466 protein-coding genes, 20 tRNA genes, 2 rRNA genes, 1 other RNA gene, 4 pseudogenes and 2 riboswitches (1 of these 495 cut by a window edge) are annotated in these 458056 nt (G+C 54.3%); of the genes and pseudogenes, 76 read left to right on the plus strand and 417 right to left on the minus strand.

Features of this window, described 5'->3' with window-relative positions; genetic code table 11:
• The 8 genes and pseudogenes from DPEP_RS00005 to DPEP_RS00040 form a co-directional block, all read right to left on the minus strand.
• A pseudogene (locus tag DPEP_RS00005) lies at positions 1–327 on the minus strand (hypothetical protein); the annotation flags it as partial.
• 12 nt (positions 328–339) lie between these two features.
• Positions 340–1398: a hypothetical protein gene (locus DPEP_RS00010; protein WP_241760445.1), complete on the minus strand. Its 1059-nt coding sequence runs from the start codon at positions 1396–1398 to the stop codon at positions 340–342.
• Positions 1368–1700, minus strand: a complete 333-nt coding sequence (locus tag DPEP_RS00015; protein ID WP_005658456.1) for a hypothetical protein — start codon at positions 1698–1700, stop codon at positions 1368–1370. Before DPEP_RS00015 ends, DPEP_RS00010 begins: the two co-directional genes overlap by 31 nt.
• Positions 1700–4189: a hypothetical protein gene (locus DPEP_RS00020; protein WP_005658458.1), complete on the minus strand. Its 2490-nt coding sequence runs from the start codon at positions 4187–4189 to the stop codon at positions 1700–1702. Before DPEP_RS00020 ends, DPEP_RS00015 begins: the two co-directional genes overlap by 1 nt.
• The gene (locus DPEP_RS00025) at positions 4186–6645 is read right to left on the minus strand and encodes a hypothetical protein (RefSeq protein ID WP_005658459.1); all 2460 of its coding nucleotides are present in this window, start codon (positions 6643–6645) and stop codon (positions 4186–4188) included. Before DPEP_RS00025 ends, DPEP_RS00020 begins: the two co-directional genes overlap by 4 nt.
• Positions 6645–7421, minus strand: coding sequence for a hypothetical protein (locus DPEP_RS00030; protein ID WP_005658460.1), 777 nt, complete (start codon positions 7419–7421; stop codon positions 6645–6647). The genes DPEP_RS00025 and DPEP_RS00030 overlap by 1 nt, the downstream gene beginning before the upstream one ends.
• Positions 7422–7424: 3 nt before the next feature.
• A complete protein-coding gene (locus DPEP_RS00035) occupies positions 7425–7787 on the minus strand; it encodes a hypothetical protein (protein WP_005658461.1) in 363 nt (120 codons plus the stop codon).
• Between the two features lie 13 nt (positions 7788–7800).
• A complete protein-coding gene (locus DPEP_RS00040) occupies positions 7801–10428 on the minus strand; it encodes a phage tail tape measure protein (RefSeq protein WP_005658462.1) in 2628 nt (875 codons plus the stop codon).
• A 109-nt stretch (positions 10429–10537) separates the two neighbouring features.
• On the opposite strand from DPEP_RS00040, the gene DPEP_RS00045 reads away from it, so the two are divergent.
• Positions 10538–10912 (plus strand): type II toxin-antitoxin system RelE/ParE family toxin, encoded by a 375-nt coding sequence (locus DPEP_RS00045; protein ID WP_040382249.1) that lies wholly within the window; start codon positions 10538–10540, stop codon positions 10910–10912.
• Between the two features lie 89 nt (positions 10913–11001).
• Positions 11002–11211: a helix-turn-helix domain-containing protein gene (locus DPEP_RS00050; protein ID WP_241760483.1), complete on the plus strand. Its 210-nt coding sequence runs from the start codon at positions 11002–11004 to the stop codon at positions 11209–11211.
• 68 nt (positions 11212–11279) lie between these two features.
• Here the strand turns inward: DPEP_RS00050 and DPEP_RS00055 are convergent, their stop codons facing one another.
• The 3 genes from DPEP_RS00055 to DPEP_RS00065 form a co-directional block, all read right to left on the minus strand.
• Positions 11280–12230 (minus strand): BRO-N domain-containing protein, encoded by a 951-nt coding sequence (locus DPEP_RS00055; RefSeq protein WP_241760446.1) that lies wholly within the window; start codon positions 12228–12230, stop codon positions 11280–11282.
• Positions 12231–12543: 313 nt separating this feature from the next.
• Positions 12544–12732: a hypothetical protein gene (locus DPEP_RS00060; RefSeq protein WP_005658471.1), complete on the minus strand. Its 189-nt coding sequence runs from the start codon at positions 12730–12732 to the stop codon at positions 12544–12546.
• Between the two features lie 67 nt (positions 12733–12799).
• Positions 12800–13786, minus strand: a complete 987-nt coding sequence (locus tag DPEP_RS00065) for a DUF2971 domain-containing protein (RefSeq protein ID WP_198003003.1) — start codon at positions 13784–13786, stop codon at positions 12800–12802.
• A gap of 103 nt (positions 13787–13889) precedes the next feature.
• Here DPEP_RS00065 and DPEP_RS00075 point away from each other — a divergent pair.
• Positions 13890–15439, plus strand: a pseudogene (locus DPEP_RS00075) (IS3 family transposase).
• Positions 15440–15708: 269 nt separating this feature from the next.
• Here the strand turns inward: DPEP_RS00075 and DPEP_RS00080 are convergent.
• The 15 genes from DPEP_RS00080 to DPEP_RS00145 form a co-directional block, all read right to left on the minus strand.
• Positions 15709–16239, minus strand: coding sequence for a hypothetical protein (locus tag DPEP_RS00080; protein ID WP_241760447.1), 531 nt, complete (start codon positions 16237–16239; stop codon positions 15709–15711).
• Positions 16240–16265: 26 nt separating this feature from the next.
• On the minus strand, positions 16266–17036 hold the full coding sequence (locus tag DPEP_RS00085; RefSeq protein WP_005658488.1) for a hypothetical protein: 771 nt from the start codon (positions 17034–17036) through the stop codon (positions 16266–16268).
• Between the two features lie 16 nt (positions 17037–17052).
• Positions 17053–17490, minus strand: coding sequence for a hypothetical protein (locus DPEP_RS00090; protein WP_241760448.1), 438 nt, complete (start codon positions 17488–17490; stop codon positions 17053–17055).
• Between the two features lie 4 nt (positions 17491–17494).
• Positions 17495–18133 carry a hypothetical protein gene (locus tag DPEP_RS12495; protein ID WP_005658493.1) on the minus strand — a complete coding sequence of 213 codons (639 nt, stop codon included), beginning with the start codon at positions 18131–18133 and terminating at the stop codon, positions 17495–17497.
• A 15-nt stretch (positions 18134–18148) separates the two neighbouring features.
• Positions 18149–18466: a head-tail joining protein gene (locus DPEP_RS00100; RefSeq protein WP_005658495.1), complete on the minus strand. Its 318-nt coding sequence runs from the start codon at positions 18464–18466 to the stop codon at positions 18149–18151.
• On the minus strand, positions 18466–18789 hold the full coding sequence (locus tag DPEP_RS00105) for a DUF2190 family protein (RefSeq protein ID WP_005658497.1): 324 nt from the start codon (positions 18787–18789) through the stop codon (positions 18466–18468). The genes DPEP_RS00100 and DPEP_RS00105 overlap by 1 nt, the downstream gene beginning before the upstream one ends.
• Positions 18790–18822: 33 nt before the next feature.
• On the minus strand, positions 18823–20841 hold the full coding sequence (locus DPEP_RS00110; RefSeq protein WP_005658498.1) for a prohead protease/major capsid protein fusion protein: 2019 nt from the start codon (positions 20839–20841) through the stop codon (positions 18823–18825).
• A 4-nt stretch (positions 20842–20845) separates the two neighbouring features.
• On the minus strand, positions 20846–22396 hold the full coding sequence (locus DPEP_RS00115; RefSeq protein ID WP_005658500.1) for a phage portal protein: 1551 nt from the start codon (positions 22394–22396) through the stop codon (positions 20846–20848).
• Positions 22380–22571 carry a hypothetical protein gene (locus DPEP_RS00120; RefSeq protein ID WP_005658502.1) on the minus strand — a complete coding sequence of 64 codons (192 nt, stop codon included), beginning with the start codon at positions 22569–22571 and terminating at the stop codon, positions 22380–22382. Before DPEP_RS00120 ends, DPEP_RS00115 begins: the two co-directional genes overlap by 17 nt.
• Positions 22572–22575: 4 nt before the next feature.
• Positions 22576–24456 (minus strand): terminase gpA endonuclease subunit, encoded by a 1881-nt coding sequence (locus tag DPEP_RS00125; RefSeq protein ID WP_005658504.1) that lies wholly within the window; start codon positions 24454–24456, stop codon positions 22576–22578.
• Positions 24453–24983, minus strand: a complete 531-nt coding sequence (locus tag DPEP_RS00130; RefSeq protein WP_005658506.1) for a hypothetical protein — start codon at positions 24981–24983, stop codon at positions 24453–24455. Before DPEP_RS00130 ends, DPEP_RS00125 begins: the two co-directional genes overlap by 4 nt.
• A gap of 573 nt (positions 24984–25556) precedes the next feature.
• Entirely contained in the window at positions 25557–26219 is a 663-nt protein-coding gene (locus DPEP_RS00135) for a tyrosine-type recombinase/integrase (RefSeq protein WP_241760449.1), read from the minus strand.
• A gap of 13 nt (positions 26220–26232) precedes the next feature.
• A complete protein-coding gene (locus DPEP_RS00140; RefSeq protein ID WP_005658509.1) occupies positions 26233–26433 on the minus strand; it encodes a hypothetical protein in 201 nt (66 codons plus the stop codon).
• An 81-nt stretch (positions 26434–26514) separates the two neighbouring features.
• Positions 26515–26871, minus strand: coding sequence for a DUF2335 domain-containing protein (locus DPEP_RS12940; protein ID WP_083797466.1), 357 nt, complete (start codon positions 26869–26871; stop codon positions 26515–26517).
• Between the two features lie 132 nt (positions 26872–27003).
• Positions 27004–27204, minus strand: a complete 201-nt coding sequence (locus DPEP_RS00145; protein WP_005658510.1) for a hypothetical protein — start codon at positions 27202–27204, stop codon at positions 27004–27006.
• 177 nt (positions 27205–27381) lie between these two features.
• Here DPEP_RS00145 and DPEP_RS00150 point away from each other — a divergent pair, with 177 nt between their 5' ends.
• Both DPEP_RS00150 and DPEP_RS13345 read left to right on the plus strand, forming a co-directional pair.
• Positions 27382–27663, plus strand: a complete 282-nt coding sequence (locus tag DPEP_RS00150; RefSeq protein ID WP_005658511.1) for an addiction module antidote protein — start codon at positions 27382–27384, stop codon at positions 27661–27663.
• A 473-nt stretch (positions 27664–28136) separates the two neighbouring features.
• Positions 28137–28547 carry a hypothetical protein gene (locus tag DPEP_RS13345; RefSeq protein ID WP_040382255.1) on the plus strand — a complete coding sequence of 137 codons (411 nt, stop codon included), beginning with the start codon at positions 28137–28139 and terminating at the stop codon, positions 28545–28547.
• A gap of 151 nt (positions 28548–28698) precedes the next feature.
• On the opposite strand, the gene DPEP_RS12500 is transcribed toward DPEP_RS13345, so the two are convergent.
• The 12 genes from DPEP_RS12500 to DPEP_RS12505 all read right to left on the minus strand — a co-directional run bounded on the left by DPEP_RS12500 (position 28699) and on the right by DPEP_RS12505 (position 32693).
• Positions 28699–29184 carry a hypothetical protein gene (locus DPEP_RS12500; RefSeq protein ID WP_005658513.1) on the minus strand — a complete coding sequence of 162 codons (486 nt, stop codon included), beginning with the start codon at positions 29182–29184 and terminating at the stop codon, positions 28699–28701.
• Between the two features lie 18 nt (positions 29185–29202).
• Entirely contained in the window at positions 29203–29352 is a 150-nt protein-coding gene (locus DPEP_RS13150) for a hypothetical protein (RefSeq protein ID WP_005658514.1), read from the minus strand.
• 20 nt (positions 29353–29372) lie between these two features.
• Entirely contained in the window at positions 29373–29510 is a 138-nt protein-coding gene (locus tag DPEP_RS13155; RefSeq protein WP_005658515.1) for a hypothetical protein, read from the minus strand.
• Positions 29510–29701 carry a Lar family restriction alleviation protein gene (locus DPEP_RS13690; RefSeq protein WP_005658516.1) on the minus strand — a complete coding sequence of 64 codons (192 nt, stop codon included), beginning with the start codon at positions 29699–29701 and terminating at the stop codon, positions 29510–29512. The genes DPEP_RS13155 and DPEP_RS13690 overlap by 1 nt, the downstream gene beginning before the upstream one ends.
• A gap of 23 nt (positions 29702–29724) precedes the next feature.
• Positions 29725–30159 carry a hypothetical protein gene (locus DPEP_RS00175; protein WP_005658518.1) on the minus strand — a complete coding sequence of 145 codons (435 nt, stop codon included), beginning with the start codon at positions 30157–30159 and terminating at the stop codon, positions 29725–29727.
• A complete protein-coding gene (locus DPEP_RS00180; RefSeq protein WP_005658520.1) occupies positions 30156–31022 on the minus strand; it encodes a helix-turn-helix domain-containing protein in 867 nt (288 codons plus the stop codon). The genes DPEP_RS00175 and DPEP_RS00180 overlap by 4 nt, the downstream gene beginning before the upstream one ends.
• A gap of 4 nt (positions 31023–31026) precedes the next feature.
• A complete protein-coding gene (locus DPEP_RS00185) occupies positions 31027–31317 on the minus strand; it encodes a hypothetical protein (RefSeq protein ID WP_005658521.1) in 291 nt (96 codons plus the stop codon).
• 89 nt (positions 31318–31406) lie between these two features.
• The gene (locus DPEP_RS00190) at positions 31407–31625 is read right to left on the minus strand and encodes a hypothetical protein (RefSeq protein WP_005658523.1); all 219 of its coding nucleotides are present in this window, start codon (positions 31623–31625) and stop codon (positions 31407–31409) included.
• Positions 31625–31849, minus strand: coding sequence for a hypothetical protein (locus tag DPEP_RS00195; protein ID WP_005658524.1), 225 nt, complete (start codon positions 31847–31849; stop codon positions 31625–31627). The genes DPEP_RS00190 and DPEP_RS00195 overlap by 1 nt, the downstream gene beginning before the upstream one ends.
• A 2-nt stretch (positions 31850–31851) precedes the next feature.
• A complete protein-coding gene (locus DPEP_RS00200; protein WP_198003004.1) occupies positions 31852–32034 on the minus strand; it encodes a hypothetical protein in 183 nt (60 codons plus the stop codon).
• 9 nt (positions 32035–32043) lie between these two features.
• On the minus strand, positions 32044–32367 hold the full coding sequence (locus DPEP_RS00205; protein WP_040382258.1) for a hypothetical protein: 324 nt from the start codon (positions 32365–32367) through the stop codon (positions 32044–32046).
• A gap of 17 nt (positions 32368–32384) precedes the next feature.
• On the minus strand, positions 32385–32693 hold the full coding sequence (locus DPEP_RS12505; RefSeq protein ID WP_005658528.1) for a helix-turn-helix transcriptional regulator: 309 nt from the start codon (positions 32691–32693) through the stop codon (positions 32385–32387).
• A gap of 89 nt (positions 32694–32782) precedes the next feature.
• Here DPEP_RS12505 and DPEP_RS00215 point away from each other — a divergent pair, with 89 nt between their 5' ends.
• Positions 32783–33121 carry a hypothetical protein gene (locus DPEP_RS00215; RefSeq protein ID WP_005658529.1) on the plus strand — a complete coding sequence of 113 codons (339 nt, stop codon included), beginning with the start codon at positions 32783–32785 and terminating at the stop codon, positions 33119–33121.
• A gap of 5 nt (positions 33122–33126) precedes the next feature.
• Complete coding sequence (locus tag DPEP_RS00220; RefSeq protein WP_005658531.1) at positions 33127–33321, plus strand: hypothetical protein; 195 nt, start codon at positions 33127–33129, stop codon at positions 33319–33321.
• A gap of 194 nt (positions 33322–33515) precedes the next feature.
• Here DPEP_RS00220 and DPEP_RS00225 read toward each other — a convergent pair whose 3' ends face one another.
• The 4 genes from DPEP_RS00225 to DPEP_RS13695 all read right to left on the minus strand — a co-directional run bounded on the left by DPEP_RS00225 (position 33516) and on the right by DPEP_RS13695 (position 35056).
• Positions 33516–33773, minus strand: coding sequence for a hypothetical protein (locus DPEP_RS00225; protein WP_005658533.1), 258 nt, complete (start codon positions 33771–33773; stop codon positions 33516–33518).
• Positions 33770–33910 carry a hypothetical protein gene (locus DPEP_RS13350; protein WP_005658535.1) on the minus strand — a complete coding sequence of 47 codons (141 nt, stop codon included), beginning with the start codon at positions 33908–33910 and terminating at the stop codon, positions 33770–33772. Before DPEP_RS13350 ends, DPEP_RS00225 begins: the two co-directional genes overlap by 4 nt.
• Before the next feature lie 136 nt (positions 33911–34046).
• The gene (locus DPEP_RS00230) at positions 34047–34811 is read right to left on the minus strand and encodes a phage antirepressor KilAC domain-containing protein (RefSeq protein ID WP_005658536.1); all 765 of its coding nucleotides are present in this window, start codon (positions 34809–34811) and stop codon (positions 34047–34049) included.
• Positions 34808–35056, minus strand: coding sequence for a helix-turn-helix domain-containing protein (locus tag DPEP_RS13695; protein ID WP_040382260.1), 249 nt, complete (start codon positions 35054–35056; stop codon positions 34808–34810). The genes DPEP_RS00230 and DPEP_RS13695 overlap by 4 nt, the downstream gene beginning before the upstream one ends.
• Positions 35057–35161: 105 nt before the next feature.
• On the opposite strand from DPEP_RS13695, the gene DPEP_RS12510 reads away from it, so the two are divergent.
• A complete protein-coding gene (locus DPEP_RS12510) occupies positions 35162–35608 on the plus strand; it encodes a helix-turn-helix domain-containing protein (protein ID WP_005658538.1) in 447 nt (148 codons plus the stop codon).
• 26 nt (positions 35609–35634) lie between these two features.
• On the opposite strand, the gene DPEP_RS13495 is transcribed toward DPEP_RS12510, so the two are convergent.
• Together DPEP_RS13495 and DPEP_RS13670 are read right to left on the minus strand one after the other, a co-directional pair.
• On the minus strand, positions 35635–35937 hold the full coding sequence (locus DPEP_RS13495) for a hypothetical protein (protein WP_241760519.1): 303 nt from the start codon (positions 35935–35937) through the stop codon (positions 35635–35637).
• 30 nt (positions 35938–35967) lie between these two features.
• Positions 35968–36282: pseudogene (locus DPEP_RS13670) on the minus strand (helix-turn-helix transcriptional regulator); the annotation flags it as partial.
• Here DPEP_RS13670 and DPEP_RS12515 point away from each other — a divergent pair.
• The 3 genes from DPEP_RS12515 (at position 36281) to DPEP_RS00260 (ending at position 39550) form a co-directional block, all read left to right on the plus strand.
• Complete coding sequence (locus DPEP_RS12515) at positions 36281–36916, plus strand: helix-turn-helix domain-containing protein (RefSeq protein WP_005658540.1); 636 nt, start codon at positions 36281–36283, stop codon at positions 36914–36916. The pseudogene DPEP_RS13670 and the gene DPEP_RS12515 overlap by 2 nt on opposite strands.
• A 293-nt stretch (positions 36917–37209) precedes the next feature.
• Complete coding sequence (locus tag DPEP_RS12520) at positions 37210–37680, plus strand: ImmA/IrrE family metallo-endopeptidase (RefSeq protein WP_005658541.1); 471 nt, start codon at positions 37210–37212, stop codon at positions 37678–37680.
• Positions 37681–37744: 64 nt separating this feature from the next.
• Positions 37745–39550 carry a DUF6932 family protein gene (locus DPEP_RS00260; RefSeq protein WP_005658542.1) on the plus strand — a complete coding sequence of 602 codons (1806 nt, stop codon included), beginning with the start codon at positions 37745–37747 and terminating at the stop codon, positions 39548–39550.
• Positions 39551–39586: 36 nt separating this feature from the next.
• On the opposite strand, the gene DPEP_RS00265 is transcribed toward DPEP_RS00260, so the two are convergent.
• The 5 genes from DPEP_RS00265 to DPEP_RS00280 all read right to left on the minus strand — a co-directional run bounded on the left by DPEP_RS00265 (position 39587) and on the right by DPEP_RS00280 (position 42481).
• Positions 39587–40723 carry a tyrosine-type recombinase/integrase gene (locus DPEP_RS00265; RefSeq protein WP_005658543.1) on the minus strand — a complete coding sequence of 379 codons (1137 nt, stop codon included), beginning with the start codon at positions 40721–40723 and terminating at the stop codon, positions 39587–39589.
• Between the two features lie 164 nt (positions 40724–40887).
• Positions 40888–41204: a transfer-messenger RNA gene (ssrA, locus tag DPEP_RS12945) on the minus strand.
• Positions 41205–41207: 3 nt separating this feature from the next.
• Positions 41208–41723: an SsrA-binding protein SmpB gene (gene smpB, locus DPEP_RS00270; protein WP_198003005.1), complete on the minus strand. Its 516-nt coding sequence runs from the start codon at positions 41721–41723 to the stop codon at positions 41208–41210.
• A 58-nt stretch (positions 41724–41781) separates the two neighbouring features.
• Positions 41782–41859: transfer RNA gene (locus tag DPEP_RS00275), tRNA-Pro, on the minus strand.
• Between the two features lie 40 nt (positions 41860–41899).
• Positions 41900–42481, minus strand: coding sequence for a hypothetical protein (locus DPEP_RS00280; protein ID WP_005658546.1), 582 nt, complete (start codon positions 42479–42481; stop codon positions 41900–41902).
• Between the two features lie 121 nt (positions 42482–42602).
• Here DPEP_RS00280 and DPEP_RS00285 point away from each other — a divergent pair, with 121 nt between their 5' ends.
• The 3 genes from DPEP_RS00285 to DPEP_RS00295 are packed head-to-tail and all read left to right on the plus strand — an operon-like array spanning position 42603 to position 45229.
• On the plus strand, positions 42603–43154 hold the full coding sequence (locus DPEP_RS00285) for an isochorismatase family protein (RefSeq protein WP_005658547.1): 552 nt from the start codon (positions 42603–42605) through the stop codon (positions 43152–43154).
• Positions 43155–43976: an MBL fold metallo-hydrolase gene (locus DPEP_RS00290; RefSeq protein WP_005658549.1), complete on the plus strand. Its 822-nt coding sequence runs from the start codon at positions 43155–43157 to the stop codon at positions 43974–43976. It abuts the gene before it with no gap.
• A gap of 5 nt (positions 43977–43981) precedes the next feature.
• Positions 43982–45229 (plus strand): NAD(P)-dependent malic enzyme, encoded by a 1248-nt coding sequence (locus DPEP_RS00295; RefSeq protein WP_005658551.1) that lies wholly within the window; start codon positions 43982–43984, stop codon positions 45227–45229.
• Positions 45230–45288: 59 nt separating this feature from the next.
• Here the strand turns inward: DPEP_RS00295 and DPEP_RS00300 are convergent, their stop codons facing one another.
• Genes DPEP_RS00300 through DPEP_RS00310 form a run of 3 tightly spaced genes read right to left on the minus strand, consistent with a single transcriptional unit; the run spans position 45289 to position 47522 of the window.
• On the minus strand, positions 45289–45885 hold the full coding sequence (locus tag DPEP_RS00300; protein ID WP_005658553.1) for a methyltransferase family protein: 597 nt from the start codon (positions 45883–45885) through the stop codon (positions 45289–45291).
• Positions 45848–46933, minus strand: coding sequence for a lysylphosphatidylglycerol synthase transmembrane domain-containing protein (locus DPEP_RS00305; RefSeq protein ID WP_241760450.1), 1086 nt, complete (start codon positions 46931–46933; stop codon positions 45848–45850). The genes DPEP_RS00300 and DPEP_RS00305 overlap by 38 nt, the downstream gene beginning before the upstream one ends.
• Positions 46926–47522 carry a hypothetical protein gene (locus DPEP_RS00310; protein ID WP_005658557.1) on the minus strand — a complete coding sequence of 199 codons (597 nt, stop codon included), beginning with the start codon at positions 47520–47522 and terminating at the stop codon, positions 46926–46928. The genes DPEP_RS00305 and DPEP_RS00310 overlap by 8 nt, the downstream gene beginning before the upstream one ends.
• Before the next feature lie 150 nt (positions 47523–47672).
• Here DPEP_RS00310 and fliD point away from each other — a divergent pair, with 150 nt between their 5' ends.
• Complete coding sequence (fliD, locus tag DPEP_RS12525; RefSeq protein ID WP_005658560.1) at positions 47673–49595, plus strand: flagellar filament capping protein FliD; 1923 nt, start codon at positions 47673–47675, stop codon at positions 49593–49595.
• Positions 49596–49649: 54 nt separating this feature from the next.
• On the opposite strand, the gene DPEP_RS00320 is transcribed toward fliD, so the two are convergent.
• Positions 49650–50303 carry a response regulator gene (locus DPEP_RS00320; protein WP_005658564.1) on the minus strand — a complete coding sequence of 218 codons (654 nt, stop codon included), beginning with the start codon at positions 50301–50303 and terminating at the stop codon, positions 49650–49652.
• A gap of 116 nt (positions 50304–50419) precedes the next feature.
• On the opposite strand from DPEP_RS00320, the gene DPEP_RS00325 reads away from it, so the two are divergent.
• Positions 50420–51154, plus strand: a complete 735-nt coding sequence (locus DPEP_RS00325; RefSeq protein WP_005658566.1) for a tRNA 2-thiocytidine(32) synthetase TtcA — start codon at positions 50420–50422, stop codon at positions 51152–51154.
• On the opposite strand, the gene DPEP_RS00330 is transcribed toward DPEP_RS00325, so the two are convergent.
• Complete coding sequence (locus tag DPEP_RS00330; RefSeq protein ID WP_005658572.1) at positions 51151–52491, minus strand: glucose-6-phosphate isomerase; 1341 nt, start codon at positions 52489–52491, stop codon at positions 51151–51153. The genes DPEP_RS00325 and DPEP_RS00330 overlap by 4 nt on opposite strands.
• Before the next feature lie 360 nt (positions 52492–52851).
• Between DPEP_RS00330 and nuoE the strand changes: the two genes are divergently transcribed.
• The 4 genes from nuoE to DPEP_RS00350 all read left to right on the plus strand — a co-directional run bounded on the left by nuoE (position 52852) and on the right by DPEP_RS00350 (position 59688).
• Positions 52852–53343: an NADH-quinone oxidoreductase subunit NuoE gene (gene nuoE, locus DPEP_RS00335; protein ID WP_005658575.1), complete on the plus strand. Its 492-nt coding sequence runs from the start codon at positions 52852–52854 to the stop codon at positions 53341–53343.
• A 12-nt stretch (positions 53344–53355) separates the two neighbouring features.
• The gene (locus DPEP_RS00340; protein ID WP_005658578.1) at positions 53356–55125 is read left to right on the plus strand and encodes an NADH-ubiquinone oxidoreductase-F iron-sulfur binding region domain-containing protein; all 1770 of its coding nucleotides are present in this window, start codon (positions 53356–53358) and stop codon (positions 55123–55125) included.
• A gap of 13 nt (positions 55126–55138) precedes the next feature.
• Positions 55139–58366 (plus strand): FAD-dependent oxidoreductase, encoded by a 3228-nt coding sequence (locus tag DPEP_RS00345; protein WP_005658580.1) that lies wholly within the window; start codon positions 55139–55141, stop codon positions 58364–58366.
• Positions 58367–58446: 80 nt separating this feature from the next.
• On the plus strand, positions 58447–59688 hold the full coding sequence (locus tag DPEP_RS00350) for a glycerate kinase type-2 family protein (RefSeq protein WP_005658582.1): 1242 nt from the start codon (positions 58447–58449) through the stop codon (positions 59686–59688).
• 44 nt (positions 59689–59732) lie between these two features.
• On the opposite strand, the gene fusA is transcribed toward DPEP_RS00350, so the two are convergent.
• The 21 genes from fusA to DPEP_RS00455 form a co-directional block, all read right to left on the minus strand.
• A complete protein-coding gene (fusA, locus tag DPEP_RS00355) occupies positions 59733–61811 on the minus strand; it encodes an elongation factor G (RefSeq protein ID WP_005658584.1) in 2079 nt (692 codons plus the stop codon).
• Between the two features lie 163 nt (positions 61812–61974).
• On the minus strand, positions 61975–63444 hold the full coding sequence (gene gatB / locus DPEP_RS00360) for an Asp-tRNA(Asn)/Glu-tRNA(Gln) amidotransferase subunit GatB (RefSeq protein ID WP_005658587.1): 1470 nt from the start codon (positions 63442–63444) through the stop codon (positions 61975–61977).
• Positions 63444–64916 carry an Asp-tRNA(Asn)/Glu-tRNA(Gln) amidotransferase subunit GatA gene (gene gatA, locus DPEP_RS00365; protein ID WP_005658588.1) on the minus strand — a complete coding sequence of 491 codons (1473 nt, stop codon included), beginning with the start codon at positions 64914–64916 and terminating at the stop codon, positions 63444–63446. The genes gatB and gatA overlap by 1 nt, the downstream gene beginning before the upstream one ends.
• A complete protein-coding gene (gatC, locus tag DPEP_RS00370) occupies positions 64916–65209 on the minus strand; it encodes an Asp-tRNA(Asn)/Glu-tRNA(Gln) amidotransferase subunit GatC (RefSeq protein WP_005658589.1) in 294 nt (97 codons plus the stop codon). The genes gatA and gatC overlap by 1 nt, the downstream gene beginning before the upstream one ends.
• 3 nt (positions 65210–65212) lie before the next feature.
• Positions 65213–67237: an NAD-dependent DNA ligase LigA gene (gene ligA / locus DPEP_RS00375; RefSeq protein WP_005658590.1), complete on the minus strand. Its 2025-nt coding sequence runs from the start codon at positions 67235–67237 to the stop codon at positions 65213–65215.
• A gap of 7 nt (positions 67238–67244) precedes the next feature.
• Positions 67245–68756: a lysine--tRNA ligase gene (lysS, locus tag DPEP_RS00380; protein WP_005658591.1), complete on the minus strand. Its 1512-nt coding sequence runs from the start codon at positions 68754–68756 to the stop codon at positions 67245–67247.
• Positions 68749–69786 carry a tRNA dihydrouridine synthase gene (locus tag DPEP_RS00385; protein ID WP_005658592.1) on the minus strand — a complete coding sequence of 346 codons (1038 nt, stop codon included), beginning with the start codon at positions 69784–69786 and terminating at the stop codon, positions 68749–68751. The genes lysS and DPEP_RS00385 overlap by 8 nt, the downstream gene beginning before the upstream one ends.
• Positions 69770–70531, minus strand: a complete 762-nt coding sequence (locus DPEP_RS00390; RefSeq protein ID WP_005658594.1) for a type III pantothenate kinase — start codon at positions 70529–70531, stop codon at positions 69770–69772. The genes DPEP_RS00385 and DPEP_RS00390 overlap by 17 nt, the downstream gene beginning before the upstream one ends.
• A 16-nt stretch (positions 70532–70547) precedes the next feature.
• Complete coding sequence (locus tag DPEP_RS12530) at positions 70548–71960, minus strand: ComEC/Rec2 family competence protein (protein WP_005658595.1); 1413 nt, start codon at positions 71958–71960, stop codon at positions 70548–70550.
• On the minus strand, positions 71961–72650 hold the full coding sequence (locus DPEP_RS13505; RefSeq protein ID WP_005658596.1) for a ComEA family DNA-binding protein: 690 nt from the start codon (positions 72648–72650) through the stop codon (positions 71961–71963). It lies immediately after the preceding gene.
• Positions 72651–72668: 18 nt separating this feature from the next.
• On the minus strand, positions 72669–73997 hold the full coding sequence (miaB, locus tag DPEP_RS00405) for a tRNA (N6-isopentenyl adenosine(37)-C2)-methylthiotransferase MiaB (protein ID WP_005658598.1): 1329 nt from the start codon (positions 73995–73997) through the stop codon (positions 72669–72671).
• Positions 73998–74136: 139 nt separating this feature from the next.
• The gene (locus tag DPEP_RS00410) at positions 74137–74898 is read right to left on the minus strand and encodes a transporter substrate-binding domain-containing protein (protein ID WP_005658600.1); all 762 of its coding nucleotides are present in this window, start codon (positions 74896–74898) and stop codon (positions 74137–74139) included.
• A gap of 190 nt (positions 74899–75088) precedes the next feature.
• Positions 75089–75247 (minus strand): rubredoxin, encoded by a 159-nt coding sequence (rd, locus tag DPEP_RS00415; RefSeq protein ID WP_005658603.1) that lies wholly within the window; start codon positions 75245–75247, stop codon positions 75089–75091.
• A gap of 87 nt (positions 75248–75334) precedes the next feature.
• Positions 75335–76450, minus strand: a complete 1116-nt coding sequence (locus DPEP_RS00420; RefSeq protein WP_005658604.1) for a M24 family metallopeptidase — start codon at positions 76448–76450, stop codon at positions 75335–75337.
• Positions 76451–77443, minus strand: a complete 993-nt coding sequence (locus DPEP_RS00425) for an AIR synthase related protein (protein WP_005658605.1) — start codon at positions 77441–77443, stop codon at positions 76451–76453.
• Entirely contained in the window at positions 77436–77996 is a 561-nt protein-coding gene (locus DPEP_RS00430) for an epoxyqueuosine reductase QueH (protein ID WP_005658607.1), read from the minus strand. Before DPEP_RS00430 ends, DPEP_RS00425 begins: the two co-directional genes overlap by 8 nt.
• Entirely contained in the window at positions 77983–78789 is an 807-nt protein-coding gene (locus DPEP_RS00435; RefSeq protein ID WP_005658609.1) for a tRNA (adenine-N1)-methyltransferase, read from the minus strand. The genes DPEP_RS00430 and DPEP_RS00435 overlap by 14 nt, the downstream gene beginning before the upstream one ends.
• A gap of 1 nt (position 78790) precedes the next feature.
• The gene (locus tag DPEP_RS00440; RefSeq protein WP_005658611.1) at positions 78791–80698 is read right to left on the minus strand and encodes a transketolase; all 1908 of its coding nucleotides are present in this window, start codon (positions 80696–80698) and stop codon (positions 78791–78793) included.
• Between the two features lie 29 nt (positions 80699–80727).
• The gene (locus tag DPEP_RS00445) at positions 80728–81138 is read right to left on the minus strand and encodes a translation initiation factor (RefSeq protein WP_005658613.1); all 411 of its coding nucleotides are present in this window, start codon (positions 81136–81138) and stop codon (positions 80728–80730) included.
• On the minus strand, positions 81138–81329 hold the full coding sequence (locus DPEP_RS00450) for a hypothetical protein (RefSeq protein WP_005658615.1): 192 nt from the start codon (positions 81327–81329) through the stop codon (positions 81138–81140). The genes DPEP_RS00445 and DPEP_RS00450 overlap by 1 nt, the downstream gene beginning before the upstream one ends.
• An 18-nt stretch (positions 81330–81347) precedes the next feature.
• Positions 81348–81641, minus strand: a complete 294-nt coding sequence (locus DPEP_RS00455; protein WP_338033377.1) for a putative Se/S carrier protein — start codon at positions 81639–81641, stop codon at positions 81348–81350.
• 149 nt (positions 81642–81790) lie between these two features.
• On the opposite strand from DPEP_RS00455, the gene yedE reads away from it, so the two are divergent.
• Positions 81791–82882, plus strand: a complete 1092-nt coding sequence (gene yedE, locus DPEP_RS00460) for a YedE family putative selenium transporter (protein ID WP_005658619.1) — start codon at positions 81791–81793, stop codon at positions 82880–82882.
• Positions 82883–82894: 12 nt separating this feature from the next.
• On the plus strand, positions 82895–83116 hold the full coding sequence (locus tag DPEP_RS00465; protein WP_005658621.1) for a sulfurtransferase TusA family protein: 222 nt from the start codon (positions 82895–82897) through the stop codon (positions 83114–83116).
• Positions 83117–83175: 59 nt separating this feature from the next.
• Here the strand turns inward: DPEP_RS00465 and thrC are convergent, their stop codons facing one another.
• The gene (thrC, locus tag DPEP_RS00470) at positions 83176–84372 is read right to left on the minus strand and encodes a threonine synthase (RefSeq protein ID WP_005658623.1); all 1197 of its coding nucleotides are present in this window, start codon (positions 84370–84372) and stop codon (positions 83176–83178) included.
• Positions 84373–84475: 103 nt separating this feature from the next.
• Between thrC and DPEP_RS00475 the strand changes: the two genes are divergently transcribed.
• From DPEP_RS00475 to DPEP_RS00540, 13 genes are all read left to right on the plus strand, one after another.
• Positions 84476–85579 carry a sensor histidine kinase gene (locus DPEP_RS00475; RefSeq protein ID WP_005658625.1) on the plus strand — a complete coding sequence of 368 codons (1104 nt, stop codon included), beginning with the start codon at positions 84476–84478 and terminating at the stop codon, positions 85577–85579.
• Positions 85557–86204 carry a response regulator gene (locus tag DPEP_RS00480; protein WP_005658627.1) on the plus strand — a complete coding sequence of 216 codons (648 nt, stop codon included), beginning with the start codon at positions 85557–85559 and terminating at the stop codon, positions 86202–86204. The genes DPEP_RS00475 and DPEP_RS00480 overlap by 23 nt, the downstream gene beginning before the upstream one ends.
• A 252-nt stretch (positions 86205–86456) precedes the next feature.
• The gene (locus DPEP_RS00485) at positions 86457–87770 is read left to right on the plus strand and encodes a glycine/sarcosine/betaine reductase component B subunit (RefSeq protein ID WP_005658628.1); all 1314 of its coding nucleotides are present in this window, start codon (positions 86457–86459) and stop codon (positions 87768–87770) included.
• An 18-nt stretch (positions 87771–87788) separates the two neighbouring features.
• The gene (locus tag DPEP_RS00490; protein ID WP_476696061.1) at positions 87789–89099 is read left to right on the plus strand and encodes a glycine/betaine/sarcosine/D-proline family reductase selenoprotein B; all 1311 of its coding nucleotides are present in this window, start codon (positions 87789–87791) and stop codon (positions 89097–89099) included.
• A gap of 103 nt (positions 89100–89202) precedes the next feature.
• Positions 89203–90708, plus strand: a complete 1506-nt coding sequence (locus DPEP_RS00500; RefSeq protein ID WP_005658634.1) for a BCCT family transporter — start codon at positions 89203–89205, stop codon at positions 90706–90708.
• Between the two features lie 145 nt (positions 90709–90853).
• Positions 90854–91174 carry a rhodanese-like domain-containing protein gene (locus DPEP_RS00505; RefSeq protein ID WP_005658637.1) on the plus strand — a complete coding sequence of 107 codons (321 nt, stop codon included), beginning with the start codon at positions 90854–90856 and terminating at the stop codon, positions 91172–91174.
• A gap of 166 nt (positions 91175–91340) precedes the next feature.
• Positions 91341–92876 carry a glycine/sarcosine/betaine reductase complex component C subunit beta gene (gene grdC / locus DPEP_RS00510; RefSeq protein ID WP_005658639.1) on the plus strand — a complete coding sequence of 512 codons (1536 nt, stop codon included), beginning with the start codon at positions 91341–91343 and terminating at the stop codon, positions 92874–92876.
• Positions 92877–92895: 19 nt separating this feature from the next.
• Entirely contained in the window at positions 92896–94044 is a 1149-nt protein-coding gene (gene grdD, locus DPEP_RS00515; RefSeq protein WP_005658641.1) for a glycine/sarcosine/betaine reductase complex component C subunit alpha, read from the plus strand.
• Positions 94045–94154: 110 nt separating this feature from the next.
• The gene (locus DPEP_RS00520; protein ID WP_005658643.1) at positions 94155–95378 is read left to right on the plus strand and encodes a M20 metallopeptidase family protein; all 1224 of its coding nucleotides are present in this window, start codon (positions 94155–94157) and stop codon (positions 95376–95378) included.
• Positions 95375–96655 carry an amidohydrolase gene (locus DPEP_RS00525; protein ID WP_005658645.1) on the plus strand — a complete coding sequence of 427 codons (1281 nt, stop codon included), beginning with the start codon at positions 95375–95377 and terminating at the stop codon, positions 96653–96655. The genes DPEP_RS00520 and DPEP_RS00525 overlap by 4 nt, the downstream gene beginning before the upstream one ends.
• Positions 96656–96863: 208 nt before the next feature.
• On the plus strand, positions 96864–97661 hold the full coding sequence (locus DPEP_RS00530; RefSeq protein ID WP_005658647.1) for a DUF4198 domain-containing protein: 798 nt from the start codon (positions 96864–96866) through the stop codon (positions 97659–97661).
• A 49-nt stretch (positions 97662–97710) separates the two neighbouring features.
• Positions 97711–97786: transfer RNA gene (locus DPEP_RS00535), tRNA-Glu, on the plus strand.
• A 154-nt stretch (positions 97787–97940) separates the two neighbouring features.
• Complete coding sequence (locus tag DPEP_RS00540) at positions 97941–98903, plus strand: P1 family peptidase (RefSeq protein ID WP_005658649.1); 963 nt, start codon at positions 97941–97943, stop codon at positions 98901–98903.
• 49 nt (positions 98904–98952) lie between these two features.
• Here DPEP_RS00540 and DPEP_RS12950 read toward each other — a convergent pair whose 3' ends face one another.
• From DPEP_RS12950 to DPEP_RS00620, 15 genes and pseudogenes are all read right to left on the minus strand, one after another.
• Positions 98953–99126, minus strand: coding sequence for a putative motility protein (locus tag DPEP_RS12950; RefSeq protein WP_005658650.1), 174 nt, complete (start codon positions 99124–99126; stop codon positions 98953–98955).
• Between the two features lie 84 nt (positions 99127–99210).
• On the minus strand, positions 99211–100572 hold the full coding sequence (locus DPEP_RS00545; RefSeq protein WP_005658652.1) for a dihydrolipoyl dehydrogenase family protein: 1362 nt from the start codon (positions 100570–100572) through the stop codon (positions 99211–99213).
• Positions 100573–100582: 10 nt separating this feature from the next.
• Positions 100583–102052 carry an aminomethyl-transferring glycine dehydrogenase subunit GcvPB gene (gene gcvPB, locus DPEP_RS00550; RefSeq protein ID WP_005658656.1) on the minus strand — a complete coding sequence of 490 codons (1470 nt, stop codon included), beginning with the start codon at positions 102050–102052 and terminating at the stop codon, positions 100583–100585.
• Positions 102053–102056: 4 nt separating this feature from the next.
• Positions 102057–103394, minus strand: coding sequence for an aminomethyl-transferring glycine dehydrogenase subunit GcvPA (gene gcvPA / locus DPEP_RS00555; protein ID WP_005658659.1), 1338 nt, complete (start codon positions 103392–103394; stop codon positions 102057–102059).
• Positions 103395–103413: 19 nt separating this feature from the next.
• Complete coding sequence (gene gcvH / locus DPEP_RS00560; RefSeq protein ID WP_005658661.1) at positions 103414–103800, minus strand: glycine cleavage system protein GcvH; 387 nt, start codon at positions 103798–103800, stop codon at positions 103414–103416.
• Between the two features lie 14 nt (positions 103801–103814).
• Positions 103815–104909, minus strand: coding sequence for a glycine cleavage system aminomethyltransferase GcvT (gcvT, locus tag DPEP_RS00565; RefSeq protein WP_005658663.1), 1095 nt, complete (start codon positions 104907–104909; stop codon positions 103815–103817).
• 296 nt (positions 104910–105205) lie between these two features.
• Positions 105206–105296: riboswitch (glycine riboswitch) on the minus strand.
• Between the two features lie 128 nt (positions 105297–105424).
• A complete protein-coding gene (locus DPEP_RS00570) occupies positions 105425–106783 on the minus strand; it encodes an alanine/glycine:cation symporter family protein (protein WP_005658665.1) in 1359 nt (452 codons plus the stop codon).
• A gap of 475 nt (positions 106784–107258) precedes the next feature.
• Positions 107259–108575: a glycine reductase complex selenoprotein B gene (grdB, locus tag DPEP_RS00580; protein WP_083797469.1), complete on the minus strand. Its 1317-nt coding sequence runs from the start codon at positions 108573–108575 to the stop codon at positions 107259–107261.
• A 24-nt stretch (positions 108576–108599) separates the two neighbouring features.
• Positions 108600–109076, minus strand: coding sequence for a glycine/sarcosine/betaine reductase complex selenoprotein A (gene grdA / locus DPEP_RS00585; RefSeq protein WP_083797470.1), 477 nt, complete (start codon positions 109074–109076; stop codon positions 108600–108602).
• A gap of 75 nt (positions 109077–109151) precedes the next feature.
• Positions 109152–110438, minus strand: a complete 1287-nt coding sequence (locus DPEP_RS00595) for a glycine/sarcosine/betaine reductase component B subunit (protein ID WP_005658675.1) — start codon at positions 110436–110438, stop codon at positions 109152–109154.
• Positions 110439–110812: 374 nt separating this feature from the next.
• A complete protein-coding gene (locus DPEP_RS00600; RefSeq protein WP_040382729.1) occupies positions 110813–111208 on the minus strand; it encodes a GrdX family protein in 396 nt (131 codons plus the stop codon).
• Between the two features lie 79 nt (positions 111209–111287).
• Positions 111288–111401, minus strand: a riboswitch (glycine riboswitch).
• 157 nt (positions 111402–111558) lie between these two features.
• A complete protein-coding gene (locus DPEP_RS00605; RefSeq protein ID WP_005658679.1) occupies positions 111559–111876 on the minus strand; it encodes a thioredoxin family protein in 318 nt (105 codons plus the stop codon).
• Positions 111877–112032: 156 nt separating this feature from the next.
• The gene (locus DPEP_RS00610; protein WP_198003006.1) at positions 112033–112710 is read right to left on the minus strand and encodes a sodium-dependent transporter; all 678 of its coding nucleotides are present in this window, start codon (positions 112708–112710) and stop codon (positions 112033–112035) included.
• Between the two features lie 173 nt (positions 112711–112883).
• Positions 112884–113930: an IS5 family transposase gene (locus DPEP_RS00615; RefSeq protein ID WP_005658687.1), complete on the minus strand. Its 1047-nt coding sequence runs from the start codon at positions 113928–113930 to the stop codon at positions 112884–112886.
• Between the two features lie 109 nt (positions 113931–114039).
• Positions 114040–114678 (minus strand): annotated as a pseudogene (locus DPEP_RS00620) (sodium-dependent transporter); the annotation flags it as partial.
• A 302-nt stretch (positions 114679–114980) separates the two neighbouring features.
• Between DPEP_RS00620 and DPEP_RS00625 the strand changes: the two are divergent.
• The 3 genes from DPEP_RS00625 to hypE are packed head-to-tail and all read left to right on the plus strand — an operon-like array spanning position 114981 to position 117272.
• Positions 114981–115226: a HypC/HybG/HupF family hydrogenase formation chaperone gene (locus tag DPEP_RS00625; RefSeq protein ID WP_005658689.1), complete on the plus strand. Its 246-nt coding sequence runs from the start codon at positions 114981–114983 to the stop codon at positions 115224–115226.
• A complete protein-coding gene (gene hypD / locus DPEP_RS00630; RefSeq protein WP_005658690.1) occupies positions 115213–116298 on the plus strand; it encodes a hydrogenase formation protein HypD in 1086 nt (361 codons plus the stop codon). The genes DPEP_RS00625 and hypD overlap by 14 nt, the downstream gene beginning before the upstream one ends.
• A complete protein-coding gene (hypE, locus tag DPEP_RS00635) occupies positions 116286–117272 on the plus strand; it encodes a hydrogenase expression/formation protein HypE (protein ID WP_005658692.1) in 987 nt (328 codons plus the stop codon). Before hypD ends, hypE begins: the two co-directional genes overlap by 13 nt.
• 83 nt (positions 117273–117355) lie before the next feature.
• Here the strand turns inward: hypE and DPEP_RS00640 are convergent, their stop codons facing one another.
• A complete protein-coding gene (locus DPEP_RS00640) occupies positions 117356–118141 on the minus strand; it encodes a TIGR00282 family metallophosphoesterase (protein ID WP_005658693.1) in 786 nt (261 codons plus the stop codon).
• The gene (gene rny, locus DPEP_RS00645) at positions 118142–119680 is read right to left on the minus strand and encodes a ribonuclease Y (protein WP_050771275.1); all 1539 of its coding nucleotides are present in this window, start codon (positions 119678–119680) and stop codon (positions 118142–118144) included. It abuts the gene before it with no gap.
• Positions 119681–120238: 558 nt separating this feature from the next.
• On the opposite strand from rny, the gene DPEP_RS00650 reads away from it, so the two are divergent.
• Positions 120239–122323 (plus strand): methyl-accepting chemotaxis protein, encoded by a 2085-nt coding sequence (locus tag DPEP_RS00650; RefSeq protein ID WP_005658696.1) that lies wholly within the window; start codon positions 120239–120241, stop codon positions 122321–122323.
• An 81-nt stretch (positions 122324–122404) separates the two neighbouring features.
• Here the strand turns inward: DPEP_RS00650 and DPEP_RS00655 are convergent, their stop codons facing one another.
• The 5 genes from DPEP_RS00655 to DPEP_RS00675 form a co-directional block, all read right to left on the minus strand.
• Positions 122405–122827 (minus strand): RrF2 family transcriptional regulator, encoded by a 423-nt coding sequence (locus DPEP_RS00655; protein WP_005658698.1) that lies wholly within the window; start codon positions 122825–122827, stop codon positions 122405–122407.
• A gap of 74 nt (positions 122828–122901) precedes the next feature.
• Positions 122902–124563 (minus strand): dihydroxy-acid dehydratase, encoded by a 1662-nt coding sequence (gene ilvD, locus DPEP_RS00660; RefSeq protein WP_005658699.1) that lies wholly within the window; start codon positions 124561–124563, stop codon positions 122902–122904.
• Positions 124564–124581: 18 nt separating this feature from the next.
• Positions 124582–125859, minus strand: a complete 1278-nt coding sequence (locus DPEP_RS00665; RefSeq protein WP_005658700.1) for a TRAP transporter large permease — start codon at positions 125857–125859, stop codon at positions 124582–124584.
• Positions 125859–126332, minus strand: a complete 474-nt coding sequence (locus DPEP_RS00670) for a TRAP transporter small permease (protein ID WP_005658701.1) — start codon at positions 126330–126332, stop codon at positions 125859–125861. Before DPEP_RS00670 ends, DPEP_RS00665 begins: the two co-directional genes overlap by 1 nt.
• 5 nt (positions 126333–126337) lie before the next feature.
• Positions 126338–127309: a TRAP transporter substrate-binding protein gene (locus tag DPEP_RS00675; RefSeq protein ID WP_005658703.1), complete on the minus strand. Its 972-nt coding sequence runs from the start codon at positions 127307–127309 to the stop codon at positions 126338–126340.
• A gap of 120 nt (positions 127310–127429) precedes the next feature.
• On the opposite strand from DPEP_RS00675, the gene DPEP_RS00680 reads away from it, so the two are divergent.
• Positions 127430–128122: a FadR/GntR family transcriptional regulator gene (locus DPEP_RS00680; RefSeq protein WP_005658705.1), complete on the plus strand. Its 693-nt coding sequence runs from the start codon at positions 127430–127432 to the stop codon at positions 128120–128122.
• Here the strand turns inward: DPEP_RS00680 and DPEP_RS00685 are convergent.
• The 6 genes from DPEP_RS00685 to DPEP_RS00710 are packed head-to-tail and all read right to left on the minus strand — an operon-like array spanning position 128119 to position 133172.
• Positions 128119–128556 (minus strand): regulatory protein RecX, encoded by a 438-nt coding sequence (locus DPEP_RS00685; RefSeq protein WP_005658706.1) that lies wholly within the window; start codon positions 128554–128556, stop codon positions 128119–128121. The two genes, DPEP_RS00680 and DPEP_RS00685, sit on opposite strands and share 4 nt — an antisense overlap.
• 16 nt (positions 128557–128572) lie before the next feature.
• Positions 128573–130636, minus strand: coding sequence for an ATP-dependent DNA helicase RecG (recG, locus tag DPEP_RS00690; RefSeq protein ID WP_005658708.1), 2064 nt, complete (start codon positions 130634–130636; stop codon positions 128573–128575).
• A complete protein-coding gene (locus DPEP_RS00695; protein ID WP_005658709.1) occupies positions 130633–131106 on the minus strand; it encodes a DivIVA domain-containing protein in 474 nt (157 codons plus the stop codon). Before DPEP_RS00695 ends, recG begins: the two co-directional genes overlap by 4 nt.
• Positions 131099–131536, minus strand: a complete 438-nt coding sequence (locus DPEP_RS00700) for a cell division protein SepF (RefSeq protein WP_005658711.1) — start codon at positions 131534–131536, stop codon at positions 131099–131101. The genes DPEP_RS00695 and DPEP_RS00700 overlap by 8 nt, the downstream gene beginning before the upstream one ends.
• 5 nt (positions 131537–131541) lie before the next feature.
• Positions 131542–132258 (minus strand): YggS family pyridoxal phosphate-dependent enzyme, encoded by a 717-nt coding sequence (locus DPEP_RS00705; RefSeq protein ID WP_005658712.1) that lies wholly within the window; start codon positions 132256–132258, stop codon positions 131542–131544.
• The gene (locus tag DPEP_RS00710) at positions 132252–133172 is read right to left on the minus strand and encodes an efflux RND transporter periplasmic adaptor subunit (RefSeq protein WP_005658713.1); all 921 of its coding nucleotides are present in this window, start codon (positions 133170–133172) and stop codon (positions 132252–132254) included. Before DPEP_RS00710 ends, DPEP_RS00705 begins: the two co-directional genes overlap by 7 nt.
• A 289-nt stretch (positions 133173–133461) precedes the next feature.
• Here DPEP_RS00710 and DPEP_RS00715 point away from each other — a divergent pair, with 289 nt between their 5' ends.
• Entirely contained in the window at positions 133462–135579 is a 2118-nt protein-coding gene (locus DPEP_RS00715; protein ID WP_005658715.1) for a glutamine synthetase III family protein, read from the plus strand.
• Between the two features lie 58 nt (positions 135580–135637).
• Here the strand turns inward: DPEP_RS00715 and DPEP_RS00720 are convergent, their stop codons facing one another.
• The 43 genes from DPEP_RS00720 to hrcA all read right to left on the minus strand — a co-directional run bounded on the left by DPEP_RS00720 (position 135638) and on the right by hrcA (position 179061).
• Entirely contained in the window at positions 135638–136279 is a 642-nt protein-coding gene (locus DPEP_RS00720) for a response regulator (RefSeq protein ID WP_241760484.1), read from the minus strand.
• Positions 136280–136303: 24 nt separating this feature from the next.
• On the minus strand, positions 136304–139021 hold the full coding sequence (locus tag DPEP_RS00725; RefSeq protein ID WP_005658719.1) for a sensor histidine kinase: 2718 nt from the start codon (positions 139019–139021) through the stop codon (positions 136304–136306).
• Complete coding sequence (locus DPEP_RS00730; RefSeq protein ID WP_005658722.1) at positions 139018–139419, minus strand: prepilin-type N-terminal cleavage/methylation domain-containing protein; 402 nt, start codon at positions 139417–139419, stop codon at positions 139018–139020. Before DPEP_RS00730 ends, DPEP_RS00725 begins: the two co-directional genes overlap by 4 nt.
• A 4-nt stretch (positions 139420–139423) precedes the next feature.
• Entirely contained in the window at positions 139424–139843 is a 420-nt protein-coding gene (gene gspG, locus DPEP_RS00735) for a type II secretion system major pseudopilin GspG (RefSeq protein WP_005658724.1), read from the minus strand.
• Between the two features lie 25 nt (positions 139844–139868).
• Positions 139869–141020, minus strand: a complete 1152-nt coding sequence (locus DPEP_RS00740) for a type II secretion system F family protein (RefSeq protein ID WP_005658726.1) — start codon at positions 141018–141020, stop codon at positions 139869–139871.
• A 1-nt stretch (position 141021) separates the two neighbouring features.
• Positions 141022–142524, minus strand: coding sequence for a GspE/PulE family protein (locus DPEP_RS00745; RefSeq protein ID WP_005658727.1), 1503 nt, complete (start codon positions 142522–142524; stop codon positions 141022–141024).
• Entirely contained in the window at positions 142521–144500 is a 1980-nt protein-coding gene (gene gspD, locus DPEP_RS00750) for a type II secretion system secretin GspD (RefSeq protein WP_005658729.1), read from the minus strand. Before gspD ends, DPEP_RS00745 begins: the two co-directional genes overlap by 4 nt.
• Before the next feature lie 13 nt (positions 144501–144513).
• A complete protein-coding gene (locus DPEP_RS00755) occupies positions 144514–144849 on the minus strand; it encodes a prepilin-type N-terminal cleavage/methylation domain-containing protein (RefSeq protein WP_040382269.1) in 336 nt (111 codons plus the stop codon).
• Positions 144836–145780 carry a type II secretion system protein GspC gene (gspC, locus tag DPEP_RS00760; RefSeq protein WP_005658734.1) on the minus strand — a complete coding sequence of 315 codons (945 nt, stop codon included), beginning with the start codon at positions 145778–145780 and terminating at the stop codon, positions 144836–144838. The genes DPEP_RS00755 and gspC overlap by 14 nt, the downstream gene beginning before the upstream one ends.
• A gap of 1 nt (position 145781) precedes the next feature.
• Complete coding sequence (gene gspN, locus DPEP_RS00765; RefSeq protein WP_005658735.1) at positions 145782–146384, minus strand: type II secretion system protein GspN; 603 nt, start codon at positions 146382–146384, stop codon at positions 145782–145784.
• A complete protein-coding gene (gspM, locus tag DPEP_RS00770; protein WP_005658737.1) occupies positions 146381–146860 on the minus strand; it encodes a type II secretion system protein GspM in 480 nt (159 codons plus the stop codon). The genes gspN and gspM overlap by 4 nt, the downstream gene beginning before the upstream one ends.
• On the minus strand, positions 146857–148020 hold the full coding sequence (gene gspL / locus DPEP_RS00775; RefSeq protein ID WP_005658738.1) for a type II secretion system protein GspL: 1164 nt from the start codon (positions 148018–148020) through the stop codon (positions 146857–146859). The genes gspM and gspL overlap by 4 nt, the downstream gene beginning before the upstream one ends.
• Positions 148020–148946, minus strand: coding sequence for a type II secretion system minor pseudopilin (locus tag DPEP_RS00780; RefSeq protein ID WP_005658740.1), 927 nt, complete (start codon positions 148944–148946; stop codon positions 148020–148022). The genes gspL and DPEP_RS00780 overlap by 1 nt, the downstream gene beginning before the upstream one ends.
• A complete protein-coding gene (locus DPEP_RS00785; RefSeq protein ID WP_005658742.1) occupies positions 148915–149520 on the minus strand; it encodes a type IV pilin protein in 606 nt (201 codons plus the stop codon). The genes DPEP_RS00780 and DPEP_RS00785 overlap by 32 nt, the downstream gene beginning before the upstream one ends.
• A 1-nt stretch (position 149521) precedes the next feature.
• Positions 149522–151279, minus strand: coding sequence for an O-antigen ligase family protein (locus DPEP_RS00790; RefSeq protein ID WP_005658743.1), 1758 nt, complete (start codon positions 151277–151279; stop codon positions 149522–149524).
• Complete coding sequence (locus DPEP_RS00795) at positions 151276–152220, minus strand: ParB/RepB/Spo0J family partition protein (protein ID WP_005658744.1); 945 nt, start codon at positions 152218–152220, stop codon at positions 151276–151278. The genes DPEP_RS00790 and DPEP_RS00795 overlap by 4 nt, the downstream gene beginning before the upstream one ends.
• Positions 152221–152232: 12 nt before the next feature.
• Positions 152233–153588: a replicative DNA helicase gene (gene dnaB / locus DPEP_RS00800; RefSeq protein WP_005658745.1), complete on the minus strand. Its 1356-nt coding sequence runs from the start codon at positions 153586–153588 to the stop codon at positions 152233–152235.
• Positions 153589–153592: 4 nt separating this feature from the next.
• Positions 153593–154039: a 50S ribosomal protein L9 gene (rplI, locus tag DPEP_RS00805; RefSeq protein WP_005658746.1), complete on the minus strand. Its 447-nt coding sequence runs from the start codon at positions 154037–154039 to the stop codon at positions 153593–153595.
• A 6-nt stretch (positions 154040–154045) separates the two neighbouring features.
• Positions 154046–154987, minus strand: a complete 942-nt coding sequence (locus DPEP_RS00810; protein WP_005658748.1) for a YybS family protein — start codon at positions 154985–154987, stop codon at positions 154046–154048.
• Positions 154988–155122: 135 nt separating this feature from the next.
• Positions 155123–155362 carry a 30S ribosomal protein S18 gene (rpsR, locus tag DPEP_RS00815; RefSeq protein WP_005658751.1) on the minus strand — a complete coding sequence of 80 codons (240 nt, stop codon included), beginning with the start codon at positions 155360–155362 and terminating at the stop codon, positions 155123–155125.
• Between the two features lie 21 nt (positions 155363–155383).
• A complete protein-coding gene (locus tag DPEP_RS00820) occupies positions 155384–155893 on the minus strand; it encodes a single-stranded DNA-binding protein (protein WP_005658753.1) in 510 nt (169 codons plus the stop codon).
• Between the two features lie 18 nt (positions 155894–155911).
• Entirely contained in the window at positions 155912–156196 is a 285-nt protein-coding gene (rpsF, locus tag DPEP_RS00825) for a 30S ribosomal protein S6 (RefSeq protein ID WP_005658755.1), read from the minus strand.
• A 70-nt stretch (positions 156197–156266) separates the two neighbouring features.
• Positions 156267–156572, minus strand: coding sequence for a hypothetical protein (locus tag DPEP_RS00830; protein WP_005658758.1), 306 nt, complete (start codon positions 156570–156572; stop codon positions 156267–156269).
• A 6-nt stretch (positions 156573–156578) separates the two neighbouring features.
• Positions 156579–158255 (minus strand): arginine--tRNA ligase, encoded by a 1677-nt coding sequence (argS, locus tag DPEP_RS00835; protein ID WP_005658760.1) that lies wholly within the window; start codon positions 158253–158255, stop codon positions 156579–156581.
• Between the two features lie 41 nt (positions 158256–158296).
• Positions 158297–160087, minus strand: coding sequence for a hypothetical protein (locus DPEP_RS00840; RefSeq protein ID WP_005658762.1), 1791 nt, complete (start codon positions 160085–160087; stop codon positions 158297–158299).
• Positions 160088–160112: 25 nt separating this feature from the next.
• Positions 160113–162869, minus strand: a complete 2757-nt coding sequence (secA, locus tag DPEP_RS00845) for a preprotein translocase subunit SecA (RefSeq protein WP_005658764.1) — start codon at positions 162867–162869, stop codon at positions 160113–160115.
• A 24-nt stretch (positions 162870–162893) separates the two neighbouring features.
• Complete coding sequence (pgsA, locus tag DPEP_RS00850; RefSeq protein WP_005658766.1) at positions 162894–163466, minus strand: CDP-diacylglycerol--glycerol-3-phosphate 3-phosphatidyltransferase; 573 nt, start codon at positions 163464–163466, stop codon at positions 162894–162896.
• A gap of 169 nt (positions 163467–163635) precedes the next feature.
• Positions 163636–164349 carry an ABC transporter ATP-binding protein gene (locus tag DPEP_RS00855; RefSeq protein WP_005658768.1) on the minus strand — a complete coding sequence of 238 codons (714 nt, stop codon included), beginning with the start codon at positions 164347–164349 and terminating at the stop codon, positions 163636–163638.
• Complete coding sequence (locus DPEP_RS00860) at positions 164342–165130, minus strand: ABC transporter ATP-binding protein (RefSeq protein ID WP_005658770.1); 789 nt, start codon at positions 165128–165130, stop codon at positions 164342–164344. The genes DPEP_RS00855 and DPEP_RS00860 overlap by 8 nt, the downstream gene beginning before the upstream one ends.
• On the minus strand, positions 165123–166175 hold the full coding sequence (locus tag DPEP_RS00865) for a branched-chain amino acid ABC transporter permease (protein ID WP_005658771.1): 1053 nt from the start codon (positions 166173–166175) through the stop codon (positions 165123–165125). Before DPEP_RS00865 ends, DPEP_RS00860 begins: the two co-directional genes overlap by 8 nt.
• Positions 166172–167065 carry a branched-chain amino acid ABC transporter permease gene (locus DPEP_RS00870; RefSeq protein ID WP_005658774.1) on the minus strand — a complete coding sequence of 298 codons (894 nt, stop codon included), beginning with the start codon at positions 167063–167065 and terminating at the stop codon, positions 166172–166174. Before DPEP_RS00870 ends, DPEP_RS00865 begins: the two co-directional genes overlap by 4 nt.
• Before the next feature lie 64 nt (positions 167066–167129).
• Positions 167130–168272: an ABC transporter substrate-binding protein gene (locus DPEP_RS00875; protein WP_005658776.1), complete on the minus strand. Its 1143-nt coding sequence runs from the start codon at positions 168270–168272 to the stop codon at positions 167130–167132.
• Positions 168273–168399: 127 nt separating this feature from the next.
• A complete protein-coding gene (nrdR, locus tag DPEP_RS00880; RefSeq protein WP_005658778.1) occupies positions 168400–168867 on the minus strand; it encodes a transcriptional regulator NrdR in 468 nt (155 codons plus the stop codon).
• 56 nt (positions 168868–168923) lie between these two features.
• Positions 168924–169103 (minus strand): 30S ribosomal protein S21, encoded by a 180-nt coding sequence (gene rpsU, locus DPEP_RS00885; protein ID WP_005658780.1) that lies wholly within the window; start codon positions 169101–169103, stop codon positions 168924–168926.
• 31 nt (positions 169104–169134) lie between these two features.
• Positions 169135–169443 carry an HIT domain-containing protein gene (locus DPEP_RS00890; RefSeq protein ID WP_241760451.1) on the minus strand — a complete coding sequence of 103 codons (309 nt, stop codon included), beginning with the start codon at positions 169441–169443 and terminating at the stop codon, positions 169135–169137.
• Positions 169444–169544: 101 nt separating this feature from the next.
• Entirely contained in the window at positions 169545–170570 is a 1026-nt protein-coding gene (locus tag DPEP_RS12535; protein ID WP_005658782.1) for a J domain-containing protein, read from the minus strand.
• Positions 170567–172138 (minus strand): Hsp70 family protein, encoded by a 1572-nt coding sequence (locus DPEP_RS00900; protein WP_005658785.1) that lies wholly within the window; start codon positions 172136–172138, stop codon positions 170567–170569. Before DPEP_RS00900 ends, DPEP_RS12535 begins: the two co-directional genes overlap by 4 nt.
• The gene (gene mtaB, locus DPEP_RS00905; RefSeq protein WP_005658787.1) at positions 172135–173433 is read right to left on the minus strand and encodes a tRNA (N(6)-L-threonylcarbamoyladenosine(37)-C(2))-methylthiotransferase MtaB; all 1299 of its coding nucleotides are present in this window, start codon (positions 173431–173433) and stop codon (positions 172135–172137) included. The genes DPEP_RS00900 and mtaB overlap by 4 nt, the downstream gene beginning before the upstream one ends.
• Complete coding sequence (locus tag DPEP_RS00910; protein WP_005658789.1) at positions 173430–174296, minus strand: 50S ribosomal protein L11 methyltransferase; 867 nt, start codon at positions 174294–174296, stop codon at positions 173430–173432. Before DPEP_RS00910 ends, mtaB begins: the two co-directional genes overlap by 4 nt.
• Before the next feature lie 136 nt (positions 174297–174432).
• Positions 174433–175566, minus strand: coding sequence for a molecular chaperone DnaJ (gene dnaJ, locus DPEP_RS00915; RefSeq protein WP_005658791.1), 1134 nt, complete (start codon positions 175564–175566; stop codon positions 174433–174435).
• Between the two features lie 19 nt (positions 175567–175585).
• Positions 175586–177403: a molecular chaperone DnaK gene (gene dnaK / locus DPEP_RS00920; RefSeq protein WP_005658794.1), complete on the minus strand. Its 1818-nt coding sequence runs from the start codon at positions 177401–177403 to the stop codon at positions 175586–175588.
• 51 nt (positions 177404–177454) lie between these two features.
• Entirely contained in the window at positions 177455–178018 is a 564-nt protein-coding gene (locus DPEP_RS00925) for a nucleotide exchange factor GrpE (RefSeq protein WP_005658797.1), read from the minus strand.
• A gap of 5 nt (positions 178019–178023) precedes the next feature.
• A complete protein-coding gene (hrcA, locus tag DPEP_RS00930) occupies positions 178024–179061 on the minus strand; it encodes a heat-inducible transcriptional repressor HrcA (RefSeq protein WP_005658799.1) in 1038 nt (345 codons plus the stop codon).
• A 180-nt stretch (positions 179062–179241) separates the two neighbouring features.
• On the opposite strand from hrcA, the gene DPEP_RS00935 reads away from it, so the two are divergent.
• Positions 179242–179880 (plus strand): histidine phosphatase family protein, encoded by a 639-nt coding sequence (locus tag DPEP_RS00935; protein ID WP_005658801.1) that lies wholly within the window; start codon positions 179242–179244, stop codon positions 179878–179880.
• Between the two features lies 1 nt (position 179881).
• Complete coding sequence (locus DPEP_RS00940) at positions 179882–181489, plus strand: cation:proton antiporter (protein WP_005658802.1); 1608 nt, start codon at positions 179882–179884, stop codon at positions 181487–181489.
• A 46-nt stretch (positions 181490–181535) separates the two neighbouring features.
• On the opposite strand, the gene DPEP_RS00945 is transcribed toward DPEP_RS00940, so the two are convergent.
• On the minus strand, positions 181536–182210 hold the full coding sequence (locus DPEP_RS00945; RefSeq protein ID WP_005658804.1) for a GntR family transcriptional regulator: 675 nt from the start codon (positions 182208–182210) through the stop codon (positions 181536–181538).
• 288 nt (positions 182211–182498) lie between these two features.
• Here DPEP_RS00945 and DPEP_RS00950 point away from each other — a divergent pair, with 288 nt between their 5' ends.
• The 4 genes from DPEP_RS00950 to DPEP_RS00965 are packed head-to-tail and all read left to right on the plus strand — an operon-like array spanning position 182499 to position 186302.
• Positions 182499–183893, plus strand: a complete 1395-nt coding sequence (locus DPEP_RS00950) for a sodium:solute symporter family protein (protein WP_005658806.1) — start codon at positions 182499–182501, stop codon at positions 183891–183893.
• Between the two features lie 15 nt (positions 183894–183908).
• Positions 183909–184157: a hypothetical protein gene (locus tag DPEP_RS00955; RefSeq protein ID WP_005658808.1), complete on the plus strand. Its 249-nt coding sequence runs from the start codon at positions 183909–183911 to the stop codon at positions 184155–184157.
• A gap of 2 nt (positions 184158–184159) precedes the next feature.
• Entirely contained in the window at positions 184160–184711 is a 552-nt protein-coding gene (locus DPEP_RS00960) for a hypothetical protein (protein WP_005658810.1), read from the plus strand.
• A 22-nt stretch (positions 184712–184733) separates the two neighbouring features.
• The gene (locus tag DPEP_RS00965; RefSeq protein ID WP_005658811.1) at positions 184734–186302 is read left to right on the plus strand and encodes an HAL/PAL/TAL family ammonia-lyase; all 1569 of its coding nucleotides are present in this window, start codon (positions 184734–184736) and stop codon (positions 186300–186302) included.
• Positions 186303–186415: 113 nt separating this feature from the next.
• Here the strand turns inward: DPEP_RS00965 and DPEP_RS00970 are convergent, their stop codons facing one another.
• Together DPEP_RS00970 and DPEP_RS00975 are read right to left on the minus strand one after the other, a co-directional pair.
• On the minus strand, positions 186416–188044 hold the full coding sequence (locus DPEP_RS00970; RefSeq protein WP_005658812.1) for a carbon starvation CstA family protein: 1629 nt from the start codon (positions 188042–188044) through the stop codon (positions 186416–186418).
• Positions 188045–188090: 46 nt separating this feature from the next.
• Positions 188091–188588 carry a hypothetical protein gene (locus DPEP_RS00975; RefSeq protein ID WP_206740452.1) on the minus strand — a complete coding sequence of 166 codons (498 nt, stop codon included), beginning with the start codon at positions 188586–188588 and terminating at the stop codon, positions 188091–188093.
• A 199-nt stretch (positions 188589–188787) separates the two neighbouring features.
• Between DPEP_RS00975 and DPEP_RS00980 the strand changes: the two genes are divergently transcribed.
• Positions 188788–188862: transfer RNA gene (locus DPEP_RS00980), tRNA-Val, on the plus strand.
• A 237-nt stretch (positions 188863–189099) separates the two neighbouring features.
• On the opposite strand, the gene DPEP_RS13700 is transcribed toward DPEP_RS00980, so the two are convergent.
• From DPEP_RS13700 to DPEP_RS01050, 15 genes are all read right to left on the minus strand, one after another.
• Entirely contained in the window at positions 189100–189375 is a 276-nt protein-coding gene (locus DPEP_RS13700) for a GNAT family N-acetyltransferase (RefSeq protein ID WP_198003007.1), read from the minus strand.
• 52 nt (positions 189376–189427) lie between these two features.
• Entirely contained in the window at positions 189428–195259 is a 5832-nt protein-coding gene (locus DPEP_RS00985) for a flagellin N-terminal helical domain-containing protein (RefSeq protein ID WP_005658815.1), read from the minus strand.
• Between the two features lie 517 nt (positions 195260–195776).
• Positions 195777–196232 (minus strand): GNAT family N-acetyltransferase, encoded by a 456-nt coding sequence (locus tag DPEP_RS12540; RefSeq protein WP_005658817.1) that lies wholly within the window; start codon positions 196230–196232, stop codon positions 195777–195779.
• A gap of 68 nt (positions 196233–196300) precedes the next feature.
• Positions 196301–197587 carry an adenylosuccinate synthase gene (locus DPEP_RS00995; protein WP_005658819.1) on the minus strand — a complete coding sequence of 429 codons (1287 nt, stop codon included), beginning with the start codon at positions 197585–197587 and terminating at the stop codon, positions 196301–196303.
• Between the two features lie 118 nt (positions 197588–197705).
• A complete protein-coding gene (locus tag DPEP_RS01000) occupies positions 197706–198926 on the minus strand; it encodes a S41 family peptidase (RefSeq protein WP_005658821.1) in 1221 nt (406 codons plus the stop codon).
• Positions 198927–198946: 20 nt separating this feature from the next.
• Entirely contained in the window at positions 198947–200137 is a 1191-nt protein-coding gene (locus DPEP_RS01005) for a murein hydrolase activator EnvC family protein (RefSeq protein WP_005658823.1), read from the minus strand.
• A gap of 14 nt (positions 200138–200151) precedes the next feature.
• Positions 200152–201036, minus strand: coding sequence for a cell division protein FtsX (locus DPEP_RS01010; protein WP_005658826.1), 885 nt, complete (start codon positions 201034–201036; stop codon positions 200152–200154).
• The gene (locus tag DPEP_RS01015; protein WP_005658828.1) at positions 201023–201718 is read right to left on the minus strand and encodes a cell division ATP-binding protein FtsE; all 696 of its coding nucleotides are present in this window, start codon (positions 201716–201718) and stop codon (positions 201023–201025) included. The genes DPEP_RS01010 and DPEP_RS01015 overlap by 14 nt, the downstream gene beginning before the upstream one ends.
• 1 nt (position 201719) lies before the next feature.
• A complete protein-coding gene (locus tag DPEP_RS01020) occupies positions 201720–202679 on the minus strand; it encodes a transketolase family protein (protein ID WP_206740453.1) in 960 nt (319 codons plus the stop codon).
• Positions 202651–203475: a transketolase gene (locus tag DPEP_RS01025; protein WP_005658831.1), complete on the minus strand. Its 825-nt coding sequence runs from the start codon at positions 203473–203475 to the stop codon at positions 202651–202653. The genes DPEP_RS01020 and DPEP_RS01025 overlap by 29 nt, the downstream gene beginning before the upstream one ends.
• The gene (locus DPEP_RS01030; protein ID WP_005658832.1) at positions 203472–204464 is read right to left on the minus strand and encodes a polysaccharide pyruvyl transferase family protein; all 993 of its coding nucleotides are present in this window, start codon (positions 204462–204464) and stop codon (positions 203472–203474) included. The genes DPEP_RS01025 and DPEP_RS01030 overlap by 4 nt, the downstream gene beginning before the upstream one ends.
• Positions 204461–206374: a DUF5693 family protein gene (locus DPEP_RS01035; protein ID WP_005658833.1), complete on the minus strand. Its 1914-nt coding sequence runs from the start codon at positions 206372–206374 to the stop codon at positions 204461–204463. Before DPEP_RS01035 ends, DPEP_RS01030 begins: the two co-directional genes overlap by 4 nt.
• A complete protein-coding gene (locus tag DPEP_RS01040; protein WP_005658834.1) occupies positions 206374–206961 on the minus strand; it encodes a Maf family protein in 588 nt (195 codons plus the stop codon). Before DPEP_RS01040 ends, DPEP_RS01035 begins: the two co-directional genes overlap by 1 nt.
• Before the next feature lie 4 nt (positions 206962–206965).
• On the minus strand, positions 206966–207745 hold the full coding sequence (locus tag DPEP_RS01045; protein ID WP_005658835.1) for an undecaprenyl-diphosphate phosphatase: 780 nt from the start codon (positions 207743–207745) through the stop codon (positions 206966–206968).
• Positions 207742–209547 (minus strand): ribonuclease J, encoded by a 1806-nt coding sequence (locus tag DPEP_RS01050; RefSeq protein WP_005658836.1) that lies wholly within the window; start codon positions 209545–209547, stop codon positions 207742–207744. Before DPEP_RS01050 ends, DPEP_RS01045 begins: the two co-directional genes overlap by 4 nt.
• A gap of 169 nt (positions 209548–209716) precedes the next feature.
• Between DPEP_RS01050 and greA the strand changes: the two genes are divergently transcribed.
• Positions 209717–210211: a transcription elongation factor GreA gene (gene greA / locus DPEP_RS01055; RefSeq protein WP_005658837.1), complete on the plus strand. Its 495-nt coding sequence runs from the start codon at positions 209717–209719 to the stop codon at positions 210209–210211.
• A 61-nt stretch (positions 210212–210272) separates the two neighbouring features.
• Here the strand turns inward: greA and DPEP_RS01060 are convergent, their stop codons facing one another.
• The 9 genes from DPEP_RS01060 to DPEP_RS12545 all read right to left on the minus strand — a co-directional run bounded on the left by DPEP_RS01060 (position 210273) and on the right by DPEP_RS12545 (position 220245).
• Entirely contained in the window at positions 210273–211982 is a 1710-nt protein-coding gene (locus DPEP_RS01060) for an LPS-assembly protein LptD (protein ID WP_005658838.1), read from the minus strand.
• Positions 211952–212506 carry a hypothetical protein gene (locus tag DPEP_RS01065; RefSeq protein ID WP_005658839.1) on the minus strand — a complete coding sequence of 185 codons (555 nt, stop codon included), beginning with the start codon at positions 212504–212506 and terminating at the stop codon, positions 211952–211954. Before DPEP_RS01065 ends, DPEP_RS01060 begins: the two co-directional genes overlap by 31 nt.
• Entirely contained in the window at positions 212496–213656 is a 1161-nt protein-coding gene (locus DPEP_RS01070) for a hypothetical protein (protein WP_005658840.1), read from the minus strand. The genes DPEP_RS01065 and DPEP_RS01070 overlap by 11 nt, the downstream gene beginning before the upstream one ends.
• A gap of 18 nt (positions 213657–213674) precedes the next feature.
• Positions 213675–214130, minus strand: coding sequence for a hypothetical protein (locus tag DPEP_RS01075; RefSeq protein WP_005658841.1), 456 nt, complete (start codon positions 214128–214130; stop codon positions 213675–213677).
• The gene (locus DPEP_RS01080; RefSeq protein WP_005658842.1) at positions 214127–215137 is read right to left on the minus strand and encodes a hypothetical protein; all 1011 of its coding nucleotides are present in this window, start codon (positions 215135–215137) and stop codon (positions 214127–214129) included. Before DPEP_RS01080 ends, DPEP_RS01075 begins: the two co-directional genes overlap by 4 nt.
• 24 nt (positions 215138–215161) lie before the next feature.
• Entirely contained in the window at positions 215162–216763 is a 1602-nt protein-coding gene (locus DPEP_RS01085) for a CTP synthase (protein ID WP_005658843.1), read from the minus strand.
• A gap of 97 nt (positions 216764–216860) precedes the next feature.
• A complete protein-coding gene (locus DPEP_RS01090; RefSeq protein ID WP_005658844.1) occupies positions 216861–218327 on the minus strand; it encodes a LysM peptidoglycan-binding domain-containing M23 family metallopeptidase in 1467 nt (488 codons plus the stop codon).
• 93 nt (positions 218328–218420) lie between these two features.
• A complete protein-coding gene (rho, locus tag DPEP_RS01095; RefSeq protein WP_005658845.1) occupies positions 218421–219809 on the minus strand; it encodes a transcription termination factor Rho in 1389 nt (462 codons plus the stop codon).
• Positions 219784–220245, minus strand: a complete 462-nt coding sequence (locus DPEP_RS12545; protein ID WP_050771278.1) for a hypothetical protein — start codon at positions 220243–220245, stop codon at positions 219784–219786. Before DPEP_RS12545 ends, rho begins: the two co-directional genes overlap by 26 nt.
• Positions 220246–220433: 188 nt before the next feature.
• Between DPEP_RS12545 and DPEP_RS01105 the strand changes: the two genes are divergently transcribed.
• On the plus strand, positions 220434–220925 hold the full coding sequence (locus DPEP_RS01105; protein ID WP_005658847.1) for an ECF transporter S component: 492 nt from the start codon (positions 220434–220436) through the stop codon (positions 220923–220925).
• Here the strand turns inward: DPEP_RS01105 and DPEP_RS01110 are convergent.
• The 4 genes from DPEP_RS01110 to DPEP_RS01125 form a co-directional block, all read right to left on the minus strand.
• Positions 220901–221755: a glutamate cyclase domain-containing protein gene (locus DPEP_RS01110; protein ID WP_005658848.1), complete on the minus strand. Its 855-nt coding sequence runs from the start codon at positions 221753–221755 to the stop codon at positions 220901–220903. The genes DPEP_RS01105 and DPEP_RS01110 overlap by 25 nt on opposite strands.
• The gene (gene pfkA / locus DPEP_RS01115) at positions 221752–222711 is read right to left on the minus strand and encodes a 6-phosphofructokinase (RefSeq protein WP_005658849.1); all 960 of its coding nucleotides are present in this window, start codon (positions 222709–222711) and stop codon (positions 221752–221754) included. The genes DPEP_RS01110 and pfkA overlap by 4 nt, the downstream gene beginning before the upstream one ends.
• Before the next feature lie 114 nt (positions 222712–222825).
• The gene (locus DPEP_RS01120; protein ID WP_005658850.1) at positions 222826–223587 is read right to left on the minus strand and encodes a hypothetical protein; all 762 of its coding nucleotides are present in this window, start codon (positions 223585–223587) and stop codon (positions 222826–222828) included.
• A gap of 104 nt (positions 223588–223691) precedes the next feature.
• Positions 223692–225197: an S-layer homology domain-containing protein gene (locus DPEP_RS01125; RefSeq protein ID WP_005658852.1), complete on the minus strand. Its 1506-nt coding sequence runs from the start codon at positions 225195–225197 to the stop codon at positions 223692–223694.
• A gap of 374 nt (positions 225198–225571) precedes the next feature.
• Between DPEP_RS01125 and DPEP_RS01130 the strand changes: the two genes are divergently transcribed.
• Positions 225572–226672 carry a glycosyltransferase gene (locus DPEP_RS01130; RefSeq protein WP_005658854.1) on the plus strand — a complete coding sequence of 367 codons (1101 nt, stop codon included), beginning with the start codon at positions 225572–225574 and terminating at the stop codon, positions 226670–226672.
• A 39-nt stretch (positions 226673–226711) separates the two neighbouring features.
• Here DPEP_RS01130 and DPEP_RS01135 read toward each other — a convergent pair whose 3' ends face one another.
• The 90 genes from DPEP_RS01135 to ppsA all read right to left on the minus strand — a co-directional run bounded on the left by DPEP_RS01135 (position 226712) and on the right by ppsA (position 313832).
• The gene (locus tag DPEP_RS01135; protein WP_241760453.1) at positions 226712–228094 is read right to left on the minus strand and encodes a UDP-glucose dehydrogenase family protein; all 1383 of its coding nucleotides are present in this window, start codon (positions 228092–228094) and stop codon (positions 226712–226714) included.
• On the minus strand, positions 228048–228881 hold the full coding sequence (locus tag DPEP_RS01140; RefSeq protein WP_241760454.1) for a glycosyltransferase family 2 protein: 834 nt from the start codon (positions 228879–228881) through the stop codon (positions 228048–228050). Before DPEP_RS01140 ends, DPEP_RS01135 begins: the two co-directional genes overlap by 47 nt.
• Positions 228882–228922: 41 nt before the next feature.
• A complete protein-coding gene (locus DPEP_RS01145) occupies positions 228923–229858 on the minus strand; it encodes a GDP-mannose 4,6-dehydratase (RefSeq protein WP_005658859.1) in 936 nt (311 codons plus the stop codon).
• A 49-nt stretch (positions 229859–229907) separates the two neighbouring features.
• Positions 229908–230849, minus strand: a complete 942-nt coding sequence (locus tag DPEP_RS01150) for a glycosyltransferase family 2 protein (protein ID WP_005658862.1) — start codon at positions 230847–230849, stop codon at positions 229908–229910.
• Between the two features lie 5 nt (positions 230850–230854).
• Complete coding sequence (locus tag DPEP_RS01155) at positions 230855–231772, minus strand: alpha-1,2-fucosyltransferase (RefSeq protein ID WP_040382280.1); 918 nt, start codon at positions 231770–231772, stop codon at positions 230855–230857.
• A complete protein-coding gene (locus DPEP_RS01160) occupies positions 231753–232799 on the minus strand; it encodes a glycosyltransferase family 10 domain-containing protein (RefSeq protein ID WP_005658866.1) in 1047 nt (348 codons plus the stop codon). Before DPEP_RS01160 ends, DPEP_RS01155 begins: the two co-directional genes overlap by 20 nt.
• Positions 232796–234187 carry a mannose-1-phosphate guanylyltransferase/mannose-6-phosphate isomerase gene (locus DPEP_RS01165; protein WP_005658867.1) on the minus strand — a complete coding sequence of 464 codons (1392 nt, stop codon included), beginning with the start codon at positions 234185–234187 and terminating at the stop codon, positions 232796–232798. The genes DPEP_RS01160 and DPEP_RS01165 overlap by 4 nt, the downstream gene beginning before the upstream one ends.
• Positions 234184–235368, minus strand: a complete 1185-nt coding sequence (locus DPEP_RS01170; protein WP_005658869.1) for a DegT/DnrJ/EryC1/StrS family aminotransferase — start codon at positions 235366–235368, stop codon at positions 234184–234186. The genes DPEP_RS01165 and DPEP_RS01170 overlap by 4 nt, the downstream gene beginning before the upstream one ends.
• Positions 235361–236320, minus strand: coding sequence for a GDP-L-fucose synthase family protein (locus DPEP_RS01175; protein ID WP_040382282.1), 960 nt, complete (start codon positions 236318–236320; stop codon positions 235361–235363). The genes DPEP_RS01170 and DPEP_RS01175 overlap by 8 nt, the downstream gene beginning before the upstream one ends.
• Positions 236317–236823, minus strand: coding sequence for a hypothetical protein (locus tag DPEP_RS01180; protein WP_198003009.1), 507 nt, complete (start codon positions 236821–236823; stop codon positions 236317–236319). The genes DPEP_RS01175 and DPEP_RS01180 overlap by 4 nt, the downstream gene beginning before the upstream one ends.
• A 14-nt stretch (positions 236824–236837) precedes the next feature.
• Positions 236838–237884: an AAA family ATPase gene (locus DPEP_RS01185; RefSeq protein ID WP_005658876.1), complete on the minus strand. Its 1047-nt coding sequence runs from the start codon at positions 237882–237884 to the stop codon at positions 236838–236840.
• Between the two features lie 22 nt (positions 237885–237906).
• Positions 237907–239001 (minus strand): GDP-mannose 4,6-dehydratase, encoded by a 1095-nt coding sequence (gmd, locus tag DPEP_RS01190; RefSeq protein ID WP_005658878.1) that lies wholly within the window; start codon positions 238999–239001, stop codon positions 237907–237909.
• Positions 238998–240023, minus strand: a complete 1026-nt coding sequence (locus tag DPEP_RS01195; RefSeq protein ID WP_005658879.1) for a glycosyltransferase family 4 protein — start codon at positions 240021–240023, stop codon at positions 238998–239000. Before DPEP_RS01195 ends, gmd begins: the two co-directional genes overlap by 4 nt.
• On the minus strand, positions 240020–241189 hold the full coding sequence (locus DPEP_RS01200; RefSeq protein WP_005658881.1) for a mitochondrial fission ELM1 family protein: 1170 nt from the start codon (positions 241187–241189) through the stop codon (positions 240020–240022). Before DPEP_RS01200 ends, DPEP_RS01195 begins: the two co-directional genes overlap by 4 nt.
• On the minus strand, positions 241179–242399 hold the full coding sequence (larC, locus tag DPEP_RS01205) for a nickel pincer cofactor biosynthesis protein LarC (RefSeq protein ID WP_005658883.1): 1221 nt from the start codon (positions 242397–242399) through the stop codon (positions 241179–241181). Before larC ends, DPEP_RS01200 begins: the two co-directional genes overlap by 11 nt.
• A complete protein-coding gene (gene kdsB, locus DPEP_RS01210; RefSeq protein WP_005658885.1) occupies positions 242396–243124 on the minus strand; it encodes a 3-deoxy-manno-octulosonate cytidylyltransferase in 729 nt (242 codons plus the stop codon). The genes larC and kdsB overlap by 4 nt, the downstream gene beginning before the upstream one ends.
• A 1-nt stretch (position 243125) precedes the next feature.
• Positions 243126–244340 (minus strand): hypothetical protein, encoded by a 1215-nt coding sequence (locus DPEP_RS01215; RefSeq protein ID WP_005658886.1) that lies wholly within the window; start codon positions 244338–244340, stop codon positions 243126–243128.
• Between the two features lie 28 nt (positions 244341–244368).
• A complete protein-coding gene (locus DPEP_RS01220; RefSeq protein ID WP_005658888.1) occupies positions 244369–245631 on the minus strand; it encodes a 3-deoxy-D-manno-octulosonic acid transferase in 1263 nt (420 codons plus the stop codon).
• Between the two features lies 1 nt (position 245632).
• Positions 245633–246640: a KpsF/GutQ family sugar-phosphate isomerase gene (locus DPEP_RS01225; protein WP_005658890.1), complete on the minus strand. Its 1008-nt coding sequence runs from the start codon at positions 246638–246640 to the stop codon at positions 245633–245635.
• On the minus strand, positions 246637–247497 hold the full coding sequence (kdsA, locus tag DPEP_RS01230) for a 3-deoxy-8-phosphooctulonate synthase (protein ID WP_005658892.1): 861 nt from the start codon (positions 247495–247497) through the stop codon (positions 246637–246639). The genes DPEP_RS01225 and kdsA overlap by 4 nt, the downstream gene beginning before the upstream one ends.
• Entirely contained in the window at positions 247466–249745 is a 2280-nt protein-coding gene (gene lpxK, locus DPEP_RS01235) for a tetraacyldisaccharide 4'-kinase (protein WP_005658894.1), read from the minus strand. The genes kdsA and lpxK overlap by 32 nt, the downstream gene beginning before the upstream one ends.
• Positions 249745–251487 (minus strand): ABC transporter ATP-binding protein, encoded by a 1743-nt coding sequence (locus DPEP_RS01240; protein WP_005658897.1) that lies wholly within the window; start codon positions 251485–251487, stop codon positions 249745–249747. The genes lpxK and DPEP_RS01240 overlap by 1 nt, the downstream gene beginning before the upstream one ends.
• A gap of 5 nt (positions 251488–251492) precedes the next feature.
• Positions 251493–252512 carry a glycosyltransferase family protein gene (locus tag DPEP_RS01245; protein WP_198003010.1) on the minus strand — a complete coding sequence of 340 codons (1020 nt, stop codon included), beginning with the start codon at positions 252510–252512 and terminating at the stop codon, positions 251493–251495.
• Between the two features lie 74 nt (positions 252513–252586).
• Complete coding sequence (locus tag DPEP_RS01250) at positions 252587–253675, minus strand: lipid-A-disaccharide synthase (RefSeq protein ID WP_005658900.1); 1089 nt, start codon at positions 253673–253675, stop codon at positions 252587–252589.
• Positions 253660–254487: an LpxI family protein gene (locus DPEP_RS01255; RefSeq protein WP_005658902.1), complete on the minus strand. Its 828-nt coding sequence runs from the start codon at positions 254485–254487 to the stop codon at positions 253660–253662. Before DPEP_RS01255 ends, DPEP_RS01250 begins: the two co-directional genes overlap by 16 nt.
• Complete coding sequence (gene lptG / locus DPEP_RS01260; RefSeq protein ID WP_005658904.1) at positions 254484–255581, minus strand: LPS export ABC transporter permease LptG; 1098 nt, start codon at positions 255579–255581, stop codon at positions 254484–254486. Before lptG ends, DPEP_RS01255 begins: the two co-directional genes overlap by 4 nt.
• Positions 255578–256051 (minus strand): KdsC family phosphatase, encoded by a 474-nt coding sequence (locus DPEP_RS01265; RefSeq protein ID WP_005658906.1) that lies wholly within the window; start codon positions 256049–256051, stop codon positions 255578–255580. The genes lptG and DPEP_RS01265 overlap by 4 nt, the downstream gene beginning before the upstream one ends.
• Entirely contained in the window at positions 256048–256836 is a 789-nt protein-coding gene (gene lpxA, locus DPEP_RS01270) for an acyl-ACP--UDP-N-acetylglucosamine O-acyltransferase (protein ID WP_005658908.1), read from the minus strand. Before lpxA ends, DPEP_RS01265 begins: the two co-directional genes overlap by 4 nt.
• 7 nt (positions 256837–256843) lie before the next feature.
• Positions 256844–257275 carry a 3-hydroxyacyl-ACP dehydratase FabZ gene (fabZ, locus tag DPEP_RS01275; RefSeq protein ID WP_005658910.1) on the minus strand — a complete coding sequence of 144 codons (432 nt, stop codon included), beginning with the start codon at positions 257273–257275 and terminating at the stop codon, positions 256844–256846.
• 5 nt (positions 257276–257280) lie between these two features.
• Positions 257281–258114, minus strand: a complete 834-nt coding sequence (gene lpxC, locus DPEP_RS01280; protein ID WP_005658912.1) for a UDP-3-O-acyl-N-acetylglucosamine deacetylase — start codon at positions 258112–258114, stop codon at positions 257281–257283.
• Position 258115: 1 nt separating this feature from the next.
• Positions 258116–259132, minus strand: a complete 1017-nt coding sequence (lpxD, locus tag DPEP_RS01285) for a UDP-3-O-(3-hydroxymyristoyl)glucosamine N-acyltransferase (protein WP_005658914.1) — start codon at positions 259130–259132, stop codon at positions 258116–258118.
• Between the two features lie 29 nt (positions 259133–259161).
• The gene (locus tag DPEP_RS01290) at positions 259162–260391 is read right to left on the minus strand and encodes a hypothetical protein (RefSeq protein ID WP_040382285.1); all 1230 of its coding nucleotides are present in this window, start codon (positions 260389–260391) and stop codon (positions 259162–259164) included.
• 31 nt (positions 260392–260422) lie between these two features.
• Positions 260423–262135: a BamA/OMP85 family outer membrane protein gene (locus DPEP_RS01295; RefSeq protein ID WP_241760455.1), complete on the minus strand. Its 1713-nt coding sequence runs from the start codon at positions 262133–262135 to the stop codon at positions 260423–260425.
• Between the two features lie 53 nt (positions 262136–262188).
• On the minus strand, positions 262189–262776 hold the full coding sequence (locus tag DPEP_RS01300; protein ID WP_005658919.1) for a hypothetical protein: 588 nt from the start codon (positions 262774–262776) through the stop codon (positions 262189–262191).
• Between the two features lie 52 nt (positions 262777–262828).
• Positions 262829–263398: a sigma-70 family RNA polymerase sigma factor gene (locus DPEP_RS01305; protein WP_005658920.1), complete on the minus strand. Its 570-nt coding sequence runs from the start codon at positions 263396–263398 to the stop codon at positions 262829–262831.
• A gap of 68 nt (positions 263399–263466) precedes the next feature.
• Positions 263467–264114 (minus strand): histidine phosphatase family protein, encoded by a 648-nt coding sequence (locus DPEP_RS12955; protein WP_198003011.1) that lies wholly within the window; start codon positions 264112–264114, stop codon positions 263467–263469.
• Positions 264115–264179: 65 nt separating this feature from the next.
• A tRNA-Thr gene (locus DPEP_RS01315) sits at positions 264180–264255 on the minus strand.
• 7 nt (positions 264256–264262) lie between these two features.
• A tRNA-Glu gene (locus DPEP_RS01320) sits at positions 264263–264338 on the minus strand.
• 3 nt (positions 264339–264341) lie between these two features.
• Positions 264342–264417 (minus strand) — tRNA-Lys (locus DPEP_RS01325).
• A 50-nt stretch (positions 264418–264467) separates the two neighbouring features.
• Complete coding sequence (locus DPEP_RS01330) at positions 264468–265037, minus strand: DUF501 domain-containing protein (RefSeq protein ID WP_005658924.1); 570 nt, start codon at positions 265035–265037, stop codon at positions 264468–264470.
• A gap of 5 nt (positions 265038–265042) precedes the next feature.
• Positions 265043–265525, minus strand: a complete 483-nt coding sequence (locus DPEP_RS01335) for a S1 RNA-binding domain-containing protein (protein WP_005658926.1) — start codon at positions 265523–265525, stop codon at positions 265043–265045.
• A gap of 56 nt (positions 265526–265581) precedes the next feature.
• Entirely contained in the window at positions 265582–266154 is a 573-nt protein-coding gene (locus DPEP_RS01340; RefSeq protein ID WP_005658928.1) for a hypothetical protein, read from the minus strand.
• Positions 266155–266159: 5 nt separating this feature from the next.
• Complete coding sequence (locus DPEP_RS01345) at positions 266160–266690, minus strand: hypothetical protein (protein ID WP_005658931.1); 531 nt, start codon at positions 266688–266690, stop codon at positions 266160–266162.
• Positions 266683–266982, minus strand: coding sequence for a hypothetical protein (locus DPEP_RS01350; protein ID WP_005658934.1), 300 nt, complete (start codon positions 266980–266982; stop codon positions 266683–266685). Before DPEP_RS01350 ends, DPEP_RS01345 begins: the two co-directional genes overlap by 8 nt.
• A 27-nt stretch (positions 266983–267009) precedes the next feature.
• A complete protein-coding gene (locus tag DPEP_RS01355) occupies positions 267010–268590 on the minus strand; it encodes a DUF342 domain-containing protein (protein WP_005658935.1) in 1581 nt (526 codons plus the stop codon).
• Positions 268591–268628: 38 nt separating this feature from the next.
• Positions 268629–269375: a sigma-70 family RNA polymerase sigma factor gene (locus DPEP_RS01360; RefSeq protein WP_005658936.1), complete on the minus strand. Its 747-nt coding sequence runs from the start codon at positions 269373–269375 to the stop codon at positions 268629–268631.
• Between the two features lie 54 nt (positions 269376–269429).
• Positions 269430–269918 carry a chemotaxis protein CheD gene (locus tag DPEP_RS01365; RefSeq protein ID WP_005658937.1) on the minus strand — a complete coding sequence of 163 codons (489 nt, stop codon included), beginning with the start codon at positions 269916–269918 and terminating at the stop codon, positions 269430–269432.
• A complete protein-coding gene (locus DPEP_RS01370) occupies positions 269918–270544 on the minus strand; it encodes a chemotaxis protein CheC (protein WP_005658938.1) in 627 nt (208 codons plus the stop codon). The genes DPEP_RS01365 and DPEP_RS01370 overlap by 1 nt, the downstream gene beginning before the upstream one ends.
• A 15-nt stretch (positions 270545–270559) precedes the next feature.
• Positions 270560–272572, minus strand: coding sequence for a chemotaxis protein CheA (locus tag DPEP_RS01375; protein WP_005658939.1), 2013 nt, complete (start codon positions 272570–272572; stop codon positions 270560–270562).
• A gap of 15 nt (positions 272573–272587) precedes the next feature.
• The gene (locus DPEP_RS01380; RefSeq protein ID WP_005658940.1) at positions 272588–273664 is read right to left on the minus strand and encodes a protein-glutamate methylesterase/protein-glutamine glutaminase; all 1077 of its coding nucleotides are present in this window, start codon (positions 273662–273664) and stop codon (positions 272588–272590) included.
• Between the two features lie 18 nt (positions 273665–273682).
• Positions 273683–274360: a flagellar brake protein gene (locus tag DPEP_RS01385; RefSeq protein ID WP_005658942.1), complete on the minus strand. Its 678-nt coding sequence runs from the start codon at positions 274358–274360 to the stop codon at positions 273683–273685.
• A 10-nt stretch (positions 274361–274370) separates the two neighbouring features.
• Complete coding sequence (locus tag DPEP_RS01390) at positions 274371–275300, minus strand: MinD/ParA family protein (protein ID WP_005658944.1); 930 nt, start codon at positions 275298–275300, stop codon at positions 274371–274373.
• A complete protein-coding gene (gene flhF, locus DPEP_RS01395; RefSeq protein ID WP_005658946.1) occupies positions 275293–276636 on the minus strand; it encodes a flagellar biosynthesis GTPase FlhF in 1344 nt (447 codons plus the stop codon). Before flhF ends, DPEP_RS01390 begins: the two co-directional genes overlap by 8 nt.
• A 3-nt stretch (positions 276637–276639) precedes the next feature.
• Positions 276640–278748 (minus strand): flagellar biosynthesis protein FlhA, encoded by a 2109-nt coding sequence (gene flhA, locus DPEP_RS01400; protein WP_005658948.1) that lies wholly within the window; start codon positions 278746–278748, stop codon positions 276640–276642.
• 84 nt (positions 278749–278832) lie between these two features.
• Entirely contained in the window at positions 278833–279927 is a 1095-nt protein-coding gene (gene flhB / locus DPEP_RS01405) for a flagellar biosynthesis protein FlhB (protein WP_005658951.1), read from the minus strand.
• Positions 279918–280658: a flagellar biosynthetic protein FliR gene (locus tag DPEP_RS01410; protein WP_198003012.1), complete on the minus strand. Its 741-nt coding sequence runs from the start codon at positions 280656–280658 to the stop codon at positions 279918–279920. Before DPEP_RS01410 ends, flhB begins: the two co-directional genes overlap by 10 nt.
• Positions 280659–280696: 38 nt before the next feature.
• Positions 280697–280966, minus strand: a complete 270-nt coding sequence (locus DPEP_RS01415; RefSeq protein WP_005658954.1) for a flagellar biosynthetic protein FliQ — start codon at positions 280964–280966, stop codon at positions 280697–280699.
• A 22-nt stretch (positions 280967–280988) separates the two neighbouring features.
• Positions 280989–281759 (minus strand): flagellar type III secretion system pore protein FliP, encoded by a 771-nt coding sequence (gene fliP / locus DPEP_RS01420; RefSeq protein ID WP_005658956.1) that lies wholly within the window; start codon positions 281757–281759, stop codon positions 280989–280991.
• Positions 281725–281922 carry a flagellar biosynthetic protein FliO gene (locus tag DPEP_RS13355; protein ID WP_198003013.1) on the minus strand — a complete coding sequence of 66 codons (198 nt, stop codon included), beginning with the start codon at positions 281920–281922 and terminating at the stop codon, positions 281725–281727. The genes fliP and DPEP_RS13355 overlap by 35 nt, the downstream gene beginning before the upstream one ends.
• Before the next feature lie 193 nt (positions 281923–282115).
• Entirely contained in the window at positions 282116–282475 is a 360-nt protein-coding gene (locus DPEP_RS01430) for a response regulator (RefSeq protein ID WP_005658957.1), read from the minus strand.
• 38 nt (positions 282476–282513) lie between these two features.
• Positions 282514–283668 carry a flagellar motor switch protein FliN gene (gene fliN / locus DPEP_RS01435; RefSeq protein WP_005658958.1) on the minus strand — a complete coding sequence of 385 codons (1155 nt, stop codon included), beginning with the start codon at positions 283666–283668 and terminating at the stop codon, positions 282514–282516.
• Positions 283669–283670: 2 nt separating this feature from the next.
• Entirely contained in the window at positions 283671–284675 is a 1005-nt protein-coding gene (fliM, locus tag DPEP_RS01440; RefSeq protein WP_005658959.1) for a flagellar motor switch protein FliM, read from the minus strand.
• 37 nt (positions 284676–284712) lie between these two features.
• A complete protein-coding gene (locus tag DPEP_RS01445; RefSeq protein ID WP_005658960.1) occupies positions 284713–285168 on the minus strand; it encodes a flagellar basal body-associated FliL family protein in 456 nt (151 codons plus the stop codon).
• Between the two features lie 23 nt (positions 285169–285191).
• Positions 285192–285914, minus strand: coding sequence for an OmpA/MotB family protein (locus DPEP_RS01450; RefSeq protein ID WP_005658961.1), 723 nt, complete (start codon positions 285912–285914; stop codon positions 285192–285194).
• Between the two features lie 3 nt (positions 285915–285917).
• A complete protein-coding gene (locus tag DPEP_RS01455) occupies positions 285918–286712 on the minus strand; it encodes a motility protein A (protein WP_005658962.1) in 795 nt (264 codons plus the stop codon).
• 62 nt (positions 286713–286774) lie between these two features.
• Complete coding sequence (locus tag DPEP_RS01460; RefSeq protein WP_005658963.1) at positions 286775–286972, minus strand: flagellar FlbD family protein; 198 nt, start codon at positions 286970–286972, stop codon at positions 286775–286777.
• A gap of 37 nt (positions 286973–287009) precedes the next feature.
• Positions 287010–289637, minus strand: coding sequence for a flagellar hook-basal body complex protein (locus DPEP_RS12550; RefSeq protein ID WP_005658965.1), 2628 nt, complete (start codon positions 289635–289637; stop codon positions 287010–287012).
• Between the two features lie 118 nt (positions 289638–289755).
• Positions 289756–290208 carry a flagellar hook capping FlgD N-terminal domain-containing protein gene (locus tag DPEP_RS01475; RefSeq protein ID WP_005658967.1) on the minus strand — a complete coding sequence of 151 codons (453 nt, stop codon included), beginning with the start codon at positions 290206–290208 and terminating at the stop codon, positions 289756–289758.
• Positions 290209–290236: 28 nt separating this feature from the next.
• Positions 290237–292666 (minus strand): flagellar hook-length control protein FliK, encoded by a 2430-nt coding sequence (locus tag DPEP_RS01480; protein WP_198003014.1) that lies wholly within the window; start codon positions 292664–292666, stop codon positions 290237–290239.
• Entirely contained in the window at positions 292667–293338 is a 672-nt protein-coding gene (locus tag DPEP_RS01485; protein WP_005658972.1) for a MotE family protein, read from the minus strand.
• Positions 293339–293350: 12 nt separating this feature from the next.
• Positions 293351–293962 carry a lytic transglycosylase domain-containing protein gene (locus tag DPEP_RS01490; protein WP_005658974.1) on the minus strand — a complete coding sequence of 204 codons (612 nt, stop codon included), beginning with the start codon at positions 293960–293962 and terminating at the stop codon, positions 293351–293353.
• 21 nt (positions 293963–293983) lie between these two features.
• Positions 293984–294433, minus strand: coding sequence for a flagellar export protein FliJ (locus DPEP_RS01495; protein ID WP_005658976.1), 450 nt, complete (start codon positions 294431–294433; stop codon positions 293984–293986).
• On the minus strand, positions 294430–295776 hold the full coding sequence (fliI, locus tag DPEP_RS01500; protein ID WP_005658978.1) for a flagellar protein export ATPase FliI: 1347 nt from the start codon (positions 295774–295776) through the stop codon (positions 294430–294432). The genes DPEP_RS01495 and fliI overlap by 4 nt, the downstream gene beginning before the upstream one ends.
• Positions 295760–296623 carry a FliH/SctL family protein gene (locus tag DPEP_RS01505; protein WP_005658979.1) on the minus strand — a complete coding sequence of 288 codons (864 nt, stop codon included), beginning with the start codon at positions 296621–296623 and terminating at the stop codon, positions 295760–295762. Before DPEP_RS01505 ends, fliI begins: the two co-directional genes overlap by 17 nt.
• Complete coding sequence (gene fliG, locus DPEP_RS01510; RefSeq protein WP_040382292.1) at positions 296616–297635, minus strand: flagellar motor switch protein FliG; 1020 nt, start codon at positions 297633–297635, stop codon at positions 296616–296618. Before fliG ends, DPEP_RS01505 begins: the two co-directional genes overlap by 8 nt.
• 22 nt (positions 297636–297657) lie before the next feature.
• Positions 297658–299229 carry a flagellar basal-body MS-ring/collar protein FliF gene (gene fliF / locus DPEP_RS01515; protein ID WP_040382294.1) on the minus strand — a complete coding sequence of 524 codons (1572 nt, stop codon included), beginning with the start codon at positions 299227–299229 and terminating at the stop codon, positions 297658–297660.
• A 9-nt stretch (positions 299230–299238) separates the two neighbouring features.
• Positions 299239–299544 (minus strand): flagellar hook-basal body complex protein FliE, encoded by a 306-nt coding sequence (fliE, locus tag DPEP_RS01520; protein WP_005658986.1) that lies wholly within the window; start codon positions 299542–299544, stop codon positions 299239–299241.
• Between the two features lie 173 nt (positions 299545–299717).
• Positions 299718–300023, minus strand: coding sequence for a hypothetical protein (locus DPEP_RS01525; RefSeq protein ID WP_005658988.1), 306 nt, complete (start codon positions 300021–300023; stop codon positions 299718–299720).
• 113 nt (positions 300024–300136) lie between these two features.
• The gene (gene htpG / locus DPEP_RS01530) at positions 300137–302011 is read right to left on the minus strand and encodes a molecular chaperone HtpG (protein WP_005658990.1); all 1875 of its coding nucleotides are present in this window, start codon (positions 302009–302011) and stop codon (positions 300137–300139) included.
• 32 nt (positions 302012–302043) lie between these two features.
• Positions 302044–302679 carry a transglycosylase SLT domain-containing protein gene (locus DPEP_RS01535; RefSeq protein ID WP_005658991.1) on the minus strand — a complete coding sequence of 212 codons (636 nt, stop codon included), beginning with the start codon at positions 302677–302679 and terminating at the stop codon, positions 302044–302046.
• 116 nt (positions 302680–302795) lie between these two features.
• Positions 302796–303218, minus strand: a complete 423-nt coding sequence (gene flgC / locus DPEP_RS01540; protein ID WP_005658992.1) for a flagellar basal body rod protein FlgC — start codon at positions 303216–303218, stop codon at positions 302796–302798.
• Positions 303219–303228: 10 nt separating this feature from the next.
• Complete coding sequence (gene flgB, locus DPEP_RS01545; RefSeq protein ID WP_005658993.1) at positions 303229–303624, minus strand: flagellar basal body rod protein FlgB; 396 nt, start codon at positions 303622–303624, stop codon at positions 303229–303231.
• Between the two features lie 19 nt (positions 303625–303643).
• A complete protein-coding gene (codY, locus tag DPEP_RS01550) occupies positions 303644–304465 on the minus strand; it encodes a GTP-sensing pleiotropic transcriptional regulator CodY (protein ID WP_005658994.1) in 822 nt (273 codons plus the stop codon).
• A 60-nt stretch (positions 304466–304525) separates the two neighbouring features.
• On the minus strand, positions 304526–305950 hold the full coding sequence (gene hslU / locus DPEP_RS01555) for an ATP-dependent protease ATPase subunit HslU (protein WP_005658995.1): 1425 nt from the start codon (positions 305948–305950) through the stop codon (positions 304526–304528).
• Complete coding sequence (hslV, locus tag DPEP_RS13165) at positions 305950–306477, minus strand: ATP-dependent protease subunit HslV (protein ID WP_005658996.1); 528 nt, start codon at positions 306475–306477, stop codon at positions 305950–305952. The genes hslU and hslV overlap by 1 nt, the downstream gene beginning before the upstream one ends.
• Positions 306478–307365: a tyrosine recombinase XerC gene (locus tag DPEP_RS13170; protein WP_040382296.1), complete on the minus strand. Its 888-nt coding sequence runs from the start codon at positions 307363–307365 to the stop codon at positions 306478–306480. It lies immediately after the preceding gene.
• Positions 307366–307547: 182 nt separating this feature from the next.
• Positions 307548–308891, minus strand: a complete 1344-nt coding sequence (trmFO, locus tag DPEP_RS01570) for a methylenetetrahydrofolate--tRNA-(uracil(54)-C(5))-methyltransferase (FADH(2)-oxidizing) TrmFO (RefSeq protein ID WP_005658999.1) — start codon at positions 308889–308891, stop codon at positions 307548–307550.
• Positions 308888–311017 (minus strand): type I DNA topoisomerase, encoded by a 2130-nt coding sequence (topA, locus tag DPEP_RS01575; RefSeq protein WP_005659000.1) that lies wholly within the window; start codon positions 311015–311017, stop codon positions 308888–308890. The genes trmFO and topA overlap by 4 nt, the downstream gene beginning before the upstream one ends.
• Positions 311018–311032: 15 nt before the next feature.
• Complete coding sequence (locus DPEP_RS01580) at positions 311033–311299, minus strand: hypothetical protein (RefSeq protein ID WP_156775049.1); 267 nt, start codon at positions 311297–311299, stop codon at positions 311033–311035.
• Positions 311300–311447: 148 nt separating this feature from the next.
• Entirely contained in the window at positions 311448–313832 is a 2385-nt protein-coding gene (gene ppsA, locus DPEP_RS01585) for a phosphoenolpyruvate synthase (protein ID WP_005659002.1), read from the minus strand.
• A 200-nt stretch (positions 313833–314032) separates the two neighbouring features.
• Between ppsA and DPEP_RS01590 the strand changes: the two genes are divergently transcribed.
• The gene (locus DPEP_RS01590; RefSeq protein WP_005659004.1) at positions 314033–315163 is read left to right on the plus strand and encodes a PucR family transcriptional regulator; all 1131 of its coding nucleotides are present in this window, start codon (positions 314033–314035) and stop codon (positions 315161–315163) included.
• Between the two features lie 5 nt (positions 315164–315168).
• Here DPEP_RS01590 and DPEP_RS01595 read toward each other — a convergent pair whose 3' ends face one another.
• The 14 genes from DPEP_RS01595 to DPEP_RS01660 all read right to left on the minus strand — a co-directional run bounded on the left by DPEP_RS01595 (position 315169) and on the right by DPEP_RS01660 (position 326075).
• Positions 315169–316017, minus strand: coding sequence for a pyruvate, water dikinase regulatory protein (locus DPEP_RS01595; protein WP_005659007.1), 849 nt, complete (start codon positions 316015–316017; stop codon positions 315169–315171).
• On the minus strand, positions 316014–317090 hold the full coding sequence (gene dprA / locus DPEP_RS01600) for a DNA-processing protein DprA (RefSeq protein ID WP_005659009.1): 1077 nt from the start codon (positions 317088–317090) through the stop codon (positions 316014–316016). The genes DPEP_RS01595 and dprA overlap by 4 nt, the downstream gene beginning before the upstream one ends.
• Positions 317087–318586, minus strand: a complete 1500-nt coding sequence (locus DPEP_RS01605) for a YifB family Mg chelatase-like AAA ATPase (protein WP_005659011.1) — start codon at positions 318584–318586, stop codon at positions 317087–317089. The genes dprA and DPEP_RS01605 overlap by 4 nt, the downstream gene beginning before the upstream one ends.
• A complete protein-coding gene (locus DPEP_RS01610; protein WP_005659012.1) occupies positions 318583–318954 on the minus strand; it encodes a YraN family protein in 372 nt (123 codons plus the stop codon). The genes DPEP_RS01605 and DPEP_RS01610 overlap by 4 nt, the downstream gene beginning before the upstream one ends.
• 2 nt (positions 318955–318956) lie before the next feature.
• Complete coding sequence (locus DPEP_RS01615) at positions 318957–319232, minus strand: EscU/YscU/HrcU family type III secretion system export apparatus switch protein (RefSeq protein WP_005659013.1); 276 nt, start codon at positions 319230–319232, stop codon at positions 318957–318959.
• The gene (locus DPEP_RS01620) at positions 319229–320269 is read right to left on the minus strand and encodes a flagellar hook-length control protein FliK (RefSeq protein WP_005659014.1); all 1041 of its coding nucleotides are present in this window, start codon (positions 320267–320269) and stop codon (positions 319229–319231) included. The genes DPEP_RS01615 and DPEP_RS01620 overlap by 4 nt, the downstream gene beginning before the upstream one ends.
• Entirely contained in the window at positions 320266–320850 is a 585-nt protein-coding gene (locus DPEP_RS01625) for a ribonuclease HII (RefSeq protein ID WP_005659015.1), read from the minus strand. The genes DPEP_RS01620 and DPEP_RS01625 overlap by 4 nt, the downstream gene beginning before the upstream one ends.
• Complete coding sequence (locus tag DPEP_RS01630; RefSeq protein WP_005659016.1) at positions 320847–321671, minus strand: YlqF/YawG family GTPase; 825 nt, start codon at positions 321669–321671, stop codon at positions 320847–320849. The genes DPEP_RS01625 and DPEP_RS01630 overlap by 4 nt, the downstream gene beginning before the upstream one ends.
• Positions 321671–322183, minus strand: a complete 513-nt coding sequence (lepB, locus tag DPEP_RS01635) for a signal peptidase I (protein WP_005659017.1) — start codon at positions 322181–322183, stop codon at positions 321671–321673. The genes DPEP_RS01630 and lepB overlap by 1 nt, the downstream gene beginning before the upstream one ends.
• Positions 322184–322226: 43 nt before the next feature.
• Entirely contained in the window at positions 322227–322748 is a 522-nt protein-coding gene (locus DPEP_RS01640; protein WP_005659018.1) for a prepilin-type N-terminal cleavage/methylation domain-containing protein, read from the minus strand.
• Entirely contained in the window at positions 322732–323286 is a 555-nt protein-coding gene (locus tag DPEP_RS01645; protein WP_005659019.1) for a 2-oxoacid:acceptor oxidoreductase family protein, read from the minus strand. Before DPEP_RS01645 ends, DPEP_RS01640 begins: the two co-directional genes overlap by 17 nt.
• A 2-nt stretch (positions 323287–323288) precedes the next feature.
• Entirely contained in the window at positions 323289–325142 is a 1854-nt protein-coding gene (gene iorA / locus DPEP_RS01650; protein WP_005659020.1) for an indolepyruvate ferredoxin oxidoreductase subunit alpha, read from the minus strand.
• A 21-nt stretch (positions 325143–325163) separates the two neighbouring features.
• Positions 325164–325574, minus strand: coding sequence for an acyl-CoA thioesterase (locus DPEP_RS01655; protein ID WP_005659021.1), 411 nt, complete (start codon positions 325572–325574; stop codon positions 325164–325166).
• Between the two features lie 69 nt (positions 325575–325643).
• Entirely contained in the window at positions 325644–326075 is a 432-nt protein-coding gene (locus DPEP_RS01660; protein WP_005659022.1) for a CoA-binding protein, read from the minus strand.
• 111 nt (positions 326076–326186) lie between these two features.
• On the opposite strand from DPEP_RS01660, the gene DPEP_RS01665 reads away from it, so the two are divergent.
• A tRNA-Ser gene (locus tag DPEP_RS01665) sits at positions 326187–326274 on the plus strand.
• A gap of 168 nt (positions 326275–326442) precedes the next feature.
• Entirely contained in the window at positions 326443–327582 is a 1140-nt protein-coding gene (locus DPEP_RS01670) for a tyrosine-type recombinase/integrase (protein ID WP_005659023.1), read from the plus strand.
• Positions 327583–327676: 94 nt separating this feature from the next.
• Here DPEP_RS01670 and DPEP_RS01675 read toward each other — a convergent pair whose 3' ends face one another.
• The 29 genes from DPEP_RS01675 to DPEP_RS01810 form a co-directional block, all read right to left on the minus strand.
• The gene (locus tag DPEP_RS01675; protein WP_005659024.1) at positions 327677–327991 is read right to left on the minus strand and encodes a phage holin family protein; all 315 of its coding nucleotides are present in this window, start codon (positions 327989–327991) and stop codon (positions 327677–327679) included.
• 13 nt (positions 327992–328004) lie between these two features.
• Positions 328005–328607, minus strand: coding sequence for a glycoside hydrolase family 108 protein (locus tag DPEP_RS12555; RefSeq protein ID WP_005659025.1), 603 nt, complete (start codon positions 328605–328607; stop codon positions 328005–328007).
• Positions 328604–329056: a hypothetical protein gene (locus DPEP_RS01685; RefSeq protein WP_005659027.1), complete on the minus strand. Its 453-nt coding sequence runs from the start codon at positions 329054–329056 to the stop codon at positions 328604–328606. The genes DPEP_RS12555 and DPEP_RS01685 overlap by 4 nt, the downstream gene beginning before the upstream one ends.
• Before the next feature lie 73 nt (positions 329057–329129).
• Positions 329130–329315: a hypothetical protein gene (locus tag DPEP_RS01690; protein ID WP_005659029.1), complete on the minus strand. Its 186-nt coding sequence runs from the start codon at positions 329313–329315 to the stop codon at positions 329130–329132.
• Positions 329315–329644, minus strand: coding sequence for a hypothetical protein (locus tag DPEP_RS01695; protein ID WP_156775051.1), 330 nt, complete (start codon positions 329642–329644; stop codon positions 329315–329317). The genes DPEP_RS01690 and DPEP_RS01695 overlap by 1 nt, the downstream gene beginning before the upstream one ends.
• Before the next feature lie 82 nt (positions 329645–329726).
• Complete coding sequence (locus DPEP_RS01700; RefSeq protein ID WP_005659031.1) at positions 329727–330998, minus strand: hypothetical protein; 1272 nt, start codon at positions 330996–330998, stop codon at positions 329727–329729.
• A gap of 12 nt (positions 330999–331010) precedes the next feature.
• Positions 331011–332069 (minus strand): hypothetical protein, encoded by a 1059-nt coding sequence (locus tag DPEP_RS01705; RefSeq protein WP_241760445.1) that lies wholly within the window; start codon positions 332067–332069, stop codon positions 331011–331013.
• Positions 332039–334858 carry a hypothetical protein gene (locus DPEP_RS01710; protein WP_005659032.1) on the minus strand — a complete coding sequence of 940 codons (2820 nt, stop codon included), beginning with the start codon at positions 334856–334858 and terminating at the stop codon, positions 332039–332041. The genes DPEP_RS01705 and DPEP_RS01710 overlap by 31 nt, the downstream gene beginning before the upstream one ends.
• Positions 334855–337314: a hypothetical protein gene (locus DPEP_RS01715; protein WP_005658459.1), complete on the minus strand. Its 2460-nt coding sequence runs from the start codon at positions 337312–337314 to the stop codon at positions 334855–334857. The genes DPEP_RS01710 and DPEP_RS01715 overlap by 4 nt, the downstream gene beginning before the upstream one ends.
• On the minus strand, positions 337314–337958 hold the full coding sequence (locus DPEP_RS01720; protein WP_005659033.1) for a hypothetical protein: 645 nt from the start codon (positions 337956–337958) through the stop codon (positions 337314–337316). Before DPEP_RS01720 ends, DPEP_RS01715 begins: the two co-directional genes overlap by 1 nt.
• Before the next feature lie 136 nt (positions 337959–338094).
• On the minus strand, positions 338095–338457 hold the full coding sequence (locus tag DPEP_RS01725) for a hypothetical protein (RefSeq protein WP_005658461.1): 363 nt from the start codon (positions 338455–338457) through the stop codon (positions 338095–338097).
• Positions 338458–338470: 13 nt separating this feature from the next.
• Positions 338471–341098, minus strand: coding sequence for a phage tail tape measure protein (locus DPEP_RS01730; protein ID WP_005659034.1), 2628 nt, complete (start codon positions 341096–341098; stop codon positions 338471–338473).
• Positions 341099–341168: 70 nt separating this feature from the next.
• Positions 341169–342119, minus strand: coding sequence for a BRO-N domain-containing protein (locus DPEP_RS01735; protein ID WP_156775147.1), 951 nt, complete (start codon positions 342117–342119; stop codon positions 341169–341171).
• 237 nt (positions 342120–342356) lie between these two features.
• The gene (locus DPEP_RS01740) at positions 342357–342809 is read right to left on the minus strand and encodes a hypothetical protein (protein WP_005659036.1); all 453 of its coding nucleotides are present in this window, start codon (positions 342807–342809) and stop codon (positions 342357–342359) included.
• A gap of 495 nt (positions 342810–343304) precedes the next feature.
• Positions 343305–344048, minus strand: a complete 744-nt coding sequence (locus DPEP_RS01745; RefSeq protein WP_005659037.1) for a type II toxin-antitoxin system VapC family toxin — start codon at positions 344046–344048, stop codon at positions 343305–343307.
• On the minus strand, positions 344042–344209 hold the full coding sequence (locus DPEP_RS13480) for a hypothetical protein (protein ID WP_005659038.1): 168 nt from the start codon (positions 344207–344209) through the stop codon (positions 344042–344044). Before DPEP_RS13480 ends, DPEP_RS01745 begins: the two co-directional genes overlap by 7 nt.
• 88 nt (positions 344210–344297) lie before the next feature.
• Complete coding sequence (locus DPEP_RS01750; protein WP_241760457.1) at positions 344298–344828, minus strand: hypothetical protein; 531 nt, start codon at positions 344826–344828, stop codon at positions 344298–344300.
• Between the two features lie 26 nt (positions 344829–344854).
• On the minus strand, positions 344855–345625 hold the full coding sequence (locus tag DPEP_RS01755; protein WP_005659040.1) for a hypothetical protein: 771 nt from the start codon (positions 345623–345625) through the stop codon (positions 344855–344857).
• 16 nt (positions 345626–345641) lie between these two features.
• Positions 345642–346079 (minus strand): hypothetical protein, encoded by a 438-nt coding sequence (locus DPEP_RS01760; protein ID WP_156775052.1) that lies wholly within the window; start codon positions 346077–346079, stop codon positions 345642–345644.
• A gap of 4 nt (positions 346080–346083) precedes the next feature.
• Complete coding sequence (locus tag DPEP_RS12560) at positions 346084–346722, minus strand: hypothetical protein (RefSeq protein ID WP_005658493.1); 639 nt, start codon at positions 346720–346722, stop codon at positions 346084–346086.
• Positions 346723–346737: 15 nt separating this feature from the next.
• Positions 346738–347055 carry a head-tail joining protein gene (locus DPEP_RS01770; protein ID WP_005659042.1) on the minus strand — a complete coding sequence of 106 codons (318 nt, stop codon included), beginning with the start codon at positions 347053–347055 and terminating at the stop codon, positions 346738–346740.
• Positions 347055–347378, minus strand: a complete 324-nt coding sequence (locus DPEP_RS01775) for a DUF2190 family protein (protein ID WP_005659043.1) — start codon at positions 347376–347378, stop codon at positions 347055–347057. The genes DPEP_RS01770 and DPEP_RS01775 overlap by 1 nt, the downstream gene beginning before the upstream one ends.
• 34 nt (positions 347379–347412) lie before the next feature.
• Complete coding sequence (locus tag DPEP_RS01780) at positions 347413–349467, minus strand: prohead protease/major capsid protein fusion protein (RefSeq protein ID WP_005659044.1); 2055 nt, start codon at positions 349465–349467, stop codon at positions 347413–347415.
• 4 nt (positions 349468–349471) lie between these two features.
• Entirely contained in the window at positions 349472–351022 is a 1551-nt protein-coding gene (locus tag DPEP_RS01785) for a phage portal protein (protein ID WP_005659045.1), read from the minus strand.
• Positions 351006–351197 carry a hypothetical protein gene (locus DPEP_RS01790; RefSeq protein WP_005659046.1) on the minus strand — a complete coding sequence of 64 codons (192 nt, stop codon included), beginning with the start codon at positions 351195–351197 and terminating at the stop codon, positions 351006–351008. The genes DPEP_RS01785 and DPEP_RS01790 overlap by 17 nt, the downstream gene beginning before the upstream one ends.
• Positions 351198–351201: 4 nt before the next feature.
• Complete coding sequence (locus tag DPEP_RS01795; protein ID WP_005659049.1) at positions 351202–353082, minus strand: terminase gpA endonuclease subunit; 1881 nt, start codon at positions 353080–353082, stop codon at positions 351202–351204.
• Complete coding sequence (locus tag DPEP_RS01800; protein ID WP_005658506.1) at positions 353079–353609, minus strand: hypothetical protein; 531 nt, start codon at positions 353607–353609, stop codon at positions 353079–353081. Before DPEP_RS01800 ends, DPEP_RS01795 begins: the two co-directional genes overlap by 4 nt.
• A gap of 573 nt (positions 353610–354182) precedes the next feature.
• Positions 354183–354845 carry a tyrosine-type recombinase/integrase gene (locus DPEP_RS01805; RefSeq protein ID WP_156775053.1) on the minus strand — a complete coding sequence of 221 codons (663 nt, stop codon included), beginning with the start codon at positions 354843–354845 and terminating at the stop codon, positions 354183–354185.
• Positions 354846–354858: 13 nt separating this feature from the next.
• Entirely contained in the window at positions 354859–355059 is a 201-nt protein-coding gene (locus tag DPEP_RS01810) for a hypothetical protein (protein ID WP_005659053.1), read from the minus strand.
• Positions 355060–355179: 120 nt separating this feature from the next.
• On the opposite strand from DPEP_RS01810, the gene DPEP_RS01815 reads away from it, so the two are divergent.
• Entirely contained in the window at positions 355180–355461 is a 282-nt protein-coding gene (locus DPEP_RS01815) for an addiction module antidote protein (protein ID WP_005659055.1), read from the plus strand.
• A gap of 191 nt (positions 355462–355652) precedes the next feature.
• On the opposite strand, the gene DPEP_RS01820 is transcribed toward DPEP_RS01815, so the two are convergent.
• From DPEP_RS01820 to DPEP_RS01840, 6 genes are read right to left on the minus strand one after another with little or no spacing between them, the layout of a single operon-like run.
• Positions 355653–356153 (minus strand): hypothetical protein, encoded by a 501-nt coding sequence (locus DPEP_RS01820; protein WP_005659056.1) that lies wholly within the window; start codon positions 356151–356153, stop codon positions 355653–355655.
• Between the two features lie 16 nt (positions 356154–356169).
• Positions 356170–356337 carry a hypothetical protein gene (locus DPEP_RS13175; RefSeq protein WP_156775054.1) on the minus strand — a complete coding sequence of 56 codons (168 nt, stop codon included), beginning with the start codon at positions 356335–356337 and terminating at the stop codon, positions 356170–356172.
• Entirely contained in the window at positions 356337–357047 is a 711-nt protein-coding gene (locus tag DPEP_RS01825; protein ID WP_005659058.1) for a DUF2786 domain-containing protein, read from the minus strand. The genes DPEP_RS13175 and DPEP_RS01825 overlap by 1 nt, the downstream gene beginning before the upstream one ends.
• An 18-nt stretch (positions 357048–357065) precedes the next feature.
• Positions 357066–357299 (minus strand): hypothetical protein, encoded by a 234-nt coding sequence (locus tag DPEP_RS01830; RefSeq protein WP_005659060.1) that lies wholly within the window; start codon positions 357297–357299, stop codon positions 357066–357068.
• A 22-nt stretch (positions 357300–357321) separates the two neighbouring features.
• A complete protein-coding gene (locus tag DPEP_RS01835; protein WP_005659062.1) occupies positions 357322–357756 on the minus strand; it encodes a hypothetical protein in 435 nt (144 codons plus the stop codon).
• On the minus strand, positions 357753–358619 hold the full coding sequence (locus DPEP_RS01840; RefSeq protein WP_005659063.1) for a helix-turn-helix domain-containing protein: 867 nt from the start codon (positions 358617–358619) through the stop codon (positions 357753–357755). Before DPEP_RS01840 ends, DPEP_RS01835 begins: the two co-directional genes overlap by 4 nt.
• Positions 358620–358862: 243 nt before the next feature.
• Here DPEP_RS01840 and DPEP_RS01845 point away from each other — a divergent pair, with 243 nt between their 5' ends.
• Entirely contained in the window at positions 358863–359384 is a 522-nt protein-coding gene (locus DPEP_RS01845; RefSeq protein ID WP_198003015.1) for a super-infection exclusion protein B, read from the plus strand.
• Between the two features lie 11 nt (positions 359385–359395).
• Here DPEP_RS01845 and DPEP_RS01850 read toward each other — a convergent pair whose 3' ends face one another.
• The 9 genes from DPEP_RS01850 to DPEP_RS01885 all read right to left on the minus strand — a co-directional run bounded on the left by DPEP_RS01850 (position 359396) and on the right by DPEP_RS01885 (position 361946).
• Positions 359396–359686, minus strand: coding sequence for a hypothetical protein (locus DPEP_RS01850; protein WP_005659067.1), 291 nt, complete (start codon positions 359684–359686; stop codon positions 359396–359398).
• Positions 359687–359769: 83 nt separating this feature from the next.
• Positions 359770–359988 carry a hypothetical protein gene (locus tag DPEP_RS01855; protein WP_005659069.1) on the minus strand — a complete coding sequence of 73 codons (219 nt, stop codon included), beginning with the start codon at positions 359986–359988 and terminating at the stop codon, positions 359770–359772.
• Positions 359988–360209, minus strand: a complete 222-nt coding sequence (locus tag DPEP_RS01860; protein WP_005659071.1) for a hypothetical protein — start codon at positions 360207–360209, stop codon at positions 359988–359990. The genes DPEP_RS01855 and DPEP_RS01860 overlap by 1 nt, the downstream gene beginning before the upstream one ends.
• Positions 360210–360211: 2 nt before the next feature.
• Positions 360212–360403 carry a hypothetical protein gene (locus tag DPEP_RS01865; protein WP_005659074.1) on the minus strand — a complete coding sequence of 64 codons (192 nt, stop codon included), beginning with the start codon at positions 360401–360403 and terminating at the stop codon, positions 360212–360214.
• Positions 360404–360727: a hypothetical protein gene (locus tag DPEP_RS01870; RefSeq protein WP_005659078.1), complete on the minus strand. Its 324-nt coding sequence runs from the start codon at positions 360725–360727 to the stop codon at positions 360404–360406. It lies immediately after the preceding gene.
• Positions 360724–361065 carry a helix-turn-helix transcriptional regulator gene (locus DPEP_RS12965; protein ID WP_005659080.1) on the minus strand — a complete coding sequence of 114 codons (342 nt, stop codon included), beginning with the start codon at positions 361063–361065 and terminating at the stop codon, positions 360724–360726. The genes DPEP_RS01870 and DPEP_RS12965 overlap by 4 nt, the downstream gene beginning before the upstream one ends.
• Positions 361049–361318, minus strand: a complete 270-nt coding sequence (locus DPEP_RS01880) for a hypothetical protein (protein WP_005659084.1) — start codon at positions 361316–361318, stop codon at positions 361049–361051. The genes DPEP_RS12965 and DPEP_RS01880 overlap by 17 nt, the downstream gene beginning before the upstream one ends.
• Positions 361315–361455: a hypothetical protein gene (locus DPEP_RS13180; RefSeq protein WP_005659086.1), complete on the minus strand. Its 141-nt coding sequence runs from the start codon at positions 361453–361455 to the stop codon at positions 361315–361317. The genes DPEP_RS01880 and DPEP_RS13180 overlap by 4 nt, the downstream gene beginning before the upstream one ends.
• Positions 361452–361946 (minus strand): helix-turn-helix domain-containing protein, encoded by a 495-nt coding sequence (locus DPEP_RS01885; RefSeq protein WP_005659088.1) that lies wholly within the window; start codon positions 361944–361946, stop codon positions 361452–361454. Before DPEP_RS01885 ends, DPEP_RS13180 begins: the two co-directional genes overlap by 4 nt.
• Positions 361947–362102: 156 nt before the next feature.
• On the opposite strand from DPEP_RS01885, the gene DPEP_RS12565 reads away from it, so the two are divergent.
• The 4 genes from DPEP_RS12565 (at position 362103) to DPEP_RS01905 (ending at position 365276) form a co-directional block, all read left to right on the plus strand.
• Positions 362103–362741, plus strand: coding sequence for a helix-turn-helix domain-containing protein (locus tag DPEP_RS12565; RefSeq protein ID WP_005659090.1), 639 nt, complete (start codon positions 362103–362105; stop codon positions 362739–362741).
• Between the two features lie 44 nt (positions 362742–362785).
• Positions 362786–364009, plus strand: coding sequence for a PIN domain-containing protein (locus tag DPEP_RS01895; protein ID WP_005659092.1), 1224 nt, complete (start codon positions 362786–362788; stop codon positions 364007–364009).
• Between the two features lie 72 nt (positions 364010–364081).
• Positions 364082–364495 (plus strand): ImmA/IrrE family metallo-endopeptidase, encoded by a 414-nt coding sequence (locus DPEP_RS01900; RefSeq protein WP_005659094.1) that lies wholly within the window; start codon positions 364082–364084, stop codon positions 364493–364495.
• Complete coding sequence (locus DPEP_RS01905; protein WP_005659095.1) at positions 364488–365276, plus strand: hypothetical protein; 789 nt, start codon at positions 364488–364490, stop codon at positions 365274–365276. Before DPEP_RS01900 ends, DPEP_RS01905 begins: the two co-directional genes overlap by 8 nt.
• Here the strand turns inward: DPEP_RS01905 and tnpC are convergent.
• Both tnpC and DPEP_RS12575 read right to left on the minus strand, forming a co-directional pair.
• Positions 365243–366295 (minus strand): IS66 family transposase, encoded by a 1053-nt coding sequence (tnpC, locus tag DPEP_RS12570; RefSeq protein ID WP_005659096.1) that lies wholly within the window; start codon positions 366293–366295, stop codon positions 365243–365245. The two genes, DPEP_RS01905 and tnpC, sit on opposite strands and share 34 nt — an antisense overlap.
• Before the next feature lie 51 nt (positions 366296–366346).
• Entirely contained in the window at positions 366347–366679 is a 333-nt protein-coding gene (locus DPEP_RS12575; protein WP_005659097.1) for a DUF6444 domain-containing protein, read from the minus strand.
• Positions 366680–367047: 368 nt separating this feature from the next.
• Here DPEP_RS12575 and DPEP_RS01915 point away from each other — a divergent pair, with 368 nt between their 5' ends.
• From DPEP_RS01915 to DPEP_RS01940, 6 genes are all read left to right on the plus strand, one after another.
• The gene (locus DPEP_RS01915) at positions 367048–367497 is read left to right on the plus strand and encodes a hypothetical protein (protein ID WP_040382306.1); all 450 of its coding nucleotides are present in this window, start codon (positions 367048–367050) and stop codon (positions 367495–367497) included.
• A 64-nt stretch (positions 367498–367561) separates the two neighbouring features.
• Positions 367562–368023, plus strand: coding sequence for an ImmA/IrrE family metallo-endopeptidase (locus tag DPEP_RS12580; RefSeq protein WP_005659098.1), 462 nt, complete (start codon positions 367562–367564; stop codon positions 368021–368023).
• Positions 368024–368136: 113 nt separating this feature from the next.
• Complete coding sequence (locus DPEP_RS01925; protein ID WP_005659099.1) at positions 368137–369192, plus strand: DUF4917 family protein; 1056 nt, start codon at positions 368137–368139, stop codon at positions 369190–369192.
• A gap of 41 nt (positions 369193–369233) precedes the next feature.
• Positions 369234–371120: an ATP-binding protein gene (locus tag DPEP_RS01930; protein WP_005659100.1), complete on the plus strand. Its 1887-nt coding sequence runs from the start codon at positions 369234–369236 to the stop codon at positions 371118–371120.
• Positions 371121–371158: 38 nt separating this feature from the next.
• Complete coding sequence (locus tag DPEP_RS13705) at positions 371159–371593, plus strand: very short patch repair endonuclease (RefSeq protein ID WP_040382308.1); 435 nt, start codon at positions 371159–371161, stop codon at positions 371591–371593.
• A gap of 101 nt (positions 371594–371694) precedes the next feature.
• Positions 371695–372747: a DNA cytosine methyltransferase gene (locus tag DPEP_RS01940; RefSeq protein WP_005659101.1), complete on the plus strand. Its 1053-nt coding sequence runs from the start codon at positions 371695–371697 to the stop codon at positions 372745–372747.
• 261 nt (positions 372748–373008) lie between these two features.
• Here DPEP_RS01940 and DPEP_RS12585 read toward each other — a convergent pair whose 3' ends face one another.
• Complete coding sequence (locus DPEP_RS12585) at positions 373009–373713, minus strand: LexA family protein (protein WP_005659103.1); 705 nt, start codon at positions 373711–373713, stop codon at positions 373009–373011.
• Between the two features lie 138 nt (positions 373714–373851).
• Between DPEP_RS12585 and DPEP_RS01950 the strand changes: the two genes are divergently transcribed.
• Positions 373852–374040 (plus strand): hypothetical protein, encoded by a 189-nt coding sequence (locus tag DPEP_RS01950; RefSeq protein WP_005659104.1) that lies wholly within the window; start codon positions 373852–373854, stop codon positions 374038–374040.
• Here DPEP_RS01950 and DPEP_RS01955 read toward each other — a convergent pair.
• From DPEP_RS01955 to DPEP_RS01970, 4 genes are all read right to left on the minus strand, one after another.
• Entirely contained in the window at positions 374027–375562 is a 1536-nt protein-coding gene (locus DPEP_RS01955) for a carbon-nitrogen hydrolase family protein (RefSeq protein ID WP_005659105.1), read from the minus strand. The two genes, DPEP_RS01950 and DPEP_RS01955, sit on opposite strands and share 14 nt — an antisense overlap.
• Positions 375563–375690: 128 nt before the next feature.
• A complete protein-coding gene (locus tag DPEP_RS12970) occupies positions 375691–376626 on the minus strand; it encodes an integrase core domain-containing protein (protein ID WP_005659107.1) in 936 nt (311 codons plus the stop codon).
• On the minus strand, positions 376601–377125 hold the full coding sequence (locus tag DPEP_RS13185; RefSeq protein ID WP_005659109.1) for a transposase: 525 nt from the start codon (positions 377123–377125) through the stop codon (positions 376601–376603). The genes DPEP_RS12970 and DPEP_RS13185 overlap by 26 nt, the downstream gene beginning before the upstream one ends.
• A 275-nt stretch (positions 377126–377400) precedes the next feature.
• Positions 377401–377474, minus strand: a tRNA-Gln gene (locus DPEP_RS01970).
• Between the two features lie 135 nt (positions 377475–377609).
• Here DPEP_RS01970 and DPEP_RS01975 point away from each other — a divergent pair.
• The 3 genes from DPEP_RS01975 to DPEP_RS01985 all read left to right on the plus strand — a co-directional run bounded on the left by DPEP_RS01975 (position 377610) and on the right by DPEP_RS01985 (position 379494).
• Positions 377610–378569, plus strand: coding sequence for a tyrosine-type recombinase/integrase (locus tag DPEP_RS01975; protein ID WP_005659112.1), 960 nt, complete (start codon positions 377610–377612; stop codon positions 378567–378569).
• 66 nt (positions 378570–378635) lie between these two features.
• Positions 378636–379085 carry a Panacea domain-containing protein gene (locus DPEP_RS01980; RefSeq protein ID WP_005659115.1) on the plus strand — a complete coding sequence of 150 codons (450 nt, stop codon included), beginning with the start codon at positions 378636–378638 and terminating at the stop codon, positions 379083–379085.
• A complete protein-coding gene (locus tag DPEP_RS01985) occupies positions 379078–379494 on the plus strand; it encodes a hypothetical protein (protein ID WP_005659116.1) in 417 nt (138 codons plus the stop codon). Before DPEP_RS01980 ends, DPEP_RS01985 begins: the two co-directional genes overlap by 8 nt.
• A 1194-nt stretch (positions 379495–380688) precedes the next feature.
• Here the strand turns inward: DPEP_RS01985 and DPEP_RS01990 are convergent.
• Positions 380689–380991, minus strand: a complete 303-nt coding sequence (locus DPEP_RS01990) for a hypothetical protein (protein WP_005659117.1) — start codon at positions 380989–380991, stop codon at positions 380689–380691.
• 150 nt (positions 380992–381141) lie between these two features.
• On the opposite strand from DPEP_RS01990, the gene DPEP_RS01995 reads away from it, so the two are divergent.
• The gene (locus DPEP_RS01995; RefSeq protein ID WP_005659120.1) at positions 381142–381354 is read left to right on the plus strand and encodes a helix-turn-helix domain-containing protein; all 213 of its coding nucleotides are present in this window, start codon (positions 381142–381144) and stop codon (positions 381352–381354) included.
• A 42-nt stretch (positions 381355–381396) separates the two neighbouring features.
• Here the strand turns inward: DPEP_RS01995 and DPEP_RS02000 are convergent, their stop codons facing one another.
• From DPEP_RS02000 to ppk1, 13 genes are all read right to left on the minus strand, one after another.
• Positions 381397–381867 (minus strand): hypothetical protein, encoded by a 471-nt coding sequence (locus DPEP_RS02000; protein ID WP_005659121.1) that lies wholly within the window; start codon positions 381865–381867, stop codon positions 381397–381399.
• Positions 381840–382373, minus strand: a complete 534-nt coding sequence (locus DPEP_RS02005; RefSeq protein ID WP_005659130.1) for a hypothetical protein — start codon at positions 382371–382373, stop codon at positions 381840–381842. Before DPEP_RS02005 ends, DPEP_RS02000 begins: the two co-directional genes overlap by 28 nt.
• A 97-nt stretch (positions 382374–382470) precedes the next feature.
• Entirely contained in the window at positions 382471–382932 is a 462-nt protein-coding gene (locus DPEP_RS02010) for a RuvC family protein (RefSeq protein WP_005659131.1), read from the minus strand.
• The gene (locus DPEP_RS02015) at positions 382923–384290 is read right to left on the minus strand and encodes a DEAD/DEAH box helicase (RefSeq protein WP_005659132.1); all 1368 of its coding nucleotides are present in this window, start codon (positions 384288–384290) and stop codon (positions 382923–382925) included. Before DPEP_RS02015 ends, DPEP_RS02010 begins: the two co-directional genes overlap by 10 nt.
• Complete coding sequence (locus DPEP_RS02020; protein ID WP_005659133.1) at positions 384287–384769, minus strand: hypothetical protein; 483 nt, start codon at positions 384767–384769, stop codon at positions 384287–384289. The genes DPEP_RS02015 and DPEP_RS02020 overlap by 4 nt, the downstream gene beginning before the upstream one ends.
• Positions 384763–387300, minus strand: coding sequence for an AAA family ATPase (locus DPEP_RS12590; protein ID WP_005659134.1), 2538 nt, complete (start codon positions 387298–387300; stop codon positions 384763–384765). Before DPEP_RS12590 ends, DPEP_RS02020 begins: the two co-directional genes overlap by 7 nt.
• Positions 387297–387527 carry a helix-turn-helix domain-containing protein gene (locus DPEP_RS02030; RefSeq protein ID WP_005659135.1) on the minus strand — a complete coding sequence of 77 codons (231 nt, stop codon included), beginning with the start codon at positions 387525–387527 and terminating at the stop codon, positions 387297–387299. The genes DPEP_RS12590 and DPEP_RS02030 overlap by 4 nt, the downstream gene beginning before the upstream one ends.
• A gap of 1251 nt (positions 387528–388778) precedes the next feature.
• Positions 388779–389000 (minus strand): helix-turn-helix domain-containing protein, encoded by a 222-nt coding sequence (locus DPEP_RS02035; RefSeq protein ID WP_005659140.1) that lies wholly within the window; start codon positions 388998–389000, stop codon positions 388779–388781.
• 483 nt (positions 389001–389483) lie between these two features.
• Positions 389484–389557, minus strand: a tRNA-Gln gene (locus DPEP_RS02040).
• 38 nt (positions 389558–389595) lie between these two features.
• Positions 389596–390891 carry an amidohydrolase family protein gene (locus DPEP_RS02045; protein WP_005659143.1) on the minus strand — a complete coding sequence of 432 codons (1296 nt, stop codon included), beginning with the start codon at positions 390889–390891 and terminating at the stop codon, positions 389596–389598.
• Positions 390892–390920: 29 nt separating this feature from the next.
• Positions 390921–392483 carry a Ppx/GppA phosphatase family protein gene (locus DPEP_RS02050; RefSeq protein ID WP_005659145.1) on the minus strand — a complete coding sequence of 521 codons (1563 nt, stop codon included), beginning with the start codon at positions 392481–392483 and terminating at the stop codon, positions 390921–390923.
• Between the two features lie 15 nt (positions 392484–392498).
• Positions 392499–393437 carry a CHAD domain-containing protein gene (locus tag DPEP_RS02055; RefSeq protein WP_005659146.1) on the minus strand — a complete coding sequence of 313 codons (939 nt, stop codon included), beginning with the start codon at positions 393435–393437 and terminating at the stop codon, positions 392499–392501.
• Between the two features lies 1 nt (position 393438).
• Complete coding sequence (gene ppk1, locus DPEP_RS02060) at positions 393439–395565, minus strand: polyphosphate kinase 1 (RefSeq protein WP_005659147.1); 2127 nt, start codon at positions 395563–395565, stop codon at positions 393439–393441.
• Positions 395566–395742: 177 nt separating this feature from the next.
• Between ppk1 and pap the strand changes: the two genes are divergently transcribed.
• The 3 genes from pap (at position 395743) to DPEP_RS02075 (ending at position 399076) form a co-directional block, all read left to right on the plus strand.
• Entirely contained in the window at positions 395743–397266 is a 1524-nt protein-coding gene (gene pap / locus DPEP_RS02065) for a polyphosphate:AMP phosphotransferase (RefSeq protein WP_005659148.1), read from the plus strand.
• 46 nt (positions 397267–397312) lie between these two features.
• Positions 397313–397900 carry a hypothetical protein gene (locus DPEP_RS02070; protein WP_005659149.1) on the plus strand — a complete coding sequence of 196 codons (588 nt, stop codon included), beginning with the start codon at positions 397313–397315 and terminating at the stop codon, positions 397898–397900.
• Between the two features lie 150 nt (positions 397901–398050).
• A complete protein-coding gene (locus tag DPEP_RS02075) occupies positions 398051–399076 on the plus strand; it encodes a ketoacyl-ACP synthase III (RefSeq protein ID WP_005659150.1) in 1026 nt (341 codons plus the stop codon).
• Positions 399077–399114: 38 nt separating this feature from the next.
• Here DPEP_RS02075 and DPEP_RS02080 read toward each other — a convergent pair whose 3' ends face one another.
• From DPEP_RS02080 to tpx, 26 genes are all read right to left on the minus strand, one after another.
• Positions 399115–400629: a DUF1846 domain-containing protein gene (locus DPEP_RS02080; protein WP_005659151.1), complete on the minus strand. Its 1515-nt coding sequence runs from the start codon at positions 400627–400629 to the stop codon at positions 399115–399117.
• Between the two features lie 129 nt (positions 400630–400758).
• Positions 400759–401784: an ABC transporter substrate-binding protein gene (locus DPEP_RS02085; protein ID WP_005659152.1), complete on the minus strand. Its 1026-nt coding sequence runs from the start codon at positions 401782–401784 to the stop codon at positions 400759–400761.
• A gap of 192 nt (positions 401785–401976) precedes the next feature.
• The gene (locus tag DPEP_RS02090; protein WP_005659153.1) at positions 401977–403251 is read right to left on the minus strand and encodes a DUF1015 domain-containing protein; all 1275 of its coding nucleotides are present in this window, start codon (positions 403249–403251) and stop codon (positions 401977–401979) included.
• A gap of 6 nt (positions 403252–403257) precedes the next feature.
• Complete coding sequence (gene serC / locus DPEP_RS02095) at positions 403258–404343, minus strand: 3-phosphoserine/phosphohydroxythreonine transaminase (RefSeq protein ID WP_005659154.1); 1086 nt, start codon at positions 404341–404343, stop codon at positions 403258–403260.
• Position 404344: 1 nt separating this feature from the next.
• Positions 404345–405244, minus strand: coding sequence for an NAD(P)-dependent oxidoreductase (locus tag DPEP_RS02100; protein ID WP_005659159.1), 900 nt, complete (start codon positions 405242–405244; stop codon positions 404345–404347).
• 125 nt (positions 405245–405369) lie between these two features.
• Entirely contained in the window at positions 405370–407151 is a 1782-nt protein-coding gene (locus DPEP_RS12595; RefSeq protein ID WP_005659161.1) for an EAL domain-containing response regulator, read from the minus strand.
• Positions 407123–407521: a response regulator gene (locus DPEP_RS02110; protein WP_005659163.1), complete on the minus strand. Its 399-nt coding sequence runs from the start codon at positions 407519–407521 to the stop codon at positions 407123–407125. The genes DPEP_RS12595 and DPEP_RS02110 overlap by 29 nt, the downstream gene beginning before the upstream one ends.
• A complete protein-coding gene (locus tag DPEP_RS02115) occupies positions 407518–408849 on the minus strand; it encodes a two-component system sensor histidine kinase NtrB (protein WP_005659166.1) in 1332 nt (443 codons plus the stop codon). Before DPEP_RS02115 ends, DPEP_RS02110 begins: the two co-directional genes overlap by 4 nt.
• A complete protein-coding gene (gene ercA / locus DPEP_RS02120) occupies positions 408833–409984 on the minus strand; it encodes an alcohol dehydrogenase-like regulatory protein ErcA (RefSeq protein WP_005659170.1) in 1152 nt (383 codons plus the stop codon). Before ercA ends, DPEP_RS02115 begins: the two co-directional genes overlap by 17 nt.
• A 120-nt stretch (positions 409985–410104) precedes the next feature.
• A complete protein-coding gene (locus DPEP_RS02125) occupies positions 410105–410347 on the minus strand; it encodes a DUF5320 family protein (protein ID WP_005659171.1) in 243 nt (80 codons plus the stop codon).
• 75 nt (positions 410348–410422) lie between these two features.
• Positions 410423–411817 carry a proton-conducting transporter transmembrane domain-containing protein gene (locus DPEP_RS12600; protein WP_005659173.1) on the minus strand — a complete coding sequence of 465 codons (1395 nt, stop codon included), beginning with the start codon at positions 411815–411817 and terminating at the stop codon, positions 410423–410425.
• A 19-nt stretch (positions 411818–411836) separates the two neighbouring features.
• Entirely contained in the window at positions 411837–413129 is a 1293-nt protein-coding gene (locus DPEP_RS02135; protein ID WP_198003017.1) for a complex I subunit 5 family protein, read from the minus strand.
• A gap of 50 nt (positions 413130–413179) precedes the next feature.
• Complete coding sequence (locus tag DPEP_RS02140; protein ID WP_005659176.1) at positions 413180–414643, minus strand: complex I subunit 5 family protein; 1464 nt, start codon at positions 414641–414643, stop codon at positions 413180–413182.
• Positions 414640–414984, minus strand: coding sequence for a sodium:proton antiporter (locus DPEP_RS02145; RefSeq protein WP_005659177.1), 345 nt, complete (start codon positions 414982–414984; stop codon positions 414640–414642). Before DPEP_RS02145 ends, DPEP_RS02140 begins: the two co-directional genes overlap by 4 nt.
• A 4-nt stretch (positions 414985–414988) precedes the next feature.
• Positions 414989–415723: a hydrogen gas-evolving membrane-bound hydrogenase subunit E gene (gene mbhE, locus DPEP_RS02150; protein ID WP_005659179.1), complete on the minus strand. Its 735-nt coding sequence runs from the start codon at positions 415721–415723 to the stop codon at positions 414989–414991.
• Positions 415720–415986: a Na(+)/H(+) antiporter subunit B gene (locus DPEP_RS02155; RefSeq protein WP_005659181.1), complete on the minus strand. Its 267-nt coding sequence runs from the start codon at positions 415984–415986 to the stop codon at positions 415720–415722. Before DPEP_RS02155 ends, mbhE begins: the two co-directional genes overlap by 4 nt.
• Positions 415983–416324 (minus strand): monovalent cation/H(+) antiporter subunit G, encoded by a 342-nt coding sequence (gene mnhG, locus DPEP_RS02160; protein ID WP_005659185.1) that lies wholly within the window; start codon positions 416322–416324, stop codon positions 415983–415985. Before mnhG ends, DPEP_RS02155 begins: the two co-directional genes overlap by 4 nt.
• Positions 416321–416578: an MrpF/PhaF family protein gene (locus tag DPEP_RS02165; RefSeq protein WP_005659187.1), complete on the minus strand. Its 258-nt coding sequence runs from the start codon at positions 416576–416578 to the stop codon at positions 416321–416323. The genes mnhG and DPEP_RS02165 overlap by 4 nt, the downstream gene beginning before the upstream one ends.
• Positions 416575–417090 (minus strand): Na+/H+ antiporter subunit E, encoded by a 516-nt coding sequence (locus DPEP_RS02170; RefSeq protein WP_005659189.1) that lies wholly within the window; start codon positions 417088–417090, stop codon positions 416575–416577. The genes DPEP_RS02165 and DPEP_RS02170 overlap by 4 nt, the downstream gene beginning before the upstream one ends.
• Before the next feature lie 300 nt (positions 417091–417390).
• On the minus strand, positions 417391–418584 hold the full coding sequence (locus tag DPEP_RS02175; RefSeq protein WP_005659190.1) for a tRNA nucleotidyltransferase/poly(A) polymerase family protein: 1194 nt from the start codon (positions 418582–418584) through the stop codon (positions 417391–417393).
• A gap of 93 nt (positions 418585–418677) precedes the next feature.
• Positions 418678–418818 (minus strand): hypothetical protein, encoded by a 141-nt coding sequence (locus DPEP_RS13190; RefSeq protein WP_005659192.1) that lies wholly within the window; start codon positions 418816–418818, stop codon positions 418678–418680.
• 136 nt (positions 418819–418954) lie between these two features.
• Positions 418955–419030: transfer RNA gene (locus DPEP_RS02180), tRNA-Asn, on the minus strand.
• Positions 419031–419113: 83 nt separating this feature from the next.
• Positions 419114–420871, minus strand: coding sequence for a PEP/pyruvate-binding domain-containing protein (locus DPEP_RS02185; RefSeq protein ID WP_005659193.1), 1758 nt, complete (start codon positions 420869–420871; stop codon positions 419114–419116).
• 22 nt (positions 420872–420893) lie between these two features.
• A complete protein-coding gene (locus tag DPEP_RS02190) occupies positions 420894–422600 on the minus strand; it encodes a PEP/pyruvate-binding domain-containing protein (protein ID WP_005659195.1) in 1707 nt (568 codons plus the stop codon).
• Positions 422601–422721: 121 nt separating this feature from the next.
• A complete protein-coding gene (locus tag DPEP_RS13195; protein WP_005659196.1) occupies positions 422722–422880 on the minus strand; it encodes a tautomerase family protein in 159 nt (52 codons plus the stop codon).
• Between the two features lie 119 nt (positions 422881–422999).
• Positions 423000–423518: a thiol peroxidase gene (tpx, locus tag DPEP_RS02195; RefSeq protein WP_005659197.1), complete on the minus strand. Its 519-nt coding sequence runs from the start codon at positions 423516–423518 to the stop codon at positions 423000–423002.
• A gap of 107 nt (positions 423519–423625) precedes the next feature.
• On the opposite strand from tpx, the gene rarD reads away from it, so the two are divergent.
• Complete coding sequence (gene rarD, locus DPEP_RS02200) at positions 423626–424522, plus strand: EamA family transporter RarD (RefSeq protein ID WP_005659199.1); 897 nt, start codon at positions 423626–423628, stop codon at positions 424520–424522.
• Here the strand turns inward: rarD and DPEP_RS02205 are convergent.
• The 3 genes from DPEP_RS02205 to DPEP_RS02215 are packed head-to-tail and all read right to left on the minus strand — an operon-like array spanning position 424519 to position 426462.
• On the minus strand, positions 424519–425244 hold the full coding sequence (locus DPEP_RS02205) for an acyl-[acyl-carrier-protein] thioesterase (protein ID WP_241760488.1): 726 nt from the start codon (positions 425242–425244) through the stop codon (positions 424519–424521). The genes rarD and DPEP_RS02205 overlap by 4 nt on opposite strands.
• A 2-nt stretch (positions 425245–425246) precedes the next feature.
• Positions 425247–425585: a cupin domain-containing protein gene (locus DPEP_RS02210; protein WP_005659202.1), complete on the minus strand. Its 339-nt coding sequence runs from the start codon at positions 425583–425585 to the stop codon at positions 425247–425249.
• 34 nt (positions 425586–425619) lie between these two features.
• Positions 425620–426462, minus strand: a complete 843-nt coding sequence (locus DPEP_RS02215) for a bifunctional methionine sulfoxide reductase B/A protein (RefSeq protein ID WP_005659204.1) — start codon at positions 426460–426462, stop codon at positions 425620–425622.
• 125 nt (positions 426463–426587) lie between these two features.
• On the opposite strand from DPEP_RS02215, the gene phrB reads away from it, so the two are divergent.
• Positions 426588–427934: a deoxyribodipyrimidine photo-lyase gene (phrB, locus tag DPEP_RS02220; protein WP_005659205.1), complete on the plus strand. Its 1347-nt coding sequence runs from the start codon at positions 426588–426590 to the stop codon at positions 427932–427934.
• 12 nt (positions 427935–427946) lie between these two features.
• On the opposite strand, the gene DPEP_RS02225 is transcribed toward phrB, so the two are convergent.
• The 41 genes from DPEP_RS02225 to DPEP_RS02430 all read right to left on the minus strand — a co-directional run.
• Positions 427947–430010, minus strand: coding sequence for a GAF domain-containing protein (locus DPEP_RS02225; RefSeq protein ID WP_005659206.1), 2064 nt, complete (start codon positions 430008–430010; stop codon positions 427947–427949).
• Between the two features lie 4 nt (positions 430011–430014).
• Positions 430015–431586, minus strand: coding sequence for a DUF342 domain-containing protein (locus tag DPEP_RS02230; protein WP_005659208.1), 1572 nt, complete (start codon positions 431584–431586; stop codon positions 430015–430017).
• Between the two features lie 179 nt (positions 431587–431765).
• Positions 431766–432470, minus strand: a complete 705-nt coding sequence (locus DPEP_RS02235; protein ID WP_005659209.1) for an aspartate/glutamate racemase family protein — start codon at positions 432468–432470, stop codon at positions 431766–431768.
• Between the two features lie 109 nt (positions 432471–432579).
• Positions 432580–432655, minus strand: a tRNA-Asn gene (locus DPEP_RS02240).
• Between the two features lie 6 nt (positions 432656–432661).
• A tRNA-Cys gene (locus DPEP_RS02245) sits at positions 432662–432735 on the minus strand.
• A gap of 4 nt (positions 432736–432739) precedes the next feature.
• Positions 432740–432814, minus strand: a tRNA-Gly gene (locus tag DPEP_RS02250).
• A gap of 11 nt (positions 432815–432825) precedes the next feature.
• A tRNA-Phe gene (locus DPEP_RS02255) sits at positions 432826–432901 on the minus strand.
• A gap of 7 nt (positions 432902–432908) precedes the next feature.
• Positions 432909–432985: transfer RNA gene (locus DPEP_RS02260), tRNA-Asp, on the minus strand.
• 17 nt (positions 432986–433002) lie between these two features.
• Positions 433003–433077: transfer RNA gene (locus DPEP_RS02265), tRNA-Val, on the minus strand.
• Between the two features lie 54 nt (positions 433078–433131).
• A complete protein-coding gene (locus tag DPEP_RS02270) occupies positions 433132–433974 on the minus strand; it encodes an amidohydrolase family protein (protein WP_005659210.1) in 843 nt (280 codons plus the stop codon).
• Between the two features lie 133 nt (positions 433975–434107).
• Positions 434108–434482 (minus strand): rhodanese-like domain-containing protein, encoded by a 375-nt coding sequence (locus DPEP_RS02275; RefSeq protein ID WP_005659211.1) that lies wholly within the window; start codon positions 434480–434482, stop codon positions 434108–434110.
• 163 nt (positions 434483–434645) lie between these two features.
• Entirely contained in the window at positions 434646–435020 is a 375-nt protein-coding gene (gene rplL / locus DPEP_RS02280; protein ID WP_005659212.1) for a 50S ribosomal protein L7/L12, read from the minus strand.
• Positions 435021–435091: 71 nt separating this feature from the next.
• Positions 435092–435625, minus strand: coding sequence for a 50S ribosomal protein L10 (gene rplJ, locus DPEP_RS02285; RefSeq protein ID WP_005659214.1), 534 nt, complete (start codon positions 435623–435625; stop codon positions 435092–435094).
• Positions 435626–435820: 195 nt separating this feature from the next.
• Complete coding sequence (gene rplA, locus DPEP_RS02290; protein ID WP_005659216.1) at positions 435821–436528, minus strand: 50S ribosomal protein L1; 708 nt, start codon at positions 436526–436528, stop codon at positions 435821–435823.
• Positions 436529–436596: 68 nt separating this feature from the next.
• Positions 436597–437022 (minus strand): 50S ribosomal protein L11, encoded by a 426-nt coding sequence (gene rplK, locus DPEP_RS02295; protein WP_005659218.1) that lies wholly within the window; start codon positions 437020–437022, stop codon positions 436597–436599.
• A gap of 57 nt (positions 437023–437079) precedes the next feature.
• On the minus strand, positions 437080–437634 hold the full coding sequence (gene nusG / locus DPEP_RS02300) for a transcription termination/antitermination protein NusG (RefSeq protein WP_005659220.1): 555 nt from the start codon (positions 437632–437634) through the stop codon (positions 437080–437082).
• 89 nt (positions 437635–437723) lie between these two features.
• Positions 437724–437906 (minus strand): preprotein translocase subunit SecE, encoded by a 183-nt coding sequence (secE, locus tag DPEP_RS02305; RefSeq protein ID WP_005659221.1) that lies wholly within the window; start codon positions 437904–437906, stop codon positions 437724–437726.
• 37 nt (positions 437907–437943) lie between these two features.
• Positions 437944–438020, minus strand: a tRNA-Trp gene (locus tag DPEP_RS02310).
• A 21-nt stretch (positions 438021–438041) separates the two neighbouring features.
• Positions 438042–438191 carry a 50S ribosomal protein L33 gene (gene rpmG / locus DPEP_RS02315; protein ID WP_005659223.1) on the minus strand — a complete coding sequence of 50 codons (150 nt, stop codon included), beginning with the start codon at positions 438189–438191 and terminating at the stop codon, positions 438042–438044.
• Positions 438192–438262: 71 nt separating this feature from the next.
• Positions 438263–439462, minus strand: coding sequence for an elongation factor Tu (tuf, locus tag DPEP_RS02320; RefSeq protein WP_005659225.1), 1200 nt, complete (start codon positions 439460–439462; stop codon positions 438263–438265).
• 251 nt (positions 439463–439713) lie between these two features.
• Positions 439714–439789, minus strand: a tRNA-Thr gene (locus tag DPEP_RS02330).
• A 14-nt stretch (positions 439790–439803) separates the two neighbouring features.
• A tRNA-Tyr gene (locus DPEP_RS02335) sits at positions 439804–439889 on the minus strand.
• 14 nt (positions 439890–439903) lie between these two features.
• Positions 439904–439979 (minus strand) — tRNA-Thr (locus DPEP_RS02340).
• 39 nt (positions 439980–440018) lie between these two features.
• Complete coding sequence (locus DPEP_RS02345; RefSeq protein ID WP_005659228.1) at positions 440019–441407, minus strand: TolC family protein; 1389 nt, start codon at positions 441405–441407, stop codon at positions 440019–440021.
• 26 nt (positions 441408–441433) lie between these two features.
• On the minus strand, positions 441434–442792 hold the full coding sequence (gene mgtE / locus DPEP_RS02350) for a magnesium transporter (RefSeq protein ID WP_005659230.1): 1359 nt from the start codon (positions 442790–442792) through the stop codon (positions 441434–441436).
• Positions 442793–442970: 178 nt separating this feature from the next.
• Positions 442971–444758 (minus strand): diguanylate cyclase, encoded by a 1788-nt coding sequence (locus DPEP_RS02355; RefSeq protein WP_005659232.1) that lies wholly within the window; start codon positions 444756–444758, stop codon positions 442971–442973.
• Between the two features lie 123 nt (positions 444759–444881).
• On the minus strand, positions 444882–445274 hold the full coding sequence (gene rpsI / locus DPEP_RS02360; RefSeq protein ID WP_005659233.1) for a 30S ribosomal protein S9: 393 nt from the start codon (positions 445272–445274) through the stop codon (positions 444882–444884).
• A 25-nt stretch (positions 445275–445299) separates the two neighbouring features.
• Positions 445300–445728, minus strand: a complete 429-nt coding sequence (gene rplM, locus DPEP_RS02365) for a 50S ribosomal protein L13 (protein WP_005659235.1) — start codon at positions 445726–445728, stop codon at positions 445300–445302.
• 227 nt (positions 445729–445955) lie between these two features.
• A complete protein-coding gene (locus DPEP_RS02370) occupies positions 445956–446996 on the minus strand; it encodes a nicotinate phosphoribosyltransferase (RefSeq protein ID WP_005659237.1) in 1041 nt (346 codons plus the stop codon).
• Between the two features lie 11 nt (positions 446997–447007).
• Entirely contained in the window at positions 447008–447232 is a 225-nt protein-coding gene (secG, locus tag DPEP_RS02375; protein WP_005659239.1) for a preprotein translocase subunit SecG, read from the minus strand.
• Positions 447233–447277: 45 nt separating this feature from the next.
• Positions 447278–447871, minus strand: a complete 594-nt coding sequence (rdgB, locus tag DPEP_RS02380) for an RdgB/HAM1 family non-canonical purine NTP pyrophosphatase (RefSeq protein WP_005659241.1) — start codon at positions 447869–447871, stop codon at positions 447278–447280.
• A complete protein-coding gene (rph, locus tag DPEP_RS02385; protein ID WP_005659243.1) occupies positions 447858–448631 on the minus strand; it encodes a ribonuclease PH in 774 nt (257 codons plus the stop codon). Before rph ends, rdgB begins: the two co-directional genes overlap by 14 nt.
• Positions 448632–448660: 29 nt before the next feature.
• On the minus strand, positions 448661–449347 hold the full coding sequence (locus tag DPEP_RS02390) for a GerMN domain-containing protein (RefSeq protein ID WP_040382327.1): 687 nt from the start codon (positions 449345–449347) through the stop codon (positions 448661–448663).
• Positions 449348–449361: 14 nt separating this feature from the next.
• On the minus strand, positions 449362–450891 hold the full coding sequence (locus DPEP_RS12605) for an N-acetylmuramoyl-L-alanine amidase family protein (protein ID WP_005659247.1): 1530 nt from the start codon (positions 450889–450891) through the stop codon (positions 449362–449364).
• A complete protein-coding gene (locus tag DPEP_RS02400; protein WP_005659248.1) occupies positions 450869–452227 on the minus strand; it encodes a TldD/PmbA family protein in 1359 nt (452 codons plus the stop codon). The genes DPEP_RS12605 and DPEP_RS02400 overlap by 23 nt, the downstream gene beginning before the upstream one ends.
• Positions 452224–453267 carry a threonine aldolase family protein gene (locus DPEP_RS02405; RefSeq protein ID WP_005659250.1) on the minus strand — a complete coding sequence of 348 codons (1044 nt, stop codon included), beginning with the start codon at positions 453265–453267 and terminating at the stop codon, positions 452224–452226. Before DPEP_RS02405 ends, DPEP_RS02400 begins: the two co-directional genes overlap by 4 nt.
• A 101-nt stretch (positions 453268–453368) precedes the next feature.
• Positions 453369–454196 carry a PHP domain-containing protein gene (locus DPEP_RS02410; RefSeq protein ID WP_005659253.1) on the minus strand — a complete coding sequence of 276 codons (828 nt, stop codon included), beginning with the start codon at positions 454194–454196 and terminating at the stop codon, positions 453369–453371.
• A 5-nt stretch (positions 454197–454201) separates the two neighbouring features.
• Entirely contained in the window at positions 454202–454726 is a 525-nt protein-coding gene (locus tag DPEP_RS02415; protein ID WP_005659255.1) for a chemotaxis protein CheW, read from the minus strand.
• Between the two features lie 38 nt (positions 454727–454764).
• A complete protein-coding gene (gene yfcE, locus DPEP_RS02420) occupies positions 454765–455289 on the minus strand; it encodes a phosphodiesterase (RefSeq protein ID WP_005659258.1) in 525 nt (174 codons plus the stop codon).
• Positions 455290–455411: 122 nt separating this feature from the next.
• Positions 455412–455526 (minus strand): 5S ribosomal RNA (gene rrf, locus DPEP_RS02425).
• Positions 455527–455579: 53 nt separating this feature from the next.
• Positions 455580–458056: ribosomal RNA gene (locus DPEP_RS02430) — 23S ribosomal RNA — on the minus strand; it runs 500 nt beyond the window's last position.

A 458056-nucleotide genomic window follows, 5' to 3' on the forward strand; every position in this document is an offset into this window, starting at 1 on the left:
CGAGTTTATCACAGGGGCCATGAAATCCGTCTGGCTTATGATCCCCAGCATCGTAGAGCTCGCTTCCAATGTCATGATATCTCCGTCTAGCTCTCCAAGGTACACTCTTCGAGGTAACAGTTCGGGGGTACTTGCGAACTCGTATATAGGATCCTTCGCCTCCACGTACAACCCGTCTTTCACCTTCGCCACGATGTGGTAGGGGTACTCCACCCCGTCGTGGACGTGTTTTTCCTCCTTGAGTATCTCCAACCCGCCTATGGCCGCCAATTTCTTCATTAGCACCAGGGGGTGACACCCCAGAGTATCAATCCTTTTTACCGCCATTACATTACCTCCCTATTGAGATATGACCCTGAGCCGGGCCGTCAGTACCGAGTTCGGCGCATCGTAAGGCAGAGACACCCTCAAGAAACACCGTCTTCCGCTCCACTGTCGGATATTTCCTATGGCGTGCCCCCTTTCGTAGGAGTAATCCATACGGACCTCCGAATCCACGGCGGGAGCGGCCCCGAAGGTAATCGTCCCCTTTACGTTGTTGAGGGCGTAGTCCGTCACCTCCTGCCCCCCTACCAGCACCTTCGAGACTTCACGTATCAAAGGGGTGCCGGTGTCGAATATCTTTTTACTCCCGTCTCCAGTTCCAACCAGACGGTTCTCCACGGAGAAGGCCCCGCCCAGCTTGAAAAAAGCGGTCTCCGCATCGTCGGCCATGTCGTTCTGGCTATATGGATTATCAAGACCGGAGCTCCTGGTCTCGTAATATCCTCCCTGACAGACGGGATCCACGTAGGAGAACAGCACGGACTCGTTGGCCTCCGGAGGCTCCGCTATGTACAGGCTCTCGCCGTCGTCTTGGATCTCGAAGCCTGTTCCCTCCGGTATCTCCACTCCTCCCACCAACAACTTCAATGGCGTCAGACATCTGGACGGAAGGGGAAAGGATCTAGTCACTCCGTCTCCGGCCACGCCAGCGACCTGCTCCATGGTCACTATTACGGCGTTGGCGTCGGTGGACCCTACGGAGTAGGCATAATCGCAGGTGACCACCTTCCCGTCGGCAGGAGGGGACGAAAAAACTATCAGACCGTTCTCGTGGTCCACAGAGACCCCCGTCGCAGGTGAGCCGTCCACCTTGACCGCGACTGGAGCCTCCGGATGGTTCACCAGCGGCTTGAACTGGGTGGCGAAACTGACCCTCGCTCCGTCGGCGGTCCCCAGCAACTCGCCGGACACCTGAGTCGGCCTGTCGTTCCATAGGCGGAACCCTATCTGTACACTGGTCGTCCCGGTGTCTATGGCCCCGAAGTCCAACCGGCTCAGTGGATACGCATCGTCGCTCGTTCTCAACTGCATTATCGGCATATCTATTCCTCCCTTTTTTCTTCCTCTTTCCATAGCCGGGCCATCCGGTCCAGTTCCTCAGGCGACTGCCGTATCACCACCGGAAAAAACCGGGCGTACCAGGTATGGAGAGCCATCCTCGTCCACCATTCGCCGAACCCGAACACCTCTAGAGCCTTGTCGTAATCCCCGATGGACAGGGAGCATCTGCCATGGCCGAACAGGGCCACGATCGCCCCATTCTCACGAGACCCCAGGCTTACCAGTTCCCAATCGGTCGCCTGCTCCAAGACATACGGAGAGGGGCTCGTCTCGCACCGGACCGACAGCCAGACCCCCGTCCAATGTCGAAGCATCACCCAAGGTGGTCCCTTCCCTCGTCGACCTCCAGCCTCGCATCGACCAGCGGGACGGTGGGGTCTATGGCCGCCGCAGAAAGTATCTGATGATCGTAGGTCTGACCCATGGTCACCGCCGGACGGTTTATGTCCTGGGCTTTCTCTCTCCACAGATCCATCCTCTCCACCATGTTCTCCGCCAGCGCCGCCTCGGGGTTCCCCGTCGGCTCCGGAAGAGGATACAGACAGGGTTTATTCCCGAGAATGGAGTCTATGTCCTCCTTTACCCCGCCGCTTCCCCCAGGCCAGGTTCCCCACCTAGCCCAGTAGGTGGAGGGGACCAATCCGGCGGCCTTTTCTCCTACCTCTCCCGCCTCCTCCGGGTCGATCCGGCGCGCCCCGCTCCGACAGACCCCCCAGACCTCCGGCTTGGGGTCGTTGCCGGTGGCCTCTTTCAGCTTGGAAAAAACAGCCATAGGCTCGTCTCTGACCGTAGCCCATCCGGCGAAAGTCCAGAAATAACCAGGTCCGGCGTCCACCTCTTCCCATTCTTGGAATAGAGGGTCTCCAACGTACAGCCGTTGATTCGGCAGAGTGTAAACCAGCATGGCGTCCCCGAAGGAGTCCTCCAGGTACTTGTTGAAAGCCTCCTGAACCATCAGGGCTCCGTACAGGGCGAACCCTCCTCCGAGACCGACGAGAGGCATTAGGAAAGACCAGTCGGTGGTCTCCAGTAACTTCCGATAACGTATCCTTCCTACCGGGGCGTGGAACAGACTCCAGTCCGCACCGGGGAAGTGGTGAACGTGGTAATTCCCCTGTCCATACGGGGCCACCAGTCTGTCGGAACAGGGCCATGAAACCCGGTTTTTCTCCCAGCCTCCACCGTCGTACTTCCATGCCATCACATCGAGGGCCTCGTCTTCGTAGTTGTCTCCGGATAGATAGATCAGGCCGTCGGAAGTTACCGACATTCCCTTTCGGTTGTCCCTGTGTGTTCCGTCGTGAAAGTCGTTTGAACCGTCGCTATCGCCCAAGCCTTCCAGGTTCGGAGGGCTTCCCCGAACTCCCAGATCCGGCAAATCCCACCAGCCTATTTCCAGAGGATCCCCCGCCCTGCCCAGCCAGGGGATGCAGAGGTCTTCCGGCTTCACGTCCTGGGAAAAACGCTCTCCTCCCTCGCCTACCGCCTCCACCGGGGAACTACTTTCAAGGCAGACCTTTTCGTTAGCCGAATGGGACCGGACGAAACCATGTCCCTCAGAAACCTGGATATCTCCCACCTCCGGGACTATGTGCCGTCGCATGGTCCGCATATCCGTGATAACCGCCCCACCGGAGGCCTCTGCAATCAGAAGAGGCCCCGCCGCATCGACCGGCTCTGCTTCTCCGGGAAAACACCATCGCTCCATGGTCCTTGCCGCCCCTCCCAGTTTCGAAGGGATATCTCCGTACGGCCACCAGAAAAAGACTTTCCCGTCCAGAGAAAGAACCCCGGGGAGGGCCAGATAACCCCATCGGGGAGATAGAAAGCCCTCCTCGATCTCGTATAGCCTCGTCTCCTCCCCCCAAAGGTGGAGGGCATAAGGACCACGGACCGACAACAGCCGACCTCGTGGGTCCCCCTCTCCCGCCGCTACATGGACAGCTCCACCTCGTACCGGGATAACCTGTCCCGGTTCTTGCCCTTGGAGCTCTCCGCTATGGACCACCGACAACCCTAGACAGGTACCATCGGAGTCGAAGGAAGTAGGCACCAACAGGGCCCTCCCAGCCGACTTGCTCCCGGCCCCATACAAGACGCCACCGTCCAGCCACAGCCCGCCGAAGGAAGGCTCTGTCATCTCGGTTTCCGCGGCGGGGTCGCAGTCGTACCAGGTCATGCCGTAGACCCCGGAGGACCCTGCGATGTCTCCGATCTCGAACCGCTCCACTTCCATCAGCCTGGCGGCAAGTGCCGCCCTTTCAAGACCCTTGGCCTTGTCTGCCGCCTCGCGAAGTTTGCGGTACTCCTCCCGCTCCCATCTGTAGGCAAAACTCAAAGGCGTATAGCACCACCGGCCGAAAAAAGCCGACTCAACAGAGGAGAGAGAAGGAACGAACGGAGCCGTGTCGCTATCGTCGCACCGGTCCACCCACCAGCCGGAGTTACCGGCGTCGGGCATCGGGCAGGGCATCTCCACGGAGACGAAAACCCCGTCCACGACCAGGCCGCCGGAGACCAGAGCCCAGTCGTACCCCGACAGGACCGCCTCGTCGCATAAAAAAAGAGGGGACAGGCCCTCGCCTACCCCCTCTTCTCGATTCCATATATATACACCGCTCTCGAAAAGCCAGATCCGCCCGTCCCCCGATACCTCGATCAATTCTCCGGATTCGTCCGGCTTCCCGGCCTCCCTATCGAGGAGACGGATTTTAACCGTCTCCGGCACGGCGAAGGGAACCCTGCCAAGCACGTGGCCGGACAACCGCCCGACCGGACCCGTGTAGACTCTCGCTTTCGTCATTTCATCACCGCCTGGATAACGCCGCTGGAGACGCTCCCGGGAGGAAGGAACACAAGTGCGTTGTCTCCTCTCTTGATCCGTATGGAGGAGGTACAGCTGACCGGACGACCGCCCAGTATGACCAGAGCCCTGTCCGGTCGGACGTCCACCACCCGACCGAAGGCGCTCCGGCCCTTGCCGATACTCTCCCTGGCGTAGACGTTGGCGGCGGTGGATCCGGAGTTGAGCAACATCAGATACTCCGGCGGCGTAGTGTCCGAAGGACGGAAGGATATGGAGGTCTGTAGCCTGTCGAAACTGTGTTCCACCGCCATCACCCCCCCGTCCGGATGGACCCTCATGTCCAGGGGTACCGTGACCGTCTCCACTATCCCCCTGCTTACCTTCTTGACCGACAGGATGTTGTCTGCAATGGTCTGGGCTATCGACCTGGCTCGATCCTCCGAGAGATGCTCATCTATGTACAGCTCCTTCTCCGTCCATATACTTCCTCCTCCGGACATGCCCACCACCGGAGACACCGGAGAGGTCCCGGAGGTAGACCCCGCCAGATGGCGGAAAGCCTTGTACCTGGAACACCTCTCGTACCCCGGAGTTTTTCCGTCCTCCAGATAGCCGCAGGGATCACCTTCGATGTAATCCTCCGAATCCGATTCGGAGTCTTCCGTCGAATGAACCGGACCGTCTACCGTCTCGACGCCGCTTCCGTCCCATCCCGAAGGCTTCGACCTCGACGTCCCGGGAGCGGAGACCGCCGATGGAGACTCTACGACCCCGCAGGTTCCATCGCTACACAAAAACGGGCAGGTCTCTTCCGACCAGATCCCGTCTATATAGCGGTTTCCACCGTCCTCGCCCGACGTCTTCTCCCTGTATCTCCTGCCGGGCTGAGACAGCGTTCCGACCTCCTCCGAGATGGAGGATCCGCCTGGAACCTGAATTATCCTCATGGAGCCGTCTTGAAGTAGCGTTTTCATCTGAGCCAGGGCCTCCCCGGCCCTGGAGTTTGCAGGGTCGTAAAGGTCTCCGAAAAGCCCTCTCTCCAGCATATCCGCCAACCCGTTGTCGTCGGTCGTCCTCTCTATACGGGTGACGCATTTACCGTCGTCGTCGAAAACCTCGTCTATCTGTCTCTGTCGCTCCCTCTTTATCATCGTGGTGGTCTGATAGGCCGGAAGCTGTATGTACCTGGTTTGGCCGTCGCTCCCTACCCAGGTAAGAGGGTTCCCGTCCGATCCCGTCACAAGGTCCGCCTCTCCGACGTCTCTTTCCTCATAGCTCCATTCCCTCTCGGTGAGCCCTCTGTATCCGTGATCGTCGTCCCACGTCCAGGCCCGCTCGGTCTTGTGGGTGTAGGGTACGTCGTTTCTTCTTCTGTCGGGATCATACGAATTGATCTCCACTACTTCCTTCAAGATGTGGGTTTTGTCCATGTCGTAGGATCGTCTCACCTGATACTCCATGACGTGCTCGACCGTCTCGGTGGCTAACCCGCCCGTGGCATTATCGTAATAGACCGCATCGACGGCGGTATCCTCGACGCTTCCGGCCTCGACGAGGCAGAATCTCCACAGCCGCTGTTCCTGGTCGCCTACTCTTACCACGGAGGACTCCACGTCATAGGAGTAATCCGACACGATACTCTTTCTGATACCGGCCCCGGGAAGAAACAAGCTCGCTCCATAGGATTCGACCACGTTTATAGGCGACAATAGGGTATATCTCCAAGACAGGGTCCCCCCCGGCAAGGCGGTGGTCCCCCGCTTCGTGATCCGCTTCAACGATCCAGAGGGAGTCGTCCCATAATAGCCGCCTCCAGGACCGTCTTCGTCTACCGAACCGGAGGAGTCTCCCCGGCGTCCCAGGATAACCACCACGCCGGAGGCGTACCCGTCGAGATCCAGATCCCGGGCCTGTACGTCGTCCAGGTTCAACCCCTTGCAGGGATAGGTTTTACAAGGCCGGGGCGGAGCTACTTTCAGGGTTCCGTCCTGGGTCATATAGGCGATGGCTCCCCCGAGGGTGGCGAGGTCCAAAACGGCGTTCGCCGCCGTCTGGCCCGAAACCAGGTGTCGGGCGTCCACCGGGACGTCTCTGTCCAGAGTCACGTCCGCTTTCAACCCGCACCCCTCCGCCAGCTCGGACAAGACATCTCCCAGGGTGGATCCTTTTATCTGGTGAGGCAACAGAGGGCTTTTCATGAGCCGGAACCCCGCATCGTAGCCGGAGAGGGACCACAACACCCGTCCGTCCTCGGCGTCCCCCAGTTTATCCGCCCGGGACACCAGCCCGTTTTCCATGATCCCCGGGACCGTCCAAGATCCACCAAGCTCCGGAGGACTCCCCGCAGGCAACAGTACCTTTCCCTGCCATGTCCCTATGAGGGCCCGTAATTCTCTTCTATAGGAAAACTCCACATATCCATCCGGCAGGGCCGGGGCCTGTATTTCCCGCACTACTTCACCTCCAAAACGACTTCCGCCTCGGCGATGTCCGACCGCCTGGGCCTCGATGTCACCGCTATCATGGGATCTCCGCCGGAGGAGCCCTCGACCGGCAGGAAAACCGACCATATCGGCAGGTATCCGACCCATCCGTAGACCACTCCGCCAGATGGATGTATCGACACCGGAATCTCTCTGGTAGTCCGGGCCACGCCGTTCACATCCGCCCAGGGCCTTATCATGTGGGCCGACGCCGGAAGCCCCGACACCCAGGCGGGAACGCCCGAGAGATCCACCGACGCCGCCTCGCCTCTGGAAAGGACGGCGGAGAGTTCCGAGGTCCATCTCATGGCCCCAGAGACGCAAAGGTCCTCCCAGTCGCAGAGTCGTCCGGTCTCTCCGAATACCGGACGGTCCACCACCCACCGAGGCGATACGCTGGCGTCCGCCTCCACGGGGCACAACATCCAGCGGAACGGACGGAAAACCTGCATATCCTCCGATCGCAGACCCCTAAAGGACACGTCCAACCTGGTCAGCTTACCGGCATTCGTGAGAGGTTCGAATCGAAACGCCGGACGACACAAACCGACCCTGCCGACCTGCAAAGTCTCCAGATACAACAAAATAGTCCGAGGCTCCACCTCCAGGGTCAAAACATCGTGAGTCTCCTGCCTCGTAACGTTGGCCACCGCCGTCTCTGGCTCTCCGTTCAGGCTGACAGCCAGGCAGAGAGGCGGTTCCCCGCCGCAAAGATGCAGACTTGCCCAGCAGGATACGCTATCCATGGGCTACTCCCCCGCCATAGGTTCGTCTATATCCAGGCTTCCATCGTAGGCCCTGGTGGACAAAGCCTGTATCTCGTAGGACCGACCGTCGAAAAACTCCCCGTCGACTGCCCTTATCCGGTGAAGCCCCGACAGCTTTATCTGCTCCACCACGTACTCTATTCCCTGATGGGAGAAGACCTCGCCGACCGTGAAAAATCCCGCAGGGTGAGAGGTGAAATGCCCCTGAAAGGTGGCCCTGAAACGGACCCTGCCGCCGGGGCGACGGACGAAAACAGTCTCCCCCGAGGCTGTGACCACCATCTCGCCGTGGGGGATCTCCTCGATATCCGTAAGTTCGTAGTTGGCCACCGGGTCGTAGCTCATGGGACCACCCTCCTCAGTACCCCAGATCGAATGACTTGACTATCCCCCGGCCGATCTCCCGACCGGTCTTGTCCGCATCCTCCGGACGTTTTACGTTGACCGTGCCTATCTGTATCGATATAGGGGCGGACACCTTGTTGACCGTCCCGCCGAATTCGCCCTTACCGGAGAACTTCGGCATCCTGCTTTGAACCCCCAGGTTGGAAAGCTCCAGCTTGGCGTGGTAGGCTTTCAGATCTCCCATCAAGGCGGAGCTGAATTTCATACCGGCATATTCTTTTTCTATCTGATCTCCGGTTTTTTTGACGAGCTCGTCCGTCCTCTTCTGAATGAGCTTCATGGCCTCTGTCAGAGCGGGACCTTTTATAAAGCCGTCCTGAATGGCCCCGGTCAGAATCTTTACGATGGAATCCTGCCCCTTGCCCATGGCCCCGGCTATGGAGGCCATAAGAGCGTCTCCCCCCTCCGTTCCCATCTTCTCCATGGCGGATACGAAGGCGGTGGCCATATAGGGATCCTCGTCGGCGAGAGACTTCTTTATCTCCTCTACCGCCTTCAATATGGAGTCTCTCATCACGGCATCGGCCTCTTCGGCGGAGACTCCCAATGTTTCCATCGCCTCTTTGCCGCCGGCTTTTATCTCCACTACACGCTTCTTAAGGTCCGAGATGGCTAAATCTATCTTTCTGATCGGCTTATCGCTAACCCACCTGGCTAGGAGATCGTCGGGGTTATCAAAAAGCTCTTCATCATCGAATAGACTAGCTAGAGAAAACGGGTCCTCTTCAAGCTTTTTCATATCATCCGATACGTTTTTGATCTTATCGTCCAAATCCTCGACGGCCTTGGAGGTCTCTTTTAGCGATACACTCGTCTTTTTGTTCTTCTCTATCCATTTCTGAATCGGTTCAGGCAGACTTTCGAGGGCCTCTTTATCTCCCTTCAAGGCCTCTTCGAACCCTTCCAGATCCTCCAGCCCCATATCCAGGCCTATATTCGCCCCGGCACCACCAAGAGCGAGCTTAAGCTCGTAGAACCAAGCTCCCTTGTACTTGATCAACGCCCGCATCTCGTTGCGAAAGTCCTTGGCCCAGCGAGACAGTCGTCCACTGTCTCCCAACTTATTAATCATCTCCGATAATGCCGCTCCGCTTTTTATAAGCCACTTAGCGATGGAAGTACCCTCGATAAAAGCCGCCACCTTGTTGAACTTCTCCATCATATCGGCCAAGTCGCCAAAAGATCCCGCAAGGCTTAGAACTCCTCCGGCTATGGACAAAACCTTACCGGAGGCCCACCCGTATATTATGATCTTGGTCAGGCTGTCGGCGTGTTCTATCAGGAGCTCCCAGGGGATCATGTCGGCTATGGTCTTAAGCGATCGATAGATAGCCTTCAGCATTCTGCCGAAGGTCTCGCACTGATCGGTGAAGGAGGCGACATCGACCTTCTCCAACGCCTCTTTGAACTCTTCCACTTGTATATTGCCTAACCCCAATCCTTCGAAGAAGGCATCAACCGAGCCCTTAAGCACCTGGTTTTCGTCCGCCCATTCGACGAGAACCTCCAGCAGTTCGGCAACGTGGGCGACATATCGAGACACCTCGTCTCCCAACGGCTCAAGGAGCTTGTCTTTCGCGGTATTCCTAAGTGATTGAAGAGACTCTATCAACGTAGATGTTTCCTCGTCGGCCGTTTCGATCGCTCCCTCGGCCTTCGACAAGACCTCCACCAACGCTCCGAGCTCGAAGCGGTTCTCCCTGATAGCCGCCGCCATGTCCGGACCTGCATCGGCGCCGAAATACTTCACGGCCTTGTTTATGGCATCTCCTTCGGTGGTGGCGTTTTTTATGCTATTCGTAAGGTCCTTCCATCCCTGAACCAGGTTCCGGACACCGCTTCGGGTCATGTTGGTTATCGCCTGGCCAAGACCGGACAGGGCCTTTTCGGTGCTGACCCCTTCCTTCTCCCACTTGCCCAACAACCCGAGAGCCTCCTCCAGGGAGAAGCCCAGCTGCCTGAACTTGGTTCCATAGGTAACGGCCTTCTCCGCCAGGTTTTCTATGGAAGCCCCCGTCGATCTGGATGCAACGAACAGCGCATCCAACGCCTCGGTCTGTTTATCCGTCGAGATGGACCAGTCCCCGAAGAGCCTGGAACCCAGACGAACCGCGTTGTTGAGATCCACTCCGGTGACGTCCGACAGGGACAGATACTGCTGGGTCAATTTCTCCAGAGCCTCACCGGCGGCCCCGGTCGCCACCCGAACAGCCGCCAGAGCCTGGGCCACCTCTCCGTATCCGGACACCGGGTTTTCCCTGAAAAGCCTTCTGACGATGTCCTCGTATTCTTTCAGGGCCTCTTCGCCTTCTCCGGTTTTCTGGGCGACGACCGCCATGGCCTCCTCGAGGTCCTGGGCCACCGAGAAAGCGGCCAATCCGGTTCCCGCGGCGGCGGTTTTGGCCGCAAGGCCTACCGCCACAAGCCCCTTCATAGCCGGGTCGAAAACCTTCCCTACCGACTGGCCGTAGGTCTCCAGGCGGTGACCGTTCAGATAGAGGGTTTTCTGCAATCTGTCGAAGGCGCTCACGGCCTGATCTACACGAGCCCCTACGTTTATCTGTACGTCCCGCTTGGACAAAAGATCACCTCCGGAGAGAAATAAAAAAAAGCCGCCCCTGAGGGACGACTTTTTGAACGAGAGAGTAAGCTTCGTTGCGTATAGTAGCACTTAGTGCTACTATACTAGCATGAACCGGATATTTATAACAAAGGCATTTTATCGTTGGATGTCCAAAAATCGCATCAACAACGACAGCATCATAGCCGCCGTAAAAGAGATGGAATCCGGTCTAATCGATGCGAACCTTGGAGGATACATCTGCAAAAAAAGGATTCCTCTCCCGGGGCAAGGGAAAAGGGGTAGCGCAAGAACGATAGTCGCAACCAAGCAGGAGAATAGCTGGTTCTTCATTTATGGATTTAACAAGAACGAGCGTTCAAACATATCCTCGAAAGAACTCGAGTCCTTTCAGGAAATGGCAAGAGGGTTGCTGTCTCTGACAAATCAAAAACTATCTTTAGCTACTAGAAATGGCGCATTGAAGGAGGTGTCGTCAAAATGAGCCGTATACTTGAAGAAATGCACGAAACAGCTCGTGACCTGTACGAAGCGGGAAGCTTTTCCAAAAACCAGATGCAAAACTTCGACGTAATGTGTCTCCCGAAGGTTCCCAACTATTCTCCGGAGAACATCAAACATATTCGTTCTTTGTACGATCTAAGTCAAAAAAACTTAGCTTTTCTCCTTAACGTCAGTCTATCTACTCTACAAAAGTGGGAAACCGGAGCGAAAAAACCGGCAGGGGCGGCCAGAAAACTCCTGAACGTCTTGGAATCAAAAGGAATATCCGCTCTGCTTTAAACGCACATTACCAAGGGCCATCATCTCGACGATGGCCCTTGATGACTTTAATCAGTATTGGTTAACCTTTACTCCACCATGGCCGTTATACCGAAGTGATCCAGAAACCACTCCCTGCCTCTTTCGTTGTACACGAAGGTGTTGACCTCCTTGCTGGAATAACGGGACTTGCTTCTTATCCAGTAGCCGTATTCTCCGTCCTCCCCCGCCGGGCTCTTCAGATGATGGGACTTGGCCACCTTGCCCACCACCTGGGCGGAGACTCCACACTCCTTCCCTATGTCGGTGGCAGAGTACATCGGCTCGGCGGATCTGGGAAGCAGACGAGTCAGATCGACGTCTGTAACCAGCTCGCCGTACTTGGCCATAAAGACGGTCTTGGACTCTTTGGTCATGACGTCCTTGAAGGCGTCCATGCCCTTCAGGATCATCTTGGCCATTCGACAGTTGGCGTTTCGCTCCATGATGGCGAGACGTTTTTCCGCAAGCTCTTCCTTTCTGCCGTTCTTGGATGGATCGACGCCGGGAAGAGCGTAGCTTCCGGTTTTTCGTATGGTCGGCAAAAGCTCGTGGGTAACCCAGCGTTTGAATCGTTTGGCCCCTGGCTTGTTCGACCGCATGATCAGGATATACAAGCCGGACTCGGAAATCAGTAGAGTGTCTCTGTTTTGACCTGATACGAAAAGTTTTCGTATCAGCTTCTCATCCTCGTCCAGCTTCGAGCATGATTTACTGACATCCGATAACCCCAGCACATCACATACATCTTTTGCCACCCACCAAGGGTTGCCGTTGATGAATACCACCCTTACCACCATTCGCTCGAACTCGAACAACGTCACATCAGAATCACCAGTTACGGGATTAGCCTCCAGCACATCTATCATCTCTCCTGCCTCCCTTCGGCTCTCTGCGGCACGAAAAAAATCGAAAGCGGACCTTATCTCGCCTTTCTCGTCGTTTCTTTCCATCACGGCGACGGTTTCCGATAAATCAACGGAACGCCCCTGTGCCTCCATCCGATTTACGTAAAGCCATGCCACATACACGACCCAGCCGTAAAAAGTTCTCCTATCGACGTTTTCAGGCAGATCACGCAACCCCGACGATCTATACGAAAAAACGTCATTTACGGCCCTTTTTATCAATTCCCGACCTTGAACATTCTTGCTTCCTGTTTTTTCCTTAATTTCAAGCATAAAAAAAGCCCCCTTACGTCCATAGGGACAGGGAGCCATCGACATGGTACAATTATTCCATGTGAGGGCTTGTCCCTTGTTCTACCCCGTTTGATCGTCTGTCCGCCAAGAGAGATCGATCATGCGGGGTTTCCTATTTAGATTTCGCGTTCTTCAGTTTTTCTACCGCTTCTTCGCTAAAGAGATAGTTCCGACTTCCAGCTTCCCTCATCTCACAATCATCAAGGCCGATCTTTTTTCCCAACCTGATGACGTAGGACGGATTGAGTTCAAGCTTTTCCGCAACCTCTTTGGTAATAAAAACAGTCCTTACGTCCGACATCGCAACACATCCTTTTTTAGAGGATATCAGTATTGATGTCTGACGTCAAGATACGCCTAGATAGCTATCAAGGGAGAAAGTCCAAGTATGAATCATCACTCATATTAACAAACTCATCGTTTAACCTTATACTTATTTCCTCCTTCCCCCCAACACAAAAATGGCGAAGAGTCACCGTGTCCTCCGCTGAAAGATCACCTTTATTCAATTTACCTAACAAGACGGTAGCCTCTTCTCCGGTCATTGTTATATCGTTCAACAGCCCTGTTTTCTTTGGAACGAGAAGCTTTTTAGGATCAATCTTAGTCGGTAGAACATCCCAAGAACTAGGATCTAGGTCAACACTAAAGACATCCCATTTTTCATTTATCGCTTTATGGGATACATCCTCTTCGCCATCAACTAGGGCTCCTTGTGCTTTTAAAATTGGATTCCTACACCCCAGGTAGACTTCTTTTATTTCTTGTTTTTTAGCGTACATATGGAGCCCAGGTTTGATAGGATACGCCATGCTAGGACATAGCATAATATCGCTAGTAGAATCAAAACCACAATTTGGATCGGATTGAGTTTCTCGACACTCTTCAAACAAATCAGACACAATTCTTACAACCCGAACCTCGTCTTCGTATTCCCAATCAGAGCTTTTAGTTAACAAAAAATCCGAAAGCATTTTCTTAACTCTAATTGAGCTATCCTCATCTAAATAACCTGGAGCTTTAGGGGGAAGCTCCATCAGGTCCTCAATAGACTCTCCCGAAGAGATCAAATACATAGCATGGACATGCTGCCTGGTTTCGCAATTTAAGATATACTCCTCTCTATCATTACAATAACGAACGTTTCCATCATTTACGGTAATAACGTTATACAAATCACTGCAAAAAAAAGCATCGCTAACATCATATCCAAGAACGAAGCCTTTATGATTCTGCCCATAATGAGACCACATCAAAGAATTCAATGGATTTCTTGTAAGAGAGAGAACTAAAAACTTCTCTTGCATCGATGTGATGTACTCAAAAACCTTAGGGCTATCTCCGTCAATCGACAATGACAGCTCAAAAGGATCATTGAAATATCCCTACCTGCCAAAATAGGTGTCGCATGATAGACTAGTTTAGCGAGTCGAGAGAGGCTCCCTGGAGGTGCGACACATGGCGAGGTACAGCAAAGAACAAAAAGAGGCAATCAAAAAGAGAATGATGCCGCCGGAGAACATGTCCATACCTAAATTATCGAAAGAGACTGGCATAACGGTGACAACCCTCTACAACTGGAGAAAAGAGCTCCGTGCGTCCGGCAAAGCAGCTCCCTGCGACGAAGATAGACCGGATAGCTGGAGTTCCAGAGACAAGTTCCTCATAGTCCACGAGACCTACACCATGAACGAGGAGGAGCTGGCCCGGTACTGCAGGGAAAAAGGACTGTACGTCGAACAGGTTATAAGCTGGCGAAACTCCTGCGAGGAGGCAAACGATGGCCAGAGCCTCAAGGTCAGGGAGCTTATGCATGAGGTAAGCCAGGTAAAGAAGGATCACAAGAAGCTGGCACAGGAGCTCAGACGTAAGGACAAAGCCCTGGCTGAAGCGGCTGCCCTGCTGGTATTGAGAAAAAAAGTCCAGGCGATCTGGGGGGAAAACGAGGACGACTGATCGGTGCCTCGGATCGCCGTAAAGCAGTAGAACTGATCGAAGAAGCCGTATCGAGCGGAGCTACCCAGGCTAAAGCCTGTAGAGAGGTCGGCATCACTGAGAGAACCTTCCAGAGATGGTGCAAAGAGGGCCAGGTAAAAGAGGACCAAAGACCTCACGCTCCCAGAAAGACGCCTCAGAAGCTATCGCAAGAGGAAGAACGAAAGGTACTAGAGATAGCCAACAGCCCGGAATACGCCAGCGCACCGCCAGCCCAGATAGTGAACGATCTACTGGAAAAAGGCATATACATCGCCTCTGAATCGACATTCTACAGGATACTCAGGAAACACAGACAGATCAACCATAGAGGCAGAACGGCGGCTCCGGTAAAAAAACCTATAACAACCCATAAAGCCGACGGTCCTAACCAGCTGTGGTCCTGGGATATAACTTACATCTGCGGACCGGCCAAGGGCCTGTTCTACTACCTGTACCTCATAATAGACCTCTACAGCAGAAAGATAGTCGGCTGGGAGATCTACGACGAAGAATCAGGAGAACTGGCGTCGGAGGTGGTCACCAAGGCGGTCCTGTCGGAAAAGATCCGCCTTGCCGATAAACCGCTGATCCTGCACGCCGACAACGGAAGCCCCATGAAAAGCGCCACATTGAGGGCCACCATGGAAAAACTGGGAGTACTGTTCTCCCACAGCAGACCGAGGGTAAGCAACGATAACCCCTACAGTGAATCGATCTTCAAGACCCTGAAATACAGACCTGCCTTCCCCAGTGGAGGCTTCAAGGACATAGAGGATGCGAGAGCCTGGACCTACCGGTTCGTGTCCTGGTACAACCATACCCACCGTCACAGCGCCTTAAACTACGTGACGCCGGAGCAGAGGCATAAAGGAAAAGCCCCGGAGATACTGGCGAAGAGGAAGAAAACCCTGGAAGAAGCCAAAAGAAAACACCCGGACAGATGGAGAAACAGACCGATAAGAAACTGCTCCATCGAGGAGACGGTCTATCTGAACCCGGAGAAAGAGCCCCGGGAAAAGCGCAGAGACTGAGTTAGTCCAATTCGATCTTTTTGCGACATCTCGCTTGACAGGCTCCGATATCTAGGCTCCCTAAATCCAACTTGGCTGCTTCTCAATGCAGCCAAACCAGCGTCGTAACCATAATACTTGTATAGAATCACATTACCACCAACCCAACACTAAATTAGAAACGCTTCTTGATTTAGTATTGTATCAGATAAGAAGAAATACTGCTTCTCGTCACTTTTCCCCCTTCTTTATGAAAAGACATCATAACCACTCTCAGATACTGACTACCCCTAAATCCCCACAACCCCATCCTTTACCAGGTCCTCTATCGTCCGTCGCTTTCCCTTGCCCCGCTCTTCGTCGGGGTCCAGGATTTCCTGTGCAGCCTCGATAAAGCCCACGAACTGCCAGTAGGTCCAGCGATGGAACATCGTCTCCTCGTCTATTCCGAAGTTGCGCCTCATATGAAGGCAGAACTTCGGCCATGCCAGAGGATCCCCCTCCGAGTCATCCGCTCCGTCCTCGCCGTGGGTCTTGAGATCCTCCAATATATCCGGCACCTTGTTGACCTCCCAGACTATGGCCAATAGACCGGACTTCACATCGGCATCCTCCGCCGGAATGGAATCCGCCGTGGGGAAGGCATCCATCAATATAGGGTCCAGAACCCTCCGTTCTTCAAGCAAGGCATCCATGGCCTCTCTGCCGTCTTCGGGAATCTCGCCGTCGCACAGCTCCCTTATGGACACGACGAGGGCGGAAACGTCCGCCCTCGTCAGATACCGCAGTTTATGAGGCCGCCCGCCTATGGTAACGACCAACCGGGCAGGCTCGGGGAAATGGCGCATTACCAGCCCCCTCCGGGAACCACCTCCGCCGGCACATCCATAACCGTCATAAGCTGACGCCCCGCCGGTTTCGTGCTGTCCGCTATTGCCGTAACCTCCACGGCCAGAGGCGACTCGGAAGCCTCCTTGAACGCCATGGAGAAGTTACCCTTCACCTTGCCCTTCCATATCCGGACGTGACGATACTTTCCGTCTCTGCGCTTGTGATAGAAATCGACCCGGAAAGTCTTGTCCGTCGAGGTTCCGCCGCCGACGCCGAACCCTTTGCTTTCGTAGGTCTTATACGTGTAGCTCACCTTGACGTCGTCGCCGTCGGCTATCTTGGCGGAGTCGGGCACTCTGTAGATGGTTCCGTTCAACCGGTCCAGATAATAGTCCACTCCCTCGGTCAAAGCCGTGCCGTCCACGGTGGTTACCGTGGCGTCCCCTTCCACCCTGCCCTTGCCGAGCATGGTATGGACGGAATCGAACAGCGTCACAAGCTCGTCTGCAACGGTGGCGGTTCCGGCGTTTTCTGTTACCGGATCGTACTCCGGCATCAGACGGCAGACCATATCCAGGTTCGTCTCCAGCAGATTGAAGCTCAGGGTCAGCTCCTCACTGACCAGAGCAGAAAGGACCACCGTCGCCGGGAACCCGGCTTTCAGATCGTAAGTCTCCTTTCCGTGCTCGAAGGTCAGATCGTCCTTCAGCTGACCGACATCCTCGCCGTCGACGAACATGCGGCCGGATCCCAGAACTATATCGTTGGAATTCCTTACGTTCGCCATTCCTATCGCCCCTCTCTCACCATTCCGTGACCGTCAGCTCCATCTCCCCCACGAAGGCGGGAGACTGATCGGAGCTGAAGAGATCGTATCCGGTGTAGGTTATTCTGTACTCGCTCCCCACCACCTCCAGGGAGGACAGCACCAGCTCGCCCAGTTCGTCCACCTGCAGAAAGCCGGGAAACGTTATCTTGTTGCCGTCCCGCTCCTCTCCTCCGTCGTTCAACACCGCCCACATGAGATCTATTTTGTGCTCTCCACGACCGACTCCATCGAAATCGCTCCTGTCGGGAGCGACCACGATCGCAGGAAGCTCGTCGTTTCCGGGAGGACGCCGGGCGTTATATCCGGCCATCACGATCGGCTCTCTGCCGAAACGGTCCAAACAGAAAGCCCGGACCTCTTCGGACCGGGCTATGGAGTCTCTTATCTCCATCATTACCTGAGTCAATCTCACCTCGTCACCACCAGCTTCCGTAGACTCTGTATTTTCTCTTGCTCTTTTTCGTGGACCTCTTCATATCGTCCTCCATGTATCCGTCGATCTTCTTCACGAAATATCCCGGAATTCTGGGAACCAGAACCTCCCTCATAGGGCCTATGGTCGGCCTGGCGGGGAGGATTATCTCCCTCGTCTCTTTCCGAAGACGTACGCCTTTTTTCAGCACCTTGGGCCATTTTTTGCCTCTGGCTCCGGACCACCAGAACCGCCGCATCTTTTCGGTAACCGGAAGACGCCGTCCCTTTTCCTGCATAGATCCCAGATACACGGCGCTCTTCGAGAGCCACCCCACGGTCAGGGAGCCGTCGTCTTTATACTGATAGCCCACGGCCTTTCGAAGCTTGCCGAGAGGTCCGCTTCTTACCTTCTTTTTTTTCATGACCCTGAGTTTAGACTTCGCCTTGACGCCACGGGCTACGCCGGACAGAGGAGCGTAGCGTCTTCCTCCGGGAGCTCCGCTCTCTATGCCTTTTTTTATCTCCTTCTGCATCATCCATCCGACAGACTTCAAGGCCCTCCGGCGAAATTCGGGAAATTCCCTGATAACGTCCTCCACCCATGGAGTGGCCATATCCTTCCAGGAAACTGTGACGGACATAGGATCACCTCCCCATTACAGAAACGACCGATCCGTCCGGATCTCCAACAGAGCCGTCGTCATGGAACGGGAGATCTCTCTAACCACCGACCAGACCTTCCCGTCGGCCTCGACGACCTCGTCTCCTTCGCAGGGATCCACATCGGAAAGTCTTATCCTCAAAGTTCCTTCCGTGGAGGAACCGTCCGACCCGAAGCCCGTTCCATCGGTTGCGGTCCTGCCCTTGCGGATGATCGCCCGGATCTCGCTGCCGTTATAGACCACCGTGTCGGCCCAATCACCTTTGAACAGGGCTTCCACCGTAGATGTCAGGTGATCCCGGAAAGATCCCATCAGTCGATCTTCACCTCTCCGAAGTTCGCCGAAGCCACCTTCGGAGTCCAGGCATACCCCGCCAGGGGTTTGTTCCCCGTACCGTCCCTGGTCAGGCTTCCGGCAGAGGCATCCCAGTAAAGAGCCTCTCCGGGAGCGAAGGCCGTCCCCGTCACGGCGGGCAGCCGGAACACCCCCACCACGGCCAGAACTCCCATCTTCCCAGCCGGTATATCGGTAGTGGCCACTCCGATCCTTCCCCCCAAAACGACCACATCGTCTACGGACACATCCTCGGTCGGCGTGTAATCCATCCTGCCGCCTATCTCCACGTAAGTTCTCACACGAATCGCCTCCTTATGAAAAAACCCCGAAGCCTACGCCCCGGGGTTCTTCTGGAAACCGCGCCAATCCATAGCCTTGGCTCCCACGTCTATTCGCACCTTGTAGCTCGTTCCGTCCACGTTCCATCCCTGCTGCTGTTCCAGATAGGGTTCCTTGATCCCGTTCAGGAAGAACAGCTTCACCGTCTTGCCCTTCTCGGCGGCCATGTAGAAAGCGGTCTCGCTCACGTCGTCCAATCTGGGATCGGACACGAGCTCGAAGGCTCCGGCGTAGGGGTTTGCTCCTCCTCCGTTGGCTTTGTTCGCCGCGGTGTCCACCGACAGAGGAGTTTCGGTCTGCTTGAGGAACCTCCTGGCCGCAAGCTCCAGAGCCACCGGCACCACCAGGAACTTGGGAATGATGTTCAGCCGCCTCTTTCCGGAAAGGTCCGTCTGCCGCTTCATGGCCTGCACCATGAGGCTTAGCGCCGTCAAAGTGGCCTCGAAATCGGTGAAGCTGAAAGCCGCCGCAGGCTGAAGGTTTCCGTGATGGGTACAGAAAAGATCCTTCTTGTCGCCCATCTTGGGGTTATCCAGAAAAGCCTGGTAGCCCACGTCGGCCACCTTGCGCCTGGCGGCCTCGCCCATCTTCCGGGGAATATCGGTCAGTACGCCCAGTGCGTCGTTTACGATCGACTGTCTGGATATGGAGAACATACGGCCGAAGGTCCCTATCTTCCAGGCCTCCGACTCCTCTCCCATGGATCCGCTCTTGTACTCTCCTGATTCCGGCAGAGGAAGCAGATCGTCCACCTCTCCGGCCCTCGCCCCGGTGTGTTCCTTGAAATCGGTCACGACGCCGGAGTCGTCCATCCACTTAAGATAGCTCTCCTCCTGAACGCCCCACCCTTCCATAAGAGAGACGTTCGCAACGCTTCCCAGGATGACGGGAAGGTCCGAGGTGGTCAGGGCGCGGCCTATCATCTCCATAGGATTTCCCCCGACCCGCTCGCCCATCCGGGTCAGACATTCCTCGGCCATTCTCTCCAGCCTGTAGCCTCTCAGATCCATGGATCCGGCGGCAGGTTCCTCTACGGGCAGACCGCCGCGGATCAGGAGCGCATCTCTGGCGGCGGAACGGAACTTCTCCTTCTCGTCCTCCGTCACCCTGCCGGGAACGGAGATTGCCTGCCGCATCTCCTTGAGCTTTTTCATGACCTCGGATCTCACCGTGTCGAGTTCCGCACCGGAACGGATGAATTCGCCAAGATCGATATCGAAGGATCTTCCCATCTCCTGGATCTCCGCCACCCTCTCCCGCTCGGCCCTGATAGCCCGGACTACTGTTTCCCCTGAAGAAGGGTTGCCTCTTTCGCCGTTTCGGAGGTCGTCCGCAGCGGACCGGTTCTCCTCCCTCCCATCGTTTACGGCGAGGTCGTTTCTCTTAGGCTCCGGGGCCGCACCGTTCCCGACTTCGTCGCCGGGCAAAGACAAATTTCCTTTCACTCCGTCATCTCCTCCTTTTTCATCGACACTCCGTCCCACCCCCACCGACGGATCGGCGGGAACCGACACGATGGAAATCTCCAGTCCTTCCCATCTGGTGCCCACGTAACAGGGCCCGGCAAAACGACCGTTGCTGGACGTACCACCGGCCGGAACCTTTTCCCAGTTCTCCACCCTGTAGCCCACCGATACGCTCTTGAGAGATCCGGCCAGAACCTTTCTGTAGATCCTGTCGCTTTCCTCGTCGTCGTCGAACCGGACTAAAGCCCGGCCCTTTCTGGCGGACTCGTCTATCCACACCTTCTCGATCGATCCTATGGGAACGTCGGATTTGTGGTTCCAGAGCAAAACCCCCATTTCCTCCAACCGTTTGAGGTCGGCGGCCCCCTGATCGTGAGACAAATATTCCACGTCCCCCCAGCGAGAAACCGGAGACTCGGACGAAAAAGAGAGCTCCACCGTTCTGGAGCTCTCCTCGACATTATTAGCCTCGACCCCGGCTATCTCTCTGTAATAGGTTTCTCCTGCCTCAGACTGTACGGACCTGCAACCTCTGGAATAGGTCACGCAATCACTCTCCTTTCCCGTTATCCAGAGCCATCAACGAAAGAGCCTCCTGCCCTATCCCGGAAGATCCGGCAAGACCTCCGAGATTAAGGGACGTCATATACTCCCTCTCTCGCGATATCTGCTCCAACACCTCCCTCCAATCCTTGCCCTTGGAGGCACATACATCCTGAAGGGTTGTTATTCCGGCCTCCATCTCCTTCGTGATAGCCGATACCTCTTTAAGAGGATCCACCCACTGCCTTCCGGGAGGAACCCACCGGCACCGGTTATACACCTCGGGACGCTGGAAATAATCCCGTATGTTCAGCTTTCCGGACAAAACGCAGGCACAGACGAAGGCCTCCCATAGAGGCTCGAGGACCCTCTCGACCATGAACTGCCTCAGCACCTTGTATCCTTCCTCGTCCTCGAGGGATGCGGCCCTGGCCGAGCTGTAGTTCGTTCGGCTGACGTCCCTGCTCACCACCTCGTAGCTCTGCCCCGTTCCCGCTCCTATCAGTCTCTGCTGCAAAGCCACGAAGTCCGAGGCTCCGGTGTTGGGATGGGTCGGGTTGGCGAACTCCACATCCGCCCCGTCCGGAAGGGTATTCACTATTCCCGGCTCGAGTCTGGTTACGTTCTTATCCCTGCCCAGGGCGTCCTGGACCGTGGCGTTCCTGCCTATCGACGGAGTGTTCCCGCTTCCCGTCTTTATGAAGGCGGCGAAACACGCCGCTATCCTGGCCGCCATCAGTTCGGCATCCATGTACTCTCCCGAGTCTCTGATATTGCCCATGACATGGGCGAACTGGCTTATGCCCCTCACCGCCTGAGGTCTGGTCTTTACGAACATCGGCAACACCCGCCCGGCATCCACTCTCACCGCCTCGGTTGTTCTGCCGAAAGAGGACGTCTCCATGTCGTCCCTGTAGAACCAATAGGCCAGAGGACGCCAGTACTCGTTGACCTCCACTCCCGAAACTATCCGCTTATCCTTCGCCCGGGGCATCCAGGTCGCAAGGGCGTCGGCCTCCATCATCTGTATCTGCAACGGAATGAATCCGTCCTCCGGAGCCGTGAGAATCGGGTATATCTCTCCGTCCGTAACCATACGGCGGACCATCATCCGCTGAAGACCGTAAAACCCGTCGTGGCCGGTTATGTCGCAGTTCTTCGGCTTCGCCCACACCTCCCACAGGGCCTCTATCTCCCGGTTCAGCTTTTCGTTCTCCGTTCCGTCGGCATCGAGGATTTTAGCCTGAGGCCGTAGCCCCGTGCCTACTACGTGACGCTCCATCGCAAGCAGAACGCTCTGAGCTATTCCGTTGTTCCGTTCGAGGTCTCTCGCCCTGGCCCTTATCCTATCCCTGTAGACTCGGTCGGTTTCGTCCGGCCTTTTATTTACCGCCACCCAACCGCTTCCGTAGCGGTCTATCCTGGCGGCGTCGTAGTTGCGTTTCTCCCATCGGGCCTCCATCTTGGCCCTGTCGTCCATACGTCTGGCACCGGCTCCGGGAGCCACCAGTCCCACGGCCCGGTCCAGCACGTAACCCGCCTTACCAAACCACGACATGAGGACCTCCTCCCTCTTCCATGGCCAGCATGCCCCGAAGCTCCTTTATCCGTTTCTGTATATGGGACAGGTTGGCCCTGTCTATCTTCAATCCGTTATCCTCGAAGGCCTGTCCTCCCTCCAGTATCTCGACCTCGGCTTTTTCGTACATGGCCAGTTCTTCCGTCAGGGTCATTAGATCACCTCCCTTTCCACCATCCCGAACCGCCGCCCTTCAGCCATCCCGCACCTTCGGCGGAATCCACGGAAGAAGACGACGGCCTCATGGCCTCCCGCTCCTCCTCCGTTGGCATGTAGTGCAGGTTGAGCATTCTGGCCGCCAGAGTCGCATAAACCTCGCAGTCCAGAAGGTGGTTGGCGGCGTGTCCGGAGATCTTCTTCCACTCGTGATGACTGGAACCTGTCCTGGCATCCGTCACCATCACCTTGTGCTCCGACGCTATCTGCTCGGCGTATCCTCTCGGGCAGTCCCTGAAAAGCGACCACGACCCTCTAGTTCCGGGCTCCTTCGTCATACGTCCGAAAATGAAATCCTTCAACAGAGACGTATTCGCCTCCAGCATGGTGAGGCCGTCTTTCCGGCCCTTGCGGTCCACCACGTGACGGCGGTAATAACCGTCCATCCTCCGAGAGGAACCCTTGACCGGACCCAGAACATCTCCGTACACCACGCAGGCGTCGTAGACCTCGTCGGTCCTGTAGCCGCAGTCGACAAGGCAGTAGCCGATCTGACACAGACGACCGTCGCCGAAACGATAGACAGGCTCCACTATATGGGCCCTCAGACCGTCCTGAAGGTCCGTTTCGTTCCAGGTGTCGAACCGGCCATACTCGATAAGCCAGGACGTCAACCCGGGACCCCAGGCACGCACCACGTAATAGGCCTCCGACTTCTGAACGTCCACTCCGGCGGTAATGGCCACCGCCTCGTCCGGCACCTCTCCTCGGGAATAATTTCCGGAAGCCTCCAGAACCTTCTCCGGCTCCGCCTTGGCCACCGACTCCCTGAAGGGCTCGGCCAGCCAGGAGTTTATGAAGTTCATAAGATCCTCCGGACTGTCTTTCGACCGAAGGAACTCCGAAGCCACGGCACCGAACGAAATCTGAGGAGAATATATCGAGTTCCAGTGGAAACCTATCCGACGGATCTTCCCCGGCTCGGCTCCTTCCGAAACCCATCTGCCTTGGCCCAGCATAAAAGACTTGTCCCGATCCTCTATCCTTCCTTCACAGTGAGGACAGCGATACCACGCCCGATCCTCCACCTGGCGAATTATCTTCTGTCTGGCGGTGGGATCGTCCTCCTTCCTGAGGGCTTCCGTGAGATCCTCGGGCCACGACACATCCTTGAAGGAGAAGGAGAGGAGCTCCCCGCAACGAGGACAGGGAACCTCGTACCGATAGACGACGTCGCACCTCTGCAAAAGCCGCCAGATGTTCCCGGTCTCCAGGGTCGGAGTGGATATGTACATCAGCTTTCGGTTGGGAAAAGTCTTGGTCCTCTCCTTCCCCAGCTTCAGCGGATTAGCCTCCCGGCCCGAATACCTCGGATACTTGTCGATCTCGTCGAAGATTATGTATCTCATAGGCATGGCGGAGAGAGCGGCGGGGCTGTTCGCTCCGGTGAGAGCTATATACATTCCCCGAAACTGAAGCTCCAGACGATCCGACTCCCTCTCCCGAAAGATCCCATTGAATACGTTGCTGGTTTTTATCATGTCCTGAAGCCGGTTTTCGCTGGCCCATTCCGCTATATCCTCGGTGGGATACACCACCAGAGCCGCCCCGGGATCCTGACAGGCCGTGTAACCCAGACAGTTGTTCGCCGCCTCCGACGCCCCCGCCTGAGCTCCCTTGCACAGAACGATCTCCTCCACTCCCGGCTCGTTCCAGGCATCCATGATCCCCTTCAGATAGGGCATGTAGGAAGTCCTCCACGGTCCGGGCTTGGCGGCAAGCCTGGGAGTCAGGATCCGATAACGGTCCGCCCACTCGCTTACGGTCATCCTTTCCGGAGGCTTGCAGGCCGCAAGCTCCGCGGATGTCCAAGGTACGATCAACGAACCACCTCCTTTTCCTTCTTGCCCGCCGGTGTGAAGGGGCCGTCTCTCGAATACCCCTCCCAGAGAATCCGGATCTCCTCTCCCAGAATCTTCTCCATCTCCGTCCGAGACATGCCCTCCAGCAGAGGAGGCAGCGTATTGACCCAGCCGAACATGTTGGTCCGGCAGATCACCAGACGATCGGCCCAGGCATCCTCAACCTGCTCGAACGGAATGTACCGCCCCTCCAGAACCTTAAGACGAATCTCCTCCTGAGCCGCCTTCGCCTTGCGATATTCGGCCTCGGCTTTCAGCTTTACCGCCTGCCAGTTACCGTCGTTGTCGGGGCTGTCGGTCTCCAGTCCGCACCGCCACCTATAAACCTCCTCCGGATCCCACCACCCTCTACCGGCCTGAGGACAGCCGGACCTCTTCCACTCCGACATCGTCTTGGAGGTCACCCCGAAAAAGGCGGCGCATCTTTTGGTGGAGAGCATTATCCTGTCGCCCTCGACCTTGATGTTGGGCTTCGCCAGGCGGATCACCCCCTAAGTAAACTCTAGTTTCCACCCCATTTCGGCGTTTAATGTTCTATGCTTATTGATATTTGATGCTTAACCCTTAACCCCAATTTCGTATTTTAATCGAGATTTTTCCATCGGTGCAACCGACCCCTGAGGCCCCCGCCCCCCAGGAAGGACCCGTAACGTTTTCCCTTTGCGACTACCGGGCTCACGGCTTCTCGAATCGGACGAAATCGGCCTCTTCGGGATTCTCTACAGCGTAACTCAATGATAGGGAGTAACGTAGAACAACCTCTTTCGGAAACCCGCCCCACTACCGGCCTGGATAGCCTTCGAGCGGAAGATTATTAAACTCGGAAACAGGCTTTTTCTCGAAGATAGTCGAAAAATGATTAAAAACGACCGTTTCAGACCCTCTCATTATTAACCCTCCGACGCCGGGAAGCCTTGCAAACACCGGATTCTTTTCTTCGATTCGGCGCTAATGAGCCCCGAAAACCCCGATGTTTAACCCCTACGGCCCGATCGAGGACCAGACAAGACGAGCTCGATTCCATGATTGATTTAAAATGTGGCATTATGAAGCCAAATCAATCACAGGTTCAAGGCCCTGTAGTGGCCGTCCGTTATCTCTTTCGTGATGCCCAGATAACGCAGAGTAACCTTCTCCGACGAGTGGCCGTACATGGTCTGGATATCCGCCAGAGGCACCGAATCACCCTCGTAATAGAGCATGTACCCCAGGGTCTTCCTCATGGAGTGACAGCCGATGGACGTGGTTCGAAGGTTGATCCGCTCCGCCGGAGGCGATGCCTCGTTGGCTCGTACCGCCGCATCGTTCAGCATCCGGTAGACCTGCATCCTCGATATGGCCCGCGTATCCTCTCCCTTTCGGCGGACGGCGGCCCATAGGGGCTCGTCTCTAGCCAAGCCCCTGAGATCCTTCCTGTAGCGCAGATAGTCCTTTAAGGCCTCCCGGCTTTTGTCTACGAGGGGGAACGTCCGGATGTTACCGGTCTTTCCCTCCCGAAGCCGTATTTCCTCCTCTATCCTGAGACGACAGCTTCTACCGGCCAGGACGTCGTCTACCTTGAGGTCGAGCAGATCTCCGATCCGGAGGGCCGAATTGATCCCGAAGACGAAAAGGGCGTAATCCCTCAAAGCCGCCTCCCGGCTGGATCTCCCCGGCCTTTCAAGAATGGCCCGCTTCATCCGGTTGATCTGCCTCCTGCCTCGGAAGGGACTCGTGTATTTCAATCCCGCTCCCTCCTCATCCCTCGCAAGACCTTCTCAACCGCTCGAGGCTCCATCCCTTTTTCGCCCTTCGCCTGAGCCACCGCTTCATGAGGTGCACGTCGCAGGGTTCGACGATAGTGATGGGATCGGCCATGTAGGGAATGGGATACCTGGCGTCGGAGACACCGACACGCAACCCTCCCCGTCCTTCCCTGCGACACCAGATAACGTACATAGCTAACCCCTCCTATTCCAAGGCATAAAAAAAGCCCCGGTCCAGAAGGACCGAGGCATCAAGCTTTCTTTATACCGTTATCTAAACCAATTTATCTTCGTCGTTTTCTTCTTTCGATTTTGACTTACGAGAATGACTATTCCATACCGAGGCTATGACGACGCCTACAGCAGCAAAAATAGCTGCGATGCTTTTTCCACCAAGCCCTTCTCGAGCAAGTAAAATCGAGCTATAAAAGCCCGCTAAGCATATAGATCCACCAAAGAAAATTCCCAACGGAACTGCAATAGCTAAGCATTTTGCGGAAAAGCGCCTAGCTCGCCCCTCTTCTTTCATCATATCAACAATATCTTGCGCAGCTCCAGGGCACACCGCTTCATACTCTTCTAAAACGGAAGGCGGAGGCAAGGGGCCCGAAAACCGCACAGAAGACTTCATTATGATTTCGGTAGCGATATGAGCTGTAGACCCTTTGATAGCAGACGCCTCAGTAGCAGAGAGAGAGAACCATCTGCGACGCGTTCTTCCAAAACGTCTTCCGTTATCTTTTCAATTTCCCTTAAGCTATTTTCATCTGGCATAGCTACGTTCTTTTTTAAACCTTGCGAGAACAGATCTAGCGTCTATCGCAATATTCTCAGCATCCTTTTTCGCCCAATCGTCAGGCAAAAGATCATTAACCTTCTCTGTCATAGCAGCCCCGGAGAGATCTCCACATAAGGCGATCCCGTCAATGAGACCAGATATAAAACGATACTTACTGTTAGCCACTAGCCCCACCTCCTCAAGGACAATATCCAGACTTGTAGTTTTAAACGGACCTGTACGGATATCATTTTACTATGATATGCACTAACATGCACGACGATAGGCCTGTATAAACCCATCTGGACTCAAAAAAGCCTCAAACCCGTACACACTGGAAGTTACTTTTGGAGGTGAACCAATATGACTGAAAAACTTTACGAATACGATTTCGCCGCAGAACTCGACGACATAGAGTCAATAGAGATCTTCCTCGAGGACGCTTTCGAGACGAACGACCCGGGATACATAGCCCAAGCCCTCAGCGTGGTCGCCAGATCCAAGGGCATGGGTGAAATAGCCAAAAAGACCGGACTGTCCAGAGAACAGCTCTATCGAAGCCTAAGCGATAAAGGCAACCCCACATTGCAGACCCTTCTCGCCGTCCTAACGGCTTTGAACCTACACCTTAAAGTCACGGCATAGCCCCACTATGTCAATAAGAAAGATGCCCCGGCGCTATGGCGTCGGGGCTATCTTCTAACTTCCGGGCCTGCACTCCCAGGCTGCTCTCTTGTTGTGCACTCTTTCACGACAAAACCAACTGACCCTGGCCTTGAGATATAATTTAGGCAACCTTGCGAGAAGGAGTGACATCCATGCCAGTTAGTTCGGATATTCTAACGCTAAGCTTATCTCTAGCCATAAACAATACCTCGACAGGCTTTTGGGGTAATTTGATTCAATTCATGAATGACAACCAAGGCGCAATAACAGGAGCCGTTGGGATTTTAACCTTATTTGTACTAGGTTTTCAATTCTGGGTGATGCGTCGCCAGGCTAATATATCTGAACGAGCAAACGAGATATCAAGAGAAGTAGCCTTTTTACCAACCCGAGAAAAAACATTGTTTAAATGATTTAACACGATAGAAGAGATACTACATATTATTTATGCTGTGAGATCTCTTCGTTTAAGCGAATCAAAGCTTGAAATTGACAAACACAACGAAGCAAAGAGACTCCATGCAAACTTACGTATCGCCATAGGTAAGTTTGAAAAAGAACTAAAAATAGTCCGGGTTTTCTTTGGAGAACAAATCGATGAAATTTATGAAAATTGGAAAATTACTTATGAAGACAAGGTCCCCAAAACGGACGGGAAACTCCTTAGCGAGCTAGAACAAAATCTAGGCTTCGTAAATCTTATTTGTATATCCAAGACGAAAGAAGATCAGAAAAAACTCATGAAAATATACCAAGAGGAACAAAGCAAAAGCGTCCCCATAATAGAAAACTACTCTAAAGAATTAGCCGAAAAGCTACCCGTCTTAATTGATAAAGTTATAGATACACTTATAAAAATATAACAAAATAAATCCAGTATTGCTTGCCCTGTCTTTATCTCTATTGCCACGCTATCATTCTAGCAGCCTCACAAGAATTAGCACCTACCTTATCGGGAACACAGTACCCCCCTTAGTACCACCCTTAGTGGGGACAAAATCGGCACTTTTCTCGTCACCAGTGCAAGGCCTGTTGAAATCTCATCGAGGCCAGCCGGGCTATCTGCTCCGGGATCTCCTGACGGCGACGGGATACCGTCTTCGGGGACACCCTGCATTTATCGGCAACTGCTTGCAGAGGGGACTTATCCCCAAGCCTGGAATAGTCCGTCACGAAGGACAGATGGAGAACGAACATATCCCAGTCCCTAGGAGAAAAGGCCCTCACCGCTCTGGTGGCCTCGACGACGTTATCCCAGCCGATCTCCTCCAACGTCCTGTCGATCTCGTCGGCCTGCCCCACCTGGTCCAGCAGCTGGGATACCGACGGATCCTTGCATATCCTCACTCCGAGGTCGTCGTTTCCTCGCGCCGCTTCGACGAGGGGGAGCCATTCCAGCCCCGAAGGACACGCCACGTCACCCAGGAGGATAGGGATACCCTCCGGATGAAACTGGAGAAGCAGCTCTATGATTCCCGTCAAGGCGTCTCTTCGATTCATGGAATGCCCCCTCTGTTTTCAGATCTTCGTTCTTTTTTCTCCTTTTATCATAGCCCTGGTCACCGCATAGCGGCACTCCCGACAGCCCTCAGGCCGCCAGGAGCACCCCATACCGTACTCGTTGTGTCTCCACGGAGCCCGACAGCCCACCACCTCGTCGGGATCCATAGAGTCATAGACTCCAGGAATCACTTTTGAACACACTCTACCTCGTCTTTGAGCTGCGCTAAGAAGTCGTCCACCTCTTCGATACAGCTTTTAGGGTCCTCATCGTTCAGTATCCAGCCTTTCAAGGATCCAAGGATATCATCAAGGTCGTAGTCCATTACATTTCCTCCTCTCGATGGTTCCAAAGCTCAATAGCCTTCTTTTTGCTTGCCGCTATAGGGCCTCCCGTTTGACATTTAGGACACTCCACGATCCACCAGCGATCTTTATCGCCTGTGTTCCAAGTCTCGTATTGGGTAGGACGAACTTTTTTCTCCCAGCAGAACGGACACGGCTTGATAACGCTCATTCTTCGCTACCTCCCTTTCCCCCTCACCACCGGAAGCCTCCGGAGGGAGATCCCGACGGGGCGTCCTTCTTGTCCCGCTCCTTTTCCTTCTTGGCATCCAGATACGCACCGCATTTCCCGCCGTAGTATTCGGGCACGAACACGCCCGAGGCGTAGTGTTTGCCTTTCCAGTATTTCCTCATCCGGATCTCGCCCCTGTAGCCGTAGTGAGGGCACTTATCCGGGTTGCTACAGCTGTCGCAGTGCTCCCCCCAGTCGACCAGGGTTTCGTAGTCGCAGAGTTCTTCAGGAAAGAGTTCCCGGGTTATGGGGCCTATGAAGTTCAGCCGTTTACGTACGTAGGCCATGACCCGGTTCCACCGCTCTTCCTCGGGACGCTCCCTGACGGCTATGCCCCTACGGGCCAGCATTTCCCTAAGGTCACCGACGAAATCGGGACCGCAGGCCTGACGGATCATCGGCAGTCTCCTTCCTGGTGATATTTGCCCTCCCGGATCTTGATCCAGTTGGATTTCTTTATCACCCAGTCGAAGTCGCAGAATCTGCCGTCCACCAGGAACTTGCTCTGGGAGACGTACAAAAAGTACTCCCGCCAGGTTTTCAGGTCGGCCCATGGCCATGGAGGGGCTCCGGGGTCGCCTTTGGCCCTCCATCGGGATCTCAGGGTGTTCTGTCTGGTCTCCGAGAGGATCCTGACGCCTCGCTTGCCCATAGGGACCATCACCTCGTCCCAGAGATCGGCTATGGCCCTGTAGGGACAGGGAGGCGGAGTCTCCCCCGGTTGGGGTACGACTTCCTCCCCGGGCACGGGGTCGAGGGGAAGTCCCGCCGTGTTTTCGGCGGACTTGCCCACTATGTCTTTATCGTTCTTTGATTCTAGTTCTATGTCTCTAGTTCTGTGTACGTCTGACGGACACCGGGGGTCCGCCTGGCGTACACCGGGGGTACGTGAGACGGACTGCGGGAGTCTTTCTGACGGACTCTCGGTGTCCGTTTGGCGGACTGCCTGTCGAGAATCGGCGCCTCCCGTAAGGATGTATTTGTTGACCGTCTGGAATGATTTGTTGGACTGGGTCACCTTCTCCAACACCCCGAACTCCACCAGTATCCTGAGGCTCTTGAAGAGTCGGTCTCTGCTGCACTTCACCTTTTTAGCCAGGGTCTCCGCACTGGGAAAGCATTCCCTGCCCGATCCGGCGTAGGCGCACAGTACGGCATAGGTGGCTTTCGCATAGGCGTCTATTCCTTCGTCCAGCAGTACGGAGATGTCCACCCTGGCGAACCAGAACTTTCGGTTGTCTATTACTATGTTGCGTTCCACATGGTCACCCCCTGTAGCTCTCCTCGACGGTGCAGCCTCTGATCTGGCCTCTGCGACGATGTCGACCGGACTTTACCGCCGGGTCGTGCTCCATCGCCTCGAAACAATTCTCGTGGTACTTTCGGTCTACGAACCGGCTCCCTCTGATTCCCTCTACGAAAAACTCCAGAAAGACGTACCTCTCGTCCGGATAGATAACCCCTCCGCACCAGTCGCAACGATGCTCCTTACGAGCTACCCTGCGGACCTTCTTTTCCGGACGGATCGCCCTCGATTGAGTGGTGGTGCTTTCCATAAAGATCACGCCCTCTCCGTATATCTGCTTGTGCTATACTTGGAGGCAGGGAGTTCAGACCTCCCTGCCTTGTAATGTATGTAGATCAGCTATCTGCTTACACACGCCCGTTCGGTTGTCGCCGAGCGGGTTCCTTTTTGACCCTCCGCCACTTCCCCCAGGTAGATCTGTCCCGCCACGTCCTTGCCCACATCGAATCCATCTCTCAGCCTGTTGCCGCACACCTCGCAAATATCGGTGCATCTAGGCCCCAGGTACATGACCTTCCCGATGATCGACCCACAGATGGAACACCGGCGTTCGATCATCAAACCGCCTCCTCGCCGCCGACTATCCCACCCAGGCGGGACTCGATCTCGGCCAGATCCTCTTTCAGGGACAGGTTTTCATCTATCGCCCGTTCCAGCTTCTTTTGCTGACGTTCGAAGGCTATGTCCTGAACGACGATAAGCTCTCTGGCCATCGCTACCTCTCGTTTCAAAGCGTCACGCTCTCGACGCATTTCCCGGAACGACTCTCCGAAACACCGCATGATTACGACCTCCCCGCCATGGCACGTAAAACCTCGACCTGACCTAAGGTGGTACGGCTTCTAAGATCTCCCTCCGGCCCCTCGGCGGCGATCATGTCCAGGGTCCGCCTGGCGTAGTTCTGCATGTTCACCCGATACCAGCGAGTCTTTCTCCTATGTCTCTTCAACCTCTCGATTGCCTTCATCAACCTCATTCAACACACCGCCCTTTCCGCGGATCTCACTCGACGTTCCAAAGTGGCTACAAGCAATTCGGCCTTCCTGTGTCGTCTTCTGGCCGACGAGCCCTTGTATCTCTCGACCATTTCCTTTGCACGTTCAGCCTCTGCACGATACATCTCCAGAGCGTCTTTGAGATCCAAAAGCTCCTGAGAGGCCGATAAGCGGTACACCACCGGGCAGTTTATCGCCGCCATGATGCGATTCGCCTCCGCCTCGGCGGCGGCCTTTCGGCGATCGTTCTCCATCATCATTTTCTGGCGCTTCATAACCTGACCGTTCCACCTTTTGCCTTTCATGTCATCACCATCCCTTTCTACTTAACCGGAATATCTCTCAACCCCTGCCGTTGCTCGATGTACTCCATAACCTCCGACAACTTCCAGCGTTTCAGCGTATCCGACAGAGATATCGCCTTAGGGGCGTATCCGCCTTTGACCAGGTCGTACCAGGTTCCCCGCTTTATGCCGCACAGCGTGGACGCCTCTCTGGCGTCGATCAGACGATCGGGAATCGGCTCCTTCCGTAAGCTGAATTCCTCTCTGATCTTCCGCTCCACCTCCGCCGTGATTCTCGGGACCGCCCCCTCAACTATGCGATCGACGATAGCCTGCTCTAATGACATAAAAAAACCTCCCCTACATCTTTACTTGTATTTTTCTCCATTGACGATACACTTAGGTCAAATAAGCCTCACTACAGGAGGAGATAAACTTGGAGTACAAATGCCCGTATTGCAAAAGCAAAATTGACAGCTATTACCAGACTGGCGTTCTTTTAGCCCCACCGGAAGACCAGAAAGACTTCTTGGTCAAATCCACTATGACCCTTCGCCTAAACGCCCAATTCAAACCGATGGTCATGATGATCTGCAAAAAATGCGGGGTGGCCACTTTCGTGGATCCCTCTACTGCCGATCTTGATAACCTGACTCCTGTTCCATACGAAGAAACCGTTAAAGGAGATCCTATATCCGAAAAAGAAAAGATTCGTAGGGCTAGAAAAACCCTTGACGATCTAGCAGGTATGGTAGACAAAGCAGAAAAGGAATAGCCATCATGCTTGACAACGACGACATTCACGTCATGTTGGGAGAACTTAGAAAAGGTCAGCTTACTGCGGAAAAGGAAATCGACCGCTTACGTAACGAAACATCTCATCTAAAGCACTGGATCTATGTCCTTTCCGCCATCCTGATACTTAGTATTTTCGCCAACCCTGTTCTAAGACACCTCATCCCGGCTCTTATGTGATAGATCGTGAAATTCAACTTGACCATCCGGCTGCTCTTCCATATCCATCTTTACGCCACATAAACTCATGCCTGCATGCGAGAGGGAGATAAGCTTCGAATCGTCTCCCTCTTTACCCTCGGGAAAAAGTAGAAAACACACCTTCATCTCTCGTCATCCCTCTCATATGCGATCGACGATAGCCTGCTCCAGACTCATTGATGCGTCCTCCTCTCCCGCCACCAGCGGACATCCATATCATCTAGCCCCCATTCCACAGGCTCATCCGAATGAATCCCTCGATCTCGTGTTTCGTCGTACAGATCGTAGATCGTGGCATCCTCCGGCATCCCTCTGGCGACCTCGACTACCGCTTTGGCCGTGTCGGCGTCGGACATGGCCACCCACTTGTTACGCACCCTGACGACCGAACCATTGCGATAGGATCTACTTACCGGCCTCAGCCGCTTCATGGTTCCTCCTCCCTTAAACATTTGAAGAGCTCCACCGCCGGAGCGAAGATGGAAGTATCTACACCAATCCCACCACGCAAGGCCTCCGTCAGATATACCTCCAACTCCTTTTCCAACTCCTCACACTTCGACTTCATGAGAGATCCTCCTTTTCATGTTTCTCCGCCTTCAGTACCTCCTCGGTCAGGGGGACAAGAACCTCCAGGAGATCCATAACCTCCTCCGTAGAATCGCATCGCTCTCACATCTCTCCAATTCAAACGGAACATTTGATTATTGAGCCACTGCATCGACCCCTAGAAACTTATTAACAAAGTAGACTTGCCCTCGCCCGGTTACTTTGGTTGTTCTGGTTATTCGGACCGTCCCGTCGGGGTTGTTGATGGTTCTTTCCTTGACCTCGAAGAGCTTCATATTCATAGCTCTCTGAGTCGGCATGTTTCTGGAACTGCCATTTTTCATGAGGAAGCCGCTTTCACGCAGCCATGAAAAAAGGCGGTTCTGTCCGATGTCGATCCCGTTCTGACGAAGCAGTTTCGCCAGATCTCCAATGAGGATGGACGTGTGGCTCGTCTCCACCGATTCGGCAAAACGTACCTTGGGCGCATCCTGTTCGACCTTGGCCGCAAGTGCCGCCCGCTTTTCTTCGAGCTGTCCCGCCAAGATCAGAGCCTCGGACATACTCTTGGGGATCTGCTCGGCGAACTCCCCGAACATCCCACGATCCTTGAGCTCGGCCTCCATCTTGTTGAAGGCTTTGATGTACTGCTCCTTGAAAGCCATCGCCCTTGCTCCGGTGTAGCCCATCGCAAGCAAGGTGAAGCCGTCACGGGTCATGAGGTACTCGGGCATTTCTCGGTTCTGCTCGTTGAAGTAGGAGGACTGGGAAAAATTTCCCAGTGCAAAAGTCTCACTGCATCCCAACGCCCGGATTGTTTTCAGTACATCGTTATGAGGCTTCTCAAACACCCTAGCCACGTCTCGGGAACTGACGACCACCTTCTCGTCTTTAACTACGATGCCTAGCTTATTGTTCATGTGGATAACTCCTCCTCATCCGTTTGCATTCGCCCCCCTCTTGGAATATCCTTGAAACTAATAGACCTCAATTGCCGTTGAGGAATTTGGAGGAAGGTCTCAAGTTTGTCCCAAAGGTGCCCCTTTCCTTCTCTTGTTCCTGCTTCGATATGTTGGTAGTACCGTTCTGAGATTCCTATTGCCGTAGCGATCTCTTTTTGAGTTAAGCCCGCTGTCTCTCGGGCGTGTCTTAGAGCCTGTCTCATAGACACCTTCTCCCTTCTTGCTCTAACACGCCATATTGTTCGTGTAGCCAATTTATAACACGCCAATATGTTCGTGCCAACTCCTCTTTAAAAGGACTGGTTGATATGGGTACTAATGTTAAAAATCTCAAGAAAATCAGGAAGCGTTCTGGATTCACCCAAAAACAAGTAGCTAAGCATCTTGGTATCTCAGAAAGGGCTTATCAGCACTATGAAGCTGGCGACAGAAAGATATCCCCAGAGAAACTACTGGCGATGGCAAAACTCTTTCAGGTGTCAGCCGATTATCTTCTTGGAAACTCCCCGGGACTTCTTAAGGGGCTAGAAGATCCATGCTTGATAGACATCCTTTCGAAGGAAATGACCGACCCTGCGGGGGAATGGCAAACCCCTACTTCCGAAGATGACGAAACAGCAGGCGATATCAACGAACACAATGCTTTGGTCTACACAGCCAACATCCGCAAATTCATGAAAAATATGGGTATCCCCCCTGAATTCGAAGACGAGTTCGAGACATACGTGGCCTTCTTACGCTCCCGATCTAGATAACCCCGCCCCGTGCGGGGTTTTTCTTTTCATCCAGCACATACGGCATCATCGCTTTTCACCGCCTTCAGCACCTCCCCGGCCAGGGGGACCAGGGCTTCCAGGAGGTCCATAAACGCCTCGTTCTTCGGGTGGTTGATTCGACCGTCGTCGCCTACGTCCAGCAGGAGGGTCATGACCTCTTCCGGAGAATCGCATCGCTCGTACAGCTCTCCGATGGTTCGGACAAGGTTACTCAGTCGATGCTGGATTTCCTTCAGCGAAGGACTCCTATCCGTGGCCTCAAGGATCGAAGCTTCTGGTTCCCAGCCTTCTCCATCCGCAACAAGCAAGCGATAGAGAGATCCCAAAGGAAGCTCTAATCCTCTTTCCAGAGCGGCTATTTTTTTAGCATCTGTAGGAGGATATTTTTCATTTTCCCAATCACAGATTGTCGTTCTGGTACACCCAATTTTTTCAGCAAGTTGAGCTTGAGCGATTCTCAACTTCTTTCTTGATTTTCTTATGGTGCACCCATACATTGCCACACCACCTTTCTGGTTCACTTGGATTCTATCCCCATAAAAACATAAAGTCAAGTGCGCCCGAACTAAAAATACGGGTTGACTTTTATTGACTAATTTAAGAAAAAAAGTAAACTGGACTTGACAGGGTGGAGATAGAGAGGGGATACCCATGATTCGAGGAAATGATTTAAAAAGACTGCGCAAAGAAAAAGGCTGGACTCAGCAAGATCTCGCCAGCAGAGTTGGGGTAACAAAAACGACCATCCTTGACTGGGAAAAAGATCGCTACTCTCCTGTAGGACAAAATCTGATTTCGTTGGCAAAGGCATTGAATGTCTCTGCCGCATTTATTATGGGTGAAACTAACGACCCCTCACCTCAAGGAACCGGCAAGAAGGCTCCCGAAGGAGTTTTACGTTACTTGAGAGATCAAACCGGCCTTTCACTGGACGAGGCCGCCGCATTGATAGATCTCCCGGCGGAGGACCTCGAGCTGATGGAACAATACGAAGATCGAGCGGACGACACACTCAAACAGAAGCTCATCAAAGCCTACGGAAGGTACCTTTCGGCCCGAGATGGAGAAACACAGCAGGAGACGGAGAAAAAGAAGGGACAGAGCGAGGAAGACCTCGAGACTCTAATGAAGATGCTGGCGGCGGAGGATCCGGACATTGTCCTTAAGTTCCGCCACGTAGCAAAGAACGTCACCAGGCTGGCCCCGGAAGACCGGGAGTTCCTGGCGACGCTCTTCAAAGCGGCACTGGGCAAGATTACGTTAGAGGATCATACGGACGAGTACTGATAGGGAAAATAAAATTTACAAGAGAGGCTAATTGAGGAGGCATAAATATGTATTATAAAAAGCCATCAAGTGATACTTGGCATTGGTGCAGGAATTGTAGCAAGTTCCCTAACGGCTCTGACGTTGTAACATCACGGACAAAACCAAGCAGCGGCGAACTATGTAACGAGTGCAAAGCTAAAGACCGAGAGGGTAATTGCCATAAGTAGGAAATACTAGCAGCAAAAGCCTCTCTTGTATTTTTATTAGTAGCCACCAGTTGCGATCCTCTCAAAATTTATGGAGAGTGTTGAATGACAAACAACGGTACCAGAATCCGGGTGATGGCCCGAACCCTGTTAGGCAAATACGGAATGGAACGGATGATCCCCATTCGGCTAAGCAAACTCTGTCGGAAGTTGGGGATCGAAATCTGCCACAGTAAAGCCAGACACATCGACGGCACTCTCTTCATTCACGGAGACCGAAAGATCATCCTTGTCTCCACCGCCCTACCCTACGAACGCCGCCGCTTCACCGTGGCTCACGAACTGGGACATTATGTCCTCGGCCACCAAGCCGCCTTTTCCCTGGACTCTCCGGAGTCATGGGTTCCTAGAGAGGAACAGGCGGCCAACGTCTTCGCGGCGGAACTCCTCATGCCCAAGACGGCTCTTCAATCAATTCACTACAAGCACGACACAAAGCAACTGGCGCAGATATTCGGAGTCAGCCCTTTAGCCATGCAAATACGGCTGGAGGAAAGAATAAGAATGAAAAAGTAATTGAAATTGATCGAAGTTTTTATTTTTTTTAACTCACTCAATACAACCCTAGGAGGATTGACTCATGCCGCTCCCTTGTTTTGATGCCAATGGCAATCTACCAGCCGGAACGTATTCTGCTGGAATCGAAGAATTTTATATTCGTTTTGTTGCTTCATTCGCAGAAACAACAAGAGAAGGCATATTCAACGGGTATCAAAAACTCCTCAGAGAGTTTGCGCACATAGGAATTTGCACACACCAAATAATAGATGGTAGCTACACTACCAATAAAACTAACCCAGGAGACATAGATTTAGTTTCTTTTTTAGATGGACCAAAAATAAATGAAATAGCTAAAAAAGACGCTGATTTAGCAAATAAACTTATAAATAATTTTTTTTGCGGTAAAAAAACAAAAAAAATTTATCATTGCGATTCTTATGCGTGCCCAATCTATCCCCAAACCGACCCTAAATACCGCGATTCGATCGAAAGAAGTATCTATTGGTATGATTTTTTTGGGCATGATCGAATGAAGAATCCTAAGGGTATAATAGAGATAGCGGCTGAAGAGTTATCCAAAGGGGCTGATAGTGTGTTCGACAAATCTAAATACAACAAGCCCCCCACTTCAGGAAATTCTCTCCACTTAGAAGAGACAAGACGCCCTTTACATGAAATAAAAAAAGAACTCATACAGGTAAATCAATTCGTCTACAGATCGCGTAAATATATAGCCAACGACCCTAACGATTTTGCTGAGGTAATATCGCTACAATCAATGACAGGCAGAGAATTAGAACTGATCGAAGAATTTTCTGTAGCTCTCCTGGAAAGACTTGCTATCTGCGAAAATATAGATACCAAGGAAATTGAAGAGCTTTTGTCCTTTACACACATTCAAATAAAAAAATTAGATTTTACAAGTGATTTTTTTCTAGAAATTGACCAACATGAGACTATCATAGCCAATGTAAGAAAAAACTGTTTAAATGCTTGCAAGATTCTGTCTCGATTTTATTCAACTCAAAACGAAAACAGAAAAAATTTACAACTTTTAATGTTGAGTATCGAGGGAATTTGTGTAAATGGACATAGGATTTCTATCCTCTCTTTCGGCAAGATACTATCCAAACTCCAAAGACTCGTAGACACTATAGGTGCAAAAATCTTAGCTTCAAAAAGAAAAAACCCCCATGAAAAAGAATGCTTGAAAGGAATACAGTCCACAGACCTAACCCAACTAGACTTTGCGTTTAATTTTGGGGGCTCTTTTGGAATGGCTTTAGCAGAAAGGGTTACTTTTAACGAACAAGAGGGAGAAGAGAACGGTCTCTTGTTTGGAGAATCAGAACGATTGCTTCAGCTAACAATGCAAGAAATATATGAATTAATGGATTGCAGGGACAACAAGGAAAGGATAACGACTAAAGCTCATTCTCTGGGACAAGAAGCCATGCGAGCTTACAAGGCTTTTTTGGAAGAAATTGCGATAGACAAAAATAGGCTTTTTATTCAAAATGTCAACAACAAACAATACCGCATGATAGATTCCAAGGTGGCTCAAAAAACCATATCAACCATTTCCGAAGAAGCAGATCCCAACGAAGAAACCATAAGCGTATTGGGAATCGTAAAAGGCATAGATCTTGTTGATAAAAAAATAACCTTAAAATTAAAAGAAAGAAAGAGATACATAAAACCATACTTTAATGATAGAGACAATGAGATCACAACCACCATAAAGACAAGCCTAGATAAATTAGTCCAATGCACACTCCGAGTAGAGACAACGCCTATAGAAGGGTCAGATAAGACAAAAAAGGCAGAATACATCATGGCAATTTCCATACAACAGAACACACAAATTACGGTAGAAGAAAACTAACAAAACGGACCAGAGCACTCGATTCTGGTCCGTTTACTACAATCTTACTCCATCCAGCCAGTCTCCCCACCACTGCAAGAGCTCTCTCCGCTTGTCCAACAGCTCGGCGTGGTTGTACGCCGCACGGACGGAGTTCTTGTCCACGTGGGCAAGCTGTAGCTCTATGACGTTCGAGGGCCACTGACATTCGTTGGCTATCGTGGAGAACATCGCTCTGAAGCCGTGACCGGTAAGCTCGTTTTGAGCGTAGCCCATGCGCCGTAGAGCCGCATTCACAGTCATGTCGCTTATCGGACGGGTTTTGCTCCTTACGGAGGGGAATATCAGCTCCCCTCCCCCGGTGAGGGGGCGTATCTCCTCCAGCACCCCTATTGCCTGGCTCGACAAAGGCACCAGGTGAGGCCTGCGTTTCTTCATCCTCTCGGCCGGGATCTTCCAGAGATCTCCGTCGATCTCCTTCCATTCCGCCTTCCGCATCTCTCCGGGGCGTACCGCCGTGTATATCTGAAACAGCATGGCGCAACGCACGACAACCGAGCCGGAGAAGGCTTGTATCGCCCTCATGAGCCCGCCTATCTTTTTGGGATCCGTCAGCGTAGGAAAGTGCTCCGGTTTCCGCGGTATCAGCGCCCCTTTCAGATCGGCCGTTATGTCGTGTCTGGCCTGCCCCGTGGCTATTCCATACCGCAGGACCTGCCCCACTATCTGAGACACCCTGTGAGCCGTCTCAACGTGTCCCTGGTCCTCTATCCGCCGAAGGATGGCTAGTAGCTCCGGAGCGTCTATATCCGCCGGCGGCTTGTCTCCCAAATATGGCAGGATAAGCCTGTCGAGCCTCGATCTTATCGTTCTGGCGTGGCCATGGGTACGCACCGGGACGACCTGACGCTCGAACCATTCCTCGGCCAAGGCCTTGAAGGTTCCTTCAGGAACGCTTTTGTGGTTGACCAATTCCAGCCGGATTTCGTCACGCTTCAATCGTGCCTCTTTCAGCGATATGTCGGGATATCTGCCCAGCGTATGTTTGATCTCCCGCCCCTGAGCTTTAAAGCGAACCTTCCAGGTCTTTTTCCCGGCGGGGGTGATTTCCAGCCAAAGGCCTTCGGAGTCTCGCATCGTATAGCGTTTTTCTCTCGGGGTCGCCCTTTTAATCTCGACGTTCGTCAAAGCCATATCAGTCACCTCTTCCTGGTGTCTCCAAATCTTCGGAGACACCGCCGGGGACACTTTTATACCCCGATCCAGGCAAAATATACGACATTGACAAAAGACGGTCAACCCACAAACACAGTAGCCGTCGGGATCTGCGACGATCCCGACGGCTACGAAATAGCTAATGGTGGAGGCGCGGGGATTCGAACCCCGGTCCTAACATGTCGTGTATGAATGGACGGCTACAGGCTTAGTCGATCTCTTTAACTACGGGAGAAACGATCTGTGATCGACAGAACACTATCGTTTCCCATCCGAGACAACACCATACGTCGCCCGCGTTGATAGCCCTTCCGAATCTGCGAGCGCTCCCTTTCGGTCGGGCGGCCGCTTAATTAAGCTGCCAGAGCGTAATTGTTGTCAGTTCATTTAGTGATGACTTACGGTCATCGCTCGGCCTGCTTCCAGACTTCCGACATACCAGTCGAAACCAGTCGCCCCCATGTTAAACTTTCTGTCTGTTCCTGATCTCCCTTGCCATGGTACGCTTGGCGTCCTCTTCTGCAAGGGATTGTCTTTTGTCGTGAAGGGCTTTACCCTTCGCCAATCCAAGCTCTATCTTGGCCCATCGACCGTCCTTTATGTACATGGACAAAGGAACCAACGTAAAACCTCGTTCCTTTATCTTTCCTGAAAGCTTGCGTATCTCCGACCGATGCATCAAAAGCTTTCGCCTCTGGGTCGGGTCGTGTTGCCTCCAGCTGGCGTTTTCGTAAGGTGAAATGTGAACGTTCATCAACCACAGCTCGCCTTTTTCCAGCTTGGCATAACCGTCCTTAAGGTTGACTCGTCCAGCTCTGACGGATTTTATCTCCGTTCCAGTAAGGACTAAGCCGCACTCAAAGGTATCCAGTATAAAATAGTCGTGCCGGGCTTTCCTGTTCTGGGCTACCCTCTCCACGGCCATGGTCTTCACCTCTTTCGGGCAGATTATATCGAAATAGTCAAAGATAGTCAACAAAGATAAAGCTGTAAAAAAAACGACCTCGACAAAAATCGAGATCGTTTTCCTTTCGGTCTGGTCGGGGTGAGAGGATTTGAACCTCCGACCTCCTCGTCCCGAACGAGGCACGCTAACCAGACTGCGCTACACCCCGGACGAAGGAAATTATACAATCGTAGGTAGATTTCGTCAAACTATTTATTGCCCTCTTTGCCCTTAGGGCCTTCGTTTCCGGTTACACCGGTAGCCCCCCGTTGCCAACCCAGAAGTTCGCCTTGGTTCTCACCGTAAAGTGGAATTTCCGTCCATCCTTCCGGGGTTATCAGCAGGAAATGGAAATCCACACCTCTGGCCCTAAGGGTCTCCAGATGACGTCGATATCTGAAGATCTCACCGGGAAGCCAGGAGTCGCTCAATATCCACACCCTTTTGCATTCTCCATCGCTGAATATCGCTACGTGGTCCACCGCCATCCTCATGGCCTCGTCCTGATCACCGGGATCTAAAGAGACCACTATGGCCTCCGAAAAAGCTCCCTGTCCGTCTTCTCCCAAAAAAGTAACGTGATTCCTCAGCCAATCCAGCTGGTAGTAAAGTCTGTCGTAATCGGCGTGAAAGGGGTCTCCTGATTGCACCGAAGGATCGAGTCCCTCCTTCATCCAGAGCTGTATCTGTTCCACAGCTTTTACTATGTATTCGGGATAGCCGGGCTTAGACATGGCCTCCAGCACCTCGCTTACAGTCCAACGCTCGAGATTATCGTTCTTTTCTGTCATTCAATCCACCCCCTGGATCTCGATAACGGTGGTAAGGATAGCATAAATCCTCTGTTTCCGATACCGACAAATCCTCACCTGTGGCATAATGGTCATGTATTCACGAATGGAGGTGCTTACCATGAATCCACAGATATTGCGACCTAAGAACACGGTTATGTTGATGATCGACGTTCAGGAGAAGCTCCTGCCCGCCATATACGGGAAGGAGTCGGTGGAGCTCAATGCAAAGAAGCTCATAAAGGCGTCCCAGGCGATGGAGATACCTTTGAAGGTTACGGAACAATACCCGAAGGGATTGGGGACCACTGTTCCCGGACTGGCAGAAGAGATATCGCCTGACGATGTTTTCGAGAAAAAGGCCTTCGGATGTTTCGATGAGGAGGGCTTTGATGATTTCTTTCGCTGTACCAGAAGAAACCAGGTGGTCCTCTTCGGAATAGAGAGCCATATATGCGTGCATACGACGGCCATGCAGCTTCTCGAGAGAGACTTCGAGGTTACGGTGGTAGCGGACGGATGTGGCAGCAGGGAAAACGGCAACCACGAGATAGCCCTGCGAAATATGTCGGCCTGCGGCGTTCACGTTCTTCCTATTGAATCGGTGGTCTACCAGTTGATAAAGGTATCCGGAACACCGGAGTTCAAGCAACTGCTCCCTCTGTTTAAGTAATTGTGTCAGATACTTCCGGTCAACGGCCTGGTCTTTTTGGGGACCGCCGGAACCAGATTCAACGTCATAAACCAGAGGAGAAGCTCCGGAGGAATGGTGGCTTCCTTGGACGGGCTCATACTGGCGATAGATCCCGGCCCAGGAGCGCTGGTCCGTATGTGCTCGCTGAGACCTACAGTGGATCCCAACAGGATCGACGGAATGCTCTTGACCCATCGTCATATAGACCACAGCGGAGATTTCAACGTGATAGCGGAAGCGATGACCGGAGGAGGACGCCGCCCCGGAGGTCTCGTGGCCCTGCCTTCGGACGCCATATCGGAGGAACCGGTGCTTTTCGGATACCTAAAGCGAAGAATAGCGGAGATCCACCTATGGGAAGACGGCATGCCTGTCCCCTTCCCTAAAGGAGAGGTTATTCCCCTGAGATTGAGACACCACGGGGTCGAGTGTTACGGACTAAAATTCATAGGAAATTTCCCGACCTGGGGAATTATCAGCGACACAGCCTATATCGCGGAGATACCCGATTTCTTCTCCGACTGCGACGTGGTGGTGGCCAATACCACATTGCTCGAAAAGGTCGGCAGAATAGAGCATCTATCCGTCCCGGACATGGAGAAACTCCTTGAGGAGATCTCGCCGAAGCTGCTGCTTATGACCCACCTAGGGACCAGGATACTGGAATCGTCCCCCTCGAAAATAGCAGCTGGACTCTCCAACGAGCGTACCCAGGTGTTGTCGGCCGAGGACGGTATGATTATAGATTTCGACGAAATCGCAAGGCGTAAAACAGACGGGAAGACATATCGAGAGGAGTGACTTCCATGACCGTTGACCGAAATGAAGCGTTGGAACTTCACCGCAAGGCTAAGGGCAAGATAAAGCTATCCCCTAACGTGTCGGTAAGGAACAAGAAGGATATAAGCCTTGCCTACATACAGGGAGGAGCTGTGGCGTCCGGCGAAATTTTAAGGGATAAAGAGCTGGTTTACGACTACACGGGAAAGAGCAATCGTCTCGCCATAGTCTCGAACGGAACCTCCGTTTTGGGATTCGGAGACTACGGCCCTGAGGCGGCACTTCCCATGATAGAGGGCAAAAGCCTGCTCTATAAACATTTCGGAGACATCGACGCCATACCTCTTTGTATAAAATCCAACGATATGGATGAGATAATGAGTTTCTGTCGCCTTCTGGAACCGAGCTTCGGAGCTATAAACGTAGAGGACGTAAAGAGTCCGATAGATTTCGACTTGGTAAAAAGGCTTCGAAAAGAGCTGGAGATCCCCATTTTCGGTGACGACATGCACTGCTCATCCGTCGTCATACTGGGATCTCTTATAAACGCTCTCAAGGTCGTGGAGAAGGATCTCTCGTTGGCAAAGATCGTCATAGTGGGAGCCGGGACCTCGGCGGTAGCTACGGCGGAACTGATGCTCTACGCCGGAGCGACAAACGTAGTTATGCTCAACAGAAGAGGCATCATCCACGAAGACATGGACGACTTGAACGGAGTTCAGAGGTTTATACTGGACAGACTCAACCCCGAGGGGATCAGAGGGGGAATAAAAGAGGCCGCAAAGGATGCGGATATCCTGATAGGCCTTACAGGCAAGGTAGGAGCCTTCGGAAGAGACGATGTAGCCTTGATGGCTCCACGAAGCATCGTTTTTCCCCTTTCCAGACCGGAACCCGAGATGGACCCGGAAGAAGCCAAGGCGGCAGGTGCGGAGGTAGTCGGCTGCGGCCTGATCGAAGGCCCCAACACCATGCCCAACCTCAAGGTATTCCCAGGAATAACCAGAGGCCTTCTGGACGTCAGAGCCACGGGATTGAACTTCAACGTCCAGATGGAGGCGGCAAAGGAATATGCGGCGAACGTAGATCCTCGACGGCTTAGGGCAGATCACATTACTCCCTTTATATTTTCCGATGAACTGACTCCGAGAATAGCCGAAGCGGTGGCTCAGTCATGCATAAGGGAGGGGCTGGCTCGAATCTCCCCCTCTCCTCAGGAGGTTTTCGAGAACACCTGGAAGAGGCTGTACGGAGGATACATAGCCAGATTTTAAAACGAAAAAAGGACGCCGACTCGGGGCATTCCCGGCCAGCGTCCTTTTTTGATCTCAATTCACCACCATAACCTGGATAACAACAATGAGGTCCCCACCACCGTCACCAACATACTGTGTTTCTCGCTATTCCATATGACGGAATAGTCGAAAGGCCCGGAGGATACCCTGGGAGGCCAAATCTTGGGCCAAAACGTCCCCACTCTTTTACGGTAGTCGTCAAAAGCCTTGCCGAACTTCTCGGACAAAAATCGTTCTTCCCAAGGGACTATCAGAAAGCCGTAAAGAATTACGAAGACGACGAGAAAGAGAGAAAGAGCCAAAGGCCCCGCCATTATCCCCCATCCCAGGCCTATCAGCCCATTCGCCACGTAGAGAGGGTTTCTACATATCGAGTATGGCCCCCAGGTAACCAACCTACGAGCCTTGACCCTCTCTCCTCTATATAGAACTATACATCCTACTGCCCAACATCTAAGAGCCTGCCCCAACAGGACCGGCAAAGCTCCAACGAGTATAGTCGTAGCAGTCGGACGGGCTACAGCCAATATGGCCAGGAAAAGGGCCGTCCATATTCCTCCTCTGAGACGAAAGGCCTCTGCCCGTATCCAGTCGAACTCAGCTCTCCCGTCCGCTTTTGGCAAGTTCAAGATCATCACATTCCCTTCGCCTGTTTTTGATTATCATCTCGGCAGTACCCCAACCTATGAACCGTACCGCCACAATAGCTCCCATTATGATCGCCAGATATTCGGTAAAAAATCTCCAGGCGATGGCCGTCACTCCCGCCATACTCCAGGGGACCAGAAGCCCGAATATAGCCGCGCCCCCTCCTTCGGCGACGCCACTGGCCCCCGGGGTCGGAACGAAATAAAGCACGAAGAGGAATATCGCCTGCGCAAGGAAACTTTCGACGTAGTTGACCTCCAACCCTATGGACCAGATCAAGCAGGGCAATACGGAAAACAGAAACACCAGGTGAAGCAAGGACATGACGAATGCCAGGGTAAAACACCCTATACCTCTGGAAAAGAGGTATCTCAGGTTGGCCGAATATCCGTCTATCTCAAGGTTTATCCTTCTTATTGTACAGAGGATCTTATACTTACCTATCACGTTGAAACGATTGAGCCACAACACCAGCACCGACCCCGCTTTTTTCACCAGATCAGGGCGAACGACACTGATCCCGAAGGCGCCCCAAGCTAAAATCGATATGAGAAGAACATAGTAGAAAATGCCTACCAAGAAAGGACTCTCATTCATGAATCTAGGATTTAGAAGAAAAGAAAGAGGTGCCGCCACCGAAAGGATGAACGTGGTCAGGAGGGTCCTAACCAAGGTTATGGCAACTCCTTTCCCTATGGGTACGCCCGAACGATACAGAACATATACCTGAAAAGGACCTCCCCCTACCTGCATAGGCGTTACAGCGCACCCGAAATAGTGAAGCCAGGTGAGGATAATCCCGTTCGGGATCGATATTTTTCTGTCCATCGCCCGAGCCAATGAGCAAAACCTTATGGCGTCGCACAGCCAGGCTCCCAACACCAGCAGAAAAGCCAGAGCCATCGGACCTTTTCGGGCGGTCAACAAGGTACTCCAGGTCGATCCATCGACGCTGAAGGCGAGAACCACGGAACTAACCCCGAAAGATAGCAGAAGGAAGATAGCCAGTCCTTTTCTCAGAGACACCTCAGACATCGTCTCCTTTCACGACTTCCTCTCCCTCGGATAGATTTCGACGGAGGGACTCCAGGTCTTCCAGTTTATCTCTCAACAGATCCAGCTTGAAAACCATCTCTTCCAGTTCGGGAACCGTTCGCTCCGGAGATTCAACCGAGATAGTCCTCCAGCGTTCCAGCTCCAGTTTAAAAGACTCCACGTCGGAAAAAAGAGGACCCTCTTCGCCTAAGTCGTTCAGCTCGGACATGACCTCTACGATCCATTCCATGGACTCGACCCACCGTTCCATCGAGTTTTCGTCCGGGAACTCCGATCTCTGGGATATCCAACCTTCCGCGATGGAAATACAACGATCCAGCGATTCTCGAAGCTCCAGAATGATCCTATTAATTATTCCCTCTTTCGTATCGGAAAGAAAATCGACCTCTACACCGTCGGGGATGGAGAGAAAAGACTCCTCGCTCAGGGCCTCTCCGTGGCTGACTATCTCCTTCAGAACGAGCCCACGTCCGGCCAATTCCTCCAGAACAATGTCCAACAGCTCTTCCCTGGACAGGCTTTCAATGTGCAGTATGGAAAAAGGAACTCCGTCTATAAACAGATCCATAAAGAAACATCACTCCTCCATATCGCCCTTAGCCTCATTGTGGTATTGTAGCACGAGCGGAGCTTAAAGACCTGGGCTCAACCGAAAAGCCGATCTCTCCGATAACCAAATAGAGTTTCAATGTCAAATCTCTCTCAGGAGGTGTGGTATATGTCGATCAGTTTGCCGACGACTCAGATGACCGGCCTGTCATCTGGTCTCGACTGGGGAGACATCATAGATGAACAGATGGCGGCTCTCAGAAAGAACGAGGACCCTTGGTACGACAAGATTCAGTTATTAAACGACAAGATTTATCTCTACCAGGAGTTCTCTTCCTCCGTCAAGGCGGCTCAATCCTCCCTGGACCCCCTTAAGCTGGAATCTACCTTTACATCAAAGACCCCGGAGCTCGTGGTGGTGGGAAGCAACGAAAGCTCCGACGCCATTTTAAAGGTCGACCTGGAGCCTTCCGCCCAGATAGATGAGTGGAACATAAAAGTAAACAGCCTCGCCGTAGCGGAGAGACGGCTATCCGATCGTCAAGATAGCTCCTCGGCACCCTTAGGAAAGTCTGGATCCTTCTTCGTACGGATCGGCACAAATGCTGCGGAGATAACCTACGAGAGCAGCGACTCGCTCAGGACCGTAGCCGAGAAGATACGATCCGCCGACATAGGGCTTGATGCCTATTTGATAGACAACAGGCTAGTCGTAGAGAGCAAGAACACCGGACTGGGATCAAGTTCCTTCACGGAGGAGGTCACCAGGGAAAGCGGCGACTACGACCTACTGGGAGCCAACGGAATAGATCCAAGCTCCATAGGGGACATAACAGTCGGGTCCACCACTTACGAAAAAGGAACCGACTTCGAGGTAATAGCCGACTCAGCCACCGGTGGATATCAGATACACTGGATAGGGGCCAGCCGTCCCAGCGAAACCAGCACCTACGACGTGTCTTACGACTACGACGCCAACACCTTCGGGCTGTACGAGATAAGGGAGACCCTTTCCAAAGACCTGACCAGGACAGTCGGATCCGACTACGACACCATCGACGTGGAGAAGTTGGACACAGCGACCGTAAGCATCGCAGGATACACGGAGGGAACGGATTACGAGATCGTAGAGGATCCAGGTGACGAGGAAAAATGGGCGATCCACTGGATCGGCTCCAAACCCGCAGACGGCGCAACCTTCTCGATAGACTACTCGAACACGGATAACAGCCTTCTCGGCGAACTGGGAATATTGACGGAGGACGCCACCCATCACAGGGACGCCCAGGACGCCTCCTTGACCGTCAACGGGATAGACGTCACGAGATCCTCCAACGAGATAGACGATCTCATAGGTGGCGCAACCCTGAACCTCCAGGGAGTCGGAGAGGTGAACATGGAGGTCACTTTGAACGCCCAGAAGGCGGTCGAGTCCATCCAAGCCTTCGTCGAAAGCTACAACGATCTCATGGAATACATAAACGTCCGATCCGAGGAGAAGACCTATAACTATTCTGATAGTCCCAACTCGGACACAAAGGCCGTTCCGGAAGATGACTTGAGCCGAAGGAAGGGACTCTTGGCGGGCGACACCGTTCTATGGCAGACCAAGTCCAACCTCAGGAAGATCATTTCCGAGTCGGTAGGCGATGACGAGGACACCTTCAACATGCTTTACCAGATAGGGATCTCCACCGAGGAGACCGACTTCGGAAAAAGCGGGAAGCTCGAGTTCGACACGGATAAGTTTATGGAGGCTATGGCTACCGATTCGGACTCGGTCCAAAAACTCGTAAAGACGATATCGGAGAGTCTAGACACCCAGTTCGACAGCGTGGTAAGCACCTCTACCGTGGCGATAGGAGACACCTCTACCAAAGAGGGCCGTATACCAAGCCAGATAAACGTCTGGGAAAACGAGGTCACACAGCTTCAACAGAGGATAAAGGACTACGAGGAAAGAATCACCACCCAGCAGCTGAACATGTATAAACAATACGCTGCCATGGAGGAACAGATGACCAAACTGAACTATCAGGCATCGTCTCTTTCCAGCACGTTCAGCTCCCTATCTGCTTCCGGAAGCAGTTAAAACAATATACGGCGGAAAGAAGGAAATCCTTCTTCCCGCCGTCTTCGTCTCTGTCTATTCCTCCGAGGATTCGGCTATTCCGACTCTCCATGCCAATATGGCCGCCTGGGTTCTGTCCCTGAGATCCAGCTTTTTAAGTATGTGGCTGACATGGTTTTTTACCGTTTTCTCGGAGAGGTTCATCTTCGCCGATATCTCCAGGTTACTGAGTCCCTGGGCTAGCCAGAAAAGGACCTCTTTCTCCCTGTCGGTCAGGTCGCAAAGCATATCGGCCTCGTCCTGTTTTTTGTGAAAAGCCCCTAAGAGCAGCCCCGCCACTTTAGGATCCACGTAACACTGTCCCCTCGCGACCGAACGAATCGCCGATAGAAGCTCTGTCCTCCCCGAAGACTTCAGCACGAATCCGTGGACCCCTACGGAGGATAGCTCCGAGAGCTTCCTCTCATCGTTAAAAGCGGTTATAGCGACGAATTTGGTGTTTTGCTCCGTGCTCCTGAGCTCCCTTATAAGTCCTATACCGTCCAGGTTGGGCATTCCTATATCCAGCAAGACAACGTCCGGCCTCGACCTTTTTATAAGGGCAAGCCCCTCGATTCCGTCCGAAGCCTCTCCCTCCAGCGAAAAATCCGGCTCCATCTCTAAGAGTTTTTTCATCCCGTCTCGAAAAAGCTTGTGATCGTCTATGAGAACCATGCGAATTTTTTCCATTACGGATACCCCTCCTCCATTACGGATACCCCTCCTTGAGAGCGCTTCATATGCTATCATAATGAGCCGGTTTAGTGGAACACTATACCTCAAACGAAATAAAAGGTGATATATAGATGAAAAAACATAGTCTCGGAAACAGAATAAGGGGAAAGATCGGAAAAGCTATCTTCGACTACGACATGGTCTCCGAAGGAGACCATGTCGTAGTCGGGCTATCCGGCGGAAAGGACAGCGTCTTTCTCCTGGTGGCTCTCAGCCAGATCCGAAGATGGAGCCCGGTTAAATTCGATCTTTCCGCCTGTAGCGTCGACATTTCAGGGGGAAACTGGGACGTGTCTCCTATGGAGAAACTCTGCTACGAGCTGGAAATTCCCTATAAGGTGGTACCCCACCCTATAGAAGAGATAATACGTATCAGAGAGGAGAGATCCCCCTGTAGCTTCTGCGCCAACATGAGAAGAGGCATCCTTAACAGCTACGCTAAAGAGATGGGAGGCAACACGGTGGCCCTAGGGCACAACCTAGACGATGCCGTCGAGACAGCCTTAATGAACCTATTCCGCACCGGCAGGTTCAGATCCTTCCAGCCCAGAATATGGCAAAGCAACAGCGATATGAACCTCATAAGACCGCTCCTTTACCTTACGGAAAAGGCTATATTGCAGGAAACCTCGAGGATGGAGCTCCCCCTTGTTCGCTACACCTGCCCCTTTTCCCTGGAGACAGAGAGGACCAGGGCCAAGGAATTGGTCTCCGACCTGACGGCAAGGTTTCCCGACGTAAAGCAGAACATACTTCACGCTCTTAGATCGATAGACGGGAAAGACCGCTGGCAGGCCGAAGACTAGATCTCGACCCTGCCTGTTCTAAACCTTTCCTCTACCTCCTGAACCAAGTTCACGTAGCAGCTATCCTCTTTCTTCCCGGCCAATCCGTTTGCGTATTTTTTACCAAGCTCTACTCCAGGTTGGTCGAAAGGGGATATCTTCATCAGGCGACCGGTCAGGGCGGTCAGGTATTCCAGAAAGAATATCAGACCTCCCATTGTCCTCTCGTCCAGGCTATCCATGGTTATTGAAAACACCGGCCTGTTTTCTCCGGCCAAAACGGCCACTATTGCCCTTCTCTCATGATCGAGAATATCCTCCTGGGTCAATCCGTCTAGAAAGGAAAGCTCCTCCAAGGATGGCATTATCGACCCTTTTATGGCGAATCGACCTCTCGGCCTTACCCCCAGAACTATGTAGGCTTTATCGTCCGGTCCCTGTGAGTAGAGCTGAAGCTGAGAATGCTGATCGACCGCTCCCAGTGCCCTCAAAGGAGAGAACCCCGTACCGCCCTTGCCGAGGCTCTCCGCCCAGAGTTGGCAGAACCATTCAGAAAGACGTTCCATCCTGTCTCCGTAGGGCATGAAAACCGTATTCGACCTTCCAGTCTCCAGCTGATAAAGCAGATTCCAGGCCATGACCCACGCCAGATTATCCCCTGGAACCCCGTCGCCGGAAAGGGCCTCTCTGACCTCTGAGGCTCCCTCCAACAGCTTTTCGACGTCTATCCCCAAAGCGGCGGCGGAAAGGAGCCCGACGGATGAAAGAACGGAGTAACGCCCCCCTACGTCCCCTGGGAGGATCAAGCTTCGGCATCCCGATTCCTCCACGAACCGACGTAGCAGACCGTCTTCGGCGTCGGTTATGACCACCAACCTAGAGAAAGCCTCTTTCCCCAGAGCCTCTGTCATACGCTCCCAGAACAGGAGGAAATTACCCATGGTCTCCAGGGTTCTCCCGGACTTACTCACCACTATAAAAGCGGTATCCTTCGGGTCTATCCTGTTCCATATAGCCTGATTCTCTCCCTCGTCGAGATTATCCGCCATGTAGAATCTGGGGACGTCTCCCCTCTCAATTCTGTCCATCTCGTTGAAATAGGGGGGCAGCAGAGCCTGATGAAGCATCAGGTTGCCCAGGGAAGAGCCGCCTATGCCGATCTGAACGATGGAGTCGAACTTCCTCAACCACTCGGAGATCTCCAAAACAGAACCGATATCCGCATCGGGTAATTTCATCCAACCAAATCCCGGCAATCCCTCCTGAACCCCCTGGTCTATCCAGGCGGCAGCCTCTTTTAATCGATCTTCATTCAAGCTCGAAGGGGCCACTCCGTTGAAAAAAGTCGCATCTAACATCTAAATCGCCTCCTCTTTCGGCAATCTCTACACTACATCTGTAGGTGATTATCATATCAAATAAAGAGGAAGTTTGCTCGATTTAGATCTTAAAAACAAACCGTAGGAAAGCTTCCCATGAGAGGTCTTAAAGAAAAAAAGCATCATTGAAATGTCTAGAGTCCATCAGCGACAAAAACAAATAACATCAATAAAAGCATCTAAAAGTATCATCTCAAAAAATCTAAGGCATAAATGCAGGTAATTCAATGGAGAAACGATTGAACAAAAAGCTCGTATTTGCAATGGCATTTCCTCATCAATCGAGTATAATGAATGCATTGCAATTCTCGTGATCGCATTGTGAGGAGGAGGAATTTGATGTCATCCACAACCACCGTCAGCTCGAACGAGCTGACGCAGCGTCTGGATCCCATCGTCCAGCGCTATCAAGGCAAGAAGGGGATAACCATCCCGCTTTTGGCGGATATCCAGAAGGAGTACGGTTACGTCGCGGAGGAGGCCGTGACCTACGTCTCCAGAAAAATGGACATATCCGCCTCGGAGATGTTCGGAGTGGCTACCTTTTACGCCATGTTCCGGCTTCAACCCGAGGGCAAGTACGTCATACGTATCTGCCGAGGTACCGCATGCCACGTTCAAGGGTCCGCTTCTGTGGCGGAAGAGGTGGCAAGGCACCTGGGAATAGAGGAAGGCGAGACCACCGAGGACGGGATTTTTACCCTTCAACATGTCGCCTGTCTGGGATGCTGCAGTCTGGCTCCAGTGATGATGGTGGGAGACAACGTCCATGGACTGCTTACGCCGCCGAAGTCCATCGAGATCCTGGAAGACTACCGTAAAAAGGGTTAAGGAGGACTGGACATGTCTCAGACTATAGTAAAAATAGGGATGGGAAGCTGCGGGATCGCGGCGGGAGCCCGCCCGGTAGAGGCCAAACTCAGGACACTGCTCGAAGGACACCCGGAGATAGAGATCAGGAAGGTCGGCTGCATAGGCCTATGTTTCCAGGAGCCTCTGGTCGAGGTGGAGGTGGACGGCAAATCCACCATGTACGGCCACGTCACAGAAGAGTCGGTGGAGGATATCGTCAAGAAACACGTCCTGGGAGGCAACAGGCTGGACCAGGCCCTGGTGCTCGACTCCGACGGATCCGGAATGGAAAACCCCAGGATGGACAAGCAGGTCCGCATAGTCCTTCGCAACTGCGGGATAATCGACCCTGAGAAGATAGACGAATACATAGAGAGAGAGGGTTACGACGCCCTTAAGAAGGTGGTCTCTTCCATGACCTCCGAGCAAGTATACACCGAGGTCCTCGACAGCGGTCTCAGAGGAAGAGGCGGAGCCGGATTCCCGACGGGGCTGAAATGGAAGTTCGCCAACCTATCCAAAGGCGACGAAAAATACGTAGTCTGCAACGCCGACGAGGGAGACCCGGGCGCCTTTATGGACAGATCGGTCCTGGAAGGAGACCCACACGCCATAATCGAGGGGATGGCCATATGCGGCTACGCCATCGGAGCCAGCCACGGCATAATATATTGCCGCGCCGAGTATCCTCTGGCGATCAAGAACCTCAACATCGCCATCGAGCAGGCCAAGGAAAGGGGCTTCCTCGGAGAGGATATCATGGGCAGCGGTTTCTCCTTCGATCTCAAGATAAAGGAGGGAGCCGGGGCTTTCGTCTGCGGAGAGGAGACGGCACTGATCGCCTCCATCGAGGGAAAGAGGGGTATGCCCCGTCCCAGACCTCCGTTCCCGGCCCAGAGCGGGGTTTTCGGCAAACCCACCAACATAAACAACGTCGAGACCTACGCAAACGTGGCCTGGATAATCAGGAACGGATCCAAGGAGTTCTCCAAATACGGCATCGGAAAGAGCCGCGGCACCAAGGTCTTCGCCCTGGCAGGGAAGATCGCCAAGGGAGGCCTGGTAGAGGTTCCCATGGGTATGCCCATCCGCGAGGTTATATACGACATAGGCGGAGGTATTCCGGACGACAAGGAGTTCAAGGCTGTCCAGATGGGAGGCCCCTCCGGTGGCTGCATACCGAAGGAGCTCCTTGACACCCCCGTTGACTACGAGTCCATCAACGCCACAGGAGCCATAATGGGATCGGGCGGCATGGTCGTCATGGACGAGGACACCTGCATGATCGACGTCGCCCGCTTCTTCCTGTCCTTCGTACAGAACGAGTCCTGCGGAAAATGCCCCTTCTGCCGCATAGGAACCAAGAGGATGCTGGAGATCCTGGACCGTATAACCAAGGGAGAGGGCAAGGAAAGCGATATAGATCTCCTTTTGGAGCTGTGCCACCAGATAAAGGACGGCTCCCTCTGCGGACTGGGTCAGACAGCACCTAATCCGGTTCTGACGACCATAAAATACTTCAAGGACGAGTACATGGCACATATCGTGGACCACAGATGCCCCGCGACGGTCTGTCCGTCCCTGATACACTACATCATAGATCCGGAAAAGTGCATCGGCTGCACCAAGTGCGCCAAGAATTGCCCGGTGGACGCCATATCCGGAGAGATAAAGAAACCGCACGTCATCGACGATTCCATCTGCATCAGATGCGGCAAGTGCAAGGTGAGCTGCCCCGTGGGCGCCATCTCTGTGGAGTAGGAGGCTCATGGCTATGGAAAGAAACGTAAGAGTTATCCTCAACGGCAAGGAAGTCTACGGCTATCAGGGACAGAAAATACTGGACCTCTGCGCCGAGTGCGGTGTGGAGATTCCCACACTCTGTTACAACGAACACCTATCGATCCACGGAGGCTGTTCACTGTGTTTGGTCGAGGTGGAAGGCGCCAAGGCCCTCGTCAGAGCCTGTTCCTCCACTATAGCGCCCAACATGGTGTTAAGGACCGACACTAAAAGGGCCAACGACGCCAGAAGACTGGCCCTTGAGCTTCTCCTGTCGGACCACGTAGGAGACTGCAGGCCTCCCTGTACCCTGGCCTGCCCCGCTCAGGCAAACGTACAGGGCTACATCAACACGGCGGCCCAGGGTAAGTTTGCCGAGGCCCTGGACATCCTCCACGAAAACATCGTCCTGCCGAGCTCGATAGGACGGGTCTGCCCCGCTCCCTGCCAGGAGAAATGCCGCAGACATTTCGTCGACGAGGAACCGGTATCGATACGCAACATCAAGAGGTTCATCGGAGACAAAGCCATAGAGAACGACGACCTCGGGCACGTCCCCTCCATAGAGGAAAACGGAAAATCCGTAGCAATCGTCGGAGGTGGCCCCGGAGGGATGAGCGCCGCCTATTACCTCCGTCTCAAGGGATATTCCGTCACGGTGATAGAGAAAGAGGCCGCTCTCGGCGGCATGATGCGTTACGGCATACCGGACTACCGTCTTCCTCAGGAGGTCATACAGAAGGAATGCGATTGGCTTCTGTCCCACGGCATAGAGGTCAAGCTCAACACCTGCATGGGTAAGGACGTAACCCTCGATCAGCTCAGGGACGAATACGACGCAGTTCTCCTGGCCATGGGGTGCTGGAAATCCTCCTCCATGAGGACAGCAGGAGAGGATCTTCCCGGAGTTCTGGGTGGAATAGACTTCCTCTACACCGTCAACCTTCACGATCCGGTCAAAATCGGTAACAGAGTGGCTGTGGTTGGAGGCGGCAACACCGCCATGGACGCCTGTCGCTGTGCAAAGAGGCTCGGAGCGGAAAAGGTCTACATCGTGTATCGCCGCACCGAGGCAGAGATGCCAGCGGAAGACATAGAGATACAGGAGGCCAAGGAGGAAGGTATCGAGTTCATCTTCCTGGCAGCTCCCAAGTCCATCGAGGGAGACGGGAAGGTCGAGAGGATGATCTGCGAAAAGATGGAGCTCGGCGAGGCCGACGCCTCCGGCAGACGTCGGCCGATACCGACCGGAGAGACATTCACCCTCGAGCTGGACAACGTCATAGCCGCCATCGGTCAGGGAATCGATTTCCAGGGACTGCCCTCCTCCATCCACGACGGACGCAGGATGACCGTCGACGGAGACTTCGAGACCCCTCTCCCAGGCGTGTTCGTATGCGGAGACCAGCAGACTGGCCCCAAGATAGCCGTCGAGGCCCTTGGAACGGGACACTGGGCTGCGGAAAGCATCCATCACTACCTGACCACAGGCAAGGCGAAGAAACCCTTCGTCTACGACGTGGTTCGAGACGACTTGGGGCCCGACGACTTCCTCGATAGGGAGAAACAGCCCAGGGAGCAGACCGCCCACGTCGATCCGGCCATAAGGCTCAGCAAGCCCTTCAAGGAATACGATGAGGGGCTTACGGAGGAGCAGGTTCTCAGAGACGCCTCCCGCTGCATGGAGTGTGGATGTCCCGACGTGTTCGAGTGTAAGCTACGCCGCTACGCCATAGACTACGAGGTAGATCCGGAAAGGGTGGCAGGCGAGCACGGAAAGGGCATAGAGGAGGCCAACGAGTTCTACGTCCGCAACATGGACAAGTGCATCCTCTGCGGACAGTGCGTCCGTACCTGCGACGAGATAGCCGGCTTCCACGCCATAGATTTCGCAAAGAGGGGCTTCGCATCCACCATCTCGCCCGAGTACTTCAAGGGTATAGACGCATCGGACTGCACCTTCTGCGGTCTCTGCGTCCAGAACTGCCCCGTAGGCGCCCTGGTCGAGAAGAGAGCCGAGCGCTGGCCTCATCAGGAGAAACCGTCCCTCATCAGCACCACTTGCGCCAAGTGCCCGGTGGGATGCGAGATAGACATGAACCTCGACACATCGAAGGAGAGAATCGTCAGGATCACCAGCGACTTCAACAAGATAGACAGTCCGACCTTCGGAATGACCTGTGTCAAGGGACGCTACCAGTTCGACGACGTCGCAGAGGATCGCCTAGGTTCACCTATGGCGTCGGGGAAGGCCATATCCTGGTCCGAGGGAGCGACTAAGTTTGCGGAGTCGGTCAAGAAGGCATCCAAGGTAGCATTCGTCCTCGGGGGCAATCTGACCAACGAGGAGATGGGAGCGGTAAAAGAGTTCGTCCAGATATCCGGAATCGATGCCGACATCGCCGTCGACGGGGTGGACTGCTTCGCCGGTCTGACCTTGGCCATGGAGAGTTCATGGGGCCGCAAGTCCTCCGGTGCCGGATACGATAGCCTAATAGAGGCCGACTGCGTACTGCTTCTTGACGACGATCTCTCTCAGGATCAGCCGGTCATGGCCTCCTGGATTCGCCGGGCCATGAGAAAGAACGGCGCCCCCATGATTTACGCAGGAAACCACAGCGACCGTTTCGACATGGGCGGAGCAGTCGTTCTGGAAGACTCGGTGGACAAGGTAGCCAAGGCCCTGAAATCCGCCGTAGCCGACGGAAAGATCAACGGAGAGAACATAGCCAAAGCAGCGGAACTCCTCGGCAATAGCAAGAAGGTCGCCATAATAGTCGGCAAGGGCGCGGGATACGACTCCGAATCAGGAGAGGCAGTGATCGCCCTGGCGGACGCCCTCAAGACCAAGTCAGTCTACCCTCTTTACAGAGGAGCCAACGTCCAGGGAGCCATAGACGGATCGATCGCGACCAAGTCCATCGAGGAGATCAAGAAGGGATCCTACGACCTCACCGTATTGGTAGGCACGGTATCGGGATTCGAGCTGAACTCCTCCGTGGCTCTCGTATCGACCAACGGCAAGGCCGAGGCATCTAAGGCCACACTTGCCCTTCCCATGACGGCATGGGCGGAGAAACGTGGCACCATGACAAACATGACAGGCAGAACCGTGTCCTGCAACCAGGGCCCCGGAGCCTTCGAAGAGGCCAAGGACCTGGGCTGGATCCTGTCCGCCACCGCCAGAAGGATGGACCTGGAGATGGCCGCGGTAAGATAGACCGTTTCCAGGATATTTTCGGGGTCGGAGGAAATCCTCCGGCCCCTTCTCTATTCCCGATCCGGAGGAGAAAAGACCGAATGGAAAAGACTAAAAAACTCAGGGATGACTGCCTGGAGATAATCCGTTACAGCCTGGAGAAAAATCTTCCGGACCAATCGACTAGAGAAACCCTTCAATCGATGGACCTGAAGGGCCCCATCGTCTGCTTGGCAGTGGGTAAGGCGGCTTGGACCATGGCCAATGCCGCGTCGGAGGTGCTCGGAGATAGGATCTCCAGGGGCTTGATCGTGACGAAATACGGCCACGCTGGAGGAGACGTCGCAGGAATGCATATAATCGAGAGCGGCCATCCCGTTCCGGACGAAAAAAGCCTGGAAGCCGGTAAAGCCGCTCTCGACCTTGTCCATTCCACGACGAAAAAGGACCGTCTATTAGTGCTCCTGTCCGGAGGCGGATCCTCTCTGATGGAGTTCCCTCTCGAAGGGGTCTCCCTGAGGGACATGGCAGAGATCACCGATTCTCTTCTGTCTTCCGGAGCTCCAATAGAGGAGATCAACAAAATAAGGAAGAGGCTTTCGAAGGTCAAGGCAGGGCGATTGGCACTGGCTGCCGCCCCCTCCGCTATAACCAACCTGATACTGTCCGACGTGCTGGGGAATGACCTCGGCTCGGTGGCCTCCGGTCCCACAGTCCCGGACGACGGCACTGCGGAAGAGGCCATGGAGATAGCCGTAAAATACGGGATTAGGCTATCCCGGGCGGAGAAAGAAGCGCTGAAAACAGAGACGCCCAAGACCATCGAAAAGGTCGAGACCATAGTATTGGGAGACGTCTCCCGCCTCTGCTCCGCTGCGGCGGAAAAAGCGAAACATCTGGGATACGAGACTGAAATCCTGGCGGAGGACCTGAACTGCGAGGCTCGACAAGCTGGCAGCTTTCTGGCGGCCATCGCCAGGAAAAGAGGCAGAGACAACCCCAGGGCCTTGATTCTCGGAGGGGAAACGGTGGTTCATCTCAAGGGAGAGGGCAAAGGCGGCAGGAATCAGGAGCTGGCCCTGTCGGCCGCCGTAGGGATGGAAAAAGTCGATAACGCCGTGGTGGCATCGGTGGGATCCGACGGAACCGACGGTCCTACCGATGCGGCGGGAGGGATGGTTGACGGAGGATCGATCTCCAGAATGAGGGCCTCTGGAATAGATCCGATCGCCCTCCTGGAGGACAACGATAGCTACCGGGCCCTGAAGGCATCGGAGGACCTGATAACAACCGGCCCTACCGGAACAAACGTGAACGATCTGATCCTACTCCTAAAACGATAACGGCAAAGGACCCGGGGTCTCTCCCGGGCCCTTTATATCGGATGTTATTCCTCTTCCGTCTGTGACTGCCTTCTTGCTATTACCTTCTTGGAAATCTCCTCCGGGACTGGATCGTAGTGGGAATAGGACATGGTGAAGTTCCCTCTTCCGGACGTCATTGATCGAAGCTGGATGGCGTACTGGAACATCTCCGCCAGGGGAACCTGGGCCTTCACTATCTGAAGTCGTCCCATGGAGTCGACTCCCATGATCCGCCCTCTACGGGTGTTCATGTCTCCCATGACGTCTCCAAGATAATCGTCCGCCACAGTCACCTCGACGTTCATGACCGGCTCGAGAAGAACCGGATTTGCCTCAGATATGCCCTTCTTGAAGGCCAGGTGCGCAGCGGTCTTGAAGGCCATCTCCGAGCTGTCCACATCGTGATATGAGCCAAACACCAAAGTGGCCTTGAAATCGACGGTGCGGAATCCCGCCAGGACTCCTTTTTCGAGAGCTTCCTTGAGTCCCTTCTCCACCGCTGGGATGTACTGTTTGGGCACGGCCCCTCCGACGATCTTGTCCTCGAAGACGAATCCCTCTCCGGTCGGAAGAGGAGAGAACTCTATGTGAACGTCCCCATACTGGCCGTGACCTCCGGTCTGTTTCTTGTGTTTTCCCTGGGCCTTGGCTGTCTTCCTGATGGTCTCTCTATAGGGAACCTCAGGAGTCCTGACCTCCAGCTCTACGCCGTAACGTTCCTTTATGCGGGAGAGAACTATGTCCAGATGAAGGTTGCCCATTCCGGACAGGACATTGTCGCCGGTCTCGGCATTCTTCTCGAACTTTAGTATAGGATCCTCCTCCAGCATCTTGTGCATGGCGGTGGAAAGCTTGTCCTCGTCGGCCCTGCTCTTGGCGTCTACCGCTATGCTGTAGACCGGAAGGGGGAACTTTATCGGAGGGAATACGGCGGTAGCGCCCTTGACCGAAAGGGTATCGCCTACTCTGGTGCTCTGAAGCTTGGGGATGGCGACGATCATGCCGACGGTAAGTTCCTTTACGTCCTTGCCGTCCTTGCCCTGCATGATCTTGAAGCCGCTTATGCGCTCCTCTTCCTGACGGTTGACGTTGTATATCATCTGATCGGAGGTCAAGGTTCCAGAGTTCACCCTTATGAAGCTGAGCTTGCCTACGTAGGGGTCGACCATGACCTTGAAACACAGTGCGGAAAACGGGCCGGAGGGATCGGGGGTTATCTCGACCTCTTCCTCGCCGTCGACGGCTATACGGGACCGGGTCTCCAGGGGAGAGGGAAGCTCGTCGGCGATCACCCCGAGAAGCTGCATTATACCGACGTTGGCCGTCGCGGATCCGGGCAGTATGGGGAATATTTTTCTCTCCGATATGGCCTTTCTTAGAAGTGGCCACATCTCCTCCAGGGGAATTTCCTCTCCGTCGAGATAACGCATCATCATGTCGTCGTCTTCTTCGACGATGTTTTCCACAAGCTGCCCTCTCTGGACGTTCATGGTGTCCTTTAGATCCGCCGGGACCGGGACCTCATCGAAATCCTTACTGCCGTCTCCCTTGTAGATATAGGCCTTCTCCCGAAGGACGTCGACAAGGCCCTTGAATTCCGATTCCTGACCTATCGGCAGAAAAAAACTATGAGCTTTTTTGCTGAGCTGCTCTCGGATATCCTCGACCGTTCTCTGATAGTCGGCGTTGTCCCTGTCCATCTTGTTGACGAAGAAGGCGACGGGGGTTCCGAAGTCCTCGGCAAACTCCCAGGCCTTTCCCGTCTGGACCTCGACTCCGTCCACGGCGCTAACGACTATCAAGGACGAATCGGCCACCCTCATGGCGGACCGCATCTCTCCCAGAAAGTCTGCGTAACCGGGAACATCCATCATGAATATGGTCTTGCCCCCGTACTCCACGTTGGCGAGGGCCGTGCTGATGGATATCTGACGCTTTTGCTCCTCGGATCCGAAGTCGGTTACGGTGTTGCCGTTCTCTACGCTACCTAGCCGATTTATCACGCCGGTGTCGAACAGCATTGCCTCGGTCAGCGAGGTCTTTCCCGCTCCGCCATGTGCGACGATTGCAATCGATCGAATATCTTCTGGCTTGTACCCCATCTTCGTACCTCCTTGAGACTCAGCGTTAGCGCTGGTGACGATTCAGATTCCGATGCTTCGACGACGGCCCAAAAACAGGGACTCCCGATGAAGCGGGCTCCCCCTCCCCAAGCCTCGGGAGCAGGGGGAACCGCCACTATTGTACCAGATCAGTAGTATCTGATCATCGGGGTAATTCGATATCCAGTATCTTGGCAACCTCCCTGGGGTCCGCCTGCCCTCTGGCTTCCTTCATGACCTGTCCCTGAAGGAACTTGCGTTTTTTGTCCTTTTTGTCATCGCCGGAACGTATTACGTCGACGACGTCTCCGTTGGCCTCCAGGACCGATCGAATCAGAGAAGTCAGTCCATCTCCCGAGAGGTTCCCGGCGGTCACACCGCAGGCATCTATGGCCTCTTTCAGGGAGATCTCCCTGGATATCATGGCGTCGAAGACCTCTTTTGCCGCCGTGGTCGAGAGCTTTTTGCCCTCCACCATCCGCAGCAACTCTACTAGGGCGGTCGGGGACAGGGAAAACTCGGAGATATGGCCTCCCTTTTCGTTCAGTACCCGAAGCACCTCTGTTCTTATCCAGTTGGAAGCCCTGGCGGGAGACGCCCCGGCCTCCACGCAGGCCTCGAAATACTCGGCCAGGTCCTTTTGCTCCGTAAGTACCGAGATGTCGTCCTGGGGGAGGTCGAAGTCCCTCTCATATCGAGCCTTCTTGTCCCATGGAAGCTCGGGCAGATCCCTCTCGATATCCTCTACATAGCTATCCGACAGGACCAGTGGAGGAAGATCCGGCTCGGTGAAGTAACGATAGTCGTTGGACTCCTCCTTGCTCCTGGACGAGCTGGTCTCTCCGGCGCTGTCGTCCCAGTTACGGGTTTCCTGATGGATCTCTCCTCCGTCGGAGAGGATGGCACCCTGACGTCGGATCTCGAACTCCAACGCCCTCTCCAGTGCCCTGAGGGAGTTCATGTTCTTGACCTCAACCCTGTTGCCCCACCGCCCGTCCGACACCTTGAGGGAAATGTTGGCGTCTACCCTCATGGACCCCTTTTCCATGTCCCCGTCGGAAACGCCAAGATATCTGACCATCTGACGAAGGGTGGCGACGTATTCCTTGGCCATCCTGGGGGAAGTTATGTCCGGTTCGGAGACTATCTCCGCCAGGGGAACGCTGGAGCGGTTGTAGTCCACGAAGGACTGGGTAGATCCGACGATACGACCGTCCGAGGCTCCGTGGACCAGCTTTCCTGCGTCCTCCTCGAGATGAAGCCTGGTTATGCCGACTTTATAGGGCCTACCGTCGTCGTCTGTGACAGTAACCTCTCCCTTCTCCGCAAGAGGAACGTAAAATTCGGAGATCTGGTATGCCTTGGGCAGATCGGGGTAAAAATAGTTCTTCCTGTCGAAGCGGGTAACCCGGTTTATAGTACACCCCAAGGCCAGACCGGCTCTGACACCGAGCTCAACAGCTCTCTCGTTCAGAACCGGAAGGGTTCCGGGCTGACCGGTGCAGAGAGGACATATATTGGTGTTGGGCGTCGCTCCTATGTAATCGGTGGAACAGCCGCAGAAAAGCTTTGTCCTGGTGTTCAGCTGTACGTGTATCTCCAGCCCTATGACGGTCGTAAAGGTCAGGGACATCACAGATCACCTCCATCGGCTATTTTGGCCCCTCCGAAACGGTGTTCCATCACCACAGCGGTGGAGAGAAGCTCTTTCTCGCCCCATCGGGGAGCTATGAACTGGACTCCAAGAGGAAGACCTTCCTCGGAAAAACCGACGTTGATGGATATTCCCGGAAGCCCCGCCATATTGACCGGAATGGTGAAGACGTCGGCCATGTACATGGCGATCGGATCGTCTATCAACTCACCGACCTTGAAGGCCGGGGTCGGAGAGGGAGGCAGTATTATGGAGTCGACCTTTTCGAAGGCCTTGGCAAATTCCTGCTTAATGACCTTTCGCACCTTCTGAGCCTTCAGATAATAGGCGTCGTAGAAACCGGCGCTCAGAACGTAGGTCCCTGTCAGGATACGTCTTTTGACCTCGTCCCCGAAACCGTCCTTTCTCGTCTTGAGATAAAGCTCCATCAGGCTCTCAGAATCCTTTGAGGACGATCCATAACGGACTCCGTCGAAACGGGCCAGGTTGGAGCTGGCCTCGGCAGGAGCCAGTATGTAATAGCTGGCCAATCCGTGATCGATGGCGGTTCCCAGAGATATCTCGACCATCTCCGCCCCGGCTTCCTCACAGGCCTTCATCGCTTCGGAGAGAGCCTTTTTCATCCTTTCATCATAATCGTACTCGGCGACCTCTTTAAGATAGCCGATCCTCTTTCCCTTCAGATCTCGAGCGGCTAGGGCCTGGGAGAACTCGTCCGCGGGTACCGGCTGACTGGTGGAATCCATTGGATCGTGAACTCCCAGAACCTCCATCACCAAGGCAACGTCCTCGGCGGTTCTGGCAAAAGGGCCTATCTGATCCAAAGAGGACGCGAAGGCAACCAGACCGTAGCGGCTCGTCCTTCCGTAAGTGGGTTTCAGACCGTAGACTCCACAGAAAGAGGCAGGCTGACGGATGGAACCGCCTGTATCGCTGCCCAAGGCGATTGGGGCATATCCCGCTGCGACCGCGGCAGCGCTTCCTCCGGAACTTCCCCCTGGAACCCTGTCAAGCGCCCATGGGTTGGAAGTGACGCCGAAGGCCGAGTTCTCGGTAGATCCACCCATGGCGAACTCATCCATGTTGGCCTTGCCCAGAAGGACCGCTCCTGCCTCTAAGAGAAGCCTCACCACCGTGGCGTCGTAGGGAGGAACCCATTTCTCGAGGATCCTACTGGCACAGGTGGTCTTTACCCCTGCTGTACACATGTTATCCTTCAGTATCACTGGAACCCCTCCGAGAGGACCTAGGTCCTCTCCGGCGGATCTTCGCCCATCCAGCTCCCTGGCTCGGGCGATGGCGGCATCGGCCGTAACGGTAAGCATGGCATGGATCTCGGGCTCTTTGGACTCCATCCTGGAGAGGCAGGAACGAACGACGTCCTCGGCGGAGAAACGACCATCTTTGACGCCGGACGCTACCTTCGTCGCTGAAAGTCTGAAAAGCTCCATCACGCATCCCCTCCTATTCTGGGCACCTTTATGAAGTCGCCCTGCCGCGAGGGGGACTGATCCAATATGGCATCCCTGTTCTCCCAGCGAACCGGTTCGTCCTTGCGGAGCTTCAGTGGCTCGGCGTCCTCTATGGTGAAGGGATCCACGTCGGACAGATCCAGCTCCTCCATCTTGTCGAAATAGTCCAGGATCGTGTTGAAGTGCTCCGTCAAAGGTCCGACTTCGTCTTCTCCGACCTCAAGTCGAGCCAGCAACCCCACCTTCTTTACGTCTTCAGGGGTTATTTTCATCGTCTATTCCTCCTTTTCGTTACCGGCAAGGGATTCGACCATCTCGTAGAATCCATCTTCGTCCAAGACGGGGATTCCCAGCGATACGGCCTTATCGAGCTTGCTCCCCGGCGATTCTCCTGCCACCACGTAGCTGGTTTTGCCGCTCACGGAAGATGTGGCCTTGCCTCCCATGGACTTCACCAGTTTCTGAGCTTCCGAACGACTCGCCCTCTTCAGCTCTCCGGTGAAGACGAAGGTCATTCCCGAGAGTAGTTTTCCGTCCGACGACGTCTCAGGTCGCCTCTCCTCCATTCGGACTCCGTGATCCATCAACCTGTCGAGAGTTCGGATGTTTCCATCGTCGGAGAAAAACGCCTCCAACGAGGCTGCAATGGCGGGGCCGACACCCTCGATAGACCCGAGTTCCTCCGGATCGGCTCGACGGAGGGCCTCCATGGATCCGTAGCGTTCCACCAGAAGCTCGGCAACCCCTTTGCCTACGTGCCTTATACCCAGCCCCGCCAGAAGTGCCGCCAGAGGACGGTCCTTGGATCCCCTTATGGCTGAGATCAGATTGGACGCAGATTTAGGCCCCATCCTGTCCAACGAGATTATCTGTTCTTCCTTAAGCTCGTAGAGGTCGGCCAGATCCCTCACAAAACCGGAGCCCACCAGCTGAGAAGCCACCCTCTCTCCGAGACCCCTTATATCCATGCACCCTCTGGAGGCGAAGTGCCTCAGCTCCTCGTTCATCTGGGCGGGACAGGATTTGTTGGGACACCTCCAGGCGGACTCGTCGGGAAGACGAACCGCCTCGGAGCCGCAGATAGGGCAGTTGCGAGGCATCTCGAAGGGAATCTCCGTTCCGTTACGAGCCTCCGAGTCCACCGACACTATCTCCGGTATTATCTCGCCGGCCTTTCGGACCTTGACTCTGTCTCCTATCCTGACGTCCTTCCTGCGTATCTCGTCCTCGTTATGCAGACTGGCACGACGAACCACGCTGCCGGCCAGTTGAACCGGTTCAAGTATGGCCACCGGGGTCATGGCACCGGTCCTACCCACCGATATCTCTATTTCCTTCAAGACGGTGGTTTTCTCCTCCGGAGGATATTTATAGGCCACGGCCCATCTCGGAGCCCTGGCTGTTCGACCGAGCCTGCCCCACTGCTCCACGGGATCGGCCTTCACCACCACCCCGTCGGTGACGTAGGAAAGAGAAAAACGCTCTTCCTGCCACCGGGCCACGAATTCCTCCACCTCATCCAGATCGGAACAGAGTTCCCATGCGTCCTGGACCGGCAGACCCGCTTTTTTCAACCAAGACAAAAGATCGGACTGGGAATTTATTCCTCTCTCCTCTGGAGAGACCACGGCATAGACGAACAGATCGAGCCGCCTTTCCGCCGCCACTCTAGGATCCAGCTGTCTCAGACTACCGGCAGCGGCGTTTCTGGGATTGGCGAAAAGGGGATCACCCTTCTCCTCCCTTCGTTCGTTCAACCTAGCGAAGCTGTTCTTCGCCATGTACACCTCGCCTCTGACCTCCAGCCTTCCCGGCACGTCGATGTTCAGCCGAAGAGGCAGCGATCTCACCGTCAAGAGGTTGGAAGTGACGTCCTCCCCGACGGAACCGTCCCCTCTGGTGGCCCCTCCTACGAATACCCCGTCCTCGTAGATCAGAGAGACCGCCAGTCCGTCTATTTTAAGTTCACATACCCAGGGAAAGGAACTTACGGGGCCGGTCGCCCTGGAGAGGAAGGATCGAAGCTCCGAGACGTCGAAGACGTCGTCCAGGCTCAGCATGGGGTGGGAGTGTACCACCTTGAGGAAGCCGTCAAGAGGACGGCCTCCTACTCGGCGGGAGGGAGAATCGTCTGAGACGAGGGTCGGGTGCTCTCTCTCCAGTTCCAGAAGCTCCCTCATCATGCGGTCGTAAGAGCTGTCGTCGATCTCAGGGCTGTCCAGCACGTAATAGAGACGATCGTGCCTGGCTATCTCTTTCTTGAGGCTTTCGTACCGCCTCAGGATATCCCGAGAGACCATGGAGGTATCAGGCCTTGGGCTTCATCGTCGGAAACAGGATGACGTCCCTTATGGATCTGCTGTCCGTCAGGAACATGATCAGCCTGTCTATGCCTATCCCCAGCCCACCTGTCGGAGGAAGCCCTTGTTCCAGGGCGTTGACGAAGTCCTCGTCGAAGGGATGGCCCTCCTCGTCTCCTGCCGCCTTCAATTTTGCCTGATCCTCGAAGCGGGCCCTCTGATCTATGGGGTCGTTGAGCTCGCTGAAACCGTTGGCCACCTCGCTGCCGCAGACGAACAGCTCGAAACGATGGGTGTAGTCCGGATTGTCCGGATTCCTCTTGGACAGAGGTGATATCTCGGTGGGATGGCCCATGACGAAGGTGGGCTGTACGAGATGTTCTTCCACAAACTCCTCCACCATCATGGTGAGAACCTTGAAGCGACTCTCGTCGCCCTCCAGCGCCAGCCCCTCGCCCTCGGCTATCCTGCGGGCTTCGTTATCGTCGTCTATGCCGTCGAAGTCCACCCCGCAATGCTCCTTGACCAACTCCACCATGGTGGCCCTACGGAAGGGTTTGCCAAGATCCAACTCGGTTCCCTGCCAGGTGACCGTGGTGCTGCCTGTGGCGTCGAGAGCCGCCTTTCTCACTATCTCCTCTGTGAGGTCCATCATGTCGACGTAGTCGCAGTAGGGCCAGTAGACCTCCATGGCGGTGAACTCGGGGTTGTGCATGGCGTCCATTCCCTCGTTGCGGAAGTTCTTGCCCATCTCGTATACTCGCCCCATCATCCCCACGACCAATCTCTTCAGGTGAAGCTCCGTGGCTATACGGAGGTACATATCCAGATCCAGAGCGTTGTGGTGGGTCACGAAGGGCCTGGCGTTCGCCCCTCCCGCCAGGTAGGAGAGCATCGGGGTCTCCACCTCCAGGGTGCCGTGATCCTCGAGGGTCTTTCTAACCGACGATATTATCCTCGCCCTCTGGCGGAAAACGTCCCTGACCTCAGGATTTACCATCAGGTCGACGTACCTCTTGCGGTAACGGACCTCAGTATCGGTAAGACCGTGCCACTTCTCCGGCAAAGGCCTCAATGCCTTGCTGAGAAGCACGCACCGAGTTACCGCTATGGTAAGCTCCCCTCTTCTGGTGCGGAAGGGATGTCCCTCTACACCGATGATATCCCCGGCGTCTATCCATTTCTTGAAGAACCGGTAGCATTCCTCTCCCATGGAATCCAGACGGAAATAGAGCTGCATGGACCCCGTCTCGTCCTGCATGTTGGCGAAAGAGGCCTTCCCCTGTTTTCTGACTGTCATTAGACGGCCCGCCACCGAAAGGGAGACATCTTCTCTGGACTCGTCGACGGAGATATCGTCGTGGTCTCTACGGACCTCGGCCAGGGTATGTTTGACCCCCCAGCTCTCGTTGACGTAGGGATCGTATCCCTCTTCCTCCCTCAACCTTCTCAGCTTGTCCATCCTCTGGCTGAGTATCTCCTCCTCGGGAGTCAAGGATCCCCGCTCCATATCACTCATCTTTTATTCCCCTTTCAAAAAATTGCCTCCAGTCCCTGATATGGGCGCACATGGTGCCCCAATCGGACGCGGACGCTATAGCCCTTCTGTAGGAGGAACAACCGGGTACGCCCCGGAAGACCCCCGACATCAATCTTTTCAACAAGACCATGGCCACCCTCTCTCCGTGGAAGGTCGACAGATCTTCCGCGAGATCGGAAAACAAAGCCGCTCTCGTCTCGATAGACGGCGGATCGTCGTAGACCGAATCTCCGATATTATAGCCCAAGTGGGAGAGGATTCGTGGCAACACGAAGGGATCGGTCACGCCTCCTCTGGCTAGAAACACAGAGACACAGCCTCCAGCCAGAGCCTTCGACACGTCCTCGGGACCGGAGATATCTCCAGAGGCGGATATCACACCGGGCAGGGCTCGGGCTACCCGGCGGACCTCGTCGAAATCGGAGGTCCCCTCGTATCTCTGAGAAGCGGTCCTGCCATGGACCCCTACGTTAGCCGCACCTGCCTCCACAAGAGCCGACGCGAACTCCAGCGTATCCGGTCCCGATCCGTCCGGCACTATCTTTCTTATCTTGGGCCATACGGGAAGACCCAGGCGGTTCAGACGTCGGACCATATCGACCGCCAGGTCCAGCCGGCTCAGGAGTCTGGCTCCGGCCCCCTTCTTGAGAACCTTAGGCATGGGGCAGGCCATGTTTATGCCCAGGGCATCGAACGGAACTCCCAAGGACAGAGCGATCTCCGCACCTCGCATGAGGGTATCCGAGTCTCCTGCGAAAAGCTGGAGGACCAGAGGCCCCTCTCCGGGAGCCCTGAAAAGCATTTCCGTAGTCTTCCTGTTCTTCCTAGTAAGTCCGGCACAGCTGACCATCTCGGTGTGAGCCAACCCTGCTCCGAGCCGCCAGAACATCCTTCTAACCGCCGGAAGGGTGACTCCTGCCATAGGAGCCATCATTATCGGATTGGACAGCTCCAGCCCCCCTACGATGAAGGAGGGTCCCTCCATACCAGGCCTAAGTGAGCCTGTCATATATCAACCTCAATCCCTCCAGGGTCAGCCATGGCTCCAAGGAAGAGATCGTCTCCGAGACCGATGCCACCGTCGCCGAATGTCCTCCGGTGGCGATCACGGGGCTCTCCCTTCCGATCTGCTTCCATATCCTGCGGACCAGAGCATCCACCGAACCGGCGGTACCGTAGACGACGCCGGACTGAATGGCCCACCTGGTGTTTTTTCCTATTACCGATCCTGGGGCCTCCAGCGCCACCTGCGGCAGTTTTGAGGTCTTGCCGAAAAGGGCGTCCATGCTGGTGACCAACCCGGGCGATATGGTGCCTCCAAGATAGGCTCCGTCTTCGGATATGACGTCCAGAGTTATGGCTGTTCCGAAATCCACCACTATCAGAGGCGATCCGTATTTGGATATTCCCGCCACCGAGTTGACCAATCTGTCGGCCCCGACCTCCCAGCGGTTTTCGTAGGCTATGGAAAGCCCTATATCGAGATCGGCGTTAACCCTTATACAGCGAACCCCTATATATGACTCGACCGCCTCCGCTATTATGAGATCCAAGGAGGGGACCACGCTGGACATGGCAGCCCCGGTTATGTCCGACGGAGAGATGGACGAAAGCGTAAGCAGGTTCAGCAGGAGGATCCCCACCTCGTCGGAAGTCTTCCTCTCGGACACCAATCTCCAATGTCGGACCAGACGGTTTCCCTCGAATACTCCTATAACGGTCGTAGTGTTCCCTACGTCAATGACCAGGATCATGGTCTACACGCTCCTCTCACAAAAAATCCATCAACAACTTCTCGAGAGATACGAGGACCAGCAAAAGGACCCCGCCTCTGTAGATAGGTATTCTGAATCTAAGGATCATCACTATCGTCACCACCCCGACTGCCAAAGCCGGAAACCATGGATTCCAACCCACGGAGACGAAGGGGATAGAGTCCGCTCCCAGAGCCCAAAGCTCGAAGGCCCCCTCGGGAATCATGGTAAATATATCTCCTCCAGGAAGACCTAGAAGTGAGGGAAGCGAGCAGAGCGCCGCCAGAGGAAGCAGCACCGCGAAAACAGGCAGAGCTACGAGATTGAGGACCAGACCGTTGGCCGATACCGATCCGAAGGTCCCTGCTATTATAGGAGCCGTTACGATCCATAAAAGAGGGCTCATAGCCAGTGCCTTTTTCCAGCTGGAGACTCCCTTGGTCGACGCCATGGCCGTCACCACAAGAGCACAGGAGACCGACAGTCGCCACCCCAGATCCCAGAACCACCAGGGACGCCAGGCCAATAGAGCTATCGCGGCCAAAACCACCGAGTTTACCCCGGAGGAAGGCCGTCCGATCGCCGGTCCCAAGGTCGCCAGCTGTATCATCAGGGCAGCCCTGACCGAGCTAGCCGCCCCTCCTGCCAGAAGTACATAGAGCCACACTACGGCGGAGACGAATAACCAGGCCAGGCGGAGCCGTCTGAAAACCACCCAGGTCAAAGCGGCCACCACCCCTACGTGAAAACCGGAGACCGCCAGGAGATGGGCCGTTCCCCATCTCCTGTGAGACCTTTCCAGTTCGGGGTCCCTCCCTCCCAGCAACGAAGCCAGAAGATAACCTCTAGTGAGAGGAGGCAATCTGAGAAGTATCCGTCTCCTGAGGTTCGATCTCAGGGATCCCAACGAGAAAGACCGGCCCCTGTCTATCGACTTCCTTACTATCAGCTCTCCCGAAACTCCCCTGGCCAGCCAGTAGAGCCTCTCGTCGAAACCTCCCTTATCCCTCGCACCTCTTAGAGGAACGACCTCCCCGGACAGATCCAACTCGGCTCCCTCGAGAGAGGAACGGATCGCAGGAACCTTGGCGACGAAACGCCCCTCCGAGGTATCTATCACCATAGCCCTGCCTCTGCCCCAGCTACGCTCGGCCACGACTATACCGGTCGAGTCTATAGGACCGGACGGAGAATTTCCATCCAGCCTTACGGAACAATAAAAGGCGACGACGAAGGATATCGTCGTCACCAGGACCGCCATGACGTAACGTCTTTTGTCCCATTTAACCGACAGGACCATCAGAGATCCCAGAGCGAAAAGTGCGGCTATCGCTCCCATGACGATGGGAGAGAGCCTTGAGGACCAGGGGAGAGACAGACAAAGCGACAGCAATACGGGGACGGCTGGAGCCTCCGCCAGGAGATCCATCTAACGCACCGTTACCAGAGTCCTGACGGTCTCCAGCTTTTTAGGACCTATGCCTTTCACCTTGGTTAGCTCATCCACCGAACGAAATGGACCGATCTTTTCCCTGTAGGATAGGATCGCCGCGGCGGTTTTAGGCCCTATTCCGGGAAGGGTCTCCAACTCCTCCGACGAAGCGGAGTTGAGGTTTACCGCTCCGGAACGTTCCGAAGCGGAACCGGTGGAAGTTCCGGCATAGGACAGAGCCGTAACCGAAGACGAACTTCCGGGGCGGCCGGTATCGACCGAAGCCCTCGCTGCCTTCGATCGAAGAGGAACGTGTACGTGGGCACCGTCGGCCAGTGGAGCGGCCAGGTTAACCGCGACGTCGTCGGCCCCCGATGTCATTCCTCCGGCGGACTCCACCAGGTGGTACACCCTGCTACCGCTGGGCAGGTGGTAGACCCCGGGAGATTCGACCGCCCCGGTCACGTAGACCACCCAGCTCTCGGGGACTTGGACTTTCCTGGGAGCTGGGTCCTCCTCGACCCTGGGAGCCTCCTTCACGGACAGAGCCGGTCCCGCCTTGGATGTAGGTTCGGACATACCTTCCCAGCGTCCCGAAAAAGAGCGGATCATAAGCCCGGCGCCGCCGAAACACACCAGACCCAACAGGATCAATCCTATATGGAGAATCCGGTCCTTCCCCTTCATATTAAGACCTCCCGAAATCTATGATAGCCCCTCCACCTCTGATATCTCGCCGTGAAGACACCAGTTCTCCGCCCTGACTATTTTCACATCGGCAAAACGGCCTGCCCACGAGGCCTCCCCGGGGCATATGACCACCTTATCGGTCATGGTCCTTCCCTGCACGAGTCCATCGCCCTTGGGTGCCGGGCCGTCTATAAGTATACGGTAACGTCGCCCCACCGTGGCCTCGTTTATCTCCATGGCGATGGACGACTGGAGTCGATTTATCTCGGAAAGCCGCCGGAACTTCTCCTCATCCGGCAGTTGATCCTCCATTTTCGCCGCCGGGGTGCCCGCCCTAGGGGAATAGGCAGCGGTATGGACCAGGTCGAAACGAAATTGTCTCACCGCTTCCATCGAGGCCATAAAGTCCTCCTCCGTCTCTCCGGGGAAACCGACTATTAGATCCGACGTAAGACCGACCTCCGGCAGCCCCTCCCTTATGATCCTCACGGTCTCGGTATATTCGGCAATAGAGTAGTGCCTGTTCATACTCTTCAAAATTCTGTCGCTTCCCGACTGTATGGGAAGGTTTATCCCCGGACATATTTTAGGATATTCGGCCATGACGGACACCACGTCGGCGGTCAGATCCTTTGGATAGGAGGTCATGAACCTCACTAGATCCACACCGTCGGTCTCGGCCACGTCCCTGAGGAGGTCGGCGAAACGATAGGACCTATCGAAATCGGCACCGTAGGTATCCACGTTCTGCCCCAACAGGGAGATCTCCCTGACGCCATCGTCCACCAATGCACGTATCTCCTCCAGTATCTCCTCGCTGTCTCGGGACATGAAGCGTCCTCTGACGTAGGGAACGATACAGTAAGTGCAGAAATAATCGCAACCGTGAGCTATGGTGACGTAGGCCTTCCAGGGGTTATCCCGTTTTATCGGGACAACGTCGAGATCGTTGAACTCCCTGGCGTCGGCGTCCAAGAGATCCACCCTCTCACCGGAGACAGCCCTGATCAATCCGTCCGGTATGAAACCGATGCTTCTGGGACCGGCTATCATCCTTATCCAGGGGAAACGCTTCATCATGTCCCTTCCGACATTTTGAGCCATACATCCCACGAGACACACGATCGGGGATTTTTTGCCTTCCCAACCGGGACGGTATCTCCCCATCTCGCTCCATATCTTGTGCTCCGCCTTGTCCCTTATGCTACAGCCCACGTAGACCACGACGTCGGCATCTGTCTCGGGAACCTCCCGCCACCCCTTGAGGATCATTGCGGTCCTTATCTTGTCCCCGTCGTACACGTTCATCTGACACCCATATACCTTTATGCAAAAACCAAACACTAGATCTCCTCCAATTACGGACGGAAAAATATCGCCCCGACATCGCCCGGCCAGAGTATATTACCCCAAAAACGGGCACTAAAAAAGGAGGGCCTGAGCCCTCCTCTATATAATCTGTCGATTTTGAAGTCAATAAAACCTAGTCTATTCCCCACTTATCCTTGAGTTCCTGGAAGGTGGGCCCGGAAAGCACCTCTGCGAGAGCTGCGTTGACGTTCTTCTTCAGCTCCATGTCCTCCAGACCCATGGCCAGAGCCATGCCGGTCTGGGATATGGGATGGAAGAAGGCTACCTTCAACGTGTCGGTGTAGTCCTTGTTGTTTTTCAGGTTTTCTTTAGTAACGGTACCATCCACGCAGGCGACGTCTACCCTGCCGAGGAGGACCTCTCTGAAAGCGTCGTCGGTCTTCTGGTATCTCTTCACCTCAAGCCCCTTCCGCTTCGACACGAAGGCATCCTGGATGGTCCCGAGCTGCACAGAGACCTTTTTACCGTCCAGATCATCCAGGGAGGCTATATCGGTTCTGTCCGCTTTCACTGTGAATGCGTCAGGGGTAGTGTAGTACACGTCGGAGAAAGCCACTCTTTTTGCCCTCTCGGGAGTAGCACTCATTCCGGCCGCTATCATGTCTATCTTGCCGGTGAGAAGAGAGGGTATGAGAGCATCGAAGGCCATGTCCACTATCTCGACCTTCTTGCCCATCTTGCTGGCGATCGTATTTATCAGATCGATATCGAAACCCACTATCTTATTTTCCTCGTTTCTAAACTCGAAGGGCTTAAAGGTAGACTCGGTTCCCACCAGAAGGGTATCCTTGTCCATGGCTGAGGCGGCTAAAACCGTCGACGACAGAACAAAGAAAGACAGGACTGCCATACATAGGATCAATACTTTTTTCATGATCTACACCTCCAAAGATTTGAACTTCACTTTACGCGCAGCTAGCTAAAAAAACCTCATGATATTATAGATCACGATAAAATCCTGTCAAGCCTATGTCGAAAATGTGAACGATCGTTCCCCAAAAAAGCGGAGGAGCCCATAGGGCTCCTCCTAGATAACGCGTCATCAAACGATTTCAGGGCCGGATCTAGGCCTCCTCGAACATATCCTTGCCGACGCCGCATTCGGGACAGACCCAATCGTCGGGGATGTCCTCAAACGCCGTTCCCGGAGCGATTCCGCTGTCGGGATCGCCTACGGCAGGATCGTATTCCCAGCCACAAACGGTGCAAACGTATTTTTTCATCCCTATATATCCCCCTTTATATTGGCTTACGCCCCCTAGGACGCACTCTAACCGGATTATACACTACCGGGGCGATGGATCAAAATCTCAAAGAGAAAGTATCCTGAAATCCTGAGGGAGATCGCAGGAAAGACGACGATGTCCGTCCTCTGTCACAAGATAGTCGTCCTCCAGCCTCAGACCGCCTCTTTCAGGGATGTACACCCCCGGTTCCACCGTCACCACGTCTCCGGGAGAGAGGATCTCGGCCGACCTGGGAGACAGTCGAGGCGATTCGTGTATCTCGACCCCGAGTCCGTGCCCCAGACCATGACCGAAGAAATCTCCATAACCGGCCTTATCGATAACGGAACGGGCCACAAAGTCGACATCTCTACCGGTCTTTCCCGGGGCTATGGCCTCCGCTCCCGCACTGTGGGCCTTTTCCAGAAGCGAGTGGATCTCGAGAAACTCCGGATCGGACACCTCTCCTAGGGAAAAGTTTCTGGTGAGATCCGACATGTAACCGCCGTAGGCCGCTCCGAAATCGACCGTGACCCACTCGCCTTTGGCGAGCTTCTTGTCCGAAGCGGTGCCGTGAGGCAGGGCGCTTCTTACCCCGGAAGCCACTATGAAACGGTGATCGGGCCACCCTCCCTCGCCGCCTAAGGATACGATATGACCTTCCAGACATTTGGAGAACTCCAGTTCGGTCATACCTACAGAGACGTCCGTCAGAGCTCTTTCATAAGCATCCGACGCTATTTGACAGGCCTTCACTATCGTGGAGATCTCCAGATCGTCCTTGGTCCTGCGGATGGCCGGAATCATTCCGTCCGTATCCTCCCAGATAACGGAAAAGCTGGACAGCCTCCGATAGGTTCCGTAGCTCAGGGTCTCTCCCTCAAAACCGCAACGACGGACCGAGTGCCTCCGAAGCATTTCCTCGATCATGTCGAATATGGTCTGTTGCTTGCTCTGGACCAGCACCCTGAAGGGGGTCTGTTCCGCCGCCTGGGACACGTAACGACTGTCGGTGGACAACATGGCGTCGTCGTCCGTTATGAGAACCGCCGCAGAACTTCCTCTAAAACCGGAGAGATAGAACACGTTTTCCCATCCGTACCTTTCGACGTCGGTGAGCAAGACCCCGTCCAGCCCCCTGACGGCCATCTCCTTACGAAGACGGCCAACCCTGTTCCAGAGATGATCGAAATTCGACATTCAGATGCGCCTCCCGGCCATGCCTAAAACTCTCCACAGCTCTTCCTCCGTGGAGATCTCCAGATTTCCCTTCCCCTCGGTTATCCTGCCCACCAGACTCCCCGCGATACCGCAGGATTCCAGAATACAGAGCGACTCCTCCACGTCTTCGTAGGAGACCACAGCAAGGAGGACCCCGGAGGATATAAGCTTCAGGGGATCGAAACCTATTTCCTCCGAAGCCCTGATGGTCAGGGGATGTAAGGGCAAATTCTCCCTGTACAGATCCACCCCGGTACGACCGAGTCTGGACAGTTCCGAAAGCCCTCCCAGAAACCCGCCCTCGGTGGGGTCGTGCATATATTTGGCCAGATGCCTGATCTTACGTGCCTCCGGCACCACCGATATTTCATCCAGCCAGGATCGAATCGAGGAGATCTCATCCCGAGACATGAAGGAAAGCAGATCGGGCCTGTCGTTGGCCAATATGGCCATTCCCTCCAGGCCTATGTGCTTGGTGGCGATTATGCCATCCCCCGGGGCGAGATCGGTAGAGCTGTAACGGTAGGAGGTAGTCCCTATCATTGTACCCATCACTACCGGCTTTTCGTAACGATCGGTCATCTCCGTATGACCACCAACCACGGCCACTCCTATCTCACGGCAGACCTGATCTATCTCCGCCATGGTCTTCTCGGCGAAGGTCTTTCCCATCGATACCGGCACTATCAAGGTCACCACCAGATAGGCAGGGTCTCCTCCCTTACAGGCTATATCGTTGGCATTTACGTGGACCAGATACCGACCGGCTCCCCCCTCCGCCCCCACTATGGGATCGGAGGATACGGTCAGAAGAGCTCCCTCGGGCCACTCTATGAGGGCGGCGTCCTCTCCGATACCAGGGCCTACTATGACCTCCGGTCTGAGAGCTCCGCAGTATCTCAATATCTGATTCTCCAGCTCCGCCGGAGGCAGTTTCCCAACCAGGTATTCTCTATCGGTCATGCTACTCATCTCGATTCCTCATGCTGTATATGCATCCGCAGTAGTTCTGGCGATAGATCCCTAGACGGCGGCTCTCCCTCACGGACCGTAGGAACCCGTCTCTCTTGCGCCATACCCGGTCCTCCCAGATAAGACCCAATCTATCCGCCTCTTCTCTGCCGATGAAGTTTATAAATTCCGGATCCTTATGTGGACTTATAGTCAAGGTGGTGGTCAGACGATCGATGCCGAGTCCAGAGGCCACCTCGGCTGCCGCCCTTAGCTGAACCCTGAAACAGACGGAACAACGCCGTCCACCTTCCGGCTCGTCCTCCAGTCCTCTCACCGCCTCGAACCAGGGATCGGCCAGATACCGACAGGGAGCCAGATTTCCGGAGTTACTCCGGGCAACGGCCTCGACCGCCTGTAACCTGCGGGCATATTCGCCTGCCGGATGGATGTTGCCACCGTAGAAAAAACCGGTGACGTCGAACCCCTCCAAGGCCAGCTTCGGCCAGGGAATGGTGGCGTCCGGACCGCAGCATATATGGAGAAGAATTCTTTTGGCATCACCAGTACTCATCGGGAACCACCCCTGCCTTCAAGGTTGAGGCAAACACCATGAACCCGGTGTGGGCGACCATGGAGTCTTCCGGACGAAGCCTCTTAGGATTGGTCTTCCAGTTTCTCTGAGAGGTCTCGGTAACGACCAGATCGGCACATCCGGCCTCTCTAAGGCTTTCCAGCACCATCTCGACCTGGTTGACCGTGGGAACCAAGACGGCAAGCCGACCCCCAGGAGCCAGGGCAGACACGGCGGGCTCCACGATCTTCCAAGGACAACGCACGTCCAGGAACAGGGCGTCCAGATCCCTCTCTTGGAATCCCGCCTCCTCTACGTCGGCGACCCTGAAGAGAACCCTATCGTCCACCCCCCAGCGTCTACAGTTATCCATGGCGACCTTCTGATGATCCTCCCGGACATCGTAGCTGTAGACTCTGCCCCCGGGACCCACGAAATGGGCGAGAAATACCGTCATCCCTCCGGAGCCGGAGCCGCATTCCAACACGGAGGCTCCGGGACGGATGTCCAACGAGGTGAGCAGAACTCCGGCGTCCTTCGGATAGACCACCTGGGTGACCCTGTGTATCTTTCGGCAAAAATCGGAGACGGTAGGCCTCACTACGAAGAACCTCTCTCCCTTCGTCGAGAGGACCTCGCCTCCGAAACCGGCGGCTAGTACGTCGTCGTGGCGGACGGCACCTATCCTGCTCCCCAGAGATCCGCCTTTGGCGAGACGGATCAGAAAAGAGTCTCCTTTTTTGTTAGAGGCCCAGAGCCTGACGTAGTCTCCCTCCTCTATGGGTTTAGCCATTCTATCCCCGAAGGACTCTCTCCACCTTGGCCACCAGGCCTTCGGAGGAAAGTCCCATTGCCTCGTAAACGTCCGAACTGGGGCCCGAGTCCCCGTAACGCTTGACTCCCATGAAGCTCCAACGTCCGGTCAGGCCAGCCTCGGCCGCTGCGGAAGACCATATCGAGCCCATGCCGGTCCTGGCACAGTGGTCCTCCAGAGCTATCACCTTTCCGGTGGAACAAGCGTCCTTCAGGGCGTCCATGTCCACCTCCAGAGGGCAGGATACGGCATAGACCTTGACCTCAACTCCCTTATCGGACAGACGATCCGCCGCCTCCATAGCCTTCGAAGCCATGGCTCCCAGGGCTAGAACGGCACAGTCGCCGCCGTCTCTCAGAAGGTGGGCATCGCCGTATCGGAAAGTCTCGTCTCCTCCGAAGAAGGGCTTGCCCTTGCCGTCCGACAGGGGGTGCAGCGTGCTGCGTCCCATGGCTAGGCATACGTTGCCCCTCTCGGCCAGAGCCCATCTGGTTGCCCGATCCGCCTGGTTGGGGTCGGAGGGCACCACGAGCTTCCATCCGAAGGTATTGGCCAGGAGCGACACGTAGTCTATGCACTGATGGGTCATGCCGTCCTCTCCCACGTCCAGTCCCACATGGGTCAGTGCCAGCTTCAGGTTGCAGTGGTTTATGTCGTTGAGCCTCTGCTGGTTGTAGGCCTCGGCAAGGCCGAAAACCCCAAAATCGGCCCATACGGGGATAACTCCGCAGCAGCTTGCGGCCCCGGCCACGGTGGCGGTGGAGTGCTCCTGTATGCCGCACTGGACGAAGCCATCAGGACAGGCCTTGGCGAAAGAGGCCGTCTTGACCGACCCTGCCAGATCGCAGTCGAACACCAGTATGGGGGTCCGCCCCTCCACGCCACAGTTAAGCGATCCCAGATCGGCCAGGGCATTGCCGAATCCGGAGCGGTTATCCACCTTTTCCTCGACCCCGTAGGTCCTTGGAGACCCGGTATCTACGGACACTGCAGGGACCTCCACCGATCTCCCCCTATAGTGAACCTGGTCACCCAAAGAGGCTGCCTCGACAAGGATATCGGGCTGACCTAGCTCCTCCATAGCCTGACGGTACAGGTCTCCGGTGGCGGCCTTGCCGTGGTAGTCCGGGCGGTCTTCCATGAAGGAGACTCCTTTTCCCATCACGGTACTGCACAGGATGACCGCCGGAACATCCATACCCTGAGCTTTTTCCATGGCACAGTAGATCGAACGGAAATCGTGGCCGTCGGCCTTCAGAACGGCCCAGCCGTCGGCCTTCCACAGAGCCTCTATGTTTACCGGCATGACGTCCTCTACCTTGCCGGATATCTGGATATCGTTCATGTCCACCAGAACGGTTATGTCCTTTATACCGTGGGCCACCGCTATTCGTCTGGCCTCGGCGAGCTGTCCTTTAGGCTGCTCTCCGTCTCCCATGAGAACGTAGACGTGACGGTCAAGTCCCCTCTTCTTAAGGGCCAATCCGTAACCGACACCGGCAGAGAGTCCCTGTCCGAGATTGCCACTGCCCCAGTCTATTCCCGGGATGGCCCTCTCCACGTGTCCCTGAAAGGCGCTGCCGCACCGTCTGAAATCGGCGACCGCCTCCAGGGGGTCCACGAAGCCGTTATGGGCCAACACCGCGTAGGCCGCCGGGGAGGTATGTCCGTGGCTTATCACCACGTAGTCCCTGTCGGTTCCGTCGCAGTTTTCCGGGGTCAAATCCGCAACGTCATAGGCCGCCAGATAGAGCTTCATGCTCGACAGAGACCCAGCCGGATGACCGCTCTTGGCCCTGGCCACCATGGACACCGCCAACCCTGAACACCGTCGTGCGGCCTCCTCCATCTCGTTCAATTTAACGTCGTTTAAGTCGTACTTTACCATTCGTATGAATCCTCCTCGACGCAGCGGCGTCAAACTCTAATCCGAACGCCTCGGTCCGATAGCCAACGACCGGCTCGTTCTCGGTTGTCTCCCTGAAGCACCACCCCGGAATCCTCCACGGAGGATCCGCAGCCCAGGGCTTTTCTCAGCTCCTTGGCCACCGACTTCAGAGAGACATCGTCCAAGCCCAATCCCTCAATCAGGGTCACCGTCTTTCCCCGTCGACCCTTTCTCTCTATTCTGAGCCCCGCCTTTTTTCCCTTCAAGAAATCCGAGACGTCGGAGGGAGAATCCTCTATGGGTAACTCCTTATCGCCCGAAAGGGAATCATCCTCGAAACGAACGTCGAATCCCATAGAGGCAGCGGCCTCGGCAAAGGCATCCTCCCCTGTGGGAAGCTCCTCCGCCAGGGGAACTTTGCGTTTCTTATCCCTTGCCATCAGCCTATATCATAGCCACCGGGAACACATTTTATCGAGAAATCCTCTCCCGGCTCGAACTGGACCGTCATGGACTGGCCTTCCTCCATGGACAACATCCTTTCGTACACCGCAGCGGCAACCTGAGCTCCCTCCAGATCGCTTGCCCCGGCGGTGTTACGCATCTCCTCTATCAACCTTCTGTCCAACATCTCTATCTATCAATCCCTTCAGTCCAGACGATGCCAACCGATAACGTCTATATCCCTATCGACACAGATAGATCGTATTTTCTCCTCGTCCTCGCAAGGATATTCGCAGGCCAACCCACAGCTCGACGAAAGACTTCTGGGCACCGGAACGACCTTGACGTTGAGGCCCTTTTTGCGAAAAAGCCGCTCGAACATTATAGCCATGCTGGTAACGTCGAAAGTGGCTAAACAGCGTATGACACACACCTCCCAACCTTTATCCAGGTCATGATAACGCCACCCCAGAAGGTAGGCAAGGATCGGGTTGAACAAATCCCTCGACTGATCTATAATTTCAAAGAATAAATTCCATAAAGGAGGTAACAAGAACCCTCTGATACCGCCGTTTAGTATTTTGTTTCCACTTTTATCCGTGTCGTTTCTAGAGACAATTCAAGTCGAAAGAAGAGGTGTTCGTCGATATGAAAGGTTTGGACAGGATCCTGTTGTCCAGGATGGGTCCTATCGTAGCGGGAATCGCCGTAGGGGTTCTGGCTCCTCTGTTGGTCCACTTGGGGAATCCGGGCAACATGGGAATATGCGTGGCCTGTTTCGAGAGGGACATAGCCGGTGCCCTGGGACTGCATAGGGCCGGGGTAGTCCAGTATCTCAGGCCGGAGATAATGGGAATAATACTGGGAGCCTTCCTCTCCGCCATGGCCTTCGGAGAATACAGGCCTCGGTCTGGTTCGTCTCCGGTGGTCCGGTTCTTCCTGGGGATGTTCGCTATGATAGGGGCCCTGATCTTCCTGGGATGTCCATGGAGAGGGTATCTCAGACTGGCAGGAGGAGACTGGAACGCTCTATTCGGGCTGGCCGGTCTCTTCGTAGGCATAGGAATAGGCATATTCTTCCTCTGGAGAGGGTTCAGCCTGGGAAGGAGCCACCCGGAAGAGAGGAGCTCGGGACTGATGATGCCCCTGATGGCTCTGGGACTTCTGGCTCTGCTCCTGATAGCCCCCAAATTCGGAGCGGAGGGTTCGGGCCCGGTATTCTTCTCCGCCAAGGGGCCGGGATCGATGTACGCTCCCTGGGTGGTCTCCCTTATCGTGGGTTTGTCCATAGGGTGGCTGGCCCAGAGAAGCCGGTTCTGCACAGTCGGCTCGGTCCGAGACCTTTTCATGCTGAAGGACTCCCACCTGTTCAACGGCATAATAGCCCTCTTGATCGCCGCAGTCGCGACTAACTACGCACTGGGACTGTTCAAACCGGGCTTCGCCGGTCAACCTGTGGCTCACACCGACGGCCTTTGGAACTTCCTCGGGATGGTTCTGGCCGGTCTGTCTTTCACCCTCGCCGGAGGCTGCCCCGGTAGACAGCTCATCATGAGTGGAGAGGGAGACGGAGACGCGGCGGTCTTCGTGCTGGGCATGGTAGCCGGAGCGGGAATAGCCCACAACTTCTCCCTGGCCAGCTCCCCGAAAGGCATAACCCCCTACGCACCGGGAGCTTGGATCGTAGGAATGATATTCTGCCTGGCGATCGGCTTCATGATGCGCCAGAAGTTGGACTGAGGAGGGATCGATATGGCTTCGGAGACTACAGTGGACGCCAGAGGGCTTTCCTGCCCTCAACCTGTCCTGGAGACAAAGAAAGCCCTGAACAAGGCATCCTCTGACGTGGTGTCCATCCTGGTGGACACGGAGACGGCCAGAAACAACGTAGAGAGGTTCGGAAAAAGCAAGGGATGGTCGGCATCCTGGGAGGAACAAAACGGAGAGTACAAGGTAACGTTCTCCCGTAAGTAGAAGATAGAGAAGGACGATCGGCGAGGAGGGATGCGTCATTTCCGTCCTCGCCGATCGTGTTATCGTCGGTCCAAAGCGTCTCCCAAACTTACCAGGGTGCTTTCCTCCCAGGTCAGATCGTGCTGTCCGAACACCGCCGTGTATTTGAGGCCGCTCCCGGTCAACACGAGAACCGCGGACTGGCCTGACTCGACCAGGCCGTCTCTGACAGCATCCTTCAAGGCAGCTAGGGAGACCGCCGAGGCAGGCTGAACGAACAACCCCTCCATCGCCAGCTCCCTCTGGGCCTCCAGTATGGAATCCTCCGAAACCGCCCGGCAGCTCCATCCATTCTCTCTGACGAGGCGAAGGACCTCGTTACCGCTGGGAGGAAAGGGATTCTCTATGGCATGGGCCACGGTGTGGGGAGAGTCAAACCTGCCCACCTTTGGACTTCCCTCCTCGAAGGCCCTTACGACCGGAGAACAGCCGTCGGCCTGAACCGCCATAAGCCTAGGCACCTTGTCTATCAGACCTGACAGAAAAAACTCCCTGAACCCCCTGGCTATTCCTCTGAAGTTTCCTCCTGCGCTAACCGGTATCAACACCCAGTCGGGCACGGTAAAGTTCAACTGTTCGCATATCTCGTAGGCGATGGTCCTAGATCCGGCCACCCTGAACGGGGCATCCGAGTTTATGAAGGCTATATCCCTGTCCTTGGCGAGCCAGAGACTTTCGTAATAGAGCCTGCCATAGTCTCCGTCCACCTTTATAAGCCTGGCACCGTACATGGCGATCGGCCCCAACTTTTCCCTTGGAAGCCCTCTTCCGACCAGGATGACCGTCTCAAGTCCGGCCTTGGCTCCGTATGCCGCCACGGAAGCGGCCATATTACCGGTGGAGACCGTGCCTATCCTGCTGTACCCCGACTCCAAAGCGTGTATGACCCCTGCAAGGGTTCCCCTGTCCTTGAAGGACCAGGTCGGATTCGCCCCCTCGTTTTTGCCCCACAATGAGGAAAGTCCCAGTCTTTTTCCAAGTCCGTCAAGCTTTACCAAAGGGGTGAACCCCTCTCCCAAGGATAGATCGGCTCTTCCGTTTGCGAAAGGAAAAAAGTCCTTGTATCGTTCTATCAGGGTCTCGCCGGCAACCCTAGGACCCGGCCTACCACCGACGACCTCCGGCAGCTCCAGTGGACCGTCGCAACCGGGACAACGAAGCGCTTTTTCGTCGTCGACCTGCTCGCCACATCCGGTACATACCAAACTAACACCCATAATCCAAGTCCCTCCTAAGCTGTGTATCTATTGCTGCGGCTTTTCGGATGGTAACATCGAGAAGAATCCCGTATGATTATACTGGAAGGGGATGTAGACCTGCATGAAAAGACAGGAAAAAGGGCTGGATGAGCTATCCTACAGGATATTTTTCGAGAGAACCTTCGACCCGATCTCCCTCTACGAGGTGGAGGCGGGAAAGGTTCGATTCATCGATGTAAATCCGGCCTACGAAGAGATAATGGGCATACCGAAAGAGGACATCGTCGGAAGGACTTTCCTGGAGGTATGGCCCGACGTGGAGCCTTGCTGGCACGACATCATAATGAAATGCCTGGAGACGAAGGGGTCTGTGCACTGCGAAAGCTACTGCGCCTCCATAGGCAAGTACCTGGAAGCCATAGCCTTTCCGATTCTGCCGGATCGGGTATCGGTAATATTCCTGGACCGTACGAGATGGAAAAAATCGGACGAAAAACTGAGGGAAAAACAAAAAGAACTCCTGGATTACAGGGAGGAGCTCCGTGAATTGGCAGCTCAACTGACCCTGTCGGAGGAAAAGACGAGAAGATCCATAGCCGGACAGATACACGATTCCATAGGACACTCTCTGGTAACTCTACTCCATAAACTGCAATCTCTCAGAGAAAGAGGCTGCTCCAAAGAGGAGCTCGACAACGCAATAGAATCGGTGGAGACTGTCATAGCCCAGAGCAGGGAACTGATATTCCAGGTGAGCCCCCCTACCCTATACGATATCGGCCTTAACCCGGCCCTGGAATCCCTGGCAGAACATCTATTGATTCCTCGGGGGATCCAGTATGACTTTCAGGGAGGAAACCTCGTACACCAGGCGGACGACAGGATATGCGTCCTCCTCTATCAGATGACCAGGGAACTGCTCATCAACGTCATCAAACACGCCAGGGCATCCCACGTATCGATAAGAGTCCACAGAGGCCCGGGAAAGATACAGGTCGTCGTAGAGGACGACGGCGTAGGTTTTCCCTCTCCCTTCACCTTCAAATGGGGAAAGCTGGATGGGTTCGGGCTCTTCAGCATCAGAGAGAGGCTTCACCCCATAGGGGGATCGATACAGATAATCTCCGAACCAGGCAAAGGAGCCACTGTAGCTATGACGGCACCTCTGAACATGCCGTCTCACGGAGAGAGAGGCGAACCCCTTGATACCGCTCATAATAGCTGACGATCACGAGCTGTTTCTGGAGGGTGTCAGGGACATACTCTCCAGAGAGGACGACCTGGACGTGCTGGCTCTGGCCAGGACGGGACAGGAGGCCTTGGAGCTCACGCTACAGCACCATCCCGACGTGGTAGTCATGGACGTCACCATGCCGAAGATGAACGGCATAGAGGCCTCAAGGAGGATAAAGTCCTCCTTGGGGGACGTCAAGATACTGGCCCTCTCAATGCACGCCGACAAAAGACTCATAGCGGAGATACTGAAGGCGGGAGCATCGGGATACGCCCTCAAGGAGGGCAGCTCGGAGGAACTGATAAGGGCCATACACATAGTGTCCTCCGGCGAGACCTACCTGAGCCCGAAGATAGCTTCCATACTGATAAAAGACTACCTCAAGTTGCTGGACACGGCGGTTCCGTCACGGGCCTCTCTACTGTCCGATAGGGAAAGAGAGGTTCTGGCGTTACTGGCGAAGGGCTCCAGCACCAAGGAGGTGGCCTCCTCCCTCCACATCAGTAAGAACACAGTGGACACACATAGGAGAAGGATAATGGAAAAACTGGACTGCGGAAACATAGCTGAACTGATCCGATTCGCCATAAGAGAAGGCCTCATAGACCTAGGATAACCGCTAAACGAGCCCCTGACCACGAAAAACGTGATCGGGGGCTCACGTTTTTCGTTACTTGTGATTCACGGATACCTCTATAGCCCAGAGGTGAAATCTAGATCATAATTATAACCGTAACGACGTTACGATAGTTAAAGACATAACTTTTGGTAGCTATAATGAACCGCTCTAAAGTGGTTTGAGAAGGCTCTGACAGGAAAGACATCGTAGAGATCCTGCAGAAGACCGAGGAAAAGGAGAGTCACGTCAATGAGACTTGAGATGGGTAATTTCCACGTGAAAGACATCGTCTTCGGAGACCGCACCTCCTACGCCGACGGAGTTCTCACCGTCGACAAGGAGGAGCTGTTGAGCTACGTGAAGGAGGAGGAACCGGGGATCACCACCGCGGATCTCAGGATAGTTAAACCCGGAGAGATGGTTAGGCTCTGCCCCGTCAAGGAGGCCATCGAGATGAGATGCAAGGTCTCCGGGAAGAGCCAGGGCATATTCCCCGGGGTCACATCTCCCATGGGCCAGGCAGGCCACGGCAGGACCCACGCCCTAAAGGGATGCAGTCTCATAGTCGTCGGAGAACACATGGGCGGGTTCCAGGACGGCGTTATCGACATGGGGGGGAAATACCAGGATCAGACCATCTTCGGAGACATGGTCAACCTCGTCTTAGTAGCGGACACCAACGAGGACTTCGAGAGATTCGAGCAGCAGAAGAAGAACAAGGCTCTCCGATGGGGTGGGATGAAGCTTGCCGAGTACATAGGCCAGTGCGTCAAGGAGAAGGACCCCGAGGACATCGAGGTGTTCGAACTTCCGGCCGTGACGGACAGAACCGCCGAGGTCAACGCCCTTCCCGGAGTCGTCTACGTTCTTCAGCCCCAGACCCAGATGGAGGCCATGGGCTACAACACCCTCATCTACGGCTGGGACGGCAACCACATGCTGCCCACATTCATGCATCCCAACGAGCTTCTGGACGGCTGTATGATATCCGGCAGTTTCATGCCCTCTTCCTCCAAGATCTCCACCTATGAATTCGGGGTAAACCCTGTGGTCAAGAGGCTTATGGCCGAACACGGCAAGACGATCAACTTCCTCGGAGTCATAATGGCGAACCTCAACGTCAAGATGAACGAGAAGGACCGTTGCGCCAAGATGATCGCTCAGATGGCCCACAACCTGGGAGCCACCGGAGCCATAGTAGCCGAGGAAGGCTACGGCAACCCCGACGTGGACTACACCGCCGCCTTGGTCGAACTGGAGAAGATAGGGGTCAAAACCGTCGGCATCTCCGACGAGGCCACAGGCAGAGACGGTGGATCTCAGCCTTTGGTGTCCATGAATCCCATGACCGACGCTTTGGTCTCCACCGGAAACGTCTCCCAGGTCTACGAGCTCGAGCCCATGGAGGTCATAGGCGAGCTCGAGGCTCTTGCCAGAGACGGAAACTCCGGAGGCTGGGAAGGCTGTGTAAAACCCGACGGCTCGGCCACCATGGAGAACAACGGTATGTTCTGCTGCAACCATATCAGCGGCTTTTCCAGAAAAACCTGCGCTGAATTTTAAGGGGTGAAGAAGATGGCGCTGAAAGCAATTCACTATATAAACCAGTTTTTCGGTCAGGTCGGAGGCGAGGAAGCCGCCGACTCCAAACCCAGCTTCCATTCCGAGCTGGTAGGATGCTCCAACATGCTGAACCAGATGATGCCAGACGTAGAGGTAACCCATACGGTCGTCTGCGGCGACAACTACGTGACAGGTCACACCGACGAGGCCCTCGGGGAGATCATGTCGTGGCTCGAAAAACAGGAGTTCGACATATTCTTCGCCGGACCAGCCTTCATGGCAGGAAGATATGGAGTAGGCTGCGGTCTAGTATGCAAGGCCGTCAAGGAGAAATTCGACGTACCGGTCATAACCTCCATGAACGAGGAGAACCCCGGGGTAGAGCAGTTCAAGTCTGAGGCCTACGTATTCCAGGGCGGCAGGAAGGCCACCTTCATGAAGGAAGACATGGAGAAGATGGCGACCTTCGCTGAGAAGATAGCCAAAGGAGAGCCTCTCAATCCCGCCTCGGAGGAAGGCTACTTCCCCAGAGGAGTCCGTTTCGAGATGCCCCATCCGGAGGGCAGGTTGGCCTCGGACCGCGTGGTGGACATGCTCATAAAGAAACTCAGAGGGGAAAGCTTCACCAGCGAGCTGGTCATCCCCAAGATGGACAAGATTCCTCCGGCAGCGCCTCTCAAGGACCTGAGTAAGGCGACCATCGCCCTGGTGTCCTCCAGCGGAGTCGTTCCGGTGGAGAACCCCGATCGGATACAGTCGGCATCCGCCACCAAGTGGGGAAAATACGACATATCCAAGCTGGATAAACTTCCCGAAGGGGTGTTCAAGACCATCCACGCTGGATTCGATCCCGCCGCCATGTGTGCCGTCCCCGACCGTGGTGTCCCGGTCGACGCCATGAGACACTGGGAGAACGAGGGCAAATTCGGCAAGCTGTTCGACCACTACTACGTGACGGTAGGAACGGGAACAACCCAGGCCTACGCCGCCAAGTTCGGTAAGGAGATCGCCCAGGAGCTTAAGGATGCCGGGGTCGACGCGGTGGTACTTACATCCACCTGAGGCACCTGCACTCGTTGCGGTGCAACGATGGGAAAAGAGATAGAGCGCTCCGGAATCCCGGTCGTAGTCATGTGTAACCTCATCGACGTGGCCAAGACCGTGGGATCCAACAGAATGGTACAGACAGTGTCGGTCCCCTACCCCCTCGGGGACCCGGAGATGAGCCCCGAGGACGAATGGGCCCTGAGGAAACACAGGGTCGCCATCGCTCTGGACTCTCTCACCGACGAGATACAGGAACCCAAGGTCTACCCGACTAAACTCTGACGAAGCCCCCCTTCCGGGAGAGGGAGGAGCCTTATCCCTCTCCCTTTTGCCTCGCTCCGTGTCGCGAGGGGATTTTTGACAAAAAACGGAAGGAGTAGAGAGAATGAGTGCAAAAAAAGACAACTCTGTATTCGTCATATCTATGGGTATAACCATGGGAGTCGTTCTTTGGGGCCTGTTCTCCCCCGATAGCTTCGGAGCCTTTGCAGGAGGGCTTTTCAACGTCCTAACCGATAAGTTCGGATGGGGTTATCTGCTTTCGATGAACCTGTTCGTCCTGTTCTGCATCTTCATAGCCACCAGTCGGTTCGGAAAAGTGAGACTCGGTCCGGACGACTCTAGACCGGAGTTCAAGACCATGTCGTGGTTTGCCATGCTTTTCTCCGCCGGTATGGGAGTCGGGCTGGTTTTCTACGGAGCAGCGGAACCTATATACCACTTCGGATCGGTTCCTTTCGGGGCCGAGGCCGGATCGGTCCAGGCCGCCAGAGACGCCATAAGGATATCCTTCTTTCACTGGGGGCTACACCCCTGGGCGGGATATTCGGTCATAGCCCTTTCGCTGGCATTCTTCCAGTTTCGCAAGAACTCGCCCGGACTCATCAGCAGCATATTCCTGCCTCTGGTAGGCGAAAAAGGAATAAGAGGTCCCTTCGGCAAGACAGTAGACGTCCTGGCGATCTTCGCCACCCTGGCGGGGATAACCACGTCTCTTGGGTTGGGAACCCTCCAGCTTAACAGCGGCCTCAGCCAGGTATTCGGGATCCCCAAAAGCCTGATGGTACAGATAGCCATAATAGCCATTCTGGCTGTACTCTACACCGGCTCGGCTGTGATGGGGATCGAAAAAGGCATAAAGAAAGTGGCCGATTTCAATCTGCTCATATGCGGCATATTGATGCTTTCCCTGTTCCTGGTGGGACCGACTCTTCCCATAATAGAGTCGCTCATGACAGGAGTTGGAGATTACCTCTCCAACGTCGTATCCGAGAGCTTCACCATGGCACCCTACGGCGGAGAGTACAAAGGATTTTTGAGCAGCTGGACCCTGTACTACTGGGCCTGGTGGATCGCCTGGGCTCCCTTCGTGGGATCCTTCGTGGCAAGAATATCCAGAGGTCGTACGATTCGGGAATTCGTAGCCGGAGTTCTCATTGTCCCTGCCCTCGGAAGCTTCACATGGTTCGCCATATTCGGGACCTCCGCTCTGGATCTGGAGATAACTAAAAACGTCCAGATCTCCCAGAAGATACTGGCCGATATGTCCACCGGAGTATTCGAGATGTACGCCAACTACCCCCTCGGAACAGCCATGTCTATACTCATGGTAGTGCTCATAACGACCTTCTTCGTGACCTCCGCAAACTCGGGTACCTTCGTCCTGTCCATGTACTCTACCCACGGAGACCTGAACCCTCCGAAGAACAAGATGGCCATATGGGGAGTGCTTATGGCCGCTCTCGCGATCGTGCTCCTGATGACCGGAGGACTTCAGAACCTTCAGACCATATCCTTGGCTGCAGCTCCACCTTTCGCCATCATCATGGTGCTGGCCTGCTACTGCCTCTATAAGAGCCTTCTGAAAGAAGAAGCCGAGGGACGACTTTAAAAAACTCATTCAAAGGGGGAGAGCTGAATCGCTCTCCCCCTTTGAATGAAGAGGGTGCTTCCCATTCCATTTTGGTGTAGAATCTTGCCGTGTCGCTACACCGGAGGGAATACTCTCCGAAGAGATCTGACAGGAGGTTTTAGACATGACGGCAATCAACACCAAGGAATTTTGCAAACTGATGAAACAGGAAGGCACGTTCATAGTTGACGTCAGAGAGGCTGAACAATACGCAGACGCTCACATAAAGAACGCATTCAACATACCGTCCGACGAGGTGATCGAGTGCTCCGACGACCTTCCCAAGGAGGAGAAGATCCTGGTCGTATGCGGAGACGGTGAGACCTCCAAGACCATTGCAGAAGAGCTCAAGGGAAAGGGCTTCGACGCTTCCTATCTTGAGGGCGGAATCGAGAAGGGCTGGAAGGCATTCAAACTTCCGACCGCCCATTCCTGCGCTACCTGAGGCTAAAGCACAGATGTCTCCGGTTCGGAGACTTTAAGTTATGAAATCGATCACCATTTTTTGACGGTCTATACTATAATGGTAGCGCGAAAGACGAGAGGGGTAGGGAGATCCGACCCCTCTCGTCGTGAGATTAGAGATATCTTCAAGGAGGTCGTTTTCTGTCATGTCACGTGTCGCAATCAAAGGATCAGCTTACTGTCTCCAGCATACCCCTGAGCTGGGACTCCACTACGGCAACACTCCCTACGTCGAGCGCCATTCTCACGGCGAGTCCGAGTACCTCAAGAAGCTCCCTGAGCACGCTCAGAGTTTTGAGGAGGCCAAGGACTACGCCCCCAACATGGCCTATATAGGCACACTTCCCCTCGAGGACCTGGAAAATCAGGCCAAGCCCATGTACGAAAACCGCCTTTCCGGCGCCGACCGCTACGGAAAGTTCGGAGAGATAATGCCCGAGGACGAGTTCATCGGACTCATGGATATATGCGACGTATTCGACCTCGTATGGCTTGAGAAAGACTTCGCCGCATCGGTGAAGAAAAAACTCTCCAGCCACAAGTTCATGACCGAATCCATGCTGGCCCGTCTGGAGGAAGGCAGAGACGGAGCGGAGATAGAGGCCGACTGCGACGAAAAACACGGTGCCCTTCCCCTCTATTTCGACGGTAAGGTCGTTGGCTGCGTCAGAAGGGGACACGAGGTCGACGAGAACCTCAGCGCCCACGTCCTTTTGGAGAACATCGCCAGCAAAGCCAGCGCGGTACTATCTCTCCTACACCTCCTGCAGAACACAGGGATGAAGGCCGAGGACGTAGACTTCGTCATAGAGTGCTCCGAGGAGGGAGCCGGAGACATGTGTCAGAGGGCCGGAGGAAACTTCGCCAAGGCAATAGCCGAGATAGTGGGCTGTAAAAACGCCAGCGGATGCGACGTCAGAGGATTCTGTGCCGGACCGGTCAACGCCATGATAGCAGGAGCGTCCCAGGTCGCCGCGGAGGCTCGCTCCAACGTTGTCGTCCTCGCAGGAGGAGCGGTTCCCAAGCTATACATGAACAGCAAGGACCACGTTAAGAAGGAACTCCCCGCCCTGGAGGACTGTCTCGGAAGCTTTGCCGTTTTGATCACCCCCTGCGACGGAGTCAGCCCGGAGATGCGTCTAGACGCCATAGGCAAGCACACAGTCGGAGCCGGAGCCTCTCCTCAGGCCGTAACCCAGGCTCTTACCTGGGAGCCACTCCAGAAGGTCGGTCTCGACCTGGCCGACGTCGATAAGTTCGGGGCTGAGCTTCACATACCGGAGATAACCCTTCCTGCCGGAGCGGGAGACGTTCCTATGGCAAACATAAAGATGATCGCTGCTCTTGCCGTGATGAAGAAGTCCATAGAAAAGGCCGACATGATGAACTTCGTCAAGGAGAAGGGGCTTCCCGGATTCGCCCACACACAGGGACACATCCCTGCCGGTGCACCCTTCATAGGCCAGGCAGCCGAATGGATAAAGGACGGGAAGATAAAGAGGGCCATGATAATAGGAAAAGGAAGTCTTTTCCTCGCCAGACTGACCAACCTGGCCGACGGAGCGTCCTTCCTGATCGAGACGCCCGCCTCTGCCGATTCCGTGGCGGCGGTGAGCAAGGACGACGTCAAGAACATACTTCTGGAGGCCCTCTCCGAGATCTCCGATTCCCTGACGAAGTAAACAGGAAGGGGTATAACCTATGTCTGACGTTAAAAAACTGATCGGCGGAGCCCTTTCGGAAATAGTCGAGGCGGCCCGCACCGGTGGTCCTAGGGTAAAAGTTGGACTGATGGCTCACGGAAGCGAGCACGGCCCGGAGGAGCTCGCCATAGGCGGAAGGCTGGCTCAACAGAACAACCAGGGCGTTCAGGTGGTCATGATAGGCCCCAAGGTCGAGGGATACGAAGATCTTCAGTGGATCGAGACCGATCCCTGCGACGCCGACATCGCCAAGGCAATGGAAACCGCCATATCTGACGGAACCATAGCGGGAGCGGTGGCGCTCCACTACCCCTTCCCCATGGGAGTTACCACCATCGGAAGGGTGCTGACCCCGGCGAAGGGCAAGGACATGATAGTAGCCTCCTCCACCGGCACATCCGCCATAAACAGGGTCGAGGCCATGATAAGAAACGCCATCTACGGCATAGCCACGGCCAAGGCGGTGGGCAAAGCCAACCCGACGGTGGGGATACTGAACGTAGAGGGAGCCCAGCTGGTATTCAAGGCCCTCAACAAGCTCAAGGAAAACGGCTACGACATCACCTTCGGAGAGAGCCTAAGAGCCGACGGAGGGTCGGTCCTCAGAGGCAACGACATACTAGCCGGAGCGGTAGATGTCTGCGTATGCGACACCCTCACAGGCAACGTCCTGATGAAGATGTTCTCCTCCTTCAACACCGGAGGATCCTACGAAGCCCTCGGATGGGGTTACGGCCCCTCCGCAGGGGAGGGATGGAGTAAGGTAATATCCATCATCTCCAGGGCATCCGGAGCTCCCGTCATAGCCAATGCGGTGGCATACAACGGGGAGGTCGCCAAGGGAGGCCACTCGGAAAAGGTCGCTTCCGAGGTGGCTGCGGCGAAGAAGGCCGGACTCGAGGACATAATAAAGGGCGTACTTCCCAAGCCGGAATGCTCCGAGGAAATCGTGGCACCTCCGGCAGAGCCTACCGACGAGGAAATCCACGGAGTGGACGTCCTCTCCATAGAGGACGCTGTAAGAGAGCTCTGGAAAAACAAGATCTATGCGGAATCGTCCATGGGATGCACCGGACCGGTGGTCAAACTGCCGGGCAAACACATGGAAAAGGCCAAAAAGCTACTCGCACAGGCCGGATACCTGTAAACACTCCAAAAAAGACAAAAAGGGCCTCCTGAGGAGGCCCTTTTTGTATGGAATCCCCCGTCGATACTGTGATATAGTGACGAAGACAAGGATCAAAGGAGGGAACTCATATGAAATCGACTACAGATAGGATAAAGGAACTGATCGAGGCCACAAGAGAACGCTGTATGGAGCATTACCGCCACATACATCGTCACCCTGAACTCAGCTACCAGGAGGAGAAAACGGCGGCATACGTAGCCCAGGTACTCGAGAAACTACCTATGGACGAGATCAAAAAAAGAGTAGGGGGATACGGTCTCACCGCTCTCCTCAAGGGGAATCGTCCCGGACCGGTAGTGGCTCTCAGGGCAGACATGGACGCACTGAACATTCAGGAAGAGACGGGAGTCCCCTTCGCCTCCGAAAACCAGGGGGTCATGCACGCCTGCGGACACGACTCCCACACTGCCATGCTCCTGACCGCGGCGGAAGTGCTCTGCTCAATGAAGGAAAACCTGGCGGGAGCGGTTAAATTCGTGTTCCAGCCCGCCGAGGAGATGACTCCTCGAGGAGGGGCCCAGGGAATGATAGAGGACGGAGCTCTCGAAAACCCCAAGGTCAACGCAATAATAGGCATCCACGTATGGCCGACCCTGGCGACCGGCACGATGGGAATACAGTCCGGAGCGGTATCGGCATCGTCCGATCACCTCAAACTTACGGTCACAGGCAAATCCTGCCACGGATCCATGCCAAACCAGGGAGTGGACGCCATAGTCGCAGGATCGTCGGTCGTCATGGCATTACAGACAATAGTGTCCAGAAACGTAAGCCCCCACGAGGCAGCTGTCATAACCCTGGGGACTGTCAACGGAGGGGACCGCTATAACATCGTGCCCAGCAGAGTGGACTACGACGGAACGGTGAGATGCTTCAGCCAGGAGATTCACGAAAAGCTACCTTGTTGGATCGAGAGAACCGCCACCCACGCGGCACAGGCTATGGGAGCGGAGGTGAAGATCGACTACCAAAAGGGCTACCCCTCCACCATGAATCACCCTGAGATAGTCGAGATATGCAGAAACGCGGCGGAGAAAATCCTCCCCGAAAACGGCGTGCTACCCCCTCTACCGGTTCCTCCCGGAGGCGAGGACTTCGCCTTCTACACCCTGAAGGTCCCAGCTACCTTCGCCTGGCTCGGATGCCGCCCCGAGGGAGTCTCTCCGGAAGACATGCCTGCTCTGCACAACGATAAATTTCTGCCCGACCCTAAGAGCTTCCCCTTGGGAGTAAGCTATCTGGTACAAAGCGCCGTTGACCTCTTGGAGACGCCTTTGGAGGATATAAAATGACAACGGCTAAAAAAGAGATCCTCTCCCGTATGATCGAAAGGCGCAGAGACTTCCATCGCTATCCGGAGACGGGATGGGCCGAGTTCAGGACGACCGCCGCCATCGCCACTATTATGGAATCCCTCGGATGGGAAATCCAATTCGGAGGAGACTTCGTAGACCCCGAAACGGTCATGGGAAGAACCATAGACCCCGAGGCCGAGATGAAACGAGCGATATCTCAGGGGGCGGACCCGTCCATGGTGAAGAGGACCGGAGGCTACACCGGCCTGAGCGCAGAACTGGATACAGGGCGCCCTGGCCCCATCACCGCCCTGAGATTCGACATAGACTGCGTCGACACCGACGAATCCCACGCATCGGATCATCTCCCGGTCCAGGAGGGCTTCCGATCCCAAAACCCCGGATGGATGCACGCCTGCGGTCACGACGGACACACAGCCCTCGGACTGGCCTTGGCCGAAACCCTGACCGCCGAGAGAGGAAATCTTTCGGGCAAGATACGGCTGCTCTTCCAGCCAGCAGAGGAAGGAGTCCGAGGAGGGTACGCCATGACCCAATCGGGACTTCTTGACGACGTGGACCGATTCGTGGCCCTCCATCTGGGACTGGGCCAGCCGACGGGAACGATCTTCGGAGGGGTAAGAGGGTTCCTCTGCACCACCAAATTCGACGTGGACTACACCGGCTCCGGGGCCCATGCCGGAGGAGAGCCCGAGAAGGGGAAAAACGCACTCCTCGCGGCAGCGACAGCGGCTCTGAACCTCCACGCCATAGCCCCCCACTCTGGAGGGGTAACCAGGCTCAACGTGGGGGTCCTCAACGCCGGAGAGGGAAGAAACGTAGTTCCTCCCAAAGCCCACATGAAGATAGAGACCAGAGGAGAGACCAACGAAATAGCAAGCTACGTCTACGACAGAGCGATGCAAGTCCTCTCCGGAGCAGCTTCAATGTACGACGTAGGTATTTCCGTGGCAAAACGGGGAGAATCCATAGTAGCTGAAAGCGACCCGGAACTGGCCGATCTGGTGGTCCAAGCGGCTAAAAGCGTCCCCGACGTCTCCTCAGCCGAGAGATTCCGCAGAATGGCCGGAAGCGACGACGCCTGCTGGATGATGCAGCGAGTGCAGAGCAAGGGTGGTCTGGCCACGTATATAGGACTGGGAGCCACCACCGCCGCAGGACATCATAACGATCGATTCGATTTCGACGAAAAGGCTCTGCCCATAGGTCTGGACCTCCTGGAAAAACTCACTCTTAAACTAAACAAAATTTAAAACATCAATAAAGCAGGGACTCCGATTTTATTCGGAGTCCCTGCTTCTTGAGGTGAAATATAACTAAAGCACCTCCTTGACAAACCGTGTTACCTAAGTTAGTCTAATCGAACTAAATGGAACGACTAAGCCACAAGGGAGGTGAGCTTTGATTATCAATAAGCTTATGTCGTCAAAAATTGACAGACTAAAATAGGGAGGATATAAAATGTTCTGCTTCGACAAGAAAAAGGTCTACTCCGTTTTTATGGTAGCTGCCATCTGCGTCGCCACGACGGCGACCGGTGCTCAGGCTCACGATTTCTGGGTAAACGCCCATGACCCCGAGGGAAGCACGATCAAAGCGGATATCGCCTACGGCCACGACTTCCCTAATCCCGAGACTATCCCGGACGGGAGAACTCATCTGTTCAACCCTCTCTATCTCGTAACCCCTGAAGGTAACGTGGACATGGTTCAATCCGGAGAGAACTTCTCCTATACGGTGGAGAAAAAGCTGGACAAAGGCAGCTATATCGTGGCTGGAACCTATAAGCCCACTTACTGGTCGAAAGGCCCCGACGGAACCTGGACACAGACCAACAGAAAACAACGTCCCGACGCGGTTCACGCCGAAGAAGCCATAATGTACGCAAAAACCATCCTCAACGCAAACGGATCTCAGGACGAGAGCCTTATAACCAAGCCCCTCGGGCACAGGCTCGAGATCGTTCCTCTTAAGAATCCGGCGAAGGTCCATGCCGGAGAGACCTTCCCCGTTCAGGTTCTTCTCGACGGCAACCCCCTCAAACTGGCCAAGCTGGAGGCGACATTCGACGGTTTCTCCAGCAACAAGGAGCACAAGGCCTTCGTAGGACGCTGCGATCTCAAGGGAAGAATCGACATCGTGACCCTAAAAGACGGTTACTGGTTCAGCGAGGTCACCCACATCATAGAAAACGAGGACAAATCGATCTGTGACGAGGTAATCCTGGTAGCCACCCTGACCTTCGAGGTAGAGAAATAACCGTTGCAAAAGGCGAGAACCTGTTATAAAATACTTTTCGTCCAAGCACGGTCCCTTCGTCTAGTGGTCTAGGACGCCGGGTTCTCAGCCCGGTAACAGGGGTTCGAACCCCCTAGGGACTGCCATATGAAAGTTGGAGAGGTCGGATTTTTCCGACCTCTATTTTTTTTCCAACATGTTATCAAGGATAAGACCTACGATATTTCTATTGATTCAACTTGTTCGATAGGATAGCATCCTCTTATAGCCAGCGCTAAAAGGGCTGATCGGAGGTAGGAGATGGACCGGGAGATAAGGATAAACGAAATAGACGGCTTCGCCATAGGGCATGATCAGGACATCCAGGGAGCCACTGGACTCACCGTGATCATCTGTCCCGAAGGCGCCTCTGCAGGAGTCGACGTCAGGGGCGGAGCCCCGGGAACCAGGGAGACCGACCTGCTGAACCCCACCAACCTGGTAGACAGGGTACACGCCGTGATGCTGGCGGGTGGAAGCGCGTTCGGACTGGACGGAGCCTCGGGCATCATGAGATACCTTGAGGAAAAGGGCATCGGTTTCGACGTAGGGGTTACCAAAGTTCCCATAGTCTGCGGAGCGGTACTGTTCGACCTGACAGTGGGAGATTGGAGAGCTCGCCCCGACGGAGAGATGGGATACAGAGCCTGTCTTAACGCCTCAAACCGAAGCTGCCCGAGAGGAAACGTAGGTGCCGGAACGGGAGCCACAGTAGGAAAGATACTCGGCATGGAAAGAGCCGTTAAAGGCGGTCTGGGAACCTGTGCCGTCCAGACAGGAGACGTGAAGATAGGCGCCATCGTCGCGGTAAACTGTCTCGGAGACGTGATCGATCCATCTGACGGAACAGTCGTGGCCGCTTGCAGGACCGACTCGGGACCAGGTAACACAGAGGATATTTTAAGCCACTCCTTGGGAGACAAGAAAAACCTTTTCGCCTGCAACACCACCATAGGTGCTATACTGACGAACGCCGAGCTGACAAAAGCCCAGGCGACAAAGGTAGCGTCCATGGCCCAGAACGGATTCGCCAGAACCATGAGACCTGCCCACACCCTTTTCGACGGAGACACCATATTCACAATGGGAACCGGCGAGGTTCAGTCGGACATCAGCTCCCTGGGAGCGATCGCAGCCAGGGTTATGGAGAGAGCCGTGATCGACGGAGTCAGATCGGCCCGAGATCTTTGCGGAGTACCTTCAGCAACCGGAGAGCATCTCTAAAAAATAAGGGATTTCGGAGGCTCAGCCTCCAAAACCCCTATGCTTTGGACTAGGCCTGGATATCCAGATTACCTCCGAGTCCCATGGAGGCCATCATCTCCTGGAGCATCTGCCCCTGGGTCTCGGCAAGATCCATGGCCTTTTTCTGAACGGCAAAACCGACCTTGACGGCGGTTTCCGCCTGCTTCATTCCAGACACGCTCTGAACCATACCCATATCCATGTGCCTCACCTCCTAAAAAGGGTTCGTCCCACTATCTGTTTCGGATATAACCGAAAGGAACATAACCCAACCTCGTAGGGGGGCTCAAATCTCCTCGAGTATTCTGAAGAGAGCGTCCTTGAAACACTCGCTCAAGGTAGGATGAGGGTGAACTGTATAGGCCACCTCTTTTACGGTCAACCCTCTGTCGACCGCTAATGCCGCCTCTGATATCAGAGTGGCCGCCTCGGGGCCTATTATGTGGACACCCAACATCCTGCCGCTTTCTCGATCGGCCAGAACCTTTACGAATCCGTCGGAACGATCCATGGCCAGAGCCATACCGTTGGCGACGAAGAACACCCTGCCCACCACGAACTCCAGACCTCTCTCCATGGCCTCCTCCTCGGTGAGCCCTACTGAAGCTATCTCGGGGTCGAAGAAGATACAGGATGGAATTGCGTCGGGGTTTATCCTGTATTCCCTGCCAGCCATGTGCTCCACCGCGGATAAAGCCTGATATTCCGCCAGGTGAGCCAACATCGCTCCGCCGGTACAGTCGCCTACGGCGTAGACTCCCGGTACCGAGGTTTCCATGAATTCGTCTACAGTGATACCCTTATCGGAAAAAGCTATGCCACTCTCCTCCAAGCCGTACCCCTTCAGGATCGGGACCATGCTGGCCGCCAATATGAGCCTGTCGCAGCCGATCTCCATCGACTCACCCTGGGCTTCTCCGAATACGGTCAGCCTGCCGTCCTCCCGAGCGACCTTTTCGATGCGAAAGAAATCCACGGTGGGTATCTTCCTTTTTTTGACCAGTTGATTGACCTTCTTCTTTATCTCGCCGTCGCTGCGTCGAAGGATCTGATCCGAGTGTTTGAGCAAGGTCACTTCCTTGCCCATCTCCTTCAATATGCAGGCAAGCTCGACAGCAATGACCCCGGCACCTACGACGGCGACCGACTCGGCCCCGTCCTCGAAGGAAGGATCCCAGAGGGCTCTGTCCGTGACCGCCCAGTCGCCTCCGACGATCCCTTCAAGATCGCTTCCGGGAAAACTCAGAGGCCGAGACATAGCCCCCACCGCGATCAAAAGCCTCTTGGACTCCAGGACGACCTCGCCTTTTTCAGTGGTCACGGAAAGTCTTTTGACATCTTGAGACACGTCCGTTATACGCCCCTCTCCCTCTATCACATCGACGGAGGAGCGATTCATAAGGGTGGAAACTCCCTTTCGGAGTTTATCCACAACCTTCTCCTTTTTCTCCCACATGGCATCCAGGGAACCAAGCTTTCCGACCACGTCGGAATAGTAGGATTTAGTCGGGATACAGCCTCTGTTGAGACAGGTTCCCCCCAGTCGGTCCTTCTCCACCAGCGCGGTCTTGAATCCCTCTCGGGAGGCGAGCTCGGCAGCTCTGTAGCCGCCGGGCCCTCCTCCCAGGATAACGAGGTCGTAAATCATATAACGCTCCTTAACCTTTGTCCTCGGTCCAGCGGAGAACCGGCTTCCTCGCCGCCCGAGTCTCGTCGAGTCGGGAGACCACCGTGGTATAGGGGGCATCGTGGAAGATCTCCGGTTTCTCCTTGGCCTCCTTGGCTATCTCGATCATGGCGTCGACGAATCTATCCAGCGTCTCTTTGCCCTCGGTCTCGGTGGGCTCGACCATCATAGCCTCGTGAACGATGAGGGGAAAGTATATCGTCGGTGGATGTACCCCGTGATCTATCAGCCTCTTGGCCATATCAAGGGTGGATACGCCGTTTTCATCATGCTGTTTCTCGCCGGATATGACGAACTCGTGCTTACAGGGCACGTCCGAGAAGGGGATATCGAACTCTCCTTCGAGCTTCTTCATTATGTAGTTGGCGTTCAGGACGGCGTTCTCCGAGGCCAACAAAAGTCCTTCGGCTCCCATGGACATTATGTAGGCGTAGGCCCGCACCAGGACCCCGAAATTACCGTAGAAAGACCGGACCTTTCCTATGCTATCCGAAAGATCGAAATCCAGGGAATAGCCGTCGCCCTTCTCCACCACGACTGGAGTCGGCAGAAACGGCAGAAGCCTCTGGCTGACACCGACCGGTCCAGACCCGGGACCTCCTCCTCCATGAGGGGTGCTGAAGGTCTTGTGGAGATTTAGATGGAGTACGTCGAATCCCATATCTCCCGGCCTTATCTTGCCCAAAATGGCATTGGCGTTAGCTCCGTCGTAATAGAGCAGACCACCGGCACCGTGAACGATCTCGGCGATCTCCAGGATATCCTTTTCAAACAGGCCCAGGGTGTTCGGGTTGGTCAGCATTATGCCGGCGGTATCCTCGCCCACCACTGCCTTGAGGGCCTCTATATCCACGTTGCCTCTATCGTTGGATGCCACCTCTACCACGTCGTATCCCGCGACGGAAGCGGTAGCGGGGTTGGTCCCATGGGCGGAGTCGGGAACTATTATCTTGGTTCTCTTTCCCTCGTCTCCGTTTTTACGATGATAGGCCTTTATCAGGAAAACCCCTGTGAGCTCTCCGTGAGCTCCTGCCGCGGGCTGAAGGGTCATGCCTGCCATACCGGTTATCTCGCATAACATGGTCGACAGATCGTACATTAGCTTCAGAGCTCCCTGAACGGTCTTCTCCGCCTGAAGTGGGTGGATGTTGGAAAAACCGCACAGCCTAGCCGCGTTTTCGTTTAGCTTCGGGTTGTACTTCATCGTACATGAGCCCAAAGGATAGAATCCCTCGTCCACCCCGAAGTTCAACTGGGAGAGATTGGTGAAATGGCGAACTACGTCGACCTCGGATACCTCGGGAAGAGAAGGAGCCTCGGACCGGCGAAACGACTCGGGCAAAAGGGTAGAAGGATCTCCCGGAACGTCGCACCGAGGAAGGGATACTCCGACACGGCCCTTACGACTCTTCTCGAATATGAGTTTTTCCTGGCTGAGCATCTCTCTACTCCCCCCTCGCTACTGAGACGAAACGGTCTATCTCGTCTTTGGTTCTTTTTTCCGTAACTGCCACCAGCCAGGCATTTTCCAGCTCGGGATAGTCTTTGGAAAGATCGTAGCCTCCGATCATCCCCTCAGAGAGGAGCCTGTCGTTTATCGACTTGGGAGCCTCGTCGGAAAAGACCACGAACTCCCTGAAAAAGGGCCCGTCGAAGGCGGAACGGAACGATCCGGTCTCGATAAGCCTCTCCTTTCCATAGGCAGCCTTAAGAAGAGACTGGTTCGCCGCCTCTTTCATGCCGGACAGTCCCATGAGGGACATATGCACCGCCGAGGCTAGAGCGTTCAGGCTATGGTTCGAACATATGTTGGATGATGCCTTCTCCCGACGGATATGCTGTTCTCTGGCCTGAAGGGTCAAGACATAGCACTTCTTACCGTTGCGGTCCAAGGTCTCCCCCACTATTCGCCCGGGCATCTTGCGCATCAGTTTCTGAGTAGTGGCAAAAAATCCGAAATGAGGCCCCCCGAAATTCATGGCGTTTCCAACGCTCTGACCGTCACCTACAACCACGTCGGCGCCCAACCTGCCGGGAGCCTCAAGGACCGACAGAGCCAGAAGGTCCGACACAGCGACGAACAGGGCCTTGACGCCGTGGGCCTCGTCGGCCAGGGCTTTCAGGTCCTCCAGGGAGCCGAAAAAATTAGGAGACTGGACTATCACGGCGGCGACCTCGTCGGAGAGGTTACCCTTGAGATCTCCCATGTCTAAAGTACCGTCGGAATAGCCGATCTCCCTGACCGTAATCCCTCTGAGGCTGGCATAGGTCTCCAGAACGGCTCTACCGTGGGGATGAACCGATCGAGCGACCAAGACCACGTTTCTCTTGGTGGAAGCGCAGGCCATGAAGGCAGCCTCTGCTATAGAACTGGCCCCGTCGTACATGGAGGCATTTGCCACCTCCATGCCCGTAAGAGAGCAAACCATGGACTGATACTCGAATATGGCCTGTAGGGTCCCTTGGCTGATCTCGGGCTGATAGGGCGTGTAACTGGTGGTGAACTCCTCCCTGGAGATGATGTGATCCACCACCAGAGGGACGAAATGATCGTAGACCCCCGCTCCTAGAAAACACGTTTGGGAACAGGCATCGACGTTTCTCCCTGCCAGCTCGTTGAGATGTTTCATCAGCTCCATCTCCGACATTGGTTCTGGAAGATCGAGCTTTCCTTCGAATACGGCGGAGGCGGGAAGATCGGAGAAGAGATCGTCTACCGACCCTGCGCCGATGGTCCTCAACATCTCCGACCGTTGGTCATTGGTATTCGGTATATATCTCATACATTCCTCCGACTTCCGACTACTCCAGCCCTTCGCAGTAACTACGATAGGCCTCTTCGTCCATCAGACCGTCCAATTCGGACAGGTCACTCAGTTCCACCAAGGCTATCCAGCTCCCAAAGGGGTCTTCGTTGATCTTCTCTGGCGAGTCCTCCAGATCCTCGTTGACCTCGGTTATCTTTCCGGAAGCCGGAGAGTAGACGTCGTTGGCTCCCTTGACGGATTCGACCACACAAAGATCTCCTCCGGCCGACACATCCTGGCCAACCTCGGGAAGCTCTACGAATACGATATCTCCCATGGCGTTTTGGGCGTAATCGGAGATGCCTACATAGCCCTTCTCTCCTTCTACCTTTATCCACTCGTGCTCCTTGGTGTACTTAAGTCCTGCTTTGATCTCGGCCATGACGTAATCCTCCTCTACTTTTTATAGTTTTTTCTGTAAAAAGGCTTCTTGACGACTTCCGCCGCCTTATCCTTGCCTCTGATCACGACGTTCATCTTTCCTCCGACCTCGGCGGAGCTGGCCTCCACTAGGGCAAGGGCGATGTTCTCCTCCAATGTAGGAGAATAACCTCCGGTTGTAACGTGACCGACCTCTCGACCGTCGACCGATACGGGATAACCGTGACGAGGAACCCCTTTATCGACCATCTTCAGTGCAACCGTCTTTCTCGGAAGGCCTTCGGCCTTCATTTTTCTCAAGGCCTCGGACCCTATGAAATCCGAGCTATCCAGCTTTACGAAGAAGCCCAGTCCGGCCTCCAGCGGGGTGATGTCCCTGTCTATCTCGTGCCCATAGAGGGGGAGACAGGCCTCAAAACGCAGGCTGTCCCTGGCCCCAAGCCCTATCGGCAATATACCGAAAGTCTTTCCTGCCTCCATAATGGCGTTCCAGACCTTAGATCCCTCTTCCCAGTCCACGTAAACCTCGAAACCGTCCTCTCCGGTATAACCAGTACGGGAGACGAGGGCCTTTACCCCTGCCACCGAGACGTTCTCCCTGAAGAAGAAAAAGCCTATATCCGACAGATCGACGTCCACTATGGTCTGAAGGATCTCCTGAGCCAAGGGCCCCTGCAGGGCTACCTCGGCCGTCGAGGGAGAAGCGTTCTCTGCCTTGACGTCCCCAGAAAGGTGGGACTTCACCCACTCGAAATCCTTATCTACGTTGGACGCGTTGACCACCAGCAGGAACCTGTCGTTCGATACCTTATAGACGAGCAGATCGTCGACAACTCCTCCCTCGGGGTAACACATCATGTTGTACTGGACCTGACCGTCGCACATGACGGATATATCGTTGGATACCAGGCTCTGCACGAAAGAAAAAGCGTCCGGACCGGTGATCCAGAACTCCCCCATATGGGAGACATCGAAAAGACCTGCCTTGGTCCTGACGTTTCTGTGCTCGTCCTTTATCCCAGGAGCGTAATGTACCGGTAGCTCCCATCCCCCGAAGTCGACCATCGTCCCTCCTAATGCGACGTGATCTTGAAACATTGGAGTCTTCATATCAGCTTCACCTCCACTGCTCTCGACCGCCTCTGGCGGCACGACGAGGGGTTCTTCCTCGGGCCCTGAGGAAAAACTCCACCTCCGGCTCATGGACCGGAATATTCGTTTTTATAAACAGATATCGAGATAGGAAAGACCTTCCCGATCGACTGTTCGGTCCTGCAATTTAGGACTCCTCAAGGTCGTCGGTTCCAAGGTCATGGATGGTGGGAAAAAAAGACAACCTGGAACCTGACGACAAAGCAAAAGCGTGTCTCTGTCGCACAGCCCCGAGGCGGCGTCTTTCAGAGGTCCGTCCAGCAGAGGTCCTTGTGCCTGAGAGTTTCGGCTCTAAGCCTTGCCCCTTCGGCGTTCGAATATATCGAACTCTCCCACTGCCTTCATCCGGAAACGAAGTGTCTATAGACCATATACATCGCCCAGGGGTCGTTCGTCAAGTTTGGCTAAAGCTTCACAAATAATAATACAAAATACAAAAAAGAGGCGAAGGACATCCTCCGCCTCTAAACCATCTATTTCGTCTTCAAAGTGCCGTCCGACTCGAAATCGTCCAAGGCCCTGCTGACGACCTTCGCCAGCCCGATGAGGGCTATGAGGTTCGGAAGGACCATCAGACCGTTGAACATATCGGCCAATTCCCATACAAGGCGGACCTTCAAAGTGGCGCCTAAAACGATAAACAGCATGACCAGTATCCTGTAGGGGGTCAATCCCTTGGAACCGAAGAGAAACTTTATGTTAGCCTCTCCGAAGAAATACCAGCCTATTATCGTGGAGAAAGCGAAGAACAGGAGGCAGATAGCTATGAAGGGATTACCAAAGGAACCGAGCCCCAGCTCGAAAGCCCTCTGGGTCAGGGCGATACCGGTGGTCTGACCGTCGATAGCACCGGTAGAGAAAATGACCAAAGCGGTCATGTTCAAGACTATGAAGGTATCGATGAAAACGCCCATGATAGCCACCAGTCCCTGCTGGGCCGGATGCTTCACCTTGGCGACGGCGTGAGCGTGAGGGGTGGAGCCCATGCCCGCCTCATTGGAGAACAGCCCTCTGGCCACACCGTAACGAACAGCTTCCTTGACGCCGACTCCGATAAGTCCTCCGGTAGCGGCTCTGGGGTCGAAGGCACCCACGAAGATCATCTTAACGGCGGGGACAAAGTTAGCCGCCTGAGTTATCAGTATGTAGAGACCGCCGAGAAGGTAAAGGACGGCCATGACGGGAACTACCTTTTCGGTAAAGGAGGCTATGCGTCCAATCCCGCCGAAGAAGATCAACGCACCCAGGATGGCGACGCCTATTCCAACGTAGATGGTCGGAATGCCGAAAGCGCTGTTGAAGGCATCGGCTATGGAGTTGGACTGAACCATATTGCCGATGAAACCCAAGGCAAGGATTATCGTTATCGAGAAGAATCCGGCCAGCCATTTGCTACCGAATCCGTCCCTTATGTAGTAGGCGGGACCGCCTGTCACCTGTCCGTGATCGTCTCTGACCTTGTAGGTCTGAGCCAGAACGGCCTCTGCGAAGATCGTGCCCATACCGAAGAAGGCGGCGATCCACATCCAGAAGATGGCGCCTGGTCCACCGGCTGCTATAGCAGTTGCGGCACCGGCAAGGTTCCCCGTACCTACCTGAGCGGCTATAGCGGTAGCCAGGGACTGAAAGGACGTCATACCCTCGGCATCGGCCTTCTCGCCGCAGAGGGTCAGACCTCCGAAAGTCTGCTTGATAACCGCACCGAATTTCCTGATCTGGACGAAACGAAGCTTCAAAGTGTAATAGAGACCGGTACCGCAGAGGAACACGATGAGAAGTTTACCCCAGAGAATTCCGTTGATTGCCTGCACGATGCTCATAAGTTGATCCATAGTAGAAACCTCCTCGTTCCACGAAAGAACATATTAAGTCATTTTTTGTAATTATTTTATATCTTTTTGTTTCATTGACGCTCTCCTCTCTTTTTTATATAAAAATCATCACGAGAGAAAACGACTGAATAGCCCTCTTTTATTCGTCGTTTTCGCCTTCACTTTCTGTATTCTACACCCGTTGGAATGAAAAAAGAACCGTATATTCCATCCACGAGAAAGTCTTGCTTTGGCATAATTTCATTTTTGCCGCAAAATTTAAAAGACACCGATGATTTAAAAAACTAGAGAGATCCTCGTTGGCAAGGAGGGGGTTATGTTTATTTTAGTTCTCCAGCGCAAGGGGTTTTGACGAACGAAATGAGCTGTAGTATACTTTCGCTCATACTCATAAAAAAGGAGAGAGACCCGTAAGGGTCTCTCTCCTCTGTAACAGCTGCGATCCGCGATGTTTATCTTGATTTGAGCTAGGTGACTAGTCCTCGTCCTTGAAGACCGTCTGCTCTGAGACCTCGGTCTCCAGGGCAACGAGAGCCTTGTCCACAAGGTGACGACGAAGCACCTTCTCGTCCTCAGGAGACATGTTGGGGTCTCCCAGAGGGTGAGGTATGGCGACGGTGGGAATGATCCTGTTGGCACCGACGCTGAGGGATATCGGGACGATGGTGGCCATGTGGACCACGGGAACGTCGGCGGTCTCCTCGATAGCCTTCACGAGCGTTGCACCGCAACGCGTGCAGGTTCCTCAGGTGGAGGTCAGGATAACGGCGTCTACGCCGGCTTCCTTCAGCTTATTCCCGATCTCTACACCGAACTTCTTGGCGTTTGCCACGGCCGTGCCGTTACCGACGGTGGTGTAGAAGAGATTGTGAAGGGAACCGATACGTCCCTCTTTCTCCAGATCTCTTAGGACATCCACAGGAAGGACCCTGTCGGCGTCTTGGTTGGCATAGGTCTGATCGTATCCGCCGTGAGCTGTCTGATACTCGCCTTCCTTGAGATCCAGAACCCCGGTGATATCGTACTCGCCGTAGTTCTGAGCGCTGGAAGCGGCGATGTGGTCCGGGTTGCCAAAAGGCACTATACCACCGGAGGTTACAATAGCGACCTTGGCGTGAGCCATATCCTTGATGGCGGGACGGGGATCTACCCTGTCGAACACAGGAAGCTTGTACTCGGTCTTGAAGGGCTCGCCCTTGAGCTTCTTGATCAGCATGTCGATGGCACGCTCGGCGCCGACCTTCTCGTAGAACATATTGATACGGACGCCCTTTTCGATGTATCCTTCTTCCTCGGGGGTCCCGATGGGCTCTCCTTTCATCAGCTTGAGCAGGAGAGAGGCCATGGCGGGCACGGCTTTGCCCATGCCGCGAGCGCTGTCGGCAGCCTCGATAACGTAGGTACCCTTCTTGTACATCTCGGCACCGGGGTTTTCGGGATAGAGAGCGGTAACTGTGGGTATACCCAGCTTCTCTCCGACGGCGGTACATACAGCACCGCAGGCGGTGCCGTAACGTCCGGCGTTGAATCCCGGACCGGCGACGAACCCGTCGGCCTCGAACTTCTTGACGGTCTCGGCCACGAACTCGGAGGTCGAGTCGATGTTGTCGGCGAAGTAGTTGTCACCGCAGATTATGGTAGCGACCACCTCGGCCTCGCCCTTGAAAGCTCCTTTAAGAGCCATACCGGGACCGACTACGCCTTCGCGGACCTCCGGTTTGATGTCTGCCTTTTCCTCCCCGCCGATGCCGGCGAAGAACTGGTTGATGTAATGAACCACACGATAGGTCATTTGTTCCCCTCCTTACTCACAGGGCTACAGGGAGTACTTGGAGTACTGCTCCCGCATACCTTTAACGGCCTCGGCGAGAGCTTCTGGCTCGAGAACCATCTCCATCATACTGATCTGGTTCTCCCACTCCTCCGGGTCTGCCTCTTCGCGGATTTCCTGGTCGAATATATCGTAAACGGCAAGTCCTAACTGGACGCCAGCAAGTGGCCCTGCATAGGTCGGATCTCCGTTGCAAACGGTCTCGGCGTAGATCTCTGCGCCTTCCGCATCGGACGATCCCAGTACGACCACGAGATCCTCGGGGTTGTACTTCTCGGCAGCGTCTTTAACACGCTGCTGGTTCTGCAGGTCCATCGCTCCGGCGGCCGTTCAGACAAAACACTCGGTCGCCGCGAAAATAACCTCCGCGCCGCTGTTCTTGAAGCAGGCCTCCATCGCCGGGGCGGGAACGCCATCGCGTTCGCCCAGAAGGATGAGTTTTTTTCCGGCCAACTTACCCATATCAGCAGCACCTCCTTCTATGCGTAATTATGTTTCCTCAAGTGCCTAAGGCACATGGACGTCGGTGGTAACCTCTTATATGGTGTAAGCGCCGATCTTGTTGAAACCGAGCTCGTTGGTGGCTCCCAGTATAGCCTGGATCTCCACCTCGAGGCTGCCGTCTTCCTGAAGGGTTCCGAAGAAACCTCCGGCGATGACGTCGGCGACGGGAAGCTCACCTATGACCTTCTCCATAGGAGGAAGCATGATCAGCTGATTGGCGTTGCCGGCGGTCACGCAGGCATCGCCCTCGGGGCAGGAGTCGGCCAAAGACTGGCTGGCACCGTCGCGACCGGCATACTCGTCGGTGATGAGAACGGTCTTTATTCCAGCCCTCTCGGCCTTCCAGCAGTTCATCACAAGGTCGGCGTCGGGATTGCCGAAACCTTCCTCTGAGATGACCACGGCGTCGACGCCCAGCATCTTGGCCAGCTTGATCGCATAGGAAGAGCTGCGCTTCTTGTCCGCCAGGGTGACGTTCTCGTTGGTGATGATCACTCCGACGAAGTTGAAATCCTTCCCGTGGTGGGCGTAAAGGTTCTTTATGACGGGATTGTTGAGGTGGACGTAGGTATTGTTCTTATCGCAGGCGGAGACGCAGTTTCCGGAGATGATCGCTCCGTCCATAACCTCGGTAGGGCTGATCATGGTGGGGATTATCTTCTTGGCGTCGACGCCGTATACCCACGTATCGTGAAGAAGGCCCTGAGTCTGAAGCATGTAGACGTAAGCAACCTTGGGAAGACCTTCATGCGCTTTCATGGACTCGGTAAAAGCGGGGAAATCGTAGGTCTCCACGTTATCCGCCACGGCGTCTTTGCAGCACTTGGCGAGATAATGGGCGGACTTCAGACCGACCTCGCGGCAGGCGGCCTCACGGGCGTGGAGCTCGACTCCCTCGTCTGGAGTGATGACGACCACCAGGTTGTTGGTCTTGGAAAAAGGAGTGTAGTCGGCACCGGGACCGGACATGTCCACGATACCCTCCTGAGGGGCTACGAGACGACCGGTGGTCAGTACCACCGCGCCATCCAGGACGAGGGTTTTTCCCTCTCCGACAGGATCGACGTCACCGATCCAGCCGGGGAACACCTCGTTGGTACCTTCTATCTTGCAACGAGGCTCGATAGCGTCTTTCACAGGAAGGATACGAACGTTCTCCCCGGGATGCGCCAGATCCAGGTCGAGATCGGCGACTCCCTCGATACCGGAGAGCATATCGATCATTTCCTGCTTGTTGATGGTGAGGACACCGTCTTTAACGGAGGTCTTCTCACCGAAAACCAGCTTGTTAACCTTCACCTTATGGAGTTCGAGTTTCAAAGCGACTCCCCCCTTCTAAAAATCAACGTCGAACGAAAAGACGAACGACGCGCCTGAAGCGGCGAAACGAACGATACCGCCCGCTCCTCCGCTCACCTTCGTCATGACGGCAAAGCGGCGAAAACGGTACCGAACACCTCGAGGAAGGAGTCCTGGCTCCCGAACCGGGAACCGGAGAGGGCGACTCAACCCCCTAGCAACAGGGAACTCCTCAAGGCTTTCGAGGACCACAAGCATATAGAATTAACGCCCTTGGCCTTAGCCATGACCACATACCTCCTCGCGACACGGGGAAACTGATTCTCAAAGAAAAACCTTTCAAGAGAGATGCCTACCGAGCCACGGTCACCTCCTTTTAGTGATATCACGGATATCTATCGCAGGACGCCCTCTTTGTAGAGGGTTTCTTTCATAAGATCGTAGTCCAAAATGGAACAATCTCTATACATGACTTCGGGAGTCTCATCGGGAATCAGCCATCGGTCCGAGCAGGACAGATAGACCTCTATGGCCTTCTCGACCAAAGACAACGAGGTCTCGTCGACCGCAGGACGAGATTGGTCCATAGGAGCTCGGAGAAACATAGATCGAAACGGCTGATGATAAGGTCTGAAATTTCCGTAGAGAGGATGATTGAGGAGGGTCCAGCCCAAGTGAATGCGATCCCTTGCGGCGACGACTACGTCATAAGCGGAGCCATCCAGGAAGATCAACTCGAGCCCCTCCTGATGAAGAGAGGAAAAAGCGGGATTATTGGTTATAAATACCATACGACAGTTCAAGAACAAACACCCCTATTTTGGAGAAGTTCGTCTCTGTCGTATGGCCTTTTAGCCTATTCCAGAGTAACGTCCCGTCGCAATCCCTTTGCCTGAGAGTTTCGACCGCATACCGGCCTTGCACCTTCGGCGCCTCCATTCCAAGAAAGCATGGATATAGAGAGGTCTCTCTTGCGACGTTCATCCGTACACTTCAGATTGTACCGGAAAAGTACAGGCCGTCAAGGTTTTTTCTGTGAAAAAAATATCTTTATTTTTAGGCTCGTGGAGCAAAACAAGAAAACATTAATTGGGGACGGCCTTAGAAGCCGCCCCCCAATTAAACCGATAAACATTATAAATTACAGAAGCTTCTCGATCTCTGCCTTGATCTGCTCGATAGTCACGGCATCTCCACTCATGCGGGCCTTCTCCTCGCCGCCATTCCAGAAGAGAAAGGCGGGAAGTCCCATAACCTTGTGGGCTATGGCCACACGGCGGTTACCCTGAATGTTAACCTTGCAAAACTTAACCTTACCGTCGAACTCCTCGGCAAGCTTCTCCACTCCGGGCATAAGGGCCAGACAATGGGTGCACTTGGGACCCCAAAAATCCACCACTACGGGAAGATCGCTTTCCTTTACCTCGGCGTCAAAGTTATCCTTATCCAGTTCAATCACGAAGATCAGCTCCTTGTTATCGTTATATAGGGGTAGACTCCATTCCAACAACGACTATTGTACACCAACGACAAGTTCCGTCAAGAGAAAAAGAATATCAAAGACTTAGGGGCCCGGCATGCCGGGCCCCTAGATTCCTACAATTCGGTTATATCGTCACCATTTGAGCCCGGTCACGAAGATGTAGAGGATGGCCAGGGGCGAGACGAACTTGACGAAGATCATCCATATGTCGAATCCGGCGAACACAGGGATCCTGCCGTTTCCAGTGACCTCGTCCTTGGCGACGTCGGCTATGACCCATCCGACAAAGATGGATATCAGCATCCCGCCAAGAGGCATCATTATCTGGTCTGTGAAGAAACCGGCCACGTCCATGAAGTCCTTGCCGGCTATCTTGAGACCGCCTCCGAGGGATATGCCGGAGGGTATACCAAGGAGAAATATCAGCGTACCCATGGTCCAGGCAGCCTTGGCACGGCTCCAGCCTTTATCTATGAAGTAGGCGCAGGCCACCTCCAGAAGGGAGATGGCAGAGGTGAGAGCCGCCACGAAGAGAAGCAGGAAGAACAGGGCAGACCATATCATTCCTCCCGGCATCTGGGCGAATATCCCAGGCAGGGTTATGAAGGTGAGACCAGGTCCCGCTCCTGGCTCGACGCCGAAAGCGAAGACCGCCGGGAATATGACCAGACCGGCGAGCAAGGCGACCATCGTATCGAGGAAACAGACCTGTGCAGCCGCTCCGGGAAGGCTGATGTCCTTCTGAAGGTAGCTGCCGTAGGTTATCATACAGCCCATCCCGAGGGAGAGGGAGAAGAACGCCTGTCCCAAAGCGGCGAGAACCGTACCGGCAGTAACCTTAGGGCACCTCTAGCAACCCCATATTTAGCGGTCTAAGCAGACAAAAAAGCCACAGACCAGAAACAGCGACAAATTAGGCTAAATCAGCGTTAAGATGATTCTCTATTGTCGCTCCGGTGACCTGAACAACTCGGCTTTTACCGTCATTTGGGCACGGCAGATATCGCCCCTGACTTCATCATCAGGAACGAGAATCGAACGATGTTATAGGCCAGGTTTCTCAGTCCTATAGCGGTTGAAGCTCTGGCTTTCCCGATAGTTCGAACTATCAGGTTGCCGGCCTTCATGGTTTGGGCTCCAAAGACGTGCTCCACTCGGCTTCGGACTTTGGATCTTGTTCTGTTACCCTGTTTTTCCCACCACGTGATGGGTTTGCCTCTGTATCCTTTTCGTTGGATCTTCGGTCTGTAGCCTTGTTCCTCAAGCCAAGAGATTTTCTCATGGCTTCTATAAGCTGAGTCGGCATAGACGTCTTTGCTGCTGTTACTGGGATCGATGAGTTCCTCGAATACATTGCTGTCGTGGACCGATGCCTCGGTTACGCTGTATTTACGGATGATCTTGTTCTGAGAGTCGATCTCTATGTGGTTCTTGTAGCCGAAGGAGCTTTTGCCGTTTTTCTTCGTCCACCTGGCATCGGTGTCTTTTTGAGATCTCTTGTTGTCGGGCCAGTCTTCCGGTGGTTCTCCATCCTTGATCTTGCGGTTTTCATCCCGTTTGTTCCTCTGGATCGGGACCTTCACTATGGAGGCATCCACTATCTGCCCTTTTTTTGCCTCGAAGCCGCTTTTACGGATGTGACCGTCAAAAAGATCGAACAGAGGCTTCATCAGTTCCGCCTTGGTCAGCTGCTCCCGAAAAAGCCATATAGTCTTGGCATCAGGGACTTTGGCTTCCAGGGAGAGGCCGAGAAAACGTCTGAAGGAAAGCCTGTCCCTTACCTGAAACTCCATTGCGTCGTCCGACAGGTTGTACAGTGCCTGAAGCACCAGGATCTTGAACATGAGAAGAGGAGGGAAGGGCTTTCTTCCTCCCAGAGAATCCTTCTGTCTGAGCCCTTCGCGGAAGTCCTTCAACGGCTGCTCGAAGATGGACCAGTCCACCGCTTTCTCTATTCGTACCAGTGGATCGTTCACCTTTTCAAGGCTATCGTAGGCTATTTCTTCCGCAAAGAGGCTCCGCTGTTTCAAGGGGATCCCATCCCTTCTCGAGAATTTTTGGTTACAACCGGTATTTTAACATCCCAGCCTAAACAGGGGTTTTTCTCCCTGCCAGTTAGGGGAGTTTTTAGAGATGCCCCTTAGAGAAATCGGGTTTGAGGTAGAATGAGATACCCTCCCCTGCTCCCTCCAGAGTGACGGAACGTCCGATTAGAACTATCAGAAGGATGAAAAGCCCGGGCATGAGGACCTTGCAGTAACGCTCTATCCCCTCGCCGACCCCTCTGTAGACGACCCAGATGGTGATGAACATGAACAGAGCCTGATACAGTATTACCATTATGGGATTGGAGATAAAGCCTCCGAAGGCATCTCCAGCCTGACCGGCTGCGGCAAGCTCCATGAGCCCGGTAAACGAGTGGAGGATATACTTTATAGTCCAGCCTCCTACGACACCGTAGTAGGAGAGGATGAGAGCGCCGCAGGCGAGCCCCAACCAACCTACCGCCGGCCAGGCGCCGCCCTTTATTTTCTTGAAAGAGCCGACCGCGTTGAGCTGGGCGTTACGGCCTATGACCAACTCCGCCAACATGACGGAAAAACCGATACAGGCGACCATGGCCACGTATATTACGACGAAGGCTCCGCCGCCGTTCGTACCCGTAACGTAAGGAAATTTCCATATGTTTCCCAGACCGACGGCGGATCCCGCCGCGGCGAGAATAAAGCCTATCTTGCTTCCCCACTGTTCTCTCTGCTGCTCTACCTGATTCGCCATAAACCCTTACCTCCTTTTAGGGTGAATAATACAGATCCCGAAAAAAATACCCCTCTTATAGACCTACATCGTAACCGGCTCTCGACACCTCCTTCTTCGAGGAAATGATAAACGACGAGACATAAAGAAGACAGAGAACCAAGCAAATTATCTGAATTCGTCGTTTAGATGGATCTGACCGCATTATACACCATAGTATGCATTTTAGAACAGTGGGTTTCATCAAAAAAAAGATCTACATGTAAAATCCACGAAGAGTTGTACAATAGGGTAAGCGTCGACATAGGAAAGGGGAGAAATCCATGTGCCTTGCAGTACCGCACGTCATAATCGATTTGGCTCAGGATGGATCGGCGATGGCTAAGGCAGGAGCGATAGTCAGAGAGATCAGGACCGATCTCGTAGACGATCCTGCCGTAGGAGACACGGTATTGGTCCATGCTGGCTTCGCCATAGAGAAGGTCTCTCAGGAGGACTCGGAGGAACTGACGGCCATGTGGGACAAAATAAGAGAGCTCGCCGGAGAGGAAATCGATGAGTTCAAATAGGGCAAAACTGCTGTCCTCGGCCCTGAAAAAGCTGACAAAAAGGCCGACGACCATCATGGAGGTCTGCGGAACTCACACCGTATCGATCTTCAGACAGGGGCTGAGATCTCTTTTCCCGGAAGATCTCAAACTGATATCCGGCCCAGGCTGTCCGGTATGCGTAACATCTCAGGGGGAGATAGACGGAGCCATCGAATTGGCCACGAGGAAAAACGTCGTCATGGCTACCTATGGGGACATGATGAGGGTTCCCGGATCGAACGGTACCTTAGGGGAGCTCAGAGGCACGGGATCCGACGTGAGGGTGGTACTGTCGGCCATGGAAACCCTGAGGATGGCCGAGGAGATGCCCCACAAGGAGATAGTTTTTCTAGCGGTAGGATTCGAGACCACCGCACCGGCGACGGCGGCACTGCTGATAGAAGCGCGAAAAAGGAAACTAGAGAACCTGTCGGTCCTATGTCTGCACAAAAGAGTGCCTCCGGCACTTGAAGTGCTCTCAAAAGCCGACGGAAACCGGGTCGACGGCTTTCTATTGCCCGGCCACGTAGCGGTAATTCTAGGGCACGAACCGTTTAAATTCATTCCTGAAAAACACGGAATAGCCTGCACGGTAGCTGGCTTCGAGGCGGACGAGATAATGTTGGCCTTGGTGGACCTGCTGGAACAGATATGCGAAAATCGTCCATCTCTGACCTCCCGCTACGAAAAAGCGGTGAGGCCGGAGGGCAACGTCAAGGCCGTCGATCTGATGGACCGAGTATTCGACACGAGCACATCCGCGTGGAGAGGAATAGGTCCGATAGACGAATCGGGCATGTCCATAAAGGAAGAATATTCCCTCTGGGATGGATCTAGAAAATTCGACGTCGCCGTCAGGAACGTACCTGAACCGAATGGATGCAGGTGCGGAGATATCCTCTCGGGAACCATAACTCCCAAGGAATGCCCCCTCTTCGGAACAGGATGCACGCCGGTAACCCCGGTAGGCCCCTGTATGGTTTCCAGCGAGGGGACCTGTTCGGCTTGGTACAGATATGGAAGAAAGGGAGACCTCAAGTGGGAAAGCTGAACCTGGGCCAGGGAAGCGGAGGAAGGCTTACCTCCGAGCTGATAGGAAAATTCAAGGCTCAATTCGACGACGTAAACGTCCAGAGAGACCTGGAAGACTGCACCATGATCTCTCCGGAATGGGCCGTCACCATAGACGGCTTCACCGTGTCGCCCATGGATTTTCCCGGAGGAAATATAGGGAAATTGGCCATATGCGGTGGAACCAACGATCTGGCGGTCCGTGGAATAGAACCCAAGTTCGTCACCCTAAGCGTCATCGCCGAGGAGGGGCTGGACGAAGAGGAACTATTGAGATACGGCAGGAGCGCCGCGTCGGTGTGTCACGGGCTTGAAGTGAAACTTGCGGCGGGAGACACCAAGGTAGTTCCCAAGGGAACAGTCGACGGCCTTTTCCTAACGGTAGCGTCCATGGGGCAACCGTTAGGAAAACCTCTGGGAATGGACCACATAAAGCCCGGCGACAGGCTAGCCGTCACGACTTCCATAGGTAGGCATGGAGCCACCATAGGCTCGATCAGATTCGACCTGAACGTGGAGGGGCTCTCCAGCGACTGTGCTCCGCTTTGGCCTCTCGTAAAGCCGCTGGCTGTACTTCCAGGCGTAAGGGCCATGAGGGACTGCACCAGAGGAGGACTGGGCACCACCCTGTGCGAATGGGCGGAGGGAACCGGACTGGGAATTGAGATAGACGAATCGTCTATACCCATAGACGAAGAGGTGTCGTCGGTTTGCGACATACTAGGTTTCGACCCCCTCCATCTGGCCTGCGAAGGATGCGCCCTGATCGCCTACTCACCGGACGACGAGGACCGGATAATCGAGATCCTCAGGGCCCATCCCTCCGGGATCCAGGCGACTTCGATAGGCACGGTGGTCGAGGGACATCCATCCATGGTGGGAATGAGAACCAAGGCAGGAGGTATGAGGGTCGTCGATATGCCCGTAGGCGAGCTACTTCCCCGTATATGCTGATGGAATAAAGAACGAAACGGAGGGCCCCGATCGGAGCCCTCCGTCAGTCCTCATATTTTTAAATTGAACCTTGAACTATCGATTCAAAGCCATTCTTCCCACTTAACCGAAACTCTTCTAATGTCCAGGGCTATCCCGGTCTCATAATCCACGTCCACCACCACACCGTTGAGTCTCAGATCCTCCGTCGCCACCTCGAACCGAGAGGGAAGACCTGTGAGGAACTTGGGCATAACGCTCTCGACGGTCATGCCGATAGCGCTTGAGAAAGATCCAGTCATCCCCACGTCGGAGATATAGGCAGTTCCCCTCGGTAAGACCTCCTCGTCGGCGGTCTGCACGTGAGTATGAGTTCCCACCAACACGGAGACCCGCCCGTCCAGATAAGCGCCCATGACCTTCTTCTCCGATGTCGCCTCGGCGTGAAGATCCACGAATACGGGCATTCCGTCCATATCACCCAGGAGCTCGTCGATCTTCCTGAAGGGACAATCTGTAGAAGGCATGAAGACCCTCCCCTGAAGATTGACAACCCCCAGGGAGAGATCTCCCTTCCGTAAGACCATAACCCCGCTGCCGGGACATCCCGGAGGATAGTTCGCCGGACGGACAACTCGAGACTCCTCGTCCAAAAACGGAATAAATTCCTTTTTATCCCAGATATGATTTCCCGAGGTAAGACCGTCTATCCCCATATCGAAGAGCTCCTCCGCGACCTTGGCGGTGAGCCCCCTTCCGGCCGCGGCGTTCTCGCCGTTGGCCAGGATGAAATCGAAGGGGCCCTCCTTCGCTCGAAGGTAAGGGAGTGACTCGGATACCATCCTACGGCCCGGTTTACCAACCATATCGCCTATGAAGAGAATTCTCATCTACTTGGCGTACTCCACCGATCGGAACTCCTTGATAGCGGTCACCTTTATCTGTCCCGGATACTTCATCTCTTCCTCTATCTTCTTGGCAATGTCGAAAGCCAGTTTGGCTATGACTCCCTCGTCCGATACGTTGGGAGCCACCATCACCCTGACCTCCCTGCCGGCCTGAATAGCGAAGGCCTTGCTCACGCCCTTGAAGGACTTAGCCAACGTCTCCAGTTTCTCCAGACGTTTGACATAGGCGTCCAGACTCTCTCTACGAGCACCTGGCCTGGCCGCACTGATGGCGTCGGCGGCGGCCACTATAACGTCGTAGATCGACTGGACCTCCATGTCCTCGTGATGGGACCCTATGGCGTTTATTATCTCCGGAGACTCGTTGTATCTCTTCGCCAGATCGGCTCCTATTACGGCATGGGGGCCCTCTATCTTGTGGTCCACTGCCTTACCGATATCGTGAAGCAGCCCGGCTCTTCGGGCCAGTTCCTCGTCTGCACCCAGTTCAGCCGCGATGATACCGGATATATGGGCGACCTCCATGCTGTGCTGAAGGGCGTTCTGACCGTAGCTGTAGCGATATCTGAGAGACCCTATCAGCCTGATAAGATCCGTATGCATATGCTTGACGCCCAGATCAAGCAGACACTGATCCCCGGCCTCCATGATGGACTCCTCCACCTCTTCGGTTGCCTTCTGGATGAGTTCCTCGATACGGGCGGGATGTATCCTGCCATCGGTGACCAACCTCTCCAAAGCCAGCCTAGCTATCTCCCGCCGAACCGGATCGAAACAGCTTATGGTAACCGCCTCCGGGGTATCGTCCACTATGAGATCGACTCCCGTCTCGGTCTCGAAGGCCCTAATATTTCTGCCCTCTCTGCCAATTATGCGCCCCTTCATCTCGTCGGAAGGAAGGTTTACCACGCTGACCGACACATCGGAGGAATACTCCACAGCACAGCGTTGAATCGCCGTGACTATGACCTCCCTGGCCTTTCGGGAAGCCTCCCTGCGGGCCTTCTCCTCAAGATCCTTGACCAGAAGACCTAGAGAGTGCTGGGCCTTCTCTTCGACGTCCTTCATCAGGATATCTCTGGCGTCGTCTCTGTTGAGCTGAGCGACCTCCTCCAACTTCACCAGCTGATCCTGCTTGAGACTCTCTATCTCCTGAAGCCTCTTCTCCGCCGAATCGAGCTTGTTCTTGAGGTCCTCTTCACGACGACCGACCTTGTCGAGCTTCCGTTCGAGGTTTTCCTCCTTCTGCTCCAGACGTCTCTCGGACCTCTGAAGTTCCCCTCTTCTCTCCTTAATCTCGTTTTCCGTCTCCTGCTTCATCTCGAAGATCTCTTCTTTTACCTCCGAGAGCATTTCCCTCTTGTGGTGCTCCCCGTCCTTGACGGCCTTTTTCAACAACTGGTCCGCCTGCCTTTGAGCGTTGGCGAGGTGCTTTCCACCGAGATATCTGGAAATCAGGAGACCGCCTACGACGCCGAAGACCAGCCCCGCAGCGATTCCGAGAATCATCGTAGATTCCATAGACAGATCTCAACTCCTTTATTTTATGAGGACGATGACAACGATGAGGCCTATTTTACAGGTTCTGTAAAAAGCCAACAAGACCCAACAGAGACCTCAGATTTAAAGGTTGCGTTTTTCTTTCGGCGGAAGGGGCAAAAAACACTACACCGCCTAGACTGCATCGGTCGGAAACAAAATCACGAAAAACTTTACGTCATGAATCACGCATGTAAGGATGCCTTTAGGTCATACCCCCTGGTATATTTTAACGGGAAACTTGATTCTCAATTCCCTTAAGAGCACCTCTAAAAACTAACGTTCGGGTCTCCTCGTAGAGGTCGTCCCGCCTGCGCCCTGTCTCGCCCGAGCGTCTTTTCGACCTGCCTGTTTCGTACGGACCGTCTCGGAGGGCACGTCCTGTGCCCCCTCGGCTTGGGGCGACGTCCTGTCGCCCCATTCGTACTACACGACGGCAGGTCGAAAAGACGGGCTCGAACGGGCTCCGTCGGGACGACCTCTACGAGGATCAGCGTTTTTAGAGATGCCCTTAAAGAGATTTCGATCGGAGGAATATATATGAGCCTCAGAGGAAAAATGTCGCTCTGGATCATCGTACCGGTAACGCTGGTCTTTTTAACCGTCATATCGGTGGTAGGAACGGCAGTCAGGAAAACCTACATGAGCCAACTGGAGGACAACGTACTGACTACTACCTTTCGATATGCAAACCAGGTTCAAAACGACCTTATTCATCTCACCCAGACGGCAGAAAAACTTCGGGACGGATTTATCGGCCTCCGGGAAACCGGAGCCACCAGGGAACAGTACGACAGCCTGCTCAGGAGCACCCTGGAAGGAGACCCATTTATATTCGGTCTATACACTGTATGGGAACCCAACTTACTCGACGGCAAAGACCATGTCTACAGAGGCAAACCAGGATATAACGACGACGGAAGATACACACCGTGGGTCGCCCGCTCAGGGTCAAAGGCCACCATACAGCCCTGCACAGCCCAGGGAGGCTACCTGAAACCGGGAGGTTTTTACCTCGATATAAAGGACTCTGGTAGGGCAAGGATCTTTCCTCCCGCTACATGGACATTCGAAGGCGACAAGGTCACTGTCGTGGACTACGGTATACCCATAATACACAGAGGTGAATTCCTAGGGGCCATTTACTCTGAGTTGGAACTCTCAGGGATAAGGGAAATAGTCGAAAACATAACCCCTCTGGACACCGGCTACGCCTCCATCCTCACCGATCAGGGAATCTACGTTGCATCTCCCGAGGATGAGCTCTTGGGAGAGAGAAGCGATAACATCAAACTAGACCGAATCATAGAAGAGATCTTACAGGAAAAAACCTACTCTATAACCTCGGATCATCAGGGAGAATCTATGCTACATCAATACGTCCCCATCTCCATACAGGGAGTGGACAGACCCTGGATATTCGAGCTGGTTTTTCCCATGGGGAAGGCCATGGCTCCTATCAGGAAACTCACCGTGACCTTGGCTGTGGTCGCCGCTGTCTCACTGATCTTTTTGGCATGTCTTATATGGTATATATCCAGAAGGATAACCGACCCTGTCAGAAACGTGGCTTCCATAGCAGGGAAAGCCGGAAGCGGAGATATTTCCGCCAGAGAGGGCGATTTCGGCCCTATGGCGAAAGACGAAGTTGGAGAACTGGCCCGATCATTGGCCCTGATGCTCGAAGCCCAAAGGGACATGATAGGACAAGCCAGAAACCAGTCCGATAGGACATCGGAAAAAGCCCGATCCATAACGGAACGAAGCGACGCCACAGCCAGAGCGATGGAAAAAGTCCGAACGGCAGTGTTCCAGTTGATAAACGATCTGGAGACAAGCTCCGCCTCTCTGGAACAGGCTAACGCCGGCATAGAGGAGATATCCGGAGGGGCAATCTCCGTGGCGGAGAGGACCACCGACGGAGCGGAGATCGCCGCCAGGACCTCTGACCGGGCGGAAAAATCTGCATCCCATATGTCTAGCCTTATGGAGAAGGTAACCTTGGCGGAGCAAGCCTCGCGCAGCGGCTCCTCGGACATGGAGCAACTGGGAGAATCGGTCGGTTCCATATCGTCCTTCGTCGAAACGATAACTAAAATCGCCGATCAGACCAACCTATTGGCACTCAACGCCGCCATAGAGGCGGCCAGAGCGGGAGAGGCCGGAAAGGGTTTCGCCGTGGTCGCCGAGGAAGTCCGAAAACTGGCGGAGGAATCCTCCGTAGCAGCCGGAAGCATAGACGGACTGATAGGAAATCTACAGTCTCAGACAAAAGCATCCATGGAGATGACCAAAGAAAACGCCTCCGACATGTCCGAAGCTCTAATCCTGGCTCAAGATACTAAAAACTACATGGAAGAATCAATAAAGGATATCCGCGATCTAAACGAAGCCATACAGGACATAGCCGCCGTATCTCAGGAACAGGCAGCCTCCAGCAAAGAGATGGCCTTGGTCTTGGACAGCGTCACATCCACGGTAGCTCAGATGGTGGATAGGATACGTACTGTAGGAGACTCCTCGGAGAAAACCCTTGAAATAGCGAAAAGCATGGTATTCGACTCGGAGGACCTCATGGAAAATACCGAAAAACTCAGAGAAGACATGGGAAGATTTAAGCTATAGTAACCCTACACGACGTCAAGGCAACCTGACGGCGGACTTACGCTTAAAAAAAGAGGGGGGCTGACGCCCCCCTCTTCGATATCAACCGGTACACTCTCGGTCGTATTCCTCAATTATATCCCAAAGGGTAGTAGACGACGTAACCCTCTCTATGCTGTCGCTCACCTTTTCCCAAAGAAACCTGGCTGGACAGCAGCCTCCTCGCTCGCAGGTACCGTAGTCCACGCAATCGGCCAGGCTGATGGGCCCCTCTAGAGAATCTATTATCTCCGAGGTAAGGATCTCTTTAGGATCTCTACTCAGAAGATACCCTCCCTGAGCGCCTCTGACGCTGGATACCAGACCGGATTTCCGGAGCTTGGAGAAAAGCTGCTCCAGATAGCTCTCGGACAGAGTCTGGTTCTTGGCGACCTCGCTTATCGATATAGGACGACCGGTACCGTAGCCTCGAGCCAAGTCTATCATCGCCCTGAGTCCATATCTGGTTTTAGTCGACAGCTTCATCTACATCACCCTCCGTGATAGGAGGATACTATACCCAACTTTATTTGTCAAGTATCCTACGAGCCCCGTAGGGATCAGTCCTGAAAAACCGCCCCTCTGTTGCCGGACGTCACGAAAGCCCTGTAGCGCTCCAGATACGAGGTGGCCCCTGGCTGCATCGTTGGGGTCCATTCCCTCTTGCGGCGTTCCAATTCATCGGCATCAACCATCAGATCCAATTTTCTGGCAGGTATATCTATCACTATCTCGTCGCCGTCTTCGACAAGCCCTATAGGTCCTCCTGCGGCGGCTTCCGGCGACACGTGTCCTATGGAGGCTCCTCTGGTGGCCCCGGAGAAACGCCCGTCGGTTATGAGAGCCACCGAGCCGCCCTGACCTCTTCCCATTATCGCCGAGGTGGGAGCAAGCATCTCCCTCATTCCAGGACCACCCTTAGGCCCCTCGTAACGGATGACGATAACGTCTCCGTCGGAGATGAGGCCTTTCATTATGGCCTCTCCTGCTGCCTCCTCCGACTCGAAAACCCTGGCTGGCCCTCTGTGACGCATCATCTCGGGAGATACGGCGGTCTGTTTGACCACAGCTCCGTCGGGAGCCAGCGTTCCCTTGAGGACGGCTATACCACCCTCGGGGTCAACAGGATCGGAGACGGGATGGATAACCGACCTGTCCTTGATCTCCGCTTCAGCCACGTTCTCCGCCACGGTACGACCGGTGCAGGTGATCGAATCTCCGTGGATAAGATCGGCGTCCAGGAGCTCTTTCAGCACAGCCTGGATTCCTCCGGCCTTCCAGAGATCCTCTATATGATGGGCTCCGCCAGGGCTCATGCTGCACAGGTGAGGTGTACGGCGACTGATGGCGTCCATGTCCTCCAAGGTTAGTACAACCCCGGCAGAGTGGGCGACGGCGGGAAGATGGAGAGCCGTGTTGGTGGAACCTCCCAAAGCCATATCGACCGCCACAGCGTTCTCGAAGGCCTTTTTCGTCAATATCTTGCTGGGCCTGATATCCTTCTCCAACAGTTCCATGATCTGTCTGCCGGCGTCCTTGGCCAGACGATCCCTGGCGGCAAACACGGCTGGAATGGTTCCATTCCATGGAAGTGCAAGTCCCAAAGCCTCCATCATGCAGTTCATGGTGTTGGCGGTGAACATTCCCGAACAGGAACCGCAGGTAGGACAGGCCGAATCCTCTAGCTCGAGAAGCTCCTTATCGGATATCTGATCGACCGCCTTTTTCCCCACCGCCTCGAATACCGTGCTCAGGTCGGTGGCACAACCGGGTGAGGAACCTGCCAACATGGCACCTCCGCTGATCACTATGGAAGGTATATCCAGAGTGGCCGCCGCCATCGCCATGGCCGGAATGATTTTATCGCAGTTTGTCACAAGAACAAGACCGTCCAGACCGTGGGCCTGGGTCATAAGCTCTATAGAGTCCTTTATCAACTCTCTGCTTGGAAGGGAGAACTTCATCCCCTTGTGCCCCATGGCTATTCCGTCGCACACCCCTATTACGGGGAACTCCAGAGGTAGACCTCCTGCCGCATAGACGCCGGCTTTCACCGCTCCGGCTATGCGGTTGAGGTGAATATGCCCCGGAATGATCGAGTTATAGGCGTTGACGATCCCTATCCAGGGACGGTCGATCTCCCAATCGGTGTAACCGTTTGCCTTCATCAAGGATCGATGAGGAGCCCTCTCGAACCCCTTCTTTACGAAATCGCTGTTCAAGTTAAATCCCCCTTTAGGTTAACCCCATATCAGACTGGGCAGAAAAACCGTCAGCCACGGAACGTAGGTGGTCAACAAAAGCACAGCCATAAGCACCAGAACCATAGGAACTATAGGGCGGCTTATCTCCTCCACAGACAGCCCCGTTATGGCGCTGGCGACGTAGATATCTATAGCCACCGGAGGCGTGGCCATACCGATAGCCAGTCCAACCGCTATCATCACGCCGAAATGGATCAGATCTCCTCCCATCTGAATTACCGTGGGCAGAAAGATCGGGGTAAGTATTATCAATGCCGAAGCTGTCTCCATCACCATACCGGCCAGTAGCACGATCACCAGTATCATCAGATACACCATGGCCTCATTGCCTCCGGCCACGCCTAACAAGGCACTGGCAATAGCTTCCGGGACCTCGTAAAAGGCCAATCCCCATCCGAAAAGCTTGGACGTCGCTATGATGAACATAATCAAAGACGAGGTAACCCCCGCCCCCACCACCAGGCGATAGAACTTCTTCCAATCCATGGAACGATAGACGAAGAAAGCGACTCCCAGGGAATACACCACGGCTATGGCCGCCGCCTCCGAAGGGGTGAAGAAACCGGAAAAGATTCCCCCTAGTATTATCACAGGAGTCATCAGGCCCCATATCGAATCCTTGAAACGCCGCCTCTTCTCCTCCTTAGGCACGGGATCGGCGGCAGGGTAGTTTCTCTTCTTGGCCACATGGAGAGCCAGGAGAATAAGCCCGGTTCCCATAAGAGCTCCGGGAATAAACCCAGCCATAAAAAGCTTCGCCACCGACTCCCCGGCTATAACGGCATAGAGCACCATCGGAACGCTGGGCGGTATAACCACTCCGATGGTCCCCGACGCAGCGATAAGAGCGGCGGAAAAATCCAGATCATAACCCTTTTCCTTCAGCTCCGGCAGAAGAGCCGAACCCACAGCGGCGGTAGTCGCCGCGCCGGAGCCGGAGATGGCCGCTATGAACATGGAGGCCACCGTGGAGACTATCGAGAGCCCTCCTCTGATCCTGCCCAGAGATGCCTCGGCAAACGCCACGATCCTCTCGGAAATGCCCCCCTTGGCCAGGATATCACCGGCCAATATAAAGAATGGAACTGCCACCAGGGCAAAAGAGTTATTCCCCGTGAACATCATCTGAGGCACCATCTGAAGAGGCAGACCGTTGAGCAGCAGGACTATAGTGGCAGCCACCCCTATGGCCAGGCCTATCGGCATCCCCAGCGCCATCAGCAGGAAAAAAGCGCCTCCCAACACGAACCCCATCAGGAATCCCCCTCAAAGAGACACTTGAAACCGACTACGAGATGAATAATCACCACGACACAGAAAAAAGGGTACATGGCGTAAACCCACCTCATCGATATGCCCAAAGCCGGAGTCGTCTGAAAGGCCTCACTCTCCATCAGAGCCCCTCCGTACCAGCCAACTATCACGAAGAAAGCCACAGCCATGGACTGCACCAACACCGCCACGAAAAGCCGCAGAGGCCGGGGAAGCCTCTCTGTAAGAAAAGTTATCGATATATGACTTCCCCGGTAAAAGGCAACGGCGGCTCCTACCAGCGAGGCTCCAACAAGCATGAACCGTACCAGCTCCTCGGACCATATGAGGGCGTCCCCGAATATCCGGCAGAATATCTGAGCGGTCGTCAGGGCCACCATAGCTATCATGAGGACGAACAGGAGGACCTCGCAGGCCCTGTTCACCCTATCACTCAAGACAGTAACGAAAGCCATTGTTTTTATTTCGTGTCGACGATGGTCTTGATCGTCTCGGCACCGAACTTATCGTTATATTTGTCGTATATGGGTTTTACAGCCTCTCGGAAAGCCGCAAGATCCGGCTCCGTAACCTCCATGCCCTGATCCTTCAGAAACTGAAGCCACTCGGCGGCCTTCTGGTTGTCCAGGTCCCTGTTCGCCCTGGAGGCAGCCTTGGCGGCGTTCTCAATCAACTCATGCTGCGAGGCAGAGAGCTTCTTCCATGTAGCCATGCTCATCATTATGACGTTCGGAGCGTAGGCGTGTCTGGTCAAAGAAAGATACTTCTGGCTCTCGTAGAGCTTGAAGGAAACTATCACGTTCAGAGGATTTTCCTGTCCGTCAATGGTTCCCTGTTGAAGAGCCGTAAGGGCCTCGGTCCATGCCATGGGCACGGCATTAGCTCCAAGGGTCTTGAAGCTCTCTACGTAAACCGGGTTCTGCATAAGCCTTATCTTGAGCCCCTTCATGTCCTCCGGCTCCTTCACCGGCCTCACGCTGTTGGTGAGGTTGCGGAATCCCCTCTCTCCATAGGCAAGTCCCTTCCATCCGAACTTCTCCATATCGTCCAGCATTTTCTGTCCCACCGGGCCGTCCAACACCGCATAGGCGTGGTCGGTATCCCGGAAGAGAAAAGGCAGGTCGAACACGCCGAACTGAGGCATGAAGTTGATGATCGGACCTCCGGTTATGATCGCCGCATCCACCACTCCCATCCTCATGTTCTCCAGAAGGGTCCTCTCATCACCTAATTTGGCGTTGGGGAAAATGGTAACCTTCAGATCCTCGCCGCCGGCCTCCACCACTTCCTTGAACTTCAGGGCACACACGTGAAAGGCGTCCTGTTCGTTGACCACGTGGGCCAGCTTGAGGGTTCTTTCCTTGGCGAACCCGGTGCTCACAGCGGAAACGACCAACATAGCGGCCAAAGCGCACATCACAGATTTTCTCATCTTCTTCGTACCTCCCCTTCTTGGTTGGACCAATGGTACTACCAAAACCGAGGACATTATATTAGAATAGGGATCGCTTGACAACACCGAATAGGACCTACACGGAGGAGATGGACCAAGATGGAAAGCAAGAGGAAGAACCTTATAGATAGAATAGCCGAGCTGATAGAAGGAGGGGAGTTCCCCTTAGGAAAACTCCCCTCCGAGAGGGATTTCGCCGAGACCCTAGGTGTGAGCAGAGGCCTCCTGAGAGAGGCTCTGGTCACCATGGAGGGCATGGGCATACTGGATATAAAGGGCAGAGAGGGAATATACGTCACAGGAAGGGACATCGCCTCAAGCCTGGACGGGGTGATATCGGGGGTCATGCTGTGGCCTCACGAGACCATGGACCAGCTGATGGAGATGAGACGTCTGGTCGAGATTCCCGCATCAGGCCTGGCTGCGAGGCGAAGGGACGAATCGGACGTAGACAGGATGAGAAAATGCCTCAGAGAACTGGAGAAGCTGGAGAAATCCTCTACCGACTCGGACGGAGCCAGATGGGACTCTCTTCTACATATGTCGGTGGTGGACGGAGCGAAAAATAAGCTCCTATCCAGGGTCTTCGAGGGGGTCGCCCTCCTCATGGAGCGGTATATCGGGGATACCAGGAGGAGACTCTTCGCCAATCCCGGGCTTCCCGACGAGGTACTGCTTCAACACCAAGAGCTGGTAAATGCCGTTGAGATCGGCGACGACAGGAAGGCCATGGAGATCACAGAGGACCACCTCAGGATAGCCGACCGCCTATTCCGGCAGGGACATCCCTAATCGGGTCGCTCCCGTCTCTGGACGTCGTCTCCCAGAGCTCTGTAGACGACGTCCCCGGGGAACCCCCTGCGAAAGAGCCTTGCCTCTATTTTCCGGCTCTCGATTCCGACGGAACGCCACCCCTCGGCCAGACGGATAGCCCTTTCCTCCTCGTCTATATCGGCCTCCTCTATAGCCTCCACTATGAAATCGGAGGGTATTCCTCTGGAGCGAAGTTCATCTCTTATACGTCTTATCGACCAGTCGGGATGACCGTCCACGAACAGGATAGAGTAGGCCCTATCGTCTATCAGTCCCAGCTCCTCGTAGCGATTCAAGAGTGCCTCTGCTGTGGACCACTCGCACCCCTTTCGCCTCAGCCGGACGAAAAGTTCCTTCCTGGGATATACCCCTCTTCCCAGTAGATTCTGAAGGTATCTCTCGTGTCGATCCAACAGATCACCTCCCGGATCAAGCGGTACCGGCAAGCTCCAGCTTCTCCCGGTACATCCTAAAGACCATCTCCTTCACTGCCGGAATCGAATCCAGGTTGGGGTCTCGCCCCACCATATCGATCGCGATCCGCCTAGCCAAAGTCAACAGATCCTCGTCCCTTATCAGATCGGCCACCTTGAAATCGGTGAGCCCGTGCTGTCTGGTCCCGCATATCTCGCCTGGACCTCTAATCGCCATGTCAGCCTCGGCCACCTCGAATCCATCGGAGCTGGAGCAGATGGCCTCTAGCCGTCTGTTGCCGTCCTGGGTTCCCGGCTTTCCCAGCAGGAAACACCAGGACTGTTCATCGCTTCGTCCGACCCTTCCTCTTAGCTGATGAAGCTGGGAGAGACCGAAACGCTCGGCTCCCTCTATGACCATAACAGTCGCCTCTGGAACGTCGACCCCGACCTCTATCACAGTGGTCGACGCCAGAAGAGGACTCTCTCCGGAGGCGAATTCCTCCATAACCGATCGTCGCTCCTCCATGGACATCCTGCCGTGAAGCATGGACACCCTTTCCGATCCGAAACGGCGAACCAGAAAGTCGAACCTCTCCTCCAGAGGACGGGCGTTCAGATGCTCGCTCTCCTCTATGAGGGGACAGACCCAGAAGATCCTCCTTCCTCTGTCCATCTCCGAGTCCAGAAAGCCGTAGAGATCGTCCACCTTATGATCCCCTATCCACCTGGTCTTGACCGGGATCCGTCCCTCCGGCATCGTCCTTATAACAGACACGGAAAGGTCTCCATACACCGACAGGGCCAGAGTGCGAGGGATAGGGGTGGCGGTCATGACCAAGACGTGGGGCATCTCACCCTTTCCTCCGAGAGCTCCCCTTTGAAGCACTCCGAAGCGATGCTGTTCGTCTATCACGATCAGACCGAGCCTGCGAAAGACCACGTCCTCCTGAATAACGGCGTGAGTACCTATGACCAGATCGATCGAGCCTTCGGCTATCTCCTTCAGAAGAGCTTTCCGTTCCTTGGCCGAAAGTCCACCTGTTAGCAGACCGACCTTGACTCCGTGAGGCTCCAGGAAGGACCTCAGCCTTATGGCGTGCTGCTGGGCCAATATCGAGGTCGGGACCATAAGAGCCGCCTGGGTCCCTCCGTCGACGGCCTGCATCATGGCCAAGGTGGCCACGGCGGTCTTACCGGATCCGACGTCCCCCTGAAGAAGACGGTTCATGGTGACATCCGAGGACATATCCCTACCTATCTCGGCCAGTACCCTGCTCTGATCCTCGGTGAGCTCGAACGGGAGGGAATGCTCGATCTTCCGTCTGAGAGGGCCTCCCAGAGGAAGTCTAGGAGCTCCTCGAAGCTCCCCTACGGATCTTCTACGAATGGCAAGGCCGACCTGAAGCATAAAGAGCTCGTCGAAAGCCAGACGACGTCGGGCTCTTTTCCAGCTCTCCGGAGAGACGGGGCAGTGCATCTCCCTTATGGCCGGACCGAGGGGCTCCAGGTCCAGATCCCTCAGGAGCGACTCCGGCATATGGTCCTCCAGTTCGGGCAGAACCTGATCGAGTAATCTATGTATAATCTTTCTCAGCCATCGATCTGAGAGGCCGGCGGTGAGGGAGTATACGGCGACGATTCCTCCGATCTGAACAGGAACCTCGTCCTCCCCGAGGATCTCGAACTCGGGGGCCACAAACTGAGCCATTCCGCCCTCTTTGGCGACCTTGCCGTAGAGTGCCAACCTGGTCCCCGAGGTCAACAGACGATCCAGTCCCTTGCGGTTGAACCATAGAGCGGATGCCAGGCCGTGGCCGTCGCTCACGATAGCTCTGGTCAGAGAGATCCTCTTTTTAACGGACAGACGGCTGTCGGTGGACACCACCGTGACGATGGAGGCCGCCACGGTATCGGCCTGAAGATCCTTCAAAGACACTATCCGTCGTCTATCCTCGTAGCGACGGGGGAAAAAAAAGAGCAGGTCCCCCAAAGTGCGAACTCCCAGCCTTTCCAGCCGGGACGCCTTGACGGGACCTACTCCGTTGAGATACCGGATGGAACTGTCCAAAACGGTCACGGAAAGGAGCCCTCCTCCTCTCTGTCCGATCCCTCGACAAGACTGCTGAAACGGGCCAGAAGAGACCTGAAATCGGCCAGAAACATCTCCTTGGTCTTACGAGCCTCGTCGCACTGTCGCAGGAGGTCGTCTTTCTTGCCTCTGGCCTCGTTAATGATGCCCTCGGCTCGGCTTCTCGCCTCCGCCACTATGGCATCGGCCTCCTTCCTGGCCGATCCGAGCCGTTCCTCCGAGCTTCTCTGAGCCATTAGCAGGGCCTCCTGAAGGGAATCCCTTAGAGTATCGTATTCTCCCATCTTTTCCTGAATCCTTCTGATCTCCTGCTCCAACTCGGCCTGACGTTCCGCCGAATACTGAAGGGTATCGGCGACCTGATCGAGAAAGTCCTCGACCTCGTCGGGATTATAGCCTCTTATGGTCCTGGAGAAGGAGACGTTCTCGACGTCCAGAACCGTTACGAGACTAGTCACAGTAATTCTCCTGCCTCTCCTCTCCGGCAACCCATTCCTCGCAGGCGGTCTTCACCGGTGTCGCGAGAAAACTGCTCCTGGATACTCTGAGCAGACTACCCTTGGAAGCCGTGATAACCTCGTTTATGGCGGTCAACAGATCGTTCCCCAGATCCAGGTCGACGCCCTGAAGGTCTATCAGTATCAGCCGTCCCTGCCTTAGAGCGGAGAGAAGATCGTCCTTCAATTCCAGACAGTCCGACCCTCTGCACAGGATGACCTCCGCCTTTGGAGGAAGAGGCCTCATGACCCTCTCGAGCCGTTCCTCCCTAGAGGTTTCAACCATCGGGGGGACCTTGTCAAGGCCGTTTTCCTTATGGGATGTGATTACTATATCATCGTCGTCGTAATCGTCGGTCATACCCAAAAGCTCGAAAAGCCGATTCAACATATCCTTTAATGCCTCCGTTCCCTCTCTCCGAAAATAGCCGAACCTACCCTCACGATGGTGCTTCCCTCTTCTATAGCCAGCTCGAAATCGCCGCTCATTCCCATGGAAAGTTCCGGCAGAGACCGTCCGAACTCCTTCGTCGCTTGATCTCTGAGCTCTCTCAGAACTCCGAAAGCCCTGCCTATACGGACTTGATCGTCGCAAAGAGGCCCCACGGTCATCAAGCCCACAGGGTTCAAATAACCGCAGGAAGAGAAAATCCCATCCAGAAGGTCCAGGGTCTCCTCCGGAGATATACCATGCTTGGATGCCTCTCCGGAGGTGTTCACCTCTATCATTATATCGTAAGGGGCCTTATCGAACTCCAGCGCCAGACGGTCCAGGGTCTCGGCCAGACGCAGGCTATCCACACTGTGGATCACGTCGAAAAGAGCCATCGCTTTTCTCGCCTTGTTTCTCTGTAGATGGCCTATCAGATGCCAGGGAATGGAGAGATCCTCCGGCCAATTCTCCATCTTCCCCTCCGCCTCCTGAACCCTGTTCTCGCCCAGGGCCCATAGCAAACCGGTCCTGGCGACGGGGAGAATCCTCTCGACCGGATGGGTCTTGGTGACCCCTAATAGACGAACCTCCTCCGGACGTCTGCCGGAGCGAAAGGCCGCCTCGGCCATACGGTCCAGAACCTCTCTAACTTGAACTTCACAATCAACAGGATCTACCACAATTTTATCCTCCCCTCTTGAGCGATCATTCCGTTCAATAATACAAGACTCCCGGGGTTTAATCCAGCCTCCACCATAAAACGACCTCCATCCACAGGGAACCCCTCGACCTCCCGGAAGGAGACCTTGTTCCCGTAGAGAACGAAAACTCCCCTTACCCCCTGACGTATCACCACCGCCGAATCGGGAACGGCCACCCCTCTACCCTCTCCTCCATTGACGAAAAGCCGGAGTTCCCTCCGGGCCACTACTTCCGCCGGGAAGAAGGGCAGATTGACGTAAAGCTTGACGGTATGGCCCATCCTCTGAGCAACCCGGACCTCCCCCCTGTAGGGCACTCCCAATGGATCCAGCCTGAACTCCACGGTCCCCCCGTCTATGTCGGAGCTGAGGGAATCGGTCAGAGGACAGTAGAACACGCACCGAAGAATCTGAGGTTGGGGTATCAGCTTGCCGATGACCCTGTCCCTCCTTATCTCCGAGAGATCCTGGAAAAAGAGGGTCCCCGGTGGCTCCGGCAAAGACGCCGACCCGGGCCAGATGGAAGAATATCTCCATTTGCCCTCGAGACCGTCCAGACCTGGAACGAAATATCCCTTGCGAGAAGAGTATATGGGAAAGCTCTTCCCGCCTCTCAAGACGGTTCCCACCAGATCCCCCTTCCCCACGACGGCGGGAGATGAGCCGTACCTGTATTGGATCGACCCTCTGACCCTCGAGGTAACCAGTTCCTCCCGCCATATCAAAACCGCTCTGACCGGGATATCGTCCCTGAAGAAAACAGTCCTGGCGTTCACTAGATCGGGAATAGACCCGGATGTATGCCACCACCAGGCCATATAAACCGAGACCACGGCGACCACGATAAAGGTCACGAACGATATGTAGGCGACGTGCAGTCCCTTGGATTTCATCGAAGCCCTCCTCGATCGCTTATGCACCGTCTATTTTACAACAGCACCGTTTTTTTTTTCTATCGAGCCTCATACTTTATCACGATAAAAAACGAAGATCGCCCCGATAAAACATGCCATCCTCGAAGACATCATGGCCAAAAACGACTAAATTACATGTATACGCATGTGATTCCACGTCAAAATCGCAAAAAACAGAAAAACCTCTTGCATAAAAAAGAAACGGATGGTATAAAGGGGCATCTTTTTTGCAAGACTCAGGAACTAAAGACGAGGAGGGGAAAGAAACATGGAGATATCCAGACCAAAGGAAATTTTCGGGATGAACGTATTCGACAGAAAGGCCATGAAGGAAGTTCTTCCGGACGAGATCTATCGCAAACTTGTGACTGCCATCGAGGGCGGACAGAAACTGGACATATCGGTGGCGGATTTCGTGGCCACCGCCATGAAGGAATGGGCGGTTTCCAAGGGAGCCACCCATTACACCCACTGGTTCCTTCCAAGAACCGAGACGACCGCCGAAAAGCACATGGCGTTTCTCACCACCGACGAATCGGGAGCCCCTATGGACTCGTTCAGCGGGATGGAGCTGGTCCGAAGCGAACCGGACGCCTCGTCCTTCCCCTCCGGAGGGATAAGGTCCACCTTCGAGGCCAGAGGATACAGCACATGGGACCCCTCCAGCCCGGCCTTCGTGGTGAGAAGCCCTAAAGGAGCGACTTTATGCATACCATCTGTCTTTATATCCTACGACGGAACCCCTCTGGACATGAAGACCCCTCTGTTGAAATCGATCGACGTGGTCCGGAATAGATCGATGCGTCTGCTCAAGCTCTTCGGCAACAGGAGCGTCAGATCCGTGGACGTCACCGTGGGAGGCGAGCAGGAATACTTCCTGGTGGACGAAGAGAAAGCCAAGAAGAGACCGGACATCATGAAATGCGGTCGAACCCTCATAGGGGCTCCCTCGCCCTTGGAGCAGACCGTAGAAGCCCACTACTTCGGCTCTATACACCCGAGGACCCTGGCCTACATGGAGGACGTCGAGAGGGACATGTACCGAATGGGACAGATCCTCAAGACCAGACACAACGAGGTCGCCCCCTGTCAGTTCGAGTTCGCCCCCGACATAGCCGAGGGAAATCTGGGATGCGACCAGAACCACATACTGATGGAGATAATGAAGAAGATGGCCATCAGACACGGCTTCAAGCTGATGCTCCACGAAAAGCCTTTCGCAGGCGTCAACGGAAGCGGCAAACACCTAAACTTCTCACTGAGGGACAGCGAGGGACGCAATCTGCTCAAGCCGTCCAGCAATCAGAGACGGAACATTCAGTTTCTGACCTTTCTGAGCGCCTTCCTGCTGGGAGTGTCCAAACACGGAGGGCTTCTGAGGGCAGCCATAGCCTCGCCGGGCAACATGCACCGTCTAGGTGGACACGAGGCCCCTCCGGCGATAATGAGCGTCTATCTGGGAGACCTGCTCACACAGATATTGGACAATATAGAAAAGGGCCTTCCGGACAAGATACCGTCCCGCTCGCTGATAGACCTGGGGCTCAACAGACTTCCGGCGGTAGTCGCGGACAATTCGGACAGAAACAGGACCTCTCCCATAGCCTTCACCGGCAACAAGTTCGAGTTCCGGGCGGTAGGCGCCCCTCAGGCCCTTGCGGGCCCTCTCACGGTTCTCCTGGCGGTGTGGAGCAAAGGGATCGAAGAGATGACGTCGATGATCGAACACAGGATATCGGAGGGCCGAATGGACGTCACCGACGCGGCATTGGAGGCGATACGTCACGGGGCGAAGGAGAGCAGGGCGGTCCGTTTCGAGGGCAACGCCTACGCTACCGAGTGGCAGAACGATGCGGTCAAAAGAGGGCTCACGGTGGCCAACACTACGCCGGAGGCCTTGGACCTGTACCTCATCCCGGAAAACCGATCTCTCTTCGCAGATCTGGGAATAATGTCCGAGAGAGAGGTGGAGGCCTATCACGAGATACGGACGGAGCAGTACGTCAACGCCATGGACGTCGAGATGGCGACTATGACCGCCATGATAAGGGAAGGGGTGCTTCCCGCCGTCACCAGACAGATATCGCTTGAATCGGAAGCCATGGGATCCCTTCCTGAAGAAATCCGCAAGGACATGGATCCCTGGAAGAAATCTCTGAAAGAGCTGGTGACGCTCAAGAACGGCCTTATAACTGGAATAAAGAACCTGGACGACCTGAGGCAGAGGGCCAATAACATGGACCTCTCCCAGAGGGCACAGGCCGTAACGGAGGAGGCCCTCCCTCAGATGGCTGCCATCAGGGGGATGAGCGACGCCGCAGAGCAACTGGTGGCCGGAGACATATGGCCATACCCCAGATACAGAGATCTGCTCACCATAGACTGAGAACCCTAAAATAAAAAGCGGTGTGCCCTCCAACAAAGAAGGCGCACCGCTTGATATCTCAAAGAAGCTCCGTATCGGTAAGTCCGCACCTTATGGCGTACTTGGTAAGGTCAGCCACGTTGTGCAGGTCCAGCTTATTCATCACGCTCTGCCGGTGATTCTCGACCGTCTTGGCACTCAGATTGAGAGACGAGGCGATCTCCCTGGTGCTTCTGCCCTCCGCAACGAGCTGGAGGATCTCCCATTCCCTGGGAGTGAGCTCCATCCTCTGATCCTCCTCGGCTATCAGATAATCCAACGAGGAAAGGTCCATCCCGAGACCTCTCTCTATGCTGGGACCGAGATAGGCCTCTCCTTCGACCACCGCCCTTATTGCACCGACCAGCTCGTCTGTGGCGCAATCCTTGAGCAGGAAGGCCCTGGCGCCGGCCCTGAACATTTCCACCACGAAATGCCTGTCCGAATGCATCGACAGGGCCACCACAGCCACGCCGAGCTTCCTCAGCCTTCTGGTGGCCTCGATACCTCCCATGCCGGGCATCACTATATCCATTACGGCCACATGGGGACGGAGCTCCTCCGCTATATCCACGGCGGCACGACCATCGGATACCTCGGCAACTATATCGATGTTTTTCTCCGCCTCCAGGAGCATCACCAATCCCTTACGGACGATCTGATGATCGTCCGCCACCATCACCCTTATCAAGAGACCCCTCCTCACTTACCTTACGGGCAGTTTTATGGTAGCCCTGGTTCCCTTTCCAGGAGAGGATCGACAGATAAGCTCTCCCCCCATCCCCGCCAATCTCTCCCTTATGCTGAGAAGACCGAAGGACAGATCCGCGGCGGATCGATCCAGATTTTCCGGATCGTAGCCCCGCCCCTCGTCGAGAACTGTGGCGACCACGAATTTCCCGTCCCTTTCAAGGCTTACGAAAGCTTCCGAGACTTCTGCGTGTTTGGCCACGTTTATCAAAAGCTCTCTGATAGACCTGTATAGAAGTCCTCTGGATCTCCTGTCCAGAAGGTCCGCCGAGCCATCGTCCTTCACGGAAACGGCTAGGCCTCTGTCCCTTCGAACTACGTCGCACATGCGCTCCAGCGCCGGGCCGAAACCTAACTCGTCGAGCAGGGGCGACCCCAGCTCGAAGGTCATGGCCCTGGTCTCAGATATGATCTGGTCTGCCAAAACAACGCACTGCTTCAGCCCCTCTCTCACCGAACCGGAGGCGTCCCTCATGGCCAGTCCCAGTCGGATTTTGACCGATGCCAGATTCTGTCCCACCACGTCGTGAAGATAAGCGGCCATCCTTTGTCTCTCCTGCTGCTCCACCTCGTCGAGGCGACCTATCAGCTTTCTAAGTTGTCTGGCGTAGTTCTTCTCCCTGGCTCTGGCCTCCAACCTTTCGGAGATATCCTTCATTACGATCAACAACACCGGAAGATTATCCTCGGAGAAAACGGTCAGGCTCATCTCGACAGGAAGGCTTGAACCATCGGGACGACGCAGATCTCCGGTCAGGCCGACAGGTCCTCTGCTGCAGCTCAACAGGGTCTCCACCTGACGGAGCGAGGGGGACGAAAAGATCTCCCCTAGAGAACGGCCTACCGGAGGTCTAACGTCACCTCCTATCATCTCGGAGGCAACCGGATTGGATAGATCCACCCGGAAAAGCTCGTCGACTCCCTTTCGGCAGAGAAGAACGCCGTCTCCTATGGCGTTTAGGATTTTTCTGTAACGGTCTTCCCTTTCCTCCAGAAGCCTTCGAGCGATGTTTCTAACCTCGGTAAGTTCCATCCCGGCCACTATGGTTCCCTTTATTCCGCCGTTTTCGTCCTTATAGGGAACCACGTTTACCGAGAAAACCCTCCTGTTGCCTTTTTCGTCAGAAAAGGACAGTTCCTCGCCGTATATCCCGTAGCCCTGTCGAACGACTCTCCGTGCCATACGGCGCAGAGCTCCGTCGTTTGCCGATAGGATCTTTCCGGTACGATTGAATCTCTTGACCTCTCCGTTAAGACCGGTCATACATATCGGAACGGGAGCCCCTTCCAATATGGCATTCAGGGCGTCTTTTCTTCGGGCAAGCTCCCTTTGAAGAGAGTACAGAGAGGTGATGTCTCTGCCTACCGCCTGTATCTCCAGACCAGTCGATCCGACTCCCGAAACGGGAACACAGCTCCATCTTATCCACCTCTCCGATCCATCCGGGGAATTGATCGATTGGGTCCACTCTCCCTGGCGACTCTCTCCTCGATCAAGTCCGTCCAAAAGAGATTGGAGTCCCAGTCTCTCGGTGCCTTTAAGTCTGTTTGCCAAAGAGGAACCTATCAGTTTTTCCCTAGATAATCCCCAGAATCGACAACAGGCCTGGTTAACGAAGGTGATGGTCCAATCGGAGCGGAAACGTATCAGAGGATCTGTCTGGGCCTCCAGTACCGCCGCATACCGCCTCTCCCCTTCGGTAAGGATGCCCCAGACCTTGCGATAGGAAGATACGAAAAGCAGGCTCAGTATCACCAGAGTCACCCCGAGAAAGACTGTCAGAGGAAGCCTGCGTCTAAAGTGAAAGACCACGTTGAGATGGGCCGGGTCGGGAGACACGTGAACCAACACGAGCTTCTGTCCACCTATTCTGGCGCTGTGCCAGGCCAGTACCCTCAAACCCTCTCCAGAAAGCTGCTCCAGAGACTCACCGGACGATCTGTTGAGCACGTCCCTGGTCATAAGCCTCAGGTCCGCCTTCCTGCCATGTAGATCGCCGAACACGCTGTGTCCCACGGTCTCAGTGTCGCTGGACAGCACCACGTCGCCCAGAGGACTCAATATATAGGAGCTACCTCCCATCTTGAGATCGTAGACGACGTGTCCAAGAAGCCTGTCCAGGTCCAGCGTCACGACCATGGCTCCGTAAGCTATACGTCCCTGTCTTAAGGGATACACTATGCCCATCATCCTGAGACCGGGAGATATGGAAAAAGGAGGAATCCAATTCCCCCTCCCTCTCTCCATATAACGGCTCAGAAACAGCTTTCCCCAATGCAGAGACTGCTCGAAGATGGTGCGGTTTTCCGATCCGTACATCCACTGATCGTCGTCGTAGGTAACCACGGAGATATCCAGTATCTGTGGAAAAGAGATCAACTCCAGAGACTGTATCTCCCTGAGGGAGTCTCTGTCGAAGTCGGAGGAGATGAACGAGGAGGAAACGTATCTCGACACCGTCGAAAAATGCCGGACCATGTCGTTCAACCTGTCCGAGGTGGCCCGGGCGGCAAGGGTCAGCTGCTCCGATCTCCTGAGCAGCCCCTCTTCCCTGGATTTTGACACCTCGGATCTATCGAGAAAGAACATACCTCCGAGATATACGACCATACAGAATATCACGCCGACCATATAGGCTCCCCATTCGGACAGAGCCATCCTGGAGAACTTCATCGAGGGGCCTCGTAAGCCCTTCCTGTCACGGCTATCAGAAAAGATTCCTCTCCCTTTGCTCCCTTTAAGGTCAGTCTGCCCGGGGAACATGACCCGTCCCTGTAGAACAGGATCCTCTCGGGAACCACCCTCCAGCTTCCGTCGGGCAGTTCCGATCGAAGATCGATAGGTTCCAGAGAACCGTCTAAGACTACCGGTGAACCGTCCTCGACGGTCAAGATCAGAGGCCCTCTATCCATGGCCTCCGATCGAGCATCAGAAAGGTAACGGTTGAGCGATATCAGTCCATCCGGCTCCCTGGGAGCTATCCTGGAGACCACCAGAGTCGCCATGATGCCGATCAGAACGACGACGAACATCACCTCTAAAAGGGTGAATCCCCGGCGACCGCTGGTCATGACTTCATTCCCAGTTGGTTATGTCCTTGCCGTCCCCTTCGCCGCCTTCCTCCCCGTCGGGGCCGCAGGAAAACAAGTCGAACTCGCCGTGATCCCCGGGCTTGCGATAGACGTATTCCTTACCCCAGGGGTCGACCGGAACCTTCTTGAGATAGCCGCCCTCCTTCCACCTCTTGGGCTCCGGGGACGTGGTGGGCTTCTCCACCAAAGACTCCAGTCCCTGTTCCGTGGTGGGATACATGCCGCTGTCCAGCTTGTACATGTCCAAGGCCTGTTCTATCTCGCGGATCTGAACAAGAGCGGCGGTCCGCTTGGCTTCCTCGCCTCGGCCGACGACTCTAGGAGCCACCAAGGCGGCCAACATTCCTATGATGACCACGACGACGAGAACCTCGACCAACGTGAAACCACTTCGTCTTTTCACAGCAATTCCTCCTTAAAAGATTCTGCTAACGAACGAAACTGGATATATCGAAGATAGGCAACAATATGGCTACCACGACGAAGCCCACGACGAGTCCCAAAAACAACACCATGACAGGCTCTATCAGGTTCGCCATACGATCCATGCTGGCTCTGGCCCTATCCCATCTGGTCTGGGCTATCTGTTCCAAAGCTCCGGCCAGATCGCCTCCTATCTCGCCTATTCTGACGAAATACACCAGGTCTTCGTCGAAAGTACCGTCCTTCTCCAGGGCCTTCTCGAAACGGAGTCCTCCTTTGACCTGATCGGCTATGGCCATCCAGCGATCCTTTCTGGGATCCAGAACGGCGCTCATCCTCAGCGCCTGGACCAGAGGAATGCCCGAACGGAGCAGCGATCCCAGATTGGAACATACGAGGGATACTATTATGTTATTTCTTATCCCCCTGAAGAAGGGCATTTTTATCTTCAATCTGCCCGACTTCACAAGGATGAAGAGGACCAAAACGGCCAGGAGCATAGGAAACCCCATGGCCTGAAAAGCACGGGAAAGCCCCATCAGTATCCTGGTTGGAATGGGAAGGGCCCTGCCCATGTCCGAAAAGAGAACCGCCACCTTGGGAACCACGTAGGTCATCAGAAAAGCCACGACCCCTAACCCTACCACCATCATTATAGCCGGATAGGTCATGGCGGTCTGGAGTCTTCTTCTGAGGGAGGCCTGCATGGAAAAAAGCCCCACCGCCTGGGTCAGAACCTCGTCAAGGGTGCCCCCTCTCTCGCCGGACTCTACCATGCTGCACAGGTTTTCGTCGAAACATCCGGCATCCCTCAGGGAGGAGGAAAGCCTCCGTCCCCCCTCCACCGCCTGTCTAAGCGATCCGTACAGCAACCCGAGCCTCTTGCCTCCCTGTTTCTCCAGCAATTTCAGGGCCTCGGACAGGGGAAGACCGGCCTTGAGATATGTAGAGAGGGACCGACAGAAGGTCTCGTGATCGTCCAGAGACAGCGACCGAACCGTAGATTTCCTCTTAGATCCGCTGTCCTCGGACATATCAACCACGACAAGTCCCTGAACCGCCAGGCTTTCCGCCGCCTGCTGGGTTCCCGGAGCCTCTATACGACCTTTTTTGAGACTGCCCTTTGAGTCGTAGGCGCTGTAGCGATAGGTAGGCATGTCACACCTCTCCGGCCACTCGGATCAACTCTTCCGGCGAAGTGGCCCCTTTCTCCACAAGAGAGAGGCCGATCTCCCAGAGAGTACGAAATCCCTGAGGCTCGGCCAGGGCCCTCATCTCGGCGGCTGGGGCATTCCTCGCTATGGCCTCTCTCAGATCGTCGTCTATGATCAGCTGTTCGTATATGCCAACTCGACCTCTGTAGCCAGTGCCGGAACAGTCAGGGCAGCCGGTTGGTCCCCAGGCTTTTTTGACGCCGTTTTTGGCCAGTATGGAGGGAACAGGAACCTCCTGTCTACAGTGGGGGCAGAGACGGCGTACCAGCCTCTGAGCCACTACCCCTACCAGTGATCCGGCCACCAGATAGGGCTCTACCCCCATGTCGGCCAGACGGGCGACGGCGCTTATGGAATCGTTGGTATGAAGGGTCGACAGGACCAGATGTCCGGTAAGGGACGCCTGAACACCTATGTGGGCCGTGTCGAAATCCCTCATCTCACCTATCATGACTATATCCGGGTCCTGCCTGAGAATGGATCTCAGAGCGGAGGCAAAGGTCATGCCGGCCTTTTCGTTCACCTGTATCTGGGCCACCCCCGGAAGGTCGTACTCCACCGGATCCTCGACTGTTATGACGTTAACCGACGGCTTGGCCAGTTCCTGAAGGATGGCGTAGAGGCTAGTGGACTTACCGGAACCGGTGGGACCGGTGAACAATATCATCCCATAGGGGCTGGATATTATTCTCTCCATGAGTCCCAGTTCCCTCTCATCCATGCCCAGATCCCTCAGAGTAAGGGCTCCGCCTCCCTTATCCAGGAGCCTAAGGGCCATCCTCTCACCGTGCTGGGTGGGAACCGAGTTCACTCGGACATCCACCGCTCTTCCTCCCACCGTTATACCTATGCGGCCATCCTGGGGTGCCATGTGCTCCGCAATGTCCATCCTGGCCATTACCTTTATCCTGCTGACCAGGGGAGCCTGGTGGCTTCTGGGCAATTTCAGCCTATCCCGAAGGACACCGTCCACCCTAAAGCGAATTATAACCGAATCCTCGTAGGACTCGACGTGGATGTCGGTGGCCCTCTGTTTCATTGCATCGGCGAAGAGACCGTTCACCAAGCGAATGACAGGGACGTCAACCGAGTCGCTGAGGACGTCCTCCCTGGCGAGGGCATCCACGTCGTCTATGCCCTCCATGTCCCGGACCGCGTCGTCGGCGGCCCCGCTGCGCAGATCGTACAGCTGGTTTATACGCTCCGATATAGCCGCTGGATCGTGGATCTCTACGTCCACGACCGCCCCGAGAGCGTATCCCAAAGCCTGAGCCCTGTCGTAACGGTCCAGAGATGGCACAGCCACCACCAGCAGATCCTCCTCCTTTCTTATGGGGAGGATTCCGTCGGAACGAAGACCGTCCAGACTGACAGAGCCAGGGAGCATCTCCGCTATGATCGAAACTTCAGGGAGGTTCCTCGACTTGGAATGGGTTGAATCGATCATTTCTGCTTCTTCACCGCTTCCCGGTACATCTCCTGGAAACGCCGGTTGAGCCGGATCTCCGCCTCGCTCAGGCCGAGGTCAGTATCGGAGGCGGCAACCGCCTTGCTGGCCTCCGTGGCCGCTTCGGGAGTCTCAAGTATGTAGGGGGTTAGAAAAACCATAAGCTCTATCTTTTCCCTCTGGTTGGTCGAGCTCTTGAACAGCTCTCCCACCAGGGGAATGTAGGAGAGTATGGGAACCCTCTGTTTGAGGCTCTTCTCCGTCTCCTTGAGAAGGCCCCCCAAAATTATAGTCTCGCCGTTTCTGACCTGGACGGAGGTCTTTACCTCCCTCTTAGCAGTGACAGGGGTCGTGCTGGTCATGGCGCTGAGCACCTCCTCGGTGCTCTGCTCTATGTCCAGAGCCACCAGGTTTCCGCTCCTTATGTGAGGGGTTATCTTTAGCTTCAACCCCGTGTCCTTGTAGTCATAGCTGTTCTGAACCGAGCTCGGGTTGGATATGTCCGAGGTCGAGGCCTTCATCTGAGGTATGGTCTGTCCAACCATGAGGGAGCTCTCCTTGTTGTCGGTACACATAAGCCTGGGCATGGAGAGTATGTTCATGGCGTCGTACTTCTTCAAGAGCTGGACATAGGCATAAATCAGAGAATTCCCTTCGTAAACTGTCGTTTTTTCTCTATAGGGTTCGCCTGTCTCCGGAGTAATCCACTCGTATGTTTCCTTTTTGCTCAGATCCTGGAACCAGTCCACGAAGGTGGAGGGTACTCCTGTGGAGCCCCCAAGAGCGGCGTTGGCGGCGAATACGGTGCTTCCCGACACCTGGCCTCCCCAGGTGGCCCAGTCTATCCCGGCGTTCTTGAGGTTGGTGAGGTTGACCTCCGCTATAAGCCCACGGACCATGACCTGTTTCGGCTGTATGTCCAGCTGTTTTATTATGTCTATAAGGCCGGCGTACTGCTGTTCCTGAACGGCGAAGATAAGGCTATTAGTGGGTATGTCCGGAACCACAGTGGTTGGCATGGCCCCTTCCTTGCCGGGCTGAAGCCTTGCCGCCACCCCCAGTATCTGGCTGAGCTGTTTGGCCACCTCCTGAGCGTCGGCATTTTTGAGCCTGTAGACGTGGAACTCCCCCGACACGGGGGGGACGTCCAGCCTCTTAACTATCTTTTTAGCCGACTCCAGTGCGGAGCTGTCTCCAACCAGAAGGAGGGTTCGGCTGGACGAATCGGACAGGGCGGTGAGCCCTCTGAAAGGGCCAGTCGGGTCCTTGGCGAGGTTGGCCAGATGCTGGGCCAGCAGATCCGGGTTGGCCTCCTTCACCGGCACGGCAGAGATCCTCCTTATACCGTCCGGGACGTCCAGAGCCCTCAGAAGGTTGACCACCCTCTGCACGTCCGCAGCGGGGCCGGTCAGAAGCAACCCGTTGCCCTCGTCCAGAGGAATGACCATCACGGTCTTTCCCGCAGCAGGCTGAACCGCCTTCTGGGCGAACCCGGGGGACACGAAGTCCAGCGGCACCACCTGGTTCACCACCTGTTCGCCGTAACCGGGACCGATTCTGCTCCTGACAGCCCTGTTCTCCAGGGTGGTTCCTCCCTTAAGCACCTTGTAGTAGTCTCCCATGTCCTCCAGGGAAAGCCCGTTCATCTCCAGTGTCGTAAGCATGATCTTATAGGCCTCGGCAAGTGAGACAGACCGGGGAGACATGACCGTTATTGTGCCCTTGACGTTGGGAGCTATTATTATGTTTTTCTGTAAAAGTTCGGACATAAAGCGTATGAACTTCACCACATCCAAATCGGTGAAGTTAAACTGGACCGATCCGGACTCTCTCATGGCCTTTGCAGCCTCGATCAGGTTCTGTTCGTTCTGTTCGTCTTTATCCTGGGCAAGGAGAGGTTCCGGAAAGACCGCAGGGTAAAGGACACAACCTAAGCATATGGCAAGGATAAAAGCGACGTACGTTTTTCGAATCACCGTGTCTCCTCCTCTAGGGGATATAAAAGCTCATGGTCCGTCCGTCGAGCTCGACGTCGAGTTTCCGGTAGTTGATCCGCCACAGTCCATCCATCAGAGGATAGGAGTATCCGCTGGTGTCCCACTCCATCCCGTCCTCCTCGCCGTTGTCCGACAGCTTCCCGGACAACAGGTCCGCCTCCAACGCCTGGATCCTGTCAAGGAACCTCGATTCCCCTCTAACCGAGTCGAGGGCTTTCGTTGCTGTTATGGAAAGCTTGAGGGATCCTGCCGCCACCAGTCCCAAGACCGCCACGGCGACTATAACCTCCAACAAAGTAAATCCTTTTTTCTTTCTATCTGACGACATAGTTTAACATAATTTCCTCGTCGCCCCGTCCCACGGCTACCTCGAAACGGGATCCGCCCATCAGAGAGTTTATGGCGTTCGCCACGTCGCCCATGTTCCTTATGACCACCCCGTTGACGCTCTTCACCACGTCGCCCTTCTGAACTCCGAGTTCTTTCAGAACGCTACCGTCCATTATATTGGCGACCTCTATTCCCGTAGGCTTGCCGTCCACGAATTTAGGTATCAGCCTTACCCTCTTGAGCTCGTTGAATGGATTCATGAGAAGCGAGTCGACCAGTTCTCTAGCCACGACTCCCTCGCTGCCGTCGGTCGCGGCCTGTACCTTGGCTCCCGAGTTGGAAAACACCGGCTCGTTCGCAGGAGGAACCTCTACCCGACTCTCCGAGCGAGCGCTCTTACCCTCGTCCTTATAGGATATATAGACCTCGTAGTTGACGTTGTCCTTGACCAAGACGACGCTGTAGGGGTAGACCTCCTTCAGCAAAAAACCTCCGTAGGCCTGTCCTTTCAGCACCAAGGATACGTTTTTCTCCCGATCCAGCCAGGCCGCCACGTCAGGAAGAGATCCTATGACCTTTATGCCGTCGACGCTGAATACCCTTTCTTCCTCAGGGGCTAGATCTCGAGAGGTCGTAACGACGGCGACCTCCGGTCTGGCCGGAACCCCGAAAGGAGAGACGTCCACCAGAGAACGAAGCTCTCTGGCCATTTCGACCCCTCCGTCCTCTTCGGGACCTATGGTCCCTCCGTCCAAAATCGCCATGGAGGCCCTGGCCTGGACCAACAGGGGGGCCATGCGCCTCTCGACCTCCATTCCGATGAGAGAGCTCAGGGCTATGCCGGTAAGCAACATTCCGATAATCGGAAGGACCCGGCCGAAAAAGGACAGAGACGAGGTCATCAATCCGGTTTTTCCGAAAAACGACACGTCATTTTCCTCCCTTTCTCTTTAGAATCCAATCTCCCTCTCCATTTCTCGAGAGAGGCATAAACCTGGATGCCATGGATAGAGCTCCGTCAAGATCGGCGGGGGTCTTCAATGTCACATCCGCCTCTACGATCCTGCCTTTATTCGGAGATATGGATAGAGATCCCGACGCTTTTATGTCACCAGCCATCTCTATTTCAGCGATCGTAATCCTCCCCTGGCCGTAGGAGACCTCAAGAGATCCCCCTATCCTTCTGCCCCGATCGCCCGGCAGGGAGACGGCCCCTCCGATCAGCTCTATTGAGGCGGTCGGTTTACCCAAGATAATCGATCTCAGCGGCATCGGGCGAACCTTCACCGTCTCGAAGGTAGCTCCACCGCCGAAACCCTCCATCTCCACCCTATCGACGACGAAGACCGGCACGACGCCTTCATCGTCGAATCGAGAGGCCTGTAGGAATATCCCCGATCGGGAAAGCTCTCTGGAGGCCTCTAGAAACGCCAACTCTCCAAGATCTTCCCATGGAAGAAAGAGCCTCAGGCCTATGATCAGGCCGAAGGATAAAATGAGCAAAGCGGCGAGTACTGATCTTATTCTCCTCATCTCGCCACCGTCACCACCAGGTTCATGGACAGGAGCCTGACTCCGTCCTCAGGGACCGCTCGAAGCTCCGCCGAGTCAACTACTAGACCTCTTTTTCCCAGTTCCAGGATGAAATTCAAGGCGTTTTCGGAGTAAAGTCTTCCGAGCTGAACGCTGAGTCCTCTGCTCAAAGACGATATCTGCACCAGGTTTTCCTTCAGTCCCATGTTGTCCACCAGGGAGGAGACCACCACTATGGGGTCGTCGGAAAGAGGGGCTCTCTCCTCTCTCCCGGGAAGGGATCTGTATTTCTTTATCACCAACATCAGATCCTCGAATCGACGTTGCTGAAGCCGGGAACGAGATTCCAGATCGGACATGCCGCTCCAGACGGACCATGCCACCACCCATACAACGAGGGCTATGGCCAAAAGGGAGAGGGGTTTCAACACCTCTCTGGGAACTCCGGGAATATCCGGCAGTTCGGGAAATTTCATAGGGAGGACCACCTCACTTCCAAGGAATAACGCAGTCCTCCGCCGGGGACCTGCTGAATATCTCCGAGCTTGACCGTACCATCGTTGTTGATCTTGAGATTTTTCTGAAAGGCCTGAACCGACGATACTTCCTCCGCGGTTCCGATAAGCTCCATACCGTCGGAGGTGTAGCGAAGGGTATCCACCGAGATGCGGCCCCCTCCCATCTCCGGATCTGTCCAGGACCTAACTATGAGACGCAGACCGTCCTCAAGGCTCCGGGTATCGGGACTATCCGTTAGTTCTGCCAGTTTTCCCCTGGCCTGGCTCAATGGATCCCTCACCTTCCCGGGACCAAAGGCATCGGTGTAGACTGCCTCCGCTCTGGCCCTGATAGTATCCACCTTTTTCCTCTCGACCAGTCCCCCTAGAAAGCCGGCCCCAAGAAAGACGCACCCAGCCAGGAGGAACCAGCAGGAAAACCCTCCTACGGCCTTAGCCAGGGTCTCTAGAACTATGGCGCTATCCAAGACCTTCCGGGAAAGAGAATAGCTACCGAGGGATGGAAAGGCGGTCAGGGTTTCTCTTGCCTTTACGGCGAGCCTCTCTCCGTCCTCGGAGACGTCTACTACGACCGAATCGGACGGGTCGAAGTCGAATTTTCCGCCGTAGTCGAGAAGCCACCTAAGCTCCTGATCGACGGAGCGTCGAGATCTGGACTGCCATCTGTACAGCACTGGAACGCCGTCGACGAAAAGGGCGGAGGAAATCCCCTCTTCGTCCAAGCATAAGACGGCTCCGTTTCCCCCTAACTCCGCCGCCATAGCGAAAGGGAGAGGCCATATGGTGGAACGACCGAGTCCGGAAATGCCATCCTCTACGGCTGCCCTTTCCTCCGACGGCAGTATAAGGGCCGAACCGCTGAACCTTCGATCTTCCCTACGGTGGACTACGGGAAATATCTCGACCTCTCTGTTTCCGGATATGGAGGAATACTGTATCTTGAGGGCCTCTCTAATGGCGGACACTGAGCCAAAAGGGAAATCGAAGGTCCTGACAGACAGGGTCCTGTAGGGAACGAGGACCAGACGGCCTCCCTTTCTGAACCTATTGCCGGACGACCCTCCGATGTTGGAGATTCTATCCCTTCCATATACGTAGACCTCTCCGATCTCCTTCATCAAAGTTCCTCCCAGTATAGGACAGATTTTTTAGTGACCACGATATTGTAGGATCGTTCCCGATCGGCCTCCAGAGACGATACGTAGACCGATACGGAAAAATAATCGCTCGTGGTTCCCAAGGCGTTGGACAGCTTGGGCCCCAGAGAGTTGGAGAAGGCTGGCATCTTGGCCAGCTCCGAAAGCTTCTTGAAAGGAGTCTTGTCCCTTCTGGCAACGATCTCTCTTGCCGTAACCTCGTCTATGCCCTCGAGAAGGGCGAGTACTTTTTCCGAAGCTGTGTTGACGTTTATCTTACTTCCGCACCACCGAGTAAGGAGGTCCTTCAAACCCGGTCTCTCGTCGTTTCCTACCAACCTGTCGAGCTTTATCTCCGGGAAAAGCGTGAAGGCCCCCGGATCTCCAGGTATCCTGTTCGGAAAAAAGGAGCGTTCATATCCTCCCACCCGGGGGGTCCTGTCCGAGTCCATGAAATCCAGAGTCGGAGCCGCAAGCCCGGGGAGCTCGACCTCCTCCCAGACCTTATTCCAGGGAATCTCCATCTCCCCCCTAAGGGTAGTTCCGTCCGGAAGGAATATGTTTGCCAGAGGAAGCTTATCGTTCAGGGGCAATATGGTCACAGATACGAGATAGCTATCCCCTATGGGAATGAGGTGTTCTCCGAACCAACGCTCGTGTACGCTATCGTAGCCGTTTCTATCCGAGGCCAATCCTCTTATGACGTTTTTTACCGCCAGTAGAACTATGTTGCGACACTCGATCTCGAACCTTCTTCGATCGACCCGTCGAACCTGATCTCTGACAAACCAGCCATATCCAACCGCAGCGGACATGAGGAACATCGACACCATAAGGACCGACAGAAGTATAAAACCCCTTCTTTTCGACCTTCCTCTAAAGGGCGGGGAACCAGTCGACGATCTCATGGGAACGGCCTCCTCGATCCAGTTTTATTCGGATTGCGATCGGAATTCCACCGGCATACTTGCCGGACCAGTTGTCCTTGCCCATGTAGACCTCCACACGGAAGGAATCGACCGAGGGTAGGACAAGCGCGGCCCGATCCATCGGCATGGACGATTTCAGATCCAGGTCTTTTACCGCCCTTCCGGGAAAGGTCCATCGGTACAGCCCAGGCAGGACAGACCCGGTCTCCAGGGTGTTCTCCCTCACCAGCCCATATACGACCACACCGGGGACCATAGTATTCCGTATCAGGCTGGCCGATTCGACTGCAAGTACATCGTCGGCCTTGCCTCCGAACAGGTCCCTCTTCCTCAGTGCCATATAGGTCTGTTTAGGGAGCACCAGCACCGATCGGATATCGCGACATATGAGCCTAAATACGTCCTGAACGGCCGATTCCTCTCCTACGTCGGATTGAGCGGCTCTCATGTTGCCCACTATGTGGACCATCGGAGCCACGGCGCAGGTGGCGATAACCCCTACCAACGCCAGGACAACCAGAATTTCTATGAAAGTAAAACCCTTACGGTTCATTTCATTCTTTTCTTATCGAGTAGGTACCGGGCTTCAGATAGGTAACCAGGTACCTCAGGAGATCCTGTTTCTTGAGCTTGCCCGCCCAGTCCAGAAGCCGCCTTAGATCTTCGGCGGTAGGCTGCTGTCTGAAGGCGGCCAGAAGTCTGTTCAACCCCTCGGCCAATGCCTCCGGGTCCTTAGCCGCCTCTCCATAGGCTATGTAGTGATAGGCGAGCTGACGTTCAGCGACATCTCTGACCATAAGGGCACCATAAGCCTTTTCCATTAACCTTCTTTGAATGGGAGCGGACTTACTGGATACCGCTTTTCTCAGAGTTACGTCTCCGACCAATCCCTGTCCGAGGTAAACCAAGCCCCAAAGGGACACGGAGGCCATAATAACTCCCAGTGCCCTGTAACCTCTCGGGTTGCCCAGAAAACGAATCTTTCCGACGGCTATCTCCGCCAGAACCTCTCTGTTCGCCAGAGCGAAGGCCAGAGGCATCCATAGGGAATTCTCTATCCTGTGGAAGGGTCTCGTCCAAAGTGCGTCGAACCATATGAGAAACAGAAAGGCGGCGCTCCACAAAACCGAATCGGGGAAGGGGGAGCCCCTATGTCTGTGAAGATATAGAAAAAAGGAAACGATCCACCATAATGCCAGCCCTATGAGTATTACAAAGCCCAACAAGCCGGATTCACAGTACCACTGGAGATATTCGTTATGAGCCCAGTTGGTATATTGCCATTTCATGTCTGGATAGAGAGAAAAAGCCTCTCTCTGAGCCTCGAGGTAATTCCACTTGAACTGCCCCAGCCCCATTCCCTTGACAGGCTCCTCCATCGCCATGGCCCAAGAGGTTTTCCATATTCCGTCTCGGCCTCCGACGGTGTCGGCGTTTTTAACCAGATCGACGCTCTTGGCTATGAGAGATCCGGAACGTCCCTGGTTCAGAAACACCGATGCAGCCAGCACCGCCACTATCAATATAGCCGACAGGCTCAGACGACGGAGCCTGGCTCTATCCCTTCCCAGTGCTATCATCAGGGCCAGCAGGAATATTCCTACCATCAGAGAGAGGATGGCCGATCGACTGGTGCTATTCCAGAGTCCCCACAGCAATATGGGCAGAAAGATCAGGTTGGTAGCGGCGAAAAACCGCCCCCAACCTTCGGTCTCTCTGAGACCATGACGAAGATATAGAAAGATGGACCCCAGAGCGGTAATGGCCAGCCAAAGACCCAACATGTTCTGCTGCCCGGTGTTGCCGATGTAGTTTCCCGGGGTCGGAAGTATCAGCTTAAGCGGAGCGAATAGGTTCACGTTGTTGGCGACCTGCAGCTCCGCGAAGAAAACGTTGATCGTACCGTTTAAGGACGCCAACCAGAGGATCGGCCTGAGCCAGCTTTCCCTGAACAGATTTAGACAGAGGACGTAGAACCCCCAGAGGGATGCGAAGAAAAACCACTCTCTGTAAAAAGTCGGAATCGATTTTATAGGAGCCCATATGGGCTGAACCGTAACGTATATCAAAAGAGCGAACCATATCCAGCCGAAGAGGTCCACCCTGAAGCCGGTTCTCTCCGATCCTCTCCATGCCACCACGACCCCGGTCAGTATGGCCATGATCGCCACCGGAACCAAGGCTATGGTCCATTTCATTATATGAAGGGTCTGAAAAAAGAAGACTCCCGAGTATATAAGGTTGGGCAAAGCAAGAGAAATGGCGGCGGAGACGAGAAAAACTACGTCTAGTGTTCTGGATCGTTCCATCATATCTCTTCGTCCTCCATGAGAAGCTGTTTTTTAAGGTCGACGATTATCTCGACCACCAGCTCGCTCTGAGCCAGTTCCCGAACCTTCCATACGACGGGAATCCCTTTTTTCCTCTGTTTCTCCACAAGATCCGCCAGTTGATGTAATAATTCTCCCGTCGGGCCTTCAGGACCGTTGAAGGATAGGGCCTTTTTTTTCGAGTTTCGACGGCGTATCGAGTCCTCGTCCAATCTACCTTCATCGGTCTCGTCAACAGTTTCGAGAAAGCCTTCCCCGACATCTCCGATTTCGACCTCCACGTGGGGCTCGTCACTCAAAGACGTTTTGGGTTCAAGGGGTTTGCCTTCCTTGAGGTCGTTTACCAGTTCCTCGACCTCCTTAGAGGTCAGCTCCCGATCGATGACTTTTTTGGCCGCGGCTATCTGAAGCGCCGGAGGAAGGCGGAGAAGAGCCCTTGCGGAACGCTCTCCCAGCAACCCCTCCATGACCATTTTCTGCACCGGCTCCTCCAGTTTCAAAAGCCTGAGCTTGTTTGCCACCGACGCCTGCGATCTGCCAAGCCTCCTGGCCAGTTCGGACTGCCCCCACCCGGTCCTGTCCAGTATGTCTTTAAGGCTCCCGGCCTCTTCGATGGAGGAGAGGTCCTTTCTGTGAATGTTCTCGACGAGCGCCATTATCTGCTGGTCCGCCGAATCGACCTCTAGGACTATGGCGGAGACCGCCTCGAGTCCCGCTACGAGGCAGGCTCGAAGTCGCCGCTCTCCCGCTATCAGCTCGAAAAAGTCACCGCTGGGCCTCACCACCAGTGGCTGTATCAGGCCGACCTCTCCTATGGATTCGGCTAACTCCAGTATATCGTCCTCGTCGAAGTGTTTTCTCGGCTGATAGGGGTTAGCACGGATACGGGATAGCTCTATCTCCGCCAGTCTGCTGTCCTTCAAGACAATCGCCTCCTAGAATCCGTCGATGGAACTCTTGCTCTCGAAACGGGTATGTTGTTTCATAAACATCAAATGGATCACTCCGGTAGGTCCGTTACGATGCTTTGCTATATCCAGTATGGCGCTATCGTCCTGCTGATCCTGGGGGACATCCTTGGCATAATAGGCTTCCCTGTAGAGAAGGGCCACTAGGTCGGCGTCCTGCTCTATGGCTCCGCTGTCCCTAAGATCCGACAGCTGGGGACGTTTGTCGTTTCGGCTCTCTACTGCCCTGGAAAGCTGCGAGAGGGACAGCACCGGAACCTCCAGCTCCCTGGCGATGGCCTTAAGTCCCCTGGAAATCTCAGCGACCTCCTGCTGTTTGCTGTCTATCTTCCTGGACATGCTCATCAATTGAAGATAGTCCACCACTATAAGCCCCAATGACGCATACTGGGCCTTGAAACGGCGGCATCTGGCCCTCATCTCCGTGGTGGTCAGCATGGAGCTGTCGTCTATGTACATCGGCGCCTTGGTCAGGCGACCGGCGGCGGTGGTCAGTTTCTCCCAGTCCTCTCTGGCGAAGTTGCCCGTACGAAGGTCCTGTATGTTGACCCGAGCCTCCGATCCCAACAGCCTTTGAACCAGCTGGTCCGCCCCCATCTCTAGACTGAACACGAGGACCGGCAGATTCGACTTGACCGCCACGTTCCTGGCCAGATTTAAAGCCAGAGCTGTCTTCCCCATGGAGGGCCTTGCCGCCAGAATATTGAGACTCCCGGGCTGAAGCCCTCCGGTAAGCCGGTCAAGGTCGTCGAATCCGGTCATTACTCCCGTTACCGTCTGTTCGGAACGGTAGAACTGCTCCTCTATCTGATGGAAGGTCGGACCTATAACGTCGGCGACCTTCTTGAAGTTGGACTCGTTCCTATGACGGGAGACCTCGAAGATGGCTCTCTCCGCCTCCTCCAGAAGCTCGTCGATCTCCCGGTCCTCCGAATATCCCATTCTGGCTATGGACGTGCCGGTAGAGATAAGGCGGCGAAGCACCGCCTTATCTCTGACTATTTTGGCATGGTATTCGGCGTTGGCAGCGGTGGGAACGCTGTCCATGACCGCCACGATAAAGGCCTGACCTCCCAGACTTTCGGACAATCCTCTGCGAGAGAGCTCTTCGAGAAAGGTCAGAGAGTCCACCGGACGGTCCTGATGGACCATGTCGGTCAAAACGTCGAAAGCGACCTGATAATTCTTGTCCCTGAAGTCCTCCGGCGAGAGTATCTCCGATATCTGGATGAGGACATCTTTATCCATAAGACAGGATCCGATGACCGCCCTCTCTGCCTCCAGGTTCTGAGGCGGAACTCTATCGTATATAGACGGACTCACAGAGTCACTGGGCCTCCACCTTTAGAGTCATGGAAGCCTCGACTCCCTGATAAAGTTTTACGGTAAAAGGATAACTTCCCAGAGACTTTACCGCATCGGCCATTTTGATGTTTTTCTTGTCCACCAAGATCCCGAACTGCTTCGATATTCCGTCGGCTATCTGGGCGGTGGTCACGCTGCCGAATAGACGACCTCCTTCTCCGGTCGTCACGGCCAGTGTTACCTGTCGATCCTGAAGGTGTTTTCTCTGTTCCTCCGCCTCGGATCTAGCCTGCTGATCCTTTCTCTTGGACGATTCTCTCTTTTCCTCGAGCTTTTTAAGGTTCGCTCCGTCGGCCTCGACGGCCAGCTTTCGTGGAAAAAGGAAATTCCTTCCGTAACCGTCGGAGACCTCGACTATCTCGTTTTTTCTACCAAGCTTTTTCACGTCTTCCAGCAATATAACCTTCAATTAAGGTCACCTCCTGTATCTTTTTCTCAGATCTATCCAAATATCCAACAGACCGGCGATAACCGCTACCTGGGATAGCAAGGGAATCAGTACTGCCAGTGCCAACAAGGCGTATCTCCATCCCTTTCCCACTCCTCGAAAGTCCATGTAGTCCCATCCGACTGCCATTCCCTGGATCATGAACAACATGCTCACCAACAATCTCAGGTTCAACCCGACCCTCGACAGAAGAGGGTCCTTCATCGACGATTCGAACACCAACAACAACACGGAGAGGGCGAAGGCCCAGAATAGACTTTTGGGAAAACGCCAGCTTCCAAAAGGTGGAACCGGAGGCAAGGAGCCTCCTCCTATCCTGAGAAGTATCCTGCGGGACACGACGTAGCTGAGAAGGCAGTCCAGCGCGCTGGCCATGGTTATCATAGCGGGAAACATCAGAGGAATGGCCTTCAAAGTCATCTCCATCTGTGTCTTTACCCCCTCTATGGACTCGACGTCCCCTCCTCCATAGAGCGAGAACACCTTCGTCATAGTAGCCCTGAGCTGCTCCACATCGGGGTCGAAGGGGTTGACCCCGGTTATCCAGGTAAGGACGGACATGAGGATCAGTTTGCTCACCAGAGAAAGGACGATGCCGTAGAGCATTATATCGACCGCCTTGTCGAAGCGAGCAGCCAGAATTCCGAGTCCTACTCCCAGTATCCCGAATCCCAGAAAGAAGGAGATTGAGGATATCGGTCCTCCCAGTAAACCGACGATGGCGGTGGCCACGCAAAGGGCCAGAGCCGCCCTCTGGGGACGGTGTCTTAATCCCAACACGACGAGAGGGGCGGGACATAGCAAGGACAGGACGATCCCAGCTACCGGTATGAACCGAGCAGCCAGGAACAGGACCACCGCCAACCCCGTCAAGAGGGAGGATTCCACCAGGCTTTTGGTTCCGTTCATGAGCTTCTTCCTTTCCTATTCCCTTGGATAGTCCAAAACGGGACCATTATATACGACCGACGGTACCTACACAAAAAAAGGGGAAGAAGCTACGCTTCTCCCCCTTTCGAAATCTCAAGGCACTCCCGTCCCGGATTACTCGGCGCTGTAGGGAAGAAGAGCCATATAACGGGCTCTTTTGAGAGCCACTGTCAACTGGCGCTGATGGTTGGCGCAGTTGCCGGTAACGCGACGAGGAACTATCTTGCCCCTCTCGCTGATGTACTTACGAAGTCTGTCTACGTCTTTGTAGTCGACCGAGTCGATCTTGTCTACACAGTAGAAACAGACCTTAGGACGGCGCTTACCACGTCTTTTGTTTCCTCCAAAAGCCATGTCCATCCTCCTTTCTCTGGTTTAAAAGGGTATATCTGCCTCGTCTTCGTCGGCTGTGGAGCCCATCTCCGATATATCCATGGGGAAATCGCCTCCGCCGAAATCGTCACGGAAACTGCGAGGCTGACCTTGGTCACTGTCATTCCGATGTCCTCCGTCGTAATCGCCCTGAGAGGATGGACGGTCATCCCTCCTCCCACCGGACGGCAGGAAGGTGATATCGTTTGCCACGACCTCGGTGACCCATCGTCTCTGTCCCGATTTATCGTCGTAGTTGCGGACCTGTATGCGCCCCTCGACCAGGACGGGACGTCCCTTGGAGAGATAGCGCTCGCAGTTTTCAGCCTGAGCGCCCCATACCACGACGGGAATGAAATCCACCGATTCCTGTAGTTCGCCGTTTTTGCCTTTCCAGCTGCGGTTTACCGCCACGGAGAAAGTGGCCACGGCCTGCTTACTGGCGGTGTAACGAATCTGAGGATCCTTGGCCAGGTTCCCCATGAGTATAACCTTGTTGAATCCACGAGCCATGCCGAAAACCTCCCTCGACTACTCCTGGTCCAGTCGGATCACCAGGTTACGAACGATAGCGGTACGCAGGCCTAAAAGCCTGGTCATCTCCTTCTGCTTGGAAGGATCCAGCTTGAAGTAGACCAGGGCGTAATATCCCTCGGTACGCTTATCGATAGGATAGGCGAGACGCCTTTTTCCCCAGATATCGACCTTATCGACGTCGCCGCCAAGTTTGGCGATGACCTCCTTGATTCCATCAAGCTCTGCGCTGTGGTCCTCAAGGTCGGCCTCGAGAAGCACCATCATCTCATATGGACGCATGAGCTACACCTCCTCCCTTTGGACGTTAGGCCCCCCCAGGGGGGCAGGGATTGCAAAGAGGAATTATACCCTAACGGCCGCTTTCAGGCAAGATATCGTCGGACTCAACCGAGAGACGGTATATCCTCTCGCCGGGAAAAACGAGATTGAACTGATCCCTTGCCAGCCTTGCCTTGCCTTTATCGGTGCCGTAGAACTCCAGTTTTTGTCTGGACCTCTCCAGATCGTCGCTCAGTTTTCGAAGCTCCTCCTCCTTGAGAGAGACCGCCTGGGAGAGTTCTGCTACCCTGCGTCTCTCCCTTATCATGGCCGTGGAAAACACAGCGAAAAACAAAGCGACCATGGCCCAGAAAAGAATCCATCTGAGCCGAGGCACTTTCGACTACATCCTCTCGGGGGCCGATATGCCCAATATCCTCAGGGCGTTTGTCAAAACTACATGGGTGGCCTTGACCAGCAGAATCCTGGAGGGACGACTCGGATTCTCGTCCAACACCCTGTGAGCGTTGTAGAAGGAGTGGAAGTCTCCGGCCAGGTCGTGAACGTAGTTTACGATCCTGTGAGGTGCCATCTCGACCGCGGCCTTCTCCACCTCCTCGGGGAACATGGAAAGCCGGGTGATTAGTTTCTTCTCCTCCGAACTGGAGATCAGGGATTCGTCCAGTTCGTCCACGGAGGGCATGGCGATTCCCTTGTCTCTGAGGTTTCTGGTTATGCTGGCGATCCTGGCGTTGGCGTACTGGACGTAGAACACCGGATTGTCGGAGGACTCTCTCTTGGCTAGCTCCAGGTCAAAATCCAGATGGCTGTCGGAGCGACGCATAACGAAGTAGAACCTTGTAGCGTCGACTCCGACCTCGTCTATTACGTCGGAAAGGGTTACGAACTGCCCCGACCTAGTCGACATGGACACCTGCTCACCGTCCCGAAGGAGGTTGACGAACTGAATCAATGTGACGGCGAAATTATCGTCCGGCGACTTGCCCAGAGCCTCCACCGCAGCTCTCATACGGGGGACGTAGCCATGGTGATCCGCTCCCCATACGTCTATGGCCAGATCGAAACCCCGATCGAACTTGTTTTTATGGTAGGCCACGTCGGAGGCGAAGTATGTTGGGACTCCGTTGGAGCGGAAAAGAACCCTGTCCTTATCGTCTCCGAAATCGGTGGAGCGAAACCAGATGGCCCCATCTTCTTCGTAGGAGTAACCCCTCTTTCTGAGGGCCTCCACCGTATCCAGCACCTGATCGTTCTCGTAAAGGCTCTTCTCGGAAAACCAACAGTCGAAGGTCACTCCGAAACGCTTCAGGTCCGCCTTGATACCGTCCAGAATGACCTTGCTGGAAAAATCTCTGAAAAATGGAAGACTCTCCTCTAGGTCGACGGAAAGGTATTCGTCTCCGTGATCGTCTATGACCTGACGGGCCAGATCGTATATGTAGTCCCCTTTGTAGCCGTCCTCCGGAAAGGGAGCCTTATCGGCCTGTCCCAACAGCTCAAAATACCTGGATTGAGTGGATTTTCCCAGATTGGACATCTGTAGACCGGCGTCGTTGACGTAGTACTCCTTCTCGACCTTCCAGCCGGAGAAGTCGAGTATATTTCCGACTATATCTCCGACGGCAGCTCCCCTGCCGTGTCCGACGTGGAGCGGGCCTGTCGGGTTGGCGCTGACGAACTCGACCTGCACCTTTCTTCCCTTGCCCAGATCACACCGCCCGTAATCGTCTCCCGACGATAGAACCGAGGATATGACGTTGCCGATCCACCGATCTGCCAGAAAAAAGTTGATAAAACCTGGCCCGGCCACCTCGACGGAACGGATATGCTCGTCGTCCTTCAGCCTGTCCACCACCATGGCAGCCAGATCCCTAGGTTTTTCCCCCAGAAGCTTGCAGGCCTGCATGGCCACGTTGGTGGCCCAATCTCCTTGATCCTCCCTTTTCGGACGTTCCAGGTGAACCTCCGGCAGAAGGTCGGAGGACACCTCCTTCTGCCGAGCCATATCGGAGAGAGCCTCTCCGATAAGGTCCCTCAAGATGGTGGTAACATCTGCCATAAATCTCATACTCCTTTTTTATACCGTTTTCGGCCCGGCCCTCATCTGTAGGATATGGGCGCAGACAGATCTTTCCAACGCAACCAAGCCCCTAACATACGACCGAGAGCGACGCTGAATCCGTCGTCGTAGTCGGAAGACCAGGTTATTAGCTTTTCCTCTCCCTCCAGAGTTCGACGTTTTCTGTTGAACCGCATGGACTCGGAGAAACGAAGCTCTCCTTCTTTCCTCTCGTTCATGGGAGGAACGGAGAGAAGTCTCGAGCCCTCGGGCAACGAGATCAAGTATTTCTGCTCCACCACGAAGGGGAATTTCAGTTTCTTGGGAGGAGCGGTGGACGCTAGATCCTCCAGAGCCCCCGGGAGAAGACAGGGAAGACGCAACAGCATACCCGGACCTCCGGGGATGCCGCTTACCCGTCGTACCGGAAGGTCTATCCTGTAACCGTAATCCATGGGGCGAACCTTGGGCCTGCCGGCGCCCCAGTCGGAGATCCCAGGTATCACCATCTCAAGCGATTCCCACGTGACGTCGTCTCCGTCGGGGAAGAGCCACAGCCAACCGTTTCTAACCCAAAGACGCAGCTCGCCGGATAGAACCCCGTCGGAGCCAAGGGACACCGACCACTCCATGGTCAATCGATGGTCCGCTGTCTTACCCTTTTCCACGGAATAAACCGACAACCCAGCCTCCGGAGATCCGCCGTAGAGGGTCTTCCCGGTCAAGACCGCCGGGATCTCTCCTGGCTCGACCGTCTGCCCCGGCAGATAGAACCAAGGATTGGATCCCGGAGGGGCCAGCCGCAAGGCGGGAGAGACGAAGTTATCAAGGGTGGCCGGTTCGTTCGAACCTATGGGGAGATAGGTAAGCCATACCAGCTCGGACCGCCAACCGAAATCCTCGAGCCAACGTCCGAGAAGCAGCGTCCTTTCCCATTGAGTCCAAGGCCCTTCGAAGGGGATTTTCTCCCTTATGAAACCGGCACTGTGGGGTATGGTCATCCCCTCGACGGAACGAAGAAGCCTCTTCCCGGCCTTCACCTTGTCGCCGATCCTCTTCAACCCCTCCAGCTGAGATGGGAGAGGAGGAAGATCCAGGGCCTCGAGGGCACCCATATACTGGAGAAAAGGCACCTTTCCGGACCTAAGACCGAAGGCAAGATAGGGCTCACCCATCTCCACCAGGGAGACCCTCTTATGATCAGACAGATTGTAGACGGTCCAAAGATACTTGGTCGCTCCGGCTCGGTCCGTCTTTTTAGGGGGATCTAGCCGATTGCTCTGGACGTATAGCTCCGACCCCTGAGGCACAGACACCGAAAAACGCCCCTCCCACATGGGAAGATCCGAGGTCAACTTGACTATCCCGTCGACGGAGAACCTGCGTGCGTAAGTCTGCCTGAATCTCAAGACGAGGACGGCTTCGTCTGCGTCGCCCAGGTCCATCCGACAGACCGGATAGCCCTTTTCGTCCTCCAATCTGTAGGGAACGGACCTTATCCTCTCTCCCGACACGGGATCGAACAGATCGGCCCTCTGTATCTTGAACTCTCCCGCGGCAGGAACCGACAGGATCGTCTCTGGCCAGTCCCTTCTCAGTTTATCCGTAACCATGACGACCCAGAGACTATCCCTGAACATGGCTCCGTCCGGAAGCAGGCCGTAATCCTCGTGACGCTGCCAGATCACAGCGGGGACATCTCCGTAGGTCTCAAGAGGAGGAGCCTCCTGGACCAGCCGGGGGATATCCACCTCCGCCGAGGCCTCCAGGGACAGCACCAATAAAAGCCCTACTACCATAAGGCACAGGGACGGAAAAGTCTTTTTTCTCACGGACATCCTCCTAACTGCGTGGTTTTCAAGCGTTCCTGCCACAGCAGTTTTTATATTTCTTGCCGCTGCCGCAGGGGCATGGTTCGTTTCGCCCTATCTTTCTGCCCTGGCGACGGAAGGGTTCGTGACGGCCATCCCCCGCGTCAGCCCCCGGAACGGGAGCTCCACCCGGGCTCGGAAGCAAAAAGTCTCTGCTCTCCTTGACCTGATTACGTCTAGGTACCCTCTCCTCCGATACGACCGCAACTCGGAACAGTAGCTGGGCTATGGACTCTCTGACCTGAGACATGGATTCTTGGAACAGAGAGTAGGACTCGAATTGATACTCCAGCAGGGGATCCTTCTGACCGACCGCCCGAAGCCCTATGCCCTGTCTCAAAGCGTCCATGGCCAGAAGATGTTCCTTCCAGCTGCCGTCCAGCACGTGGAGAGAGATGAAGCGGAACAGGTCTTTGCATACGTCCTCGCCCAACTTCTCCACTCTATCATAGTAACGGGACTTCATATCGTCCAGAATGGCTTCCTTGGCCTCCGGAAGACCCTGTAGACTGTCCACTCCGTCAAGAGGAGCTTCCACCCCGGGCCAGAATATGGCCTTAAGACGACTTTTCGCGCTCTCAGGATCCACCTCGCCGTTCTCCGGAAAGGCCCGGTCCAGCACGTCTTCCACGACTCCACCGACTATCTCCCAACCGTGAAGGACGACGTCCTCGTCGGAGAGAATCCTCTGTCTCTCGTCGTAGACCGCTTCCCTCTGGCGGTTCATCACGTTGTCGTACATGAGGAGCTGACGACGAATATCGTAGTGAAGCTGCTCCACCTTTTTCTGTGCCGACTCTATGGCCCTGGTCAAAAGACCGTGTTCTATGGCCTCCCCTTCCTCCAGCCCCAGCTTGCCCATTATTCCCTGAATTCTCTCCGACCCGAACAGCCTGAGAAGATCGTCCTCCAGGGAGAGAAAGAATCGGGAGCTTCCGGGGTCGCCCTGTCGACCGGCACGGCCTCTCAGCTGGTTATCTATGCGTCTGGCTTCGTGGCGCTCCGTACCGAGTATACATAGACCGCCCAAATCCAAGACCTTTGCCTTTTCCTCGCTACAGGCTTTTTTATAGCTCTCCAGAAGCTCCCCGTAACGTTCCGGAGACGAGTTGGGGTCGGCACCCTCCTTGCGAAGCTCCTCCTGGGCGAGATATTCCGGGTTACCTCCCAGCAATATGTCGGTTCCTCTGCCGGCCATGTTGGTAGCCACTGTGACGGCTCCCAGCCTTCCCGCCTGAGCCACTATGAGAGACTCCCTCTCATGGTATTTAGCGTTCAGAACCTGATGAGGTACCTTTCTGGCTTTGAGCATCTTCGCCAGTCTCTCGGACTGCTCCACCGACGTGGTCCCGACTAGAATCGGCCGCCCCTCCGAGGAGATAACCTGTATCTCATCGGCCACGGCGGCGAACTTCTCGGTCTTGGTACGGTAGACCTGATCGGCCATATCTTCCCTGACCACAGGACGGTTCGTCGGTATAACCACGACCCCGAGACCGTATATCTCCTTGAACTCCTCCGCCTCTGTGGCGGCGGTACCGGTCATACCAGCGAGTTTTCTGTACATACGGAAGTAATTCTGAAGGGTTATGGTGGCCAGGGTCTGGCTTTCCTTGCCTATTTTGACCCCTTCCTTGGCCTCTATAGCCTGGTGCAGGCCGTCGGAATAGCGGCGACCGAACATCAGACGACCGGTGAACTCGTCGACTATGACGATCTCGCCATCCTTGACCACGTAGTGGGTGTCCCTCTGGAAAAGGGTTCTGGCCTTGATGGCCTGTAGGATCTTATGGGCCATGTCGGCATGGGCCATGTCGGTGAAAAGATCGGGGGTCCCCAGCATCTCCTCGCATTTGGCTATCCCTCGGGAGGTCAGGGCAACTGAACGCTCTTTTTCGTCATACTCGAAGTCCCCGTCCGGTTCCGGTCTCTCCTGACCGTCAAGCATGGAGGGTTTGACCTCGTTGGGGTCCTTCGCCACGCCGGATAGCCTGGAGGCTATCTGGTCCGCCCTGCTGTAGGGCTCCTCGCTGTCCTCCGATGGACCGGATATTATGAGAGGCGTCCTGGCCTCGTCGATGAGGATCGAGTCCACCTCGTCGACTATGCAGAAGTTATGGCCTCTTTGGACCATCTGAGCCTGGGAGAGCACCATGTTGTCTCGAAGGTAGTCGAAACCGAACTCGCTGTTGGTACCGTAGGTTATGTCCGCCTCGTAGGCCTTCCTACGCTCCTCGGGATCCATGAAGGAATAGATGACCCCTACGGACAGTCCCAAGGCGTTGTATAGGGGCTCCATCCAGGAAGCGTCTCTCTTCGCCAGATAGTCGTTCACCGTTACGACGTGTACGCCCCGACCGGTCAGGGCGTTGAGGATCACCGCGAGAGGAGCCACCAGGGTCTTTCCCTCTCCGGTCTTCATCTCGGCGATGTTACCCTCGTGAAGGGCTACGCCCCCCATGAGCTGCACGTCGAAGTGGCGAAGTCCCAGATTTCTGACGGAGGCCTCCCTGACCATGGCGAACACCCGAGGTAGATGGCGATTCAGAGCATCTCGAAGATCCTGACCGTCCAGGGAAGACAGATCGGACTTGATCTCCTCTACCGCTCCGAGGATCTCCTCGTCGGACAGTTTCTGAACGGAGGATTCCAGACCGCCTATCTCCTCCGCTATCTTACCGTAGCGCTTCAGGGCCCTCTCGTTGGGATCCAAGCCGAGGGCCTTCTTTAACTTGCCTAACAATACATCCACCTCAATCCAATAGTATCAGTCTGTATCGACTATAAGTTCCCATCCGTTGGCGAGATACACGGCACCGGACCAGACGGTCAGAGCGAGGGCCAACCACATGGCCGGAAAAGCCAAGGGAACATTGAATATCATCATGCTTATCGCTACTATCTGCACCACCGTCTTGGCCTTTCCAGCCCAGGAGGCGGCGATCACGACTCCCTCCACCGCAGCAACCATCCTCAGACCGCTTACGACGAAATCCCTGGAAACGATCACCACGACCATCCAGGCAGGAAGACGCCCGAGCTCCACCAGTGAGATCAGGGCCGCCACGACCAGGACCTTGTCGGACAGAGGGTCTATAAACTTTCCGAAGTTGGTGACGATACCCTTTTTCCTCGCTATATAGCCATCGGCGGTATCTGTGAGAGCGGCTATTATGAAGACTACCCCGGCGAAAATATCCCCGTAGGTTATGTTAAGTCCGAGGTTCACCAGATAGGGTATGTCGAGATCTATCCTCACTGTGAGAAGGAATACCACCAACGGGGCCAGAAAGATCCTGGACAGGCTCAAAAGGTTAGGGACGTTCAAAGACGAGGGCATACTACTGCCTCCTTAATAAGTGGTGAGCCCCAAAAGGGCCCGTATATTATGACACAAAAGACGAGACTGTACATACGCAAAGGGTACAAACGGACCCAGCCGAGAGAATAAAGCAGGAAGCCGGGGGGCCCCGGCTTCCTGCTTTATCTTATAAACTCAAAGACGACGCTTAACCTCCCAGATAGGCCTCTTTGACCCTGGGGTCGGCCAGAAGCTCCTGTCCCGGTCCCTCGAGGGAGACGGCACCGACCTCTAGAACGTAGGCGTAATGGGCTATCTTAAGAGCTGCGAAGGCGTTCTGCTCCACCAAAAGCACGGTCTTCCCCTGGGCGTTTATCTCTTCGATTATATCGAAGACCTCCCTGACCAAGAGGGGAGCCAGCCCCAGAGAGGGCTCGTCCAGCATTATGACGTTGGGGCGACTCATCAAAGCCCTTCCTACCGCCAGCATCTGCTGTTCCCCTCCGGAGAGGGTCCCTCCCTTCTGCCAGGATCTCTCCTTCAGCCTTGGGAAAAGCTCGTAAACCCAGTCTATATCCTTTTCCACTCCGTCTTTATCGGTCCTTATATATGCTCCCAGGCGAAGGTTCTCCTCCACCGTTAGGTGAGGCAGAATACGCCTTCCCTCGGGACACATCACCACTCCGGACCTGACGATCTCCTCCGGGGTCTTTTTGAGCAAGTTAGCGTTGCCGGCCCCATTGTAGACAACCTCACCGGACGTATGTTTCAGAAGTCCCGATATGGCCCTTATGGTGCTGCTTTTCCCTGCTCCGTTTGCCCCTATGAGGGTAACTATCTTACCCTCCGGAACATGTATGGAGACGTCCTTGACAGCGTGGATTCCTCCGTAATAGACGTTGAGATTCTTTATCTTAAGCATTGGCGAGGTACTCCTCTCCAAGATAGGCCTCTATGACCCTCGGGTTACCCTGGATCTCCGCCGGGTTGCCCTCGGCTATGAGCTTGCCGTAGTCCAAAACCCAGATATGCTCGCAGACTCCCATTACCACCTTCATGTCGTGCTCTATCAGAAGTATGGTAAGGTCGAATTCATCTCTAAGTCTCCTTACGAAGTTCATCAGCACCTGGGACTCCTCGGGATTCATACCCGCGGCTGGCTCGTCGAGGAGCAGAAAACTGGGTTCCGTCGCAAGAGCTCTGGCGATCTCCAGCCGTCTCTGTTGACCGTAGGGTAAGGAGTCGGACCTCTCGTCGGCCACCTTATGTAGGTCGACCCTCTCGAGAAGCTCCATCGACTTATCCCTTATCTGACCCTCCTCCCTGTTGAAGGAGGGTAAATTAAGAGGAGCCTGCCACCAACGGCTCTTCTGTCTCAGATGGGCCCCTATCATCACGTTCTGAAGGACCGTCTCGTTCTTGAAAAGCCTTATGTTCTGGAAGGTCCTGGCTATTCCCAGACGACAGACCTCGTGGGGACGGGTTCCGGTGATGTCCTCTCCCTCGAACAGGACACTGCCCTCGGTAGGCCTATAGTAACCGGTAATCATATTGAAGGAGGTGGTCTTACCGGCTCCGTTCGGACCTATCAGTCCAACTATCCGGTTCTTCTGGATCGCCATGCTGAAATCGCTGACCGCCGTTACCCCTCCGAACCTCATGGTCAGGTTTCTGGCATCGAGAACTATCTCGCGATCACTCATGGTCTTTACCTCCTTTTCCGAGGCCGAAAAGCCCCTCCCAGCTGAGTTCCTTGTTACCCATAACCCCTTCCGGCCTGTAGAGAATTATCATTATAAGGGACAGGGCGAATATGACCATCCTCATCCCGGGAACGCCGGGTATCTCAAAACTACCGAGGGTTATGGGGTTCTCAACGAACCGGAGCCACTCGAGCAAAACCGTCACGACAACCGCCCCTATTACGCTGCCGGAGAGAGAGCCCAGTCCACCTGCGACCACGACCATCAAGACGTTATAGGTCATTATGACCATGAACATCTTGGGATCTATGGTGGTCAATAAACTGGCCATTAGAGCTCCACCGATTCCGGCGAAAAAGGATCCCACCGTGAAGGATATGACTCTGTACTTAAAGGTGTTTATACCCATGGCCTTGGCTGCCAACTCGTCGTCCCTTATGGCCTTGAGGGCGTTTCCGAAATTGCTGTTGACCAAACGATACATGACGTAAAGGGTGAAGAACATCCAGCCGTAGTTCCACCAAAGGTTCGCGTAGGCCGGTATCCCCTTCAGCCCAAGAGCTCCGTTGGTGATGGTCGGAATGTTGTTGGCCACCACCCGGATTATCTCGGCGAATCCAAGGGTCGCTATGCCCAGGTAGTCTCCTCCCAGGCGAAGGACCGGAATGCCAATTATCAGTCCCGCGATGGCTGCCGCGACTCCTCCGGCTAAAACCGCCACCACGAATGGAGCGTGGGCCCCGTACAGAATCGGGTTCAAAGGCTCCAGTATGAAGATCATGTCCTTCTGCATCTCCGGGAGGATCAACAAGGACGACACGTAAGCGCCGATACACATGAAACCCGCAGTTCCCAGCGAGAACATCCCTGTGAAACCGTAGATCAGGTTGAGGCTCAGCCCAAGTATGGAATAAATGGCTATGAGGTTGAGTATCTGTATCTTATATCCATCCAGGTTCTCCGGTGCCCACCACAGGAGGCCGACCACCACCACGAGAAGCAACGCGTTGAGGAATAGGTTTTTCGTCTTTTTGCTCTCCATCATACTTTCTCCTCGATCTTCTCACCCATCAGCCCAGTGGGCTTGGCCAGCAGGATAACGATCAAAAGAATAAAGGCGAAGGCATCCTTGAATCCCGACAGCTCAGGGAAAAAGGCCACTGTCATTATCTCCACGAAACCGAGTATCAATCCTCCTATGACCGCCCCATGGATAGAGCCGATCCCTCCAACGACGGCGGCGATGAAGGCCTTGATCCCCGGCATGAAGCCCATTAGAGGCTGTATCTGAGGGTATCTAAGGGCCCACATTATTCCAGAGGCGGCGGCAAGAGCGGAACCGAGCCCGAAGGTCAGGGCTATTATCCGGTTGACCGACACACCCATCAGTCTGGTCGTCTCGATATCCTTCGAGATAGCTCTCATCGCTAATCCCGGCTTTGTCTTATAGACGATGAAAAGAAGCCCCAGCACCAGGACGAAACAAACCACAGGAACTATCACGGCGAGAGGCAATATCCGCACTCCCTTAATAACCATGATCTTGACGAAAAAATCCGGCCGGACCACCGGTTTTGGTATTCCCGAGAACACCACTATAGCCAGGTTCTGTATCAGGAACGACATCCCTATGGAGCTTATCAGAGCGGAGATTCTAGGAGCGTCCCTGAGGGGTTTATAGGCGACCTTGTCGACCATAATGCCACAGAGGGCACACAGGACGATGGATATAACCGCACCGACAACCCAAGGCAGATTAAAAAGCGAACCTGTGTAAAATATGAAGTAGGCCCCCAGCATGAATATCTCGCCGTGGGCGAAGTTGATCAATCTCAATATGCCGTAGACCATGGTATATCCTATGGCGATAAGGGCATAAAGGCTCCCTAGGGTAAGGGCGTTAAAGAAATGTTGAACGAACATCTGACCTGTCATCTAGGCACCCCCCGAAAAAAGGGGGGGAGACTGGGCTCCCCCCTGGAACTTTATCTAACGGAGACTACATCTCCGGCTGGACGGAAGCTGTGTATACCTGGACTCCATTCACGATAACCTTGATGCCGACCGGTTTCTCCGCATCGTGGGTCTCGTTGATCGTGGTGGATCCGGTAACTCCGGGCCAGTCCTTGGCAGTGGCGAAAGCTTCGGTGATCTTCTCGGGATCGGCGCTGTTCGCCCTCTTGATGGCGTCTATGACGAACATATAGCAGTCATATCCAAGAGCCGAGTTGGCGTTGGGCTCGGACATGTCGGTTCCGGCGTACTTATCCCTCCAGAGCTTGGTGAAGGTCTCGGCCTCTTTGGTCATGTCTGGCATCTCCGGGGCATAGGGGAAGGTGGTGTAGGAGAAGCCCTCGGCGGCATCTCCGCCGATCTTTACCAGATCGGGATTGTCCATGGCATCTCCGCCCATGATGTAGAAATCGGCTCCAAGCTCCCTGGCCTGCTTCATGATGATTGCGCCCTCGGCGAAATAGGAGGGAATGTAGAGGAAGTCGGCCCCTTTGGAGATGGCGTCGGTCAGCTGAGCAGTGAAGTCCTGGTCACCGGACTGATACTTGTAGATTCCGGCTATGTTTCCACCCATCTTGACGAAAGCCTTCTTGAAGAAGTTCCCCAGTCCAACCGAATAGTCCTGGGCTACATCCAGAAGTAAAGCGGCGTTTCTGGCCTCGAGATCGTTATAGGCATAGGTGGCCGCAGCGGCTCCCTGGTAGGGGTCGATGAAGCACATGCGGAAATAGTATTTCTTGCCCTGAGTCACCAGGGGATTGGTGGCGGAGTCGGTGATGCAGGGAATACCGGACTTCTCCGCGACCTCTCCTCCCGCCATGGACAGGGAAGAACCGTAGCTCCCTATTATGGCGACGACCTTCTCCTTGTCGATAAGTCGCTTGACCGCATTGGCCGCCTCGACCTTATCGGACTTGTTGTCCACTATGAACAACTTGACAGGACGTCCGAGAACCTCGGGAGCCTGCTCGTGGGCCAGCTTGATACCCTCTACGGTCAACTGACCGCCGAAGGCATTCTGCCCCGTCATGGGTTCATAGACGCCTATGCGGATTTCGTCCGCGGCGAAGGCGGACCCTACGAGGATGAAGACCAACAATACCGCTGAAAAAACCTTGAGTGCTTTCAACTTAGAAGTCCCTCCCTACTGAGATATTGTGTGAACAGTACGAATCTATTATATACTAGGAACCCTACAAAAACAAAACCCCCGGTCGAATTTAAAGACCGGGGATCTGAAGTTTTTATAGACACCTCTATATATTTCGTTTCCTCTCCAGGATATCGGAGATCTCCTTCTGGAAGCTGGCCAGGTCGGAGAACTCCCTGTATACCGAGGCGAAACGGACGTAAGCGACCTTGTCAAGCTCCGCCAGCTCCTCCATGACGAGTTCTCCGATCCTAGAGCTGGGAATCTCGCCGGCTCCGGCGGCCAAAAGCCTGTCCTCCACCTTGCAGACGACCTCCTCCATTTTTTCAAGAGAGATCGGGCGCTTCTCACAGGCCTTCCTCACTCCACGGAAGATCTTCTCCCTGTCGAAGGCCTCCCTACGACCGTCCTTCTTGGAGATCCATATAACCTTTTTTTCCTCCACTCTCTCGTAAGTGGTGAACCTGGAGGAACACTGAGGGCATTCCCTTCTGCGCCTCACGATACGCCCTTCGTCGGCGGTCCTGGTCTCTATAACCCTGGTCTCCGAAGCCTTGCATTTAGGACATCTCACGGTCATTCCTCCTAGAAAAGAGGACCCGGAAAGATCTCCGGGTCCTCTGGCGATTCTTACTTTCTACGGCGTTTCTTGGCCAATTCCTGGCGCTTACGCTTCTTGGCCTCGCTGGGCTTTTCGTAATGCTCCCTCTGACGGGCCTCTCTAAGGACTCCCGTCTTGGAGACATCTCTCTTGAACCGCCTGAGGGCGTCCTCAAGGGACTCGTTGTCACGTCGTACAATCGTCGTCATATCCGTTCCCTCCTTTCTTCTCCACCAACGCCTATCCCGGAGGCCATCCCATTGGACGACCAGACAGCAGGTGGACGTGAAGGTGGGGGACTGTCTGACCGGCATCCTCGCCACAATTGACGACTAGCCGGTATCCTGAATCCGGAGAGATTCGGTTAACGACTTCCCGGACCGCAGCCATGATGGAAATCCAGAGGGTCGGGTCCTCCACTTGATCGATAGAAGGGATGTGCTCCTTCGGAACGATCAGGACATGACGGGGGGCTTGGGGGGATATATCCCGGAAAGCGAGACAACGATCGTTTTCGTAGACGACCTCCGCCTTCGATTTTCCTGCCACTATCGCACAAAAGGGACAATCACGACCCAAAGACCTCACCTCTCGCCTCTCTGACTCGTCTCGTCGATCGAACAAACAGATCGAAAGAACTAAAGATCATTTTATACTACTGTGCTCCGACATACAATAGCACGAGACCAAGCTTTTACCGCAGGAGAAGGGGAATTTTGCGAAATCTCCTCTATTCGGGGCAGAAAAACCCTGGGACATCCTCTCCGATATAACTGCCTGAGGAGAGGAACCAACAGATCTTCCTGGTCCCTACCCAAAAGCGAAGACACCCTAGACTCCGGAAGAAAGGGCAGATCCTGCGGCCAGAAAGAGACAAGCAAGCCCGCCACCTGAGAGGAAACCGGGTCCTGAAGTCCGGCGTATACCGCTGGCCCCCCGGGAAGGGCTCTCAACCATCGAAGATATCTCCGTGCCGTACCCAGAGTCATATCCCCGAAATGGGGAGCCACCGCCATTGCCAGTCTCAGGGAACTCATAGGATCGGAGATGGAGACGACAGCTTCGACACCGACCTCGTCCATACCGTAGAGGGAGATGCTCTCCTCCACAGCCGACAAAACCTCCTGAGAGCACAGAGAGCCCTTCAACCCCTGCAGGGCCAGTCCCCGAACCTCGGGCAAGGCACTCTTGAGCCGTCTGAGCAGCCTCTGCCTTTCCGAAATCCCCCCCGACCTATCGACCCTGGAGAGCAACGAATCTATATGGATCTCCGTCCCGGAGAGTATATCATCCACCTTTTTAGCCCTCTTCAGTCTCTCTTCTCTGAAACGGCGTTCCTTTTCCTCCTTTTTTTCCCGTCTCTTCCTGGAGATATCGCCGACGGTCCTGGAAACCCAGGAAGAGGCCCTTACCAGGGGATCCATAAACTTCCTGAAATCCACTGTTCTACCTCTATCCGGCGGCTCCTCTTTGAAGGTCTCTCCGGAACGAAACATGTCCCTGAGGACCATATACGCCTCGGAGATTCTCTCGAAATCGCCCTCCTCGACGCCTTTTCCTACGTCCGGATGGGTACTACGAGCGAGCCTCCTGAAAGCCGATTTGACATCCGACCAGGGAGCCCCGACAGGAAGACCCAGTACAGAGTAGCAATCGCTGGCTGAAAGCCTCGTCATCCCATGATCACATCCTCCAAGGCCGAGGTCATCCTGGCCAGCTCACCTATGCCGTCCTCGTATAAAAGGGGCTCCAGATCGCGCATCAGTGAGACCTTTCCAAAGGCCTCGTTTATCTTATCCTGCTGTTCCGGCGACAATCCGGGAGAAAGCCGAGCGATGCGAATCTCCAGAGAGCTCAGCGATAGCTTATCCTCGCCCTTGCGTGAGGTTACCCCCAATTCCATCGGAGCGATATGAATGGAATCGCCGAACTCTCTGGAGAGGACCACGTTCAAGAGCCCCCCCGAATCTACACGGAAGTTCAGGTCCACCTTCTCGCCTTCCTTCATGCCCTTAAGATCCAGTCTGGCTATTTCCCTGCATCTTCTTCTGGAAAGATGGTCTCCCTGATACATACGGAGTTGAAAATCCCCGTCGGAAACGCTACGAAAGGCTCGATCGGACCTGGCTGGAAGGGGATGTCCCTTGCCGAGAAGGGGGACAGGGGTTCCGTCGAAGGCGATCACGCCAAGGCTCTCGGAGAGGACGTCCAGCAGAAGACGGTTCTCCCCGTTGACCCCATACATTGCAGCACCCAGCGCCACGGCTTCGTCGGGACAACGACCCATCCTCACCGGTATGGTTATCTCCTCCGACAACATACGTCTGAGGACCGGGATGCGACTGCTTCCTCCCACCATAACGACGCTCTGAGGTTCGTGCCGACGGCAGAGCAAGGCTGCCAGGTCGATCGCCTTTCTTATCAAGGGCATGAACAAGCGCTCCAGATCCACCCTGGAAAGTGACAGTTCCCTTATGTCTCCAGCCAGAGGAAGAGGCGGATTCCAGGTCAATTTTTCCCTGAAGGACAGCTCGCATTTAAGCCTTTCGGCCTCCACCATAAGAAGACCGTGCATGGGGTTATCATCCTCGAAGGAGACTCCCAGCCTCTCTGCCAGATACCTCACTAGAGCCTTATCCAATTCGACCCCTCCGATGGAGGAGTCGCCCAGGCTTTCCAAGACCTGCCAGGTGTCTCCGTCTCTCTCCACCACGGACAAATCTACGGTTCCCCCGCCGAAGTCGAAGACCAGAATCCTCCCGGAACTCTCGCAATACAGGGCGGCGGCGGTCGGCTCGTTCAGTATGCGAACCTCCTCGAATCCCGCCTCCCTGGCGGCACGGGCGGCGGCGGAACGCTCGAGAAAGCTGAACTGAGCCGGCACGGTCAGCACGCAGTCGGTCACAACATGACCCAAAAAGGCCTCGCAGTCCTCCCTTATCTCGGATATGAGGGGAACCAGCATTTCCTGAGCGGATCGATTCCTTCCTCCTACGGAGGGATACCAGTCGGAGCCGAGATGCCTCTTGACATCCCACCAACAACGACGATCCGGTCGGGAGACCATGCGTCGGGCCTCCTCCCCTACAAGCCATTTTCCACGGTCGAAACACACCACCGAGGGGGTCTTGACCTCTCCCCATCGGTTAGGGATCAACACGGCACCTTCCAGGTCTTTGTGTACAGCCGCAAGGGCATAGCGAGTTCCCAGGTCTATACCCAATACGATTCGTCCGGATCTCACGGGGAGATCACCTCTCCTCGGAGCTCTCCATCGACCATATCAGCGATACGGCAACGAACTATCCCGTCTACTTTTCCGCATCCCAGGGCGGACAGCCTTATGAAATGAGGCGTGTAACCCGAGACCCTCCCCTCGGAGACCTCTTCGATCAACAGAAGTTCTTCCTTGCCTACCCAGCGGGATACGTAACGGTCCAGCAGTTCCCTTCCCTTTTCTATCACGGTCTTGCATCTTTCCTCTGCGATCGATTTAGGAGGTCTGTCCGGCAAAGAGGCCGCCTTCGTTCCCTTCCTGGGAGAATAGGGGAAGCTGTGGATACGGCCTATGCCGCCCAATTCCAGAACCGATAAGGTGTTTGCGAAGGCTAGATCGTCCTCTCCGGGGAACCCCACCAGGATATCCGTCGATATGTGGACGTCCTCTCCCATGGCAGACTTTATTCTGTCGAGCAGACTCAGGTATTCGTCCGCTGTGTGCCCTCTTCCCATGGCGTTCAGTACCCTATCGTCCCCGCTTTGAAGGGGCAGATGGAGGTGAGGACAGAATGACTCGATCTCGGCCATGGCATCCAACAAGTCGTCTCCCACGGAAAAGGGCTCGAGAGATCCAAAACGGATACGTTTAACCCCGTCTATCGCTCCGACCGCTCTCAGCAGATCCGCCAACCCCGGACCTCCTTCTCTGCCGTAAAGGCCGAGATGCACCCCGGTCAGGACGATCTCCGGACATCCGGATTCGACCACCGAGCGGACCTCCCTTTCCAGATCGTCCAGAGGACGACTTACAGGTTTCCCCCTCAAAAAGGGGATTATGCAGTAACTACAAAAGTGATCACAGCCATCCTGAACCTTCAGAAACGCCCTGGTGGTCAAGCTGGGCCTGTCAAGAAAGAGAGACTCCCAACGAGACGAGGTTGCGACCGTCTCCATGACTCCATGGGGAACTCCGCCTCTCAAGGTCTCCATCACCAAAGGAACGACCTCGTCCTTTCTCCTGTTCCCTACCAGCAGATCCACCCCAAGGGCCTTTGCCTCATCGTACGAGATTCCCTGGGCCCAGCAGCCGGTGGCCACGACCAGCCCTTCCGGAGAAGCCCGTCTGAACCTCCGGACGATCTGTCTCGATTTTCTGTCCGCCTCGGCCGTTACGGAGCAGGACACCAGCACAGCGGCATCCCAGTCGTTTCCTTCCGTGATCCTGCATCCCGCTCTCGTGAAGGCCGAGGCTATGGCATCGGCCTCGTAGAGGTTTGTCCGACAGCCCAGTGCCTTTATTCGAACGGAGAACTCCGTCACCCCTTCTTCACCGCCAAACCCAGCCAGTCGTCGCTGGAAACCTCCTCGACGACAGTCAGCCCCGAACGGGATAAAGCGGATACGAAAATATCCCTCTCGCTGACCGTAAGCCCTGAGAATATGGCGATCCCGGCGTCGCCTATCGCCTCCGGAACCTGAGGAATCATCTTGAGCAGAGGTTCAAGAAGGATGTTTGCGACGAGCAGGTCCACCACCTTATCGAAACCGTTTAGCAGATCGCCTTCCTCAACGTGAACCGGGACATCGCCGAGATCGTTAAGGTCGAGGTTCGACCGGACTTCGTCCATAACGGCAGGATCGAGGTCTCTGGCGTAAACCACCCCAGCTCCCAGCTTGGCCGCGGCGATGGAAAGTATGCCAGAACCGCAGCCGATATCGGCCACAGCGGCCTCGTGGGAGAGGTATTTCTCCATCAGTGACAGTACGTTCTGGGTGCTCTCGTGATAACCGGTTCCGAATGCGCTTCCGGGATTTATGTACAGAGGTATTCTTCCCTCCGGCTCCTTGCCTCTATGCCAGGGAGCCAGTACGACGAACCTCTCCCCTATGTTGAGAGGGGGGAACGCCTCCAACGAGAGGGCGTTCCACTGACGGTTCTCCAGTCTTCCCATATCGTAGACGGAGACCTCGGGCCACTCGGACATCAAGGGAGTCAACTGTTCCATCCAGTGTCCCAGATCGTAGTTGCTCCTGTAATAGGCTCGAAGCTCGACGGCAGAAGGTTTATCGTCCTCTTCCGATCCGATACAGCCGGAGGCCTCGGCAAGAGATTGAAGAACCTCTCCCTGCCCAGCAGGTCCTTTCAGGGTTATATACCACCAGTAGCTATCGGTCTCAGTCATAAAAATCCCTCCGCAGTGCCTCAGGAACAGCCAGGCTCCGTCAGCCACAAGATCAGTGCCCTTCGGCACCGTCGCCATCTATTATAACAAGAGCGCCAAAAAAAACGAGGAGGGATATCCTCCTCGTTAGAACAGACTAACTGAATAGCCCTTTCAATTTTTCGAAAACGCCTCCGCCGTCGGTCTCGACGTCGACCTTCATCTCCGATGCAAGAGCCTCTATCAGACCTCTCTGGCGATCGGTGAGTTTCTTTGGGACCTCCACCGTCGTATGGAGGAAGAGGTCGCCTCTTCTGGACGTGTTTCGAAGGCTGGGCATACCGCACCCCTTTACCCTCAAGACCTCTCCTGGCTCCGTTCCGGAGGAGACCGTCACTTTTTTCTCGCCGTCGATCAAGGTCGAGACGGTGACGTCTCCTCCCAAAGCCGCAAGGGGGAAAGGCAGAGGAAGCCTGCGATGAAGATCCATTCCGTCACGCTCGAAATCCTCGTGAGGAAGGACGTCTATCACCAGGTAAAGATCCCCGGGAGGTCCACCGTTCTGACCAGCCTCCCCTGAGCCGGGGACCCTGAGCCTCGTGCCTCTGTCCACCCCCGCCTGTATGTTGACTTTTAGATCTCTCTTTTTACGAACACGCCCCTGACCGCCGCACTCGTGGCATTTTTTCTCGAATACCTTGCCGGAACCGCCGCAGTCGGGACAGGTCCCCACGGTAACGGCCTGACCGAACAGGGTCTGGGTTTTCCTTCGGACCTGTCCAGATCCATGACAGGTCTCGCAGGTACGGACCTCCGATCCGGGCTCGGCTCCCTTTCCGTCGCAGTGGCTACAGGTCTCCCACCTGGGGACCGATACCTCCTTGGCGATTCCCAAGGCCGCCTCTTCCAGGGTGATCACAAGCTCCATCTCCAGGTCCGCACCCCTTCTGGGACCGTCCCTACGGGCTCCTCCTCTTCCGAACCCTCCGCCGAACATGTTATCGAAAAGGTCGCCGAAGATATCCCCCATTCCGCCCATGTCTCCGAAGGGATTGCCTCCCTCGCCTACATGACCGAATTGGTCGTACTGGGCCCTCTTCTTGGAATCACTGAGGATCTCGTAAGCCTCGCTGATCTCCTTGAACTTGGCCTCCGCCTCCGAGTTTCCCGGGTTGGCGTCGGGATGGTACTGCCTGACCAGACGGCGGTAGGCCTTCTTTATCTCATCCGCCGAGGCCTCCCGGGAGACGCCGAGGATCTCGTAGTAATCGCGTCCCGTTCCGGCCGCCATCTACTTCCTCTCCTCCGGACTATTCGGTGAACTCGGCGTCCACCGTCTCGTCCGAAGCTCCGGACGGTCCACCCTCGGCCTGCTGCCCCTCGCCGGGCTGTTCACCCGCCTGCTGGTAGAGCCTGGTGGAGAACTTCTGGACCTCTTCGTTGAGAGCTGAACAGGCCGACTCTATAGCAGAGGGATCTTCTCCCTCCAGGGACTTCTTGACATCGTCTATCTTGGACTGGATTGATCCCGTCTCTTCGGCGGTAATCTTATCGCCTAGATCGGATATGAGTTTTTCGGTCCTGTAGACCAAGGCATCCGCCTCGTTCTTCGCCTCTATGTAAGCCTTTTTCTTGGCGTCGGCGCTTTCGTTGGCCTCCGCCTCCTTTTTCATCCTGTCGATCTCGTCCTTGCTGAGATTGGAGGACTGTATGGTTATATGCTGTTCCTTGCCCGTCCCCTTGTCGGTGGCCTTGACGTTGAGTATACCGTTGACGTCTATGTTGAAGGACACCTCCACCTGAGGGACACCTCTGGGAGCGGGGGGAATTCCGTCCAGCACGAAGGTTCCCAGTACCACGTTGTCCGCCGCCATCGATCTTTCCCCCTGAAGGACCTTTATCTCCACCTGGGTCTGTCCGTCCGCGGCGGTGGTAAATATCTGGCTCTTGGTCACGGGAATGGCGGTATTCCTCTCTATTATCCTGGTACAGACGCCGCCTAAAGTCTCGATGCCGAGGGAAAGAGGGGTAACGTCGACGAGAACTATGTTCTTGTCCGAATCGCCGCTCATGATCGATCCCTGAATGGCGGCACCGGCGGCAACGCACTCGTCGGGGTTTATACCCTTGGTGGGATCCTTGTCGAGAAGCTCTTTTATCTTCCTCTGAACCATGGGCATCCTAGTGGAGCCTCCGACAAGTAGAACCTTGTCGATGGACGAGGCGTCGAGGTCGCTGTCTTCCAAAGCCCTCTTGACCGGTCCTACAACCCTGGCCAGAAGATCGGAGGTTATCTCCTCGAACTTGGCCCTGGAGAGGGATAGCTCCATGTGCTTGGGCCCAGTCTCGTTGGCAGTTATGAAGGGCAAGGATATGGAGGTCTCCGGCATGGAGGAAAGCTCTATCTTCGCCTTCTCAGCGGCCTCACGAAGCCTCTGGAGGGCCATCTTGTCGGAGGAAAGATCGATTCCCTCGGACTTTTTGAACTCGGCTACCATCCAGTCGACGACGGCCATATCCCAGTCGTCTCCTCCGAGCTGGTTGTCACCGTGGGTGGCCAACACCTCGAACACACCGTCTCCAACGTCGAGGACGGATACGTCGAAGGTTCCTCCTCCGAGGTCGAACACCAAAAGCTTGGCCTCTCCCTGCTTATTCATGCCGTAGGCCAGGCTCGCGGCGGTAGGCTCGTTGATGATACGAAGCACCTCGAGACCTGCTATGGCTCCGGCGTCCTTGGTGGCCTGTCTCTGAGCGTCGGTGAAGTAGGCAGGCACGGTTATGACCGCCTGCTTGACCTCCTCTCCAAGATACTCCTCGGCGTCCCTTTTCATCTTCTGAAGGATCATCGCGGAGATCTCCTGAGGGGTATACTTCTTCCCTCCGGCGGAGACGACATAATCGGTTCCCATATGCCTCTTGATGGACATCACCGTGTTGTCCGAATTGACGATGGCCTGTCTCTTAGCGAGCTGGCCGACCAATCTCTCTCCCTCTTTGGTAAAAGCCACCACGGAAGGGGTTGTTCTGGCTCCCTCCGAGTTGGGGATAATAGTTACGTTGTCGCCTTCCTTAACCGCGATACAGCTGTTGGTCGTTCCCAGGTCTATTCCCACTACTTTTGCCATAATAAGTCACCTCTATCGATACTTGGAATTCCCCGCTTTCAGGGGGCTTGTCTATCCTTTATAAGATCCTACTCTAACCTTGGCGGGACGAATTACCTTCCCCGCCAGGACGTAACCGGTCTGAAACTCGTCGATAACGATCCCATCCTGTTCCTCGTCCTCTACCTCCACCATTCCGATAGCCTCGTGATACTGTGGAGAGAAGGACTTCCCTACGGACTCTACGGTCTCGACGCCCAACGCCTCGAGAGCACTTAAGAACTGCTTTCGAACCATCCGAATACCCTCTACCACCGTGTCTAGATCGGATCCGTCCTTAACCTGAAGGACCCTGTCCAGATTGTCCAAAACGGGAAACATCTCGAGAGCGCTTCTCTCGCAGGCCAGTTCCTTGGTCCTGCTCATCTCTCGTTCCATCCTGGTGCGATAGTTGATGAGATCCGCCTGAGCCCTGGCGGCGAGCTCCTTGAATCGATCCCTCTCCTCCTCCAGTTCCTCTATCCTGGATTCCAGATCGGTTATATCGGTCGAAGGATCCTCGCCGACCACCTCACAGGCAGCCTCGTCCTGAACCTCTCGGCCCTCCTCGTCATGAAGATCTTTGATCTCTTCCATGGCGGTCATTCCTCCTCCATATCGTCTATATCGAAATCATCGTCGCCAAGTCCATCCAGGACGGCCTCTAAAACGGCGATGGAATGCTCGTAGTTCATCCTCATAGGCCCGATGAGCCCCACCACAGACCTACTGGATCCGCTGTTGGCAGAGGCCATCACCACCGAACAATCCCTCATGGGCTCGAGAGCGTTTTCGCTTCCTATGGTGACACGAACGCCCTCGTCGGTAGAACATGCCTTGATCATTCCGACCAGTTCGCTCTCCTCCTCCACCAGAGCCAGAAGAGCCTGAAGTCTTCCGAGATCGGCAAAATCGGGAACGTTGAAAATCTGGCTCATTCCTCCGGTGCTCATGTGATATGACTCCTGAGCCAACATAGAGTCTAGCCGTTCCAAAGCCAACCGGCACGCCCCCCAGTACTCCTCCAGCTGTGCCGTTATATATCCGTAAAGAGCGTCTCTTACCTTGCTCCAGGATTTTCCCGACGCCACTCTGTTTACCGTAAGTGAAAGCTCGTCCAACTCCTTCTGATCCAGGTCGCCTCCAAGGGCTATCCTCCTGTGACGGATAACTCCACCCTCCAGGACCACCAGAAACAGGACCGATCCGTCCTCCAGACGGACGAAATCCACCTTCTGAAGTTTCTGCTCGTCCACGACGGTAATCGCCGCCACCCCGATATAGCTGGTGACCTGCCCCAGAAGACGGGACACCTTGGACAAGGCCGCCTCGACGCTGTTCCTCTGCCTCTTGACCGTCCTCACCCAGGATTCCAACCCTGGAGGGGCCATTCTCCTTCTGTGCATTATCGAGTTCACGTAGACTCTATAGGAAGAGGGTGTCGGTATTCTACCCGCCGATGTATGGGGTTGAAAGAGATATCCCATATCCTCAAGGTCCGCCATCTCGTTTCTCACGGTAGCGGCACTACATCCCTTGATGTACTTTTTGGATATAGTCCTGGATCCGACGGGCTCTCCAGTCGAGATATACTCGTAAACGACGGACAGGACTATCTCCAGCTGACGTTCCGTGAGCATGGCATCCCCTCCAAGAATACTAGCACTCTACACATGTGAGTGCTAACCGATGATTCACAAGCAGTAGAGTACCAATCCAACGTCTGATTGTCAATACTGGTCAGACGAAAACCACGTATTTTTACCCTAGGACGATTATAATCTACGGGGATTAAAGACAATATCACTGGAGGGATATATATGGACCACGAAAAAACCACTTTGATACTGGTCAGACACGGTGAATGCGACGGCAACAAAGAGGGCATGTTCAGAGGTAACAAGGACTTTCCCCTGAACTCCCGGGGGATGAGACAGGCAGAGGAGGTCGGCAGGGCCCTCGCGAACCTGACGATAGATCGCATCTACTCCAGCCCTCTTCTAAGGGCCAAACAGACAGCTCAAGCCATAGCGGGAAAGATCGGCCTCTCCGTCGTGGAATGCCCCGAGATAAACAACATCTCCCTGGGCCGATGGGAGGGCAGGAGAAAAGACGAGATAGCCGAGGAAGAGCCGGAGCTGTGGAGTCTTTGGCTGAACGCTCCGGAAAAACTGAACTTTTCCGGGATGGAGCCCCTCACGGACGTGATGAAAAGGTCCAGGGAAAAGCTGGACAGCCTGATAGAGCTTCACATAGGAAAAACCATAGCCCTGGTAAGCCACAGGACCGTTCTGAAACCCCTTGTCTCCTCCTGCATCGGCATAGGCGATCCCTGGTTCTGGAAGCTTCACTTCGACACGGCCTCCATCTCCGTTATGGTACACGGCGGTAGGGGCTATTCTCTGACGGCGTTGAACAGAACCGACCATCTGAGCGACTACGAATCGGAGTGGAACTGATGTGAGCGGTATCGCCGGCGACCTCAGTCTGGTAATACTGGCAGGGTTGCTAGGAGGCTCGTTAGCGAGGTTCTTCCGTCAGCCCCTCATATTGGGATACATAGTGGCGGGGATCCTTATAGGTCCCTACACCGGGGGAGCCACCGTATCGGAAGTGAACAACATCGAGAGACTGGCCGACATAGGGGCGACCTTGCTTTTGTTCTCCCTGGGGCTGGAGTTCTCCCTCAAAGACCTTCGCCCCATAGGCCGTATAGCCTTCGGAGGAACCCTGATACAAGTTGCCTTAACCATGGGGTACGTCACCTTCATCGCCGACGCCCAAGGATGGGGTGGACAGGCCCTGTGGTTCGCCGCCGCCATGGTATCCTCCAGCACCGCCGTAATACTCAAAACCTTGACCTCCAGAGGATACGACAGAACCCTTTCGGGAAGGATCATGCTGGGGATGTCCATAGTGCAGGACCTCTGCGTGATTCCCATAATGATATTCCTCATCCACGGAAGTCAGGGAGGAGGATGGGCTCCTCTGGCGAAGTCCGCAGGATACGCAACGGCCTTTCTGGCCTCCATGGCGATCATGGGAACCAAGGCCATTCCCTGGGCCCTTCGAAAAGTATCCCAATGGGAGTCGAGAGAACTCTTTCTGCTTTTCGTCATGGCCATGGGGCTTGGAATCGGCAGTCTCTCCGCGACTATAGGACTGTCGTCTGCCTTCGGAGCATTCGTGGCAGGAGTCGTGTTGAGCGAATCGGACTACGGACACAAAGCCATGTCGGAGCTGATCCCCCTGAGAGACATTTTCGGACTCCTCTTCTTCGTCTCGGTAGGGATGCTTATGGATCCATCTTTCCTGATAAATCACCTTGGAACGGTCCTCCTGCTTACCCTAGCCGTAACGATGGGGAAAGGCGCCATACTGAGCGGAATATCCTGGATAATGGGTTATCGCAGGGTTATACCTCTGGCCTTATTTCTGGGAATGCTACCTATATCGGAGATGGCCTTCGTTCTCATACAGACAGGCAACTCCATGGGCGTCCTGGGAGAGGAGGTTTACTCGATAACCCTGAACGTGGTCATACTCTCCATGCTGGGGGGATCGATCATATCGGGTTTCACCGACACCATATACAAGACGGTAAAACGGAGACTTCCCGAGGGCAGGATAACCGCGGTCAACCTGCCGGAGGAGCAGTCGGGTCACATAGTCGTCACAGGCGGAGGAACCATATCTACCTACGTGGTGGACATATTGAGAGAAAAGACAGATACCCCGATCGTCACTATAGAGCCACAATACCGCACGTTCGAGTCGATGAAGAAAAAGGGGCTCTCTCTAATATACGGGGACCCCTCGATGATATCGATCCTCGAGGTTGCCAAACTGGATAAAGCATCTCTTCTCATAGTAGCCTCCGAGGATCCCAGAACGGCCAGGACCGTGGTGGAGACGGCAAGAAGACTGTCTCCGAACCTTCCGATAGTGGCAAGAGGAGAGGACGATCTGGAGGTAGAAAAGCTGACCTCCTTGGGAGCCACCAAGGCCGTTCTCTCCAGGCGAGAGGCAGCCATGGCAATGGTAAGAATGGGGCAGGAGGTAACATAAGTCGAAAAGACGGAAAAGCCCCCGCCTCGGCGGGGGCTTTTTTATTCTAGCCTTCGTGTGGAAGCAGAACGTGAAGGGCTCTGGTGTAGCCCTCTTTCAGAGTCCAGTGTATGTCACGAATGAAATCGGCGACCTCTCTCTTTTTACCTCCTTCGATCAGACCGACTATCGTAGAATGCTCCCTCCAGTACCCCAATTCCTCCGCCTTGACCTCGGGAGAATCGAAATCTCTGGCAGGAAAGTTAAACAACCTGTCGTAAACGTCGTCCAGCTGTTTCCTCAACGGAACGTTTTTAGATAGATCGTGGAAAACCGAGTGAAACATCCTGTTGAGTTCGTAGGCATAGGTGAAATCGTCTGATTCAAAGTAGTTCATTGCTTGATTAATGACATCCTTCATTCTGTTTATGTGAACCGGAGCTATGTAGTCGAAGACCGACATCATCAAAACAGACTCCAAACCAGCTCCTATCTGATATATGTCCCTTATAGTATCCATAGTAACGGGATTCACCATTATGCCCCTTCTGGGGTATATGGTAACTATTCCGTCAGACTCCAAAAGAATCAATGCATCCCTCAAAGGAGTCTTACTGATGTTCAAGGTTTCAGCCATACTACCCATATCTATATACCTACCAGGCTCCAAATTCCCCTGAGCCAATTCACTTCTCAGATAGTTATATACCTTCTCTCTGAGTGGAGTCCTGTCTTTTTCCACCTTGCCACCTCCGTATATCGACTCTCGACTAACCACCGTATTGTATCAGATAGGAGCTCAAATTTTTCTGCGGAGATTCAAAACACATACTATCCCTATATCTAAATAAAGAGATAAAAAAACAAACTAGCAAGACAACGAATACGTTGAAATATCAGTCTATCATATGATATTTTATATCTAGACCTGATACTTCAGGCATAGGAGGGGATTTAAAATCTAAAAAAATGCGCTCAGGCCATCAGAGACGACCCGGTCGTCGTGTTGGATAGGTTCGGAGGGAAAGAGATGCTGGGAACGATTGATAACGTCATCATTCTGTTTTTCGTAATGTTAATCCTAGGAATAGGATACTACTTTTCCAAAACGGCCAAGAATATGGAAAGCTATTATCTGGCCAACAGAAGCCTTCCTTGGTCCCTGGTGGTAGGGACTTTAGCGGCATCGTGGTACGGAGGAATCGGAGTTGTGGGAACGGTGGGATATGCGGCGGTCTACGGTATCTCCACCTGGACGATCTGGTCCATAGGAGCACACCTGGTCAGGATGCCTCTAGCCCTTTGGGTCGGTCCTCGGATACAGATAAGGACCGACATCACAGTGCCGGACCTGCTTGAGAGTCTTTACGGACGTAAGGTCGCCCTCATAGGGGCAATTATGATGTTCTTCGTCTGCGCCCAGATCGGAGAGATCACCGCAGTAGGTTACATCGGCCAGGCGGCCTGGGGGGTCAGCAACGTTACAGCTGGAACAGTCATGGTGATCATCGTGGTGGTACTAACGGTCCTCGGCGGCCTTATGGGGGTGGCTGTCACCGACATGATTATGTTCTTCTGCATGGTATTCGGGGTAACTATGGTCTTTCCCGGCCTGTTCACCGAGATAGGAGGATGGGAGGGACTCAGACAGGCCTTGGGGGAAAACGTCAAATTAGTGGATCCTACAGGTGGAATGGGATTCTGGAAAGCGGTCATGCTGGTCATATTCTGCTTCAGCCCCTACGCGGACCCCACTTTCTATCAGCGTTTTTCCGCTTCCAATTCGCCTAAAGTCGGTAGAAGGGCTCTGCTTACCTGTTTTTGCATATGGATAGCCTTCGATATAGTCATCTGCACCACAGGAGTCATAGTCAAGGCTCTCCATCCAACAGCCCAACCGGAGGTAGCCTACGTTCAGGTGGTCTTGGAAAATCTCCCTATCGGCATAAGAGCTCTTTTCATAGTGGGACTTGTGGGAGCAATTATATCCACTTTGGACAGCTACTATCTGGTCGGAGGAACCACATTGGCGAACGATATTTACGCCAGGTACAAGGGTATAGGAACCCTGCCCCAAAAGACCATCGTCAACTACACCAGAGCTGCCGTCGTCATGTTGGGGATTATCGGCCTGTCCCTGGCCTTCAAGTTTACCCTGGTCTACGATGCTTTTCTTTTCGTGGGAAGCATATGGATGTCTGCCGCATTCGTCCCCATAGTCGGAGGACTCGTAAGCAAAGGACGAAAAACCGAGCTTGGTGGGCTGATGAGCATGCTGGTCGGAGGGGCTATCTTCGGGATATTGAAAATCTTTCCGGATATAACCGTCATAGAGCCTCTGGTTCTTTCATTGCCTGCATCGTTCGTAGCCTGGTATATAGGAAACCACTTCGGAGTGGACAGAAGCGATCTTTCGGTCCGATAGAGGGGAGGTTTTGATATGAGCGATTACGTTAAAAAGGAAAACAAGGATCTGGAGATTAGCTGGATCGGGATAGACGGTTTTCTCATAGTCCTGTATCTGTCCATAGTGGGAATAATCTTCTACGCCCTCAAGACGTCCAACGACTTTATAGTCGGCAAATTCATACCCTACGCCGTAATGGCGGCGGTTACGGTGATATTTTTGACCTATCTGGTCAACGTGTTCTCTTTCGTGAAAAATCACCACGAGGAGTCGAACCGTTAGCCATGGATTCGGTGGCGATACGCTCCTTTCCCATAGCCCTTTCTAGGGAGGACGCCATGGCACAGGCCTCCAAAAAAGGAGGCCCCTTTGGAAAGCTGCTCCTGATGGGGAAGGAGGTTCGAGAGTTGAGGCTTCACTTTGTGGAGTACAGCATACTGATATTCCAGGCACTCCACTCCCCTAACTTCGTCTCCAGGACCTTTTTCGGAGACAGAGACAAAAAGGCCCAGTTTTGCAGGGTCATAGCCAACGGAACCACCGGAGGGGCAGCCTGGGCGGAGGATATCCCTCAGGGGCTTGAGGATCGGACGGTGCCGGAGGATCGGGTACAGGGTAGCCAGTTTTCCCTGGACCAGCTCACCGGAAGGGGACAGAAGCTGGTCCTTCGGGTTCTCAGGAGGAGGATTGGAGGTCTTCCTGAGGTTACCCTTAAAGAGGCTATATCGGTCTACCGTCCCTTTTACGTCGCCCTCTACGGCGAGGCTGTGGAGGGCACCAAGATTCGCTATCTTCCCATAGCCGCCGACGGCTGGGGAACCCATCGGACTTTTTAAAGGAGCAAAGGGAGGGACTATTTTGATCACGGAAGAGATAAAAAAAATAAGCTGGCGTCAGGCTCCCTCCATATCAAAGGTTATGCTAGGAGGTCCGATCTCCATCGAGGAAGTAGTGGCGGTAGCCCGTCACGGTGCCAAGGTGGAGTTCGGAGAGGAATATATAGACAGGGTGAATCGTTGCAGAGCCCACGTGGATCATTTCTCCAGGGAGGAGAAAGCCATCTACGGCATAACCACAGGGCTTGGAGAGAACTGGAACAGGTTTATTTCCCAGGAGGACAGGGAGATAGTCCAGAGAAACCACGTCCTTTCCCATTCCTGCTCGGTCGGAGAGCCTCTGGAGGATGAGTGCGTAAGGGCCATGATGTTCGTCATGCTCCAGCACTTCGGGTCGGGACACACGGGGATGAGAATGGCCCCTCTGGAGCTTTTGGCCGGAATGCTCAACGCCGGAGTCGTTCCGGTGGTGCCAGGACACGGATCGGTGGGCTATATATGCTACGAGGCCCATATCGGCTCGGTCCTCATAGGAGAGGGGCAGGCGGTATACGGTAGACAGAGGATGAATGGATCGGAGGCCCTGAACGCTGCTGGACTGGATCCGGTGGTGCTCTCCAGCAAGGAGGGGCTGACCATCGTATCGGGGACCACCTCCGTTACCGCCATAGGGGCCCTCGGACTATACGATTCCCTTATGATAGCCCAGACCGCCGACGTGGCGGGAGCCATGTCGCTGGAGGTTTTAAAGGGAACTCTGATGGCGATGGACCCAAGGATACAGGAGGTTCGGCCCCATAGACACCAGGGAGACACCGCCTCCAACGTCAGGCGGCTCCTTGAGGACAGCGAAATCGAGAGGACATACCGAGGACACCGGGTCCAAGACGCACTGTCCCTTCGGTGTATCCCTCAGCTACACGGTGCGGCGAAAAAGATACTCACCGACGTGCTTGAGACAGTGTCGGTAGAGCTTAACTCGTCGGTGGATAATCCCCTAATATTCGACACCGAAGACGGAGGCGAGGCCCTTATGGGCTGCAACGCCGACGGATCTTACGTTGGAATGGGCTGCGACTGCGCAATCATAGCCCTTACAGGTCTTGCCAAGATGTCCGAGAGGCGACTGGACAGGACGGTGAACCACCACGTCAGCGAGCTTCCCGCCTTTTTGAACGCAAACCCCGGCTTCAACAACGGCCTGATGATCCCTCAGTACGCCGCGGCAGGGCTTTTAGGGGAGATGAAGACCTTAAGCCACCCTTCCACGGTGGACAACGGCTTCACCTGCGCCAACCAGGAGGACTATACCAGCATGGGAGCCAACGCGGCGGTCAAGCTCTACAGAGGGGCCTCTTTGGCGAAGTACATACTCTCGGTTGAGATCCTGAACGCCTGTCAGGCCCAGGATTTTTACGACATAGCCCCCTCCCCTGCCACTAAGGCGGTCCACGACAGGGTCAGGCAGGAGGTCCCAAAGGTGGAACAGGATACCTTTATGTCCCCCCTCATGGAGGCCATAGCGAGGATGGTGAAAAACGGCGAGATCCTCTCCGCCGCCGAGTCGGTGACAGGGCCGCTGGAGTTTTAATTATCAGAACCAGGAAGAAGATAACGTAACGAAAAATTCAATTATCCCTATAAAGAGCAACGCCGATCTCTCAGAGATCGGCGTTGCTCTTTATAGTCAGTGATCAGTTATCTCTATTCTGATCTAAGCGCCTTAAAGGCCTCTACCACCAGCAACAAAGCCAGGAGGAAGAGTATCGACGCCACCCCGGCAAGGAGATAGTTGGGCTGTGCCAATCCAAGCCATCCCTTGATGAGGATGACTAGGGCCATCATGGTGGTGACAAGCATGAACCAGAAGGGCGCCATAAGGAAATTGGCGTTCTTCTTCAGTCCTCTTACCACCCAGACGCCTACGGAGAGCAGAGCCAGAGCTGCGACCATCTGGTTAGCGGCTCCGAAGATGGGCCATATAGCCTTCCAGGCCGGAATGGGGTTGCCTGCCGCATCATGGGTCTTGACCATCACAAGGGTCAGGGCCGCTACCACAGCTATTATAGTGGCGACGTACTTGTTGATCTTCATCCCGGAAAGCTCCTGGATCTGATAACGGGCCAGTCGGGTTGCCGTGTCCAGAGAGGTAAGCAGGAAACTGTTAATGGCGATAGCACCGAGACGGGTTCCAAGAACCGGATCGATCCCCACCAAAGAGGCGAACTTACCGAAACCCTCGGCGAAGGTGACCACCGGTCCACCCTTCACTATGGAACCGGCTACCATGAGGGTGCCGATGGCGATACAGGCTACGAGGCCCTCCATAAGCATGGAGCCGTATCCCACGACGATGGCGTCGGTCTCCTTACGAAGCTGTTTGGAGGTGGTTCCGCTTCCGACCAGAGCGTGGAAACCGGATATGGCCCCGCAGGCCACTATGACGAACATCATGGGCCACATGGGCTGTCCCTTTATACCAAAGTAATCGACGCCGGACTTCATCATCGGGATCGCACCGCTGTCGAACTTGCTGCCCAAAAGCATACCGATAGCGCCTATTATAACCGCGAAATAAAGGAAGTAGGAAGCAAGATAGTCTCTGGGCTGAAGCAGAAGCCAAACCGGCAGAACCGAGGCGGCCAGGATATAGACGGCGAGAATGTAGTTCCAGGTCGTATTGGGGAGCTTGAACATCTCCACTATGGTCTGACTGTCAGAGCCCTTCACACAGGCCACCGCGACGATAGCCAGCATGACCACAGTGACCATCCAAAGAGGAGCGTGGAATTTATAGATAAGCATACCTGAGATAACAGCCATGCAGATATAGAGACATCCCACGAAGGCGACTATGGGGTCGGCTGCAAAGGTGTTGGCAGAGAGAACCAAGAAGACCGCCACGATCAGGATGAGGGCCAGTATGGTGAAGCAAAGGAAGAGGATCTTCCCCCTATGGCCTATCCAGCGTTCGACGACCTCTCCGACAGACTTACCGTCGTGGCGCATGGAGGAGACCAACGATCCCATATCGTGAGGTCCACCGAGGAAGGTGGATCCTACGATACACCACAGAAGGGTCGGAAGCCATCCGAACATGGAAGCCGCGACTATTGGGCCGGTTACGGGACCGGCACCTGCGATGGAGGCGAAGTGGTGTCCAAGAAGGACCGCCGGATGGGCCGGACAATAGTCGATACCGTCGAACATGCACTCCGCAGGAGTCTTGTTATCGTCGTTAAGGTCGTAGACCTTGGCCATAAAAGACCCGTAAACTCTGTAACCGATTACAAACACAACAGCTGACACTATGAACATAAACGCAAAATTCATTGTCACACCCCCACTATCCAAATAAGTATAAACCTAAAAAATGACGTCACACGGCAAAAGAATCGTTTCCCTGCAGGTCACCTCCTTCTTCGACGTCCTGATTCACCAACTCCCACGCCTTATCTACCAAAGGAGTGAGATCCTTTATCTTCCTGTATCCCTCTCCCATGGGAGAATAACGATAGGTTTCCAGATACCCCCTAAATCCCATGGTAAAAGCCTTGACCCTTTTCTCGAAGCGATCCTCGTCGGAGACGAACAGCACCCTCTGGATCATGACGTCCTTTATTGGTCCCCAGCTTGATCTAACCAGATCCACAGACTTTGGGTCGTATTTCCAGAGGATATAATCGTCGGCGTAGTAACGAGCCACCTCTCCCATCAATCCCGCTTTTATGAAGGCGACCCTTCTATATACCCCCGACAGCCCATCGCAGGACCAAGGCTCGAAGCGCCAGCAATCCCACACGTCGGAAGCTTCGCCCAAAACGGAGAGATCAACCATCCCATTCACCCCTCTCAAGCTGCACATTTTATACATCATACATGCGTTACAGGTGAACTATATCACCATTCCGCTGTTTCATCAAAGCGAAAAAGATATACTTTTCTTACGATCCAAGTATACGACTCAAACGTCTTACAGTGAAGCGTAAAAGATGGATACAAACGTCGGAGAAGACTTTTTAAGAGGGGTTGATTTATCGGAGCTCGGGTTATATAATGCAACTCATCACGTTATCGGGCGGCTAGCTCAGCGGAAGAGCACTTCCCTCACACGGAAGGGGTCACTGGTTCGAACCCAGTGTCGCCCACCAACAATAGCAAGGGCTCCGGCGGTTTCGCCGGAGCCCTTTTTATTTGGTTCCCCTCCTCATGCACCCAATATGCACCCAAAGGCTATTAACCGCTGAGACAGGTCCCAAGAGAACGAAGTATCGAGCCCGTAGAGCATAACTAGTCCGTCTACATCAGACGTCGGGATAATCTCGCTCCCTTTTTTGAGCCCGAGAACCCCATTCCACTCCTTCCACCCCAAAAACCCGTACCCCGTACTATTCAGGAATAAAAGTAGACAGCCCCATAATATTCATCCCAATAGACTTACACACACGACAAGATTCTGCCATAACGGCGCGACCATATCCCAGTCCCTGCTTAGTCGGACGGGTAGCAACGGCGTCTATATACCCCGCCTTCATCGGACCATGCTCTCCAATCCAGAACGTCCTCTCGGTAACCACGCAATGTGATGAGAGATCTCCCGAGTTATCGTGCATTATAACGTGAACTCCGGAGGTCCCCACAAAATCGAATAATTCGTCGGTCATAAAAGTCGATATCTTCACAGACAAGACGCCAAGTAGAATAAAAACGACGACGTTAGCTCAAAAGCCTCAACACGTTCTCGTGGGTCTGGTTCGAGTGGGCCAGAACCGACATGCCCGACTGGACCAGTATATTAAGCTTTGTGAACTCCATCATCTCCTTGGCCAGATCTGCGTCCACGATCCTTGATCTGGAGGCGGTCAGGTTCAAAGACGCCGTGTCCAGGTTGGTTATGGTGTGCTCCAGACGGTTTATCTGGGCTCCTATTATCGCTCTTTGAGACGAGACAGAGTCGAGAGCGCTGTCCAACACTGTTATACTCCTTGCGGCCTCTTCCCTGGTCCTCACGTCCAGACCGTCTATTCCAAGGGCTTCTGAGGACATATCTCCCAGATGAAGATCGACGTCCTCCCCCTCGTTGGCTCCTATCTGAAGGAAGGCAGAATTGTCCGCCAGATGAACGTAATGTTCGAATACCGAGTTACGATCGCCCTCGAAGGTTCCTCTTCCATCGTTGTAGACCACCCGGTTCAGCCCTATATCGCCTGATATATCTAGGGAGATGCCATCGGCTATTACAGCGGAGATTCTGTCACCAGCCTGAACTTTCGTGCCGCTGGAGACGGTCTTCCCGTTGTGAGCATCCGATACGGTCAATCGGAACTGCGCTTCCTCGGCCTCCTGGATTGTGGCAAAACCCAGAGCCTTCATCAGTTCCTCGCTTCCGTAAAAATGAAGCTGTTTATCCTTTCCTGATATCACCGAATGGGCCAAAAGAGTCGAGACCACCGACTCGTTCGCACTCTCTCCGGAGACTTTGTTGACGAACTGGAGTATCTCATTTTTATCCCTCTCGTTCATCAGGCCGGGACTATAGCCGTAGGGCACAGTGTCATCCTCGTCTCTCAACTGTCCGTCGTTTTGCATCATCAACTTCAACCATATCTGCTCGGAAATATCCTCCGCTAGCTTGCCGACCTCCGCCGTAGAGCCAAGAGACACGGATATCTCTCGGTCATCCTGCCGCACGGTAAGGGATTCCATATTACCATCTAGGATATACCTTCCGTTGGCATCGTAGAACTGGGCAATATCCTCGACACGACTGTAGTAATGGGCCTTACCAGCATCCATACCTTCCTCGTATATAACATCGAAGGACAATGCGTCATCGATGACATCGTCTCCATCGGGGTGATAATCATCGAACATCAGGGACAAGGTGCCGTCCATCACCTGATTCTTATGGAAATTACCCCCAGAAGGGTTAGCTATGTTGTTGGCCAGCTGATATATCCCCAAATCTACCTTGGAATTATCCAATACTCCCTCGTCGAATCGGAAGGCATGGGGCATATTAGTGCCCCTGTTGTCGGAGAACAGGTCTATCTCATCTATATCGGGCTGAAGCGCCGGGTCGGTCTGTTGGTCGTCCTCGCTTAGACCATCCTCAAAGCCACTAGCCGTCAAGGATAGGGTGAATCTGTCCCCATCGGTCCAGTTCTCGAAATCCCCCAGGGTGAACTCATCGAAGAAGAGACCTCCGAACTCTGAATCTCTGAAAAGGACCAACGGATTCGTTACCTCCGCAGGAATGATTGGAGGCTGAACGGATGAATCCTGGGCCGTGTTAGGTCCGCAGTTCATTCCGTATTCGTCCTCCTGTACGTACCACTCGTTGCCCTCACGATCTATTACGTGTCCCTGTATCCTGAACTTCACGACCTGATTTTCCGTCTCTATGACGTCGAATATCAGGGAACCGTTGTATTTATTGTATTCCTCCGATCCGGCCTCGTTCAAAGGACCGTAGGTACCGTCAGACCTGGTACCGTAGACATAGTTTGAGTACCCTACTCCCCCGATAAAACTCTTTATGTCCTTGGTCTCGCCTTTTTCCATCTTTCCGAAATAACAACTGGTGACCAAGGCCCCGGCGGATGGCTTCGTATCGCCCTGATAGTTTATCTCCGCCGTTATCCTATGGGAACCACCGTCGTCGTTTCCAGGCTCGCCTACGGTACTCCCGGCGTTAAAGCCCCCTCCTTCGGCCTGAAGGATGAGGGTTCCGTTATAATATCCCAATCCGGGGATGTCGCTGCTACCGTTGAGAGGATCAATATAGTAGCCCAGGAGGTTCAGGTTCTTGCCGTCCTCCACTCCTTCAGCCAGACGATATTGCGCCAGAGCCCCCCAGTCTCCGGGACTATTCTGACGAAAGGGGTCCCCGTCTATGGCGATGTTGGCAGTAGACTGAAAGTTACCTGCAATGGCCGGTCCGGTGTTGACGGCATCCAATTTGGCCGCCGCCGCCACGTTTATGACGAACTTGTCCCCCGCTTTCAGGTTGGCCGTGTCTATCTGAAGGTCGGTGAAATGAACGCCGTGCAGAGTTATGTCAGCTCCGGCCGAGAGACTAGCAAACTCCGCCGCGGTCAGCTCGTAGGGGGTCGTATCGGCAGTGGCAGGAAGCTCCGTGCCGTTTCGATCGAACCCCTTCGCCCTCACCGATAACACGCCGTTATCGAACTCGAACATCATAGACGCATTGATGTCGTTCTGCCTGTAGACCTCGGCGCTGGGTATCATGCTGGCCGGAGTTCCTCCGTTGCCGAAGTAATACGTACTGTCCCCGGCATAATAGGAATGAGAATACCAGGAATCGACACCGGCGGTGTTGTCCCAGTACGTACCCGCTCCAGATCTCTCCCCGTAGGTAAAAGATGTATTGCTGTCGACCGTTCCGAAATCGACGTTATGGGCAAGGCTGGCGGAACCTCCGATACCGGCAGCACTGCGGACCAACTGATTTATGGCTATTGAACTGTTGTCTAAAACCCCGTCGTTGAACGAATATGTTATCCCGTTGGTCACACCCAAATTATTCCCTGCATCGGTGTAAAGACCATCGTAGAGACTAAGCCCCAGATTATCGCTGACACCGACTACTTCCGCCTTGGTGTAGGTCATCCAAGAATCATTAGTAGCCAAATCCGAGCCATGGATATCTCCGTCGCCTATGGAGAAACTATCGTAGGTAAACCCGGCGATACCCATGGCTGCTGTCACCGCTGCGGCGTTCTCAGCCGAGGTTCCGCTGCCGAAGCCACCCTCCCATATCGTCGTGGAGGCTGTACCGTTTACCCTCGCAGCGTCGGAGGCCCTGTTCCCGTCCCACGTGACCTGAACGGTCATTCTGTCGTGGGCCTGAAGGGTCTGGGAGTTTGCGACCGCTGCTCCGCTGCTCTCGGTCGAGGACCACAGGGGACCGGCCGACTCGAACAGCTTCCTGTTTGCGTCCACCACGTTTCCCTGATCCGTCCCGGACTGGATCATCGATATCCTGCGTCGATCGGCACCGGTGGTGACGTTTGTTATGGACATACGACCGTCATGCTGCGGCGTGCCGTGCTCTGGCTGGGTCAGCCAGGCGGTGGAGAATCTGGCGTCGCCGTTTATGGCAGCGTAAGCCTCCTCCATGTTCATGCCCGTAACAGCTATGGTCGACGTCCTGTCGTAATCGAGGGCGTTTCCGTCGTCGTTGACGCCTCTGTCGGTGGTTATGGCTCCTCCCCATACCTCCGCCAGGGATCCATCGGAACCGGCTGTTATGTCTATCTTGTATCCCGAAATTAAGCCGTTGGAGAGACGAACCGTCCTGTTTTGAGTGCCAGCCACAGTGGAGAACGGGTTCAGACCGTTGTTGCCGCTCAGCACATCGGCTCCCAAGGCCGTATTGATCCCGGCGTTGAGGGTAGACACAATATCCAGTGCATCTTGGTCCCCGACGTTTATGACCACGTCGTGATTAACGTAGACCTTGTCGCCGGTATTAGCGAGAAGGTTGCCCCTGTTGATGGTCATCGTGCCGGGAGTGTAGGTCCCGGTGACTAGCTCGTTTATGGATGTCCCGTTCAGGGCTACCCGATAGTTGGTGGCGTTCGCCATGGAAAGACCGTGTAAGGGCCCAGGTCCAGTCGTGGCGACGGTGAAGCCTCCACCGATGACGGCGTTTACACCGTTTTGTAGGTTAGTGGCCATGGTGCTAAGGCTATCTCCCGATGTCCCTATGGTCGTCGTCCTGCCATCCCATACGCCGGTGGACGTGTGGCTTCCCCCTCCGTTTATGACAGAATCCAGGGACAGCTCTCCGGCAACGTCGCCCGCCGTGGTTACTGTGACGTCGTAGTTCTGGTGACCCGTCACGACGACATTGCCCTGGACCGCTCCTCCTCCTGCAACGGCAGCGGAAAAAGCGCTGGACGGCGCTCCCGTTATGGTCGTTGCGATGTTGGACAGGGTCATGTTGTTGAGGTTGCTCGTGAAGGTCCTGTTGTAGTCCCTGGCGGTTCCGTCGCGGATCGCACCGTTATTGATATTACCGTTAAGTCCCAGGCCATGGGCTCCGACCCCGTTTTCGGTCACGGTCAGAGCTCCTCCTGTGGAATTTTGTAGCCTTATGTACCTGGTATCTCCCGCTCCTTGGACCGACGCTGAAAATCCTGCTATCCCCGCTCCGTTGATCGCTCCCGCTATGCCGTCCATGTCCATGCCGCCGATGTTTACTGTGGTTCCCCCTATGTCGAGGTTGGCTCCAGCGAGGGTCCTATAGTGGGAGGTAACGTTTATCGAATTTCCCGCCGTCGAGGTGTAGTAAGTTATTGTAGCGTCGGTATCGGTGCTGGACTGATAGTCCAGGTTGACCGTCATGGCGGCGTTTTGGTGTGTGACGTACCTCTCGGTCAGGTTTATGTCGCCCACCATGAGGTCTCTACGGTCGGTGCCGGTGACGGCGTAATGAGTGAAGAGGTTCACCCCGTTGTTGGCGTTGGTTCCGACGGACACATCGCCAGCAGCACCCGATGCGTTTACCGTTCCTCCCCCGCTCAAATCGCTTCGGTAAACCTGAGAGGAGGAAGGCGTACCACCACCATTGGCCGTCACGGCGATCTCGGCGTCGAAGTTGGAGCCAGCCGCCCGACTGCTCATGTTGACCCCCTCCACCACTCCGGCGGCGAGGGCCGCGTCGAAGTCGGCCATCATGGGGACCCTGTCGGATAGTCTGACATCGTAAGTGCCGGGAGAGACAATGTTAGGGGTCGGTGAAACCTCGAGAGTTCCTCCGACAGTGGGGGGATCGGAATTCGCACTTCCCACATAGTAGCGGATACCACCGAAAGGATGTTCTCTAGTTTCCAAATTCCATATACCCTCGACCATGTTTAGTGCCGTCATCCCGACGAGACCGGATCCCTCTGCGTTGTTGACCACGCTGGCCTCGTGGGTTCCGTGCTTAAGGTACATTATGTTGCTCTTTTGGATATTTTCCATGCCGTTCGAAACGGTGCTGAAGGTGAGTTTGTAGTTTCCGGCAGCGGACTTGACGTTGTTCATCACGTCCTTGGAAAGCAGATTGTCGGAGACTACCACGCTTATGTCCGACGTGGAGGTACTCCACAGAGCTGCCATGCTGCCGTTGAGAAGTTTTTTTCTATTGAACTGGGTCTGGTTCGCTATGTCGTTTACCTGCTGCACCAGCTGTTCTATCTCGTCCTGAATGTGCCCCCTGTCTCCGGACGTTAGGACATCGTTGGCCGCCTGGACCGACAGTTCCCTCATCCTCTGGATCATGGAATGGATCTCGTTCAGTCCGCCCTCGGCGGTCTGAAGCAACGATATTCCGTCCTGAGAGTTCATTGCGGCCCGATCCAGCCCCTTTATCTGAGCCCGCATCTTCTCCGAGATGGCCAGTCCCGCTGCGTCGTCGGAGGACGAGTTGATCCTCAGCCCCGTGGATAACCGTCTGGTGGTTTTTTCAAGACGGCCGTTGACCTTAGATAGCGCATTGTGTGAAATTAAAGAAGCTATGTTCGAATAGATACGCAACCTCCACACCTCCATGCAAAAGGGCACAAGACTTCCCTGTCTCGTAGAAAACTTATAAGACTAGATAAAACGGATACGGTATATTTGTATCACTCCATCAGTTTTTCGACTACTTGAATAAGTCCTGAACTAATGGGCCGAAAGACCCTGACAAAGAAGGAATTAAGAATAGAGAGCTGCCTTCTAGTGCAAGTCAACCCTTTTCGTTTTCGGCAAAAAAAGCTTAAGGGTGTCTCTAAGAACTCACGTCCAAGTTTCCTCGGAGAGGTCGTTTCGGCTCTGCCCTGTCTCGCCCAAACGTATTCCCAACCTGCCTGTTTCGTACAGACCGCCTCGGAGGGCACGTCCTGTGCCCCCTCGGCTTGGGGCGACGTCCTGTCGCCCCATTCGTACTACACGACGGCAGGTCGGAAATACGGGCTCGAATGGGCTCCTCCGAAACGACCTCTCCGAGGACTGGAGTTTTCAGAGGTGCCCTTAAGCCATGAGAGAAAAGACAAATAAAGCTTTGAGCTTGTCATGTAATTAACGAATTCCTCTGCATCCTGATTCCATCCTCGCCGTCCCCGTAATATCCCGGCAAGGTAGCCACTTGGACGAAACCGTTTTTTTCGTAAAGAGCTCTAGCCCCTGAATTGGAGACTCTCACGGTAAGGCCGACCCCGCGGCATCCCCACTCTTCCCCTATGGCGTAGGCGGAACAGAGAAGCTGCCCTCCGATACCGAACCTCCGCCAGTCGGACAAGACCGCCAGTTGCATGATCCACACCAGTTTTTTTCTTCGCTCAAGGACGACAAACCCCAGGAGGGCGTCTTTTTTGAAAGCACCCATGTAGACGATCTCTCCCGAACGGTTTCTGAGATCGTCCATCACCGACGATAAAGGCCAGGGATTCCGGTTGGAACGAAGGTCTATGTCGACTATAGCCGGACCGTCCTCCGGCCCACAAAAATCTATGTCGAAAAGGATCATACAGCCCCTCCTAACGAAAAAACGGGCGAGGTCCCAAAGACCCCGCCCGTTGCGTCTAACAAAATAGACTATATATCCCTGACTATCATCTGATCCCTCTCGGGTCCGACTCCTATGATAGACACTGGGACACCGGTTTCCTCCTCTATGTAGCGGACGTAAGTTCTAGCCGCCTCGGGCAAATCGTCGAAAACTCTGACCGAGGAGATGTCCTCGTCCCAGCCCGGAAAAGAGCGGTATATCGGCTCGACACCGTTGAGATAACGGACGTTCCCGTTGAATTCGGTCCTGTCCTCCCCGTTCGATCGATAGGCCACGCAGACCTTTACCTCTCTGAGCCCGGTCAGTACATCCAGTTTGGTCAGGGTAATGTGGGTCATACCGTTGATCCTTACGGCGTAGCGAAGGGCGACCATATCGAGCCAACCACACTTTCTGGGACGTCCGGTAGTGGCGCCGTACTCTCCGCCCTTATCCCTCAGATACTGGCCGGTATCGCCCTTATCCTCCGAGGGGAACGGTCCTTCTCCTACCCTTGTGAGATAGGCCTTCACCACGCCGTAGACCTTCTCCACGTAGAGGGGAGCGACCCCCAGGCCTACGCAGCCTCCGGCAGAGGTAGGACTGGAACTGGTAACCATAGGGTAGGTTCCGTGGTCCACGTCCAGAAGGGTACCCTGGGCACCCTCGAGCAGAACGGTCTGTCCTTTGTTCAGGGCATCGTTTATGACTAGAGAAGCGTCGTCCACGTAAGGCTTAAGAGATTTACCCCAGCTCAGGGCCTGACGATATATTTCGTCGAAAGAGAGGGGAGCCTCGTCGTATATCTTGGTGAAAAGAAGGTTCTTCTCGTCCAGGTTGGACTCCAGCTTCTCCCTCAGAGCCTCAGGGTCCAGCAGATCCTCGACCCTTATACCGCAACGGTTGTATTTGTCCACATAGCAGGGACCTATCCCCCTGCCGGTCGTGCCTATCTTGCTACCCTGGTCCCTACTTGCCTCCTGAGCCTGATCGAGCTTCTTGTGGTAGGGCATCACCACATGGGCGGAACCGCTTATCACCAGACGGGAACGGTCCTCTCCCTTCCCCTGAAGCTCGGAGAGCTCGTTTAAAAGCTGCTCGGGGTCCAACACCACACCGTTTCCTATGACACAGGTCTTTCCCGAATACAGCATTCCCGAGGGAAGCAGGTGAAAGACGTGTTTCTTGCCCTCCACGATCACCGTGTGTCCGGCGTTGGCGCCTCCCTGATACCGGGCGAACACGTCCACCCGGTCCCCCAAAGAGTCGACGACTCGTCCCTTTCCCTCGTCGCCCCACTGGGCACCTATGATGGCTTCTACTTTTCCCTTCAAGGCAATTGCCTCCTAACTGGAGTGATAACTCCTGGTCCGACTCTTCGTCGGACAACCGAGCCATAATAACCTCTCCTATCGATCGGCGCAACCTTAATCTCCTGCTACCGCGACTTAACTAACCGACGACATCCTCCGAAATAGACAGGATGGGAGCTCCTCCGATAAGCTCCTCCAAGGTCTCTACTCCCTTTTTGAGCTGATCGTCCTTATCGTGCTCTCTGGACCACTCCCCGTCGACCTCTATGTCGGGAGATATGCCGATATGATCTATGACCGTGCCGTTAGGGGTATGATATCGGGCGATGGTCACGTATATGGCTGAACCGTCTATCAGGTTGAACAGGGTCTGAACCGAGCCCTTGCCGAAGGTCTTCTTGCCGACCAAGACGGCCCTGCCTCTGTCCCTGACGGCTCCGGCCACTATCTCCGACGCGCTGGCGCTTCCCTCGTTGACCAAGACCACCAGAGGAAGATCTGTCAAAACCCCGTCTGTAGCGTAAAGCTCTTCGTTGGCTCGCTCGACTCTTCCCTTGGTTCCAACCACCAGTCCACCGTTCAGGAACATATCGGAGATCTCAACCGCGGCGTTCAACAGGCCGCCACCGTTGTTTCGAAGATCTAGGATCAGACCTCTGGCTCCTTCGTTCTTCAGATCTATCACGGCCTTACCCAGATCGGAGGGGCTCGTATCCTTGAACTGAGACAGGCGGACATAGCCTATGTCGTCGCTGAGCATCTCGAAGCGGACGGACTCAAGCTTTATCTCCTCTCGGACCATTTCCTTCTTCAGAAGATCCGACTCTCCCTCTCTACGTATCCATACCGTGACAGGTGTACCTGGATCGCCTCTAAGGGAATCCACCACCTCGTGGAGATCCCAGCCTATGACCATCTCATCCCCTATCTTCACTATCTGGTCCTGAGGCTTCAGGCCGGCTCTGTCCGCCGGAGTGTCCTCTATAGGACTTATCACCAGGATAGCTCCGTCCCTCTGGCCTATGTATATGCCAAGGCCCCCGTATTTGCCACGAAGGTCCGTCTGCTCCTGTTCCAGCTGTTCGGGATCGACGAACCTCGTGTAAGGATCGCCCCAGGCGGAAACCATTCCGTCCATGGCTCCGTAAAGCAGATCCTTCTCCGTGACATCGTCGCTGGCCGCATCCACCTGATAGGCCTCTATGATGGCTCTGGCCTGCTTCATAAGCCAAAGGGAATCAAGGTCGAAAGGCGCCACCCTGTCGAGGTCTCCGTCCCGAGCCTGAGCGGCGACTATGCCCGAGACCAAGGCGGCTCCTATCAGAATCCCCAACAATATCTTTCTAGAGTTTTTCCACATAATCATGTCCTCCGTTCAAGCTACAGATACTTCAAGGGATCCCTGGCATCTCCGTTGACCCTGACCTCGAAGTGAAGGTGAGGACCGGTAGCCACCCCGGTATCGCCGACATTTCCTATGGGTTGACCGTCCGAGACCCTCTGCCCTTCGGAGATGAGAATCCGGCTGAGATGGGCGTAGACGGTGGAAAAATTCCCTCCGTTGTCCAATATTACGATCTGTCCGTATCCCCTCAGCCATCCGGCGTACAGGACATCTCCTTTTCCCGCGGCTCTGACCGTCGTTCCCTTGGGAGCGGCTATATCTATTCCGGTATGGACCGTCTTGGTCTTGAATACCGGATGGACCCTGGTTCCGAAACGGCTGGTAAGCTTGCCCTTAACGGGCCAGCGAAACTTGCCCCTATGGGGCGGCAACGGGGCCTGCCCACCGCCTCCGTCCTTATTGGATCGGGCAAGCTCCTGTTTCGCTTTTATGTAGGACTTGATTTTTGCCCTGATCTCCCTCTGGTCCTCCTCCGCCTCTTTGACGCTCTGTTGATAGGCGGAACGGTTCTCCCTAAGCTTCTTCAAGAGCCTGTTTCTCTCGGCGATCGCCGATTCTAAACGTCTTTTCTGGACCGCCAGGTCCTTCTTCTTGGCCTGAAGGTCCCTCTCCCTGGAGGACAATCCCTCCACTAGCTCCTGGATCCTCAGGGTCTCCCTCTCCACCTCGCCGATCAGATCCTCGTCCTGAGCCGCCAGCTTTCTAAGCAGATGACCGGTGTTCATAGCGTCGGCCACGTTCTGGGAGGACAGCAGAAGATTCAACTCCGCTGTTCCTCCGAATTTATATATGGTGACCAACCTCTCGGCGAGAAACCCCTTGATCCTCTCTATCTCCTTTTCCAGTCGGGAGATCTCCTTCTCCATCTCGGAGATCTCCCTCAGGATTTTTTTCCTCTTCAGTTCCAGGAGGGATATGCTCTGTTCCGCCACCTGCCTCTTCTGATCGAAACGAGCAAGCTCCTGAAGGTAGGCGGCCTCCCTCTTCTTGGATGCGTTTATGAGTTCCTGCTGGTGTTTTACCTGACGCTCCAATATCGCCATCTGGTGCTCCTCTTCCCTTATCCGACGATCGAGCTCCTCTGCCGTCATGGCAGCCCAAGACGAAGTGGACATGGCGGACAGGACCAGAAGAACCAGAGAAAAGATTCCCAATATCTTTTTCATGATCGACCCTCTGCCTACATAGGCCTCATGGCCTGACGGATGAAACGGCTCACAGCCATCCAGCTGCAAAGCCATCCCACCACAACACCGGTTCCCAGTAAAATCCCGTAGAGCCTGTACAGTACGTCCCAATCGGTGACGAATCGAAGCAAGGGAAGAGCGGAGGAGACCGAAGCTATTATATCTCCGTAGAAAAGATGTATGATCCCTATGGCCACAAGCGATCCTCCCAATCCGAGAAAAACCCCCTGGAGCACGAAGGGCATGGCAACGTATAGCCTGGTAGCCCCGACCAACAGCATAACCGATATCTCCTGTTTTCTGGAATAGACCGCTATACGAATGGTGTTGAACAGCACCAAAGCGCTCACGACGACGGCTATGATAAGCACCACCGCCGCGACCCTTCCCGACAACTCGGAGACCCTGGCAAGCCTTTCCGCCAGAGCACCGGCATACACCACGTCGTCCACCGAGGGCTGAGATAGGAGTTCCCTAACAATGGAAGGAACGTCCTGGGCCTTTTTGGCTCCTATATCGACAGTCCAAGGCAGGGGATTTTTGCCTAGCAGGGTGACGGCTTTAGCCTGATTCCCGAGCTTGGCCTTGAGCTTCAAAAGGGCGTCGTCCGGCGAAATAATCTTGACGGAAGACACCCAGGGGAGCCTCCTCATGGCATCCGCCACCGCTCGGCACTCCTCCACCGAATCGACGAAGGCCTGGATAGTGAGATCTCCCTCTATCGACGAGGTCACCTGTTTTATGTTCAAGGAAAATAGGGCGGTCGCCCCGACCAGGAAGAAAACGGCGGAGGCGGTCAGGAGGGTTAGAAAACTGACCCCCCAATGGGAGCCCATTGTCCTAAAAGTATCCCTGAGAGCGTATCTAAAGGTCGCCATCGTTTCGATATTTACCCCCTCTCTCGTCTCTGACGAGACGGCCTTCGTGAAGCTCCACGACCCTCTGTCGATAGGAGTCCACCAACGAACCGTCGTGGGTAGCGACTATCACGGTGGTCCCTGCGGCATGGATGGAAAGCAGCAGCTTCATGACGTATTCGGCCGTGTGGGCGTCCAGGTTACCGGTGGGCTCGTCGGCCAGAAAAAGAGCGGGAGAGCCGACTATCGCCCTGGCTATGGCAACTCTCTGCTGCTCCCCACCGGAAAGCTGGGGGGGCTTGAGATTACGTCTATGCCACATACCTACCCGGTCCACCGCCTCGTCCGACCGGGTTTTCACCACCCTGGGGGATAATCCCATGGCCTCTAAAGTAAAGGCGACATTCTCCCTGGCGGTGAGATGGGGAAGAAGCTTGAAATCCTGAAAAACGACTCCAATATCCCTCCTGTAATGGGGCAATCGGCCTCGCCTCAGCCTCCTTACGTTCACGCCGCCGACGGAGATCTGCCCTCTGCTGGGACGGACCTCCCTGGTTATCATCCTCAACAGGGTGCTCTTACCCGAGCCGGTCTCCCCTATGAGATACACGAAATCCCCCTTGGGGATCGAGAGATAGAGGTCGCTTATGGCCATTATGTCCGGTTTGAAAACCTTTGTAACCCCGGCCATCCTTACGTCCATACTATCGCCTCCTCATAGTCCACGCCTCCACGGCAGCCCCCACTATCTGCTGATACGTAAGGCCGTAATACTCCAGAAGCTCCTTGGGAGATCCGCTCTGCCCCGGTCTGTCGTCTACGGAAACGAAACGGATGGAGACGGGATAAAGGCGACACAGCATCGAGGCGACGGCTTCGCCCAATCCCCCTCTGGAGGAATGTTCCTCCGCCACTACGCAACATCCCGTACGATGGACCGACCCCAGTATGGACCTCTCCGGCAGAGGAGCCACCGAATGACAATCTATAACCTCCGCCGATATATCCTGCTGTTTCAGGATGGCGGCGGCCTTGAGAGATTCGTGAACCATGATACCACAGGCACATATGGTCACACCTGTTCCCTCGACCAAGGGGATCGATACGTTTATGGCGTCCTTTACCGTCGAATCGTCGTACAGATCCTCCGTCGGCTCTCCGGTCAACCTCACGTAGGCCGGCCCGGAGGCACCTGCTATCCTTCGCAGTATGGCCTCCGCCGAGACGCAGTCCGACGGAACCTCCACCGAGACCCCCGGCAAAGACCTGGTGAGGGCCAGGTCCTCCAGCATCTGAGCGACGGCGCCATCCTCTCCGGCAGACACCCCTCCGTGGGAGACTATCATCTTGACGTTGAGTCCCGGAATGGCGATGGCGGTACGCAAAGCGTCGTACCCTCGTCCGAGCAACCTTGCGGCTGTGGAAAACAACCACACGTGTTTTCCCTCCGAGGCCATCCCGGCAGCGGTGGCCACAGCGTCCAACTCGGCCATCCCCAGGTTGATGTACCTACCGGGGAAGGACTCGGAAAAACGGGTAAGCCAGTTGGAGGCCACGTCGGCGTCCAGTATGACTAGATCTGGATCGTCGGAACCCAGGGACAAAAAGACGTCGTCCAGAAGATCCACCATAATCCTATCGGTCATCTCTATCTCCGTTTCCAAGCTCCTCCAGAGCCCTTTCCGTCTCCATCCTCGAGAGGCCAGAATCCTTCTTACGTCCCTCTTCGAAAAAGGATACTCCCTTACCACGCATGGTCTTCGCTATGATCACCGAGGGGCGACCACTTTCACCCCTGATCGATGAAAAAGCGACGTCCAAACTGGAGAAATCGTGACCGTTCGCCAACGTAACGTTCCACCCAAAAGAGCGAAACTTATCCTCCAGAGGATCCAATCTCTTTATCGAGTCGACCGCCCCCCCCATCTGATCGCCGTTTTTATCGACCACCAATGTGACCGAGTCCAGGGCCATGTGAGAGGACGTCATAGCCGACTCCCACAGAGAGCCCTCCTGAAGTTCGCCGTCTCCGACCACACAGAAGACCCTTCCTTTTAAACCGTCCATCCTCATGGACAGGGCTACTCCGTTTGCTATACCCAGAGCCAGGCCGGGAGCTCCGGAGGACACGTCCACTCCGGGAGTCCTGGCCCCGTCGGGACGCCCCTGAAGCAACGCTCCGAGCCTTCTGAAGTTCCAAAGGGCCTCTCTCTCGAAGAAGCCCCTATGGGCCAGCACGGCGTACAACCCGGGACAACCGTGTCCCTTGCCCATAATCAGACGGTCTCTGTCCAAGGCCTTGGGGTTCTTAGGATCCACGTCGAGCTCCTTTTCGTAAAGGTACACCAGTATATCCAAAACAGACAGAGCGGAGGCAACGTATCCCGATCTGGCATTACCCACCATTCTGACTACGTCCTTTCTTATGGACATAGCCAGAGCTTCGAGACTCGAACTCATCCTCTAAACACCTCCCGCCAGGAATCCCTGAAAGTCTCCGACACGCCTTTTCGGCAACGGTCTATCCAGCCTCGATTAGGGGCCTCGGGATCGGGGAAAGAACCGACACCGTCCCAAAGAGGGTAGCCTACGGAGCGGCCGAAGTCCACCACCTTTGGATCGTAGGGAATCGCCGTTCCGGAAAGCCCGGCCAGAGACGATAACAGACAGAAATGCAGCCTCATACCGATTGAAGCGAAACCGGCGGCCCACACGGAGTCGTCCGCCCCCTTTGGCTCCACCACGTTGTAGACTGGCAAGATCCCGTCTTTATCGAGACGATCCAAGAGATCTCGGTCCTGTCCGCACATGGCAACCCCGACGACGGGAAACCCCTTGCGTTCGGCATAATCGGCTATAGCTCCGGCGGCACGAAACTCCAGATCGCCATCCCAGGGCCTCAGGTTCACCAACAGAGAGTCGCCTCGTCCTTGGGGTACGTTCAACGACATCACCGGATCGGGGCATCTCCTCGCCGGTATGCCCATTCGACCAGCTTCAGCCATGGAGTGATCGTCCCTCAAGGCAACCACGGAACAGGCCCTCAAGGCCAACGAGCTTATCCTTCGGCCAAAGCAAGACCGAAATGGCCCCAGGGAATTACCGAACAGCCAGGGGCTGCAACCTGCCGCCCTGGAGATAGCGACCACCCCTCCGTAATAGAGGACGGAACGGAAGCTGGTGACATCCTGAAACAATCCTCCACCGCCGAACAGGCAGTTACGAGACGAGCGACAAGCCCTCCATACCTCTGGCAAAGACCACCTGTCGAAAGCAGCGACCCCGTGGAGCGAGGAGGTGCCCTTCGTGTCGCCGGACAGCACCGCTACACGGTCTCTATCGACTCCTACCGACTCGAGCTCCTTCAGAACGGCGGCCAGTAAAAGCTCGTCTCCCAGGTTTCCCATCCCGTAGTAACCGCATATCAGGGAGACGAACCGCCTTTTCACGCCTCGGCACCTCTTCCATACTTCATGATAAACGGCAGGAAACAGAACCTAAGGACCACTATAGCCAAGAGTCCCAGCAAAATGCCGGTCCACCAACCGTTAAACACCCGGAAAAAAGTGATATAAAGAGCGGTATGGAAATGACAGAAGGTGTTCACCAAAGATGAAAAGGCTACGGTGGCTCCCAACCTCAGAACCTCCCTGTATCTGGGGATCCAATCGTTCCTTCGAACGTAGAACCACAGCATCAGACAGGGATAGCCCAGAAATGCCTCCTTGGTCCTGGGTCGCGTAACCAACAGATCCTCCAAAGCGTCCCTCATGGCTATCTCCCATCCCGGAACAGAGCTTACGTTACCGCTTCTGAATACCATCAACCCCGCCGCAGCGACGAGAAAACCGGCTATAAAAATCTCCCCCCATATGGGAGGACGTCCCATAAGCTCTCCGATATTCTCAGGGTGGACCTTCCTGTGAAGATCGTGAAACAGGACCACCAGAATCGGAAGAAAAAGGGTCAGTTTGACCCCGGAAAAAGGAATCAGCCTCATCATATAGAGAGGAGCGCTGTGGAACGATCCCACCGCCATCCCACCCAATATGGCCACCAAAGGACCGGCGATCAAGGCACGCCCCGGTTTTTTCCACCCCTCTAAAGCTATGAGAACCGCCTCGGAAGCGACGAAGGCTGTGGTAAAACCGCCGATAAGCTTGGCCGCCGAAGACACCCTCAGAGATATCAAAGCGAGGAGAACAGACAGCAAAGTAAAAAACAGGATCGCTTTTATGGAGACATCGTCCTCGACTCCCTTGAACCTTCGAGCCAAACCCCATAACGTCAGAAGACATATGAGCACCATGGCCAAAGCTCCGGTAGGAGAGGACCCCCAATCTGGCATGGGAGACGGCCATCTGTCGTCTATCCCTCTATCGGCAAGCCGATTTCTCAGCTCCGAGATATCGGAGGAATAGCGTTTAAGAGGGTCCCTGCCTCCTCCGAGAGGATCCACCCTAAAGAGCAAAAGCGAAACCGACCTCTCCGCAGCGGCCCGGACCATTCGGTCGACCATGGTCTTTCTATCGATCCGCCGGGACATAACCTCCTCGTCGGTCACGCTGTGCAGCGACAGAATCTTCGGCCACACGGCCCACTGTAACGGCTTGTCCCCTATCTGGCGTGAAAATTCCACCTGGGTCACGAAGAGATTTCTCTCCCGAACGATAGCGGCCAACCCCTTTATATCCGGATAGCCTGCCACGATCTCCCCCGAAGGCGAAAGCCCCACCACGTTGGGGAACCTCTCGCATATCAGCTTTAAAGGATTCACCACGGTTTCGGAAGACTGAGTTCCCACCGGAGCGGGACGATATATCACCGGCAAAGAAAGTTTAGCCGCAATCTCCAGGCCTCTCAGATCCGGTAATATCCCCCTAGCGACAAGGGTCTGTCTGGAAAAGGGAACCACGAAGACCGACTTGCCATCCACCGTGGAATGGCTTCCGTGGGGAAAGCGAAGGGACAAAAAATCCCTCCAGGTTTCGGCATAAGCCCCTTTAGAGTCGAACATCAGGGCCGTTCCCGCAAGGCCTTCGGGCAAAGAGGACAGGACCCTGACGGGCAGATCCTCTAACGGACCGTACCACAGGGGGAGCTCGCCGTTTTCCAGCTCACCTCCGGTAAACTCCCCTATCATGATCCCTCTGGAGCCGGAATCCACCAGCATCTGAAGGGTCTTCTCTATTGAGTTGCCCGACTCCACCGAGAGAGGGGGAATCTGTGACCAATCCACCAAAATCACCGAAGAACGCCTGTTCTTCTCCACGTTCCAACGGGACAAAAGGCCGGGAAGACTGAGTACGAAAACGAGCACACAGACCAACGCGAAGAAACGGCGCCATGAAAAACGCATTACATCACCTTCCATTGCTCAACCAGGGAAAATCCAAGATCGTCCAACATCTTCGAAACCAGATAGAGGGGCAGCCCCACCACGTTGAAGAAATCGCCTCTTATCTCCTCCACCATAAGGGCACCCACCCCCTGTATCGCATAGGCCCCGGCCTTGTCCGCTCCCTCTCCGGTCGCATGGTAGGCCACTATCTCATCTCTGGAGAGAGATCTGAAACGAACGCAGGACCTTTCGAACCGAGAGATCCGTCCCTCAGGGGAAACCAAGGCTACGCCGGTAAGGACCTCGTGTTCCCTTCCGGACAAAGATTCGACCATATCTATGCCGTCGGAAACGGACTCGGGCTTCCCCATCACCCTTCCGTCCAATACCACCACGGTATCGGCGGCCAGAACGATCTCTCCTTCGTTGCGAGAGGATACGGCATCGGCCTTCTCCAGGGCCAGCCTACGGACCATATCCTCCGGAGCCTCACCTTGGATGGATTCCTCGTCTACAGAGGGGACCTCCACGATAAAGGGCCAGCCCAACATGGAGAGCAACTCCCTTCTCCTAGGGCTTCCGGAAGCCAGGATAATCCTATCCAAGGCATCACCTCCCCAAAAAGACGGCGACGAGCCCCAGGATAACGCAATAGACGGAGAGACCTCTCCAACGTCCCAGGGTCACCACCTTACGAAGCAGAGAAAGAGCCCAATACCCGGACAGTCCTGCGACCAAAACCCCCAAGAACCAGCCGCTGGGCATGCCGGACGTAGTGAAATCAGCCAGCTCAAGTATCGACGCACCCAAAATAGCAGGAAGAGACAGCAAAAATGAAAAGCGAAAAGCCTCCTCGGAGGACAGCTTCAGCCCCAGCCCCGCCACTATGGTCGAACCGGATCTGGAGATCCCTGGGATAACGGCCAGCCCCTGAGCAAGGCCTATCGTAGCGCCGCCCAACACCGTCACAGAACCGGTTCCTCTGGGAAGGCGAGAGGCCACCCAGAGTAAACCGCCGGTAAACACGAGAGCCACTCCTACAGCAAAAACGGAGGTGGAAAGTCTCTCCACCAGAGGCTTGAGAGGCAAACCGATGGCAACGGTCAGGACGGTGCCAGCTATCATAGCCCATCCCACGGTCCATCCCGGTTTTCTTCGGTTTTCCCTTTTGGTCAGACCGGAAAACCACTGTCCCCCAAGCTCCATAACGTCTTTCCTGAAATACACCAGAGTCGCCAACATCGTGGCGCAGTGAAGAGCTATATCAAACGCCAGAGCTGGCTCCTTCCAACCGAGAAAGTTCTGGGCCAAAGCGAGATGACCCGAGCTGCTGACCGGAAGGAACTCGGTGAGTCCCTGGATCAGCCCGAGCAACAGCGAATGGATCATCTATCGAGCACCGTGATCAAAGGAATGACCCTAGGTTTGGTTCCTGCATACTTTCTAAGCAGATCACGGCAACGACCTCTAATCTTGTTCTCCAACACCTCCACGGTAACCCCTCTCTGAGAGGAGGCTTTTTTAACCGTGTGCCTTATGGCGTCGGAAAACTCCTTTCTCATGTGCTCAGCGTCGTGAAGGTGCATAAAACCACAGCTCTCGAACATAGGATCGGACAAAAGCTTGAACCTGCGATCGACGGTCATGGAGACAACCAAAACGCCGTCCTCGGCCAGATCCTTTCTCTCCCTCATGACGCTGCTCTCCAACTCGCCGAAGGCAAGGCCGTCAACCAGCACCGCACCGGCCTGAACCTTGCTCTTGGCCTGAGCCGACTTATCCGTTATAGACAGCACGTCGCCGTTATCCATCACAAAGGTGTTCTTGACCGGAACACCCATCTGATTGGCCAGCTGGGCGTGGCGAACCAACATCCGGTATTCCCCGTGAATCGGCACGAAATACTTGGGCCTCACCATGCTTAGCATCATCTTCAGCTCTTCCCTGGAGGCATGCCCCGATACGTGGGTACCCCAGCTCTTCTCGTAGATTACCTCACAGCGACACCGGAAAAGTCGGTTTATCATGTTGCTCACCATCTTCTCGTTACCGGGAACGGGGGTGGCGAAAACGGCCACCACATCCTTGGGGCCGAGCTTGACCCTGTGATGCTCTCCCTTGCTCATCAGCATCAGCCCGGAAAAAGGCTCGCCCTGACTGCCGGTGGTAACCAAGACCAACCTGTTATGAGGAACCTTGTCGATATCCTGCAAAGGAACCATCATATCGTCGGATATCTGAAGGTATCCCAGCCTACGGGCCAGGTCGACGTTGTTTATCATGCTTCTTCCGGCAAAAGCGATCTTACGGTTGAACCGGGCCGCCACATCAGCGACCTGCTGTACTCTGTGCAGGTTACTGGAAAAAGACGAAATTATCACCCTTCGGTTCCTCTGCTCTCTGAAAAGCCTCTCCAAAGTACCGGATATAACGCTCTCCGACTGAGTAAACCCCTCTTTCTCCACGTTTGTGGAGTCGGACATCAAGGCCAGTACGCCTTTCTTTCCCAACTCGGCGAAGGCGCTGTAGTCGGTTATCCTTCCGTCCACGGGGGTCGGATCCAGCTTGAAGTCTCCCGTGTGGATAACGGTCCCGATAGGGGTCTCTACAGCCAAAGCAACCCCATCGGGGATGGAATGACACACCGGGATGAATGAAACGGAGAAACATCCAAGTTTTACCTTATCTCCCGCCTTTATCTCCTTGAACTTGGGCTTGTAATCCGGCCTAGCCTCTCCCAGTCGGTGAGACGCCATACCCAATGTCAACTTGGTGCCGTAAACCGGAACATCCAGACCGGGAAGCACGAAAGGTAGGGCTCCGACGTGGTCCTCGTGTCCATGGGTAAGGAGAATGCCCTTAACCCTATCTTTATTAGCCTCCAGATATGTTGTATCGGGGATCACGAAATCTATCCCAAGCATCTCCTCCTCCGGAAACATGAGACCGCAGTCTATAACTATCATGTCCTCCCCAAACTCCAGGAGGTACATATTCTTCCCGATCTCACCTATTCCGCCTAGAGGTATAAACCTCAGTGTTCCGTCCTTCGGTCTCGTTCCCTTTCCCGGCCTTTTTCTCCTTCTAGGACGTCCCTTCCCTCGGCTCACGCCGTTCTTGCCGCCGTCTTCGCGGCCCGCCTGCCCCTTTTCGGGCTGATTATCGTTCTGTGCTTTATCCTGTGTAGTCACGTCGAATCACGACCTCCATATTCAATAAAATAAACCATGGTCGGACAATCCGACCCCTTGTTCTTCTCTTCCTTTTTCCGTTATTACTGCTCTGTCGAGATTGTCTCATTCCCCAGTATCTGATAAAATTGCCTTTCAACGACAAAAGCCTATCGAGGAGGTTTCAGCCTTGAGCGACAAAACTGCCGTCAGCGACGGAATCGAAATGACGAAAGAGGGATACGACCGACTCTACGAGGAACTCAAACGCCTCAGGAGCGAAGAACGATACGTCGTCGCCCAGAGGATAGAGGAGGCCCGTTCTTTCGGGGATCTCAGCGAAAACGCCGAATACGCCGCGGCCAAGGACGAACAGGCAAAACTGGAAAGCCGTATACAGAGACTGGAATATCAGCTCAGCAAGGCTAAGGTTATAGACTCGTCTAGCCTGGACGGAAGCCATGTGGCCCTCGGAACCACCGTTAAAATCGAGGACATCGGCAACAAGAAAACCTTCGACTACTCCATAGTGGGTTCAGAGGAAGCGGACCCCAAAAAGAGCAAGATATCCTCGATGAGTCCGGTAGGACAGGCTCTTATGGGCAAACATCCCGGAGACGAAATCAGCGTGAAGGTTCCCAATGGGATGAGAAAACTCCGCATATTGGAGATCCGGGTGAACTGATCCACCGGGAACAACTCTACTACAGAGACAAAAGACCTGCCGAGAGGCAGGTCTTTTTCTCTCAGTCTTTCGGTAGATCCCGAGGCTCCTCGAAAGGATCGTCCAGCTCGTTATCGCTAAACCTGACCGTGTTGTCCGGAAAGGCCGTAAGCTGGAAACTAAGCGAAGCCCAATCGTCGTCGTCATGCCGGTCATCCCTGTATGTCAATATCCATTTATAACAGCAGTTATTCTGGTAGGTCAGCTGATAGGCTATCTCGTCCATCCGGCTCCGATCCAGATCGTAGGCCCCGGTCAATCTAAGCCTGAACGTATCCGACAGAGAGAAACCGAAACGCTGATATATAAGTTCCTCCTCGTCGTAGTCGTCCCAGCTGTCCGAGTCGTCGTCGGTCTCCACCAAGGCGAAAGGAGAACGACCGTCAGCCCATCTCCTGACGTAAGCGGTACCGGCCTCGAAGCCCGATTCCGACCTGTAGACCGCCCCCACCGAAGCGTCGGTCACTTTCTGTCTATCGTTCACGTCTACATCGTAGCTGAAATCCCTGTAGGCAAGCCTCCAGAAAGGCTCCCATCTGCCGGTATCGCGACCTATTTTCCCATAAAGCTCGCCGCCCCAGCCGAACCTTTCCATCTCGGGAAGCCCCTTGCCGGTCTCCTCGTATCTTCCCCACAGAACTCCCATCCGAAAATACTGTCTCTCGTCGGAAGAAATCTTCCACCAGGGCGAACGAAGCGACAACTCGGGCATCCTCCAGAGGGTGGTCTTGTATGTACGACCGGCACGCAGCTCCTCTTTCAACGCCTCTCTCTGGGTCCATCGACCGTCCAGAGTCCAACCGTCGTTCTCCGCCACGAATCCCCAGGAAGGACGATATTCCTTTCGATCCGAGGACGACTCGTACTCCCAGGCGGTCTCTCCGTATATCTTCAACCAGGGAGCAAGCTCCTGATCTATCCTGCCGGACCACTCCAACCCCTCGTCGGACCATCCCATAACCGAAAGCGACAGCCGACCTCGGTCCCAGTAGAAAGGACCGGAAACCCCTAGGCCGATCCCCTTATCGGAATCGTACCCTAGTTTCGGCATGAACGAGTTGCCATCGCCGTGTTCCTGAAGATCCACCCTGTAATCGAAGGGATAGGTGAACAACAGAGAATCCCCTATATAAACCTGAGGAGAATTTACGACCACCTTCTCGTCCGGAATAAGCACCAACCTCTTGGCCTTGAGACGATAATGAGGATGTGGGGCCGAACAGGTGGTCACGGAGACCCCCTCCCATCGACCGATGGCCTCGTCGTCCGACAGAGCCCTGGTTTTCTTGGGAAGCCAACCCTTTCGGCGCGCAGCCGCCACGGTGGAGACCTCCATCTTCTCTCCCTTTATATAGACGAACTGGTCCGACTCGGACAGAGGCACGGCCGAAGAGGTCTCGTAAAGCGCCCCTTCCCTGGTGGTCAGATCGAACTCGGCCCTTTGACCTCTCATAACCTTGCCTCCGGAGATCAAGGTAACCCCCTTGCCCTCCACGGAATAGGCCTTGACCACGTTTCCTACCGTATCCATCTCCATCTTATCGGCGAACATCCTGATACCCTTGTACTTCAGGGCAGCGTTACCCTCGGCCACTGCTATGCCGCTGGCCTCGTCGAAAGACAGCTCGTCGGCGTTCAGAGAGGCAGCTCCTTCGTCCTCGTCCAAAGCCCACAGAGGGCACGCCATAAACATCAGAGCCACTATCGCCCAGATCCAGCTTCGTGCCACCATACCATAACCCCCTCCTGGACGACGACCCCTTCGGAGGGAGACGCCTCTGCGCTTTTTCCCGTCAGACTATAATGGTCTCCCGATATGGTCAATCCATCCGGAAAGGACCACCTATCGGAAGACGCCCCACCCCAAAGGATAACGGGAGCGATCCAATCGAAATTCTCTTTTTTCTCCTCGAAAATCCCGGTGCTGTCGCACAAGACCAGCCGATCTCCGGAACTATCGTACTCTCCCTCGGGAGAGGCCAAGCTCCATACGGAGCCGTCCGGCCCGACTCGACGACCGGTCACGTCCTTCAACTTCCCGATACTGCCTTCCTTGCTTACAGAACGGACCAGAAAAGTCCAGAGATCTCCGGACATACTCCTCCTGAGGGTAACGTCCTTAAGCTCAACGCCTCCGACCTCTCCGGCGAAGTTCGCGACCTCTAGATAATCGAGTTTAAGATCGCTGTAGAGCATGAAAGAAAATCCGACGACCACCGCGATTACCACAGAAAACCATAAAAATCTACCAGACAATCCAGAGACGACCTTCCTCGGATACCACCGACAGCACCTCGCTCTGGAGAACCCTTATCAAGACCAGTTTCTGGGCCACCGAGACCTTGACCCTGTCTCCTTCGAGCCATCTCAGCTTGTAACCGTCTCCCAGACACCAACGCAGAGGAGAACCGTTCGCCTTTTTTGAAAACGCCTCTTTATCCCCTCGAGAGGACGGAGCCAGCATCTCGTACATAGCGGAAGTATCGCCATCGGCCCAACAGGCCAGGAAAGCCTCCACCAGAGAATCACGAGACATCTCTAGGTCCGCAGCAGTAAAGCTGCCCTCGGAAATCACCGACTCCGAAAGATCCACCGACACCGCCATCGAGTCGCCGGAGGAGACTTCGGGTCTCTCCACAGACTCGGGCTTCTTCGTCAAAACCGGCCCTGGACCTAACCAGGCAGGAGGCTCGGTCTCAACAGGCGGTACCTTGACGGTCTCCGGTTCCTTTTCCACCTTGTCCGGCTTCGGCTTTTCCACCGGAACCTCCACCTTTCCTCCCGAGGAGGTCAAAACCGTCTCCGTCTCCACCGGAGGAAGCTCCACGATCCTCTGTTTGGCCTCCCCTGCGTCGTCCGAAGAAATCCCTCCGACGGAGGAAAAACCCTTAAAAGCAAATCTCTGCTCTCTATAGACCCCCAATCCCTTGAGGGAGAGGACGAAACCATCCTCCTGTTTTGGAAAAAACACCAACCCCTGGACCACACCCGAGATGGGCTGATCCAGCTTATCCTCGTAGGAAAGGGGAGCCAGAACTTCGCCTCTCTCCGGTATCATGAGAAGATTTTCCGACAGAGGACTCAAACTCAAAGGTTTGGGGCCGAAATGATACACGGTAACCAGAAAAGGCTCGGCCTGTCCTATTCTCAGCTGCTCTTTAAAGGACCGGAGATACTCCTCTTTCTGGGAGGGAGTATATCCTCTGGAGATGGCGTCCGCCTCGACCCAGGGCCCTACGAGGGCCTCGGGATAGTGGACGACCCACACGAGACAGTCCTTACCCCAATGGAAGGACGTACTGTTCTCGAGAATCCTGGTGGCATCCTCCAGAGGAGACGCCCCCCAGGAAGCGGAGGTCAAAAGTACGGACAAAAGGCAAGCCATACCCAGTTTTCTCAAGGACAAAACGTCTACCTCCTCCCGTCAGAGTTTGTAATCGATAACGGCCGATACCCCTACCCCCTGGACCCTGACGAATCTCTGAAGGGGATTTACCGAATCCACCGGCACCAGAATCTTAATCCTGAACCTGTCCCGGAAAGACGTCTCCAAGCTGGCCACTGCCTTGACCTTTACGACTCCGTCTTTTTTAGGACCTGCAACCTGAGCGGCACCTATCCTGGTTCCACTGCCGAGGGATACTATGGGAACGACCTTGGTGTGCCCCTCGACCTTGGCACCTTTGTTGAAGGTAACGGTGTTGATAAAGTCGTTTATAGGTCCCGCTACCTTGTCTATAACGAAACCTCCGACTGCAACTCCCGCCACGTCTTTAAGTACGTCTCCCAGGTCTATAGCCAAAGCCGGAGCCGTCCACAACCCTAAGGCAATCCATCCGGCGGCCAGAACGGCGCAAACTTTTCTCGATTTAGCGATCATAGATTGTCAACCTCCCTATCGGACAGTTCTATATCCTTCGACAATCGATCGTCCGGAACCTCTATAAGACTGATAAGACCTTCCGGAACGGGATATGACAGCACCGAGGTGCTCTCGGAAACCTCCATGTGGAAGATGGAACCGGCGGGAATCTCCTTGACGTCACCTCTTACCAGGAAACCACCGGCCAATCCCAAAGGCCCTAACAGAATAGCCCCAGCCAAAGAGCCTCCGACCGCGGCGATCTGGGCCTTTTCAGCCTTGGCCGCCTCGTTGGCTGCCTCTCCTACAGACAGAGGAACGGCCTGACGAGACGGGGGGATAAGCTCCTCAAAGGCGAAACGCACCTCGGAGGGACGGCCGAAACTTCTCGGCTTAGACACGCTCGAGACCGTTCCCTCGACAACAGATCCCTTAGGGGCAACCAGAACGTTACCGACGACCACATCCCTTGTGAGCTCGCCCTTAACCGTATCACCGACTGTCACAGAGGAAGGAGATATAGTCTCCAAAAGAGAAACCCTGACGACGGTACCGGACGGAACCACCACCGAGGACCAGACGACCGGCTCGGACACCAGCAATCCCAACATCCTCTCGAGCCTCATGGCCAGAGGACCGTCCTCCATGGCCTGCCCCTCCAGCTTTCTCTCGAGAGATCCTATTCTATTCACTATCGGTTTTACCGGCATGGAGACCTGTTCGGTTATCCACTCCGCTATGGACATCTTGAACAACAGCGAAGGCTGAGTATCGGTCCCCTCCTCCACGAAGCGGGCCAATGCGGCTTGACGCTCTGCCACCGTTCCCGGCAACTCCCTTCCGAAGAGGGCCTTCTCCACGCGGTTCAGCCGATCTATCAGACCTCCGGTTCCGACCTCTCCGTATACGATCTTCTCCATATCGTCCAGCCGCTTAAACGCTGGCGCCTCGTCGGAAGCCCAGGCTGCGGAACAGATAAGAAAAACCGCCGCGACGGCGAAAAACGCCTTAATTCGATCGTTCATGTTCAAGACAACCTCCTCAAAAAATTAGTCGCCCTTTCGCTCCAAGGCGGCACCGACCAACCCCATGAAAAGAGGATGGGGGCGAACCGGTCTGGAACGGAACTCCGGGTGGAACTGAACACCCACATACCAGGGATGATCGACCAGTTCTACTATCTCCACCAGATTTTTCTCCGAATAGACCCCGGCGACCTTGAGCCCCGCGGCCTCCAGACGTTCTCTGTACTGATTGTTGAACTCGTAGCGATGGCGATGACGCTCCATCACGAAATCGGAGCCATAGGCCTCGCAAGACTTGGTCCCGGAGATCAGATCGCATCTGTACGCTCCGAGGCGCATGGTTCCGCCCATATCGGAGACGCTCTTCTGATCCTCCATCAGGTGAATCACCGGATTCAGGGTTCCCGGATCCATCTCGGTGCTGTTCGCCCCGGACAGAGAACAGACGTTTCTGGCAAACTCCATAACCGCCACCTGTAGACCCAGACAGAGCCCCAGATAGGGTATTCCGTTTTCCCTGGCATACCTGGCCGCAGCGATCTTTCCCTCTATTCCTCTGGACCCGAAACCACCGGGGACCAACACCGCATCCACCCCTTCCAGGACCACCTCGGCTCCATTGGCCTCGATCTCCTCCGCCTCTATAGGCAAAAGATCGATCCTTACATCGTTGTGTATCCCTGCGTGATACAGAGCCTCTATAACGCTGAGATAGGCATCCTTCAGCCCCACGTATTTACCAACCATGGCAACCCTGACGGAACCGGAGGGAGAGGAAAAGCCGGCCACCACCCTGCGCCAATCGGAGAGATCCGGCTCCTCGCCGAGGTTCAATCCGAGCTTTTTCATCACCAGCTTGTCGAAACCCTGCTCATAAAGGCTTATGGGGATCACGTATATGGTCGAGGCATCCGCCGCCTCCACGATGGAATCGGGAGAAACGTTACAGAACAGGGCTATCTTGTCCTTGAGCTCCGCCGGAACCTTATGGCTGGAACGACAGACTATGACGTCCGGCTGTATCCCGATCTTCCTAAGCTCCTGTACACTGTGCTGAGTCGGCTTGGTCTTGAGCTCTCCGGCTGCATCTATATAGGGGATCAAAGTGACATGGCAGTATAGAAGGTTTTCCCTTCCGACCCTGGATGCCAGCTGACGGATGGCCTCCAGAAAAGGAAGACCCTCTATATCCCCAACGGTGCCTCCTATCTCCACTATCACCACGTCGACCCCATCGGAGGCCTTGAGTATACTCTCCTGTATCTCGTTGGTGATGTGAGGAATGACCTGAACTGTAGCTCCCAGATATCTACCCTTTCTCTCCTTATCGATCACCCTCGAATATATCTTGCCGGTGGTGACGTTGTTTGCAGAGGAAAGGCTTTCGTCGATGAACCTCTCGTAATGCCCTAGGTCCAGATCGGTCTCGGCACCGTCGTCCGTGACGAAAACCTCTCCATGCTGAAAAGGATTCATGGTTCCGGCATCGACGTTTATATAGGGATCGAGCTTCAGGATAGAGACCTTGAAACCCCTTTTCTTCAACAACACTCCCAACGAAGACGCAGTTATCCCCTTGCCAAGAGAGGACACTACGCCTCCAGTCACGAGCACGAACTTAGCCATTATATCTCACCATCCCTTGAAATTTAAAAAACAAAAAGGGCAGGACCAGGGAACCTGGCCCACGCCCAGATTATACCCGAATCGGGATTACATTACCTCACCGAAGATACTTGAGAGGGTTGACCGGCTTGTTGTTGATCCGGATCTCGAAATGAAGATGGGGTCCTGTAGACCTTCCGCTGGTGCCGACCGTAGCCACGACCTTTCCGGCCGAGACCTTCTGCCCCTTTCTCACGTAAAGCTTCTGACAGTGGGCGTATAGGGTGCTGTAGGTGCTGTCGTGTTTTACGACGACCACCCTGCCGTATCCACCCATCCAGCCAGCATATACGACCCTACCGGACCTGGCGGCACGGATCCTGGTATGCCTGGAAGCCTTTATGTCCACGCCTGTATGGAAGGACCTTCTCTTCGATATGGGATGTCTCCTCCATCCGAAGGGACTGTTTATCCTCCCGACAACGGGCCAACGGAATGAACGGCTGCTCCGAGACACCGATCCGCTCCTGGATGCCTGTCGACCGTAGCTCCCGGCCACCTGGCTGGCACCGGGGAGAAAAAGTTCCTGCCCCACGGATATGAGCTTCTTCTGCTCTATTCCGTTGGTGTCCACTATTCTGTTTATATCTACCGAATAGGCAGAGGCTATCTTGCCTAAGGTATCTCCTTTTCTAACCTTATAGAAAACCCCGTCCTGGTTCGGAACCTTCAATGTCATGCCGGGCTTAAGTTTGTCTGGATCGCTGAGAGAATTGGCGCTGAACAAAGTGTCGATGGTCACGTTGAACTTGTTGGATATGCTCCAAAGACTGTCTCCGTTTTGGACCTTGTAGGTTTTCGTGGAGAACGGAACTACCTTATCCTCCTTGGCCTTTTTATTTTCCCTTCTCCGCCTGACCTCGTTCAGGGTGGCGTTTACATCGGAATGAGACCGAGGGATAAGCAACACCTGTCCCAGAGAAAGACGATCGGGATTTTTAAGCTCGTTGGCCTTGATTATATCCCTCTGGGATATATTCGATTTTTGAGCCAACACGAAAAGGGTCTCTCCGGGTTTTACCGAATGCTCTCTCCATACGATAGAGACCTCGTCAAGGGTTACCCCCTCCATAGCGTCCACCTTGCCGGGCGACTGCTCCAGCCGACTGGCAAGTTTGTCAGATTTCGAACCGCTCTTGAGTTCGTCCAGTCCGAGGCTATCGTCAAGATCACCCTCGTCCATGCCCTGTTTCGACAGAGGCACCGGATCGTCCTCGAAGGATACCTCCTCCAGAATGATTTCACCCTCCTGGTACATCGGGTCGGAGGGGATGGGCCCTATACCGGTAGGCTCCACCTCGATTCCGTGAACTCCCTTTATGGCCGCCAAAGCTCTTGACATATCGACGACCACGAACCTGGACGGTATCTCACCGGCAGAATCGGCGGAAGCGGAATACCTCCAGCTATCCCCGGATCTTTCACCGGCGAAAAAGGCCAGAAAAGAGGCCCCGCAAAGCATGATAGCCACGACCGCCATAAAACCGAAATGCCATGAATTTCCGTTAGATGGTCCTCTATTCACATTCCATCACGCTCCCTCGACGGCAGGTCGCCGCCATCTTTTACAATATACGGGAAGAGAGAAAAAGGCAACCCTCCCGAGACCCAGTAAAAATCAGGACTTTCTGATCCCCTGAAGAAACTCCTCGTTGTTGGAAGTCTTTCTCAGACGGTCGATTATCAGGTTCAAAGCCCCGGCCTCGTCCACGTTGGCCAGTTTCCGTCTGAGACCCCACAACCTCTGGAGATCGTCCTCGGAAAGCAGGAGATCCTCTCTCCTCGTTCCGGAACGTCCTATATCCACGGCGGGGAATATGCGCTGCTCCGCCAGCTTTCTCGAAAGATGTATCTCCATGTTGCCCGTGCCCTTGAACTCCTCGTAGATGACGTCGTCCATGCGGCTGCCCGTATCCACCAAAGCGGTTCCTATGATTGTCAGGCTTCCGCCCTCCTCTATGTTCCTGGCGGCTCCGAAAAACCTCTTGGGGAAATAAAGGGCGGCGGGGTCCATTCCTCCCGAAAGGGTACGTCCCGAAGGAGGCACCGTCAGGTTGGAGGCCCTGGCCAGCCTGGTTATGGAGTCCAGAAGCAACACCACATCCTTGCCGGCCTCCACCAGCCTCTTAGCCTTCTCCAACGCCAGATTCGCCACCCTCATGTGCTCCTCGGCAGGACGATCGAAAGTAGAGGCGATTATCTCGCCGTCCACGGAACGGGCGATATCGGTTACCTCTTCGGGACGCTCGTCTATGAGCAAGACCATGAGGATTATCTCGGGATGATTGGTCGTAACGGCGTTAGCCAGATCCTTCAGTATGGTGGTTTTTCCCGCCTTGGGAGGGGAAACCACCAGAGAACGCTGACCCTTTCCTATGGGAGAAAAGAGATCCACCAGCCTAGTGGCCAGTTTCCTGGAATGGGTCTCCAAATTTAGTCTTTCATCGGGGAAAATGGGGGTTAACTGTCCAAAATGAGGGCGATGCTTGGCCGCCTCAGGATCGGTAAAGTTCACGACCTCGACCCTGAGCAGGGCCTCGTAGTGTTCCTGGTCTCTGGGTTTCCTTACCATACCCCAGATTACATCTCCGTTTCTGAGCCCGAACCTTCGTATTTGTGACGCCGAAACGTATATATCGTTGTCGCTGGGCAGAAGCCCCTTCGGACGAAGAAATCCGTAACCGTCGGACATAACCTCCAGGGTGCCACCGCCGAAACGGGTGTTCATCTGTCTGGCCTGAGATTCGAGAATGGCCAGTATAAGATCGTCCTTGCGAAGTGAGGAAAAACCGGACAGATCCGCCTCCTTGGCTATTTTCCGAAGATCCGGCAGGGTCATGGAGACCAGGTTACCGTAGGTAAAACGAGGTCTCGGAGGGGTCTTCTTGTTGTTCCTGCCGTTATCGGGTCTTTCGGAACTCACATCTCCGTCCTCCACATTTACAGTTTTGTTTTCTTGGGTCATTGCACGCTGATTCCTCTCATAGTGATTTTTCGGCGGTCCCATTTCCCTCCACCACTGCGAAGGGAATCCTCCTGATCGGACGATCGTTCAGATCCACCTGAATCTCGTAGGCTCCCAGGGGCAGAGGAGCTCCGTCCTCCCTTAAAAGGTAGAACATCCTGCTCTCGTCCCTTCCGTCTCCCAGAAGCTGAATCTCCTCGTGTATCAACTGCCCACGATAATACCATCTAAGCCGAACGGAATCGTCCTCTTCTCCTCCGGTAGAGTCCATCACCATACACAGCTGGCGAATTCCGAAGCTGAAACGACCTCCCACCCCGTAGGGCACGCCGGAATCGTCCACGTCGACACATACGACGGCACGCTCTATTCGGACCTTTCCAAGAGGTCCTCTATGAAAGGTGATCCACAGAAAAAAAAGGGCAAAGAATAATATGGAGGAAAACACGAAGAGGGCAAAGGATTTTTCGCTTTTCAACGATGACACACCATTCCGGGCCGGAGTGGTCCAATCTCGGCTTCGAAAGCCGTAAAACTGGACCGAGCCACAGGGGGAACGACCCCCTATACTAAAGCTGAAAAATACCACAAAGTGATAGTACCAGATATAGAACGGTCAAGGCAAGCTAAAAGAGATATTTCCGGGAAAAGAAAGGAAGATCGAATATGACTGACACCACGACCACCAGAAAAATCGTTCTAGGAGCCTTAACGGCCGCCATGGTGACGGGAGCCACCATGCTCAGCGCCCCGGTTCCCGGATTCAGGCTGTATTTCAATCTGGGCGAGGGAATAATCTACACCGTGGCGATACTTCTGGGCCCGAGATACGGAGCCGTCTGCGGAGGCCTGGGAGCCGCCCTAGCGGACCTCATACTGGGATACCCTCTATGGGCCCCTTTGACCCTGACGATAAAGGGACTGGAGGGATACGTAGTAGGCCGTCTAGCCCCTTCGGGAAAGATAAGAGCCATACTCGCCGGAGCGACGGTGATGGCGGCGGGATACTCTATATCCGCCGGATTTCTTTACGGCTGGGCCGCCGCTCCGATAGAGCTCATGACTGACATAGTCCAGACCGGCATAGGGGCCGCTATAGCCCTGCCACTATCGGCGACTCTGAAACGTAGACTTCAGGGAACCGGGCTGAGCAACTGAGACTCCACGATATCCCTGACGCCTGCCGCTACGGAACGTTGAATCTCAAGGGGGAAGCCGTCCACCGAGGGCTCCCCTTTGAGGGTAACACCGTCCACCGCACCAGCCGCAACCTCTGCCTCTACCATGGAAGCCACCTCGTCGGGGTCCACTCCACACCATTCACCACAACTCAAAGAAAGAGCCCCGGCGAGGGCATACCCCCCCCAATCGGAGACATCCACCGGCAACGGGGCGTCCGACTCCACCACAGAGAGAAATCTGCTGAACGAAGGCATAAGTTTCCCCAGCTCTCGTCTGAGATTCCCCATACCGGCCTCGTTGCCGCCATCTCCAATACCGATAACGTCCACTTCCTCCCGCTTCGTTAAAACGGCGTCGTCCAAGGAAACCACCATGGATGAGACATCCTGTCCCCTCATATTGTAATACCCTCCGTCCGCCGCCCTTCCAAGTCGCTCCAGATAGACGATAAGATCCGGTTTCCAGCTCAATATGTCAGATCCCTCCGAAGCCGCTCGAGGAACTACGCCATCGATGGCTCTCGACGCCGATGCCACCACGGAAAAACACCTCTCATCGGTCCATAAAGACGCCTCTCGCCCGGAAAGATCGACGGCCCTGGCCAAAGCGGCGGAACCTCCGGGACCGTCCGTCTCTGGAAAACCAGCAGAGGGAACGAAAAATCCGGTCACCACCGCGACCCTGCGGGCCCTGGTCAAAACCTCCAACGCCGAGGACATTACAGAGGGAGAACAGAGCCTGGCAGGTCCCCTTCCCGAACGATTCGACGCTACCAATGCAATCAAGGACTCGAATATATCCATCATATGCTGAGCCTGTCCACCAACTCGATAAGCTCCGGGTTGAGAGGCTTTCTGCCCTCCCAGGAACGACTGAGAGGGGCGGCCACCATCTCGTGACACACGGTGCCTACCATAATTCCGCTTTCCCCCTCCATCAGCCTATCGACGGCGAAGGCCCCCATCCGAGACGCCAGGATGGTGTCGAAAGAGGTGGGCGAACCGCCCCGCTGGATATAGCCTAAAACTGTAACCCTGGCGTCGTAGCCTCCTGTGTCCTTCAGCCTGTCCTTCAGCTCCACGGCGGACATGGCTCCCTCGGCAACCACTATCAGCGAATGCTGCTTGCCCGCCTTTCTGGACTGATGAAGCCTGTCGCAGAGGAACCCCACGTCGAACTTTCTCTCCGGAACCACCACGAACTCGGCCCCGCTCGCTACAGCCACGTTGAGGGCCAGAAAACCGGCCTCTCTACCCATGACCTCAACTATAAACAGTCTATCGTGGCTGGAAGCCGTGTCTCTCAGCTTTTTAACCGCCTCCAGGGCGGTATTCAGGGCGGTATCGTAGCCTATAGTCTCGTCGGTACCGGCAACATCGTTGTCTATGGTTCCGGGAACGCCCACCACCGGCACCCCCAGGTTATGGAGCTCATAGGCTCCCTTGAAAGACCCGTCACCGCCTATCACCACCAAACCGTCTATGGAATGCCTCTCGAGAGACGCCACCGCATCGGCCAGCCCTTCGTCGGTCCGAAACCTCTCACTCCTGGCGGTACGCAGAATGGTTCCCCCTCTGTGGATGATGCCCCCCACGTCTCTAGGCTCTAGACGTTGAAAGGCCCCGTCCATAAGCCCCTCGTAGCCCTGAAACACGCCGTAGACCTCGGCTTTATCGTATATGGCGGACCTGGTCACGGCCCTTATTGCCGCGTTCATGCCAGGAGCATCGCCCCCGCTGGTGAGCACTGCGATACGTTTCATCGGTCACCCTCCCGGAATAAAAACTTCGCCTCCATTTTATCATGAGAGGATAAAAAAACCCCCGATCCAAAAGGACCGGGAGTATAGAACTCGAACTGAAAAAACTTGAATCGTTTATTTGCTCTGGAGCTCGTCTATACGGGATTGAATTCTAGCCAGTTCGGCGTCGAGCTCGTCCAACTGCTTCTGGATGTCGCCCCTCTGTTCCTTGAGGTTGCCCAGGCGTATTATTAAACGATCCAGCTCCAGCCTCTCGGCGGCCTTGCCGGTGAAGAACTGGTCCGGGTTGTCCCTGTACACGTCCCAGAGGAAATCGATGGAGGGACGGCGTCCCATCGTAATTGGACTTACTCCGCCATCAATGGAGAACTTGATGGTCTTAGCCTTGGCGAGAAGAGGCTGACCTGTCTCCTCGTTATAACGTGGAAAATAGACGAACCCCTCCCTCTTGCCTGTGAGCTTGAAGTTGAAGCGTTTGTCGTAGTCCACCGGAGAATAACTCTTACCGTTTATCCACAGCTCAACCTGATCTCCAAAGGGAGCCATACGAAGCGCGGAACCATAGTTGTTAATCTCTATGAAGATCGGAATGTTACGCTCTAACTGAAGAGTCTTGAGAAGCTGATACTTGTAGTTCTCCTCCTCGTCCTTGGTCCAGAGGTTGGCCTTGGCCTCCTTCTGAACCAGCGCCTGGATATACTCGGCCGAGTAATAGGTGACTGTAAACTCAACAAAACCCATATTATCCTCGTCCATTATCTTAACCGTCTTTCTCCACCGAGATAAAACCGAATCGGTGGAGGCAGAGGCGGATAGAGCAACGGACATCAGACACAACAACGACACCGTAAAAACAAGTTTTCTCTTTATGGACATCAATTCAAAACCTCCCTTTCTGCATCTCGGAGGCCATTATACCAAATGGCAAAAGAAAAAGGGACGAGGCTTAGCCTCATCCCTTTAAATTACAGATGGTTCGATTAGAACTTGACGTGAGTACGGAAACGAACGATGTTATCATCTCCGGTACGAGTTGCTGTTCCATCGTGAGTCGTAGCAGAGGTACTATCGCCCCAGTCGACCTTGTCGTAAGCCAGATCAAAGGTGATAGCGGGAGTGTAGTAATACAGGACACCGAAGGTCCAGTTAGTGGCATCGTCAACACCGGTCGCATCGAAATCAGCGGTCAGATAACGCTCGTAGGTAGCCCACTTATCGTTCCACTGCTGTTTCAGGCTTCCGAAGAGAATCGTGGTATCGTCATATCCACGGTTGTAGAGCACAGATGCACCGTATGCATCGTATGCAAAAGCATCTCCACCGTTATTGTTGTTCCAAACGCTGAATCCTTCGTCGAACTTGGCGTACTCAATCCAGATGCTGGTGAACTTAAGAGCATCCTGTTTGACATCAAGTATAGCCTTATAGGCACTGGGACTATCATCTCCACCGGTAACCTTCGGAGCATCAAGATCCTCCATGAAATAAGCACCCTTGAAAGCGATGTTGGGGTTGAAGTTGAAGGTGAAATCAGCCCAATACACGGATTCGTCTTGATTATTGAGATCATCGTAAGCCCTCATCAAACCGTTCAGAGCGAAACGGAACTGCTCGTTGAAGTTGAAGTTGGCACGAAGACCGTAGAACATATAATCGCTATTGACATCATCAACAGTATTGAAGATACCATCAGCACCATTGCTATAACTATCGTCATGACCGATCATAGCCTGAACATCGCCGAGGCCGAAGCTCTTCTGGAACCAGAAGCCCTTCATGCCAGCATCGGTGAACCAAGCATCCTCGTCGATGTAGAGCCCCGAATCCCATTCCCAGTCGTAGAGCCAAAGACCGGCGGTCATCTTGATGTCGTAGGGAAGCTTAGTCTCCAAATAATAACGTTCCCAACGAGTAGGAGCATACTTGGTTGTGCTATCGCTGGTACCAAGACGAGCAACAAACTTAGTGTTCTCGTCGATCTGCTTGCTCATCCAGAGACGGAAACGATTGAGGTTAAACTCCTTGTCGCCTTCAAGGGTATACTCGTCATTGTAGAGATTCCGTTCGCCCTCGAACTTGGCATCGAAGCGCAACTCGCCCCAGAACTTCCATCCGCCGATGTTCTCCTCGAGAACGGCCACGCGGCTGTCGATCTTGTCGACCTTTACGCCGAGGGCATCAAGCTCGTCCTTGAACTCGACGACGAGTCTCTTCAGCATCTCGACATCCTGCTTGCTGGCCTTCTCCATGTCGATAACAGCCAGAGCACGAGCGGTCACGGAAGCCATCTCGTAACGGGTGATGGGCTGGTTGCCCTTAAAGGTACCGTCGGGATAACCGGAGATGATTCCCCTGGCGGCAAGCTGTCCCACTGCGTCGTAGGCCCAGTGGTTCATAGGAACGTCCATGAAAGGATTGGCGGCGAAGGCGGGAGCGGCGAAAGCCACAAGAGCCACGACTGCCAGAAGTGCACAAAGTTTCTTCATGTTTAGTAACCCCCTTGGTTAGGTGTTTTATATTCGCTCGGAACCTAGGGGATCTAAAGGGCTTTCGTCCGGGAAGTTTCCTCGTTTCCTTCTCCGACTACGGCACTTCGTCCCTGTTCGGAACCGATGCGTTTTCTCAAGTCGCTCCTTCCTTGTTGGCTGGGGGTCGTGCACCTCCTTTCCTGCCATCGGGATATCGTCGCGACTATCGAAACTGTTTGATCCAAAGGTCAAGTTGTCAAAGTCCTTCGGCGGGCAAGCGCCCTCAAAAAGCATTATAGCATCACTTTCCGAAGACGCAAGGGTATTAAATCGCCTTTTGATGTACAATGACAGCGAAAACTTCACAGACCTAGGAAAGAGAGGCAACTACCATGGGCTACAAGATACTCTTCTGCTCCGACTCACTGATAATAGACGGGGTTACATCGTACGTCCTTCACGTCGGAACGGCTCTCAGCAGAGAAGGACATCAGGTGGCGGTGCTGGGACGATGGGCCGGCAAGGGATTTCAGAGCCGATACAGAGAAGAAGGAATCAAGGTTATACAGTGTCCATCCCTTACGGTGGGCAACCGTTGGTTCGATAAAAAGGCCAGGGAATTCGATCCGGACGTAATAATGACCGATTCCAGACGATCCTTCCCTCTGGCCACCAGACTTAAGAGGATATTGGACAGACCGGTGGTAACCTACTTTCTCGATCACCTGGAAAAAACGGATAAACCCGGAAGGGACGTTCCCTCGCTGGTAAAATGGAGCGACGCATGGGCCGGTGCAGAGAACCCCATACTTCAAACCCTCCCTAGGCACTCGTCGGGAACCCCCATAATGAAACTTCCGAGACCTCTCGACACAGCGGTTAGGGCAACTCCCCTACCCCCCAAGAACCCATTCGTCATAACCTGTTTCGGTCGCCTCAGCGGCTACAAGACCCCCGGCATGATATACCTTATGGAACACATGGAGGAACTAAAAGAGGCGATCCCCTCCGCCTCCATAACCGTCGTAGGAGGCGGAGGCTGGCGGCTGCTGAAGTTTCGCCAGATGGCGGCATCCATAAACCGTAAAATGGGAGAGCAGTGCGTAAACGTGGTCGGAACAAAGCCGGATCCCAGACCCTGGATAGATCGCTCGAACGCGATATGCGCCGCATCGACGTCGGCGATCGAGTCGATTTTATCTCAAAAACCAACAGTCTGTTTCGCCAGCTACTGGATGGGACATGCCACGCCTGAAAACCTGGACCAAGTGGTGAGATCCTACTTCGGAGAGAGGGGCGGCATAGGTCACTTCAAAAAGGATCCGTCTCTTTTAAAACATATAATCCCCACGTTGGCGGAGATATACAGATCCTACGGCACGGATAGATCGGTCGAGGATCTGGTCACCATCAGAGAAAGACTAACCCCCAAGTTCTCCTCGAGGGAAACGGTGGACTGTTTCGAGGAGATAATGAAGCTTTTCAAGGCGTGAAATCATAGAGGCCGACCCCGAATGGAGTTGGCCTCTATCCTATTTTACATACCTGCCTACCCCATAATAAACGAAACCCAGATCCGCCATCCGCTCCGGCCGATACTGGTTTCTTCCGTCGAAAATAACGTATTCCCCCATCAGATCCTTCATCCTGTCGAACTCGGGACGACGAAATGGAAGCCATTCGGTAAGCAGAATCAGGGCATCGGCGTTCTCCAGAGCTTGATAGTTATCGTCGCAGTAGACTATGCTCTCCGTGTTCGGCAACGCCGCCTTGGCGTTTTCCTGTCCCACCGGGTCGTAGGCCCTGACAGCTGCCCCTTTTTCAAGCAACCAGGGAATTATGTCCAGCGCAGGGGCTTCCCTTATGTCGTCCGTGTTGGGCTTGAAACTGAGGCCCCAGACGGCGAAGGTCTTGCCCGATATATCCGCTCCGTAGTGACTCAGTATCTTATCGAAGAACCACTTTCTCTGGCTCTTGTTTATCTCCTCTACCGATTCCAGAAGGGTCATCGGAACTCCATGGCTTCTTCCGGAGTGGATGAGGGCTTTCACGTCTTTGGGAAAGCAGGATCCACCGTATCCCACCCCGGGATACAGAAAGGCCGATCCTATCCGACCGTCGCTGCCCATGCCATGGCGAACCTGGTCTATGTCCGCTCCGATTTTCTCGCAAAAACGGGCGAGCTGGTTCATGAAACTGATCCTGGTGGCCAGCATGGAGTTGGACGCGTATTTGGTGAGCTCCGCCGATGGTATGGACATGAATATTATCCGGTCTTCCCTGAAGCTGAAGGCGGAGAAGAGTTCTCCCAGAAGATCGGCGGTTTTCTGATTGTCCGTCCCTATGACCACCCTGTCGGGGCTCATGAAGTCGTCTATTGCCGAGCCTTCCTTGAGGAACTCGGGGCAAAACGCCACGTCGAAGTCGAGGTCGTCTCGTCCCCTTATGCCGAGCTCTTCCGAAACACACAGCCTCGCCTTTTCCGTCGTCCCCACCGGAACGGTGGATTTCACCACCACGACCTTGTAGTCTTCCATGGCCGATCCTATCTGTCTGGCCGCGTCTAAAACGTAACGGAGGTCGGCGGAACCGTCCTCTCCCGGAGGTGTACCCACGGCGATGAAAACGAAAGGACTGTCGTCCAGGGCTTCCTTCAGGTCGGTGGTGAATCTCAGTCTTCCCTGTTTCACGTTGCGGGAGACCATGTCCTCCAGACCCGGTTCGTATATGGGGATCTCTCCGTTTTTAAGTCGTTCTATTTTGGATCCGTCCACGTCGACGCACCAGACGCTGTGTCCTACCTCGGCAAGGCAGGTTCCCGTCACGAGTCCGACGTAGCCAGTTCCTATCATGCAGATATGCATTGAACTATCCCTTCCCGACCTCAGATTCATATAGCTCGTTCTTTTTTTCACATCCCATATAGCCATGTTCTCTTATTTGATGATACTCATAAAACTTCGAGAATTTTAAAAATCTCATATATCCTACATTGACAGAATGAATAAAACCCCAGAAACCATAGAGAAAATACCGTTCCAGTATAAAATATCGGAAAAAGTTTCCCACCATACAGCCTACCATTCGCCATGGGCTGTAGTTTTTATGTTCTAGAAGAGCTCTTTTTACCTGATCGTCGGTAGCGACGTTGCGTTTTTCCACAGTTCGCCTTATGGACAAGAAGGAATAATGATTAATAAAATTGTAGAGCAACCTGGTTTGGGGGGTTTTCTTTATAAAGACGACATCGTCAAAACCGAACTTACCACTCATCCTCATGGCTTTTCGGCTGTAGAGTCTGACAAGCTGATAATGCTTGACCCACCTGTTAGGCTTCGAATAACCAGGGAACATCTCGCCGCTCCTCAGCTTGTATCCGTCGCAGTCAGGCCCGTTTTTCTTTATCTTCATGATTTCCTCCAAGAGTTCCTTGGACATCACTTCGTCAGCATCCAAGCGAAGAACCCACTCGTTGGAACAGCAACTCTCCGCAAAAGCAACCTGGTGTCCTATTGAAGTCCAATCATGATGTATGAATTTTGCGCCGTATCGTTCCGCAACATCTCTGGTTCTGTCGGTACTGCCTGAATCAACCACTATGATCTCGTCCGCCAAAGGTGCTGCCGCCTCCAACATGAGGGGCAACCTGGCCTCCTCATTTTTGGTAACAGTGTAAAGTGATATCTTCATTTTATCCTCCATGATCTAATCTCGGAATAGGACTACGATATTTACAATCCAGTTCAGTCGATAAATCTCGCCATCTCCCGAGAGAAATCTCCCCTTGGTTCGTAGTCCAGCAACCTATGAGCTTTGTCAGCATCCGCCCAGGTCTGTGGCACATCTCCCGGTTGGGTTGGCTGTCTGTCTATGATCGCCTTTATCCCTAGGGTTTGCTCTATAGCCTCTATCATCTCCGCCAGGCTTACCGTTTTGTTGTTGCCCAGGTTTATGACTTCGTAGAGGGTTTTGTCGTAGTCCATGGCGGATCTTATTCCCTTTACTATGTCCTCTACGTAGGTATAGTCCCTTCTGGTGCTTCCGTCTCCATAAACCGGTATCGGCTTGCCCTCTTTTATGAGCTTTGTGAATTTATGTATAGCCAGGTCGGGCCTCTGTCTCGGTCCGTAGACGGTGAAAAACCGGAGTGCCAAAAATCTTATGTCGTAGAGGTGGCTGTAGACGTGCCCCATGAGCTCTCCGCTTACTTTGGTCGAGGCGTAGGGGCTTATGGGCATCAGAACATGATCGTCCTCGCTCCACGGTACGTTAGGGTTTATGCCGTAGACGCTGGAGGACGATGCGAACACAAATTGCTTTATATTTCTCTCTTTGGCGAACTCGAGCATGTTCTGTGTGCCTGTTACGTTTACCTCCTGATAGCCTACAGGATCCTGTATAGAGGGCCTCACCCCCGCCTTGGCGGCCAGGTGGACTATTACGTCGTAGCTGTCGTTCAGCTTCTCCCTCATGCCCGGCAGGTTACGGATATCCTCCTCCACCAGACGATATTTTGGGTTATCTCTGTGAGGGGCTATGTTGGACAGCTTGATCGATTTATCGTAAAAGGGATCGAAGTTGTCCACTACCGTAACGTTCCAGCCCTGATCCATGAGCAGGTCCACCAGATGGCTTCCGATGAATCCTGCTCCTCCTGTGACTAGACAGTGTTTCGTCACAGAACACACCTCCCTGTTCATCTGCTCCGGGTTATACTGATCCCTTCCGTCAAAGATTACGTCTCCTGTTATTAGCTCTTTCCTTTCTTATGGCACTTATAGCCAACAGAAGTCCCTTAAAGGTTTTTTCTAAACCAAATTCCCTAGACATCTTTATCGCACGTCTCCCAACAGCCCATAGGTAAAACAGGTGCCCTAGTATGGGATGGTTTTCCGAAGCAACTTTCATTGTCAAATATCTATTGTAGAAAGTCGCTGCTGCTCTATCCACACCCCACAGTCTGTCACCGACAGCGGAGCGATGAACTATGTAGCCACCCTCTGCTATATATAATGGTTTTCCATATCGACGAAAAACTCTATGGGAAAATTCAATATCCTCGAATATGGCATACGACCCAAAGGTCTCAAGCTTCTCGTTGAATTTCATGGAATCAAAGACTTTTTTACGAAAAGCCATAGAACAGCCACTCAACCACTCTGCTGGTCCCGCAGGAGCGGACATACTCCTGCCGGATCCGGACAGGGAGACCTTCCGTCTTTTTCTATAGCCCAGAGCTCTCAGAGCCCTTCCCTTGAGGCTATCGTCCCTCTTCTGAAAGGAGCCGTCTCTGGATACCTGATAGACGGTCAATCCGAACCCCATGCTCTCCGGATGTCTATCCATACATTCCTTTAGTCCTCCTATTCCGTCGGGAGAGACATCGCTATCGTCATCAATAAAAAATATAATGCTACCTTTAACAACCCTCACAGAATCATTTCTCTGAGAAGCACTCCCCACCCTTGGAGCCTTAAAGTAACGGAGATCTATGCCCCTTGATTTAAATCTTTCAGCAAAAGACTTAGCAACTAGGCACGAGAGATCATCTGTACTGGCATCCCACAGAATAACCTCAAAATCGCTATAATCTTGCAGGAGCAGGGAAGGTAAAGAGATATCTCTTAAAGCCTCTGGCCTGTTTTTAGTAGCTATAACAACCGAGATCATTTACATCACGTCCAAATCTTTATCCAGTTATCAGGAATTACAAAACTGGAGTCCATTTTTCTAAACCACCGACCTGGAGCTATCGTCACAGTAGAGGTGTCCTGCCCGAGCCAAGCTCCCCACCAGCTAAAAGAGCTGTTTGCGACTACATGATGATCGCAACAGGACATAAGGGCAAGCTCCTCGTAGTCCTTCAGGTCTTCGCCTGAAACATAAATCGTCTTATCTCCCAAACATAGATTATTTCTAGCCCACACAGGATCGTCGGTGAAAACGTAAAAGACAAGACCATCGGATATAGTATTAAGTATCTCTTTTGCCCTAAGATAGTATTCAATAGGGAGAACGCCATGGACCCTGTTCGCAGAGCTATCGGTGACATAGTCCCCCCTTCTGACGTGGACGCTGATCGATCCACCAGGTTCGCTCAACATGCGTTTTTTCCAAGCCAGGAAGGCAGAAGACTCCTCTATGACTCTAAAGTCAGACCTTATAACGTCTGAGTACCTAGAAAAATATTTTTCAGACTGCCAATATCCATCCACAAAAAGATGACTAAGCTTTTCAGATAGTACTTCATCCAGGGAAACAAGGACTGGAGGAAAGGGTTCGACAAGAACTCCAGGCATATTCTTATCCATTCCCCACACTCCCCACCGTCTGAGTTTTTTAGTCATCTTGACCTTAAGCCTCGTGCTGGTGCTAAGATAGCAACCAAAAGGGATGTTTTTAGTCAAACTATAAATACCAAGAGAAAAAGGCCTACTATCACTTCCAAAATTGGATATATCAAGCTTCAGGTCAAGCCCAAGATCCAACGCCAAGGCTCGACCAAAAGCGTACTGGAACATCTGGTTGCCAAGACCGCCACAACACTTAGCTATTACGCACATAAAATCACCATCAATGAATCCCCATACCATCAACTAGGGTTCTTATAAAAGCATCTCCACTGAACAGCGACGCTTTCTGGCTAGTCAAAAAATCGACCGCTGCATCAAGATAGCTTCTATGACTGGATTCGTCCATGGAGGAAATAAAGCCGTAGATATCATTGATGGAGTCGAATCGACGGGCATCTATGAAAGCCTCCTCTGGAATCAGGGAGGATACTCCTTTCCAGCCCCAATATATAGGGACCACACCACAGGAGAAGGAGTCAAAGATCTTCTCGGTGATATATCCTGGGACATCCTTCATGTTCTCGTAGCAAAAATTGAACTTATAATCAGGAAGAGTATCCTCCTTGCTGCTCAATCGCCCTCTATAGATCGAATAGTCCTTTATCCTTACCGGATACTCTCCCCTCGACCACCGAGCCATATTCTTGAAAAACTCCTTGGTCTTTTTTCTTAAGCTCAGATTCCATTCGTTGCCGTAGAGGTCTAAGTCATCGGGGTGATTTAACTCAAACCAGTCTAACACCTTTCTCCTCTCCGAATAAAGCTCATTAGGAGACTTGTTTTTTTTGTTCCCTGCCACCATGACACACATTTTTTTATCCTGAAAGGAAAATCTAGAGCGATCTGGGAGTTCCAGTCGATTGGGCCAATAATACCTCACGAACTTCTCACCCTTAAGGTCCGGGCTCCAGGTAAAAACTCTATCGAATAAGCTGTAGTTGGACTCTCTCCAGTTTTCGGGGACAATTTGGGAGCACTCCGACTGAACCAGATATTTACGCTGAGGCCCGTTTAGGATTTTACTCTGGTAAAGGGCTATCTTGTTGGGCATATCAAAGAAAAGTATCTTCTCAAAACCATCAAGGGAGTCCCTTACGGGATCCGGAGCGGACAATGACCAACCAAGTTTCTCCATTCTGTCTTTGAGGTCGCCAAAATAAAAGCCCCAGCTGTTACCCAGAGGAAGATCCTTCATCCAGTCAGGATCGAATATCCTGTCGTTCCCGTAATATATCTCTCCATAAGCAAAAAGTGCTATTTTTCTCATTTTGCATCCTCGCAGTTCATATCTATCCTCACAATATCGTCCTCCCCAAGATACGGCCCGTTTTGGACCTCTATTATCTCGAGTGGGATCTTTCCGGGGTTTATGAGCCTGTGGAGCTGATTTTTCTGTATGAAGGTGCTTTCCCCTTCGTGGAGGTAGAAGGTCTCTTCGTCCCTCTCGACCTGGGCTGTGCCTTTTACCACTATCCAGTGTTCCGTCCTGTGGTGGTGATACTGGAGGCTCAGGGCTTTTCCCGGGTGGACGGTTATCCTCTTTACCTTTATGCCGTCCCCTTCGTGGAGAATTCTATAGTCTCCCCATCTCCTGGCGCTTTCGGGGGCTTGGGTTACTTCCGGTCTGGACCGCTCTTTCAGTGTGGAGACTACGTCTTTGACCGATTGGGATGTCCCCCTAGGGGCTATGTACAGGGCGTCGGCGGTGTCCACCACCAGCAGGTCGCTGACCCCCGACAGGGCTATGAGCCGTCTGTCCCCTTGGACCAGGCATCCTTCCGACCGATCGGCCAGGACGTCCCCTTTTAGGACGTTGCGGTTGCCGTCTTTTTCCCCCTGCTGATAGATGGCGTCCCAGCTTCCCAGGTCGGACCAGCAGGCGTCCAGTGGGACCACCGCCACTGAGGGGGCTTTTTCCATTATGCCGTAGTCTATTGATACCGAGGGAAGGTCTTTGAATCCCTCGACCATGGCCATCTCTCCACCTTCCATGAGTTTCGCTATCTCCGGAAGGTGTTCTTTGAAGGAGTCTATCATGTCCCCGGCCCGAAAGAGAAATATCCCGCCGTTCCACAGGTATTGTCCGCTTTGGACGTATTCCTTTGCTTTTTTTAGGTCCGGCTTTTCGACGAACTGAGATACGTCGTTCCAGCCCCCCCTGTCTTCGCCTTTTTTTATGTAGCCGAATCCGGTCTCTGGAGCGTCCGGGACTATGCCGAAGGTGACCAGTTTTCCCTCTTCCAGCGCCAGTAGCCCCAGCTTCAGTGCGTCGTGGAAGGCTTTTTCGTTTTGGATTATGTGGTCGCTGGGACATACGAGGACTGGAGTTTCCCTGGTTGCCCCTTTTTCCATAAGATGGGCCAGCCCAAGGGCTATGGCCGGAGCGGTGTTTCTGCCTTCCGGCTCGAGGACATGTATGTTTCCTTTCAAGCCTACGTCGGAGGCCTGGTAGGCTATCTGGCTGTCCCATCTCTCTCCTGCCACTATTTTTATGCCCTCTTGGCCGCAGAGGGGCAGAAGCCTTTTTATGGTTGTCTGAAGGAGGCTGTAGTCTCCTGCGAGTTTCAGAAACTGTTTTGGGACCTCTTCCCTTGAGAGGGGCCACAGTCTGGTCCCTCCGCCTCCTGCCAGTATGAGGGCTTTTATCTCGGTCATTTCCCCCCCCCCAGTATGTCCTCCAGGATGGAGAGTTCCTCCTGACGATAGTCCGGGTGGTTGCCGCAGTAGAGGCCGCAGCGGTGGATAAAGTCGGCGCCTTTAAGTTCCCTGCTTTTGGGGACGTATTTGCCGTAGAAGGGCTGTCTTTGGATGTTGCCAGCTATCAAGGGCCTTATCTCCACTCCTCCTCGCTCCAGCTTTTCGCCGTATTTTCCCCTTAGCTCCGGGGTTTTGCAAAGTATTGGTATGGCGAAGTTGGAGAGGACCGTCAGGTGGTCTCTCTTTAAGGTGAGGAGGTCTGGGTTGGATTTTATGGCCCTCTCCACCCTGAGGTAGTTATCCTGTCTTTTGAGGATCGAGCCAGGGAGGTGGGCCAGCTGCTGTTGGCCCAAAAATCCGGTTATCTCCGTGGGCCTTAGGTTGTAACCCAGGTCGTAGAAGGTGTATTTAGCGTCCAGTTCGGATTGAACCCGATATTTCGCCCGGATGGTGTTTTTTTCCTCTTCCTCCAGGTTTCTGTCCCAGCCGTTGGCACGGACGAGTTTAAGCATGGCGGTGAGCTCCAGATCGTCGGTGCAGATCATGCCGCCTTCGATGGTGGACATGTGGTGGGAGACGAAGAAGGAGAAGGTGGAGGCGAGGCCGAAGTTGCCCAGTTTCGTACCCTTCAGCTCGGATCCAAGGGATTCGCAGTTGTCCTCCAGGAGGATTATTCCCCTTTCCCGGCAGATGTCCCGGATTGCGTCCAGATCTCCGGCAAAGCCCAGGGCGTTGGTTATGAAGAGGGCTTTCAGGGGGTGGTCTTTGAGGCATCTCTCAAGTTCCTCGGGCTCGACGTTCAATGTTTCCCTGGAGCAGTCCAAGGCCACAGGGACCATGCCCAGCTGTATTATGGGCATGGTGTTGGTGGACCAGGTGACGGCGGAGAAACCTATAAGGTCTTCGTCTTTCAGTTTTCCCATGTTTTTAAGGGCCTGGAGTAGGGCTAAGTTGGCGCTTCCTCCGCTGTTGAAGAGCACCGCCCTGTTTCGCCCCTGATATGCGGCGAAACTTTCCTCAAACTTGCAACATTCAGCCCCCATGCTGAGGATCCGGGCGTCCAGGACGAATTTAGACAGGGCTTTTTTTGTCTCCTCCTCCTGGAGGAAGGTGTTTTTCACCAGAGGGACTTTATACACCGCTTTGTCTCTCCTCTCTCAGCTTTTCGTATTGGTCTATCATCCGGGCGATCCCCTCGCTCAGCGGTATTCGGGGCTCGAAGCCCAGTCCTCTGAGTTTCGAGACGTCCAGCCGTTTTATCGGCATTCCGTCGGGTTTGGAGGGGTCCCATAGTATCTCTCCGTCGTAGGCGACCGCTTTTTTGATCTCCTCCGCCAGGCCCTTTATGGATATGTCCTCTCCGCTGCCCAGGTTTATTATGTCCGGGCTGTCCCATTTTTCCATGAGGAGGGTGACGGCTCTGGCCATGTCGTCGACGTGGAGAAACTCCCGTCTGGCGCTGCCGGTTCCCCACAGGGTTATGGTGGGGGCCTTTTCCCTCTTCGCCTCCACAAATCGCCTGACCAGGGCGGCGATGACGTGGGAGTGGTCTGGGTGGAAGCTGTCTCCCGGGCCGTAGAGGTTGCAGGGCATGACGGAGAGGCCCTTTATGCCGCGCTGTCTGCTCAGGTACTGGACGAGCCGGAGGCCCGCTATTTTGGCCAGGGCGTAGCCTTCGTTGGTGGGCTCCAATGGGCCTGTGAGGAGGTATTCCTCTTTCATGGGCTGAGGGCATTCCCGAGGGTATATGCAGGAGCTTCCCAGGAATACCAGCTTTTTTACGCCGTTGGCGGCGGCTCCGTTTATGACGTTGTTCTGGATCTGGAGGTTTTCGTAGAGGAATCCGTAGGGGTCCGCCATGTTGGCTCCTATTCCTCCGACTCTGGCGGCGGCCAGGATCACCACTTCGGGGCGGTTGGCCCGAAAGAAGTTTTCAGTTGCTCTTTGGTCCAGCAGGTCCAGTTCTTCGCGGGTTTTAGTTATTATGTCTTTAGCCCCTCGGTCTTTAAGGGCACGGACGATGGCGCTGCCTGCCATACCACGGTGCCCTGCTACGTATGTTCTTTGTTCCGCTATATCTTGTTTTTTCATGCGTTTCGCACGCTCCAGAATCGATCATGCGCGCAATCATCGCCCATGCTCTGTATTTTAGGATGAGGATCGATAGGCTTTAGCTTTTTTCTAAGGATACCTAGCAAGTTAGCACTATCGATGACAACCGGAAAAAGCCTGCTCTTTTTAAGAGGTTGTTCAAGATGGAATACAATCCGTATCTTCTGCGCTTTAAGACATCGCTGAGCCATTTCTCTTTCTTCTAAAACATTCCCATTCAAAGCAGCAGGGAGAAGAGCAGCAAGGGTACTCAGCGATTTATTCAGGATAACTTCATGGATCGGCTCAGTGGATATTCTAGAATGAGCCCGATAATCCTTGGCCTCGATCAAATATAGGACCTTTCCCGGGCTCAAAGCTATCAGATCAGACGCTTTGATATGATCTTTCATCCTTGAAAAATGTTCTCTATAAAAGGTCCAGTCGTCGAATTTTGCTACCTCCCAGTCATCTGGAAAATCAAAAACCAGAGAATCAACCACACAGGATTTCACGGCTATTCCTGCCTCTCCATAGAGAGATATCTCTGGGACTGATCCACGTTTTCATCGAGAGAGACTAAATCTCCTATGTCTTCGATAGCGTCACCCTGTTCTATCGACACGCCATCTTCACCTTCGTGAAGCCCTATAAATCTAATGAGTTTTCCCCCATGATCGTATCTTTTTAGCTCCAGTTCTCTGAGCAAAAAAAGGTCGTGAGTTGCCAAGAATACCTGTATACCCTGTTTGCAGAGCCTCAGGACCGTCTCTGCCACCAGCTTCACCAGTTTAGGATTCAGGTTGGCCTCAGGCTCATCCCAGAAAAGGTATCCTCTGTCCAGAAGCACGCCAGAAGCTATCAAATGAGCTATCATAGCCAACTTTCGATGTCCTTCTGCCACTAGGTGCATCTCCATCCGACCATCGCTTTTTTGGAGATACATGCGACCATCGGAGAGAACTACCTTTCCTCCCATTCCTTCCTCCAGGGGCTCAAGGAGCATTTTTATTGTTTTCTCTCTCGGTCCTTTTCTGAGAGGGGCCCCTAAAAGCAAGCAGGTATCTCGCCAAGTTTCCTCAAATTCCAGATAATGTCTATCGTAGGTAGCCACAAAATTTGGATAGAGCGACATAAGTTCTCTAGTAGGAAAGAAAATAGGTTCTATCTCGTTCCAGGAGGACGGAACCTTATCCACCGAGACCTCCGCCTTGCTGTTGGATGAAAAACTACAGGAGATATTGTAGCGAGGATCGCCAAACTCAAGGGAGATGTCGCACCTGGCCCTGCCTTGGCGACGACGGATGAGCCGCCCCAGGCTCTCGGGGCAGAAGACCCCCACCAGTTTTTCGGCAATAGCGGTCTGGAGATAGTTTTTTGTAGGAGCCGTCCCCTTGGACTTTCTTCCTCCCTCCGCTGAGACTGCCAGCAGGCTGTAGACAGCCTTTAGGAGGTGGCTTTTTCCAGTTCCATTTTCGCCGACTATCACGTTAAGGCCGGAAGAGAAACTTACATTAGCCTTGGTAAAAACGGTCAGATTTTCTATGTCCATCGATTTAAGCACAGGCTCACCACCTTTTTTTAGATCAAGACAGGTCCTCTATGGAGGGACATACCTGGTATCCTGCGTCCCGGCAAAGGATGTCTTTTTTGAACAGGTCCAGGTCGTGGGAGACCATTTCCTTGACCAGCTCGGGGAAGGTGACTCGCCTCTCCCAACCCAGCAACTCCTTTGCCTTGGTGGGGTCGCCTAGGAGAAGTTCCACCTCCGTGGGCCTGAAGTATCTGGGGTCGATCTCGACCAGGACCTTTCCGGTGGAGGGGTCGAATCCGAATTCGTCCACTCCGGTCCCACGCCACTCTATGGGTATCCCGACTTCCTTGAAGGCCAGTTCCACGAATTCACGGACAGAGTGGGTTTCACCTGTGGCTATTACGAAGTCGTCCGGTTTTTCCTGCTGGAGCATGAGCCACATGGCCTCGACGTAGTCTCTGGCGTGGCCCCAGTCTCTTTTGGCGTCCATATTGCCCAGGTAGAGTTTGTCCTGGAGTCCCAGGGAGATCCGAGCCACAGCCCTGGTTATCTTTCTGGTGACGAAGGTCTCTCCCCTAAGGGAGGATTCGTGGTTGAAGAGTATTCCGTTGCAGCCGTAGATGCCGTAGGCTTCTCGATAGTTGACTGTTATCCAGTAGCCGTAGAGCTTGGCGGCGGCGTAGGGGCTTCTTGGATAGAAGGGGGTGGTCTCCCTCTGAGGGATTTCCTGAACCTTGCCGAACAGCTCGCTGGTGGATGCCTGGTAGAAGCGGGTGGTCTTCTCCAGTCCGAGTATGCGGATGGCCTCAAGGATACGAAGGACTCCCAGTCCGTCGCCGTTGGCGGTGTACTCCGGCGTCTCGAAGGATACCTTGACGTGGCTTTGTGCCGCCAGGTTGTATATTTCGTCCGGCTTTATCTCCTGAAGCAGACGGACTATGTTGGAAGAGTCGGTCAGGTCTCCGTAGTGGAGGATAAGGCCTCTTTTTTCGTCGTGGGGATCTCTGAACAGGTGGTCTATCCTGCCAGTGTTGAACAGCGAGGACCTCCTCTTCATTCCGTGGACCTCGTAGCCTTTGTCCAGTAGAAATTTGGACAGATACGCTCCGTCCTGGCCGGTTATTCCGGTTATAAGGGCTTTTTTCATGACGGTTCAACCTCTTTTCGTTTTCTAACTTCGAGATACAGGCCCTCTATTTCCTCCGCCATATCGGAAAGAGAAAAGTTTCTTCTAACTTCCGAAAAAACGGCTTTACCGTCCAGATAAGCCTCTAGAGCGTCGCTCCAGCGTTCTTTATTCAATGGGACCATTGCATTAGGAGGCAAGCTCTCTTTGAAGGCTGGAAGGTCCGACGCTATAAGGGGAACTCCCATGGACAGAGCGGTCAAAAGGACCAGGCCCGCTCCCTCGCTTCTGGATGGGAAAAGACAGCAATCGCACCGGGCCATCAGGTCGACCACGTCGTCCCTGTATCCCAGAAAGTTTATCCTATCGCCCAATCGAGCCGAGGCGATCCTCTCTTTAAGCTGGACCTCCAGAGACCCTTCTCCGGCTACGTCCAAAACCCAGTCGTCTCGATTCGTCATGGAAAGAAGGACGTCTATCAGAAAGTCTATTCCTTTTACACTGGTCAGGCGACCGACGAATAGAAAACGAAAAGGCCCCTTATCGTCGTGAGGAACCCATCGAACACCCGGATCGGCTATGCCGTTTTTTATGACCGTCGACCGCTGGGGAAGCCAATCTCTCTGGTGATCCTTTACCGCCTGAGATACGCATATGGCACCGTCGGCGTGACGATATGGGATCAGGCCGGCGTTCAGCGAGTATATGGCGTGACAGGTCACGACGAAGGGAACTCCGGACAGAGCGGAGGTCCACCAGGCCACCCAGGCGGGGACCCGGGAATGAGCGTGAAGGATATCCCATTTTCTGGATCGGGCCATAATAGCCAGTCTCAACGCACAGAGGCCCCCGGTGAAGGGCTCTTTTACGTGTATGGGAAGCTTTATATGGGTGACCCCGGGATGGAGTTCCGACGTCATCCGTCCACCGCCGGACACCACCGTCACATGGTGCCCCGACCTTGCCTGTTCCGAGGCCAGGTCCACCACGTGACGCTCCACCCCTCCGACGTCCAGCCCCGGCAGGAGGTGGACTATCCTCATTTCCAGTTCTCCAATATCCAGTCGGCGGCCCGACGAGCCTCGTTGAACTCCGGGGCTCTGCCGACAGGTCGGTTCAGCATAGGACGCCAGGCCATGACGTCCGAGGGCATCTCGGTTAAAAGCCCTCTTTTCACGAAACTATCTATCATTTCATCGAACCTGGGGGTTCCCCATAAAAACCTCTCCGGCAGGATTTTCCATTTTATGAGACGTACCGTAAGCTTCTGGGCAAACCGTCTCCATCCTGGCTGTCTTCCCACCCTCAGGAGGTACACATTGGCCCCCGAGGTAGCTGCCTCGGATATCATCGACACGGAGTCCTCGGTACAAAAAACCCTGTCGCAGGCTCCGAGTATTCCCGGGACGGGATTTTCGTCGCTTTCCGAGGCGAGAAGTAGCATGGACACCCTGTCGTTGTCCTTACAGATTTCCCTTATGCGTTTTTCCGTCTCCAAAGGGGTGCGTCTGGATGTGGTTATATAGAGAGACAGTCCTCTTTCCTCGGCTATGCGAAGCAATACCCCTACGGTCATGTCCGCCCAGGTGGCGTCGAGCCGGTAGTTCTGGTCGTCTCCACCGACAAGTACGCCCCATTTTTCCTCGGATCCGGGATGATCCCTCAGAAGCTTCTTCGCCGATCTCTCCAGATCCTCCGGGCTAACGAAGTTCGGAGCTCCCAAGGTTTCAATGGCGGAGCCTGCGCCTGTTCCGTCGTGGCTCGGAACCACGCCGTAGTCGAAGGGCTCGACCCCTATGACCGAGGGAGTCATAACCACGCAGGATTTCCCCCCCATAACCCTTGAAAGGGCAAGGCAGAATGGAGCGGCGGAGCTGCCTGTGGAGATCACCAGGCTGTCCGAACCGGACAGCCCCCTCTCGTCCAGGGCCTTGCGATAGCCCTCCAAAAGATCCAGCCCTTTTTCTCCGGTCCAGTGAAGCCATCGTCTCGTTCCGAGTCTGTCCAGTTTGGGAAGCCTTCGGCCCAGAAGTTTGAGCAGAAAAGCCCTCCTGCCCCCTCCGTATTTCGGCACGTCCATCTTTACGATATCGGCACCGGTATCCTTCGATATCCATCTGGCTATGCCCTCGCTCTGGTGCAGGTGACCTCTTATTCCGTCCGAGAGGATCAACACAAGCGAAGGACCGTCGGATCTGTCAGTTTTCATCCGTCCATACCCCCAGTTCTGACGTAAGTCTGTCTCTCAACTCCATCAAGGGTATGTTATGTCTTTCCGATATGTCTTTCAAGTCGTCGTATTCGATGGTTCTCTTCACCATCCTATCTCCCCAGTAGGCTTTTTTCAGCCTGACCGGCCCAAGGGACGTGAGCTCCATCGTTTCATCCCTTCTCAGGGTGTATCTGTTCTCCCTGCGGCATCGAAGCCCTATAGTGGAGGTGTTTTTCAATATGATCTCGGCGCACCGTCTTTCCCGTTCAAGAGAGCACACGCAGGTTATTCTGGTTCCCGGACGCTGTTTTTTCATCATGATAGATGTCAGAAAAACGTCCCAGGCTCCAGCGTCGAAGAGCTTCTCCATGGCGGAGGCGAAGTCCTGGGGATTCATGTCGTCCACGTTGGCCTCCAGAACGACAGCTTCCCCGGGAATCCAGGGAAGTTTTTCTTTTTCGTCCTCTCCCTCTTCCAGCAGGGTTATCCTCAGGGCGTTGGGAAGCTCGGTGTCCTTGTCCCCCAGACCGTAGCCTGTGGCGACTATGCGGCCGCTTGGAAGAGAGCCGTAGGATTCCACCGAGGTCTTCAGTATGAGGGCACCGGTAGGGGTGGTCCTCTCCAGAGGGTCCCCCTGAGAGATAACCGGTATCCCCTCGATAAGTCTGGCGGTGGCGGGAGCAGGAACGGGCAGAACCCCGTGGGCACACTTCACCGTTCCGGAACCGACGTTGACCGGCGACGAGACTACCCGATCCGCCCCGGCCATGTGCAGTGCCATAAAGGATCCTACTACATCCACTATGGAGTCCACCGCTCCGACCTCGTGAAAATGTATGGATTCGAGGTCGACCCCGTGGACCGAGGCCTCCGCCTTAGCCAGCATCCGGAAGGCCCGTTCGGACCTGTTCTTGACGTTTTCAGGCAGGGAGGATCTTTCCAGTATGGACAGTATGTCCGACAGATGTCTGTGACAGTGGCCGTGGTCATGGCCATGATGATCGCCGGAATGGACCTCCACCTTGAAGTCGGTGCCGGAGATTCCCCGTCTAAGACCTTTTTCGATGGAAAGGCCGTAACCGTCCAGGTCCAGCCCTTTCATGGCAGAGATGAATTCATCTTGAGAGAAGAGCCCCAGGTCGATCATGGCTCCTATGAACATATCCCCCGCTATGCCTGCGAAGGGCTCCAGATAAAGGGTTCTCATGAAATCTCCTTTTCCAATTCTTTTCTAGCCCACAGAAGGTCCGAATCGGTGTCTATGCCGGGGGCGTGTCTTCCCCGTGCCACAGGGACCATTATGTCGTAACCGTGTTCGATCGCCCTGAGCTGTTCCAGCGATTCGCTCTCCGACAGAGGGGTGGGTTCCAGGGAAATGTATCTATCCAGAAAATCCCTCCTGTAGCCGTATATTCCCAGGTGTCCGTAGACTGTGGCACCGTGAACTCTTCTGTATGGGATGGGAGACCGGCTGAAGTAGAGGGCTCTGTCCGTCTGATCCACCACCACCTTGACCCTGTTGGGGTTGTCTATTTCCTCCTTCTCCAGGGGGTATCTGAGGGATACCATAGGGATCTCCGGGTTTTCGCAGAGACAGAGGGCCACCTGGTCCACTAGGGCGGGATCCATAAAGGGCTCGTCTCCCTGGACGTTGACGACTCCGTCGCAGGAGACGCCCTTTATCGCTTCGGCCACACGACATGTGCCGTTGGGATGGTTATGAGAGGTCATGACCGCCTCTCCGCCGAAGGAGCGGACCGCCTGGGCGATCCGCTCGTCGTCGGTGGCGACCATGACCCGGCTTATCCGACCGGCGGACATGGTTCTCTCGTAGACGTGCTGTATCACCGGCTTGCCTCCCAGGTCGCAAAGAGGCTTGCCGGGCAGACGGGAGGAGCCGTAACGGGCCGGTATTACCGCCACTATCTCCATGTTACGACCGAGAGAGGCGGTACTCCCCCGCCTTGGCTCTCATCCTGGCGGGATCTATGGGACGGACGTTCTCGACGATCCACTCTCTCATGGCCTTTCCTTCCTCTGTCTCCTGCTTATAGCTCATGAAGTCCAGTTTAATATCCAGCTCGTCGGCGACCCTTAGGGCCATGACCGGCCAGATCTCGCCTATGTCGCCTATTACGGGAATGCTTCCCTCATGACGGGCGAAGGCGGACATCTCCATCCTGAAGGGTATGCCGGAGATCTTTGTCTTGGGAAGCCCCTTGTCTATGGCCTCCTGGATTCTGGCGTTATCCCTCTGCTGGTCCTGGGCCTTTCTGAGGTTTTCGTCCAGGTCTATACGGATGAGGGTCTTTTCCCTTAGGTGATAGGTGTGGAGTCCTTTCCACCAGGCCCATATGCCGTGACCGGTGTAGTTCTCGAAGGGGCCGTCGTGGAGCTCCTGGGAGAGGGCTATGGCCGACTCTATTATTATGTCGGCGTCCTCCAGCATTCCGGCCAGTCTCATGCTACGGTTGGATATGGGGATGCTGTCTCCTATGGCGAGGCCGATGTTGCCTCCTCCCACCATCTGGGGGATGCTGACTATCACTGGAAGTCCCTTTTCCGCTCCTATTCCTATCATGGTCTTGCGGTCCGCCCCCCATCCGGCGACGGTCTCGAAGGGAAGACCGTAGGTCCTGGCTATCTCCAGTATCTCCGAGGCCAGGGTCTCGTTCCAGAGCCCCATGGGGTAGGCCATGTTGCCCGCCGCCTTGACCACGTCGTGACCTTCCACCTCGTCTTCCTTGGCCAGAAGATCCTCGTCCAAAACCATTTCCCTGCGAAGGGCTTCTCTCTCCTCGTCGGTCATCCTGGTGAACTCGAAGACGTTGCCTCTGGGCATCTTCTCCTCCGGCAGGCCGAGCTGGGAGGCGTCGCACATCTTTACCCTGTCCAGGGAACCGGCCATCTCGTGCCCTATCACGGCGGAACTTGTGGTGACACCGTCTATTATGCCCTTGTCCATGAGCTCGGCTATAAGGGTGGTGACTCCTTCGTGGATGTTGGGGCCGCTTCCGGAGGCCACGACTATCTTGCCGCCCTTTTTCTTGACCGCCACCATCTTGGCCACAGCGTCGTCGACCGCCTTTTTGGATCGGTCATCCAGGTTAGCGTAAAATCCGTCTATAAGCTCTCTGTTTATCGTCATGATTGATTCCCTCCCGATATAGGTTATTTTAGTTTAGATAAGGAGCCACTATCTCCCAGGAACGGTCGGCCGCCGATTCGAGACCTTGAAAATAGTCTCGACAGTCGGCCTCGACCTTTTCTCTACGTCTGCCGTCCAGATCTCTCAGAAACGCCGTTGCCATGGTATCCTCGTCGGATATCATGGTGCATATTCCCATCTTTACCATGCTATCCGTTGCCTCCACGAAGTCCTCGTAGTGGGGTCCCTGGCAGAAGGGCACCCCGAAAAGGGCGGCCTCCATTATGTTCTGTCCGCCTCTGGGAGCTATGCTGCCTCCGACGAAGGCACAGTCCGCAACGGAGTAGAGGCCGAATAGCACCCCTATGGCGTCCACCACCAGGGTGCGCCATCCCGGTTCGATGCGGCTGTATAAGCTGACCGGCCCCAGATCCGACGCCGATCGGGCTATACGGCGAGATCTCTCGGGATGTCTCGGCACGATTACGAGTCTGGCGTCGGGGTAGCGGTTCAGCACCTTCCGGAAGGCCTTCATAACTATTTCGTCCTCGCCGGTGTGGGTGCTTCCGGCCAGAACGATCGGGCCTCCGCCTCCTAAGGTCGCGAGAATTTCGTCTTTGTCCAGCCCGGCCTTTCTCTCCATCAGGGCGTCGGCCTTGCAGTCTCCGGTTATCTCTATTTTTTCCTCTTCCACTCCCAGATCGATCAGTTTTTCCATGTCCGACCGGGATCTCACCATCATTCCGGTATAGCAGGAGAGGACCTCCCTCCAGAAGGACCTGAAACGCCTCATGGACAGATAGGTTTTGTCGGAGAATCTGCCGTTGACCATAAAGGCAGGGACGCTTCTACGGCTCATCTCCCAAAGCATCCCCGGCCAGATCTCAGTCTCCACCGTTACGTAGACTTTTGGACGAAGTGCATTCAGGGCCCTGTTCAGCACGACTGGGCTGTCCCAGGGATAGGATATTACCCTGTCGGGAACATCTTGGAGCAACCGTACCGCCATCTCTCTTCCGGTCGGGGTTATGGTGGACAGTATCACCGGACGCTTCTCCAGGGCTACCTTGGCCCTTCTAAGAAACGGGGCCGCCGACTGAACCTCCCCCACCGACACCGAATGGACCCATAGGGGCCTGCCTCTTTTCCTGAGTTGGGACAGAAGTGAGGGGTCGTATATTCCCCTTCTCTCCTCCAGCCCTAATCCGGCGTATTTACGTTCCAGCCAGGGAGATGCCAGGGCGAAGCCGAGAGCGGCGGCTCCCCTATACAGTTGCAGCGACAGAGACATGTCAGGAGAGCCCGGCCTGAAGAAGCTCGTGAAGGTGAACCATGCCTACAGGACGGTCTTCCTCGGTTATTATGAGAACCGAGACCTCTACGTCCTGCATTATACGGACCGCCTCCACCGCCAGATGGTCCGGCCCTATGGTTCTGGGCCCCACTGTCATGACGTCCGAGATGTTCTCCTCCAGGGCTGAGACGCCCTGTCTCTCTATGAGCCTTCTAAGATCTCCGTCGGTGAAGACTCCCACCAGAATCCCCTGATCATCCACGACGGTGGTGGCTCCGTAGTTCTTGCTGGTTATCTCGAAGAGGGCCTCCTTGACCGCCACGTCGGCCTTGACCACCGGCAGTTTGGGGCCGGCCCCCATGACGTCTGACACCTTGAGCAGAAGCTGGCGGCCCAAGGCTCCGGCCGGATGGAAAAGAGCGAAGTCCTCCTTGCGGAGGCATCTCATCTCCGTCACGACACCGGCCAGGGCGTCTCCTATGGCCAGCTGGACCGTGGTGCTGCTGGTTGGGGCCAGGTTAAGAGGATCGGCCTCCCTTTCCACAGAGGCATTCAATATCACGTCGGCACCCTTGGCCAGAGGCGATTCGAGGCTACCGGTTAGGGCTATGACCGGAGCTCCCAGTCGTCTGAAAAAGGGGATGAGCTTGACCACCTCGGAGGTGGTTCCGCTGTGGCTTATGAGAAAGGCCACGTCCTCCCGACGAACCATTCCCAGGTCTCCGTGGGCCGCCTCGGCGGCGTGAAGGAAAAAGGAGGGTGTGCCGAGGGACGCCAGGGTCGCGGCGATCTTTCTGCCTATGTGCCCCGATTTTCCAAGACCGGAGATGACCAGCCTTCCCCGACATCCCTGCACGATTCGGGCAGCCTTGGCAAGCTCGGGGCCCATCCTGGAGGCAGCTTTTTTTATCTCCTCCGCCTCCTCCAGAAGGACCTGTCGCCCTATCTCGACCAGTTTTTCGTCGTCGAAGACGGGACAATCCCTCTCGCTGGGAAGGCTCATCATTTCCCAGCGTCCTCCCAGTCCAGGGAGAATACACCCAGGTCGGACTTGACCAGGTCGTCCAGGACCTTTATGCCGGTAAGGATGTCCTTCAGCCTGTCCAGGGGAACCATGTTGGGACCGTCGCTGAGGGCCTCGTCGGGGTTAGGATGGACCTCCAGGAAGAGGGCGTCGATTCCCAGCCCCACAGCGGCTCTGGAAAGAGCGGGAACGAAACGGCGATCTCCGCCGGAGGTGTCACCTCTGCCACCGGGCATCTGGACGCTGTGGGTGGCGTCGAAGACGACGGGGCACCCCATGGATCTCATTATGGGAAGCGACCTCATGTCGACCACGAGCTGGCCGTATCCCATTGTGGTTCCCCTCTCGCAGAGCATTACCTTATCGTTTCCCGCCTCGTTGCACTTGCTGACAACCGCCTTCATATCGTAGGGGGACATGAACTGTCCCTTCTTGACGTTGAGGGGCTTTCCCGTTTTCGATGCCGCTACCAGTAGATCGGTCTGACGACAGAGAAAGGCCGGAATCTGAAGAACGTCGGCCACCTCCGCCACAGGGGCGGCCTGCCAGGGCTCGTGTATATCCGTTATGACCGGTACTCCCAGGGTTTCCTTTATCTCCGAGAGCCAACGAAGGCCCTTTTCGAGTCCCGGACCTCTGTAGCTGTGTATGGAGGTCCTGTTGGCCTTGTCGTAGGAGGCCTTGAATATATAGTTCAAGCCCAACTCTTCGCTGATCTCCTTTATCCTCTTTCCGGTCTCCATGGACAGTTCAAGACTCTCCAGTGAGCACGGACCGGCTATGACGGCCAAAGGACCGCCTCCTATTCTAACTTTGCCGATCTCTATCTCGGTAACCATGGGATCTCTCCTCTCCTCGATTCTCCAGGGATTCCTTTAGTCTGGAGTAAACCTCGCAACGGACGGACCAGCCCAACACACGGGAACAGTAGCGAACGACGCTGTCCAGGGCACCGGGGGCTCCAAGCCTCTTCCTACCCGCCTCCGCCATGGTGCGGGCCAAAGTTTCATCCGATAGGACCAGGAGTGCGGCCTCCGCCAGTCTTTCCGGGTCCGCCGACACGAGCCATTCGGCCTCTCCAAGCAGTTTCTGCTGGACCAACTTTCCCTTTTCCAATATGGAGACGACCGGAACTCCCAATCCAGCACAGACCTGATTCGCCGTTCCTCCCAGTCCAAGCAGGACATGAGCTCCTGCAGCGACCTCTGCCACAGCCCCTCGGTGAACGTGGACCTCCACCGAGTTCGGCCCCTTCAAAATCCGTCCGTCCAGGGTCCAGCCCGGACATCCCCGAGCCATTTTACGAAGATCCAGGGTCGGAGCCAGTACCGCTACGAAACGACAGCTCCTCCGGGCCGCCATTATGGGCACCGAGTCCAGAAGCAATCGAACGTCCTCGTAGGCCCTGTTGCGGCTTCCCGGAAGTATGAGAACCCTGTCTCCCTCGGAAGGCCAGGAGAAGTCGTCCTCTTCATTATCCCCTATAAGGTCCATTATTGGATTGCCCTGGAAGCGAGCGGACACGCCGGCTTTAGAAAGATCCTCGGCAGTCTCCTCGTCTCTGGTCCAGACGGTCCTGGCCCGTCCTCTAAGGAGGGCTCTCTCCGCCATCCAGTGGCCGTGAAGGTAGTTGGTCTTGGCCGTGGCAATCAAAAGGGGAGACAGCCCCTGCCCCCACAGAGTATGAAGCAACAGATAAACGTCACCGACGCACAGGGGGGTGCGAATGCAGCCGCTCCTTTTCCTCCATGCCTTCAGTTGTCTTCGGATATGGCCGAACAGCCCGGAGCGGACGTCGATAAGCAGATCCGCGATACGGTATTTTATGACTCCTCCCGTCGGGGTCACCGAAGGTGACGAACCGACCTTTATTCCCCTCTGCAGGTATTGCTCTCCCTTTCCTACCAGGGGAAAGCCTGTGACCTCCGCCACAGGAAAAGCTTCCTCTATCTTTCGAGCCAGAAGGGAGGCCATGGCGTCCTCGCCGTATCCGTTGGAGGCCACCACTACCTTCGGCCTGAGTCCGTCGGTCACGGCCCTCCAGAAACGGTCTTCGTCCTCCACCTCGGTCTCCAAAAAGGGGACCATGAGTGGAAAGGGCGGCTTCCAGCCCCTGGGTAGGTTGTAGACGTCCTTTTCCGTACAGGCCACCCCGAAGGCTCCAGACAACCTATAGATCCTTTCGATCCTTTTCAAGTCCTCCGAGGTATATCTGTGATGGTCTTTGAAACGGACTTCCTCTATAACCTCCACTCCCTGCCCTGACAGGGTGGAGAGAAAGCTTCGGGGATTGCCTATGGCGGAAAAGGCGACCACGGTCCTCCCAGACGGTTTTTGCACCCCTTCGAACTCAGAGCCGTTCCAGAGGCACCAGCGTTCTATCCTCAGAGAGGATCTGAAAATCTTTCGTCTAGGGACCACTCGACACAGCCGGTCGTAGAGCCTTTGAACCGCCTCGGGAGAGACTTGGTCCACCTTTGTCATCACCACTATGTGGGCCCGTCTCAGGCTTTCCACCGGCTCCCTGAGAATACCCCCCGGGACCAGCCTGCCGTTGCCGAACGGACAGGCTGCGTCGACCAGGACGACGTCCAGATCCCGCCCCAGTTTTCTGTGCTGGAAGCCATCGTCGGCCACCACGATCTGAACCCCTCTTTTGCTCAGGGCCCTGATGTCTCCGAATCGATCCCTGGACACTGCCACGAAGATCCCCGGAAGTCTGTTGGACAACAGAAGAGGCTCATCTCCTACCCGATTTCTATCGGCTTTGCCGCCTCTGAAAACGTGGGGGCCCTCGGTGCTTCCTCCGTATCCTCGACTGACTATCCCCGGTCTGAGACCTCTTTTCGATAGTCCCCTGGTGATCATCTCGACGAAGGGAGTTTTATTCGTTCCTCCGAGGGTTACGTTTCCCACGCTTATAACAGGAAGAGGCGGTTCCTTGGAGTGAGATATTCCCCTATCGAAGGCCCAGTTTCTAGACCTGACGAAGAGAGAGGCCAGCCAGCCCAACGGAGCCAGGCACATCCAGGGAGAAAGTTTTTTCTCTCCCTTGGCGTGGGCCAGATAGCTTTTGAAAAGCACCATCACCGCCGATCTCCGTGCTGTATGGCGTAGAGCCTGCTGTAGGGTCCGTCGGAGATGGAGAGTTCCGAATGGGTTCCCTCCTCTACGATAACCCCGTCCTTCAGAAACAATATCCTGTCGGCCCCTCTTATGGTGGAGAGTCTGTGGGCTATTACGAAGGAGGTCCGCCCCTCCATGGCCCTGTCCATAGCCTTCTGAATGGCCTGTTCCACCTGGGCGTCGAGGGAGGATGTGGCCTCGTCCATTATGAGTATCCTCGGATCCCTCACTATGGCCCTGGCTATGGCGACCCTCTGTCTCTGCCCTCCGCTAAGGGTAACTCCCCTCTCGCCGATCTCCGAGTCGTATCCCGATGGGAGGGATTCTATGAACTCCGATATGCCAGCTATCTCGGCGGCCTTCACTATCTCCTCATCCGTCGCGTCGTCGTAGCCGTAGGAGATGTTGTAACGGAAGGTCCCCTTCATGAGGATCGGATCCTGGGGGACCACGCCGATCTGACGGCGCAGGGAGGTAAGGTCCAGCGATCTGACGTCGTGTCCGTCTATCTCCACCGAACCCTTCTCGGGATCGTAGAAACGCTGTATGAGGTCAACCATGGTGGACTTTCCGGAGCCGGTGGATCCCACCACAGCGACGGTCTCTCCGGGTTTCACCGAAAAGGAAATGCCCCTAAGGACCCACTCATCGTCGTAGCGGAACCAGAGGTCCCTGAAATTCACAGCCCCCTTGACGGGGCTGAGAACGACGGGGTTTTCGGGCTCTTCCACCCTTTCCCTGTTGTCCAGAAGCTCGAAAATCCTCTCAGCCGATGCCAGACCGTGCTGAAGCTGGCTTATAACCCTCGTTAGAACCGTCACAGGATGGGCCATAAAGCCAAGATATCCCAGGAAGGCGATGAGGTCGCCGGGTGTCATCTCGCCGTCCACGACGGACCGGCCTCCCAGCCAGAAGATGGCGGCCAAAGCGGCTATTAGGAGGACCTCGACAGCGCCGGACAGAATCGCGTTGACCTGGGTTCCTCTCATGAGGGCCTTGAAGTTGGCCATGTTCTGACGCTCGAAGCGCAGTCGTTCCTGTTCCTCGGTGGCAAAGGCCCTAACTATCCGGATCGCCGACAGGGCTTCCTCCGCCAGAGCGGAAAGACCGGCCAGGTTCTCCTGGATGTCGTGCCCCACCTTTCTGAGCTTTTTAGAGGCCCTATCTATCACCCACACCGTGAGGGGAAGCACGGCAAAGGTCACTAAGGTAAGCCGCCAGTTTATGTATACCAAAAATCCGAGCATCCCCAAGGTCGTAACTCCCTGAACGATCAGATCCACCACGGCGTTGGTAACGGTGGACTGTAACACGGTAGCGTCGTTGGTAACCCGGGATATCAGCTCTCCCACCCTATGACCGTTTATGTACTTGAGTGACATATACTGAGAGGCCATGTAGGCCTGAAGTCGAAGATCCAGCACCACCCTCTGGCCAACCCAGGTCATGAGGTATTTCTGACCGTAGGACGCCACGCCCTTCACCACGTAGACGGCGACCAAAGTCACCGCGATAACGTTGAGCATGAACAGATCCTTCCTTATGAGGACGTCGTCCACCACGTTTTTCATTAGCCAAGGGGGAACGACTGCACATCCGGACACCACGAACATGCAGAAAAGAGCCGACGCTATGCGTTTGGTGTAGGGCTTTGCGTAGGAGAGCACTCTAAGGTAGATCTCCATGGAACGGGACGGCTTCATATCGGCTATACCAACCTTTCGATCAAATCGCAGAAGACGGAAGAAGGCGATTTTGCCTTACCTCTCAGTTTTTCCAGACGGACCCTCTGTTTCCTCAGCTTGACCTCGTCGGTCAAGATATTCGCCACGGCGTCGGCCAATTGGGCCGGAGATATATCCCCTACCAGCTCGGGCATTATCTCCTCTTCCGCCAGACGATTGGGCCAGGCGACAAAGCCTCTCTTTCGGGCAGCGTGACGAAGGACTTTTTCCTTGAGAGAGGCTCCTCCTGGCAGAGAGAAAAACCACCCTCTGAACCCGCTAATGGGAATTGACCTCAGAAAATCGAAGGGAATGGCCACTATAGATGGGACCGTCCGATCGAGAAGCTCCAGGGTGTTGGTGCCGGGCTGGGTAACGGCCAGGTCCACATCGTCCAAGGCCGCTCCTGTAGCTCCCGTGAAGGGGTTCAGACCGGCTTTCCTCCAACTCTCGACTTCCTCCGGACGAGAGAAGGGGGACAACATGGATGCCACCTGTATGTCCAGTTTATCGACCAAAGAAGGAACCATCTCGGACAGATAGCTCATGGCAACGTTCCTTATCCAGGGTCGGCTTCCGGGGAAAAGGAGAACTCTTTTCCTCCTCCCATCCCGCCACGGAGTGGGGGTCTCAGGGTCCATCCTGAGTCCGTCTGAGACCAGGTCTCCCACAACCTGAACCGACTTTCCCATAGATCGGGCCATAGATTCGAAAGCGGTAGCCTTAAGATCACACCTGTCCAGCCCCTTCTTGTAGCCGTAGGAATAACAGGCCAAGGGGACCCTATGAAAGGCCGCCATGGCACGACCGAACATCAGATCCCCTCCAAGCTGTATCACCACGTCGCATCGGTCATGGAAAAGTTTCCCGAAGGAACCTATAGGGTCGGACGGCCCTGTAACGACGTCGATCCCCTCTATAGATAAGGCCACTTCCCTCTCTCGGCCTGTCGCGAAGGGACACCTCAGAAGATGAAGATGGATCTTCCATCCTCTCTGGGACATCTCTCGGGCTAGTGGTCTGCACCATCCCCACAGTTCGCCGGGACCGTTGGCGAGCAAAGCAGCGGTCGGGGAGCTCACAGCCTCGATATCCTCTCGGCCCAGAAATCGGCCGCCCCGGTCGAGCCCATCATCGAACGACACCTTTCCAGATCCCCATGGACCCGACGGCGAATACTCCGGTTGGAACGGTATGATACGAGGGATGAGAGTATCTCCGAACTTTTGCACCTATCCTGTAACAGCTCGGGATAGACCTTCCTACGGACCATGACGTTCGGTATCGACACGAAGGGAAGGCGTATGAAATTATCGTATATGAACCATTCCAGACTTCCGGCCCGGTACAGGACGGTCATGAACCTATCGGACATCATAGCCTCGACCGCCACTGTGCCACTGGCTCCAGCGGCCATGCCGCATCTTCTGAGAAGATCTCTCGCCTCTCCCCGGTAAAGCCCGAATTTTCCTACTTCCTCCAAGACCGAATCGCGAGAGGATCGAGAGAGCCCCGGCGCCAGGGAGAAGACGGGCTTCAGTCCTAGGTCTTCGAGTCGCCTGGCCAGAGACACCAAAATCGGCATAAGCCGACGGATCTCCGAATCTCTGCTTCCGGGAAGCAACGCCACCGAGTCCGGCTCCGAAGGGGGAACCGGAGGGGGGAAGGTATCCACCATAGGATGGCCTATCCAAGCGGAGGAGACGCCGTTGCGAACCAGATGGCTGTGTTCGAATTCGAAAAGAGGCAGATTGAGGTCGAAAAGCTCTCTAAGATGAATTACCCGTCTTTTCCGCCAGGCCCATACTGTGGGGGGAGACAGGTAAACCACCGGTCCGGAATAACCGCTTTTACGAAGCCGCCTCACCATGGGAATATGGAAGTCCGGGCTGTCCACCACGACGACCGCCTCGGGTTTCCTGAGACATATCTCCCTGACGATGCGGTCGGCCAGTCTATACAGTCTGGGCAAAGCCGCCAATGCCTCGGATAAGCCCATTATGTGAAGCTCCGAGCTTTTCCATAGGGGTTCAACCCCGGACGCTGCCCCCTGTTCCCCTACCATGCCCCAAAGCGGACGGGTATATCCCGATTTTCTCAGGGCTCCGGCCAGAGAGGAGAGCAGGATGTCTCCCGAGACCTCTCCGCAGCTCAGGAAGATGGACACGATGCTACCCCTATCACCGATATCCCGAGCCTAGAGGCCGCCTCGGACAGTTTCTCACGGTCCATTATCAAGACGTTTCCCGCCTCGACGGCCAGACAAGACAGACCGGACTCCGACATGGAGTCTAGGGTTTTCGTCCCCACCACCGGAATATCGTATCTACGGTCCTGATCGGCCCTCATCCCCTTGACAAGGACGCCGGCACCGGATATATCTCCGGCTCTTTTGACCGTTTCGTCCGTTCCCTCCATGGCCTCCACCGCGACGACCGACCTACGACAGACCACCAGCGACTGGCCGAAGGACAGAGGCAACAGACGTCCGAGGACGGCTCTGCCGTAGTCTACGTCGACAAGATCGGAGGAAGAAGGCTCCGGGCCGGCGATACGCCCCTCTGGGGCTATCATGTCGGGAAGGATGGAGTCGTAGCCGAGCACCGATATGCCCAGCTTCTCTACACGATCTATTACAGCCCCCAGAAGAGCATGGTCGTTTCTGTCGTCCAGACCAGCAACTATCCCTTTTATCTCACTGTCGGCGGAGTCGTCATAGATTACGGTTTTGGAGACGTAACCGGCCAGTAGGAGCCTCTTTATCCGACGAAAAACGAGGCTCCCGAAGATCTTTACCAGGTTGATCTCCTTCACCGGTATGACCGACACGCCATACGCCTCTATATCCTGCCAGTCGGGCCGGATGGCATAGACCACCGGAGTCTCTCCGGAGGCGACCAGGTTTTTCAATATGACCAAAGGCAGGTCGCCCTCTCCGGCCACAAGGGCCAGTTTGCCTTTTTTCGAAGAGGTCCTCATCGGTTGGCCCTCAAGGTCAACAGTCCTCCGAAACCGAGAAACACCACGTTGGCCAGCCAGGCAGCGACAAGAGGAGGAATGTGTCCGCTCTCTCCAAGAGCCCGGCCCATGGACATGACCACGTAGTAGGCAAAGACTATCAGAACGCTGAGTCCAAAACCGACCCCCATGCCGCCCCGTCTTTGAGGCCGGACACCCAAAGCCGCTCCTATGAGGGCGAGCACCAGGCTGGCCCAAGGTATGGCTATATGGAGGTGGTAGGACACCCACAGAGGGATCAAGTTGGCTCCCTGGGCTTTCATTATCTCTATGTGTTCCCTCAGTTGAGACAGACTCATCTCATCTGGCTTAAGAGATGAACGGGCCACCTGGGCAGGTGTTAGATTGAGAGGGAGTCTCTGCTCCTTGAAGCCGAACAGAAAGCCCACCTTTCCCTCTTTATCCACGGAAAAGGCTTTCCCGTCCGAGAGGGTCCATACCCCGTCGCTCCAGTTTCCTTCGTCGGCGGTGGTTATCCTGCTCAGCCGTCCGTCGTCGAACTCCTGTACAAGGACGTTTTCCATGGAACCCTTTCTCGTCCTGAGTCTTCCCACATATATAACCCTGTTGAGCTTGCCGCCGCTCTCGTCCTTCAGAAACATCCTCTCCCTCAGGAGGGTGGGCTTCTGCTTTACCACGTCGTACATCAGGATGTTCTCGGCGGCCCGATTGGCGATAGGAACCACCGTCTCGTTCATAAAGAAGGCAGAGATTGCGACCAGCGAGGCTCCCAGCAGGACCGGTCGAGCGATCCTTTGAAAGGATATGCCCGACGCCTTCAGGGCCACTATCTCGCTGTTGGAGGACAGACGTCCGAAGGAGAGCAATGTAGACAGGAGACAGGACATAGGAAGGGTCAGCACCACCACCGACGGCAGTTTATATACGAAAAGTTTGAGCACCGTGGACAGGGAGACGCCCTTTTCGATGAGCATATCGGCTATCTTGAAGAGCAGGTCCCCTGCCACCAATATCACGGTGAAGGTCAACACCCCGAACAGAAAGGAGCTTCCCAGCTCCTTCAGTATGAACCTGTCCAGTATCCTTGGTTTCAACGCAGTCCCTCCGCTATCAGGCGATCCACGACCTCCCGTATGGCCCCTCTGCCTCCCGGGGCCGAGGTTATCCAGTCGGCTACGGCCTTGGTCTTAGAGGTGCCGTCGGCTACGACGATTCCCATACCGGACCATGCTAGACAGTCGATATCGTTGAGGTCGTCGCCTACGTAAACCACCTGGTCTTCTGTGATGCCCATGGATTCGGCCAGGACCTTAAGGTCGCCGATTTTATCGGACGAACCGTTGTATACGTAGGTCACGCCGAGCTCCGAGGCTCTCAGTTCAGTGGCCTTGGAATACCGACCGCTAATGAGAGCCACCGCTCCGCCTCTTCTCATAAAGTTCACGATGGCCATGCCGTCCTTGACGTCGTATCTCTTGGTCTCCTTACCGTCGGCGGATATGTAGATGCCTCCGTCGGTCAGAGTACCGTCTACGTCCATGGCTAGAAGTTCGATCATCCTCATCGCCGAGCCCAGGGACATAGTCCTCTTTTACCGGCATCGATAAAGTCTAGCATATCGCCTATGAGAGGGTCGTCTCCCATCTGTTCCCTCAAGAGTGCGGTGGCCTCCCTGGTGGTCAGACCAGACCTGTAGAGGGTTCTGTAGGCTCTTTTTATGCCTAACCTCTGTCCCGAGGTGAAACCGGCCCTTCTAAGGCCGACTACGTTCAGGCCGTAGACCTTGGCCGGATGCCCATCCACCATGGCGTAGTGAGGTACGTCCTTGACCACCTTGGACGCCCCACCCACCATACAGTATTTGCCTACCGAGACGAACTGATGCAGCCCGGAGAGCCCGCTCATGACGGTCCCGTCTCCAAGGGAGGAGTAGCCGGAAAGTCCGGATTTGTTGGCTACCGTGACGTCCTTGCCGACTCGAACGTTGTGTGCCACGTGGACCCCCTCCATCAGCATGGACCTGTCGCCTACTACGGTCTCGTTACCCTCTCCGGAAGCTCTATTGACGGTCACTGCTTCCCGAAGGACGACTTCGTCGCCTATCCTTACCCAGGACTCCTCTCCCTTAAAGTCGTGGTCCTGAGGTTCTCCACCCAAGACGGAATTCTCCCATATGCGGCAGTCGACTCCTATGGACACGAAGTTCATGACTCGGACGAAAGCGCCCAGTACCGTTCCGGAACCGATGGAGACTTTCCCGTCTATCACGGAATAGGGTCCGATTACCACGTTCTCCCCTATCTCGGCCTCCGGCGATACTATGGCTGTAGCGTGTATTTTGACCGACACGATGGGGTTACTCCAACCTGTCGTCCACTACGAATCCGAGCTCGGCCTCTGCGACCACATCGCCTCCGACCTTTGCCACGGTGGACACCTTGCCTACCTTACCCCTAAGGCGTGTCAGGGTAGCGGTGGTTATCAGCTGATCTCCGGGCCTTACGGGGCGACGGAAACGGGCCTTGACCACCGACGTAAGGTATACCACCTTGCCCTCGAACTCGGGCTTTGAAAGCAGAACCACTGCTCCAGTCTGTCCCATGGCCTCGATTATGAGAACTCCGGGCATGACCGGCTCCCCGGGGAAATGGCCCATGAAGAAGGGCTCGTTTATCGTCACGTTCTTGAGGCCGACCACCCGCTCGAGGTCTGACTCCAATATGCGGTCAACCAAAAGGAAGGGGTAACGATGGGGAAGGAACTCCATTATCTTGTTGATGTCGAACATAACGATCAATCCTCCGATATTCTTCTTTTAGCTATCTCTTTTACCAGTCTCTGATGCATGGAATGGCCGGCTTTAATGGCTATGACGTGGGCGGCAAGGGGCCGACCGAGCAAAACCAGGTCTCCCAATAGGTCCAGTATCTTATGGCGAACGAACTCGTCCTCGAATCGAAGTCCGCCCTTGGCCAGGACTTTCCGTCCGTCCACCACCATGGCGTTTTCCAGCGAGCCTCCCAGTGAGAGTCCATTTTTTCTAAGGGTCTCGACGTCCTCCATCATGGCGAAGGTTCGACATGATGCTATCCGGTCGATAAAATTATCACGGCTAAGGTCCGTAGAGAGGCATTGAGTTCCTATGGCAGTGCCGGGATAGTCTACGACGTAGGTCACCCTCAATCCATCGTAGGGCAGTGCCACCATCGATCTTCCCGAGGATCGATCGTCTACCGCTACGGGACTGTCCAGCCTGACTGGGTCGAGAAATCCATCTTCAGTCAACCCGGCCCCCGAAAGGGAATCAGCAAAGGACGATGCGCAACCGTCCATGGCCGGGACTTCTCCTCCGACGACATCCACGGCGACCTCGTCCAGCCCCAATCCGGCAATGGCTCCGAACAGGTGCTCCACCGTCCGGATCTTGTAGCCGTCGGGCAAAGTAAGCACGGTCCCTCTTCCGTCGCCGTCCCACTCAAGACGATCTAGTGGAATGAGAGATCCGTCTCGATAGAGGTTTATCCCCTTTTTGCCGGATGGGAATACCCGAGCAGAACAGTCCACGCCGGAATGGAGACCTACCCCTCGGAAAAGGACCTCTCGATCGAGAAGATACCTGGGAAACACGTCAACTATCCTCCGATAGAAGCCGCTCCAGACGCTTCACCCTGTCGAAGAGATCCCCTATTCTAGCGACGTAAGCATCCTGTCGGAGCTTCGAACGGTGATTCCTGGCGGGGAAACCGGAGACGAGAGAACCGGAGGGGAGGTCTTTGGTGACCCCTCCCAGGGCGGCGACAATAGAGTCCGACCCTACCCTGGTATGGTCCTGCACCCCGGACCGGGCCGCCATAACGACCCTGTCCTCCAGGACGGCGCTTCCTGCTATTCCCACCTGAGCGGCCAATAGACAGTCTTTACCGATAAAAGCGTTGTGCCCTATCTGTATGTGGTTGTCTATTTTTGTTCCCTCGCCTATGACCGTATCTCCGATGGTGCCTCTGTCGATGGAGGTGTTGGCCCCTATCTCGACATCGTCGCAGATCCGAACTCCACCTATCTGTGGAACCTTGACGACCCGGCGCCCCTCGGAGGCAGGTATATGTCCGAAGCCGTCCGCTCCTATGACGACGTTGCCGTGAATAAGGGCCCTTTTGCCGATGGAACATCCCTGATATATAACGACACCTGGCTCTATCACCGAGTCCTCGCCGATGGAGACTCCCCTCCCCACGAAAACGTTCGCTCTGAGAACCGCCCCGGCCGACACCGAGGTCCCTTCGGACAGAACGCAGAGAGGTCCTATGGAGGCGTTTTCGTCCACGTGGGCGGATCGATGGATCACAGCCGAGGGGTCTATTCCCGCCTGAACGGTCGCTTTTTCCTGAAAAAGCCCTAGCAGGACGGCCATGGCCAGTCGTGGTTCCCGAACGGAGATGCCTCTTCTGCCGTCGGAAAACACCTCTTCTTTACCGACTATCGACACCCCGCCGGGGATATCCTTCAATACCTTTCCGTCCAGGACCACCACTATGCTGTCCCCGGAGGCACCCTCCGGGGTGGAGACTCTGCCGATCAGGACATCCCCGTTTCCTATACATCGGCCCTCCAGTATCTCGGAAAGCTGACTCAGACTGTAAGACATATAAAGCTCTCTCCTCTCGACGACCGATCCTAGAGATCTCCTACGGCACGAAGACTCCACCGGTCGTCGTAACTATCGTCGTAATTGATTTCCACCGAGACGACCTGGTTTATCCTGTATCCCAGGGCCAGCTGGCTTTCGTCGTTCTCGCTGTAACGGCACCAGAAATAAGGTCCCTTTCTGTTTCCCCTAACCCACAATCTATACCAAAGTTCGTCGTCGGGATCGACGTATTCGACGCCTATCCAGACCGGATCGACCAGACCCCATCTAAGGCCCATGCGGCTCTCGAGACTCCAGTTTTCCAGGTCGACCAGGAATTCTCCGTAAAGCTCTGACTCCCAGCGGGGGACCAGCTTGACGAAACGGCCCAGATGAAGCCCCAGTTCGGGAGATCTGCCGTTTGCACCGGCCTGAGCGGCCAGCCAGGCCCTGAGGACGTAGCGACGGCTCTCCACCAATGCGTCCACCTTGGTTATCTGACTGGGAACCACCGATAGGCTGACGTCGGACCTGGAGTTGGAGACGGTGTTTCTCTTCTCTATCATGGCTTTGGCCCATAGGTCCAAGGCTTCGCCGTGAGATTCGATCCACGATACGGGAAGCCCCATCACAGGAGAAAGATCCTTCAGCAAAGACTCTTTCAGCCTATCCATGAGTATGTTGGGCAACGTCCCGGAATATATGGCCGGATCCGTGGCCAAAACATAGGGAGGCTCGGGAGTGACGGTCAACTCGAGGAGAACTCCGCCATCCTTAAGTCGGACGACGGCGCCACCTCTCCAGCCGGGCATTCTATCTTCCATAACGGATCGAAGCTCCGCCCTGAAGGCATCGTCTCCCCAAGTCAGTGCCTGATAGGGCACGCCGGACAGTTTACCCAACATCTCCAATTTGACCGATTGGAGATCGTCTGCCATCCACAGAGAGAAGGGTTCCTTCAGCTCCGGCGATAGGAACTCGACCTGCCAGGAAAGGACCTTTTTGGCCGACAGGATTATGGACGGATTGCTCCGCCCGTTTTTTACGACTTCGACGTCGTAACCGTTGAAAAGCCGGCCGGAGACGAGTCCAAGGGTATCCACCGCCCGTGAGCGGGACAGTCCGCTTCTAGAAAGCTCGGACCATACGGCATCCACCGCCCTCTCCGCCGCGGCGGAGATCCATAGCGGTGCGCCGGAGACCTTTATCTCGGATCCCAACGCAGGCAAGACCGAGGACGAAAAAAGGAGGGCCAGGGCGACAGTGACGGCCGCCACAGCCCCCCTAAGGCCCTTCTCTCGACCTCGATCAGAAAATTTCGCCAAACCCGAAGTGGAACTGCGAATCGTCATCGCCGTTCGCGTAATCCAGACGCAGGTTGCCCAGAGGGGTGTTGACCCTCACCCCGAAACCGTAGTCGTCTATCATGTCGGAGAAGCTCATCTCGGTGTTTCCTATATCGTAGAACAGTACGAAGGAGAAGGCCTCCTCTATGGGAACGTGGAGCTCGAAGTTACCGAGAAGCATTTCCTCTCCCTTGAACTGGCCCGATTCGTACCCCCTCAGGGTGGTAGAACCGCCCATTTCGTAGCGCTCCATCCAGGGGATGGAACCGCTGGAGGAACCGGCCTTGATCCTGGCAGCTATGTACACCGGGTTGTCTTTCTTGACGTTTATGTCGACCAGATCCTCTACGTCCTTGATGGGAAGAAAGGCCTTGCCCTCGAACCAATATTTGGTGAAGGACCAGTCTCCGCCAAGAAGCTCCATGGCGTGCTCGACCGCGATGATCTCGATATCGCCCTTTCTGTAGCTGAGGTAGGGATCCAGGTTGTTTCTGGATACCTTTCCCTCCGCGGAGAAGGTGGTGCCGCTAGTGCCGCCGTTAGCGGTGGCATCGTCAAAATCAGACCTGGAGCCGCTCTTGAAGTCTACTTCACTGTCGTGCCAGTCGAGCGTGACGAACCAGCTGAGCTTATCGTCGCCCTTGAACTTCTTTCCAGCTCCGATATAGCCGCCCTTGCGCTTTTCGTCGTATTCGAAGAGCTCTACGTCGGTGGCGATGCTGTTGTCCCAGTAGGATCTGTCCTCGTACTCCCTGCTATAAACGCCTATCTTCCAGGCGTAGGTTTTATCGTCCATGTAGTTGTCGGAGAGACTGGCCCAGTACCCCTCGTAATCTCCGGCTTCGAAGCCCACGTCCAGGTTCACGCCCCGGCCCGCCAGGTTGGAGTCGCCGTAGGAAACACCGCCTCCCCAGCCGCTGCTGGAACCGTGGCTGATAGAAAAGGTTACCCTGCCGGTCTTCTGTTCCTTAACGGTAAGGATGAGGTCCATGTCTCCCGATCCGTCCTCGGAGGGTTCAAAACCTACGCTGACATCCTCGAAATAGCCGAGCGCCCTTATCTTGTTGAGGGAGTGTCGAAGCCTGATGGAGTTAAACAGGTCGCCCTCCTCTACATCGATGACCCGACGGACGACGTAGGTCTTGGTCTTTCTGTTGCCCTGAATGACGATCTCTCCGATTCGGGGCTCCAGTATGTAGACCTTGACTATGCCGCCCTCGACCTGAACGTCCTCGATACGCATCATGACGTAACCGTCTTCCTGAAACTTGTCCCTTATCCTCTGAAGGTCGTGGCGGAAAAAGACCCGGTTGAAGACCGTTCCAGGAGTGGTGAATACCTGCTTCATCAGGTCTTCTTCGCTGTAGACGGTATTACCTACGAACTCGACCTTTTCGACCACGGGGTTCTCGGTTACCACATAGGTGACAGCCGCCCCTCCGTTATATGGGTCTATCTTGGCATCCACATAGGAAAAAAATCCCAGGCCGTAGATGGCCTCTATGTCCTTCTTGAGGACATCCTGATCCAGGGGCTCTCCTATCTCTGTCTGTACGACCCCGAGAATATGCTGGGAGACGACCTCCTCGTTTCCCTGAACGTCTATCATGGTGACCACTGGCGCAGCGGTGGCTACCGAAAAAAACGCAGTTACCAGTCCTATGGCTAAAAGCAAAGATACCGACGGTCGCCTCACAAGACCCTCTCCTTCCGGATATTAGTTCATCTCTATTCCAACAGGACGGGACCGTCGTCGGTCCTCAGTGCCCTCTGTCCAATTTTCATAAGCTCTATAAATTGATCCAACGGAACCTCGCCTTCGAAAACCCCGTCTTTTACCGATCTCCCTGTTTTTTCGACCTTTACGGCCCTCATGGAGACCCGATCCGGCTGGTTCTTCCGAATCGCAGGGACCTCCGGAGCCCGTTCCGGGACGTTCGCACTGCTGAGGTTTTTTCTCAACATAAGCAGCATTTCCCTCTCGTCTCTAGTGACCAGCTCCAGGAGGGCTTTCTGGTCCTCCCATGCGAGGGAGGATCTCACGGCCCTGCGGACTGGCTCCGGCATCGAGACGGGAAAGGCCGCCACCAAGACGAAAACGGCCGCGGCGACCGAGGCACCTATGGACCGGGAGATTCGGCGAGTTCGCACCTTGGATCTGCTGCCGTCCACGATGGACCAAAGCTCTCTCCTAGCCGTCTCCAGCTCCGCCGAGGCACATTCCATATCGGCCAACGCGTTTTCCCAAGAACGAGACTTACATGCCACCAGACAACGTTCCAACCATCGTTGAACTTTTTTTATCTTTCCGTCCATAAGAGGACCCTCCCGCAAAATAAGGTATCATCCTACGTAAAAGTATCCCCGATCAGCCCCTAGAAGTGGCATCCTTCGGAGTAAGCCACGATTTCAGCCAGCCTAAGGCCTTTCTCCTGAGTCTGTAGACGTGGCTGACGTCTATATTCTCCTCCATTGCCACATCCTTGGCATTGCGGCCCTCCATTATCAGATCGGACAGTATCCTGGCCTCTCTCTCCGGCAGGTGTCTCAGTCCGTCCTTTAGATCCAATACGGCGTCTATAGTCTCCGACGACATTGGGTCCCGAAGTTCCTCGTCGAAGCTATCCATGGGGAGGGGGGCCTTGGCCTCCTTCCTCTGGAGATAGTTCAACATCTGACCTCTTATTCTGTAGTAACCGTAGGTTGTGAAACGGAAACCTCTGGACGGGTCGAAGCTGTCTATTCCCTTTATGAGGGCCATCATTCCCTCTTGGATCAGGTCGGGGTATATGTCTCCACCGACGTTGAACTTCTTGGCGATCCAGAAGACCAAGGGACGATAGGCCAATATTAGATCTTCCCTTGCGGAGGGATCTCCGTCCTCTAGGGACGACCAAAGCCGTCGTTCTTCCTCTTCGGCTAGACGGTTTCCCTCCATAGCGACGCCCCCTTTTCTAAATAGTCCCGAAGGTTATTTTACCAGCTAAGAGGGAAAAAGGGGACTATCTAAAAGGACAAAGGAAGCTTTGTCCCTACCTCCACAACTTGATGAAGGCTGTCGTTGAAGAACATCAGAGAGGGGCTTCCTCTCCAGAAAGAGACTCCCACCATGGCGCAGTTATCCAGACGGAAACGCCAGACGGAGGAGTCGGGCAGCGAAAAGAGGGAGGCCACGATCGCTCGAATCAGCCCTCCGTGGGTTACGGCCATCACCCTCTCTGCGTCGCAGGACAGAACCCTGGAGACCACCCGTTTTGCCCTTTCTCGAACCTTCTCGAAAGGCTCGCCTCCCGGGGGAGTCCATGAACCGGGATCATTCCGCCAGCCCTCGTAGTCGTCGGAATAGGCATCCATGACCTCGCCTACAGACATGCCTTCCCAGGCTCCGAAGGAGATCTCCCTCAGGTCGTCCATAACGGAGAGTTCCGGCCCACCTTGCCACCTTTCGGAGACTATCTCGGCGGTTCTGAAGGCCCTTAGGAGCGGACTTACGAGACACACGTCGGGAACCCATTCGTTCAATCTGTCGGCGGTCTTTTCCGCCTGGAGCTCTCCCGTTTCGTTGAGAGGTATATCCATGGAGCCCTGGTATTTAAAGGCGACGTTCCAGTCCGTCTGGCCGTGGCGCAGGAGAAGAAGTTTTTTTTCGTCCACCAAGAAATCTCCTTTCGAGAGATAAAAAAAAGGCCCCCGGTCGAGGCCGAGAACCCTGAGATCACTGGAGCCGGTGTGCAGATTTGAACTGCAGACCTGCGCATTACGAGTGCGCTGCTCTACCAACTGAGCTACACCGGCCAGAAAATGGCGGTCCCAGCGGGATTTGAACCCGCGTCGCCGCCGTGAAAGGGCGGTGTCCTAGACCCCTGGACGATGGGACCGCTTGGTGAGCCGTGTGGGATTCGAACCCACGACACCCGGATTAAAAGTCCGGTGCTCTGCCAACTGAGCTAACGGCTCTTCTGCATTCCGGGAACGCTTGGGTATCTTACTGTCTCAGTCCAAGGTTGTCAAGTGTCTGCCCTGTTTAAAAGACATCTTCCGTCGGGACAACAGATATCGGGGATATTATCCCTCAGCCACTCCGCTCCGGGGTGACGTCCTAAAGCCAGCCAAGACGCGACCTGAAGGTGAAGGCACTTCACGGTCGGACGACTGGCCGGTACGTAGCGGATGCCTCCGACTCCTCCAGATCTGATAACCTCCCAGATATGCCTTCGGTGCAACCTCAGGAAGCGTCTTTCCTCAAAAGAAAGGAGACTAAGACGGAGAATCCTGTGCTCAAGCTGAAAATCCCGCCAACCTTCCCTCCGTGGCAGGAGAAAATCCTCCAGGGAGGAAACTCCTCCCTGTGACTCCAGGGTCCCTAGGGATCGAGCCAACCATGGACAGGACAACCAGAAGGTGGTAGGAAACGGAAATCCCTTCCTAAGAGGGAAACATCTCAGGACCTGAGAGGCACCCCAACGGCAACGACGAGCTACGCCGACGATAAAAGCCGGATCGAAATGCCTCCCTCCCATCTGACGAGAAATTATGTCGATATCCCGCTTACTGGGCGAAGGGCCTCTTCCGGTCATGAAATCTAACGTCCGCCCTTCTTTCGTCCACCTCTTCCGCTCGACTTGGCACTGTTCAAGGTGGCTATCTTCTCCTCGCTTTTCTTGAGGAAACTAGAGAGCTTTCTCTCGAAATCCTCTTCCGGAGTCTTCGGGGCCGAGTTCTCCCTGGAGAAACCTCCGGACGGTCCTCCGCCCGATCCGCCTGGTTTGCGGAAAGGAGGTCTGCTGGGGCGTGCGGGAGGCTCGGACATGGCCTTGATCGACAGATCGATACGCCCTTTGTCGTCGATCTTGATGACCTTTGCTGTGATTTCCTGCTCCGCCGAAACCACGTCGGACACGTTTTTGATAAAATTGTGAGACAGCTGAGATATATGAACCATGGCCCTCTGTCCTGTGGACAGACGGACGAAAGCTCCATAAGGCATAACCTGCTCAACCACTCCGGTGACCACGTCTCCCGGGCTTACCGAACTGTTCTCTTTGAGATTTTTCTTTTCTTCCATTGCGTTCCCCTTGGGGTCTCCTTTCGTATTTCTCATAATAATATAGGTAATCTATATCAAATCCATCTCCACGCCAGAGGAGGTCTCTTTCCGGGATCGGAGACGAGACACAACATCTGAGAGGAACTTCCTTGACAGGATGAATTATACCAGATATAGAGATCACCGCTCTCTTTCTCCAGCACACTTTTTACGAGGCAGTCCTTGATTATAGGATAATAGACGGCTATGAGATCTTTCCGCCGGTCGCCGCGAAGCCAATGGACCCTGTTTCTTCGGGACGAAGGCATTCTGGCTATTACGGCTAGACCGCTTCTTGCCTCGGTTCTTTCGATCCTAAGGTCAATGGTACCGACCGAGACGTCGAAGGAGAGGGAGGTTTTCCCTCCCCTGGCCTTGGGAGGCGAAATGAACAGATCCAGTTTTTTACCCTTAGCCCTCAAGCCCCTCCATTGAGCACACCGCGAGACGGTGAGCTTGACCGGAGATCTGAGAGGATGAACCTCCACGGATCTGGCAGCGGACGAGACGGCCACCTTGCGGGGCCCCTCGGGCAAGACAGCCCTGTGGATCGACACCCTGGACAGAAACAGCCTTTTCAGACCGCTTTTTACGGAATCGAGATCCATTACCCTCAGTCCAGAGCTTCCACTGCTTTGGATATCCGATTGAATGGCTCCAGAAGCTCCATCGTCGAGGATAGGTTAACCAAGAGAGAGACCACCTTATCCAGCACCTCCGCTTTTTCGACGGTGACGCGATAGGGTGGTCCCATCAGATCGGTCTGAACCAAGAAGGTGTTCTCCTCCGGCATGGGGACTGTAGCCCCGGGGCTGTCCAATGGGGCTCTGGAGGTGGAGTCGATCGACGCGGACAAAGACTTGGACATACGAACCAACGGGAGGAGAACTCGACGATCCTCGCACACCCATATATCGGGTTTTTCCTCCACCGCCTCCAGAAGACTTCCCAGGATAACGTCCTCCTGAATATACACGTCTAACGCTTCGCCGTAGAGGACCCTCTCCAATTTGGTAGGCGACACCGGATCGGTATACCTGAAGTCCAAGGGTATACCTCTGTCGTCCACCACCAGCAGAGCCCCACTAAAAACGTCTCCGTCGGCCTCTACCCTGACGTAGCCTATGCTGGATCTATCAGGCATAGAATTCGAATCCCCCGCTTTTTTCCGATTCGTCCCCATCGTCGTCTCGGAATCTTCTTTTACCTCCGCCGCCCCGTCTTCCGTTTTTTCCGGCGTCTCTGTCGCCGACACCGGGCCGCTGGGACTCGGCCGACTCTTCCCCGGTCTGGACGGAGGTGTTTTTATGTTCGGCTTCTTCCACCGCCGCCTCGGACTGAAGGGCCTGCTGGGCCGAGGATGACGGGTCCTTATGGTTCTGAGCGTTTTGTTCCATCTTCCAGAAAGACAGTTGATGGTCTATAGGATGTATCATCTCGGCATACGACCTCCTTCGGTCTCTCTACGGATCATAGGGCAGGGGTTTAAGCTCCCCGCCGTCATATCGGAAGGTGATGAACCGCATCTCTTCCCTCACAAGATAGGTTATCCCCCTCATGGTTATGGACACACCAGGATAGCATGTCTCCTTGACGTTCACTTTCGGATCGGATCTGCTTCTCTCTATCTTTAACTCAACTTCCTCCAGCTCCTTGGTCCAACCGTCTATCAGGGAACGAAGCTGAAAACTTCCTTTTGTGAGCTTGAGCATTATGGTCCTTTTTTCCATGTCCAGTTTTCCTGCCTTCTCAATTTTTTTCAAGAAGGCTATGTTGGTATCTATCTGGCTTAGTTTTTTCTTGTTTTCCTCTATAAGAGAGCCTAATTCGTTCTTTCTATTGGCCAAATCGGGTGAAACACCTACGTGAACCTCGGTCTTCGTTCCCATATGGCTGCCCAGGGTGACACAGCTGACCGATATTCCGGCCTGGACCTTGCCGCCTACGATCTGTCCCTTGCCTCCCCTGCTCCCGGCGATAACGGATCTTCCCGCCGATACGTTGCTGTGCATGATGGCGTCTTTGACCTGAAGATTTTCGTCCACGTGGATGGTCGCTTTGTCTATATAACCGGCGGTGAGGGACCCCCCACTTCGGATGTGCCCTTTGTTTCCTCCGGAAACCCCTATTTTTATTTCCAGATCCCCGTCGTTCTCTATGATCGCTCCCTCGACGACGCCTCCGATTGAGACATTTCCGGAGGTCTTTATCTCGAATCCGTCCCTGACAGCACCTTTTACGTCTACTGATCCAATGAAGTGGACGTTTCCGACGCTGTAATCCACGTCGCCGGGAACCACGTATATCGGCAGAACGTCCAGCACGCTGCCCCTGAAGACTAGGTGTCCGTCTTGATCCGCGTAGAGGGTGGTGCCGTCCTCCGATAGCCTAGTTCCATGACCGGCCGGAAGTTTGCGGTCTTTGCCGTTTTTAGCCTTCACCGTTTTTCCGAACACGTTGATGCCGTTTTGTCCGTCGGTCTGAGGTATGCGGGTAGCAAGAACCTGATCCTTATGGACTATGGTGACTGAGGAAAGCTCCTTAAGGTCCACCTTTCCTCCCTCGTTTGTCTCTAAAGGGCGGCTGCTTCCGAACTCGACTACGTACTCGACCTCGGCGTTACGGCCGTCGATTGCCGGATCGCCTCGGGCGACGTCGACCCACTGGTCCGATATATGCCCGTCGATTATGGACTGTAGAGCAGATTCGTCTATTCCGTAGATGACGTTCTTGGTCTCCAGAGCATTTTTGAGATCCGACACCTCAGGCCACGGGGCGTCTCCTTCAGGAGGTTCCACGGAGATCTTGGCGATCATCGAGTCTCTGGATATCTCGACCTTTATCTTGGCATCTTTTCTCGCCTCTCCTTGAGCGATTCTGGTCTTCTTGCCCGGGGTCTCCAGAGCCTTTTCCACCGCGTCGGCTTCGAAGTTGGAGATCCTCTCTCTGGTCAAGAAATCCAACACCTCGGCTAGGGAGACCCCTTCTTCGACCGAGAGATAAACTCCCTCTTCGTTTTTCTCTATTGTGAGTCGCTCAGACATGGTACACCTCCATATCGAATCGTGGACGGACCTTCAAATCAGCTGTGAACCGAAAGTCTAGCCTTTAAGGAGACGATGGCCTTTCCGTGTATCTGAGAGACCCTCGACTCGGTGACACCGAGGACAAGCCCTATCTCCTTAAGGGTCATTTCCTCCAGATAGTACATGGAAAGCACCAGACGCTCCCTCTCGGAGAGACGATTCAATGCTCCCACCACCAGATCTCTCTCCTCCCGGTTCTCCAGAAACTCCTGAGCGGAGGCTCCTGTATAGGACAGCAGATCCCCTTTTTGAACGTCCCCTTCGTCCAGGGACATGACCTCGTCCAGTGAAACAACGTATCCTCTCGACGCCAGGCTAAGCATCTCCCGGTAGGTTTTGTCGTCCACGTCCATCTCCCTCTTGAGGGATTCGTCGTCGGGGGTTATTCCCTGAATCATAAGCCGTTCTGTGGCCCTCTCCAGACGTTGCAGTTTTTCCCTACCGGTCCTGGAAAACCAATCGCATTTTCTCAGTTCGTCCAGTACCGCTCCCCTTATTCTGGGAACGGCGAAGGTCTGGAAGGAAAAGCCTCTCTCTATCTCGAATCTGTCTATAGCGTCCAAAAGGCCCATCAATCCAAAACTTATGAGGTCCTCATAGTCCAACCCCGGAGGAGGGGTAACTGTCATTCGTGCCACGACGTACTTGACGAGAGGAATATAGCGGCTTACTATCTCGTCTTTCTCGGAGGGATTCGACCGGTACCTCTGCCACAGGGCCTCGTCCTCTTTGGATGGTGGCATGGAATTATCCCCCTCTCGAAATCCACCGAAAGATAAGCTCGGTACGAAACTATATTATATCCCCTGTTTGCCTGTGCCCAGGGTCTTGACGACCAATATCCAGTCATCCGTAGAAAATTCTACGCTCCGACCTTTGTTTCCTCCAGTGTCCGAGCCCACAAGTTTTATTCCCGCCGACTTCAGGTTCTTCTCGGTCTCCTCGGCGTTTCTAGTCCCCACCGCAAGAAACCCCGACTTTGACCCAGGGACATTGAACATCTGGGATCCACCGGCCATCTTAGCCTTCAAACGGTCTTTTTTGGCCCCGGCCTTCAACACCATGTCGATGAGGGTGGGAACGGCTGTGTCGGCGAACTTTCCCGGCTTCGGAGTGTCCTTGTCCTTTCTGCTCTCAGGCAGCATTATGTGAGCCATGGCGGCCACCTTGGCTGTCTCGTCGTAGAGAACCAGGCCGATGCAGGACCCAAGGCCGAGGGAGATGAGCTTGCCGGGATGTTTAACAAGGACTGTGTCGGCCATTCCGACATGTTGCCCTTTTTCCATCAAAGCACCCCCAGTTTGGAGAGAAGGATCTCGAGAGCTCCGGGATCGGGGACCATCATTATGTTCCCCTTGATGTCCGTCCCCTCTTGGTCCAGCTTCAATGTCGTGTTGACCAGAAGAGCCAGTTCACCGGACTGGGCAAAGATGGAGGCGACGAACTCCAGTATGGCCCCCAGCATATCATGGGCTACTCCTGGCACCGAAATCGAGATCGACTCAGATCCTATCATCCGGCTAACCGCATTCAGGAAGGAACTCAGAATTATGTTTCCGAGCTCGCTGAGGGCACTGTCTCTCATCTCCGGGGGAAAGTCCCTCCCATCCGTGTTCATCCTGGAGATGAACATGGCATCCACCATCCCCTGGGCGGCCTCCTCATCCTGTATAAAGATGAGATTACATGGGAAGGTTCCCTCTCCATGAGTGTAGACAGCGGCAACAAAATCCTCGGGGGGGCCGAAACGTTCGGACACCTCGTAAATCGACACTAGCTCTACGTCGGGGACCCCCATGACGACCGGTTTACCCAACATCTCGGATAACGCAGTCGCGGCGTTTCCCGCCCCTATATTTACCACTTCTCTTATGGCATCAAGATGCAACGGACTGAAATCGTTATACTCCATTGTCCCTATCTACTCCTAAGCCCTTACTTTAAGGGAAGCCACGTCCAGTATAAGAGCGACGTTGCCATCTCCCAAGATGGTGGCTCCGGCTATTCCCTTTATTTTGGACAAAAGCCTTCCAAGCGATTTAATCACTATTTCCTGCTGACCCACCAAGGCGTCCACTACAAAGCCGATCTTGTTTCTACCGGCCCTGACCACCACCACGGGATACTCGTTTCTCTCCTCGTCATCTCTTACCGCGTCGAGGGTGGACGCCAGATCTCCCAGGGTGAGGACCTCTCCTCTGAGCAGAGTAACAGGGCGACCGTGCATTCTCTTCATGTCCTCTTCACGTACCAGGATGGTTTCGTCCACGTTCTCCAGAGGTATGGCGTAGGTCTCGTTTCCGACCCGAACCAACAAGGCAAGAACTATAGCCAAGGTGAGGGGGAGCCTTATGTAGACGTTGGTGCCCTCTCCGACTTTCGAACGGACCTCGAACTGGCCTCCCAAGGCCTCGACTTTGCGTTTGACCGCGTCCATACCGACCCCTCTGCCGGAAAGGTCTGTAACCTCTTTGGCCATGCTGAATCCCGGAAGGAAGACAAATTGGATTATCTCGTCGTCAGACATCTCCGCCAACGCCTCTTCAGTGACCATTCCGCGTTCTACCGCTTTTTTGCCGACCGCCACAGGGTCTATGCCCTTTCCGTCGTCGGCCACCTCTATTATGACGCTGTTGCCTTCCTGATAGGCAGCGATGCGTATGGTTCCCTGAGCGGGCTTACCGGCGGTCTTTCTGATCTCCGGGATCTCCACCCCGTGATCGACGGAGTTTCTTATGAGGTGGACCATGGGGTCGCCTATCTCGTCGATGACGGTTCGATCCAGCTCCGTTTCCTGTCCCTCTATCACGAGCTCGACGTCCTTGCCGAGATTCTTGGAGATATCCCTTATGAGCCTGGGGAAACGATCGAAGATGAAGGAAACCGGGACCATGCGAAGCTTGGTGACAAGCTCCTGGATGTCGCCGGAGATTCTACCCAGTTGAGAGAGGGGCTCGTCGAACTCCCTCAGCTTGGACTCGAGAACCAGACGTTCTATTCGGGCTTTCCCTATTACCAGCTCGCCTACCAGATTCATCAGGCTGTCCAGACGACCTATGTCAACCCTCACGGTCTGAGACGTTTTCTTGGCCTTCGGGGCCTTCTTAGTTTTGGGAGCTTCATCCGCCTGCTTAGCTTGGGCGGGCGCTGCGGCGGCCTTAGCGGGTTTTTCATCGGAGACCGCGACCTCCTCAGATGTTTCCCCTTTCTCCACCTCCCAGGGCAGGACCTCGGTCTCGACCACTTCGCTGACGGACATTACCGCATTTTTAACGACGTCCGCCTCGTCCTTGGTTCCTATATACACGATGAAAGAGTGATCGAACTGTTCCTTTTCCAGATCGTCGACGGAGGGATCGCATTTCACGATCTCTCCCATCTCCTCAAGGCGACTTACCACCATATATGCCCTGGCGGCTTTCAGAAGACACTCTTGATCCAGGAGCACTTTAACCTTGTAGACAGCCAGCCCCATCTTGGTAGCGTCTACAAGCCATTCCTTTTCCTGATCAGAAAGCTCCGATTCCTCCGTGCCTTTTTCCACCGAAGAGGGCTCTACGTTTTCCTCCCTCAGCTGGGCTACCAGGGAGGATATATCGGTGTCCTGATCGGTTCCTCCGTCCCTGATCGCATCAACCATGGACTGCATGAGGTCGAGGCTCTGAAAAAGATGGTCTATATCGTCGTCGGTTAGATCTTCGTCGCCGCTTCGGACCTTGGAGAAACGGTCCTCCAACGCATGGGTGAGCTCGGCCATATGCTTAAAACCCATCGTGGCGGACATACCCTTCAGAGTGTGAGCCGTCCTGAATATCTCGTCTATCGTGTCGCGACTGCGACGGTCCTGCTCGACCGCCAATATAAGCTCGTTAAGTTGCTGGAGGTTATCGGTCGCCTCGTCGAGGTAGGCTCCCAGGTACTGGCTCATATCGGTAGACATGTCCTATCATCTCCTCTATCGATTTTCTCTCACGAAGCGGTCCAAGGCCGGCGCTATTTTATGCAACGGCAACTGCTCGTTGACCACGCCTGCTTCCATAGCCGCCCTGGGCATACCGTAGACCACGCAGGTTTCCGGGGATTCTCCAAAAACGTATGCTCCCATGGACGATAGGACCTGAGCTCCATCCGTACCGTCTCTGCCCATTCCGGTAAGGATGACGGCTACTACGTTTCCTCCAAGTATATCGGCCACGCTGAGGAACATCACGTTGGCCGACGGCTTTACCGACAAAACAGGAGGTGCGTCGGACAGACCGATCGAAAGATTGCCGGCTCCTCCCTTCAGAATCATATGATAACCGCCTGGAGCTATGACCGCCAGACCAGGTCTGAGGATCGTGTTCTCCTGTCCCTCGACCACGTTTATACTGGATAGATCGTTAAGTCTGGTCGCAAAGGAAGCGGTAAAACCTCTGGGCATATGCTGAGCCACTATTATGGGAAGCGGAAAATCAGAGGGCAGGGCGGTCAACAAACGTTGAAGCGCCTGAGGACCTCCGGTAGAAGATGCTATACAGACGAGTTTCGGATGCATCCCGGGAACCGGAGGTTTGACGGTGGCCTGACGCTTCAAAGACGACAATGGAGGTGTCGTCTTTTTCAAAAAGGGCTTACCTGGTACGGCAGATCTGGCGAAAGCAGCCCCCAAAACCTTTTGTTTGAGTTCGTCTCCAACGTCCCTCATGTCCAAAGATATGGTGCCGGACGGCTTCGCCACGAAATCTACGGCACCAAGAGCGAGGGCCTGCATGGTGACAGAGGCTCCCTCTCTGGTCAGACTGCTCACCATTATTACCGGCATGGGGAAACGATCCATGATCTCCTTTAGGGTCTCCAGGCCGTTCTTTCTCGGCATCTCCACGTCAAGAGTAACCACGTCGGGGCTGTATCGCTCTATTTTCTCCAGAGCGTCTACACCGTCTCGTGCCTTGGCTATAACGGTTATACCCGGCGTCTCCTCCAAAATATCCCCGAGAATCTTCCTCATGAAAGAGGAATCGTCCACGACCAGGACTTTTATGTTTTTCACCGGATCACCCTCCCCTCGTCAGCGCCCATCCCTCCTGGACGCCAGTTCTTTTTCTCGAATAAAGCGGCCCAAGGATTTCTCCAGAGTAGCAGGAAGAAAATCGAAGGCCAGGGCCAACTCGGTAACGTCATGTTCTTCTATGTATCGTACCACGACTAGCCGACAGGAGAGATAGGATGCCACATCATCTAAAGGCAATTTCAGCATAAATCTGGACATATCTCTGAAGGAAGAGGAACAGTTCCCCTTCAACGAAAGCCTAACGCCACCCAGACTGACATCCTTGGCGACCCCGTCGATCCATCCATGGTGGCTGTCCAGAAAAAAACCGAGAGGAGCTACCTCGACGTTCAGCATACAGGGGACCCTTACGAAGCGACGTCTCTGAAGGTTCTGCACCTCGCCGGAGACCTTCACCACCAACAGGACGATGGCTCCCTCCCTGACTGTGCCCAGGACGGAACCGTTCACTTTATAGACGCTTTTATCGGAGCTCAGAGAAAGCTTAAGCTCCACCCCGCGATACATAGGCAGCAGACCACCTCCGAGGAAAGGATGGGAGAGTTTCCATACGTCCTCATAACCGTCCTCCAAGCGAGATGGATACTGCCCTTTATAGAGCCCGGCAACTATGGATATGTCCACTTTGGAGCCTATCAGTTGAGGATCTTTATCTAAAAGGGTCTTCGCTTCCATGCTCTACCCCCTATCTATCCCGACCGACTCCGAGGCTTCTGGCAAGCTTGAAGAACAGTGACTTAACGCCCCGCCCCGGATCGAAAGATCTATCTTCTCCACCTTCGGACATAAGGGTCCTGGCGATTCTACGGAAACATTCGGACGCATCCGAACGAGGAGCGAATCTTATCAGAGGTTTCCTGGCCCGCACCGAGTCAGACAGTCTGCTATCGGTCAAGACATATCCGGAGTAGCCCAGGTCCACCCTGAGAAACTGACTGGCAGCGAAACGCATACGCCCGGCCACGGATCGGGCTTCCTCCTCGGAGGAGACCATATTGACCAGCACTCGAACGTCCAGTTTTCCAACCGTTCCGAACACCAAGGATTTCAGGAGTCCGTACGCATCCCTTATGGACGTGGGCTCCGGCGTAGTAACAAGTATAACCGTATCGGCAGAAAGAGCGAAGGATATCATGTTTCTGTGGATACCCGCCCCTGTATCGACCACCATGATATCCGCGAAGGACTCCAGCTCAGCCAAGGCGTTTATCAAGGCCGACTGGGCAGATTCATCCAGGTTGGCCAGTTCCTCTATGCCGGTTCCTCCAGGTATCAAGGAGACGCCGTCTCCAACATCGCACAGGATCTCGTCAAGAGACCTCTCCCCCCTTACCAGGTGGATCAGGTTATAAGGAGCCTGGACACCCATAAGGATATCTACGTTGGCCAATCCGAGATCCCCGTCCAGAAGAGCCACATTGTGCCCCATCTCTCCCAGAGCCAGGGCCAGATTGACGGAGATATTGCTCTTTCCGACGCCGCCCTTTCCTCCTACGACAGCTATGGAACGTAGAAAACCGGGCCGTCTGATGTTTTTTTTCTCCTCCGATATGGAAGCGACCATACGCCTCAGGTCGGAGGCTTGGTCGGTCACGGAAGCTTTGCGATCAATCACCGTATCCACCGCCTAATGCCATATTAACGATACGATCCGTAGAGGCCACCTCTATATCGTTGGGGACGTTCTGACCTACGGTCAGAAAAGATATGGGAATATCGAAGTTGAGGGCTATCTCCAGCACCGGTCCCAGAGTAAGGGTCTCGTCCAGCTTCGTAAATATGAGGTGAGATATAGGCATATTCCCCATCCTCTCTATGACGTCGAGCATGTCCCTGTATTTGGAACTGGCTGAGATGACGAGGTGGACGCTCTCGGGAGCGAAAGCCTCGTAAAGCTCCTTGGCCTCGTCCAGCCTGCGAGAGTCCCTCTGGCTTCTCCCGGCAGTGTCAAGCAGAATAAGCTCCACATCCCTCTTCTCCCTGATTCCCTTGAGATCCTGAGGGTCGAAGATCACCTCGACGGGCACGCCAAGAATCTTGGCGTAGGTCCTGAGTTGCTCGACCGCCGCTATACGATAGGTATCGGCGGTAGCAAGGAGGACCTTTCGGTCTTCCCACAGGGAATTGGCCGCCGCCAGCTTGGCTATGGTGGTGGTTTTGCCAACCCCGGTGGGACCTATAAACATCACCCTGGATCCGCCCAGCGCGCTTATGACGTCCCGAAAGGGTGCCCTTATGGATTCCTTCAACCAATCCTTAAAGGATAAATCGTCCAGAGAACCTCTGTAGCGTTCTAGGAGAGCGTCCACGAAGGATTCGGTCATATCTATCTCCAGCAACATATGACGCCAACGCTCCCGACAATCGTCCATGGATGAAGGCGCCAATCTCGGCTCAGGAGGCTTCTCTGTCCCACCGTCGGACACGGAAGCCCTATCCAGCCGTTCAAGTACGGAGGATAATGTACGCTGAATTCTCTCCACGTCATCGGAGAGATTTTTGTTATCCCTTTCCTCTACGGAATTAGGACCCTTTCCATAGGCCTGGGCGACCTTCTCTCTAGAGACGGAAGGACGGGAGGCTGTGGCCACAGGCGAAGACAGTTCAACCCTGTCCTCCCTTTCTCCGACGGGAGTGTCGTCTGTCTCCTTTTTGCCAGACGATCTTCCTTCCGAAGGAACGACAGGAAAACTGTCCCTTTTCCCCTCCAGCAGCTGCTGAAAGGCCCGAACCCTATCTCCTATAGGCTCTTCCTTCTTTTTGGGCTCGTCTTCCTCCAGGATACCTGCCGTCACGACCAGGGCGGGCTTTCCGAACAACCCCAGGAAGCCCCCCTTGTTGACCGGGCGGGTAGAAAGCACCACAGCATCTCTGCCCAGTCGATCGGCAGCGATCCTGATGGCCTCGGCATCGTCTTTAGCCTCAAAGGTGATCTGTTGGACAACCCTCATTCTCTACTCCACCATCCCCAACGACTTGATATCTATACCATGGCTTATTTCATTATAAGACACCACGAACAGACCGGGCAACGAGGATTCCAGAACTCGACGGACAACAAGCCTGACGTCGGGACTCACAAGCAGGATGGGAGAGAATCCCTGAAGCATGGCCTCCTCGGACTTGGCCGACACGGAGGTAATCAGCTTGGAAATCTCCCTGGAATCCATGTTGAGACGCCATCCCTTGGCAAGATCGCCCTCCAAGGCGTCCCTTATCTTCTGTTCCCAGGTAGGGGAAAGGGTGGACACGGTTATGACGTCGTTCTCCTTGAGCCTCAAAGAGATTATACGGGCCAGGCTCTCCCTCACCCTCTCGGTAAGATAGTCCACCGAGGTAGAGAGCCTTCCGTAATCGGTCAAGGTCTCGAAAATGGTCACCAGATCCCTGATAGGGATATGCTCCGCAACCAGGTTCTGAAGGACTTTCTGGATGTCCCCAAGGCCGAGAACGCTGAGCATTTCCTCGATAACGGCGGAATTGCTCTCCTTGACCATGTCGGTAAGTTTCTGGACCTCCTGTCTGGTTATGAGATCGGCACCGTGAGACTTTATGACCTCCGACAGATGGGTGGCCAGCACGGAAGGAGCGTCCACGACGGTGTAGCCGCTGGCCTCCGCTTTGTCCCGAAGCTCCGGAGATATCCAGAGGGCCGGAAGACCAAAGGCGGGCTCTGTGGTGGGAACACCTACGACCTCCTCAGTGACGTTTCCAGTGTCCATGGCGAGATAGTGTTCCGGCATGAGATCTCCCTGACCCTCCAGAGCTCCCTTGACCCTTATGAGATACTCTGAGGGTTTCAGCTGAATGTTGTCCCTTATCCTGATGGACGGGACCACCAGCCCCATGTCCATGGCCATCTGCTTCCTTATGGTACTGATACGGTCCAGCATGTCCCCTCCCTGAGCGGGATCGACAAGAGGGATCACCGCATAGCCTATCTCCATTTCCATGGGGTCCACTGCCAGAAGTTTCATGACATCTTCCGGGGAGGTGGGAGTCTGAGAGGTCGGGTGGTCTCCCTCTCCTCCTGCAGGAGAGGCTCCCTTGCCCTTCCCCCCCACCCCGGGCTCGCCGGACAGACCTTCCTGGGTCTTAGCTTCTCGGTAGACCCCATAGGCCATGAATCCAAGGAACACCCCGAGGAACATGAAGGGGAAAGTAGGAAGACCTGGCACCATGGCGAAGGCAAATAGCAGGGCGGTACCTATCATCAGAGGTCTGGGATATCTTATAAAGGACGAGAACACGTCCCGACCAAGGTTCGAGTCACCGGCGGCTCTGGTGACGATTATGCCGGTAGCGGTGGAAAATAGCAGAGCCGGTATCTGAGACACCAACCCGTCTCCAACCGTTAGGAGACTGTAGACACCTGCCGCCTGACCGAGGGACAATCCGCGCTGAAACACACCGATGGCCAGCCCCCCGAGAATGTTTATTATGGTTATGATCAGACCGGCGATGGCATCTCCTTTGACGAACTTGGAGGCACCGTCCATCGATCCGTAGAAATCCGCCTCCCTCTGGATATCCCTTCGTCTTTCCTTTGCGCCAAGTTCGTCTATCAAACCGGCGTTTAGGTCGGCGTCTATGGCCATCTGTTTTCCCGGCATGGCGTCCAGTGTAAACCTGGCTGCGACCTCGGCGACTCGTTCAGCCCCCTTAGTTATGACGAGAAACTGAATTATGACCAATATTAGGAAGACCACCGCTCCGACGACGTAGTTTCCTCCGACAACGAAATTGCCGAAAGAGGAGATAATGTTCCCCGCGTTACCTCTAAGCAATATCAACCGGGTGGTGGATACGTTCAGTGCCAACCGGAAAAGGGTTACTATTAGCAAGATGGAAGGAAACGACGATATCTCGAGAGCTCTGTTGACGTAGAAGGTCACCAGAAGGACCACCACGCCGAAGGTTATGTTCAGGGTCAGGAGGATATCCAACAGCCAGGTGGGCAGAGGTATGATCATCATGACCACGACCAAAACCATCAGGGCCGCCACGCCTACATCTGCAAAGCGAAGCATCCTCTCTACCATAGTCATCCGTTCCTCTGCCATACTCACGCATCCTCTCGTTTTGCATCAGATGATGAATTCGATATTCCAGAACTTTACCAGAAACCAAGGGACCCTTCCAGAGAACTAAGACCTCTTTTTACCGATCCCATAGACGAAGGCCAGTACCTCCGCCACAGATTTGTACAGCGTCTCGGGGATGGATTCGCCGACCTCCACGGAATCGTGGAGAGCCCAGGCCAGAGGCTTGTTTTCCACCACCGGCACGTCGTTTTCCTCGGCGATCTCTCTGATTCTCCGCGCCAGTAACCCTTTTCCCTTGGCCAGAACCACCGGAGCGTCCATCTTTTCTCTATCGTATTGAAGGGCTATGGCCAATGTCGTCGGGTTGGTTATGACCACGTCCGCCTGAGGAACGTCGGCCATCATCCTCTGCTTAGCCATCTCCCTCTGTTTCTGGCGGATCTTCTGTTTGATCTGAGGATCCCCTTCCATCTGTTTGTATTCTTCTTTTATCTCCTGTTTGCTCATCTTTATGTTCTTCTCGAACTCCCATTTTTGGTAGGACCAGTCGAAGATCGCTATGACCAAAAGCAAAAAGGTCATCTTTACGCACAACAGCCATATTCGCCACAGCAAGAGGGACACGGCAGGACCGATGGGGTATCTTACGGCCATCACCATATCGGCGAGATCCCCTCTCAGAGCGGAATAGAGAACTATAGCCAGTATAAGGGCCTTGAGGATCCCCTTTACCATCTCTACCAAGGACCTTAGGGATATGACCTTCTTGAGCCCCGATATAGGGTTGAACCTGTTCATCTTAGGGATCAGCGGCTTAGATGTCATAACGAAGCCGACCTGAGCCACAGAGACGAAAAAGGCGGCGAGAAAACAGCCCACCACCATAGGGACTATGGCCAGACCGTAGGCCGATATGGACCTCATCGTCAGAGAGTGGAACCACCCGGTCCGCCCCAAGGTTCCATCTCCGATAAAGAACAAGCACTCCCGGATAAAGGACAGTATAACGTCGAAGATCCACCCTCCGAACAGAATTACGGCTATTAAACCGGCTATTATGACAGCAGAGGCCCCCAGGTCCTGGCTCTTGGCGACTCGCCCCTCCTCCCGTTCCTTACGCCTCTTTCTGGGAGTGGCAGGTTCGGTCTTCTCTTCGGCGAAAAACTGGAGCCGAAACGATTTAAATATTAACGCCATACCGCCAGACTTCCCAAAGCCGCTCGAAGGTAGGGCTCTATCTGATCGTGCATTATGTCCACCGTCATGGGCAGGACGACCATGAGCAGAAAAAGTCCCAGACCTATTTTCAGGGGCAAGCCCAATATGAAGACGTTCATCTGGGGAACGGTACGAGCCAGGAAACCAAGACCGATATCCGCCAGAAGCAGAGCCCCGTAAAACGGGATGGCAAACTTGAATGCCATGACGAAGAGCTTTCCGAGCCATTCCGCCAACCCCAGATCGGACGACACGGCCAGCCCCATCTCTCCGAGGGGTAAAAGCCTGAAACTCTCCATCAACGCTCGGACGAGAAGTATATGGCCGTTCCAGTAGAGAAAAAACCAGAGGCCGATAAGGATCTGAAGCTGTCCTATTATGGAGTCCTGACTCTGGGATATGGGGTCCAACACGCTGACCATGGCCAACCCCATACGGGTACCTATCATCCGTCCCGCTATCTGAAGGGCATAGAACGGAGCGGAGGCCAAGAAGGCTATGGAGGCCCCTACGAGAAGCTCCCGGAGCGCGGCGAGCAAAAAGGGAAGGACCCCGGAAAACAGGACCTCGGGGAGACCCCCACCCAGCTGAGGAACGGTTATAAGGGCGAAGAAGAAGGACAGAAAGTAAAGACAGGGGATGGGAAACGAAGAGGCCAGAAAGACAGGAGCGGTAAAAATGATCCCGAGAAACCGGATCGATACGAGCATATATAGAGGAACAACGCGGAAAAGGGCGTTTAAATCCATCATCTTACAAAACGATCCAGCTGTCCTAGAAGGTCCACGGCCAGCTTTCTGACCACCCCGAAGATCCATGGTCCCATGACCACGAGAGCCCCCATTATGGCGATTATCTTGGGGACGAAGGAAAGAGTCTGCTCCTGAATGGATGTGGCGGTCTGGAGGATACCGACGATAAGTCCCACCACCATGGCGACGATAAGTATGGGCAAAGAGGCCATCAAAGAAACCTTGATCGCCTCCATCAACATATCGCTGACGCTGAAGGCTTCCATCTCTAAGACCTCCCTCTAGACATCACTGGAAACTCCTGATAAGGCTGACAACCACCAGATTCCATCCGTCGGCCATAACGAAAAGCAGCACCTTGAAAGGTAAGGAAATCATCATGGGAGGGAGCATTATCATACCCATGCTCATCAGGACGCTGGATATTATCATGTCCACCACTATGAAAGGAACGTATATCACTATCCCCATCTGAAAGGCGGATTTCAGCTCGCTGAGCATGTAGGCGGGAAGAAGGACCTTGTTGGGGATATCGTCGGCACTGGAAGGCCTCTCCAACCCAGACATAGAGACCATAAGGGACAGTTCTTCCTCCCTCGTCTGGCTCAACATGAACCGGCGTAGAGGAGTCGTGACATTTTCCAGCGCCTCCATCGAACCGATACGACCCTCCATGTAGGGAGAGAGCCCCTGGCTGTACATCACGTCCCAGGTAGGGGCCATTATGAAGAGAGACAGAAAGAGTGCCAGGGTTACTATGACCTGGTTGGGCGGAGTCTGCTGGAGTCCCAGGGCGTTTCGGACGAATCCCAGGACTACCAAAACCCTGGTGAAAGAGGTTACCATGAGGAGTATCGCAGGGGCCACGCTCAGGACGGTCAACAGAGCCACTATCTGGAGCGAGGTGGAGACATCCTGAGGAGATGTCGCCCCCTCTACCGCGATCCTCAAGGCCGGCACGGGAAGTTCCGGTTGATTCGGCTGGGCCGAAGCACCCCCGCACGACAGAAAGAAGACCGACAGACTAATGAGGATCGCTATTTTCAGGTTCAGCTTCATCGAACTTCTCCCATACATCAGCAGGATATCGCCGAAGCAACGATATACCCTCCTTGCTTTCCGCCAAGAGGAGTACGTCGGTTCCGCAGCGCACCACATAAAGAACGCCTCTGCCCAAGGACAGAGACGTCAGGACCTCCAGCCCGTTCCTAGAGGACCTCACGCGCTTCGGCCCCCAACGGACGAGGAGAAAGCCGACGCCTCCTAGAAGGGCGACGGCTAGGATCATCTTTGTCAGATAAGACTCGATCGAAGACGACGCATCGGCCCAGGCCGGCCCGCAGAGAAAGCATACGAACAGAGACAAAGAAAAAACCGACGCAACGAGAATAGATCTTCCGCGCAAGGGACTTCGATCAGCCCAATACCTTGGACAAAGCGTCTACCACGCGGTCAGGCTGGAAAGGCTTGACGATAAAGTCCTTGGCTCCGGCTTGGATCGCCTCTATTACCATGGACTGCTGTCCCATGGCACTGACCATGACGACCTTACAGCCGGGATTGACGGCCTTTATGGCCTTGACCGCCTCTATTCCGTTCATCTCAGGCATAGTGATATCCATCGTGACGATATCGGGATTGAGGTCTTTGTACATGGAAATCGCTACCTGACCGTTTTCCGCCTCTCCTACTACCTCGAAACCGTTTTTCGTGAGAATATCCTTCAACATCATCCTCATGAAAGCGGCGTCATCGACAATAAGGACTGTAGCCATAATGCCCCTCCTGTTCGTCTATTCAAGTCATTTTCAGATCAAGATCCGATCGACTGGATTTTCTCTCCCACGTTCAATATCTCCGTGACCCTTACACCGAAGTTTTCGTCGATCACGACGACCTCTCCCTTAGCGATCAACTTTCCGTTAACTAAAACATCTACAGGCTCTCCTGCCATCTTGTCCAATTCTATCACGGAACCGGGAGCAAATGACAGAACCTCGCCTACGCTCTTTCTAGTTCTTCCCAACTCCACCGTTACCCGGACGGGAATATCGGCTATGAGACCGATATTCGAGGGCAGCGAAGAATCGACGGCGGCAGGCTGAAGCGGGGAAAACTGAGCGGGACGGACGTCGACCGGAGGCGACGCCTCTCCCGAGGGAGGCTGAGACATCCCTGCCCCACCGCCTCCGGAAGGCCGAGGAGCTTGCTGCTGAGCTGGTCTCTGAGGCGGTGCTTCCGTCGGGCTTCCCTGAGAGGGCTGAGAGGCAGAAGGAGCAGGAACCTCCTGCTCTCCAATCAAAGCATCGGCAAAGGCAGAAGCGTGAACCGATGGAACGGAGATAAAGCTTTTGAAACTGTCCAGCCCCTCTATGGTAACCTCCATGGAAATGTACCAAACGGGGACATCGCTCTCCATGTTAGGGAAAAGCAGCCAATCGTCCTCGGTAACCTCCGAGGCGGGATCGGTGGGGATGGCCTTTCGTCCCTTGAGCTTTCCACTGAGGGATGTCATGGCGGAACCTACCACTTGGCTGAGCCCCTCCTGAGCGGCGTTGACGAACAGCTCGTTCGCCTCATCGGGAAGGTCCTTGCCCTCGCCTCCCATCATGAGATCGGCCAGGAGAACAACTCCTCCCTCGTTCATCACGACCGATACGGGAGCATCGTCAAAACCATCGCAACGGACGGAAAATAGCAGGTTTCGATTTCCTCCGATGGACCCCACCACATCGGACTGACCCTTTTCGCCTATCTCGGAGATCTGAACGGAGACTTCCCGTCCGGCCAACATACCTATGACCCCGGTCGTGGCGTCGGAGAACATTCCGGCTAAATCCTCCAGAGCCTCGAGCTGGGCCTGGGTCAGACCGGGGGAGTCACCTCCCCCGCCGTCGTCGGAGCCTCCGGCCAAAGAGCCCTCCAACAGGGCGTTTATCTCGTCTTGACTGAGCAGTTCGTCAGACATGATTACTCCTCCTCTTCCTCGCTCGAGCCGTCGTCCGCCACCTCGAGAACCTCCACGGAATAACGTCCGTCAACGGTTCCCGGACGTCCGGTAAACTTGATCCTGCTCCCGACTCGAACCCTGACGGGATCGTCCAACATCGAATCCAACCGAATAACGTCGCCGACTCGAAGCCTCATGACGTCGAACAGGGATAAAACCGTGTCGCCTAACTCCAGATGGACCGGAACCTTCACCGTTCCCAGACTTGCGGTAAGAAATCCTCTATGATCCTGGTCCTTGTTCTTGCCGGTGGACGCGAACCAGATCTGAGAGCTGAGCTTGTCCATAACCGGTTCCATGACGAAATAGGGTATACATAAGCTGACCATACCCTCCACGTCGCCGATGCTGACCCTCAAAGTCACCAGCAAAACCATATCAGTGCCGGGGCAGATCTGTACGAAGAAGGGGTTGCTCTCCATGCTATCGAAACGGAAGCGAACGTCTATGACGGTGCTCCAGCTGTCCTCGAGGAGCTCCAGCATCCTCATGAAAACCCGTTCTATAACGGTGGACTCTATATCGGTCAAATCCCTTGGCTTTCCGAAAACCTCTCCCTTTCCGCCCAGCAACCGATCGATTATGGCGAAAACCAGGTTGGGATTCATCTCCACCACGGCATTGCCCTCAAGAGGATACATCTCCAGAACTCCCATTACGGTGGGCTGAACCATGGAGCGCACGAACTCCTCGTAGGCGACCTGATCCACCGATGCGACCTCGCAGGTCACTATGGACCGGACCATGGTCGACAGGCTGGTGGTGAGCTGTCTGCTGAAGGACTCGTGGATCATCTGGATAGCCCTGAGCTGGTCCTTGCTGAACTTATCGGGACGACGGAAATCGTAACCCTTGACGTTCTTTTCCGCCGAAGCCTGAGATATCTCCTCGAAATCGACCTCTCCGCTGGTAAGGACGTCCAATAGGGAGTCTATCTCCGATTGAGACAGTACGTCGGGAGTCACCGGATCTCACCACCTTTCAAGCATAACGGCCCACGGACTACTGAGTGACGAACTTTCTGAAAAGAACCCTTCTTACCGCGACCTTGCCATCCACCGACGGCAATATGGCGTTGATGCGGCGCCTCATGTCGTCGCTGAGCTCCATGATTCCCTCTGCACTCCTGAAATCGTCGACGATGTGGTCCTTCACCGTAAGGAGAACTTCGTTTCTGATGTGGCTTCTCCAGCCCCCATCGGTCAAGATAGCCTCCGCCTTGGTGCCGGACGCCTCAAGGGCCAGCTCGAAGTTTACCAGATGGGGCTCTTTGTCCGCCAGGTTTACGACGAAATCGCCAAAATCGACTATGGGGCCGGGACGTTCAAGATCCTTTGAGACCCCGGTAACGCTCCGCTCCTCGGCACCGAAACGAAGACCCATGAAATAACCTCCCCCGGCACCCAGGGCGAGGGCGATCAAGGCTATGACCGCTATCAATAAAATCCTCTTGAGCATATAGACCTCCTTCTCCCCCGCCGTCACTGCTTAGGGTACTTAGAGAGAATAACCAGGTCCACCCGTCTATTTCTGGACCTGTTTTCATCGCTGTCGTTTGGTACCACTGGGCGGAAAGGACCGTAGCCTACCGCCTGCACTATCGAAGGGGAGATTCCGGCGGCATCCACCAGATAGGAGGCCACTATAGCGGCCCTTATGGCGGAAAGCCCCCAGTTGTCCCTGTAGGGACCGCCTCTAAGAGGCCGGTCGTCGGTGTGTCCCTCCACCGCCAGAGCGGGAATCCTTCCTTTAAGGAACTCACCCAACTTGGCAAGCAGGCGCTTGCCCTCGGGACGTATATCGACCCCTCCCAGAGGGAACAGAAGCTGATCCGACAGAGACACGGTTACGCCTCTTTGGTCAACTATCACCGATACATCCTGCTCCATCTCCTGATCCTTTAAAAAGGAACGAAGCTCCCTGTCCACCTGGAACGTGGATTGGGTCTGGCGACGTTCCTCTCCGGCGTCGTAACCGGAGGAACCTCCGTAGGGCAAGGGGTCCTCCTGAAGGGATTTACCTCCGTCCAAAACCCCCAAAGCACCCTGGAAGGAGACCATCATCTTCTTGAACTTCTCCACATCTATGGACGAAAAAGCGAAAAGCAGGACGAAGAAGGTAAGGAGCAAAGTCATCATATCGCCGTAGGTCGCAAGCCATCCGGCACCGCCTTTTTCCTCTTTCCGCCTCTTTTTCCTCACCATGGGCTATTCCTCTCCGCCCTTTTCGTTATCGTGCCGTTCCTCAAGCTCTTTCCGCTGCTCCGGAGGGAGGAATACCTTGAGCTTTTCCTCCACTATTCTAGGGTTCTCTCCGGCCTGAATAGCCAGGACTCCCTCGACCATGAGTTCTCTGACCACCGTTTCCTCCGAGGATCTGGCCGCCAGCTTGGCCGATGTAGGCAAAGCGAAGATATTGGCCATAAAGGAACCGTAAAAGGTCGTTATGAGAGCGACAGCCATTCCTGGCCCGAGAGAGCCCGGGTCGTCCAGGTTTCTGAGCATGGCTATGAGACCTATGAGGGTTCCCAACATACCGAAAGCGGGGAACAGCTCTCCCATGGTGTCGAACATGCCTTTGTTGGATGCGTGTCGCTCCTCCAAAACGCTGATCTCCGTGTCGAGGATAGCCTTGACCAACTCGGGATCGGTTCCGTCCACGACGAGCTGAATGGACTTGGCCAGGAACTCGTCGTCCAGCTCGGAGGCGTCGGCTTCAAGAGCCAGCAGCCCTTCTCGTCTGGCCTTCTCGGCAAAGCTGACTATGGTCTGTACCAAAGAGACCAGATCGGGAGTCTGGGAGAAAAAGGCGATTCTGGTGATCTTTCCCAGTTTTTTGATGCGATCCATCGGGTTCGCCATTATCACGGCACCCATGGTTCCGCCTATGGTTATCAACATGGACGGCAGGTTCACGAAGGCGGCGGCCTCACCTCCGGCCACTATGCCTCCCACGACCAATATCAAAGAAAGAGAAAGTCCGATAATTGTCGCCAGATCCACGGTCAGGCCTCCATTTTTTTCAGATAGTCGAGTGTCGCTTCAATGATAAACCGACGACACCGCTACGTCAAAGAGGGCGGCAGCCCTCGTTTGGCCCGATAGGCCGCCGCCCTTTCCATTATCTCGCCGGGAGTTTCCTTCACTACGTAACGGTGGCCGTTCAGCAAGGTGACCACCGTGTCGGGATTGGCCTCCACGGTTTCTATGAGGTCGGCGTTCAGGACGAACACCGAGCCGTTCAGTCTGGTTACCTCTATCACCTTAAACGCCTCCGACCTTCACCTTACCTCGAAAAAACTATCTCTTGAGGTTCAGAAGCTCCTCCAGAACGGAATCGCTGGTGGTGATGACCCTGGCGCTGGCCTGGAAACCTCTCTGGGTGGTTATAAGATCGGTGAACTCCTCGGTTATGTCGACGTTGCTGTACTCGAGAGAGCTTCCTGCTATGGTTCCCGCTCCTTCGACCATGGCGTTGACGATGGACGGATCGCCGGAGTTTATCGATTTGGAGAAACAGGTGTTACCGGTTTTCACCAGCCCCTGGGGGTTGGCGAACATGGCAAGGGCCATCTTGTAGAGACCTCGATTCTGACCGTTGTCGTAGATCCCCACTATCGTTCCATCGTTGGAGACGGAGAAATCCTCCAATATCCCCATACTGTAACCGTTCTGAGTATAGGGTTTTGTGGTGAAGGCCGATCCGTACTGGGTAACTCCCTCTATCTCCTCTTTATCGAAAGACTTGCCGGAGAAGTCCAACACCACGTCGGCATCGTCGGCCCCTATGGCGGAGAAGCCTATGGAGATGGTGTTCTCGCCGCCAGAGAGCAGCTTACCCTCGGAGGAAAACCTTATGACTCCCTTGTTGTCCGAGAGTTTGAGCTCCGGTTCGTCCGGCAGGAAGGCCTCCCAGCTCCAGGCGTTGCTACCTACCTTTTTCCAGACAACCTCGAGGGTATGCTCGTTGCCGAGACTGTCATATATGGTGCCTTTGCCCTCGTGGACGCTGTCGGATCCCTCCCTTATCGAAGAGACGGGATCTCCACCGTCGGTTCCGTCGTAGGTGAAGATCAGCTTGGACGAATCGGTGGGAGAGGGCTTGATAGTGACATTCGCCCCGCCAGCGAAGCTGGAGGCAAACGTAGCCCCGGCACCACTAGCACTTGAATACTCGGAAGTAGCGGGAGCAAAGGTAACATCGCCAGCAGTGAGATCCATGTTAAAAGCCGTCATAACCCCCATATCGTTAGGTCCCCAGAGGGTAACAGTATCTCCATAATTACCGACGGTACCATCGCTGCTACTGTAATCGACCAGATATTGAGCTCCGTTTATCTCGGTGGTCTGGAAGTTGAAATCGCTGTAGGTCCATGTAGTCTTGCCTGTGTCCTCGTTCACGAGGGACAAAATCCCCTTCTCCGGGTTATAGACAACTTCGTGATCCTGAGCAATCACCGCAGTATCATCATCGGGATCCGAAGCAGATAAAGAAACGGTATCAGGACTCGGTTGAAGGATGACGTTACCGTCCTCGGAGACCCCTTTAAATGCCAGGTTTATCGTAGTACTTCCACCAATAACGCTATCGGCTAAGTCAAGTGTAATAAAATCGGAAATAGTAGTTCCCTCTTGAAATCTATAGGTTATATCAGCGGTAGCAGAGGTTCCATCTGTCGAAGTTACCGTGTAAGCAGGGGTAACGGTCGTATCTCCCTCTTTATTGACCCCGCTGTTGCTGGTGGCTGGTCCTATTATGGGGCTGACGTTACCCCGGAAGTTGAGGGCCTTGCCGGAGCTGTCTATCTCCAGGAAGAGGCTTACGGGATCGGGAAACTGGCTGTCCTCGCCGGTGGTCATCTTGAGGGTCGAGTCCGGGTCGAAGAGGCCGTCCTCGGTCTTGAGCACGTTCCACTGGAAGTAGTCTACCTGAGAATCACCGGAAGACTCCTCCTTTCCCTCTCCCCAGAGCCGCACCTGGGCCTTGTTGCCTATCTCGGTTATCTCCGCCAGATAGGTGTGGGTGGTTCCGGTGCTGTCGTCTATGCTTACGGCCTGATAGTTCATGTATGCGCTCATGGGGATGGAGGTTCCGTCTATGGAAAGCTCTCCCTTGGCGGCGTCGTAGTTTACGGTGTGGCCGGATGACCCCACAAGCTCCAGCTTGGGATAGTAGGTGGATTCGTCGTGGCTGCTCTGCTGCACTCCCTCAAAGCTGAAACGGAGGGTCTCGACGCTACCGTCGGCTTCGTTCTCCAGCCTTATGTTTATGAAGTCCGATACGTCCTCGCCTTCCGCCACGCTGATGGTGTACTCAGAGCCGAGTATCTCCGAGGAGAACTTGACCCCGTCGGGTATGCCGAGAGGAAGATAGGGATCCACCCGACTGTCCAGGTTGCACCTGTAGCCAACGGTCGAGGTGGCCTTGGCCTCCATTTTTCTACCTATGGGTATGTTTATGTCGCTGAGCTCCGAGCCGGTGGAGATCACTCCGTCCTCGTCAACGGTCATCTCGTTGCCCTGAACCCTGTAGCCGGTTCCGGACATGGCAAGGTCGGAGTTCGAGTCCAGCACGAACTGACCGGCCCTGGTGTAGAGGTTTTCTGCTCCGTTTCTTACGACGTAATACCCCTCGCCCTGGATGGCCATGTCTGTCCTGTTGCCGGTCTGGGACACGGTTCCCTGAGTGTGTATCGTCTCTATTCCGGCCACCTGAACACCTAAGCCTACCTGCTTTGCGTTGACCCCTCCCACGTTTCCGTCGGGAGCCATCGCTCCTCTCTCGGTCTGAGAGAGAAGGTCCTGAAATACCACGGTGGACTTCTTGAATCCAACGGTATTTACGTTGGCGATGTTGTTACCCACCACGTCCAGTCTTTTCTGGTGCGCCTTGGCACCGCTTACTCCGGTCAAGAGAGACCTCAACATAGAAAACGACCTCCTTTAAACTTTTGAGAGATCGGCAGTCCGTTGCCTGGCTCTCCATCCCGCCTTCCATGGTGGGGCTTCAATTCCGTCATCTTACAGAAACTCATTGCCGTATGTTTCAAGCGCTTTCCGTTCCCGGAAGGGCCACGGAGATTATTCTGCTTATGTCTGCCTCGGAACCGTCGGTCATCTTCAGTACGACCGATCCGTTTTCATGGGATATGGACTGGACTATACCCGTCTTTTCCTCCGTCAGCTGGTTGCCCTGGTCGTCCTGATAGGCATGAGAGTAGGTTACCTCGAACCCTATGTAGCTCACGGCGTTTCCGAGCTGTAGAGAGAGCATCTCCTCCATGCTGCTATTCATGTTCATGAGCTGTTCAACCGTGGTGAACTGGGAGAACTGGGCCGCCATTTCGTTGGTGTCCATGGGCTCCAGAGGATCCTGGTTTTTCAGCTGTTCTATGTAGAGCTTGAGAAAGTCGTCCTTGTCCATGGCGCTTTTTATCTCCCTCGACTGACCGGCGGTGTAGCTGGAGGACGCCGAGGAATAGGGGTTTACCGTAGTCATAGCGTATCCGACCTCCCTGCCTAAGTTTTTAGGCGTACCACTGGAGCATCCCTCGCTCCAGGTCTATCCGGGCTACAGTCACTATAGACTCCTCCGGAACATCGTCGTCCTCATCTGTCCTTCCTCTTCTGCCCTTGACGGACTGTATCGAGTCTCTCCAGGGAGAACGTCTGTCGTCTCCCTGACGAACGTCGACGTTTACCGACGAGGCGCTGATTCCCTGCTGGGCCAGCATGTCCTGGAGAAGGGGTATCTGAGGCTTTATCATGTCCCTGACCTGGACGCTGTCGACCTTGAAAGAGGCCTCCATCCCCGACGGGGTTACGTGAACCTCCACCTCTACTCTGCCCAAGGCAGGAGGGTCGACCACTATGGAGGCTCTCTGGGTGCCGTCCGAAGCGACCTGCCTCACCACCTGTGCCAATCCCTGGGGCAAAATTTCAGGACCTCTGCCCGGGAGGGGAACGTTGCGTGTAGCCGTTTGAACGTTGGTTCCGGCAGTTCGAGAGCTGCCAGGGCCGTTCAGTTCCCCGGCTGAGCGCAGCGATGGATCGACTCCCTGATCCTTACCTGTGTCCTCTTTGCCGTAGGATCTCATGTCGTTTTGGGCGATAGGTTCCTTTTCGTTTTTATCGGTCGACTTCGAGATACCCTCTGAATTTTTTTCGGCGATTTCAGCCTCGTCCTGTACCATCGGCAGAGAGTTTTCTTCGTCTTTTTTGACGTACGATAGCTGATCCTTCCGGTCGGAGTCCTCAGGAGACCAGCTGGAGGCAAACAGTGCGTTCGGACCGGCGTTTTTTTCCGTCTCCGGCTTTTGCGACTCCGTGTCGATCGTGACGACATCTTTCGACGTATCCGAAGGGGCATCGGTCGACTTCGGCTTCGAAGCTGCCTCCGGAGACCGCTGAACCGGCTCGGCGGTCTTTGCGGCAACATCTCCATCGACCCAAGTCCGGACTGTTCCGGAGGTGTTTTTTTCCGGCTTCGCAATCTCGGAAGCCACGGCCTGGGGCCCCTGCGTTTCTGGCCCTGCCGGAGGTGCTACGTCGGCCCTTTTAGATGTTGCCGTCTCGAATCCGGTATCGCTGGAAGTCCAAGTTCCCGGTTGTTCCATGGATACGACCTCAGCTTTACCCGAACCGAGAGGCGATCCAGCTGAAACTGTAGCTCCCTCCGCCTTCCTTGAGACGGTTCCGTCGACTTTTGGATTTTCCCTCTGGCTCTGGACCGAAATCTCTGGTTTCTCGGCTACGACGGAGGAAGCGTAACCACCGTCTGCCGCTTTTTCTGTACGTGCAGCCTTAACGGTCTCATAAGCCACCGTCTCGGAAGCCACGGTCTGGGTAGACTGCGTTTCTGGCCCTGCCGGAGGTGCTACGTCGGCCCTTTTAAGTGTTGCCATCTCGAATCCGGCATCGCTGGAGGTCCCAGTTCCTGATTGTTGCCTAGATACGACCTCCGTTTTACCCGAACCGAGAGGCGATCCAGCTGAAACGGTAGCGCCCTCCGTCTTCCTTGAGACGGTTCCATCGACTTTTGGATTTCCCCTCTGGCTCTGGACCGAAATCTCTGGTTTCTCGGCTACGACGGAGGAAGCGTAACCACCGTCTGCCGCTTTAAAGAAAGAGAAAACTTGAGTTCGGGGCTCCGCTGTTTCCGGAGCTACGGTCTGAGACGTTACGGTTTCAGAACTTACCTTGCCATCGACCAGAGTCCGGACTGCGCCGGAGGTGGCTTCTTCCAGCTTGGCAGTTTCGGAGACCACTTCCTTGGTGCCCTGCGTTTCTGCTCCTGCCGGAGGTGCTACGTCGGGCTGACTTTGAACCGCACCGAAAGAGGGTCCTTCCACTTTTGAAGTTTCCATCAAGGCTTGGACTGGAGCCATTGGCTTCGCCGTTTCCGTAGTCTCTACCTGGTGGGGTTGCTTTTCGGACGGAACGTCGGCCTTCGACACGGACAGGTCTAGGTCTATTTTCGGAATGCTCTTTAAGGGACCGAGAGGGCCTATGAGGTCGTTTAAAAGGGCGTCCACGTTTTCCAAGACGAAGGCGTCGTCCTTCTCGCCATCCAGAACCTCTTCTGTGGCACCATCCGAAGCTACCTGGGAAACAGAAGGTTCCGCCTGGGTTATGACCAGGGAACCGACGTTTTTTCCGGTGGGGTCGACGAAGGACGGTATGTTTAGGCGGTTTTCCCCTCTGGAGTAGGAGTCCAGTTGACCTACTACCTCCGACACGGAGGCGGCGGTCGATCCGACGTCTTCGCCGCCGGGTTTCATCGACGGTATCGAGTCCTCTCGATATAGAAGCTCCTCGAACTTGCCGGTGTCTTCCGACGAGGAGTTTTTCGTCACACCGAAAGAAAGGACCTCCGACTTGACGGAGCTTTTCGGAGGATCGCCTCTTTTGGATGACTGAAACAGGTTTTCGGCACCGATAAGCATAGCCTGATTCACCTACCGTTTCTTCGAGGCCAGCTGTTCCGTCAGCCACGCCGCTTTCGCCGCGTCCATGCGGCCAAGTATCTTAGCACTGTCGTCTTCGGGTAGAGCCCTCAGTATTTTAACCGCCAGAGACGGGTCCAAGCTCTCTACTATCTTTGCCGCTCTACGGGCCGATATCTCCTGATAGGTGCGAACTACTCTCTCGAAATCGGCTTTTTCGATCTCCGAAAGCTCTTTCTCCGATTCGGGTTTCTGGTCCATGGAGGCTATCCGAGCCTCGGCTAACTCCAGGCTGTCTTTCCTGGCGGAGAGGTCCGAGGAGAGGGCTTTCAGCCTTCGTTCCATTTCGTCCAGCGAGAGTTCTTTTTCAGTCAGACGGTCCTCCCAAAGGCGAAGTTCGTACCGCCGTCTTTCCTCCACCGTCATGGTGTAGACCTCCGGAACGTCCATAAGGTCCGAGAGCTGATCTCCCACGTAGGGAAGTTTGGGCACTATGGAATACAAAAGAGGCCTGGCGTCCCAGACCCCGCTGAACTGAAGCCCTATAGCCGCTCCGGCCACCCCTACGAGGAGGAATAACAGGAGCATGAGTCTGCGAAGTCCTTTCGACTCGGGTTTCTTCTTTTCTTTACGCTTTCCTTTTCCCTCGTCTATGGGATCCTGTACGTTTCTATCTTCAGCCATATCGGACCTCCGTTATCCTCTGTAGAGTCCCAACACCTTGCGGACGTAGTTTTCCGTCTCCCTGAAGGGCGGTATTCCTCCGTAGGAATCGACCCTTCCGGGACCTGCGTTGTAGGCTGCGAGGGTTTTCTCGAGGTCTCCATTATATTTCTCGGACAACCGAGACAGATACTTGACGCCGCCCTCGATGTTCTGAACGGGGTCGTCCGGGTCGACACCAAGCATTTTAGCGGTGCCCGGCATGAGCTGCATGAGCCCTACGGCCCCTTTCGGGGAGATCGCATCGGGACGCCAGGCCGATTCCACCGAGATAACCGAGTGGACGAGTCTTTCGTCGACGCCGTAGCGTCGGGCTATGGCGGAAGCGGTGTCTTTGAAGGAGTCTCCCGAGGAGGCGACCATGCTTCTGACTATGCTTCCGGCCCCGGAGAGCCCGTCGTCTCGAAGGTTCGAGCTTTCCTTGTCCTTCGACTCGACCGCCTTATTGCCCTCCGCTTCCTTTAGGGCGGAATCGAAGTCGACCGATGAAGGAGGCGTCTCGATTCCCATCTTACGGCGGAGGTGACCTATACGCTCCATCACCTCCCGGATTCCCTGAAAGTCCGGTCCCGATATGTGTCTCATCTTCAGCCCCCCTGGACGAGCTCAGTTTTTTCCTCTGCGATTGTGGAGCATCCCGGCGATCTCGTCTACGGCCATCTGCTCTTTTCTCAGACATTCCTTTTCCCACTGAAGCTCCATCTGCAAAAGGTAGGTCTCCACTTTACGGACGTCCCTGTGTTTCTCCAGCAAAACGGCCTCTACTGCCTCCATCTTTTTTCTCAACCTCAGGACCTTTACTATTCCCTCTTTTATTCGGTCCTCCGTTCGTGAGATGTCCTCGCTTCCGATACGAAGACCCTCTATGGTCACGTTTCCGCTGGCTATGTTCTCGAACCGGCGCATATATTCAAGCTTTTCGTCTCTTAGTTCTCTGAGATGGCCCAGAAAGGCCTCTTCCTGTCTCTTAAGATCAGCCAGTTCTTTTCTGACCAGGTCTCTCGCCGTTTCCTTGGCCTTAAGGATTTTCCGGAATCGATCTATTCTGTCCTTCAACGACCGGTCATCCCCTTAGAGGCTATGGATGAGATTATTCCCACCGTTTCCTCGAAGGAGGAGGCTTCGCCGATTCCCTGACGAAGAAAGGCTTCTACATCTCCCAAGTTGTCCAGGGCCCAGTCCGCTCGGGGATTGGATCCCTTATGGTAGGCTCCTATGGCGATAAGGTCCTCCGCCTCAGCGTATCTGGCCAGTACTTCCCTGATCCTTCCGGCTCCGTCAAGGTGTACTTTGTCGACTATGGAGGGCATGACTCGGCTGACGCTGTTGAGAATGTCTATGCAGGGATAGAAGTTTCTGGCCGCTATCTTTCGGGAGAGGACAACGTGTCCGTCTAAAATGCCCCTGACCGAGTCGGCCACTGGCTCGTTCATGTCGTCTCCCTCCACCAAAACGGTGTATATGCCGGTTATGCTTCCCCTGGTTCCCGCACCGGCTCTCTCCAGTAGTCTGGGAAGGAGGGCGAACACCGAGGGGGTGTAGCCTCTGGTAGCGGGAGGTTCCCCCACAGCCAGTCCGACCTCCCTCTGGGCGTAGGCCACCCTGGTGACCGAGTCCATCATCAAGAGCACGTCTTTGCCCTGATCCCTGAAATACTCGGCAACAGCCGTGGCGGTAAAGGCCGCTTTGAGTCTGACGAGTGGAGGCTGGTCCGAGGTCGCCACGACTAGGACCGATCTCTTTAGTCCTTCCGGCCCCAGATCTCTCTCTATGAATTCCCGAACCTCTCGACCACGCTCTCCGACCAGGCCTATCACGTTTATCTCCGCCTCGGTGTTTCGGGCCATCATACCTAGAAGGGTGCTTTTTCCGACTCCAGAACCGGAGAAGATACCTATTCGCTGCCCCCTGCCGAGGGTCAGAACTCCGTCGACCGCCCTGACCCCTACCGGCAGCGGTTCCGATATGTTCTGTCTTCTCAGGGGATGGGGAGGGGTTGCGTAGAGAGGGTAGAATTCACTGGAACCGACCGGACCTTTTTCGTCCATAGGGCGTCCCAGTCCGTCGAGTATCCTTCCCAACAGTCCGGAACCTACGTTGACCCCCAGAGGACGACCCATGGATACGACCTCGCATCCCGGACCTATGTCTCGCAGCTCTCCGAGGGGCATAAGAAGGACCCGATCGTCTCGAAACCCCACGACTTCGGCTTCCAGATTTTTTCGTCCCTTTCTGAACCTTATGTCGCAGAGATCGCCGACCCGGACATCCGGCCCCTTGGACTCGACCACAAGTCCGACGACTTTCGTGACCCGTCCGTTGACCCTGACCAGGTCCCTCTGAGATAGCCTGGAATCCAGTGAGTCCAGAAGGTGTCTGAAATCAACGGTCTTCGTCATTGGACATTCCCTCCATCAGGACTCCCTCTACCTCCACTCCGATCTGCTCCAACTGAGTGCGCCATCTGGCATCGTATATGCCGAGGCCGGTCTCGACTATGCAGCTTCCCTTGTCGACCTCGTCGTCGGCCATGAACTCTATGTTGCGGATCCCTCGGACAAGGTCTCCGAAGTTGCCCCGTTGGGACTCTATCAGATCCAGATCGTCCGGGTTCAGGTAGACCCTGAGGTCCTCTTTTTCGCTGGCTCTGGACAAAAGTCCTTTGAGAAGACGAAGAGCCGCCTCCTGATCGAAGGCAACCTCTCGGATCAGAAGACGAGACAACACCTTTTGCCAAAGTCGTACCAGGCGATAGGGGTTTGCCGCGAGAAGCTCCTCCAGGTTGGTCTGTATCTGCTTGTGGACTCCGTTGAGGAGGTCGATGGTTCCGGATAGTTTTTGCTCCATCTCGGACCTTATCTTCGCTTCGAGCTCCTCTCTGCCCTCAGTGAGACCTTTTTCTCGCCCCTCGGAAAAACCCTTGGTCCTGCCTTCTTCGCAGGCCTTTTTACCGTCTTCCTCGACCTTGGCTCGAAGTTCGGCAATCTCCCTCTGCCTTGCAGCCTCTTTTTCATCGCATTGGGCTTTGAGAGATCGCAGACTCTCCTCGGAGGCACGAAGACGATCCTCTAGGTTCTCGCAGGAGGATCGCCAACGTTCCACCTCCTCTTTTAGGAGCCCCACCTCTCCGATGTTCTCCGATTCAACCTCGGAGTTTTCAGGTTCTACAGGAGCCATCCCTATCCGGACCGCCTCCGGCACGAGCCGAGCGGCACGGATAAGACGGCGACGAGAAGAATCAGACAATCAGTTCTTCCTCCCCGCCTCTGGCTATGACTATCTCTCCGGCGTCCTCCAGAGCACGGACGACGTTGACGATCTTCTGCTGGGCCTCCTCCACATCCCTCACACGGACGGGGCCCATGTACTGCATGTCCTCTGTGAGCATATCGGCCGCTCTCTGAGACATGTTCTTGGTGAACTTGGTCTTTAGATCCTCCGTAGCACCCTTGAGTGCAAGGCCAAGGTCCTTCATCTCCACCTCGCGGAGTACCCTCTGGATTGAGCGGTCGTCCAGTCCGGAGATGTCCTCGAAGACGAACAGACGGCGTTTGATCTCCTCCGCCAGTTCCGGATCGTTTTCCTCCAGGTTCTCCATGATGTTTCTCTCCGTTCCGCGGTCGACACGGTTGATGATCTCCACCACCGAGTCGATGCCCCCTGCCATGGTGAAGTCCTGGCCGATGATGGTGCTGAACTTCCTCTCCAACACTCTCTCCACCTCCCGGAGGACCTCCGGAGTTATACGGTCCATCTTGGCGACCCTTTTGGTGACCTCGGCCTGCATGCTGGCAGAGAGTCGGCCTATTACGGCAGCCGCCTGTTCCGGAGTTAGGTAGGACAAAATGAGAGCTATCGTCTGAGGATGCTCGCCCTGTATGAAGCTTATCAACTGCTGAGGATCGCTGTGGCGCATAAAGTCGAAGGGTCGGACCTGAAGACTGGCTGTGATCCTGGTGAGAAGGCTTTGAGCCCTTTCGGGTCCGAGGGCTTTTTCGAGGACCTCCCTGGCATAGTCGACGCCGCCCTGGGCCATGTATTCACGGGCCAGTATGATTTCCTGGGCATCCTTCAGGACGGCCAGCCTCTGTTCGGAGGAGATCTTCCTGAGGTTGGCTATTTCCAGCGTAAGTACCTCTATGCTGGTCTCGTCCAGGTTTTTATAGGTTTTGGCGGCAACTTCGTTGCCAAGGGTAACCATGAGAATGGCTCCTTTTTGCTTCCCCTTAAGCTGCCTGGAGGACATTTCCTTCGCCATGTTCAGACACCCTTTCGATCGATCAGTCCTCGACTATCCATTCGCGAATAAAAGCCGCAAATTCTTCCGGATTGTTCAGCGCATAGTTCCGGATCTGCTCCTCCAGGACGGCAAGCTCTCCCTGGGCTTCCATGGCCCCCGGAGAGGATAGGAGGTCCTGAAGGCTGGGGACCTGTCCGGCATCCTCGGCCCTCCTGGCGGCATCGAGAGACTTTCTTCGACGGCGCCTGCGATACCACATGAACAGGGCGAGGGCCAGAAGTATAAGCAGAATTCCAAGCAAAGTGACGGCGGCGACTATCTTCTGCCGTCTCTCCGCTGCCAGCTGTTCGGCCATTCGGTCCGCCAATGTCGTGGAGAATTTCATCGACTGGATAGCGATCTGATCTCCTCTGCCGGAGTCGAGGCCGATGGCGGGGGCCACCAAGGCCCGAATGTCCTCAAGCTGTTCCTCCGAGAGGTCGCCGTCCACCAGGACCGAGGCGGTTAGACGCCTTATGGAACCGGGGGTCTCGACGTTTTCCGATTCGTGAGTCGTTATCTCGTAGTTGGTTACCGTGTCCGTCTTGTTGTATTCGCCTACGCCACCTGCACCTGTGTCTATGGCATAACCGGGGATATTGGTGGTGGTTCCAGGAGCTCCTCCGGTCGGGCCACCGGGGCCGACGTAGCTCTCCTCTGTGTTCTGTTCGCTTCGGACCACTCCCTTGCCGGTGGGACCGGGAATATACTGGGTGGAGGCGTTTCTCTTCTTGTCCAGGTCGAGGTCGACCTTTATGCGGACAACCACGCTGCCTGGGCCGAAGACCCGTTCCAGCATGGCCCGGACTTTACGCTCCATCTCCTTTTCCTGCTGTCTCTCCAGTTCCCTCTGGACCGATGATACGGTTCGCCCTGCTCCGTCGGAATAGATGAACATGTCGTCCTCTATGAGGTCCGACAATACGTTGCCATCGGTATCCACAACCGTCACATCGTCCGGCTGGAGCCCCTCCACGCTGTGGCTGACGAGATGGACGATCGCCTTTATCTGCTCCGGGTTTATCGAGGCTCCCTGATGTATCCGGACAAGGACAGAGGCTGTGGCTGGCTGCTGCTGCTCCAGGAAAAGGTGGGGCTGAGGAATCACGATGTTTATCTTTGCGTATTCAACGCTGTCTATCTGGGCCACCGTTCTGGCCAATTCGCCTTCCAGCGCCCTGACGTAGGTTATCTTCTGCTGGAATTCGCTCATGCCCATCTGGACATCGTCGAAGATTTCGTATCCCTTGACACCGCCTTTGGGCAACCCCGCTCTGGCCAGTTCAAGACGAACCTCGTATACGTGCTCTTCCGGAAGAAGTATGGCATTCGCTCCGGGATCGAGTCTGTAGGGGATCTTGTTTTCCTTGAGATAGGCCACTATGGAGGCCTCGTCCTGGATCTCCAGTCCAGAGAACAGAGGCTCCCAGGATTCCCGACCGGATAGGACGACAAGGGCTATCAGGCCAAAGAACACAAGCGACACTATTCCCACCAGAGTGGCCTTCTGCCACCTCTGGAGGGACGACCAGAGAAGCCCTATTTTATTTTTTATCTCTGAAAGACGTTCCATATCAATCTATCATACTGCCATTCTGCTCAGTTGCTGATAGGCATCGACCAGTTTATCCCTGACCCGGACCAACAGCTGAAAGGCCAGAGATGCCTTTTCTACCGAGAGAGTGACCTCCGAGACGTCGTCGACGTCGCCCAGCGATAGCCTCTGAACCATGGCATTCGAGTCCATCTGAAGCTCGTTCACTCCGACAACCGCTTCCTTAAGCGAATCCTCGAAGGAACGTGCCGGAGCGGCGACTTCTGGGCTTTTGAAGACGTTACCTACGTCACTGCCATGCATTTTGGAAAAATCTATGCGAATGCCGTCCACGATTCACACTCCTCCTCAAATCTGAAAAAATCCAACTGGTCCATTCTACCATGAGAGTAACTAGACTCTAGGTAATCCAGTCCCTTACTGCCTTAATTATAGTAGGTCTTTAGCCTCATAGGTAGAGATGAAAAAAGCCGCCAAGAAGGCGGCTACAAAGCACAAAAGGGATATCAAAGCTGATTGAGAACCTGGACTTTTTTAACCAGTACGTAGATTCGACCGCTTCCCAAAGAAGACCTGAGCTCTCCAGCAACCCATATGGGGGTGTTCTCCTCCTGAGCTTCCAGCCATCGGATTATCTCGGGATCGAAGGCCCTCATCCTGAGATAGTCGACCCTGTCGCTTCCGTCCATGTCGCGGTATTCCCTCTTCAGGGAGAATTCGAAATAAGAACCCAGCCGGTTCTCTCCTCTTGTGTCCCCCTTTACAAAGTGGAGAACCCCCGAAAGGTATATGTCGTTGACTAATCTTTCCATCCCTTTTCCTCCTCGAAATTCGTCGTGACTAGCTTATATTTTCGCCCTTCGGCGTCCTCTTCTTAAGACCAAGATATCACACAAAGGGTGTCGTGGGCAAATGGAAACCCCGGTTACTTCAGGGCCTTCTCCATGACGACGCTCAACTGACGGCCGAACTCGGCAGGATCCTTTAAGGTTCCTCCTTCAGCCAGTACGGCCTGTCCGTATAGCACGGAACAAAACGGTCGAAGCGATTCTTCGTCGCCCTTCTCCAACATGGAGGCCATACTCTTGAGAACGCGATGACCCGGGTTGATCTCAAGCACCCTTTTTACATCTGGAACCTCCTGCCCCATGGCCTTCATGATCCTCTCCATCTGTGGGGTAATGTCGTCCTCGTCGCCGACGAGACAGGCAGGAGAGGACGTTAGCCGAGAGGAGACCCTGACGTCTTTTATCTCCTCTTTAAGGCTGTCTTTGATGAAGTCGAGCAGTCCTCCCAGATCTTTCCTGGCTTCGTCGTTTTCCTCGTCGACCGCAATCTTGGCCACGGAGCGAAGCTCCTTGTCACGGAACGATGCTCCCTGGACCCACATTTCGTCCACAGGGTCGGCAAGAAGAAGCACCTCCTCACCCCTCTCCAAAAGCGATTCAATGTGAGGAGATTTTCTTAGAACCTCGACGGATGGTCCGGTTATGTAATGGATGACGTCCTGTCCTTCGGGCATACGGTCTACGTATTCGTCCAACGTAGTGAGTCTTTCCGAATCGGTGGAGGAGAAAAGACAGAGCTTCTTGACGGTCTCCTCCTCTCCTTCGCCCTGGATCAACCCTTCCTTGAGGACCACACCGAACTCGTCCCAAAACTTGAGATACTTCTCTCGATCTTCCTTGAGCATCTTTTTCAGGGTCTGAAGGGTCTTTCTCGCCACGCTTTTACGGATCAGCCTGACCTGCCGATCCTGCTGGAGAATCTCCCTGGATATATTGAGGGAGAGGTCTTCCGAGTCAACTACTCCCTTGACGAAACGAAGGTAGCCCGGCAGGATCTCGTCGCAGTCGTCCATGATGAAGACCCTTTTTACGTAGAGATCGATCCCCTTTCGTCCCTCCCTCATGAACATGTCGTAAGGGGCTTTGGGGGGGATGAACAGTATGCCGTGCATCTCGTTTACACCCTCGGTGGAGAAGACTATCCTCGCTAGAGGATCCTGCCAGTCGTGGGCGACGTGACGGTAGAACTGTCGGTATTCCTCGTCTGTGACCTCGTCCTCCTGACGCATCCAGAGGGCTTTCATGGAGTTCAAGGTCTCGTCCTCCAGCACCTTGCCGTTGTCGTCCTTGGGTTTCTCGACCTGCATTTTTATGGGATAGGAGACGAAGTCCGAGTAGGTCCGAACTATCTCACGGATAACCCATTCGGAGGTGTAGTCCTTCATTCCGTTTTCCGGATCGGATTCTTTTAGATGAAGGGTGACAGTGGTTCCCGGTATGGGGCGATCCGCCTCCTCTAGCGTGTAGGTTCCGTCTCCGGATGATTCCCAACGCCAGGCCTTCTCGGATCCGGCCTTTCGAGTTAGAAGAGTTACCCTGTCGGCCACCATAAAGGCGGAGTAGAATCCGACTCCGAACTGGCCTATGAGCATCTCGGCGGCGTCGCCTTCCCGTTTTTCCTTCAGCCTATCCAGAAATTCCTTCGTTCCAGATTTAGCTATGGTACCGATGTAGGACACGATTTCGTCTTTGTCCATCCCTATTCCGTTGTCCGATACGGACAGGTTGCGGTCCTGCTCGTCCCTGACTATGCGGATGAAGGGATCCTTGGCATATTCGCTAAGGCCGTGGTCCGTCAGAGATTCCAGGTGAAGCTTGTCCAGCGCATCAGATGCGTTGGAGATGAGCTCTCGCAAAAAAATGTCCTTGTTCGAGTAAACCGAGTAGATCATCATGTCCAGTATCTGCTTGGCCTCGGTCTCAAAACTGTGGGTCTCTTTTACGGTACTCATCCCGATTTCCTCCTTATTGCGTAATTAGCCTTTTATTTAGAGACTGCGGCGGCGTTCCTCCGCATGGTCCCCCTATATGACATTATCTTCGAGACATATCTGCTGCTGTTGGCACCGAGATACCTGTGCAGGGCTTTCTCAACGTTGCCTCCTGTGCTCTTGAGATAGTTGGAGAATATCCAGGTACCGACCAGTATGTTGTTCCTGGGAGACATCAGGCTTTCGGTGTTCTTTATCCATGGGAAGGTTTGAGCTATTGACTTACGATGAACCTTCCAGTATATCTGCATAAGTCCGTAGGCGTAGCGAGATCTTGCTCTGGGACGGACCCTGGATTCCTTGACTATCATTCCGGCGATCAAAGCAGGGTCGTTTATCCCGTATTTATCGCAGGCCTCTATTACGTAACCGGCATATTCCAGCGCCTTCGCCCAGGATACCTCGCCGTTGTAGTGTCTGAAGCCCTTCGCTATGGCTCTACGAAGCCCTTCCTTCGAGGAAGCCTCTTTCTCCCGAGTCTTGAACTGAGAGGATGAACGATACTGCTCTCTTATGTATTCGTCCAGAGCCTTGGCTTTTTCCATGTGGGACATCGCCCATCCCGCAGTCGATGAATACAGAAGGACGCAAAGGACCACTAAGACGGCCGATCTTATTCGATGGATCATACATATCACTCTCCGTGTTTTTTGATATTTCCAAGGGTTTGATTTTACAGGACCTTTTCCTAAGGGGCAAGAGAAGAGGAGAGGCCCCTAAAGGGGCCCCTCCGAAGAGTCCATAGTCATCCCTTGAGAATATCAAGAGCGCCGGTCCACATGCTTTTGGCCGAGGTGGTGACGGCCAGGTTGGCCTCGTAGGCCCTGCTGGCCACCATCATATCCGCCATTTCCCTGACCACGCTGACGTTGGGCATGGCTACATAGCCTTCCTGGTCTGCGTCGGGATGGTCGGGCTGATAGACCAGCCTGGGAGCGGTGGTGGTGTCTTTGGCAATCTCGACCACCTTTACTCCGCCCTTGACCTTGCCATCTTCTCCGATCTCGTCCAGTATCTGCTGGAACACCGGAACTCTCCTGACGTAAGGCCCTCCTTCCGGCGTTCTGGAAGAGTTGACGTTGGCCAGGTTCTGAGAGATGGTGTCCATCCAGAGTCTATGGGCGGTAAGCGAGCTGGCAGCTACGTCTATCGACTTGAAAACTCTCATTTTATCTCTCCTATCCTCCCATGGCCGTCTTGTAACCCGATACTTTTTTGGAAACCAGGCGGGTCATGGCTTCGTAGCCCATCTTGGTCTCAGCCAGTTTTGCCATCTCGATCTCGGGGTCGACGTTGTTCCTGTCCAGCCGATAGAGTTGATCGGGAATTCTGTCCTCTCTGGGAGTTACCTCCTCAACCGATCTGGCGTGGGTCGTCATGTGTTTCGGGTCGGTGGTCGCCATGGGCAGTCTCTTAGGCCCGTTGACGATATCGTCCAGCTGATCCTCGAAGGAGACCTCCCTCCTGGCATAGCCGGGAGTGTTGGCGTTGGCCAGGTTTTGGCCTACGGAACGAAATCTATGAGCCAGCCCCTGAAGATCCTTTTCCATCACCTTCCAGGTTAGATCGAACACGATACCACCTCCGTTTGTTTTACACTCCGATTTCCATCCCTAGCTCCTCTATGAAGAGGGGACTCAATATCTTGATGAAGGTGCCTTTCATACCGAGGCTCCTGCTCTCTATTATACCGGCACTTTCTAGTTTTCGCAGGGCATTTACTATAACGCTTCTGGTAACTCCGACTCTATCTGCCACCTTGCTGGCTATTACGACACCCTCGAAGGCGTTGAGCTCCTTGATTATGTGTTTTATCGACTCCACCTCGGAGTAGGAGAGAGCCCTCATGGCCATCTGAACGACCAGTCGCTCCCTGGCACGCTCCTCGATTATCTTGGTCCTCTCGTGGAGGATCTCTATACCGACCAGAGTGGCGAGATATTCGGCCAGAACGAAGTCCTTGGTCCTGAAGGTCTCGGCGAAGCGGACCAGCATCAGGGTTCCCAGTCTCTCGGCCGCACCATATATGGGAACGAAGAGAGCGTCCTTCTCCGGCTCGGAGCTCTTCTCCTCAGGGTCGTCGAACATATAGGCGTCGGACTTGCTCATGAGGCTTTCCCTCTGTTGGTTGAGCCGCTCGATGAAACTCTCCGGCATATAGCCGGTCTCCAGGAAGGACGCTATGGCCTCGGAATGGTACTCGCTGACCCAGGAATGCCCCAGTATCTGGCCGTCTCGACTCAGGATGTATACGTTCGCGGTGGAGAACTCCCCTAAAAGCCTGGCCAACTTGCTGTAGTCCGGCTTGGTCCCCTCTCTGCGACTCTGAAGAGCCCTTCCGACCAATCTGGTCTTTTCGAGCAGATCCTGCATCTCTTCGGAGTTAGAGACTATGTTATCGTTTACCTTTTCCATTCAAAAACCCTCCTTAAATTATTGCCGTTCAAAAACGGAGCTACGCCGGACGCATGAGGCTTAAAGTAGATAACGTCTGACGTCGCTGTCTTTCACCAGTGGTTCCAGACGATCTTTTACGAAAGATCCATCTACGGTGAAGGTCTCTCCCTTGCGTTCGGGGGCCTCGAAACTTATATCCTCCAGGAGCTGTTCGACCATTGTGTGAAGTCGCCTGGCTCCGATGTTTTCCATCTCCAGGTTCATCCTCTCGGCCAGGGAGGCGATCTCTCGGACTCCCTCGTCCTCGAAGACAAGATAGACTTCCTCCGTCTTCAGGAGGGCTTCGTATTGTTCTATGAGGCTATGCTTGGGCTCGGTAAGTATCCTGGCCAGCTGGGCTTTATCAAGAGCCTCCAGCTCCACCCTTATGGGGAACCGGCCCTGAAGCTCCGGCACCAAATCGGACGGTTTGCTCTGATGAAAGGCCCCGGCGGCTATGAAGAGAACGTGATCGGTGGATACCTGGCCGTGTTTCGTCTGGACGGTGCATCCCTCCACGACGGGAAGCAGGTCTCTCTGCACCCCGTCTCGACTGACGTCATGCCCCCCTCCACCGCTCCCCTTGGAGACTATTTTGTCTATCTCGTCGACGAAAATTATTCCCTCTTCCTGGGCTTTTTCCATCCCCATTCTGGTAGCGGCCTCCACGTCTATGAGCTTCTCCGCTTCCTCGTTCTGGAGGACTCTTAGGGCATCTTTTACCTTCATCGTCTTTCGCTTTTTTTTCTTGGGCATCAGGCCACCCAGCATCTCGCCGAGGTTTATGCCCATCTCGTCCATTCCTGCTCCACCCATTATGGGAATTCCCATCTGGGGAGATTCCTGGATCTCTATCTCGACCTCGCGGTCGTCCAGTTTCCCCTGGGCAAGCAGGTCCAGAAGCTTGGAACGGGTGGACTGACGCATTCTGTCTTCTTCGGGCGTCTCCTGCTCCTCTTCCTGTGAGTCGTCCTCTCCGCTCATTCCCTTGATGACGCTCATGAAGGTGGGCATGCCTCCGGAACGAGTTTTTTTGCCGGGAACCAGGAAGTCGACCACTCTATCCCGGGCTCTTTCCATGGCGGGAGTCTGAACGTCCTCGAGCATCCTCTTTTTGACCATCTGGATGGCAGTCTCCACCAGGTCTCGGACCATGGACTCGACGTCCCGTCCAACGTATCCGACCTCGGTGAATTTGGTAGCCTCCACCTTGACGAAGGGCGCGTTTACCAGCTCGGCCAATCGCCTGGCGATCTCAGTTTTCCCGACTCCGGTAGGGCCTACCATGAGTATGTTCTTAGGAGCGACTTCCTTGGCCAGTTCGGGATCGAGCATCCTTCTACGAAAACGGTTCCTAAGGGCTATGGCCACCGCCCTTTTGGCTTTATCCTGACCGACTATGTAGCGGTCCAGGTAGCTGACTATTGCGGAAGGGACCAAGGTGGATCCGTCTTCTACGAACATTACAGCACCTCCATGGAAATCACGTCATCGGTATAAATGCAGATGCTGGAGGCTATCTCGAGAGACTTTCTGGCTATTTTATCTGCATCCCAGCCGCTGCATTCCATATAGGCCCTGGCGGCCGCGAGGGCGTAGGCCGATCCGGATCCGATGGCAGCCGCGTCATGCTCCGGCTCTATGATGTCGCCGGCTCCGGACAGGAGTATAGTGTGGGACCTGTCTGCGACCAACATCATGGCCTCCAGACGGCGAAGCATACGATCAGTACGCCACTGTTTGCCCAGCTCGACGGCGGCTCTCATAAGGTTTCCTCCATGTTCCTCAAGCTTTTTCTCGAAAAGCTCGAGCAATGTCATGGCATCGGCGGTGGAGCCGGCAAAGCCGGCCAACACTGTTCCGCCGTGAAGACGACGGACCTTTACCGTGTTGGATTTTATTATCTGGTTTCCCAAGGTCATCTGGCCGTCTCCGGCCATGGCGACCTTGTCTCCCTGCCTGACGCAGAGAATAGTAGTTCCTTCGAACATTTAAGCGTCACCTCCAGCCCTAGGATGGGCCGATTCATAGCTCTTCTTTAGATGCTGAGCGGTTATCCTGAGGTATCTCTGGGTGGTCGTGAGATGTTCATGCCCCAGGAGTTCCTGTACCACCCTCAGGGAGGCTCCTCCCTCGAGCAGATGGGTGGCGAAACTGTGTCTCAACGAATGGGGGGTAACCCCATTTACTCCTGCCTTGGCTGCAGCGGCCACGACTACCCTGTGGACCGTTCGAACCGTCAGGCAGCCCCTTTTTTTACCTGGGAAAACGTATTCGTCTCCCGGCATGGACAGGGCCCTGAGTCCCGTAAGTGCCCTCTGAGCCATGGATCCAAAGGGAACCGCTCTTTCCTTGGAGCCCTTTCCCATGACCTTAAGCCACCGTTCCTCTATCTCCACGTCCTCCCAACGAACCGAGACGACCTCAGCTACCCTGAGGCCGCATCCGTACAGCAGCTCTATCAGAGCACCGTTTCGCAAGCCCTGTTCGTCGTCATCGTAGGCACAGTCGATCATCCTGGAGACCTGTTCGACCGACATCGCCCGAGGAAGGCGATCGGATCTTCTAGGACCTCTGACCCTGCCGGAAGGGTCCTTCTCTATGACTCTCTCCTCGAACAGGTACTTCATAAGGCTTTTTATGGCGGACAGTTTTCGTCCCACCGACGCAGGAGCGAAACCGTAGCCGGAAAGGGACCTTACGAAGGCCCTAATCTCTCCGGTGGCTATGTCGGACACGTCCGAAACGCCCTGTGTCTCCAGGAATTCGGCGAATTGCGCCAAATCGACTCCGTAATTTGTAATCGTATGCTCTGATAGACCTGATGTGTTCATACGATCTAGAAATCCGTCTATAGCGGAATATATCTGAAGACTCATTTGGTTATTCTACCATCTCCTCGAAGAAACAACACCAACTTTTCAAAAGACACAGAAAAAGAGGGCTCTTGCCCTCTTCCATAGATCCAAGGGATCCGTTTAATGGCATAAAAGGATACCACAAAACAGCACAATTGGAAATATTGCCCTTAAAAATCCATCAGGTGGAACTAAATCGGTATCTACTCCTCGGACCAGAGTTTTTTCCACCTGGTATCGGAAAGAAAATCGTCCATACGGTCTCGGGCCCTGAGAGCTACTCTACGGCATCGCTCGGGCTTCAGCTTTATTCTCTCCCCCAGCGAGGGAAATATGCCCAAATTGACGTTGGTAGGCTGAAAACGCTTCACAGTGTCGTCGGAAAGTCGATTCAGCAAGGCGCCTATGGCGGTCTCCACAGGCCATTCCGGGAGGGGCAGCTCCATATCGGACGACAGGAGATTTAGCGCCGCGACCATGCCCATGGCAACGCTCTCGACATACCCCTCCACCCCGGATATCTGTCCTGCAAGGTAGATATCCTCTGCACCGCCTCTGAAACGAAGATGTCCGTCCAGGACCTTGGGAGCGTTGACGTATATGTTTCTATGCATGACTCCCTTGCGGACGAACTCCACGTTTTCCAGCCCGGGGATGAGCCGGAAGACTCTGTCCTGCTCCCCCCACTTCAGGTTGGTCTGGAAACCGACTATGTTGTAGACCGAACCGTCTCTATTGTCCTGTCTGAGTTGGACCACCGCGAAGAAACGCTCTCCCGTAACGGGATGCTCCAGTCCTACCGGACGCAAAGGGCCGAAACACAGGGTATCGGGGCCCCTTTCCGCCAGGGCCTCTACGGGCATGCACCCCTCGAAGTACTTTATCTTGCTCTCGAAGTCGTGACGGGGGGCTCTCTCCGCCTCCAGGAGGGCTTTATGGAAAACACGATACTGTTCCTCGTTCATAGGACAGTTTATATAGTCTCCGCCCTCTTCCTCGGAGTATCTGTCTTTTCTGTAGGCTATGGTCATGTCTATGGTGTCAGACAAAACCAGAGGCGCTACGGCATCGTAGAAGAAGAGGGACTCTTCTCCTGCCAGCTCTCCTATGGATCTAGCCAAGGGCTCGGAGGTGAGGGGACCGGTGGCCAATATCGCCGGGCCCTCCGGAACTTCTTCGACCTCCCGTCGTTCCACCTGAATTAGCGGATGAGACAGAAGTCTATCCGTCACAGAAGCTGCGAACCCCTCTCTGTCGACCGCAAGGGCCTTTCCAGCCGGAACGGAGTTCTCGTCGGCGACCTTCATGATCAGGCTGCCCAAGGCCCTAAGCTCGGATTTAAGTATGCCTGCCGGAGTCGTTTCGGTGTCCCCACCCAGGGAGTTGCTGCACACCAGCTCGGCGAAAAGGTCGGTCTTATGGGCTGGAGATGAAACCTTAGGCCGCATCTCAACGAGAGTGACGTTAACCCCCCTCTCCGCGATCTGCCAGGCCGCCTCGGATCCGGCCAAACCGGCACCGACGACAGTTATTCTTTTAGACATCATTCGACACCCTTATGGCCGCATTGGGTGCATACGGGGGTGCGAGATCTGCCCTTGTACTCCATGAGTCCCCCGCATTCGGGACATCTCTCGACGGCTGGTTTATTCCAGGATACGAAATCGCAGTCGGGGTATCTGGAACAGCCGTAGAAGTTCCTTCCCTTCTTGCTCTTTCTCTGAACCACCTCTCCGCCCTTCTCGGAGCCACATTTAGGACAGGGAACCCCGATTTTCTTCAGGATAGGCCTGGTGTACTTGCATTCCGGATAGCCGCTGCAGGCTATGAATTCGCCGAAACGTCCTCTTTTCTTCACCAGAGGCTTGCCACATTCGGGACAGTCCTCACCGATGAATTCCGGCGGAGGCGGCGGAACCTTTGGGGCCTTTTCCGCCTCGGCGATGGCCCTCGTAAAGGGTTCCCAGAACTGAGATACGACGTCTACCCAGTCTCTCTCGTTTTCCTCCACCAGATCCAGAGATTCCTCCATGGTGGCGGTGAACCCGGTGTTGACTATAGGCGATACGCTGTCACCGTCGAAATGATCGAGGAGAAAATCGTCCACCGATCGTCCCAGAGCGGTGGGGACCAGGTGCTTTTCGTCGTCTTTCTCGACGTAGGCCCTGTCGTAAAGGGTTTCGACTATGGATGCGTAGGTGGATGGCCTTCCGACTCCTTCGTCCTCCAGGGTCTTTATGAGGCTTGCCTCGGTGAAACGTGCGGGGGGCTTTGTCTCTTTTCTCTCCTGGTCCACTCCGTCGACTGAGAGGGTCTCGCCTTCGACGGCGGGAGACACTATGTCGTCTTTGGTCTCTATGGGCCAGACGGCACCCCACCCCTCGAAACGAACGACCGCTCCCTTCTGTCTGAGACCGTAGGGTCCCGAGGCGGCCTCAACCGTAGAGTTATCTATCTTGGCAGGAGTCATCTGACAGGCCACGGTTCGACGCCATATGAGGTCGTAGAGACGATACTGCTCCGGGGTAAGCTCCGATTTTATATCCTCCGGCTTCAGGGATATGTCGGTGGGACGGATGGCCTCGTGAGCGTCCTGAGACCTTCCTTTAGAGGAAAAGACGTTTGCCTTTTCCGGAAGGTAATTTTTACCCCATCCCTTGGAGATCAGATCCCTTATGGAGCCGATGGCCTCGGGAGCCAATCTGAGACTGTCGGTTCTCATGTAGGTTATAAGACCTGTAAGCCCTCTGCCATGTATGTTTATGCCTTCGAACAGAGATTGGGCCACCCTCATGGCCCGACGAGGGGAGAAACCAAGTCTCCTTGCGGCCTCCTGCTGTAGGGTGCTGGTCTTCAAGGGGGCGGGAGCCTTTCTGCGTCCCTCTCTGGTGGTAAAGGAGGTGACTGTTATGCCCTCTCTCTTTACCGTCTCGACTATCTCCTGGGCTTTTTCGGCACTGTCTATCTTCATGGGACGGCCCTTGACCATGAGGGTCTTTCCGTCTTTTTTCTCTACTTTCAGATGGTAGCGACGGCCGTCCTCCGAGCTTCCGTCAACCTCCACTATCCAGTAGGGCTGAGGCTCGAAGGTCTCTATCTCCTTCTCTCTACGGCAGAGTATGGTCAAGGCCACAGACTGTACCCTTCCGGCGGAAAGGCCGTATCTTATCTTCTTCCACAGAAGCGGGCTTAGGGTGTAGCCGACCAGACGGTCCAGTACCCTTCTGGCCTGCTGGGCGTTGACCTTGGCCATGTCGATAGGCTCCGGATCGTCCAGGGCCTGAACCACCGCGTCCTTCGTTATCTGATGGACCCTTATGCGACATTCCGAGTCGGGTTCTATGTCCATCAGACCGGCCAGGTGCCAGGCTATGGCCTCTCCCTCTCTATCGGGGTCGGAGGCCAAGAGTACCTTGCGACTCTTGGAAGCCAGGGAGACCAGTTCCTTCTTGATCTTGGCCTTTCCCTTGACCAATATGTATTCCGGCTGAAAGTTGGAGTCAACGTCTATGGCCAGGCGGCTTTTAGGAAGGTCCATTATGTGCCCCACGCTGGCCTTGACGGTGTAGCCCGGACCTAACATCTTAGTGAGGGTTTTCGCCTTCGTGGGAGACTCTACCACCACCAGCACCGTTCCGGTTTCGCTTTTAGTTTTTTTCTTCGCTTTAGCCATCCGTCGCCTCCTCTCTCAACAGATCCAGGAAGGGGCCCCGTCGTTTTTACGGATGGCCCATTCGGGTCCGTGACATATGTCTATGAAAAAAGTATCCACGAATGCGCTGAATATCTCGGCGTCGACGGGACGATGATGACTTCTGCCGAAAGCTACCGCCTCATCGATGGCTTTTTCAACGACCTCGGAAGGGACGTCTTTACAGGCAAGATAGCGATAGACCATGGTCTGAGCGTCCATATCCAAGAACCACCGTTCTACGTCGTGTAGCGTTCTAGTCACTGGCATCAATTCCTCGCTTGAAAATATATGAAACGACCGACATTGTACCCTCACCGGCGGAGTTGTCAACCGAAAGACGTCAAAATCGAGGGCGAGTGTCTCCCGCAACGGAAGCCTCGCCCTCGATCTTATATAGACTATTCAAAGCCTAGCGGTCAAGCCCTGTCAATCCTCTTATTCCGTTCAATATGAGTCTCTGCTCTACTCCGGCGACCAGTTTCCTGGTGTAGGCCACCGTGTCAGGATTGACGCTCATGCTATCTATGCCGGACCTAACGAGGAACTCGGCGAAGTCGGGATAGAGGGATGGACCCTGACCACAGATGGAACAGGTGATACCGTGGCGATGGGCCGCCTCTATCAGTGTCTTTATCGCCCTGGTAACGGAGATATTCCTCTCGTCGAAGTACCCCATAGTGTTCAGTATACCCGAGTCCCTGTCGACCCCCATGACCAGCTGGGTGAGGTCGTTGCTGCCTATGCTGAAGCCGTCCACCATCTGGGCGAACTCGTCGGCTGCGAAGACTACCGCTGGGACCTCGGCCATGATCCAGAGCTTGAACGACTTGTTTCGGACGAGCCCCTCGGAGGCCAATATTTCCTTGACCCTCTCCAGCTCCCAGGTAGTCCGGACGAAGGGAAGCATGACCCAGACGTTTATGAGGCCGTATTCGTCTCTTACCTTCTTGATGGCACGACACTCCAGTCGGAAGCCCTCCTCGTATTCGTCGGAGATATATCGGGAGACCCCTCGCCAGCCTATCATGGGGTTGTTCTCTACCGGCTCGACCTCTTCCCCTCCCTTGAGGCCGCGGAACTCGTTGGTCCTGAAGTCACTGAGGCGGACAACCACGGGACGGGGATATACCGCCTGGGCGACGGCAGTAACGGATTCGGACATCTCGTGTATGAGTTTGTCTCCCTCGCCGTTTTTGACCATGTACATGGGATGCACTCCCAAACTGTTGAAGATGAACTCGGTCCTCATGAGACCTATTCCGTCGAAGGGAAGGTTTTTATATTTATTCACCACCGACGAGTCGCCGAGATTCATGTATATCTTGGTCCCCGTCACGGGGGCCAGATCGTAGACCATGTCCCTGTTGTAGGACGGGGCCGCTCCTGGCGCTAGAGGAGAGTGTTTATCCTCATCGGAAGACAGAGATACCGCTCCGTCGTAGACCACTCCTCTGGTGGCGTCCACCGTGACAACCGCTCCCTCGGAGAGTCGAGAGGATCCGTTCTTGGATCCTACGATGCAGGGGATGCCCAGCTCCCTGGAAACTATGGCGGCATGGCAGGTTCGTCCCCCTTCGTCGGTGACGACCGCGGCGGCCCTCTTCATGGCCGGAACCATGTCAGGATTCGTCATGGTGGTAACCATTATCTGTCCATCCACGACCCTGTCTATCTCGTCGATAGTCTTAACCACCACCACCGTTCCCGACGCTATGCCAGGAGAGGCGGCCAATCCTCTGACCAATACCTTGAGCGCCTTTTTATCCTCCACGGCCTTCTCCTCCTCGTTTGCCTTGGGCTCGTCCAAGAGAGTGGTGATAGGACGAGCCTGAAGTATATAGAGCCGTGACGTGTCTCCGTCGAAGGCCCATTCTATGTCCATAGGAGCACCGTATATCTCCTCTATCCTACGTGCCGCCGATCCCAGGGCCCTTATTTCCTCCGCTCCCAGACACTGTTTGTCCACGAACTGAGGCCCCAGAAAGTCGGCTACCGGAACGGAGACCGTACCCTGCTCCGATTTCTTCTCCGCCACCATGGTCCTCTTCTCCGCCACGTTGACGTCCATAAGGGCCAGGTCCCTTTTATCCAGTATGTACTCGTCGGGAGTCACCATTCCCGAGACTACCGCCTCTCCGAGCCCCCAGCTGGCCTCTATCATTATCTGAGAACGACTGTTGGTCACGGGGTTGGCTGTGAACATGACGCCGGACCTCTCGCTGGAGACCATCTTTTGGACCACGGCGCTGAGGGCTACCTGAAAGTGATCGTATCCCTGGCGCTGCCTGTAATAGGTCGCCCTGGCAGTCCACAGAGAAGCCCAGCAGCGCCTGACGTGAGCCACGACAGAGTCGGCACCTATCACGTGAAGATAGGTATCCTGCTGTCCTGCAAAGGACGCGTCGGGTAGGTCCTCGGCGGTCGCGGAGCTGCGGACTGCCACCCTCGGATCGTTCAGATCGATAGACTCAGAAAGCTCTCGGTAGGCGGTGCGTATCTCCGCCTCAATATCCACCGGAATGGGAGACTCCTCTATAAGTCTTCTGACTGAATCGCAGGCCCTGGACAGATCGACGGAGCTCTCCACGTCCACCGAGCCGACGGCCTCCCTTATCTTTCCCTCTATCCCGGCTCCTTTGATAAAGTCGACATAGGCCTGGGCGGTTACGCAGAAACCGGGAGGCACGTCCACACCGTTCACTGTTAGCTCCCCGAGGTTGGCACCTTTTCCCCCGACCAAGGCGACATCGTCTTTGCCTATTCCGTTGAACCATCTCACGTATCTGTAAGCCATTGAAGATCTCCTCCCCGGTATCCATAACGAACTTGCCCTATTATGCCCCGAAAAAACGGGCGATACGTGGTATTATTTGACATAAATAACGGCATAAATCTATGGTATAGCGACACTGAAACACTATATTCAACCTTTATTATGAAATAAAACAACTCAAAGAGGTTTATGCTGTATAAGCGGGGAGGGAGTTTACTGACATGGACCCTCTACAAAACGAGGGCAATCCGGCATCTGTATTCATGAGGTCCATAGAGGATAGGAAGGGAGTTGAGGAGACCGTCCAGATTCTGGGAGAATTCCTGGGCAACGTCGCTTTCTGGGAAAACGACACGGGGAATCTGCACCTGGCGGCAAAATCGAGCCAGTTCGTGTCTCAGGTCAAGGAGATGCCTCTCCACGAGCTTATAGCTATATACCCTCACGGAACAGTCGAGGACAAGGGCGAGAGGCTGGGCTACGTTCTCTACTACAGGGAGGAGGGGGCAGATCCAACCGGGGAATCCCAGATTCTCCGATTCGGGACCACCGCTCTGAGATTGGCTATAGAGGAAAGAAAGGGTAGGTCGGAAGAGAACCACCAGATGAAGGGCGACCTTGTCAGGGACATCCTGGCAAAGAACAGAAGGCTGGCCGAGAGATCTCTGAGAAAGGCCGCCGAAAGGGGATCGGGGATCACTGGCTCGCTGCTAGTTCTCGTGGCGAAATTCAACGGAGGCAAGAATACCTCGGAACCGGTATATCTCCTATCTCGGTGGTTTCAATCCCGTTTTCCCTCGGCTTTGCAGGGGACGGTAATGGACGATCTGGTCTTGTTGCTACCGGTAAAGAGTAAGGAATGGAGGAACGATCTGGAGTCTGCTCTCGCTGAGTTTCTTTCAAAGAGAAAGGGTAGAGAGGAGTTCTCCATAGGGGTAGGCTCCGTTGTGGACAACGCGGTGGAGGCGTGGAAAAGCCACGAGGAGGCGATGGAGGCCATCGTCTTGGGAGGTCGCCTCGACAAGGGACCGGTATCCTTCTGGCAGGACATGGAAATATACGACGTGCTCAGGAGCCTCCCCCCAACTGCTAAGAACACGAAGTTCGTTAATCGCTACATGAACGTCATCCGGCAGGACAAGGACGCAAGGGATACACTAAGGTCGCTGGTTAGATCCGGCTGGCATCTGAAGACCGCCGCAGCTGATCTTAAGATACACTACAACACCCTCAGGTACCGCCAGAACAGGATATGGGAGATTTTAGGCATGGACGGTCAGGACCCTATGGCCAAGCTCAACCTGACCCTCGCATGTCTGATGGACGAGATAAAGGAGGATATGGGGCCCTAGGTGTTTCAGGAGTTGTTTCCGATAAAATCCAAAACCTCCTGAGCGGTCTCCTCGATGGCTCTGCCGGTTACGTCGAAAACTGTAGCGCCAACTCTGTTCATGACCGACCGAGCGTAGACGAGCTCTTTTTCGACTCTATCCCTCTGGGCGTAAGAGGCTTTCTCCGGGTCCAGACCAAGCATCTGGAGCCTTTCTCTTCGAATCTGCATCAGAGCGTTGGGATCTATGACCAGCCCCACTATGCGAGCTCTGGGGACCTGAAAAAGCTGCTCCGGCGGATCCAGCTCAGGAACGAGGGGGATGTTGCCGGTACGATAGCCTTTGTTGGCGAGATACATGGAGAGGGGGGTCTTGCAGGTTCTGGAGACCCCAAGTATGACCAAGTCGGCCTCTCCCAGAAGATGGGGATTGCTTCCGTCGTCGCAGGTGATCGAGTATTCTATTGCCTTGACCCTCTTGAAGTAGGCTTCGTCCATCTGATGCATCAGCCCCGGCTCCTCTAGCGGAGGAACTCCCAGATGGGATGAGAAGGCGTCCATGAGAGGTCCGAATATATCGACGACCTCGACGCCATATCTCTGGGCTTCCTTTCGGAAACAGGCCCTTATCTTATGTTCTACGAGGGTGCAGACTATCACTGCTCCGGATTCTTTAGCCAACTCACAGACCTGACGAGCCATGTCCGGCTCCTTCAGGTAACGATAGCGGGTGAATTTTATCCTCTTATCAGGGAACTGCCTCGCAGCGGCCAAGGCCACGCTATGGGCGGTCTCTCCGGTAAAGTCAGATATTACAAATATATTAAGATCCTGTCCTTCTTCGGCAAGCACGAGAAAACCCCTCTCTATTCTCACAAAAGAGCGCACCAACGCCCCGGGCCGGAACGGTATATCTTTTCATCCGCCTCCAGATCGGCCAAAGTCGCCAGGACTTCCGGCACGGATATACCCAGTTTGTCCGCCAGGCCGTCGGCGGTGATCCCCCCGGACGTGGCTATTTCCTCCAGCAAAGGAGACGGCTTAGGGGGTTCCCCGGGAGGAAAAAGAGACAGCTGCGAGTCCCTTCCTGCTACGAATGAGACGAATTCATCCAGATCCCAAAGGGGCTGTGCTCCGTCGAAGAGGAGCTTGTTCGATCCCTGTGAGACTTTCTGCACAATAGGTCCGGGAACGGCCCATACAGGGCGCCCCATCTCGCCGGCCAATCCTGCGGTTATCATGGATCCACCCTTTATGGGGGATTCCACCACGACCAGATGATCGGCCAACGCCGCAATAATACCGTTTCTTTTCGGAAAATGCCAACGGTTTCCCCTGATTCCCATAGGGAAACGGCTCATCAAGGCACCTCGTTTTTCCGATATGGATGAGAAAAGTTGCTCGTGTCCTCTAGGATAGACGACATCAACACCGGTTCCAAGGACTGCGACGGTAGCCCCTTGGCCTTCCAACGCACCGGAATGAGCGGATCCATCGATACCCATGGCTCCTCCGCTGACCACCAGGACCCCGGCTAAGGCCAGTCTCTCCGCCAAGGCGCGAGCTACCTGGGAACCGTAGGGAGAACATCTTCTGGTACCGACGATAGAGACACAGGGGCCAGGTATAGGCCAGGATCCCTTTACGTAGAGGACGACGGGAGGGTCGTCAGAGTGGTCCAGTCCGTCGGGGAAAAGGGGATCCCCTCTGAAAAAAACCTGGGCACCGAAGCGAGAGGCTCTCTCCATCTCCTCCTCCGGCCAGTCAGAACCGTAGAGCCCAGCCATTCTTTCCCATCGGTCTTCTTTGAATCCCAGGGATAGGGCCAGCTTTCGATTCGACACAAGGGATTCGGCGGTCTCTCCCAGAAGGTCCAGCTCACGAGCCCACTGCCCCGGGGCGTTCACAGAGAAGTTTAGAGCCAACAGGGCTCTTTCGCTACGGGTCATGATCGATTTTCCCCTCTGTAGGATAGGGCCTCCATGACCGCTACCTTAGAGACCTCCGTCTCTCCGGCAAGGTCAGCCACGGTCCTGGAGACCTTCAGAACCCTGGACATTCCCCTTCCCGAGAGGTTCAACCGGTTTGCCATCTTGATCAGGACGGCCTTTCCCTCCTGGGATAGGGCCATCTCTTTTCTGAGAAGTTTTTCCGGCACCTCGGCGTTGCAGCCATAGCCCCATCGACGCCATCGTTCCCTCTGTGCGGACCTGGCCATGCAGACTCTATCTCGTATAGAATCGCTTTTTTCCGACGCCGCCACGGACAGTCCGACCAATTCCTCAGGAGATAGACGAGGCACCGATATATGGAGATCGACTCTGTCCATCATCGGTCCGGAGAATTTACGTCTGTATCTCTCAAGCTCGGAGGCGGAACATTTACAGGTCTCGACTGGATCACCGTACCACCCGCACCCACAGGGGTTGGCCGCCAACACCAGTAGGACTCTGGAGGGATATTCAACCGTTCCGGAGGCCCTGCTGACCGAGATAGCCCCGTCCTCGAGAGGCTGCCTCATGGCCTCGACGAGATCTCGACGAAATTCGGTGAACTCGTCCAAAAACAGGACCCCTCTGTGGGCCAGGGATATCTCACCGGGCCTGAGGGCAGAACCTCCGCCGCAGACCGCCACGGTCGATGCGGTATGATGGACGATTCTGAAAGGGGGCTGACGATCCAGAGGTCCATCGCTGCCCAGGGTGCTCCTGACAGTAAGGGTCTCCAGGAGCTCACGATCCGACAGTGGAGGCAGAATTCCCCTCAACGCCCGGGCCAACATCGTCTTACCGCTGCCGGGAGCCCCGACCAACAGAACGTTATGGTGTCCTGCCGCGGCTATCTCCAAGGCCCTTTTGGCCGCAGATTGGCCTCTGATATCGCCGAAGTCGGGATCCGCCGCAGGTATGTCCGATCCCGGTTTTTCCGGCTTCACCCTAGGGAGGTCCGAGCCGGATTTTATATGGCTCAGAAGAGAGGACAGATGATCCACCACGTATGCCTCTACGTCGGAGACTAAACCAACCTGGGTGGCGTTGCCCTCCGGGACGTATAGAGGCATGCCGGATTTTCGAGCCAAGATGGCGGCAGGCACGGCACCTCTCACAGGGCGTATTTTTCCGTCCAGGGCAAGCTCTCCCATGAAGAGAGATGGCCTGGACAGAGGCAACCTGTCGGAACGAAGCGCCAACCCCACCGCTATGGGCAGGTCCATGAGGGTTCCTTCCTTAGGAAGGTCGGCCGGGGCGAGGTTCACCGCTATTCTTCCCTTCAGAGAGACGCCGACAGACCTGAGGGCAGCCCGGACCCTCTCCTTGGATTCCCTGACCGATGCGTCCGGAAGGCCGACTATGGAGATGGAGAACAGTCCTCCTGCCATCTCCACCTCTACGTCCACCTCTCTGGCCTCGACACCTCTCAATGTGACGGCTTTTACTGGGTTCACAACACCACATCTCCTCCCGTGATGTCCCGACAATGATTCAGGAACAAACGTCCCTTCCTCTCAGTCAAGGCGATCAGATCGATCCGCCAGAACCCGTTCCACCCCGTCTTTTCTACGTAGGCAGCCCCTGCGATCACGAGGCGCCTGAGTTTTCTCGGTCCCACCGAGTCCTCGGGAGACATTATTATGCCGGTAGTCCTGAATCGGACCTCGACTATCACCAGGGTATCCCCATCCCTAGCGACTATATCCAGCTCTCCCCTGCGGAAACGTACGTTTCTTTCCAGGACGGTCCATCCCAGGTTTCGAAGGTAACGACAGGCGAGGTCCTCTCCTCGCTTGCCCTTTTCGAGATGAGGGGCGGTCACGGTTATCGACTTCCCACGTCGACTTTGTATATGAAGGCCAGGACCCTTGCGACCGCCTCGTAGAGGTCGAGAGGTATTTCCTCCCCTATATCCAACGCCAGGAGGGCGCTGACCAGAGCGGCGTCCTCCACTATGGGGACCTCCGCCTCGCGGGCGACCTCAACGATTCTCTCGGCTATCCTTCCCGATCCGGATGCGACGAGATGGGGGGCCTCTCTTTCCTCTCTGTCGTATTTCAGGGCTGCCGCCTTGAAGCGGCCTTTATCGCCGTCGTTCATGCCTCTATGTCCAATCTGAGATAGCGGCGGCCATCGTCTTTTCTCCTGCCCTCTACCCCTAGATATTGAAGGGACATTTCAAGGTCGGATAGATCGTCCCTGAGTTCGTTAAGTCTTTCCAATATGATGTCTCGACCTGCCGGATCCTCGGCGTTTATAGATACGGCCAGGGCTTTCCCGTCCGATTCCAACCGTCCGGACACCTCTCCTATGGCCACTCCGTCCAGGGCAAAGGAAACCTGATAGTAACGGCGTTCCTCTCCAGGACCGCCTCCGGAGGAGCTGAATCGGACCCGGGCAGGCAGTGAATCTTCGTCGGGAGAGGGCCACCAGGCCCCAGCAAGAGCCGCATGAGAGAAGGGCTCACGGGGAGGACGGGAGACCAGAGAGTGAGCCCGAAGAAAAAGGCTAGATTCGTCCTCGCCCTCTTTCATATCGCGGAGCGACTCGAGAGGGTGTTCCCCTCGGCGTGACCTTTCCCGAAGCTCCTCTCTTATCCTGCGCCATTGGGCTGCCACAGAGTTAGAGTCCATTGAAAGGTACCAGGACAGAAGATTGGCCTTTTCTGAAGTCACTGCCTCGCCTCGAGCCATCAGTTCTACCAGAGAATTCATAGAGACCGAGTCACCTCCCAGACGGCGAAACTCCCTTCGAAGACCTAACATAAGTTCGTCGGTCAGAGGAAGCCCTTTGGACAGAAGCAGCGACGCCGCTTCTCGGTCTCCCTGAGGGAGCTTTCCCAAAAGGGCTGCGTCCTCCGGACGAAGCCGCAATACCGGCACGTCGCCCTTGGCGTCCCAGAGAGCCTGAAAATGCTGCCCCGGATATAGTGTCAGGTTGGATCGTGCCATGAGGTTCTGTCCGGCGATACGGACCGTGTAGGTTCCGTTCTCGGCGGATAGCACCCGCCCCTCCACGACGGTCCCGTCGGCTATGCCTTTGGCCTTTAGGGTCATAGCCCCTTTCGAGATATCCGGGGTCTGTCCTCTTCCTACCCCAATGTTCAAGTTGTTGGAATTTCCTATTCCGTCTATCATGCCGGACCTCTCCAGTGGAAGCTTTTTCTGTGAATCGGCGACGGCCCCATCGCCTCAAGGGCGTTCCTATGAGCCTTGGTCCCGTATCCTTTGTGGGACGCAAAACCGTAGGCGGGATACAGACGGTCCAAGGCGACCATAGCCCTGTCCCTCAGCACCTTGGCGACCACCGATGCGGCGGAGATCTGAGGATATACATCGTCTCCGTGGGGACAGACTCTCTGAGGCCATATAAGATCGGGGATCTCTTTGTCTCCGTCCACCAAGACGCCGTCGAACAGACGGGAAGGCAGCCTCTCTACCGACCGTCTCATTGCCCACAAGGTAGCTCGCAGTATGTTTATCTTGTCTATCCGTTCGACCGATGCCGCCTGAGCGGCCCAGATCACACCGAGCTCCCCCATCAAGGAAAAGACCTTTTCCCTTCTCAGAGGAGTCATCTTTTTTGAGTCCCTGAGACCGGCGGAAACGAGCCTCTCCGACTGTTCCTCGGTCAAGATGGCAGCAGCCGCTACAACCGGCCCTGCCATGGGCCCTCTCCCCGCCTCGTCCACTCCGGCAAAGACAGGGGAAAGGGTCATCCTATGAGGTCTCCCGGTCTTTCCAGCGAGAACGCTCCTAGCTTCCCCGCCGAGAAGGCCTCTAAAAACCGCCGTCCCGCCAGGGTAAAATCCACCTTGTTTCCCGGCAGAAGACAGCCCAGTCGCCTGCCCAGGGACTCCAAAGTCTCGTAGGGATCCTCTCCCGGATTCACTCCCCAGGCGTCCTTTACGACGTACCACAGGTCCTTTTCCAGAAGGAACTCCACCAGACGAAAGGCCACAGCGTCGTAACCTCCTATGATCTCCGCCTTGCTGCATCCCAGCCAAGCCAGGGCTTTTTGTATGTGTTCATCCGATTTGGGGTCCAGTATTCCCGGGGAGTCCACCACTAGGAAGCCTCTGCCCTTGTACCATGAGACTCCCTTCGTTACTCCCGGTATGCCTCCGACCGATGCGCTTTTCTTGCCTACCAGACAGTTAAGAAGAGCGGATTTGCCGACGTTAGGGATCCCCACTACTGCCAGACGCAGCTCCCGGTGGGATGGAGAGGCCTTGAGCAAGTCTCTTCTCATAGGCTCGATCTTCCCCTTCAACAGGTCCACCGCCCAGGCCTTGCCCGAGCCCTTTCTATACAGAGAAAGCCAAGCGTCGGTGACCTTTTTATCCGCCAGGTCGCTCTTGGTAAGGACCTTCCATACCGGACAGATCTTGGACATGGATGAGGCAAGAGGCGATGCCGTTACCTCCGGGGCTCTGGCGTCCCTTACCTCCAGGATAAGGTCCAGCTTACCGATAAGTCCTTCGAGCTTTCTGGTTCCCTTCGCCATATGGCCGGGAAACCAAACTGTACGTCCCGACATCAGTCCACCAAACCTATCCGCTTGATCGGCCAGTAACGGAGAAATACGGGGCCTCTTATGTTGTCCTCAGGGACGAACCCCCAAAAACGACTGTCCTGAGAGTTGGGTCTGTTGTCTCCCATGGCGAAGTAATGCCCCTCCGGGACCTTAACCTCGTCCATGATGTAGGCGTCTGGAAAACCAACGTAGGGCTCCTCTATTGGGTTTCCGTTGATAAAGACCTCTCCCTGTCTTATGGCGACCTTGTCTCCGGGCAGCCCTATTATCCGTTTCACAAAGTCCCTCTTGGGATCCACAGGATACTTAAAGACAAATATCTGACCTCTTTCAGGCTCCTGAAGGGCATACCAAAACTTGCACACTAAAACCCTGTCGCCAGGTAAAAGGGTAGGGATCATCGAGCCACTAGGAATCCAAAAAGCCTGGACCACAAAGGTACGAATGACCAATGCCAGAACTACCGCCCAAAGTATCGTCTCGATGGTCTCTCTCCACCATGGTTTTACTGCCATTCTGCGAACAACCTCCAAATTAAAATATGACTCTCTACCCAGATCAATGTCGGAACCACTCCATATATGGAACCCCCTTTACAGGAAGGACTATCTTCCCAAGAGGAGGTTTTTTTGTATCATCAGTAGTATATATGTGAAGGGTCATTCCAGGGGACAAGGTCCGGTAGATCGGAGAATAAAAAGACAGGCTGAAAGGTCCCGATCTGGATAGGATACAGTATTTTAGCCTGAATATCTCCTTCTCGGTCGGATCCATCCAGGTAAGACCAATCCTGTCCACGCCGCTCCCGTGCTCGGAAATGATCAGGAAAAAGAATCTACGGTACATGATGGACCGCTGATAACGATTCGTCAACCATCGGGTCATACGGAGCGCCTCGTCTTTGGCACAGTAGTTTCTCCAGTTTTCTCCAGAGATCACTAAAAAAACCGATCCGGCTCCAACGGACAATAAAACCAATACGACCAGTACCTCCAACAGGGTGTAGGCCCGAAGGGGAATAAAAAAGGGGGCAAAAGCCCCCTTCCTCTCCCCCTCGTAGCAATTATCTGGCAGCTTCATGCCCCAGTTTTAGGACCTTCAGGTTTTCTTCTACGAAACGGGGGGGAGCCAGATCACTTATGGCCTGATTCATCTCGTCCACCGAGACGCCTCCGACGCCAGCACCGCACATCGCCCCTAGGATCAGGACGTTCAGGAAAAGAAACCGCCCTCCCATATGTTCTTTCAAAATAGAGTACCCCTCTATGGGATGGACCTCTATCTTACGGCGATCCAGAGAGCTCTGAAGCCTGTCGTTTTGGAAGGCCTTGGGATCGTATAGATTGACTACAAGGGTCCCTCCGTCCCTCAGATAATGAAGGTTCCTGACCGCTTCGTTCTGGTCGAAGGCGAGCAGTACGTCGGCCTCTCCTACCTTCACCAGGGGACTGAGATATTCTCCCACCTTGAAGTGGCTCACGACTGAGCCCCCTCTCTGTGCCATGCCGTGAACCTCGCTGCCTACGACGCTACGCCCTTTTTCCATGGCGATGTGCCCCAGAGCCTTGCTGGCAAATAGAATACCCTGACCTCCGGTACCTACTATGACGAACTGCATAATTAGGCCTCCTCTCTCAAAACTATGGCCCCGTGGGGACATACGCTCATACAGACACCGCAGTTGACACAGTATCTCTCGTCTATATAAGCCTTCTTGGAGGACTCGTCGAAGACCAGTCCGGGGCAATTGAAGGAGGTAATACAATATTTACAGCCTATACAAACCTCTGGATCCATCCTTACCGGCCTCGGGGTCGGAGGCTCCTTGAGGATGGTTATACAGGGATGTTTGAAGATCAACACCGCTGGCTCTTTGTTCTCCCAGGCGTAGGCCCAGGCGTCCTTTACGACGTCGACGTTCTCGTCCACATCGTAGGCCTCCACGGTCTTGATGTAGGAGACACCGCAGCCCCGACAGACCTGCTCCAGGTCTATCTGAACTCCCTGATCGCCCTTTCTCAGTTTCGCCCCGACGTTGGGGCTGGACTGTCCTCCGGTCATGGCGGTAATACGGTTGTCCAGTATGGCGAGTACGAAGGCATGACGGTTGTAGACCGCGCTGGCCAAACCGGTGAGGCCACTGTGGAAGAAGGTGGAGTCTCCTATAGTGGCGACCACCGGACGTTCCTCTCCGTCGACCTTAGAGGCCAGGTAGAAACCGGAGGCAGCTGTTACGGCAGCCCCCATGTCTATGGCGCTGTCTATTCCCTTTTGCATTATGCCCAAGGTATAGCACCCTATATCTGAGGGGGTGATCGCCTTCGGTAGGGCCTTCCTGATAGCAAAAAAACTGGCCCTGTGAGGGCATCCGGGACAGAGCATGGGAGGCCTGGGGGTTATTTGCATCTCCTCCATGGCCGAAAGCACGTCCTCGTCGATAGATGTCTCGACCTCGTCTCCGAGACACTTCGCTATGATCTCCTCTATCAGCTCAGGCAGAAGTTCCCCCGCCCTCGGCACGAAACCGTTCCAACGTCCCATTATCTTATTACGGTCGTTCAGCTGAGTCTCTATAACTGGGTAGGTCTGTTCGAGGACCAACACCTTTTCGTGACGTGCTATGAATTCCTCGCACAACTTGACCGGAAGGGGGACGGGAGTGCCTATCTTGAGAATCTCTATGTCGTCCCTGCCGCTGGTTCGGATCATGTCGGACAGGAAGGCAAAGGTGGTACCTCCGGCTATGATACCCAGACGGGCGGTACCCTTCGCCGGAACAATGTAATTGTATTTTTCGTAATCTTTCTCGAATTCGTTCCGAATGACGTCATTTTTATCGTTTAGTCTGGGGTGATTTACCCTGACTCCAGCTGGAAGACAAACCCATCTTTTAGGGTCCTTCTTGAACTCGTCCTTCTTAGGCGGCAAAACCTCGTCCCTCAGGGGAACGTCCTGTCTTGCGTGATCCACCTTGCCGGTAGGTCGAAGCATGGTCACAATACCGTGTCTCTCCGAGAGATCGTAGGCGTCGAAGACCATCTCCTTCGCCTCCTCGGCGGTCGACGGATCGAAGCACGGAACCTTGGCGAACATGGCGAAATAACGGCTGTCCTGTTCCGTCTGAGAACTATGAGGACCGGGATCATCGGACACCACGAGCAGGAATCCGCCCTTGAGATCGAAATGGGCGGTGCTCATAAACGGATCGGCCGCCACGTTGAGTCCGACCTGCTTCATGATACAGCAGGTCCTCTTTCCTCCGAAAGAGGCCGACACCGCCATCTCGTAGGCTACCTTCTCGTTGGCTCCCCATTCGACCGCAGTCTTGGTTCCTAACTGATCCGAATAAGCTGCCACGGCAGGAAGGATCTCGGAAGAAGGTGTTCCGGGATAGGCAGTGGCTATCTCGCATCCGGCCTCCACGATACCCCTCGCTATGGCCTCGTTACCTAACAATATGCTTCTCTTGCTCAAGATGACTCCCCCTCTTTTGGATTACGGCCTCTCTGTCGACCGTTCCTCAAGCCATCGGATAAGGGGGTGACCGCCACGGATCAATTTACCGTCCGGAGTAGCAAAGGCATGGCGGGTCTTCCCCTCTGCCAACAGCTTATCCCCTCTGTACAACCTATATTTGAACGTAACGCTATGGGGTTTTACCTGCTCCACCGAGGTATGCAAGGAAAGCTCCTCATCGTACCTCGCTGGAGATTTATACCTACAGGAAGCCTCGACCACCGGCAGGAAGACCCCTTCGTCCTCCCAACTTGCATAGGGTTTTCCCCATTCCCTGCATAGGGTGGAACGCCCCATCTCAAACCAAGTGAGATAGTTTCCATGGTGCGCTATTCCCATCTGGTCGGTCTCGGCATATCTGACGCGAAAAACAAAGACGCTCTTCCTCAAGTAAAATCCTCCCATTCGATGAACACTTTCATTATACCGTTTTAGCTCTTCAAAAAAACAATAGAAGATTTAAACTATTTGCTTTTGTGCTGTACAGCGCCGCAGATGTGCAACCTTCATGCAATTGTCGCTAACCACCTCGAAACCGTCCTCCCTTAAAGAGGCTTCCAGGGAGGAATTTTTAGTCCCAGGCTGAAACCACACTGCCGGTTTATAGGGGAGAGCGTTTAACTCATCCCTCAGCCCTTCCTGAAATCGGGCGGATATGAAAAGCGAGACTATGTCCAACGGACCGTCTATATCGGCCAAAGAGGAGACGCATTTTTCCCCCAGTATTTCCTTTTCCTTTAGCCTCGGATTTATGGGATACAGCCGCACACCGGCCGATTTAAGATAGGACATGACGTCGTAAACAGGGCGGTTTACCTTGTCCGAAGCTCCTATAACAGCTACCTTTCCTCGATTACATAGGACTCTATCTACAAGATCGTTGGTTGTCATATTTATTCCTCCTTTTTGGTTGCCGTAGACTGAATATCGCACTGTATAGCTCAATTTTATCACGAGCCCTTGGCTTATCCGCTTTTCTTGTTATAATGTCTGGGTAAACTGGGAGGGTTGACCGAGCGGTCGAAGGTGGCGGTCTTGAAAACCGTTGAGGCGCAAGCTTCCGTGAGTTCGAATCTCACACCCTCCGCCAATGGCATATTCGTAGCCGTCCGGGAGAGTCCAACACCCGGACGGCTACTGCTTTTATTGGGGTTGTGTGTCCACATTCGACCAGGTAGAATTGAGGCAATCCATGATCGATGTGGCTACAAATGTGGACACGAGGATATCTGGTGTCCACAAAACAGGAGGGTACGATATGCTATCCGACACCCAGATACGCAAACTGAAACCTCAAGAAACCCGCTATTCCATGCTGGACAGCGACGGGTTATATATAGAGATTCTCCCCACGGGGAAAAAATACTGGCGAATACGCAAAAGAAAACCGGGAGGGAATGGCGAAATACGGCGGTCTATAGGGGCATATCCTAAGATCGGACTGAAAGAGGCCCGCCAAAAACGAGATGAGTTGGTGTCCACACTACCGGAACTCGGCGGGAAGAAAAACGTGAACACATTCGCGGAGCTGGCCCACGAATGGCTCGAGGTCAAAATGTACCCCACGAAAGCTCCCAGGTATATCGAAACCCTCGTATATAAGATAGATAAACTTCTGATACCCCATATCGGTCACCGCCAGGTCGACACGTTGACCGCTCCGGAGCTTCTGGACGTGCTCAGAAAGATAGAGTCGAGAGGGACTATAGAAACCGCCCGACGAACGCGCCAGATGTGTGGTCAGATCCTGAGGTACGGAGTGGCTACCGGAAGATGCGACAGGGACATATCGGCGGATCTCAAAGGAGCTCTCCAGACCGTGCGGCACAAACATATGGCCACATTGATAGACCCCGCTCAGATCGGAGGGCTTATGAGATCCATAGAAGAGGGACTCAAGGGACAAATCAGATTGACACTCCTCTTCCAGGCATACACATTTGCAAGACCCGGAGAGATTCGAAAAGCGGAATGGGAAGAGATAGAAGCAGACACTTGGAAGATCCCCGCCGCAAAGATGAAGATGAAGAGGATCCACTGGATTCCTCTATCACGCCAGGCAATCCAAGTCCTGGAAGAACTGCGAGATATCTCCGGGCATTCTCGTTTTTTGTTTCCCTCGGTCCGCTCTTCCAAGATCCCTATGTCGGATATGACGGTGAATGCCGCCCTCCGTCGCCTGGGATACACTCAAGAGGAGATGACCGGTCACGGGTTCCGCTCGATGTTCAGCACTATCGCCAACGAGCACGGCTGGTCACCGGACGTCATAGAAAGGCAGCTCGCACACGTCCCCAAGAACGCAGTACGAGCCGCCTACAACCACGCCGAACACCTGCCGCAACGCCGTGAGCTTATGCAGTGGTGGGCGGACTGGCTGGATGAGCAAAGAGGATAGATTAGGATAGATCATGGAATAATCAATGGAATAAAAATTCCCTGCATCTACAAAAAAACAGCCCTCCCGAGGAGATTCCCGAGAGGGCGTATTCTTATCTCGTCTTACGCTCCAGCCACTTCAGGAGCAGTTCCTGTCCGTAATCCAACAGCTGACCTGCGCTGTACCCGGACATGGCCACCACAGCCGAAGTGATCCAGATGTTCAGTCCAAGGCCGCGGCAAAGACAGTGCATAACCATTCCGGCAAAACCGGCCGTTGCCATCCCGACCAGAAACTCTCTCCAGGAGAAAGATTCGGACCGGTGAAGGCGGCCATATTTAACCGCCGACCCTCCCATGGCCATCAGGGCGGGCGGCAAAAGAAGAGCCAGGATATGACGCAACGTCTCCATGATGTCATCAAGCAAAGTCAGGCCTCCTTCAATCCTCCAGTCCCGCCGATTTTCCCAGCTTCACTACCCTATTGTGAATCCACCCTCGCAGAAACTTACGTTGCGACACATTCCTATCCGCGAGGCGATCGTACAGCCTCGTACGGTTCATCAAAACCTCGAGGCAGAGATAGCGAAGGAGAGAATAAGGCTTCACGTCACCGCTTCCGTTCGTCAGCCTGGCGTTCTCTTTTCTCAGATTCGCCAGCGCCGCCCGAGTTCTCGGACCCATCGTTCCATCGACTGCGAGGACTGTGTCTCTCAATATCGAGTTGAGCCCCTCCTGTAGGAGCTTTACGGCTCCACCCACCCCGTGATTCACGGCACAGTCGAACATGACAAGGTCCAGCGGTTTCGGCATTCCGTCGGCTCCTATGGGCTCCCAGTAGTCGGACCAGTAGATGAGAGAAGCTTCAGCCATCGATAGAGATCGTATGTCGTTATGGGGTACGATCTCTCTATCGTATGCCGATCTCAAGGTCCTTTCCGTTATGCCGTAATTGGTCCGTCCTCCCCTATCGTCCGGATCGTTCACATATCCTCCCTCGAATCCCAACACCACGGAGAGAACCTCAGAGAACCTCTCCGTCACTTCGTCCCCCTCCCCTCCCAGGGCAAAGGGCCCGCTATATCCAATATGTCCCTGCCATGGATCGCCAGCTCCTCTATCCTGTCCAGCCCCCAGTCGTGACCGAGGCGCTCGTTCAGTTTGTCCACGGCATAGTCCACCAGTCCTCGGATGATGGGGCCATCGAAGGGCTCCAGAAACCATGGAAGGACTATCAAGCCATCCAGGTATTCCACGACGGCGTCTCTCTTGTCCTTTGACTGAAGCCCCGAGATCTCGTCCTTCACCTGCGAGGTGGCCAACTCGGCGAACACGACTATACGCCCGACAAAATCGACCACATTCGACAGATTCTCCCTTGCCTTCTTGAGACTGTTCCACTCGGACAGCTCGTTCATCCGCTCTTTCAGATACCTAGCGTCGGCCACCAGAGTGCTCAGGGCTTCCTTGATCTTTTCGACGTTCTCTCTCATCGGGATTCCTCCTCTTTTCGGAACAAAAAAAGGGAAGCCCACGCCGAGCTTCCCCGAAACTTTATGCCGTTCGCTACGCCTCCGGCGTCTCCAATTCCATACCCAACCTCAAAGCTCCCACCATGACGACGTTGCTCTTCGGAGGGGCTCCCGGCGTCTTTATCTGATCCCATATCCGGTCCATCTTCGAAGACAAACCACCCATTCCCGACAACACCGGGGAGAGATCTATGTCCGTCTGCTTGATGAAACGTCCCATCAAGACACCTCCATAACGAGAAGATTCACTGTTGCCCCCGCCGAGGAAGACAGGGAGATCTCCCCCAGCCGTCCCCAGTCCAGACTATCGAGGTCGAGCCCGTAATTCCCATCCAGCCTTATGGCTCTTTCGCCCAGATGGATCTCCGCAACGTCGTCCCCCTCGGTGGCCGCCTGGAGAGAGAGCTTGCCGCAATAGGGGACCGGCAATGTCACGGTCTCACCGGGCGGGACGGTCACCTCTCCGGAATACAACACCTGAGAGCGAGGCTTAGGATCGTCGGAGACGACGGTAAGCCCGATCTCCTCGGCGGGAATGAAAAAGGGCACCCGTTTTTCCTCGCCGGGTACCCAGTAATGCCGCCCGAAAGATATCGGGTAGGACTTTTCGTTTTTATATGTAGGCATGGATCTAACCTATCTGGAGCATGCGTCCGGGAAGATGGACCCGATATCTCTTGCCATCCAGCCACCCCACGGACCCGACGGAAAGAGCCTCCGGCGTCGCTAAAACCCCGGGGACTGCCCCCCTTATCTCCTCGGACGTATAGGCGAAAAGATCCGTTACGACGGGGCCGCCACTGACGGAATCCGTAGAAATAGGTGGCGAAGGAGCAAAAAGTTGCATCGTGATAGTTCCCTCCGGGTTGGATTCGCTACCTAAAACGACCAGATGCTCCCCCTTGCTGGGCGGCGAAAAGGCACAACAAAGATCAGTGTCGAAGATAGCAGGGAAAGCCCCATCAAGGCCGTTGCCTTTAGAAGTGTCCACAAGGACGAGCCCCAGCACCCCGGAGTGTTCCTCTCCTTCGTCATAGCAGAAAAAAACGCCACCTTCGTTGCTGATTACCGAAGAGGTTATGGGCAAAATTCTCCAGGGAGTGGGAGATACCAGCTGATCTTCTAAAAAACCCGTCCCTATCCGCATAATGGTCCCAGATATCACGATCGGGGCGCCTAGCCCTTCGCTAGTCTGCCCGAAATAGATGCGGGGAGTTTCATGGTACTTATACCAGCTTGGACGGAAAGGCTTGCACTGGATGTTCTCAAGAAAGGCACTCATGACAACGGCGGATGTCCCGTTATAAGGATATTCCAGTGTGTCGGAAGTAAAAAGATTAACAGACACATAGTTGTTATTTGATTTGTCCGTCAGACCAAGACGACTTATCGGGTTTTTACCTCCTATACGCATCACTTTCTCTTTATTACGCGACAGAGGGCCTCCAAACAAGTAGCCGTTGTCTATGTTTATGTAGGCTCCACAGTTGAGCTCATACGAAGTTGTATTTGACGCCTTGCCAAAATACGAGAATAAGATACTTAATCCCAAAGGACCCTCGGGGAGTGGCGTCTGCGAGTTTATCACAGGGGCCATGAAATCCGTCTGGCTTCTGATCCCCAGCATCGTAGAGCTCGCTTCCAATGTCATGATATCTCCGTCTAGCTCTCCAAGGTACACTCTTCGAGGTAACAGTTCGGGGGTACTTGCGAACTCGTATATAGGATCCTTCGCCTCCACGTACAACCCGTCTTTCACCTTCGCCACGATGTGGTAGGGGTACTCCACCCCGTCGTGGACGTGTTTTTCCTCCTTGAGTATCTCCAACCCGCCTATGGCCGCCAATTTCTTCATTAGCACCAGGGGGTGACACCCCAGAGTATCAATCCTTTTTACCGCCATTACATTACCTCCCTATTGAGATATGACCCTGAGCCGGGCCGTCAGTACCGAGTTCGGCGCATCGTAAGGCAGAGACACCCTCAAGAAACACCGTCTTCCGCTCCACTGTCGGATATTTCCTATGGCGTGCCCCCTTTCGTAGGAGTAATCCATACGGACCTCCGAATCCACGGCGGGAGCGGCCCCGAAGGTAATCGTCCCCTTTACGTTGTTGAGGGCGTAGTCCGTCACCTCCTGCCCCCCTACCAGCACCTTCGAGACTTCACGTATCAAAGGGGTGCCGGTGTCGAATATCTTTTTACTCCCGTCTCCAGTTCCAACCAGACGGTTCTCCACGGAGAAGGCCCCGCCCAGCTTGAAAAAAGCGGTCTCCGCATCGTCGGCCATGTCGTTCTGGCTATATGGATTATCAAGACCGGAGCTCCTGGTCTCGTAATATCCTCCCTGACAGACGGGATCCACGTAGGAGAACAGCACGGACTCGTTGGCCTCCGGAGGCTCCGCTATGTACAGGCTCTCGCCGTCGTCTTGGATCTCGAAGCCTGTTCCCTCCGGTATCTCCACTCCTCCCACCAACAACTTCAATGGCGTCAGACATCTGGACGGAAGGGGAAAGGATCTAGTCACTCCGTCTCCGGCCACGCCAGCGACCTGCTCCATGGTCACTATTACGGCGTTGGCGTCGGTGGACCCTACGGAGTAGGCATAATCGCAGGTGACCACCTTCCCGTCGGCAGGAGGGGACGAAAAAACTATCAGACCGTTCTCGTGGTCCACAGAGACCCCCGTCGCAGGTGAGCCGTCCACCTTGACCGCGACTGGAGCCTCCGGATGGTTCACCAGCGGCTTGAACTGGGTGGCGAAACTGACCCTCGCTCCGTCGGCGGTCCCCAGCAACTCGCCGGACACCTGAGTCGGCCTGTCGTTCCATAGGCGGAACCCTATCTGTACACTGGTCGTCCCGGTGTCTATGGCCCCGAAGTCCAACCGGCTCAGTGGATACGCATCGTCGCTCGTTCTCAACTGCATTATCGGCATATCTATTCCTCCCTTTTTTCTTCCTCTTTCCATAGCCGGGCCATCCGGTCCAGTTCCTCAGGCGACTGCCGTATCACCACCGGAAAAAACCGGGCGTACCAGGTATGGAGAGCCATCCTCGTCCACCATTCGCCGAACCCGAACACCTCTAGAGCCTTGTCGTAATCCCCGATGGACAGGGAGCATCTGCCATGGCCGAACAGGGCCACGATCGCCCCATCCTCACGAGACCCCAGGCTTACCAGTTCCCAATCGGTCGCCTGCTCCAAGACATACGGAGAGGGGCTCGTCTCGCACCGGACCGACAGCCAGACCCCCGTCCAATGTCGAAGCATCACCCAGGTGGTGCCTTCCTCGTCGATCTCCAGCCTCGCATCTACCAGCGGGACGGTTGGGTCTATGGCCGCCGCAGAAAGTATCTGATGATCGTAGGTCTGACCCATGGTCACCGCCGGACGGTTTATGTCCTGGGCTTTCTCTCTCCACAGATCCATCCTCTCCACCATGTTCTCGGCCAGCGCCGCCTCGGGGTTCCCCGTCGGCTCCGGAAGAGGATACAGACAGGGTTTATTCCCGAGAATGGAGTCTATGTCCTCCTTTACCCCGCCGCTTCCCCCAGGCCAGGTTCCCCACCTAGCCCAGTAGGTGGAGGGGACCAATCCGGCGGCCTTTTCTCCTACCTCTCCCGCCTCCTCCGGGTCGATCCGGCGCGCCCCGCTCCGACAGACCCCCCATACCTCCGGCTTGGGGTCGTTGCCGGTGGCCTCTTTCAGCTTGGAAAAAACAGCCATAGGCTCGTCTCTGACCGTAGCCCATCCGGCGAAAGTCCAGAAATAGCCAGGTCCGGCGTCCACCTCTTCCCATTCTTGGAATAGAGGGTCTCCAACGTACAGCCGTTGATTCGGCAGAGTGTAAACCAGCATAGCGTCCCCGAAGGAGTCCTCCAGGTACTTGTTGAAAGCCTCCTGAACCATCAGGGCTCCGTACAGGGCGAACCCTCCTCCGAGACCGACGAGAGGCATTAGGAAAGACCAGTCGGTGGTCTCCAGTAACTTCCGATAACGTATCCTTCCTACCGGGGCGTGGAACAGACTCCAGTCCGCACCGGGGAAGTGGTGAACGTGGTAATTCCCCTGTCCATACGGGGCCACCAGTCTGTCGGAACAGGGCCATGAAACCCGGTTTTTCTCCCAGCCTCCACCGTCGTACTTCCATGCCATCACATCGAGGGCCTCGTCTTCGTAGTTGTCTCCGGATAGATAGATCAGGCCGTCGGAAGTTACCGACATTCCCTTTCGGTTGTCCCTGTGTGTTCCGTCGTGAAAGTCGTTTGAACCGTCGCTATCGCCCAAGCCTTCCAGGTTCGGAGGGCTTCCCCGAACTCCCAGATCCGGCAAATCCCACCAGCCTATTTCCAGAGGATCCCCCGCCCTGCCCAGCCAGGGGATGCAGAGGTCTTCCGGCTTCACGTCCTGGGAAAAACGCTCTCCTCCCTCGCCTACCGCCTCCACCGGGGAACTACTTTCAAGGCAGACCTTTTCGTTAGCCGAATGGGACCGGACGAAACCATGTCCCTCAGAAACCTGGATATCTCCCACCTCCGGGACTATGTGCCGTCGCATGGTCCGCATATCCGTGATAACCGCCCCACCGGAGGCCTCTGCAATCAGAAGAGGCCCCGCCGCATCGACCGGCTCTGCTTCTCCGGGAAAACACCATCGCTCCATGGTCCTTGCCGCCCCTCCCAGTTTCGAAGGGATATCTCCGTACGGCCACCAGAGAAAGACTTTCCCGTTCAGAGAAAGAACCCCGGGGAGGGCCAGATAACCCCATCGGGGAGATAGAAAGCCCTCCTCGATCTCGTATAGCCTCGTCTCCTCCCCCCATAGATGTAGGGCATAAGGACCACGGACCGACAACAGCCGACCTCGTGGGTCCCCCTCTCCCGCCGCTACATGGACAGCTCCACCTCGTACCGGGATAACCTGTCCCGGTTCTTGCCCTTGGAGCTCTCCGCTATGGACCACCGACAACCCTAGACAGGTACCATCGGAGTCGAAGGAAGTAGGCACCAACAGGGCCCTCCCAGCCGACTTGCTCCCGGCCCCATACAAGACGCCACCGTCCAGCCACAGCCCGCCGAAGGAAGGCTCTGTCATCTCGGTTTCCGCGGCGGGGTCGCAGTCGTACCAGGTCATGCCGTAGACCCCGGAGGACCCTGCGATGTCTCCGATCTCGAACCGCTCCACTTCCATCAGCCTGGCGGCAAGTGCCGCCCTTTCAAGACCCTTGGCCTTGTCTGCCGCCTCGCGAAGTTTGCGGTACTCCTCCCGCTCCCATCTGTAGGCAAAACTCAAAGGCGTATAGCACCACCGGCCGAAAAAAGCCGACTCAACAGAGGAGAGAGAAGGAACGAACGGAGCCGTGTCGCTATCGTCGCACCGGTCCACCCACCAGCCGGAGTTACCGGCGTCGGGCATCGGGCAGGGCATCTCCACGGAGACGAAAACCCCGTCCACGACCAGGCCGCCGGAGACCAGAGCCCAGTCGTACCCCGACAGGACCGCCTCGTCGCATAAAAAAAGAGGGGACAGGCCCTCGCCTACCCCCTCTTCTCGATTCCATATATATACACCGCTCTCGAAAAGCCAGATCCGCCCGTCCCCCGATACCTCGATCAATTCTCCGGATTCGTCCGGCTTCCCGGCCTCCCTATCGAGGAGACGGATTTTAACCGTCTCCGGCACGGCGAAGGGAACCCTGCCAAGCACGTGGCCGGACAACCGCCCGACCGGACCCGTGTAGACTCTCGCTTTCGTCATTTCATCACCGCCTGGATAACGCCGCTGGAGACGCTCCCGGGAGGAAGGAACACAAGTGCGTTGTCTCCTCTCTTGATCCGTATGGAGGAGGTACAGCTGACCGGACGACCGCCCAGTATGACCAGAGCCCTGTCCGGTCGGACGTCCACCACCCGACCGAAGGCGCTCCGGCCCTTGCCGATACTCTCCCTGGCGTAGACGTTGGCGGCGGTGGATCCGGAGTTGAGCAACATCAGATACTCCGGCGGCGTAGTGTCCGAAGGACGGAAGGATATGGAGGTCTGTAGCCTGTCGAAACTGTGTTCCACCGCCATCACCCCCCCGTCCGGATGGACCCTCATGTCCAGGGGTACCGTGACCGTCTCCACTATCCCCCTGCTTACCTTCTTGACCGACAGGATGTTGTCTGCAATGGTCTGGGCTATCGACCTGGCTCGATCCTCCGAGAGATGCTCATCTATGTACAGCTCCTTCTCCGTCCATATACTTCCTCCTCCGGACATGCCCACCACCGGAGACACCGGAGAGGTCCCGGAGGTAGACCCCGCCAGATGGCGGAAAGCCTTGTACCTGGAACACCTCTCGTACCCCGGAGTTTTTCCGTCCTCCAGATAGCCGCAGGGATCACCTTCGATGTAATCCTCCGAATCCGATTCGGAGTCTTCCGTCGAATGAACCGGACCGTCTACCGTCTCGACGCCGCTTCCGTCCCATCCCGAAGGCTTCGACCTCGACGTCCCGGGAGCGGAGACCGCCGATGGAGACTCTACGACCCCGCAGGTTCCATCGCTACACAAAAACGGGCAGGTCTCTTCCGACCAGATCCCGTCTATATAGCGGTTTCCACCGTCCTCGCCCGACGTCTTCTCCCTGTATCTCCTGCCGGGCTGAGACAGCGTTCCGACCTCCTCCGAGATGGAGGATCCGCCTGGAACCTGAATTATCCTCATGGAGCCGTCTTGAAGTAGCGTTTTCATCTGAGCCAGGGCCTCCCCGGCCCTGGAGTTTGCAGGGTCGTAAAGGTCTCCGAAAAGCCCTCTCTCCAGCATATCCGCCAACCCGTTGTCGTCGGTCGTCCTCTCTATACGGGTGACGCATTTACCGTCGTCGTCGAAAACCTCGTCTATCTGTCTCTGTCGCTCCCTCTTTATCATCGTGGTGGTCTGATAGGCCGGAAGCTGTATGTACCTGGTTTGGCCGTCGCTCCCTACCCAGGTAAGAGGGTTCCCGTCCGATCCCGTCACAAGGTCCGCCTCTCCGACGTCTCTTTCCTCATAGCTCCATTCCCTCTCGGTGAGCCCTCTGTATCCGTGATCGTCGTCCCACGTCCAGGCCCGCTCGGTCTTGTGGGTGTAGGGTACGTCGTTTCTTCTTCTGTCGGGATCATACGAATTGATCTCCACTACTTCCTTCAAGATGTGGGTTTTGTCCATGTCGTAGGATCGTCTCACCTGATACTCCATGACGTGCTCGACCGTCTCGGTGGCTAACCCGCCCGTGGCATTATCGTAATAGACCGCATCGACGGCGGTATCCTCGACGCTTCCGGCCTCGACGAGGCAGAATCTCCACAGCCGCTGTTCCTGGTCGCCTACTCTTACCACGGAGGACTCCACGTCATAGGAGTAATCCGACACGATACTCTTTCTGATACCGGCCCCGGGAAGAAACAAGCTCGCTCCATAGGATTCGACCACGTTTATAGGCGACAATAGGGTATATCTCCAAGACAGGGTCCCCCCCGGCAAGGCGGTGGTCCCCCGCTTCGTGATCCGCTTCAACGATCCAGAGGGAGTCGTCCCATAATAGCCGCCTCCAGGACCGTCTTCGTCTACCGAACCGGAGGAGTCTCCCCGGCGTCCCAGGATAACCACCACGCCGGAGGCGTACCCGTCGAGATCCAGATCCCGGGCCTGTACGTCGTCCAGGTTCAACCCCTTGCAGGGATAGGTTTTACAAGGCCGGGGCGGAGCTACTTTCAGGGTTCCGTCCTGGGTCATATAGGCGATGGCTCCCCCGAGGGTGGCGAGGTCCAAAACGGCGTTCGCCGCCGTCTGGCCCGAAACCAGGTGTCGGGCGTCCACCGGGACGTCTCTGTCCAGAGTCACGTCCGCTTTCAACCCGCACCCCTCCGCCAGCTCGGACAAGACATCTCCCAGGGTGGATCCTTTTATCTGGTGAGGCAACAGAGGGCTTTTCATGAGCCGGAACCCCGCATCGTAGCCGGAGAGGGACCACAACACCCGTCCGTCCTCGGCGTCCCCCAGTTTATCCGCCCGGGACACCAGCCCGTTTTCCATGATCCCCGGGACCGTCCAAGATCCACCAAGCTCCGGAGGACTCCCCGCAGGCAACAGTACCTTTCCCTGCCATGTCCCTATGAGGGCCCGTAATTCTCTTCTATAGGAAAACTCCACATATCCATCCGGCAGGGCCGGGGCCTGTATTTCCCGCACTACTTCACCTCCAAAACGACTTCCGCCTCGGCGATGTCCGACCGCCTGGGCCTCGATGTCACCGCTATCATGGGATCTCCGCCGGAGGAGCCCTCGACCGGCAGGAAAACCGACCATATCGGCAGGTATCCGACCCATCCGTAGACCACTCCGCCAGATGGATGTATCGACACCGGAATCTCTCTGGTAGTCCGGGCCACGCCGTTCACATCCGCCCAGGGCCTTATCATGTGGGCCGACGCCGGAAGCCCCGACACCCAGGCGGGAACGCCCGAGAGATCCACCGACGCCGCCTCGCCTCTGGAAAGGACGGCGGAGAGTTCCGAGGTCCATCTCATGGCCCCAGAGACGCAAAGGTCCTCCCAGTCGCAGAGTCGTCCGGTCTCTCCGAATACCGGACGGTCCACCACCCACCGAGGCGATACGCTGGCGTCCGCCTCCACGGGGCACAACATCCAGCGGAACGGACGGAAAACCTGCATATCCTCCGATCGCAGACCCCTAAAGGACACGTCCAACCTGGTCAGCTTACCGGCATTCGTGAGAGGTTCGAATCGAAACGCCGGACGACACAAACCGACCCTGCCGACCTGCAAAGTCTCCAGATACAACAAAATAGTCCGAGGCTCCACCTCCAGGGTCAAAACATCGTGAGTCTCCTGCCTCGTAACGTTGGCCCACCGCCGTCTCTGGCTCTCCGTTCAGGCTGACAGCCAGGCAGAGAGGCGGTTCCCCGCCGCAAAGATGCAGACTTGCCCAGCAGGATACGCTATCCATGGGCTACTCCCCCGCCATAGGTTCGTCTATATCCAGGCTTCCATCGTAGGCCCTGGTGGACAAAGCCTGTATCTCGTAGGACCGACCGTCGAAAAACTCCCCGTCGACTGCCCTTATCCGGTGAAGCCCCGACAGCTTTATCTGCTCCACCACGTACTCTATTCCCTGATGGGAGAAGACCTCGCCGACCGTGAAAAATCCCGCAGGGTGAGAGGTGAAATGCCCCTGAAAGGTGGCCCTGAAACGGACCCTGCCGCCGGGGCGACGGACGAAAACAGTCTCCCCCGAGGCTGTGACCACCATCTCGCCGTGGGGGATCTCCTCGATATCCGTAAGTTCGTAGTTGGCCACCGGGTCGTAGCTCATGGGACCACCCTCCTCAGTACCCCAGATCGAAGGACTTGACTATCCCCCGGCCGATCTCCCGACCGGTCTTGTCCGCATCCTCCGGACGTTTTACGTTGACCGTGCCTATCTGTATCGATATAGGGGCGGACACCTTGTTGACCGTCCCGCCGAATTCGCCCTTACCGGAGAACTTCGGCATCCTGCTTTGAACCCCCAGGTTGGAAAGCTCCAGCTTGGCGTGGTAGGCTTTCAGATCTCCCATCAAGGCGGAGCTGAATTTCATACCGGCATATTCTTTTTCTATCTGATCTCCGGTTTTTTTGACGAGCTCGTCCGTCTTCTTCTGAATGAGCTTCATGGCCTCTGTCAGAGCGGGACCTTTTATAAAGCCGTCCTGAATGGCCCCGGTCAGAATCTTTACGATGGAATCCTGCCCCTTGCCCATGGCCCCGGCTATGGAGGCCATAAGAGCGTCTCCCCCCTCCGTTCCCATCTTCTCCATGGCGGATACGAAGGCGGTGGCCATATAGGGATCCTCGTCGGCGAGAGACTTCTTTATCTCCTCTACCGCCTTCAATATGGAGTCTCTCATCACGGCATCGGCCTCTTCGGCGGAGACTCCCAATGTTTCCATCGCCTCTTTGCCGCCGGCTTTTATCTCCACTACACGCTTCTTAAGGTCCGAGATGGCTAAATCTATCTTTCTGATCGGCTTATCGCTAACCCACCTGGCTAGGAGATCGTCGGGGTTATCAAAAAGCTCTTCATCATCGAATAGACTAGCTAGAGAAAACGGGTCCTCTTCAAGCTTTTTCATATCATCCGATACGTTTTTGATCTTATCGTCCAAATCCTCGACGGCCTTGGAGGTCTCTTTTAGCGATACACTCGTCTTTTTGTTCTTCTCTATCCATTTCTGAATCGGTTCAGGCAGACTTTCGAGGGCCTCTTTATCTCCCTTCAAGGCCTCTTCGAACCCTTCCAGATCCTCCAGCCCCATATCCAGGCCTATATTCGCCCCGGCACCACCAAGAGCGAGCTTAAGCTCGTAGAACCAAGCTCCCTTGTACTTGATCAACGCCCGCATCTCGTTGCGAAAGTCCTTGGCCCAGCGAGACAGTCGTCCACTGTCTCCCAACTTATTAATCATCTCCGATAATGCCGCTCCGCTTTTTATAAGCCACTTAGCGATGGAAGTACCCTCGATAAAAGCCGCCACCTTGTTGAACTTCTCCATCATATCGGCCAAGTCGCCAAAAGATCCCGCAAGGCTTAGAACTCCTCCGGCTATGGACAAAACCTTACCGGAGGCCCACCCGTATATTATGATCTTGGTCAGGCTGTCGGCGTGTTCTATCAGGAGCTCCCAGGGGATCATGTCGGCTATGGTCTTAAGCGATCGATAGATAGCCTTCAGCATTCTGCCGAAGGTCTCGCACTGATCGGTGAAGGAGGCGACATCGACCTTCTCCAACGCCTCTTTGAACTCTTCCACTTGTATATTGCCTAACCCCAATCCTTCGAAGAAGGCATCAACCGAGCCCTTAAGCACCTGGTTTTCGTCCGCCCATTCGACGAGAACCTCCAGCAGTTCGGCAACGTGGGCGACATATCGAGACACCTCGTCTCCCAACGGCTCAAGGAGCTTGTCTTTCGCGGTATTCCTAAGTGATTGAAGAGACTCTATCAACGTAGATGTTTCCTCGTCGGCCGTTTCGATCGCTCCCTCGGCCTTCGACAAGACCTCCACCAACGCTCCGAGCTCGAAGCGGTTCTCCCTGATAGCCGCCGCCATGTCCGGACCTGCATCGGCGCCGAAATACTTCACGGCCTTGTTTATGGCATCTCCTTCGGTGGTGGCGTTTTTTATGCTATTCGTAAGGTCCTTCCATCCCTGAACCAGGTTCCGGACACCGCTTCGGGTCATGTTGGTTATCGCCTGGCCAAGACCGGACAGGGCCTTTTCGGTGCTGACCCCTTCCTTCTCCCACTTGCCCAACAACCCGAGAGCCTCCTCCAGGGAGAAGCCCAGCTGCCTGAACTTGGTTCCATAGGTAACGGCCTTCTCCGCCAGGTTTTCTATGGAAGCCCCCGTCGATCTGGATGCAACGAACAGCGCATCCAACGCCTCGGTCTGTTTATCCGTCGAGATGGACCAGTCCCCGAAGAGCCTGGAACCCAGACGAACCGCGTTGTTGAGATCCACTCCGGTAACGTCCGACAGGGACAGATACTGCTGGGTCAGTTTCTCCAGAGCCTCACCGGCGGCCCCGGTCGCCACCCGAACAGCCGCCAGAGCCTGGGCCACCTCTCCGTATCCGGACACCGGGTTTTCCCTGAAAAGCCTTCTGACGATGTCCTCGTATTCTTTCAGGGCCTCTTCGCCTTCTCCGGTTTTCTGGGCGACGACCGCCATGGCCTCCTCGAGGTCCTGGGCCACCGAGAAAGCGGCCAATCCGGTTCCCGCGGCGGCGGTTTTGGCCGCAAGGCCTACCGCCACAAGCCCCTTCATAGCCGGGTCGAAAACCTTCCCTACCGACTGGCCGTAGGTCTCCAGGCGGTGACCGTTCAGATAGAGGGTTTTCTGCAATCTGTCGAAGGCGCTCACGGCCTGATCTACACGAGCCCCTACGTTTATCTGTACGTCCCGCTTGGACAAAAGATCACCTCCGGAGAGAAATAAAAAAAGCCGCCCCTGAGGGACGACTTTAGTCAGTATTGGTTAAGCTCTACTCCACCATGGCCGTTATACCGAAGTGATCCAGAAACCACTCCCTGCCTCTTTCGTTGTACACGAAGGTGTTGACCTCCTTGCTGGAATAACGGGACTTGCTTCTTATCCAGTAGCCGTATTCTCCGTCCTCCCCCGCCGGGCTCTTCAGATGATGGGACTTGGCCACCTTGCCCACCACCTGGGCGGAGACTCCACACTCCTTCCCTATGTCGGTGGCAGAGTACATCGGCTCGGCGGATCTGGGAAGCAGACGAGTCAGATCGACGTCTGTAACCAGCTCGCCGTACTTGGCCATAAAGACGGTCTTGGACTCTTTGGTCATGACGTCCTTGAAGGCGTCCATGCCCTTCAGGATCATCTTGGCCATTCGACAGTTGGCGTTCCGCTCCATGATGGCGAGACGTTTTTCCGCAAGCTCTTCCTTTCTGCCGTTCTTGGATGGATCGACGCCGGGAAGAGCGTAGCTTCCGGTTTTTCGTATGGTCGGCAGAAGCTCGTGGGTAAGCCAGCGTTTGAATCGTTTGGCCTCTGGCTTTCTGGATCTGAGGATAAGGGAGTAAAGACCAGGTTCGTTGATGACTTTCATTTCTCGAGATTGCCCACCTGACTTCAGTATTACTGAAGTCAGCTCATCCTCATCCAGACCACGTAAGGCCTCCGTAACATTACCAAGGCTTAATATATCACATACATCTTTTGCTACCCACCAAGGATTGCCGTCGATGAATACCACCCTTACCACCATTCGCTCGAACTCGAACAACGTCACATCAGAATCACCAGCTACGGGATTAGCCTCCAGCACGTCTATCATCTCTTCTGCCTCCCTTCGGCTCTCTGCGGCACGAAAAAAATCGAAAGCGGACCTTATCTCGCCTTTCTCGTCGTTTCTTTCCATCACGGCGACGGTTTCCGATAGATCGACGGAACGCCCCTGTACCTCCATCCGATCGTGAGCTGTACGAAGCAGGGAGCTTTTCCGAAAAACAGATGCAAAACTTCGACGTAATGTGCCTCCCGAAGGTTCCCAACTACTCCCCTGAAGACACCAAATATACTCGAAAAAGAGGCTTCCTTCGCCATCTTTAAAGCCAAGAGAAACCTTCACGATGTTTTCCTCCTACAAAGCCCAGGGAGATAGATATTACCCTCAACAAAAAAGACCCCTCATCTGAGGGGCCTTTCATTTCGCTATTTCAATTAGAGCTTTCCCAATCCTGGCCCATCCACCGGTAGCCATAAGGAAGGCAAATCCGGCAAGAACGAAGATCACAGAGGCGGCAACTCCCTGCCAAACACCGTACATAAAACCATGTGCCTTGTGGTTACGGATGAAATCCGCCTCTTGTTTTCGTTTCGCCTCTTCCAGCTCTTGTCCTACGACCTCATCAAGAAATAGTTGAGCAAGCGCCGTCGCTTTATCCTTATAAAACCCAACCTGGGAGTTGCTTTGAGATAGGTCTACAAACGGAGCCAAATCCTCGTCCGTAACGTCGGCACCTCCGTTTTTCGACTTTATCTTCGCTATTTCCTCACGTTTTTGGTTTTTATATATCGAGTAGGCGATATGGCCGAGAATATCGTTCTCGTCCTTTACAAGCTTATCGTAGATAAAGTTGAACTGCTTGCGAGACATGCAACCTATCTACTTTCCGAGCGATTCAATGCCTTGGACGCAGCTCTAAAAGCTCTGTCGATCTCCTCCTGCGTTTTTTCCGTCCTCACAGTAGGGCAAGACACAGGAGAAGCTCCAGAGCGGACACGCTCCGCAGCGAGTAAAACGACATTTCGGCTGAAACATGCTTTTCTCTTCATGGAACTCTCCTCCCTTCCGATGCCTACTAATTATACGATAGTGTCGTAGCATCGACAACATGCCACCCCTACATCCCCGCAACCCCATCCTTTACCAGGTCCTCTATCGTCCGTCGCTTTCCCTTCCCCGCTCTTCGTCGGGGTCCAGGATTTCCTGTGCGGCCTCGATAAAGCCCACGAACTGCCAGTAGGTTCAGCGATGGAACATGGTCTCCTCGTCTATTCCGAAGTTGTGCCTCATATGAAGGCAGAACTTCGGCCATGCCTCAAGCTGATAAGACTCAAAAAGCCGCCACCTTAACAGGCAGCGGCTTACTCAATCTAGATCAGGTCCGTAACCAGCCCCCGCAAGAACCCCGACGAGAAGGGCTTCCACCAAAAGGCTCGGCCTATAAAGTTCAGTCAACTCAGCCCCCATATTCAAAGAGAGCGTCTTGGACCTTCCATCATCGAATGAGTCTTCCAAAACGGCAGAAAATCCGGCTTCGAATCTTCTTCTATCCAGGAAGGAAGCTTTAAGAAGCCAAGCGGTCTCTTGAATCAGTCTATTCACGGTAGGAACTATCTCAGACTCGGACGAGTATTCATCTATCTCGATTTTCCCGTTCATAGCTCCATTTATCATGTGGTGAGGTTTAAACCAAAGCTTGGGAGGCCTAAAAAAACGTATCTCATATTCATCCCAAACGGATATCATTTCCTTGTCCGACGTCACCAAGGGAGCGTTGAGTTTTTTCGACAAGGCCAAGGCGAAGCAGTCGGCAAAAGCCAGCGATTCTTTCCTCTCGAAAAACTTAGCCTTGAGACGTGCGACATCCTTACACATGTCGCCATCCACGGCCTCATAAATCGTCACGCCGCACTTTCGCAGGTCAGCCGAAAACTCCTTAACCTTGGATTCGCCCTCCCGGCTCTTCATAAGGTCATAAAGCACTTCGCACCAATTTACGGCATGTATAACGCAATCGTTGTTCGTCAATATCTCGGCTACGCGATCGGAACCCCTTTCGCCTCTAAAAAAGGCTATTAACGAGCAGGCATCCAGAACATAATCTACCATTTCTCCTTCGCAGCTCTTTTTTCTTCAAGAAACTTATCGGAACTGCTCAGCAACTTGCTGTACTTACCACAGATCTCATTGATCGCACGTTTAGAATCTTGGGTTTTACGACGAACCTCTTTCTCTTCCATACGTCGTCCCGTTCCTATTTCACAACGCATCAGGATCCCTCCTCACGTTTCAAGCGACTTTTTAGGATACCTGCTCTAGCCTGATTATAACATCGGAGCGTACACAAGACTCCTTAAACTACATCCCCGAAACCCCATCCTTTACCAGGTCCTCTATCGTCCGTCGCTTTCCCTTGCCCCGCTCGTCGTCGGGGTCCAGGATTTCCTGTGCGGCCTCGATAAAGCCCACGAACTGCCAGTAGGTCCAGCGGTGGAACATGGTCTCCTCGTCTATTCCGAAGTTGCGCCTCATATGAAGGCAGAACTTCGGCCATGCCAGAGGATCCCCCTCCGAGTCATCCGCTCCGTCCTCGCCGTGGGTCTTGAGATCCTCCAATATATCCGGCACCTTGTTGACCTCCCAGACTATGGCCAATAGACCGGACTTCACATCGGCATCCTCCGCCGGAATGGAATCCGCCGTGGGGAAGGCATCCATCAATATAGGGTCCAGAACCCTCCGTTCTGCAAGCAAGGCATCCATGGCCTCTCTGCCGTCTTCGGGAATCTCGCCGTCGCACAGCTCCCTTATGGACACGACGAGGGCGGAAACGTCCGCCCTCGTCAGATACCGCAGTTTATGAGGCCGCCCGCCTATGGTAACGACCAACCGGGCAGGCTCGGGAAAATGGCGCATCACCAGCCCCCTCCGGGAACCGCCTCCGCTGGCACATCCATAACCGTCATAAGCTGACGCCCCGCCGGTTTCGTGCTGTCCGCTATGGCCGTAACCTCCACGGCCAGAGGCGACTCGGAAGCCTCCTTGAACGCCATGGAGAAGTTACCCTTCACCTTGCCCTTCCATATCCGGACGTGACGATACTTTCCGTCTCTGCGCTTGTGATAGAAATCGACCCGGAAAGTCTTGTCCGTCGAGGTTCCGCCGCCGACGCCGAACCCTTTGCTTTCGTAGGTCTTATACGTATAGCTCGCCTTGACGTCGTCGCCGTCGGCTATCTTGGCGGATTCGGGCACTCTGTAGATGGTCCCGTTCAACCGGTCCAGGTAATAGTCCACTCCCTCGGTCAAAGCCGTACCGTCCACGGTGGTTACCGTGGCGTCCCCCTCCACCCTGCCCTTGCCGAGCATGGTATGGACGGAATCGAACAGCGTCACAAGCTCGTCGGCGACGGTGGCGGTTCCGGCGTTTTCTGTTACCGGATCGTACTCCGGCATCAGACGGCAGACCATATCCAGGTTCGTCTCCAGCAGATTGAAGCTCAGGGTCAGCTCCTCACTGACCAGAGCAGAAAGGACCACCGTCGCCGGGAACCCGGCTTTCAGCTCGTACATCTCCTTTCCGTGCTCGAAGGTCAGATCGTCCTTCAGCTGACCGACATCCCCGCCGTCGACGAACATGCGACCGGATCCCAGAACTATATCGTTGGAATTCCTTACGTTCGCCATTCCTATCGCCCCTCTCTCACCATTCCGTGACCGTCAGCTCCATCTCCCCCACGAAGGCGGGAGACTGATCGGAGCTGAAGAGATCGTATCCGGTGTAGGTTATTCTGTACTCGTTCCCCACCGCCTCCAGGGAGGACAGCACCAGCTCGCCCAGTTCGTCCACCTGCAGAAAGCCGGGAAACGTGATCTTGTTGCCGTACCGCTCCTCTCCTCCGTCGTTCAGCACCGCCCACATGAGATCTATTTTGTGCTCTCCACGACCGGCTCCATCGAAATCGCTCCTGTCGGGAGCGACCACGATCGTAGGAAGCTCGTCGTTTCCGGGAGGACGCCGGGCGTTATATCCGGCCATCACGGTCGGCTCTCTGCCGAAACGGTCCAAACAGAAAGCCCGGACCTCTTCGGACCGGGCTATGGAGTCTCTTATCTCCATCATTACCTGAGTCAATCTCACCTCGTCACCACCAGCTTCCGTAGACTCTGTATTTTCTCTTGCTCTTTTTCGTGGACCTCTTCATATCGTCCTCCATGTAACCGTCGATCTTCTTCACGAAATATCCCGGAATTCTGGGAACCAGAACCTCCCTCATAGGACCTATGGTCGGCCTGGCGGGGAGGATTATCTCCCTCGTCTCTTTCCGAAGACGTACGCCTTTTTTCAGCACCTTGGGCCATTTTTTGCCTCTGGCTCCGGACCACCAGAACCGCCGCATCTTTTCGGTAACCGGAAGACGCCGTCCCTTTTCCTGCATAGACCCCAGATATACGGCGCTCTTCGAGAGCCACCCCACGGTCAGGGAGCCGTCGTCTTTATACTGATAGCCCACGGCCTTTCGAAGCTTGCCGAGAGGTCCGCTTCTTACCTTCTTTTTTTTCATGACCCTGAGTTTCGATTTCGCCTTGACGCCGCGGGCTACGCCGGACAGAGGAGCGTAGCGTCTTCCTCCGGGAGCTCCGCTCTCTATGCCTTTTTTTATCTCCTTCTGCATCATCCATCCGACAGACTTCAAGGCCCTCCGGCGAAATTCGGGAAACTCCCTGATAACGTCCTCCACCCATGGAGTGGCCATATCCTTCCAGGAAACTGTGACGGACATAGGATCACCTCCCCATTACAGAAACGACCGATCCGTCCGGATCTCCAGCAGAGCCGTCGTCATGGAACGGGAGATCTCTCTAACCACCGACCAGACCTTTCCATCGGCCTCGACGACCTCGTCTCCTTCGCAGGGATCCACATCGGAAAGTCTTATCCTCAAAGTTCCTTCCGTGGAGGAACCGTCCGACCCGAAACCCGTTCCGTCGGTTCCGGTTCTGCCCTTGCGGATGATCGCCCGGATCTCGCTGCCGTTATAGACCACCGTGTCGGCCCAATCACCTTTGAAAAGGGCTTCCACCGTAGATGTCAGGTGATCCCGAAAAGATCCCATCAGTCGATCTTCACCTCTCCGAAGTTCGCCGAAGCCGCCTTCGGAGTCCAGGCGTACCCCGCCAGGGGTTTGTCGCCCGTACCGTCCCTGGTCAGGCTTCCGGCAGAGGCGTCCCAGTAAAGAGCCTCTCCGGGAGCGAAGGCCGTCCCCGTCACGGCGGGCAGCCGGAACACCCCCACCACGGCCAGAACTCCCATTTTCCCAGCCGGTATATCGGTAGTGGCCACTCCGATCCTTCCCCCCAAAACGACCACATCGTCTACGGACACATCCTCGGTCGGCGTGTAATCCATCCTGCCGCCTATCTCCACGTAAGTTCTCACACGAATCGCCTCCTTCGAAAGAAAACCCCGAAGCCTACGCCCCGGGGTTTTTCTGGAAACCGCGCCAGTCCATGGCCTTGGCTCCCACGTCTATTCGCACCTTGTAGCTCGTTCCGTCCACGTTCCATCCCTGCTGTTGTTCCAGATAGGGTTCCTTGATTCCGCTCAGAAAGAACAGCTTCACCGTCTTGCCCTTCTCGGCGGCCATGTAGAAAGCGGTCTCGCTCACGTCGTCCAATCTGGGATCGGACACGAGCTCGAAGGCTCCGGCGTAGGGGTTTGCTCCTCCTCCGTTGGCTTTGTTAGCCGCGGTGTCCACCGACAGAGGGGTTTCGGTCTGCTTGAGGAACCTCCTGGCCGCAAGCTCCAGAGCCACCGGCACCACCAGGAACTTGGGAATGATGTTCAGCCGCCTCTTTCCGGAAAGGTCCGTCTGCCGCTTCATGGCCTGCACCATGAGACTGAGCGCCGTCAAAGTGGCCTCGAAATCGGTGAAGCTGAAAGCCGCCGCAGGCTGAAGGTTTCCGTGATGGGTACAGAAAAGATCCTTCTTGTCGCCCATCTTGGGGTTATCCAGAAAAGCCTGGTAGCCCACGTCGGCCACCTTGCGCCTGGCGGCCTCGCCCATCTTCCGGGGAATATCGGTCAGTACGCCCAGTGCGTCGTTTACGATCGACTGTCTGGATATGGAGAACACACGGCCGAAGGTCCCTATCTTCCAGGCCTCCGACTCCTCGCCCATGGATCCGCTCTTGTACTCTCCGGATTCCGGCAGAGGAAGCAGATCATCCACCTCTCCGGCCCTCGCCCCGGTGTGTTCCTTGAAATCGGTCACGACGCCGGAGTCGTCCATCCACTTAAGATAGCTCTCCTCCTGAACGCCCCACCCTTCCATAAGAGAGACGTTCGCAACGCTTCCCAGGATGACGGGAAGGTCCGAGGTGGTCAGGGCACGGCCTATCATCTCCATGGGATTTCCACCGACCCGCTCGCCCATCCGGGTCAGGCATTCCTCGGCCATTCTCTCCAGCCTGTAGCCTCTCAGATCCATGGAGCCGGCGGCAGGTTCCTCTACGGGCAGACCACCGCGGATCAGGAGCGCATCTCTGGCAGCAGAACGGAACTTCTCCTTCTCGTCCTCCGTCACCCTGCCGGGAACGGAGATTGCCTGCCGCGTCTCCTTGAGCTTTTTCATGACCTCGGCTCTCACCGTGTCGAGTTCCGCACCAGAACGGATGAATTCGCCAAGGTCGATATCGAAGGATCTTCCCATCTCCTGGATCTCCGATACCCTCTCCCGCTCGGCCCTGAGGATCTGAAGCACATTGCTATCTGGAGCTCCTCCTACGGGGAAATTCCTATGAGAAGGGGGGATGTCGTTTGTGGATCTGTTCTGATTCCCGCCGTCGGCGGACCGTCCCCCCGGCTCCCCCTCGGGGGGAGTTTTTTCCGGATTCGCAGCCGCCCCGTTGTTTCCTACCCCGTTCTCAGGCTCAGGTAAAGTTACGTCTCTTTTCACGTCGTCATCTCCTCCTTCAGTATTTCTGTTTACCCCCACCGACGGATCGGCGGGAACCGACACGATGGAAATTTCCAGTCCTTCCCATCTGGTACCCACGTAACAGGGCCCGGCAAAACGACCGTTGCTGGACGTACCACCGGCCGGAACCTTTTCCCAGTTCTCCACCCTGTAGCCCACCGATACGCTCTTGAGAGATCCGGCCAGAACCTTTCTGTAGATCCTGTCGCTTTCCTCGTCGTCGTCGAATCGGACTAGTGCCCGCCCCTTCCTGGAAGATTCATCTATCCAGACCTTCTCTATCGAACCGATTGGAACGTCGGATTTGTGATTCCAGAGCAGAACTCCCATTTCCTCCAATCGTTTCAAATCGACGGCACCCTGATCGTGGGATAGATATTCCACTTCTCCCCAGCGAGAAACCGGAGACTCGGACGAAAAAGAGAGCTCCACCGTTCTGGAGCTCTCCGTACCCTTGGTTTCAACTCCGGCTATCTCCCTGTAGTAGGTCCCGTCTACAGGGACATCCCTGTAGCAGGTCCCAGCCCTCTCACCTCTAAAACCGGTCACGCAATCACTCTCCTTTCCCGTTATCCAGAGCCATCAACGAAAGAGCCTCCTGCCCTATCCCGGAAGATCCGGCAAGACCTCCGAGATTAAGGGACGTCATATACTCCCTCTCTCGCGATATCTGTTCCAACACCTCCCTCCAATCCTTGCCCTTGGAGGCACATACATCCTGAAGGGTTGTTATTCCGGCCTCCATCTCCTTAGTGATAGCCGATACCTCTTTAAGAGGATCCACCCACTGCCTTCCCGGAGGAACCCACCTGCACCGGTTATACACATCGGGACGCTGGAAATAATCCCGTATGTTCAGCTTTCCGGACAGAACGCAGGCACAGACGAAGGCCTCCCATAGAGGCTCGAGGACCCTCTCGACCATGAACTGCCTCAGCACCTTGTATCCTTCCTCGTCCTCGAGGGATGCGGCCCTGGCCGAGCTGTAGTTCGTTCGACTGACGTCCCTGCTCACCACCTCGTAGCTCTGCCCCGTTCCAGCTCCTATCAGTCTCTGCTGCAAAGCCACGAAGTCCGAGGCTCCGGTGTTGGGATGGGTCGGGTTGGCGAACTCCACATCCGCCCCGTCCGGAAGGGTATTCACTATTCCCGGCTCGAGTCTGGTTACGTTCTTATCCCTGCCCAGGGCGTCCTGGACAGTGGCGTTCCTTCCTATCGACGGAGTGTTCCCGCTTCCCGTCTTTATGAAGGCGGCGAAGCACGCCGCTATCCTGGCCGCCATCAGCTCGGCATCCATGTACTCTCCCGAGTCTCTGATATTGCCCATGACATGGGCGAACTGGCTTATGCCCCTCACCGCCTGAGGTCTGGTCTTTACGAACATCGGCAACACCCGCCCGGCATCCACTCTCACCGCATCGGTTGTTCTGCCGAAAGAGGACGTCTCCATGTCGTCCCTGTAGAACCAATAGGCCAGAGGACGCCAGTACTCGTTGACCTCCACTCCCGAAACTATCCGCTTATCCTTCGCCCGGGGCATCCAGGTCGCAAGGGCGTCGGCCTCCATCATCTGTATCTGCAACGGAATGAATCCGTCCTCCGGAGCCGTGAGAATCGGGTATATCTCACCGTCCGTAACCATACGGCGAACCATCATCCGCTGAAGACCGTAAAAGCCGTCGTGGCCGGTTATGTCGCAGTTCTTCGGCTTCGCCCACACCTCCCACAGGGCCTCTATCTCCCGGTTCAGCTTTTCGTTCTCCTTTCCGTCGGCATCGAGGATTTTAGCCTGAGGCCGTAGCCCCGTGCCTACGACGTGACGCTCCATAGCAAGCAGAACGCTCTGAGCTATTCCGTTGTTTCGTTCAAGGTCTCTCGCCCGAGCTCTTATCCTATCCCTGTAGACTCGGTCGGTCTCGTCCGGCCTTTTATTCACCGCCACCCAACCGCTTCCGTAGCGGTCTATCCTGGCGGCGTCGTAGTTGCGTTTCTCCCATCGGGCCTCCATCTTGGCCCTGTCGTCCATACGTCTGGCACCGGCTCCGGGAGCCACCAGTCCCACGGCCCGGTCCAGCACGTAACCCGCCTTACCAAACCACGACATGAGGACCTCCTCCCTCTTCCATGGCCAGCATGCCCCGAAGCTCCTTTATCCGTTTCTGTACATGGGACAGGTTGGCCCTGTCTATCTTCAATCCGTTATCCTCGAAGGCCTGCCCTCCCTCCAGTATCTCGGCCTCGGCCTTTTCGTACATGGCCAGTTCTTCCGTCAAGGTCATTAGATCACCTCCCTTTCCACCATCCCGAACCGCCGCCCTTCAGCCATCCCGCACCTTCGGCGGAATCCACGGAAGAAGACGACGGCCTCATGGCCTCCCGCTCCTCCTCCGTTGGCATGTAGTGCAGGTTGAGCATTCTGGCCGCCAGAGTCGCATAAACCTCGCAATCCAGAAGGTGGTTGGCGGCGTGTCCGGAGATCTTCTTCCACTCGTGATGACTGGAACCTGTCCTGGCATCCGTCACCATCACCTTATGCTCCGACGCTATCTGCTCGGCGTATCCTCTCGGGCAGTCCCTGAAAAGCGACCACGACCCTCTAGTTCCGGGCTCCTTCGTCATACGTCCGAAAATGAAATCCTTCAACAAAGACGTATTCGCCTCCAGCATGGTGAGGCCGTCTTTCCGGCCCTTGCGGTCCACCACGTGACGGCGGTAATAACCGTCCATCCTCCGAGAGGAGCCCTTGACCGGACCCAGAACATCTCCGTACACCACGCAGGCGTCGTAAACCTCGTCGGTCCTGTAGCCGCAGTCGACAAGGCAGTAGCCGATCTGACACAGACGACCGTCGCCGAAACGATAGACCGGCTCCACTATATGGGCCCTCAGACCGTCCTGAAGGTCCGTTTCATTCCAGGTGTCGAACCGGCCGTACTCGATAAGCCAGGACGTCAACCCGGGACCCCAGGCACGCACCACGTAATAGGCCTCCGACTTCTGAACGTCCACTCCGGCGGTAATGGCCACCGCCTCGTCCGGCACCTCTCCTCGGGAATAATTTCCGGAAGCCTCCAGAACCTTCTCCGGCTCCGCCTTGGCCACCGACTCCCTGAAGGGCTCGGCCAGCCAGGAGTTTATGAAGTTCATAAGATCCTCCGGACTGTCTTTCGACCGAAGGAACTCCGAAGCCACGGCACCGAACGAAATCTGAGGAGAATATATCGAGTTCCAGTGGAAACCTATCCGACGGATCTTCCCCGGCTCGGCTCCTTCCGAAATCCATCTGCCTTCGCCAAGCATAAAAGACTTGTCCCGATCCTCTATCCTTCCTTCACAGTGAGGACAGCGATACCACGCCCGATCCTCCACCTGGCGAATTATCTTCTGTCTGGCGGTGGGATCGTCCTCCTTCCTGAGGGCTTCCGTGAGATCCTCGGGCCACGACACATCCTTGAAGGAGAAGGAAAGGAGCTCTCCGCAACGAGGACAGGGAACCTCGTACCGATAGACGACGTCGCACCTCTGCAAAAGCCGCCAGATGTTCCCGGTCTCCAGAGTCGGAGTGGATATGTACATCAGCTTTCGGTTGGGAAAAGTCTTGGTCCTCTCCTTCCCCAGCTTCAGCGGATTAGCCTCCCGGCCCGAATACCTCGGATACTTGTCGATCTCGTCGAAGATTATGTATCTCATAGGCATGGCGGAGAGAGCGGCGGGGCTGTTCGCTCCGGTGAGAGCTATATACATTCCCCGAAACTGAAGCTCCAGACGATCCGACTCCCTCTCCCGAAAGATCCCATTGAATACGTTGCTGGTTTTTATCATGTCCTGAAGCCGGTTTTCGCTGGCCCATTCCGCTATATCCTCGGTGGGATACACCACCAGAGCCGCCCCGGGATCCTGACAGGCCGTGTAACCCAGACAGTTGTTCGCCGCCTCCGACGCTCCCGCCTGAGCTCCCTTGCACAGAACGATCTCCTCCACTCCCGGCTCGTTCCAGGCATCCATGATCCCCTTCAGATAGGGCATGTAGGAAGTCCTCCACGGTCCGGGCTTGGCGGCAAGCCTGGGAGTCAGGATCCGATAACGGTCCGCCCACTCGCTTACGGTCATCCTTTCCGGAGGCTTGCAGGCCGCAAGCTCCGCGGATGTCCAAGGTACGATCAACGAACCACCTCCTTTTCCTTCTTGCCCGCCGGTGTGAAGGGGCCGTCTCTCGAATACCCCTCCCAGAGAATCCGGATCTCCTCTCCCAGAATCTTCTCCATCTCCGTCCGAGACATGCCCTCCAGCAGAGGAGGCAGCGTATTGACCCAGCCGAACATGTTGGTCCGGCAGATCACCAGACGATCGGCCCAGGCATCCTCAACCTGCTCGAACGGAATGTACCGCCCCTCCAGAACCTTAAGACGAATCTCCTCCTGAGCCGCCTTCGCCTTGCGATATTCGGCCTCGGCTTTCAGCTTTACCGCCTGCCAGTTACCGTCGTTGTCGGGGCTGTCGGTCTCCAGTCCGCACCGCCACCTATAAACCTCCTCCGGATCCCACCACCCTCTACCGGCCTGAGGACAGCCGGACCTCTTCCACTCCGACATCGTCTTGGAGGTCACCCCGAAAAAGGCGGCGCATCTTTTGGTGGAGAGCATTATCCTGTCGCCCTCGACCTTGATGTTGGGCTTCGCCAGGCGGATCACCCCCTAAGTAAACTCTAGTTTCCACCCCATTTCGGCGTTTAATGTTCTATGCTTATTGATATTTGATGCTTAACCCTTAACCCCAATTTCGTATTTTAATCGAGATTTTTCCGTCGGTGCAACCGACCCCTGAGGCCCCCACCCCCCAGGAAGGACCCGTAACGCTTTCCCTTTGCAACTACCGGGCTCACGGCTTCTCGAATCGGGCGAAATCGGCCTCTTCGGGATTCTCTACAGCGTAACTCAATGACAGGGAGTAACGTAGAACAACCTCTTTCGGAAACCCGCCCCACTACCGGCCTGGATAGCCTTCGAGCGGAAGATTATTAAACTCGAAAACAGGCTTTTTCTCGAAGATAGTCGAAAAATGATTAAAAACGACCGTTTCAGACCATCTCATTATTAACCCCCCGACGCCGGGAGGCCTTGCAAACACCGGATTCTTTTCTTCGATTCGGCGCTAATGAGCCCCGAAAACCCCGATGTTTAACCCCGACGGCCCGATAGAGGATCGAACACGACGAGCTCGACTCTATGATTGATTTAAAGTGTGGCATTATGAAGCCAAATCAATCACAGGTTCAAGGCCCTGTAGTGGCCGTCCGTTATCTCTTTCGTGATGCCCAGATAACGCAGAGTAACCTTCTCCGACGAGTGGCCGTACATGGTCTGGATATCCGCCAGAGGCACCGAATCACCCTCGTAATAGAGCATGTACCCCAGGGTCTTCCTCATGGAGTGGCAGCCGATGGACGTGGTTCGAAGGTTGATCCGCTCCGCCGGAGGCGATGCCTCGTTGGCTCGTACCGCCGCATCGTTCAGCATCCGGTAGACCTGCATCCTCGATATGGCCCGCATCTCCTCTCCCTTCCGGCGGACGGCGGCCCATAGGGGCTCGTCTCTAGCCAAGCCCCTGAGATCCTTCCTGTAGCGCAGATAGTCCTTTAAGGCCTCCCGGCTTTTGTCTACGAGGGGGAACGTCCGGATGTTACCGGTCTTTCCCTCCCGAAGCCTTATTTCCTCCTCTATCCTGAGACGACAGCTTCTACCGGCCAGGACGTCGTCCACCTTGAGGTCGAGCAGATCTCCGATCCGGAGGGCCGAATTGATCCCGAAGACGAAAAGGGCGTAATCCCTCAAAGCCGCCTCCCGGCTGAATCTCCCCGGCCTTTCAAGAATGGCCCGCTTCATCCGGTTGATCTGCCTCCTGCCTCGGAAGGGACTCGTGTATTTCAATCCCGCTCCCTCCTCATCCCTCGCAAGACCTTCTCAACCGCTCGAGGCTCCATCCCTTCTTCGCCCTGCGCCTGAGCCAGCGCCGCATGAGGCGCACGTCACAGGGTTCGACGATGGTGATGGGATCCGCCATGTAGGGAATGGGATACCTGGCGTCGGAGACACCGACACGCAACCCGCCCCGTCCTTCCCTGCGACACCAGATAACGTACATGTCCAATCCCCTCCTATTCCAAGGCATAAAAAATGCCCCGGTCCGTGTGGACCGAGGCTTGCGCTTTTGTAGTTTATAAATCATGATACAGAACAGCCAAACTTCTGGAGGTGAACTAACATGACTGAGAAACTCTATGATTATGATTTCGCCGAGCAACTCGACGACATAGAGGCTATAGAGATCTTCCTCGAAGACGCTTTCGAGACAAACGACCCGGGCTACATAGCTCAAGCCCTCGGCGTAGTAGCCAGATCCAAGGGCATGGGTGAAATAGCCAAAAAGACCGGACTATCCAGAGAACAGCTCTATCGAAGCCTAAGCGATAAAGGCAACCCCACATTGCAGACCCTTCTCGCCGTCCTGACGGCTTTGAATCTACACCTTAAAGTCACGGCATAGTTCAACTATGATCAATAGGAAAGATGCCCCGGCGCTGGGGCGTCGGGGCTTATCGGGAAATCCCGGGCCTGCACTCCCGGGCTGCTATCTTGTTGTGGCACACTATCAGTATAAGGCCGTTTTCAAATTTATCATCCACGTTATCGCAACGATATAGTAACAACTATCATCGCTATAACGTCGTCATAACGTCACCATTTCAGAGCTATCTGAAACCCCTTCAGGGCATCCCGGGCTATCATCATCGGGATCTCCTGCCTCTTCCTGGTCACGGTGCCGGGTGACATTCCGACCCTGTCGGCCACTCTCTGTAACGGGGACTTCCCGCCCAACCTGGTCTTACCTGTTACGAAACGGACGTGAAGACAGAAAATCTCCCAGTCCTCCGCAAAGAAGGTCTTTATGGCTCTGGCCGATTCCACTATGGCCGGCCAGCCCGCTTTCTCTATCACCCCCCGAACCTCGTCCAGCGCTATCGTCTGGTTCAATATCCCGTCGTGATCCGGGTCCCTGTCTATCCTGACACCCGGGTCCTCCGCCGCTCCGGAGACATAGAGCCTCCGGCGGGTCATTATCTCTATCCATTCGTCGTCGGTCGGGGGCTCGGCCTCGCCAAGCAAAACACTGAAAGCGCAAGGATAGTACTCGACCAGGATGTCTATCGCCCTGGCCAACCGTTCCACCTGATCCACACCGAAGCCCCCTTCTCTATTTGCGTTCCAGTTTTTCTTTACTCCTCCTGGTCACCGCATAGCGGCACTCCCGACAGCCCTCAGGCCGCCAGGAGCACCCCATTCCGTATTCGTTCTTGGGCCAAGGGGCCCGACAGGCTACCACCTCGTCGGGATCCGTGGAATCGTACACTCCGGGGATCATTACGTGGCCGCTATTTTCAGGCTGGCGGCCTCCCTCAAAGAAGGGTCGTCTTCCAGGGAGAAGCCCTTGCCTCTGGCGTAACCGTCCGCATAGGCGTTTTGTCCCCGTAGGACGGTTCGGCTGGCTCCGCCGTTTTTCAATCCCAGGGCTTCGTAGGCCGATTCGACTTCGGGATCTCTCACGAGCACCAGCCCCCATTCAGGGTTTTTCTTTCTCTGTTCCTCGAATCGGTCTTCCAGCCCTCGGACAAATCCCATGAAGTAGCTGTTCCTGACTGTACGCCATCGCTCCTCGGTTCTCTTTCTGTATTCCATGGCGAATCTGCTTACCGCCGTGACGCATTTACAGAAGGCATCGAAGACTATCTTCACGTCTTCGCCCCTTCCCAGGATCACGACGACGCTATAGGAAACGGCAGGAGCACCGTTATCGCCATGCCTTACTCTTCTGGACCTGTAGGTCATGCACCGGAAGTTTTCCGCCAACACTATGGACAGATACCCCTTCCAGCTTTCCACCCTGCCCCCCAGGTCGATGTCCTTCTCCACCACGTCTCCCCGCTCGGAGGGGTCGATGTCCCCATCCTCCAGGCCGTTGAGCGCCATTAGTTCCTGAGCCTTCAGGAGGGCGGTTTCCACCTCGGCGGGATAGGGCGAGTCCTCGGCTATCTTGAGTAGCTTTCTTATCCGTTCCTTTATCCTATCGTTCATGGTCGCTTCCCTTTCGATCTATCGGAATACAGCGCTTTCCCTGGGACGGGAGGGGATCTCCACTTTCGCAAAATCTATCCTACGAAGCGAGTCCTTTATATCCCGAATCTCGGAATACATCTCGTCAAGAGCGTCTTCCATCTCATCCCGTTCTCTGACGCAATCCACTATGTATCTAGCCATCGCCCTGGAGTTAAGGGCGCTCTCCAGCTTGTCCTCTATTTCCCAGAGCTCTCGTTCGGTGAAGTTCATTCTACACCGCCATCCTTTCCCCTCACCACCGGAAGCCTCCGGAGGGAGATCCCGACGGGGCGTCTTTCTTGTCCCGCTCCTTTTCCTTCTTGGCATCCAGATACGCACCGCATTTCCCGCCGTAGTATTCGGGCACGAACACGCCCGAGGCGTAGTGTTTGCCTTTCCAGTATTTCCTCATCCGGATCTCGCCCCTGTAACCGTAGTGAGGGCACTTAGCCGGGTTGCTACAGCTGTCACAGTGCTCTCCCCAGTCGACCAGGGTTTCGTAGTCGCAGAGTTCTTCCGGAAAGAGTTCCCGGGTTATGGGGCCTATGTAGTTCAGCCTTTTGCGTACGTAGGCCATTACCCGGTTCCACCGCTCTTCCTCGGAACGTTCCCTGACGGCTATGCCCCTACGGGCCAGCATTTTCCTCAGGTCACCGACGAAATCGGGACCGCAGGCCTGACGGATCATCGGCAGTCTCCTTCCTGGTGATATTTGCCCTCCCGGATCTTGATCCAGTTGGATTTCTTTATCACCCAGTCAAAGTCGCAGAATCTGCCGTCCACCAGAAACTTGCTCTGGGAGACGTACAAAAAGTACTCCCGCCAGGTTTTCAGGTCGGCCCATGGCCATGGAGGGGCTCCGGGGTCGCCTTTGGTCCTCCATCGGGATCTCAGGGTGTTCTGCCTGGTCTCCGAGAGGATCCTGACGCCACGCTTGCCCATAGGGACCATCACCTCGTCCCAGAGATCGGCTATGGCCCTGTAGGGACAGGGAGGCGGAGTCTCCCCCGGTTGGGGTACGACTTCCTCCCCGGGCACGGGGTCGAGGGGAAGTCCCGCCGTGTTTTCGGCGGACTTGCCCACTATGTCTTTATCGTTCTTTGGTTCTAGTTCTATGTCTCTAGTTCTGTGTACGTCTGACGGACACCGGGGGTCCGCCTGGCGTACACCGGGGGTACGTGAGACGGACTGCGGGAGTCTTTCTGACGGACTCTCGGTGTCCGTTTGGCGGACTGCCTGTCGAGAATCGGCGCCTCCCGTAAGGATGTATTTGTTGACCGTCTGAAATGATTTGTTGGACTGGGTCACTTTCTCCAACACCCCGAACTCCACCAGTATCCTGAGACTCTTGAAGAGTCGGTCCCTGCTGCACTTCACCTTTTTGGCCAATGTCTCCGCACTGGGAAAACACTCCCTGTCGGAACCGGCGTAGGCGCACAGTACGGCGTAGGTGGCTTTCGCATAGGCGTCTATTCCTTCGTCCAGCAGTACGGAGATGTCCACCCTGGCGAACCAGAACTTTCGGTTGTCTATTACTATGTTGCGCTCCACATGGTCACCCCCTATAACTTTATTCCATCAAGAGGATCAATTACATTTTTTTATACTTTCAAATTCCACTCTACGGGCTTTTGAAAAGCCTCAATAAACTCCTTTGTAATAATCAGAAAGAGTGATAGAATCACATCATGAAAGAAATTCGATAGTCATCGACGAAACTGATCCTTTAGGATCAAAGTAGATTTGTTTTTCAAATCATCCACTGCAAGAGAGAAGGTGATGTTGGTGAGTCACATGAGAACTTTTGTAGACAAAACCGTGGAATCTCATATACCCGTCATCTTCAACTTCCTGATAATAACCTCGTTCCTGACATTCGCTCCGCCTTCTCTTCTACGAAGAACGGGGCTGGACTGGCTCCACTCCCGCTATGCAACCCTGATCTCCATAGCCTTCCTCTGTTGCGCATCGGCTCTCGTCTGGGAAGCGGGCAGCAGAATCTATCAGTCGGCTAAAGCACGAAAAACCAAGGCCCAAGAGAAGGACAGGCTTCGTCGGGAAATCCGAACCCTGACGGGCAAGGAATTCGAGATCGTAGACATTCTCAGGCAAGCTCCTACCGGAACCCTGTGGCTTCCCGTCGAAGACTCCGCCGTGTTCAGCCTTCACTCCAAAGGCATCATCGAATTTGCCGTCAACGGCGTCATGCTGAGAGAGGAACGCATACACGACATAAAACCGTCGATCCTCTGCACGCTGAGCCTACTTTCGTTGGAGATACTGAAAGAAGGCAACTCCAGCGAACAGGCAGACTAAAACAGACGATCCTAGCCCCCGCAGCTCTCCTCGACGGTACAGCCTCGAATCTGGCCTCTGCGACGGTGTCGACCGGACTTTACCGCCGGATCGTGCTCCATGGCTTCGAAACAGTTCTCGTGGTACTTCCGGTCCACGAACCGGCTCCCTCTGATGCCCTCTACGAAAAACTCCAGAAAGACATACCTCTCGTCCGGATAGATACTCCCTCCGCACCAGTCGCAGCGATGCTCCTTCCGAGCTACCCGGCGGACCTTCTTTTCCGGACGGATCGGCTTCGATTGCGTGGTGGTGCTTTCCATAAAGATCACGTCCTCTCCGTATATCTGCTTGTGCTATACTTGGAGGCAGGGAGTAGAGACCTCCCTGCCTTGCTTATTTGTCTTTAGATACACGCCCGTTCGGTTGCCGCCGAGCGGGTTCTTTTTTGACCCTCCGCCACTTCCCCCAGGTAGATCTGTCCCGCCACGTCCTTACTCGTGTTCATGCCCATCTTCATATGTCCCGCACATACCGGACATATATCCGTACACTTCGGCCCCAGATACTGGATGCGACCGATGATCGACCCACACTTGGCACAACGCCGCACAGGCATAGGCATCAAACCGCCTCCTCGCCGCCGACTATTCCACCCAGGCGGGACTCGATCTCGGCCAGCTCCTCTTTCAGGGACAGGTTTTCATCTATCGCCCGTTCCAGCTTCTTTTGCTGACGCTCGAAGGCCCTGTCCTGAACGACGATAAGCTCTCTCGCCATGGAGACCTCTCGCCTCAGAGCGTCACGCTCACGACGCATTTCCCGCAACGACTCGAAAAAACTCATGGTTATGGCCTCTCCGCCATGGAGTAAAGGACATCCGCCTGATCCAGGGTGATCTGATCCCGCAAACAGGAGTGGCTATCTCCGTCGAGGACCTGCAAGAGGGTTCGCCGGGCGTAATCCCCCATGCTGACCTCGTACCAACGCCCCTTTCTGTAATGCCTCAGTTTTCTCTCGACCGCCTTCATAAATCTCATTCAACACACCGCCCTTTCCGCGAATCTCACTCGACGTTCCAGAGTGGCCACCTGTAGCTCCGTTCTGCGATAACGATTCCTGGCCGACGAATCCTTGTATCTCTCGACCAACCTAGCCGCATAATCCAGCTCGGCCCGTTCCAGCTCCAATCTGTCTCGAAGCTCCGCAAGCTCTCGACCTGCCGACATACGGCACACCACCGGACAGTTCATCGCCGCCCTGATTCGGTTCGCTTCTGCCTCGGCGGCGGCCTTTCGGCGATCGTTCTCCATCATCGTTTTCTGACGCTTCATAACCTGACCGTTCCATCTTTTGCCCTTCATGCCACCGAACACCTCTTTTCGGCCACCAGACGGGCTTTCAACTGACGCAGTTCCTCCATATCCCAAGCCACGCGGCGATCGGAAAGCCTATAGGGAGCCGGATAATCACCCTTCTTGACTCCATCCCACCAGGTAGACTTGCCTACCGGGAATATGGCCAACACCTGTTCCAGACTCAGAAACAGAGGCTCGGGCCCCTTTTCAATACCGGACACGGCATCCGCAACCGCCTGTTCCAAAACGGGGCTCAACAGCTTTGCCGTCGACTTGGCCAGCAAAGGGGCGATCCCCTGAGACAGCTTTACGCAGAACCCCTGAAAATCATCGCCGAAGAACATGCGACATCCTCCTCTCCCGCCACCAGCGGACATCCATATCATCTAGCCCCCATTCCACAGGCTCATCCGCATGGATCCCTCGATCTCGGGTTTCGTCGTACAGATCGTAGATCGTGGCATCCTCCGGCATTCCTCTGGCGACCTCGACTACCGCCTTGGCCGTGTCGGCGTCGGACATGGCCACCCACTTGTTACGCACCCTGACGACCGAACCATTGCGATAGGATCTACTTACCGGCCTCAGCCGCTTCATGGTTCCTCCTCCCTTAAACATTTGAAGAGCTCCACCGCCGGAGCGAAGATGGAAGTATCTACACCGATCTCACCACGTAAGGCCTCCGTCAGATATACCTCCAGCTCCTTTTCCAACTCCTCACAGTTCGACTTCATGAGAGATCCTCCTTTCCATGTTTCACCGCCTTCAGCACCTCCCCGGCCAGGGGGACCAGGGCTTCCAGGAGATCCATAAACGCCTCGTTCTTCGGGTGGTTGTTGATTCGACCGTCCTCGCCTACGTCCAGCAGGAGATTCATGACCTCTTCCGGAGAATCGCATCGCTCGTACAGCTCTCCGATGGTTCGGACAAGGTTACTCAGTCGATGCTGGATTTCCTTCAGCGAAGGGTCCCTATCCGTGGCCTCGAGGATCGAAGCTTCTGGTTCCCAGCCTTCTCCATCGACAACAAGCAAACGATAGAGAGATCCCAACGGAAGGTTTAAGTTTCGCTCAAGGGCCGCTATCTTTTTAGCATCTGTAGGAGGAAATTTTTCTGTTTCCCACGCGCCAATTGTTGTCCTCACAACACCAACACGAATGGCTAGCTCTTCCTGAGAAAAGCCCCCTCCTTTCCTTGCTTTTTGAATAACTTCACCATACCTCACTCAATTGTCACCTCCCTTATTAGGTGTGTCTACACGACATAATACACCCCCATCTTTAAATGTCAAGCTTGCACTACTAAAAAAGTAGCGTCTAAGCGTCTTGACTTTGATTTCCTTGGATGTAATGTAGACACTACAAATACCGGGGGGTTGGAGATGTATCAGACAGGGGACAGAATAAAAGAGCTAAGAAAGAGGAAACAGCTAACACAGGACCAATTAGCTCAAAAAATGGGAGTATCTAGAACTACTGTTGTTTCATGGGAAAAAAGTAAATTTGAACCAGATAGACAAAACACTATTGATTTAGCAGCTGCTCTAGAAACTACGACAAGTTACCTCATGGGTGAAACCGACGATCCATCGCCACAGAAAGCCGATAGGCAGGTTCCCAGCGGCATACTGGCCCCTATGAGGCAGGAAACCGGGCTCTCACTTGACGAGGCCGCCGCATTGATAGATCTCCCGGCGGAGGACCTCGAGCTGATGGAAAAGTACGAGGATCGGGCGGACAGCGTCCTCAAGCAGAAGCTCATCAAAGCCTACGGAAGGTACCTTTCGGCCCGGGACGGAGAAACACAGCAGGAAACGGAGAAAAAGAAGGGACAGAGCGAGGAAGACCTCGAGACTCTGATGAAGATGCTGGCGGCGGAGGATCCGGACATCGTTCTGAAGTTCCGCCACGTGGCCAAGAACGTCACCAGGCTGGCCCCGGAAGACCGGGAGTTCCTGGCAACGCTCTTCAAAGCGGCACTGGGCAAGATTACGTTAGAGGATCATACGGACGAATACTGATCGAGAATTCATCATCAAAGCATTTCTAGGAGGTAGGGTAAAAAATGGGAGCAAACGACATAAAAAATCGTTACAGTCATTTCATCCAACCCGACAATGATCAACTAAAAAATCTCCTTAAAGAAGCAACTATCATACCCGATACAAACATTATTCTAGAAATATATCGCTCCTCGCCCAAAACCCAAGACGATATACTTGAAATACTTGAAAAAGTAAGTGACAGGCTCTTTTTCCCGGACCAAGTTATTCAGGAATACTTGAGCCTTAGGCCTCAAGAGCTTCTTAAAGAGACTCATGTTAGAAAATTTGTAAAAAATTTAAGAGAAGCAAAAAATAAACTTAAAAAAATTTTTGAAAGTGATAATAACGATCAAGTTAACGTTGGAATCAAAAAAGACTTAGACGAAATAATAGATTTACTTGTTGATAAAATAAAAATAAACGAAAAAAAAGAGCCCAATTCCTCAGAGGCATTGCGCAATGACCCTATTCTAGAAAAAATAAATGAACTTTCTAGAGGCCACATTGGGGACCCCTTCTCAAAAGAAAGATTAGATTGCATCTATAAAGAAGGGGAAGAGCGATACAAAAAAAAGATTCCTCCTGGATACGAAGACCAAAACAAAAAAGAAGCTAATACATATGGAGATCTTGTTATATGGGAACAAATCATAGAATATGCAAAATTTAACAAAAAAGATGCAATATTCATAACAAATGATCAAAAAGAAGACTGGTGGTGGAGAAACGACAAAGAAACAATAGGCCCCAGACATGAACTCAAAAAAGAGTTTAAAGATAGAAGTGGACAAAAGATACACTTCTACAGACTAAACAAGTTCATCGAATTTTCCTCAAAAGAATTAAGCGTTAAACTTGATTCTGAAACAATAGAGGAATTAGAAGAAAGCACAGAAGAGAATACTGAAGGAAGCTCTAATAAAATGAATTATCAGTTTCAAGATATAAAGGAAATACAAAAAGCACTTAAGCAGTTAGAAAATCAATCAGTGCTGCTCAAAAACACCCTAGACTTCGATAAACTTAATCGTAATTTCCAAGCCATGTCAAGTTTAGAAAGCCCTTCTCTAGCAAGCATAGTACAACAGTTTCAACAGTTACAACAGCTAGCCACCCACCCTAGCCTATACGATACCTACAGGAATATATGCAAAAACATTAACAAAAAAAATAAGCACGTAATAAGTGGTAAAGATGATATAGAAGACACTGGCAGCACGGATGATACGGATAACGAGGAATGACTCTAATCACTATAGTCAATACAACGATGCGTTTCTGAAACTACGAAGCATCGGAAAGTCGACGGGGCAGGTATGAGAAATGATAGCACCAAGATCCGGGTCATGGCCCGAACCCTGTTAGGCAAATACGGAATGGAACGGATGATCCCCATTCGGCTGAGCAAACTCTGTCGGAAGCTGGGGATCGAAATCTGCCACAGTAAAGCCAGACACATCGACGGCACCCTCTTCATCCACGGAGACCGAAAGATTATCCTTGTCTCCACCGCCCTACCCTACGAACGCCGCCGCTTCACCGTGGCTCACGAACTGGGACACTACGTCCTCGGCCACCAAGCCGCTTTTTCTCTGGACTCTCCGGAATCGTGGGTTCCTAGAGAGGAACAGGCGGCCAACGTCTTCGCGGCGGAGCTCCTCATGCCCAAGATGCTCCTGCAGACAAAACACCACGGAGAAAAGCGGAGGGGGAAACAAGAAGATGGATGACGCTAAAAAACACAACCTGAATGAATTAATAAAAAATATCTTAGAAATATCGCAAAACAATCCAACTCCAACACAAAGGCTCAAGAACATCCTCAATAGCATGAGGCTTCCCACGCAAAGTTACCTAGGCATGGAAGAAGCACTTAAGAACATCAACAATAGCATGAGGCTTCCCACGCAAAGTTACCTAGGCATGGAAGAAGCGCTTAAGAACATCAACAATAGCATGAGGCTTCCCACGCAAAGTTACCTAGGCATGGAAGAAGCGCTTAAGAACATCAACAATAGCATGAGGCTTCCCACGCAAAGTTACCTAGGCATGGAAGAAGCGCTTAAGAGCATCAAGAATAGCATGAAATTTCCCATGCAGAATTACCTAGACATGGAGGAAATGTTTAAAAATATCAACAATAACATGAGACTCTCCGTGCAAAATTATTTGAAATCAATAGAAACGCCAAACTATTTCCAGTCAGAAAAAACTATAAAAGCAATATTCCAGACTCAAAAATTAAATTTATTTTTATTTGAAAAAATTGATCCCTACTTGAAAGGTGTAACCATAGGGCCAGACAACTTAAAAATAAAAGATCCAACTGATTTTATATGTAGCAAATTAGATAAAAATACCATATTAAACACTGATATAATAAATAACTTCATTGCCCAGACTTCGTCCCCACCCACAAACAGATTGTTACATATGCCCAACGCCTCCTCATACATCCCCCCAAAGGTAATTCGTAACTATTCAGTCGCCCCATCCAAGAAGAGAATCTGACCATCGAGGGCCATAGACATAGCCTCGAATATATTGATCGAGTTCTTCTTCGCCGTAATGAGGAACGACATTATTTTGGCATAGTCATTAGCCCCTTCCGAGGTTCGGAAGCAGCCCGATATTTTAAGCTTCGCTTTGAAGTTGCGAATGTTTCGCTCAGCTTCGTTATTGTCGAAGGGGATCGCAAAGTCCCTGGCATAGAGCAGGATCTCCTCCTTATGGTCCCTAAATCTCTCCAGGAGGTTCCTGGCCTTGCCTTTTTTGGGCCTGCCTCTTGCCCCCTTTCCAGTAGGTAGAGGGTTTTGAGCCAGACCGGAGGCAAGTAAGTCATCGAAGGGCTTGTCGATCCTGTAGCGACAGCAATAAGGTGAAAAACGGTCCTTACCGGCCGCGATAAACTCCTTCTTTTTGTGCTGGGCCCATACCAGGAGCTTTCTCAGGTCTGAGGCCCATTCCTGTCCGGTGTTTTCGTGGATGGCCCTTAGCTCCCGAATGAGGTGAGCGTTGCAATAGACGTGGTTCACGTCAAATCTCTCGTAGGGACGCCAGAAATCATGGACAGCTATCCCTCTGAAACAGGGAAGTATCCCGGAGGCGACCATTCCATCGTAGCCTCGCTTCTTCTCGACGGAGATGTAGGCGTAGTCACGGTTACAGGCCACATGAGCCCAGCGGAGTCCTTTATCTACTCGGACCCCTGTTTCGTCGAAGTGAGCTAAGGGAAGGGCTTTGACCTTCTCCTTTATGACCTCCACAGAGGGTGCTACGGAGGATACCGCTCTTTTGACCATGTTGTAGACCGTTCCTGTGGATATAGGAAGGTTACAGGCCCCATGAAGTATGTCGTGAATGCGATCGATGGATACGGCTCCTAAGGTATTTAGGACAGAGACCAGAGCTGTAGTCTCCGGACCATACTGGATGGTGGACTTCACGGTTAGAGGCAGATGACCCCTTATCGTCTCGCTGGACAAGGGACAGGTTCGTTTTATCGCCTGATGTTTTTCCACCGTGGTCACCAGTTTGGTCTCTATTACGTATCCTGCACCGCAGGAAGCCTTATCGGCGGTTCAGACATCCTTATGTTCGCAGCTCTCGCACTGTTTGGGCAGGTGCTCCACGATTTTATCCGGCTCATGGGGAAGGTGAAGACTGCTTCCTTTATGGCCCTTCTGGGCCCCTTTACTCTTGTCGCTTTTCTTACGGGAGCTGGTAGGCTTGGGCTTTTTATAGCCGTCGCTGGAAGGAGGCTTGGAGCTGGTCTGGCTGTTTTGTTTCAGAATGGCTTCGAGTTCTGCTATACGAGTTTCCTGTCTCTCCTGGTTCTCGCTGAGGCTCTTGATTATCGCCTTGAGCATCTGGTTTTCCTCGAAGAGCTCTTCGTAGGTGGGCTTCTGAAACATGGATAGGCCTCCCTTCAGATTTATTCTGATGCCATGATATCACGTTGTAAGAAACTAAGGGACTGCTGATTTAGGAGCTAAATCCGCAGGGGACTGAATAGTTACGGTAATTCAAGTTATCCTTTGTGCTCTTTTATTGTTTACTTTTGCATATTACACATCAGGTTGGAACGAGGAATACGTCAATAAAGGCATAACTGAAGTAGACCTTTTACTGGCTAAACAGTTACAAAAAAAATCGCAAAAAAATAAAAATACTCACCAATTGCTACTACACGAAGAAGTTATAAATTCAGGAGAAAGCCAAACTCGAAAAAACATTCTGTCAACATGCGCGGCCATGGGCCTCATACCGGACGACTAAAACAATGGGGTTATCTTTTTTTAAATTTATAAAAAAAATTTCGTGGCTTATTGAACTGGGAATATTAATTATTCAAGCATTAATTTTATTTAGACAACAAAGCATACTAGAAAACCAATTCAGCTTATCTATGCACAATAGTAAACAATCACAAGAAAATATTTTTGTTATTCAACAAATAAAATGTTTCAATGAAATATGTGAAATAATCGCCTTTATACTTGTCCCAGACAATGACAACATTTATACAGAAAGGAAGTTGACGCGAATAACATTAAAAAACCAATACTTTATACCAAAAAAAGCATATGAAGAAATAAACAATATAATAGAAGAGCTGAAAAACAACAATCAAAAAGATAAGTTAAATAAAAAAATACTAGATCATTTTATAAAAATGCAGGATTATTTTTTAGAAAATATCGAAAGCAAGCTAAAATATCGTACACGTTAGACAGACGAGTACTGATAGGGAGGCGATAGAGGTAAGTTCCAAAGACCAAGCGCAGAAGGATGGAATGACAAACAACGGTACCAGGATCCGGGTGATGGCCCGAACCCTGCTAGGCAAGTACGGAATGGAACGCATGATCCCCATTCGGCTGAGCAAACTCTGTCGGAAGTTGGAGATCGAAATCTGCCACAGTAAAGCCAGACACATCGACGGCACTCTCTTCATTCACGGAGAACGAAAGATCATCCTTGTCTCCACCGCCCTACCCTACGAACGCCGCCGCTTCACCGTGGCTCACGAACTGGGACATTATGTCCTCGGCCACCAAGCCGCCTTCTCTCTGGACTCTCCCGAGTCGTGGGCTCCAAGAGAGGAACAGGCGGCCAACGTCTTCGCAGCGGAACTCCTAATGCCCAAGACGGCTCTTCAAGCAATCCACTACAAGCACGACACAAAGCAACTGGCGCAGATATTCGGAGTAAGCCCTTTGGCTATGCAGATACGGCTGGAGGAAATTGGGGAATAAGGCTCGAAAACAATAGAAAGGAAGTATAGACATGGATTTCATCGATAAGATAAGAAACATAGCTAGCAATATTCCATTTGGGAACAATGACGTCATTTTCAGAGGGATTTGCCATGAAAAAAACGATTAAAGAATTTGATGAATGTCTAGAAATAGCAAAAAAATCTTCAAGCCAATCAAAACCTAGTATCTTGCTTGGGAACGGATTTAGCATGGAGCTTAATAAATCCATTTTTTCATATAGTGCCCTCCAAAAGGTAGCCATAGAAAGTCTAGAGGGGACAGACAAAGAAAAACTAGAGGAATTATTCAAAAACGCTAATACTCAAGACTTTGAAATAATACTAAAAAAAATCAGAGATGCCATAGAAATAACGAAAATAATCTGTGCCTCCGACAGCTCCACTCTAAGAAGCCTTGAAAAAACATATGAGATGGTAAAACAATGTCTAATAAAGACAATATCAAAATGCCATCCCGACAAGCCGAATGACATAGACGACTGGAGATATGATTCATGCCAAAGATTCATAGCAAACTTCGATACTATATATACCATAAATTACGACCTAACTTTATATTGGGCTTTAATGCATAATTACGATAAAGAAAACAGCGACAATAACTTTATAAAACATTACCCTGATGGCTTTACGAATCCATCTACGACAGAAGACTACGTTATATGGGATATCAAACGAGGGAAATCACCTAGCTTGATATACCTACATGGGGCTCTTCATATTTTTGATGATGACGGCATAATAAAAAAGTTCACTTGGAATAGAAGCGGCAGATCGTTAAAAAGCCAAATAACAGATCAGCTCGAAAGAAACACATTTCCCATTTTTATCTCAGAGGGGACAACAAGCGACAAAAAGGCCAGAATAAACGGAAGCAGCATCTTGTCAAAAGGATATCGCAGTCTGTCGAACAAAGGCGGGAATTTATTCACCTTTGGAATATCTTTTTCTGATAACGACGATCATTTACTTGAGGCCATTTTTAATTCTCATGTAAAAAATTTATTTATCGGAGTCTACGGGGGTAATATCGACACTAACTTGAGCAATAAAATCCAACGTTCCGTCTCTCAACTTCAGGCTCCAGGAAAGACACCTCCCCAAATACATTATTACAATACATGTACGGCAAAGGCATGGGGCTAAAACAACTACCATAGAGAAGTCATCAAAGGGGTCGAAACGACATGGCAAATGACGTAACGAAAGAATACAAGCTCAATGTCGATCCACGGATTCTGGAGTTATTAGGGCCTAATCTATATACGAATATCTACTACGTATTGGCGGAATTGATCGCCAACGCCTACGATGCGGATGCCAAGAACGTTTATATAATCGCAGGTAGGGACGACATTAGAGTCGAGGATGACGGACACGGAATGTCCTACTCTTCAGGTGATATTTCAAAATATTTGAACGTAGCTGGTGTATCCAGAACCAATGAAGAGGATTCTTTCACTAAGTCGGGGGATCGACGGAAAATGGGCCGAAAAGGTGTGGGAAAATTGGCGGCTTTATCGGTTTCCGAGAATGTCGATGTAATGACAATCGCCGACGGGGAAAAATCCGGATTCGTCCTCTCACGAAGACCAGAAGAAGGAAACCGACTAAAGGCCATTCCAGAAACTGGCATCATATTCGAGAATATCATCGAACATGGTACCGCCATCATCATGCGAGCCCCTCAATATCGACTTCACAAGACTCTCGAAGCAATCAAAAGGAATCTTCTAAAGATATTTCCCCTGGTGAATGCCGATTTCCGGATACATATCGTTCGCGGGACCGAGTCAGAGATCATTGACGATTTCGACAAGAGCATCATGAACGAGCTAGGCACACTCATTACTCTCGGAGAGGATTATTCGTCCTTGTGCAATCTGGTTCCAGATTTATATCCTGATAGGCGATCGGAATTGATCACTGCAAAGGAAGCAGAAATCATTCCTCTGACCATGAAGGATAATACAGGAACCGAACATGATTATTACTTAGATATAAAGGGCTGGATAGGCACTTATAAAACGACCAGAGGCAAAAAAGTCGAGGCTACAGATTTCCCGGACAACTTCATTTCTTTGTTTGCAAATAAAAAAATGGGAGAATTTAACGTCCTTCCGATGATAGGACAAAATAAATTAAGTGAAGTTTATGTGGTCGGGCAGCTTCATGTCGATCTTTTCGAATTAAGCGAACTACCCGATATGGCATTGAGCAATAGGCAGGGTTACAAGTCGGATGATCCACGCTACGAAGCCGTTCTAACGCATATTAGAGATAAATTACTCTCCGACATACTAAAAAAAAGAAACCTGTTTGCCGATCTAGGCAAGGCGAAAAAAAAGACAAAACGTCTTGATGCGCAACGAAGAGATGAAGAAGAATTACGACACGCAGTAGATGCATTTCGTAGAAATGCCAGTGAAAACGCTGCTCAAAATGTCTCAAAGTTATTCTCTGGGGTTGACACCGACGCAATCCAAAAAGTAATAGCAAAGTCAATCAGTGACAACAGCCCCGATTTGGGATTGAAAAGTATCGTAGACTCGCAGAAAAAGAAAATACTGATAAGCCAGACGTATCCCGACAAACCTTTCGCAGATATCGTATATCAAATGCTCCTGTTCAACAACGTTCCTGCCGACGATATTCTTTACACCAACTGCGACGATGAAATTTGCCGCGTACCAGAAGGGGCCAGCGTATACGGTTATCTCAGAGATTTTTTCGTGGAAAGTTATTCCAATCAAAAAATTTATGTCATCTTCATTACCAGTCAAAATACGAAGCTATCTTGGGGAGCCATCACCGAAGTGGGTGCATCTTGGATCACGAAAATCGATCACAAAATTTTCAACATTCCCCCCTTCAGACCAGAACATCCTCTTGATGACGAAAGTCAATGGCAGAGCACCAACAGAGAGGAAAAAACAGGCAAGTTATGGATGACATCTCTTAGTTCAGATATTTTTTGCCAAAAAATCGAACATGTCTGCCACTCTTTGGGGTATCATGAAAACACACGAAAAAAGAACGAAGGGTACCTGAAAACACTAATCTCCATCAGGTAACCTTAAAAACACACTATTTTACACAAGAAGCTTATAACATGACTGATACGGTTTCGACAAAAAAACGAAAAGTCATAATGTCCAGAGTCCGGGGCAAGGATACCAAACCTGAAATGGCCGTTCGGCGATGGCTTCACGCTCACGGTTTTCGATTCAGACTCCACAGGAGAGATTTACCGGGATCCCCGGATATAGTCCTCCCGAAGTATCGTACTGTAATCTTCGTGAATGGTTGTTTTTGGCACAGACATCGGGGATGTCCGAGAACGACGACGCCGAAAACTCACAAGGACTTCTGGGAGAAAAAATTTCAAGCCAACATATCCAGAGACATCGCAAACGAAGATCGACTTAGATGCTTGGGATGGCGTGTCCTGATAGTTTGGGAATGTCGAACGAAACGAGACGAGGATATTGAGGATGCCCTCAACGATCTCATCGCCTCGAAGAATTCCATCGATTCCGACATATAAGACGACCTCGACGTATCAGCTCGAATATGCCATAATCTTGACGAGGCCGACATGACCCGACCGGACTCGTATTTTTTAGGATATGGCGTGGTGATGATCTCATGAGGAAAGGGATATCGGTAGTGGATCTTTTTTGCGGAGCCGGAGGCTTGACGCACGGATTCGTCATGGAAGGATTTAGAGTCCTGGCAGGCGTGGACACGGACAAAGCCTGCAAGTATCCCTTCGAAAAAAACAATGCCGGAGCCGAATTCATCGCTTCCGACGTTAGAGATCTGTCGCCCGAGGATTTGGCGAAGCTATATCCCGAAGGAGACATGAAGGTTCTCGTAGGTTGCGCTCCTTGTCAGCCCTTCTCCAGCTACACGAACGGGGATAGAAAGAAAGACGGTAAGTGGAGGCTGTTGTACACCTTCGCCGATCTGATAAAGGGAGTGGACCCCGAGATTTTTTCCATGGAGAACGTTCCCGACCTTGTCAGAAGGTTCGGCAAGGACGGCGTATACTCCGATTTCGTAGAGTCTCTTTCTGATAGATACGAGATAAGCGCCTATGTGGTCCATTGTCCCGAATACGGCATTCCTCAAAGGCGAACCCGTCTGGTCCTTTTCGGATCGAAGAGGGGGAAGGTCGAACTCATACCTCCTAGCCACGACCGAAGCTCTTTCAGAACGGTAAGAGACGCCATAGGGCATCTTCCACCGTTGTCCGCCGGAGAGGTGGATCGTAAGGATCCTCTACATAGAGCGCCTAGATTATCGGAAACCAATCTGGAACGTATCAAGCAATCGAAACCGGGAGGAACTTGGCAGGATTGGGACGAAGATCTGGTAGCGAAATGCCACAGAAAAAAGACGGGGACATCCTATCTCGCGGTATATGGACGTATGCGGTGGGACGAACCGGCTCCCACCATGACGACTCTTTGCTTCGGATACGGAAACGGAAGGTTCGGTCATCCGGACCAAGATCGGGCAATCTCGTTGAGAGAGGCAGCCATATTCCAGACGTTTCCAGAAGACTACTCCTTCGTTCCTCCAGGAAGGCCTTATTATTTCAAGGTTCTGGGTAGGCTGATAGGCAATGCTGTTCCCGTGGACTTAGGGCGATTGGTCGCCAAGAGCATCGCAAAACACCTGGAAGAAACCGCTTGAAGAAAAGTATGTGGTCACTAAAGTGGCTACCAAATCGTCTAAGGCCTTGCAAAAGGCTAAAAGATGACTGTCACACCCTCCGCCAATAGCATATTCGCAGCCGTCCGGGAGAGTCCAACACCCGGACGGCTACTGCTTTTACTCAAAAAGGCCCCGGGGATACCCAGGGCCTTTCATATCATCAACAACCAAAATAGGGGCATTTCTTCAATTGTAAGCCTCTCTGATCTTGGGCGTCCTGGGGAAAGAGCCACAAAGGTCTTAAGCCCCTCTTTTAGGCTTACCTAACGTCCTGACTACCTTACCTATTATCTGGAATAGCCCTTCGTCTATATCTTCCACGGAAAAGGATCTGGGAGGGTATCTCAAAGAGGACGATCGTATCTCCACCGCACCGTTTCTCTGCCAATAGACCCATTTGACCGCCCAATCGCCGTTTCGTCCGAAGCTTACCAACGCGGGGTCACCATCGTATACCTCTTCCTCCGGATTTACCACGACTTGACTTCCATCCAAAATTCCGGCTTCTTCCATGCTATCTCCCTCCACCGTGATTATGAAGGGACGACGATCTGCGTTCACCGATACGGTTCCCAACAGCTCACCGGGAAGCATTATAGAGTCCTCCGCATCTGCATAGACCTCGGCCATTCCGCCTATGCCGTTTCCAGCACAGGCCACTGCTGTATCGTCGAGAATGGGAACGTCTATCCACTGAAAAAACGAGAGCTTTCCAGCAGACCCCCTGTGCCCGGAGCTTTTTCGATCTCCCTCTCCACTTACGAGATAACCTACGGAACACCCCAAAACGGAAGCCAGACTTTCCCAAGTCTCTATGGAAAGACCTATTCTATCGTTTTCGACCTGACTTACGGTGTTTTGCTTTACCCCCGACAACCTGGCCAGCTCGGTCTGAGTAAGACCTTGATCTTTTCTGACCCGGCGCAATCTCTCCCCTCGAGTCATAGCATCACCTCCAAGGTTTATATCGAACCCTATTATCCATCAAACCGATATTTTATACAACCTCGCTCTCAAAATATCGGTTGACACGATGAAAAAGACGTCGTAATATCTGTATAAAAGATATTTGGAGGTGATCCCATGGACAGAGGCACCATAAAACTGATAGTAGAAAATGGGCATTTCATAGGATACGACATCAACCATAAAAAGAAGGTCCGCCGAACAGTGCTCACTGCACAGGCTACGGCGGACAGGATTCTGGAACGAGAGAGCTCGGGGTTCTTCGAAAAAAAGGACCCCATGGTTGCTATGGCTACCGGCTCCTGAAGATATTATCCTCAGGAGATCTGTCTAAAAGCACGTCCGTACCGGGAACTACCGATTTTTCTCTGGATAAACATAGAGGACATAGTGCCGATATCATCTGATCTTCGCCTACAAAAGCCTGGGATAAAATGGCTCCGTCGGGAGACGCAATAAGGCTTCCTCCGATGGATGCAGAAGCTGCGGCTACCATGAACAACCTATTCTCCGCCGCTCTGCTTCTGGCCAGATGCTCCGTCATAGGCCCATCGGGGGCAAACCAAACGAGCATCTCCGCCCCCTCGATCGCCTGTATTCTGGAAATCTCCGGCACGTAACCGTCCTCCCCGATCAAGATTCCCCAGGCTCCTATGTCGGTTCGAACCACGGGAACCGCATCTCCCAGACCATGGCCGTGGCTACCGAGAAAGACATGGCAGACCTGGCCATTTTTGATCGACCACGAAATCGGCCCTTTAGGACCGTTTTCTCGGGCAAAGACGATCCACATGTTTTCATATGACCGAGATAGATCCAGCAAAAGCTCTATCGCTAAGGGCTCCATCTCGTCTGAGTCTGGCAATGGAGACAAGACCAACAGATCGGCTCTCTGAAGCCAGGCCTGGCGAACAAAGCTCTTTACCCTGTTCAATACGGCCAGTGAATCCCAGTCCAATTGAGCCAAAGAGACCATAACCACAGCAGCTTCCCCCTGGAAATGAGGCTTTTTTTTCTCGATCAGGGGGGCACAGATACCTTCTTTGAGTGGGACCATGTTAGGTCGATTGGACAGGTCGATTTCCTCCACCAGCACTCCTGGATCCTTAGATCCCAGGGCGGCTACGGAGCGACCTGAAGGATCGTATATGCCAGATCTTCCACAGTAAACGACTGATCGGTTTTCCATGCCGGATTTGTTGGCCATAGCTATCCAGACGCCGTTTTCAAAGGCCCTTACCGGTAGCATGAATTTTACCTGCTGATTTGAAAGCGAATCGGCATCTTTCCCAGAAGATGTAAGATTGGCCAGATCCAATACCAGATCTGCCCCTTTACGAGAAAGGTTACGAAGTACCTCGGGATTTCTGGCATCCGCACATATCAACAGGCCGATCTTGCCCCAAGGGGTATCGGCCAAATCGTAGGAATGACATTTTTCGAACCACCGATCGTCGAAATGCCACAAAAAACGCTTGCCTTCTTCCAAAATAATATCTCCATCCGTATCGATGAGGACCGCTCCGTTTATCCACCTTCCGTTTTTGTGAAGTGCCAGTCCTACGGCCAGATAAACTCCGTTTTCAATGGCGGATTCCCTGAAACTTTCCAGAGCCCTTCGAGATTCATCCGGAGAGTGAGGATCCTCGGCCCAGCGATCCAACACATATCCCGGGAAAACAGCCTCGGGGAGGACCACCATCTGAGCACCAAACCCAGAGGCCTCCCTTATGCCATCGAGGGCTTCCCTTAAGGACTCTCGCCTTTCCTCCACGTCTCTAGCTCTCAGTTGAACGCAGGCGATCTTCAACTTCTTAGAAGTCGACATCATCGCACCTCCTCTTCGTGTATGGTCGTGAACCTACAAAACCATATTACACTATCGTCGAGCAAGGGTCCGTCGTAGAAAGAGCATCAGGAAAAGACTTCTTCCCGCATAAAAGAGCACGATGGCTGTCAAGAGACATGTCGCGTTTCTTGAGTTTCCGCTGCACATTCGTAAGCTGTCCTATCCTGGTTATCGGGATTTAGAAAAACTATATCAGGCAGGGAAAGATCTCGAATCTCTCGGGCTCCCCATCTTTCCGGGGTTTTGCTTTTTGCTCGTTCAAAGACCTCTCGTCTTTGAACGAGAATATGCTTCGCTTCTTTTCGATGGCGTTGTCCCGGTGTCACAAACCGTAGAGCCTTATGGCGATGGATCTCGTTGTACCAGTAGACGAAGGATTGAACCCATTCCCTAGCCTCCTGCAGGCTTCGAAAGCCTTGGTAAGGGAAGGCAGGGCGATATTTCAATGTTCTGAACAAGGACTCGGAGTAGGGATTATCGTTGCTTACCCGTGGTCTGCTGTAGGACCTGGTAATTCCCAGTTTTTCCAACGTGGCCTTGAAGGTCGCCGCTTTCATCGGGCTTCCGTTGTCCGAGTGAAGGACAAGGGGCTGATGGTCAGTTCGAATACCCTCTTTGAAACAGGTCCTCTTGATGAGAGTCTGGGCATGTTCACTCGTTTCCTTTTCCCAGACCTCCCATCCTACGATGAAGCGGCTAAAGATATCGACGATAAGGATTCGATAAAAACTGGATTCGGAGGCAAGATAAATGCCTTTGTCCGCTAGATTTGCCACGATTTGAGCCGGAGGCATGCTCCCATAGTCTGGGCTGTTGGCAATAGCTAATACCCGATTTCTTTCCGATGACTTCAGTCGGTTGCTTGGAGATTGTCGATGAGCGCCAGGACGCCCGTCTTCTTTTAAATCGCCTCCTTGAGTCCAGCGCTGATAGGTCCTGATGCTGATTTCCAGAACCTGACAGGCTCTGAATAGACGGGCTCCGTTGGCATGGGCTTCTTTGATCAGCTCAACTGCTTTACGGCGATCCGAGGCACTGATCATTCGTCCTCTTCGTCTTCGTCCCCCCAGATCGCCTGGGCTTTTTTCTGAGTACCAGGAGGGCTGCCGCTTCTGCTAAGGCCTTTTCCTTGCGACGAAGTTCTTTTTCGAGGTACTGACACTTTTTCTTCGACACACGGGCCTCTTGTTGACTCTTATCGTCACCACTGGCCTGTCCTACTGTGGCCTTGAGACAGGCGTTACGCCATGCCTCGATGTCCTCCGGGTACAGGCCTTTAGCACGACAATATTCGTTACGCTCCGACTCGTTGAGACCGTAGGTTTCCAATACGATTTGGAGCCTATCCTCCCCGTTCCAGCGACTTATCCGCTCTTCATTACCCGGGGCTGCTGCTCCTACGACTTGGGCCTCTTTTTTCCACTTGCGGAGCGTTGTTTTGGTTACTCCCGTTTCCTCTGCCAGTTCCGATATCGACCTGTTCTCCGGAGGCAACATCTTGCGAATTGCAGATTCTTTAAACTCCTGGCTGTACCGTATCATCTCTCGCACCCCCAACTCTATTACTCTACCATCTCAAGGAGACGCGACATATATCCTGGCACATACTGGTATCAAAAGAAAGTAATCGGGGTTACAATGAGGATACGACAAAAGCCCCACCTCAACCCTGTGGCGACAGGGGAAAGATGGGGCTTATCACAATGGATCATGTCACGACTGACCATGACTAACCTACTAACTATCATGCAAATCCGTCGTTGTTGGGGGCCTTTTAAACTTCACAAAACACCCTAAACCGTTGGTATCACTAGCATTGGCTGCCCCGCCTGGATTCGAACCAGGATCGACGGAACCAAAATCCGTTGTGCTGCCTTTGCACCACGGGGCAAAAAAGCAACACACGAAAGTCAGTGATAGCAAGGGATTCACGGCGTAGCACGATTTTACAGACAAACACAAAAAAGATAAATCCGTTGTGCTATTGGACGTCTCCACAGAGAATATCAAAGGAGGCGACTTCATTATGCCTAACGTTATTTCAATCGAATCGTGGCAAGATCGGCCATCACCGGCGCAGGCACTCGATACGTTTCTTACCTTCAAGAAGGCCACGGGAGCGGCACCACGGACCATGACGGACTACCGAAAAACAGTAGGTGCGTTCTTCCGTGATTACGAGGAAGCCTGGAACGGACCACACACCATGAGGCCATCCCTAGTGTCCTGGTTATCGCAGGATATAGCACCGGCCACCTATAACCTCCGTCTCGTGTATCTTCGTGCCTTTTGGCGGTGGGCCGTAGAAGAGGAATTACAGCCGGATAGTCCAGATCCATTCCGTGGGCTCAAGCGACGCAAGGACAGGGGAAAGTTCCGGGTCGTGTCCCTTGAGGACGTCAAGGCCCTGCTCGGGGGGATACCACGGGGAAGCTACGCAGGAGAGAGGGACCGTTGCGCCGTCGTCTTCACCCTGGACGTGGCCATAAGGCCCGGTGAGATGCTCCACCTTCTACCGGGAGACCTAGACCTATCTGGACTCACCGTGACCATACCCGCACACGTGGCCAAGACCAGAGAGGCCCGGACGTTGCCCCTGTCACCGGGAACGGTGGACGTGCTCCGGGCCTTCCTCCGATATCGCCCTTCCTCGTGGCCGCCAACCGTTCCCGTATTCGCATCGGAGACAGGCCGCCCCATGGACACCACCCATTGGGGACACAGGATAAAGAATCACGCCAGAAGGGCCGACGTGGATCTTACACCCTACGACCTACGTCACGCCGCATGTACGCTCCATCTAAGGGCCGGAATGAACACCCTGGTACTACAAAAGCTTATGGGCCACACCGGGCCTCAGATGACCATGCGCTATACCCACCTGGACATAGACGACCTACGAGACCAACAAAGGGCTTCCTCGCCCATAGAGGACCTTATACCGCCCACAAGGGAGAAAGCCGGGCGCAGGAAAGCCCATCGGTAGAACACAGGTTTTTACAAGCGACCTCTGCCCTGTGGTAATATTACTTGCATAAGGGAGGTGTTATCCATGGCATCGGTATTTGATGTTGCAAGTTACATCTTGAGCAAGGCCGACCTCGACGAAGGCGATGGGATAACCCATCTCAAGTTACAAAAACTCGTCTACTATGCACAGGGTTTTTCTGTAGTCCTTCTCGGACGTCCTTTGTTCCCGGAGACCATAGAGGCGTGGACACACGGCCCGGTAGTTCCTGAACTGTACAACAAATATCGTCACTTCGGACCGAACGTCATAAGCAAAGCACAGGGAGGCACACCGGACAACCTAACGACAGAGGAAAAAACGTTGATCGACGACGTCTTTTCCGTCTACGGGGAGTATTCCGCGTCGAAGCTCCGTAACCTCACCCACAACGAGACTCCATGGATGGAGGCGGAAAACAAAGAAGACATCACCATATCGATAGACTCTTTAAGGTCCTTCTTCCCCTCTCTCTTGGAAAACGGGAATGGCTAAACGTCCACACAAGATAAAGAAGCGGGAAGGGAATAAGTCAGGGAACATCAGATCCAGAGACGAATCTTCAGACCCTCCCTACATGGACGAACCACCGGCCTTCTCTCTGAAGTATATTCAACAAGCCTACTGCATAAGCAAATGTGGCAAGGAAGACCAAATAGCTTTTCTGAAAGCCATGTTTAAGAGGAAAGAGACCTCTTGGAGCCATCTATCAAGCTGTGATCGACACGGGCTGGGATACGAAAAAATCCATCGTCTCAATGTCCAGATCCCTAAAGTAGCAGAAGGGAAGGCCATTATCGCCTTCCGCTTTTCAGGGAAGAAACCCATGGTTGGCTTCAGAGAAAGGGATATCTTCTACGTACTTTGGATAGACAGAGACTTTTCAGTGTACGACCATGGATAATCATACAAGCCCTTCTCCGCTCCACCGGGGAGGGGCTTTTTCTGTGTCCACAGGGGAACTATCCGGGATTTCCGGATGGTTGGGATAGGCTCACCATGTTGTTGACGCTAACAAGGTGGTTTTTCTGGATTTCCGGAAAAACTCCAGAGGGATTGGGAATTTTTTCCCAGTCCTCCAGCATCATTTTCGTGACGCCACGAAGATGATCCCATTCCCCAAATCGGGGGGATAGCTTCCATTGATCCGCCAGTTTTGGCGAATCAACCAGAGAGAGAGATTACGTCCTGGTTTTTAACAAGACTGGTAAAAACCTCCTCAGGTCCAGGCAGGACTTAGTAAAACTTAGTAATCACCCTCCACCTTGTGGCCTGGACGATGTTACCGAAACTGATTTCGGGGACATTAGGGCCATCATCGCCCCAAGCCACCCGCCATAAGGACTCACCTCTTTTGGTCACATAGCCATGAACAAAAACACCTCTCAGAATCGCTTCTAAGGGGCCTACTTTCCGCAAGAGGTAGGATGATGCCTCTTGTTTAAGGTGAACATCGCCCTGTCCTTCCTGTAGTCACAGGGGAAGAGTTTCAGGGGCTGGACTGCACGAAACGGTGCACCCACATCAATAGCCCAAATCTGGACCTGCATACAAGCTCAAAATTGAGCCGTCCTCTAAGGGAGTCAATCCGATTGATACCCCTGAACGGGCCTTCCTCAAGGGGAGTGAATCGGATTCACACCCTTGAGAGTGCCGGAGGGGATCTCGCTTGATATCTTTATCAACCGAGAGGATCGTCAGGCCCGGCGGCCTCGTTTCACGTTTTTGTGAAGTGATGCGGGGATCTCCGCAAGAGGAAGGGCCTTCCTGTGGCGACGTCCTTCCGTGTCTGGTTGCACCTGCGCAGGGGCCACTGTCGAAAACCCGACAATCATATGGGGGGCCAAAACTGGATCGTCAGAGGTGAACTTTTGTGAGCATCTGTAGCCACAGAAGACAACGACTCCACATCTTGTGGCCAGAGGCGTTGACGTGGTTGCTTCACGTGAAACAAAAAAAGAGGCCCAGAGATTAGGGCCTCTTTGAATGTCCACTTTTGTCTATCACTTTCAAGCACACAAGAAGCTCCGCTTGGCTCGACGCTACCGGGCTATACTTGCCCGGGGGTGGAGCCAAACAGAGCTTCCATAAAATGATATCACTCCTCCGGCACACCTCTACCCCGCAGCTTGTCTTCCATCAGAACATTGCTTATCAGCTGGATTTTTTCGAGACAATTCCCAATGGCCAGGAATAAATAAGAAGCCCTCTTACATAGATTTGCATAATCGTAGCAACCATCCTCCAAACGTTCCCTCAGGGGGATACTCTTATCCAAAGGTCTCTCCAGCCTGTTTATTATGTCGGTGTCTCCCATACATGACAGCTCCTTGGCTATATGCGCCTGTGACCATATTTCCTCCAAAGACACCCTATCCATCGTTACCGTACGTTCATCCATCGATATCACTCCTTTTGTCAAAATGTCGAACCTATATATCGTTTTCGTGATCTATGTTATCACTATAGATACATATGTCAATATCTAAAGTCACTTTATAGTGATACAATATATCGATAAAGAGACTTAGCATTTTTAGGAGATGATAGAATGCCTTTTACCTACAAGCCATTGTTAAAACTTCTCATAGACAGGGGAATGACCAGAACAGAGTTGAGAGATGCGATAGGGACATCTCCCAACGTAATCGCCAAGATAGGCAAGGATGAATATATCTCGCTTGCCGTCCTCGACCGCATCTGTACCGTCCTGGACTGCACCATAGAGGCGGTAATCAGACACGAAAAGCCGGGGAAGGAATAGAGACAGAGGCCCGGCGCGCAGGACTCCGGGCCTCCTCTCTTTTCAATATGGCTCGCCAGCTACAGCCTCATGGGCCACCATCTCACATACACGCCTTGAAAGCCTCGGGAGAGTCGATCTATCCATGAACAGCTCATCAGCCAGCTCTGTGACGGTCAGGGACCTCGCAGGAGAGTTCTTCACCCAACAGTACCGACGAAAAGCACTCCACTTGTCAGGACACCTCTTTTTGAATCCCTCCACCGCCTTCACCACTCCGGACCAACCGCCACAAGGGGAAAGGATCTCCTTGACCTTCTCCTTGAGGAAGACCAGCCTTTCCGCCTCGGTCAATCCCCTCGGGGCCTGGACGGGGAGTTTTTCAGGAGTCCCTTTCAAGGCCTCTACCAGCTCCACCCAGTCGGGCTCGGTTACCTTGCCTTCCAAAGCCTTGATACCCGTCACCTCTTCCGTGGATACCAGCTGTATCAGCCCTGCCAGGGCCTTTATTCGTCGGTCCGCAGAACAAGCCATACCCTTCCCCCCTCAAGTTCGGCCATCCCCCGAATGTCCGGATCGATCACCACGGTGGCGATAGCCTCCGGGACCAGCTTTCTCCTCGCTATCACGGTTTTGCGGTCCACGCCAAGCCGCTCACACAAGGCGGCCACCGTCATACCTATCGACAAGGAAGACCTCGGGAAGGATCGCACACGGATATACGACGTGTAGATACGCCAGTCCAAAGGGGAGACACGCCTATACCACCGTATCGCTTCGAGAATCTCCTCCCAGCCTCCACAGGAAGAAAGGACTTCCTCCACCTTATCCATTGTGAACACTCGACGTTCCGCCTCTGTCGATCCTCCGGACCTCTGTACATGGACGTTCTCGGGAGTGCCTTCTAGGGCCTCTATAAAAGTCACCCAGTCCGGCTCAGGGGCTCCACCCTCCAGTCTCTTGATGCCATCGGGGAGCTGTTCGGCAACCAAGGCCACCAGTCCAGCTATACTCGATAATCGCCGGTCTTTTATCTTCATCGCTCCAGGCCTCCTTCGCCGTCTGGATTTGAGGTTTTTTGAGGTTTTCAGGTTTTGTCAGGTTCAACAAGTTTCAACCTTTTCAGCCCCCTAAATGTCAACAAATGTCAATCTCTTCGCTCACCCCATACCACGCCAACGCCAGAGCATCCGCCCGACCGTCCAGTTTCCTTCCTCGTGGCGTCTCCAGCGGCACACCGGGAAAGATCTTCCGTGCCCACAGGAGAGACCTTGCTTTTCCCTCGCCAGGAACACCCCACAGCACCGCCTTTTGCCACGCTTGAGGGGATACCTCCACCCAAGGGATCTTGAGGGCCTGTAGGACGCCTAGGACCACACCGACGCCCTTTCCGAAAGTGAAGGTAGACCGGACACCCTGCTTTGGCATTGAATGGACCTTCTCCACCACCGCCAGGCCGGGAGACACCCGGGAGAGGTAGGCCGCAAGGGAGAGGCCGTCTATCTCCTTCCCTCGTGTGGGCATATCGATAACGTCCACTTGGTCGCCCAGAACGGCCACGGCTCCTTTCAGTCCGGGATCTATGCCGACTACAGCCATGACGGCTTTTCTGCCCCATCACACAGCCGCCGCCACACATCGAAGAACCTACAACGTGCCTGGTACTCCAGGGCTCCATGAAAATCCACCACGTCCACAAGGACGGGCTCGGGCTTCCCCTCGCAGGGCCTCAGTATCCTGCCTATCCTCTGTTCCGCCTTCGCAGGAGACCGGGAAGGAGCCGCCAACACCAACGCCGACAGCTCCGGGAGGTCCAGTCCTTCATCCGCCACGTTCACCGCCACCAGTACCTTGGTCTCTCCGGATCTCACCGCATCCAGTATCCGGGGCCTATCGGCCTTCTTCGTCCTTCCGGAGATGCCCAGGGCCTTTACCCCTCGTCCTTCCAGTTCTTCGCACAGAAGGGAGATAGCGTTTACCCTCGGGACCAGGACAAGGACCGTATGGCCATCGCTCAGGAGGTCTTCCGTGACGTCCGCCAGTATGGCCGCCCTGCCTGGATCGTCTCCCAGCTTGGAGAGTAGCAACGTCCACTTGTCCGCCGGGACGTTCACGTCTACCCCACGTCGCCACAGGAGACGGGCTTTTATCCTCACTCCGGAGCTTTCCAGTTCGTCCGGAGATACCGCCGCCCGACCGGGACCTATGACGCCGTGAAGTAAGGGAGTCAGTCCGTCGCTTCGCTCAGGGGTCGCCGTTAGTCCGAAACGGTAGACCGCCGGGAAGGCCTCGACGACTTCGGAGAAACACCGGGCCGGTGCGTGGTGGCACTCGTCCACGGCTATCAGTCCGTACCTGTCCACAAGGGAGGATCTTCTCTCGTCGCTGTACAGGCTCTGGACGGTCGACACGTCCACCTCTCCGGTCAGGTCGTCCGATCCTCCGCCCAGTAGACCGGCGGGCCGTCCAAGCCACCGGGACAGCTCCGACTTAAGTTGACGGGCCAGGTCCACCGTGTGGCACAGAACAAGGGATCTCTGCCCTATTTCAGCCAGCAGGGCCGATAACATGACGGTCTTCCCGCTTCCACAGGGAGCCTGTAGGAGTCCACAGGAATGGCGGGCCATCTCCGACACCGCCCCTTTCTGATAGTCCCTAAGGTCTCCGGTGAAGGAGAGGGAGAGAGGCCGGGATATCCGACCGTCTCCCACTCGTGGCTTTATGCCCGTTCCCTTGAGCCGTTCCAACGTCCAACCGGTCAACCCTCTCGGGAAGGTCCAGGTGCCCGCCTCATGAGTCCACATAATGACCTTCTCCGGGATCTTCCAGGTGGAACGCCCCTGTTTTACCGCCGTGTCGTATTTAGGGTTCCTGCACTCGCTACGCCTCACCAGATCCTTCACCAGGGCCTCGGGAGGGTCTGTCAGTCTAAGACGGGAGTCGACGTCTATTCTCATACCGCCCACCTCCTCATATCCTGTACGGGGAGCCGCCCGGTATGTCTCTCCGTCTCCGGGCTTTCGCCTTCCACCTTCACGGGGGATACCGTCTCCACAGGGGAAGGGATCTCCCCTTCGTCCTCCTTCGGCCAGGAGATAGCCGCCCCGTTGCCCAGGACCATCGCCCAGGCGGTGAGGCGGTACCTCTGGTCCGTCCAGCCGGATACCTTACCCTTGAGCTTGTCCATAGCCTCCATATGATCCTTGAGCCAACAGCCGCCCAGGCCGGACCGTATTTCCCGATCAAGCCTGTAAGCGTTGTTGCGGTCCAGGGCCTTGATGATCTTCTCCTTGTAGGGTCTCAGCCACTCCACCGCTTCCTTGGAAATCCGGGAGCCGTTCAGGAAGCCCATTTTCAGCTTGCCACCGTCCATGTACATGTACATTCCACGGGTCAACATCGCCGTTATCACCTGTTCGCCGGTAAGACTCACCATGACATTACCTCCCCTTCCAGATTCTCAAGGTGCTCAAGACATTCAAGGCTATTCAGATACTCCGGGTCGTCCGTCTGGTATTCCGGTGGATCATCAGGGGGGCCCGGTGCCCGGACGTCCTCTTCAGGGTCTCCACAAGGGGAAGGATTCTCCCTCGTGGGCTCTTCCTCCGGTGGTACTTCTTCCGGGATCTCCTCCACTACCTCCAGCTCTTCGTCTTCTTCGTCGTCCAGATCGTCCGGTAGATCTCCGTCGGGAGACCGTGCAAGTAAGGCGACCTGTCCGGTCCCTCGATCGACTTCCAGAGCCGGAGGTAATCCGTTCTCCTCCCGGCACTTGTTCAGATCATCCAGGCCGATAAGGATATCCTCTACACTCTCGTCCATCAGGCGGGACAGTTCGGAGACGGATAAGGCGTTTCCACAAGAAGGATGGGGGTCTCTTGTAGGGGCGGGATCTGCAACCTTTGCAACTTTGCAACTTTCACCGTCCCAACCGTTGATATCACAAGGTTTATCAAAAGTTGCAAGGGAATCGCCTTTTGCAACTTTCCCTGTATCCTTGCAACTTTCCTCCTCTGCCCCAGGCAAAGTTGCAAAGGTTGCAGGGGTTGCAAAGGTTGCAGAGGTTGCAGAGGTTGCAAGAAAAAGATCTCTCGAAGAACCTTTTTTCTCTCCTTGTGGTAACTCGTACACACCCCTCCCCACTTTGATTAAAAGCCCCTTCTCTACAAGCCTAGCAAGCCCGGCTTTTATAGTTCCAGGTCTCTCGTTGAGCCCCCTTATCACCTGCGCAGGGCTAAGGGGACAGTTCATCTCTTCAAAGAAGTCGATAATGGCGGCCTCCTTCTCGGGGAGAGATTCGGCCTCCTCGACAAACAGCTCTTGGCTCGTCGCCCTTCTCCATCCAGGCCTGTCCCACAAGAGGGGGATAGAATCGGTTTCATCCAGATCTCGCCCTTGCCGGTCCAGCTTTGCTCGATCCTCTCCTTCGCCTCGCTTCAAGAAAATCAGAGCATCAGCAGCCGCCGGAAGTCCCATACTGCCGCTCATGGATTCGATATCCTCACCCTTTGCCCCTTTCTTGAGATGATGAACAAGAAGGATAGCCGTCTCTGTTTTGTCGGCCAGCTTTTTCAACGGTCCGGCCATCTTGTAATCAGCCTCGAAGGCGTTAAGACCTTTTTCGGGAGAGGGTTTCACCTTGCCCCACGTATCAACGATCACCAAAGAGGGGTTCTTCTCAAGTATCAGCCTAGCCAGTTCCTCCATTCCTCCGTGGTCCAGAGGGGGAAGGTCGAACACCAACGAAAGGGTATCGCTCGGGCGCCTCATAGAGAGCCCCTTAGTACGGTCCTGTATCCTTCTCGGGGTATCCTCCAAGGCCGCATATATCACCGGGCCTTGTGTGGTCGTCTGCCCGAGAAAGGAATATCCTTCCGACACCGCCAGCGCCATCTGCAACACCAGCCAGGACTTTCCCCTCTTCGGAGGTGACGCCAGAATGGAGAGGCCAGCCGGCACCAGTTGGTTCACCGCCCATTTCGTAGCCGGATACTCGGTATCCCATATGTCACCGATAGAGACGGCTTTTACCTCTCGCCGTTCCTCCTCTGCCAAGGCTTTTATTTCCGCTACCGCTTTGGAGGTGTTCAGCCGATCCATGAAATCTCTCCGGGCTTCGTCTATGCCTCTTTGGACAACAGCATCGTTCCAGTCGATGCCCTTATCGGGAGTGCATCGGAGGACGCCGGGAACCGCCTTCGCCGTCTCCTTCAACGCCTTTTCCCCTGGGGCGTCTCCGTCGGTGGCTATGACGATCTGTCTATCCGGGGATCTGCGCCTTATGGCCTCAGCTATCGGCTTGACGTTGTTTGTTCCGAAGACACACAGGACTTGATAGCCTTCTCCTACGATCTCCTTCACCGATGCCGCCGTGGCGTGTCCTTCGGTGAGGATTACGGGGCTTCCTTTAGGAGCATCGCCACAGGCCCAGACTGTGCCTTTTTTCGGTCCTTGGTGACGTTTGTCCCACTTGTTACGATCGTCCTTTCTGTACGTCACCCTCTGGACCGATACGACCTCACCGGTCTCTATGGATCTCCCAGGGACAAGTAACCAACCGTCGTACTGCCCGCCGGTCTCCATCCTGCAACCATGAGGGAATATCCCTTTCGCCACAAGGTAGGGATGATCTGCCGGGGCCGGTGATCCGCTTCCCCATGTACGCCGGGCCTCCTCGATCTTCTTATCTTCGACGGGGGAATCTTCCTTCTTGCGGGGAGCTCCAGAGGCCCGGTGCCCTGGTCCCTCCCATGGCGGGGGATTCACTCCAAGGCGTCCGGCCAGTTCCGAAAAGGTGCCTTTATCTCCGGTGGCGAAATCATTGAAACAACGGCCTTCAAGACTCACGGAAAACGAAGGGTTCTTATCCTCTCGAAGAGGGGATCTCGTGGTTCCGTCGTCGCCCTTCCAAGTGATGTGATGAGGGAGGATTTCTTCACACCAGCGTTTCAGATCTGCCTTACTCATGACCTCACCTCCACCGGGGACTTATCGAGTAGGAAGTATTTCGAGAATCGATCTTCACCGGTATGACGAACAGAGAGGATCAAGTATCCGGCTTTTCGTAACTCGTGGATTCTCGCCGCCAGGCGTGAGCAATCCCACCGTGCTGTGGCTTCCCTCTGGTCCAGCACGTCGCCTTTCTGTAGGGCCATGAGAATGGCTTTCTTGTGGCTTATCCTTCGGGCCGTCATGCCGCACACCTCCCGGAGTCCACGACAAGGGACCGTCGCCGATATCGACCACGGGATACGTCACCACAAGGGAACAGTTGAAGGGGTTCTAATAGTTGGGGATTATGAGAGGGTAAACGGTGATAGGGACAGCTCCGCCAGGATAACGGTGGGGCCGGTGGGTCTGATTCTCCAGATTCGTCGTCTCCCGAGTCGCCGCCACGAGTAGACACAGCCGACCGGTGATGGGACCTTGGGGCTCGTTGCCTTGTAGGTCTATGGGAAGGACGAACGGTGATTATCTGTTGTCTCGGTGGTTTGCGGGCTCCGTATGTAAGAAAATAAGGACGGGCCTTCCTTCTTATCCCCTTAAGTGCCTCAATAACCTGCTCAGGGGGGCTCTCAGCTGAGAGACCCGAGTCAAGATCCCCGAAAAAGGTTCTCCCCAGGATTTCCCCTAGCGTAGGGACACTACCCCCACGGCCCCTGTGGCTTGCCCAAACATCATCAGCCTGCATGTCTACTAATATAGAGTATCTGTCTACAAGTTCGGGGGAAACAGACCTAAGCTGTTCATCAACAGAAAGTTCCCATCCTTCTTCTAGAGTTAAACCCATTTCTCGGGCTGTCCTCCAAAGGTGTTTTTTTACATATGGAGAGGCCCACGGGGAAAACTCCCCCCTTTCCAGATTGAAACACTCCAGTATCCGGACTCCATTATGAGCAAAACCGACAGCCACTCCTTCTTTGGATTTGACACTTGCAATGCAGGGGCCCGCATCGTGTTCAATACAAGGTGTTTCTATCCTTGTAAGACAATTTTCATGCCAACCTCTCCCTTTCTTTGTACTCTCGATCACCATTCGGAACAAGGATGTAGGAAGTTTTTTCTGACAACACTCGTTTATTGTCTCTGCCATTAAAACGAGTCTCTCTAGCTCGTTCCTCACGAAATGCCCCAAAAAAGGAGAAAGGGAGGAAGAGAAACACAGACCGTTCAAATAATCAAAGGTAGTGATATATTTATCGACCGAAGAACCATTGAACAGATTTTTTAAAGATTTACGGACAGTCTCCTCCAAGGCCCTATAAATATTTGCTCCAACTTCGTCAAACGTGCCATCTACTGGACATAACGCCCGCAACAAACGCCTAGCTTCATCAATAACCTTCGTATCCACAAGTAACTCTGTGCTATAATCTTGAGTAACAACCAACGCTACCAGCTCCTTTCCGCCGCCTTCCAGCCCTCGGGAGACGGCTTTCTTTTTGTCACGCCGCCGGAATCGGCCTTCCTGTCTCCCGGTCCCATATGTCCGTCGCCTCGCAACCCAAAAACGCCGCCAGCTTCTCCGCTTCGTCCCCTCGCAATGGCCTACTGTGCAACCACAGAGAAACCCGCTGTTCCGCTAGCCCCGCCTTACGGGATAACTCCCTGTCCGATCCGATACCCATGTTGAGCCTGTACCGCCTGTACGCAGGGAAACACTTCATGGTCTCCACCTCCTCTTAAGAAAATTTTATTTCCTACGATCCATTATACCACTATAGGGTCTTTTACAAGGAGCAACATTGCCCTAAAAACGGGCACAAAGCCTTGCAACACAAGGGGAATAACGCCAAACGCTCCAAAAACCCCACACCCCATATATAGCGTATGCACATTAACCAACGATGTCGATGGTAGTCATAGAGCATCATAGAGCGTCATACAGAGTCATACAGAGTCATTTCAAGGGAAGATAGCCACCGTCTAGTGTTTCCTATGAGGGAAAAAATAGTTACAATGAGGGTACAACAAAAGCCCCACCTTCAACCCTGCTGGAACAGGGAAAAGACGGGGCTACTGTGTTAACGTCCATACCATGGATCTATCTTTTTTCATTGAAGTAAATGCGTCAAATTATGTAAATCCGTCGTTATTGGAGGGCATTTTAAACTCCATCAAAAGCTCTAAACCACTGGTATTACAGGCATTGGCTGCCCCGCCTGGATTCGAACCAGGATCGACGGAACCAAAATCCGTTGTGCTGCCTTTGCACCACGGGGCAAAAAACACATCGCAAGGGGTATTATAGAGTAGAAACGGCTAAATTTCCACCGTCTCTCTCATCTTCTCTATCTCCTCTCTCAAAGGAACCTCCACGTCGGACTCCAAGTCGAGCTTTACCAGTCGACCGTCCCGGACTACCTGGGATGCTCCTACGAAAAGATGGACCGTATTTCCGTCCTTATCATCCACCCTGAAATCGCATAGACGCCCCGGCCTGAAAGGTCCTATCTTTTTATCTCCGAAGGCAAATGTCCCCTTCCCTATCTCATCGATCACGGAACGCGAGACAACCCCATCGTACCTATTTATGAGGAAGGATCTCTCTTTCTCCAACGACAGATCGTCGTTGCTAGCCTCTCCGTCGGTTCCGAGAAACAGGGGAATAGAGGAATCGACCAGGCCAGGAAGATCGGGAAAACCGACTCCAACCCTATCGTTCATCCTGGGATTCACGACTGCGGAAATTCCTCTATCGGCCATCAAGCCCCTCTCCGTTTCATCCACCCAACAACAATCGGACACAATCATTTTATCCAGCCCAGGGACCTTGCCTGAACTCACCAGAGAATCCAGAAACTCCACAGGACGACATCCATAATTATCAAGGGATATATCGACATCTCCCTTGTCCTCCGATAGATGAAACTGGACGGGACGATCCAACTCGTAGCCAACACGGAGGGCGGTCACGATAGCGTCCTTGGTGGAACCGTGCATGCTGTGAACCGCCGGTGCGACCACAACATCGGATCCCTCAAGTTCCATAAGCTCCCTGAGATACCTCTCTCCGTTCTCGGCAGTCTCGTAATATCCTTCTTGAGACCTCCTCTTACCCTCATAGGCATCCTTGGATATCACATCGTAGGTCATCCTGCCAAAGATAAGCCTGATCCCGACGTCCCTTGCCGCTGCTATGACCTCTCTATCGTACAGGTTTCCCCTGCCGTTATGCAGGTAGAAGGAGACCATGACCGTCGACGTACCGTAAAGGGCCATCCTGGAAAAAGCCCTTCGGCATGCCAGCCGAACCTGCCTAGGAGTGAGAAAGGGACTGTAACGGTAGATGGTGTTACGACACCAGATACCCAGATCCCAGGCGGGATCGACCATATCGACATATATGGATTGTTCCGGATGAGAATGAGCGTTGAACTGGCCCTGTCGAATCACGGCATCGGGATGGAATACCCTTACGGGAACCGACCCGGAAACGGTCAACTCTCCCCATCCTACCGCCTCTATCCTATCTCCATTGGCCAATACGTAGCCACGATCGATACGTCCGTCAAGCTCTAGAGAACCTATAAAAAGTCGCCTATTGTTCAAAATCATTCCCCCATCTCCATCAGAAGATAGGGATATTATACCGCTAGAAGGGAAAAAGTTCTCCCGAAAATTTTCTTGAAATCCGTCATATCCCTCTCGACGGCCCATCTCTCCAGCTCCCACTCCTCCGGTTCTCTCAGGCTCAAGGATAGACGAACCCTCTTACCCTCGCTCTCGAATATAGCCCCCTCGATGATAGACCGGTGGCTCCTGTCCATGCTCTCGGCCATCCTCAAAAAAACGCCGCATTTTCTTACTATCGCGACTCCCCAGCCATCGAGACCGGAAATCATGGGATCGCTTTTTTTGGGCCTCTTTCCTCTGTGATAGTTGACCAAAGAGGACATAATCTGAAGCTCCATGTCGGTAAAGCCCAACAACTGGGCGTTTCTCACAATATACGCGCCATGGTGATGGTGATCGCTGAAGGAAAGGAACATGCCTATATCGTGCAGCAAAGAGGCATAATAAAGAAGCTCTCTCGCACCTGCCCCTAGATCGTGGAGCCCTAATTTCCCGGAACTGTCGAACAGGTCCAGAGCCAGTTTGGCGATATGCCTTCCGTGTCGTTCGTCGAACCCACATGAGCGCCCCAGCCGAAGTACGCTCTCCTCCCTGATGGAAAGTCCCTCAATCAGACCGTGTTTCACTAGGTAATCCTCAAGCATACCGTTTCTAAGGCTTCTGTCGGTCACGGTAACCCTGTCGAGGCTGAGCTCCTCCATAACGGTCTCCATGATAGCCGCACCGGTTATTATTATGTCCTTTCTTCGGCTGGACACGCCCTTTACCTTTTCCCTTTCGTCGGCGGACATAGGACATAAAACTCGAGAGACCTTTCTCAACGCATCCAGGGACAGGACAGGACCGTCCACGGGAACGTCTATCAAGTCGGGAAAAAGCCCGGCAGCGATTTCCTGTAGATGTCTGGCCGTTCCGGATGACGCGAAGACCCTCTTGAACTGAGACGACCTTATGTGTTTTAAAGAGCGGATTCCTCGTCCTCTTACGTAGCGCTTCATGTCCCTGTAGAGTTCTTTCGAGACAGGGCCAACATAGTCGGAGGGGAAAAAATCGTTATAAAGCCTTATAGTCCCGGCCTTTAGGGAATCCAGAAAGGAAAAATCGTTCTGTCCTCCCAGGATAAGCTCGGTACTTCCTCCGCCAATATCTATAAAGAGAGCTTCGTCGTTACCTAGATGGTAGCCTCTGGCCACTCCCAGGTGTATAAGCCTGGCCTCCTCCAGTCCCGATATAATCTTCAGATCGAGACCAGCTTCTTTTTTAACCCTGTTGATAAAGACATCGGCGTTTTCCGCGTCCCTCGTGGCCGAGGTAGCTACGGCCATAACGTCCGAGACTCCCAGGCTCCGGGCTAACTGAGCGAAACGACTCAGCACCAGGATCGCTCTGTCCATGGCATCTGAGGTCAACCTATTAGTCTTGAACTCGCCCTCGCCGAGGCGGACCGACTCTTTTTGATCCGACAGCACGTGGAAAACTCCGTCGTTACGCAGAGAGACGACCAAAACCCTGGCGGAGTTCGTCCCTAGATCTATAAAAGCGGCTCTCCTGTCGTTTCCCTCTCCCGGTCCCATCGAGCCACCTCCTCCTTAGATTTCATCTCCTAACAAACCGTTCCAAAACCGATCCTCCGAAAGTCCTCGCCACCATTCCATAAAAAAGACCTTCTCGGAGGAAAAACGGTCTGTCAATGAATTCCGAAAGGCTTTCACGTCCGATTCGATCTTGCGAAATCCCCTGAGATGGCCGAAATAAACCCTGGTCCTCTCCTTTTCATCCTCCAGAAAAATCGGCAGCCACTCGATCCAGAGGTCCAGATCGTGGATAAGCCCCAGTCTATCCTGCATCTCCTTCAGGATAGAGATGGACTTTTTGAAGCCTCCCCCTATGGCAGGATCGTATATCTCCATGGTATAGCGAAGCCTTTTGCCGTCTTTTCTCAGGCGATGCCACAAATCTCGATTGTATCCGCTTCGCACGAAGGCATCGTGACCGACGACCCTCAACGTCCTGTCATCCAGAGCCAAGTCTATCCACTCCCTGGGGAAATCGTCTTCTCTGCCGTCGTCCAGGTAGCTTTTACCCATCAGAGGGCTTAGGCGATCGCTCACCGCAGCCCAGAGATTCCACCGAAGGGAACTTTCGACGACATCCAATAAAAAAGGATTCAAGGCCTCCCTCCTCTGCCTCAGTCTGAGAGAAAGTCTAGCGATCCCTACGGTTCCATCGTAGCCGCATTTTTCCTCGTCGGATAGAAATTCCATCCTAACATCCAGATCTCTGGCCTCTCCCAAACCTCTGCCGAGCTCCCTGAATTTCCTTCTCCATCCCTTGAGATCCAATTCGGAGAACAGACCATCCATTAGCTCCAATACCGATCGAATCCTTCTGGTCGCCACCCTAGCCTTATGAAGCCACTCTACATCGGGATCTCCGGATATAAGCTTTTCCGAGCTTTTCCTCAAAACCTCCATGTGGGTCAGCAGGATTCTGCCGCAGTACGAGTCGTGTCTCTCACGCTCTTTCACGTCACTCATCCTCCAAGACAGGATTCCAACCCTCTCGATGGTCCATCATCCACCTCTGAGAATCGAAAGCATATCCCCCGTCCGAACATGAGACCTTGATGTAACTTCCGTCGGGCAGGAGCTCCCAGGCATTGGCGGTATCCTCCAGATGTCTCATCAGGAGATCGTCCACAAGAGAACGACGGAGATTCGGATCCTCGATGGGAGTCAGAACCTCGACCCTTCTGTCCAGATTCCTGGGCATTATATCGGCACTACCTATAAAAAGTTCGTCATCCCCTCCGTTTCGAAAATAGAACATCCTAGCGTGTTCGAGAAACCGGCCCACCAGGGACGTAACCCTGATGTTCTCACTGATACCGGGTAATCCGGGTCTAAGACAGCATATCCCCCTCACCTGGAGATCCACCTTGACCCCTGCGATGGATGCGCTGTACAGGGCCCTGATGCTCTTAGGATCAACCAGCTGATTCATCTTAAAGGCGATATACCCGTCTCCATCGCTCTTTTGTCTCTCTATCTCCCTGTATATCCTGCTGATTATTCCTTTTCTAGTCGTCATAGGGGAGACCAGAATTTTTCTGTAATCCTGCTGGTGGGAGAAGCCGGTCATGGCGTTGAAAAGCTCGGTTACGTCGGCACATATGGCGGAACGAGAGGTAAAAAAACCCAGATCGGCGTATACCTTGGCGGTCCCAGGATTGTAGTTACCCGTACCTATATGGACGTAACGACGGAGCCTGTTCTGTTCCCTTCTTATGACCAGACATAGCTTGGCATGAATCTTAAAGCCCAACAGACCGTAGACGACGTGTACGCCGGCGTCCTCGAGTGCTTTAGCCCACACTATGTTCTGCTCCTCGTCGAACCGGGCCTTCAGCTCCACCACGACCGTCACCTGTTTGCCGTTACGACGAGCCTCCATCAGAGCCGCCACTATGGGGGAGTTCGAACCGGTTCTGTACAGAGTTTGCTTTATCGCCAGTACGTTCGGATCCGAAGCGGCGCGCCTTATGAAATCCAAGACCGGGGAGAAGCTATCGTAGGGGTGATAGAACACCAAATCCCTTTTCTTTATCTGAGGAAGTAACGGCTCTACTCCCGATAGAGGATAGGGCAACCTGGGGCGAAAGGGCTCGTCCTTCAAGTCAGGCCTGTCCAATCCGGCCAACTGCATTATACGGGACATCCCCATCTGTCTCTTACATCGGAATATCTGCCACTTCTCGAGGTGGAGCCGTCCCATCAGGAAATGGCGCATCTCCTTTGGCATGTCGGAGGAGATCTCAAGCCTCACGACGTTGGCGAAATGACGCCGTTCGACCCCTTCCACCACGGCCTCCATGAGATCGCCTGCATCGTCCTCGGCGATCTCGATATCGGCGTTTCTGGTGATACGGAACAGATGGGCCTCCAAAACACGGTATCCGGGAAAAAGCGTGTCTATGTGGGCTTTTACCAGCTCCTCTATCCAGAGAGACTCTCCACCGCTCCTGAAAGTAAGCCCCAACTTACGGTAGACGGAGAACTCGCTGCCGGTGAGAACTGCGACGAATGGTTTGAAACTATCAGGGACCTTTACCCTAGCGAAGTGAATGGCCTCGCCGGGATCCTGAAGCATCACGAGAAAGTTAAGGCTAAGATTGGATATCTTGGGAAAGGGCCTTCCGGGATCTATGGCCATAGGGGTTATAACCGGAAAGATCTCCTTTATAAAATACCTCCTCAGACCTTCTTTGACGTCCTCGGAGATCTCGGCGTAATTTTTTATCGGAATTCCCTTTTCCAGCAGCTCGGCCTTCAGATTATCCCAACAGCTATCCGCCCGATCCAACAGATAAGACAGCCTGGAACGTATCGCCATCAGCTGATCAGCCGGAGACAACCCGTCTACCGAAAGTTCCTTGACCCCCTCTATGTATTGTTGCACCAGCCCGGACACGCGGACCATGAAAAACTCGTCCAGGTTGTTATGGAAGATGGACAGAAACTTGACCCTTTCCAGAAGAGGATTATCTCTGTCCATGGCCTCTACCAGAACCTTCTCGTCAAAATCTATCCAGTTAAGCTCTCTGTTGATATATAGATCGGGGTTGTGTAAATCGGGCAGATTTTTCGAATCGGACATGTGTACCCTCCCTCTCTCGTCAAAAGGACGATAAAAAAGCTATAATGAAAATACCGCTATAAATAGAACTAGGCTATCGAGCTCTTTGTGTCAAGGGCTGGGACCTTAAAACAGTCTACAGCCACATCGATAAATTCAAAGTTACAGAGAGGTAAAAATGAAGGAGGTGCCCCCGAGATGTTGGACAAGATAGATCTTTCCAGAAAACTGAATAAAGAGAATTTCTCAGACATGAAAGACGACCTCACCAAGAGACTGGGAGAGCTCCAGAGAGGACAGAGAGATGCCGATATCCCTGTAATGGTGGTGTTCGAGGGATGGGAGGGATCCGGTAAAGGGGCACTCATGAACGAACTCATATTGCCCCTGGACCCTAGAGGTTTCTCAGTATACAACGTGACGGATACGATCGTCTCCGATAAATTCTACCCTCCTATGTACCACTTTTGGAAGATGCAGCCTCCGGGAGGGAGGATGGCCATCTACAACCGCTCGTGGTACAGAGAGGCTATGGACTCGTGGCGGTTGAACGAAAAGGACGGAGCGGCACTTATAGCAGAGAAAATGGAGGAGATAAGATCCTTCGAACGGCAGATCGTAAACGGCGAAACCCTGCTGATAAAGCTGTTTCTCCACATAAACAGATCCGAACAGAAGAAAAGGCTGAAACGGCTGAAGAAAAACGACCTGGCCCAGGAGGTACGGGACAAAGAGGGGCTCAACGCCTACAAAGACTACGACGACATAATGCCGGTGATGGAGACCATCATAAGGGAAAGCGATCGAGCCTACGCTCCGTGGACGATAGTGGAAGCACACGACAGACGATTCGCTACGGCTAAGGTCCTGTCCACCGTAGCCCGGGCGCTAGAGGAGCGTCTGGACAGGACGAATCCTGCTCCCGTTCACGTAGGACAAACCGAGACCAGCGATCTGGAGGAGAAAATCGACACCCCGACGGTTTTATCCAATGTCGACCTATCTCTGGACATACCGAAAAAAGAATACTCGAAAAAACTCTCGTCCCTTCAAGAGAGGATAAGAGAGATGGAATACGCCCTATATCGGGAAAGACGGCCGATGATAGTGGCGTTCGAGGGTTGGGACGCAGCGGGAAAAGGGGGCTGCATAAAGAGACTCACCCAGAAGATGGACCCCCGAGGTTATCAGGTAATCCCTGTAGGAGCTCCCAACGACCTTGAGAAAAAACACCATTATCTATGGCGGTTTTGGGAGGCTTTTCCCAAAGCTGGTCACGTAGCCATATTCGATAGAACCTGGTATGGGAGGGTACTGGTGGAGAGGATCGAGGGGTTCTGCTCCCCTATCGAGTGGAAGAGAGCTTACAGCGAGATAAACGAGATGGAGAAACAATGGCACGATTTCGGAGCGGTTCTCGTGAAATTCTGGCTTCAGATAGACAAAGAGGAACAGCTGAATCGTTTCCAGGCTAGAGAAGAGGACGAGGACAAGCAGTGGAAGATAACGGAAGAGGACTGGAGAAACAGGGAAAAATGGGACCAATACGAGAAAGCAGTGGAGGAGATGCTCTGGCGCACCAGCACCACCTACGCTCCCTGGACTATCGTCGAGGCCAACTCGAAATTACACGCAAGGATAAAGGTTCTCCAGACCGTTCTCTACGCCGGACTAGAGGCATTGAGACCGATGGCCCTGTCTAAAAAGACAGAACCGAGGTAACATCCATCCGAACCTCACCGAGGACAAGACAAAGGAGGTAACCTAGTTGAGAAAAACGATCATATCCATAACCCTGCTGATATCTGTTCTTATAGCGACTTCCGTCCAGGCAGCGGAGTACTCGGCCACCATGGTCACGAAGAGTTCGGAAGGGACCTTCAAAGCCAAGATATTCGTCAAGGGAAAATGGCACCGGCACGAACAACCGGAGGCGGTGATCCTCTTTGACGAGGAAACAGGCAAGACCTACTCCATAGTACCGGCAGAGAAAATCTACATCGAGATGGGAGAGGACGAGGAAAGCGAGGAGAGCCAATCGACCCTAAACTCCCCTGAGGATTTGAAAATGGAGGTAGGACAGACCATGTCCGACGAGGACGGAAAAATAGAGAGGCTTCCGTCGGAGACCGTCGGAAAGTATAGATGCGACGTATACAGACACACCCCCCAGGAGGAGGGATTCGGACCTTCCACCATATGGTTCTCCCCCAAACTCAAGACCGCCGTCAAGGCCGTGTCGGAGACTCCTATGGGAACGATCACAATGGAATACGTCGATATAGAGGAAGGACCTCAGGACGAAAAACTGTTTACCATACCCGAGGGTTACAGTAAAATGGAGCTCAATTTCTGATATAACCGGACCGGAGCCTAAGGCTAAGGCTCCGGTTTTTTGTCGAAGTATTTCGGACCAGGTACTATGAATAGACGCTTTTTATCGTATAATGATAACTCCCTGTAGCCCCAAGAGGTTAGAGACAAGAGTAAAAAAGGAGGAATCATCGTGGAGAGAAGAGAAGCCGCGATAGCTCATGTAAGTTACCATTTGCCGGAAAGAAAACTGACGAACCGGGATCTGGTGGAGGAATTCGGTACCTGGACGGAACACAAGATAAAGAGCAAGACCGGCATAGACGAAAGGCCCATAGCCGGAGAAGACGAGACGGCATCGGTCCTCGGGACCGCCGCGGCGGAGAGGCTTTTCCAGGAATCGGGCACACCTAGGGAATCGGTGGACATGCTCCTTCTCTGCACCGAGACACCGGATTACATAATGCCTTCCACCGCCTGCATCGTCCACGATAAGCTGGGGCTAAGAAAGGACTGCGGCGCCTTGGATTACAATCTGGGATGCTCCGGCTACGTTTACGGACTCTACATGGCCTCGGCCATGGTCAAATCGGGCATGGCCGAAAAGGTGCTCCTTATCACCGGAGACGTCCTTACCAGATACGTCCATCCCGGGGACAAGAGCACCAGGACGATCTTCGGAGACGGCTTTACTGCGACCCTTGTTTCGACCGAACCGGAAGAAGCGCCCGGGACAATAGGCAGATTCGTCCTCGGAACCGACGGAGCAGGTCACGGCAACCTTATAATACCAGCCGGCGGAACGGTCTCTCCCTGTTGCGAAGAGACCAAGGAGCTGTACACGAACCGATACGGGAACTCCAGGACCAAGGAAAACCTGTACATGAACGGACCGGAGGTTTTCGCCTTCGCTGTCAGAGAGGTTCCACCGGTGATAGAGAGATGTCTCTCGAACAACGGGCTCTCCATGGAAGAAATCGACCTGTTCGTCTTCCATCAGGCGACCCACATGATGTTGGAGAAACTGCGGGAGACAATGGAGATACCGGAGGAACGGTTCGTCGTGGACATGGAGGAAACGGGGAACACCGTCAGCTCATCGATACCCCTGGCCTTGAGAAGAGCGCAGGATTCGGGGAGGCTGGGAAAAGGCGATACCGTCCTCGTCTGCGGTTTCGGAGTAGGCTACTCCTGGGGCGCCACGGTTATCCAAATGTAACAGATAAACGAGGCGTGGTCCGCGGGACCACGCCTCGTTTATCTATCGAAAAGACAACGAGAGGCAAAACAGGGATCGCTGGTGAGGTTCACCCCCAATTTACGGAAAGCGACCTCGTCTCCTGGCAAGGGAATATGGGAGAGGTGAACCTCGCAGTTCTCCAATTCCCTGAGTTTCTCCACCGCCTCGGCCGCGACAGGATTGGTAGCCGCACAGATGCTGAGGGCGGTCATCGTCTCCTCCAGATCCAACCCTAACATCTTGTCTCCCAAGATATCCTTCTTTAGGTGCCCCAGAGAATCTATGACGTTTATGGAGAGAAGGTCGATCCCGTCGGGAATGCCGGCCAGTATCTTCACAGCGTTTATGACCAGGCTGGACGCGGCGTGAAACAGATGGGAGTTCTTTCCAGTCACGACCGTGCCGTCCGCGAGTTCCATGGCTGCACCGGAGAAGACCCCGTCGGCCCCCTTCCCCTTGGCCTTTGCGCCCCGAGCGGCATTCCTGGCGGGGATCACCACCGAACGATCCTCCGGCTTCACCCCTAGTTCCTCCATCAGGATGGATACCTTCTGCACCGCCGCCTTCTCCACGGCCCCGGACTGGTAGTCGCAGGAGTAATGAAAATATCGGCGTATTATCTCCTGGGTCGCCGCCGTTCGAACCGCATCGTCGTCGTCTATACCGAAGAAAATCTGGTTGACCCCCATGTCGGTAGGAGAGCGATAGCGGGAGCGTTCTCCGGTTATCTTCTCCAGGATATGCCTGAGCAGGGGGAAGGCGTCGAGATCCCTGTTGTAGTTTACCGTCCTCTCGTCGTATTCCTCCAGATGAAAATGATCGATCAGGTTCACGTCTCCAATGTCTGCCGTAGCGGCCTCGTATGCTACGTTGACAGGGTGCTTCAAAGGCATATTCCAGACGGGGAAGGTCTCGAACTTGGCGTAACCAGCCCTGACACCCCTCCCGTGCTCGTGATACAGCTGTGAAAGACAGGTAGCCAGCTTTCCGCTTCCTGGCCCGGGAGCGGTAACCACCACTACCGGTCTCTCCGTCTCGATATAGGGGTTGGCCCCGTAACCCTCGGGGCTTACTATGGTATCCACGTCGGTAGGATATCCTTTTGTGGACCTATGGACGTAGACCTTGACCCCTCTGTGCTCAAGCTTATTTCTGAACATGATTGCCGCAGGCTGATCGTCGAAACGGGTTATCACGACGGCCCCTATCGCAATATCCCTCTCTGTCAGGTCGTCTATTATCTTGAGAACGTCCATGTCGTAGGTGATGCCGAAATCGGCCCTCATCTTCTTTCTCTCGATATCCCCGGCGTATATACATATCACGACCTCGAGCTGATCTCTGAATCTCTCAAGGAGCTTCATCTTCACGTTCGGTTCAAAACCGGGCAGAACCCTGGCGGCGTGATAGTCAAACATGAGTTTTCCCCCGAACTCTATATAAAGCTTGTTGTCAAATTCCTCCATTCGACGTAGGATCGCGTCCGTCTGCCGCCTGAGATATTTCTCCGAGTCGAATCCGTACCTGACCATAAAGAGCCCCCCAAGGTCCTTAAAATAGCGCCTAGCTCCTACGCTTCCGGTCCATCGTTGCGATATCAACGAAAGAGGACAGACGAAAACGCCTGTCCCCTTTATATTTCCCTATCCCTCGGTATATATCTAGAGTTTTTCCTTTTTCAAGGCCGCTTCCACTTTTTCTATCCTGGAATCGTTGGCAATGGGGAACCAGTTCTTCCACTGATCGGGGTAGTTTTTCAAGAACCAGATAGCCCCTTTTTCGATGGAGGTGTTGTTTTCCTCCACGTAGGCCAAAGCAGCGTTGGTCTGACTGAGAGTAGACTCATAATTGGCCAATATAGTGACGGCCTGAGGGCATTTCTCGATTAATGCCGTACTGACCCCTATGTGTACCTTAGAGGGAGGGAAGGCACAATCGTAGGTCTTCTCGTCCCATTTTATATGCTCGTAGGCTGGCTCCTCCAACATGGTCATATCCAACATCCCCATGAGAGGAGTGGGCTCCCAGTAGTAGGCGAAAACCGGCTCGCCCTTCTCGTAAGCCGAGAATATGGCGGTCGCCAGAGCGGCGGAGGAACCGGCGCTGAAGTTCTCGTAGTATTCGTCAAGCCCATAGGCCTTCAGCTTGACCGTGTTCACCGTGTAGGTAACCCAGCCGGTCGGACCGTTGTAGAAACGTCCCTTGCCCTTGTCTCCTCCAGCCTTAGGAACAAAAAGATCCTTGTATTTCTTCAGGTCCTCGACGGTCTTGAGATCAGGAGCCATGGGTTCTATCCCTCTCTCGGGATCTCCCTCGACGACATAGGTAGGCACGTACCATCCCTGAACGGCGTCCGGATAGGTGGTCCCGAGATCGAGAACCTTGCCTTCGTTCAACAGCTTTTCCCAAGATTCCTTTATGTTGTCGGACCAAATCTCGGTGGTAGCGTCTACATCGCCTCTGGACATGCCCATCAAGATAGGCATGGTCTCGGCGAACTCGTACTCGACCTCCACATCCAGAGCGTGTTCCAGAACGAAACCGACGATCCTGTTATGAAGCTGAACGCTATCCCAGCTGAAATCACCCATCTTGATGGTGGGGACCTTTGCCGCCATGGCGGGAAGGGACATGAAACACATAAGGGCCGCCAGAAAACCTATCACGTAACGATTACGATATGGCATTGCATACCTCCTTTGGGGCTATGGCCGCCTAAACGACCTTCATAAATACCGATTGAAAAACATAAAGAAAAAGGGAAAGGGAATTTATTGACTACATGATAAATAAACTCTATTTATTATACCATCGATACCATGAGAGGTCAAAAAAAGGCGCTCCGTCAGGAGAACGGGGCGCCTATTTTCTAGCTTAATTCAATCCATGGTAAGCCTTCTTGTCTCCAGATAATACCGTTTTTCCGAAGCTTCACCTATGGAAAACGTCTTTCTGGGATAGGGTCCTACGTTACGGATCCTGTCGAAAAAACTCTCCTTGTCCACGTCGGGCAGTAGAATTCCGATATTTCCATCCGCCCTGGAAAGCTGAGATACAACGTCTTCACCGTGAATGTAATCTACGGCAACGCCATCATGGCCTTCAAGATAGTCGTCCAAAAATGCCTGGACGTGCTCCACCGTCAACTCCGGGCCACTCTTAACGAAGGAAAGGCTTCCTTCGGTCGTCCCGTAGGAGATCCCTATCCTGTGCTCGTCTCCGTCTCTTACGGTAACGGGAGCGCCAGCCTTGAAGCTTCCCCCCAAGGCTTTAGCCATATCCTCCACGAAACGCTCCGGCTCCAGGCCGAAGAGAACCCTGTGGATCGGGTGGAACGGCAGCCCTTCGTCGTGGACGTTCTCCACCTCCACGAGAGCCCAACGGGACGGATGGTCCATTGGAGCTCCAGCGGCCTTGTTTTCCTCCCAGATGCCTTTTGCAGCAGCCAAAGAGTGGTTTCCGTCTCCGACGGCGAAAAGCAATCCCTTGGACAGGAGTCCTTCCAACGCCTCGGCTATTGAGTTCTCCATCTCGCCGGGAACCCTCCAGCCAGAGATGTGGCCGCCATTTTGGATTAACTCGAAATCGTAAACCTTCTCCATGTCGTTTCGACGGTTATACAGGGTCTCTATCAATGTCCCCTTCGGGTCGTCCACCAGGAGCAGGATATGAGGCATATCCATGACAGCACCTCTCCTGATGTCCATCCTGGGAGGGATCCTCTCCAATACGGTACCCTCGGTCGGACGAATCATGGCCTCCGCTCCTTTGTCGAAGCTGTAGTTTTCCAGGTCGACAGCCAGGATCAGCCCCTTTCGGGACGAAACGAAGGTAGTGGATCGATCAACCAGGATAAAATTCTCGCCCACTTCGGCCAAAACACCTCTGTCCAGATAGCCCCTCATAGTATCGTTTATGGCGGAGATTCGGTCCTCGATCCGTCCCTTCTCGAGATAGGCCTCCGGCAAAATTATCCTGAGGGCCGAGGGAGAGTCTCCTACCAGTTCCTCCGTCTTACTCCAATAGTCCGGCTCGGAGGTGAACTGATCGCAGGCTACCACGGACCAGGTTTCGAGGGATACGCCGTCGCCGGGAAGATATACATTCGGCACGGCGACGCCCAGGGCAGACAATCTGTCTCTGGCATCGGCCATAGGAGCTTACCTCTTCTCCTTCATGAAGCCCTTCATGAACTCGGCCAGTTCCCCGGCGCCCTCGACGGTCATGGAGTTATAAAGCGAGGCCCTGCAGCCTCCGACGCTTCTGTGTCCCTTGAGCCCCATCATGCCCTTCGACGTGGCCTCGGCGACGAAGGCCTTCTCCAGGTCCTCCGAGGGAAGACGGAACACTACGTTCATCTCGGAACGGTATCTCTCGTCCACAGGGCAACGGTAAAAACCGTCGCTGCCGTCTATTACGTCGTAGACAAGGGAGGCCTTGTCACGATTGTGCTTGGCCATGGCCTCTATGCCGCCGATTCGTTTCATCCTCTCCAGGACCAGTTTCATAGCCCAGATGGGGAAGACCGGCGGGGTGTTGTAAAGGGAGTCCTTGTTAGCGTGGGTCCTGTAATCCAAGTAGGCTGGAAGACCGTCGGCGCAACGCTCCAGTATGTCATCCCGTACAATCACGATGGTCACCCCGGCGGGGCCGAGGTTCTTCTGGGCTCCGGCGTATATCAGTCCGAACTTCTCCACAGGAACGGGATGGCTCATTATATCGCTGGACATATCGCAGAACAGCGGGACGTCTCCCGTATCGGGCCAATCCTTCCACTGGACCCCTCCTATCGTCTCGTTGGAGGTGATGTAGACATAGGACGATCCGTCCGACGGTTTAACATCTCCGGCATCGGGCAAAGACACATACCCCTCGGATTTGCCATCGAAGAGGACGTTTACCGAACCGATCTTCTTGGCGTCGTCGTAGGCCTTTTTAGACCATGAACCGGAGACTACGAAATCGCAATGGCCATCTTTGGGAAGAAAGTTCATCGGTATCATCCCGAACTGAAGTGTAGCCCCACCTCCAAGGAGAAGCACCTTGTAGTTATCCGGAACCGCGAAAAGCTCCCTTATAAGCGAGATGGCTCCCATGTGTACCTCGTCGTAGGTGGCGCTTCTGTGACTGGTCTCTATGAGAGAGAGGCCCGAGTCGCCGTACTCCACCATGTTCTTCTGGATTTCCTCGAACACTTCCAGAGGAAGTACCGACGGTCCGGCATAGAAGTTCAGCTTTCTAGTCATATTACAGGACTCCTTTCTCCAGGTTCTCCTGGATTATGCTCTCAACCTCGTCGCCGATACGAAGGAGGTTTTCCGATGTGCTGGCTCCTATGTGGGGGGCCATAAGGACCCTGGGCGCCTTCAATATGGGATAGTCCTCGGCGGGAGGATCGCTGGGCCACACGTCGGTACAGTAGGCTCCCAGCTTGCCGCTCTCAAGGGCGGCAGCAACAGATGTGGCGTCCACGCACAGACCCCGCCCGGTGTTCACCAAAACCGCACCGTCCTTCATGGCTCCAATGACGTCCGAGTTTATCAACCCTCTGGTATCGTCGGTCAGAGGCAGATGGAGGGATATGTAGTCCCCTTTCGAAACCGCCTCCTTGACATCCGAGACGAGAGTTACCCCCAAATTGGACGCTCTATCGGAATCCACGAACGGATCGTAGGCGAAGACCTCCATTCCGAAGGCCGAAGCTCTCTTGCTTACCTCAGCAGCTATGTTTCCCAGGCCGAAAAGGGTGAGCTTTTTGCCGCAAAGCTCAGTCCTCTTAAGCTTCTTTTTCTCCCAGGCACCTGAAGCCATGGAGTTGTGGGCCTCGACGAGACGATTGGGGACCGCCAGCATCATGGCGAAAGCCAGTTCCGCCACAGCGACGGACGATGCCTTGGGAGTGTTTCTCACCGAGATTCCTTTGGAGGCGGCGAACTCCTTGTCTATGTTGTCGGTGCCGACCCCACCCCTTATTATCAGCTTGAGGTTGGAGGCCTTCTCGATATAGTCCCTGGTACACTTGGTCTTGCTCCTAACCAAGACGACATCTGCCTCGGAAAGCCTGCCTGTATCGTCGGTGACCTCGCCAAAACGGGACAGACGATCGGGAAGGGATGGATCGAACGCGTCGGAAATAAGTATCAACATAGCTATCACTCCTCGTGCCAGGATAAAAAGAAAGATCTGGTAATTCTACAAAAGAAAGGAGCCTTTTTGCAAGTGGAAATTTCCACATCGCAAAAAGGCCCCTGCCGAATTTATCGTCTATTGTCCTACTCCATCGATTTGGGAGGGCTTTTCGATCTAATAGGCCCACCCGAAAGAAGGGTATCGAATCGATCGTGAGGAACCGGAGGGCTGAAAAGGTAACCCTGTAAAACATCGCATCCTATAGATCCTAGAATCCTCATCTGCTCCGCCGTCTCGACCCCCTCGGCTACTACCTCCTTGCCCAGAGAGTGTGCCAGGGTAACCACTGCCTCGGCTATAGCCAGATCTCCCTTGTCCTCGGGGATACCGGAGATGAAAGACCTGTCGATCTTCAGACGGCGAACGGGAAAGCTTTTCAGGTAGGCCATAGAGGAATAGCCTGTACCGAAGTCATCTATGGATATGCCGATCCCCCTTCTGACCAGATTATTCATGACCTCCACCGCCCGATCCTCGGACTTTACGAGTACGTTTTCGGTAAGCTCCATATCCAACGAGCCACAGGGGAAACCGGTCTCCTGAAGGATCTGCTCCACCTTGCTGACAAGTGCAGGGTCGCTGAATTGGCGCGCAGACAGGTTGACCGACAGCCGCAGGTTTGGAAATAGCTCCAGCCAGTTCAGGGACTGAGAACAGGCTCTTCGTAAAACCCACTCTCCAAGGGGAATGATTATCCCCAGTTGCTCCGCCACAGGGATAAACTCGTCTGGCATAACGAACCTCCCAAGTCGACTGGATCGCCAACGAAGAAGGGCCTCCATTCCGTTGATATCTCCTGTCCTGGCGTTCACGGTAGGCTGATAATAGACCTTGAACTCGTCCAGGTCGATGGCCTCTCTGATGTGAGCCCCTACATGGAAATAGCTTTGTGCCTCCTGGGAGAGAGACTGAGAGAAAAGACGAAACGACCCCTTGCCGGAGATCTTTGCGGCCTGAAGGGCGACGCCTGCGTTGGTTAGGAGTTCGTCATCATCGTCTCCATCGTCCGGAAATATCACAACTCCACAGCCCATAGAGAGGTCCAGTCTTTGCCCTCCCAAGGAAAGCGGCTCTGAGAGAATTTTACTCAGATCCTCCGCCGTCTTGAACACCGCCGAACGATCCACTATACCCGGAAGGACCAAGGCAAATTCATCGCTCCCTATTCTAGCCACGGTTCCCCCATCTTTCTCGAAGACCTTCAGCCTGTTCCCAACGGCAACGAGGACCTCGTTTCCGACGGAGTGTCCCAAGGAACCGTTTATATAGCTGAAATCGTCGAGATCGCACAGAAACAGCCCCAGCATGGTCCCGTTATGACGGGTCATCGACACGGCCATATCGAGCCTGTCCAGAAAAAGCACTCTATTGGGAAGTCCTGTCAGGCCGTCCATCTGTCTTTCAAGACAAAGGGAATCGGTGATACTGCGCAATTCGTCGTTTTGCGAGTTGACCAGTTTCTCCAGCCTTAGACGATACTCGCGGTTCTCCCTTTTCAGAGAGGCCTTGGCCAAAGCCTGATCCACCGCGTGACGGAGCATCTCCACGTCCGTCACAGGTTTCATCAGATAGTCCCAGGTACCCAGTCGGATAGCCTTCACCACGTCGGCCACGTCTCCATCGCCGGAGACCATTATCACAGGGAGGTCGGGAAAACGGGGAACCACTCGCTCCAAAACGTCCAGTCCGGAGATCCCCGGCATCATTATGTCTAGCAACATAAGATCGGGGACATCGGTCTCCAAGGCTTCTAGGGCATCCTCCCCGGAGGAGTGTTTCACCACTACGTGCCCGAAGTCCTCTAGGCATAGCGCCAGACTCTCCCTCACGGAGACGTTATCGTCCACTACCATGATCGACGCCATGACTCGACACCTCCTGGGAAAGAGCCTCAATCTCGTCCAACAGTACGGTCAGATCGACGAGAGGCTTTCTGAACACCGGTACGTTTTCCAATTCGACGTATTGGGAACCGGGGTCGAAATCGGGAGAACCGGTGTAAATCACGCAGGGAAGATCCGGTAAAAGCTCTCTCATGTTCAGAATCAGCCGATCCCCCGACATGGCGGGAAGCCGAAGGTCCACTACGGCCACGTCCACCCGGTTAGTTCGAATCCACTCGTATGCACTTTCCCCGGAGTTGAAGGAGTACACCTCATAGCCGCAGTCCTCCAAGAAAGCCACTAAAGTAGCGCAAACGCTCAGATCATCGTCCACCACCATAACACGAGTCAAACCCGCTCATCCCCTCCTGCAGGAAGATCCACCATAAACCTGCACCCTCCACCATCGGGCCTCTCCAGGGACATCGCTCCATCGTGGTTTTCAACCACGATGAAGTAAGACACCGATAGACCCAGGCCGGTCCCCTCCCCGACCTTTTTGGTGGTGAAAAAGGGCTCGAATACCCTCCTTGCGACCTCATCGGACAAGCCCGGTCCGTTATCCTGAACCACAAGTCTAACGTATTCACCTCTGTTGATAATCGAGAGATAGAGTTTAGGTCTCTCCACATGGGCCTCCCACATGGCCTGAGAGGCGTTTTTCATCAGGTTCAGCAGGACCTGTTGAATCTGCCCCGGCTCGCATCTGACATCGGGAAGATCGTCGTCGTAGTCTTTAAAGATCTCGATCCCCCTGAAATCGAACTTTTTCTTCAGGTCATAATCGTTTTTGGCCAGCTCCAAAGTTCGATCCATCAGTGATGGAAGATCGCAGGGAAGATGGTCCTTCCCTTTTCTGGCGAAACTGAGCATCTCCTTGACTATCCCGGCGGCCCTCTCGCTGGATTCCTGTATGGCGTCCAGCATATCCGGTATCTTTCTGGAGTCCAGATACCGCCACAGTCCCTCCATGTCAATGCCCGATTCAACAGCGGCTTTTTCGTTCGCCGGCATGGAGGATAGCAACCTGTTTCTTAGGACGGCGGCGCTCTGAAGTATTCCGGCCAGAGGGTTGTTTATCTCGTGAGCCATACCGGCTGCCAACCCTCCTACCGAGAGCATCTTCTCCGACTGTATCATCATCTCCTCCAGACGAACCTGCTCCGTGACGTCATCTATTCGAATAACCGCACCCTGTAGGCCGTTAGCTATAAGGGGATAGACCGTTATGTCCTCAAAACGCCCTTCCCCCTCGGAGGAGGATGGAACCTTCTTCATAAATCGGGGCTCCCTGTCCAACAGAGCCTGCCCTATCCTGTCCAACTGAGCCTCCAACTCGGGAAAGACCGACACAAGAGATCGGCCCAAAGCGTCCGCTTCCTCCACTCCGGTCAACACCTCTGCTCCTCTATTCCATTGAGTCACGTTAAAGTCGGGGTCGACCGCCACCAAGACCGAGGGCATAGAGTCTATGACGTTCTCCAGATAAGCACGAAGTCGCCTCAGCTCGTCCTCCGCGAGACGACGCTCTTCTATCTCCCACTCCAGCTCTCGGACCTTTCTCTGCAGCTCGGGATAATAGCTCTTCCTGCCGGATACGCCTCCCAAACCCACGATCTTCAACCGAAGGTCGGCGTCCTCCCGCCCGTCTCCTCCTCTGCCCTCAAAGCGCTCTGACATACAGATCCTCCAGATCCTCTCTCTCTAGCCTGACCGGGTTGGTTACCATACAGGGGTCGTCGAAGGCATGTGAAGCCAATAGGGGAATCTGATCCTCCGTCACGCCTCTGGCCCTCAGACCACCGGATATCCCGGAAGACTCCCTAAGACCGTTAATGGCCCTTACCAACCTGCCCCGAACCTCGTCGTCGGAGAGACCGTCCACCGGGACCGATATCCTCCGAGCCAACTCTCTATACCTGGAGGGAGCTCCGTGAAAATTACGGTCCACCACGGTTGGCAACAACAAGGCGTTACACTCTCCGTGGGGCAGGTCCAGATAACCGCCCAATGCGTGGGCCATGGCGTGGACCGCTCCCAAGCTGGCGTTGGAAAAGGCCAGGCCTGCCTCCAGACTGGCCATCATTATCTCCCGTCGATCCGAGTCGTCCTCCAGAGCCTTGAACAGGTTCTGCGATATGAGTTCAACGGCGGAAAGGGCGTAGAGATCGGATATAGCCGAGCTGCCGGTCGACACATAGGCCTCGAAAGCATGAGTCAACGCGTCCAAGGCGGTGCAGGCAGTGAGATAACCGTCCATGGTTGAAAGAGTGTGATAGTCCACCAGGGCCATGTCGGGAATGATGGCCTTGCTTATTATCGCTACCTTTACCCCTCCGTTCTCGTCGTTTACTATGGCGAACTGAGAGACATCGGCGGAACTGCCTCCGGTGGTTGGGATACAGATCAGAGGAGGCATGGGCACGGCCACCTTGTCTATCCCCTTAAAATCGAGGATATGTCCACCGTTGGACACCACTATCCCGATACCCTTTGCGCTGTCCATGGGACTTCCACCTCCGACCGCGACCAGGCCGTCGCACTCCCCTTCGATGTAGGAATCCACGCCTTTCATGATCTGAGCCGATCTCGGATTGGAGGTTATGTCGGAGAAAATCCGCCACTCGACTCCCTCCCTGTCGAGGGATTCCCAGGCCCTTCGAACCCAACCGGTGGACAGTACCCCCGGATCGGTCACCAACAGAACCCTGTTCAAACCAAGATTGGCGGTACAGGATCCGACCAGATCCACCGCCCCCGGGCCGAAGACCACCTCTGGCATGACAAACCTTCTGAGCTCGTCGTAACGTTCCATACACTCCCCCCTTTCCGGAAAACCCTTTGTTCTACTGTACCTTATTTACCATCTATTTGAAAAGGGGCGACGGGCGGAGAATCCGCCCGTCGCCCCTTTTGCGACACAGATCTATTCAGGTTAATCTTCGCCTTTTTCCTCGATCAGCCTGTCTATCTTCTCCTCTAAAAGAGCGATCCTGCGAGACATATCGCTCTCCTGGTTCCCGACGACTCCGGGATCGATAAAACCGAAACAACGCCCGAAACCGCGGCCTCGGCCAAAACCTACACCGCGACCTGCGACTCCGGAGACACAGCCTCCCAGACCCCTTCCGGTTCCGGGACCTCCTCCGAGAGGACCAGTGGCATCTCTACCAGGCATATCGACACCTCCTAAAAATGATTTTCATTATCATATTAGTGCCCTTGCCCCTCCCTGTCAAGCCCCACAGATAGACTAAGAGGACAAAAACCAAAGGATCGATAGACCGGAGAGAATCGCGACGGCCAGATAAGCTCTCAGCCTTCCGCAATGGAGCTCTCTCATAAAAGAAAGAGGCTCTAAACACAGACCGCCTAAACGGGGAAGAAAGTCCTCGACGTCGGGAAAATGTCCGTCTCCAGGGGAAAACACCCTGGGGAAAGAGGCGAAGATAGCAGAACCTACGAGTATCGGACAGGACGCCGACAAGGCCTTTCCCAACTTCCATAACGAGGGACCGTCTGCCGGAAAAAACGGGAGCCAACGATGGAAGAAACCTACTCCCAAAGTGGCGACCGCCATTGCAACCATGACCTTGAACCTTCTCGAACTCGGTTTCCCCAGCAAAGGAGCCCGAGTCACCCCGGGACGGGCGGTACGAAGGTAACCGTATATGCCGAACTTACAGAAAGACAGAACGGTGCCAACTCCGGCTATCTGGAGAGACCACATTACCGCCGGATAGTCGCCCAAGGAAAGCTTTATCAGGGATTTAGACACATATCCGCTGGTCCCGGGAAATCCGGCTATGGAAGTAGCCCCCACCAGGAACAGAGCGAATAAAAGCGGTACCTCTCTCGCAGCCGTCCCGAGGTAGCGGAGATCTCTGGTCCCGTAGGAGTCCTCCAGACCTCCGGCAGTGAGGAAGAGCAACCCCTTGAAAAGGCAATGGGACACCAGATGGGCCATGGCGGCCGCTCGCCCCAACGCCGTTCCGCTGCCGATGGCGGCCACGATAAAACCCAACTGACTCATGGTGTGATAGGCCAAAAGCCTCTTTCCGTCGTGCTGCATGAGGGCCTGAAAGACCCCATAGAGGGCCATGACGACACCGATGCATAAAAGAGAAACCGAGGGGCCATCTGCAGCTCGGAGAAGGCCATAGATCCCCATCTTGACCGCATAGCCGGAAAGGACGGCGCTGACCTCGGCGGAGGCCCTACCGTGGGCGATCGGAAGCCAGAAATGGAGTATCGGGAGGGCGGCCTTGAAACCGAGGGCCAACACGAACAGAGGAAACAGGCCACTGGGAACCGGTCCCATCGGAAGTATCGGGCCTCCTGCCGAACCTATAGCCACAGCCAGCAACAAAAGAGCCCCACCGATAAGCTGTGAATATAGATACATCCAGGCGGCCGGCCTGTCCTTCTTTCCGATCATCGCAGCCAGGGCAAATGACGAAAGCTCCATGAAAAAGATAAAGACCAGCCAATCGGAGGCGATCGCTGATAGGCAGGCAAAAAGACAGAAACACCAAGGAGCCCACCTCTGAGCAGGGGTCTTCCAGTTACCGTAGACGTAGGAACAACCGGTCATGAACAAAGCCAGGACTATCATTACGGACGAAAGGGCGTCGACCCTAAACCACATATACACCAGCTCCCCGTCCTCAGATTCCCACAGCTACCATCAAGAAGACGGCCAAGACTGCGATATAGAAAAGATACCTCGCCAGGTTGCCCGAATGGACCTCTAAGATGCGATTAGCTACCGTCATAGAAAGATCTCCCAAAAGAGAAAGAAGGCTATCTACGTCCCGGGGGCTATATGTCGGTACGAAAGGCCAGGGAACAAGGCAGAAGAACGCGACGGCGATCATAAGGGACTTTAACGGATAAAGGGAGAACGCCACCGAGCCGAAGGGCGGGCACACACCTACGGCCAAGATGGCGACGCAGAACAGGGAGAGAGCGCCGACGACGCCTTTTTCCGGAGAAACGGACGGAGGTGTCGGAAAATCCCTTTTGAAGGGGCGGAGAAAAGCATAATACCCCAGTTTACACAGAGATAGAACCGTGCCCAGCCCGGCAAGGAAAAGGCACGCCTCTACGAGGGGATACCCTTCCAGCCCCGCCTTGACCATGGACTTCCCCCATCCCCCGGCGGTCAAAGGAGCCCCTGCCAGGGAAAGGGCTCCTACCGCGAAAAACGGAAAAAGCCAAGGTAGGTCCTTCATGCCCCGCCCAAGCTCCGCCAGATCTCTGGTGCCGTATCTTTTCTCTGTCTCCCCTACCGATAGAAACAGAAGCCCCTTGCTCAGGGCATGACCTAAGATAAGAGCCTCGCTGCCGTATCTTCCCAGATCGGTTCCGGCCGCCAAAGACGACACCATAAACCCCAGTTGTCCCATGGTGCTGTATGCCAACAGCCTCTTGGCGTCTCTCTGCATTACTCCCTGAAGGGCTCCGTAAAGGGCCATAAAGACCCCGGCGAAAAGCAACCAGGGGGACGGCCCCAGAGACATGCGAACCATGCCGTATATTCCCATCTTGACGGCATAACCTGACAGCAGGACGCTAGCCTCGACAGGAGCCTTGCTGTGGGTTCTCGGAAGCCAAAAATGAAGCAGGGGCAAAGCCGCCTTGATTCCCAGAGCCACATAGAACAGAGGCACCAGAGAAGACGGAACAGGCCCTATCGACAGTAGCCCACCGTCTGAAGAGTTTCCCATGGCGGAAGCCATGAGAAGCAAGCCCCCTCCGAGAAGCTGAGAGAACAGATAGAAACGAGCGGTAGGACGGTCTTTTTTCCCCACCATAAAGGCCAAGACTATAGAGGACAGCTCTACCCACACGGTAAAGAAAAACCACGAGGAGGCCAAAGCGGCTAGACAGGCGAAAAGGCAGAACAGATACGGCATAGGAGATTTCCGCCTAACGTACAGGTCTATGCAGAGAGTCATGAAAACCGCGAGAGCGACCATAAGGCACGAAAGCCTGTCGGGAAAGGGAATCACGGCGCCATCACATTTCGATAGAGGTCGCCGCTCATTCCGTAAATCCCTATATCGCCGAGAAAATCCCTGAACCAGGGGATAAGGGGCATTACGGCCAGGGCAAGGCAGAGGATCGACAGGAACAATATCGCTCTGAAGGTAACTGGATGAGGCCTTCTGTGGACGGGGGGCTCGTCGGAAAAGGAGAAAAAGGCCCTGGCTATCCTGAGATAATAAGCGGCTGAGACGACCGTGCCTCCTACCAAAACCACGGCAGGAACTACATATCCGGCCTCCGAGATCGCCCTCAGCAGGTACCACTTGCTGAAAAAGCCGCTGAAAGGAGGAACTCCCGCCAGAGAAGCTGCGAGAAAACAGAAGAGCAGTACGAACAGAGGCCTATGGAAGAAAAGCCCTCTCATCTCGGCTATTTCTCTGGTTCCTCTATCTTCCACCAAAACTCCAGACACCAGGAAAAGCCCCATCTTCGAGGCCATATGGACGAAGCTATGAAGGATCGCGGCACTAATTCCCAGAGCCGAACCACACCCGATGCCTACCAGGACGGTTCCTACCTGAGCGACGGTGGAATAGGCCAATAGACGTTTGACGTCCTCCTGTTGGAAGGCCATCAGATGCCCCAAAATAACCGACAGAGTGCCGAACGCCGTCATGACCGGCATAATACCTATGCCGGCATCCATAAACAGCAGATAGGACAGCCGGATCATCCCGTAGAGAGACACCTTCACCAGCACCCCGGAGAGAAGCGCGCTCACCGAGGTTTGAGCGGACGAATGGGCATCGGGAAGCCAGAAATGGGTCGGCACAGTTCCGCTCTTGACGAACAACCCCGTAAAGATACACCCCGCTATGACGGCCAAGGTAGCCGACGGCACAGAAGGAAGTACCAGGGAGAGGGCCGCCATGTTCAGTTGCCCCGTAGCCATAAACGAGTAGGCTATGCCCAAAAGCAAAAAAAGAGCTCCCACCGTTCCGAGTATCAGATACTTCAAGCTGGCCTCCACCGCTCGCCAGGATCTAGGAGGGTAGGAGACCATAAGGTAGGCGGCGACGGAGAATATCTCGAAGAAGACAAAGAGATTGAAGAGATCCCCTGTCAACAGGATGCCGTTTACCGACGCCCAGGAAAGGAAGAAGATCACGTAGAAACGCCAGGGAGAGAGACCGAAACGCTCGGTAGATACCGCCAGAGAAAGAGGAAAACCGATGGCCCCCAAGGTCAGGAAAGTCCCGGAGATCCGATCCACCACCAAGGATATCCCGAGCTCGGGCCCCCAGCCTCCCAACGTGACGGACAGCCCTTCCCACCCAGACATGGCCACGGATAAAGACACCAGAGATGAAACCGCCCCTATGGAGACGGTAAAGGCCGGTACCGCCTTTTTACCGAAGATGGAAAGCAAGGGGAGCAGAAAACCGGCGCAAAGAGGCACCAGAATGGCCCATACCGGACTCATCCTCTCAATCCCCTTATCTTGTCTATGTCCACTGTACCGTAGTGCCTGTGGATCTTTATGATGAAGGCCAGGGCCAAGGCAACGTCGCTGGCCCCTATAACGATGGCGGTCAAGGTAAAGGAATGAGGAAGAGGATTGACCGAGCCTCCGGGCCCCAGAGGCAGAAGAGGGGCACCCCCGCCAGGGACGAACCCCGAGGTCACCATAAACAGCAAGACGCCCCCCTCCATGAGAGAGAGACCAACCACCGTCTTGAAAAGGTTTTTCTTGGTGACGATAGTGTAGACCCCGATACAGAATACGGCTATGGCCGATCCATATCCCAAGAACATCATTTCCATCCCATCACACCTCCGGAGGAGGCCCCTCCACCGGGTCCTCCAGTATCTTGACCATGCTATAGAAAAGGGTGGAAAGCCCGGCACCTACCTTCATGGCTATGGCGAAGTTCAAAAGAGGAATAGATCCGGCACTCACCAGGTTCCCAAGGGAACCGGCGGGAAAACCGGCCCCGATGTTGGAGAGAAAGCCAGCTCCCTGGGCCAGACCGAACAGCCCGACCAGGGTGAAGATGAGGGCCCCCGACGACTCCAGGGTTTCCTTGGTCTTAGGGCTTATCCTGGAGGCCTCGAAGGAGGATCCGTAGACTATGCAGAACAGTATGGTGACCGTGGCAAAGACGGCACCTCCCTGAAATCCGCCTCCCGGGGAGAGATGGCCCATGATAACTATGGAAAAGGCATAAAGTATCAGGAACGGGACGATCAGTGCCAACCCCCTCCTGACTATGAAGGACAGCCCCCAGCCGGAACGGCGAAAACGACTTCGGGAAAACATCAAAGCGACTCCGCACACCGTGGTGTATATCACCGTGGCCTCTCCCAAGGTGTCGAATCCCCTGTAATCGAAGAGAATGGCGGAAACGATGTTCGACGCCCCGGTTTCACTCGCACTGTTGGCCACATAATGAGCGGCGGGGCCGTCCAACTCGCAACAGGAGAAAAAGAGCCCCCTCCAAAGCCACCATCCCAGGCAAAGACACAGAGCCGCGGCGGGCAGTCGTGACCGAAGGAATCTCATTTCAGATCGTCCTTCCTATCGAACTCACGCCCCTTCTCGGTCTGGCTGTATGCGACCAAAAAAAGAGACGTCACGAGACCGGAGTTTATTATCGCCTGGGTCAAGGCGACGTCGGGGGCCCTGAAAAGGGCGAACAATATGGCCAGCAAAACTCCGAAGACGGAAAGGGTTATGACCGAGCTCAGTATATCCTCCGCCTCGGCCGCCACTATGGCGGTGAAGACCAAAAACGCGCAGATAAAACCTACCAGGTAGACCGTCATGGCCGATCCTCCATGGCCTCTCCGTACTCGTCCAACACCGTTCCGTGGGGGGCTATGCCGTGACGATAGCAGGCCCGAGAGATGGCATGGGACGCCAGAGGGTTGGTCGCCAGAAAAAAGAGGGCTATCAGAACAGACTTGACCGCACCCTGCCAAGAAGGAGCTCTAATGGCCACCCCTATCAATATCAGCATGGCCCCTCCGGACAGAGCCTTAGTGCCGGCGTGAACCCTGGTGTATACGTCGGGAAAGCGGATCAAACCAACCACCGAGGCAAAGGCGAAAAACAGCCCCAAGACCATTAGGAAAGATGACAAAAGATCGATAAAGCCGCTCATAGATGGAGCTCCCCATGCTCGAAATACTTCGCCATAACCAAGACGTCCACGAAGGACAACACGGCGAAAGCCAGAGCCACATCCAAAAATACCATATCGTCGAATAACAGATAGAGGACCGCCAGAAAGGTGGTCAATATAGTGGAGACCGTGTCGGCTGCGACTATTCGGTCCGGAACGGTAGGCCCCATAACGACGCGATAAAACCCTACTAAACCGGCGAAAAGCAGTCCCCAAAGGACGGTATAGATCACGAGAACAACCTCCCTATTCTGGCCTCAAGATCGGATATGTCGGACCTTACCGCCTCCGTCCCTATCCCTCTGAGATCCAACACATGGACGAACAGATCGTGCTTGGACATATCGACGTCCAATGTGAGGGTACCGGGAGTGAGAGTTATCAGATTGGCAAGAAAGACCAGGGAGGACTTGTCAGGCACGTCGGAGTTCACCCTTATTATCCCGGAATGGAGGTCTACCTTAGGGGCAAGGGCTAGGAGGGATACTTCCCATGTAGCTTTCAGGAGATCCCACAGAAAACATGGGACAAAACAGAGAAAAGCCATAAGCCGAGCGAAGCCGATACGGGGGCATCCGAGCCGCCCACCTTCGTGACGAGGAGAAAAGGTCCGCCATACCAGACGGAACACCGCAATGCTTACCGCGATACCCACCGCCAGGAAGCCGAAATCCAGACGACCGGTCAACGATATCCAAAGGGCCATCAGAGAACACCAAAGGGCAACAGCCTTGAAGTACGACACGGGAAACCACCTCCCCTTTCGGAATAAGTCTAACAAAGACCGAGTGCCATAAAAAGCCTCTCTGTACAAAACTCCCAAGTGAACCTCTTAAACTCACGTCCGAGTTTCCTCGGAAAGATCGTTCCGCCTACGCCCTGTTTCGCCCGAACATCTAATTCGATCTGCCTGTTTCGTACGGACCGCCTCGGAAGGCACGTCCTGTCGCCCCATACGTACTACACGACGGCAGATTCGGAAATACGGGCTCGAATGGGCTCCGTCGGAACGACCTTTCCGGGGATTTGAGCTTTCAGATGTATCCTAAAAAAACACGTTCGACTCTCTGAACTTGGACCACCCTGTCAGCACTGCCTCCCAGGCATCCTCCTCGGAAGAACAATTTCCCGATGCCAGTGACCTGTAGAGCTCCACCATACACCGCTTGACCTGAGGTCCCTCTCCGACCAGATCTCCGATCCTTGAGCCGTCCGGAACGATTCCGGCCTCGGAAGCCCGGGCAACGTGATCGATAGCATCGTCCAGCCTTGAACGCCCCTCTCTCCATCTTCCTACGTCGACACCGCACCCCTGCGCCCAAGCGTAGGAAAGTTCGAACAACTTCAAGATGATGTCGTCACCATTATCGAGTATCATCTCACCCATGTCTCTCAAAGACGAATCGGGATCGACGGAGCGGAAACGGGCCAACCTTTCCGCCTCCCTGCGGATCGATCTGGATACACCCCAGGAGATCCATCTCTTCGAGGGGGTTTCCCGATCATCCCGGGAGAGTCCAGCCAAGACCGCCAGAGCCATCTCCAGAGGCAGGACCTCACCTCTGGACTCGGCCAGCACGGAGAAAACCGACAAAGCCAGACCGTGATCCAGAGAAGGCATCAAAAGCCGTACAAGTCCGACATCCATCATAGTCGAAAGATATTTAACAGGACGAACCAGACCGACGACCATCTCCTTGCCTACCCTTGGACGAGAGAGGGCCTCTATCCTATCCTGCCTGGTGGCGACGAAATTCCTGACCGCCTTCAATGAATCCACAGAGGGAGTCAAACCCAGAGAGGAAGCTAAACGACACATCCTCAAAGCCCTTATTGGGTCCTCCGCCAGACGTTCGGACGGATCTCCGACGAAACGGAGGACCATGGACCTGAGATCCTCCATGCCATCGAAGGGATCCACCAGGGTTCCATCCTCCGTCAATGCCATGGCGTTGACGGTAAAATCCCTGACCGAAAGATCCTTTTCTATTGATCCCCCTTGAAGAGGGCAGACCTCCATAACGAATTCGTCACAGGACGTAATGCAGACCTGCATCCCCTCAGGTCCTATCACCGCCCCTCCGCATATAGCGGCGATCTCCTCCATAGGGAGATCCACCACCAGATCTAGATCGCCTGGGGCCAGACCCAAGGCAGCATCCCTTACCGCTCCACCAACGAGCCAGACCGACAGACCTCTTCCCCCGAAGGGACCTAAAAAACGGGAGTTATCCTCCACGATAGCACCTCCCCTCATAGACGATGTTAGTTTAAACGATAAAAAAACAGGGCCCAACCGTTAAGTCGGGCCCTGCGTTATCCTCGGGGACTTCTACCGCCTAAGCGGCCTGGTCCCCTCGGGCGTCTTGATGAGTATAGCCCAGGGGATTTCGTTACCTCTGGCCTCAACGAACTTGCCCTCGGGCATACGCCAGTGAGGTACACCTGAAATAGAAACTAATTTGGCGTCCATCGCAACATCCCTCCCTTTCTTTTTGGATTTTTCCCTTTTTCATACCGGTCCGTCGAGGGGGAGGAGACGAACCGCAAAGGGGACAGGAGCAAAAAAAAGCCACTCCAACTTAGAACAAGGAGTGACTTGGATAATCTGGCTCCCCGGGCAGGACTCGAACCTGCGACCTAGTGGTTAACAGCCACCCGCTCTGCCAGCTGAGCTACCGAGGAATAGAATATTTCCGTGCTTCCTGAACAGAGGGATTATACCATATACAGACCAGAAAGCAACAGCAAGACCAAAATCCTCAGGATCATTCGGTGACCACCATGCCTATATTCCTCTCGCCGCTGGTGAACACGGAGAAAGGCCCTCGGTAGATCCTGATAGCTTTATGAGGTCCAACCTCGTAGGGAGTTTCGTCGAACCATTCCTGACGGAAGAGATTATTCTGATACCCCTCGAAAACAGGCATATAGAGAACCCCGTCCACCTCCAGATCGGAGAAGAAATGTGTGCCGTAAGAGAGTTCCGGCATATAGCCCATTTTGGGAATCCCGACCTCCACCATACAGCAACAGTTGGACAGCTCGTTGTACTGCACCGGGACACCCAAAAGCGGATTGCTCGATCCTATCCTTCCCGGGGCCACGAAGATGAACCTCTCTCCTTTGAGCCTGTCGTTAACAGCTCCCACCGCCCTGGCTATATCGTTAAAATCTCTGGCAGCCCCGTACACAGCATGATCCACGTAGACCAGGCTGGGGATGTGTCTGAAAGAACCGTTGGTGACCATCCGATCCGCCTTGAGTATTATACGTTCCCTGTCAATCGACTCCAGTGCCTCGGAGGAAACTCCGCTTCCGGCCCAAAGAGGCCTAGCCTGTATCAGCTCCAGATGTTCCTCTCTCGGTTCGTAGGCGAACTCTATATCCGCCGGAACCCCCATGGCCTCCTCCAACACAGACAAAGTCCTCCTCATCCTCTCGAAGAACTTTCTATGCCTTTTGGGAAAATCCTCGAAGGTGAAGCATATTCGACTGACGCTTCTGTCTCCCGAAGGCGTCGCGTTGGGAGAGGTGAAGTAACCACCTCCCTCGTCTCCCCTGTACATCTGTGCGTACTGACACATCTCCTCCCTGTACCAAGGGAAGATGTCGTCCCACACGTCGTTCACGTTCAATGTAGCCAGTGTATCGGGCCTCTCTCTGGAGGCCCCTTCGAAAAGTTTCCGGGATATGGCCTGGAATCTCTCCTGAGAGTGCCTGAGGATGGTGTAGGAATCTTGACCCTCCGGTCTAAGAAACGGGTTGGAGAGAGAGCAGGTCCTGGCATACTCCCTCTTGGTACTCATGGTTCCAAGACCGAAGACGAAACGGACGACACCGTCCTCCATGGTGACCCGGCTCGTCCATCTACGGTAGTTTCTGGAGAACCCGACCCCTCCTATGGTCGGGTAGTAGAGATCGCCTCTCCACCTGCCGGAAACTCGCATCACTATTATTCCCATGGAGTCGTCGCCGATTCCGTGTCTGGATCTGTAGGCCAGTGCTTTGGGGAAGTATATCCTCGAATAGACCCTTCGGATCTCCCTGCAAACCGCCCGGGTCCTGTCGTCCAGGGTCCCGAAGTTGCCCAGAAAATCGCTCAGATATTTTCCGGCAAAGGAATACTTGAGCGAGTCCTCCTGTATGCTGCTGCTCCTGACGACCACGGGATCGGTCATGTCGGCCAGGAAGGCCCTCACCCTCTCGACGACCTCCTCCGACAGAGGGTGTTCCAAAAACGCACTCTCTATGCGATCCGGTGTTCCGTTGGATATGAGCTCGTCCCTTCCAGGCAGGGATTCTACGAAATCATCGAAGACGTCGCTTCCGAGAAAAAGGGCCCTCGGCATCGTCACCGACATGAGGTCGGGCTCTCCGGTGTCCCTAAGGGCCCTTATTCCGTACAGCAAAGACCTGCCCTTTCCACCGATGGACCTGTCGCCAAGAATCATCGAGCTAAACTCGTCGTCGTGCTTGGGATCCCAGGAAAAATAACGCTCTATACGACTCTCTCTCTCCGTCATCCTACTATCCCCCTTGATAAAATCAGGACATATCGAAGACCACGCCGATCTCGTCCTCTCCGTCCAGATAGACGTCGAAAACTCCCTCATATACTCGAACGGCAGGGTGGCCTCCCGGCTCGAAGGGCCTTCCCTCGAACCAACCGCGGCTGAAAACATTCTCGTGCTCTCCCTCTATTACCGGCAGATAAAGCACCTCGTCAACGTCCAGATCCAGAAAAAAATGGGTCCCGTAGGACAGCTCCGGTATCATTCCTCTTTTCGGAATACCTACCTCGACCATACAGCCGCAGTTCGATATCTCGCTGTAGTCGACAGGAACTCCCAAGGTCGGGTTGGTGCTCCCCCACCGGCCAGGTCCTACCAGGATGTATCTCTCCCCTTCCAGTTTACTGTTCACCGCCCCTACCGCCCTGGCGACCTCGGCGAAATCGCCGGACTCCCCGTAAAGGTCGGGATCAACGTATACCAGGCGACGGATTCCCTTCCTGACGTGGTTGGTAACCATCCTGTTGCCTTTAAGCACTGTTCTCTCCTCCGGAATATCGTCGGGGATATCCACATGGCCGAACTCCATGTAAGAGGCCAAAGGTCTCAACTGCACCAAGGACAACAGGTCTTCCTCAGACTCGTAGACTGCCTCGACGTCCACAGGGAAACCCATCGCCCCCTCGAAAAAGGTCAACATTCTCCTGGTCCTGTCGAAAAAACCGTGACATCTTCGAGGCAGGTCGGTAAAGGTGAAACAGGGCATAGGCATTCTGAGGTTGGAACGATCGGTATGGAGCCAATAAAGCATGCCGTCGTCGTACCACTCCACAAAAGCCGGAGCCATCTTATGATGTCCCTCTATCTGTGAAAGCCCTTCGTTCAAAGAGCTGGTCATAAAAAGCCCTCTGTCCATATCCACGTAGTCGAACTCCTTCTGGGCGTAAAGATAGATCTGTTCGGCGTTACCCCCTTCAGGTCTAAGCTGGGGATTGGTCAGATAGAAGGTCCTTGCGAAGGAACGACCCACCGTGTGGGTCCCCATGCCAAAGCAAAGCCTAATAACCCCATCGTTTTTGTCTATCCTCGGAGATGGCCTGCGAAAGACGCAGGAAAAAGCGGTTATTGCCATCTCGGGATAAAACAGATCGCCCCTCCTCTTTCCCTGTAGAGGCTGGATCAGGACGGCCATCTTCTCCTGCCCCAGAGGAATCTTGTGCTTTCTCTGGTACTCACGGGCCGCCGGATTGTAGGTGGACGCAAAGACCGATTTGATCGCTCTTTCCAGCTCCGCCAATCGGCTGCTCCTATCTCCCAGATTGGCCACAAACCTTGTGGCGTACTTACCGGCGAAGGACAACTCTATATCGTCCTCCAGCAGGGAAGACGAACGCACAGCCAGAGGACCGGTCAGTGTATCGAGAACCCTGTCCAGCTCCCTTGATATGGTAGGAGGCAGAGGCGATTGCAATATCTTTCTCTCCAGCTCGTCGTAGGAAATCTCGTCAACCAGAGGGAAAATTCCGTTGATCTCCTCAAATTCCTCGAAACCATGGGTCCCGACGACCAAGGTAATCTCGGGCAGTCTGATCTCGCAACCAAGACCATCCTCCGATAACGATTCATGGGCAAAGGCCAGCCCCTTGCCCTTTCCGCCTACGCTTCCTCCCCCTATGATCCATCCTCTTTCTCTATAATAGGGCGAAGGATCGTAGGAACGATAGGCCTCCCTGTGGTCCATGGCGCCACCTCCTCTATAGAACTTTAGCAGAAAAGAAACACGAAAAAAAGACGACCGTCCAATCCGGAACGATCGTCTTTATAGGGCAAAGCCTAAATGCCTATTATGACCGGGAACCTCATCAGTGTCTGGGCTGGTCCATGCGGTAGTCATAGACGTACACCGTCAGGTCTTCCTTGGAACGACCGATCTCGTCGCAGGCGACGTCGGTAAGCCTCTCGGTGAGCCTAGTCCTCTCCTCCACCGATAGCCCCGGCGCGCTCATCCTTATAACCGTCATAGAGACACCTCCTCGATAGAATACGATACCGCTTCATCTCGGTAAAGAATTATAACCCCTCGTGGAGGAGATGTAAAGTCACGAAAAAAGCCTCCCGAAGGAGGCTTTTTTAACAGGGCTTATCTCTGAACGACCGATTTAAGGGCTTCCATGAGAGGATCGTAATCGGGCGAATCGGTGGCCTCGGGAACTATCTGAAGATAGCGCAACACATCTTCATCGTCCACGACCGCTACCGCTCTGGTCAGAAGGCGAAGCTCCTTGATGAGAAGCCCCCAGGATTTCCCAAAGGAAGTGTCTCTATGATCCGAAAGAACCTCGACCTTGTCCACCCCGTTGGCAGCACAGAATCGGCCGATGGCAAAGGGCAGATCCATGCTAACGTTCAGGACCACCACGTCTCCCGGAAGAGAGGTAGCCTCGTCGTTGAACCACTTGGCCTGCATATCGCAGACAGGGGTATCCAACGACGGAGTTACGGATATGACCTTGATCTTTCCGGTATAATCGGACAGACTCTTAGGCGACAGACCTTTATCGAGAACGGTGAAATCCGGGGCCTTCTCTCCGACTTTAAGCTCCGGGCCCACCAGGGTTACAGGGTTTCCCTTCATGGTGACTACGTTGTTTCTCTCCATCTCGACGGCACCTCCATAAATGAAATGATTGTCGTATTTACGTCATGTCTGGATCCTAACATAACCGACAAAAATAGTCAAGTTTATCCCGGAAGGAGAAGTTTCAGATGAACAAAGCTAAAAGAGGCTTCGTAGCCGCAGCGGCCGCCATGTCCATATGGGGGCTGCTGCCGGTCTACTGGAAGCAGATGTCAGGAGTCCCAGCCTACGAGATACTTTCCCACAGGATCATATGGTCCCTGGTAGCGGCCACTATGTTCCTCTCTATCAGAGGCAGCTGGGGCAAAGTCTCCCTTGCCTTGAGAGACCGCAAGGTCATCTCCTTGATGTCACTGAGCGGAGCTGTCATAGGCTGCAACTGGTTACTCTACATATGGGCGGTCAACAGCGGCCACGTCCTCCAGTGCAGCTTGGGATACTACATAAACCCTCTGATAAACGTCCTAACCGGATATGTGGTGTTCAAGGACAGACTGAGACCGGTACAGTGGGCCGCCATCGCTCTGGCCGGAGCGGGAGTGCTGTACCAGATAGTACTGTACGGCAAGGTTCCGTGGATAGCCCTGGGTCTGGCCTGCTCCTTCTCTCTGTACGCTTTGATCAGAAAACTGGCCGACGTCGACCCTCTGCCAGGCCTATTCCTGGAAACCGCCGTTCTGGCCTTTCCCGCCGTGGCCTTTCTGGCCTGGACTGGAATCGACGGGGGAGGAGCCTTTATGACCGAGGGGATAAGGGTCAGCCTTTTTCTGATCGGCACCGGACTTATAACCTCTATCCCGCTGCTATGGTTCGTCCAGGGGGCCAGGGACATAAGCCTGGTGACGGTTGGACTGTTGCAATATATATCTCCGACACTGCAGTTCATGCTGGGCTACTGGGTCTATGGGGAAAGCTTCAGCTCCGCCCAGATGGTAACTTTTACATCCATATGGGTGGCTCTGACCATATACACCGTGGACTCCGTCAACGACGTCATCAGAAAAAAAAGACGGACAAGGGACTAAAGCCATTTTATGGAGACCTTAGCCAGCTCTCCTCCATCTCGGTCCTCAAGGCTGTGGACCGTCAGATTATCTCCCATTCGGGAGGCCCTGGAGAACACCTCCATGTCGGAGGAAATCTCCCTTTTAAAGGCGAAAAGGATTTCCCGAGGCATCCGTGACAAAGGGTAATCCCTCGGGAGGGGCTCTACGGCCCATCCGAGATATACCGAGTTATTGACGTGACCGTTCAGATCCAACTCGGAAAACCTGGGAGTGGCGCTCCAGCACCACTCCCAGGCTCCATCACAGGAGGGCACCGACGGAATCTCGTCGGGGAAAAGCCTCTCATCCCTGCAGGGGAAGCCGTCGAGGGCCTTGGCTAGAGACAGAGCCTTCCTGGCCTGGAGATCCAACAGACACCACACGCTGGAGCCTATGCCGACCCTCTCTCCGTTTACGGAAAACTCCACGTCCCTATAGGCGAATATCCTTTTGCCCGCCCTAGGCCATGTTCTTATGGTGACGGTCTCTCCATAACGGGGATAACGGACCATGGTAAGCCGAAACTTCGTAAGAGCCCACCCTATCGACCTGGGGGACAGCTGAGGATATCCCATATCGAGAGATTCGGCGTGGTGTGAGGCCGCCTCCTGGAAGACGTTCATAATGGTCGTGGCAGTGGCGAGACCGTCGGGCCCCACCTCGTATATCCTCAACCTGAAATCCTCTAGCCAGGGGTCCATCGTCACTCGAGAAAGTCCTCTCTCTGGGGAGTGAAGGCGTCCACCGCCACCGTTCCGTCCTCCAAAACCCGGGCTCCGTGGACGGCGTTTGCCGGGATGTAGACGCTGTCGCCAGGCCCGATCTCTCTTCTGACCCCCTCGACGGAGAACAGCAACCGTCCCTTTACCATGTAGGTCACCTGCTCGTGATCGTGACTGTGATCGGGCAAAACTGCCCCTTTTTTTGGGAAAGCCGTCTCGGCCAACATCAGCTTTCCACCCCTCGCCAGGACCTTCTGGACCATATCTCCGTTGTCCAGACGAGGCCTCACTCCGCTGTAATCCACGAATAAGTCCTTCATCTCCGCCATTCCTCCAGATTCATAAGTGTAAAAACTAAAACCTAGCCACCCTGCGGTGGCAGTAAGGCACGCTTCCCGTCCTGAGATAGTAATGCTGATGAAGGGGCTCCGCAGGCCAGAACCTTGCCTCCGGCCGGACCTCCGTAACCGGCTGGAGTCCCTTATCCCTCAGCTCGTCCAGGAGTTCCTCGGCGATCTTCCTCTGTCCATCGTCGACGGCGAAAATCGCCGATCTGTACTGGTCTCCCAGATCGGGCCCCTGACCGCCTTTTTGGGTCGGATCGTGTATCTCAAGAAAATAACGAGTCAGATCACGATAGGATATCTTCTTCGGATCGAAAAGCACCTCCACCGTCTCGAGATGACCGGTCTCTCCCGAACAGACCTGTTCGTAACTCGGATAGTCGACCGTTCCTCCACAGTATCCGCAGGTACTGTGAACCACCCCGGGCAAATCCTTCATGAGGTGCTGAACTCCCCAGAAACAACCTCCAGCGAACAAACCCCTTTTAAGATCCTCCTTGGGAATAAAGGCCAAGGAGAGGGAGTTTACGCAATGTCTGACGTTCTTTACCGTCAATCTCTCACCCTGAAAGACATGGCCCAGGTGACCGGCACAGCCAGCGCAGGTTATCTCGGTACGATGTCCGTCCGGATCGGGACGTCGGATCACAGCCCCTGGTATCTCGTCGTCGAAAGAAGCCCACCCGCAAGAACAGGGGAATTTATGTTCCGAAAGATACAGAGGCCTACCGCAACGTCTACACAGGTAGACACCTCTGTCGAAAAACTCACAGTATCTACCGCTGAAGGGCGGCTCCGTACCGCGATTTACCACTACCCTTTGTTCCTCCGGCGTCAGTTCTCTATATCCCACCGTAAAGACCTCCTTTCCGGTTCTTTTCTCATGATATCATGACAGAAAAAAGATGGTAGACGGCATCATGAGGAAGAGAGGATCTCGCCGTGTTAGTCTGGGATATAGGAGGGAGGCGATAGCCTATGGCAGGATACAGGACGAGGGTGGACCCTAGAAGAATAAGACGACTTCGGGAAGGTAGCCCCGGAGAGGGGCCGGTGGTCTATTGGATGAGCAGGGACCAGAGGGTTCGAGACAACTGGGCTCTTCTATACGCCCAGGACGTGGCTCTGGCCGCGAATCGCCCCCTGGAGGTCGTGTTTTGTCTGTCCCGAGATTTCATAGGAGCCCCTATAAGACACTACGACTTTATGTTAAGAGGACTGACGGAAACCGCCAAAGAACTGTCGAAACTGAACGTCTCCTTCAAAATCCCCCTAGGGGAGCCTAAGGAAAAACTGCCGCTATATGCGAAAAAGAGAGATCCCGCCGTCCTGGTAACCGACTTCTCACCTCTTCGACACCAAAAAGGCTGGATCGAATCGGTCTACGAGTACTTATCCTGTCCCATCGACCAGGTGGACGGCCATAACGTCGTACCGGCCTGGGAGACATCGGACAAAAGAGAGTACGCCGCCAGGACGATAAGGCCCAAGCTACACAGAAAATTCCAGGAGTTTCTCACTGCCTTCCCGGAGATGAAAAAGCTTCCCTACGAAGATCGAGAGACCGACAGGGTCCCCTCTACAGAAGAGCTTAGGCTGGACGGCTCGGTCCTTCCCGTAGAGGGAGAGATTCCGGGATCAGCGGCAGGGGAGATGCGGCTCAGATCCTTTATAGCCCGAGGGCTTTCCGGCTACGACAGAGACAGAAACGATCCCAACCTCGACGGAACCTCAAGACTATCCCCCTACATCCACTTCGGACAGATCTCGGCACAGACCGTCGTCAGGGAGGCGTTCCTGGCCGACCTTCCCGGAAGCGACGCATTCGTAGAGGAGGCCATGGTCAGGAGGGAGCTGGCGGAGAATTTCTGTCTCTACGAACCACTGTACGACAGATACGAAGCCCTGCCTGAATGGGGCAGGAAGGCGTTGGACCACCATAGATCGGACAAAAGGCCCTGGCTATACGGGCTTTCCGAGCTCGAGGAGGCAGGCACCCACGACGAGCTGTGGAACGCCGCTCAGTTATCGCTGCGAAGAAAAGGGAGAATACACGGATATCTGAGGATGTACTGGGGAAAGATGTTACTGTTGTGGTCTCCATCGCCGGAGGAGGCTTTCTCGAGGGCACTGTATCTGAACGACAGATACGCCCTGGACGGTCGAGATCCAAACGGATACACCGGAGTGGCCTGGTGTATAGGTGGACTACACGACAGGCCGTGGCCGAAAAGGCCGGTGTTCGGATCCGTCAGATCCATGGCTCTATCCGGCTGCGCCAGAAAATTCGACGTCAAGAGATATATCGCATCTTTCGTGCCGTGAGAGCCTACGTAATCACGGCACGAAAGGAGTCCATCCGTCGGATGGGGAGAAAAGCTGTCGGATCTCCCCTTCCCATGGAAAGGGAAGAACCACTATCGTCCGGCTACGATCCTTCACTACCCTGAAGCAGCACCTTTCCTGCTCCTCCGATAGAGAGATAGTTCCATGGATCACAGAGGGCTCGAAGCCATCTAGAACCAGTTCCTCCGTGGAGTCCTTGACAATTCGTCCCACCATTATGCCTATATCCATGACCTTGCCACGGAGACAACACCTCATCGCCTCTAACCTAGGAGCCAGAAAAGCCCCCACCAAGGACATCAGCTCCAGACGGTCGTCACCGATCGACCTCGGGTCCTCCACCGTCAGCTTCAGGGCTCCGTGCAACGTTCCGCCGGACCTAAGAGGAACCCATACGGCCATATCGGAAAAGATAACCGATTCGTCCGGACGAATCTTTCCCGATATCTCGGCCAAGCCCTCGACGCCGCATATCATATCGGCTTTTTCGACATCCAGAGCCAGAGGAAGGGTGGAACTAAGCGATTTCTTCAATACGTCTACAGAACGGATCTGTTGTATCTCTCCGGCAAGATCTCTCAGAAAATCCCTGGCCCGAATCTGCCTGTCCAGCAGGTCCCTCTGCATGGACACCTCTCCGAACAGGCGGCATCTACGGATCGCCACGGCACAACTGGCAGCCAACGTCTCAAGCCCGTCCATATCTCCGTATCTGCTTCCGGTGACGGAGGAGGAAACGGCTATAAAGCCCACGAAAGTACTACCGTACCTCAGGGGGAAGACCAAGTCCATCGATCTCTCATCGCAATATAGTTCGTCGTCGAAGGAAAGGCCGTGACCCCGAAGGATTTCGACCGCTTGATCCACCGGCAGCACATCCGGAAGTGTCTCCAGGATCAGAGGCTCTTCACGATAAGCCAGGATGTGTCTGGCGACCTTAACCACACCATCCGCCCTGTCACCCCATTTTATGTACCCAGGAACGGATTTATCGTACACGACCACAAAACAGCGAGAACTCTGGGTCATCTCTCCAAATATATCCAGAACTCTGGAGAGAAGTTCATCCTCCGTGTCGTTTTCCATAAGAGAGATTACGGCCCTATGAAGCCCTCTCAGTGCGAACTCTCTCCGGGACAACTCCTTCACACGAGAAGTACCTTCCTCTCTAAGGCGATTCATGGCCATGGCCTTAACGGTAACCCCTCCGATTAGTTCAAGAACATCGGAGACCTCGCCAGAACGAAGGCTGCCCCATTTTACGAGATAAAAGAAGCGATCCGAACCGGAGATAATCGGAAGAATCACGGAATAGAGCTCTCCAAGACGATCGAGGTTATCCGACCCAACGGCAAAGCGATGGGACTCGTCAATAGGTACAGGGACGGGAGATAGATATTCTTTAGAGAAGATGCCCCCTCTGTCCAATAACGGGCACTCGTCTCCGGCCAGAAGGAGAAGGATTTTTCCATCGTCCTGCAACAGGGAAATCCTTTTGGGGCAGAAACTCTCCCTCATCACGTCCACCAGAAAAGTGGCGAGGAACTCCGGAGGGAAAGGCTCGAAGATGGATGGGAGAGCACTCTTGACCGCATAAAGAAGATAGGAAAGGGAGGCCATGTTCTTCTCTATGCCGTCGATAGAACGGTGTCTATCCCATATCCGCACTAAACCGTCGGCTCCCTTGAGGAGACGGAGGGTCTCTTCGTCCGGAACTTCCGGCAACATAACGGCTACGACCCAAGGAGAACCTCCGAGAAGCACGATACGGCTCCAATCCTCCTCCAAGGCCGAATCCATTGCTCCATCGATCTCAAGAACCGTTACCCCCTGATCGGATCTTTGGGCTAAAAGCCTTCGGACATGATCCATCCCGCCATACAGGATAGCTCCGCTGGAAGCTATGCCAACCCCGTCCACCAGAGAGAGATCGTCGCCGTCGGGCTGAAGAATCGCCATACGACCAACTCTATCTCCGAGAAATTTCACCAAAAGCTCCAGCACGCCCCCCCCAAGGAGAAAAGCGGCCTGCTCGTAAAGAGAACAAAGTGTCATCGGTTCAACTCCTAGAGACAACCCGTACCTCCTGAGAGTCGGGGTCGTAATACATGGTCATCCACCTAGCACCGTCCTCCACTCTGCAGGGAACGTTCTTCAATCTCACCGGGATATCCCCATTAGCATTTCCTATAAGGCTGAAGGTGGCATCGCCCTTTAAATTCATGAGAGTCTCTTTGAAAGCGTGAAGCTTGTTGGCTCGAAGTGCCTGCGTTTCCTCCAAATCCATAAATTCAGAGAGGTGAGCCTTGGCCTTTCTATAAAGTCCCTTTTGAGATAAGGTCCTTATCATGCTTGAAAGAGCTATCATCTCGTCGTTGGCCTCTGCACTCTCCTCCTGGAGCTTTCTATATTGATCGAACAGGGTAACTCTGGACATACCGCTTATAAATATGGCTGTATCGTCTTTTTTAAAGACCTTCACTGACCTGACGTTCACGTAGGCCGAGGCCTCTATCCTGGAGGCCATTACAACTCCGTTTCGACCCTCCACGAAAACTCCGCTCTTGGCAAAGATCTTGGACCGGAGAATATATTCGTTGACCTTCAGCTGAGAACAGTGGACCTCTGCCTCCTGAACGAACTTAGCCCATACATTTCCCTCTGCCTTCACCGCTCCGTAGCCCTTACCGGCTATGCCGTAAAGGACGGAAACCGAGCCTCCGCTTTTTACCGAAGCCCTTTCCACACAACCCTGTATCTCCACGTCTCCCCCCGCTCTGAGACTGTAACCATCCTGGACGTCTCCCTTGACCAATACGGGACCATCGTAATCAACGTTCCCCGTCTCCGGCCCCAGGTTGCCGGATATGACGAGTAAGGGCTCTATCGACATCTTGTCGCCCTTCCATATCACCTGACCGTCCACCGACGCTACCAAGGAGTTGCCGTCCATCTCGATGCCTTTCCCGAAAGAAATTCGAACACCCTTGACCTTCTTCCCCGGGATAGGCTCACCTGTGACGGTCATACCGTCCTCCGAGGGGATCGGATCGTGACGAATCGCCAGCACCTCTCCTTTATGAGCCTGAACGACCAAATCAAGAGAGTAGAAGTCTACCTGACCGGAATCATCCGTTCGAGGCGCTCCGGAAGGCCTTTCCTTCATGTACTCTATCCAGCCGTCCTTTCCGTGAGACGGAGGGGTTCCAAGAGCGATCAAGGCATCCAAGACGGCGTTTCCCTCGGAGCTCATCAAAACCAACCTCTTCATCTCCTCAAGATCGATTCCATGGACGACCCCCTTGGATGCCAACAGGGATTCCAACATCTCGAGATCGTCGAAACCGGGCGGCAAGGAGACCAGACAACGGGCTCCTCCGTCCATTATCTTGATGCTTGGTCCGGATATATCTTCCAAATCCTTGACACGGCCGATCTCGCCCGAACCTCCTGACATCGCTATCTCTCGAACACGATCTAGATCCACATCCTTGGGATCTACGTATTTATTGAGGGTTCCCAAGAGATCCAGCACCGCCATGGGGGGCCTGTAGACCTCCATGGAAAGAATTGCCCCACGCCTGGACAGCGAGAAGACTTCCGTTCTTTCCAAAACGAGATTCTCTTCCATGACAGTTCCTCCAGTATTTTAAAGTTTCTCCTTGTTACAACGAGACGCCCCTTACAGCATAGTTATAATAGTCCGAAAAAGATCCATTCAATACTACCATAAAGACCGCTTTCTTAAGGGGAATAGACATGAAAAAAGGGCTTGAAGGCCCCATTTACTTGAGCCTCAAGCCCTAAAAGTCAGATATAAAGGCTATCTATACATTTTTTAGCCAAAGCTATCAGACTGGATATCATTCCATCTTCTGAGAGCCCAGAAGCGCCATAGGCCAAAGGAAGTTCCGTACAGGCCGCTACCATCGGGAGATCATTTATGGAACGAAGTTCTTCCACTACCGATGATATTATCTCGCCGGAAAAAGGCAGATCTCCGACTTTAACCGAATGAATGCCCTTCATTATATCGGTCGACACCTCTTCAGGAGGCAGCAAAAGTCTGTAACCTATTTTATGCGCCTCTTTTTGATATAGACCGCTTTTCAGGGTTCCTTCTGTCGAGAGAAGCCAAGCTCCGGATGGACTGTTTGCTACGGCAAGCTCCAAGGTAGACTCCACTATATGAATAAAGGGAACCGACAGTTCCTCTCGAAATCCGTCTATGAAGAAATGAGCTGTATTGCAAGGCACGGCCAACAGATCGGCTCCCCAATCGATCAGGGTCTCCAGCCCGTCTCTAAGATCTGCCTCGGGGCTCCTCCCTTTACCGATGATGGCGGAACTACGGTCGGGAATCTGAGGATTGGAGTATAAGAATACCTTAGGGTGCTCTTGATCGCATCTAGCGGGAGCAAGATCGGTCAACAACCTCATGAACTCGGCGGAAGCAGCTGGCCCCATGCCTCCCAAAACCCCTAAAACCATCTCGGGAGCTTTAGCTTTTTCCATCTCGGGAAACCTCCAGATAAATCAGAATGTCTAAAAACCGAGATCTATTATACGCCTACGATGAACAAAAAAATGACCCCTGACGAATCAAGGGTCATTCTATGATTTCTGGCTCCCCGGGCAGGACTCGAACCTGCGACCTAGTGGTTAACAGCCACCCGCTCTGCCAGCTGAGCTACCGAGGAATAAAGTGGAGGCGGCACCCGGATTCGAACCGGGGATAAAGGATTTGCAGTCCTCTGCCTTACCACTTGGCTATGCCGCCTTCATGGAGCGGAAGACGGGATTTGAACCCGCGACCCCAACCTTGGCAAGGTTGTGCTCTACCCCTGAGCTACTTCCGCACAAATACAGATGGTGGCGAGACCCAGAATTGAACTGGGGACACGCGGATTTTCAGTCCGCTGCTCTACCAACTGAGCTATCTCGCCACTAAAATGGCGGGGCCGACGAGACTTGAACTCGCGACCTCCGGCGTGACAGGCCGGCACTCTAACCAACTGAGCTACGACCCCGCATGGTCGTGAAAAAATGGTGGGCGGTACAGGGTTCGAACCTGTGACCCTCTGCGTGTAAGGCAGATGCTCTTCCGCTGAGCTAACCGCCCAACGGCCTCAGCGAACCAACGCAAGAGGTAGTATATATTGGGAAGCCGATATTGTCAACAGACTCTATCCAAAAAGGACAGCGCGTTTTCCGACCGCACCATCTTTAGCCTTTCCTCGGATAATCCGGTCTTTGAGAGCAGTGCATCGTATCTGCGATAGGATAATATGGGCCAATCGGAACCATAGAGTATTTTATGTCCCACCCCGGCAGCGAAAGCAGCGGAAAGCACTTTTTCATCGTAGAGCCAAGGCCAGGCGGCGGTGTCGTATCTGGCGTTTTTCAACGCCTCCTTCATCTCCGGCATGGACTCGTAGAGCCACACCCCCCCGCCCCAATGGGCAAATATGACCTTGGCCTCCGGATGATTGATGCAAAACTGGGCGGCCTCTTTGGGCCCGACGTTTCCCTTACCGTCGTAGTCGTGACCGACGGGCTCGGCGGTATGTATCGATATAACCATATTTCTCTCGTGGCAGGCTCCTACGAGTCTCCATGTCTGTCTGATATCGTCCAGATCCAGCATCTGTCCCTGGGGGAAAAGCTCACCGACTCCGACCAATCCGGCATCGTGACATCTCTCTATCTCGACCTCCGCCTCGGAATCCAGGGGAGGGATCACCGCAAATCCCTTCAGGCGATCAGGCCATCTTTTGACAGCTTCGACGATGTAATCGTTGCACAACCGGCATAAACCCATATCCCTGAAGGCAAATCCGAATATCCAGCTCTGGTCCACTCCGGTCTCGTCCATACTGACGATTAGATCGTCCACGGTTCCCCACTTATGCACTTTATTATGGGTCAGAAGATCAAAGTGAGGTTCCTTCTCGGAAATCCTTTCCTGATCCTTTAAAAGGACTTCGGGGTAAACGTGAACGTGAGCATCCACTACCATCGGCTCATCTCCTCTCTTAAAAAAACGATACCATTATAATCTCACTCCTCGAAGGAGAACATAAAAAAAGCCCCGGGAAAGACACCGGGACTTTTCGACAAACCCATCTACCAGAGGGTTTAGAAAACTATATTCAGGAGGAACAGGAAGCGGCAAGAGGCAGATGAGCCTTATCGCAACTCATACCGCCCTTGAGAGAACAACAGTCGAAGCCAAGGAGCTTCAAAAGAGCGACCGTCTGACCGGCAGTCTGACCGGTGTAACATACCACGATTATCTTCTCGTCCTTAGGCAGATCGTCCAGATAGTCTCCGACCTCGACCCAGGGAATGTTTATCGCTCCGTCTATATGATCCTCAGCGTAATCCTCGGGCTTTCTAATGTCCAATATATAGAGAGGACATTTCTTCTCGATCTGCTCCTGAAGCTGATCGCAACTGATGATATTGTTACATCCCTTCTTAAGATCGGCCCAGAAAGCGTCAACCGCTGCTCTTATTTCCTGCATAAAAAAGCCTCCTTCGACTTCGTTCAAAAGATAACGAATCTCTCTATCAAGAGGTATATCATGAAAACAAAGTGCGGTCAATCACTAGAAATGAGATAGTGACTATAAAAAAAAGGACATCGTCAAAAGACGACATCCTTTTAAGTTATAGAGATGGTCCTGTTTAGGCCAGCTCGACAGTAGCTCCGACTTCCTCAAGCTGCTTCTTGACGGTCTCGGCCTCGTCCTTGGCAACGCCCTCTTTGATGGCTTTTCCAGGGTTGTCGACGAGCTCCTTGGCCTCTTTAAGTCCAAGACCGGTGATCTCACGAACGACCTTGATGACCTTGATCTTCTGGGAACCGGCCTCTTTAAGGACGACGTTGAACTCGGTCTTCTCCTCCTCGGCAGCCACGGCGGCACCGGCGGCGGGAGCAGCCATCATCATGGCAGGAGCAGCAGCTGATACGCCGAACTTATCCTCAAGTTCCTTTACGAGCTCGGAGAGCTCAAGAACGGACATTTCCTCAATAGCCTTTATGATATCCTCACGGGTCATTTGTTTTTCCTCCTCAGAATTCTAACGGGGAAGCTTCCCCTTATTTTAATTAAGCCGCTAGGCGACTGAATTTAAGCTGCGTCGGATCCTTTCTTCTCCGCAAGCTGGGAGAGACAGGTAACCAATCCACGAGACGGGCCGGAAAGCACTGTGACCAGTCCTCTGATAGGACCTGCCAGAGTACCGACAAGCTGGGCGAGCATCTGATCCCTGGAAGGAAGATCGGCCAGAGCCATGACCTGATCCAGACTCAGAACGTCGCTTCCCATAAGACCTCCCTTGATGACCATAGCCTTGTTTTCCTTCTTGGAGGCAAACTCCTTCATGGCCTTGGCAACTGCCGGGCTGTTTTCATGGGCGATTACATAAGCGTTGGGGCCGACTGTGATATCCTCCGGAACAGCCATACCGACCTCTCCGAGAGCGAGTCTGACCAAGGTATTCTTGGCGACCTTCACCTCTCCGCTGGCTTCCCTGACGAGACGTCTGAACTCCGTCGCCTGAGCGACGGTAAGACCACGATACTCGCAGACAAACACGGCTTCGGCACCTTCGAGCTTCTTCTTGAGCTCCGATACCATTTCAAACTTTATAGATGCGGGCATATTTTCACCTCCTCAAAAAAAGATAGGCTTCCGATCCACCGAGGACCGGAAGCCTAGATTCCATGATCTAAGAGACATGAAAAACGCTCCGAACCTCGGTGGGTGGTACACGACCATTATCCTCTGACGAGGACCCACTGTCTTAAGTTCCATCGATTAGCGATTATACTCCCACATTGGTGGGATGTCTAATTTTTAGTCGGAAATCTCCTTCTGAGCAGCGGAGGGATCCACCTTTATGCCGAGCCCCATGGTGGAGGTGAGGGAAAAACTCTTGACATAGGTTCCCTTAACCGCAGCCGGCCTGGCCTTCAGTATAGCGCTGTAAAAGGCCTTGAGATTGGCGAAAAGATCTTCCTTGGAAAAACTGGCCTTTCCTACGACGTTATGGACGATTCCAAACTTATCCACTCTGAATTCGACCTTACCGGCCTTGATCTCTTTAACTGCGTTTACGATATCGGTGGTCACGGTTCCGGCCTTGGCACTGGGCATAAGCCCTCTGGGTCCGAGGATCTTACCGAGACGACCGATAAACTTCATCGCGTCCGGCGTGGCGACTACGGACTCGAAATCCAGCCAGCCACCCTGGATCTTCTGGACCATGTCCTCTCCGCCGACGAAGTCCGCGCCAGCCTGCTTGGCTTCCTCCCCCATATCCCCGGTGGTTATAACCAGTACCCGCTTGGTCTTGCCGGTACCGCGAGGAAGGGCCACGGTGCTACGCACCTGCTGATCGGCATGACGGGGATCGACGCCGAGACGAAGATGAACCTCGATGCTCTCGTCAAACTTAGCTTTAGCGTTTTCCTTTACAAGTTCGATCGCTTCCTCCAGGCTGTAAGCCCTCTGGAGATCGACCTTCTTTGCCATTTCAGCGTATCTTTTTCCTTGCTTAGACATCGACATATCCTCCTTGTTTGTGGTCGTAGCGGGACAGGCTTTAGATCCCTGCCACAGGGAAAAACAGGTTAGTCTACTACCTGAATCCCCATAGAACGAGCGGTCCCTGCGATCATACACATAGCAGCATCCACATCGTTCGCGTTGAGATCCTGCTTCTTTATCTCGGCGATCTCCTGAAGCTGGGCCTTGGTGATGGTTCCAACCTTGTTCTTGTTAGGCTCGCCGGACCCCTTTGCCACTCCTACAAGCTTCTTGATCAGAACGCTTGCAGGCGGCGTCTTGAGCTCGAAGGAGAAACTGCGGTCGGCGTAGACCGTTATGATAGCGGGGATGATCATCCCTGGCTGATCGCTGGTCTTTGCGTTGAACTGCTTGCAGAACTCCATTATGTTGACGCCATGCTGACCAAGGGCAGGACCTACGGGCGGCGCCGGGGTCGCCTTGCCCGCGGGCAACTGCAACTTGATCTGTCCTATGACTTTCTTAGCCATACGATAAAACTCCTCTCGTTGATGGTTGAAGCTGATGTCTATATCAGCCGATACAGGCTAAAGCTTATCGATCTCGATGTAGTCGATCTCGACAAGTGTGTCTCTTCCAAATACGGAGACGCTGAACTTGACCTTCCCCTTTTCCGGTAGAACCTCGATGATAGGTCCTACCGCTCCCTCGAAGGGCCCCGACTTGACCTTGATAACGTCACCTTTTTTCAGGTCCATCTCGAAGACGGGACGGTTGTTCTTCTTGGAACCGGAGAGACCGATCTTGCTCATGATATCGTCCACCTCTCTATCGGAGAGGGGAATCGGGTGGTTACCCGAACCTACGAAACCGGTAACTCCGGGGGTATGCCTCACGACATACCAAGGCTGGTCCTCCATGACCATCTCTACGAGTACGTAGCTAGGGAAAAGTTTTTTAGTCACCTTTTTGGACTTACCGTCCTTGACGACCACTTTCTCCTCTACGGGGACCAAGACATCGAAGATTTTATCCTCCATGCCCATTGTGGCGATCCTCTGCTCGAGGTTAGCCTTAACCTTGTTTTCGTATCCCGCATAGGTCTGAACAATATACCATTTTTTTTGATTAGTGGTCGCCATGATAAAAAAAGGGACCCGACATCTTCGGCCCCCTTAAACCTCCCTGTTCTTAGATACTGGAGACTTCCACTGGATCACCATATGGAAGGCTATCCAATAACCCTCGAAAAAATACCGGTCAATGCCATATCGACGATCCCGAGGTAGACAGCTACGAGTAGGGTCACAAATATGACGACCAGGGTGGAATACCAAACCTGCTGCTTACCGGGCCAAGTTACCTTTTTGAGCTCTGCTCTGGCCTCTCGAATAAAACCGAAGACTTTCTGCATGACCCTGGCCTCCAATCGTCATTGATAGTAAAAAAAATGGCAGGCCCGGAAGGACTCGAACCTTCAACCCCCGGATTTGGAGTCCGGTGCTCTGCCAATTCGAGCTACGGACCTGCGCCAAGAACGTATTTTACACTACTTGGTCTCTTTATGCAAGGTGTGTTTTTTGCAGAACTTACAGTACTTGCTCAGCTCCAACTTACCGCTCATGTTCTTCTTGTTCACGGAGCTGATGTAGTTCCGCCTTTTACACTCGGTGCACTGAAGGCCGATCTGATCCGCCATATTTCTCACTCCCTTAAGAGAGGTCGGCCCCCACCGTCAAGCCAGCAGGGGCGGACCGAACGTTTTATTTTTTACTCGAGAATCTCGGTGACGACGCCGGCACCTACGGTGTGGCCGCCCTCACGAATAGCGAAGCGAAGACCGGTGTCCATGGCGATCGGGTGGATAAGCTCCACCTTGAAGGTGGCGTTGTCTCCGGGCATCACCATCTCCACTCCCTCGGGAAGCTCGATGGCTCCGGTTATGTCGGTGGTACGGAAGTAGAACTGGGGCTTGTAGCCCTTGAAGAAAGGCGTATGACGTCCGCCCTCTTCCTTCTTCAGAACGTAGACCTCCGCCTTGAACTTGGTGTGAGGCTTGATCGATCCCGGCTTGGACAGTACCTGTCCACGCTCGACGTCGTCCTTGCCGGTTCCACGAAGGAGAACCCCAACGTTGTCTCCTGCAAGAGCCTCGTCCAGGATCTTACGGAACATCTCAAGGGAGGTCGCCACGGTCTTCTGGGTGTCCTTGATTCCGACTATCTCAACCTCGTCGCCGGAATGGATGACTCCCTGCTCCACCCTTCCGGTTACGACTGTGCCGCGACCGGTGATGGTGAAGACGTCCTCGATGGGCATGAGGAAGGGCTTGTCGGTCTCACGAACGGGATCGGGGAAGTAGTCGTCACAGGCCTGCATGAGCGCCCAAATGTCCTTGCTCCACTCGCTCTCCCTGCCGCCGTCGCTCTCCTCGAGAACCTTCAGGGCGGAACCCCTGACTATCGGCACCTCGTCTCCGGGGAACTCGTATTTATCCAGAAGCTCCCTGATCTCCATCTCGACAAGATCCAGAAGCTCGTCGTCGTCCACCATGTCGACCTTGTTCATGAAGACCACAAGGGCCGGAACGTTCACCTGACGGGCGAGAAGAACGTGCTCCCTCGTCTGAGGCATCGGACCGTCCGCGGCGGAAACCACCAAAATGGCTCCGTCCATCTGGGCCGCTCCGGTGATCATGTTCTTGATGTAGTCGGCGTGTCCGGGACAGTCGATGTGAGCATAATGACGCTTGTCCGTCTGATACTCGATGTGAGCGATGTTGATCGTTATTCCGCGCTCTCTCTCCTCAGGGGCCTTGTCGATATCCTCGAATTTGGTGAAATCCGAATAGCCCTCGGTTGAAAGCGATTTCGAGATAGCCGCCGTCAAGGTCGTCTTCCCGTGGTCGATGTGACCGATGGTCCCTATGTTCAGATGCGGTTTTGTTCTTTCAAATTTCTCTTTTGCCATGGTAGTAAGACCTCCCCATTTACTTAAGTGCGCCCCTAGAGGGACGTGCTTTATTTTCCATCCAGCATATGAGATTGTACCATACCTTCGAGATTATCCTATACTGTAACGGCCAAAAAATACGGCCGACAGTCGGCCGCAACCGGTTATGAACGGCCCTAATGCGAAAAGATACGATATAACTGACCATGATGTCAAGGGGGATAGAAAAAACAAGGGGCTCGGATAAAAATCCAAGCCCCTGGAACCTCTGGAGCCGACTCCCGGACTCGAACCGGGGACCCCATCCTTACCATGGATGTGCTCTACCTACTGAGCTAAGTCGGCATCAAAAAATTAAATGGTGGTAGCGGGTGGATTCGAACCACCGTAGGCGAAAGCCGGCAGATTTACAGTCTGCTGCCTTTGACCACTCGGCCACACTACCACGTAATTGGTATCTGGAGCCGGCAACCAGACTCGAACTGGTGACCTGCTGATTACAAATCAGCTGCTCTACCAACTGAGCTACGCCGGCCTGCGACAAGAACGTATTATACAGGGAAATGAGATTATGTCAACTCTCCTCTTCTTCCTCGATCTCGTCTTTTTGAGCTTCTTCGGTTTTCAGGACAAACTTCTCCGAAGCCCCCGTGGCGTACTCCAGGTCGGATTTCGCAGTGTATGTATCGTAGACCGCATCCACCAGCTGAGTCCTGGCGTTCGACAGAGCCACCCTGGCGTCAAGCACGTCTATATTGGTCCCTACGTTGGCGGTGTAACGTTTGAGGGCCATTCTGTAATCCTCTTCCGCACTGGCCACCTGATCCTGGGCGACCTCTATCCTCTGAAGGGCCGACTCGAGGTTGAGCTTGCCCGATGATATCTCCAGGACTATCTGCTTCTTGAGATCCTCTATGGAATAGAGAAGCTCCTGTGCCGAGGCCTTAGCCTGGCGCTCCTGAGCGACGCTGGCCCCTCCATCGTAAAACTCCCATGTAGCGGAAAGGGTTACCTTCCAATCGTCGTTTCCACCGGGGAAGAAACTATCGTCCACGTTCTGAAGCTGGCCTTGAAGGGCCACCTGAGGGCCTCTGGAGCCCGCCGCGGCCCTCGCCAGGGAAAGGGCAGATCTGCGCGAATACTCCAACGAGGCCAATTCGGGCCTATGGACCATGGCGGATGCGACGGGATCCTCCGGAACGGAACGATCCGAAACAGACGTCTCGGGCTCGGAAAGGAGGAAAACATCCCTCAGAGAAGTTCCAACCGCCCTCTCCAAAGCCCTCCACCCAACATCCACGGCGTTCTCCGCCTTTATGACGTTGAGTTTTCCGTCCGAAACGTCCACCTGAACCCTGAGCACCTGATCCTTGGCGACCACACCGTATTTATAGAAAGACTCGACCTGTGATAGATGTTCCCTGGCCAATTCCAGAGACTCCTGAGCGACGGTCAGCTTGGCTCTGTATCTTTGAAGATCGTAATATGCTTTTTTGACGCCGTTCTCCACAGTCTGGCCGGTTCTAACCGACTGGGCCTCTACGCCGGAAAAGGCCAGCTCCCTGGAGCGTACCGTGTTGGACACGGAACCGCTGCTATAGAGAAGCCAGTTCAATGTAAGGGCAGCCTGATAGGCGTTCCGATAACCTGCCATGGCCTCTCCGCTTCCCAAGTAGTTGTCGTTCTTGTCATAAACAGGGACAGGATATGTCGTAGCATCCTTTGAGAACTGGGCCGCAAGAGACGCCCCCAGGTGGGGCAGTTTGGCGGCCTCCGCCTCGTTTATTCTCTGTCTGGCCTGCTCCTCTTTGGCGGAGGAAGCCATGATGGTGGGATTGTTGTCATATGCGAGCTGCAACGCCTGATCCACCGTCAGAATCTCCTGACCCCAAGCTGGAATCGTCACCGCCGTCAGGGCGACGACCACCAGTCCTAATACTCTAACTCTGTGTTTTAAGGACATACGTTCTATCTCCCTTCGCTCCAGGATCAGGTTTTAAGAACCGCCCGAGCTATCTCAAAATACACCACCAGGCCAAACACGTCCACTATGGTCGTTATGAATGGACCGGACATTATCGCAGGATCAAGTTTAAGAGCCCTTGCTATAAGTGGAAGAACTGTCCCGGCAAGATTTCCCATCAAGACTACCGCCACGATGGCGAACGTAAGGGTCATACTGACCCCAAGCCCGGTACCCAGCATCCAGGCCCTGGCAAATCCCAAGACCGCCAAAGCCCCACCTAGAAGGAGTCCCGACAGCGTCTCTCTAAACAAGATACGCCCTATATCCTTCCACTCTATATCTCCAACGGTCATTCCTCTGATCATCAAGGTAGACGCCTGCGTGCCGGCATTTCCTCCCGTTCCTATAAGCAGGGGAATGAAAAAGGTCAGAGAAACCACGCTCTGGATAGTGAAAGAATAATGCTTCAAAACCGAGGATGTGAAGGCCTCGGTCATTATGCATATAACCAGCCAGAAAAAACGCTTTCTAACCATGGTGAAGAGGTTGACGTCCAGATAGCTGTCCTCCACCGGCTGAATACCTGCCATCCTCTCGAAATCCTCCGTGGCCTCCTCCTCCAGGATATCCAGGACGTCGTCGAAGGTGACTATACCAACCAGACGGTCCTCCTTGTCCGTAACCGGTATAGTGTGAAGATCGTACCGGGACATAATCCTGGCAACTTCCTCCTGATCAGAGGTCGTCAGGGTGAAGACCGGATCGTCGTCCATTATGGCCTCCACCTTGGTGTGAGGCTCTGCCATGATGAGATCCTCCAGCTCGACGACTCCCTGGAGATGTCTGGCCTCGTCTATAACGAAACAGGTGTAGATGGTCTCCTTTTTTCTGGCTATGGAGCGGATCCTCGAGACCGCCTCCTCGGCGGTCATATTGCCCTTTAGATCTATGAATTCCGGCGTCATTATCCTGCCAGCCGAATAGTCCGGATAGTTGAGGAGCTTGTTGGCCAGCTTCCTCTCCTCCGGTGAGAGCTGAAGCAGGAGTTTTTTGACAGTCTTCGCTGGCAATTCATCCAGAAGTTCCGTCCTGTCGTCGTCGGACATCTCCTCTATGATCTCCGCCACCTCTTTATCAGTGACGTGTTCGATCAGCCTCTGTTGCTCGTCAGACCCCATGAGCTCAAAGACCTCTATGGCCTGGTCTTTCGATAAAAGTCTAAAATAAAATACCATTCGAGCGGGAGACAGAACCTCCAGCCCTTCGGCAATATCGGCCGGCTCCATGGACGACAGTTCTTCCTTGGCCTTAAGGAAGGCACGTTCCTCCAGGAACGACTCTATGAGAGGAAAGTCCTCTTCGAAGCGGTTCTTTCCGGTCATTGCGATCGCCTCCTTCGAGACGTCTAGGACGTCGACCCCAAAGGCGGCAATCCGACATCAGGGACGTCTCTTGTTATGTATGTGAATCCGTTTCGACGGTGGTCCTAAAGGGACCGCTCCCTGATCCATGGTCATCCCCTTCCTCGTAATTGCGTTAGACTTTAAAAACGGACCTAGTCTATGATAACCCTCGGTCTTTTCTAAGGTCAACATCGCTGCATGTTCGATCTCTTCTGTCTTTAGCTTCGTAAAGCAGCCCTTCTACCCTATTTAATAGGCTCTCTATCGTGTCACCGGCAGAAAAGGAGGAGATCCCCATGCTGACGGTGATGCTTACTCCATCGAAATCGGTTTCAGAGATCGTTTTCCAGAAAGCCCGGGCCTCCTCTATCGCCTTTTCGATATCCATATCGGGCAAAAGAATGATAAATTCGTCTCCTCCATAACGCCCCTCAAAACCGACTCCGCTACGATCTTTCATCAGCTCCCCGATCCTGGAGAGTACTTTATCGCCGAAAAGATGGCCCATGACGTCGTTAACTTCCTTGAACTTATCGAGGTCGAAAAGGATGATCCCGAAGGTTCCGCCGTCCTCATAACATCTCGCTATCTCCCGAGCCAGAAGATCCATTATCCTACGACGGTTGAAAATCCCTGTAAGCTCATCAACGTTGGCCTGGACGAAGAGAGCTTCATTGGCCCGTTTCAGTTTTTCTTCCGCTTTTTTTCTAAGCTCCAATTCTCGGCCCAATCTCAGAGCTCCCTCTTTGAGATCGTCGATATTCCTCTTGAGACGTCGGACCATTTTATTGACGCTTTTCTCCAGACGTCTAAGCTCCACCATGGCACCGGTCTCTATCCTATGATCGAGGTCTCCCGAAGCGATGATCTCCAGGTCCTCCAGTATAACGTTCACCTGACAGGAGAGATATCTGTAAAGAGCGAAGACCCCCAAAACTGATATGGAGAAGGCCACTATGACCGACGCAACGCATTCCCTGAGTTTGATAGCTATATCCCTGTGAAGGGACTCCATGGACGAAACCATAAGAAGCACCATGTTGAGATTCTTCCCCGAAGCTGAAGCCTTGTTATTGAAATCAACATAGGTGAATCTAAGAAGGAGATCGTCGGGAGTATTTATGTCTATATCGCTTTCGCTTCTGAAGACCGAGGAGATAGTATTTCGGATCAACTCCGAGTCCAGCCCCATTTGATCCAGTTGTACCTCGACATCCAGCTTCTCCGCTCCCAGAAAGCGAAAGGATCTATTGATGAAAGCCACGAACTTCAGGTCGGGATCCTCTTCGGAAGCCCTATTCAACACGGTCTCGAACGAAAATGTATCGTCTCCAAGCTCGTAGCTTCTCTCGCCTGCGACGCCTAAATCCAGAAGATACCTGCCGTCGGAAGTAGGGTAGTATCCATATTTGAAGACCTGCTCGGGAGAGCTCAACTTACGGCTCCATGGATCGACCCTAGGTTCCTTCATCTCGAACATGGCCATGATCTGTTTATAGAAGGGCGGCCAGTTCTTGAAATCCAAACCTACGGTAGCTCCTCCGACCCCCTTGATCATGACTCCATCTCTATCTATAAGCCCCAGACTTACGGAGGACACGGAGCGTCCCAAAACGTAGGAAACGGCCTCTCTTATCTCCTGGAGATCCAATCTTTCCGGGTCCATACCGGAGGAGACGTAGTGCTCACCGTACTTACGAAGAGCCATCCTTATGGAGCCGTCTACCACCTGATCTTTTAGAAACAGGCCGGTGCTGACGAGCCTAGCCTGTTCTATCAGATTTTTTTCCTGAACATCGCATACGAAGCCGAATCGCTCCCGTCTGTAACTGCTGTATTCGATGTAAGACCTGCCGAAATAAAGCACCACTGCGACAAGAGATAAGAAAGTAGCGATCAGGAGGAGACGAAACAGGAAAGAGCCTTTGCGTCTATCGTATTTCATGCCCTCTCCCCTTCCATAATCGTATGAACCTATACCGATCAAGTTTATCACTACACCGAAAGGAAGCTCAAGACAAAAAAAGGAGCCGATGAAAATCGGCTCCACAGAAATATATCTTGTAATTTAACGCTTGGAGAACTGGTACTTCGCGCGGGCGCCCTTCTGGCCGTACTTTTTACGCTCGACCATACGGGAATCCCTGCAGAGCATCCCGGCCTTCTTGAGTATTGGCCTGAGCTCGGGGTTCATCTTTATGAGGGCTCTCGCGATGCCGAGCCTCACAGCTCCGGCCTGACCGGTCAAACCGCCGCCGTGAGCGTTGACGAAAACGTCCACTTTTCCCTCGATACCCGCCGTCTTGAGGGGTTCGAGGGCCTGAGCCATCCAACAGAGTCTGGGGAAGTACTCTTCCACCTCTCTGTCGTTTATCCTGACGGTTCCCTCGCCGGAAGCGATACGAACCCTAGCGATAGCGTTCTTACGCCTACCGGTCCCCCAGGTGAATGAAGTCTGCATATTCAATCTCCCTCCATATCACAAACTAAATTTCCATCTCCGCGGGCTTCTGAGCCGCGTGGGGATGATTGGGTCCGGCGTACACCTTGAGCTTGCGGCTCAACTGAAGCTTGTTCCTCGGGACCATGCCCTTGACCACTTTCTCGATCAGGCGCTCCGGATGCTTCGCAAGAATCTCGCCGTAGGTGGTCTCCTTGAGACCGCCGGGATAACCGGAATGGCGATAGACTTTTTTATCGACCTTACGTCCTGTAAGTTTTACCTTTTCGGCGTTTACGACTATCACGAAATCGCCGGTGTCGACGTGAGGCGTATAGGTGGGCTTGTGCTTGCCCATGAGAACCATGGCTATTTGGGCGGCAAGACGTCCGAGAGGTTTATCGGTGGCGTCTACGACGTACCAGCCACGCTGGAAGGCGCCCTTTTTTGCCATGAAGGTGCGGTGGTCGCTCATTACCAACACTCTCCTTATAGTTGTAGATATCCTGTTTATCTTATCGAATTTTATGTTCCGTCATTCCTCTTCCGAGAGAATCGCTCAGGGTTCTGGGGAACCACGTCGATAACGGGTCGATGGTCTATCTCAGGGGGGCTGTGGCGGCCCTATCGTTACCCGGCCTCGAAGGCGCTCTTTCGGAGGGAAAACTTAATCTATAAAATTGACCCTTTGAGTTCTGAAGCTTATAGAACTCTCTTGAGTCTTGGGTTATCTATTATACCAGGAAGTCGACCTCTCTTGGCGATAGGGACCCCGTCTACCTCTTTGATGTCCATTGTCATGTCCATAGGAGAGGGATTGGAGATATAGCTCCCCACCCCAAAAGAGTCCACCCCCGCCTGGGAGAGAACCCTTATTCTGTCCGGATTGAGTCCACCGGAGGCAACGATGGAGACCTCGGGAAATCCCGCCTTGTCCAGCCTCCATCTGAGCTCTTTTACTAGCTCAGGGGTGACTCCGCCTCTCTCTCCCGGGGTGTCCAGACGAACCCCGGAAAGCCGTCCTTCCAGGGCCTTAGCGACCCTTAGGGCTTCCTCTGTCTCGTCCTTGAATGTATCGACCAACACAAGCCTAGGCTCCTCGGAAGAAAGGGTTCCATCGTACAGTTTAGCCAACTTAACGGTATCTCCCGCTATGAGTATGGCGGCGTGGGGCACGGTTCCGGAGGGCTCCATACCGGCCAGTTTAGCTCCCAGTATGCAGCTGGCTGCCTTACAGCCCCCTACAGTGACCGCGACCTTCTCCATCACAGGAGCAACTGCCGGGTGGACATGCCTGGCTCCAAAACAGAGCACCGGTTTCCCCTCGGCGGCATCGACGCATTCCCTGGCTGCGGTAGCCCAGGCGGTGGAGCTGGCCAACATTCCGAGGTAGACCGTCTCCAACATCCCGAAAGAACCATAGGAACCGTGAACTCTAACGAGAACCTCCCTAGAATCGAAGGCATCCCCCTCTTCCAGAGCGTAGATCTCCAGACGCTGCCCATCCAGAAGCCGCAACATCTCCGAAAGCCCGGCAAAGATACCGGGTTTTCTGGTAAAGATCTCCGCGACAACCGGGGTGTTCAACATTCCTCCGGCCGCAAGGACATCTCTGGTTTTGACGAAGTAGATGTCAGTGGTCTCTCCCTTTAGTATCTCCTCGTGGGTCGCGCTGGCCAATCTATTCCTGTTTACGGAAAGATCGGCTACGTCCCGGAGCCGGGATATGCCCCGATCGCCCATATCCCGGGGACCTAGAGTACAACCAATGCGACCGAGGTCACCATGAAGAGAGTAGTGACGACCACGGTGATTTTAGTCAATCCGGTGAAACGTTGCCACTGGTTGGACCCCATGTCGGCCTGACTGCCGCCTCCGAAGATCCCGCCGAATCCGCCCTGTTTTCTGTGCTGCATCAAAACGACCGCCATAAGCACAAGGCAGAGTAATATGTGGACGATAGCCAATGTGGTTTTCATCCTCTGCACCTCCCGATAGGTTGAAAATCCCAGGTCATAGCCGGGTTATTGTACCATATTTTCGGCCGAAGCAAGCCACTTTAAAAAACTCGCACTCGCTTTTGCTCTATGAGATATGCGAGCCTTTATCGATGGGTCCAGCTCGCCGAAGGTCATATCGTAGCCTTCCGGAACGAATATGGGGTCGTAGCCGAAACCGTTGAAACCCCGGGGCTCCTGGGCGACGATGCCGTAACAGTGCCCCTCTACCGACCATAGTTTGCCGTCGGGGAAGGCCAAGACTAGAGCAGCGGTATATCTGGCACCTCTGTCAGATTTGCCCTGAAGGGACTTCAAGAGCCAGTTACGACAGCCTTCGTCGTCCGAGGCTACCCTGGCGGAATATATGCCCGGTCTCCCGTCAAGGGCGTTCACCTCTATGCCACTATCGTCGGCAAGAGCGGGGAATCCGGTTTCCTCAGCCCATGATCTGGCCTTCAACGAGGCGTTCTCAAGAAAGGAAGTGCCGGTTTCCTCGACGTCAAGCGACGAGATGTCCCTTCCGAAAATTAGCTCGACTTCGAGAGGTGCCAGAAGATCCCGAAACTCCTCGAACTTATGCCTGTTTCCGCTGGCTATTACCATCTTACGAAGACGCAATCGCTTCCATCTCCTCTCCGTCCATCTCCAGAGCCCTCTCCTGAAGGACTATCAACTCTTCAACCGATCTAAACGCCAGGTCCAGCATGCCGTTCATCTCATCCCGAGAAAAGGTATCCTTCTCACCGGTACCCTGTATCTCTATAAGACGTCCTAGACCGTCCATAACAACGTTCATGTCGACCTCTGCACGGCTGTCCTCGTCGTAACACAGATCGGTCAGGAGTTTTCCGGAAATTTTTCCTACGCTTACGGCAGCTACGTAGGATCGGAGAGGAATCGACTTTAACTTGCCGATTCTCCACAGATGACGCAGAGCGTCAACCAAGGCCACGAAACCTCCGGTAACGGCAGCGGATCTAGTGCCTCCGTCGGCCTGGAGGACGTCGCAATCTATCCATATAGTTCTCTCTCCCAGCGACTCCATATCGACTGCTGCCCTTAAGGACCGTCCAACTAATCTCTGGATCTCGCTGCTTCTGCCGTTCAACTTCCCCCTGGAGATATCCCTCGGCACCCGAGTGGAGGTCGATCTGGGCAGCAGAGAATATTCCGCCGTGACCCATCCCCTATCGGACCCCCTCAAAAAAGGGGGAACCTTTTCCTCTACCGAAGCGGTACACAGCACCTTTGTCTTTCCGAAGGAGACAAGGCAGGATCCCTCGGCATAACAGGAGAAGCCTCTCTGGAAGGAGACCTTCCTCATATCGTAGCCGGATCTTCCGTCCGCCCTGCTCTCCCAAACGCAGTTTTTCGCCATTATCAAAGCCTCTCGATCGCCTTACGAAATCAACCCTTCCGTCTGAGCTCCCACGGCATAGACAGTGGGACCTCTCCGGCGGATTTCTCTATTTTACCTTCAACCATGAACTGAACTCTCGTAACAGGCATGAAGTTCTCTACCACCGAACGGACTATGCCGGTCATGAGCAGGTTTCCCTCAGAGGCTGACATCTTAGAAAGAGTTATCTCAAATGGATCATTAAAATCCATGAAGAGCGTCTCTCCATCCCTGAAGACGTGAAGCAACTCCACGTCCGAGGCCAACACCTTTTTATCGACCAGCCCATCCAGAAGGGCGTTTACGACCTTAGACAGGTCGTCCTCCATGAGTCCGGAAACTATCTTGACCTCTCTTTTGGCCAAGCCGCCCTTGCCGTCCGGCACATATATGGGAAAGGCCACGTGACGTCCCATATCGACCAAGGTCTGTACGCCATCTCCGGAGGAGGAATCCAGCAGCTGCTCCGCCTGCTCCCTGGAAGCCACCACATCGGGCTGTCCTCCCATTCCTCGGCCGTCAAGATAGTTCAAGAGCCACCCCGAGGAAAGATAGCCCAGACAGAAGAAGATGGAAGCGACGGCCCCCCAGGCTATAAGACGGACTACCCATTTTACTATTTCACCGGAGCTTTCACGGTCCCTGTCCACTCGACTCCTTCGGCTAGAGCGGCGAACTCTATCGTCGTCTCTCATAAAACAGACCCCTTTCATTTCAGATATGCCGCTATTCCCTTGGCCATAGCCTTGGCCAACTTTTCCTGATAGGAGGGATTGGCCAGAAGCCTGGCTTCCGATTTTTCCGATATAAATCCAGTTTCGAGCAACACGGCAGGCATAGCCGCACCTCTGAGAACGTAAAAAGGAGCCTGAGCGACCCGTCTCATAGGCAACCCTCCGCTTTTACCCGAGGAGAAAAGGGCCTCGGCAAAGCTGGTGCTCTCCTGAATCTTGTTGTTCTGTTGCATATCGCCAAGAATGCTCAGCAAAATATCGGTCTTGTCTCCTCCGTTACCGTTTGATCCGTTGACGATCTCGGCGTTTTCTATCTTTGCCAGGGCCATTGCGTCTTTGTCGGTGGGGAGAGCCATGATATATATCTCTACCCCCTTGGCATGGCGCCCCTTGGGCAGAGCGTTCAGGTGTACGCTTACGAAGGCATCGGCATCCCACCGGTTTGCAAGGGTGGTCCTGGTATTGAGCTTCAGGTACCTATCGTCATCCCTTGTCAGCCTGGCATCCATTCCCAATGCCCTGACGTGAGAGGCCAGCCTCTTGGCTATCTGAAGGGCAATGATCTTTTCTCTGTATCCGTTTGCGACTGCGCCTGGATCCTTCCCTCCGTGCCCCGCATCTATGACCACCAAGGGTTTCCCCTTACGGGCCGGCTTTTTGTGGGGAATCGGAGCCGGTTTCGGACTGGCCAGCACCGGTTTTTCCGGTGCCACCGAGGAGGAGGGGCGCATGAAATCGATCACCAGACGCCTGGGAGAATCCAACTCGAAGGACTTACTGACCCATCCGGAGGCCACGGCAGACAGACGCCATCGCCCTTCGGAACTGACGGTTTTAATCGATATAGAGGGATCGGGAGAAACAGTCGCTACCCTGCCGTCGGTCTCTATCTCAACCCCTCCGGGAACGTCTCTGTAGCTGAGTTTTCCAGAGTATTCCAAGACCATCCTGATCCGATCCGTGTGATTTCCCCATCTGACGGAGACGTTCTCCGCGGTGTCAACAACTTTATCGGACGGACGAGGCTTCGGTGCAACTGGTTTTACCGCCACAGGGCGAGGCTCTTCCTCGGACGGAGCAGGGCTGCCGTCTCCAACGCCGTTCCATTTAAGCCGTACCTTCTCGCCGGATTTTACAAGGAGCTTTTCCATAACCAACAAAGCCGACTCCGAATCCATCCACCATCTCTGATCAGCCAGAAAAGCCTTTCGACGAAGCGGTATTATCTCGTATCCGAGCCATACGGCGGCGGCGTTCGGAACCACCTGGATGCTGGCCGAGCCCTTTCTGACGAGCAGGCCGTCGTTGAGGGTCTTAGGATAGCATCCCAATTGGCGAGCCATCTCTCCTATGGACACGAACACGTCGGCCTCCTGCTCTCTGACGGGGATATCCCCTACGGCATTACCGTTTTCAGAGAGAAGCCACCCAGCCCAGGCGTTTCCAGGCAAAAGAAAGACACACAGGACCGTGATCAGTATTTTAGGACCCGGCCAACGTGACATCTCTTACCACCAGAGAAGGAGAACCTACGTCTCCGAAAAAGGTGAGATCCTTCCCTACCGAGGAAACCTTCATCAAGAGATCGATAAGATTGCCCGCTACAGTTACCCCAGAGACGGGGCCCTGCAGCCCCCCCGACTCTATGGCCGAGCCCTTCGCCCCGAGAGAGAACTCCCCCGTCACGGAGTTGACGGTATGGAGGCCCATGAACTCGGAAACGTAAAGCCCTTTCGAGACCAGGGGAATCAAGGAGGAGGGGGAGGAAAAGTCCGGCTCCAGATACATGTTCGATAAATCCACGTCCGGAACTGTAGCCACCCCTCGGAAACCATTCCCTGTAGAGGAAACTCCTGCCTTCTTGGCATATTCCAAGCTGTAGAGAAAGGACTCCAACCGTCCCTCCCTCAAGAGCGAGGTTTTTTCGCAGGGGACACCCTCTCCATCCGCTGCGGACGATCCTATGCCTCTGACGAGCCTTCCGTCGTCCACCAGATTAAGACAGGAGGCTCCCACCTTGGACCCGAGTCTATCTCTCAAAAGAGATCGATTCTTCTGTACCGAAGAGGCAAAAAACATATCCGAAATGGCATACAGGATGGAAGAGGCTGCATCGGGAGACAGAACGAGATCGTACACCCCAGTCGGAAGAGGTTTTCCCCCTAGGGTGCGAACCGATTCAGAGACGGCACGATCGGCTATATAAAGATGATCCAGATCCTCAAGGTGCCTCTTCTCGTCTCCGAATCCCCCCATCTCCATTGAATCTCCGTCCTCCGTAACGAGGGACATACCGGCGGACACGATGGTTCCCCTATGCCACCTAGAGACACCGAAGGAGTTGGCGTAGAATGATTCGCCGTATCCATCGCTCCACGACGAACTACGGACCGACAGAATCCTACCATCGATGTCGGAAGCCCTGTTATGCATCTCCAGACACCTCTGAAGACGATCATCCCTGGCAAGAGAGGGAATTTCCTCATCCCATAGATCCAGATCGGACTCGTCAGGATCAGGCTGTTTCCTGGACATATCCACCGAATCGTTGGGCTCTCCCAGGGAGCAGTTGGATAGAGCCCACGAGATCATCTGGGATATACCGTCGGGATCAAGGGAGTTCACGCTGGCAAGCCCCTGTGCACCTCTCGAATCCACCACCCTGAGGCCTATACCTCCGGACTGGGAACTTCTGATGTTCTCCACCTTTCCATCCCTGAGAGAGACGGAACGGGAGACCGAATCGCCGTAGACAACGTCCGCCATGGCGGCTCCGCCTTCGATGGACCTCTCCACGACGGAAAAAGCGATTATCTCTACATCTTCCCTCTTCAGGCTCAAGAGTTACTAACCTCCTCCAGAATCACCTCTAAGCCACGGCGAAGATCCTTCTCGTCCATGTCGAGATGGGTAACCAGCCTTATGCGTCTGGGCTCCATAGCGTTGAGGAGGACGCCTTTATCGAGACATCTTCGGGAAAGTTCTTCGCTATCCGGGCCGGATTCGGGGAGATGGAAATATATCATGTTGGTCGCTCTGGTTCCCTCCGGCACGGACTCCACTGTAAGACCGGCGGAAGAGAGAAGCCCCTCCGCTATCGAGGCATTCTCATGGTCCTTTACGAGACGATCGACGTTTTTCTTTAACGCATAGATCCCGGCAGCGGCCATGAAACCTGCCTGTCGAAGCTCTCCGCCCACCATCTTTCTGGCGAACTTGGCCCTCGAGATAAACTCCTCCGACCCGCAAAGCAGAGCACCCATAGGGGCTCCCAACCCCTTGGAAAGACAGAACTGGACCGAATCCACCGAAGCAGTATACTCCTTCACGTCCACGTCCCATGCCGCTGCTGCGTTGAAAATTCTCGCTCCATCGAGATGGACTGCGAGTCCCATATCATGGCCCATCTCGACGGTCTTCTGAAACTCTACCGGTGAAACCGCAAGACCGCCTCTGTCGTTATGGGTGTTCTCCAGACACAGAAGGGACGGCTGGGCAAAATGGACGTTTCTGATCGGACAAGCGTCTTTGACGCTCTCCGGAGAGGGAACCCCGGCTTCGTCGTCCAACACGTAGGGCAATACCCCGGTTATAGCGGAAAAACCGCCGCCTTCGTACCTGTAAATATGGGCCTTGTCTCCTACTAGGATAGCCTCTCCCCTCCTACAATGGGTTAAGGTGGACACAATATTGCCCATTATCCCGGAGGACACGAATAAAGCTGCCTCCTGTCCTACGAGTTCCGCGGCCAAAGACTCCAATTCGTTGACCGACGGATCGTCGTCGTACCCGGCATCTCCGACCGACGCCTCGAAGATGACTTTTCGCATCTCATCGCCGGGACAGGTTACCGTATCGCTTCTAAAATCGACGATTTTCATCTGTGATCCTCCCTCTAGGACATTATCTCTCGGTCCCCTATGATAGCATAGAGAAAGGGGAAGGCGACGGCCCTCCCCTTTTTATACAGCCGAGAACTGATTTAAAGCGAGATTCCGAGACGTGCCCAAGGAAGAAAATCTTCGGCCACTGGAACGCCCATGGATACGCCTACTCGATTGGAACCGTGGAAATCGGAACCGGCGGTGCAGTACAATTCAAGCTCGGAGGCCAACCTCATGTAGTTGAATATCTGCTCCGAATTATGATGTCTGGATATGCACTCGAGCCCCCACAGCCCCATTGCCTTCAGTTCCTTCAATATAGACCTCAGCTCTACCGGATCCTGGGAGGTCTGTATTGGATGGGCCAGGCAAGCCACTCCGCCAGCCCTTTTTATCAAGGAAATGCACATATCGGGAGAAAGCCTCTTTCTGGAAACGTAACCGGGCATCCCCCTTTTGAGATATCGTTGAAAACACTCGGAGATGGAAGACGCATAGCCCTTTTTTATCATTGCCTTAGCCACATGAGGCCTCGTTACAACGTTACCGTGAGTCTCGGAAAGGACATCGTCCAACGTAAGCTCCACTCCGACATCGCGAAGCCTGCCGATGATCTCCAGATTGCGCCTCTCCCTGTGATCCCTCAGGTCCTGCAATACCTCCACCAACTCGGGAAAAGCTAGGTCGAAACCATATCCCAATATGTGCATGGTAGTCGGATAATCAGCAGACAGCTCCACCCCGGAGAGCGATTTTACCCCCAGCCTACGACATTCCCTGGTAAAAACGGGGACCCCATCGACTGTATCGTGATCCGTAAGACTTACAACCGAAATGCCGGATCTATGTGCCAGTTTAGCCAGCTTATCAGGAGGGACCGTCCCATCCGAACAGCTGCTATGGGTATGAAGGTCGACGAGGATCATAAAAGCTATTCCCTACCTTCGTCCTCTACAAGTCCCTCAATCTGGAAAAGAGCGGGAAGATCCAGGAGAACTATCAGACGACCGTCCTCCATCTTTGCGACTCCCCTCATGAACTCCTGATCCACAGCGGAATCGAGATCGGAAACCTGCTCGATCTGAGACTCATAAATCGTGTTCACCTCTTTGACGTCGTCCACCAATATGCCGAACAAAACGTCCGAGTATTCGACCACTATTATCCTGGATTCGGAGGTCTCCTCGTTGGATCCTTCTCCGATGCGCATAGAGACATCCAAGACCGGCACGATGGTTCCTCTTAGGTTGATAACTCCCTTGATATGAGATGGGGCGTTGGGAACCCTGGTTATGGTGGGAGGAACCCTGACGATCTCCCTGATATCCTGGACGTCCAGACCGAAGTTCTCTTCGTTCAATCCAAAAACCAGGATTATCTTTTCCTCTCCTTTATTGATACCCTCTGCGTACATATCCGCTTCGTTGATTTTTTGCTTCTCCTGAGTTGGGCTCATTTAACAGGACCTCCTCTGACAACCTATGTAGATCCATATTACCATCTTTCCCTGTATAGCTGTAAACCCTCCAGAGTGACGATCTCTATATCGTCCTCGCTCACTATCGCAAAGCTTGCCGGATCCCTTCCTCTCGGAGCGCTAGCCGATCCGGGATTCAGGTATACTATGCCATCCTCCCTGACCAAAGAGGCAACGTGAGTATGTCCCGTCACCACCATCGAAGGTCGACACCTCCTGGAGAGATCTCTCAGCTCGGAAAATCGATGTCCGTGTCCCATAAGGATAAATCGATCCTTCCAAAACAGGGAGACATAAGGAGACGAAATCGGCCACGCCAGAAGATTCTGATCGCAATCCCTGTCGCAGTTTCCGCGAGAGATCATGACGGGAACCTGAGAAAGGCTCATTTCCTCCGCGAGATGGCGACTGGCCAAAGTCTCGGGATGGGTGAGGATATCGCCGCAATGCAACACCAACTCCACATTGCCCCAAAGAGAGGAGGCTTTCTGCCAGGAGTGAAGATCACCGTGGGTATCCGATATTATGCCTATCTTGGCCATCTGTATCCACCTCCTTATCCGCTTTATTTTAACGGAAGAAAGCCCATCTAGGAAGCGTGATAACGCGACCAGCCCCGACCATCGAAGGATGGTCGGGGCTGGTCGTAGAAAGGAGAAAAGACTCTTGGCAGCGACCTACTCTCCCACGAAGCGAATCGCAGTACCATCGGCGCTGGAGGGCTTAACTGCCGGGTTCGGCATGGGACCGGGTGTACCCCCTCCGCAAAAGCCACCAAGAATCTTTCCAAACTATATATAAGCTCCCTGACAAGGAACAAAGAAAACAAAAAGAGGTTAAGGCCTCGGCGTATTAGTACCGGTCAGCTCCACGCGTTGCCACGCTTCCACCTCCGGCCTATCTGCCCCGTCGTCTACGGGACGCCTTACCTGCTTACGCAGTGAGGTATCTCATCTTGGAGGCGGCTTCCCGCTTAGATGCCTTCAGCGGTTATCCGTTCCGCACATAGCTACCCAGCTTATGCATCTGGCGACACAACTGGTACACCAGCGGTGCGTCCACTCCGGTCCTCTCGTACTAGGAGCAGCTCTCCTCAAATACCTTACGCCCATGGTGGATAGGGACCGAACTGTCTCACGACGTTCTAAACCCAGCTCACGTACCGCTTTAATGGGCGAACAGACCAACCCTTGGGACCTGCTTCAGCCCCAGGATGCGACGAGCCGACATCGAGGTGCCAAACCTCCCCGTCGATGGGAACTCTCGGGGGAGATCAGCCTGTTATCCCCGGGGTAGCTTTTATCCGATGAGCGACGGCCCTTCCATTCGGTACCGCCGGATCACTAGGACCGACTTTCGTCTCTGTTCGACATGTCTGTCTCACAGTCAAGCCATCTTATACCCTTACGCTCTTCGGGCGTTTTCCATTCGCCCTGAGATGACCTTTGCGCGCCTCCGTTACTCTTTAGGAGGCGACCGCCCCAGTCAAACTGCCCACCTGACAATGTCCCGCTCTCCGATTCAGAAGCAGCGGTTAGAAACTTAACACAACAAGGGTGGTATCCCAACAACGCCTCCACGAATACTGACGTACTCGCTTCTCAGGCTCCCACCTATCCTGTACATGATGTGCCGAGTCCCAATGCCAGGCTACAGTAAAGCTCCACGGGGTCTTTCCGTCCCACCACGGGTAACCGGTGTCTTTACCGGTACCACAATTTCACTGGATCCATCGTCGAGACAGCGCCCAAATCGTTACGCCATTCGTGCAGGTCGGAACTTACCCGACAAGGAATTTCGCTACCTTAGGACCGTTATAGTTACGGCCGCCGTTTACTGGGGCTTCGGTTCAAAGCTTCGCCCGAAGACTAACCTCTCCCCTTAACCTTCCAGCACCGGGCAGGCGTCAGACCCTATACGTCGGCTTGCGCCTTCTGCAGAGTCCTGTGTTTTTAGTAAACAGTCGCTTGGGCCTGGTTTCTGCGACCACCCTCAGCTCCACCAGCATTAGCTTCACCAGGGTGGCACTCCTTCTCCCGAAGTTACGGAGTCAACTTGCAGAGTTCCTTAACGATGGTTATTCCACTCACCTTAGCCTTCTCAGCCAGACCACCTGTGTCGGTTTCGGGTACGGGCGTTCTCTTCCTCCCTAGTGGCTTTTCTCGGCAGCGTGGCGTCAATGTCTTCGCGCTCGTAAGCACTCCCCTTCAGGTCTCAGCATTATCAGGTAGGTGGATTTTCCTGCCTACCCTGCCTACTCCCTTGGACCGGCTCTTCCATCCGCCGGCTACACCTAGCCTCCTGCGTCACCACTTCGGTAATAACGTCCAAGAACGGGGCAGGAATGTCTACCTGCTGTCCATCGACTACGCTTCTCAGCCTCGCCTTAGGTCCCGCCTAACCCTGGGCGGATCAACCTTCCCCAGGAAACCTTGGTCTTCCGGTGAACAAGATTCTCACTTGTTTGTCGTTACTCATGCCTGCATTCTCACTTCCCATCGGTCCACCGCACTTTACAATACGGCTTCACTCCAATGGCAACGCTCCCCTACCGATGTATTTACATACATCCCGTGGCTTCGGTGTCATGCTTAGCCCCCTACATTTTCGGCGCAGAGATCCTCGACCAGTGAGCTATTACGCACTCTTTAAAGGATGGCTGCTTCTAAGCCAACCTCCTGGCTGTTTGGGCATCTCCACATCCTTGCCACACTTAGCATGTCTTTGGGACCTTAGCCGACGGTCTGGGCTGTTTCCCTTTCGACCACGGACCTTATCACCCGTAGTCTCACTCCCAGGCTTCACGTCTCGGTATTCGGAGTTTAGTTGAATTTGGTAGGACCCCAGTCCCCCGCATCCATCCAGTGCTCTACCCCCGAGACGAAATACCTGAGGCTGCACCTCAATGCATTTCGGGGAGAACCAGCTATTACCCAACTCGATTAGCTTTTCACTCCTAACCACAGCTCATCCAAATCTTTTTCAACAGATACTGGTTCGGTCCTCCATGAGGTTTCACCCTCACTTCAACCTGGCCATGGCTAGATCGTCGGGCTTCGGGTCTACTACGTGAAACTTGCGCCCTGTTAAGACTCGGTTTCCCTTCGGCTGCGGACCTTATAGCCCTTAACCTTGCTACACGCAGTATCTCGCAGGCTCATTTTTCAATAGGCACACCGTCACTTTCCATGCCTCGCGGCATTTCCAGCTCCGATTGCTTGTAGGCATACGGGTTCAGGTCTGTTTCACTCCCCGCCAGGGGTGCTTTTCACCTTTCCCTCTCGGTACTATTCGCTATCGGTCACCTGA

Origin of the sequence: Dethiosulfovibrio peptidovorans DSM 11002 (genome assembly GCF_000172975.1) — a bacterium.
Classification (GTDB): Bacteria; Synergistota; Synergistia; order Synergistales; family Dethiosulfovibrionaceae; genus Dethiosulfovibrio; species Dethiosulfovibrio peptidovorans.

Excerpts from the sequence above, each read along its gene's own strand:
- DPEP_RS00680 (WP_005658705.1), top strand. The coding sequence starts at position 127,430 with ATGGAAAGCAAGAGGAAGAACCTTATAGATAGAATAGCCGAGCTGATA.
- hypD (WP_005658690.1), top strand. The coding sequence starts at position 115,213 with ATGAGTTCAAATAGGGCAAAACTGCTGTCCTCGGCCCTGAAAAAGCTG.
- DPEP_RS13155 (WP_005658515.1), bottom strand. The coding sequence starts at position 29,510 with ATGGACTACGACCTTGATGATATCCTTGGATCCTTGAAAGGCTGGATA.
- DPEP_RS13150 (WP_005658514.1), bottom strand. The coding sequence starts at position 29,352 with ATGGATCCCGACGAGGTGGTGGGCTGTCGGGCTCCGTGGAGACACAAC.
- argS (WP_005658760.1), bottom strand. The coding sequence starts at position 158,255 with ATGGCAGATGTTACCACCATCTTGAGGGACCTTATCGGAGAGGCTCTC.
- rny (WP_050771275.1), bottom strand. The coding sequence starts at position 119,680 with ATGGAATCTACGATGATTCTCGGAATCGCTGCGGGGCTGGTCTTCGGC.
- DPEP_RS00325 (WP_005658566.1), top strand. The coding sequence starts at position 50,420 with ATGAAAAAACATAGTCTCGGAAACAGAATAAGGGGAAAGATCGGAAAA.
- DPEP_RS00410 (WP_005658600.1), bottom strand. The coding sequence starts at position 74,898 with ATGAAAAAAGTATTGATCCTATGTATGGCAGTCCTGTCTTTCTTTGTT.
- kdsA (WP_005658892.1), bottom strand. The coding sequence starts at position 247,497 with ATGGTTACCGAGATAGAGATCGGCAAAGTTAGAATAGGAGGCGGTCCT.
- DPEP_RS01620 (WP_005659014.1), bottom strand. The coding sequence starts at position 320,269 with ATGATAGACGGAATAGGAAATTCCAACAACTTGAACATTGGGGTAGGA.
- DPEP_RS12530 (WP_005658595.1), bottom strand. The coding sequence starts at position 71,960 with ATGGATCTCCTGGCGGAGGCTCCAGCCGTCCCCGTATTGCTGTCGCTT.
- DPEP_RS12590 (WP_005659134.1), bottom strand. The coding sequence starts at position 387,300 with ATGAGTAAGGCAGATCTGAAACGCTGGTGTGAAGAAATCCTCCCTCAT.
- flgC (WP_005658992.1), bottom strand. The coding sequence starts at position 303,218 with ATGAGAGTTTTCAAGTCGATAGACGTAGCTGCCAGCTCGCTTACCGCC.
- DPEP_RS02045 (WP_005659143.1), bottom strand. The coding sequence starts at position 390,891 with ATGATTTTGAACAATAGGCGACTTTTTATAGGTTCTCTAGAGCTTGAC.
- gcvT (WP_005658663.1), bottom strand. The coding sequence starts at position 104,909 with ATGAAGACTCCAATGTTTCAAGATCACGTCGCATTAGGAGGGACGATG.
- DPEP_RS02050 (WP_005659145.1), bottom strand. The coding sequence starts at position 392,483 with ATGGGACCGGGAGAGGGAAACGACAGGAGAGCCGCTTTTATAGATCTA.
- DPEP_RS01175 (WP_040382282.1), bottom strand. The coding sequence starts at position 236,320 with ATGAAAAAACAAGATATAGCGGAACAAAGAACATACGTAGCAGGGCAC.
- DPEP_RS01755 (WP_005659040.1), bottom strand. The coding sequence starts at position 345,625 with ATGGCGAACGTAAGGAATTCCAACGATATAGTTCTGGGATCCGGTCGC.
- DPEP_RS01245 (WP_198003010.1), bottom strand. The coding sequence starts at position 252,512 with ATGTCCCAGAGAGGATGGAAGATCCATCTTCATCTTCTGAGGTGTCCC.
- DPEP_RS00650 (WP_005658696.1), top strand. The coding sequence starts at position 120,239 with ATGAGCCTCAGAGGAAAAATGTCGCTCTGGATCATCGTACCGGTAACG.
- DPEP_RS01445 (WP_005658960.1), bottom strand. The coding sequence starts at position 285,168 with ATGCTCAAGAGGATTTTATTGATAGCGGTCATAGCCTTGATCGCCCTC.
- fliP (WP_005658956.1), bottom strand. The coding sequence starts at position 281,759 with ATGAAGCTGAACCTGAAAATAGCGATCCTCATTAGTCTGTCGGTCTTC.
- DPEP_RS01360 (WP_005658936.1), bottom strand. The coding sequence starts at position 269,375 with ATGCCACCATCCAAAGAGGACGAGGCCCTGTGGCAGAGGTACCGGTCG.
- DPEP_RS00120 (WP_005658502.1), bottom strand. The coding sequence starts at position 22,571 with ATGACCCTGACGGAAGAACTGGCCATGTACGAAAAAGCCGAGGTCGAG.
- DPEP_RS13185 (WP_005659109.1), bottom strand. The coding sequence starts at position 377,125 with ATGATACGGTACAGCCAGGAGTTTAAAGAATCTGCAATTCGCAAGATG.
- DPEP_RS00505 (WP_005658637.1), top strand. The coding sequence starts at position 90,854 with ATGACGGCAATCAACACCAAGGAATTTTGCAAACTGATGAAACAGGAA.
- DPEP_RS13695 (WP_040382260.1), bottom strand. The coding sequence starts at position 35,056 with ATGAGACAGGCTCTAAGACACGCCCGAGAGACAGCGGGCTTAACTCAA.
- DPEP_RS00465 (WP_005658621.1), top strand. The coding sequence starts at position 82,895 with ATGGCTTCGGAGACTACAGTGGACGCCAGAGGGCTTTCCTGCCCTCAA.
- DPEP_RS00010 (WP_241760445.1), bottom strand. The coding sequence starts at position 1,398 with ATGGAAAGAGGAAGAAAAAAGGGAGGAATAGATATGCCGATAATGCAG.
- lpxK (WP_005658894.1), bottom strand. The coding sequence starts at position 249,745 with ATGGTGCTTTTCAAAAGCTATCTGGCCCACGCCAAGGGAGAGAAAAAA.
- DPEP_RS00670 (WP_005658701.1), bottom strand. The coding sequence starts at position 126,332 with ATGGCTTTCGTTACTGTCTTGAGTGATAGGGTGAACAGGGCCTGCGAG.
- pgsA (WP_005658766.1), bottom strand. The coding sequence starts at position 163,466 with ATGCCCTCGTCTTTGAACGTCCCTAACCTTTTGAGCCTGTCCAGGATC.
- ligA (WP_005658590.1), bottom strand. The coding sequence starts at position 67,237 with ATGGTCTCTCGGGATATCCTGAGGCGGTACGAAAGCCTCAAGAAAGAG.
- DPEP_RS00055 (WP_241760446.1), bottom strand. The coding sequence starts at position 12,230 with ATGGAGGCACAGGGGCGTTCCGTTGATTTATCGGAAACCGTCGCCGTG.
- DPEP_RS01015 (WP_005658828.1), bottom strand. The coding sequence starts at position 201,718 with ATGGACGTAAGGATGGCCGGGGTTACAAAGGTTTTCAAACCGGACATA.
- ercA (WP_005659170.1), bottom strand. The coding sequence starts at position 409,984 with ATGGAACGTTACGACGAGCTCAGAAGGTTTGTCATGCCAGAGGTGGTC.
- DPEP_RS01640 (WP_005659018.1), bottom strand. The coding sequence starts at position 322,748 with ATGAAGCTGCCAGATAATTGCTACGAGGGGGAGAGGAAGGGGGCTTTT.
- DPEP_RS00675 (WP_005658703.1), bottom strand. The coding sequence starts at position 127,309 with ATGAGAAAATCTGTGATGTGCGCTTTGGCCGCTATGTTGGTCGTTTCC.
- DPEP_RS01770 (WP_005659042.1), bottom strand. The coding sequence starts at position 347,055 with ATGGGATCTTTTCGGGATCACCTGACATCTACGGTGGAAGCCCTTTTC.
- DPEP_RS01335 (WP_005658926.1), bottom strand. The coding sequence starts at position 265,525 with ATGGAAGAAAAGAAAAATCTCAAAGAGAACAGTTCGGTAAGCCCGGGA.
- grdD (WP_005658641.1), top strand. The coding sequence starts at position 92,896 with ATGTCTGACGTTAAAAAACTGATCGGCGGAGCCCTTTCGGAAATAGTC.
- DPEP_RS00780 (WP_005658740.1), bottom strand. The coding sequence starts at position 148,946 with ATGAGATCGTCGACTGGTTCCCCGCCCTTTAGAGGAAGGTCGAAAAGA.
- DPEP_RS01915 (WP_040382306.1), top strand. The coding sequence starts at position 367,048 with ATGGGGTTATCTTTTTTTAAATTTATAAAAAAAATTTCGTGGCTTATT.
- DPEP_RS00445 (WP_005658613.1), bottom strand. The coding sequence starts at position 81,138 with ATGGCAAGGGATAAGAAACGCAAAGTTCCCCTGGCGGAGGAGCTTCCC.
- gatB (WP_005658587.1), bottom strand. The coding sequence starts at position 63,444 with ATGTCCCTGACCTTTACGACCGTCATAGGGCTGGAGATACACGTACAG.
- DPEP_RS00420 (WP_005658604.1), bottom strand. The coding sequence starts at position 76,450 with ATGTCGAATTTCGATCATCTCTGGAACAGGGTTGGCCGTCTTCGTAAG.
- flhA (WP_005658948.1), bottom strand. The coding sequence starts at position 278,748 with ATGGCAGAGGAACGGATGACTATGGTAGAGAGGATGCTTCGCTTTGCA.
- DPEP_RS13170 (WP_040382296.1), bottom strand. The coding sequence starts at position 307,365 with ATGAGTCTTCAGATATATTCCGCTATAGACGGATTTCTAGATCGTATG.
- DPEP_RS01535 (WP_005658991.1), bottom strand. The coding sequence starts at position 302,679 with ATGATCCATCGAATAAGATCGGCCGTCTTAGTGGTCCTTTGCGTCCTT.
- DPEP_RS02100 (WP_005659159.1), bottom strand. The coding sequence starts at position 405,244 with ATGTTGATACTTATTTCCGACGCGTTCGATCCATCCCTTCCCGATCGT.
- DPEP_RS00340 (WP_005658578.1), top strand. The coding sequence starts at position 53,356 with ATGTCTCAGACTATAGTAAAAATAGGGATGGGAAGCTGCGGGATCGCG.
- gmd (WP_005658878.1), bottom strand. The coding sequence starts at position 239,001 with ATGAAAAAAGCCCTTATAACCGGAATAACCGGCCAGGACGGAGCGTAT.
- DPEP_RS00230 (WP_005658536.1), bottom strand. The coding sequence starts at position 34,811 with ATGAACAATAAGCTAGGCATCGTAGTTAAAGACGAGAAGGTGGTCGTC.
- DPEP_RS00700 (WP_005658711.1), bottom strand. The coding sequence starts at position 131,536 with ATGTTGAATCGGCTTTTCGAGCTTTTGGGTATGACCGACGATTACGAC.
- DPEP_RS01525 (WP_005658988.1), bottom strand. The coding sequence starts at position 300,023 with ATGGAAAGATTAGTCAACGACATATACCTTTCGGGGGTTCTCCACTTT.
- secE (WP_005659221.1), bottom strand. The coding sequence starts at position 437,906 with ATGCAGAAAGTCTTCGGTTTTATTCGAGAGGCCAGAGCAGAGCTCAAA.
- DPEP_RS00785 (WP_005658742.1), bottom strand. The coding sequence starts at position 149,520 with ATGAACCGTAAGGGTTTTACTTTCATAGAAATTCTGGTTGTCCTGGCG.
- DPEP_RS01025 (WP_005658831.1), bottom strand. The coding sequence starts at position 203,475 with ATGAGTTCGAGTCTCGAAGCTCTGGCTATGTCCATAAGAAAGGACGTA.
- DPEP_RS02405 (WP_005659250.1), bottom strand. The coding sequence starts at position 453,267 with ATGAAAATCGTCGATTTTAGAAGCGATACGGTAACCTGTCCCGGCGAT.
- DPEP_RS01830 (WP_005659060.1), bottom strand. The coding sequence starts at position 357,299 with ATGAACTTCACCGAACGAGAGCTCTGGGAAATAGAGGACAAGCTGGAG.
- DPEP_RS01300 (WP_005658919.1), bottom strand. The coding sequence starts at position 262,776 with ATGGACGGAAAGATAAAAAAAGTTCAACGATGGTTGGAACGTTGTCTG.
- fusA (WP_005658584.1), bottom strand. The coding sequence starts at position 61,811 with ATGGGGTACAAGCCAGAAGATATTCGATCGATTGCAATCGTCGCACAT.
- DPEP_RS01685 (WP_005659027.1), bottom strand. The coding sequence starts at position 329,056 with ATGAGAGAGAACGTCGAAAAGATCAAGGAAGCCCTGAGCACTCTGGTG.
- DPEP_RS00200 (WP_198003004.1), bottom strand. The coding sequence starts at position 32,034 with ATGAAGGCAATCGAGAGGTTGAAGAGACATAGGAGAAAGACTCGCTGG.
- DPEP_RS01845 (WP_198003015.1), top strand. The coding sequence starts at position 358,863 with ATGAGAACTTTTGTAGACAAAACCGTGGAATCTCATATACCCGTCATC.
- DPEP_RS00195 (WP_005658524.1), bottom strand. The coding sequence starts at position 31,849 with ATGCGGTGTTTCGGAGAGTCGTTCCGGGAAATGCGTCGAGAGCGTGAC.
- DPEP_RS02145 (WP_005659177.1), bottom strand. The coding sequence starts at position 414,984 with ATGGAAATGATGTTCTTGGGATATGGATCGGCCATAGCCGTATTCTGT.
- DPEP_RS01225 (WP_005658890.1), bottom strand. The coding sequence starts at position 246,640 with ATGATGAGCCTTCCCAGCGAGAGGGATTGTCCCGTCTTCGACGACGAA.
- grdC (WP_005658639.1), top strand. The coding sequence starts at position 91,341 with ATGTCACGTGTCGCAATCAAAGGATCAGCTTACTGTCTCCAGCATACC.
- DPEP_RS01645 (WP_005659019.1), bottom strand. The coding sequence starts at position 323,286 with ATGCAGTTCGTCATAGTAGGTACCGGAGGTCAGGGTATTCTATTTGCC.
- DPEP_RS00045 (WP_040382249.1), top strand. The coding sequence starts at position 10,538 with ATGAACCGGATATTTATAACAAAGGCATTTTATCGTTGGATGTCCAAA.
- fliN (WP_005658958.1), bottom strand. The coding sequence starts at position 283,668 with ATGTCTGACGAACTGCTCAGTCAAGACGAGATAAACGCCCTGTTGGAG.
- DPEP_RS01870 (WP_005659078.1), bottom strand. The coding sequence starts at position 360,727 with ATGAAGGGCAAAAGATGGAACGGTCAGGTTATGAAGCGTCAGAAAACG.
- DPEP_RS02140 (WP_005659176.1), bottom strand. The coding sequence starts at position 414,643 with ATGAGTCCGGTATGGGCCATTCTGGTGCCTCTTTGCGCCGGTTTTCTG.
- rho (WP_005658845.1), bottom strand. The coding sequence starts at position 219,809 with ATGGGACCGCCGAAAAATCACTATGAGAGGAATCAGCGTGCAATGACC.
- DPEP_RS12575 (WP_005659097.1), bottom strand. The coding sequence starts at position 366,679 with ATGTTTCAGAAGCCCACCTACGAAGAGCTCTTCGAGGAAAACCAGATG.
- DPEP_RS00935 (WP_005658801.1), top strand. The coding sequence starts at position 179,242 with ATGGACCACGAAAAAACCACTTTGATACTGGTCAGACACGGTGAATGC.
- DPEP_RS12605 (WP_005659247.1), bottom strand. The coding sequence starts at position 450,891 with ATGTCACGTTGGCCGGGTCCTAAAATACTGATCACGGTCCTGTGTGTC.
- DPEP_RS02020 (WP_005659133.1), bottom strand. The coding sequence starts at position 384,769 with ATGGTGAGTCTTACCGGCGAACAGGTGATAACGGCGATGTTGACCCGT.
- DPEP_RS01415 (WP_005658954.1), bottom strand. The coding sequence starts at position 280,966 with ATGGAAGCCTTCAGCGTCAGCGATATGTTGATGGAGGCGATCAAGGTT.
- lepB (WP_005659017.1), bottom strand. The coding sequence starts at position 322,183 with ATGGCAGTAAAACCATGGTGGAGAGAGACCATCGAGACGATACTTTGG.
- DPEP_RS00310 (WP_005658557.1), bottom strand. The coding sequence starts at position 47,522 with ATGGATCTGTTTATAGACGGAGTTCCTTTTTCCATACTGCACATTGAA.
- DPEP_RS00500 (WP_005658634.1), top strand. The coding sequence starts at position 89,203 with ATGAGTGCAAAAAAAGACAACTCTGTATTCGTCATATCTATGGGTATA.
- mgtE (WP_005659230.1), bottom strand. The coding sequence starts at position 442,792 with ATGACCGGAAAGAACCGCTTCGAAGAGGACTTTCCTCTCATAGAGTCG.
- DPEP_RS13505 (WP_005658596.1), bottom strand. The coding sequence starts at position 72,650 with ATGAAGGGGAAGGACCGGATTCTCCATATAGGATTGATCCTGTTGGGT.
- rph (WP_005659243.1), bottom strand. The coding sequence starts at position 448,631 with ATGGCGAAAAACTGCGTTTGGGAGAGCAGGGCGGACGGAAGATCCGGC.
- topA (WP_005659000.1), bottom strand. The coding sequence starts at position 311,017 with ATGGCTAAAGCGAAGAAAAAAACTAAAAGCGAAACCGGAACGGTGCTG.
- DPEP_RS01785 (WP_005659045.1), bottom strand. The coding sequence starts at position 351,022 with ATGTCGTGGTTTGGTAAGGCGGGTTACGTGCTGGACCGGGCCGTGGGA.
- DPEP_RS01485 (WP_005658972.1), bottom strand. The coding sequence starts at position 293,338 with ATGGCTGAAGATAGAAACGTACAGGATCCCATAGACGAGGGAAAAGGA.
- DPEP_RS00570 (WP_005658665.1), bottom strand. The coding sequence starts at position 106,783 with ATGGATCAACTTATGAGCATCGTGCAGGCAATCAACGGAATTCTCTGG.
- DPEP_RS02005 (WP_005659130.1), bottom strand. The coding sequence starts at position 382,373 with ATGAAGATAAAAGACCGGCGATTATCGAGTATAGCTGGACTGGTGGCC.
- DPEP_RS00525 (WP_005658645.1), top strand. The coding sequence starts at position 95,375 with ATGACAACGGCTAAAAAAGAGATCCTCTCCCGTATGATCGAAAGGCGC.
- gspL (WP_005658738.1), bottom strand. The coding sequence starts at position 148,020 with ATGAAGGAGATCGGAGAGGTCTACGTATATGGAAGGGATAGAATCTCC.
- DPEP_RS00300 (WP_005658553.1), bottom strand. The coding sequence starts at position 45,885 with ATGATCTTGAACTTGCCAAAAGCGGACGGGAGAGCTGAGTTCGACTGG.
- DPEP_RS12950 (WP_005658650.1), bottom strand. The coding sequence starts at position 99,126 with ATGGATATGGGTATGGTTCAGAGCGTGTCTGGAATGAAGCAGGCGGAA.
- DPEP_RS12500 (WP_005658513.1), bottom strand. The coding sequence starts at position 29,184 with ATGAATCGAAGAGACGCCTTGACGGGAATCATAGAGCTGCTTCTCCAG.
- DPEP_RS02230 (WP_005659208.1), bottom strand. The coding sequence starts at position 431,586 with ATGGAAGAGAATCTCGTTTTGGAAAGAACGGAAGTCTTCTCGCTGTCC.
- DPEP_RS12495 (WP_005658493.1), bottom strand. The coding sequence starts at position 18,133 with ATGTCCGTCACAGTTTCCTGGAAGGATATGGCCACTCCATGGGTGGAG.
- DPEP_RS01810 (WP_005659053.1), bottom strand. The coding sequence starts at position 355,059 with ATGTACGTTATCTGGTGTCGCAGGGAAGGACGGGGCGGGTTGCGTGTC.
- fliI (WP_005658978.1), bottom strand. The coding sequence starts at position 295,776 with ATGACGAAGACCGTTGATTTCAGACACCTTCTGGACTCACTGGATTCC.
- DPEP_RS01990 (WP_005659117.1), bottom strand. The coding sequence starts at position 380,991 with ATGGATGAACGTACGGTAACGATGGATAGGGTGTCTTTGGAGGAAATA.
- DPEP_RS02370 (WP_005659237.1), bottom strand. The coding sequence starts at position 446,996 with ATGGGCGATCGGGGCATATCCCGGCTCCGGGACGTAGCCGATCTTTCC.
- DPEP_RS00855 (WP_005658768.1), bottom strand. The coding sequence starts at position 164,349 with ATGCTTAAGATAAAGAATCTCAACGTCTATTACGGAGGAATCCACGCT.
- DPEP_RS00725 (WP_005658719.1), bottom strand. The coding sequence starts at position 139,021 with ATGAAGTTCTCCAGGATGGCTCTGTCCGAATGGGGAGCCTATATGGTC.
- DPEP_RS00485 (WP_005658628.1), top strand. The coding sequence starts at position 86,457 with ATGAGACTTGAGATGGGTAATTTCCACGTGAAAGACATCGTCTTCGGA.
- DPEP_RS00860 (WP_005658770.1), bottom strand. The coding sequence starts at position 165,130 with ATGAGTGATCGCGAGATAGTTCTCGATGCCAGAAACCTGACCATGAGG.
- DPEP_RS01995 (WP_005659120.1), top strand. The coding sequence starts at position 381,142 with ATGCCTTTTACCTACAAGCCATTGTTAAAACTTCTCATAGACAGGGGA.
- DPEP_RS01905 (WP_005659095.1), top strand. The coding sequence starts at position 364,488 with ATGGATGACGCTAAAAAACACAACCTGAATGAATTAATAAAAAATATC.
- DPEP_RS01370 (WP_005658938.1), bottom strand. The coding sequence starts at position 270,544 with ATGGAGTATAACGATTTCAGTCCGTTGCATCTTGATGCCATAAGAGAA.
- DPEP_RS02135 (WP_198003017.1), bottom strand. The coding sequence starts at position 413,129 with ATGACTCTCTGCATAGACCTGTACGTTAGGCGGAAATCTCCTATGCCG.
- yedE (WP_005658619.1), top strand. The coding sequence starts at position 81,791 with ATGAAAGGTTTGGACAGGATCCTGTTGTCCAGGATGGGTCCTATCGTA.
- DPEP_RS01085 (WP_005658843.1), bottom strand. The coding sequence starts at position 216,763 with ATGGCTAAGTTCGTGCTCGTGACTGGAGGCGTAGTGTCCTCTCTTGGC.
- DPEP_RS00745 (WP_005658727.1), bottom strand. The coding sequence starts at position 142,524 with ATGATCGATTCAACCCATTCCAAGTCGAGGAACCTCCCTGAAGTTTCG.
- DPEP_RS01835 (WP_005659062.1), bottom strand. The coding sequence starts at position 357,756 with ATGATCCGTCAGGCCTGCGGTCCCGATTTCGTCGGTGACCTGAGGAAA.
- gatA (WP_005658588.1), bottom strand. The coding sequence starts at position 64,916 with ATGGAGCTTTTCAGACTTTCAGCGACGAAGGTAGCGTCCGGCGTCAAA.
- DPEP_RS00185 (WP_005658521.1), bottom strand. The coding sequence starts at position 31,317 with ATGGAAAGCACCACCACTCAATCGAGGGCGATCCGTCCGGAAAAGAAG.
- DPEP_RS01195 (WP_005658879.1), bottom strand. The coding sequence starts at position 240,023 with ATGAGGATAGTCCACCTCCTGCCGGGGCTGGACGTCGGAGGGGTGGAG.
- DPEP_RS01140 (WP_241760454.1), bottom strand. The coding sequence starts at position 228,881 with ATGGAGGATAAAATGAAGATATCACTTTACACTGTTACCAAAAATGAG.
- DPEP_RS01900 (WP_005659094.1), top strand. The coding sequence starts at position 364,082 with ATGAGAAATGATAGCACCAAGATCCGGGTCATGGCCCGAACCCTGTTA.
- rpsI (WP_005659233.1), bottom strand. The coding sequence starts at position 445,274 with ATGCAGACTTCATTCACCTGGGGGACCGGTAGGCGTAAGAACGCTATC.
- DPEP_RS01255 (WP_005658902.1), bottom strand. The coding sequence starts at position 254,487 with ATGAGGACCTCTTCGAAAAAAGGCAAACTGGCCCTTGTGGCCGGAGAG.
- DPEP_RS00545 (WP_005658652.1), bottom strand. The coding sequence starts at position 100,572 with ATGATTTACGACCTCGTTATCCTGGGAGGAGGGCCCGGCGGCTACAGA.
- nusG (WP_005659220.1), bottom strand. The coding sequence starts at position 437,634 with ATGGCGACCACTAATCAAAAAAAATGGTATATTGTTCAGACCTATGCG.
- DPEP_RS00190 (WP_005658523.1), bottom strand. The coding sequence starts at position 31,625 with ATGATCGAACGCCGGTGTTCCATCTGTGGGTCGATCATCGGGAAGGTC.
- rplJ (WP_005659214.1), bottom strand. The coding sequence starts at position 435,625 with ATGCCCGCATCTATAAAGTTTGAAATGGTATCGGAGCTCAAGAAGAAG.
- DPEP_RS00975 (WP_206740452.1), bottom strand. The coding sequence starts at position 188,588 with ATGATGTATAAAATGTGCAGCTTGAGAGGGGTGAATGGGATGGTTGAT.
- DPEP_RS00430 (WP_005658607.1), bottom strand. The coding sequence starts at position 77,996 with ATGAGTACTGGTGATGCCAAAAGAATTCTTCTCCATATATGCTGCGGT.
- DPEP_RS00305 (WP_241760450.1), bottom strand. The coding sequence starts at position 46,933 with ATGTCTGAGGTGTCTCTGAGAAAAGGACTGGCTATCTTCCTTCTGCTA.
- DPEP_RS02080 (WP_005659151.1), bottom strand. The coding sequence starts at position 400,629 with ATGGTCAGGTACGGATTCGACTCGGAGAAATATCTCAGGCGGCAGACG.
- fabZ (WP_005658910.1), bottom strand. The coding sequence starts at position 257,275 with ATGTTCGACATCAACAAGATAATGGAGTTCCTTCCCCATCGTTACCCC.
- DPEP_RS02210 (WP_005659202.1), bottom strand. The coding sequence starts at position 425,585 with ATGAAGGACTTATTCGTGGATTACAGCGGAGTGAGGCCTCGTCTGGAC.
- flhB (WP_005658951.1), bottom strand. The coding sequence starts at position 279,927 with ATGGCGTTAATATTTAAATCGTTTCGGCTCCAGTTTTTCGCCGAAGAG.
- DPEP_RS01105 (WP_005658847.1), top strand. The coding sequence starts at position 220,434 with ATGACTGACACCACGACCACCAGAAAAATCGTTCTAGGAGCCTTAACG.
- DPEP_RS13700 (WP_198003007.1), bottom strand. The coding sequence starts at position 189,375 with ATGACCGACGAATTATTCGATTTTGTGGGGACCTCCGGAGTTCACGTT.
- DPEP_RS01745 (WP_005659037.1), bottom strand. The coding sequence starts at position 344,048 with ATGGTAGATTATGTTCTGGATGCCTGCTCGTTAATAGCCTTTTTTAGA.
- DPEP_RS02225 (WP_005659206.1), bottom strand. The coding sequence starts at position 430,010 with ATGACACTTTGTTCTCTTTACGAGCAGGCCGCTTTTCTCCTTGGGGGG.
- DPEP_RS01855 (WP_005659069.1), bottom strand. The coding sequence starts at position 359,988 with ATGCCTATGCCTGTGCGGCGTTGTGCCAAGTGTGGGTCGATCATCGGT.
- DPEP_RS13190 (WP_005659192.1), bottom strand. The coding sequence starts at position 418,818 with ATGGACGCCAAATTAGTTTCTATTTCAGGTGTACCTCACTGGCGTATG.
- DPEP_RS01110 (WP_005658848.1), bottom strand. The coding sequence starts at position 221,755 with ATGATGGATATATTCGAGTCCTTGATTGCATTGGTAGCGTCGAATCGT.
- DPEP_RS01130 (WP_005658854.1), top strand. The coding sequence starts at position 225,572 with ATGGGCTACAAGATACTCTTCTGCTCCGACTCACTGATAATAGACGGG.
- DPEP_RS01035 (WP_005658833.1), bottom strand. The coding sequence starts at position 206,374 with ATGCGTTTTTCATGGCGCCGTTTCTTCGCGTTGGTCTGTGTGCTCGTT.
- DPEP_RS02115 (WP_005659166.1), bottom strand. The coding sequence starts at position 408,849 with ATGTCAGAGCGCTTTGAGGGCAGAGGAGGAGACGGGCGGGAGGACGCC.
- DPEP_RS01365 (WP_005658937.1), bottom strand. The coding sequence starts at position 269,918 with ATGGAAAAAGGGCAACATGTCGGAATGGCCGACACAGTCCTTGTTAAA.
- DPEP_RS01825 (WP_005659058.1), bottom strand. The coding sequence starts at position 357,047 with ATGAACGATAGGATAAAGGAACGGATAAGAAAGCTACTCAAGATAGCC.
- DPEP_RS01850 (WP_005659067.1), bottom strand. The coding sequence starts at position 359,686 with ATGGAAAGCACCACCACGCAATCGAAGCCGATCCGTCCGGAAAAGAAG.
- DPEP_RS01725 (WP_005658461.1), bottom strand. The coding sequence starts at position 338,457 with ATGAGCTACGACCCGGTGGCCAACTACGAACTTACGGATATCGAGGAG.
- rpsU (WP_005658780.1), bottom strand. The coding sequence starts at position 169,103 with ATGACGACGATTGTACGACGTGACAACGAGTCCCTTGAGGACGCCCTC.
- DPEP_RS00320 (WP_005658564.1), bottom strand. The coding sequence starts at position 50,303 with ATGGAAAAAATTCGCATGGTTCTCATAGACGATCACAAGCTTTTTCGA.
- DPEP_RS02015 (WP_005659132.1), bottom strand. The coding sequence starts at position 384,290 with ATGAGAATAGACGTCGACTCCCGTCTTAGACTGACAGACCCTCCCGAG.
- DPEP_RS01265 (WP_005658906.1), bottom strand. The coding sequence starts at position 256,051 with ATGAGGATGATCGAACTTCTAGCCATGGACGTAGACGGTACTCTGACC.
- ppsA (WP_005659002.1), bottom strand. The coding sequence starts at position 313,832 with ATGGCTTACAGATACGTGAGATGGTTCAACGGAATAGGCAAAGACGAT.
- DPEP_RS12600 (WP_005659173.1), bottom strand. The coding sequence starts at position 411,817 with ATGTGGTTTAGGGTCGACGCCCTTTCGTCCGTAATGATAGTCCTGGCT.
- DPEP_RS00220 (WP_005658531.1), top strand. The coding sequence starts at position 33,127 with ATGCTTGACAACGACGACATTCACGTCATGTTGGGAGAACTTAGAAAA.
- DPEP_RS01165 (WP_005658867.1), bottom strand. The coding sequence starts at position 234,187 with ATGACCGAGATAAAAGCCCTCATACTGGCAGGAGGCGGAGGGACCAGA.
- fliD (WP_005658560.1), top strand. The coding sequence starts at position 47,673 with ATGTCGATCAGTTTGCCGACGACTCAGATGACCGGCCTGTCATCTGGT.
- DPEP_RS01735 (WP_156775147.1), bottom strand. The coding sequence starts at position 342,119 with ATGGAGGTACAGGGGCGTTCCGTCGATCTATCGGAAACCGTCGCCGTG.
- DPEP_RS01660 (WP_005659022.1), bottom strand. The coding sequence starts at position 326,075 with ATGACAACCAACGATCTTGTAGATAGAGTCCTATGTAATCGAGGAAAG.
- DPEP_RS01075 (WP_005658841.1), bottom strand. The coding sequence starts at position 214,130 with ATGATCGCTAAATCGAGAAAAGTTTGCGCCGTTCTGGCCGCCGGATGG.
- DPEP_RS00020 (WP_005658458.1), bottom strand. The coding sequence starts at position 4,189 with ATGACGAAAGCGAGAGTCTACACGGGTCCGGTCGGGCGGTTGTCCGGC.
- DPEP_RS00730 (WP_005658722.1), bottom strand. The coding sequence starts at position 139,419 with ATGACCAGCGGTCGCCGGGGATTCACCCTTTTAGAGGTGATGTTCGTC.
- flhF (WP_005658946.1), bottom strand. The coding sequence starts at position 276,636 with ATGAGGGTTGTCCAACAGATCACCTTTGAGGCTAAAGACGATGCCGAG.
- mbhE (WP_005659179.1), bottom strand. The coding sequence starts at position 415,723 with ATGAGATTCCTTCGGTCACGACTGCCCGCCGCGGCTCTGTGTCTTTGC.
- DPEP_RS01240 (WP_005658897.1), bottom strand. The coding sequence starts at position 251,487 with ATGAAGCCGTCCCGTTCCATGGAGATCTACCTTAGAGTGCTCTCCTAC.
- rplK (WP_005659218.1), bottom strand. The coding sequence starts at position 437,022 with ATGGCTAAGAAAGTCATAGGACAGATCAAGTTGCAGTTGCCCGCGGGC.
- yfcE (WP_005659258.1), bottom strand. The coding sequence starts at position 455,289 with ATGGCCAAGATAGGCATAATATCGGATACCCACGGTGATCTTCACTCC.
- DPEP_RS01385 (WP_005658942.1), bottom strand. The coding sequence starts at position 274,360 with ATGGAAGCGAAGACCCTTTTAGATAAAGATCCTCAACTGATAGGCTCC.
- DPEP_RS02275 (WP_005659211.1), bottom strand. The coding sequence starts at position 434,482 with ATGCAGGAAATAAGAGCAGCGGTTGACGCTTTCTGGGCCGATCTTAAG.
- DPEP_RS00715 (WP_005658715.1), top strand. The coding sequence starts at position 133,462 with ATGGAGATATCCAGACCAAAGGAAATTTTCGGGATGAACGTATTCGAC.
- DPEP_RS01975 (WP_005659112.1), top strand. The coding sequence starts at position 377,610 with ATGCCTAACGTTATTTCAATCGAATCGTGGCAAGATCGGCCATCACCG.
- DPEP_RS01475 (WP_005658967.1), bottom strand. The coding sequence starts at position 290,208 with ATGACTACGGTAAACCCCTATTCCTCGGCGTCCTCCAGCTACACCGCC.
- DPEP_RS00475 (WP_005658625.1), top strand. The coding sequence starts at position 84,476 with ATGAAAAGACAGGAAAAAGGGCTGGATGAGCTATCCTACAGGATATTT.
- DPEP_RS02125 (WP_005659171.1), bottom strand. The coding sequence starts at position 410,347 with ATGCCTGGTAGAGATGCCACTGGTCCTCTCGGAGGAGGTCCCGGAACC.
- DPEP_RS02155 (WP_005659181.1), bottom strand. The coding sequence starts at position 415,986 with ATGACGGTCTACCTGGTAGGTTTTATCTGCGCGTTTTTGGTCTTCACC.
- DPEP_RS01060 (WP_005658838.1), bottom strand. The coding sequence starts at position 211,982 with ATGGTGGCACGAAGCTGGATCTGGGCGATAGTGGCTCTGATGTTTATG.
- DPEP_RS01930 (WP_005659100.1), top strand. The coding sequence starts at position 369,234 with ATGGCAAATGACGTAACGAAAGAATACAAGCTCAATGTCGATCCACGG.
- rplM (WP_005659235.1), bottom strand. The coding sequence starts at position 445,728 with ATGAGCGACCACCGCACCTTCATGGCAAAAAAGGGCGCCTTCCAGCGT.
- DPEP_RS01955 (WP_005659105.1), bottom strand. The coding sequence starts at position 375,562 with ATGTCGACTTCTAAGAAGTTGAAGATCGCCTGCGTTCAACTGAGAGCT.
- lysS (WP_005658591.1), bottom strand. The coding sequence starts at position 68,756 with ATGAGTGATATGGAGCGGGGATCCTTGACTCCCGAGGAGGAGATACTC.
- DPEP_RS12515 (WP_005658540.1), top strand. The coding sequence starts at position 36,281 with ATGATTCGAGGAAATGATTTAAAAAGACTGCGCAAAGAAAAAGGCTGG.
- DPEP_RS01120 (WP_005658850.1), bottom strand. The coding sequence starts at position 223,587 with ATGTCCATAAAGAGAAAACTTGTTTTTACGGTGTCGTTGTTGTGTCTG.
- DPEP_RS02090 (WP_005659153.1), bottom strand. The coding sequence starts at position 403,251 with ATGGCCGATGCCAGAGACAGATTGTCTGCCCTGGGCGTCGCCGTGCCG.
- DPEP_RS00260 (WP_005658542.1), top strand. The coding sequence starts at position 37,745 with ATGCCGCTCCCTTGTTTTGATGCCAATGGCAATCTACCAGCCGGAACG.
- DPEP_RS00030 (WP_005658460.1), bottom strand. The coding sequence starts at position 7,421 with ATGGATAGCGTATCCTGCTGGGCAAGTCTGCATCTTTGCGGCGGGGAA.
- DPEP_RS00925 (WP_005658797.1), bottom strand. The coding sequence starts at position 178,018 with ATGGAAGAGATCAAAGATCTTCATGACGAGGAGGGCCGAGAGGTTCAG.
- DPEP_RS00820 (WP_005658753.1), bottom strand. The coding sequence starts at position 155,893 with ATGGCTCGTGGATTCAACAAGGTTATACTCATGGGGAACCTGGCCAAG.
- rpsF (WP_005658755.1), bottom strand. The coding sequence starts at position 156,196 with ATGCGTCCATATGAGATGATGGTGCTTCTCGAGGCCGACCTTGAGGAC.
- rpsR (WP_005658751.1), bottom strand. The coding sequence starts at position 155,362 with ATGGCTTTTGGAGGAAACAAAAGACGTGGTAAGCGCCGTCCTAAGGTC.
- hrcA (WP_005658799.1), bottom strand. The coding sequence starts at position 179,061 with ATGCTCACGGAACGTCAGCTGGAGATAGTCCTGTCCGTCGTTTACGAG.
- DPEP_RS01125 (WP_005658852.1), bottom strand. The coding sequence starts at position 225,197 with ATGAAGAAACTTTGTGCACTTCTGGCAGTCGTGGCTCTTGTGGCTTTC.
- DPEP_RS01345 (WP_005658931.1), bottom strand. The coding sequence starts at position 266,690 with ATGCCTGATAGATCCAGCATAGGCTACGTCAGGGTAGAGGCCGACGGA.
- gcvPA (WP_005658659.1), bottom strand. The coding sequence starts at position 103,394 with ATGAGATATATACCGAATACCAATGACCAACGGTCGGAGATGTTGAGG.
- DPEP_RS01215 (WP_005658886.1), bottom strand. The coding sequence starts at position 244,340 with ATGACGATAAACAGAGAGCTTATAGACGGATTTTACGCTAACCTGGAT.
- DPEP_RS12510 (WP_005658538.1), top strand. The coding sequence starts at position 35,162 with ATGGGTACTAATGTTAAAAATCTCAAGAAAATCAGGAAGCGTTCTGGA.
- DPEP_RS01615 (WP_005659013.1), bottom strand. The coding sequence starts at position 319,232 with ATGAACGACGGCGATAAAGGCCGCTTCAAGGCGGCAGCCCTGAAATAC.
- DPEP_RS02035 (WP_005659140.1), bottom strand. The coding sequence starts at position 389,000 with ATGAAGTGTTTCCCTGCGTACAGGCGGTACAGGCTCAACATGGGTATC.
- DPEP_RS12965 (WP_005659080.1), bottom strand. The coding sequence starts at position 361,065 with ATGTTCTTCGGCGATGATTTTCAGGGGTTCTGCGTAAAGCTGTCTCAG.
- DPEP_RS00140 (WP_005658509.1), bottom strand. The coding sequence starts at position 26,433 with ATGTACGTTATCTGGTGTCGCAGGGAAGGACGGGGAGGGTTGCGTGTC.
- DPEP_RS00740 (WP_005658726.1), bottom strand. The coding sequence starts at position 141,020 with ATGCCTACCTATCGCTACAGCGCCTACGACTCAAAGGGCAGTCTCAAA.
- DPEP_RS13480 (WP_005659038.1), bottom strand. The coding sequence starts at position 344,209 with ATGCGTTGTGAAATAGGAACGGGACGACGTATGGAAGAGAAAGAGGTT.
- DPEP_RS01375 (WP_005658939.1), bottom strand. The coding sequence starts at position 272,572 with ATGTCTACCGATATGAGCCAGTACCTGGGAGCCTACCTCGACGAGGCG.
- DPEP_RS12535 (WP_005658782.1), bottom strand. The coding sequence starts at position 170,570 with ATGACGAGGCTTTCAGCCAGCGATTGCTACTCTGTACTGGGTCTTCCT.
- DPEP_RS02235 (WP_005659209.1), bottom strand. The coding sequence starts at position 432,470 with ATGGAAAAAGCTAAAGCTCCCGAGATGGTTTTAGGGGTTTTGGGAGGC.
- DPEP_RS02085 (WP_005659152.1), bottom strand. The coding sequence starts at position 401,784 with ATGCCATATCGTAATCGTTACGTGATAGGTTTTCTGGCGGCCCTTATG.
- DPEP_RS00225 (WP_005658533.1), bottom strand. The coding sequence starts at position 33,773 with ATGAAGCGGCTGAGGCCGGTAAGTAGATCCTATCGCAATGGTTCGGTC.
- phrB (WP_005659205.1), top strand. The coding sequence starts at position 426,588 with ATGGCAGGATACAGGACGAGGGTGGACCCTAGAAGAATAAGACGACTT.
- DPEP_RS01005 (WP_005658823.1), bottom strand. The coding sequence starts at position 200,137 with ATGAAAAAGATATTGGGAATCTTTTCTCTGGTTCTTCTGGTCCTGTCC.
- kdsB (WP_005658885.1), bottom strand. The coding sequence starts at position 243,124 with ATGGAGATAGTGGCGGTAATACCGGCCCGTTACGGCTCCTCCCGTCTG.
- rarD (WP_005659199.1), top strand. The coding sequence starts at position 423,626 with ATGAACAAAGCTAAAAGAGGCTTCGTAGCCGCAGCGGCCGCCATGTCC.
- DPEP_RS01350 (WP_005658934.1), bottom strand. The coding sequence starts at position 266,982 with ATGATACATCCTATAGACCATCAACTGTCTTTCTGGAAGATGGAACAA.
- DPEP_RS01670 (WP_005659023.1), top strand. The coding sequence starts at position 326,443 with ATGCTATCCGACACCCAGATACGCAAACTGAAACCTCAAGAAACCCGC.
- DPEP_RS00960 (WP_005658810.1), top strand. The coding sequence starts at position 184,160 with ATGGATTCGGTGGCGATACGCTCCTTTCCCATAGCCCTTTCTAGGGAG.
- DPEP_RS01710 (WP_005659032.1), bottom strand. The coding sequence starts at position 334,858 with ATGACGAAAGCGAGAGTCTACACGGGTCCGGTCGGGCGGTTGTCCGGC.
- mnhG (WP_005659185.1), bottom strand. The coding sequence starts at position 416,324 with ATGAGCGGCTTTATCGATCTTTTGTCATCTTTCCTAATGGTCTTGGGG.
- DPEP_RS02355 (WP_005659232.1), bottom strand. The coding sequence starts at position 444,758 with ATGAAATACGATAGACGCAAAGGCTCTTTCCTGTTTCGTCTCCTCCTG.
- DPEP_RS13690 (WP_005658516.1), bottom strand. The coding sequence starts at position 29,701 with ATGAGCGTTATCAAGCCGTGTCCGTTCTGCTGGGAGAAAAAAGTTCGT.
- dprA (WP_005659009.1), bottom strand. The coding sequence starts at position 317,090 with ATGACCCGTAGCGAAAGAGCCCTGTTGGCTCTAAACTTCTCTGTGAAC.
- rd (WP_005658603.1), bottom strand. The coding sequence starts at position 75,247 with ATGAAAAAATACGTTTGCACCGTTTGTGGCTGGGAATACGATCCTGCC.
- DPEP_RS02000 (WP_005659121.1), bottom strand. The coding sequence starts at position 381,867 with ATGGCTTGTTCTGCGGACCGACGAATAAAGGCCCTGGCAGGGCTGATA.
- tpx (WP_005659197.1), bottom strand. The coding sequence starts at position 423,518 with ATGGAGAGAAACAACGTAGTCACCATGAAGGGAAACCCTGTAACCCTG.
- DPEP_RS12560 (WP_005658493.1), bottom strand. The coding sequence starts at position 346,722 with ATGTCCGTCACAGTTTCCTGGAAGGATATGGCCACTCCATGGGTGGAG.
- DPEP_RS01355 (WP_005658935.1), bottom strand. The coding sequence starts at position 268,590 with ATGTCTGAGCGACTCACAATAGAGAAAAACGAAGAGGGAGTTTATCTC.
- DPEP_RS12565 (WP_005659090.1), top strand. The coding sequence starts at position 362,103 with ATGTATCAGACAGGGGACAGAATAAAAGAGCTAAGAAAGAGGAAACAG.
- DPEP_RS12505 (WP_005658528.1), bottom strand. The coding sequence starts at position 32,693 with ATGTCATTAGAGCAGGCTATCGTCGATCGCATAGTTGAGGGGGCGGTC.
- DPEP_RS02205 (WP_241760488.1), bottom strand. The coding sequence starts at position 425,244 with ATGGACCCCTGGCTAGAGGATTTCAGGTTGAGGATATACGAGGTGGGG.
- DPEP_RS00450 (WP_005658615.1), bottom strand. The coding sequence starts at position 81,329 with ATGTTGGACAGAAGGTTGATAGAGGAGATGCGTAACACCGCCGGGGCA.
- DPEP_RS01045 (WP_005658835.1), bottom strand. The coding sequence starts at position 207,745 with ATGATCCATTCGCTGTTGCTCGGGCTGATCCAGGGACTCACCGAGTTC.
- DPEP_RS01160 (WP_005658866.1), bottom strand. The coding sequence starts at position 232,799 with ATGAGAAAAATAGCACTTTTTGCTTATGGAGAGATATATTACGGGAAC.
- ppk1 (WP_005659147.1), bottom strand. The coding sequence starts at position 395,565 with ATGTCCGATTCGAAAAATCTGCCCGATTTACACAACCCCGATCTATAT.
- DPEP_RS02030 (WP_005659135.1), bottom strand. The coding sequence starts at position 387,527 with ATGACGGCCCGAAGGATAAGCCACAAGAAAGCCATTCTCATGGCCCTA.
- DPEP_RS01940 (WP_005659101.1), top strand. The coding sequence starts at position 371,695 with ATGAGGAAAGGGATATCGGTAGTGGATCTTTTTTGCGGAGCCGGAGGC.
- DPEP_RS01980 (WP_005659115.1), top strand. The coding sequence starts at position 378,636 with ATGGCATCGGTATTTGATGTTGCAAGTTACATCTTGAGCAAGGCCGAC.
- DPEP_RS01895 (WP_005659092.1), top strand. The coding sequence starts at position 362,786 with ATGGGAGCAAACGACATAAAAAATCGTTACAGTCATTTCATCCAACCC.
- DPEP_RS00345 (WP_005658580.1), top strand. The coding sequence starts at position 55,139 with ATGGAAAGAAACGTAAGAGTTATCCTCAACGGCAAGGAAGTCTACGGC.
- DPEP_RS12595 (WP_005659161.1), bottom strand. The coding sequence starts at position 407,151 with ATGGCGTCGATCATGGTAGTGGACGATAACGTCTCCGTGAGGGAGAGT.
- DPEP_RS00150 (WP_005658511.1), top strand. The coding sequence starts at position 27,382 with ATGACTGAAAAACTTTACGAATACGATTTCGCCGCAGAACTCGACGAC.
- DPEP_RS00655 (WP_005658698.1), bottom strand. The coding sequence starts at position 122,827 with ATGAAGCTGTCGACTAAAACCAGATATGGACTCAGGGCGATGATAGAC.
- DPEP_RS00085 (WP_005658488.1), bottom strand. The coding sequence starts at position 17,036 with ATGGCGAACGTAAGGAATTCCAACGATATAGTTCTGGGATCCGGCCGC.
- DPEP_RS01705 (WP_241760445.1), bottom strand. The coding sequence starts at position 332,069 with ATGGAAAGAGGAAGAAAAAAGGGAGGAATAGATATGCCGATAATGCAG.
- DPEP_RS01150 (WP_005658862.1), bottom strand. The coding sequence starts at position 230,849 with ATGATCTCGGTTGTTATAGCTACTAAAAACAGGCCAGAGGCTTTAAGA.
- thrC (WP_005658623.1), bottom strand. The coding sequence starts at position 84,372 with ATGGGTGTTAGTTTGGTATGTACCGGATGTGGCGAGCAGGTCGACGAC.
- DPEP_RS01985 (WP_005659116.1), top strand. The coding sequence starts at position 379,078 with ATGGCTAAACGTCCACACAAGATAAAGAAGCGGGAAGGGAATAAGTCA.
- DPEP_RS13195 (WP_005659196.1), bottom strand. The coding sequence starts at position 422,880 with ATGACGGTTATAAGGATGAGCGCGCCGGGGCTATCGGTGGAGGAGAGG.
- DPEP_RS02270 (WP_005659210.1), bottom strand. The coding sequence starts at position 433,974 with ATGGTAGTGGATGCTCACGTTCACGTTTACCCCGAAGTCCTTTTAAAG.
- codY (WP_005658994.1), bottom strand. The coding sequence starts at position 304,465 with ATGGAAAAGGTAAACGATAACATAGTCTCTAACTCCGAAGAGATGCAG.
- pfkA (WP_005658849.1), bottom strand. The coding sequence starts at position 222,711 with ATGAAACGTATCGCAGTGCTCACCAGCGGGGGCGATGCTCCTGGCATG.
- gcvPB (WP_005658656.1), bottom strand. The coding sequence starts at position 102,052 with ATGCTCAGCCAGGAAAAACTCATATTCGAGAAGAGTCGTAAGGGCCGT.
- DPEP_RS01340 (WP_005658928.1), bottom strand. The coding sequence starts at position 266,154 with ATGGATCTCGATTCCGTAAAAAGCGGTCTGAAAAGGCTGTTTCTGTCC.
- DPEP_RS01880 (WP_005659084.1), bottom strand. The coding sequence starts at position 361,318 with ATGAAGCGGCTGAGGCCGGTAAGTAGATCCTATCGCAATGGTTCGGTC.
- rplL (WP_005659212.1), bottom strand. The coding sequence starts at position 435,020 with ATGACCCGTGAGGATATCATAAAGGCTATTGAGGAAATGTCCGTTCTT.
- DPEP_RS13175 (WP_156775054.1), bottom strand. The coding sequence starts at position 356,337 with ATGATCCCCGGAGTGTACGATTCCACGGATCCCGACGAGGTGGTAGCC.
- DPEP_RS01155 (WP_040382280.1), bottom strand. The coding sequence starts at position 231,772 with ATGGTATGGGGATTCATTGATGGTGATTTTATGTGCGTAATAGCTAAG.
- DPEP_RS01815 (WP_005659055.1), top strand. The coding sequence starts at position 355,180 with ATGACTGAGAAACTCTATGATTATGATTTCGCCGAGCAACTCGACGAC.
- DPEP_RS01305 (WP_005658920.1), bottom strand. The coding sequence starts at position 263,398 with ATGGAGGGAAACCGTCTAGCCGAAGAGGAAGAACGACGGCTTTGGTCG.
- DPEP_RS01080 (WP_005658842.1), bottom strand. The coding sequence starts at position 215,137 with ATGAACGATCGAATTAAGGCGTTTTTCGCCGTCGCGGCGGTTTTTCTT.
- gcvH (WP_005658661.1), bottom strand. The coding sequence starts at position 103,800 with ATGGCCGAGATCAAAGCAGGACTTAAGTACACCAAGGAGCACGAGTGG.
- DPEP_RS00790 (WP_005658743.1), bottom strand. The coding sequence starts at position 151,279 with ATGATGGAACGATCCAGAACACTAGACGTAGTTTTTCTCGTCTCCGCC.
- DPEP_RS00440 (WP_005658611.1), bottom strand. The coding sequence starts at position 80,698 with ATGGTAAAGTACGACTTAAACGACGTTAAATTGAACGAGATGGAGGAG.
- gatC (WP_005658589.1), bottom strand. The coding sequence starts at position 65,209 with ATGAAAATAACCCCTGAAGACGTAAAGAAGGTGGGGTTGCTGGCTCGA.
- DPEP_RS00530 (WP_005658647.1), top strand. The coding sequence starts at position 96,864 with ATGTTCTGCTTCGACAAGAAAAAGGTCTACTCCGTTTTTATGGTAGCT.
- DPEP_RS01865 (WP_005659074.1), bottom strand. The coding sequence starts at position 360,403 with ATGAGATTTATGAAGGCGGTCGAGAGAAAACTGAGGCATTACAGAAAG.
- DPEP_RS01625 (WP_005659015.1), bottom strand. The coding sequence starts at position 320,850 with ATGACCCTTTCCCCTGTCTTTGCCGGAGTGGACGAGGCGGGGAGAGGG.
- pap (WP_005659148.1), top strand. The coding sequence starts at position 395,743 with ATGTTGGACAAGATAGATCTTTCCAGAAAACTGAATAAAGAGAATTTC.
- DPEP_RS13180 (WP_005659086.1), bottom strand. The coding sequence starts at position 361,455 with ATGAAGTCGAACTGTGAGGAGTTGGAAAAGGAGCTGGAGGTATATCTG.
- DPEP_RS01330 (WP_005658924.1), bottom strand. The coding sequence starts at position 265,037 with ATGACCGGAAGAGGCCCTTCGCCCAGTAAGCGGGATATCGACATAATT.
- dnaJ (WP_005658791.1), bottom strand. The coding sequence starts at position 175,566 with ATGGCGGCCGGAACGGGACGCGATTACTACGAGATCCTCGGCGTCTCC.
- DPEP_RS00540 (WP_005658649.1), top strand. The coding sequence starts at position 97,941 with ATGGACCGGGAGATAAGGATAAACGAAATAGACGGCTTCGCCATAGGG.
- DPEP_RS01430 (WP_005658957.1), bottom strand. The coding sequence starts at position 282,475 with ATGGCTACAGTCCTTATTGTCGATGACGCCGCTTTCATGAGGATGATG.
- DPEP_RS00100 (WP_005658495.1), bottom strand. The coding sequence starts at position 18,466 with ATGGGATCTTTCCGGGATCACCTGACATCTACGGTGGAAGCCCTGTTC.
- DPEP_RS01450 (WP_005658961.1), bottom strand. The coding sequence starts at position 285,914 with ATGGTGAGGAAAAAGAGGCGGAAAGAGGAAAAAGGCGGTGCCGGATGG.
- DPEP_RS13705 (WP_040382308.1), top strand. The coding sequence starts at position 371,159 with ATGACTGATACGGTTTCGACAAAAAAACGAAAAGTCATAATGTCCAGA.
- DPEP_RS00425 (WP_005658605.1), bottom strand. The coding sequence starts at position 77,443 with ATGAGTAGCATGACCGATAGAGAATACCTGGTTGGGAAACTGCCTCCG.
- fliG (WP_040382292.1), bottom strand. The coding sequence starts at position 297,635 with ATGGCGAAGGAAATGTCCTCCAGGCAGCTTAAGGGGAAGCAAAAAGGA.
- DPEP_RS00665 (WP_005658700.1), bottom strand. The coding sequence starts at position 125,859 with ATGGGGTTCGTGTTGGGAGGCGCTTTTTTCCTGCTGATGGCGCTGGGG.
- DPEP_RS00175 (WP_005658518.1), bottom strand. The coding sequence starts at position 30,159 with ATGATCCGTCAGGCCTGCGGTCCCGATTTCGTCGGTGACCTTAGGGAA.
- rpmG (WP_005659223.1), bottom strand. The coding sequence starts at position 438,191 with ATGGCGGATCAGATCGGCCTTCAGTGCACCGAGTGTAAAAGGCGGAAC.
- DPEP_RS00625 (WP_005658689.1), top strand. The coding sequence starts at position 114,981 with ATGTGCCTTGCAGTACCGCACGTCATAATCGATTTGGCTCAGGATGGA.
- DPEP_RS00810 (WP_005658748.1), bottom strand. The coding sequence starts at position 154,987 with ATGAACGGAACCAAAAGCCTGGTGGAATCCTCCCTCTTGACGGGGTTG.
- DPEP_RS00350 (WP_005658582.1), top strand. The coding sequence starts at position 58,447 with ATGGAAAAGACTAAAAAACTCAGGGATGACTGCCTGGAGATAATCCGT.
- DPEP_RS00755 (WP_040382269.1), bottom strand. The coding sequence starts at position 144,849 with ATGTCGTCAGATAGAAAGAAAAAAGGATTTACTTTGTTGGAGGTTATA.
- DPEP_RS00710 (WP_005658713.1), bottom strand. The coding sequence starts at position 133,172 with ATGAAATCCAAGGGACTGCACGTCGCCTACATATCGTTCGTGACCTTT.
- DPEP_RS00330 (WP_005658572.1), bottom strand. The coding sequence starts at position 52,491 with ATGTTAGATGCGACTTTTTTCAACGGAGTGGCCCCTTCGAGCTTGAAT.
- DPEP_RS01200 (WP_005658881.1), bottom strand. The coding sequence starts at position 241,189 with ATGAAAACTGACAGATCCGACGGTCCTTCGCTTGTGTTGATCCTCTCG.
- serC (WP_005659154.1), bottom strand. The coding sequence starts at position 404,343 with ATGACTAGAAAGCTGAACTTCTATGCCGGACCGTCGGTACTTCCTCTG.
- DPEP_RS00385 (WP_005658592.1), bottom strand. The coding sequence starts at position 69,786 with ATGACAGGCTCACTTAGGCCTGGTATGGAGGGACCCTCCTTCATCGTA.
- DPEP_RS00600 (WP_040382729.1), bottom strand. The coding sequence starts at position 111,208 with ATGGTATTTATAACCAATAATCCCGCTTTTTCCTCTCTTCATCAGGAG.
- DPEP_RS00015 (WP_005658456.1), bottom strand. The coding sequence starts at position 1,700 with ATGCTTCGACATTGGACGGGGGTCTGGCTGTCGGTCCGGTGCGAGACG.
- DPEP_RS00865 (WP_005658771.1), bottom strand. The coding sequence starts at position 166,175 with ATGATGGAGAGCAAAAAGACGAAAAACCTATTCCTCAACGCGTTGCTT.
- fliF (WP_040382294.1), bottom strand. The coding sequence starts at position 299,229 with ATGGAACGTCTTTCAGAGATAAAAAATAAAATAGGGCTTCTCTGGTCG.
- dnaK (WP_005658794.1), bottom strand. The coding sequence starts at position 177,403 with ATGGCAAAAGTAGTGGGAATAGACCTGGGAACGACCAACAGCTGTATC.
- hslU (WP_005658995.1), bottom strand. The coding sequence starts at position 305,950 with ATGTTCGTAGAAGACGGATCCACCTTGGTCCCTTCCGCAATAGTCAGC.
- DPEP_RS13350 (WP_005658535.1), bottom strand. The coding sequence starts at position 33,910 with ATGAAGTCGAAGTGTGAGGAGTTGGAAAAGGAGTTGGAGGTATATCTG.
- DPEP_RS01410 (WP_198003012.1), bottom strand. The coding sequence starts at position 280,658 with ATGCTCGTATCGATCCGGTTTCTCGGGATCATTTTTACCGCTCCTGTC.
- DPEP_RS01925 (WP_005659099.1), top strand. The coding sequence starts at position 368,137 with ATGAAAAAAACGATTAAAGAATTTGATGAATGTCTAGAAATAGCAAAA.
- DPEP_RS01700 (WP_005659031.1), bottom strand. The coding sequence starts at position 330,998 with ATGGCGGTAAAAAGGATTGATACTCTGGGGTGTCACCCCCTGGTGCTA.
- DPEP_RS00295 (WP_005658551.1), top strand. The coding sequence starts at position 43,982 with ATGACCGTTGACCGAAATGAAGCGTTGGAACTTCACCGCAAGGCTAAG.
- DPEP_RS01220 (WP_005658888.1), bottom strand. The coding sequence starts at position 245,631 with ATGTCTCTGTCGCTGCAACTGTATAGGGGAGCCGCCGCTCTCGGCTTC.
- hslV (WP_005658996.1), bottom strand. The coding sequence starts at position 306,477 with ATGTTCGAAGGAACTACTATTCTCTGCGTCAGGCAGGGAGACAAGGTC.
- DPEP_RS01490 (WP_005658974.1), bottom strand. The coding sequence starts at position 293,962 with ATGAGACACATATCGGGACCGGACTTTCAGGGAATCCGGGAGGTGATG.
- trmFO (WP_005658999.1), bottom strand. The coding sequence starts at position 308,891 with ATGATGTCTAAAAGAATAACTGTCGTCGGTGCCGGTTTGGCCGGATCC.
- DPEP_RS00390 (WP_005658594.1), bottom strand. The coding sequence starts at position 70,531 with ATGATCCTGGTCATTGACGTAGGGAACACTACGACCGTTATAGGAGTA.
- DPEP_RS02185 (WP_005659193.1), bottom strand. The coding sequence starts at position 420,871 with ATGACGGAGAGAGAGAGTCGTATAGAGCGTTATTTTTCCTGGGATCCC.
- DPEP_RS12940 (WP_083797466.1), bottom strand. The coding sequence starts at position 26,871 with ATGAAGTCTTCTGTGCGGTTTTCGGGCCCCTTGCCTCCGCCTTCCGTT.
- DPEP_RS12580 (WP_005659098.1), top strand. The coding sequence starts at position 367,562 with ATGACAAACAACGGTACCAGGATCCGGGTGATGGCCCGAACCCTGCTA.
- DPEP_RS00910 (WP_005658789.1), bottom strand. The coding sequence starts at position 174,296 with ATGACTGAGACCGATAGCTACTGGTGGTATATAACCCTGAAAGGACCT.
- DPEP_RS02345 (WP_005659228.1), bottom strand. The coding sequence starts at position 441,407 with ATGTCCTTAAAACACAGAGTTAGAGTATTAGGACTGGTGGTCGTCGCC.
- DPEP_RS00520 (WP_005658643.1), top strand. The coding sequence starts at position 94,155 with ATGAAATCGACTACAGATAGGATAAAGGAACTGATCGAGGCCACAAGA.
- nuoE (WP_005658575.1), top strand. The coding sequence starts at position 52,852 with ATGTCATCCACAACCACCGTCAGCTCGAACGAGCTGACGCAGCGTCTG.
- secG (WP_005659239.1), bottom strand. The coding sequence starts at position 447,232 with ATGAAAACCACATTGGCTATCGTCCACATATTACTCTGCCTTGTGCTT.
- tuf (WP_005659225.1), bottom strand. The coding sequence starts at position 439,462 with ATGGCAAAAGAGAAATTTGAAAGAACAAAACCGCATCTGAACATAGGG.
- DPEP_RS01690 (WP_005659029.1), bottom strand. The coding sequence starts at position 329,315 with ATGGGACGTTTCATCAAGCAGACGGACATAGATCTCTCCCCGGTGTTG.
- htpG (WP_005658990.1), bottom strand. The coding sequence starts at position 302,011 with ATGAGTACCGTAAAAGAGACCCACAGTTTTGAGACCGAGGCCAAGCAG.
- gspM (WP_005658737.1), bottom strand. The coding sequence starts at position 146,860 with ATGAAATTTCCCGAACTGCCGGATATTCCCGGAGTTCCCAGAGAGGTG.
- DPEP_RS00115 (WP_005658500.1), bottom strand. The coding sequence starts at position 22,396 with ATGTCGTGGTTTGGTAAGGCGGGTTACGTGCTGGACCGGGCCGTGGGA.
- DPEP_RS00640 (WP_005658693.1), bottom strand. The coding sequence starts at position 118,141 with ATGAGAATTCTCTTCATAGGCGATATGGTTGGTAAACCGGGCCGTAGG.
- gspN (WP_005658735.1), bottom strand. The coding sequence starts at position 146,384 with ATGAGGAGAATAAGATCAGTACTCGCCGCTTTGCTCATTTTATCCTTC.
- DPEP_RS12520 (WP_005658541.1), top strand. The coding sequence starts at position 37,210 with ATGACAAACAACGGTACCAGAATCCGGGTGATGGCCCGAACCCTGTTA.
- DPEP_RS02010 (WP_005659131.1), bottom strand. The coding sequence starts at position 382,932 with ATGGCTGTAGTCGGCATAGATCCCGGACTGAAAGGAGCCGTGGCCGTT.
- DPEP_RS01000 (WP_005658821.1), bottom strand. The coding sequence starts at position 198,926 with ATGTGGAAAAACTCTAGAAAGATATTGTTGGGGATTCTGATAGGAGCC.
- DPEP_RS00285 (WP_005658547.1), top strand. The coding sequence starts at position 42,603 with ATGAATCCACAGATATTGCGACCTAAGAACACGGTTATGTTGATGATC.
- rplA (WP_005659216.1), bottom strand. The coding sequence starts at position 436,528 with ATGTCTAAGCAAGGAAAAAGATACGCTGAAATGGCAAAGAAGGTCGAT.
- DPEP_RS00280 (WP_005658546.1), bottom strand. The coding sequence starts at position 42,481 with ATGACAGAAAAGAACGATAATCTCGAGCGTTGGACTGTAAGCGAGGTG.
- DPEP_RS12585 (WP_005659103.1), bottom strand. The coding sequence starts at position 373,713 with ATGACTCGAGGGGAGAGATTGCGCCGGGTCAGAAAAGATCAAGGTCTT.
- DPEP_RS01790 (WP_005659046.1), bottom strand. The coding sequence starts at position 351,197 with ATGACCTTGACGGAAGAACTGGCCATGTACGAAAAGGCCGAGGCCGAG.
- DPEP_RS01860 (WP_005659071.1), bottom strand. The coding sequence starts at position 360,209 with ATGAGTTTTTTCGAGTCGTTGCGGGAAATGCGTCGTGAGCGTGACGCT.
- DPEP_RS01630 (WP_005659016.1), bottom strand. The coding sequence starts at position 321,671 with ATGTCGGGACGTACAGTTTGGTTTCCCGGCCATATGGCGAAGGGAACC.
- DPEP_RS02390 (WP_040382327.1), bottom strand. The coding sequence starts at position 449,347 with ATGAGAGACGACGATAGAGTTCGCCGCTCTAGCCGAAGGAGTCGAGTG.
- DPEP_RS00970 (WP_005658812.1), bottom strand. The coding sequence starts at position 188,044 with ATGAATTTTGCGTTTATGTTCATAGTGTCAGCTGTTGTGTTTGTAATC.
- DPEP_RS01950 (WP_005659104.1), top strand. The coding sequence starts at position 373,852 with ATGGACAGAGGCACCATAAAACTGATAGTAGAAAATGGGCATTTCATA.
- DPEP_RS00060 (WP_005658471.1), bottom strand. The coding sequence starts at position 12,732 with ATGTCGGACGTAAGGACTGTTTTTATTACCAAAGAGGTTGCGGAAAAG.
- DPEP_RS02190 (WP_005659195.1), bottom strand. The coding sequence starts at position 422,600 with ATGGACCACAGGGAGGCCTATCGTTCCTACGATCCTTCGCCCTATTAT.
- DPEP_RS00035 (WP_005658461.1), bottom strand. The coding sequence starts at position 7,787 with ATGAGCTACGACCCGGTGGCCAACTACGAACTTACGGATATCGAGGAG.
- DPEP_RS12970 (WP_005659107.1), bottom strand. The coding sequence starts at position 376,626 with ATGATCAGTGCCTCGGATCGCCGTAAAGCAGTTGAGCTGATCAAAGAA.
- DPEP_RS12540 (WP_005658817.1), bottom strand. The coding sequence starts at position 196,232 with ATGATCCTTTTCGACATAGATTTTTGTGGGCCGGAGGACGGTCCGGCT.
- DPEP_RS00950 (WP_005658806.1), top strand. The coding sequence starts at position 182,499 with ATGCTGGGAACGATTGATAACGTCATCATTCTGTTTTTCGTAATGTTA.
- DPEP_RS00265 (WP_005658543.1), bottom strand. The coding sequence starts at position 40,723 with ATGGCTTTGACGAACGTCGAGATTAAAAGGGCGACCCCGAGAGAAAAA.
- DPEP_RS00870 (WP_005658774.1), bottom strand. The coding sequence starts at position 167,065 with ATGACAGGTCAGATGTTCGTTCAACATTTCTTTAACGCCCTTACCCTA.
- larC (WP_005658883.1), bottom strand. The coding sequence starts at position 242,399 with ATGAGAACCCTTTATCTGGAGCCCTTCGCAGGCATAGCGGGGGATATG.
- DPEP_RS02415 (WP_005659255.1), bottom strand. The coding sequence starts at position 454,726 with ATGAGCCCAACTCAGGAGAAGCAAAAAATCAACGAAGCGGATATGTAC.
- DPEP_RS01010 (WP_005658826.1), bottom strand. The coding sequence starts at position 201,036 with ATGGCGACCTTTAGATACGCTCTCAGGGATACTTTTAGGACAATGGGC.
- DPEP_RS00050 (WP_241760483.1), top strand. The coding sequence starts at position 11,002 with ATGTGTCTCCCGAAGGTTCCCAACTATTCTCCGGAGAACATCAAACAT.
- DPEP_RS00205 (WP_040382258.1), bottom strand. The coding sequence starts at position 32,367 with ATGAAAGGCAAAAGGTGGAACGGTCAGGTTATGAAGCGCCAGAAAATG.
- DPEP_RS00435 (WP_005658609.1), bottom strand. The coding sequence starts at position 78,789 with ATGGCTAAACCCATAGAGGAGGGAGACTACGTCAGGCTCTGGGCCTCT.
- DPEP_RS02410 (WP_005659253.1), bottom strand. The coding sequence starts at position 454,196 with ATGATCCTCGTCGACCTTCATACCCATAGCAGCTGTTCGGATGGGACG.
- DPEP_RS01590 (WP_005659004.1), top strand. The coding sequence starts at position 314,033 with ATGGACCCTCTACAAAACGAGGGCAATCCGGCATCTGTATTCATGAGG.
- DPEP_RS12550 (WP_005658965.1), bottom strand. The coding sequence starts at position 289,637 with ATGTTGAGGTCTCTCTTGACCGGAGTAAGCGGTGCCAAGGCGCACCAG.
- DPEP_RS01740 (WP_005659036.1), bottom strand. The coding sequence starts at position 342,809 with ATGTCTCGCAAGCAGTTCAACTTTATCTACGATAAGCTTGTAAAGGAC.
- DPEP_RS00955 (WP_005658808.1), top strand. The coding sequence starts at position 183,909 with ATGAGCGATTACGTTAAAAAGGAAAACAAGGATCTGGAGATTAGCTGG.
- lpxD (WP_005658914.1), bottom strand. The coding sequence starts at position 259,132 with ATGTCTTACAGTCTGAGTCAGCTTTCCGAGATACTGGAGGGCCGATGT.